This window comes from Amycolatopsis sp. NBC_01286 (assembly GCF_035982555.1).
Taxonomy (GTDB): Bacteria; Actinomycetota; Actinomycetes; order Mycobacteriales; family Pseudonocardiaceae; genus Amycolatopsis.
Window position 1 is genome coordinate 6741729 of sequence record NZ_CP108428.1, and the last position, 461373, is coordinate 7203101.

412 protein-coding genes, 4 tRNA genes, 8 pseudogenes and 2 riboswitches (2 of these 426 running past the window's edge) are annotated in these 461373 nt (G+C 71.5%); of the genes and pseudogenes, 234 read left to right on the forward strand and 190 right to left on the reverse strand.

Annotation, left to right across the window (positions count from 1 at the left end):
* From OG570_RS31805 to OG570_RS31855, 11 genes are all read left to right on the forward strand, one after another.
* Window positions 1-743, forward strand: partial view of a serine hydrolase domain-containing protein gene (locus tag OG570_RS31805; RefSeq protein WP_326952756.1) — the 3' portion only. The gene continues 400 nt to the left of window position 1, outside the view; 743 of the gene's 1143 nt are visible here — the last part of the coding sequence; its start codon lies beyond the left edge, outside the window; its stop codon occupies window positions 741-743.
* 25 nt (window positions 744-768) lie between these two features.
* Window positions 769-2034, forward strand: a complete 1266-nt coding sequence (locus tag OG570_RS31810) for an FAD-binding protein (protein ID WP_326952757.1) — start codon at window positions 769-771, stop codon at window positions 2032-2034.
* Between the two features lie 161 nt (window positions 2035-2195).
* Window positions 2196-3476, forward strand: coding sequence for an ABC transporter substrate-binding protein (locus OG570_RS31815; protein WP_326952758.1), 1281 nt, complete (start codon window positions 2196-2198; stop codon window positions 3474-3476).
* Window positions 3477-3479: 3 nt separating this feature from the next.
* Window positions 3480-4424, forward strand: a complete 945-nt coding sequence (locus OG570_RS31820) for a carbohydrate ABC transporter permease (protein WP_326952759.1) — start codon at window positions 3480-3482, stop codon at window positions 4422-4424.
* Window positions 4421-5272, forward strand: a complete 852-nt coding sequence (locus OG570_RS31825; RefSeq protein WP_326950319.1) for a carbohydrate ABC transporter permease — start codon at window positions 4421-4423, stop codon at window positions 5270-5272. The genes OG570_RS31820 and OG570_RS31825 overlap by 4 nt, the downstream gene beginning before the upstream one ends.
* A gap of 4 nt (window positions 5273-5276) precedes the next feature.
* Window positions 5277-5852 carry a hypothetical protein gene (locus OG570_RS31830; protein ID WP_326952760.1) on the forward strand — a complete coding sequence of 192 codons (576 nt, stop codon included), beginning with the start codon at window positions 5277-5279 and terminating at the stop codon, window positions 5850-5852.
* The gene (locus OG570_RS31835; RefSeq protein WP_326952761.1) at window positions 5849-6928 is read left to right on the forward strand and encodes a Gfo/Idh/MocA family protein; all 1080 of its coding nucleotides are present in this window, start codon (window positions 5849-5851) and stop codon (window positions 6926-6928) included. Before OG570_RS31830 ends, OG570_RS31835 begins: the two co-directional genes overlap by 4 nt.
* The gene (locus tag OG570_RS31840; protein WP_326952762.1) at window positions 6925-8190 is read left to right on the forward strand and encodes a Gfo/Idh/MocA family protein; all 1266 of its coding nucleotides are present in this window, start codon (window positions 6925-6927) and stop codon (window positions 8188-8190) included. Before OG570_RS31835 ends, OG570_RS31840 begins: the two co-directional genes overlap by 4 nt.
* A 240-nt stretch (window positions 8191-8430) precedes the next feature.
* The gene (locus OG570_RS31845; protein WP_326960222.1) at window positions 8431-9627 is read left to right on the forward strand and encodes an IS110 family transposase; all 1197 of its coding nucleotides are present in this window, start codon (window positions 8431-8433) and stop codon (window positions 9625-9627) included.
* Window positions 9628-9851: 224 nt separating this feature from the next.
* Window positions 9852-10241 (forward strand): STAS domain-containing protein, encoded by a 390-nt coding sequence (locus OG570_RS31850; protein WP_326952763.1) that lies wholly within the window; start codon window positions 9852-9854, stop codon window positions 10239-10241.
* Between the two features lie 64 nt (window positions 10242-10305).
* A complete protein-coding gene (locus tag OG570_RS31855; RefSeq protein ID WP_326952764.1) occupies window positions 10306-10656 on the forward strand; it encodes a DoxX family protein in 351 nt (116 codons plus the stop codon).
* A 166-nt stretch (window positions 10657-10822) separates the two neighbouring features.
* On the opposite strand, the gene OG570_RS31860 is transcribed toward OG570_RS31855, so the two are convergent.
* Window positions 10823-12952, reverse strand: a complete 2130-nt coding sequence (locus tag OG570_RS31860; protein WP_326952765.1) for an AfsR/SARP family transcriptional regulator — start codon at window positions 12950-12952, stop codon at window positions 10823-10825.
* Window positions 12953-13143: 191 nt separating this feature from the next.
* On the opposite strand from OG570_RS31860, the gene OG570_RS31865 reads away from it, so the two are divergent.
* A complete protein-coding gene (locus OG570_RS31865) occupies window positions 13144-13587 on the forward strand; it encodes a DUF6294 family protein (RefSeq protein ID WP_326950312.1) in 444 nt (147 codons plus the stop codon).
* Between the two features lie 22 nt (window positions 13588-13609).
* Here OG570_RS31865 and OG570_RS31870 read toward each other — a convergent pair whose 3' ends face one another.
* From OG570_RS31870 to OG570_RS31880, 3 genes are read right to left on the reverse strand one after another with little or no spacing between them, the layout of a single operon-like run.
* Window positions 13610-14575: an SDR family NAD(P)-dependent oxidoreductase gene (locus OG570_RS31870; protein ID WP_326952766.1), complete on the reverse strand. Its 966-nt coding sequence runs from the start codon at window positions 14573-14575 to the stop codon at window positions 13610-13612.
* A 9-nt stretch (window positions 14576-14584) separates the two neighbouring features.
* Window positions 14585-15451, reverse strand: a complete 867-nt coding sequence (locus OG570_RS31875; protein WP_326952767.1) for a universal stress protein — start codon at window positions 15449-15451, stop codon at window positions 14585-14587.
* 45 nt (window positions 15452-15496) lie between these two features.
* Window positions 15497-16711 carry an MFS transporter gene (locus OG570_RS31880; RefSeq protein ID WP_326950309.1) on the reverse strand — a complete coding sequence of 405 codons (1215 nt, stop codon included), beginning with the start codon at window positions 16709-16711 and terminating at the stop codon, window positions 15497-15499.
* Between the two features lie 112 nt (window positions 16712-16823).
* Between OG570_RS31880 and OG570_RS31885 the strand changes: the two genes are divergently transcribed.
* Window positions 16824-17711, forward strand: coding sequence for a LysR family transcriptional regulator (locus OG570_RS31885; protein WP_326952768.1), 888 nt, complete (start codon window positions 16824-16826; stop codon window positions 17709-17711).
* Between the two features lie 61 nt (window positions 17712-17772).
* Complete coding sequence (locus tag OG570_RS31890; protein WP_326952769.1) at window positions 17773-18756, forward strand: TIGR01777 family oxidoreductase; 984 nt, start codon at window positions 17773-17775, stop codon at window positions 18754-18756.
* Window positions 18757-19027: 271 nt separating this feature from the next.
* Here OG570_RS31890 and OG570_RS31895 read toward each other — a convergent pair whose 3' ends face one another.
* From OG570_RS31895 to OG570_RS31915, 5 genes are all read right to left on the reverse strand, one after another.
* The gene (locus OG570_RS31895; RefSeq protein ID WP_326952770.1) at window positions 19028-19633 is read right to left on the reverse strand and encodes a hypothetical protein; all 606 of its coding nucleotides are present in this window, start codon (window positions 19631-19633) and stop codon (window positions 19028-19030) included.
* Between the two features lie 71 nt (window positions 19634-19704).
* A complete protein-coding gene (locus OG570_RS31900) occupies window positions 19705-20532 on the reverse strand; it encodes an NAD(P)H-binding protein (protein ID WP_326952771.1) in 828 nt (275 codons plus the stop codon).
* Between the two features lie 151 nt (window positions 20533-20683).
* A complete protein-coding gene (locus tag OG570_RS31905; RefSeq protein WP_326952772.1) occupies window positions 20684-22483 on the reverse strand; it encodes a serine/threonine-protein kinase in 1800 nt (599 codons plus the stop codon).
* Complete coding sequence (locus tag OG570_RS31910) at window positions 22480-24351, reverse strand: serine/threonine-protein kinase (protein WP_326952773.1); 1872 nt, start codon at window positions 24349-24351, stop codon at window positions 22480-22482. The genes OG570_RS31905 and OG570_RS31910 overlap by 4 nt, the downstream gene beginning before the upstream one ends.
* A 482-nt stretch (window positions 24352-24833) precedes the next feature.
* Window positions 24834-25589 carry a zinc-binding dehydrogenase gene (locus OG570_RS31915; protein ID WP_326952774.1) on the reverse strand — a complete coding sequence of 252 codons (756 nt, stop codon included), beginning with the start codon at window positions 25587-25589 and terminating at the stop codon, window positions 24834-24836.
* Window positions 25590-25642: 53 nt separating this feature from the next.
* Between OG570_RS31915 and OG570_RS31920 the strand changes: the two genes are divergently transcribed.
* The gene (locus OG570_RS31920; protein WP_326952775.1) at window positions 25643-26497 is read left to right on the forward strand and encodes an NAD(P)-dependent oxidoreductase; all 855 of its coding nucleotides are present in this window, start codon (window positions 25643-25645) and stop codon (window positions 26495-26497) included.
* Here the strand turns inward: OG570_RS31920 and OG570_RS31925 are convergent.
* The gene (locus tag OG570_RS31925; protein ID WP_326952776.1) at window positions 26481-27518 is read right to left on the reverse strand and encodes an NADPH:quinone reductase; all 1038 of its coding nucleotides are present in this window, start codon (window positions 27516-27518) and stop codon (window positions 26481-26483) included. The two genes, OG570_RS31920 and OG570_RS31925, sit on opposite strands and share 17 nt — an antisense overlap.
* Window positions 27519-27709: 191 nt before the next feature.
* Between OG570_RS31925 and OG570_RS31930 the strand changes: the two genes are divergently transcribed.
* The 3 genes from OG570_RS31930 to OG570_RS31940 all read left to right on the forward strand — a co-directional run bounded on the left by OG570_RS31930 (window position 27710) and on the right by OG570_RS31940 (window position 28315).
* Window positions 27710-27868 (forward strand): hypothetical protein, encoded by a 159-nt coding sequence (locus tag OG570_RS31930; protein WP_247052441.1) that lies wholly within the window; start codon window positions 27710-27712, stop codon window positions 27866-27868.
* Window positions 27869-27931: 63 nt separating this feature from the next.
* A complete protein-coding gene (locus tag OG570_RS31935) occupies window positions 27932-28108 on the forward strand; it encodes a hypothetical protein (protein WP_326950299.1) in 177 nt (58 codons plus the stop codon).
* A gap of 75 nt (window positions 28109-28183) precedes the next feature.
* Window positions 28184-28315, forward strand: coding sequence for a hypothetical protein (locus tag OG570_RS31940; protein ID WP_256474923.1), 132 nt, complete (start codon window positions 28184-28186; stop codon window positions 28313-28315).
* A gap of 199 nt (window positions 28316-28514) precedes the next feature.
* Here the strand turns inward: OG570_RS31940 and glgC are convergent, their stop codons facing one another.
* The 6 genes from glgC to OG570_RS31970 form a co-directional block, all read right to left on the reverse strand.
* Window positions 28515-29732: a glucose-1-phosphate adenylyltransferase gene (gene glgC, locus OG570_RS31945; protein ID WP_326950298.1), complete on the reverse strand. Its 1218-nt coding sequence runs from the start codon at window positions 29730-29732 to the stop codon at window positions 28515-28517.
* Window positions 29729-30883 (reverse strand): glycogen synthase, encoded by a 1155-nt coding sequence (gene glgA / locus OG570_RS31950; protein WP_326952777.1) that lies wholly within the window; start codon window positions 30881-30883, stop codon window positions 29729-29731. Before glgA ends, glgC begins: the two co-directional genes overlap by 4 nt.
* A 92-nt stretch (window positions 30884-30975) precedes the next feature.
* A complete protein-coding gene (locus OG570_RS31955; RefSeq protein WP_326952778.1) occupies window positions 30976-32814 on the reverse strand; it encodes a glycosyltransferase in 1839 nt (612 codons plus the stop codon).
* A 5-nt stretch (window positions 32815-32819) separates the two neighbouring features.
* On the reverse strand, window positions 32820-34331 hold the full coding sequence (locus OG570_RS31960) for a hypothetical protein (protein WP_326952779.1): 1512 nt from the start codon (window positions 34329-34331) through the stop codon (window positions 32820-32822).
* Window positions 34328-35848: a hypothetical protein gene (locus OG570_RS31965; RefSeq protein WP_326950294.1), complete on the reverse strand. Its 1521-nt coding sequence runs from the start codon at window positions 35846-35848 to the stop codon at window positions 34328-34330. Before OG570_RS31965 ends, OG570_RS31960 begins: the two co-directional genes overlap by 4 nt.
* A gap of 206 nt (window positions 35849-36054) precedes the next feature.
* Entirely contained in the window at window positions 36055-37653 is a 1599-nt protein-coding gene (locus tag OG570_RS31970) for a choice-of-anchor A family protein (protein WP_326952780.1), read from the reverse strand.
* Between the two features lie 256 nt (window positions 37654-37909).
* On the opposite strand from OG570_RS31970, the gene OG570_RS31975 reads away from it, so the two are divergent.
* From OG570_RS31975 to OG570_RS31985, 3 genes are all read left to right on the forward strand, one after another.
* A complete protein-coding gene (locus OG570_RS31975; protein WP_326952781.1) occupies window positions 37910-38341 on the forward strand; it encodes an Hsp20/alpha crystallin family protein in 432 nt (143 codons plus the stop codon).
* Window positions 38342-38431: 90 nt separating this feature from the next.
* A complete protein-coding gene (locus OG570_RS31980; protein ID WP_326952782.1) occupies window positions 38432-39103 on the forward strand; it encodes a response regulator transcription factor in 672 nt (223 codons plus the stop codon).
* Window positions 39100-40395, forward strand: a complete 1296-nt coding sequence (locus tag OG570_RS31985; protein ID WP_326952783.1) for a sensor histidine kinase — start codon at window positions 39100-39102, stop codon at window positions 40393-40395. Before OG570_RS31980 ends, OG570_RS31985 begins: the two co-directional genes overlap by 4 nt.
* Window positions 40396-40631: 236 nt before the next feature.
* Here OG570_RS31985 and OG570_RS31990 read toward each other — a convergent pair whose 3' ends face one another.
* From OG570_RS31990 to OG570_RS32000, 3 genes are all read right to left on the reverse strand, one after another.
* A complete protein-coding gene (locus tag OG570_RS31990; protein WP_326952784.1) occupies window positions 40632-41852 on the reverse strand; it encodes a DUF1501 domain-containing protein in 1221 nt (406 codons plus the stop codon).
* Complete coding sequence (locus OG570_RS31995; RefSeq protein ID WP_326952785.1) at window positions 41849-43147, reverse strand: DUF1800 domain-containing protein; 1299 nt, start codon at window positions 43145-43147, stop codon at window positions 41849-41851. Before OG570_RS31995 ends, OG570_RS31990 begins: the two co-directional genes overlap by 4 nt.
* Before the next feature lie 74 nt (window positions 43148-43221).
* Window positions 43222-43602 (reverse strand): STAS domain-containing protein, encoded by a 381-nt coding sequence (locus OG570_RS32000; protein WP_326952786.1) that lies wholly within the window; start codon window positions 43600-43602, stop codon window positions 43222-43224.
* A 350-nt stretch (window positions 43603-43952) separates the two neighbouring features.
* On the opposite strand from OG570_RS32000, the gene OG570_RS32005 reads away from it, so the two are divergent.
* The gene (locus OG570_RS32005) at window positions 43953-44828 is read left to right on the forward strand and encodes a MerR family transcriptional regulator (RefSeq protein ID WP_326950286.1); all 876 of its coding nucleotides are present in this window, start codon (window positions 43953-43955) and stop codon (window positions 44826-44828) included.
* On the opposite strand, the gene OG570_RS32010 is transcribed toward OG570_RS32005, so the two are convergent.
* A complete protein-coding gene (locus tag OG570_RS32010; protein ID WP_326950285.1) occupies window positions 44815-45255 on the reverse strand; it encodes an SRPBCC family protein in 441 nt (146 codons plus the stop codon). The genes OG570_RS32005 and OG570_RS32010 overlap by 14 nt on opposite strands.
* A gap of 284 nt (window positions 45256-45539) precedes the next feature.
* Here OG570_RS32010 and OG570_RS32015 point away from each other — a divergent pair, with 284 nt between their 5' ends.
* The 4 genes from OG570_RS32015 (at window position 45540) to fusA (ending at window position 54953) form a co-directional block, all read left to right on the forward strand.
* Window positions 45540-49148, forward strand: coding sequence for a discoidin domain-containing protein (locus OG570_RS32015; protein ID WP_326952787.1), 3609 nt, complete (start codon window positions 45540-45542; stop codon window positions 49146-49148).
* A 97-nt stretch (window positions 49149-49245) separates the two neighbouring features.
* Complete coding sequence (locus OG570_RS32020) at window positions 49246-50892, forward strand: PucR family transcriptional regulator (protein ID WP_326950283.1); 1647 nt, start codon at window positions 49246-49248, stop codon at window positions 50890-50892.
* A gap of 350 nt (window positions 50893-51242) precedes the next feature.
* On the forward strand, window positions 51243-52682 hold the full coding sequence (locus OG570_RS32025) for a M4 family metallopeptidase (protein ID WP_326952788.1): 1440 nt from the start codon (window positions 51243-51245) through the stop codon (window positions 52680-52682).
* A gap of 315 nt (window positions 52683-52997) precedes the next feature.
* Complete coding sequence (gene fusA, locus OG570_RS32030; protein ID WP_326952789.1) at window positions 52998-54953, forward strand: elongation factor G; 1956 nt, start codon at window positions 52998-53000, stop codon at window positions 54951-54953.
* A gap of 49 nt (window positions 54954-55002) precedes the next feature.
* Here the strand turns inward: fusA and OG570_RS32035 are convergent, their stop codons facing one another.
* From OG570_RS32035 to OG570_RS32045, 3 genes are all read right to left on the reverse strand, one after another.
* A complete protein-coding gene (locus tag OG570_RS32035; protein ID WP_326952790.1) occupies window positions 55003-56208 on the reverse strand; it encodes a cysteine desulfurase-like protein in 1206 nt (401 codons plus the stop codon).
* Window positions 56209-56227: 19 nt separating this feature from the next.
* On the reverse strand, window positions 56228-57349 hold the full coding sequence (locus OG570_RS32040; RefSeq protein ID WP_326952791.1) for an acyltransferase family protein: 1122 nt from the start codon (window positions 57347-57349) through the stop codon (window positions 56228-56230).
* Between the two features lie 67 nt (window positions 57350-57416).
* On the reverse strand, window positions 57417-57641 hold the full coding sequence (locus OG570_RS32045) for a hypothetical protein (RefSeq protein WP_326952792.1): 225 nt from the start codon (window positions 57639-57641) through the stop codon (window positions 57417-57419).
* Between the two features lie 126 nt (window positions 57642-57767).
* Between OG570_RS32045 and OG570_RS32050 the strand changes: the two genes are divergently transcribed.
* Window positions 57768-59006 (forward strand): glycosyltransferase 87 family protein, encoded by a 1239-nt coding sequence (locus OG570_RS32050; protein ID WP_326952793.1) that lies wholly within the window; start codon window positions 57768-57770, stop codon window positions 59004-59006.
* On the opposite strand, the gene OG570_RS32055 is transcribed toward OG570_RS32050, so the two are convergent.
* Window positions 58957-59382 carry a DUF4383 domain-containing protein gene (locus tag OG570_RS32055; protein ID WP_326950277.1) on the reverse strand — a complete coding sequence of 142 codons (426 nt, stop codon included), beginning with the start codon at window positions 59380-59382 and terminating at the stop codon, window positions 58957-58959. The genes OG570_RS32050 and OG570_RS32055 overlap by 50 nt on opposite strands.
* A 106-nt stretch (window positions 59383-59488) precedes the next feature.
* Here OG570_RS32055 and OG570_RS32060 point away from each other — a divergent pair, with 106 nt between their 5' ends.
* Window positions 59489-59938, forward strand: a complete 450-nt coding sequence (locus OG570_RS32060; protein ID WP_326950276.1) for an SRPBCC family protein — start codon at window positions 59489-59491, stop codon at window positions 59936-59938.
* Here OG570_RS32060 and OG570_RS32065 read toward each other — a convergent pair.
* On the reverse strand, window positions 59920-61125 hold the full coding sequence (locus OG570_RS32065; RefSeq protein WP_326952794.1) for an FAD-dependent oxidoreductase: 1206 nt from the start codon (window positions 61123-61125) through the stop codon (window positions 59920-59922). The genes OG570_RS32060 and OG570_RS32065 overlap by 19 nt on opposite strands.
* Window positions 61122-61565, reverse strand: coding sequence for a nitroreductase/quinone reductase family protein (locus tag OG570_RS32070; RefSeq protein ID WP_326952795.1), 444 nt, complete (start codon window positions 61563-61565; stop codon window positions 61122-61124). The genes OG570_RS32065 and OG570_RS32070 overlap by 4 nt, the downstream gene beginning before the upstream one ends.
* A gap of 77 nt (window positions 61566-61642) precedes the next feature.
* Between OG570_RS32070 and OG570_RS32075 the strand changes: the two genes are divergently transcribed.
* From OG570_RS32075 to OG570_RS32085, 3 genes are all read left to right on the forward strand, one after another.
* A complete protein-coding gene (locus OG570_RS32075; protein ID WP_247052413.1) occupies window positions 61643-62092 on the forward strand; it encodes a MarR family winged helix-turn-helix transcriptional regulator in 450 nt (149 codons plus the stop codon).
* An 84-nt stretch (window positions 62093-62176) separates the two neighbouring features.
* A complete protein-coding gene (locus OG570_RS32080) occupies window positions 62177-63295 on the forward strand; it encodes a DICT sensory domain-containing protein (RefSeq protein ID WP_326952796.1) in 1119 nt (372 codons plus the stop codon).
* A gap of 251 nt (window positions 63296-63546) precedes the next feature.
* The gene (locus OG570_RS32085) at window positions 63547-64074 is read left to right on the forward strand and encodes a hypothetical protein (protein ID WP_326952797.1); all 528 of its coding nucleotides are present in this window, start codon (window positions 63547-63549) and stop codon (window positions 64072-64074) included.
* Here the strand turns inward: OG570_RS32085 and OG570_RS32090 are convergent.
* A complete protein-coding gene (locus OG570_RS32090; RefSeq protein WP_326952798.1) occupies window positions 64050-64985 on the reverse strand; it encodes an AraC family transcriptional regulator in 936 nt (311 codons plus the stop codon). The genes OG570_RS32085 and OG570_RS32090 overlap by 25 nt on opposite strands.
* Before the next feature lie 83 nt (window positions 64986-65068).
* On the opposite strand from OG570_RS32090, the gene OG570_RS32095 reads away from it, so the two are divergent.
* Window positions 65069-65782 (forward strand): class I SAM-dependent methyltransferase, encoded by a 714-nt coding sequence (locus tag OG570_RS32095; RefSeq protein ID WP_326952800.1) that lies wholly within the window; start codon window positions 65069-65071, stop codon window positions 65780-65782.
* A 50-nt stretch (window positions 65783-65832) separates the two neighbouring features.
* On the opposite strand, the gene OG570_RS32100 is transcribed toward OG570_RS32095, so the two are convergent.
* A complete protein-coding gene (locus OG570_RS32100) occupies window positions 65833-66408 on the reverse strand; it encodes a hypothetical protein (protein WP_326952801.1) in 576 nt (191 codons plus the stop codon).
* 348 nt (window positions 66409-66756) lie between these two features.
* Between OG570_RS32100 and OG570_RS32105 the strand changes: the two genes are divergently transcribed.
* Window positions 66757-67824, forward strand: coding sequence for a hypothetical protein (locus OG570_RS32105; RefSeq protein WP_326952803.1), 1068 nt, complete (start codon window positions 66757-66759; stop codon window positions 67822-67824).
* Window positions 67825-67840: 16 nt separating this feature from the next.
* On the opposite strand, the gene OG570_RS32110 is transcribed toward OG570_RS32105, so the two are convergent.
* Together OG570_RS32110 and OG570_RS32115 are read right to left on the reverse strand one after the other, a co-directional pair.
* Window positions 67841-68377, reverse strand: coding sequence for an EF-hand domain-containing protein (locus OG570_RS32110; protein ID WP_326952804.1), 537 nt, complete (start codon window positions 68375-68377; stop codon window positions 67841-67843).
* Between the two features lie 128 nt (window positions 68378-68505).
* A complete protein-coding gene (locus OG570_RS32115) occupies window positions 68506-69099 on the reverse strand; it encodes a TetR family transcriptional regulator (RefSeq protein WP_326952805.1) in 594 nt (197 codons plus the stop codon).
* Between the two features lie 96 nt (window positions 69100-69195).
* On the opposite strand from OG570_RS32115, the gene OG570_RS32120 reads away from it, so the two are divergent.
* A complete protein-coding gene (locus OG570_RS32120; protein ID WP_326952806.1) occupies window positions 69196-70023 on the forward strand; it encodes an SDR family NAD(P)-dependent oxidoreductase in 828 nt (275 codons plus the stop codon).
* Between the two features lie 42 nt (window positions 70024-70065).
* On the opposite strand, the gene OG570_RS32125 is transcribed toward OG570_RS32120, so the two are convergent.
* Window positions 70066-71067 carry a glycosyltransferase family 2 protein gene (locus tag OG570_RS32125; RefSeq protein ID WP_326952807.1) on the reverse strand — a complete coding sequence of 334 codons (1002 nt, stop codon included), beginning with the start codon at window positions 71065-71067 and terminating at the stop codon, window positions 70066-70068.
* Window positions 71068-71245: 178 nt separating this feature from the next.
* On the opposite strand from OG570_RS32125, the gene OG570_RS32130 reads away from it, so the two are divergent.
* The 5 genes from OG570_RS32130 to OG570_RS32150 are packed head-to-tail and all read left to right on the forward strand — an operon-like array spanning window position 71246 to window position 76718.
* A complete protein-coding gene (locus OG570_RS32130) occupies window positions 71246-72676 on the forward strand; it encodes an aspartate aminotransferase family protein (RefSeq protein ID WP_326952808.1) in 1431 nt (476 codons plus the stop codon).
* Window positions 72670-73719 (forward strand): NAD-dependent epimerase/dehydratase family protein, encoded by a 1050-nt coding sequence (locus OG570_RS32135; RefSeq protein ID WP_326952809.1) that lies wholly within the window; start codon window positions 72670-72672, stop codon window positions 73717-73719. The genes OG570_RS32130 and OG570_RS32135 overlap by 7 nt, the downstream gene beginning before the upstream one ends.
* Before the next feature lie 15 nt (window positions 73720-73734).
* Window positions 73735-74640, forward strand: coding sequence for a UbiA prenyltransferase family protein (locus OG570_RS32140; RefSeq protein WP_326952810.1), 906 nt, complete (start codon window positions 73735-73737; stop codon window positions 74638-74640).
* A gap of 21 nt (window positions 74641-74661) precedes the next feature.
* Complete coding sequence (locus OG570_RS32145) at window positions 74662-75783, forward strand: endonuclease/exonuclease/phosphatase family protein (protein ID WP_326952811.1); 1122 nt, start codon at window positions 74662-74664, stop codon at window positions 75781-75783.
* Window positions 75780-76718 carry a lysylphosphatidylglycerol synthase domain-containing protein gene (locus tag OG570_RS32150; protein ID WP_326952812.1) on the forward strand — a complete coding sequence of 313 codons (939 nt, stop codon included), beginning with the start codon at window positions 75780-75782 and terminating at the stop codon, window positions 76716-76718. Before OG570_RS32145 ends, OG570_RS32150 begins: the two co-directional genes overlap by 4 nt.
* Here the strand turns inward: OG570_RS32150 and OG570_RS32155 are convergent.
* A complete protein-coding gene (locus OG570_RS32155) occupies window positions 76669-79029 on the reverse strand; it encodes an AfsR/SARP family transcriptional regulator (protein ID WP_326952813.1) in 2361 nt (786 codons plus the stop codon). The genes OG570_RS32150 and OG570_RS32155 overlap by 50 nt on opposite strands.
* A 411-nt stretch (window positions 79030-79440) precedes the next feature.
* On the opposite strand from OG570_RS32155, the gene OG570_RS48390 reads away from it, so the two are divergent.
* On the forward strand, window positions 79441-79704 hold the full coding sequence (locus OG570_RS48390; protein WP_442788202.1) for an NUDIX domain-containing protein: 264 nt from the start codon (window positions 79441-79443) through the stop codon (window positions 79702-79704).
* A 23-nt stretch (window positions 79705-79727) separates the two neighbouring features.
* Here OG570_RS48390 and OG570_RS32160 read toward each other — a convergent pair whose 3' ends face one another.
* The 4 genes from OG570_RS32160 to OG570_RS32175 all read right to left on the reverse strand — a co-directional run bounded on the left by OG570_RS32160 (window position 79728) and on the right by OG570_RS32175 (window position 82971).
* Window positions 79728-80741, reverse strand: a complete 1014-nt coding sequence (locus OG570_RS32160; protein WP_326952814.1) for a HEAT repeat domain-containing protein — start codon at window positions 80739-80741, stop codon at window positions 79728-79730.
* Window positions 80742-80948: 207 nt separating this feature from the next.
* Window positions 80949-81467: a flavin reductase family protein gene (locus OG570_RS32165; protein WP_326952815.1), complete on the reverse strand. Its 519-nt coding sequence runs from the start codon at window positions 81465-81467 to the stop codon at window positions 80949-80951.
* 50 nt (window positions 81468-81517) lie between these two features.
* Window positions 81518-82189 (reverse strand): NAD(P)H-binding protein, encoded by a 672-nt coding sequence (locus tag OG570_RS32170; protein ID WP_326952816.1) that lies wholly within the window; start codon window positions 82187-82189, stop codon window positions 81518-81520.
* A 245-nt stretch (window positions 82190-82434) separates the two neighbouring features.
* Entirely contained in the window at window positions 82435-82971 is a 537-nt protein-coding gene (locus tag OG570_RS32175) for an ArsR/SmtB family transcription factor (RefSeq protein WP_326950209.1), read from the reverse strand.
* Window positions 82972-83053: 82 nt separating this feature from the next.
* On the opposite strand from OG570_RS32175, the gene OG570_RS32180 reads away from it, so the two are divergent.
* From OG570_RS32180 to OG570_RS32205, 6 genes are all read left to right on the forward strand, one after another.
* Window positions 83054-84379, forward strand: coding sequence for a M20/M25/M40 family metallo-hydrolase (locus tag OG570_RS32180; protein ID WP_326952817.1), 1326 nt, complete (start codon window positions 83054-83056; stop codon window positions 84377-84379).
* Entirely contained in the window at window positions 84376-86151 is a 1776-nt protein-coding gene (locus OG570_RS32185) for a S9 family peptidase (RefSeq protein ID WP_326950207.1), read from the forward strand. Before OG570_RS32180 ends, OG570_RS32185 begins: the two co-directional genes overlap by 4 nt.
* Window positions 86152-86415: 264 nt before the next feature.
* Window positions 86416-87882 (forward strand): MFS transporter, encoded by a 1467-nt coding sequence (locus OG570_RS32190; RefSeq protein ID WP_326952818.1) that lies wholly within the window; start codon window positions 86416-86418, stop codon window positions 87880-87882.
* 517 nt (window positions 87883-88399) lie between these two features.
* Window positions 88400-90004: a helix-turn-helix transcriptional regulator gene (locus OG570_RS32195; protein ID WP_326952819.1), complete on the forward strand. Its 1605-nt coding sequence runs from the start codon at window positions 88400-88402 to the stop codon at window positions 90002-90004.
* Window positions 90001-90816, forward strand: a complete 816-nt coding sequence (locus tag OG570_RS32200; protein ID WP_326950204.1) for a class I SAM-dependent methyltransferase — start codon at window positions 90001-90003, stop codon at window positions 90814-90816. Before OG570_RS32195 ends, OG570_RS32200 begins: the two co-directional genes overlap by 4 nt.
* Before the next feature lie 8 nt (window positions 90817-90824).
* Window positions 90825-91487, forward strand: a complete 663-nt coding sequence (locus OG570_RS32205; RefSeq protein WP_326952820.1) for an O-methyltransferase — start codon at window positions 90825-90827, stop codon at window positions 91485-91487.
* Window positions 91488-91662: 175 nt separating this feature from the next.
* On the opposite strand, the gene OG570_RS32210 is transcribed toward OG570_RS32205, so the two are convergent.
* The 10 genes and pseudogenes from OG570_RS32210 to OG570_RS32245 all read right to left on the reverse strand — a co-directional run bounded on the left by OG570_RS32210 (window position 91663) and on the right by OG570_RS32245 (window position 107272).
* On the reverse strand, window positions 91663-92739 hold the full coding sequence (locus OG570_RS32210) for an HAD-IIIC family phosphatase (RefSeq protein ID WP_326952821.1): 1077 nt from the start codon (window positions 92737-92739) through the stop codon (window positions 91663-91665).
* A complete protein-coding gene (locus OG570_RS32215; protein WP_326950201.1) occupies window positions 92736-93869 on the reverse strand; it encodes an acyl-CoA dehydrogenase family protein in 1134 nt (377 codons plus the stop codon). Before OG570_RS32215 ends, OG570_RS32210 begins: the two co-directional genes overlap by 4 nt.
* Window positions 93862-94158 (reverse strand): acyl carrier protein, encoded by a 297-nt coding sequence (locus OG570_RS32220; RefSeq protein ID WP_247052388.1) that lies wholly within the window; start codon window positions 94156-94158, stop codon window positions 93862-93864. The genes OG570_RS32215 and OG570_RS32220 overlap by 8 nt, the downstream gene beginning before the upstream one ends.
* Complete coding sequence (locus OG570_RS32225; protein ID WP_326952822.1) at window positions 94155-95009, reverse strand: 3-hydroxyacyl-CoA dehydrogenase family protein; 855 nt, start codon at window positions 95007-95009, stop codon at window positions 94155-94157. The genes OG570_RS32220 and OG570_RS32225 overlap by 4 nt, the downstream gene beginning before the upstream one ends.
* Window positions 94982-97480 (reverse strand): type I polyketide synthase, encoded by a 2499-nt coding sequence (locus tag OG570_RS32230; protein ID WP_326952823.1) that lies wholly within the window; start codon window positions 97478-97480, stop codon window positions 94982-94984. The genes OG570_RS32225 and OG570_RS32230 overlap by 28 nt, the downstream gene beginning before the upstream one ends.
* A gap of 49 nt (window positions 97481-97529) precedes the next feature.
* Window positions 97530-99869: a MupA/Atu3671 family FMN-dependent luciferase-like monooxygenase gene (locus OG570_RS48395; RefSeq protein WP_442788338.1), complete on the reverse strand. Its 2340-nt coding sequence runs from the start codon at window positions 99867-99869 to the stop codon at window positions 97530-97532.
* Window positions 99870-100574 (reverse strand): annotated as a pseudogene (locus tag OG570_RS48400) (AMP-binding protein); the annotation flags it as partial. It abuts the gene before it with no gap.
* Window positions 100557-101957: pseudogene (locus OG570_RS48405) on the reverse strand (condensation domain-containing protein); the annotation flags it as partial. The pseudogenes OG570_RS48405 and OG570_RS48400, both read right to left, overlap by 18 nt.
* Complete coding sequence (locus OG570_RS32240) at window positions 101954-107038, reverse strand: non-ribosomal peptide synthetase (RefSeq protein WP_326952825.1); 5085 nt, start codon at window positions 107036-107038, stop codon at window positions 101954-101956. The pseudogene OG570_RS48405 and the gene OG570_RS32240, both read right to left, overlap by 4 nt.
* 15 nt (window positions 107039-107053) lie before the next feature.
* Window positions 107054-107272, reverse strand: a complete 219-nt coding sequence (locus OG570_RS32245; RefSeq protein ID WP_326952826.1) for an MbtH family protein — start codon at window positions 107270-107272, stop codon at window positions 107054-107056.
* A 597-nt stretch (window positions 107273-107869) separates the two neighbouring features.
* Here OG570_RS32245 and metK point away from each other — a divergent pair.
* From metK to OG570_RS32260, 3 genes are all read left to right on the forward strand, one after another.
* A complete protein-coding gene (gene metK, locus OG570_RS32250) occupies window positions 107870-109072 on the forward strand; it encodes a methionine adenosyltransferase (RefSeq protein ID WP_326950195.1) in 1203 nt (400 codons plus the stop codon).
* A 2-nt stretch (window positions 109073-109074) separates the two neighbouring features.
* Window positions 109075-110073: a carbohydrate kinase family protein gene (locus tag OG570_RS32255; protein ID WP_326952827.1), complete on the forward strand. Its 999-nt coding sequence runs from the start codon at window positions 109075-109077 to the stop codon at window positions 110071-110073.
* A 219-nt stretch (window positions 110074-110292) separates the two neighbouring features.
* Entirely contained in the window at window positions 110293-110415 is a 123-nt protein-coding gene (locus OG570_RS32260) for a hypothetical protein (RefSeq protein WP_326952829.1), read from the forward strand.
* Window positions 110416-110480: 65 nt separating this feature from the next.
* Here the strand turns inward: OG570_RS32260 and OG570_RS32265 are convergent, their stop codons facing one another.
* Window positions 110481-110798, reverse strand: coding sequence for a muconolactone Delta-isomerase family protein (locus OG570_RS32265; protein WP_326952830.1), 318 nt, complete (start codon window positions 110796-110798; stop codon window positions 110481-110483).
* Window positions 110799-110905: 107 nt separating this feature from the next.
* Here OG570_RS32265 and OG570_RS32270 point away from each other — a divergent pair, with 107 nt between their 5' ends.
* Window positions 110906-111472 (forward strand): TetR family transcriptional regulator, encoded by a 567-nt coding sequence (locus OG570_RS32270; protein ID WP_326950192.1) that lies wholly within the window; start codon window positions 110906-110908, stop codon window positions 111470-111472.
* Window positions 111473-111569: 97 nt separating this feature from the next.
* Here OG570_RS32270 and OG570_RS32275 read toward each other — a convergent pair whose 3' ends face one another.
* Both OG570_RS32275 and OG570_RS32280 read right to left on the reverse strand, forming a co-directional pair.
* Entirely contained in the window at window positions 111570-112598 is a 1029-nt protein-coding gene (locus OG570_RS32275; protein WP_326952831.1) for a zinc-binding metallopeptidase family protein, read from the reverse strand.
* A gap of 17 nt (window positions 112599-112615) precedes the next feature.
* Complete coding sequence (locus tag OG570_RS32280) at window positions 112616-113758, reverse strand: AI-2E family transporter (protein ID WP_326950190.1); 1143 nt, start codon at window positions 113756-113758, stop codon at window positions 112616-112618.
* A gap of 522 nt (window positions 113759-114280) precedes the next feature.
* Here OG570_RS32280 and OG570_RS32285 point away from each other — a divergent pair.
* Together OG570_RS32285 and OG570_RS32290 are read left to right on the forward strand one after the other, a co-directional pair.
* Complete coding sequence (locus OG570_RS32285) at window positions 114281-116299, forward strand: catalase (protein WP_442788339.1); 2019 nt, start codon at window positions 114281-114283, stop codon at window positions 116297-116299.
* Window positions 116300-116311: 12 nt separating this feature from the next.
* The gene (locus OG570_RS32290; RefSeq protein ID WP_326952833.1) at window positions 116312-116710 is read left to right on the forward strand and encodes an ankyrin repeat domain-containing protein; all 399 of its coding nucleotides are present in this window, start codon (window positions 116312-116314) and stop codon (window positions 116708-116710) included.
* A gap of 3 nt (window positions 116711-116713) precedes the next feature.
* On the opposite strand, the gene OG570_RS32295 is transcribed toward OG570_RS32290, so the two are convergent.
* The 9 genes from OG570_RS32295 to OG570_RS32335 form a co-directional block, all read right to left on the reverse strand.
* Entirely contained in the window at window positions 116714-117973 is a 1260-nt protein-coding gene (locus OG570_RS32295) for a PP2C family protein-serine/threonine phosphatase (protein WP_326952834.1), read from the reverse strand.
* 168 nt (window positions 117974-118141) lie between these two features.
* Window positions 118142-118573: a hypothetical protein gene (locus OG570_RS32300; RefSeq protein WP_442788203.1), complete on the reverse strand. Its 432-nt coding sequence runs from the start codon at window positions 118571-118573 to the stop codon at window positions 118142-118144.
* Entirely contained in the window at window positions 118545-120098 is a 1554-nt protein-coding gene (locus OG570_RS32305) for an FAD-dependent oxidoreductase (protein WP_326952835.1), read from the reverse strand. The genes OG570_RS32300 and OG570_RS32305 overlap by 29 nt, the downstream gene beginning before the upstream one ends.
* Entirely contained in the window at window positions 120095-120814 is a 720-nt protein-coding gene (locus OG570_RS32310; protein WP_326952836.1) for a class I SAM-dependent methyltransferase, read from the reverse strand. The genes OG570_RS32305 and OG570_RS32310 overlap by 4 nt, the downstream gene beginning before the upstream one ends.
* Window positions 120811-121128, reverse strand: a complete 318-nt coding sequence (locus tag OG570_RS32315; RefSeq protein ID WP_442788204.1) for a lycopene cyclase domain-containing protein — start codon at window positions 121126-121128, stop codon at window positions 120811-120813. Before OG570_RS32315 ends, OG570_RS32310 begins: the two co-directional genes overlap by 4 nt.
* Window positions 121128-121475, reverse strand: coding sequence for a lycopene cyclase domain-containing protein (locus OG570_RS32320; RefSeq protein WP_326952837.1), 348 nt, complete (start codon window positions 121473-121475; stop codon window positions 121128-121130). Before OG570_RS32320 ends, OG570_RS32315 begins: the two co-directional genes overlap by 1 nt.
* A gap of 1 nt (window position 121476) precedes the next feature.
* The gene (locus OG570_RS32325) at window positions 121477-122424 is read right to left on the reverse strand and encodes a phytoene/squalene synthase family protein (RefSeq protein ID WP_326952839.1); all 948 of its coding nucleotides are present in this window, start codon (window positions 122422-122424) and stop codon (window positions 121477-121479) included.
* Entirely contained in the window at window positions 122421-123935 is a 1515-nt protein-coding gene (gene crtI / locus OG570_RS32330) for a phytoene desaturase family protein (protein WP_326952840.1), read from the reverse strand. Before crtI ends, OG570_RS32325 begins: the two co-directional genes overlap by 4 nt.
* The gene (locus OG570_RS32335; RefSeq protein ID WP_326952841.1) at window positions 123932-125017 is read right to left on the reverse strand and encodes a polyprenyl synthetase family protein; all 1086 of its coding nucleotides are present in this window, start codon (window positions 125015-125017) and stop codon (window positions 123932-123934) included. Before OG570_RS32335 ends, crtI begins: the two co-directional genes overlap by 4 nt.
* A 153-nt stretch (window positions 125018-125170) precedes the next feature.
* Between OG570_RS32335 and OG570_RS32340 the strand changes: the two genes are divergently transcribed.
* The 3 genes from OG570_RS32340 to OG570_RS32350 all read left to right on the forward strand — a co-directional run bounded on the left by OG570_RS32340 (window position 125171) and on the right by OG570_RS32350 (window position 128297).
* Window positions 125171-126220: a DUF5914 domain-containing protein gene (locus tag OG570_RS32340; RefSeq protein ID WP_442788205.1), complete on the forward strand. Its 1050-nt coding sequence runs from the start codon at window positions 125171-125173 to the stop codon at window positions 126218-126220.
* Between the two features lie 57 nt (window positions 126221-126277).
* A complete protein-coding gene (locus OG570_RS32345) occupies window positions 126278-127279 on the forward strand; it encodes a helix-turn-helix domain-containing protein (protein WP_326952843.1) in 1002 nt (333 codons plus the stop codon).
* 73 nt (window positions 127280-127352) lie between these two features.
* Window positions 127353-128297 carry an NADP-dependent oxidoreductase gene (locus OG570_RS32350; protein WP_326952844.1) on the forward strand — a complete coding sequence of 315 codons (945 nt, stop codon included), beginning with the start codon at window positions 127353-127355 and terminating at the stop codon, window positions 128295-128297.
* On the opposite strand, the gene OG570_RS32355 is transcribed toward OG570_RS32350, so the two are convergent.
* A complete protein-coding gene (locus tag OG570_RS32355; RefSeq protein WP_326952845.1) occupies window positions 128287-128907 on the reverse strand; it encodes a TetR/AcrR family transcriptional regulator in 621 nt (206 codons plus the stop codon). The genes OG570_RS32350 and OG570_RS32355 overlap by 11 nt on opposite strands.
* An 83-nt stretch (window positions 128908-128990) precedes the next feature.
* Between OG570_RS32355 and OG570_RS32360 the strand changes: the two genes are divergently transcribed.
* The gene (locus OG570_RS32360; protein ID WP_326952846.1) at window positions 128991-129929 is read left to right on the forward strand and encodes an alpha/beta fold hydrolase; all 939 of its coding nucleotides are present in this window, start codon (window positions 128991-128993) and stop codon (window positions 129927-129929) included.
* Between the two features lie 75 nt (window positions 129930-130004).
* Here OG570_RS32360 and OG570_RS32365 read toward each other — a convergent pair whose 3' ends face one another.
* Both OG570_RS32365 and OG570_RS32370 read right to left on the reverse strand, forming a co-directional pair.
* Window positions 130005-131258, reverse strand: a complete 1254-nt coding sequence (locus tag OG570_RS32365; RefSeq protein WP_326952847.1) for a carboxylesterase family protein — start codon at window positions 131256-131258, stop codon at window positions 130005-130007.
* Complete coding sequence (locus OG570_RS32370) at window positions 131245-132030, reverse strand: MBL fold metallo-hydrolase (RefSeq protein WP_326952848.1); 786 nt, start codon at window positions 132028-132030, stop codon at window positions 131245-131247. Before OG570_RS32370 ends, OG570_RS32365 begins: the two co-directional genes overlap by 14 nt.
* A 68-nt stretch (window positions 132031-132098) precedes the next feature.
* Here OG570_RS32370 and OG570_RS32375 point away from each other — a divergent pair, with 68 nt between their 5' ends.
* Complete coding sequence (locus OG570_RS32375) at window positions 132099-134051, forward strand: helix-turn-helix transcriptional regulator (protein ID WP_326952849.1); 1953 nt, start codon at window positions 132099-132101, stop codon at window positions 134049-134051.
* A 64-nt stretch (window positions 134052-134115) separates the two neighbouring features.
* On the opposite strand, the gene OG570_RS32380 is transcribed toward OG570_RS32375, so the two are convergent.
* Window positions 134116-134718: a hypothetical protein gene (locus tag OG570_RS32380; RefSeq protein ID WP_326952850.1), complete on the reverse strand. Its 603-nt coding sequence runs from the start codon at window positions 134716-134718 to the stop codon at window positions 134116-134118.
* A 125-nt stretch (window positions 134719-134843) separates the two neighbouring features.
* Here OG570_RS32380 and OG570_RS32385 point away from each other — a divergent pair, with 125 nt between their 5' ends.
* Entirely contained in the window at window positions 134844-135245 is a 402-nt protein-coding gene (locus OG570_RS32385) for a DUF302 domain-containing protein (RefSeq protein WP_326952851.1), read from the forward strand.
* A gap of 3 nt (window positions 135246-135248) precedes the next feature.
* On the opposite strand, the gene OG570_RS32390 is transcribed toward OG570_RS32385, so the two are convergent.
* From OG570_RS32390 to OG570_RS32415, 6 genes are all read right to left on the reverse strand, one after another.
* Window positions 135249-135944, reverse strand: coding sequence for a hypothetical protein (locus OG570_RS32390; RefSeq protein WP_326952852.1), 696 nt, complete (start codon window positions 135942-135944; stop codon window positions 135249-135251).
* Entirely contained in the window at window positions 135944-136822 is an 879-nt protein-coding gene (locus OG570_RS32395; RefSeq protein ID WP_326952853.1) for an ABC transporter ATP-binding protein, read from the reverse strand. The genes OG570_RS32390 and OG570_RS32395 overlap by 1 nt, the downstream gene beginning before the upstream one ends.
* Window positions 136819-137190: a GntR family transcriptional regulator gene (locus OG570_RS32400; protein WP_247052349.1), complete on the reverse strand. Its 372-nt coding sequence runs from the start codon at window positions 137188-137190 to the stop codon at window positions 136819-136821. The genes OG570_RS32395 and OG570_RS32400 overlap by 4 nt, the downstream gene beginning before the upstream one ends.
* A gap of 96 nt (window positions 137191-137286) precedes the next feature.
* On the reverse strand, window positions 137287-138204 hold the full coding sequence (locus OG570_RS32405) for an NADP-dependent oxidoreductase (RefSeq protein ID WP_326952854.1): 918 nt from the start codon (window positions 138202-138204) through the stop codon (window positions 137287-137289).
* Window positions 138205-138219: 15 nt separating this feature from the next.
* On the reverse strand, window positions 138220-138627 hold the full coding sequence (locus OG570_RS32410) for a PPOX class F420-dependent oxidoreductase (protein ID WP_326952855.1): 408 nt from the start codon (window positions 138625-138627) through the stop codon (window positions 138220-138222).
* A gap of 17 nt (window positions 138628-138644) precedes the next feature.
* Window positions 138645-140108, reverse strand: coding sequence for a DHA2 family efflux MFS transporter permease subunit (locus OG570_RS32415; RefSeq protein WP_326952856.1), 1464 nt, complete (start codon window positions 140106-140108; stop codon window positions 138645-138647).
* A gap of 92 nt (window positions 140109-140200) precedes the next feature.
* Between OG570_RS32415 and OG570_RS32420 the strand changes: the two genes are divergently transcribed.
* Window positions 140201-140872, forward strand: a complete 672-nt coding sequence (locus OG570_RS32420) for a TetR/AcrR family transcriptional regulator (RefSeq protein ID WP_326952857.1) — start codon at window positions 140201-140203, stop codon at window positions 140870-140872.
* Window positions 140873-141253: 381 nt separating this feature from the next.
* Here OG570_RS32420 and OG570_RS32425 read toward each other — a convergent pair whose 3' ends face one another.
* Window positions 141254-142429, reverse strand: a complete 1176-nt coding sequence (locus OG570_RS32425) for a hypothetical protein (protein ID WP_326952858.1) — start codon at window positions 142427-142429, stop codon at window positions 141254-141256.
* Window positions 142430-142560: 131 nt separating this feature from the next.
* Entirely contained in the window at window positions 142561-143331 is a 771-nt protein-coding gene (locus OG570_RS32430; protein WP_326952859.1) for an SDR family NAD(P)-dependent oxidoreductase, read from the reverse strand.
* A gap of 83 nt (window positions 143332-143414) precedes the next feature.
* Between OG570_RS32430 and OG570_RS32435 the strand changes: the two genes are divergently transcribed.
* From OG570_RS32435 to OG570_RS32445, 3 genes are all read left to right on the forward strand, one after another.
* A complete protein-coding gene (locus tag OG570_RS32435; protein ID WP_326952861.1) occupies window positions 143415-144680 on the forward strand; it encodes a cytochrome P450 in 1266 nt (421 codons plus the stop codon).
* Window positions 144677-145339 carry a TetR/AcrR family transcriptional regulator gene (locus OG570_RS32440; RefSeq protein WP_326952863.1) on the forward strand — a complete coding sequence of 221 codons (663 nt, stop codon included), beginning with the start codon at window positions 144677-144679 and terminating at the stop codon, window positions 145337-145339. The genes OG570_RS32435 and OG570_RS32440 overlap by 4 nt, the downstream gene beginning before the upstream one ends.
* A gap of 126 nt (window positions 145340-145465) precedes the next feature.
* Complete coding sequence (locus tag OG570_RS32445) at window positions 145466-146002, forward strand: DUF305 domain-containing protein (RefSeq protein WP_326952864.1); 537 nt, start codon at window positions 145466-145468, stop codon at window positions 146000-146002.
* Between the two features lie 204 nt (window positions 146003-146206).
* On the opposite strand, the gene OG570_RS32450 is transcribed toward OG570_RS32445, so the two are convergent.
* Window positions 146207-147133, reverse strand: a complete 927-nt coding sequence (locus OG570_RS32450; RefSeq protein WP_326952865.1) for a DUF1996 domain-containing protein — start codon at window positions 147131-147133, stop codon at window positions 146207-146209.
* 946 nt (window positions 147134-148079) lie between these two features.
* Between OG570_RS32450 and OG570_RS48410 the strand changes: the two are divergent.
* Window positions 148080-148178 (forward strand): annotated as a pseudogene (locus OG570_RS48410) (IS5/IS1182 family transposase); the annotation flags it as partial.
* Between the two features lie 32 nt (window positions 148179-148210).
* On the opposite strand, the gene OG570_RS32455 reads toward OG570_RS48410, so the two are convergent.
* A complete protein-coding gene (locus OG570_RS32455) occupies window positions 148211-148381 on the reverse strand; it encodes a hypothetical protein (protein WP_326960373.1) in 171 nt (56 codons plus the stop codon).
* A gap of 89 nt (window positions 148382-148470) precedes the next feature.
* On the opposite strand from OG570_RS32455, the gene OG570_RS32460 reads away from it, so the two are divergent.
* Both OG570_RS32460 and OG570_RS32465 read left to right on the forward strand, forming a co-directional pair.
* A complete protein-coding gene (locus OG570_RS32460; RefSeq protein ID WP_326952866.1) occupies window positions 148471-148950 on the forward strand; it encodes a DUF4383 domain-containing protein in 480 nt (159 codons plus the stop codon).
* Window positions 148951-149038: 88 nt separating this feature from the next.
* A complete protein-coding gene (locus OG570_RS32465; protein WP_326950156.1) occupies window positions 149039-150268 on the forward strand; it encodes a low temperature requirement protein A in 1230 nt (409 codons plus the stop codon).
* A gap of 38 nt (window positions 150269-150306) precedes the next feature.
* On the opposite strand, the gene OG570_RS32470 is transcribed toward OG570_RS32465, so the two are convergent.
* The gene (locus tag OG570_RS32470) at window positions 150307-151527 is read right to left on the reverse strand and encodes a PP2C family protein-serine/threonine phosphatase (protein ID WP_326952867.1); all 1221 of its coding nucleotides are present in this window, start codon (window positions 151525-151527) and stop codon (window positions 150307-150309) included.
* A gap of 290 nt (window positions 151528-151817) precedes the next feature.
* On the opposite strand from OG570_RS32470, the gene OG570_RS32475 reads away from it, so the two are divergent.
* The 7 genes and pseudogenes from OG570_RS32475 to OG570_RS32505 all read left to right on the forward strand — a co-directional run bounded on the left by OG570_RS32475 (window position 151818) and on the right by OG570_RS32505 (window position 157696).
* On the forward strand, window positions 151818-152414 hold the full coding sequence (locus tag OG570_RS32475; RefSeq protein WP_326952868.1) for a hypothetical protein: 597 nt from the start codon (window positions 151818-151820) through the stop codon (window positions 152412-152414).
* A 238-nt stretch (window positions 152415-152652) separates the two neighbouring features.
* A complete protein-coding gene (locus tag OG570_RS32480; protein ID WP_326952869.1) occupies window positions 152653-153183 on the forward strand; it encodes a flavodoxin domain-containing protein in 531 nt (176 codons plus the stop codon).
* A complete protein-coding gene (locus tag OG570_RS32485; RefSeq protein WP_326952870.1) occupies window positions 153180-154598 on the forward strand; it encodes a DUF4389 domain-containing protein in 1419 nt (472 codons plus the stop codon). The genes OG570_RS32480 and OG570_RS32485 overlap by 4 nt, the downstream gene beginning before the upstream one ends.
* Window positions 154599-154632: 34 nt before the next feature.
* Window positions 154633-155532: a universal stress protein gene (locus tag OG570_RS32490; protein ID WP_326952871.1), complete on the forward strand. Its 900-nt coding sequence runs from the start codon at window positions 154633-154635 to the stop codon at window positions 155530-155532.
* A gap of 201 nt (window positions 155533-155733) precedes the next feature.
* Window positions 155734-155859: pseudogene (locus OG570_RS32495) on the forward strand (CBS domain-containing protein); the annotation flags it as partial.
* Between the two features lie 89 nt (window positions 155860-155948).
* Window positions 155949-156854, forward strand: coding sequence for a universal stress protein (locus OG570_RS32500; RefSeq protein WP_326952872.1), 906 nt, complete (start codon window positions 155949-155951; stop codon window positions 156852-156854).
* A 197-nt stretch (window positions 156855-157051) separates the two neighbouring features.
* Entirely contained in the window at window positions 157052-157696 is a 645-nt protein-coding gene (locus OG570_RS32505; RefSeq protein WP_326952873.1) for a response regulator transcription factor, read from the forward strand.
* On the opposite strand, the gene OG570_RS32510 is transcribed toward OG570_RS32505, so the two are convergent.
* On the reverse strand, window positions 157686-158663 hold the full coding sequence (locus OG570_RS32510) for an Acg family FMN-binding oxidoreductase (RefSeq protein WP_326952874.1): 978 nt from the start codon (window positions 158661-158663) through the stop codon (window positions 157686-157688). The two genes, OG570_RS32505 and OG570_RS32510, sit on opposite strands and share 11 nt — an antisense overlap.
* 133 nt (window positions 158664-158796) lie before the next feature.
* On the opposite strand from OG570_RS32510, the gene OG570_RS32515 reads away from it, so the two are divergent.
* The 3 genes from OG570_RS32515 to OG570_RS32525 all read left to right on the forward strand — a co-directional run bounded on the left by OG570_RS32515 (window position 158797) and on the right by OG570_RS32525 (window position 164821).
* On the forward strand, window positions 158797-160548 hold the full coding sequence (locus tag OG570_RS32515; protein WP_326960226.1) for a sensor histidine kinase: 1752 nt from the start codon (window positions 158797-158799) through the stop codon (window positions 160546-160548).
* A 128-nt stretch (window positions 160549-160676) separates the two neighbouring features.
* Window positions 160677-163304 (forward strand): GNAT family N-acetyltransferase, encoded by a 2628-nt coding sequence (locus OG570_RS32520; RefSeq protein WP_326952875.1) that lies wholly within the window; start codon window positions 160677-160679, stop codon window positions 163302-163304.
* Window positions 163305-163321: 17 nt separating this feature from the next.
* Window positions 163322-164821 (forward strand): Acg family FMN-binding oxidoreductase, encoded by a 1500-nt coding sequence (locus tag OG570_RS32525; RefSeq protein WP_326952876.1) that lies wholly within the window; start codon window positions 163322-163324, stop codon window positions 164819-164821.
* Here the strand turns inward: OG570_RS32525 and OG570_RS32530 are convergent.
* The 3 genes from OG570_RS32530 to OG570_RS32540 all read right to left on the reverse strand — a co-directional run bounded on the left by OG570_RS32530 (window position 164742) and on the right by OG570_RS32540 (window position 167502).
* On the reverse strand, window positions 164742-165428 hold the full coding sequence (locus tag OG570_RS32530; protein ID WP_326952877.1) for a hypothetical protein: 687 nt from the start codon (window positions 165426-165428) through the stop codon (window positions 164742-164744). The genes OG570_RS32525 and OG570_RS32530 overlap by 80 nt on opposite strands.
* A gap of 733 nt (window positions 165429-166161) precedes the next feature.
* Window positions 166162-166836, reverse strand: a complete 675-nt coding sequence (locus OG570_RS32535) for a CBS domain-containing protein (protein ID WP_326952878.1) — start codon at window positions 166834-166836, stop codon at window positions 166162-166164.
* Between the two features lie 60 nt (window positions 166837-166896).
* Window positions 166897-167502: a DoxX family membrane protein gene (locus OG570_RS32540; protein ID WP_326952879.1), complete on the reverse strand. Its 606-nt coding sequence runs from the start codon at window positions 167500-167502 to the stop codon at window positions 166897-166899.
* Between the two features lie 226 nt (window positions 167503-167728).
* On the opposite strand from OG570_RS32540, the gene OG570_RS32545 reads away from it, so the two are divergent.
* Window positions 167729-168619, forward strand: coding sequence for a universal stress protein (locus OG570_RS32545; protein ID WP_326952880.1), 891 nt, complete (start codon window positions 167729-167731; stop codon window positions 168617-168619).
* A gap of 23 nt (window positions 168620-168642) precedes the next feature.
* Here OG570_RS32545 and OG570_RS32550 read toward each other — a convergent pair whose 3' ends face one another.
* Window positions 168643-171306 carry a cation-translocating P-type ATPase gene (locus tag OG570_RS32550; RefSeq protein WP_326952881.1) on the reverse strand — a complete coding sequence of 888 codons (2664 nt, stop codon included), beginning with the start codon at window positions 171304-171306 and terminating at the stop codon, window positions 168643-168645.
* Between the two features lie 437 nt (window positions 171307-171743).
* Here OG570_RS32550 and OG570_RS32555 point away from each other — a divergent pair, with 437 nt between their 5' ends.
* The gene (locus tag OG570_RS32555; protein WP_326952882.1) at window positions 171744-172445 is read left to right on the forward strand and encodes an SRPBCC family protein; all 702 of its coding nucleotides are present in this window, start codon (window positions 171744-171746) and stop codon (window positions 172443-172445) included.
* Complete coding sequence (locus tag OG570_RS32560; RefSeq protein WP_326960375.1) at window positions 172432-172566, forward strand: hypothetical protein; 135 nt, start codon at window positions 172432-172434, stop codon at window positions 172564-172566. Before OG570_RS32555 ends, OG570_RS32560 begins: the two co-directional genes overlap by 14 nt.
* Before the next feature lie 119 nt (window positions 172567-172685).
* Here the strand turns inward: OG570_RS32560 and OG570_RS48415 are convergent.
* Window positions 172686-172907, reverse strand: a pseudogene (locus OG570_RS48415) (hypothetical protein); the annotation flags it as partial.
* A gap of 351 nt (window positions 172908-173258) precedes the next feature.
* On the opposite strand from OG570_RS48415, the gene OG570_RS32570 reads away from it, so the two are divergent.
* Entirely contained in the window at window positions 173259-173420 is a 162-nt protein-coding gene (locus OG570_RS32570; RefSeq protein WP_326952883.1) for a hypothetical protein, read from the forward strand.
* Between the two features lie 164 nt (window positions 173421-173584).
* Here the strand turns inward: OG570_RS32570 and OG570_RS32575 are convergent, their stop codons facing one another.
* From OG570_RS32575 to OG570_RS32595, 5 genes are all read right to left on the reverse strand, one after another.
* A complete protein-coding gene (locus OG570_RS32575; RefSeq protein ID WP_326952884.1) occupies window positions 173585-174061 on the reverse strand; it encodes a hypothetical protein in 477 nt (158 codons plus the stop codon).
* Window positions 174062-175166: 1105 nt separating this feature from the next.
* Window positions 175167-175652, reverse strand: coding sequence for an STAS domain-containing protein (locus tag OG570_RS32580; RefSeq protein WP_326952885.1), 486 nt, complete (start codon window positions 175650-175652; stop codon window positions 175167-175169).
* A 1-nt stretch (window position 175653) separates the two neighbouring features.
* Window positions 175654-176106, reverse strand: a complete 453-nt coding sequence (locus OG570_RS32585; RefSeq protein ID WP_326952886.1) for an ATP-binding protein — start codon at window positions 176104-176106, stop codon at window positions 175654-175656.
* Between the two features lie 179 nt (window positions 176107-176285).
* Entirely contained in the window at window positions 176286-177782 is a 1497-nt protein-coding gene (locus OG570_RS32590) for a cryptochrome/photolyase family protein (protein WP_326952887.1), read from the reverse strand.
* A gap of 163 nt (window positions 177783-177945) precedes the next feature.
* Entirely contained in the window at window positions 177946-178857 is a 912-nt protein-coding gene (locus tag OG570_RS32595) for a LysR family transcriptional regulator (RefSeq protein ID WP_326952888.1), read from the reverse strand.
* Window positions 178858-178941: 84 nt separating this feature from the next.
* Between OG570_RS32595 and OG570_RS32600 the strand changes: the two genes are divergently transcribed.
* From OG570_RS32600 to OG570_RS32635, 8 genes are all read left to right on the forward strand, one after another.
* Window positions 178942-179904, forward strand: coding sequence for a cyclase family protein (locus tag OG570_RS32600; protein WP_326952889.1), 963 nt, complete (start codon window positions 178942-178944; stop codon window positions 179902-179904).
* Window positions 179905-179931: 27 nt separating this feature from the next.
* Window positions 179932-181056 carry an FAD-dependent oxidoreductase gene (locus tag OG570_RS32605; protein ID WP_326952890.1) on the forward strand — a complete coding sequence of 375 codons (1125 nt, stop codon included), beginning with the start codon at window positions 179932-179934 and terminating at the stop codon, window positions 181054-181056.
* A gap of 16 nt (window positions 181057-181072) precedes the next feature.
* Window positions 181073-182011 carry a VOC family protein gene (locus tag OG570_RS32610; RefSeq protein ID WP_326952891.1) on the forward strand — a complete coding sequence of 313 codons (939 nt, stop codon included), beginning with the start codon at window positions 181073-181075 and terminating at the stop codon, window positions 182009-182011.
* Window positions 182012-182018: 7 nt separating this feature from the next.
* A complete protein-coding gene (locus tag OG570_RS32615) occupies window positions 182019-182975 on the forward strand; it encodes a fumarylacetoacetate hydrolase family protein (RefSeq protein WP_326952892.1) in 957 nt (318 codons plus the stop codon).
* 34 nt (window positions 182976-183009) lie between these two features.
* The gene (locus tag OG570_RS32620) at window positions 183010-184155 is read left to right on the forward strand and encodes an alpha/beta hydrolase family protein (RefSeq protein ID WP_326952893.1); all 1146 of its coding nucleotides are present in this window, start codon (window positions 183010-183012) and stop codon (window positions 184153-184155) included.
* A gap of 385 nt (window positions 184156-184540) precedes the next feature.
* The gene (locus OG570_RS32625; RefSeq protein ID WP_326950124.1) at window positions 184541-185155 is read left to right on the forward strand and encodes an RNA polymerase sigma factor; all 615 of its coding nucleotides are present in this window, start codon (window positions 184541-184543) and stop codon (window positions 185153-185155) included.
* A complete protein-coding gene (locus OG570_RS32630; RefSeq protein WP_326952894.1) occupies window positions 185112-185813 on the forward strand; it encodes an anti-sigma factor domain-containing protein in 702 nt (233 codons plus the stop codon). Before OG570_RS32625 ends, OG570_RS32630 begins: the two co-directional genes overlap by 44 nt.
* 86 nt (window positions 185814-185899) lie before the next feature.
* Window positions 185900-186460 carry a hypothetical protein gene (locus tag OG570_RS32635; protein WP_326952895.1) on the forward strand — a complete coding sequence of 187 codons (561 nt, stop codon included), beginning with the start codon at window positions 185900-185902 and terminating at the stop codon, window positions 186458-186460.
* A 92-nt stretch (window positions 186461-186552) separates the two neighbouring features.
* On the opposite strand, the gene OG570_RS32640 is transcribed toward OG570_RS32635, so the two are convergent.
* The 3 genes from OG570_RS32640 to OG570_RS32650 all read right to left on the reverse strand — a co-directional run bounded on the left by OG570_RS32640 (window position 186553) and on the right by OG570_RS32650 (window position 188998).
* Window positions 186553-186681 carry a hypothetical protein gene (locus OG570_RS32640; protein WP_326952896.1) on the reverse strand — a complete coding sequence of 43 codons (129 nt, stop codon included), beginning with the start codon at window positions 186679-186681 and terminating at the stop codon, window positions 186553-186555.
* 369 nt (window positions 186682-187050) lie between these two features.
* Entirely contained in the window at window positions 187051-187758 is a 708-nt protein-coding gene (locus OG570_RS32645; protein ID WP_326952897.1) for a GAF and ANTAR domain-containing protein, read from the reverse strand.
* A 49-nt stretch (window positions 187759-187807) separates the two neighbouring features.
* Window positions 187808-188998 carry an FAD-dependent monooxygenase gene (locus OG570_RS32650; protein WP_326952898.1) on the reverse strand — a complete coding sequence of 397 codons (1191 nt, stop codon included), beginning with the start codon at window positions 188996-188998 and terminating at the stop codon, window positions 187808-187810.
* Window positions 188999-189057: 59 nt separating this feature from the next.
* On the opposite strand from OG570_RS32650, the gene OG570_RS32655 reads away from it, so the two are divergent.
* Window positions 189058-189558: a MarR family winged helix-turn-helix transcriptional regulator gene (locus OG570_RS32655; RefSeq protein ID WP_326952899.1), complete on the forward strand. Its 501-nt coding sequence runs from the start codon at window positions 189058-189060 to the stop codon at window positions 189556-189558.
* A 104-nt stretch (window positions 189559-189662) separates the two neighbouring features.
* Here the strand turns inward: OG570_RS32655 and OG570_RS32660 are convergent, their stop codons facing one another.
* The 3 genes from OG570_RS32660 to OG570_RS32670 are packed head-to-tail and all read right to left on the reverse strand — an operon-like array spanning window position 189663 to window position 192195.
* The gene (locus OG570_RS32660) at window positions 189663-190709 is read right to left on the reverse strand and encodes an alcohol dehydrogenase catalytic domain-containing protein (RefSeq protein WP_326952900.1); all 1047 of its coding nucleotides are present in this window, start codon (window positions 190707-190709) and stop codon (window positions 189663-189665) included.
* Window positions 190710-191462 (reverse strand): SDR family oxidoreductase, encoded by a 753-nt coding sequence (locus tag OG570_RS32665; RefSeq protein WP_326952901.1) that lies wholly within the window; start codon window positions 191460-191462, stop codon window positions 190710-190712.
* Between the two features lies 1 nt (window position 191463).
* On the reverse strand, window positions 191464-192195 hold the full coding sequence (locus OG570_RS32670; protein ID WP_326952902.1) for a FadR/GntR family transcriptional regulator: 732 nt from the start codon (window positions 192193-192195) through the stop codon (window positions 191464-191466).
* Window positions 192196-192233: 38 nt separating this feature from the next.
* Here OG570_RS32670 and dgoD point away from each other — a divergent pair, with 38 nt between their 5' ends.
* The 12 genes from dgoD (at window position 192234) to OG570_RS32730 (ending at window position 205349) form a co-directional block, all read left to right on the forward strand.
* Window positions 192234-193382, forward strand: coding sequence for a galactonate dehydratase (gene dgoD, locus OG570_RS32675; protein WP_326952903.1), 1149 nt, complete (start codon window positions 192234-192236; stop codon window positions 193380-193382).
* A gap of 134 nt (window positions 193383-193516) precedes the next feature.
* Window positions 193517-194641 carry a substrate-binding domain-containing protein gene (locus OG570_RS32680; protein WP_326952904.1) on the forward strand — a complete coding sequence of 375 codons (1125 nt, stop codon included), beginning with the start codon at window positions 193517-193519 and terminating at the stop codon, window positions 194639-194641.
* The gene (locus tag OG570_RS32685) at window positions 194638-196146 is read left to right on the forward strand and encodes a sugar ABC transporter ATP-binding protein (RefSeq protein WP_326952905.1); all 1509 of its coding nucleotides are present in this window, start codon (window positions 194638-194640) and stop codon (window positions 196144-196146) included. Before OG570_RS32680 ends, OG570_RS32685 begins: the two co-directional genes overlap by 4 nt.
* Window positions 196143-197147, forward strand: a complete 1005-nt coding sequence (locus OG570_RS32690) for an ABC transporter permease (RefSeq protein ID WP_326952906.1) — start codon at window positions 196143-196145, stop codon at window positions 197145-197147. The genes OG570_RS32685 and OG570_RS32690 overlap by 4 nt, the downstream gene beginning before the upstream one ends.
* 9 nt (window positions 197148-197156) lie before the next feature.
* Window positions 197157-199505 (forward strand): RICIN domain-containing protein, encoded by a 2349-nt coding sequence (locus tag OG570_RS32695; RefSeq protein WP_326952907.1) that lies wholly within the window; start codon window positions 197157-197159, stop codon window positions 199503-199505.
* A complete protein-coding gene (locus OG570_RS32700; protein WP_326952908.1) occupies window positions 199505-200383 on the forward strand; it encodes an SMP-30/gluconolactonase/LRE family protein in 879 nt (292 codons plus the stop codon). The genes OG570_RS32695 and OG570_RS32700 overlap by 1 nt, the downstream gene beginning before the upstream one ends.
* Window positions 200380-201348 carry a Gfo/Idh/MocA family protein gene (locus OG570_RS32705; protein ID WP_326952909.1) on the forward strand — a complete coding sequence of 323 codons (969 nt, stop codon included), beginning with the start codon at window positions 200380-200382 and terminating at the stop codon, window positions 201346-201348. Before OG570_RS32700 ends, OG570_RS32705 begins: the two co-directional genes overlap by 4 nt.
* Complete coding sequence (locus tag OG570_RS32710) at window positions 201345-202277, forward strand: sugar kinase (RefSeq protein WP_326952910.1); 933 nt, start codon at window positions 201345-201347, stop codon at window positions 202275-202277. Before OG570_RS32705 ends, OG570_RS32710 begins: the two co-directional genes overlap by 4 nt.
* A 1-nt stretch (window position 202278) precedes the next feature.
* Window positions 202279-203049, forward strand: coding sequence for an IclR family transcriptional regulator (locus OG570_RS32715; protein ID WP_326950106.1), 771 nt, complete (start codon window positions 202279-202281; stop codon window positions 203047-203049).
* The gene (locus tag OG570_RS32720) at window positions 203039-203650 is read left to right on the forward strand and encodes a bifunctional 4-hydroxy-2-oxoglutarate aldolase/2-dehydro-3-deoxy-phosphogluconate aldolase (RefSeq protein ID WP_326952911.1); all 612 of its coding nucleotides are present in this window, start codon (window positions 203039-203041) and stop codon (window positions 203648-203650) included. Before OG570_RS32715 ends, OG570_RS32720 begins: the two co-directional genes overlap by 11 nt.
* A complete protein-coding gene (locus tag OG570_RS32725; protein WP_326952912.1) occupies window positions 203650-205227 on the forward strand; it encodes a hypothetical protein in 1578 nt (525 codons plus the stop codon). The genes OG570_RS32720 and OG570_RS32725 overlap by 1 nt, the downstream gene beginning before the upstream one ends.
* Complete coding sequence (locus tag OG570_RS32730; RefSeq protein WP_326952913.1) at window positions 205224-205349, forward strand: hypothetical protein; 126 nt, start codon at window positions 205224-205226, stop codon at window positions 205347-205349. Before OG570_RS32725 ends, OG570_RS32730 begins: the two co-directional genes overlap by 4 nt.
* A 321-nt stretch (window positions 205350-205670) precedes the next feature.
* Here the strand turns inward: OG570_RS32730 and OG570_RS32735 are convergent, their stop codons facing one another.
* The 9 genes from OG570_RS32735 to OG570_RS32775 form a co-directional block, all read right to left on the reverse strand.
* Window positions 205671-206123: a VOC family protein gene (locus tag OG570_RS32735; RefSeq protein ID WP_326952914.1), complete on the reverse strand. Its 453-nt coding sequence runs from the start codon at window positions 206121-206123 to the stop codon at window positions 205671-205673.
* Window positions 206120-206560 (reverse strand): SRPBCC family protein, encoded by a 441-nt coding sequence (locus OG570_RS32740; protein WP_326952915.1) that lies wholly within the window; start codon window positions 206558-206560, stop codon window positions 206120-206122. The genes OG570_RS32735 and OG570_RS32740 overlap by 4 nt, the downstream gene beginning before the upstream one ends.
* 44 nt (window positions 206561-206604) lie before the next feature.
* On the reverse strand, window positions 206605-206931 hold the full coding sequence (locus OG570_RS32745) for an ArsR/SmtB family transcription factor (protein ID WP_326952916.1): 327 nt from the start codon (window positions 206929-206931) through the stop codon (window positions 206605-206607).
* Between the two features lie 117 nt (window positions 206932-207048).
* Complete coding sequence (locus tag OG570_RS32750) at window positions 207049-207726, reverse strand: response regulator transcription factor (RefSeq protein ID WP_326952917.1); 678 nt, start codon at window positions 207724-207726, stop codon at window positions 207049-207051.
* Window positions 207723-209021: a sensor histidine kinase gene (locus OG570_RS32755; protein WP_326952918.1), complete on the reverse strand. Its 1299-nt coding sequence runs from the start codon at window positions 209019-209021 to the stop codon at window positions 207723-207725. Before OG570_RS32755 ends, OG570_RS32750 begins: the two co-directional genes overlap by 4 nt.
* 68 nt (window positions 209022-209089) lie before the next feature.
* The gene (locus OG570_RS32760; RefSeq protein ID WP_326950097.1) at window positions 209090-209923 is read right to left on the reverse strand and encodes an ABC transporter permease; all 834 of its coding nucleotides are present in this window, start codon (window positions 209921-209923) and stop codon (window positions 209090-209092) included.
* Window positions 209920-210858 carry an ABC transporter ATP-binding protein gene (locus OG570_RS32765; protein ID WP_326952919.1) on the reverse strand — a complete coding sequence of 313 codons (939 nt, stop codon included), beginning with the start codon at window positions 210856-210858 and terminating at the stop codon, window positions 209920-209922. The genes OG570_RS32760 and OG570_RS32765 overlap by 4 nt, the downstream gene beginning before the upstream one ends.
* A gap of 153 nt (window positions 210859-211011) precedes the next feature.
* Window positions 211012-211206, reverse strand: a complete 195-nt coding sequence (locus OG570_RS32770; RefSeq protein ID WP_326960228.1) for an undecaprenyl diphosphate synthase family protein — start codon at window positions 211204-211206, stop codon at window positions 211012-211014.
* Window positions 211207-211533: 327 nt separating this feature from the next.
* Window positions 211534-211830, reverse strand: a complete 297-nt coding sequence (locus tag OG570_RS32775; RefSeq protein ID WP_326952920.1) for a PadR family transcriptional regulator — start codon at window positions 211828-211830, stop codon at window positions 211534-211536.
* Window positions 211831-211916: 86 nt separating this feature from the next.
* Here OG570_RS32775 and OG570_RS32780 point away from each other — a divergent pair, with 86 nt between their 5' ends.
* Window positions 211917-212273, forward strand: coding sequence for a hypothetical protein (locus OG570_RS32780; RefSeq protein WP_326952921.1), 357 nt, complete (start codon window positions 211917-211919; stop codon window positions 212271-212273).
* Window positions 212274-212930: 657 nt separating this feature from the next.
* Here OG570_RS32780 and OG570_RS32785 read toward each other — a convergent pair.
* The 4 genes from OG570_RS32785 to OG570_RS32800 all read right to left on the reverse strand — a co-directional run bounded on the left by OG570_RS32785 (window position 212931) and on the right by OG570_RS32800 (window position 217037).
* Window positions 212931-213932, reverse strand: coding sequence for an ornithine cyclodeaminase family protein (locus OG570_RS32785; protein WP_326952922.1), 1002 nt, complete (start codon window positions 213930-213932; stop codon window positions 212931-212933).
* Entirely contained in the window at window positions 213929-214828 is a 900-nt protein-coding gene (locus tag OG570_RS32790; protein WP_326952924.1) for an ABC transporter substrate-binding protein, read from the reverse strand. The genes OG570_RS32785 and OG570_RS32790 overlap by 4 nt, the downstream gene beginning before the upstream one ends.
* A 19-nt stretch (window positions 214829-214847) precedes the next feature.
* On the reverse strand, window positions 214848-216269 hold the full coding sequence (locus tag OG570_RS32795) for an MFS transporter (RefSeq protein ID WP_326952925.1): 1422 nt from the start codon (window positions 216267-216269) through the stop codon (window positions 214848-214850).
* Window positions 216270-216401: 132 nt separating this feature from the next.
* A complete protein-coding gene (locus tag OG570_RS32800) occupies window positions 216402-217037 on the reverse strand; it encodes a GntR family transcriptional regulator (protein ID WP_326952926.1) in 636 nt (211 codons plus the stop codon).
* A 342-nt stretch (window positions 217038-217379) separates the two neighbouring features.
* On the opposite strand from OG570_RS32800, the gene OG570_RS32805 reads away from it, so the two are divergent.
* Complete coding sequence (locus OG570_RS32805) at window positions 217380-217583, forward strand: hypothetical protein (RefSeq protein ID WP_326952928.1); 204 nt, start codon at window positions 217380-217382, stop codon at window positions 217581-217583.
* A 1115-nt stretch (window positions 217584-218698) separates the two neighbouring features.
* Here OG570_RS32805 and OG570_RS32810 read toward each other — a convergent pair.
* The 3 genes from OG570_RS32810 to OG570_RS32820 all read right to left on the reverse strand — a co-directional run bounded on the left by OG570_RS32810 (window position 218699) and on the right by OG570_RS32820 (window position 222586).
* Window positions 218699-219952, reverse strand: coding sequence for a sigma-70 family RNA polymerase sigma factor (locus OG570_RS32810; RefSeq protein ID WP_326952929.1), 1254 nt, complete (start codon window positions 219950-219952; stop codon window positions 218699-218701).
* A gap of 1178 nt (window positions 219953-221130) precedes the next feature.
* Entirely contained in the window at window positions 221131-221832 is a 702-nt protein-coding gene (locus OG570_RS32815; RefSeq protein WP_326950086.1) for a TetR/AcrR family transcriptional regulator, read from the reverse strand.
* Window positions 221833-221890: 58 nt separating this feature from the next.
* Window positions 221891-222586 carry a TetR/AcrR family transcriptional regulator gene (locus tag OG570_RS32820; RefSeq protein WP_326952931.1) on the reverse strand — a complete coding sequence of 232 codons (696 nt, stop codon included), beginning with the start codon at window positions 222584-222586 and terminating at the stop codon, window positions 221891-221893.
* A 109-nt stretch (window positions 222587-222695) separates the two neighbouring features.
* Between OG570_RS32820 and OG570_RS32825 the strand changes: the two genes are divergently transcribed.
* The 4 genes and pseudogenes from OG570_RS32825 to OG570_RS48420 form a co-directional block, all read left to right on the forward strand.
* A complete protein-coding gene (locus tag OG570_RS32825; protein WP_326952932.1) occupies window positions 222696-223769 on the forward strand; it encodes a medium chain dehydrogenase/reductase family protein in 1074 nt (357 codons plus the stop codon).
* Window positions 223770-223837: 68 nt separating this feature from the next.
* Window positions 223838-224485: a DUF998 domain-containing protein gene (locus tag OG570_RS32830; RefSeq protein WP_326952933.1), complete on the forward strand. Its 648-nt coding sequence runs from the start codon at window positions 223838-223840 to the stop codon at window positions 224483-224485.
* Window positions 224486-224517: 32 nt separating this feature from the next.
* On the forward strand, window positions 224518-225429 hold the full coding sequence (locus OG570_RS32835; protein ID WP_326950082.1) for a TIGR01777 family oxidoreductase: 912 nt from the start codon (window positions 224518-224520) through the stop codon (window positions 225427-225429).
* A 96-nt stretch (window positions 225430-225525) separates the two neighbouring features.
* Window positions 225526-225963, forward strand: a pseudogene (locus OG570_RS48420) (protein kinase domain-containing protein); the annotation flags it as partial.
* A 63-nt stretch (window positions 225964-226026) separates the two neighbouring features.
* Here OG570_RS48420 and OG570_RS48425 read toward each other — a convergent pair.
* Window positions 226027-226211 (reverse strand): annotated as a pseudogene (locus OG570_RS48425) (hypothetical protein); the annotation flags it as partial.
* 33 nt (window positions 226212-226244) lie between these two features.
* Here OG570_RS48425 and OG570_RS32845 point away from each other — a divergent pair.
* On the forward strand, window positions 226245-226382 hold the full coding sequence (locus OG570_RS32845; RefSeq protein ID WP_326952935.1) for a hypothetical protein: 138 nt from the start codon (window positions 226245-226247) through the stop codon (window positions 226380-226382).
* A gap of 204 nt (window positions 226383-226586) precedes the next feature.
* On the opposite strand, the gene OG570_RS32850 is transcribed toward OG570_RS32845, so the two are convergent.
* The 4 genes from OG570_RS32850 to OG570_RS32865 form a co-directional block, all read right to left on the reverse strand.
* Entirely contained in the window at window positions 226587-228914 is a 2328-nt protein-coding gene (locus OG570_RS32850; protein ID WP_326952936.1) for a beta-L-arabinofuranosidase domain-containing protein, read from the reverse strand.
* 608 nt (window positions 228915-229522) lie between these two features.
* On the reverse strand, window positions 229523-229705 hold the full coding sequence (locus OG570_RS32855; RefSeq protein WP_326952937.1) for a hypothetical protein: 183 nt from the start codon (window positions 229703-229705) through the stop codon (window positions 229523-229525).
* A gap of 390 nt (window positions 229706-230095) precedes the next feature.
* Window positions 230096-230995: an NADP-dependent oxidoreductase gene (locus OG570_RS32860; protein ID WP_326952938.1), complete on the reverse strand. Its 900-nt coding sequence runs from the start codon at window positions 230993-230995 to the stop codon at window positions 230096-230098.
* Window positions 230996-231091: 96 nt separating this feature from the next.
* A complete protein-coding gene (locus tag OG570_RS32865) occupies window positions 231092-231970 on the reverse strand; it encodes an NmrA/HSCARG family protein (protein WP_326952939.1) in 879 nt (292 codons plus the stop codon).
* Window positions 231971-232178: 208 nt separating this feature from the next.
* On the opposite strand from OG570_RS32865, the gene OG570_RS32870 reads away from it, so the two are divergent.
* Complete coding sequence (locus OG570_RS32870; RefSeq protein WP_326952940.1) at window positions 232179-232979, forward strand: helix-turn-helix transcriptional regulator; 801 nt, start codon at window positions 232179-232181, stop codon at window positions 232977-232979.
* A 271-nt stretch (window positions 232980-233250) separates the two neighbouring features.
* On the forward strand, window positions 233251-233718 hold the full coding sequence (locus OG570_RS32875) for a hypothetical protein (RefSeq protein WP_326950076.1): 468 nt from the start codon (window positions 233251-233253) through the stop codon (window positions 233716-233718).
* Window positions 233719-233725: 7 nt separating this feature from the next.
* Here OG570_RS32875 and OG570_RS32880 read toward each other — a convergent pair whose 3' ends face one another.
* The 3 genes from OG570_RS32880 to OG570_RS32890 are packed head-to-tail and all read right to left on the reverse strand — an operon-like array spanning window position 233726 to window position 236557.
* Window positions 233726-234481 (reverse strand): ATP-binding cassette domain-containing protein, encoded by a 756-nt coding sequence (locus OG570_RS32880; RefSeq protein WP_326950075.1) that lies wholly within the window; start codon window positions 234479-234481, stop codon window positions 233726-233728.
* Window positions 234478-235446 carry an ABC transporter permease gene (locus OG570_RS32885; RefSeq protein WP_326952941.1) on the reverse strand — a complete coding sequence of 323 codons (969 nt, stop codon included), beginning with the start codon at window positions 235444-235446 and terminating at the stop codon, window positions 234478-234480. The genes OG570_RS32880 and OG570_RS32885 overlap by 4 nt, the downstream gene beginning before the upstream one ends.
* Before the next feature lie 13 nt (window positions 235447-235459).
* The gene (locus OG570_RS32890) at window positions 235460-236557 is read right to left on the reverse strand and encodes a substrate-binding domain-containing protein (RefSeq protein WP_326952942.1); all 1098 of its coding nucleotides are present in this window, start codon (window positions 236555-236557) and stop codon (window positions 235460-235462) included.
* A 185-nt stretch (window positions 236558-236742) separates the two neighbouring features.
* Here OG570_RS32890 and OG570_RS32895 point away from each other — a divergent pair, with 185 nt between their 5' ends.
* The 4 genes from OG570_RS32895 to OG570_RS32910 are packed head-to-tail and all read left to right on the forward strand — an operon-like array spanning window position 236743 to window position 241699.
* Window positions 236743-238065 (forward strand): enolase C-terminal domain-like protein, encoded by a 1323-nt coding sequence (locus OG570_RS32895; protein WP_442788206.1) that lies wholly within the window; start codon window positions 236743-236745, stop codon window positions 238063-238065.
* A gap of 46 nt (window positions 238066-238111) precedes the next feature.
* Entirely contained in the window at window positions 238112-239158 is a 1047-nt protein-coding gene (locus OG570_RS32900; RefSeq protein ID WP_326952944.1) for a sugar ABC transporter substrate-binding protein, read from the forward strand.
* 23 nt (window positions 239159-239181) lie between these two features.
* Window positions 239182-240684 carry a sugar ABC transporter ATP-binding protein gene (locus OG570_RS32905; protein ID WP_326952945.1) on the forward strand — a complete coding sequence of 501 codons (1503 nt, stop codon included), beginning with the start codon at window positions 239182-239184 and terminating at the stop codon, window positions 240682-240684.
* Window positions 240674-241699, forward strand: a complete 1026-nt coding sequence (locus tag OG570_RS32910; RefSeq protein WP_326950069.1) for an ABC transporter permease — start codon at window positions 240674-240676, stop codon at window positions 241697-241699. Before OG570_RS32905 ends, OG570_RS32910 begins: the two co-directional genes overlap by 11 nt.
* Before the next feature lie 4 nt (window positions 241700-241703).
* Here OG570_RS32910 and OG570_RS32915 read toward each other — a convergent pair whose 3' ends face one another.
* A complete protein-coding gene (locus OG570_RS32915; protein WP_326950068.1) occupies window positions 241704-242408 on the reverse strand; it encodes a FadR/GntR family transcriptional regulator in 705 nt (234 codons plus the stop codon).
* A gap of 1456 nt (window positions 242409-243864) precedes the next feature.
* Between OG570_RS32915 and OG570_RS32920 the strand changes: the two genes are divergently transcribed.
* Window positions 243865-244041 (forward strand): integrase core domain-containing protein, encoded by a 177-nt coding sequence (locus OG570_RS32920; protein ID WP_326960230.1) that lies wholly within the window; start codon window positions 243865-243867, stop codon window positions 244039-244041.
* Between the two features lie 229 nt (window positions 244042-244270).
* Here OG570_RS32920 and OG570_RS32925 read toward each other — a convergent pair whose 3' ends face one another.
* From OG570_RS32925 to OG570_RS32960, 8 genes and pseudogenes are all read right to left on the reverse strand, one after another.
* Window positions 244271-245194: a phytanoyl-CoA dioxygenase family protein gene (locus tag OG570_RS32925; RefSeq protein ID WP_326950067.1), complete on the reverse strand. Its 924-nt coding sequence runs from the start codon at window positions 245192-245194 to the stop codon at window positions 244271-244273.
* Window positions 245195-245262: 68 nt separating this feature from the next.
* Window positions 245263-246237, reverse strand: coding sequence for an aldo/keto reductase (locus OG570_RS32930; protein ID WP_326952946.1), 975 nt, complete (start codon window positions 246235-246237; stop codon window positions 245263-245265).
* A gap of 12 nt (window positions 246238-246249) precedes the next feature.
* Window positions 246250-247398, reverse strand: a complete 1149-nt coding sequence (locus OG570_RS32935; protein WP_326950065.1) for a glycine amidinotransferase — start codon at window positions 247396-247398, stop codon at window positions 246250-246252.
* Between the two features lie 120 nt (window positions 247399-247518).
* On the reverse strand, window positions 247519-248802 hold the full coding sequence (locus OG570_RS32940) for an MFS transporter (RefSeq protein WP_326952947.1): 1284 nt from the start codon (window positions 248800-248802) through the stop codon (window positions 247519-247521).
* Between the two features lie 17 nt (window positions 248803-248819).
* Window positions 248820-250478 (reverse strand): amino acid adenylation domain-containing protein, encoded by a 1659-nt coding sequence (locus OG570_RS32945; protein ID WP_326952948.1) that lies wholly within the window; start codon window positions 250476-250478, stop codon window positions 248820-248822.
* Entirely contained in the window at window positions 250475-250768 is a 294-nt protein-coding gene (locus OG570_RS48430; protein ID WP_442788207.1) for a phosphopantetheine-binding protein, read from the reverse strand. Before OG570_RS48430 ends, OG570_RS32945 begins: the two co-directional genes overlap by 4 nt.
* Before the next feature lie 1558 nt (window positions 250769-252326).
* A complete protein-coding gene (locus OG570_RS32955; protein WP_326952949.1) occupies window positions 252327-252821 on the reverse strand; it encodes an AMP-binding enzyme in 495 nt (164 codons plus the stop codon).
* A gap of 64 nt (window positions 252822-252885) precedes the next feature.
* A pseudogene (locus tag OG570_RS32960) lies at window positions 252886-253776 on the reverse strand (AMP-binding protein); the annotation flags it as partial.
* A 510-nt stretch (window positions 253777-254286) separates the two neighbouring features.
* Here OG570_RS32960 and OG570_RS32965 point away from each other — a divergent pair.
* The 7 genes from OG570_RS32965 to OG570_RS32995 all read left to right on the forward strand — a co-directional run bounded on the left by OG570_RS32965 (window position 254287) and on the right by OG570_RS32995 (window position 262975).
* On the forward strand, window positions 254287-255402 hold the full coding sequence (locus OG570_RS32965) for a cytochrome P450 (protein ID WP_326952950.1): 1116 nt from the start codon (window positions 254287-254289) through the stop codon (window positions 255400-255402).
* Window positions 255403-255556: 154 nt separating this feature from the next.
* Window positions 255557-256096 (forward strand): phosphopantetheine-binding protein, encoded by a 540-nt coding sequence (locus tag OG570_RS32970; protein ID WP_326950059.1) that lies wholly within the window; start codon window positions 255557-255559, stop codon window positions 256094-256096.
* 1 nt (window position 256097) lies between these two features.
* Window positions 256098-257405 carry a peptide ligase PGM1-related protein gene (locus OG570_RS32975; RefSeq protein WP_326952951.1) on the forward strand — a complete coding sequence of 436 codons (1308 nt, stop codon included), beginning with the start codon at window positions 256098-256100 and terminating at the stop codon, window positions 257403-257405.
* Window positions 257402-258742: a condensation domain-containing protein gene (locus OG570_RS32980; protein WP_326952952.1), complete on the forward strand. Its 1341-nt coding sequence runs from the start codon at window positions 257402-257404 to the stop codon at window positions 258740-258742. Before OG570_RS32975 ends, OG570_RS32980 begins: the two co-directional genes overlap by 4 nt.
* 6 nt (window positions 258743-258748) lie before the next feature.
* Window positions 258749-260569, forward strand: coding sequence for a hypothetical protein (locus tag OG570_RS32985; protein ID WP_326952953.1), 1821 nt, complete (start codon window positions 258749-258751; stop codon window positions 260567-260569).
* Between the two features lie 27 nt (window positions 260570-260596).
* Entirely contained in the window at window positions 260597-261640 is a 1044-nt protein-coding gene (locus OG570_RS32990) for an FAD-dependent monooxygenase (RefSeq protein ID WP_326952954.1), read from the forward strand.
* Window positions 261641-261907: 267 nt separating this feature from the next.
* Window positions 261908-262975 (forward strand): integrase core domain-containing protein, encoded by a 1068-nt coding sequence (locus OG570_RS32995; RefSeq protein ID WP_326952955.1) that lies wholly within the window; start codon window positions 261908-261910, stop codon window positions 262973-262975.
* A gap of 209 nt (window positions 262976-263184) precedes the next feature.
* Here OG570_RS32995 and OG570_RS33000 read toward each other — a convergent pair.
* From OG570_RS33000 to OG570_RS33015, 4 genes are all read right to left on the reverse strand, one after another.
* Window positions 263185-263259: transfer RNA gene (locus OG570_RS33000), tRNA-Val, on the reverse strand.
* Between the two features lies 1 nt (window position 263260).
* A tRNA-Cys gene (locus tag OG570_RS33005) sits at window positions 263261-263331 on the reverse strand.
* Between the two features lie 25 nt (window positions 263332-263356).
* Window positions 263357-263429: transfer RNA gene (locus tag OG570_RS33010), tRNA-Gly, on the reverse strand.
* A gap of 124 nt (window positions 263430-263553) precedes the next feature.
* A complete protein-coding gene (locus OG570_RS33015) occupies window positions 263554-263979 on the reverse strand; it encodes an SsgA family sporulation/cell division regulator (protein ID WP_033293569.1) in 426 nt (141 codons plus the stop codon).
* A gap of 394 nt (window positions 263980-264373) precedes the next feature.
* On the opposite strand from OG570_RS33015, the gene OG570_RS33020 reads away from it, so the two are divergent.
* The 13 genes from OG570_RS33020 to OG570_RS33080 all read left to right on the forward strand — a co-directional run bounded on the left by OG570_RS33020 (window position 264374) and on the right by OG570_RS33080 (window position 275346).
* Window positions 264374-264445: transfer RNA gene (locus OG570_RS33020), tRNA-Val, on the forward strand.
* A 907-nt stretch (window positions 264446-265352) separates the two neighbouring features.
* Window positions 265353-266882, forward strand: a complete 1530-nt coding sequence (locus tag OG570_RS33025) for a sugar transferase (protein ID WP_326952956.1) — start codon at window positions 265353-265355, stop codon at window positions 266880-266882.
* Window positions 266883-267066: 184 nt separating this feature from the next.
* Window positions 267067-267681 carry a malonic semialdehyde reductase gene (locus tag OG570_RS33030; protein WP_326952957.1) on the forward strand — a complete coding sequence of 205 codons (615 nt, stop codon included), beginning with the start codon at window positions 267067-267069 and terminating at the stop codon, window positions 267679-267681.
* 139 nt (window positions 267682-267820) lie between these two features.
* Complete coding sequence (gene thrS, locus OG570_RS33035; RefSeq protein WP_326950051.1) at window positions 267821-269848, forward strand: threonine--tRNA ligase; 2028 nt, start codon at window positions 267821-267823, stop codon at window positions 269846-269848.
* Window positions 269845-270399, forward strand: a complete 555-nt coding sequence (locus OG570_RS33040; RefSeq protein WP_326950050.1) for an HIT family protein — start codon at window positions 269845-269847, stop codon at window positions 270397-270399. Before thrS ends, OG570_RS33040 begins: the two co-directional genes overlap by 4 nt.
* Window positions 270400-270452: 53 nt before the next feature.
* Window positions 270453-270983, forward strand: a complete 531-nt coding sequence (locus OG570_RS33045) for a MarR family winged helix-turn-helix transcriptional regulator (RefSeq protein WP_247052280.1) — start codon at window positions 270453-270455, stop codon at window positions 270981-270983.
* Window positions 270984-271072: 89 nt separating this feature from the next.
* A complete protein-coding gene (gene pgsA, locus OG570_RS33050) occupies window positions 271073-271699 on the forward strand; it encodes a phosphatidylinositol phosphate synthase (RefSeq protein WP_247052279.1) in 627 nt (208 codons plus the stop codon).
* Window positions 271696-272613, forward strand: coding sequence for a phosphatidylinositol mannoside acyltransferase (locus tag OG570_RS33055; RefSeq protein WP_326950049.1), 918 nt, complete (start codon window positions 271696-271698; stop codon window positions 272611-272613). The genes pgsA and OG570_RS33055 overlap by 4 nt, the downstream gene beginning before the upstream one ends.
* 18 nt (window positions 272614-272631) lie before the next feature.
* A complete protein-coding gene (locus OG570_RS33060) occupies window positions 272632-273777 on the forward strand; it encodes a glycosyltransferase family 4 protein (RefSeq protein ID WP_326951556.1) in 1146 nt (381 codons plus the stop codon).
* Entirely contained in the window at window positions 273774-274256 is a 483-nt protein-coding gene (locus tag OG570_RS33065; RefSeq protein WP_247052277.1) for an NUDIX hydrolase, read from the forward strand. Before OG570_RS33060 ends, OG570_RS33065 begins: the two co-directional genes overlap by 4 nt.
* A gap of 4 nt (window positions 274257-274260) precedes the next feature.
* A complete protein-coding gene (locus OG570_RS33070; protein ID WP_326952958.1) occupies window positions 274261-274518 on the forward strand; it encodes a hypothetical protein in 258 nt (85 codons plus the stop codon).
* A 32-nt stretch (window positions 274519-274550) separates the two neighbouring features.
* On the forward strand, window positions 274551-274817 hold the full coding sequence (locus OG570_RS33075) for a hypothetical protein (protein WP_326950047.1): 267 nt from the start codon (window positions 274551-274553) through the stop codon (window positions 274815-274817).
* A gap of 19 nt (window positions 274818-274836) precedes the next feature.
* Window positions 274837-275346 (forward strand): XdhC family protein, encoded by a 510-nt coding sequence (locus tag OG570_RS33080; RefSeq protein WP_326952959.1) that lies wholly within the window; start codon window positions 274837-274839, stop codon window positions 275344-275346.
* A 76-nt stretch (window positions 275347-275422) separates the two neighbouring features.
* On the opposite strand, the gene OG570_RS33085 is transcribed toward OG570_RS33080, so the two are convergent.
* Window positions 275423-277531, reverse strand: a complete 2109-nt coding sequence (locus OG570_RS33085; RefSeq protein ID WP_326950045.1) for an elongation factor G-like protein EF-G2 — start codon at window positions 277529-277531, stop codon at window positions 275423-275425.
* Between the two features lie 129 nt (window positions 277532-277660).
* Between OG570_RS33085 and OG570_RS33090 the strand changes: the two genes are divergently transcribed.
* The 3 genes from OG570_RS33090 (at window position 277661) to pdxS (ending at window position 281136) form a co-directional block, all read left to right on the forward strand.
* Window positions 277661-279109, forward strand: coding sequence for an FAD-binding oxidoreductase (locus OG570_RS33090; RefSeq protein ID WP_326952960.1), 1449 nt, complete (start codon window positions 277661-277663; stop codon window positions 279107-279109).
* A 30-nt stretch (window positions 279110-279139) separates the two neighbouring features.
* The gene (locus OG570_RS33095; protein WP_326952961.1) at window positions 279140-280123 is read left to right on the forward strand and encodes a DUF5937 family protein; all 984 of its coding nucleotides are present in this window, start codon (window positions 279140-279142) and stop codon (window positions 280121-280123) included.
* An 89-nt stretch (window positions 280124-280212) separates the two neighbouring features.
* The gene (pdxS, locus tag OG570_RS33100; protein WP_326951555.1) at window positions 280213-281136 is read left to right on the forward strand and encodes a pyridoxal 5'-phosphate synthase lyase subunit PdxS; all 924 of its coding nucleotides are present in this window, start codon (window positions 280213-280215) and stop codon (window positions 281134-281136) included.
* 4 nt (window positions 281137-281140) lie between these two features.
* Here the strand turns inward: pdxS and OG570_RS33105 are convergent, their stop codons facing one another.
* On the reverse strand, window positions 281141-281704 hold the full coding sequence (locus tag OG570_RS33105; protein WP_247052270.1) for a helix-turn-helix domain-containing protein: 564 nt from the start codon (window positions 281702-281704) through the stop codon (window positions 281141-281143).
* Window positions 281705-281772: 68 nt separating this feature from the next.
* Between OG570_RS33105 and OG570_RS33110 the strand changes: the two genes are divergently transcribed.
* From OG570_RS33110 to OG570_RS33130, 5 genes are all read left to right on the forward strand, one after another.
* Complete coding sequence (locus tag OG570_RS33110; RefSeq protein WP_326952962.1) at window positions 281773-282501, forward strand: AzlC family ABC transporter permease; 729 nt, start codon at window positions 281773-281775, stop codon at window positions 282499-282501.
* Complete coding sequence (locus OG570_RS33115) at window positions 282501-282821, forward strand: AzlD domain-containing protein (RefSeq protein ID WP_247052268.1); 321 nt, start codon at window positions 282501-282503, stop codon at window positions 282819-282821. Before OG570_RS33110 ends, OG570_RS33115 begins: the two co-directional genes overlap by 1 nt.
* Window positions 282822-282954: 133 nt before the next feature.
* On the forward strand, window positions 282955-283575 hold the full coding sequence (gene pdxT / locus OG570_RS33120) for a pyridoxal 5'-phosphate synthase glutaminase subunit PdxT (RefSeq protein ID WP_326952963.1): 621 nt from the start codon (window positions 282955-282957) through the stop codon (window positions 283573-283575).
* 41 nt (window positions 283576-283616) lie between these two features.
* Window positions 283617-284372, forward strand: a complete 756-nt coding sequence (locus tag OG570_RS33125) for a YebC/PmpR family DNA-binding transcriptional regulator (protein WP_326950039.1) — start codon at window positions 283617-283619, stop codon at window positions 284370-284372.
* Window positions 284373-284509: 137 nt separating this feature from the next.
* Window positions 284510-285061, forward strand: coding sequence for a DUF4262 domain-containing protein (locus OG570_RS33130; RefSeq protein WP_326950038.1), 552 nt, complete (start codon window positions 284510-284512; stop codon window positions 285059-285061).
* 1 nt (window position 285062) lies between these two features.
* Here OG570_RS33130 and OG570_RS33135 read toward each other — a convergent pair whose 3' ends face one another.
* Complete coding sequence (locus tag OG570_RS33135; RefSeq protein ID WP_326950036.1) at window positions 285063-285503, reverse strand: cupin domain-containing protein; 441 nt, start codon at window positions 285501-285503, stop codon at window positions 285063-285065.
* A 73-nt stretch (window positions 285504-285576) separates the two neighbouring features.
* Here OG570_RS33135 and ruvC point away from each other — a divergent pair, with 73 nt between their 5' ends.
* From ruvC to OG570_RS33185, 10 genes are all read left to right on the forward strand, one after another.
* Window positions 285577-286194, forward strand: a complete 618-nt coding sequence (gene ruvC / locus OG570_RS33140; RefSeq protein ID WP_326950035.1) for a crossover junction endodeoxyribonuclease RuvC — start codon at window positions 285577-285579, stop codon at window positions 286192-286194.
* Complete coding sequence (ruvA, locus tag OG570_RS33145) at window positions 286191-286784, forward strand: Holliday junction branch migration protein RuvA (protein WP_247052263.1); 594 nt, start codon at window positions 286191-286193, stop codon at window positions 286782-286784. The genes ruvC and ruvA overlap by 4 nt, the downstream gene beginning before the upstream one ends.
* 9 nt (window positions 286785-286793) lie before the next feature.
* The gene (gene ruvB / locus OG570_RS33150) at window positions 286794-287867 is read left to right on the forward strand and encodes a Holliday junction branch migration DNA helicase RuvB (protein WP_326950034.1); all 1074 of its coding nucleotides are present in this window, start codon (window positions 286794-286796) and stop codon (window positions 287865-287867) included.
* A gap of 120 nt (window positions 287868-287987) precedes the next feature.
* Window positions 287988-288398, forward strand: coding sequence for a preprotein translocase subunit YajC (yajC, locus tag OG570_RS33155; protein WP_247052261.1), 411 nt, complete (start codon window positions 287988-287990; stop codon window positions 288396-288398).
* A gap of 221 nt (window positions 288399-288619) precedes the next feature.
* Complete coding sequence (gene secD / locus OG570_RS33160) at window positions 288620-290425, forward strand: protein translocase subunit SecD (protein WP_326952964.1); 1806 nt, start codon at window positions 288620-288622, stop codon at window positions 290423-290425.
* Between the two features lies 1 nt (window position 290426).
* Complete coding sequence (gene secF, locus OG570_RS33165; RefSeq protein ID WP_326952965.1) at window positions 290427-291653, forward strand: protein translocase subunit SecF; 1227 nt, start codon at window positions 290427-290429, stop codon at window positions 291651-291653.
* Window position 291654: 1 nt separating this feature from the next.
* Window positions 291655-292173, forward strand: coding sequence for an adenine phosphoribosyltransferase (locus tag OG570_RS33170; protein WP_326952966.1), 519 nt, complete (start codon window positions 291655-291657; stop codon window positions 292171-292173).
* Window positions 292174-292365: 192 nt separating this feature from the next.
* Window positions 292366-294720: a RelA/SpoT family protein gene (locus OG570_RS33175; RefSeq protein ID WP_247052257.1), complete on the forward strand. Its 2355-nt coding sequence runs from the start codon at window positions 292366-292368 to the stop codon at window positions 294718-294720.
* Between the two features lie 285 nt (window positions 294721-295005).
* Window positions 295006-296673 (forward strand): hypothetical protein, encoded by a 1668-nt coding sequence (locus tag OG570_RS33180; RefSeq protein ID WP_326952967.1) that lies wholly within the window; start codon window positions 295006-295008, stop codon window positions 296671-296673.
* A complete protein-coding gene (locus tag OG570_RS33185) occupies window positions 296673-297014 on the forward strand; it encodes a hypothetical protein (protein ID WP_326950029.1) in 342 nt (113 codons plus the stop codon). The genes OG570_RS33180 and OG570_RS33185 overlap by 1 nt, the downstream gene beginning before the upstream one ends.
* A gap of 9 nt (window positions 297015-297023) precedes the next feature.
* Here OG570_RS33185 and OG570_RS33190 read toward each other — a convergent pair whose 3' ends face one another.
* Complete coding sequence (locus OG570_RS33190; RefSeq protein WP_326952968.1) at window positions 297024-297809, reverse strand: alpha/beta fold hydrolase; 786 nt, start codon at window positions 297807-297809, stop codon at window positions 297024-297026.
* A gap of 73 nt (window positions 297810-297882) precedes the next feature.
* Between OG570_RS33190 and OG570_RS33195 the strand changes: the two genes are divergently transcribed.
* On the forward strand, window positions 297883-298662 hold the full coding sequence (locus OG570_RS33195; protein ID WP_247052253.1) for an enoyl-CoA hydratase-related protein: 780 nt from the start codon (window positions 297883-297885) through the stop codon (window positions 298660-298662).
* 51 nt (window positions 298663-298713) lie between these two features.
* Here OG570_RS33195 and OG570_RS33200 read toward each other — a convergent pair whose 3' ends face one another.
* From OG570_RS33200 to OG570_RS33225, 6 genes are all read right to left on the reverse strand, one after another.
* The gene (locus tag OG570_RS33200) at window positions 298714-301326 is read right to left on the reverse strand and encodes a glycoside hydrolase family 97 catalytic domain-containing protein (protein ID WP_326952969.1); all 2613 of its coding nucleotides are present in this window, start codon (window positions 301324-301326) and stop codon (window positions 298714-298716) included.
* Window positions 301323-302459 carry a glycoside hydrolase family 88/105 protein gene (locus OG570_RS33205; RefSeq protein ID WP_326952970.1) on the reverse strand — a complete coding sequence of 379 codons (1137 nt, stop codon included), beginning with the start codon at window positions 302457-302459 and terminating at the stop codon, window positions 301323-301325. The genes OG570_RS33200 and OG570_RS33205 overlap by 4 nt, the downstream gene beginning before the upstream one ends.
* Window positions 302460-302588: 129 nt before the next feature.
* A complete protein-coding gene (locus OG570_RS33210; protein WP_247052249.1) occupies window positions 302589-303137 on the reverse strand; it encodes a hypothetical protein in 549 nt (182 codons plus the stop codon).
* Between the two features lie 99 nt (window positions 303138-303236).
* Window positions 303237-304121: a LysM peptidoglycan-binding domain-containing protein gene (locus tag OG570_RS33215; RefSeq protein ID WP_326952971.1), complete on the reverse strand. Its 885-nt coding sequence runs from the start codon at window positions 304119-304121 to the stop codon at window positions 303237-303239.
* Window positions 304122-304195: 74 nt separating this feature from the next.
* Window positions 304196-304975: an aminotransferase class IV family protein gene (locus tag OG570_RS33220; protein ID WP_326952972.1), complete on the reverse strand. Its 780-nt coding sequence runs from the start codon at window positions 304973-304975 to the stop codon at window positions 304196-304198.
* Window positions 304975-305850 (reverse strand): peptidylprolyl isomerase, encoded by an 876-nt coding sequence (locus tag OG570_RS33225; protein WP_326952973.1) that lies wholly within the window; start codon window positions 305848-305850, stop codon window positions 304975-304977. Before OG570_RS33225 ends, OG570_RS33220 begins: the two co-directional genes overlap by 1 nt.
* A gap of 148 nt (window positions 305851-305998) precedes the next feature.
* Between OG570_RS33225 and OG570_RS33230 the strand changes: the two genes are divergently transcribed.
* Window positions 305999-306571 carry an MBL fold metallo-hydrolase gene (locus tag OG570_RS33230; protein WP_326951554.1) on the forward strand — a complete coding sequence of 191 codons (573 nt, stop codon included), beginning with the start codon at window positions 305999-306001 and terminating at the stop codon, window positions 306569-306571.
* A gap of 2 nt (window positions 306572-306573) precedes the next feature.
* Window positions 306574-307215 (forward strand): hypothetical protein, encoded by a 642-nt coding sequence (locus OG570_RS33235; RefSeq protein WP_326960232.1) that lies wholly within the window; start codon window positions 306574-306576, stop codon window positions 307213-307215.
* Here OG570_RS33235 and OG570_RS33240 read toward each other — a convergent pair.
* The 3 genes from OG570_RS33240 to OG570_RS33250 all read right to left on the reverse strand — a co-directional run bounded on the left by OG570_RS33240 (window position 307187) and on the right by OG570_RS33250 (window position 310683).
* On the reverse strand, window positions 307187-307432 hold the full coding sequence (locus OG570_RS33240; RefSeq protein WP_326952974.1) for a hypothetical protein: 246 nt from the start codon (window positions 307430-307432) through the stop codon (window positions 307187-307189). The genes OG570_RS33235 and OG570_RS33240 overlap by 29 nt on opposite strands.
* 72 nt (window positions 307433-307504) lie before the next feature.
* On the reverse strand, window positions 307505-308668 hold the full coding sequence (locus OG570_RS33245; protein ID WP_326950020.1) for a YibE/F family protein: 1164 nt from the start codon (window positions 308666-308668) through the stop codon (window positions 307505-307507).
* Window positions 308669-309705: 1037 nt separating this feature from the next.
* A complete protein-coding gene (locus tag OG570_RS33250; RefSeq protein ID WP_247052243.1) occupies window positions 309706-310683 on the reverse strand; it encodes a GlxA family transcriptional regulator in 978 nt (325 codons plus the stop codon).
* 98 nt (window positions 310684-310781) lie between these two features.
* Here OG570_RS33250 and OG570_RS33255 point away from each other — a divergent pair, with 98 nt between their 5' ends.
* From OG570_RS33255 to ligD, 5 genes are all read left to right on the forward strand, one after another.
* Entirely contained in the window at window positions 310782-311486 is a 705-nt protein-coding gene (locus tag OG570_RS33255) for a DJ-1/PfpI family protein (RefSeq protein ID WP_326952975.1), read from the forward strand.
* A gap of 104 nt (window positions 311487-311590) precedes the next feature.
* Window positions 311591-314536, forward strand: a complete 2946-nt coding sequence (locus OG570_RS33260) for an AfsR/SARP family transcriptional regulator (RefSeq protein WP_326952976.1) — start codon at window positions 311591-311593, stop codon at window positions 314534-314536.
* A 98-nt stretch (window positions 314537-314634) separates the two neighbouring features.
* Window positions 314635-315141: a hypothetical protein gene (locus OG570_RS33265; protein ID WP_326950016.1), complete on the forward strand. Its 507-nt coding sequence runs from the start codon at window positions 314635-314637 to the stop codon at window positions 315139-315141.
* A gap of 104 nt (window positions 315142-315245) precedes the next feature.
* Window positions 315246-315599, forward strand: coding sequence for an SPW repeat protein (locus OG570_RS33270; protein ID WP_326952977.1), 354 nt, complete (start codon window positions 315246-315248; stop codon window positions 315597-315599).
* A 97-nt stretch (window positions 315600-315696) separates the two neighbouring features.
* On the forward strand, window positions 315697-316581 hold the full coding sequence (ligD, locus tag OG570_RS33275) for a non-homologous end-joining DNA ligase (protein WP_326952978.1): 885 nt from the start codon (window positions 315697-315699) through the stop codon (window positions 316579-316581).
* A gap of 18 nt (window positions 316582-316599) precedes the next feature.
* Here ligD and OG570_RS33280 read toward each other — a convergent pair whose 3' ends face one another.
* From OG570_RS33280 to OG570_RS33295, 4 genes are all read right to left on the reverse strand, one after another.
* On the reverse strand, window positions 316600-317676 hold the full coding sequence (locus OG570_RS33280) for a DNA polymerase ligase N-terminal domain-containing protein (protein ID WP_326952979.1): 1077 nt from the start codon (window positions 317674-317676) through the stop codon (window positions 316600-316602).
* Between the two features lie 115 nt (window positions 317677-317791).
* On the reverse strand, window positions 317792-319693 hold the full coding sequence (locus OG570_RS33285; RefSeq protein WP_442788340.1) for an ABC transporter ATP-binding protein: 1902 nt from the start codon (window positions 319691-319693) through the stop codon (window positions 317792-317794).
* A 107-nt stretch (window positions 319694-319800) separates the two neighbouring features.
* A complete protein-coding gene (locus tag OG570_RS33290) occupies window positions 319801-321534 on the reverse strand; it encodes an ABC transporter ATP-binding protein (protein ID WP_326952980.1) in 1734 nt (577 codons plus the stop codon).
* Window positions 321528-322193 (reverse strand): TetR/AcrR family transcriptional regulator, encoded by a 666-nt coding sequence (locus tag OG570_RS33295; RefSeq protein WP_247052235.1) that lies wholly within the window; start codon window positions 322191-322193, stop codon window positions 321528-321530. Before OG570_RS33295 ends, OG570_RS33290 begins: the two co-directional genes overlap by 7 nt.
* Window positions 322194-322721: 528 nt before the next feature.
* On the opposite strand from OG570_RS33295, the gene OG570_RS33300 reads away from it, so the two are divergent.
* The 6 genes from OG570_RS33300 (at window position 322722) to ku (OG570_RS33325) (ending at window position 327692) form a co-directional block, all read left to right on the forward strand.
* On the forward strand, window positions 322722-323984 hold the full coding sequence (locus OG570_RS33300; RefSeq protein WP_326952981.1) for a sensor histidine kinase: 1263 nt from the start codon (window positions 322722-322724) through the stop codon (window positions 323982-323984).
* Complete coding sequence (locus OG570_RS33305) at window positions 323981-324418, forward strand: roadblock/LC7 domain-containing protein (RefSeq protein ID WP_326952982.1); 438 nt, start codon at window positions 323981-323983, stop codon at window positions 324416-324418. The genes OG570_RS33300 and OG570_RS33305 overlap by 4 nt, the downstream gene beginning before the upstream one ends.
* A 26-nt stretch (window positions 324419-324444) precedes the next feature.
* A complete protein-coding gene (locus tag OG570_RS33310) occupies window positions 324445-324831 on the forward strand; it encodes a DUF742 domain-containing protein (protein ID WP_326950009.1) in 387 nt (128 codons plus the stop codon).
* Window positions 324806-325426: a GTP-binding protein gene (locus OG570_RS33315; protein WP_247052231.1), complete on the forward strand. Its 621-nt coding sequence runs from the start codon at window positions 324806-324808 to the stop codon at window positions 325424-325426. Before OG570_RS33310 ends, OG570_RS33315 begins: the two co-directional genes overlap by 26 nt.
* A gap of 28 nt (window positions 325427-325454) precedes the next feature.
* Window positions 325455-326681, forward strand: coding sequence for a styrene monooxygenase/indole monooxygenase family protein (locus OG570_RS33320; protein WP_326952983.1), 1227 nt, complete (start codon window positions 325455-325457; stop codon window positions 326679-326681).
* Between the two features lie 84 nt (window positions 326682-326765).
* Entirely contained in the window at window positions 326766-327692 is a 927-nt protein-coding gene (gene ku / locus OG570_RS33325; RefSeq protein ID WP_326952984.1) for a non-homologous end joining protein Ku, read from the forward strand.
* 320 nt (window positions 327693-328012) lie between these two features.
* On the opposite strand, the gene OG570_RS33330 is transcribed toward ku (OG570_RS33325), so the two are convergent.
* The 5 genes from OG570_RS33330 to OG570_RS33350 form a co-directional block, all read right to left on the reverse strand.
* Window positions 328013-328168 carry a hypothetical protein gene (locus OG570_RS33330; RefSeq protein ID WP_247052228.1) on the reverse strand — a complete coding sequence of 52 codons (156 nt, stop codon included), beginning with the start codon at window positions 328166-328168 and terminating at the stop codon, window positions 328013-328015.
* 126 nt (window positions 328169-328294) lie between these two features.
* Window positions 328295-329755: an adenosylhomocysteinase gene (gene ahcY, locus OG570_RS33335; protein ID WP_326950006.1), complete on the reverse strand. Its 1461-nt coding sequence runs from the start codon at window positions 329753-329755 to the stop codon at window positions 328295-328297.
* Between the two features lie 151 nt (window positions 329756-329906).
* Window positions 329907-329985, reverse strand: a riboswitch (S-adenosyl-L-homocysteine riboswitch).
* Window positions 329986-330051: 66 nt separating this feature from the next.
* Window positions 330052-330552 carry a GNAT family N-acetyltransferase gene (locus tag OG570_RS33340; RefSeq protein WP_326952985.1) on the reverse strand — a complete coding sequence of 167 codons (501 nt, stop codon included), beginning with the start codon at window positions 330550-330552 and terminating at the stop codon, window positions 330052-330054.
* Complete coding sequence (locus OG570_RS33345) at window positions 330531-331256, reverse strand: hypothetical protein (RefSeq protein ID WP_326952986.1); 726 nt, start codon at window positions 331254-331256, stop codon at window positions 330531-330533. The genes OG570_RS33340 and OG570_RS33345 overlap by 22 nt, the downstream gene beginning before the upstream one ends.
* A gap of 58 nt (window positions 331257-331314) precedes the next feature.
* The gene (locus OG570_RS33350; protein WP_326952987.1) at window positions 331315-332205 is read right to left on the reverse strand and encodes an AurF N-oxygenase family protein; all 891 of its coding nucleotides are present in this window, start codon (window positions 332203-332205) and stop codon (window positions 331315-331317) included.
* 87 nt (window positions 332206-332292) lie between these two features.
* Here OG570_RS33350 and OG570_RS33355 point away from each other — a divergent pair, with 87 nt between their 5' ends.
* Window positions 332293-332958: a TetR/AcrR family transcriptional regulator gene (locus OG570_RS33355; protein ID WP_326950002.1), complete on the forward strand. Its 666-nt coding sequence runs from the start codon at window positions 332293-332295 to the stop codon at window positions 332956-332958.
* Window positions 332959-333012: 54 nt separating this feature from the next.
* On the opposite strand, the gene OG570_RS33360 is transcribed toward OG570_RS33355, so the two are convergent.
* Window positions 333013-334038, reverse strand: a complete 1026-nt coding sequence (locus OG570_RS33360; protein ID WP_326952988.1) for a DNA polymerase IV — start codon at window positions 334036-334038, stop codon at window positions 333013-333015.
* Between the two features lie 25 nt (window positions 334039-334063).
* Entirely contained in the window at window positions 334064-334327 is a 264-nt protein-coding gene (locus OG570_RS33365) for a DUF3040 domain-containing protein (RefSeq protein WP_326950000.1), read from the reverse strand.
* Between the two features lie 293 nt (window positions 334328-334620).
* Between OG570_RS33365 and OG570_RS33370 the strand changes: the two genes are divergently transcribed.
* Window positions 334621-335682, forward strand: coding sequence for a cobalamin-independent methionine synthase II family protein (locus OG570_RS33370; RefSeq protein WP_326952989.1), 1062 nt, complete (start codon window positions 334621-334623; stop codon window positions 335680-335682).
* 39 nt (window positions 335683-335721) lie between these two features.
* Here OG570_RS33370 and OG570_RS33375 read toward each other — a convergent pair whose 3' ends face one another.
* The gene (locus tag OG570_RS33375; RefSeq protein ID WP_326952990.1) at window positions 335722-336354 is read right to left on the reverse strand and encodes a LysE family translocator; all 633 of its coding nucleotides are present in this window, start codon (window positions 336352-336354) and stop codon (window positions 335722-335724) included.
* 106 nt (window positions 336355-336460) lie between these two features.
* Window positions 336461-336937, reverse strand: coding sequence for a MarR family winged helix-turn-helix transcriptional regulator (locus tag OG570_RS33380; protein WP_326952991.1), 477 nt, complete (start codon window positions 336935-336937; stop codon window positions 336461-336463).
* A 77-nt stretch (window positions 336938-337014) separates the two neighbouring features.
* Here OG570_RS33380 and OG570_RS33385 point away from each other — a divergent pair, with 77 nt between their 5' ends.
* Window positions 337015-337626, forward strand: coding sequence for a GTP cyclohydrolase II (locus OG570_RS33385; RefSeq protein ID WP_326949996.1), 612 nt, complete (start codon window positions 337015-337017; stop codon window positions 337624-337626).
* 82 nt (window positions 337627-337708) lie between these two features.
* On the opposite strand, the gene OG570_RS33390 is transcribed toward OG570_RS33385, so the two are convergent.
* Complete coding sequence (locus OG570_RS33390; RefSeq protein ID WP_326949995.1) at window positions 337709-338239, reverse strand: MarR family winged helix-turn-helix transcriptional regulator; 531 nt, start codon at window positions 338237-338239, stop codon at window positions 337709-337711.
* 98 nt (window positions 338240-338337) lie between these two features.
* Between OG570_RS33390 and OG570_RS33395 the strand changes: the two genes are divergently transcribed.
* Window positions 338338-339300 (forward strand): MBL fold metallo-hydrolase, encoded by a 963-nt coding sequence (locus OG570_RS33395; protein ID WP_326952992.1) that lies wholly within the window; start codon window positions 338338-338340, stop codon window positions 339298-339300.
* Window positions 339301-339302: 2 nt separating this feature from the next.
* Window positions 339303-340793: an FAD-dependent monooxygenase gene (locus OG570_RS33400; protein ID WP_326952993.1), complete on the forward strand. Its 1491-nt coding sequence runs from the start codon at window positions 339303-339305 to the stop codon at window positions 340791-340793.
* A 48-nt stretch (window positions 340794-340841) separates the two neighbouring features.
* Here the strand turns inward: OG570_RS33400 and OG570_RS33405 are convergent, their stop codons facing one another.
* A complete protein-coding gene (locus tag OG570_RS33405; protein ID WP_326952994.1) occupies window positions 340842-343055 on the reverse strand; it encodes a discoidin domain-containing protein in 2214 nt (737 codons plus the stop codon).
* A 497-nt stretch (window positions 343056-343552) separates the two neighbouring features.
* Between OG570_RS33405 and OG570_RS33410 the strand changes: the two genes are divergently transcribed.
* On the forward strand, window positions 343553-345259 hold the full coding sequence (locus tag OG570_RS33410; RefSeq protein ID WP_442788208.1) for a discoidin domain-containing protein: 1707 nt from the start codon (window positions 343553-343555) through the stop codon (window positions 345257-345259).
* A complete protein-coding gene (locus tag OG570_RS33415) occupies window positions 345256-345408 on the forward strand; it encodes a hypothetical protein (protein WP_326952996.1) in 153 nt (50 codons plus the stop codon). Before OG570_RS33410 ends, OG570_RS33415 begins: the two co-directional genes overlap by 4 nt.
* 47 nt (window positions 345409-345455) lie before the next feature.
* Here OG570_RS33415 and OG570_RS33420 read toward each other — a convergent pair whose 3' ends face one another.
* Complete coding sequence (locus tag OG570_RS33420) at window positions 345456-346463, reverse strand: LacI family DNA-binding transcriptional regulator (RefSeq protein ID WP_326952997.1); 1008 nt, start codon at window positions 346461-346463, stop codon at window positions 345456-345458.
* Between the two features lie 64 nt (window positions 346464-346527).
* Window positions 346528-349647 (reverse strand): discoidin domain-containing protein, encoded by a 3120-nt coding sequence (locus OG570_RS33425; RefSeq protein ID WP_326952998.1) that lies wholly within the window; start codon window positions 349645-349647, stop codon window positions 346528-346530.
* A 278-nt stretch (window positions 349648-349925) separates the two neighbouring features.
* Between OG570_RS33425 and OG570_RS33430 the strand changes: the two genes are divergently transcribed.
* From OG570_RS33430 to OG570_RS33450, 5 genes are all read left to right on the forward strand, one after another.
* The gene (locus OG570_RS33430; RefSeq protein ID WP_326952999.1) at window positions 349926-350687 is read left to right on the forward strand and encodes a sulfite exporter TauE/SafE family protein; all 762 of its coding nucleotides are present in this window, start codon (window positions 349926-349928) and stop codon (window positions 350685-350687) included.
* Window positions 350688-350753: 66 nt separating this feature from the next.
* Window positions 350754-353081, forward strand: coding sequence for a xanthine dehydrogenase family protein molybdopterin-binding subunit (locus OG570_RS33435; RefSeq protein WP_326953000.1), 2328 nt, complete (start codon window positions 350754-350756; stop codon window positions 353079-353081).
* Complete coding sequence (locus tag OG570_RS33440) at window positions 353078-353548, forward strand: (2Fe-2S)-binding protein (protein WP_326949986.1); 471 nt, start codon at window positions 353078-353080, stop codon at window positions 353546-353548. The genes OG570_RS33435 and OG570_RS33440 overlap by 4 nt, the downstream gene beginning before the upstream one ends.
* Window positions 353545-354363 carry an FAD binding domain-containing protein gene (locus tag OG570_RS33445; RefSeq protein ID WP_326953001.1) on the forward strand — a complete coding sequence of 273 codons (819 nt, stop codon included), beginning with the start codon at window positions 353545-353547 and terminating at the stop codon, window positions 354361-354363. Before OG570_RS33440 ends, OG570_RS33445 begins: the two co-directional genes overlap by 4 nt.
* A gap of 134 nt (window positions 354364-354497) precedes the next feature.
* Window positions 354498-355220: a flavin reductase family protein gene (locus OG570_RS33450; protein WP_326953002.1), complete on the forward strand. Its 723-nt coding sequence runs from the start codon at window positions 354498-354500 to the stop codon at window positions 355218-355220.
* Here the strand turns inward: OG570_RS33450 and OG570_RS33455 are convergent.
* A complete protein-coding gene (locus tag OG570_RS33455; protein WP_326953003.1) occupies window positions 355177-356088 on the reverse strand; it encodes a hypothetical protein in 912 nt (303 codons plus the stop codon). The two genes, OG570_RS33450 and OG570_RS33455, sit on opposite strands and share 44 nt — an antisense overlap.
* Before the next feature lie 375 nt (window positions 356089-356463).
* On the opposite strand from OG570_RS33455, the gene OG570_RS33460 reads away from it, so the two are divergent.
* The 9 genes from OG570_RS33460 to OG570_RS33500 all read left to right on the forward strand — a co-directional run bounded on the left by OG570_RS33460 (window position 356464) and on the right by OG570_RS33500 (window position 368836).
* Window positions 356464-357387 carry a ketopantoate reductase family protein gene (locus OG570_RS33460; protein WP_326953004.1) on the forward strand — a complete coding sequence of 308 codons (924 nt, stop codon included), beginning with the start codon at window positions 356464-356466 and terminating at the stop codon, window positions 357385-357387.
* Between the two features lie 182 nt (window positions 357388-357569).
* A complete protein-coding gene (locus OG570_RS33465; RefSeq protein WP_247052200.1) occupies window positions 357570-358412 on the forward strand; it encodes an ESX secretion-associated protein EspG in 843 nt (280 codons plus the stop codon).
* A gap of 20 nt (window positions 358413-358432) precedes the next feature.
* Window positions 358433-358903, forward strand: a complete 471-nt coding sequence (locus OG570_RS33470; RefSeq protein ID WP_326949980.1) for a hypothetical protein — start codon at window positions 358433-358435, stop codon at window positions 358901-358903.
* Between the two features lie 8 nt (window positions 358904-358911).
* Window positions 358912-360975, forward strand: coding sequence for a hypothetical protein (locus tag OG570_RS33475; protein ID WP_326953005.1), 2064 nt, complete (start codon window positions 358912-358914; stop codon window positions 360973-360975).
* A 4-nt stretch (window positions 360976-360979) separates the two neighbouring features.
* On the forward strand, window positions 360980-361321 hold the full coding sequence (locus tag OG570_RS33480) for a type VII secretion target (protein WP_326949978.1): 342 nt from the start codon (window positions 360980-360982) through the stop codon (window positions 361319-361321).
* Complete coding sequence (locus OG570_RS33485; protein ID WP_326953006.1) at window positions 361321-361899, forward strand: YbaB/EbfC family nucleoid-associated protein; 579 nt, start codon at window positions 361321-361323, stop codon at window positions 361897-361899. The genes OG570_RS33480 and OG570_RS33485 overlap by 1 nt, the downstream gene beginning before the upstream one ends.
* Before the next feature lie 35 nt (window positions 361900-361934).
* On the forward strand, window positions 361935-366941 hold the full coding sequence (locus OG570_RS33490; RefSeq protein WP_326953007.1) for an RHS repeat-associated core domain-containing protein: 5007 nt from the start codon (window positions 361935-361937) through the stop codon (window positions 366939-366941).
* A 72-nt stretch (window positions 366942-367013) separates the two neighbouring features.
* Complete coding sequence (locus OG570_RS33495; protein ID WP_326953008.1) at window positions 367014-367565, forward strand: GNAT family N-acetyltransferase; 552 nt, start codon at window positions 367014-367016, stop codon at window positions 367563-367565.
* Complete coding sequence (locus OG570_RS33500; RefSeq protein ID WP_326953009.1) at window positions 367562-368836, forward strand: MFS transporter; 1275 nt, start codon at window positions 367562-367564, stop codon at window positions 368834-368836. Before OG570_RS33495 ends, OG570_RS33500 begins: the two co-directional genes overlap by 4 nt.
* Before the next feature lie 249 nt (window positions 368837-369085).
* Here OG570_RS33500 and OG570_RS33505 read toward each other — a convergent pair whose 3' ends face one another.
* Entirely contained in the window at window positions 369086-370306 is a 1221-nt protein-coding gene (locus OG570_RS33505; protein WP_326953010.1) for an SGNH/GDSL hydrolase family protein, read from the reverse strand.
* A gap of 458 nt (window positions 370307-370764) precedes the next feature.
* Window positions 370765-371028: a hypothetical protein gene (locus OG570_RS33510; RefSeq protein ID WP_247052192.1), complete on the reverse strand. Its 264-nt coding sequence runs from the start codon at window positions 371026-371028 to the stop codon at window positions 370765-370767.
* A gap of 217 nt (window positions 371029-371245) precedes the next feature.
* Here OG570_RS33510 and OG570_RS33515 point away from each other — a divergent pair, with 217 nt between their 5' ends.
* Window positions 371246-373606, forward strand: a complete 2361-nt coding sequence (locus OG570_RS33515; RefSeq protein ID WP_326953011.1) for an alpha-L-fucosidase — start codon at window positions 371246-371248, stop codon at window positions 373604-373606.
* Between the two features lie 105 nt (window positions 373607-373711).
* Here OG570_RS33515 and OG570_RS33520 read toward each other — a convergent pair whose 3' ends face one another.
* Together OG570_RS33520 and OG570_RS33525 are read right to left on the reverse strand one after the other, a co-directional pair.
* Window positions 373712-375211: an ArnT family glycosyltransferase gene (locus OG570_RS33520; protein ID WP_326953012.1), complete on the reverse strand. Its 1500-nt coding sequence runs from the start codon at window positions 375209-375211 to the stop codon at window positions 373712-373714.
* 40 nt (window positions 375212-375251) lie between these two features.
* Entirely contained in the window at window positions 375252-376580 is a 1329-nt protein-coding gene (locus tag OG570_RS33525; RefSeq protein WP_326953013.1) for a diaminopimelate decarboxylase, read from the reverse strand.
* 81 nt (window positions 376581-376661) lie between these two features.
* Here OG570_RS33525 and OG570_RS33530 point away from each other — a divergent pair, with 81 nt between their 5' ends.
* Window positions 376662-377543 (forward strand): LysR family transcriptional regulator, encoded by an 882-nt coding sequence (locus tag OG570_RS33530; protein ID WP_326953014.1) that lies wholly within the window; start codon window positions 376662-376664, stop codon window positions 377541-377543.
* A 59-nt stretch (window positions 377544-377602) separates the two neighbouring features.
* Window positions 377603-377797, forward strand: coding sequence for a DUF2630 family protein (locus OG570_RS33535; RefSeq protein ID WP_326949969.1), 195 nt, complete (start codon window positions 377603-377605; stop codon window positions 377795-377797).
* 16 nt (window positions 377798-377813) lie between these two features.
* Here OG570_RS33535 and OG570_RS33540 read toward each other — a convergent pair whose 3' ends face one another.
* Complete coding sequence (locus OG570_RS33540; protein ID WP_326949968.1) at window positions 377814-379100, reverse strand: NAD(P)/FAD-dependent oxidoreductase; 1287 nt, start codon at window positions 379098-379100, stop codon at window positions 377814-377816.
* Window positions 379101-379267: 167 nt separating this feature from the next.
* Between OG570_RS33540 and OG570_RS33545 the strand changes: the two genes are divergently transcribed.
* Window positions 379268-379654, forward strand: coding sequence for an STAS domain-containing protein (locus tag OG570_RS33545; protein ID WP_326953015.1), 387 nt, complete (start codon window positions 379268-379270; stop codon window positions 379652-379654).
* Window positions 379655-379696: 42 nt separating this feature from the next.
* Here the strand turns inward: OG570_RS33545 and OG570_RS33550 are convergent, their stop codons facing one another.
* From OG570_RS33550 to OG570_RS33560, 3 genes are read right to left on the reverse strand one after another with little or no spacing between them, the layout of a single operon-like run.
* Window positions 379697-379960: a DUF4235 domain-containing protein gene (locus OG570_RS33550; protein ID WP_247052183.1), complete on the reverse strand. Its 264-nt coding sequence runs from the start codon at window positions 379958-379960 to the stop codon at window positions 379697-379699.
* Complete coding sequence (locus tag OG570_RS33555; protein WP_247052182.1) at window positions 379957-380262, reverse strand: DUF3618 domain-containing protein; 306 nt, start codon at window positions 380260-380262, stop codon at window positions 379957-379959. Before OG570_RS33555 ends, OG570_RS33550 begins: the two co-directional genes overlap by 4 nt.
* Window positions 380259-380672, reverse strand: a complete 414-nt coding sequence (locus OG570_RS33560) for a phage holin family protein (RefSeq protein WP_326953016.1) — start codon at window positions 380670-380672, stop codon at window positions 380259-380261. Before OG570_RS33560 ends, OG570_RS33555 begins: the two co-directional genes overlap by 4 nt.
* Before the next feature lie 167 nt (window positions 380673-380839).
* On the opposite strand from OG570_RS33560, the gene OG570_RS33565 reads away from it, so the two are divergent.
* Both OG570_RS33565 and OG570_RS33570 read left to right on the forward strand, forming a co-directional pair.
* Window positions 380840-381679 (forward strand): aldo/keto reductase, encoded by an 840-nt coding sequence (locus tag OG570_RS33565; RefSeq protein ID WP_326953017.1) that lies wholly within the window; start codon window positions 380840-380842, stop codon window positions 381677-381679.
* Window positions 381680-381749: 70 nt separating this feature from the next.
* A complete protein-coding gene (locus OG570_RS33570) occupies window positions 381750-382214 on the forward strand; it encodes a hypothetical protein (RefSeq protein ID WP_247052179.1) in 465 nt (154 codons plus the stop codon).
* Window positions 382215-382269: 55 nt separating this feature from the next.
* On the opposite strand, the gene OG570_RS33575 is transcribed toward OG570_RS33570, so the two are convergent.
* Window positions 382270-383076: a GAF and ANTAR domain-containing protein gene (locus OG570_RS33575; RefSeq protein WP_326953018.1), complete on the reverse strand. Its 807-nt coding sequence runs from the start codon at window positions 383074-383076 to the stop codon at window positions 382270-382272.
* A 102-nt stretch (window positions 383077-383178) separates the two neighbouring features.
* On the reverse strand, window positions 383179-383715 hold the full coding sequence (locus OG570_RS33580; RefSeq protein WP_326953019.1) for a hemerythrin domain-containing protein: 537 nt from the start codon (window positions 383713-383715) through the stop codon (window positions 383179-383181).
* Window positions 383716-383839: 124 nt separating this feature from the next.
* On the opposite strand from OG570_RS33580, the gene OG570_RS33585 reads away from it, so the two are divergent.
* Entirely contained in the window at window positions 383840-385357 is a 1518-nt protein-coding gene (locus OG570_RS33585; protein ID WP_326953020.1) for a CYTH and CHAD domain-containing protein, read from the forward strand.
* A gap of 51 nt (window positions 385358-385408) precedes the next feature.
* Here the strand turns inward: OG570_RS33585 and OG570_RS33590 are convergent, their stop codons facing one another.
* From OG570_RS33590 to OG570_RS33600, 3 genes are all read right to left on the reverse strand, one after another.
* Complete coding sequence (locus OG570_RS33590; protein ID WP_326953021.1) at window positions 385409-386200, reverse strand: SigB/SigF/SigG family RNA polymerase sigma factor; 792 nt, start codon at window positions 386198-386200, stop codon at window positions 385409-385411.
* Window positions 386197-386643, reverse strand: coding sequence for an ATP-binding protein (locus OG570_RS33595; RefSeq protein WP_326949959.1), 447 nt, complete (start codon window positions 386641-386643; stop codon window positions 386197-386199). The genes OG570_RS33590 and OG570_RS33595 overlap by 4 nt, the downstream gene beginning before the upstream one ends.
* A gap of 62 nt (window positions 386644-386705) precedes the next feature.
* Window positions 386706-387035 carry a plasmid stabilization protein gene (locus tag OG570_RS33600; RefSeq protein ID WP_326953022.1) on the reverse strand — a complete coding sequence of 110 codons (330 nt, stop codon included), beginning with the start codon at window positions 387033-387035 and terminating at the stop codon, window positions 386706-386708.
* Between the two features lie 106 nt (window positions 387036-387141).
* On the opposite strand from OG570_RS33600, the gene OG570_RS33605 reads away from it, so the two are divergent.
* On the forward strand, window positions 387142-388113 hold the full coding sequence (locus tag OG570_RS33605; protein WP_326953023.1) for a TIGR03557 family F420-dependent LLM class oxidoreductase: 972 nt from the start codon (window positions 387142-387144) through the stop codon (window positions 388111-388113).
* Here the strand turns inward: OG570_RS33605 and OG570_RS33610 are convergent.
* Window positions 388084-388290, reverse strand: coding sequence for an STAS domain-containing protein (locus tag OG570_RS33610; RefSeq protein WP_326953024.1), 207 nt, complete (start codon window positions 388288-388290; stop codon window positions 388084-388086). The genes OG570_RS33605 and OG570_RS33610 overlap by 30 nt on opposite strands.
* Window positions 388291-388533: 243 nt before the next feature.
* Between OG570_RS33610 and OG570_RS33615 the strand changes: the two genes are divergently transcribed.
* Complete coding sequence (locus tag OG570_RS33615) at window positions 388534-389265, forward strand: GAF and ANTAR domain-containing protein (RefSeq protein ID WP_326949955.1); 732 nt, start codon at window positions 388534-388536, stop codon at window positions 389263-389265.
* Window positions 389266-389327: 62 nt separating this feature from the next.
* On the opposite strand, the gene OG570_RS33620 is transcribed toward OG570_RS33615, so the two are convergent.
* Window positions 389328-389534 carry a hypothetical protein gene (locus OG570_RS33620; RefSeq protein WP_326953025.1) on the reverse strand — a complete coding sequence of 69 codons (207 nt, stop codon included), beginning with the start codon at window positions 389532-389534 and terminating at the stop codon, window positions 389328-389330.
* Window positions 389535-389716: 182 nt separating this feature from the next.
* On the opposite strand from OG570_RS33620, the gene OG570_RS33625 reads away from it, so the two are divergent.
* Both OG570_RS33625 and ku (OG570_RS33630) read left to right on the forward strand, forming a co-directional pair.
* Window positions 389717-389914, forward strand: coding sequence for a hypothetical protein (locus tag OG570_RS33625; RefSeq protein ID WP_247052170.1), 198 nt, complete (start codon window positions 389717-389719; stop codon window positions 389912-389914).
* A gap of 51 nt (window positions 389915-389965) precedes the next feature.
* Window positions 389966-390910 carry a non-homologous end joining protein Ku gene (ku, locus tag OG570_RS33630; RefSeq protein ID WP_326953026.1) on the forward strand — a complete coding sequence of 315 codons (945 nt, stop codon included), beginning with the start codon at window positions 389966-389968 and terminating at the stop codon, window positions 390908-390910.
* 48 nt (window positions 390911-390958) lie between these two features.
* On the opposite strand, the gene OG570_RS33635 is transcribed toward ku (OG570_RS33630), so the two are convergent.
* The 6 genes from OG570_RS33635 to OG570_RS33660 form a co-directional block, all read right to left on the reverse strand.
* Entirely contained in the window at window positions 390959-391261 is a 303-nt protein-coding gene (locus tag OG570_RS33635) for a DUF3040 domain-containing protein (protein ID WP_326953027.1), read from the reverse strand.
* A 98-nt stretch (window positions 391262-391359) separates the two neighbouring features.
* Window positions 391360-393126 (reverse strand): IlvD/Edd family dehydratase, encoded by a 1767-nt coding sequence (locus tag OG570_RS33640; protein WP_326953028.1) that lies wholly within the window; start codon window positions 393124-393126, stop codon window positions 391360-391362.
* Between the two features lie 127 nt (window positions 393127-393253).
* Window positions 393254-394675, reverse strand: coding sequence for a GH1 family beta-glucosidase (locus OG570_RS33645; protein ID WP_326949951.1), 1422 nt, complete (start codon window positions 394673-394675; stop codon window positions 393254-393256).
* Window positions 394676-394677: 2 nt separating this feature from the next.
* Window positions 394678-395535: a carbohydrate ABC transporter permease gene (locus OG570_RS33650; protein WP_326953029.1), complete on the reverse strand. Its 858-nt coding sequence runs from the start codon at window positions 395533-395535 to the stop codon at window positions 394678-394680.
* The gene (locus OG570_RS33655) at window positions 395532-396521 is read right to left on the reverse strand and encodes a carbohydrate ABC transporter permease (protein ID WP_326949949.1); all 990 of its coding nucleotides are present in this window, start codon (window positions 396519-396521) and stop codon (window positions 395532-395534) included. Before OG570_RS33655 ends, OG570_RS33650 begins: the two co-directional genes overlap by 4 nt.
* A gap of 4 nt (window positions 396522-396525) precedes the next feature.
* Entirely contained in the window at window positions 396526-397827 is a 1302-nt protein-coding gene (locus OG570_RS33660; protein ID WP_326953030.1) for an ABC transporter substrate-binding protein, read from the reverse strand.
* A 249-nt stretch (window positions 397828-398076) separates the two neighbouring features.
* Between OG570_RS33660 and OG570_RS33665 the strand changes: the two genes are divergently transcribed.
* The 5 genes from OG570_RS33665 to OG570_RS33685 all read left to right on the forward strand — a co-directional run bounded on the left by OG570_RS33665 (window position 398077) and on the right by OG570_RS33685 (window position 406932).
* The gene (locus OG570_RS33665; RefSeq protein ID WP_326951552.1) at window positions 398077-399072 is read left to right on the forward strand and encodes a LacI family DNA-binding transcriptional regulator; all 996 of its coding nucleotides are present in this window, start codon (window positions 398077-398079) and stop codon (window positions 399070-399072) included.
* Window positions 399073-399784: 712 nt separating this feature from the next.
* The gene (locus tag OG570_RS33670) at window positions 399785-402700 is read left to right on the forward strand and encodes a glycoside hydrolase family 48 protein (protein ID WP_326953031.1); all 2916 of its coding nucleotides are present in this window, start codon (window positions 399785-399787) and stop codon (window positions 402698-402700) included.
* 10 nt (window positions 402701-402710) lie between these two features.
* A complete protein-coding gene (locus tag OG570_RS33675) occupies window positions 402711-404255 on the forward strand; it encodes a cellulase family glycosylhydrolase (protein WP_326953032.1) in 1545 nt (514 codons plus the stop codon).
* Between the two features lie 30 nt (window positions 404256-404285).
* Window positions 404286-406088 carry a glycoside hydrolase family 6 protein gene (locus OG570_RS33680; protein WP_326953033.1) on the forward strand — a complete coding sequence of 601 codons (1803 nt, stop codon included), beginning with the start codon at window positions 404286-404288 and terminating at the stop codon, window positions 406086-406088.
* A gap of 82 nt (window positions 406089-406170) precedes the next feature.
* Window positions 406171-406932 carry a GH12 family glycosyl hydrolase domain-containing protein gene (locus OG570_RS33685; protein ID WP_326953034.1) on the forward strand — a complete coding sequence of 254 codons (762 nt, stop codon included), beginning with the start codon at window positions 406171-406173 and terminating at the stop codon, window positions 406930-406932.
* Here OG570_RS33685 and OG570_RS33690 read toward each other — a convergent pair.
* Together OG570_RS33690 and OG570_RS33695 are read right to left on the reverse strand one after the other, a co-directional pair.
* Complete coding sequence (locus tag OG570_RS33690) at window positions 406916-407452, reverse strand: GNAT family N-acetyltransferase (RefSeq protein ID WP_326953035.1); 537 nt, start codon at window positions 407450-407452, stop codon at window positions 406916-406918. The two genes, OG570_RS33685 and OG570_RS33690, sit on opposite strands and share 17 nt — an antisense overlap.
* Before the next feature lie 48 nt (window positions 407453-407500).
* A complete protein-coding gene (locus tag OG570_RS33695; protein WP_326949942.1) occupies window positions 407501-408772 on the reverse strand; it encodes an ABC transporter substrate-binding protein in 1272 nt (423 codons plus the stop codon).
* A gap of 196 nt (window positions 408773-408968) precedes the next feature.
* Between OG570_RS33695 and OG570_RS33700 the strand changes: the two genes are divergently transcribed.
* Window positions 408969-409985 carry a LacI family DNA-binding transcriptional regulator gene (locus OG570_RS33700; RefSeq protein WP_326953036.1) on the forward strand — a complete coding sequence of 339 codons (1017 nt, stop codon included), beginning with the start codon at window positions 408969-408971 and terminating at the stop codon, window positions 409983-409985.
* Between the two features lie 54 nt (window positions 409986-410039).
* Here OG570_RS33700 and OG570_RS33705 read toward each other — a convergent pair whose 3' ends face one another.
* Window positions 410040-411101, reverse strand: coding sequence for a lytic polysaccharide monooxygenase (locus tag OG570_RS33705; RefSeq protein ID WP_326953037.1), 1062 nt, complete (start codon window positions 411099-411101; stop codon window positions 410040-410042).
* Window positions 411102-411287: 186 nt separating this feature from the next.
* Between OG570_RS33705 and OG570_RS33710 the strand changes: the two genes are divergently transcribed.
* Both OG570_RS33710 and mgrA read left to right on the forward strand, forming a co-directional pair.
* Window positions 411288-412520 carry an AGE family epimerase/isomerase gene (locus OG570_RS33710; RefSeq protein ID WP_326953038.1) on the forward strand — a complete coding sequence of 411 codons (1233 nt, stop codon included), beginning with the start codon at window positions 411288-411290 and terminating at the stop codon, window positions 412518-412520.
* A 48-nt stretch (window positions 412521-412568) separates the two neighbouring features.
* Window positions 412569-413561 (forward strand): L-glyceraldehyde 3-phosphate reductase, encoded by a 993-nt coding sequence (gene mgrA, locus OG570_RS33715; RefSeq protein ID WP_326953039.1) that lies wholly within the window; start codon window positions 412569-412571, stop codon window positions 413559-413561.
* On the opposite strand, the gene OG570_RS33720 is transcribed toward mgrA, so the two are convergent.
* A complete protein-coding gene (locus OG570_RS33720) occupies window positions 413558-414679 on the reverse strand; it encodes a cellulose-binding domain-containing protein (protein WP_326953040.1) in 1122 nt (373 codons plus the stop codon). The two genes, mgrA and OG570_RS33720, sit on opposite strands and share 4 nt — an antisense overlap.
* A gap of 442 nt (window positions 414680-415121) precedes the next feature.
* Here OG570_RS33720 and OG570_RS33725 point away from each other — a divergent pair, with 442 nt between their 5' ends.
* The 7 genes from OG570_RS33725 (at window position 415122) to OG570_RS33755 (ending at window position 423807) form a co-directional block, all read left to right on the forward strand.
* Window positions 415122-416612: a cellulase family glycosylhydrolase gene (locus tag OG570_RS33725; RefSeq protein ID WP_326953041.1), complete on the forward strand. Its 1491-nt coding sequence runs from the start codon at window positions 415122-415124 to the stop codon at window positions 416610-416612.
* Between the two features lie 321 nt (window positions 416613-416933).
* Entirely contained in the window at window positions 416934-418385 is a 1452-nt protein-coding gene (locus tag OG570_RS33730) for a hypothetical protein (protein ID WP_326953042.1), read from the forward strand.
* 30 nt (window positions 418386-418415) lie between these two features.
* Window positions 418416-419246, forward strand: a complete 831-nt coding sequence (locus OG570_RS33735; protein WP_326949934.1) for an AfsA-related hotdog domain-containing protein — start codon at window positions 418416-418418, stop codon at window positions 419244-419246.
* A gap of 40 nt (window positions 419247-419286) precedes the next feature.
* Window positions 419287-420102 (forward strand): carboxymuconolactone decarboxylase family protein, encoded by an 816-nt coding sequence (locus OG570_RS33740; protein WP_326953043.1) that lies wholly within the window; start codon window positions 419287-419289, stop codon window positions 420100-420102.
* A complete protein-coding gene (locus tag OG570_RS33745; RefSeq protein ID WP_326953044.1) occupies window positions 420099-420800 on the forward strand; it encodes an HAD family hydrolase in 702 nt (233 codons plus the stop codon). Before OG570_RS33740 ends, OG570_RS33745 begins: the two co-directional genes overlap by 4 nt.
* A 27-nt stretch (window positions 420801-420827) precedes the next feature.
* Window positions 420828-421829, forward strand: coding sequence for a zinc-dependent alcohol dehydrogenase family protein (locus OG570_RS33750; RefSeq protein ID WP_326953045.1), 1002 nt, complete (start codon window positions 420828-420830; stop codon window positions 421827-421829).
* 592 nt (window positions 421830-422421) lie between these two features.
* On the forward strand, window positions 422422-423807 hold the full coding sequence (locus OG570_RS33755; RefSeq protein ID WP_326953046.1) for a sugar porter family MFS transporter: 1386 nt from the start codon (window positions 422422-422424) through the stop codon (window positions 423805-423807).
* Window positions 423808-424146: 339 nt separating this feature from the next.
* On the opposite strand, the gene OG570_RS33760 is transcribed toward OG570_RS33755, so the two are convergent.
* Window positions 424147-425007: a TIGR03619 family F420-dependent LLM class oxidoreductase gene (locus OG570_RS33760; RefSeq protein ID WP_326953047.1), complete on the reverse strand. Its 861-nt coding sequence runs from the start codon at window positions 425005-425007 to the stop codon at window positions 424147-424149.
* Window positions 425008-425356: 349 nt separating this feature from the next.
* Window positions 425357-425435, forward strand: a riboswitch (S-adenosyl-L-homocysteine riboswitch).
* 14 nt (window positions 425436-425449) lie between these two features.
* Here OG570_RS33760 and metH point away from each other — a divergent pair.
* Window positions 425450-429091, forward strand: coding sequence for a methionine synthase (gene metH / locus OG570_RS33765; protein WP_326953048.1), 3642 nt, complete (start codon window positions 425450-425452; stop codon window positions 429089-429091).
* 4 nt (window positions 429092-429095) lie between these two features.
* Here the strand turns inward: metH and OG570_RS33770 are convergent, their stop codons facing one another.
* Complete coding sequence (locus OG570_RS33770; protein WP_326960234.1) at window positions 429096-430247, reverse strand: FAD-dependent monooxygenase; 1152 nt, start codon at window positions 430245-430247, stop codon at window positions 429096-429098.
* Window positions 430248-430472: 225 nt separating this feature from the next.
* On the opposite strand from OG570_RS33770, the gene OG570_RS33775 reads away from it, so the two are divergent.
* On the forward strand, window positions 430473-432353 hold the full coding sequence (locus OG570_RS33775; protein WP_326953049.1) for a hypothetical protein: 1881 nt from the start codon (window positions 430473-430475) through the stop codon (window positions 432351-432353).
* Between the two features lie 67 nt (window positions 432354-432420).
* Here OG570_RS33775 and OG570_RS33780 read toward each other — a convergent pair whose 3' ends face one another.
* Window positions 432421-433833: a hypothetical protein gene (locus OG570_RS33780; protein WP_326953050.1), complete on the reverse strand. Its 1413-nt coding sequence runs from the start codon at window positions 433831-433833 to the stop codon at window positions 432421-432423.
* 142 nt (window positions 433834-433975) lie between these two features.
* Between OG570_RS33780 and OG570_RS33785 the strand changes: the two genes are divergently transcribed.
* The 10 genes from OG570_RS33785 to OG570_RS33830 all read left to right on the forward strand — a co-directional run bounded on the left by OG570_RS33785 (window position 433976) and on the right by OG570_RS33830 (window position 446888).
* Entirely contained in the window at window positions 433976-434416 is a 441-nt protein-coding gene (locus OG570_RS33785; RefSeq protein WP_326953051.1) for an LppU/SCO3897 family protein, read from the forward strand.
* 4 nt (window positions 434417-434420) lie between these two features.
* Window positions 434421-435020: a hypothetical protein gene (locus tag OG570_RS33790; protein ID WP_326953052.1), complete on the forward strand. Its 600-nt coding sequence runs from the start codon at window positions 434421-434423 to the stop codon at window positions 435018-435020.
* 210 nt (window positions 435021-435230) lie between these two features.
* Window positions 435231-437804: an AAA family ATPase gene (locus OG570_RS33795; RefSeq protein ID WP_326953053.1), complete on the forward strand. Its 2574-nt coding sequence runs from the start codon at window positions 435231-435233 to the stop codon at window positions 437802-437804.
* A 129-nt stretch (window positions 437805-437933) separates the two neighbouring features.
* Complete coding sequence (locus tag OG570_RS33800; RefSeq protein WP_326953054.1) at window positions 437934-439247, forward strand: glycoprotein; 1314 nt, start codon at window positions 437934-437936, stop codon at window positions 439245-439247.
* A 26-nt stretch (window positions 439248-439273) separates the two neighbouring features.
* The gene (locus OG570_RS33805; RefSeq protein WP_326949921.1) at window positions 439274-441115 is read left to right on the forward strand and encodes a dynamin family protein; all 1842 of its coding nucleotides are present in this window, start codon (window positions 439274-439276) and stop codon (window positions 441113-441115) included.
* The gene (locus OG570_RS33810; protein WP_326953055.1) at window positions 441112-442587 is read left to right on the forward strand and encodes a dynamin family protein; all 1476 of its coding nucleotides are present in this window, start codon (window positions 441112-441114) and stop codon (window positions 442585-442587) included. The genes OG570_RS33805 and OG570_RS33810 overlap by 4 nt, the downstream gene beginning before the upstream one ends.
* Window positions 442584-443837 (forward strand): hypothetical protein, encoded by a 1254-nt coding sequence (locus OG570_RS33815; RefSeq protein WP_326953056.1) that lies wholly within the window; start codon window positions 442584-442586, stop codon window positions 443835-443837. Before OG570_RS33810 ends, OG570_RS33815 begins: the two co-directional genes overlap by 4 nt.
* Window positions 443838-443842: 5 nt before the next feature.
* Entirely contained in the window at window positions 443843-445486 is a 1644-nt protein-coding gene (locus OG570_RS33820) for an Hsp70 family protein (protein ID WP_326953057.1), read from the forward strand.
* 347 nt (window positions 445487-445833) lie between these two features.
* A complete protein-coding gene (gene cutA, locus OG570_RS33825) occupies window positions 445834-446157 on the forward strand; it encodes a divalent-cation tolerance protein CutA (RefSeq protein WP_326949917.1) in 324 nt (107 codons plus the stop codon).
* Between the two features lie 29 nt (window positions 446158-446186).
* Window positions 446187-446888, forward strand: a complete 702-nt coding sequence (locus tag OG570_RS33830) for an RraA family protein (RefSeq protein ID WP_326953058.1) — start codon at window positions 446187-446189, stop codon at window positions 446886-446888.
* Window position 446889: 1 nt separating this feature from the next.
* On the opposite strand, the gene OG570_RS33835 is transcribed toward OG570_RS33830, so the two are convergent.
* Window positions 446890-447264 (reverse strand): STAS domain-containing protein, encoded by a 375-nt coding sequence (locus OG570_RS33835; protein WP_326953059.1) that lies wholly within the window; start codon window positions 447262-447264, stop codon window positions 446890-446892.
* Window positions 447265-447396: 132 nt separating this feature from the next.
* Between OG570_RS33835 and OG570_RS33840 the strand changes: the two genes are divergently transcribed.
* Both OG570_RS33840 and OG570_RS33845 read left to right on the forward strand, forming a co-directional pair.
* The gene (locus OG570_RS33840) at window positions 447397-448380 is read left to right on the forward strand and encodes an aminoglycoside phosphotransferase family protein (RefSeq protein WP_326953060.1); all 984 of its coding nucleotides are present in this window, start codon (window positions 447397-447399) and stop codon (window positions 448378-448380) included.
* 100 nt (window positions 448381-448480) lie between these two features.
* The gene (locus tag OG570_RS33845; protein ID WP_326953061.1) at window positions 448481-451042 is read left to right on the forward strand and encodes a hypothetical protein; all 2562 of its coding nucleotides are present in this window, start codon (window positions 448481-448483) and stop codon (window positions 451040-451042) included.
* Here the strand turns inward: OG570_RS33845 and OG570_RS33850 are convergent.
* The gene (locus OG570_RS33850) at window positions 451039-452484 is read right to left on the reverse strand and encodes a phenylacetate--CoA ligase family protein (protein WP_326953062.1); all 1446 of its coding nucleotides are present in this window, start codon (window positions 452482-452484) and stop codon (window positions 451039-451041) included. The two genes, OG570_RS33845 and OG570_RS33850, sit on opposite strands and share 4 nt — an antisense overlap.
* Window positions 452485-452536: 52 nt before the next feature.
* On the opposite strand from OG570_RS33850, the gene OG570_RS33855 reads away from it, so the two are divergent.
* The 6 genes from OG570_RS33855 (at window position 452537) to OG570_RS33880 (ending at window position 459161) form a co-directional block, all read left to right on the forward strand.
* Window positions 452537-453010: a MarR family winged helix-turn-helix transcriptional regulator gene (locus tag OG570_RS33855; protein ID WP_326953063.1), complete on the forward strand. Its 474-nt coding sequence runs from the start codon at window positions 452537-452539 to the stop codon at window positions 453008-453010.
* Between the two features lie 293 nt (window positions 453011-453303).
* Window positions 453304-453570 carry a DUF1883 domain-containing protein gene (locus OG570_RS33860; protein WP_247052126.1) on the forward strand — a complete coding sequence of 89 codons (267 nt, stop codon included), beginning with the start codon at window positions 453304-453306 and terminating at the stop codon, window positions 453568-453570.
* Window positions 453571-454225: 655 nt separating this feature from the next.
* Window positions 454226-456775, forward strand: coding sequence for a glutaminase domain-containing protein (locus OG570_RS33865; protein ID WP_326953064.1), 2550 nt, complete (start codon window positions 454226-454228; stop codon window positions 456773-456775).
* 22 nt (window positions 456776-456797) lie between these two features.
* Complete coding sequence (locus tag OG570_RS33870; RefSeq protein ID WP_326953065.1) at window positions 456798-457946, forward strand: type III PLP-dependent enzyme; 1149 nt, start codon at window positions 456798-456800, stop codon at window positions 457944-457946.
* Window positions 457939-458298, forward strand: coding sequence for an adenosylmethionine decarboxylase (gene speD, locus OG570_RS33875; protein ID WP_326949907.1), 360 nt, complete (start codon window positions 457939-457941; stop codon window positions 458296-458298). The genes OG570_RS33870 and speD overlap by 8 nt, the downstream gene beginning before the upstream one ends.
* Window positions 458298-459161, forward strand: coding sequence for a spermidine synthase (locus OG570_RS33880; RefSeq protein ID WP_326953066.1), 864 nt, complete (start codon window positions 458298-458300; stop codon window positions 459159-459161). The genes speD and OG570_RS33880 overlap by 1 nt, the downstream gene beginning before the upstream one ends.
* Window positions 459162-459212: 51 nt before the next feature.
* Here the strand turns inward: OG570_RS33880 and OG570_RS33885 are convergent, their stop codons facing one another.
* Both OG570_RS33885 and OG570_RS33890 read right to left on the reverse strand, forming a co-directional pair.
* Window positions 459213-459650, reverse strand: coding sequence for a hypothetical protein (locus OG570_RS33885; protein WP_326953067.1), 438 nt, complete (start codon window positions 459648-459650; stop codon window positions 459213-459215).
* A 309-nt stretch (window positions 459651-459959) separates the two neighbouring features.
* Window positions 459960-460403: a MarR family winged helix-turn-helix transcriptional regulator gene (locus OG570_RS33890; RefSeq protein ID WP_326949903.1), complete on the reverse strand. Its 444-nt coding sequence runs from the start codon at window positions 460401-460403 to the stop codon at window positions 459960-459962.
* Between the two features lie 74 nt (window positions 460404-460477).
* On the opposite strand from OG570_RS33890, the gene OG570_RS33895 reads away from it, so the two are divergent.
* Window positions 460478-461373, forward strand: partial view of an MMPL family transporter gene (locus tag OG570_RS33895; RefSeq protein ID WP_326953068.1) — the 5' end (the start) only. It continues 1171 nt past the right edge of the window; the window shows 896 of its 2067 coding nt (coding positions 1-896); it begins with the start codon at window positions 460478-460480; the stop codon falls past the right edge of the window.

Genomic DNA, 461373 nt, shown 5'->3' on the forward strand with positions numbered 1-461373 from the left:
AGGCGCTGTTCCCCGTCCAGCTCGACGGCCGCGAGGTCCAGCACTTCCCCGAGGCCGACGTCTGGCTCGCGCGGCTGGCCGACGTCCCGCTGCTGTACCAGCCCGGCGAGTCCTGGCTCTACGACACGTGCTCGGCCATCCAGGGCGTGCTCGTCGCCCGCGTGGCCGGCTCGTCGCTGCCCTGGTTCCTCGACGAGCGGATCCTCGGCCCGCTGGGCATGGCCGACACCGGGTTCGTCGTCGGCGCGGACCGCCGCGACCGGTTCACCAGCTTCTACAAGGCCGGTCCGGAGGGCCTGGCGCTCGCCGACGCGCCGGACGGCCAGTGGAGCACGATGCCCGCGCTGCCGCTCGGCTCCGGCGGCCTGGCCGGGACGGCGGAGGACTGGCTGGCGTTCGGCCGGATGCTGCTGGCCGAAGGCGCCGCGGCGGACGGCAAGCAGGTCCTGAGCCCCGAGTCGGTCCGGCTGATGACCACCGACCACACCACCGCGGCGCACCGCGAGATCGGCGCGCTCTTCCTCGAGGGCCAGGGCTGGGGGATGGGCGGCGCGGTCGACGTCGCCGTCCTCGACCCGTGGAACGTCCCGGGCCGCTACGGCTGGGTCGGCGGCACCGGCACCACCGCCTACGTCGTCCCGGCCACCGGCACGGTCAGCGTGCTGCTCACCCAGGTCGGCGAGGACAACCCGGTCCCGCCGCGGTGGATGCGGGACTTCTGGCGGTACGCGTCGGCCGGGTGAGCAGGGCTTGAGTAGGGTCGGACGCATGGGCGAGTCGAACTGGGCCGGCAACCATCAGTACGCCGCCGAAACCGTGGTGACGCCGCACACGCGCGACGAAGTGCGTGCGGCGGTCGCGGCCGCGTCGAGCGTCAAGGCGCTCGGCAGCCGGCACTGCTTCAACGACATCGCCGACGCGCCCGGCGGGGTGCTCCTCGACCTGAGCGAGCTCGAGAGCCCGGTGGAGATCGACGCCGACGCCGCCACGGTGACCGTCGGTGGCTCGGCCCGGTACGGCGACTTCGCCCAGCAGCTGCACGACGCCGGGTTCGCGCTGGCCAACCTCGCCTCGCTGCCGCACATCACGGTCGCCGGCAGCGTCGCGACCGGCACCCACGGCTCCGGCCGGCGCCGCCAAGGGCTCGCCGCGGCCGTCTCGGCGCTGGAGCTGGTCACCGCGGGCGGCGAGGTCCGCACCTTCTCGCGGGCCGCCGACCCGGACGTGTTCCCCGGGCTCGTCGTGAGCCTCGGCGCACTCGGCGTCGTCACCCGGCTCACCCTCGACGTCGTGCCCGCCTTCGACGTCCGGCAAGACGTCTTCGAAGGCCTGCCGTGGGCGGCCGCCTACGAGCACCTCGACGAGATCGAGGACGCCGGGTACAGCGTCAGCCTGTTCACGAACTGGGTCAACGACGTCGTCGACCTGGCCTGGGTCAAGAGCCGGGTGGGCGCCTTCACCGAGCGAGCCGGCCTGTTCGGCGCCCTCCCGGCCGGCGCCCCGCGGCACCCGGCGCACGCGGCGGGCGTCCCGGCCGGCAACGTCACCCCGCAGCTGGGCGTGCCCGGGCCGTGGCACCAGCGGCTCCCGCACTTCGCCCTCGAGTTCACCCCGAGCGTCGGGGACGAGCTGCAGACCGAGTACTTCGTGCCCTACCGGGACGCGGCGGCCGCGATGGAGGCCGTGCGCGGGATCGGCGACCGGCTGGCGCCGGTGCTGCTGGTGTCCGAGATCCGCACGGTCGCGGGCGACGACCTGTGGCTGAGCCCGGCGTACGGCGGCGACCGCGTCGCACTGCACTTCACGTGGCAGCCGCGTCAGCCCGAGGTCGAAACGCTGCTGCCGTTGATCGAGGAACGCCTCGCCCCGTTCGGCGCCCGGCCGCACTGGGGCAAGCTCTTCTGCGGCGGCGAGCTGGACACCGTGTACCCGCGGCTGGGCGATTTCCGTTCCCTGGCGGGAACTCTCGATCCCGGCGGCGTGTTCCGGACGCCGTTCATCCGGCGGAACGTCTTCGGCGAAACCGGCGTGTGAATGCTTTCGGAGTAACCATTCTTCGATGATTTCGAAGGCACGATCCGCGTATTGACACCTTTGTCGCGCACGTCCTACGGTGGACCGCCGAGTTCCTGTAAGCGCTTTCTCGCTGGGTCGTGGGAGCGCTCACAGATCATTCCGACCGGACGGAGATGTCGATGCGTCGGACGCGTGTGCGCGGGTTCGGGGCGGTCGCCGCGATCGCCCTGCTGCTGTCCGGAACGGCCGCGTGCGGGTCGGACTCGGGCGGCGGCGGTGACGTCAGCATCACCTTCGCCTGGTGGGGCAGCGACGGCCGGGCGAACCTGACCAAACAGGCCGTCGAGCTGTTCCAGAAGAAGAACCCCACGATCAAGGTGCAGACGTCGTTCGCGGCGTACGCGGCCTACTGGGAGAAACTCGCGACGCAGACGGCCGGGGGCAAGCCGCCGGACGTGCTCAACGTCGACACCCGCTACCTCGCCGAGTACGGCGGGCGCAGCGTGCTGGCCGACCTGAACCAGGGCGCGGGCAAGGCGGTCTCGCTGGCCGACGTCAACCCGGAGCTGGCCGCCACCGGCGTCTACCAGGGCAAGCGGTACGCCGTGCCGTGGGCGCAGAACACCCCGGCGATGCTATACGACCCCGCCGCCTTCACCACGGCCGGCGCGGACCCGGCGAAGGGCCTGACCTGGGACCAGTACGCCGAAGCGACCGCGAAGGTCGGCGCCGCCAGCGGGTTCGCCGCGCGCGGCGTGACCGACTTCGGCATCCTGGACACGCCGCTGGAGATCTGGCTGCGCCAGCAGGGCAAGCAGTTCTACACCCCCGACGGCAAGCTCGGCTTCACCGCCGGCGACCTCCGCGGCTACTGGCAGCTCGCGAGCCGCTTCCGCGACACCAAGGCCGCGTCGCCCGCCGACGTCACGGCGTCCTACAACACCTCGCCCGAGCAGTCGCCGCTCGGCAAGAAGCTGACCAGCTCCGAGTTCGCCTACGACAACCTGCTGCCCGCCTACCGCAAGGCGAACGGCAAGAACCTCAACGTGGCGCCGTACCCGACCGGCGCGAACGGCGACCTCGGGCAGTACCGGCGGCCGTCGATGTTCCTGTCCGTCTCGGCGCGCAGCCAGCAGCAGGAGGCCGCCGCGAAGCTCGTCGACTTCTTCGTCAACGACGCCGACGCGGCCAAGATCCTCGGCACGGACCGCGGTCTCGCGCCCAACCTGAAGATCCGCGCGCAGCTCGCGGCCGGCGCGACCGGCGACGACAAGACGCTCTACGCCTACGAAGCCGCGCTCGAACCGAAGCTCGGGGCCGCGCCGCCGGTCCCGCCGAAGGGCGCCGGCGCGATCCAGAAGCTCCTCCAGCGCACCTACGAGGAGATCGCGTTCGGACGGCTGGGCGTCGACGACGCCGTCACCCGGTTCATGTCCGAAGCCGACAAGACCCTGGCGTAGCCGATGACGTCGCTGCGCACCCCGGCGCTGCCCCGGCCGGTGGCGCCGGGGCAGCGCGCCGGGTACCGCCGTGAGAACCAGCCGGAGGCGTTCGCGTTCCTCACGCCGTGGCTGCTCGGGGCGGTGGCGCTGACCGTCGGCCCGATGGTCGTCTCGCTCTACCTGTCCTTCACCGACTACGACCTGTTCACCACGCCGCACTGGGTGGGCTTCGGCAACTTCACGCACATGTTCACCGACGACGACCGCTACCTGCGCTCGGTCGAGGTCACGCTGATCTACGTCCTCGTGTCGGTGCCGGTCAAGCTCGCCGTCTCGCTGGGGGTGGCGTTGCTGCTCAACACCCGCCGCGGCGGAGGTGGCTTCTACCGCGCCGCGTTCTACGCGCCGTCGCTGCTCGGCGCGAGCGTCGCGGCCGCGCTCGTCTGGCGGGCGCTGTTCACCGGCGGCGGCCCGGTGAACGACGTCCTCGCCCGGTTCGGCTGGCACACGCCGAGCTGGGTCGACGACCCGAACTTCAGCCTCGCCTCGATCGTGCTGCTCGGGGTGTGGCAGTTCGGCGCGCCGATGGTGATCTTCCTGGCCGGCCTCAAACAGGTGCCGGCCGAGCTGCACGAAGCGGCGGCGATCGACGGCGCGGGCGCGTTGCGCCGGTTCCGCCACATCACGCTGCCGATGCTGTCCCCGGTGATCTTCTTCAACCTCGTGATGGAGGCCATCCACGCGTTCCAGGCGTTCACCCCGGCGTTCGTCATCGGCGGCGGCCGCGGCGGGCCCGCCGACGCGGACCTGTTCTACACGCTCTACCTGTTCGAGGTCGGCTTCCAGGACTTCCGCATGGGGTACGCGTCCGCGATGGCGTGGGTGCTGCTGGTGGTGATCGCGATCGTGACGGCGATCGTGTTCCGCACCGCTAAGCTCTGGGTGTTCTACGAGGACCGCCCGTGACCGCGCTCCGGGTGCCCCGCACCGCGCGGTCGATCGGCTGGCACGTGCTGTGCCTGTGCGGGGTGGCCGTGGTGCTGTACCCGCTGGCGTGGCTGGCGTTCGCGTCGGTCAAGCCGCCGGACGAGATCCTCTCGCGGCTCGCGCTGCTGCCGACCCGGTTCGTCTTCGACGGCTACTCGAAGGGCTGGGAGGGCGCGGCGGGCGTCGGCTTCGGCCGGTTCTTCCTCAACTCGTTCCTCGTCGCCGGGCTTTCCGTGGTGGCCAACGTCGTCTCGTGCTCACTGGCCGCGTTCGCCTTCGCCCGGCTGCGGTTCCGCTTCCGCGGCGCGCTGTTCGCGTTCATGATCACGACGTTGATGCTGCCCTACCACGTCACCCTGATCCCGCAGTACGTGATCTTCCAGCAGGCCGGGCTGGTCAACACGTTCGTCCCGCTGATCCTGCCGAAACTGCTGGCCACCGAGGCGTTCTTCGTGTTCCTCATCGTCCAGTTCATGCGCGGGATCCCGCGTGAGCTCGACGAGGCCGCGACGATCGACGGCTGCAGCGTCTACCGGACGTTCTGGCACGTCGTGCTGCCGCTGTCGAAACCGGCGCTGGTCACGACGTCGATCTTCACGTTCATCTGGACGTGGAACGACTTCTTCACGCAGATGGTGTACCTGAACGACACGGAGAAGTTCACCGTGCCGCTCGGCCTGCGGCTGTTCGTGGACACCAGCAGCCAGTCCGACTTCGGCGCCATGTTCGCGATGTCCGCGCTCGCCCTGGTCCCGATCGTGCTGTTCTTCCTCGCCTTCCAGCGGCTGCTGGTCGAAGGCGTCAGCACCAGCGGTTTGAAGGGATGACCTCGTGTCGAAAGCGGCCGTGCGGCGGGTGGACTGGCGCACCGGGTTGGGCGACTTCGCCGACTGCCTGCTGGTGGGGTTGCTGGTCGCGTTGGCTTCGATGCCGGTCGTGACCGCGCCGCCCGCGTTCGCCGCGGGGTGCCGGGCCCTGGACCGCGCCCGGCACGGGATCGGCCGTCCACTGTGGACGACGTTCTGGGCGGACTTCCGCCGCACCGCTCGTGGTGGGGTGGCGTTCGCGGTGGCGTGTGGTGCCGCCGTCGTGCTGGCCGCGGTCGACCTCGAAGTGGCGGCGTCGATGCCGGGCGCCGGTGTGCTCCGGCCGGCGTTGTTCGTCCTCGCCGCGGTGGGGGTGGTGGTCGCGGTGCGGACGTGCGAGGTGATCGCTGGCGGTGACGCACCGTGGCGCCGGGCGGTCGTGGCGGCCGCTCGTGAGACCGTGGGGGCGCCGGGGAAGGCGCTGCTCGTCGCGGTGGCCGTGGCGCTGTCGGCGGTGCTGGTGTGGATGCTGCCGGTGCTGGCCCTCGTGGTGGCGGGCCCGCTGGGCCTGGCCGCGGTCGCGACCGGCGCGCGTCGATGAACCAGCCGCCCAGCGTGGTCGTCTTCGGCACCGCCGGGTACGCCCTCACCCACCTGCGCCGGGCCCGGGAGCTGCACGACCGCGGCGAGATCGTGCTCGCCGGCGCCTGCGACGTCCGGGACCCGCCGGCGGAAGCCCTCGACCTGCTGCCGGACGACGCGCTCGTCACCTACGACCCCGCCGAGCTGCTCTCCCGCACCGGCGCCGGGATCGCGGTGGTGGCCACCCCGCCCCGCACGCACCTGCTGCTCGCGCGCCTCGCCCTCGACGCCGGCTGCGACGTGCTCGTCGAGAAACCGCCGGTGCTCGACCTGGCCGCCTTCGACGAACTCGCGCGGCGGGACCGGGCCGTCCAGACCGGGTTCCAGAGCTTCGGGTCCGCCGCGATCCCGGTGATCCGCGCGGCGATCGCCCGCGGCGAGATCGGCGCGGTCACCGGCGTCAGCGCGGCCGGGGCGTGGATCCGGCGGGACGAGTACTACCGGCGTGCCGCGTGGGCCGGCCGCCGCGACCTCGGCGACGGGTCCCTGACCAACCCGTTCGCCCACGCCGTCGCCTCCGCGCTGCTGCTCAACGGCACCGCCGACGCCGACCCGGCCGGCATCACCGTCGAGCTGTACCGGGCGCGCGACATCGAGTGCGACGACACGGCCTGCGCCCGGCTCACCTTCGCGAACGCGCCGGACGTCGTCGTCGCGGCCACGCTCGCCGCCGAGGCCGACCACGATCCGTACGTGCTCGTCCACGGGACCACGGGCCGGATCCGCTGGCACTACAAGACCGATCGCGTCCTCCTCGGCGACCGGCCGATCGAGGTGGCGCCGCCGGAGGACCTGCTCGCCAACCTCGTCCGGCACGTCCGCGACCGGGTCCCGCTGCTCGCGCCGCTGTCGGAGACCCGCGCCTTCACCGCGTTCGTCGAAGCCGTGCGCGGCGCCCCGGAACCGCGTCCGCTGTCCGCCGCGCGGGACGGGGACCGAGTGGTCGTACCGGGTGTCGACGCCGCCGTCGACGACGCGGCCGGCCGGCTCGCCCTGTTCTCGGAACTCGACCTGCCCTGGGGGTGCCCGGCATGACGCGGTACGCGATCGTCGGACTCGGCTCGCGCGCCGAGCTGTTCGCGCGGGCCCTGGCGAAGTCGCCCCGAGCGGAGCTGGTCGCGTTCTGCGACCGCAACGAGACGCGGATGCGCGTCCACAACGGCTGGCTCGGCACGTCCGTGCCGTGCTACCGGCCGGACGACTTCGCCGTCATGCTCGTCAAGGAGCGGGTGGACGTCGTCGTGGTGTGCACGCCGGACCACACGCACGCCCACTACGTCGCGGGCGCGCTCGGCGGGGGCTGCGACGTCGTCACCGAGAAGCCCATGACGACCGACGTCGACGGCGCCCGGCTGATCCTGGCGGCGCGGCGGGTGACCGGGCGGTCGGTGCGCGTCGCCTTCAACTACCGCTACAACCCGGTGCACCGCCGGGTGCGCGAACTGCTCGCGGGAGGTGCGATCGGCGAGGTGGGCTCGGTCGAGTTCAGCTGGCTGCTCGACACCGCGCACGGCGCCGACTACTTCCGCCGCTGGCACCGCGACAAGGACCGCTCCGGCGGCCTGCTCGTGCACAAGTCCGGGCACCACTTCGACCTCGTCAACTGGTGGCTCGGCAGCGGCCCGGAGACGGTGTTCGCGCTCGGCGGGCTCGTCTTCTACGGCGAGGAGAACGGCCGCCGGCACGGCCACGCCACCGGGTACACCCGCGGGACCGGCGAGCCGGCGGCGCGCGACGACCCCTTCGCCCTCGACCTCGAGCGCTCGCCCCGGCTGCGCGCGCTGTACCGGGACGCCGAGGCCGAAGACGGCTATCTGCGCGACCGCAACGTGTTCTCCCCGGGCGTCACGATCGAGGACGACCTCTCGGTGCTCGTCCGCCACCGCAACGGCGTGGTGCTGAACTACCACCTGCACGCCTATTCGCCGCGCGAGGGCTACCGCGTCGCGTTCGCCGGCAGCGAGGGCCGCCTCGAACTCGACGTCCGGGAAAACGTCCACGCGGGCGCGCCGGACCGCCCCGCCCGGGCGCGGCTGACCGTGCAACGGCACTGGGCGGCACCCGAGGTCGTGCTCGACGTCCGGCTGGGGGAGGGCCACGGCGGCGGCGACGAGCGGATGCTCGCCGAGCTGCTCGGCGACGCCGACCCGGACCCGCTCGGCTGCGCGGCCGACCACGACGACGGCCTGCGCGCGCTGCTCACCGGGCTGGCCGCGAACCGGTCGCTGATCACCGGCGAGTCCGTCGGGATCCGCGGCCTGCTGGACGAAATCGGCGAGCGACCCAGGGAGCGATGATGTGGCTCACGGCCTTGTCCTACCTTCTTTGTTGGGTCTGAACTGGTCATTCGTAGGATCGGTGGGCCCTGGGGCTCCGGGTATGGCTCTCATGGCGTCGCCGTTGGCAAGGCTGAAAGGACTTGGCCGCCCGGGCCCCCGCGACGACTCGACCGCTAATTGGGATACGCGTGGATCGCTGTGTAGGACACCGTCGGCGTGGTCGTCTGTGGGTGGAAACTGTTCTTGTGAGTGACGGAGGTGGTCGTGCCCCAGATCTGGGCCGGCGTGGACATCGGCAAGGAACACCACCACTGCGTGGTGATCAACGACAACGGCGATCGGCTGCTGTCGCGGCGGGTCCAGAACGACGAAACCGAACTGCTGGCCCTGATCGCCGATGTCGCGGCCATCGACACGGATGCGCTGTGGGCGATCGACCTGAACACCGGTGGCGCCGCACTGCTGATCGGGCTTCTCGTCAACCACGATCAGGCCCTGGTTTACATCACCGGCTTGAAGGTTCACCGCGCGGCCGGAACCTACCGCGGAGAAGGGAAAACCGACGAGAAAGACGCGTTCGTTATCGCCGACCAGGCCCGGGTCCGCCGTGACCTCGGCCCGCTGCGGGCCGGGGACGAGATCGCGGTGGACCTGCGCACCCTGACCAACCGACGCACCGACCTGGTCTGCGACCGAACCCGGGCGATCAACCGGATCCGCCACCAGCTGCTCGAGTACTTCCCCGCACTGGAACGCAGCCTCGACCTGTCCCGCAAAGGACACTTGGTGCTGCTGACCGGCTATCAAACCCCGGACGGAATCCGGCGGCTGGGCGAACAACGCCTGACCCACTGGCTGCGGCACCGCAAGGTCCGCAAAGCTGACGAGGTCGCACACGCAGCGCTCGAGGCCGCCGCCGCGCAGCACACCACGCTGCCCGGCCAGCAACTCGCCGCCGCGATGGTCGAACGGCTGGCTGCGGGAGTGATCGCCCTCAACACCGAAATAGCCGAGATCGACGCGATGATCGAGGAACGATTTCGTCGTCACCGCCACGCCGAGGTGATCCTCACCCTGCCCGGCTTCGGCCCGACCCTCGCTGCGGAGTTTCTCGCTGCCACCGGCGGCGAGATGACCGCGTTCGGCTCGGTCGACAGGCTCGCCGGCTACGCCGGCCTCGCCCCCGTCCCCCGAGATTCCGGCCGCATCCGCGGCAACCTGCGACGACCTCGCCGCTACCACCGCGGTCTGCTGCGGGCCTGCTACCTCGCGGCCTCGGCCAGCCTGCCCGGCTGCCCCGTCTCCAAGGCCTATTACCGGCGCAAACGCGCCGAAGGCAAACGACACGAGCAGGCCCTGCTCTGCCTCGCTCGCCGCCGCCTCAACGTCCTGTGGGCCATGCTCCGCGACGACACTGACTACCACGCTTCACCGCCGATCCCGGCGGCAGCGTGACTTGACAATCCCCATTGGGAAGTCCTTTTCGGACTGATCGTCACGGCGGCACCACCGGATCCGTCGAGTACTCCGGGCGCGAGTACGAGGTCCACGACGGCCTGCCCGACATCGTCACCGGCTCGGACCTGGTGACCTGGCCGGGTGTGCCGGCCCGGTTCGAGGGTTCGGACCCCCGGCGACCGGGTAGGCGGTGATCATCCGCAGCCGGAGGGAGCCCCACCTTGACCGAGACGCCCGCCCCAGACCCGACGGGCCTGATGCTGACCGTGGCGAGGTCCGGGCGCGCGCCCGGGGCCCTGCGCGTCACCGTGACGGGTGAGGTCGACATGTCCACCCGGCCGATGCTCGAAGCCGAGCTGGAGCGGGCCGTGGCCGAGGGGCCGTACCGGCTGGTCGCCGACCTGACCGGCGTCGGGTTCTGCGGGGTGACGGGGATGGCGACGTTCTCCCGGCTGCGGACCCGGTGCGCCGACGCCGGGATCGAACTGGTGGTCCGGCCCTCGAGCGTGGTGCGCCGCGCGCTCGATCTCGCGGCGCTGAGTTCGCTGTTCCGGCTGGAGGGGCCCTGGGCGAACGGCGACCGGGAGATCGCACAGGCCGCCGAGCGCTGAGTCACCTTCGGCGCGGCCCGGCCGTCGTGGAGGCGTAACCGCTTCCCAGGCAAGGACTCCGCCGATGACCACCGTTCACCTCGTCATCACCCTCGCGACCATCGCGGCGAACGCCGGAATGGGCGTCGCCGACGTGCTCCGCGCCCGTTTCGTGCTGGCCAGCTCCGCCGCGGTCGACGTCCCGGCCGGCTGGGTACCGGCACTGGGGATCCTGAAGCTCGCCGGCGCGGCCGGGCTCGCCGCGGGCCTGGCCGGGTTCCCGGCAGTGGGCACGGCCGCGGCGATCGGCTTGGTGCTGTTCTTCGTCGGCGCGATCGGGGCGCACGTGCGGGCCCACGCCTTGAGCACCCTCGGCGCGCCGGGCGCTTACCTGGCGTTGGCGGTCGCGTCGCTGGTTACCGGCATGGCGACGTGAGCTGCTCATCGAGGGCGCGGGCCTCCTCGTCGGCCGCGGCCAGCTGGCGGCCGCCGCGTTGCCCCGGCGGTCTTCGTCGTCGCGATCGGGGCGCATGTGCGGGCCCACGCCTTGAGTACCCTCGGCGCGCCGGGCGCTTACCTGGCGCTGGCGGTCGCGTCGCTGGTCACCGGCATGGCGACGTGAGCTGCTCATCGAGCGCCCGGGCCTCCTCCTCGGCCGCGGCCAGCTCGCGGTCGGCCGCCGCCGCGTCGCCCGGGCGGCCGCGGCGGGTCAAAGCTTCCGCGTGCCGGCGGCGGGAGAAGACCACCGCGGGCCAGTGGGCCAGGGCGAGGTTGTGGCGGACCGCGGCCCGCAGGTGCGTCACGGCCAGGTCGGCGTCCCCCATGGCCAGTGCCGCGGTGCCCAGCGGGGAGTGGGCCGAGCCGAAGCAGGCGACCGCGAGGCTCGCCATCACCGGCAGGTGCCCGAACGGGCGGAGCAGGTCGTAGACCCGCGCCGCCGTCTCGGCGTCGTCCACCAGGTACGCCGTTTCCGCCACGCCGCACAGGGAAAGCAGCCAGGTGCTGGAGCGGGGCAGCGCGCCCAGGTCGTCGCCGGACAGGCGGGCCAGTGCGCCCACCGCCGTCCGGCGGTCGCCCGCGTACGCGGCGGCCACGGCCAGCGCCGCGTAGTAGGAGTTGTCGATCGGGCTGAGGGTGGGGGAGTGCATCAGCCGGTCCAGCACCGGCACCAGCTCCGCCAGCCGGCCCTGGAACCAGCGGATCGCCACCAGCTGCGCGCCGTACCAGCCGAGCGCGTCGGGGTCGCCGGCCACCTGCCCGAGCTCGGCGCAGGCCTGCGCGCCGGCTTCGGCCTCGGCGAACCGGCCGGCCCGGATCGCCAGCATGACCTTCAGCGACGCGGCCACGAACCCGGCCGCCAGGTGCTTCCGCGCGGCCAGGACGTCCTCGAGCTCGCCGAGGCGCCGTTCGGCGTGCGGGTCCGCGGCCAGGAACCGGTCGACGGTGTCCCACACCACGCCCATGACCAGGTCGGTGCGCCGCCCGGACGGCCCGCTGACGCCGATCAGCTCGGTGGCGAGCGTCTGGCGCAGCGCGACGTGGTCCGGGCCGAGCAGGCAGTGGTGGGCCAGGCTCAGCGCCTCGGCGTGCGCGACGGGATCGCCGCCCGCCCGGGTTTCCGCGGCGAGGGCGAGGATCCGCTCGTGCGCGCCGTCCTCGTAGTCCTGTTCGCCGGCCAGCCGGATCCGCAGCCGCAGGCCCAGCCGCGACGCCGGGTCGACGCGGTCCAGCACCTGCCGCAGCCGGGTCAGCAGTGTCGTCGACGCGGCCGACGTCCGGTGCTCGTGCACCCACACCCCGCCCAGCCCGAGCACGGCCCGCCCGAGCGCGTCGACGTCGCCGTCGAGCTCGGCCCGGCGGTAGGCGTCCTCGAAGTGCGTCCGGCTCGTCCGCAGGTCGCCCTCTTCGAGCAGCGCGTGCTCCCCGGCGCCGAGCGAGCCGGCGTCCGGGACGGTGATGACCTCCCGCGGCCGCGCCGCGAGCAGGCCCGGGTCGTGGGCGAGGACGCGCCGGTGCACCTCGGTGAGGACGGGTGACGGCTCCAGGCCGGACGCGCTGACGAGGTCGTGGCGGGCGCGGCGGAAGACCTCCAGGGCGTCGCCCTGGCGCCCGGCCCGGTAGAGGGCGGTCATCAGCTGCCCCCACAGCCGTTCGTGGCCGGGGAACGCGGCGGTCAGCACCTCGAGCTCGCCGATCAGCCCGGTGTCCTCGCCCGCGGCCAGGTCGGCGTCGATCCGGTCCTGCACGGTGTTGTGCCGCACCCGCTCCAGCCGCACCCCTTCGGCGGCCAGCACCTCGACGCCGTCGAACTCGCCGTACGCGGCTCCGCGCCACAGGTCGAGCGCGGTGGTCAGCTGCGTGCGGGCGGTGCCGTGGTCGCCCGCGGCGAGCGCCCGCCTGCCCTCCCCGGCGAGCTGCTCGAAGCGCACCGCGTCGATGGCCTGCGGGGCCACGTGCAGCACGTACCCCGGTGGCCTCGTCAGGAGCAGCGGTGGCGCGAAAGTCCGGCGCAGCCGCGAAAGGTAGGTCCGCACGGTCCGGTCGACCTGGTCGGGCGGCCGGTCACCCCACAGCGCCCGCCCGAGCGCACCGACGCTGACGACCCGGCCGGCGTCCGCGGCCAGCACGGCCAGCAGCGTGCGCAGCCGCGGCCCGCCCACGTCCACCGGTTCCCCGCCGATCCCGGCCTCGAACGGCCCCAGGACCCCGAGATCCACCCCACGCGTGCTCATTCCCGCCCCTCCAAGCACGGACGCGTCCGCGCTTGGTCTACAGGAGCAGGACGCGGCGCGCGGGATACGTCGCAGGCGCCAGGTCGTGGTCGACGGGCTGTCGGCGGATTGTCGATGAATTGTCGATGGCCGCTGTGAAGCTCGGCCACGTCCCGCCGAACAGCGGGAATCACCACACAGGAGGGAATTCGATGAGGCACACGATCCGGGGTCTGAGCACGGTTCTGGCGACGGCCGCCGCGGGGGCGGCCCTGCTGGCCGCCGCGCCGGCGGCGCAGGCGGCGCCCGCGGGCACCGCCGCCGTGCTCGACGTGAAGAGCGCGACCTGGGGCCAGCTGCACGCGGGCGACTGCGAGCAGGACAACGGCACCATCGTCCTGCGCTCGGACGGCACCGGCGACTGGAGCGCGACCACGCTGACGTTCCAGACCCACTCCGGGGACATCTGGCACTCCAGCTTCGACTTCAAGACGACGGCCGGGACGAAGCTGTTCTCCGCGGGCACGTTCGACAGCCCGCGGATGAACGACGGCAACCCGCCGCCGCGCTACAACTGGACCGCGCACTTCAAGTACGACGCCGCGCTGTTCAGCGCGGTCGACGTCTTCAAGACGATCCAGCACTCGAGCTGCTGAGCGCGGCCACCGGCTTCGGCGGCTACCCGTCGAGGCCGGTGGCTTCGAGACCGGTGGCTTCGAGACCGGTGGCTTCGAGACAGTAGGCCAGCAGCTTCCGCACTCGTGCGTCGTCGGGGCGGGTGTGGGGGAACAGGTGCTCCGGACGCGGGCGGCGGTCGTGCCAGAAGCGGCCCGCGTCCGGGGCCGGCTCGGTCGCGGCGAGCCAGACGGCGGTGTCGGCGCCCTGCGCGGCCGTGCGCAGGAACGGCCGCGTGACGCGCCGGAACAGCGGGAGCGACCCGGTCAGGCCGGGGGTGTCGGCCCAGCCCGGGTGACAGCTGTGCACGGCCAGGCCCCAGCGCCGCGCCAACACCGGCGTCAGCTCGACCTGCATCCGTTTCGTACGGGCGTAGGCGACCGCGCCGCGGTAGGTGCCCGTCCGGTACTCGGGGTCGTCCGCGGCGAGCGGCTGGGTGTACATCCCGCCCGACGACATGAAGATCACCCGGCCCTCTCGCAGCGCCGGCCGCAGCAGCTCGGTGAGCAGCAGCGGGCCGAGGACGTGGGTGGCGAGGGTGAGCTCGTGCCCGTCTTCGGTCTCCGAACGCTCGCGCGGGAGCGTGCCCGCGTTGTGGATCAGGACGTCGGCGCGCGGGTGTTCGGCGGCGCAGACGCGGACGGAGGCCAGGCTCGACAGGTCGCAGTGCGCGAGCCGGACGTCGGCGCCGGGCACCCGGGCGAGGACGTCGTCGCGTGCGGGCGCGCCGCGGTCGAGGTCGCGGACGAGCATGACCACGGACGCGCCGAGCCGCGCCAGCTCGGTCGCGCACGCCTGGCCCAGCCCGGAGCCCGCGCCGGTCACCAGGGCCACTTTCCCCTGCAGCGCGCCGGGTGCGGGGTCGCCGGGCCGCCAGTACGGCCGGCGCAGCAGGTAGCCGAACCGGGTGTAGCCGGCCGCCGTCCGGTCGAGGACGACGTCGGCCAGGTCGGCGAGAGGAGCGATCACCTGCCCAAGCTACGGCCGGACCGGCGGTCGCGCCGTGCGGACCACGCGGACCGGGCAGCCCGCGTGGTGCAGCAGCGCCTGGGCCGTCGAGCCCAGCAGCAGCCCCGGGAAGCCGCCGCGGCCGCGGTCGCCCAGCACGATCAGCTGGGCCGCCCCGCTGCGCTCGACCAGCTCGCGCCGCGGGTGCGCCGGGACCACCACCCGCTCCACCTGGACGTCCTCGACGTCGCCGGGCCGGACCTGCTCCGCCAGCAACCGGCGCCCCGCTTCGACGACGGCCTCGGGGGCCGGCTCCGCGGGTGGCTCGTCGGCCCACGCGTGCAGCACCACCAGCGGCACCTGGCGGGCCCGGGCTTCGGCCAGCGCCGTCGCGAGGACGGCCGTCCCGGCGTCGCCGCCGTCGATGCCGGTGACGACCGGGCCGCCGGAGCCCGGCTCGTCCCAGCGGTCGCCGCGGACCACCACCGTGTCGCAGTGCCCGTGGGTGCCGACCGCGGCGGCGACCGACCCGGCGAGCGGCCCGGCGCCCCGGCCGCGCCCGTTCGCGCCGACCACCAGCAACGCGGCGGTCCACGACACCTCGATCAGGGCCTGCGCGGCGCGGTCGGGGTCGAGCCGGGTGACCGCGTCCGGCACGCCCTGCGCGGCCGCGAGCTCCCGCGCGGTCCGCAGGGCCCGGCGGCCGCGGGCGCGCAACGTGTCCAGCATCTCCTCGGGCGGCGGCACCTCGCCGCCGGCGAGCAGGGCCGGGAAGTCGAGCGCGTGCCGGATTTCCAAGGGCCGGTCGTGCAGCCGGGCCGCCCGCGCCGCCCACCGGACGGCGTCGAGCGACTCCGCCGAGCCGTCGGCTCCCGTGACGATCGGCGGGGTGGTCATCGGCGGCTCCTGACGCGGCTGGCGTCCCCCGACTCTAGGCCCGCCTCAGGCGAGCGTGCGCCGCGCGGACCAGCCGATCAACCCCAGCTCCAGCACCGCGAACCCGGCCAGCACGACCGAGCCGGGCAGCCAGAGCATCGCCAGCCCGGTCGTCAGCACCGGCAGGACCAGGCCCGCGTAGGCGGCGAGGAACAGCGCGGCCAGGACTTCGCCGCGGGTGAGCGGGTCGGCGAGCGCGGCGACGGTGCCGACGCCCGCCCGGAAGCCCAGGCCGAACCCGGACCCGCCGAGCACGGCCGCGACGAAGAACAGCGGGAGCGACGCGGTGAACGCCGACACCGCCAGCAGCACCAGGCCGGTGCCCATCAGCACGTACCCGGACCGCAGCTGGGGTCGCGTGCCGGCGCGGGCGAACACGATCTGGACGAGCGCGGCGCTGCCGAGCATCACGAAGGGCGCGATCCCGGCGAGCAGCCGGGACGTCTGGTGCAGTTCCTGCGCCAGCAGCGCGGGGGCGAGCGCCATGAACAGGCCGCTGATGGCGAACGCGCCGAACACGCCGATCGCGGCGCCGGTGAACTCGGACCGGGCGGCCGGCGGCAGAGAAAGCCGTTGCGGCCGGTAGGCGGGCCGCTCTTCCCGGCGTTCCACGGTTTCCGGCACCAGGCTCACCGCGAGCGCCTCGACGAGCAGCACCACCAGGAAGACGGTGAACGGCGTGCGCAGCGGCTGGTCGGCGAACCGGGCGAAGAAACCGCCGACGAGCGGGCCGATGGCGAGGCCGCCGGCGTTGACCACGGTCGTGATCAGGCCGGAGCGGCCGGGGTCGGCGTCCGGGTTCGCCTGGGCGCGCAGCTCGGACAGGTGCGCGGTGGCGGTCGCGGTGAGCGCGCCGATCCCGGCGCCGCTGATCAGCCGGGCGACGATCAGGCCCGGCACGTCCGGCCAGAGCAGGAACAGGGCCGCGGCGATGGCCTCGGCCAGCAGCCCGGCGAGGATGACGCGGCGGCGGCCCAGCCAGTCGCTGACGTGCCCGGCCAGGTAGAGGCTCAGCATCACCCCGACCGCGTAGGCGGCGAACACGACGGTGACGACGAACGTGGGGAAGCCATCCCGCTGCTGGTAGAGCGCGTACAGCGGGGTCGGGACGGTCGAGAACGCGAGCGCGGTCGCGAAGGCGACGGCGATGATGCGGAACCCCAGGCCGTGGCTCACCCGCAGGCGCGCGGCGGGCCGGGCCGGGGTGATGGTGGCGGACATGCTGACCTCCTGGTCTACGGATCTTCCGCCTTCCACCATGACCCTGCTGACTCACCAAGTCCAACGAAGAGTCGTGTTGTCAGTTATCGCTTCAAGCGATAAGTTGGCTCGTATGGAGACGCGTCAGCTGGAGTACTTCGTCGCCGTCGCCGAGGAGCTCAGCTTCACCCGGGCCGCCCAGCGCCTGTACGCGGTGCAGTCCACCGTGTCGGCCGCGGTCCGGGCCCTGGAGACCGAGCTCGGCGCCCGGCTGTTCGACCGGTCCACCCGCAAGGTCGCGCTGTCGGCGGCCGGCGTCGTGTTCCTGCCCGAGGCGAAGGCCGCGATCGAAGCGGTGGAGCGGGCCCGCGCGACGGTCCAGGAGGCGTCGGCGGGCCTGCGCGGCAGCCTCCGGATCGGCACGCTGACGGCGATCGGGAGCGTCGACCTGCCCGCGCTGCTCGGCGCGTTCCACCGCCGCTACCCGCTGGTGGACATCCAGGTCACGGTGTCGATCACCGGGTCGACCGGCCTGGCCGAGGACGTCCGCCAGGGCCGGCTCGACGCCGCGCTCGTCGGGCTGCCCGGCGTGGACCTGCCCGGGCTGGACGTCCGGGCCCTCGAATCCCGGCCGTTCGTCGCGCTGCTGCCGCACGGCCACCCGCTGGCGCGCGAGCGGGAGATCCGGCTCGAAAGCCTCGCGCGGGAGTCGTTCGTCGACATGCCGCGCGGCTTCGGCAACCGGGTCCTCGTCGACCGCGCCTACGAGGCGCTGGGCTCGCCCCGGCGCGTCACGGTCGAGGTCGCCGACCTGCGGACCGTGCCCGGGTACGTCCGGGCCGGCCTGGGGATCGCGGTCATCCCGGAGGTGCCCGAGTCCGGCGAGGTGGACGTCGTCGCGCTGCCGCTGGCCGGCGCGGGCCTGGACTGGCCGCTGAACCTCGTCTCCGCGAGCGCCAAGCCGCCGAGCCGGGCGCTGCGCACGCTCCTCGACCTCGTCACTGCTCAAGACCATATTTGAACGCGTTCAACTCTTCCGGTACGGTCGGCCACAGGGGGACGACCGTGAAGGGGGAAACGTCATGAAGGTGGTGCTGCCCGGCGGCTCCGGCCATCTGGGCCGGGTGCTGAGCCGGGCGCTGACCGAGCGGGGGCACGAGGTCGTGGTGCTGAGCCGGGCCGGCGGGCCCGGGCCGTGGACGCGGAGCGTGTGGTGGGACGGGCGCACCCCCGGCGCCTGGACCGGAGAGATCGACGGCAGCGACATCGTCGTCAACCTCGCCGGCCGGTCGGTGAACTGCCGCTACACGGCGGCGAACCTGCGGGAGATGATGACGTCCCGGACCGACTCGGCGCGTGTCGTCGGCGGGGCGATCGAACGCGCCGGGGCGCCGCCGCGGGTCTGGCTGCAGATGAGCACGGCGACGATCTACGCCCACCGCTTCGACGCGCCGAACGACGAAACCACCGGCGTGCTCGGCGGCGCCGAGCCGGACGCGCCCGCCTACTGGGGCTACAGCGTCGACATCGCCCGAGCGTGGGAACGGGAGCAGGAGCGGGCGGAGACGCCGCGGACCCGCAAGGTCGCACTCCGGACGTCGATGGTGATGAGCCCGGAGCCCGGCGGCGCGTTCGAAGCGTTGTTGCGCCTGACCCGGCTGGGGCTGGGCGGCCCGGTCGCGGGCGGCGCGCAGTACCTGTCGTGGATCCACGAGGACGACCTGCTCCGCGCGATCGACCTGCTGATCGCGCGGGACGACCTGAGCGGCCCGGTCAACCTCGCGGCGCCGGAACCGTTGCCGTACCGCGACTTCCTGCGTGCCCTGCGCGCGGCGGCGGGCGTCCCGTTCGGGCTGCCCGCCACCCGCTGGATGGCCGAAATCGGCGCGTTCGTCCTGCGCAGCGACACGGAACTGCTCTTGAAGAGCCGCCGGGTGGTGCCGGGCCGGCTGCTGGACGCGGGCTTCGAGTTCGAATTCCCGCAGTGGGCCGCGGCGGCCGAAGACCTGGTGCGGCGGACTAGGAAGCCGCGGCGATCGCGGACGAGAGCTTCCCGTTCCCGCTGATGACCGCGGTCTTGCGCGAGCGGGCTCAACGGTCGAGGACGACTTCCGCTACGCCCTCGGCATCATGCTGTCCGGACTCCGGGCGACGCTGAGCCAGCGCGTGTCGACCCTCTGATCACGCGTGTCGACCCTTCCATCACGCGAGCCGACCCTCCGATCACGTGAGCCGACCGTTCCATCACGAGCCGAGCGTGCGTGGAACGCCGACACGTGTGATTGGGGAGCCGACTCGCGTGATTGCGGGGTCGACACGCGTGCTGTGGCCCCCGCGTCAGAGGTTCGCCCGGCCGGTGCGGAAGAACTCCGTGATCGCGCCGTCCAGCTCGCTCAGGGGCCGGGCCGCGCCGAAGGGGGCGGTCCAGAACTCGCCTTCCCTCGGCTCGAACGGCCCGACGTACGCGTACGGCTCGCCCAGGTAGCCGTCGCCGGGGGAGACGCCGTAGTTGACTTCGTCGACGGTGATCGCGACGTCGAAGTGCTCGGGCCACAGCACCGGCGTCGCGTCCGGTGCGAACTCCCGCAGCGCCCGGTCACCGTCGGCGAAGCCCTGCAGCAACGTCGTCAGCGCCGAGGCGTCGAGGGTGATCGTCTCGTCGAGCCGGACGCCGGGGCCGCCCGAGTAGACGCCCTCGGGCTCGCCCGCTGTGAACCCGGCCGACGCCGCGACGTCGAGGTACGTGCGGCCGGCCAGCGGGACGCGCACCGAGTTCGTCACGAGCTCGTCGCCGTCGAGCCGCAGCGCCGGCGCGACGACCGTGGCGAACCCGCCGTCGACCACCCGCAGCTCGATCCGGCCCGCCGCCCGGTGCTGCGGTCCGGCCAGCAGCAGTTCGGCGACGCCGTGGATCGATCGTCTGGTCGTGGCGAGTTCGGTCACGCCACCGAGTGTAGGCACTGCCGGAGTGAGTCTGCTCGCGGTCTTCGCGCGCAGACTCACTCCGGCAGCGCCTAGGCGAGCGGGAAGTGTTCGGCGGCCCACTGCTCGAACCCGAGCCCCGGCCGGCCGAGCACGCGCTCGACGGTGTCGGTCGCCGGTGAGCCGCCGCGGGCCGCGTTGGCGATGAAGGCGAGGATCGCGTCGACGACCGCCGGCTTCTCGAACTGCCCGAACTGCTGGCGCGCTTCGGTTTCCGACAGCTCCTCGATCCGCACCGGCACCCCGGCGGCGGCGCCGATCAGCTCGACCTGCTCCCGCTGCGACAGCAGCCGCGGGCCGGTGAGCATCCCGTCCGCCGCATCGTGCCCCAGCAACGCCGCGACGGCGACCGCCGCGACGTCGCGTTCGTGGATCGGCGCGGTCTTCGCCTCCGGGTGCACCAGCTGCACCACGCCCTCGTCGCGGATGGCGTCGGCCCAGTTCAGCGCGTTGGTCGCCAGCACCAGCGGACGGATCGGCGTCCAGCGCAGGCCCGAAGCCGCCATCGTCTGTTCGACGGCGCGGTGCTCTTCCGCGATCAGGTTGCCGGCCGCGGCGGGGAGCAGCACGCTGCCCGACGACAGCAGCACGACGTGCTCGACGCCCGCTTCCCTTGCGGCGGCGGCGAAATCTTCCGCGCCATCGGTCGGCGCGTAGACGAAGACCTTTCGCACGCCGCGCACGGCCTCGGTCAGGGTGGCGGGCCGGGTCAGGTCGGCCGCGACGACCGGGACGCCGGCGGGCAAGTCCGCGGTCGCGGGGTTGCGCCCCGACGCGCGCACGGGTTCCCCGGCGGCGAGGAGCTGGTCGACGACGTGCCGCCCGACGTTCCCGCGGGCGCCGATCACCAAGGTGGTCATGATGGTCCTCCTGCTCAGCTGCCGCGGGAGGAAGCGAACGACGGCTCACCTCGCGCGGCAGGCAACTGGTACCTGGCGCGCCAAGGGAGTCACAGTCGTGACAGGCGAAGCGTTCCGACGCTTCACTTCGCCTGTCACCAAGCTACCACGGTCAGGTTTTCGGCAGCTTCGCGACCAGGGCCTTGCCGAACGCGACGGCCGCGTCGCAGGAGCCGCCGGGTTTCGACGTGAAGATCCGGACGTGCTCGACCTGGTCCGCGTCGTAGGGCCGGTGGTCCCAGGTGAGGAAACAGCTGTCGCCGAGCGCCCGCTGGGTGGCCGTCCGCCCGCCGAGGTCGACCGGCGTCCCGGCGTCGGGCACGCCGGCGGTCAGCTTCTCGAACGACAGCTTCAGCGACGTCGTCGCGGTCCACTCGCACTCGCGGAGCCCGGTCAGCGCGACCTGGCGGACCGGGCCCACCGCCTGCGCCACCGCGGGTTTGTCCGGCACCGCGCACGGGTCCAGCGCCAGGAACGTCCCGGGCGCGAGGTCGTAGCGGTCGTTGCCCGCGCTGATCCGCTGCACCGCCTCGCCGAGCGCGGTCTTCGCCAGGTCGCAGGTGTCGGCGATGGCCGTCACGCCCAGTTCGGCCTGCGCCGGGAGCTGGACGGTCGCGTCGCAGGTACTGCCCCCGACCTTGCTGAGCAGCACCGGCCGGCCGTCGAGGTCACCGGCCGGGCTCCCGCCTTCCAGGGTGAACTGGTCGCCCAGCTTCAGCGTGACCTTCCCGCCGGTGCGCGGCCGGTAGTCGCAGCGGTCGAAGTACAGCGTGTCCTGGGCCTGCAGCTTGCCGACGCCGGTGATCGAGACGCCATCTAGGACCTTGCAGGGATCCGTGCGGCGCAAGGTGTCCAGGCTCGTCGGGTCGAGGTTCGCCGACGGCGGCGGCGGATCCGCGCGGAAGAGGTTCACCGCGATCAGACTGCCCGCGGCGAGGGCGCAGGCGGAGGCCAGCACGGCGGTGACCGGCACCCAGCGCCGCTTCGGCGGCCGCGGGACCGGCGGGGCCACGGGTTCGGGAACCGGCCAGGACAGCGCCGTGCGGACCGCGGCTTCCTGGTCTTCGATCAGCCGGTGCACCGCCGGCGGCCACGGCCGGGTGCCCGGCGCCATCGGGCCCAGGTGGTCCAGGATCCGTTGGGGCGTCGGCCGGCTGGCCGGATCCTTGGCCAGGCAGGGCTCGACGAGCGCGCGGATCTCCGGCGTCAGCCCGGTCAGGTCGGGCGCGGCGTGCACGACGTTGTAGAGCATCTGCGCGGTCGTCGTGCCGGTGAACGGGCCGCGTCCCGTCGCCGCCATCACCAGCAAGCCGCCGAGGGAGAAGACGTCGCTCGCCGGCGTCAGCGGGCGGCTTTCCGCCTGCTCGGGCGACATGAACGCCGGCGACCCGATGATGCCGCCGGTGCCGGTGAGGTCGGACCCGCCCTCGGCCGCGCGGGCGATGCCGAAGTCGATCACCCGCGGGCCGTCGCCGGTGAGCAGCACGTTGCCCGGCTTGAGGTCCCGGTGGATCAGGCCGACCCGGTGGATCTCGGTCAGCGCGGACGCGAGCCCCACGGCGAGCCGGCGCACGGCGTCGTCCGGCAGCGGGCCGGTGGCGTCGATCGCCTCCTTGAGCGACGGCCCGGTGACGTACACCGACGCCAGCCACGGCGTCTCGGCGTCGGGATCGGCGTCCATGACGGCCGCGGTGAAGGCGCCCGAAACCCGTTGCGAAGCCTGGACTTCGTGCCGGAATCGGTCGCGGAACCGGGCGTTGTGCGCGAACTCCGGGTGCACCTGCTTGAGCGCGACGAGCCGGCCGTCCGGCGCCACGCCGAGCAGGACGCGGCCCATGCCGCCCTCGCCGAGCGCCGCGACCAGGCGGTACCGGCCGGCGGTCCGGGGCTCGCCCGGCTCCAGCGGCCTCACGGCTTCGGCAGCCCGGACTTGACCGTCTTGGCGAAGTCCTGTGCCTGGCGGCACGTGTCCTCGACGGTGAGCGAGCTGGCGGACGTCGTGTAGTCGACGATGACGTTCTCCGAGGTTCTGTCGTCGTAGGGCCGGTGCCGCCAGGTGTAGGTGCAGCTGACCCGCGCGGCGTTGGCCCGTTTCGTGGTGACGAACGCGGTGACGCCGTCGAGGTCGGCGGTCGTGCTCGTGTCGTAGTACGAGTCGGTCGTGCGGAACGGCGGCACGCCGCGTTCGAGCGTCACCGTGACGTCGCCCGCGACGTGCCACTGGCACTCGTGCAGCCCGCGCGGTTCGACCTTGGTGACCGGCCCGACGATCCGCTGGGCGGTGGCGGCCGGGACGAGCGGGCAGGGATCGACCGCGGCGAGGCTGCCGGCCGGCGGGGCCGCCGTGGTGCCGCGAAGGCGTTTCAGCGCTTCGCCGAGCGCGGCTTTCGCGACGTCGCAGGGTTTGTCGAACTTCTCGGCCGAGCCCTCGGCCTCGACGCCGATGGTGGTGTCCGCGCGGTCCACCACCGGCACGGCGGCGGTGCAGCCACCGGCCTTCTCCTCGACGCTCAGGGGCAGACCGTCCAGGTCCCCGGCCGGCGTGCCCTTCGCGGCGACCGGGCCGCCGATCGTCAGGTCCAGCCACTGGCGCCGCGCGGTCTCGTAGGTGCAGCTGAAGAGGTGGACGTCGATCTTGGGGGTGAGCGTGCCGACGCCGGGCGCCGACGGCAGGACCTTGCAGAGATCGACGCCGCGGAGGCGGTCCGGGCCCAGGGGATCCGGGTTCGGCGCGGACGTCGTCGTGGTCACTGCAGTGGTGGCGGGCGGGCTCGCCGCGGTCGTCGCCGGGGTGTTCCTCGTCAGCGCGACGGTGGTGATCGTGCCGCCGATCACGACGACCGCGGCCGCGGCGGCGAGGGCGATCCGCAGACCGCGCCGTCGCGGTTTCGGCGGTTTCGCGAGGGCGTCCCGGACCTCGGCCTGGCGTTGCGCGATGAGGGCGTGGACGGCGGGTGGCCACGGGCGGGGGACGGGCGGCAGCGGGCCGAGGAACTCGAGGATCTGCGCCGGCGACGGTCGTTGCGCGGGGTCCTTGGCGAGGCACGGCTCGGCGAGGGCGCGGACGTCCGGCGGGAGGATGCGCAGGTCGGGGTGGGTGTGGACGACGTTGTAGAGCGACTGCGGCGCCGACGCCCCGGCGAAGGGACTGCGCCCGGTCGCGGCGAGGACGAGGAGCGCGCCGAGGGAGAAGACGTCGCTCGCCGGCGTCAGCGGCCGTCCCTCGGCCTGTTCCGGCGACATGAACGCGGGCGAGCCGAGGATCGCGCCGGTGTGGGTGAGGTCGGTGCCGCCCTCCGCGGCGCGGGCGATGCCGAAGTCGATGACGCGCGGGCCGTCTTCGGCGAGCAGGACGTTGCTGGGCTTGAGGTCCCGGTGCACCAGCCCGGCCCGGTGGATCCCGGCGAGCGCCGACGCCAGCCCGGCGGCGAGCTGCCGCACGGCGTCCACCGGCAGCGGCCCGGTCGCGTCGACGGCGTCCTGCAGCGACGGCCCGGCGACGAACACGGACGCGAGCCACGGCGTGGCCGCGTCGGGATCGGCGTCCATCACGGCGGCGGTGTAGGCCCCGGAGACGAGCCGCGAGACGTCGACCTCGCGCCGGAACCGCTCCCGGAACCCGGCATCGTGCGCGAACTGCCGGTGCACCCGCTTGACGGCGGCCAGCCGCCCATCGGGCGCCACGCCGAGCAGCACGCGCCCCATGGCACCCTCGCCGAGAGCAGCGAGCAGCCGGTACCGCCCGGCTTGCGCCGGTTCACCCGGACCCAACGGCTCCACACCCCACCTCCGCGGGCGATGGTAGAGCGAACGAGTGACGCGATGGCCACGAATGTCCACTTCGGTGGCGCCGATCACCCGCCCGAGGCCACGCGCCCCGGGCCCGGCCCAGGCTCCGCTCGGGACCGCCGGTCGAGGTCGTGAGTGTTTAGGAGGGTTAGAACCCTCCTAAACACTCACGACCAGCCGCGGCAGACCCCCCTGCTGGAGCCGGGTCGCCATTCCGGGCGCCGCGCCAGCGGGTCCGCTGGCCGAAGGTCGTGAGGGGCACCCTCACGACCTTCGGCCGGTCACCTGCTGGAGCCGGGTCAGGGTTTCCGGGCGCCGCACCAGCGGGTCCGTCGGTCCGAGGTCGTGAGGGGCACCCTCAGGGACTTATGCGCCCTGAGGGTGCCCCTCAGGGACTCAAGCGCCGTAGGGGTGCCCCTCAGGGACCTTGAAGCCGTGAGGGGCACCTTCACGGCATTCGGCCGGCCGCTGGGTCAGGGGTGCAGGAGGATCTTGCCCACTGCTCGGCGTTTCTCGAAGTCCGTGTGGGCCGCCGCTGCTTCCGCCAGGGGGTATGTCCGGCCGATCAGCGGGATCAGGCGGCCCGCCGCCGCCTCGGTTAGGGCCTGGCGCACCCTTCGGGGTGTCTCCGGCCAGAACTCCGGGAGCTGGGACATGTCCGCCACCGATGCCAGCCGGCGGTGGTCGGCCAACGGGACCGTCGTCGGGGCGCCGCTGCTCATGCCGTAGCCGGAGAACCGGCCGCCGTCGCGCAGGAGCGATAGGGCCGTCGCTCCCAGGGGGCCGCCGACGCCGTCGAAGACCACGTCGACGCCGGGCACCTTCGAGGTCCAGTCCGGCGAGCCGTAGTCGACCGCCCGGACGCCCAGGTCGTGGGCCAGCTTCACCTTCTCCGGGCCGCGGACCGCCGCGATCATCACGGCGTCGCGGGGCAGCTGCACCAGGAGGCTGCCCAGCCCGCCCAGGCCCGGCAGCACCAGGACGTCGTCGCCCGCTGCGACCGGCGTCTTTTCCAGCAGGGCCAACGCCGTGCTGCCGTCGTCCAGGACCGCCAAGGCCTCCGGCAGCCCCCGGCGGGGCGTCGCCGCGCCGGATGAGTGTGTCCAGCCAGCCCACGCCGGCGACGCGACGTCGACGCGCACGTGCCCCTCGGGAGGCTCGGGCGTGGGTAGCGTGACGGGGGCCAGGACCTCGGGTCCGCCGAACCGGGTGGCCATGATCGCTTCCATGTCCCGAGTGTCGAACTTCAAGGACGCTCGAAGTCAAGGTGAAAGGAACACGCGTGACGACTTCCGTCGGGCTGCTGCACCCCGGGGCGATGGGCGCCGCGGTCGGCAAGCTCCTCGTGGACCAAGGCCTCCCCACCCGCTGGCTCCCGGCCGGGCGCGGCCCGGCCACCCGGCGGCGGGCCGCGGAAGCCGGCCTCACCGAGGCGGCCGACCTGGCCGGCTGCGACGTCGTGCTGAGCATCTGCCCGCCCGCCTCCGCGGTCGACGTCGCCCGCGAGGTCGCCGCGAGCGGGTTCGCGGGCGTCTACCTCGACGCGAACGCCATCAGCCCCGGGCACGCGCGGGAGATCGAGGAGCTGTTCGACGGCCGGGCGTCCGTGGTCGACGGCGGGATCGTCGGGTCGCCGCCGCGCCACGACGGCTCGACGCGCCTCTACTTGTCCGGCAAGGACGCCGGACTCGTCGAAAGCCTCTTCGCCGGGACATTCCTGACGCCGATCGCGCTCGACGGCCCGGTCGGGCGGGCCTCGGCGCTCAAGCTCGCGTTCGCCTCGTACAACAAGCTCACCTACGCGCTCGCGGCGCAGGCCCACGCCCTCGCGGCCCGCCACGGCGTCGGCGACGTCTTCCGGGAGCTGGCCGGTGTGGTCCGGCGGGACACCCCGCTCGGCGCGGCGGGTGCCATCGAGTCGGCGGGGCAGCGGGCCTGGCGGTGGGAGGGCGAGATGGCCGAGATCGCCGCCGCCTGCACCGAAGCCGGGCTCTCCCCGGCGCTGCTCACCGCCGCGCAGGAGCTGTTCGGCCGCTGGCGCGAGCACCGCGACGACGAAGGGGTGACGGCCGGCGAGCTGCTTGCCGCGCTGACCGTCACCCCGAAAGACACCCCCGACGTCACCCAGCCGGGGTGACGTCGATCAGCACCTTCCCGGTGGCGCCTTCCTCCGACGCGATGTGCGCCTTCGCCGTGTCGGCCAGCGCGAACCGGTGGACCGGCACGCCACGGTCCTCGCCGAGGCGGAGCGCGCCGTCGGCGAAGGCCGCGTTGACGTCCTCGGCGCCGGCCCGCAGCTTGTCCGCCCCGACCGTGTAGAGCACCAGGAACTGGTAGCGCGTGTTCAGCCACAGGTTCGCGCCGAACTCCAGGCTGATCGTGCCGGTGCCGCGGTCGTCGCCGTAGGCCGCGACCGTGCCGCGCGTGCGCAGCACCTGCGCGTGCAGCGGGGCGTTGACGCCCAGAGCGACCTCGACGACCAGGTCGACGCCGTCGGGCGCGATCTCGCGGATCTTGGCGGCGAGGTCGGTGTCGGGGTAGCGCAGCACGTGCTGGGCGCCGGCCGCGCGGGCGAGGGCGGCCTTCGCGTCGCTGCTGACCGTCGCGATCACCGTCGCGCCGGCCCAGCGGCCGAGCTGGATCGTGGCGTTGCCGACCGCGCCGGCGCCGCCGCTGACCAGCACCGTCCGGCCGGCGAGGGAGCCGGGGGACAGGCGGGCCGGACCGTCCTCGGCGACGGTGAGCGCACGGTGGGCGGTCAGCGCCGGGACGCCGAACCCGGCGCCCTCGTCGAAGCCGGCGCCGTCGGGCAGCGCGGCGAGCTTTTCGGCGGGCAGGACGGTGTACTCCTGGGCGGTGCCGGACTCCGGCGCGTGGGTCCCCGCGAGGAGCGTCCACACGCGATCGCCGGGGGCGAAGCCGGTGACGTCCGGGCCGACCGCGTCGACGACGCCGGCGCCGTCCTGGTTGGGGACGGTGTCGGGTACTTCGGTCCCGGCTTCGGCGCCGCGGCCTTGGCGCGCCTTCCAGTCGGTCGGGTTGACGGCGGACACCACGAGCCGGACGCGGACCTCGCCGGGCCCGGGCGCCACGACGTCCCGCTCGGACAGCGACAGCTCTTCGGGCCCGCCGTGGCGGCGGTAGACGACAGCTTTCATGACCCGTGCAATCCCGCCGGGCCCCCGGGTTATTCCCGGGCCGCCGGAATTGGATGACGTGCGGAAATGCCCGGCGTTTCCGGGCCGGACCGGAAATGGCGGGTAAACGCGCGCGGTATGGGTGATCCCCCGGCCGGGCGATTTTCCGGTTTGCCCGAGCGAAATCGGCCGGCGCCCCGGAAACTGGGCGCGTGGGAGAGGAATTGCGCACATCGCGCGAACAGCGGTCGAAGCGTGACGAAGGTGAGCCGACGCCCATCTTCGACGCCGTGGCCAGCGCGGCCCGCGCGGGCTCGGCGGACAAGGCGAATACCGGGAATCCGGCGGGCGAGGGCAAAGCGGGGCGATGACCGGCGGGAACCGCCCGCTCGTGAATCGGTTCCGGCGGCCTTGGCGGGGTGGGGAGGGGGCCGATGCGTGCCTGGCGCGGCCTGGCGGTGACGTACGCGGTGGTCGCGGCGGCGCAGGCCTACCTCGCCGTGACGACCGGGGTCGCCTGGGCGGTGGCGCTCGCCGCTGTCTTCCTGCTGGTAGCGGTGGCGTGCGGCCTCGCGGCGTGGCGGCCGCGCGGTGGGCACCGCGGAACCTGAGGCAGATTGTTCAACGTCCGCGCGGAAGCTGTAGCATCTTGGCTGCACGTGCATCTGCGGATGAGGAGTAGGACGTTGGCCGGGGTCGTGAACAGCATGATCGCCGCGGAGTACGCGGCCGGGGCCTCGATCTCGGAGCTGGCCGAGCGCTGGGGCATCGACCCGCGCCAGGTGGTCGAGCGGATCTCCGCGGCCGACCGGTCCTGACCCGCCGAGCGGCCGCGGCCGGCCGGGCAGCATCCCCGCGAGGTGCGGGAGCCGGCTCCTCCCGCGCGGCGGACCCGGTCGTCGAACGGATCTCCGCGGCCGATCAGTCCTGACCACGGTCGCCCAGCACGACGGGGCGGCAACCGCCGACCGGTCCTGACCCGCCGGACGCCGTCAGCCGCGCCCGGCGAGCCCGCGCTCAGATGGCGCGTTCGCCCTTGCCCAGCACCACGATGCCGCCTTCGCTCACGTGGTAGTGCCCGCGGTCGCGAGCCAGGTCCACGCCGATGTGCGCGCCCGGCGGGACCACGACGTTCTTGTCCAGGATCGCCCGCCGCACCACCGCGCCGCGGCCGACCCGGGCGCCGTCGAGCAGCACCGAGCCCTGGACCACCGCGCCTTGCTCCACGAGGACGTCAGGGGAGAGCACCGAGTCGACGACCTGCGCGCCGGAGATGATGCAGCCGGGGCTCACGATCGATTGGTTCGCCGAGCCGCCTTCGACGAACTTCGCCGCCGCGCGCTGGCCGGGGTGGGCCAGGATCGGCCACTTGCGGTTGTAGAGGTTGAAGATCGGGTGCGTGGAGATCAGGTCGGTGTGCGCGTCGTAGTAGCTGTCGATCGTCCCGACGTCGCGCCAGTAGCCGTGGTCGCGCTCGGTCTCACCCGGCACGACGTTGCCGCTGAAGTCGTAGACCGCCGCCTCGCCGGACTTCACCAGGGCCGGGATGATGTCGCGGCCCATGTCGTGGTGCGACGCGGCGTTCTCGGCGTCGGCGTGCAGCGCCTCCAGCATCACCTTCGTCGTGAAGATGTAGTTGCCCATCGACACGTACGACTCGTCGGGGGAGCCGGGCAGACCCGGCGGGTCGGCCGGCTTCTCCAGGAACGCGTCGATCATCAGGCCGTCGGTGGTGCGGATGACGCCGAACGAGCTCGCCTCGGCGCGCGGCACCCGGATCCCGGCGACGGTGACGCCGGCGCCCGAGGAGATGTGGGTCTCCAGCATCTGCCGGGGGTCCATCCGGTAGATGTTGTCCGCGCCGAACACCGCGATGTACTCGGGGTCCTCGTCGTAGACCAGGTTGAGGCTCTGGTGGATGGCGTCGGCGCTGCCCTGGTACCAGCGCGGGCCCAGCCGCTGCTGCGCCGGCACCGGCGTGACGTACTCGCCGGTGAGCGCCGAGAGCCGCCACGTCGTCGAGATGTGCCGGTCGAGCGAGTGCGACTTGTACTGCGTGAGCACGCACAGCCGCCGGATCCCGCCGTGCACCAGGTTCGACAGCACGAAGTCGACCAGCCGGTGCACACCCCCGAAGGGCACGGCGGGTTTGGCGCGGTCGGCGGTGAGCGGCATCAGGCGCTTGCCCTCGCCGCCCGCGAGCACGATGCCCAGAACGTCGGCTCCACTGTTCACGAGGACCTCCCGCACGCTTCGTAGAGGGCGACCGTCTGCTCGGCGATCGCCTTCCAGCCGAACTCGCCGACCGCGCGCTCGCGGCCGGCGGTACCCATCGCGGCGGCCCGGTCCGGGTCGCCCACCAGCTCGTTGAGCGCCGCGCCCAGCCGCGCCTCGTACCCGGCGGTGTCCGCCTCGTCGTAGTGGACCAGCAGGCCGGTCCGGCCGTCGTCGACAACCTCCGGGATCCCGCCGACGTCGCTGGCGACCACGGCCGTGCCGCACGCCGCCGCCTCCAGGTTCACGATGCCCAGGGGCTCGTAGACCGACGGGCAGGCGAACACCGCGGCGTGGGTGAGCAGCTGCACGACCTCGGGCCGCGGCAGCATGTCCGGGATCCAGCGGACGCCGGTGCGGGTCTTCTCCAGGTCGGCGACCAGGCCGCGGAACTCGGCGTCCAGCTCGGGGGTGTCCGCGCCGCCCGCGCACAGCACCAGCTGCGTGTCCGGGTCGAGCGCGGCACCGGCCCGGACCAGGTGCGGGACGCCCTTCTGCCGGGTGATCCGGCCGACGAACAGCACGTACGGCCGGTCCGGGTCGACGCCGTGCTTCGCGAGGACGTCGGTGCCGGGGTCGGGCCGGTAGAGCGTGGTGTCGATGCCGTTGTGGATCACGTGGACGCGCTCGGGCGGCACGGCCGGGTACGCGCTGAGCACGTCCTGGCGCATGCCGCCGCTGACCGCGACGATCGCGTCGGCCGACTCGTAGGCCTCGCGTTCGATCCAGGACGAGACGCGGTAGCCGCCGCCGAGCTGCTCGGCCTTCCACGGCCGCAGCGGCTCCAGCGAGTGCGCCGTGACGACGTGGGGGATGCCGTAGGTCATCTTCGCCAGGTGGCCGGCGAGGTTCGCGTACCAGGTGTGGCTGTGCGCGAGGTCGTGGCCGTCGAGGGCGTTGGCCATCGAGACGGCGATGTCCATGGTCGTGAACGCCGGCTGGCGGTAGCCGTGCGGGTCGGTGTGCCCGGTGGCGTCCGGGCGGTCCGGGCCCCAGCAGTGCACGTCGAGGTCGACGAGCGACCGCAACTCCCGGGCGAGGAACTCCACGTGAACCCCGGCTCCGCCGTAGACCTCCGGCGGGTACTCCCGGGTGAGCAGGCCGACCTTCATGAGGAGAACCCTATGGCCTCACCACCCCGCGGCGCAGTCTGGCGTCCCGGCGAATCTCCAGGAGTTTCCGGTGACCGATGCGGTAGGGGCGCTCAGAGGTCGTAGAGCCGGGTCCAGTTCTCCCGCGAGGTCAGCTCGGGCATGGCGCCCTGGTACCGCGCCTGCGTGGCCGCCCCCTCCCTGCGCAGCCGCTGGATCACCTTGACGCCGCGTTTGGCCAGGTCGAAGGTCTTGGCGCGGTCGTAGGAGCGGACGCGGACGCCGTCCTGGTTCGCGTCGGTGACGACCACGGTCGAGAACAGCGACGTGTGCCACCAGTGGGCCTCGTCGGCCGGCACGGCGCCCAGCCCGAAGCGGTGCCGGCCGCGGGTCTGGTCGAGCAGGCGCTTGAGCAAGATCACGACGGTCCGGCTCGGCGGCGGCGCGCTGTTGATGATGCCGATGTCGTTGGAGGCGATCCCCGGGACGTCGGTGGCCTTGTGGCGCTTGGTCTCCGGGTACTGGTCGCGGATCCGGCGGATCTCCTTCATCGCCTCCACACCACCGTCGCGCAGGACTTCAGGGCCTTCGAGGAAGTCCTCCACGGCCTTGATCAGCGTGGCCGACAGGCCGTACTGCATGCCCAGCAGGTACCGCACGAGCTGGGCGAGCAGGACGCGGGAGAGGAGGTTCAGGTTGAACGGGGAGTGCAGGGCGGCGGTGATGATGGAGTTGCGCAGGTTGAAGTAGCGGTGCCACTCGTCCCAGTCCTTCATGTGGAAGTCCGCGTGCCACACCCCCGCCCCCGGCAACGTCACCGTCGGGAAACCGTGGGCGCGGGCGCGGTAGGAGTACTCGGCGTCGTCCCACTGGAAGAAGAACGGCATCGGATACCCGGTGGCCTGCACGACCTCGTAGGGGATCAGGCAGGACCACCAGCCGTTGTAGCCGGCGTCGAGACGGCGTTCCTGCCGGTTCGGCTTCAACGTCTCCTCGTCGACCCCGAGCAGGTCCGCGGTGGTCAGCGAATGCTCGACCGGCTGACCGGGCTCGAGGGTGTTCAACCGGGCGTATTCGGCGCCGACGTGGAGCTGGTTGGGGTGGAACAGGTTCAGCATCTGCCCGCCGACGATGATCGGGTTGGCGGCGCGGTTGGAGAACGCCGTCATCCGGATCACCAGGTCCGGCTCCAGCAGCACGTCGTCGTCCATGAACAGGACGTTGGCGTGGGCGGTGGCGGTGTGCCCGGCGACCTCGTAGAGCCCGCGGGTGAACCCGCCGGCGCCACCGAGGTTGGGCTGCTTGATGTAGTGCAGCTTCTCCCCGAGGTCCTTGACGACCTGGTCGAACCCGTCACGGGATTCGACCAGGTCGGTGCCCTGGTCGGCGACGTAGATCGCGTCGAGGGTGTCGAGGGAGGAGACGTCGGCGGCCAATGCTTGCAGGTTCTTCAGGCAGTCATCGGCGCGGTTCATGGTGCAGATGGTGACCGCGGTCGGGCGGATCGTCTCGGGCGCTTCGACGGTCCAGCGGACCTGCTCCACGCGCAGGGTCTGGCCGCCTTCGGTTTCCAGGTCGAGCCAGAGCGCGCCACCGTCGTAGAACTTGTCCAGCTTCCCGGTGAGGGCGATTTTGTGCTGGGTGACGTCGGTGACCTGCTCGGCCTCGATGACCCGCGGTTCACCTTCGACGTCGGAGGCACCCATGGACAGCAGCCCGGTGCCGGTGACGACCGCCTCGACCGAGACTTCGGTGACGGTGGTCCAGCGCTGCCAGTAGGACGCCGGGAACCGCCCGAAGTACGTGTTACCGGACACCTTCGTGCCCGGGTCCAGCCGGATCGAGCCGCGGTCCCGGATGGCCGAGCCGGTGCAGACCTCGGCGTAGAGGTCTTTGCTGACGATCGGCGCTGGGCCCGCGTACAGGCCGCGTTGCGCGGTGAGGTCGGTCATCTGTTTCAAGCTCCGCTTCCGTTGCCCCGGACGAGATACAGCTGCTGGGTGCCGGCCCACGGCGACGACAGTGTCCAGTGGGCCAGCGCACCGGGCGGCGGATCACCGCGCACCAGGGCGTAGTCGGTGACGATCGGCCGGTCGCCGTGGTCGAAGTACCGGAAGTTGACGTCGACCAGCGCGCGGCCGAGCGCGCCGAGGTCGGCCTTCCGCGCGGTGATGGCCGGCCCGACGGCGCCGCGGTCGTCGAAGAGGTCGACGATCGCGCAGCCGCAGCTGTAGGCGAGCACGCCGATCTCCCCGCCGCTGCGGACCGTGCCGCCGCCGACCAGCCGGCCCAGCTCCGGGCCGATCCGCTCGTAGTCCGCCGTCGAGTCGTGGTTGGACATCAGCGGCGCGAACCGCCGCGGCAGGCCGTCGGAGACGTAGAAGCCGACGCTCAGGACCAGCACCCCGGTGACGGCGACCGCGCCGGCCACCCGGGCGGGCACGCGCACGCACGCCGCCACGGCGGCGGCCAGGAAGAGCGTCACCGTGACCAGGCTCGGCCCGTAGTACCAGTGGTAGGGCGGCACGTGCAGCCGTGTGTAGGCGAGGTAGTGCGCGAGCCCGGCGGGCACCAGCGGCGCGAACGGCAGCACCTTCGTCCACAGTGGACTGCGACGCCCGGAGCCCGCCAGCCAGAGCACGAAGGCGCCCAGCGCGAGGGCGGCGGGCAGGAACGACAACGCCGTCGCCCACGGGAAGACCCGGGCGTACAGGCCCACGCCGTTGCCGAAGTCCCAGGTTCCCCAGGACTTCTGCAGCGTCTTGATGATCACCGTGTCCGGCACGGCCGACCCGAGCACCACCCAGCTGAAGGCGAACCAGGGGAGCGCGACGGCCGCCGCGGCGAGCACCGTCTGCCAGGCCTTATCCCAGAACCGGCGGCGCAGCAGGAAGAGCACCAATGCGACCACGACCAGGTCGAGCCGGACCAGCGCGACCAGGCCGGTGAGCACGCCGAACGCGACCGGCCGCCGTTCACCTGCGCAGACCAGCAGCCAGGCGATCCCGGCCGCGCCGAGCTCGACCTCCAGCCCGATCGACGACAGCAGCAGCGGGTTCACCGTGAGCAGCGCGACGGCGGCCGGCGCGAACCAGGCCGGCAGGCCCGCCCGCGTCCCGTTCCGGCGCAGCGCGAGCACCAGCGCCACCTGGCCGAGCACGAACAGCACGCCGCAGGCGAGCACGGCGTCGCGCAGCACGAACGTCAGGGCTGCGAGCAGCAGGACGTTCAGCGGTGACGTCGCGGTGTTCGACGTCTCGGCCGTGATCAGGCCCCAGTGTCCGTGGAAGGCGACGTTGCGGGCGTAGGACAGGGTGATGAACGTGTCGTCGATCAGGTGCGGGCGCACGGCGGCGAACACCAGCGCCGACCCCGCGGCGACCGCCACGGGCAGCACCCAGCGTCGTGGCGTGCGGGGCCGCGGTTCGGGAGCCGTGTCCACAACGGGCTCCCGATGGGCGACGCTCACGGCTCGCGGGTGAGGACGAAGTGCCCGACGCCCTTGGCGGCCGAGTACACCTGCCAGCTGTCCGGCCCGGTGGCCGGGCCCGAGGCGTACTGCAGCCGGTAGTCCGGCTTGCGCGGCCCGGCCGAGCGGTCCAGCCAGTGGTAGTTGACCCGCAGCGCCAGGCTCATCACCGGACTCGCGTTCGCGATCCGTTGCTGGACCAGCGAAACGGCTTCACCGCGGTCGGAGAAGACGTCGAGGATGGCGCACTGGCAGTAGTAGGCCAGGGTGCCGATCTCGCCGGGACTGGCGACGCTCGCCCCGTCGAGCCGCTTGCCGAGCTCGGTGCCGACCCGCGCGTAGTCGTCCGCGCTGGCCCAGTTCCCGAACACCACCGGCGACTTCCAGGGCAGGCCCTGCGCGGCGTCGACCGCGGCCCCGCTGAGCACCAGCAAGCCGGTCAGGCCCAGCGCGAGCAGCGGGGGACCGGTCCTCAGGGCGGGGCGTTCGCGCGTCTGGGCGTACCAGGCGCCGAACGCGGCCACGGCGAACGCGCTCGTCGCGGTCACCGGCGCCACGTAGTACCAGTGGAACGGGCCCACTCCGAGGTAGGAATAGGCGATGTAGTAAAGGATCCCGCCCGCGGCCAGCGCGGCGAGCGGGCCCAGCGGCGGGAAGTCGGGCCAGCGGACGGCGAAGCGCGCCGCGGCCCAGCCGGCGAGCGCGACCACGCCGACCAGCGCCGGGAGGAACGACACGAGCACGGTGACCGGCCAGCCGAGGTAGTACATCATCGGCCCGGTGCTGTAGCTCCACGGCGCGAACAGCCCCGCCTGCGACTGCTTGATCACCAGGGTGTCGGGCACGAACGAGCCGAACACGATCCAGCTGACCAGGAACCACGGCGCCGTCGTCAGGACCGCGAAACCCGCCGCGGGCAGCAGCCGCCGCCGGATCGCGGGGGTACCCAGGGCGATCACCACGACGAACACGACGAGGTCGAGCCGGGTCAGGACGGCCAGCCCGCCGGCGACGCCGAACCAGACCGCCCGGCCTTCCAGCGCGAGCGCCGTCAGCACCAGCAGCACGGCGGGGATGAGCAGGACTTCCAAGCCGATCGCGGACAACACGAACGGGTTCAGCAGCACCAGCGTGATGCCGAGCACGCCGGCCGCCGTCGGCAGCGACAGCACCCGGCCGATCCGCTGCCACGCCCAGCCGAGCGCGCCACCGCACACCACGGTCAGGATGCCCAGCGCCACCACCGGGTGCGAACCGCCCGCGATGCGCGTCACCAGCGTCAAGGCGCCGAGGAGCAGCACGTTCAGCGGGGACGTCGCGGAGTTCGCCGGGGAACCGGGGATGATGCCCCATTCGCCGTGTTCCGCGAGGTTTTTCGCATAGGCGAGGGTGATGTAGCTGTCGTCGGTCAAGCTGCCTCGCACCACGAGGAAGACCAGCGCGCCCAGCACCGCCCCGAAAACGGGCAGCACCCAGCCCCGCGACACTCTCGTTTTCTCGTTTTCTACCGCAAGCACCCGTTCACCTCGCGGAGCCACCACCGGCGCGGGGCCCGCCATTTGCCCGATCGACATGCCCCGGGGACCGTAATGACCCTTCATTACGAGAGTGCTACGCCCTTGTTAGGTCCACGGGCCCGCGAGGTACTTCACCCGATGGTGACACGCTCCCCGTGAGCCCGCAGTGTGAAAGATCGGTCCATTGTGGAGTTACACCTGCCGGGTCACCGGGTGCGGCGGCGGACGGTCACGAGCACCAGCGCGGTACCCCCGGTGACCAGCAGGGCGCCGAGGCCGAGCAGCGGGCCGGCGTCGGTGCCGGTGTCCGGCAGGCTGCCGGAACCGCCGCCGGTGACCGGCACCGGAACCGGGGTGGTGCCGGACGTCGACGTGGTGTCCGTGGTGGTCGTGTCGCCGGTGGTGCTCGTGGGCACGGTGGCCGTGCTCGTGGCCGTGGTGGTCGTCGACGTCGGCCCGGTGGTGCTCGTGTCCGTCGTCGGTGCCGTGCTGGTGGTGGTCGGCTCGGACGTGCTCGTGGTCGGTTCCGTCGTGGTGGTCGTCGGCCCCGTCGTGGTGGGCTCGCCGGTGGTGGGTTCGGTGGTGCTGGTCGTCGGTTGTGTCGTGGTGGGAGCCGTGGTCGTGGTGGGCTCGCCGGTGGTCGTCGTGGCCGGGCCGGTGGTCGGGGTCGTCGAAGTCGTCGATGTGGTCGTGGTGGTGCTGGTGCCCGGTGTGGTGGGCGTCGTCGGCGCGGTGGTCGTCGGCTCGGGCTTCGTGCACGACGGCAGGTCGCCGGTGAACGGGTACGCGTGGAACTCCTGGCCGCTGCCGGGGCCGCCGCTCGAGCCGTGGACGAGGTTGCCCGTGGTGAAGAACCGGCCGTTGCTGCCCGGGAGGGTCATCGTCGTGGTGCCGTCGGGGTTGCCGGCCAGCACGCTGCCCTGGAACTGGCCGCTGCCGGTCAGGGTGACCGTCGCCGCGTCGGGGATGTTCCACAGCAACCGCGACCGGAGCTTGTTGAGCGGGTCGTTGTCGTCGAGGGTGCCGCTGTAGGTGTTGATCGTGCGCGGGCCGCCGGTGAGGTTGACCAGCACCGTGGCGCCGGCCGGGATGCCCTCGAACGTGATGCCCTGCGTGGTGCCGCCCGGCCCGGCGATGTCGGCAGTGACGTTGAAGACCTGCAGCGCGGACTTGCCGTCGCCGGTGAAGAGCGTCTGGTAGCCCTGGTTGACCACGGTCCCGGTGGCGGTCCGCGGCGCGCCTTCGACGCGGGCGTAGCACCGGCTCGCGGCCGTCAGGTCTTCGCGCAGGCCCGCGTAGGGCTTCATCGCGGCCGGATCGTGGACGAGGGTGCCGATCACGGTGCCGCTCGCCGATCCGGCGTGGCGCACCACGCCGCCGCCCGAGTCGCCGACCGCGTCGAGCCGCTGGGTGTCGGCGACGGTGAGATCGCCGCCCACGGTGAGGAAGTCGGCGCCGTCCGGCGGCGGCACACGCGAGCCGACCCCGGCCACGCCGACGTTGTAGATCGAGGAGCCCGACGTCTTGCGCAGCGTGAAGTCACCGCCGACGACCACCCGGCCCTCGGCCTCGGCCGCGCTGCCGGTGACGCGCATGGTGCCGCCGACGAAGACGTTGACGCCGTTGTCGCGCCCGGCGAACGAGCCGTTGCCGACCGGGGGGAAGGTGCCGGGGCAGGTGCCCGGCACGCACGGGCCGAGGCCGCCGGGCAGCGGGTCGGCGTGCGCGGACCACGGCGCGGGAAGGGCGAGCAGCACGAGCCCGCAGGCCGCCAGCGCCGCCAGAGCGGCATGGGTCACGCGCACGGGGTCCCCTCCCAGTCCAGCTTCGGTCCATTGTGGACGCTTCGACCGGACGATAACCGCCTGACCCGCGTCGATCCGCCCATCGAGCGGTTATCCACCCGTTGGGGGTCACCCACGCGTGACTGGCTGTGCCCGGCGTCACAGGCTCGGGTTGAGCGGTCCTGGAACAAGTAAGTTGAGTCTGTAGTTATCAACTTTGCGAGGGCGTGGCCACCACCGCCCCGACCACGAACCCCTGGTGGGAAGGAGATCCGAAATGGTGCTGCGTACCGATCCGTTCCGCGACTTCGACCGGCTGAGCCGGCAGTTCTTCGGCGCCACCGGCACGGCGAGCCGTCCGGCGAGCGTGCCGATGGACGCGTACCGCGACGGCGACGACTTCGTCGTCCAGTTCGACCTGCCCGGCGTCACGCCCGGCTCGATCGACCTCGACGTCGAGCGCAACGTCCTGACCGTGCGCGCCGAGCGGCCCGCCAACCCGGCCGAAAGCGCTCGGTACCAGGTCAGCGAGCGCCCGCGTGGGGTGTTCACCCGCCGCCTGCTGCTCGGCGACACGCTGGACACCGACCGCATCGAAGCGGACTACGACGCCGGCGTGCTGACCGTCCGGATCCCGGTGGCGCAGCGGGCCCAGTCCCGCCGCATCACCGTCGGTTCCGGTGCGGCCAAGGAGGAAGTCACCGCCTGACCACCCCGCGAAAGCCGGCTCCGGAACCCTCCGGGGCCGGCTTTCGCGCGTTCGGGGAATGACCACAGTGGACGGCGTTACGCTGGTCCGGTGAACGCGCCGCGGATCCTGGTCGTCGAGGACGCCGAGGCGATCCGCGTCGCCGTCGAGACGGCGCTGAGCACCGCCGGGTTCGACGTCCGGGCGCTGCCCGACGGCGCCGGGCTCGAAGCGGAACTGTCGCGCGCCCGGCCGGATCTCGTGGTGCTGGACGTGATGCTGCCGGGCCGTGACGGGTTCGAACTGCTGCGGGTGATCCGCCGGCTGTCGGCCGCGGGGGTCGTGATGCTGACCGCGCGCGACGGCGTCGAGGACCGGCTGCGCGGGCTCGGCGAGGGCGCCGACGACTACGTGGTGAAGCCGTTCGTGCTGGCCGAGCTGGTCGCGCGGGTGACGGCCGTGCTGCGCCGCACCGGACGCGCGCCGGCGGCGGTGGAGATCGGCGAGCTGGTGGTCGACGTCGAGGGCGGCCGCGTCCGGTACGGCGCGGCCGAGGTCGAGCTGACCTCGACCGAGTGGAAGCTGCTGGTCTACTTCGCGCGGCACCGCGAGCGGGTCGTGGGCAAGACGCAGATCCTGACCGCGGTGTGGGGCTACGGCGACTACGCGGCGAACCTGGTCGAGGTCAACGTGAGCACGTTGCGCCGCAAGCTGGAGGCGCACGGCCCGCGGGTGCTGCACACCGTGCGCGGCCAGGGGTACGTCCTGCGCGGCGAGCCGTGACCGGGCTGCGGACGGTGTCGCTGCGCCGCCGGGTCACCGTCACGGTGCTGGTGGTGCTCGCGGTGGTGCTGGTCGCGGTCGGGTTCGTCGTCGACACGGTGTTCCGCGCCCAGGCCGAGAAGGACGTCAACGGCCTGCTCACCGCCCGCGTGCAGCTGGCCCAGCAGCTGGCGAAGCAGAACGCGGCGCCGCAGAACCTGGTGCGGCGCATGGAAACCCGGGGCGTGCAGGCGTCGCTGGCGCTGCCGGACGGCACGTTCCTCGGCGCGGCCGACCTGCCGCCGGCCGACCGGATCCGCCAGGTCCGCGCGACCCTGTCCGGCCCGCCCCGGATCAACGGCGCGAAGCTGACGCTGACCGCGGACGAGACCCTCGTGGCGGCCGCGGAACAGAGCCTGCGGTGGGTGCTGCTCGGCACCGGGCTGGCCGCGCTGCTCGTCGCCGCGGTCGCCCTGCTGCTGGCGGTCCGGTTCGCGCTCGCCCCGCTGGACGCGATGACCCGGCTGGCCCGCTCGATCGTCGCCGGCCGCCGCGGCGGCCGCCTCGCGCCGGAGCGGGCGACGACGGAACTGGGCCGCGCGGCGGCCGCGTTCGACTCGGCGCTCGACGCCCTCGAAGGCGCGGAACGAGCGGCGCGGGCGTCGGAAGCGCGCACCCGCAGGTTCGTCGCGGACGCCGCCCACGAGCTGCGGACGCCGTTGGCCGGCGTGCAGGCGGCGGCCGAGGCGCTGCTGCAGCTGCCACCGGACGCCGACCCGGCCCGGCTGCAGCTGCTGGTGGTCCGCGAGTCGCAGCGGGCCGGGAAGCTCGTCGCGGACCTGCTGGACCTGGCCCGGCTCGACGCGGGCGCGGACCTCGAACGCGCCCCGGTGGCGCTGCTCGCGCTGGCCCGGGCCCAGGCCGACCGCCTGGAGCTGACGGCGCCCGAGGTGACGGTGACGGTCACCGGCCCGGACGCGCGCGTGCTCGGCGACAGCGCCCGGCTCACGCAGATCCTGGCCAACCTCGCGGACAACGCGGTCCGCGCGATGGCCGGGCCCGGCACGCTGACCCTCGAGGTCGCCCCGGACGGGGTCACGGTGACCGACACCGGCCCAGGCGTCCCGGGCGCCGACCGCGAGCGGATCTTCGACCGCCTGGTGCGGTTGGACGAGGCCCGCGGCCCGGGTGGCTCGGGCCTCGGGCTGCCGATCGCGCGCGGCTTCGCCCGGGCCCACGGCGGCGACCTGTGGTGCGAGGCGGCGCCGGACGGGGGAGCGCGGTTCCGGCTCGCCGGACTGCCGCCCGCGTGAGGCGTCCGGGCGGGTCCGCACGCCGGTGAAGGCCGGGCCGGAGATGCCGGCGAATCCGGCCTCCGTGCTGTGCCGCAGCGGTCGTGAGTGTTTAGGAGGGTTCTAACCCTCCTAAACACTCACGACAAGCCGCGGCAGACCGCTCACCGGCGCCCCTGCACGAATTCGCCACGGCATCGCCGGGTGGCCGAAACTTCCGTCGTCGAACGCCGCGGCCCCTGCCGCCCGCCTGAGTATCAGGCGAACAACCCCGTCAGCCGGCCGCTGTGGCCCGGCAGGACCGGGCCCGCGTCGGTGCCCAGGACGTCCTCCACCATCGTCGCGTAGACGTCGCGGAAGTCCGTGGTGAGCTTGAGGTCGCCGTCGTCGAGGTCGGTCAGGCTCGGCTCGGCGCCGTGGAAGCCGCCGTGGACGTTGGCGCCCAGCACGAACATCGGGCCCGCCGTGCCGTGGTCGGTGCCCTGGCTCGCGTTGGCGATCACCCGCCGGCCGAACTCCGAGTAGACCATCACCACCGCCTGCTTGCCGCGGTCGGTCTTCGCGAGGCGCTGCACGAACGGCGTCAGCGCGCCGTCCAGTTCGGTGAGCAGCCGCTGCTGGGTGCCGCGCTCGTCGGCGTGCGTGTCGAAGCCGCCCAGCGACACCGAATACGCCCGCGACGGCACGCCCGCCTCGATCAGCCCGGCGACGACGTCGAGCTGTGCGGCCAGCTCTCCCTTGCGCGGCTGAGTCTTTCCTTTGTCCTTTGTGGACGCGTGCGCCCCGAGCGTCGCCACCGCGCGGTGCAGGTCGCCGACCGACCGGGCCGCGCGGGCCTGCCAGTAGCCCTCGCCGGACTGGGCCGCGCCGAGGCCCTGGAACGCCGTCCCGAGCGCGCCCTTCGGCAGGGTGAGCCCGCCGACCGGCAGCGACGCGGCCGCTGTGCGGGCGCCGGCCAGCAACGGCGGCAGCACCGGGTCGACCGACACCGCGCGCAGCGGGTCGTCGCCGGTCGCGTCGAGCCAGCGGCCGAGCCAGCCGGTCGGCACCGACGTCTCCGGCGACGCCGTCTGCCAGATCGCCATCGACCGGAAGTGGCTGTGGTCCGGTTTCGGGTAGCCGACCCCGCGCAGGATCGCCAGCTGCCCGCTGTCCCAGAGGCTCTTGAACCCCTTCAGCCCCGGGTTGAGCCCGAGCCCCTCGCCGACGTCGAGCACCTCTTCGGGCTTGTAGGCCAGCTCGGACCGGGCGTTCTGGTACGCGCTGTCGCCCGCCGGGACGACGGTGTTGAGGCCGTCGTTGCCGCCGTAGAGGGTCACCACCACGAGCACACCCGCGTCCGGGTCCAGCGGGTTGTCCTGCGCGGCCGACATCAGCCGCGGCCAGTCGACCTGGGTCGCGCCGGCGGCGAGCGCCGCGGCGGCCGTCACCCCGGTCGCGGTGAGGAACCGGCGTCGGTTGACCTGCACGATCGTCACCCACTCACTACGTATTCGGGAGCGCAGGCGGCCACGGTGGCCAGCTGCCGGACGTCGCCGGCGACCCCGGCCAGCGCGGCCCGCGTCCGGTCCGACCACGCGTCGACGCCGAGCAGCTCGCCGATCGCCGCGGCCTTGTCCGACGCCTTGGCGACGACGCCGAGGTCGGCGTGCGCCGCGACCAGCTGGGCCAGGTGCAGCCGGGCCACCCCCGCGGACGTCGTCAGCCAGGCGCCGCCCGCTGCCCAGCCCCCGACGCTGGGCGGCAGGAACGGCACCTGACCGAGCCCGCGCAGCCCGGCCGGCAGCTGCGCGCGGGTCTTCTCGTCGAGCGAGCCGGGCCGCACGCCGAACGCGCGCAGCAGCCCGGCCAGCCACTCGACCGGCTGCTTGACCAGCGACGTCGCGCTGTCGCGGAACGCCGGTTCGGCGGTGATCGCCCGCAGCAGCGCCCGGATGTCACGACGGCTGCCGTAGGCCGCGACCAGCCGGTTCAGCACGTCGGGGGCGGGCGGCGCCGAAGACACCAGCCGGAACCAGATCCGCCCGACGACGAACGGCGCCGACTCCGGCCGGCCCAGCACCAGGTCCACAAAGGACTGGGCGGCGAAGTCGCCGGTGGCGCCGAGGATGCGCTTCTCGCCGTCGTCGTGCCGCTTCGGCACCAGCTTCGCGGTGGTCGTGTCCCGCTGGGCCGTCCAGCCGGTGAGCGCCCGCGCGGCTTCGCGGACGTCGTCCTCGGTGTAGTGGCCGACGCCGAGGGTGAACAGCTCCATGAACTCGCGGGCGAGGTTCTCGTTGGGCTTGCCCGCCTTGTTGCTGTTGCCGTCGAGCCACAGCAGCAGGGCCGGGTCGACGATCATCGCGCGCGCCAGGTCGGTGAAGCTGCCGAGCGCGTGGTCCCGCTGGGCCTGGTTCTGCGCCAGCATCAGCTCCGGGCTGCGGACCTTCTGCTCACTCGTGGCGAAGTGCCCGTGCCAGAACCAGGTCAGCCGCTCCACCGACGCGACGTCGGCGGCGGTCATCCGGTCCAGCCACCAAAGGGTGGCCTGGGCGGCCTGCGCCTGCAGCTGCTTGGTGGCCGCCTGCTTCGCGGCCTTGTCCTGCTTGCCGGGCCGGTCGGGCGGCGCACCGGGGAACGGCATCGGCGTCGCGGCCGCGCCGGCGTCGGGACCGGTGCCCAGCAGCCGGTCGCGCGTCTCGGCGAACCCGCGGTCGAGGTCGCCGGGCCGCGGGCCGAAGCCGAGCCGGTCGTGCAGCCGCCGCACCGCCGCTCGTTCGGAGAGGACCACCATGCCCTCGATCCTGGGGTGCCCGCCCCGGGTGCGGCGACCGTGCGGCCGGTTTCTTCAGCCGATCCACAGGGGCGTCAGGAGACGCGGGTCTGCGGGCACCGGCTGACGGCCGCGTGGGCCGCGTCGAGGTCCGCGTAGAGCGGCAGCAGCGTGTCCAGCCCGAGGATCTCGAGCGGCCGCACGACCGAGGCCCGGTCGGCGGTGATGGCGAACGGGACGCGGCCGGCGAGGGCCGCCCGGTGCGCGTCGACGAGCACGCTCAAGATGGTGGAGTCGCAGAAGGTGACGGCGCTCAGGTCCGCGACCACGCCGCGGGCCGCCTCCCGGACGGCGGTGAGCAGCAGCTGGCGCAGCCGGGGCGCGCAGCCGAGATCGAGGTCGCCGGAACCGCGGACGGTCACGAACCCGGCTTCGGTGGTCCGGCCGACGGCGGCCGCGGTGCGATGGTCGTCCATGGGGTGTCTTCCGTGCTCGGCGATGGGAACCGCCCCTCCCCGGACGGGTGGTACCCCGGCGACCGCGAAACCACACAGCGGTCATCCTCGCGGGGGATCTTCCGCTGGGTACCGCATCCGTGTTGCAACGATGCCCGACCGTTGCGGGCCGGGTGTAACTTGGCCGGGACGGGACAGCGCTTCCCCGGTTCGCTGCCGGCCGACGCGGGCGGATCACCGGTGCCGGTGGGGACGCGACCGGTCGTCGTCCCGGCCGCGGTGTCCCCGCGCCGGCCGGCGGCGAACCTGCCCGTCGCTATGCTTCCGCCAGCTCACCGGGCCGGTGGGTGCCAACAGGACGGTGGATCCGGATGGACGTCGGCGCGATACCCGTCCCGGCCGCGGGTTCGTGGGCGCCGGGCAAGGTCGCCGAGCTGCTCGGCGTGTCGCCCGTGACGCTGCGCAGCTGGAGCGCGCGGTACGGGATCGGGCCCTCGGCCCGGAGCGAGGGCCGGCACCGCCGCTACTCCGACGCCGATGTCCGCCGCCTGCAGCACATGCAGCGGCTGATCGGGCGCGGCATGCCGGTGCGCGAGGCGGCCGCCGCGGCCTTCACCACCGCGCCGCGGCCGCGCGTCCCGGCCACCCGCCGGGTGCGGGAGCTCGCGGAAGCGGCCGAGGACCTGGAGTTCGAGGCCGTCGCCGCGCTGATCGACGAAACGCTGGCCACGCTGGGCGCGGCCGCGGCCTGGACCGACGTCCTGGTCCCGGTGCTGCGGGAGCTGGGCGACCGCTGGCAGCGCGGCGACGTCTGCTTCGCGTCCGAATGGGCCCTCACGACGGAAGCTTCCTTCGCCCTCGAGCGTTTCGGCCGCCGGTTCCCGGAGACGGTGCCGGGCCGCCCGGTGCTGCTGGCGTGCTGCCCGGCCGAACGGCATTCGCTGCCGATGGAGGCGCTGCGGGCGACGCTGGCCGAGTCCGGCGTGCCGGTGCGCTACCTCGGCCAGCTCGTGCCGGCCGAGACGCTCGCCGAGCTCGCCGAGCGCCTCGACCCGGTGCTGGTCGTGCTGTGGTCGATGGCCGCTCCGACCGCCGACGACCGCCTCGTGCTCCGGCTGCGCGACCTCGGCCTCGACGTCATGACGGCGGGGCCGGGCTGGGCGCACCTGGGGGAGCGCGGCTTCACGGTGGTGGACGACCTCGGGATGGCGGCCGACGTGGCCGCCGGGCGCATCAGCGCGTCTTGAGCCGCTCCAGCGCGGTGGTCAGCTTCGGGACCACGGCGTCGCCGAGCCCCTCGAACACCCGCTTGAGCAGCGGGCTCGCGAGCTTCGCCAGGCCGTGGAAGACGATCGTCGCGCGGTAGTGGACCGTCGTGCCGTCCGGGCCCGGCGTCAAGGTGAAGTCGTCGGTCGAGGTGGCCGTCTTGTTCTGCCCGACGAAGGTGACGCGGCCCGGCTCGAGCCGGGTCAGCTCGTAGTCGAGCTCGGTCTGCTTGCCGCGGAACTCCGAGACGTTGTGCCACCGCGCGCCGACCGCCACCGGCCCGGCGTCGGTGCGGGTGCACCGGACCGTGCCCGGGTCCCACTCCTCGGTGTGCGCGAAGTCCGCGAGGTAGCCCGCGACCTGGTCGACCGGCGTGCGGACGGTGACGGTGCGTTCGACCTGGACCATGGCGTGCTGCCTCCTCGGGTGAACCCGCGCCGGAGCTTCGGTGCGGAGTCGATGCAACCGTACCGAGCGCGACCCCGTCCGGCAGGACGACGTCACCGCTGAACGGGACGCCGTACGCCATCGCAGACATCGATGTCATTATTCCTAATTTTTGTCTTCCTTGTCTTCTTGACCGTCCCCGCGAGCACGGCGGATGCTCACTGGCAACGTTGTCAGTCACCGGCGCCGACACCCCGCGAGGGCCCGCGTCGTGCGTGACTGCCGCTTCGAGAACGGGAGTTTCCATGGCGGAGGAGTACGGCATCGGGGCCGGCGTCGAACCGGTGGAGGTGGCTTCGGTGTCCCGGCGGAACCTCCTGGCCGTCGGTGGCGGGCTGCTGGCCGGGTTCGGCCTGGCGGCCGTCCTGCCGGGCGGGGTCGCCTCGGCCGCGCCCGCGGCGGCCGACGGCCGGGCCGCCCGGACCGACCTGGCGTTGTTCCGGCCGGTCCAGGTGTCCTCGACCGACTACGCCGCCACCCCGGCCGAGTTCGCCGTCGACGGCCTCGCCCAGGTCGGCGTCCGCGGCTCCGGCTGGCGCGCCTCCCCCGGTGACGGCCAGTGGATCGTCGTCGACCTGCAGGGCCAGTGCCGGATCGACGCGGTCGTGCTGACCTTCGAGGCCAAGCCGGGCGACCCGGCCCTCGACCTCGGCGCGTCCCGCACCCACACCGCCGGTGACGAGGTCTTCTCCAGCTACGCGGTGGCCTTCGACCTCGACGTCTCCGGTGACGGCAAGGCCTGGCGCACGGTCCACCACACCGACGCCGGCACCGGCGGCGTCGTGACGATCCCGGTGTCGGCCACGGCCCGCTGGGTGCGGTTCACTGCGGCGAGCCGCTCGACGACGAACCCGCTGGGCCTCAACGGTTTCCAGGTGTTCGGCACCAGCCGCGACCACCGGCCCGCGGTCCGCGGCTGGACCAGCTTCCCGGTGCGCCCGCACGACGACCCGCCCGCGCTGGTGCTCGCGCCCGACGGCACCGTGCCGCTCGAGTCCGGCTGGGTGCTCACGATGGACGACTGGACGCCCACCGGGGACGGCGCCGCGCTGTCCGGCGCGTCGGTCGACACCCGCGGCTGGCTCCCGGCGACTGTGCCCGGCACAGTCCTCGCGTCGCTGGTCGAGCAGGGCCAGCTGCCCGACCCGGTGTCCGGCATGCACAACATGCACGTCCCGGAAGCGCTTTCCCGGCACGCCTGGTGGTACCGCCGCCGGTTTTCGCTACCGCGTGGCCTCGACACCTCGCCGGGCCGGCACGTGTGGCTGGAACTCGACGGCGTCAACCACGAGGCCGCGATCTGGCTCAACGGCGCGAACATCGGCACGCAGAGCCACCCGTTCGGCCGCGGCGCCTTCGACGTCACCGCGGCGCTGCGCCGCTCCGGCGACCAGGCCCTCGCCGTCAAGATCTCGCCGATGCCGCGGCCCGGCAGCCCCGGCGACAAGGGGCCGGCCGGGCAGTCGTTCGTCGACGCCGGCAGCACGATGTTCGACAACTCGCCGACCTACCTCGCGGTGTCCGGCTGGGACTGGATGCCGGCGGTGCGCGACCGCGCGGCGGGCATCTGGGACCACGTCCGGCTGCGCTCGACCGGCGCCGCCGTGCTGGGTGACGTGCGCGTCGACACCAAGCTGCCCGACGCGACCACCGCCGAGGTCACGCTCACCGTGCCGGTGCGCAACGCCGCCGCCACCGCGCAGCGGATCAAGGTCTCCGCCGCCTTCGGCCCGGTGAAGGTGTCGAGCACGGTCACCGTCCCGGCCGGGCAGGCCGCCGACGTCGTCTTCCCGGCTCAGCAGGTGAAGAACCCGAAGCTGTGGTGGCCCAACGGGTACGGCGACCCGAACCTCTACGACCTGACGCTCACCGCCGCGATCGGCGCGTCCACCAGCGATCGCCGGACGGTGAAGATCGGCCTGCGCCAGATCGGCTACCGGTACGACCTGCCGATCGTCATCGCCGACGGCCGGGCCACCCAGAGCGTCGACCTCGCCCCGCAGAACGCGCGGTACGTCCGGATGCAGGGCCTCAAACGCGCCACCGGCTGGGGCTTCTCGCTCTGGACGATGTCCGTTGTGGACAGTGCCGCCCCGGACACGGACCTGGCGAAGGGCGGGACCGCGACGTCGTCGTCGGTCGCGGACGGCAACCCGCCGGAGAACGCCGTCGACGGCGACCCGAACACGCGCTGGACGTCGGCCTACGACGACAACCAGTGGCTGCAGGTCGACCTCGGCGCGGCGACTGCGTTCGATCGCGTGGTCTTGACCTGGGAAACCGCCTACGCGGCGACGTTCACCGTCCAGGTCTCGGCCGACGGCCAGACCTGGACCGACGCGGTGTCGGTGGACAACAGCCCGAAACCGCTGACCTTCCTCGTCAACGGCGTCAAGGTGTTCGCCCGCGGCGGCAGCTGGGGCTGGGACGAATTGCTGCGCCGGATGCCGCAGGAGCGGACCGACGCCGTCGTGGCGATGCACCGCGACATGAACTTCACCCTGATCCGCAACTGGGTCGGCTCGTCCTACCGCCAAGAGCTGTTCGACGCGTGCGACAAGTACGGCATCCTGCTGTGGAACGAGTTCTGGGACGGCTGGTCGACCGACCCGGCCAACCACGACATCTTCCTCGCCCAGGCGAAGGACACCGTGCTGCGCTACCGCCACCACGCGTGCGCGACGGTCTGGTTCGGCTGCAACGAAGGCACCCCGCCGGCGGTGATCGACTCCGCGCTGCGCGAGATCGTCACCACCAGCACCGACCTGCTCTACCAGGGCAACTCCGCGGGCGGCGTGATCACCGGCGACGGCCCGTACCGCTGGCTCGACCCGAAGCAGTACTTCACCGGCGAGGCGACCGGCGGCAAGCACGGGTTCTGGAGCGAGATCGGGCTGCCGACCGTGTCGGTCGTCGAGAGCATGCGCAACCTCGTCGGCGAAGGTGACGCGGGCTGGCCGATCGGCGCGCCGTGGTTCCTGCACGACTGGTCGACCAACGGCAACCAGTCGCCGCAGACCTACCTCGCGGCGATCGACGCGCGGCTGGCGCCGTCGACGAGCCTCGCGGAGTTCTGCCGCAAGGCCCAGTTCGTCAACTACGAGAGCATGCGCGCGATCTTCGAGGCGTGGAATACAAAGCTGTGGGCCGACGCCACGGGTGTGCTGCTGTGGATGTCGCACCCGGCGTGGCACAGCACGGTCTGGCAGACCTACGACTACGACCTCGACGTCAACGGCAGTTACTACGGCGCCCGCAAGGGGTGCGAGGCGCACCACGTCCAGGCCGACCTCTCGACGTGGCAGGTCCGGGTGGTCAACCACACGCCGTCCGCGCTCAGCGGCGTCACGGCGTCGGCGCGGCTGTTCGGGCTGGACGGCGCCCCGCTGGGAGCGGCGCGGCAGCAGAAGGTCGACGTCGCCCCGATCGAGGCCATGGACACGTTCACGGTGCCCTTCGACGTGACGCTGCCGGACCTGCACCTGCTGCGGCTCACGCTGACCGACGCCCACGGCGCGGTGCTGTCGGAGAACACGTACTGGCGCTACCGGACCGACGCCGCGATGCGGGCGCTCAACCAGCTCCCGGGCGCGCAGCTGACGACGTCGCTGCGGCCGGACGGTGCCGGCTACGTCGCGACGGTGCGCAACACGGGCCGGACCGTCGCGGCGATGATCCGGCTGTCGCTGCGGGAGCGCAACGGGAAGGATCGGGTGCTGCCGACGCGTTACGACGACAACTACTTCTGGCTGCTGCCGGGGGAGAGCCGCACGATCCGCGTCGATCCGACGCGCCGGGTGCCGCAGGCCCGGCTGCAGGTGGAGGCGTACAACGTCGCGGCCAAGCTGATCTGACGTCCGGCCCTCGGGTTCGTCGATTTCGACGAACTCAGGGGCTGATTTCGTCCGCGCCGACGAACTAGGCTGGCAGCGACACGCCTAGCTTCGGGAGGTGCTCGTTTCCGTGAACCTGCGCCCGCACGCCAGCCTCGGCCGCGTCCTCGACGACCTGGGCGGCACCCTCCTGGACCTGGTGCTCGGGGACGGCGACCGGGCCGGCGGCATCGGCGGCGTCGCCATCCACGACCCCCTCGACGAACCGGCGCTGCCGCAGCACGCCCTGGTGCTGGGCGTCGGCCTCGGCGACCCGGACGAGGTCGTCCGGCAGCTGCGGATCCTGGCCCGCCACGACGCCGCGGGGCTCGTCCTGCGCGCGCCGGTCACGGTGACAAAAGCGGTCACCGCCGCCGTCGAAGAGACCGGCGTCGCGCTGCTGTCCCTGACGCGCGGCGCGTCCTGGACCCAGCTCGCGGCGATGCTGCGGTCGCTGCTGGCCGAGGGCGACGTCGGCGACGCCGAGCCGGAGACCCTCGCCGGGCTGCCGTCGGGCGACCTGTTCGCCGTGGCCAACGCGATCGGGGCGCTCATCGACGCGCCCGTCACCATCGAGGACCGCCGCTCCCGCGTGCTGGCCTTCTCCGGGCGGCAGGACGAAGCCGACCCCTCGCGCGTCGAGACCATCCTCGGCCGCCAGGTCCCCGAACGGTTCGCGCGCATGCTGTCCGACCGGGGCGTGTTCCGCGAGCTCTACCGCACCGACAAGCCGGTGTACGTCGACCTGCCCGTCGAACGCCTCGACGGGCTGACGATGCCGCGCGTGGCCGTCGCCGTCCGGGCCGGCGACGAGATCCTCGGCTCCATCTGGGCCGCGGTGTCCGAGCCGCTGACCGCCGACCGCACCCAGGCGCTCTGCGACGCCGCTCGCCTGGTGGCGCTGCACATGCTGCGCGTCCGGGCGGGCGCCGACGTCGAACGACGCCTCCGCGCGGACCTGCTCAGCACGGCGCTCGAAGGCGGGGCCGCCGCTCGCGAGGCGCTGAGCCGGCTCGGCCTGGCCGACCAGCCGGTCGTCGTGCTCGCCTTGGCCGTGCTGGACAGCGGTGAGGCCGCCGACGCCGGCCTCGCCACCGAACGGCAACGCCTCAGCGACGGCCTGGCCATGCACCTGAGCGCCGTCCACCCGCGCTGCGCGGCCGCCCTCGTCGGCGACACGGCCTACGGCCTGGTCCCGGTGAGCCGCGACGCCGATGGCGAACAACGCGCGATGCGCATCGCCCGGGACTTCCTGGACCGGGTGGGCGACCGCGTCCGCGCGGTCGTCGGCATCGGCCCGGTGGCCCGCAGCGCGGCCGAGCTGCCGGAAGCGCGCGACAGCGCCGACCGCGCGCTGCGGGTGCTGCGCACGGGCAGCGGCGCGGGCCGCCGCGCCGCGCTGCTGGCCGACGTGCACGTCGAGGCGTTGCTGCTGGAGCTGCAGGACCTGGTCGCCGCCCGGGGTGACCGCCCGACCGGGACGGTCGCCCGCCTCTTGGAGTACGACGAGCTGCACCACGCCCACCTCGTCGAGACGCTCCGGGCCTGGCTCGACGCCTTCGGCGACGTCATCGCCGCGTCGGCCGCGGTCCACGTCCACGCGAACACCTTCCGGTACCGCCTCCGCCGCCTGGCCGAGGTGGGCGGCTTCGACATGACGGACCCGGAAGCCCGCTTCGCGGCGATGCTCCAGCTCCGAGTAGTCGCCCCACCCCCCACGTCCTGAGCCCCGCGGGCCGACACGCGTGATCCGAGAGCCGACACGTGTGATCGAAGGGTCGACACGCGTGATCGAAGGGTCAACTCGCGTGATTGGGGAGTCGACACGGCGGGCCGGGTCGGGCTTCGCCGTGTCGACCCTTCAATCACGCGTGTCGACTTCCTGATCACGCGAGTTGGCGCTCCAGTCACACGTGGTGCCTGCCGGGGTCGTCCGAAATGTCGGTGATTTAGCAACCGTTACCCAGACTCAGATGGTCAGTTACCTACTTTCAGCCGGTGTGCTCACCCTTCGGGGCATGTGAACCTGCACGGACTTCACGTCAGGTGATCAAACCTTCCACGGAGGTGTACCGGGTGTCACGCAAACGGGTCATCGTTGGGACAGCGACAGCGAGCGCTGCCCTCGTCGCGGTATCGCTGGTCGTGACCGGCTCGCCGGCGTCCGCGACCATCGCGCAGCCGTCGATGCGCGCGATGAACGCCCAGGCGATGCCGTTCGGCAGCGTGCTGCGGTCGCAGCAGGAGATCGGCGGGGTGCCGGTCTTCGGCGGGCAGACCGTCCAGGTCCGCGACAAGGCGGGCGCGGTGCTCGCCACGCACGGGCGGACCACGAAGAAGACCGAGGGGATGTTCCCGGCGAGCGACGCGGGGGCCGCCGACGCGGCCATCACCGACGTCGCGAAGCGCATCGGGCTCGCCAAGACCGCGCTGAAGGCCGACGCGCCGCGCGCCTACTGGTTCGACCCCACGCTCGGCGGGGCGAAGGGTGACAGCGTCGCCGTGCCGACCTACCAGGTCACCGTGCACGGCCAGAAGTTCCAGGACAAGTGGACCGAGGTCGTCAAGGCCGGCACGCCGCAGGTCCTGACCTCGTGGTCCGAGGTCCGCGAGGCGAACCGCGACGTCTGCGACGCCAACCGCAAGGTCGTCAGCGGCACCACCGACTCGGTCCGCTGCGGCACGGCGTTCGACGTCGCCCGCAAAGAAGGCGCCGCCGAGTCGAGCGTCGAGGACGTCAACCACGTCTACGACTTCTTCGGCCAGGCCTCGGACTTCTACTCGAAGTACGTCAACGTCGACCTGACCGGCTTGATCGGGGCCGACTACAGCGACGGGACCGGCAAGGCCCTGCGCGGCACCGTCCGGATCTGCGTCGACGGCGAATGCCCGTTCGCCAACGCCTTCTGGGACGGCGAGCAGATGGCCTTCGGCGAGGGCGTCACCACCGACGACATCACCGGCCACGAGCTGACCCACGGCGTCACCCAGGCCACCTCCGGGCTCAGCGGCGGCCAGGCCGACTCGATCAACGAGGGCCTCTCGGACGTCTTCGGCAAGTTCATCGGCATCACCTCGAACGACCCCAACGACACCGGCGGCAACCGCTGGCTGCTCGGCGCGGGCTCGTCGCTCGGCGCGATCCGGAACATGCAGGACCCGCGCTCGTCGCTGTCCCCGCAGCCGGACATGGTCAACGGCCCCGGCTGGGAGACGAACAACCCGGACGAGCACATCAACGATGGCGTCGTGAACAAGGCCGACTACCTGATCACCGACGGCGACACGTTCAACAACCAGACCGTGCGCGGCCTCGGCCTCGACAAGTCGGTCCAGGTCTGGTGGGGCGTCGAGAACACGCTGACGCCGAGCGCGACGTTCAAGGACGTCGGCGAGGCCCTCAACTCCTCCTGCGCCGCGCTGGCGAAGGCGGGCACCGCGGGCATCACCGACGACGACTGCACCCAGGTCGCCAACGCGGTGAAGGCGACGCAGCTCGACCAGGACCCCAGCTGATCCCGAGCTGACCCGCCGAAAGGCCACCCCGGCAATCGTCCGGGGTGGCCTTTCGGCTGTCACGGCCCGAAAACCGGTTGGTGCCCGGCGGGGCCGTCGCTACGCTGCCCCGGAACCGCACACCCGCGCCGAACGAGAGGAGCCCGCCATGCGTCCGCGCATCGCCGTCTCCCGTTCGCGCTTCGAGGTGATCCTGGTGTCTTCGGGCCCGCGGTGTCGGCCGCGCGGCTGACACCGGACCCGTGACAAACCTTTGTGGACAGTCACGCGGAATCGCGCTGCCCTGAACCGGATCTTCCGCAAAAGGACCGCACCGTGCGCACCTCGAACCTCGACAACATCCGCAACCTCGGCATCCTCGCCCACGTCGACGCCGGCAAGACCACCGTCACCGAACGGATCCTGCACCGCACCGGCGTCATCCACCGGACGGGCGAGGTCCACGACGGCACCACCGTCACCGACTTCGACCCGCAGGAACGCGACCGCGGCATCACCATCTTCGCCGCGGCCGTGAGCTGCGCGTGGGCCGGGCACCGCCTCACCCTCATCGACACGCCCGGCCACGTCGACTTCACCGACGAGGTCGAGCGCTCGCTGCGGGTACTCGACGGCGCCATCGCCGTGTTCGACGCCGTCGCGGGCGTCGAGCCGCAGAGCGAAACCGTGTGGCGCCAAGCGGATCGGCACGGCGTGCCGCGGATCGCGTTCGTCAACAAGCTGGACCGCGCGGGCGCCGACCTCGACGCCGCCGTCGAGTCGATCCGGCGTCGCCTGCACCCGGCGCCGCTGGTCGTGCAGCTGCCGATCGGGCGCGAGGACGGCTTCACCGGCGTCGTCGATCTGCTGCGCCCGCACGCGGTACCCGATGAACTGAGGGAGGAGGTCCGGCGACGCCGTCGCCGGCTGGAGGAGGCCGTCGCCGAGCTGCACCCGGTGGCACTGGACGAGTTCTGCGCCACCGGGACCGTCTCGGCGGAAACCCTCGAGAAGGCCCTGCGCGACCTGACCCGCACCGGCGACGGTCTCGTGGTGCTGTGCGGCTCGGCCTACCGCGACCGCGGCATCGAGCCGCTGCTCGACGCCGTCGTGGCCTACCTGCCGTCGCCGGCCGACGTCACGCCGGTGCGTGACGACCGGCCCGCCGACCCGGCGGCGCCGCTGGCCGCGCTGGTGTTCAAGGTCGTCGCGACGGCCACCGGCCGGCTGACGTCGGTCCGGGTGTACTCGGGAACGCTGCGGAAGGGGGAGCAGGTGCTGGACGCCGGAACCGGGCGCACGGAACGGATCGCGCGCATCCTGCGCGTCCAGGCCGACCGGCATGCCGAAGTGGAGGCCGCGGTGGCCGGCGACATCGTCGCGCTGGCCGGGCCGAAGGCGGCCCGCGTCGGCGCCACGCTGTGCGTGCCGGGCGACCCCGTGCTGCTGGAACCGCCGGTGGCGGCGGACCCGGTGGTCTCGGTGGCCGTCGAGGCACGCCGGTCGGCCGACACCGAGCGGCTGGCCTCGGCGTTGGCGCGGCTGGCCGAGGAGGACCCGTCGCTGGTCGTGCGGACCGACCCGGAGACCGGGCAGACGCTGTTGTCGGGGCTGGGCGAGCTGCACCTGGAGGTCGCGGTGGAGAAGCTGCGGCTGACGCGCGGCCTCGAAGTCGCCGTCGGGCGGCCGGAGGTCGCCTACCGGGAGACCGTCGTGCGCGGGGTGTCGGGGCTGGTTCACCGGCACGTCAAGCAGGACGGCGGTGCCGGGCAGTTCGCCCACGTCGTGCTGGACGTCGAACCGCTCGACGAGGGGTTCGAGTTCGCGTCGGCGATCGTCGGCGGGCGGGTGCCGCGCGAGTACGTGCGCGCGGTCGAAGCCGGCTGCCGCGACGCCCTGGCCGAGGGCCCGCTGGGCGGGCACCCGGTGACCGGCGTGCGCGTCACGCTCGTCGACGGCGCCACGCACGTGAAGGACTCGTCGGAGCCGGCGTTCCGCGCGGCGGGCCGGTTCGGGCTGCGGGAAGCGTTGCGCGCCAGCGAGATGCGGCTGCTGGAGCCGGTCGCTTCAGTCGTCGTGACGGTGCCGGACGACGTCGTCGGCGGCGTGCTCGGCGACCTCGCCGCGCGCCGGGGCCGGGTGGCCGGCTCGGCCGTGCGGGCCGGCACCGCGGTGGTCACGGCCACCGTGCCGCTCGCGGAGCTGTTCGGCTACGCGAACCGGCTGCGCAGCCGGACGCAAGGCCGTGGCACCTTCACGGCCCGCCCGTCCGGTTACGCCCCGGCGCCGTAACGGTCGTGAGTGCGTAACAGTGTTCTAACACTGTTACGCACTCACGACCTCAGCCGACGGCGAGCGCGGCCACTCCCGCCACGAGGCGGTCGACGTCGGTTTCCGTGGTGTACGGGGCGATTCCGGCCCGAACCGCGCCGACGTCGGCGATCCCGAGGTGACGGGCGGTCTCGATCGCGTAGAAGGTGCCCGCGGGCGCGTTGACGCCCTGCTCTGCCAGGAAGCCGTACGCCGCCGTCGGCGCGACGTCCTTGATCGAGAACAGCACGGTCGGCGTGCGGTTCCGGTCGGGTGCGCCGTAACGGGTGACGCCGGGGATGGCGGCCAGGCCCGTTTCCAGGCGCGTGAGCAGCAGGTTTTCGTGCTCCTCCAACGCCTTCAGCGACCGGGCGAGCCGATCGCGGCGCAGGCCGGGACCCTCGACGAGGTTCGAGAGGAAGTCGATGGCCGCCGTCGTCCCGGCCAGCAGCTCGTACGGCAGGGTGCCCAGCTCGAAGCGCTCTGGCACGACGTCCGTCGAGGGCAGCAGCTTGTCCGGGTGCAGCGTCTCCAGCAACGCCGGCGCGGCGGCGACCACCCCGAGGTGCGGGCCGAGGAACTTGTACGGCGAGCAGGCGTAGAAGTCCGCGCCCAGCGCGGCGACGTCGACGACCGCGTGCGGCGTCAGGTGGACGCCGTCGAGGTAGAGCAACGCGCCGGCGTCGTGCACGGCCGCGGCGATCGCGGGCACGTCCGGCCGGGTGCCGAGCAGGTTGGACGCGGCGGTGACCGCGACGAGCCGGGTCCGCTCCGACAGCAGTGAGGCGACGGCGTCCGTCGCGAGCACGCCGGTCGCTGGGTCGAAGTCCGCCCAGCGCACGGTCGCGCCGACAGCCTCGGCGGCCTGCACCCAGGGGCGGATGTTCGCGTCGTGGTCGAGCCGGGTGACGACGACTTCGTCGCCGGGGCCCCAGTTCTTGGCCAGGGTGCGGGCGAAGTCGTAGGTCAGCTGCGTCATGCTCCGGCCGAAGACGACGCCGTCCGGGGACGCGGCGAGCAGATCGGCCACGGCCTGCCGGGCCCGGGCGACGACGTCGGAGGCGCGCCGTTCGGCGGGGGTGACGAAGCCGCGGTTGGCGATCGCCGAACACAGCGTCCCGGCCACCGCCTCCCCGACGACGTCGGGGACCTGGGACCCGCCCGGTCCGTCGAAGTGGGCGGCGCCCTCGGTCAGCGCGGGGAAGCGCTCGCGGATCTTCTGCACGTCGTAGGCCACGCAGCCAGCATGCCGGGTATCAATGGAACTGGCGAGCCCTCGTGGGCACCGGCGGCGGGACCGCGGGCCGCTTGGGTGCGGGCGCGCGCAGGTGCCGCCGCAGCCGCTGGGTCGGTTTCTCGACGTAGGTCCAGGACAGCTGCCCGACGACGTAGGCGCTGGGCAGCGCCAGCAGGATCAGCAGCCACACCTCCCGCACCCCGGCGAAGATGAACAGCTGCTGGATCGGGAAGCCCCAGATGTAGGTGCCGTAGCTGCCGTAGACCCACGGCCCGGCCGCCTCCAGCCGCTTCGGCCAGTGCATCGCCAGGGTGATCGCGCCGTAGGCCGCGCTGAGCGCCAGCGCGTACCGGCTCGCCGGCGTCTGGCTCAGGCCGAGGTAGGCGGCGAACAGGATCCACGCGTACAGCGGGCGGAACGGGATCTTGCCGCGGTAGCTGTGCAGGATCACGCCGATCACGAACGGGACCAGGAACGACACCGTCGACCCGATCGGCACGACCAGCAGCGAGCCGCCCAGGCCGTGCTGCTCGAAGGTCGCGTGCAGCACCGTGTCCGTGTAGACCATGCCGCCGAGGACCAGGAACAGGAACCAGCGCGGCATCCCGATCAGGATGATGATGCCGACCACGAGGACCAGCGCGTAACCGAGCAGCTCCATCGGCAGCGTCCAGAGCGCGCCGTTGACGGAGAACGGGTACGGGTTGCCGCTGAACACCCCGGGCAGCTCGTGCTGCATGTAGAACAGCACGGTCGTGCCGACCAGGTAGCGCCAGGTCTGGATGTGCGTCCAGTAGTCGTGCGCCGGCCAGGTCGTCACCAGCGGGCCGATGACGAACACGGTCACCAGCAGCACCACGACCAGCGGCGGCATGATCCGCAGCAGCCGCCGCGCGGAGAAGCGCCACCACGACGGGTCGCGCGCCCAGCTGTCCTGGATCTGGTAGCCGCTCATCGCGAAGAACCCCATCAGCGCGATGTAGCCCGGCGACATGTGCCAGGACGCGGGGAAGATCGTCAGCCGGTCCGGGTGCAGCAGCGGCATGCTGTGATCGACGATCACGGTGATCGCGCCGATCATCCTCAGCCAAGCGAAACCGATGTTCGGGTCGGCGTGAATCTTTGGCGAGGTCTTCGGCACGGTGGCCGATGTTAGCCCATCCGTCTGGTGGGGTTACGCCGAACGGGGTGGAAATCCCGGTTGCCCGTCACCGGCCCCGGTTGCGCGCGTGGTTGCGGGCCTGCCGCTCGTTGCCGTGCTTGTAGTTGCCCGTCGCTTTCGCCATCACCAGCTGCGGGTCGTCCTTCTCGACGGTCGTCAGGAAACGCGCCGCGGCGCCGCCGCGGAGGGTGCCGGCGGGACGGCCGTGGTGGGTGATCGTCACGGTGCCGCGCTCGTCGACGTCGTAGGCGAAGCCGCCCGGAATGCCCATCGGCCCAGGTTGGCCGGTCCGCTCACACTCGGCAACCGGATTTCCCCGGGGTGGATCCGGGGGATACCCGGATGGCGCAGTCGCGGGGAACCGCCAGAATGCGGGGGGAGACGAAGGGGGAGCGGGGTGCGGCGATGGCTGGGGAACAAGTACGTGCTGCTGGGGGCGCAACTGCTCCTGCTGGTGCCACTGCTGGTGTCGGTCACCGGCGGCCGGTTGCGGTTCCCCGCGTACCGCGTCGACCTGGACGTCTACCGGCTGGGCTCGGCGGCGCTGCTGCACGGCGACGCCCTCTACGGCACGCTGCCGCAGACCCAGGACGGGCAGTTCCTGCTGTTCACCTACCCGCCGTTCGCGGCGATCGTGCTGACGCCGCTGACGGTCCTGCCGTACTGGCTCGCCTGCCTCCTGCTGACGCTGCTCACGCTCGGCCTGCTGGCCGTGGTCCTCTCGACCGTGCTGGGCGCGCTCGGCGTGCTGCCGCCGGGGCTGCGTGGCTGGCGCCGGATCACGGCCGTGCTGCTGCTCGCCGAGGTGCTCGAACCGGTCCTGCGCACGGTCTACGCGGGCCAGATCGACCTGCTGCTGCTCGCGCTCGTCGTGCTCGACGTCCTCGTCGATACCCCGAAGTGGCCACGCGGCCTGCTGATCGGCGTCGCCGCCGCGGTGAAGCTGACCCCGGCGGTGTTCCTGTTGTACTTCCTGCTGCGCCGCGACACCCGCGCCGCGGTGACCGCCGTCGTGACGTTCCTGGCCGCGACGGCGCTGGGCTTCCTGCTCGCCGGCGCGGACTCGGTCCGGTACTGGACGGGCGCGCTCTGGGACACCGGCCGCGTCGGCGAGCCGACCTACGCCGGCAACCAGTCGCTGCTGGGCCTGCTGGCGCGGGCCGGCGTGCCGGCGGATGCGCGGACGGCGTGGTGGCTGCCCTTGGTGGCGGTCGTGCTCGTGCTGACGGCGTGGGGCGTGCGACGCGCGCTGGCCGCGGGGGAGCGCACGATCGCGCTCGGTGTCAACGCCGTCGGCGGCCTGCTCGTCTCGCCGATCTCCTGGACGCACCACTGGGTGTGGGCCGTGGTCGTGCTGCTCGGCTGGGCGGAGCTGGCGCGCCGCACCCGGCGCCGTGGCTTCGCGGTGTTCGCCGGGGTGGGCGCGGTCCTGTTCGTCGCGGGCCCGCAGTGGTGGTGGCCACGCGGGGAGCAGGTCGAGCGCCACTGGACCTTCGTCCAGCAGCTGACCGGGAACGGCTATGTCCTCTTCGGACTCTCGCTGCTGCTCACCGCGGTGCTGGTGCGGTTCCCGGGCCCGGAATTCCTCACCGCTCGCTCGGCGGTGCGTACCGGAGCCAGCCCGCTCCGAGGATGACCATCGCCGTGCCGAACCCCAGTGCGAGGCAGACGCCGGCGCCGTTCATCGGCATGACGTCGGTGACGGCGTCGGGCAGCGGGAGCAGGCCGGCGATCCCCAGTACGACGTAACAGATCCCGCCCACGAGCAGGAACCGGCTCGCCAGCCCGGCGGACCGGGTGCAGAACACGGCGGCGGCGCCGGTCAGCAGGTGCACGAGCGTCCACACCCCGGACACGGCGAACACGCCGAAGAGCTGGTTGTCGGTGGTGACCCCCGGGATCAGCTCGCACGCGCCGAGCACGAGGAACAGCAGGCCGATCAGCATGCCGATGCCCTGCACGGGGGCCGGTCCGGGTTTCGGCACCGGGGCCGCGGGTTCGATGGGCGTCATGTGATCCGGGTTCCCCGCCGGTGGCCGTGTCAATCGCCCCACGGGGTGTGGACGCACCGCGCGCGGGTAACCCGCCCGGGACCGCGAACGCCCCCGAGGAGCCCCGATGACCGAGTACCGGTACACCGCGACCGCCGACCTGCCCGCCGACGAGCTGTTCTCCTTCCTCAGCCACCCGGAGAACCTGCCGCGCTACTTCCCGGCGATGAAGGTCGCCGAACCGACCGGTGGCGAGAGCGTGCACGTCGAAGCCGAGGTGCACGGTCACCGCGTCGAGAGCGAGGCGTGGCTGCACACGGACGCGGCCACGCGCACGCTGACCTGGGGTGCCGAGGGCCCGGACGACTACCACGGCGAGCTGCGCGTCGCGGACGCCGGAGCGGCGTCGGCCGAGATCACCGTCACGCTGCACAGCGTCCGCGAAGCCGACGGCGGTGAAGTCCAGAAGGGCCTCGAGCAGACCGTCGCGGCGATGACCCACGCGGCGACGGCGGACGCCGACGTCGACGCGGCCGAGAGCCAGGGCGGCTGGGCGTCCTACGACGAAAGCCGCTGAGCCAGGACGGACTCGTCGAGCTCCGGCGGGTACGGGCCGTAGGCGTTGCCGCGCGCGCCACGGGTGCGCAGCGCCGGGATCGCGAACAGCGCCCGCAGGAATCCCGGCGGTGCCGCGCTCTTGCCGCGGGCGCGGGCCGCGGCGGACCGCTGTTCGACGCGCACCTGGTCGGCCTGGACGCGTTCGATCGCCCGGATCCGGTCGGCCTGGATCGCGGCCAGGTCCGGGGTTTCCCCTCGGCGTAACGCCGGGACCAGCCGGTTCGCCGCCGCGACGGCGTCCTGGATGGCCATCAGGATCCCGTTGCCGCCGACCGGGGAGATGACGTGCGCGGCGTCGCCGAGCAGCAGCAGGCCCGGCCGGTGCCAGCGCTCGACGCGGGAGATGTCCACCGACAGCAGCGTGGTCTGCGTGAAGTCGGTGAGCAGGTGCGCCCGGTCGGCGAGCCACGGCACGCGCTCGCGCAGGAACGCGCGGATCGGCTCGACACCGCCTTCGCGCAGCGCGGGGTAGGAGCCCTTCTCGATGCTGTAACCGACCTGCCAGTCGTGGACGCCGCCGAGGACGCCGACGTAGGCGTCGCGCCCGAAGTACAGGTCGAGGTCGGCGTCGCCCGGGTCGGCGGGGGAGCGCGGCAGCCGGAACCAGAGCAGGTCCGTCGTGGCGCCCAGCGACTTCGCCGGCAGCCCGGCCAGGCGGCGCACCGTGGAGAACCGGCCGTCGGCGCCGACGACGAGCGACGCCGTCAGCTCGCCGCCCCGGTAGCGGACGCCGGTCACGGTGCCGGCGTCGTCCTCCAGGAGCCCGGTGACCTTGGCGCTCGTGCGCAGGGTGAACGTCGGCAGCGCGCCCGCGCGCTCGGCGAGGAAGTCGAGGAACCGCACCTGCGGCATCAGCGCGACGTAGCCGAACGGCGTCGGGAGGCGGTCGTAGTCGGCGCAGCTGTACACCCCGCCCGGGGTGTGGAAGCGGAACGAACGCGCCTTGAAGTGGTCGAGTTCGAGGAGGTCGGCGGCCAGGCCGAGCCGGTCGAGCAGTTCGAGGGTGTACGGGTGCAGGGAGTCGCCGCGGAAGTCGCGGTCGAAGCCGGCGTGCGACTCGAGGACGGTGACCTCGACGCCGGCCCGGGCGAGCAGGTACCCGAGCACGAGCCCGCCGGGACCGCCGCCGACGACGGCGACACTCATCGCTTGTCCTTGTCCGACAAGCGGAAGACCGCCATGGCCGGCAGGTGCTCGCGGATCTGGGCGGGAGTCGCGTCCTGCGCGACGGGGAACGCCTTGATCGCCCACGGCACCGACATGGCCGCCAGGTACGTCGCGACGACCTCGGCCGCCTCCGCGCCGCTCGCCTCCTCGGCGTGGCACTCCTGACGTCCGGCCGCCGACAGCAGCGCGCACTCCGGCGTCTCGACGAGGTTGGCGACCCAGTCGCGGTCGCGGACGGGGGAGACGAGGTAGTGCCGCCCGGACCGGGCGACCACCGCGAGCGGGACCTGGCGCGGCGTGCCGGTGCTGCGGCCGCGCGTCTCGACCACGCGCAGCGCGTACCCGCCTTCGGGTGGCGTCTCGGCGGGGGCGTCGCTCAGCTTCGCCGCCATTTCGGCGTTCATCGCACGGATGTCCACGGAGGTGCCTCTCGTCGGGGTCGCTAGACAATCTAGCAACATTCGCTAGATTGTCTAGCGACCCCTAGGATGGCCGGGTGGAAGACAGCTCCGTCGCGTTGCGGGTGAACCTCGCCCTGCGGGAACTCCTGGCGCTCGCGCACGACGTGCAGCAGGCCCTCGCCCGGCGGCTCGCGCTCGGCCCGACCGACGTGCAGGCCCTGCAGCACCTGGCGGGCGGCGGGCCGATGGGCACCGTCGACCTCGCGCACGCGCTCCGGATCCGCTCGGCGTCGGCCACCGTGCTCGTCGACCGCCTCGAAGCCGCCGGGCACGTCCGCCGCGGCCCGCACCCGAGCGACCGGCGCCGGATCACGCTCACCGTCACCGACCCGGCGCGCGCCGAAGTCCGGGCGGCGCTGGCACCGCTCGTCGACGCGATCACTGCGCTCACCGACGGCCTCGAGCCGGACCACGCCGAGAGCGTCGCGCGTTTTCTGGGCGCCACCACGGAAATCCTGCGTTCCTACGCCGCCGGGCCCGGCTGACGTTCACTCCATTGTGTGGCTAGCCGGTCACGGCGAGTTCTTCTACGGTGGTTGTCTCCCTTCCCCCGGCGAGAGCGATCCCCGATGCCCGACGTGTCCTCGGCCCGCGCCGGCGTGCTGTCCAAACGCGCGCTGGTGACCGCGTCCCACGCGGTCGAACGCGCGGCGCTGGCCGAAGGCACCGGCGCGGACACCGTGGTGTTCGCGCTCTTCCAGCGGCTGCCGTACTTCGAGCGGGAGCGCGAGGTGTACGCGCGGATCGCACGGACGGCGGCGGTCACGGTCGTCGGCATGGTCGACTCGGGCCGCCCGGACCTGCCCCACGGCGTCACCCCGGTGCTGCTGCGCCCGGACGAGCCCATGGCGCGCGAGTGGTCGGTCGCGGTCCTGTCGCCGACGTTCGGCGCGTCGGTGGTGGCGCAGGACCTCGACGACGTCGACCCGCAGGCGACGTCGGTCGAGTCGGCGCGGCTGTTCCGCGGCCGCTGGGGCCTGCGCCGCGACGAGGCGTACGCCGAGATCGTCCGGCTGCGCGACGCGCTGGGCGACCGCCTGCCGCCCGCGGTGCGGCACAAGGTCGGCGAAGTCCTCGCGTCGGTGGCCGCGCCGGCGGCGGTCGACGTCGAAAGCCGGGCGGAGGCCGCGCTGCGGCACGTGGCGTCGCGGCTGGAGGCGCTGTCGCCGGTGGCCGCGGGGCCGGTCGACGCGGAGACGGGACTGGCGACGCTGGCGGGCATCACGCCGTGGCTCGGCGACGCGACGGACACGGTGCCGCTCGGCTTGGTGCTGGTGACGGTCGACGACCTGACCACGGTGGAACGCCGCCACGGCAACCGGATCCGGATGCACACCGAGCAGAACATCGCGGACCTGCTCCGTGACGGCCTGCGCCCGCTGGACCGCGCGGTGCGCCTGGGCCCGGGCGAGTTCCTGGTGGTGCAGCCGGTGGTGGGCCCGGACGAGCTGACCGACCGCAGCCTCCACCTGGAACGCCGGCTGGCGGCCCTGCACGCGACGTACCCGTTCGTCGACCTGCACCCCCGCACGACGACGATGCTGACCCGCCGCCGCCCGCTCCCGCTGAACACGTTGCGAAGCCGGCTACGCCACATCCCGGCGACGACGCTGTGGCCCCCGAGTCAGGGATCACTGCCGATAGCACCCCGAAGCCCAGCCACCCGCGGCGGCGGCTGGTTCCGCTGAGCCCACCCAGACCAACCGGCGGCGCGGGGTCGTGAGCGGGAAACAGTGTTCTAGCCCTGTTTCCCACTCACGACCGCCTCCGCGGCCATCCCGCCCCGCAGTTCTCCGAGGTCCGTGAATGCCACATTGCCGGACGTAGTGTCTCTCAATGCGACATTCACGGACTTCGGCTCCGGTCGCGGTTAAGTAACTTGCGTGTCGACCAACAAGTATGTGTAGGGTGGGTGGCGTACCGACGCTCAGGAGGAGCCGTGAAGTCCGAGTCGCGCATCGCGGAGCTCTTCGAGTGCTACCGGCCGGAGTGGTCGGTGCAGACGATCTCCGACAGTGCCGGAATGCCGGCCCGCTACTTGCAGTCGTGGGTCACGCCGGAGGCGACCGGCCGGCCGATCGCACCCCCGCCGAAGACCGTCCTGCTGCGGTTGGCGGCGGCGCTGGGTGCGGACGTCACGACGGTCCAGCAGGCGTTCACGGCCGTCTGGAGCACCCTCAACGGCGGTTGCTGGAACCATTTCGCCCCGGGCGACCGGGTAGTGGTGTTCGGCGAGCCCGACCCGGCGACCGGCAGCCGGCGAGTCCGGCGTGGAACGGTGCTCGACCCGCTTTCACCCGACCTCATCAGGATAGATTTCGGGGGAGAGGGACACGGGGAGTTCTCGCCGGCCAATCCGGTGCGGGTCTGCCACGTAGCCGGTACCTGCCAGTGCGTGGTGAAGATCTCGTCGAGAAAGCCCTTTCCCGCGACGAGCGATGGTCAGGGCCAAGCCCGCTGGGCGTGACGCCAGCGTTGTGGGGTGATGCCGTAGCGGTCGCGGAAGCGGCGGACGAGGTAGGTGGCGTCACGCAGGCCGGTCCGGGTGGCGATGGCGTCGAGTGGCAGGTCGGTTTCGCGCAGCATGCGCCGGACCTCGGTCATGCGCCGTTCGGTGATCCATTCGAGCAGGGGGTGGCCGGTGCGCTTGCGGAGCACGGTCGTGAGGTGTCCTGGGGTGTAGCCGAGCGCGCGGGCGACGTCCGCGGCGGAGACCGGTTCCCGGAACGTCGCCTCGATCTCGGCGAAGACCCGCTCGGTGAGCGGATCCGGCGCGCTCGGAGCGGATGGTGCCAGCCGCGCGGCCGCGACCAGGAGCCGCGTCAGCAGCGCGGCGACGGCCTCGTGGGCGCCGAGCCGGTCCGGGTCGGCCAGCTCCCCGGCCAGGTCCGCCAGCCACGCCGACCAGCTCGCCCGGTCTGGCCCGGCGACCCGGCCGGGCGCCGCGCCGGGGGCGAACAGGGCGAGCAGCGGGTGGTGGGTCCAGGCCAGCGGGGAGACCGAGGCCAGCGCGGGGACGGCGTCCGGCGTGAACGCGACCGACCACGCGCGGCTGCGGGCGAGTTCGGTGACGGCGGCGACGCCGATGACCTGCCCGGGAGGCACGGCGTGGACCTCGCCGGCCCGCAGTGGCCGTTCGGTGCCGTCGACGGCGAACGAGCCGCTGCCTTCTTCGACGTAGACCAGGACGAGGAAGTCGTGGGCGTGCCGGTGATCCGGCGGCAGGTGGGCGTGGGCGTCTTCGGTGTCGAAGCGGACCACCGAGACCGGCGGCACGCCGGGCCGCTGCCGGTGGCGGTAGACCGGCGTTCCGTCGGGTCGCACCGTGCGCAGCACCGCGGAGTGCCGTGACTCGTCAGTGCCCAAAGAATGTCCCACGCCGGCCAACGTACCTCCCGCCGCGGAACCACAGGATGTCCAAGACTGGAGGCAGACGACACCGACCGCGCAGGGAGCACTCCATGGCCACGACGGACGTACGGTTCTTCGATCAGCGCACCCCGCAGGAGCGGGACCGCTCGTTCCTGCCGGGCATGAGGAAGACCTGGCTTCTCCCGTTCTACGACGTCTTCACGCGGTTCGCCGGCGTCGGAGCGTTGCACGAGCGGCTGGCCGATCTTGCCGGCATCGAGTCCGGGCAGGCGGTGGTCGACGTCGGCTGCGGCACGGCCAACCTGTCGCTGGCGGTGCTCGCGTCCCAGCCGGGTGCCCGGGTGAGCGGTCTTGATCCCGACGGAGACGCCCTGCGCCGGGGCATGCGCAAGGCCCGCCGCCGGGGCGTATCCCTGACGCTCGTTCAGGGATACGCCGACCGGATCCCCGCCGAAGACGTGTCGCTCGACCACGTGATCTCGTCGCTGGCCCTGCACCACCTCGACGACGACGGGCGGGTGGCGTTCGCACGCGACGCGTTTCGCGCGCTCCGACCGGGCGGGCGGGTCACGATCGCCGACTTCGGCGGCGCCCCCACACACGGCCATGGCCACGGCCGGGCCCTTCGGCACCTGCCCCGTGTTCTACGTCATCGGGGAGCGCAGAACCCGGCCGTGGCCCGCGGCAATGGCGTCGTCACGCTGCTGGAAACCGCCGGGTTCGGTGACGCCGGGGAGATTGCGCACGCCGACCACCGGCTCGGCCGGATCACTTTCGTGCAGGCAACCCGTCCCTCGAGCTGAACGGTGCAAGCGGGCCGTCCCTCCGGCGGCCTGCCGGCTCGCGATACTGCTCAGGACACGAGCTGGCGCAGGGGTCCGTTGTCATCGGCGAAGTTGCGGGTGCTCATGGCCTGGACTCCGGCGTTGTGTTCGCCGTTGAACGGGGTGACCGTGCCGGGGCAGCCCGCCTTGACGGCGTCGGCGGGCGAGTTGAACCAGAAGCCGACGTGGAAGGTGTGAATCGGCGCAAAGGCCGGATTGCTTGCCGCGTCCTGGGGGTGGACCACCGGCGCCGGTGCGGTGTTCGGTGCCACCGCGAAGGTCTCGACGTTGAACCGGCCGATCACGGAGACCGACGCGGTGCCGTCGTCGCCGGATTCCAGGTCGCTCTGGTACCACGACACGCCGAACGGCGCGTTCGGTACCTGGGTGATGAACAGGTCGAAATCGGTGTCGGGCGGCAGTCCGGTCGCGCGCAGGGTCATGGTTTCGTTCTGTCCGTGCGTCACCACCCGTACTTTCGCGGTGGCCGCCGCGAGGCAGTTGGCGTTGGCGGCCACGCCCGACCGGACCATGGCGAAACTGATGCTGCTGTCCGCGGCGTCGGCCTGGGTGGTGACCAGGACTCCGGCGCCGAGCACGGTCACCGCGCCGACGGCCGCGGCTGCGCTGGGAAGTCTGCGAAATTTCACGGTGATCCTCCGGATCGTGGATTGCTGCCAGGTGAATGTCGTGATGCGGCAAGGGCTCTGAGCGAGGGGCGTGCACTTTGGCTCTCTCCCTGCGGATGTGCCGCTCACCCCTTGACGGTGCCACTCGCCGTCGACAATCCGTCGACAGTGCCGGTACCCGGCATTGCCAGGCCGCGACCGTTGCCGTGGTCCGGAAATGACTGACCGTGCCCGGGCCGGAAAGCACCGATCGGTCGAGAGTCAGGCCGGCGGCGAACCGGTAACGTCGGTGACCGGTTCGCCGTCGAGGGAGGGGCTTGTCCCGTGCCGTACACCCATTTCCGGTACATCGCCTACGAAGTGCCGACGGCGACCAACCGCACCGACATCGCCGGGCCGACGCTCGCCGGACTGCCACCCGGCGGTCTGTGCGACGCGATCCCCGACATCCCGGTGGCGGGCCCGCGCGGGACGACGGCCGACTGGTTCGTCCGGCTCCGCCGGCTGGCCGCGGTGGTGCACATCGCGCAGATGAACGTCCGCGACACCGACGATCCGTCGACGCTGAAGGTGTTCGTGGCACCGGAGTTCTACTTCCGGCCGGCCGACCCGGCCACCCACCACACCTACTCCACGGAGGAGTACCTGGCCACGTGGGACGCCCTGGACCGGATGTTCCACGCCGTGCGCCTCAAGAACTGGCTGATCGTGCCGGGCTCGGTGCTGTGGCACTCCGACACGATGGTCCACGGGCAGCGCACCTTCTACAACTCCGTGTGGCACATGCGTGGCGGCGTAGGGACCGGCGAGGCGCGGCGCATCGAAAAGCGGTTGCCGTCGGGGCTCGACGGCATCCCGATGGCCTTCGCGGTGGGGAAGACCGCCGAGCTGCAGGCGGCCTACGCCGAGAAGGAGCTGGTCCGGGAGCGGTTGTTCGAGGTCGACGCCAACACCACCGTGGGCGTCGAGATCTGCCTCGACCACGCGGGCTCGGTCCAGGTGCTCAAGAAGACGCTGGCCGAGCGCCAGGGCGACCCCACCGACAGCTGGAAGCGCGGCGGCCCGTCGCTGCACGTGCTCACCGCGGGCGGCATGCCGATCGTGCCGGGCTCGGTCGTCGCCCGCCCCGGCGGTTATCTCCTGCGCAACGACGGTTACGCCGACCCGCCGCTGTCGGAGCTGCGCAAGGTGACCGGCTACCGGCTCACGAGCGGCGCGCCGGCCCAGGCCTGGACGGACAAGTCGATCGCCACCCTGGAGCCCGATCCCGCCGACGCCTTCGAACTCCCGCTGCGGGGTGACACGCTGCTGGTCCCCGGCCTGCCGGGGCCGGGGACGTACGACATGCCGGCCCAGCGGCTGCGGATCTACCCCGCGAAGCCGTTGCCCTGAGCCCGGACGGGGCGGGTCAGCCGAGCAGCCGGATGTCCGACCGTCCGTAGTGGAACTCGCGGACGGCGATGACGAGTTCGTCCACGGTGAGGCGGCCGTCGCCGTCGAGGTCGATGCGGTCGAACGTGGCGTCGGAGTCGGCGTCGCTCAACCCGACCGCCGGACCGAGCCAGCGGCGCAGTTCCACCTTGCTCACGTACCCGTCGCGGTCGGTGTCGCACAGGTCGGCGATGGCGGCGATGGTCGGGCGGAGCAGGTCTTCGAACCCGCTGTCGCCGCGTTCGTACATCAGTTCGCGGTTGGCGGAGAGGTACTGTTCCTGGTTCATGGCGCCGTTCGGGCCGACGCCCGCGGCTTCGGCCTGGCGTTGGTACATCGCGAGCAGGGCGTCGCGGACGGCCCGGCCGCGGTCGCTGGTCGTGGTCTCGCCGAAGGCCTCGACGATGCGGCGGGCCTCCGCGTCGTAGTCGGTGCGATCGATGACGCCGTCTCCGTTGGCGTCCCACTTCTCGAATCGCTGGACTTCGTGCTCGGTCCTCAGGGCGGTGGTCATGGTTCGGAACTCTAGGACCGGTGGCCGGTATCGGGCAGTCGCACGAAAGGTGGACCGGATCGCCGACGGTGTTTCCCTGGCGTGTCGGCACTTCACGGACGGTGAGCCGACCCGGAAAGCCCGACGGCTCAACGGGGATTTCCCACGGCGCCCACCGCACGGTCGTACAGCTCGGCGAGGTCGGCGGCGCCGTCGGACTTCGCCCAGATCTGGCCGGCGACGTCGAGGCAGGCGATGGCGCTGGCGACGATCGCGTCGGCCGCCGGGTCGGTCGCGTCGTCGGCGTCGACACCCAGCCGGAGCCGGATGTTCGGGACGAGCTGCTCCTGCCACTGAAGGTGCTTCTCGATGCTGCGCGCCCTCAGCGACGGAGTGTCGTACATCATCTTGGCGATCTTGAGCCCCACTTCGGACTGCAGCCCTTCGCCGTCGACGCGCCAGAGCGCTTCCCGCAGCGCCTCCCAGGGCGGCACCGACACGGGGATGCTCTCCAGGATGTCGCGCACGAGCGCGCCCTGGTTCGCCAGATCGCCGAGGACGATGTCTTCCTTCGTCCCGAAGTAGCGGAAGAACGAGCGCCGCGAGATGCCCGCGGTCGCCGCGATCTGATCGATCGTCGTCCCGTCGAACCCCTGCTCGAGGAACAGCGTCATGGCGACGCGCGTGATCTCCGCGTACGCCGCCTGGCGCGATCGGGTCCAGAGGTCGTCCTGCTTGGCCATGGACGCGATCATACACCGAGCGCCAGTTTGACACTGAGTGCCAGGCAGGCATACGGTGACGTGGTCAGTCGGCTGATCAACCCCTGGGAGAACCCGATGCCGCGACCGGACTACCGCAGCCAGACCGTCATCGTCACGGGAGCCAGTTCCGGCATCGGCGCCGCGTTCGCACACGCCCTGGCCGCCCGGGGCGCGAACCTGATCCTGGTGGCGCGCCGGCTCGACCGCCTTCAGGAGCTGGCCGCCGAACTGGAGCGGAAACACCGGGTCACCGCGACGGCGATCGCGCTCGACCTCACCTCGCCCACGGTCGGCCCGGACCTGAAAGCGGCGGTGGCCGACGCCGGGCTCACGGCGAACAGCCTGATCAACAACGCCGGCTTCGGCACGTTCGGCGAGTTCGCCGGCGAAGACCCGGCCCGCCTGACCCAGGAGATCGCGGTCGACGTCTCCGCCCCGGTGCAGCTGAGCTCCGCGTTCCTGCCGGACATCGTTGCGGCGCAAGGCTTCCTGATCAACGTCGCCAGCATGGCCGCCTACACGCCGACGCCGCGGATGGCCGTCTACGGCGCGACGAAGGCGTTCGTCCTCAGCTTCACCGAATCGCTCTGGGCCGAGCTGCGCGGCAGCGGGGTCACGGCGTTCGCTCTGTCCCCAGGAGCGACGAGCACCGAGTTCAACGCCGTCGTCGGCACCGACGACGCCACCGCGGGAGCCAAGGCGCGCACCCCCGAGAACGTCGTCGCCACCGCGTTGTCCCACCTCGAGAGCCGCAACCCCGGCCCGAGCACCATCGACGGCCGATCAAACCGCATGGGCGCGACCTTCAGCCGTCTGATGCCCCGCCGGGCAAGCGTCACCATGATGCACCGGCTGACGGATCCGTCCCGCCGAGCGGACACGAAGAAGCACGCAACGGCTTGACCGCCCGGCTCCAGCAGCCGGGCGGGTCGTATAACGGCCTATTCAGGGAGTGGCCGGCTGCTCGTAGAGGCGGCGGAACGCCCGCGACGTCGTCCACTGCGCCACCCCGGCCACGGCGCCGGCGACGATCGTCAGGTTGACCAGGTAGTGCACTCCGGCGAAGAAGACGGTGAACGCCAGTCCGCGCTGCTGCCGGACGAACCCGTACATCCCGCGGTCGCCGGCGATCGAGGCGGCGATGAGCAGGCCGGGCGCGAGCAGTCCCCACGGGCCGGCGAACGCCGCCGCAAACGCCGGGATCGACGCCGCGGCGGCCAGGCTCGCCCACGCCCGCTCCCGCGTTTCGAAGCCGGTGGCGAAGTGCCGGGACCGGGCGTACAGCGGGATGCGCAGGCGGGCCCGGTGGAAGAGCTTGCGCAGCAGCACCTTCAGGCGCCGGTCGTGCGCGTGCTTCCCGCGCACCTCGGGGGTGAGCCGCAGCCGGTAGTGCCGCGACAACCGGTGCCCGAAGTCGACCTCCTCCGTCTGCTTGAGCCGCGGGTTGAACCCGCCGATCTCGTCGTGGACCTTCGCCGGGATCGCGCACAGCGACGGGAACAGGAACGACACGGTGCCCTGGGAGCTGAGTGACCAGTAGTGGTACTGCAGCCCGCGGTACTGCGCGACCATGGTGGGTTCGGCGAGCGGCTCGGGGTCCTGGATGCCGCACACCGCACCCGTGTCCGGCTCGGCTTCGAGGATGCGGACGGCGGTGGCGACCGCGTCCGGGGCGAGGGCGACGTCGGAGTCGACGTAGAAGATGACGTCGCCGCGGGCGCGGGCCCGGCCGGCGTTGCGTGCGACACCGCAGCCGCCGTTGACGCCGGTGGCGACGACGTGCGCGCCGTGCGCGCGGGCCACCGCGACCGAGTCGTCGGTGCTGCCGTCGTCCGAGACGATCACCTCGAGGTCCGGGTGGGTCTGGGCCGACAGCGCCGAGAGGCACTGAGGCAGCGTGCGGGCGCCGTTGTGGTTCGGCACGACGATCGAGACCAGCTGCCCCATGGCAGACCTCCAGCTGCTCGGTGAAGAGTGGCTTCACCAGTGCAGCCGAGGCGCCTGCCACAACCCTCTCACCGCGATCCCGCGCCGCCACCCGGGCCGTGAGAGGTCCGCGGAAGCGGCCGAGGAGAGCCCCCGCCCAGTGTCGGAACTCCTGACGCAATCCGACTGGGAGGGATCGATGCCGCACCTGATCACCCTGGAGCAGGCCGAACGGCTCGACGTCGGCGAGGTCCACGAGCTCTATCGCAAGTACGTCAACAAGTCGCAGGTCAAGCTGATGACGTCGTTCGGTTTCGGCCGCGAGCTGGTCGACCGCGCCGAGGGCGCCCACCTGCACACCCGGGACGGGCGCACCGTCCTCGACTTCACCGGCGGGGTGGGCGTGCTCAACCACGGGCACAACCACCCCCGGATCGTGGCCGCGCGGAAGCGCTTCCAAGAGCAGTCCCGGATGGAGGTGCACAAGACCTACTTCTCGCCGTACCTGGCGGCGCTCGGCCACAACATCGCCCAGGTCCTGCCGGCCGACCTGAGCATGTCGTTCTTCCCCAACTCCGGCGCCGAGGCGGTGGAAGGCGCGGTGAAGCTCGCCTACAAGTACCACCGCGGCAAGCGGGGCCGCGTGCTGCGGGCGGACATCGCCTTCCACGGCAAGCTGCTCGGCTCGGGCGGGCTCACCGGCGGCGCGCCGGACCAGTTCGCCTTCCCGACCATCCCCGGCATCGGCACGTTCCGATACGGCGACCTCGACTCCGTGCGCGACGCGATCGCCACGGCCCGGCGGCCCGGTGGTGGCTGCGACGTCTACGCGCTCCTCATCGAGCCGTTCAGCGCGTCGACGATGAACCACTGTTCCGCGGAGTTCCTGCACGGGCTCCGGGAGCTGTGCACGGCCGAGGACATCATCCTGATCTTCGACGAGATCTACACCGGCTGGGGCAAGACCGGCTCGATGTTCTACTTCATGCGCCACCCCGGGCTCGTGCCGGACGTCGTGACGACGTCGAAGTCGTTCGGCGGCGGCAAGTCCTCGATCTCGGCGTTCGTGGCGCGCGAACCGGTGTTCCGCAAGGCCTACGACAGCATGCGGGACGCCCTGCTGCAGAGTACGAGCACGACCTACTACGGCTTCGGCGAAGAGGCCGTGACCGCGCTGGAAGCCGTCGAGATCGCGGTGACCGACGACTTCCCGGCCCGCGCGCGCCACCTCGGGGACCTGCTCGGTCCCGGGCTCGAGCGGATCCGGAAGGCGCACCCGGACGAGGTCGCCGACGTCCGCGGCGCCGGCGCGCTGCACGGCGTGTTCCTCTCCGGCGGGCCGAAGCTGCTCGACCTGATCGGCAAGCTGGCGCCCGTTTCCCTGGCGAAGGACCCGTTGCTGCGGACCAAGCTCATCACGTGCGCGGTGATCGACGCGCTCTACCGCGACCACGACATCTACACCTACTACACGCTCAACGGCCGGAGCCCGCTCGTGGTGAGCCCGCCGCTCGTGACCGCCGACGCCGACGTCGAGCGCTTCCTCGACGCCCTCGACGCCGTGCTGGACCAAGGCATGTCCCGTTTGCTGACCCGTTTCGTCCAGGAGAAGGTGAGCCGGCTGTGGTGACTTCCAACCTGCCCGCGACCGTCGTCGTCACCGGCGCCGCCGGAGTGCTGGGCTCGCGCCTGGTCCAGCGGCTGCTCGACGAGGGCTGCCGCGTGCACAGCGTCGACCTGCGTGACATCCCGGCCGCGCCCGGGCTGCGCCACCACATCGGCGACGTCCGGGATCCCCGGGTGATCGCCGACGCGATGACCGGCGCCGGCGCCGTGGTGCACTGCGCCGCGGCGCTGCCGAGCTACCCGGCCGACGAGATCCGCTCGATCATCGTCGGCGGCGCGCGGAACGTGCTGGGGACGGCGGTTTCCGCGGGCGTCACGCGGGCCGTGCACATCTCGTCGACGTCGGTCTACGGCCTGCCCAAGACGGTGCCGACGCCCGAAAGCCACCCGTGCGAGCCGGTCGACACCTACGGTGCGGCGAAGGCCGAGGCCGAGGAGCTCGCCGGCCGGCTGCGCGCCGACGGGCTGTGCCTGACCGTCCTGCGGCCCAAGACGTTCGTGGGCACGGGCCGGATGGGCCTGTTCGCGATGCTGTTCGAGTGGGCGGCGGAAGGGCGGCACTTCCCGGTGCTCGGCCGCGGCGACGTCCGCATCCAGATGCTGGGCCTGGACGACCTCGTCACGGCCGTGGTCACCGCGCTGGTCGCACCGCGCGAGATCGCCGACGACACCTACAACATCGCGGCGGACCGCTTCGGCACGATCCGGCAGGACTTCCAGGCCGTGCTCGACGCGGCCGGGCACGGCAAGCACGTCGTGCCGATCCCGGCGCGGCCCGCGGTCGCGGTGCTCGGGCTGCTCGAACGCTGGAAGCTGTCGCCGGTCTACGGCCGGCTGCTGCACAAGCTGCTCGACGATTCGTTCGTCAGCACCGAGAAGGCCGCGCGCCGCCTCGGGTTCGTGCCGCGGCTGTCGAACTCCGAGGCCCTGCTCGAAGCCTTCACGTGGTGGCGGTCCAACCGCGTCCAGACGCCGGTGGCGCAGGGCGTGACCAGCCGCGAGCCCTGGCGTCAGGGCGCACTGAAACTCGCCAAGGTCTTCTTCTGACGGGGGAGGCGCCGGATGTACTCCCTGCAATCGCGCGCGGTGGCGGTTCGTTCGCGAACCGCCCTGCGGGATCTCTTCACGCTGGTCCGGCCGGGGCAGTGGCCCAAGAGCCTGCTCGTCGTCCCGCTGGTCCTGCTGCACCCGGCGGCGTGGACGTGGCCCCGGCCGGCGGCGCTGGCCGGGGCGGTGGGGCTGTTCGTCCTCGCCTCCGCGGTCGTCTACGTCGGCAACGACGTCGCCGACGCCGGGTACGACCGGGCTCACCCGGCGAAACGGCACCGGCCGATCGCCGCCGGGCGGGTACCGGTGCGAGTCGCGGTGGCCCTCGGGGCCGCGTTGTTCGTGGTGCTCGTGGTGGCCACCGCGGTCACGCTGCCGGTGCTGTTCGCGCCGCTCGGCGCGTACGTCGCGCTGAACGCCGCCTACAGCCGGTGGCTCAAGCACGTGCCGGTGGCCGAGGTGTTCGCGGTCGCCGCCGGGTTCGCGTTGCGCGTGCTGGCCGGGTACCTGGCCACGGGCGTACGGCCGTCGGGCTGGTTGCTGCTGTGCGTGTTCCTGCTCTGCTTCCTGCCCGTGCTGGGCAAGCGGCGGCGCGAGCTGGACCTGCCCGAAGCGCTGCGCCGCCCGGTGCTGCGCGGTTATTCGGCCGCTTTCCTCGACCAGCTGCTCGTGCTCGCCGCCGGGCTCACCGTCGTGGTGTTCCTGTTCTTCGCCCACGAACGCTGGGGTGCGCGGGCCGACCTGGTGCTGGCCGCGGTCCTGCTGCCGGTGCTGTTCGGGCTGTGCCGCTACCTGCACGTGGTGCTCGTGCAGGGCGGCGGCGCGGATCCGGCCCGCGGGCTGCTGCGCGACCGGGTGCTGCTCGGCAGCGGCGTGCTGAGCGTGGTGGCGCTGGCCGCCGCCGGTCTCCTGTCCCCGTAACGACTCACGCGAGGTGCCGACATGACCGAAGTCGTGTCCCCTGTGGACACCGAAACCCCCGCACCGCCACGGCGGCGGCTGAGCCGCACGCTCCGGGCCGCCACCGTGCTGTGGGTGCTGTTCTTCGCCGCGCACGTGCTGCTCACCGGGCGCTGGTGGCTGTGGATGTTCGTCGAACCCGTTCCGCCGCTGCTGTTGTTCGTCGTCCCGCTGCTGTTGCTGCTCCTCGCCGCGTCCGTCCGGCCGCGGCCGCGGTGGACGGCGTTGGTGCTCGTCGCCGTGCTGGTGGCGGGCACCCCGCTGGCCGGGTTCGGCGGGGCCGGCCCGGGTACCGCGCCGCGGCCGGGTGCGCCGGTGCTGCGGATCTTCAGCTGGAACACCGGCTACTGGGAGTCCGGGACCGGGTACAAGGACTTCCGCGGCGGCGACGGCACGGACGCGTTCTACGCGTACCTGAAGCAGCAGAACGCCGACGTCTACCTGCTCGGCGAGCACCTGCACTGGAACAACGGGCCCGTCCGGCTCGACGACGAACCCACGCTGCGCGCCCGGTTCCCGGGTTACCAGGTGAACGTCGAAGGCGAGCTGGTCACGTTGTCGCGGCTGCCGGTCGTGGGGACGCACCCGCGGCGCGACGGCCCGGAGCCCGACTCCTGGTACTGGCACGGCAACAAGGCGCAGCGCACCGACGTCCGGGTCGGCGGGTGCGTGTTCTCGCTCTACAACGTGCACCTGCCGCAGCCGGTGGACACCCGGCTCAGCCCGTTCACCGGCCGGTTCTACTCGTTCGCGCACGGGCAGTACGACCGCGTCCAGACCGAGCTGGGCGCCCTGCGCGCGGACCTGGCGGGCAACCGCAACCCCCTGCTCGTGGCGGGCGACTTCAACTCGCCGTGGATGGGCAGCCTCATCCCGCTCGGCGACGGCGTCGAAGCCCGGGACCTCACCGAGGGCGCCCCGCTGCCGTCGTCGTTCCCGCTGGCGGACACGGGGTGGGGGATGCCCCGGCTGTGGCGGCTCGACTGGGTGTTCACCCGGGGTGAGGTGGACGTCGCGCGGTACGCGTTCCGGCCGAACCCGCGGCTGTCCGACCACCAGGCCCAGGACCTGACCGTGTCCCTGCCGTGCGGGTCCGCGCGATGACCGGCCCGGTCCGCGCGGTGCTGCGGAAGGTCCTGGTGGCGGTGTTCCTCTCGGCCGTCGCGGTGGGCGCGGCCACCGTCGTCGCCGGGCACGGCGCGGAGATCGCCGGGCTGCTCGCCCGGCCCGCCGCCAAGTGGTGCCTGGTGCTGGCGCTGCTCGCGCTCGCCGCCTGGCTGCTGCTGGGGGTGCAGACCTGGCGGCGGGTGCTGGCGTCCCTCGGCAGCCCGCTGGGGTTCGCCACCGGGGCCCGGATCTGCTTCGCGGCGATCGCCGGCACGTACCTGCCCGGGCCGTGGTGGCAGGCACTGGCCGCGGCCCACACCGGCCGGCGGACCGGGGTCGACGCGGGGCGGGTCGTCGCCGCCTACCTGCTGGTCGCCGTGATCAACCTGCTCTCGGCGACGGCGGTCGGCCTGCTGGCCGCACCGCTGGTGCTGGGCGCGTCCTGGCCCTGGCTGGTGGTGCCGCTGCTGCTCGGCGCGTACGTGCTGTGGCGGCCGGAAACCGTGCTGCGGCTGACCGATCGGGCGGCCCGGCTGCTCCGGCGCGCTCCACTGGCGGACCGGCCGGAGCCGCGCCTGCTGCGCCAGGCGGTGCTGGTGCAGACCGCCGCGTGGCTCGTGGGCGGCCTGCACCTGTGGTTGCTCGCGTTCGCGCTGGGCGCGCCGCCCGGGCCGGCGCTGGCGGCCGCGGTCGGGGGGTACGCCTTCGCGTCGGCCGCCGGGGCGCTGACCCTGGTGCTCCCCGACGGCGCGGGCGTGCGGGAGCTGGTGATCATCGCCGCGCTGGGGTCGGTGCTGCCGGTGCCCGCGGCGACCGTCGCGGCGATCGGGAGCCGGGTCTGCCTGGTCGTCGCGGAACTGCTGTGCGCGGGCGGCCTGCTGCTCAGCGCGTGGCACGCCCGCCGAGCAGCGGCTCCGACCCGACCCGGCTGAGGAACGCGACACCGCGCAGGCACAGCGTCCGCCCCTTGTCGTCACCGATTTCTTCGAACGCGCGCAAGGCCAGGGCGAGCCGGCCGGACGCCTCGTCGTAGCGCTGCTCGACCATGTCGAGCGTCCCCAGGGAGTACAGGATGACGGCCTCGCCGCGGCGGTCGCCGGCCTGGCGGCAGGCGGTGAGCGCGGTGGTGTGCGTCTCGCGCCAGTCCTCCAGGTGATCGCGAGCCCGCATCAGCCCGGCCAGCGTGACCGCGAGGTCCCAGCACAGCTCGGCGGAACCGAGGTCGGCGGCCTGCCCGACGGCGCGGACCACGCCGGCGCGCTCCGTCTCGAACCATTCCAGCGGGTGGCGGAGCAGCTGGTCGGCGAGCGGCACGGGCAGCGGCCACCGCTCGGCGTCGCCGTGCAGCACGGGGACCGAGTGGCCCACCGCGCGGCTGTGCGCCTGTTCGGCCAGGTGCAGCCAGGCCCCGAGCAGCCGGCTCGAGGCGGCCGCCCGGGTCGCCGGGGTTTCCTTGCGGACGAGCAGTTCGCGGGCGTAGCTGCGCAGCAGCTTCGGGATCCGGTAGTGGGTACCGGGCCCGGATCGGCGGTCGACGGCGACGAGCTGGGCGTCGACCAGCGCCTCCAGGTCGTCGCCCGCCGCCCGGCCCGGGTCGCCGAGCAGCGGCCCGGCGACCCACGTCGGGAAGTGTTCGCCGTCGACCAGGGTGAGCAGGCGGAACAGCCGTTGCGCGGACGGGCCCACCCGGGCACAGGCGGTGGCGATGCCGGGGCGGACGTCGAGCGGCCCGTGGCTCAGCTCGTCGAGGTGCCGCTGCCCGTCGCCGAGGCGCTCGGTCAGCTCCGCGATGCTCCAGTGCGGCCGCGCGGCCAGCCGCTCACCGGCGATGCGCAACGCGAGGGGCAGCCCGCCGCACAGTTCGATCAGGTCGAACGTGGCGGCGGGTTCGGCGGAGACGCGGGCGATGCCCAGCAGGTGGATGAGCAGTTCGGTGGCGTGCTGGATGGTGAGCTCCGCCAGCTCGACCACTTTCGCGCCGGACAGCCCGGTGAGCCGGTGCCGGCTGGTCACGAGCACGCCGCAGGTGGCGGAGCCGGGCAGCAGGGACAGCACCTGCGCTTCGTCGACGGCGCCGTCGAGCACCACGAGGATCCGCCGTCCCGCGAGCGCGCTGCGCAGCCGCGCGGCCAGCTCGTCGCGGCTCCCGGCCGCCGCGGGCACGCCGAGCACCCGCAGCAGCCGTTCGAGCACGGCCTCGGGCCGGACCGGCTCGCCGTGCTCGTCGTCCAGCCGCGCGTAGAGCTGGCCGTCGGGGAACCCGGGCGCGACCCGGTGCGCGATGTGCACGGCCAGCGCGGTCTTCCCGACCCCGGCGCGGCCGGCGAGCACCGCCGTGGCCACCCCGCCCGTGCCGCTGCCGCGGAGCAGACCGGCGACCGTGGTGACGACGTCGTCGCGGCCGGTCAGGTACGGGTTGCCGGCCGGCAGCATGCGGGGGACCATCGGCGCCGCGGCCGCGGGGACGGCGGTGGCCCGCGGCGCGGGCGGGGGATCCAGGGCGGTGTCGTTGCGCAGGATCGAGTCGTGCAGGTCGCGCAGCGCGCCGCTCGGCTCGATGCCGAGCTCGGCGACGAACCTCCGGCGGATGGCGCGGTAGGCGGCGAGCGCGTCGCCGGGCCGCCGGCAGCGGTGCAGCGCCAGCATCAGCTGGTGGTGCAGCTGTTCGCGCAGGGGATGGCGTTCCGCCAGTGGCAGCAGCTGATCGACCAGTTCGTGGTGGCGGCCTTGAGCGAGTTCGACGGTGTGGCACTCCTCGATGACGCTCAGCCGGCGCTCGGTCAGGCTGGTGACGGCCGCGCGCAGGAGGTCGCTTTCGATGCCGCTCAACGGGGCGTCGCCGCGCCAGAGCCCGAGCGCGCTCCGGAACCGTTGCGCCGCCTCGGCCGGCCGGCCCGCGGCGGCGGCCGTGCGTCCCTCGGCGACGAGACGGTCGAACCGGTGCAGGTCGAGTTCGTCGTCGGAGACCCGCAGCAGGTAACCCGGCCGCCGCGTGCCGATGCGCCCGCCCAGCCCCGCTGTCTCGAACCGGCGGCGCAACCCGGACACGCAGGTGTGGATCTGCCCGCGCGCGGTGGACGGCGGCGCGTCCGACCACACGGCGTCGACCAGCCGGTGCACCGGGACCAGGCGATTGGCCTCCAGCAGCAGGACGGCGAGGACGACCTGCTGGCGGCCGGCGCTCAGGCTCACCGGCTTGCGCGAACCGGAGACTTCGAGCGGGCCCAAGACGTGGAAGAGCATGACAAATTCCCCCATTCCGGTGGCCGGCCAAAACGACGAGTGAGATAACGGACATGCTCGGACAACCACCCCAGTCAAGCGATCGTAGCCCGCGGTGGCTGCTTTGTGAATTTCTGTCCGGCAGGACACCGGGGCCGCGCGGACGTGCGCATTCGCCGGGAAGTCGAGGATTTCGACGGCGATCGCCCGGGCGTCGCGGAAGGACGTAAAATTGTTCACCGAAAAGGAGCAGTTTTAACCGGGGCGATTCCGGTCAGTGCTGCCACGGCCGCGGGAATGCGTTGGTACGACTGCCGATGCGGCGCATGCGCCAGCCGGGCTGATCGTCGACGGTGAGCCTGCCGGGGGTGGCCAGTACCGGACACGTGACTGCGTGAATCGCATTCCACGTTCGACGACGGGTGCCGTGGAATGCGCTTTCGGCGGTACCGACGTGACGGAGGGGAGCCGCCAGGGGCCGGATCGAGCCCGGCGAAACCCCCGGAGCAGTGCGTCGCGCGGGAGATCACCGAGGAGACCGGCCTGCCGGCGGAGGTCACCATTGTTCGACACGAATGCCGAGGGTGCCGGCGGAAGAGGCGCAGTCGGCAACCGTCCAAAAGGGACGCTACGGCCAGATTTGACATCGCTGCCTCGGCGACCGCATCGAGGATAATCGGACGGCCGGCGAACTGAGCTGACCATCCACAGAGGACAAGTCAGTGAGCGGTCGCTCGCAGTGCCGCGGCGGCGGCGGACCGGACCGCCAGGTGCGGGTCGGCCAGGGTGTCGGCGAGGAGGGAACGCAGGCCGTCCGGGGCGGTTCGGCCCAGTGCGGTCGCGGCGGTGGCCCGGACGCGTGGCCTGGGGTCGCGTAGTGCCTCGGTCAGCAGCGGGAGCGCCTTCTCGTGGGTGATCCGCCCGAGTGCCGTCGCGGCGCGGGATCGGACCAGCTCGTCCTCGTCCTTGAGCGCATTGGTCAGCGTCCACATGTAGGCCGGGTCGGCTCGTTGGCCGATGACCCAGACGATGACGCGGCGGACGAGCGGGTCGGGGTCGTGGCCGGGCAGGTGGTGCCCCGTGTCGATGCGGGCGAGGATTCGTCCGGCGAGCTTGCGGACACGCCGTTCGCCGGTGGTCCGCAGGACCTGTACCAAGGTGGGCGCGAGCGAGTCGTCGGCCAGGCGGGCCAGGCCGGTGAGGGCGGTGTGGACGTGCCGGCCGTCGCAGGCGGCGGCCAACCGGCCGAGCGCGCGGTGATCGCCGTGCTTGGCCAGTACGCGGAAGGCCCGGGCCCGGACGACGGGGTGGACGTCGTCGGTGGCCTTGAGGCCGGCGGGAGTCGCCAGCGGCCCGCCGATCCGGTTCAGTGCCAGCAGGGCGCTCGTGCGAACGTCGGGCGAACTGTGGTCGAGCAGCGAGACGATCGCCGGCGCGGCCTCCAGTGCTTCGAGCTTGCCCAGCGCTTCCACCACGGGCAACGCGTCGGCGCCGGATTCGCGCAGGATGTCGATGAGCGGGCCGGTGGCCTCGGTGACGCGCAGGTTGCCGAGGACTTCCGCGGCCGCGAAGCGGCCAGGGCGGCGGTGGCGGAGGTGCTCGATCAGCACCGGCGCGACCCGCGGGTCGCCGACCCGGCTCAGGGCGCGGGTGATGTCGTGCACGGCGCTGGGATGTACCTGGCCCAGTGCGTCGGCCAGGACGTCCAGCCGTCTCGGGTCGCTGGTCTGCACGACGGTGGCGGCGGGGTCGGACAGTGCTGTTCGGGTGGGCCGCCAGGGTGGTCAGCCAGGCCGGCCCGGCTGGGTCGGACAGAACCGTGTGCGCGTGCCGGCAGAGCGCCTTGTGCGGGTCAATGCGTGCCGTCGGCCATTCTTCCGGCTTGCATGACTTTCAGTATGACCGGCCGCACCAACGAGATTCGCCCCAACGATCGGCACTCACGACGCCCCCACTGCGAGCTCGTCGGTCTCGAGGCGGCGGAACCGGCTGCCGTGGAAGACCAGTGGTGGGACGTCGGGGTCCGCGTGCAGCCCGTGGACCTCCAGGAACACGACCGTGTGGTCGCCGGCCGGCACCTCGGCCTGGATCGAACAGTCGAACCAGGCCGAGGCGCCGAGGACGAACAGGGCACCGTCGTCGCTCGCCTGCCAGTCCACGCCGGCGAACCGGTCGCCGGTCTTCGCGGCGAGCCTGCGGCCCGCCGCGGCCTGGTGCTCGCCCAGGACGCTGAGACCGAGGCGCGGGGAGGCTCGCAGGGCCGGCCAGGTGGCCGAGGCGTTCCGCACGCACACCGACAACAGCGCGGGGTCCAAGGACACCGAGGTGAACGAGCTGACGGCCATCCCGGCCGGTTCGCCGCCGGACAACGCGCACAGGGCCGTCACGCCGCTGGGAAAGCACGCGAATGCCTTGCGCAGAACCGTTGCCCGGTCGTCGATCGAGTGGACGGTGATCACGGAAGCCTCCCCAGGACTCGGCTGCGCGGCAGGTCGCCGGCAGCTTCGCGCTAGACGTCGATCGCCTTCTCGATGGGGGTATCGCCGCCGACCACCACGTAGATCCGGCCGGCGGTGCCGGGCCGGTCGATGAGCTCCACGAGCACGGCGGCGACGTCTTCCCGGGCGACCTGGTCGAACCGGGCGCGCTTCGGCGCGATCGGGTTCCCGGCGGTGAGTTCGACGGTGCCGTCGCCGTCGCCGTCGGCGAGCACGCCGGGCCGCAGGACCGTCCAGTCGAGCTTGTCGCGATCGAAGATGTGCTGTTCGGCGGCGCGCTTGGCCTGCAGGTAGACGGCATACCCCTCGCCGATGCCGGGGTCGTCGGCACAGCCCACGTTGATCGAGCTGACGTGCAGGAACCGCCGCACACCAGCCTGTTCCGCCGCGTCCATGACCAGCACCACGGCGGCCCGGTCCATCCGGTCACGGCGCGCGGCGGTGGCGGCGTTGCCCGAGCCGGCCGAGAAGACGGCGACGTCCGCGCCGGCCAGGGTGGCGGCCACCTCGTCCACAGTGGCGTGCTCGAGGTCGAGCACGACGGCTTCCCCGCCGGCCCGTTCGACGTCGGCGACGTGCCGGGGATTGCGCACGATGCCCAGGACCGAGTCGCCGCGGCCGGCGAGCTGCCGAGTCAATCGCAGGGCGATCTTGCCGTGGCCGCCGGCGATGACAATCTTCATTCCATGCCCTTTCTTGCGGAAGGTCTGCCGGGAAACGAGCCCGGAAGATCTTCCCTCAATTCTTCCCATTGTCGTCGTCTTCGGGCGTGGGTTGCCGAAATGCTCGGCGGCCCACGCCATCGGATCCTGCGGTGTGGGTGACGGCCGCGGAACCTGTGCTGTGCCAAGTGAGAGCGGACGCGACCGACAGTCGTCTTCGTCCGGTGGCGGAACGAAATCAGTCAACCATCGGGCACGCCTATCGGTCAATCGGCGTTGTCGTCACTCTTCCGTGGGGCATGGTCGAGTTGCGCCTGGGCGGCGAGCGACCACAGGTAGCTCAGCGGTTCGCCATCGGGTTCGTCGGTGTACTCGGCGATCAGTTCCTGCATCCGGCGGCGGAGCGAGTCGACGGACTCCGGGCGCAACCGGAGGACGCCCCGCTTGGCGCCGCGGCCGGAGTCCTTTCCGGCGGCGATCAGTTCGGCGCGGTGGGCGCCGAGCACGGCCAGGTCCACCTGCTGGCCCAGGCCGGCGTCGTCGGGCATGATCGTCAGCCCCCAGGTGCGCGCGGTCGCGCGATAGGGCCGCTGCAGTGCGCCGTTCTCCCCGGTGCACACCGGTTCGGCGGCCAGGAAGTTCGTCTTCACCAGGGCGCGGATGTGCCGCAGCGTGGTCGCGGGAGCGAGGTCGAGCTCGACCGACAGCTGCTTGTTGGTCAGCGAGCGGTTCAGGCACAGCCGCAGGATGCGCCAGCGGACCGGGTGTCCGAGCGCCTTGAGTTCTTCGACAGTCGCTTCCACGGACTGCACTGTACCTTGCCAAGCCGTCACCAGTTTGCTTGACTAACATCGATATCAGTTTCTGCAATCAGTTGGAGGTCCGGTGATCGAGCAGCTCAGGGCGTGGGTGAACGACCGGGACCTGGTCGCCGAGCTGGCGGACTGGATCTCCCGGCCGAGCGTGAGCCGGACCGGCGAGGGCATGGCCGAGGCCGCGGCACACGGTCTCCGGCTGCTCCGCGCGTCCGGTCTGGAGGCGCGCGAAGCCGAGACCGGTGGCTGGCCCGCGCTGATCGGGACGGCGGACGGACCCGGGCCGCACGTGCTGATCTACGGTCACTACGACGTGCAGCCGCCCGGCCCGCTCGAACTGTGGACGACGCCGCCGTTCGTGCCGTCGATCCGTGACGGCCGGATGTACGGGCGCGGCACCGGCGACAACAAGGGACAGAACCTCGCGCAGCTGCTGGGGTTGCGTGCCCTGCGGGACCTCACCGGCGGATACCCCTGCCGGGTCACGGTGCTGCTCGACGGCGAAGAGGAGATCGGCAGCCCCAACCTCGCCGCGGCCGTCCGCCAGGTCGGCCGGCCCGATCTGGTGGTCTGGAGCGACGGGCCGGTGCACGACTCGGGCCGGGCGTGCGTGGTCCTCGGGATGCGCGGAATCCTCATGTTCGAGCTGCGTGCGCGGGGCGCGAACCGGCCGTTGCACTCGGGGCACTGGGGCGGCGTCGCGCCGAACCCCGCGTGGGCACTGGTGCAGCTGCTGGCCACCATGCGGACGGCGGACGGGGTCGTGACCGTCGCCGGGTTCGCCGACGACGTCGCGCCGTTGAGCGACGGGCAGCGTGCCGCGCTGACCGATCTCCCGGTGGACCTGGCCGGAACACTCGAAGCGATCGGGGTGACGGGCATGGAGCCGCCGGCCGGCTTGGGCTTCCACGAACGCCTGGCGGTGCCGACGCTGACCGTGAACTCGTTGAGCTGCGAGGACTCCGGGGACCACCGCGCGGTGATCCCGGACGTCGCCGTCGCCCGGTGCGAGGCCCGGCTGGTCGGCGGTCAGACCCCGGCGCAGGTCGCCGAGGCCATCCGGCGGCACGTCGAGAAGTACGCTCCCGACGTCGAATTCGTGCCCGACGCGGCCGTGGCCCCGTCCACCACGCTGCCCGAAACCCCTTACACCGGAACGATCGTCCAGGCGGTCGAGGACGTGCACGGGCAGCGGCCGCTGCTGCTTCCCTCGATCGGGGGAAGCCTGCCGATCGCGGTGCTCGGCGACGGGCTCGCCGTTCCCTGTTACGGCGTGCCCATGGCCAACGCCGACGAGGCCAACCACGCCCCCGACGAGAACCTCGACCTCGACTTGTTCCACCGGGGGATCGTCACCGCGGCGACGATCCAGCTCGCGCTGGCGGCGCACACATGACCGTCTGGGGTGCGTGGCCGGCGAAAGACGGCTTCGCTTACGTCGGCGACGAATCCGGCCGGCCGCAGCCGTGGTTCCAGACCTGGGCGGGGGAGCGGCGGATGTTCCCGATCGACGGCGCGGTCACCCGGCTGGCGTGGCGGCCGGACGAGTCGCGCCTGCTGGTCGTGACGGACGTGACCGGCGGCCAGGACTACCGGCTGGCCGAGCTCGATCCCGGCACCGGCGAGGTGGAGTGGCTGGCCGCGGAACCCGGTGTCCGGCGCGAGATCGGCGTGCCGTATTCGAGCTCGAGCCGTCCGTACAGCCCGGACGGCCGGCTGCTCGCCTACGCGACCAGCGCGCGTGACGTCACCTGCCTGGACGTCTACGTGCGGGACCTGACGACCGGCGAGACCAGGATGGTCCTCGAGGGCGACGACCGCTACGTGCCGATGTTCTTCTCGCCGGACTCCCGGTACCTGCTCGTCCTGAGGTTCCACCAGAACACCGACCACGACCTGTTCACCTGCGATCTCGAGACCGGCCGGATCCGGCACCTCACCCCGCACGAGGGCCCGGCGAAGTACCAGCCGGGTGGGTGGAACGAGGACGGCATCTACCTGTGCACCACGGAGGGCCGCGACTTCCTCGGGGCCGCCCTGCTCGTCCCGGGCCGGGCGCTGGAGTGGATCGCCACGCCGGACGCCGACGTGGAGAACGTGATCGTGGGCCCGCAGGTCGTCTGGGCCCTGCCGCAGGACCAGTGCACGATCCTGTGCACGTCGGAGACCGCGGTCGAACTGCCCGGATTCGCCTCCCAGCCGTTCGGCTACGACGGCTACGTGCCGCGGTTCGCCGGAGACCGGCTGCTCGCCCAGGTCGGTGCCGGCGACCGGGCGACCGAATTCCTGCTGGTGGACCCGACCTCCGGCGAGACGCGCCCGCTCACCGGCTTCGGCGACGGGCTGCCGGACGACCTCGTCGCGCCGGAAACGGTCCGGTTCACCGGAACCGGCGGGCTCGAGATATCCGGGCTGCTGTACCGCCCGCGTCCGGTGGCCGGTCCCGTTCCCGCGGTGCTCAGCATCCACGGCGGTCCGGAATGGGCCGCGCTGCCGGTCCACGACCCGCTGATCCAGCGGCTGGTGCGAGCCGGAATCGCCGTGCTGACGCCGAACGTACGGGGGTCGACCGGGCGGGGGCTGGCCTACCAGCGGCTGATCTACCGCGACTGGGGCGGCGGTGACCTGGCCGATTTCGAAGCCGCCGCGGGTTTTCTCCGGAGCCTCGACGGGGTGGACGGCGACCGGCTCGGTGTCCACGGGATCTCCTACGGCGGGTTCGCGGCGCTCAGCTGCCTGACCAGGCTGCCGGAGTACTGGCGGGCCGGTGTCGCGATCTGCGGGCCGGCCGACCTCGAAGAGGACGTCCGGTCCCTGCCGCCGACGTGGAGCCGGCGGGTCGTGGAGTGGATCGGGGACGTCGGTGATCCGGCGGATCTGGCGAGGCTGAGGACGGCGAGCCCGCTGACCCACGCGGCCGAAGTCCGGGCGCCGCTGCTGCTGGCCCACGCGGTGAACGACACCACTGTCGGCATCAACGGCACCGAGCGGTTGTACGAGACGCTGACCGGGCTGGGCAAGACCGTGCGATTCATCCGCCTTTCCCGCGGCCATCTCCCGGACGACCGGGCGGAACGGGACGAGCTCGACGCCGCGGTCGTGCAATGGTTCCGCGACCACCTCGAGCCGCACCCGGCCGAGGTGAAAACGACCGCCGGACACCGATAGCCGGCACCGAATACGACCGAGGGGGTCAAGCGAACACCGAAAACACCTGGCGCCCGTGACCGCCGGAGTGCGAGAATAGAACGCGGCACTGTGTTGCCCCTGCCCGCCGGATGCCGGCGGGCCCATGATCCGCAACGGCGCGGGTTCTCTTTCCCATTGTAGCGGCACTGTCCACTTGGGACAAATCTTGACCTCACGCTTTCCGGAAATTTCGTCGACCAGCTCGGCCCGAAGAACCCACCCCCAGAAAGGATAGGCACAAAAATGCCTCCTGCTGTCGCCGGCGCCGAGACGCCGTCCCGCCGACGCCTCGGCTGGATCCTGGCCCTGCTGGCTTTCGCCCAGTGCATTTACGCCATCGACTACAGCATCGTTTTCGTGGCGCTGCCCGACATCGGTTCCGGTGTCGGCTTCTCCGCGCACACCCTCCAGTGGGTCGTCAGTGCCTACGCCGTCGCCTTCGGCGGCTTCCTGCTGCTCGGCGGCCGTGCGGCCGACCTGTTCGGCCGCCGCCGGGTGTTCGCCTTCGGGCTGTTCCTCTACGCGGTTTCCTCGCTCGCCGGCGGGCTCGCGAGCGACCCGACGGTCCTGATCGTGGCGCGTGCTGTGCAGGGGATCGGTGGCGCTTTCCTCGCCCCGGCAACGCTTTCCCTGGTCACCACCACCTTTGCCGAAGGACCGGAGCGCAACCGGGCGCTGGCGATCTGGGGCGGTGCCGGCGGCAGCGGCATGATCCTCGGTTCGCTGCTCGGCGGCGTGCTGACCGGCGCCTTCGGCTGGGCGTCGATCTTCTTCGCCAACGTCCCGCTCGCCGGTGGTGCCATGCTGCTCACCTTCTTCATCATCCCGAAGGACGCCGACCGGCAGGGCGCCCGGCGCAAGTTCGACCTGCCCGGTGCGCTGACCGCGACCGTGGGGGCGACGCTGCTGGTGTTCACCCTCGTCCAGGGACCGGTGTCGGGCTGGACCTCGCCGCCGATCCTGATCGGCGGGGCCATCGCGGTGATCGTGCTCGCCGGGTTCCTCGTCATCGAGGGTCGCGGCCACGACCCGCTGCTGCCGCTTCGCCTGTTGCGCAACCGGAACCTGAGTACGGGTACCGTCGTCGTCTTCGTGTTCATGGGGACGTTCGGTGCACTGCCCTACTTCTACACCGTCTACTTCCAGTCGGTGCTCGGTTACAACGCGACGCTGAGCGGGATCGCCTTCCTCACGCCGTGTGTGGGCGTGCTGATCGGCAACCTGTCCGGCGGGAAGCTGGTCACCCGGCTCGGGGCGCGCACCACGCTGATCATCGCGCTGATCACCGGGGCCATCGGCACTGCGGCCTTCGCGGTCACCATTTCGGCGACCGGTTCGTACCTGGCGCTGGTGCCGGGTGTGTTCGTCCTGAGCATCGGCCAGGGCACCATCTTCACCGCGATGTACTCGGCGGCGACCACCGGTGTCGCGGAAGAGAACCAGGGCATCGCCTCGGGGATCGCCTCGACCGGCCAGCAGGTCGGCGCCGCGGTCGGGCTCGCCGTTCTGGTGGCGGTCCTGAACGCCGGGCACGAGGGGCTGACCGGTGAGGCGTTGCGCGTCGCCACCGCCGACGGGCTGCGCACCACCATGTGGGTCACCGTGGCGGGCATTCTGCTCATCGTGCTGGTCACGCTGAACTTCCGGCGGCCGCCGGCGGCTCCGGTGGCCGAACCCGAGAAACAGGTTGACCTGAATCCGGCCGTCTGACCGCACGGCTCGAACCGCAAAAAGGGTGATTCCGCCTCGTGCTCCCACGAGGTGGAATCACCTTTTTGCTTGTGCATGAGCGTGAGCAGCGGAATTCGATCGTTTGATCGAAACTATCCGGACGCCGTCCGGTGCCGGCCGTTTGACGGGCGGCACAATTGGTTGACATTGCATATATTCCCTGTTTATGCTGGAAATCTGTTCGAAGGTGGCGGAGCCATGGGGGGTTCGTTGATCGAATATCGAAAGATCAATTCCGGACGCTGTCCCTTTCGAACCCTTTGAGTGGCACGCTCGGTGCGAATATTCTTCAGCTGACGACCCTGGGGGGTTCTTTGCTCTGCCGTCGATTTCCAAGACATATTTTTCCGGCGAATGAATCGGCCGAATGTCGTATCTCCGAAACACATTCATCCGTAGCGGCAGATGCGCGCTTTCCGGCACTCGCCCGCGGTACTGGAGAAAAGCGCACCGGCGGAGACCCCGCCGACAGGCCCGCACCGGCCGGACGGGCCTCGTGACGGCGGGTCCGGAGTACGGCGACGTCCTGGAGCCCTCCTCGGCCGCGGTCCTGCCGGCAGGTTCGCTCGACACGGTGCCGCGGCGGAGCCGGCTGCTCCCCGAGGGACAGCGAGTGCTGGTCAAGGTGCACCTCGACCTGGCCAAGGCGGCGGCGACCTCGGCGAACCACCGCCTGGGCGGCAGCACCCCGGTCGGCCAGCTCATGGCCGAGGTGCTGGTGCGGCAAGGGTTGTACGAGTACGCCGAGGAGGTGCTGCCCCGCCAGCCGGCCGGCGATGCCCCGCTGGCCCGCCGCACCCGCTGGGCCGTGACCGCGGCGGCGATCAAGTACTGGGGAGCGGGCGACGTCGAGGCCGCGCACCGCGTGCTGCGCGACGTCGGCAGCCCGGTGACCGCGGCGCACCGGGCCGGCTTGCTGCTGCTGGACGGCCGCACCCGCGCGGCACTGGCCGCGGGGGAGAACGTACTGGCTGACCGGCCGGTACCCGACGAGGCGATCCCGCCGGCGGTGATCACCGTGGTCGTCGCGGCCGGCCTGGCCGGCCGGTTCGGCCAAGCGCTCGCGGCCGCCACCCGGCCCGGCCGGGGCCGGCCCCGGTCCGCCGAGATCGGTTACGCGCACTGCTTCGTGTTGCTGCTCGCCGGCCAGGTGCGGCAGGCGCACCGGATGGCCGACGACGGGTACCGGGACGCGGTGGCCGCCGGAAGCGTCGCGGTGGCCGGTGGCTGGCTGGCTCTGCGCGGCGCGGCCGCCAAGACCCGGGGCGACCTGACGGCCGCCATCGCCGATCTCGAGACCGCTTCGCACCTGTTCGACGGCGGCAGCTCGGGTCCGCTGCTGGCGCCGTGCCTGGCCGAGCTCGCCGTGGCCCGCGCCGTGTCCGGCGACCTGGCCGGCGCCGAGCAGACCCGGCTGCTCGCCGACACGGCACCCGGGTGCCGCATGTTCGTCCCGTGGCTGACCCTGAGCCGGGCGTGGATCACCGCGGCGGGCGGCGACACCACGCTCGCCGCCCGGCAGGCGCGCACGGCAGCCGACGTCGCCATGGCTTCGGGGCAGTACGCCGTCGAAGCGATGGCCCGCTACGACGTGTCCCGGCTCGGCGATCCGAACGCCGTACGGCATCGCCTCGCCGAGCTCGCCGACGTGGTGCAGGGGCCGCTCGTGCCGGTGATGGCGAGCGCCGCGGCCGCGCTGGCCCGGTCCGATCCCGGGGCCCTGGACGTCGCCACGGCGAAGTTCACCGAACTCGGGATGGACCTGTTCGCCGCGGAGACCGCCACCGCCGCGGCCGCGCTGCGGCAGGCCGCCGCGCCCGCCGGAGGCGTCGCGCGCCCGGACGCGGCCACCCCGCTGCTGCGGCTCACGGCCCGGCTGGCCGGGCTCACCCGGCGCGAGCGGGACGTCGCGCTGCTGGCCGCCGGCGGCTTCACCAGCCCCGCCATCGGGCACCGGCTGGGACTGTCCGCCCGCACCGTCGACAACTACCTGGGCCGGGCCTACCAGAAGCTGGGGGTGACCAGCCGCCGGGAGCTGGCCCCACTGGTGGCCGGCGACCGTCCACACCGACCCGTCCACGCCGAAGGGAACCACCGATGACCACGATGAGCGACCTCGACAAGATCTCGGCCAACCAGGAGGGCTTCAACCTGCGCGCGCGGGCGCACCTGCAGTCGTCGTACTACGACGTGGAAAAGTTCAAGCAGGGCCACAACATGCTGCGCAAGCTGGAACGGGAGGAGCTGGGCGACGTCCGCGGCCGGTCCCTGCTGGAACTGCAGTGCCACATCGGCGTCAACTCGCTCTCGCTCGCCCGGCTGGGTGCGCAGGTGACCGGCACCGACATCTCGGACGAGGCGATCGACATCGCGAACGGCCTCGCCGGCGAGCTGGACCTCGACGCGAAGTTCGTCCAGGCGAACCTCTACGACCTACCCCAGGTGCTCGACGGGCAGTTCGACATGGTGTTCACCGGGTACGGCACCCTCTCGTTCCTGCCCGACATCCCCCGTTGGGCCGAGGTGGCGGCGAACTTCGTCAAGCCGGGCGGCACCCTCACGATCGTGGAGATCCACCCGATCCTCAACCTCTTCGACGACGTCGACGGCGAACTCCGGGTGGCCCGCTCGCTTTTCCGGTCCCGGCAGGTGCACCACGAGATGTCCAAGAGCTACGCCGACAAGATCGACGACGCGGTGGACGTGGAGAAGCACTCCATCTACGGCTGGCGGTGGACCGTGGAGGAGGTGGTGAACGCCCTCATCGACGCCGGCCTGACCATCGAACACCTCCGCGAGGTCCCCTACGACGCGCGGCAGCGGCTCCCGCTGATGGAGTCCGACGGGGACCACAACTGGCGGATTTCGGGTGACCCGATCCCGCTGTCGTTCGCCTGCGTCGCGAGGAAGTGAGCCGCGGCATGGCAGAACAGATCGTGGCGACACCGGAAATCCACGAGTACGTCCGCGCGGTGTCCCTGCGGGAGGACCCGCTGCTGGCCGAGCTCCGGGCGGTGACCGCGGGCCTGCCGGGCGGCCCGGCCATGCAGGTGATGGCCGAGGAGGGCCAGCTGCTGGCGCTGCTGGTCGGCTTGTCCGGGGCCAGGTCGGTGCTGGAGATCGGGACTTTCACCGGCTACAGCACGTTGTGCATGGCGCGGGCGCTGCCGCCGGACGGCGTGGTCGTCACCCTCGACCTCGACGGCCGGTGGCCCGCGATCGGCGCCGACTACTGGCAGCGCGCCGGAGTCGCCGAGCGCATCGAGGTCCGCATCGGCGACGCGGCGAAGACGCTGGCCACCCTCGCGGAAGAGGGCGGTGACGAGCGGTTCGACCTCGTGTTCATCGACGCGGACAAAGCCGGCTACGGGACGTACTACGAGGCAGCGCTCGGCCTGGTGCGGCGGGAAGGGCTGATCGTCATCGACAACACGCTCTTCTTCGGCCGGGTGGTCGACCCGGCCGTCCGGGACCCGGACACCGTCGCGGTCCGGGCGCTCAACTCGGCTCTGCGCGACGATCCGCGGGTGGACATCGCGATGCTCACGATGGCCGACGGGATCACCCTCGCCCGCAAGAGGTGACGGCTCGATCGGCCGCGGCCGGCGCCCTCGACGGGGCGCCGGCCGCGGTGCGTTGTCCCCTCGGACTCGCCGGGTCGCGGCGGCTCACACGCCCGGCCGAAACGAACCGGCCGCTGCCCCCAGGGGGACAGCGGCCGGTTTCGGCGCTGGCACGGTGTGCTGACGGGGCCGCAGATCAGGCCGTGGCCAGCCGCAACGCGGTCAGGTGCAGGGTGGTGGGTGCCGGGCGCGGGCTCGGAGTGAGGTGCAGGCGTCGCGTTTCCGCGCTGTCCGGTGCCGGCAGTCCGGCGTGGCAGGCGCAGGGCTCGTCGGTGAACCCGGCGAACCGGTACGCGACGTCCATGACCCGGTTCCGGGCCGTCGGCCGGAAGTCCGCGACCAGGTGCGCGCCGGCCGTCGCCGCCTCGTCCACCAGCCAGTTCAGCACGGTCGCCCCCGCTCCGAAGGACACCACCCGGCACGAGGTGGCCAGGAGCTTCAGGTGCCACACCGCCGGGTCCTTCTCCAGCAGCGCGACACCGACCGCGCCGTGCGAGCCGAAGCGGTCGCTCATCGTCACCGCCAGGACCTCGTGGCGCGGATCGTTCAGAAGGGCACGCAGATCGGCGTCGGAGTAGTGGACGCCGGTCGCGTTCATCTGGCTCGTCCGCAGCGTCAGCTCCTCCATCCGGGACAGGTCGTCCGCCGTGGCGCGGCCGATCTCCATCACCAGCTCCAGCGAGCGCAGGAACGCCTCCGACGGCCCGTCGAACGACTCCTGCTCGGCCTGGCGGCGCACGTTCGACCGGTACATCTCGCGACGCCGGCGCGAGTCGGTCGTCACTGTGGCCGGCGTGTACTCGGGCAGGTCCAGCAGACCGGAAATCGACTCGGCCGGGTAGCAGCGCACCTCCGGCAGGTGAAACCCGACCTCCGCGCGCTCCGCCGGCTGGTCGTCGACGAAGGCGATCGTGTGGTGGGCGAACTTCAGCTCGTCGGCGATCGCGCGCACCGACGACGACTTCGGGCCCCAGCCGATCTTGGCGAGCACGAAGTACTCGGCGACGCCGAGGGCTTCGAGGCGCTCCCAGGCCGGGCCGTGGTCGTTCTTGCTGGCGACGGCCTGCAGGATGCCGCGGGAGTCGAGACCGGTGATGGTGTCGCGGACGTGGTCGGCGATGACCACGTCGTCGTCCTCGAGCAGGGTGCCCTTCCACAGCGTGTTGTCCAGGTCCCAGACGACACACTTGACCGTGGTGATCGGTTCGCTCACTGCGCCTCCCGCCGTACCGGACCGGTCCCGGCCGCGAGGGCGTGCCTGGCGAGCTCGAGCCGGCAGATCTCACTGCTTCCCTCGATGATTTCCATCAACTTGGCGTCCCGGTAGCCGCGGGCGACCACGTGGCCGTCCGACGCGCCCGCCGAGGCCATGATCTGCACGGCCGACGCGGTTCCGCGCACGGCCTCGGTCGCGCTCACGTGCTTCGCGAGGACGGTGGCGATCACCTGGTCGGGCGAGCCCGACTCCCAGCACTCGGCGGCGTGCCGGCACACGGCGGTGGCGACCTGCTCCGCGGTGTAGAGGTCGGCGACCATCCGGGACACCAGCTGGTGCTCCGCGATGGGCTTGCCGAACTGCCGCCGGGCTTTCGCGTGCCCGGTCACCGCGCGGAGGCAGCCGCGCAGGATGCCGGCGCAGCCCCACGCCACCGACATCCGGCCGTAGGACAGCGCCGTCGTGATCAGGAACGGCAGCGACAGCCCGGTGCCGCCGAGGACGTTCGCGGCCGGCACCCGGACGCCGTCCAGCCGGACGTGCGCGTGCCCGGCCGCGCGACAGCCGAGGGGGTGCGGGATCTTCTCGATCCGGACCCCCTCGGCGTCCGCCGGCACGACGACCGCCGCCGCGTCGCCACCGGCCTTCGCGACGACGACGATCAGGTCGGCGTACGTCGCGGCGGTGATCCACGTCTTGTGGCCGTCGACGACCACGGTGTCGCCGGTGAACCGCAGTTCGGCGGTCATCGCCCCGAGGTCGCTGCCGGCCTCGGGTTCGCTGAAGGCGACGGCCGCGAGCCGGCCGCCGGTCAGCTGCGGCAGGAACCGGGCCCGTTGTTCGCGGGTGCCCAGGCGCTGCACCATCCACGCCGCCATTCCCTGCGAGGTCATCACGCTGCGCACGGAACTGCACAGGCTCCCGGCGTACGCGGTCAGCTCCCCGCTCTCCTGGCCGAGCATGCCGAGGCCGCCGTGGTCCTTCGCCACCTCCGCGCAGAGGAAGCCGGCCGCACCGAGTCCACTCAGGACGGTGCGCGGGATCTCGCCCGCGATGTCCCAGGCGCCGGCGTTCTCCTCGACGAAGCGCCAGGTGTCCGCGTGGCCGGGGGGAAGCCCGTCAGACATCGCAGCCTGCGGCGGACTCCGCCCGGAGCCGGGCGGTCAGCGCGGCCATGCTCTTGACCGTGAGGAAGTTGAACAGCTGCAGGTCCGGTCCGGCCACCGTCACGGAGTAGGCCTGTTCCAGGAACACCACCAGCTGCATGGCGAACATGGAGTTGGCCACCCCGGTGGCGAAGAGGTCCTGGTCCGCCTCGGGCCGGGTCCCGGTCTGCTCGGCCACGAACCTGCTGATCTCGTCGATGACGGCGTCCGTGTCGAAGGTCGCCTTTTCGGTTTGCTGCTCCGAATTCATGACTTTGCCTCACTGTAGACGTAGAAGCCACGGCCGCTTTTCCGGCCGAGCTCACCCAGCCGGACTTTGTCCAGGAGAACCTTGCTGGGGCGGCACCGCTCGTCCCCGGTCCGGGCGTGCAGCGCGTTCAGGGCGTCGACGAGGTTGTCGATGCCGATCAGGTCCGCGGTGCGCAGCGGACCCGTCGGATGACCGAGGCAGCCCTGCATCAGGGTGTCCACCTCCTCGACGGTGGCGGTGCCGGCCCCGATCACCTGCGCGGCGTCGTTGATCATCGGGTGCAGGAGCCGGCTCGTCACGAAACCGGGTGCGTCGTTGACCACCACCGCCCGCCGCCCGAGCCGGGTCAGCAGCGCCAGCACCGACTCGACGGTCCGGTCCGCGGTCTGCGGGCCGCGGATCACCTCGACCATCGCGATGAGGTAAGCGGGGTTCATGAAGTGCGTCCCGATGAGGTCCTCCGGTCGGGGCACCCACGCCGCCATCTCGTCGATGGGGATGCCGGAGGTGTTGGAGATCAGGGGAGTCCCGGGCCGGACCAGGGCCGCGAGGCCGGCGAGCACCTCCGCCTTCTTCTCGGGCAGCTCGGTGACCGCCTCGATGATCACCGTCGCGTCCGCGGCGTCGTCCAGCGAAAGTGTCGTGCGCAGCTTCCCCGGGGCGCGCCCGGCCGGCAGCGCCCCCGTCAGCTGGGCGTGCCGCAGCCCGGTGGCGGACGCCACGCGGGCGCGCTCCAGCACGCCCTCGTCGACGTCCACCAGCACCACGGGCAGGCCGTGCCCGACGACGAGCGTCGAGATCCCGGTGCCCATGACCCCGGCTCCTACGATGGCAACGAGCGGCTCGTCCATGACGCCTCCTTCAGTCCCAGGGGCTCGTAGCTGCCGGTGTCGGGCCCGATCCAGTAGCGGCGCCGCTGGAACGGGTAGCCCGGCAGCGACACCCGCCGCGGTCGCGCCGTGCCGTGCACGGCGTCCCAGTTGATGTCCACAGTGGACTGCCACAGCCTGCCGACGGTGTCGAGCAGGTGGGCCGGGCCGGACCGGCCCGCGTCCGCGGGTGGCAGTGCGGACAGGGCCACCAGCTCCGTGATCCCTTGCCGTGCAACGGCTTCGGGCAGCACGGTGCCCGGGCCGAGTTCGAGCAGGATCCGGCCGCGCTCGCCGGCCAGCTCCCGCAGGCCGTCGGCGAACCGGTCCGGTCCGCGGAGATGACGGGCCCAGTAGGTGGGCTCCACGGCCTCCTCCGGGCCGATCCAGGTTCCGGTCACGCCGGAGATGTAGGGCACCTGCGGCGGTTTGAGCTCGTAGCCCGCCACCTCGCCGGCGAACTCGGCCGCGGGCAGCTCGGGCACGCCGCCCGCGTCGGCGCGGGAGCGGATCCCGGCACCGGCGATGGTGAGGTCGACGGCGTCCGCCAGGTCCAGCACTCCGGCCAGGCAGGCCGCCACGTACTCTCCGTCACCGACGCCGATCATCGCTGCGGGCTCGACACCCCACGACTGCCACAACCGCGCGAGGGACCACTGCAGGGCGAAGGCCGCTGCCGCCCCGCCGCCCGGGTCGTCCGGACCGTCCACTGTGGATGGGAAGAGCAGCCGGCGCAGGTCGTACCCGAGCCGTGGCCGCGCCAGTTCGGCGCAGCGGTCCACCTGCTCGGCGAACACCGGCTCATCGCGGTAAATCTCCGCGGCGGCGTCCGGGTGGCAGGAGCCGCTGCCCGGGAACACGAAGACGACCTGCCGGGCGGGCACCACGCCGGTGGCGGACGCGGACCCGGCCAGCGTGTGGAGGGCGGCGACCGCCTCGGTCCGGTCGCGACACACCAGGTGCCGGCGGACCGGGAACCCGGACCGGCCGGCCTGCAGGGTGTAGGCGACGTCCGCGATGTCCACGTCCTCGTGCCGATCCAGGTGGCCGGCGAGATTGCCGGCCGCGGCCGCCAGGGCCTTCCCGGTGCGCGCGGACAGCACGAGCACCTGCGTCCCGCGTGCGGGCACGACGTCCGGCCGCGCCGGCGCCTCCTCCAGCACCACGTGCGCGTTGGTGCCGCCGACGCCGAACGCGCTGACGCCGGCCCGTCGCGGCGTCGCGCCCCGGGGCCAGGGCCGGACGGTGGTCGGCACGTAGAACGGAGTGCGGTCCAGTACCAGCGCCGGGTTGGGCGTCTCGAAGTTGATGCTGGGCGGGATCTCGCCGTGTTCGAGGGCGAGCACGGCCCGGGCGAAACCCACCGCTCCGGCGGCCGCGTCCAGGTGACCGACGTTGGCTTTCACCGAGCCGAGTGCGCAGAACCCGCGTTCGCGGGTGTCGAAGGCCTTGGTCAGCCCGGCCACCTCGATCGGGTCGCCGAGCGGGGTGCCGGTGCCGTGCGCCTCGACGTAGCCGATGGTCTCCGACGGGACGCCGGCGACCGCGTGCGCGGTGGCGATCACCTCGGCCTGCGCCTGCATGTTCGGCGCGCTGAAGCCGAACTTCGTCGAGCCGTCGTTGTTGACCGCCGTACCCCGGATCACCGCGCGGATGTGGTCGCCGTCCGCGAGCGCGTCGCTCAGCCGGCGCAGCGCCACGACCGTGACGCCGTACCCGGGAATGGTCCCGCCGGCGGCGGCGTCGAAGGGCCGGCAGTGGCCGTCGCGGGCGAAGATCCCGCCCGCGACCAGCGGATAGCCGCCGATCAGCGGAATGGGCAGTGCGACCGCACCCGCCAGCGCCATGTCGCATTCGTGCCCCAGCAGCGCCTGGCAGGCGAGGTGGATGGCGACGAGCGACGTGGAACACGCCGTCTGGACGGTCATCGCGGGGCCACGCAGGTTGCACAGGTAGGCCGCCCGCGTCGCGAGGAAGTCCTTGTCGTTGTACGGCCGGGCGGAGAACGCCGCCAGCGACCGCCGGAACCGCGCGTTCGCGAGGAGGTTCAGCGGCAGGTACTTGTTGGCGAAGCAACCGGCGTAGACACCGACGGCGCCGTCGAACCGCGACGGGTCGTGTCCGGTGTCCTCGAGCGCGTGCCAGACGCACTCGACGAAGAGCCGCTGCTGGGGATCGCTGAGCTCCGCCTGTTGCGCGGTGTACCCGAAGAACTCCGCGTCGAACTGGTCGGCGTCGCCGACGACCGCCGCGGCGGGCACGTAGTCGGGGTGGGTCACCATCTCCGCCGGCCACCCGGCGTCGACCAGCTGCCGGGTGCTGAACCTGGTGACCGACTCGACGCCGTCCCGCTGGTTGCGCCAGAACTCCGCCATGGTGGCCGCTCCGGGCACCCGCCCGGCCAGCCCGACGACCGCGATCGGCTCCATCCCGTCTTCCGGTTCGGTGGTCACCGCAGGCCCCCCGTGGCTCGATGCCGGGTCGAACAGCTCGCAGGCACGCTCACGTTCCCGCCTTTCCGTTGCGCCGCTTGGCGGTCTGGCCGGCGGCGCGGCGCGCGGCGGCCCGGGCGGCCCCGGCGCCGACCGCCTCGTCGGCCCCGCCGGCGGGCTTGCGGTCGATGGCCTCGGCCAGCGCCCGCGCGGACGGGTACCGGAACATGTCCACGAGTGAGAGCTCGCTTTCCCGGCGTTCGAGCAACCGGGCCCGGGCCACCACCACGAGCAGCGAGTTGCCGCCGAGCTCGAAGAAGCTGTCGTCCACGCCCACCCGGTCGACGCCGAGCACTTCCCGCCACACGTCGGCGACCAGCCGCTCGGTCGCGTTCGCGGGCGGCGCGTACGCCGTGGGTCCGTCGGGCCGCGCGGCCGACAGCTCGGGCAGCGCCCGGCGATCGACCTTGCCGTTCGGGGTCAGCGGCACCGCGTCGATCGGGTGGAACGCGCTGGGCACCATGTAGCCGGGCAACCGCGTGGCGAGGAAGGCCCGCAACTCGGCCGCGGTGGTCGGCCGGCCGGTGGCCGGGACGTAGTAGCCGACGATCCGTTGCTCCGCGCCGATGCCCCGGATGACCGCGACCGCCGAAGCGACTCCGGCGTGCCCGGCGAGCGCGGTCTCGATCTCGCCGAGCTCGATCCGGTGACCGTGCAGCTTCACCTGGTCGTCGACCCGGCCGAGGAACTCGAGTTCGCCGCCCGGAGCCCAGCGGGCCAGGTCGCCCGTCCGGTAGACCCGGGCGCCCGGCTCGGTGGCGAACGGATCGGGCTGGAAGCGTTCGGCGGTCACCTCCGTGCGGCCGAGGTACCCCCGGACCACACCGCTGCCGCCGAGCAGCAGCTCTCCGGGGACGCCCGCCGGGCACGGCCGCGTCTCGCGGTCGACCACGTAGGCCTGGACGTTCGCCAGCGGCCGCCCGATGCGCACCGGGCCGGCACCGGGCCGGATCCGGGACGTCGTCGCCCAGACCGCGGCTTCGGTCGGTCCGTACATGTTGTGCACCGTGCCGCCGACGGCGCCGGCGAGTTCGCCGGCCAGGTCGGCGGGGAGCGCTTCGCCGCCGACCAGCAGCCGGCTGAGCCGGGGCAGCTCGGCTCGGGCGTCCTTGTCCGCCAGCAGGGCGCGGGCCAAGGACGGTGTGCACTGCAGGTGCGTCACCGCGTGCTCGCGCAGCTGGTCGGCGATCGGCGCTTCGGGTTCGGCGAGCGCGGCTTCCCGGCGTTCGCCGGTGATCTCCCGGACCGTCGTCAGGTGCGCCAGGGCGTCGAGCGTCGCCTGCTCGTCGACGCCGAAGTCGATCAGGCAGGCGACCTCGTCGACGCCGGCGGCCTTCATCCGGTCCACCGTGTCGGCGCAGACCTGCGGGGTGCCGAGCAGGCTGGCGGTGGCGAAGAACCGGTCGAATGCCCGGTCGACCAGCGCCCGCAGGTCCTCGGGCGGCAACGCCTTGAACTCCTCGGCGCTCCCGGTGGTGGCGCCGAGCGAGGCGATCAGGTCGAAGGAGGTCTCCAGGTACCGGCTCATCGGCTCCCGGACCAGCTCCCGCACCTCGTCGAGGTCCTGGCCGACGAAGGTGTGGACCATGACCGCCACGTGGCCGTCCCCGGGGCCGTGCCCGTGCTCGCGCCAGCTTTCGCGGTACAGCGCGATCTTTTCGCTCAGCTCCTCCAGGCTGTGCCCGAGGAGGTGGGTGAGCACCCCGGTGCCGGCCTCGCCGGCCATCCGGAAGGTCTCCGGATGACGGGCGCTGGTCAGCCACACCGGCAGCTCCGGCTGGACGGGCCGGGGGAACACCCCGACCTCGATCTCGGCGCCGGCGCCGTTGCGCCGCGGCACCTTCCCGCCACTCCACAGCTGCCGGACCTCCGCGAGCCCGTCGATCATCAGCTGCTTGCGCTTCTCGAACCGGTCCGGGGCGAGCGCGAAGTCGTTGGCGTGCCAGCCCGAAGCGAGCGAAACCCCCACCCGGCCGGCCGAAAGGTTGTCCACGACGGACCATTCCTCGGCCACCCGCACCGGGTCGTGCAACGGCAGCACCACGCTGCCCGCGCGGACCTGCACCCGCTCGGTGATCGCGGCGACGGCCGCGGCCATCACCGCGGGGTTCGGGTACAGCCCGCCGAACTGGTGGAAGTGGCGTTCGGGGGTCCACACCGCCGTGAAGCCGTTGCGGTCGGCGAACTTCGCGCCCTCCAGGAGCAGGCGGTAGCGATCACCGGCGTTGGCCTCCGAGTCGCTGCCGAAGTAGAACAGGCTGAAGTCGATGTGGCGCGCGCGGGCCGTGGCGGCCGTGGCCGATTCCGCCTCGGCCGCGGCCGAGGGGAGGGGTGGCTCGCCGCGAAGCACGACGCGGTGGCCGCGCGTCAACGCCCACAGCAGCTCGACGACGGAGATGTCGAAGGAAACGCTCGTCACCGCGAGCCAGGTGCCGGGTTCGTCGGCCCCGAAGACCTCGTTCATCCCGGCGAAGAGGTTGACCACGTTGCGGTGGGTGACCATGACGCCCTTGGGCCGCCCGGTGGAGCCGGACGTGTAGATCACGTACGCCAGGTTGTCGGGGGTGGTCACCGCTGGCGAAGCGGCCGGCTCGATGTCCGGTGCCCCGGCCAGGTCGGGCACCAGCACCTGCTCGGCGCCGAGCCGCCGGGCGGAGGCGGCCGTCCCCGGGTCCGCCACGACCAGCCGCACGCCGGCGTCGCCGATCATGAACGCCAGCCGATCCCGCGGGTAGGCGGGATCCAGCGGCAGGTACGCCGCGCCCGCCTTGAGGATCCCCAGCAGGGTGACCACCAGCGTGGAGGTCCGGCCGAGGTGGACGCCGACCGGTTCGTCCGGTGTCACGCCGAGCCGGCGCAGGTCCGCGGCGACCCGCTCGGCGAGCCGGTCGAGCTCGCGATGGGTCAGGGTGGCGTCGGCGGCGACCACGGCGACGTCGTCGGGCGTCGCGGCCGCCTGCTCCGCCAGCACCTGGTGCACGAGGACGTCGTCGATCCCGGTCCGGGTCCCGGCCTGCCAGCCGGCCAGGGTGGCCAGCTCGGCCGGCGGCAGCACGGCCAGCTCGTCGACGGGCCGGTCCGGGGCCTGCGCGGCGGCGGTCACGACGCTGACGTACCGCTCGGCGATCCGCTCGGCCGTCGCGGCCTCGAACAGGTCCGTGTTGTACTCCAGCCGGCCGGTCAAGCCGGCGGGAGTGCGCGCGAGGCTCAGCGTGAGGTCGAACCGCGCCGTGCCGGTGTCGCCCAGCACCGGGCTCACCTCACAGCCGTCCAGGCGCAGTCCCGCACCCTCCTCTTCGTACCGGTAGCTGAACAGCACCTGGAACAACGGGTTCTGGGCGAGGTCGCGGTCGGGGTGCAGCTCCTCGACGAGCCGCTCGAACGGCAGGTCCTGATGGGCCAGCGCGCCCTTGACCTCGGTCCACAGCCGCTGGACCAGCTCCCGGAACGTCGGGCGCGACGCGACGTCGCAGCGGAGCACCAGGGTGTTGGTGAAGAACCCGATCAGCCCGGCCAGTTCGGGCCGTTCCCGTCCGGAGACCGGGGTGCCGACCACGACCTCGTCCTCGCCGGACTGGGCCCGCAGCAGCACCGCGAAGGCCGCGAGCAGGACGCTGAAGAGCGTGGCCCCTTCCGCCTGGCCCAGCTCCTCCAGCCGCCGGACCGCGTCGGCCGGCAGCTCGAACGAGAGCGCGGAGCCACGGAACGTCTGCACCGGCGGACGGGGGTGGTCGGTGGGCAGGTGCCGCGTGGGCATGCCGGCGAGCCGGTCCGTCCAGTACCCCAGCAGCCGGTCGAGCTCGGACCCGGCCAGCGTGCTCTGCTGCCATTCGGCGAAATCGGCGTACTGCGCAGGCAGGTCGGCCGCCGGCCGGTCCTCGCCGGCCAGCGCGGCCCGGTACCGCGCTTCGATCTCCCGGCCCAGCACGCCGACCGACGGGGCGTCGCAGGCGAGGTGGTGCACGGTGATCAGCAGCCGGTGCCGCTCGTCGGCCAGGCGCAACAGGCGGGCCCGGAGGACCCGGCCGGCCACCAGGTCGAACGGGGTGCCGGCCTCCTCGTCCGCGAGCCGCGTCACCTCGCCGGCCGACCGGCCGGGCGCGGTCAGGTCGACGACGGGGACGGACACCGGGCCGGGCGGCAGGACCACCTGGTGTGGTGTCCCGCCGGCCGACCGGAAGGCGGTGCGCAGGATCTCGTGCCGCCGCACGACTTCGGTCAGCGCCTGTTCGAGCGCTGCGACGTGCACCGGACCGGTGATGTCGTAACCGAGCGGGACGTTGTACACCGCACTTCCCGGCTGCAGCTGGTCGAGGAACCACAACCGCCGTTGCGCGTAGGAGAGCGGCGTCCGGCTGTCCTCTTCGGACCGTTGCTGGAGCAGGGCGGCGAGCCGGGCCCGCCGGTCCCCGGTCTCCGGTTCGATGGTCGTGCTCACTGCTGCACCCCGGTCCCCTCGGCCGTTCCTTCCGCGTCGAGCAGGAGCGACGCGACCTCCTCGTCGGTGAGCCGGTCGAGCTCGGACAGCAGCCGCGTGGCCGAGCGGCGGGTGACCGCCCGGATCGGACCGGAACCCGGCGCCGGTCCGGCCGTCGCCACCGCGACGGCGTCCGCCAGGCTCGCCACGGTGGGGCGCTGGAGGAACCGCGCGATCGGCACCTCGACCCCGAACGCGTCGTTGACCTGGGTCACCAGCCGGGCCGCCAGCATGGAGTGGCCACCCACGCGGAAGAAGTCGTCCTCGCGGCCCACCGGCCGGTCGCGGAGCAACGCCGACGCGAGCTGCGCGACGCGTTCTTCCGTCGGCGTCCGCGGGACCTGCTCCGCCTCGGGGACGGCCGGGGTGCGCGGCGCGAGCTCGGCCAGTGCACCGTGGTCCACCTTGCCGTGTTCGGTGAGCGGCAGGGCGGGGAGCACCACGACGTCGGCCGGCACCATGTACGCGGGCAGCCGATCTCGCAGGAAGGCCAGCAGTTCCTCGTCGGACGCGGTTTCGGACCGGCCGTCGCGGCAGGCGTAGGCCACCAGCGAGGCGTCGGCCCCCTCCGTGAGCGCTCGGGCGACGACCGCGGCGTCCCGCACGTCCGGGTGCTCCCGGAGCGTAGCCGCCACCTCTTCGGGCTCGATCCGGAACCCCCGGATCTTCACCTGCTCGTCGACCCGGCCGAGGAACTCCAGCTGCCCGTCGGGCAGCCAGCGGACCAGGTCGCCGGTGCGGTACAGGCGGGCGCCCGGCCGTGAGGTGAACGGATCGGCGGGGAAGCTCGCCGCGGTCAGCTCCGGGCGGTTCACGTAGCCGCGGGCCACCGCCGTGCCGCCGAGGTGCAGCTCGCCCCGGACCCCGGTCGGCACCGGCCGGCCCTCGGCGTCCAGCACGTGGGCGTCGACGCCGGCGATGGGCCGCCCGATCGGCGGCCGCGGTCCGGCCGGCCCCGGCGGGACCAGGCCCGCCGTGGCCACCACGGTGTTCTCGGTCGGCCCGTAGTGGTTGTACAGCCGGAAGGGCAGACCTTCCGGAGGCGCGGCGGGCAACGCGTCGCCACCGGTCAGCAGGGCCCGCAGCGCGGTGCCGGCGGGCCACGGCTCGGTGAGCACGGCCGCGGCGACCGGCGTGGGCAGGAACGCCACGGTGATCCGCTCTTCGGCGAGCCAGCGCACCAGTTCCGCCGGCGCCGCCCGCAGCTTCGGCGGGACGACGCAGAGCATGGCCCCCACCGCGAGGGTGGGCCAGATCTCCCACGTCGACGCGTCGAACCCGGGGCTCGCGAACAGCGCGGTCCGGTCCGCCGGACCCAGGTCGTACTCGCGCTTGTGCCAGCCGACCAGGTTCGCCAGTCCCCGGTGGGGGAGGGCAACGCCCTTGGGCCGGCCGGTCGATCCCGACGTGTAGATGAGGTAGGCCAGCCGGTCCGGGGCCACCGGGTCGGCGGCCGGGGCGCTGCCGGCCGGGGCCTGGCCGGTGCGAGCGCTCAGGTCGAAGACCCGGAAGCTGCCGGAGGACGACGGCAGCCGCCGGTGCATTTCCGTCGTGGCAACGGCTTTCCGCACGCCCGCGTCCTGCAGCATGAAGGTGATCCGCTCCGCCGGGTAGCCCGGGTCGACGGGCAGGTAGCACCCGCCGGCCATGAGCACCGCGAGCTCGCCGATCACCAGCTCGACCGACCGGTCGGCGCACACCGCCACCGGTTCCTCGGCGGCGAGGCCGGCCTCCCGGAGCTCGCCGGCCAGCGTGCCGGCGCGCTGCCACAGTTCGCCGTAGGTGAGCTGCCCCTCGGGCCAGCTCACCGCCGCCGCGCCCGGCCGCGTCCGCACCTGCCGCTCGACCAGTTCGGTGACCGGCAAGGTGCCGGCCGGCACCGGCCCGTGGGCCCAGCCGTCGAGCTGCCCGGCCTCCGCCTCCTCGAGCAGGCGCAGCGCGCCCACCCGGGTGTCCGGCCTGGCCACCGCGTCGGCGAGCAGGGTCAGGTAGTGCGAGATCATCCGCGTCATGGTGGACTCGTCGAACAGGTCCGACGAGTGCTCCCAGATGATCGAGATGTCGTCGTCCTCGGGGCTGGGCGCCCGGCCGAGGCGCTGCTCGGCGCGGGGGATCACGATCACGTTGAGGTCGGACTTGGCCGTGCGGTTCGAGCGTTCGGTGACCCGGCCGGTGAGCCCGCCGAAGTCGATGTCCGGCACCGCGGAGTCGTGGAAGCTGAACATGACCTGGAACAGCGGGGTGCGCGACGGGTCGCGGGCCGGGTCGATCGCGTCGATCACCGCGTCCACCGGGGTGTCCGACCACGCCAGCGTCTCGGCCACCCCCCGGCGCACCTGCTCGAGCAGGTCGCCGAACGGCTGGTCGGGCGCCACCTTCGTGCGCAGGACCAGGGTGTTGACGAGCATGCCGAGCAACGGCTCCAGTTCGGGCACGTTCCGGTTCGCGGCGCCGGTCCCGACGAGCATGTCCCGCTGGCCCGTGTAGTGGTACAGCAACGCCGCGAAGCCGGCGTACATGGTGGCGAACAGCGAAACCCGGTGCTGCCGGCTGAAGGCGCGCAACGACCGCGACAGCTCGGCCGGGAGCAGGATCCGCGGCGCCCGGCCGCGGAAGCTCATCACCGGCGGCCGCGGGTGGTCGGTGGGCAGCTCCAGCGTGTCCGGCGCGCCGGCCAGCCGGGCGGTCCAGTGGTCGACGTGCGCGCGGAGCACGTCGCCGCGCATCCAGTTCCGTTGCCAGTGCGCGTAGTCCGCGTACTGGACGGCCAGTTCGGGCAGCGGCGAGGGCTCTCCGGCCGCGAAGGCCGGGTAGAGGACTCGCAGCTCGGACAGGAACATCGAGAGTGACCAGCCGTCGTGGACGAAGTGGTGTTCCACGTGCAGGAAGGTGTTCTGCTCGTTCTCGTGACGCAGCAGCACCCAGCGCGCCGGCGGTGGCCGGGTGAGGTCGAACGGCCGGCGCAGTTCCGCGGCGACGACGTCGTCGGCCTCCGCGGCCGGGACGTCGAGCACCTTGAACGGCGCTTCGGCCGCCGCCACGGGACGCTGGTGGCCGACGCCGTCGATCGAGACGAACGCCGTCCGCAGGATCTCGTGCCTGCGCACGATCTCGTTCAGTGCGGCGCGCAGGGCGTCGACGTTCACCGTGCCCCGCATCGACACCGTGGACTGGAAGTTGTAGGCCAGGTTGCCGGGGGAGAGCTGCTCGAAGAACCAGACCCGTTCCTGCGGCAGGGAAAGCGGGATGGGCCGGTCACGGGGGACGCGGCGCAGCGGCGGCGGGATCGGCGCGATCAGCGGGGAGACGGGGTCCTGCCCGTCGGCCGCGGCCGCCCGCTCGTCGACGATGGCGGCGAGGCCGGCCACGGTCCGGGCCTCGAACAGCTCCGCCACGCTCACCGCGGCGTTCAGCTCGGTCGCGAGCGGGACCGCCAGCTTGCCGACGAGCAGCGAGTTCCCGCCCAGCGCGAAGAAGTCGTCGTCCACACCGATCTCGGTGATGCCGAGCAACCCGGCCACGATCCCGGCCACCGCGATCTCGGTCGCGGTGCGGGGCGCCACGACGTCGTCGGCCAGGCCGGCCGCGGCGCGGTCGGGCGCCGGCAGCGCTTGCCGGTCGACCTTGCCGTTGGGGGTCAGGGGCAGCGAGGGCAGCGCGACGATCGCGGCCGGCACCATGTACGCGGGCAGCCGGTCCGCGACGAACCCGACCAGCTCGGCGGGCGCGACGGGGGAGACCACGTAGGCGACCAGGCGCGCGTCCGGGCGGCCGGAGCGTTCGACGGCCACGAAGGCGTCCCGGACGCCCGGGTGCTGCTTGAGCACCGTGGCGATCTCGCCGGGTTCGATCCGGAACCCGCGGATCTTGGCCTGGTCGTCGTAGCGGCCGATGTACTCGAACACCCCGTCCGGCCGGCGGCGGACCTTGTCACCGGTGCGGTACATCCGCTGCCCGGGAACGGTGATGTCCGGCACGAACGCGGCTGCCGTGCTCGCCGGGTCGCCCAGGTAGCCGCGCGCCACGCAGTCGCCGGCCAGGCACATCTCGCCGGCCTCGCCGTCGGGTACCGGGTCGAGCCCGTCGAGCACGTAGCAGCGCACGCCGTCGACGGGCACGCCGATCGGCGGCGGCACGGGCCCGCCGGGAAGCACCTCGCAGGCCGTCACCTTCACCGTGGCCTCGGTGGGCCCGTAGAGGTTGACGACGGGGAACGGCAATCCGGCCGGCACCCCGCGCTGCATCGCCGAGCCGCCGGTGTGCAGGAACCGGAGCGCGGTGTGCGCGGGCCAGGTCTCGTCGAGGATGGCCTCGGCCAGCGGGGTGGGCAGGAAGGTCACCGTGATCTGTTCGTCGGCCAGCCAGGCGGCGAGGTCGGGCGGCGACGTGCGGACCTCGGCGGGCGGTATCACCAGCGCGGCACCGGCGGTCAGGGTGAACCAGATGTCCTGGACCGAGACGTCGAACCCGGGACTGGCCAGCAGGGTGGACCGGTCGCTCCGCCGCGTCCGGTAAGTGCGGTGGTGCCAGCGCATCAGGTTGGCCAGGCCCGCGTGGGTCACCGCGACGCCCTTCGGCTCGCCGGTGGAGCCCGACGTGTAGATCACGTACGCCAGTGCGGCGCCGGGCAGCCGGGGTGGTGCGGGGATGGCCGCCTCGGACGGTTCCCCGGTCAGGTCGACCACCAGGACGTCGTCGCCGAGCGGTGCGCCACCGGCCACCAACGGCCCGGTGCTGAGGACCGCGGCGGCGTGGGAGAGCGCCAGTACCTGGCGGATCCGCGCGGCCGGGTGGGCCGGGTCCAGCGGCAGGAAGGCCGCGCCCGCCAGCAGCACGGCCAGCTCCGCGACCACCAGTTCCGCCGACCGGTCGGCGTAGACGGCCACGACGCTGTCCTGGCCCACTCCTCGTTCGGTGAGCCGGGCCGCCAGAGCGGACGCGTGCGCGGCCAGGGTCCGGTAGGTCAGCCGCCGGTCGCCGTCCTGCACCGCGACCGCGTCCGGCGCTTCGACCACCTGGGCGTGGAATTCATCAAGCACCATCTCGCACGCTGTCCTTCACTGGTGGGTGGCCGGAGCGGCTTGGTCCACGGTCCGGCGCAGGCTCAGCGGCCGCATGTCGGTCCAGACCTCGCCGATGTGGGCCAGGCAGTCCGCCTGGGAACCGCGGACGCCGGCACCGCGCCAGCCGGCCGGCAGGTCACGGCCGGCGGGCCAGATCGAGTACTGCTCCTCGTCGTTGAGCACGACCACATAGGACTGGATGTCGCCGTCCAAGGGGTTCCTCCGATTCGGCGGGGTACGGTTTGACCGCTGCGGGAGAACTGCCATCCCCAGCGCGTTCCACTCCGCCAGCATGAGCCGAATCGGTTACCGAAAATAGAGTATGGCAGTTACTCTAGTGCTCGGGGGTGCGCCAGTACGTCGGTTCAGGCCGGCGCCCGCGCGCAATGTGATGTCAGTTCTCGACGGCGAAGATCCGGATAGTCCGCGATTCTTCCTCGTCGTTTCACCCGGGCACGGCCGGCCCGGTGACCCGCGTCGAACAGGCGCGGACCGGCTGTCGTCGTCCGAATGACGCAATTTCTCCTTCGGCGGCAGTGATGTGCATCACCGTTCCCCGGGTGCGTCTAGGCGAAATGGCGGCGTCGATGCGGCCGAAAGCTGCGTGGGCGCGGACGCGATTGACCGCCGATCCCTCTCGCGTTTACCGTGTGGCTCCGGCCCCTTTCGCGTGCCGGATCAATCGGCGGGCCGGCGCGCGTTTCCGCGCTCGTGCCGCGTGTGTCCATTGTGTACTTCCGGGCCGCCGGCAGCGAGTCCGGGGCCGCGCTCCACGACGACCTGCCCACCCGAGCACGCTGGAGACCTGCCATGCCGCAACGGCTGTTCACGTCCGAGTCGGTCACCGAAGGCCACCCGGACAAGATGTGCGACGCGATCAGCGATGCCGTCCTCGACAGTCTCCTGACCGAGGACCCGCGCTCCCGCGTGGCCGTCGAAACCCTCGTCACCACCGGCCAGGTGCACGTGGTGGGCGAGGTCACCACCGAGGCCTACGCCGACATCCCGGCCCTCGTCCGCGACGTGATCCTCGAGATCGGCTACGACTCCTCGGCCAAGGGGTTCGACGGGAACTCCTGCGGCGTCAACGTCGCGATCGGCGCGCAGTCGCCCGACATCGCCCAGGGCGTCGACACCGCGTACGAGTCGCGGGCCGGGACCGGGTCCTCGGCCGAGGACGAGATCGGCCGCCAGGGCGCCGGCGACCAGGGCCTGATGTTCGGCTACGCCTGCTCGGACACCCCCGAGCTGATGCCGCTGCCGATCGCGCTGGCCCACCGGCTCGCCCGCCGGCTGACCGACGTCCGCAAGTCCGGGCTCATGCCCTACCTGCGCCCCGACGGCAAGACCCAGGTCACCATCGGGTACGCGGGGGACCGGCCGCTCACCCTGGACACCGTTGTCGTCTCCGCCCAGCACGCCGAAGGCATCGATCCGGACCGGATGCTGGCCGCGGACGTCCGCGAGCACGTCATCGGCCCGGTGACGGCGAACCTCGGCCTCGACGACGCCGGCCTGCGGGTGCTGGTCAACCCCACGGGACGGTTCGTCGTCGGGGGCCCGATGGGGGACGCCGGCCTGACCGGCCGCAAGATCATCGTCGACACCTACGGCGGCTTCGCCCGCCACGGTGGCGGCGCGTTCTCCGGGAAGGACCCGTCCAAGGTCGACCGCTCCGCGGCGTACGCCATGCGGTGGGTGGCCAAGAACGCCGTCGCCGCCGGCCTCGCCACCCGGATGGAGGTGCAGGTCGCCTACGCCATCGGCAAAGCCGCGCCGGTGGGGCTGTTCGTCGAGACGTTCGGCACCGAGACGGTCGACCCGGCGAAGATCCAGCAGACCATCGCGGAGGTGTTCGACCTGCGTCCCGCGGCGATCATCCGTGAGCTGGACCTGCTGCGGCCGCTGTACGCCCAGACCGCCGCCTACGGCCACTTCGGCCGCCCGGACCTCGACCTGCCCTGGGAACGCACGGACCGCGTCGAGGACCTGCGCCGGGCGACGGGACTGTGACCGTGCGCATCGCCGTGACCGGCTCGATCGCCACCGACCACCTGATGGTGTTCCCCGGCCGGTTCACCGACCAGCTCGTCCCGGACCGGCTCGACCGGGTGTCCCTGTCGTTCCTGGTCGACGATCTGCGCATCCACCGCGGCGGCGTCGCCGCGAACATCGCCTTCGGCCTCGCCCAGCTGGACCTGACCCCGATCCTGGTGGGCGCGGTCGGTCCCGACTTCGCCGACTACCGCACCTGGCTGGAGAGCCACGGCGTCGACACCACCTCCGTGCACGTGTCGGCGACCCGGCACACCGCGCGGTTCCTCTGCACCACCGACGAGGCCCAGAACCAGATCGCCTCGTTCTACGCCGGGGCGATGAGCGAGGCCCGCGACATCGATCTCGCCGGCGTCGCCGCCCGCCACGGCGGCCTCGACCTGGTCCTGATCGCCCCCAACGACCCCGACGCCATGCTCCGGCACACCCGCGACTGCCGCACGCGCGGCTACCGCTTCGCGGCCGACCCGTCCCAGCAGCTGGCCCGCCTGACCGGTCCGCAGATCCGCGACCTCGTCGACGGCGCCGAACTGCTGTTCACCAACGAGTACGAACACGACCTGCTGTTGTCGGCCACCGGCTGGACCCGCGACGACGTTCTCCGCCGGGTCGGCCGGTGGATCACCACGCTCGGCGAAAACGGCGTCCGGATCGAGTCGGGAACGGAGCCGCTCCAGGCGATCCCCGCCGTACCGGCCGACACCGTCGTCGACCCGACGGGCGTCGGCGACGCCTTCCGGGCCGGGTTCCTGGCCGGGCTGAGCCGGCAGACCGGGCTCGCACAGGCAGCCCGGATCGGTGCGGCGCTGGCCAGTTTCGCCCTGGAAGCGGCGGGAGGACAGGAGTACGTGTTCGTCCCCGAGGAATTCCTCGCCCGGCTGCGCACGACGTACGGCACCGCCGCGGCCACCGACATCGAGCAGCGGCTTCTCGCCGGAGCGGTGCGTTCCCGACCCTGATTCGGCGCCGGTAGTAACACCTGCCTTGATCCGAGAGGTGCCAGGCGCGGCTGTTACCGCCAGGTGAAGGGTCGTCCTTGAGCCTGCCGTCGATCATGGAGCCGGAGGTGGGGGCGCGAGGGTGTTGCGCCAGCGCGCTGTGGACGGTCGCCGGCGACCCGGAGCGGGTGATGTGCGCCGGGGAACGGATCGCGCGTTCGATTGCGCCGCTCTCGTCACATGGTTTTGCTGCTCGAGCTGGACTTGGGGCTGTACGCGGTGCCGGTGCGCGGGGTGAGCGCGCGCACCGGCTCAGCCGAGGTCGCGGCCGACGGCTGCGTACGACGATTTGCCTTGCGGTGAAGGGGTTTCGTCGACAACCGTCCTATCGGGATGTATAGCCGAGCGCGACCGCGAGGACGCGGCGGTTACGCGGTGGTGGCTCGCGCCCGGTGGGCGATCTCCGCGGCGTCCGGGGGCGTGGTCGGGTAGACGTCGGCGTCGAAGAACCGGGCGAACGGCAAGGTTGCCAACGTTTCCGCGACTTGCTTCTCGTCGTCGGCGATGACCTCGACGAACGTGGCCCGCCGGGCGGGAGAGACGTAGTGGGCGCCGATCCGGCCGGCCGAGCGCAGCAGTTCGAGCTGTTTCTCTTCGTCGTTCCGGAGCGCGGCGAATTCCGCGAGGTCCGTGTCGTCGCGCAGGACGCCGACCACCATGAACGTCTGAGCCGAGATGGGTGACATGGTCTCCTCCAAAAGTGATGTCAGCTGATGACATGACTCTAGCACGGTGATGTCATCAGGTGACATCGATGCGTGAATCAGGACGCGGCGGTACTACGCTGGGCGCCATGGGACGATGGGAGCCGGGGGCCAGGGGCCGGCTGCGTGAGGCCGCGCTGGCGCTGTACCTCGAACGCGGCTTCGAGCAGACCATGGTGGCCGACATCGCCGAACGGGCCGGCGTGACGGCCCGCACCTTCTTCCGATACTTCGCCGACAAGCGCGAAGTCCTCTTCGACGCCGCGGCCGAGCTGGAGGAAAAAGCGCTGGCCGCACTGGAGGCGGCGCCCGCAACGGCGTCACCGCTGGATCTCGTCGTGGCCGCGCTCGAAACCACGGCCGACGTCATCGGTTACGACCGCGAGCTCGTCCGGAAGCGGCACGCGGTGATCATGGCGAACGCCGAACTCCAGGAGCGGGAGCTGATCAAGCTCGCCAGCATGTCAGCTGCGCTCGCCGACGGGCTTCGCCGCCGGGGCGTCGGCGACACCGAGGCCGGCCTGGCCGCCGAAACCGGCGCGGCGGTGTACCGGGTCGCGTTCCAGCGCTGGGTCGACGCCGCGGAAGATCTGGACCTCCGCGACGCCCTTCGCCAGACGTTCACCCAGCTGCGATCCCTGACGGCGCCCCGGTAAGCCACCGTGCTCACGGCGCCCGTAAACCGGTCGGGCGGCACCTGGTGACCATGGCCGGCGCCGCCGCGGTTACCAGGTCGTTCCGCACACTGCGGGCTCAGCGCGCGGAGGCCGCCGGGTCCTGACCGCGCGTGGGTGTCCGGTTCGCGGTGACGATCGCGCCGGCGAACCGGAGCTTCGCCTGCACCGCCGGCGAGAGCGCGAACGGGTAGAGGTCGTCCTTGCCCATGCTGCGGTTGAGCTGGTTGAGCGCGCGCGACAGCGGGATCCAGGTCGCGATCAGCTCGTCGACGTCGTCGGTCCGGTCTTCGGGGACGGCGTCGACCCGGCTGCCGGGATGGGGCGCGATCGGCGTGCCGGCGACGAGGACGCCGAGTGCCGCGGCGGTCTGCACGGTGTCGCGGATGTGCAGCAGGTGGGCGAAGGTTTCGGCCCAGTCCTCCCAGGGGTGTGCGGCCGCGTAGTGGCTGACGTGGTCCTCCGCCCAGCCGGTCCCGGGAGCACTTCCGTAGTGCTTCTCCAGGGCCTGCTGGTAGTCGGCCCGCTCGTCGCCGAACAGGTTCCGGAACGCGGCGGGCGCGTCGGCGATGAGCAGGTCCCAGTACCAGTGGCCGATTTCGTGCCGGAAGTGGCCGAGGAGGGTGCGGTAGGGCTCGGCCAGCCGCGCGCGCAGGCCTTCGCGGAAGCCGTCGTCGCCTTCGGCGAGGTCGATGGTGATCACGCCGCCGGCGTGCCCAGTGGTGACCGGTTGATCGGTGCTGGAGAGCAGGTCGAACGCCAGGCCGTGCTGGGGATCGGCGCTTCGCGGTGTCACGGGCAGGCCGAGGTCGTCCAGCTGGTAGACCAGCCGTCGCTTGGCGGCTTCGGCGGCGCGGAAGGCGTCGAGGGCGTCGACGTCTTCGTCGGCGGGGCGGGTCCGGGTCAGCTCGCAGCAGCCGCACAGGGGACCGCCCTCGGCGAACCAGTTGCAGCCGGCGAGTTCGGTGTTGGCGCAGCGATCGCGTCCGGTCGTGCGGAGCATCGACGCGGTCGCGCGGTCGTAGCCGACATCGGTGCCGCACACCACGCAGGCCGAGTTCTCGAAGAACAGCAGGTTCGCGCAGTGTGGGCAGGTGAACGTGCGCACGCGGGAGGTCCTTCCGGTCAGGTGCGGTCGAGCCGCGGGTAGAGGACTTCCCGGACGAGGAGCAGGAGCGCGGCCGCGACCGGGATCGCGACGAGGGCGCCGACGACGCCGAGCAGCGCCCCACCGAGGATAACGGCGACGACCGTGATGAGCGCGGGCACCTTGACGGCGCCGCCGATGATCCGCGGCACCAGGACGTAGTCCTCGACGAGCCGGTAGCCGATGAAGAAGCCGATCGTGCCCAGGCAGACGGGCAAGGACACGGTGAGCGCGACCAGGCTGACGAGCACGCCGCCGACGACCGACCCGACGACCGGGATGAGGTCGAGGATCGCGACGGCGATCGCCAGCAGGGCGGCGTAGGGGACGCCGAAGATCAGCAGCCAGACCAGCGTCAGCACCCCGGCGATGACCGAGATGGCCAGGTTGCCGAGGACGTAGCCGCCGACCTTGGTGAAGATCTCGTCGCCGATCAGGATGGCCCGCGGCCGCCGGGAGTGCGGGATCAGCCGGTAGCCGCCGGCGCGGATGCGGGGGAGGTCGACGAGGAAGTAGACGGTGAGCACGACCAGCAGCAGCACGTTGGTCAGGGCGCTGAACACGGCTTGGCCGGCGCCGAGCAGCCCGCTGCCGATGCCCGGGCCGCTGACCAGGCTCTCCAGCTGCTGCTGCAGGTGGAAGCGTTCGTTGAGCTGACCCAAGGCGGTGTTGTGGTTCTGGGCGTCGTGGAGGTAACCGGGCGCCTTCGTGACGAACTGGGTGGCTTGCTCGACCAGGACGGGGATCGCGGCGGTGAGGAACCCGCCGATGGCGAGCAGGCCGACGACGAAGACGGTGGTGACGGCGAGCCAGCGGGGGAAGCGGTGCCGGGTCAGCCAGGCGACGGCGGGTTCGAGGCCGATGGCGAGGAACAGGGCGAGCCCGATGAGGACGAGGACGTCCTGGAGCCCGGCGATGATCTGCACGAGCGCGTAGATCACGGCGACACCGGCGGCGCCGGCCATGCCGATCAGGAACGGGGACCGGCGGTTGAGCGGTTCCCCGGTCGCTCCCAGCGGCTGAGCCGTGGTGCTGAGCTCGGCCGCTGCGGCTTCCGCGTCGGCGAAGGAACCCCCGTCGTGCGGGGCCTCGTCGGGAAGGCGGTCTTCGGGTTCGGGCATGCGTCGGACTCCCTGCGCTCACTGGAGTTCGCCTGGTTACCCACTGCGGCGGTCGTTACTCGGTCATCGGCGAGAGGGTTCGCCGCGGTGGGGACGGGTAGTCGGCACTTGATCACGCCAGGCCGGGTGGTTACCCCACCTGCGACGAGATAACCGCGGCACGGGGACATCGGACGGTCCCTTTTGGACTCGGCCGGCTCGGGGCAGGTCATTCGGCACTTGATCGGGTCATCGCCGGTTATCCGGCGGATTCGCGGGTACCTGATCCCTCAGCTTTCCACCACGAGGAGGACGCAAGTGGCCCGCAAGACCCCCGGCAAGCTCGTCAAGACCGCACTCGAGAAGGCGGTCGAGAAGGTCACCGAGCTGACGAACCCCCCGATTCCCGGTACACCCGGCAGCGGAACGCCGTCCCTCGAAGAACCGATCGACCCGCGTGAGCCGCTGCCGCCCAAGCCGGACCAGGACGCGCCGGAGACCGTGACCCCGACGGGCGCGCCGACCGGCGCCCCGAAAACGTCGATGGCGCAGCAGGGCGAGTACCTCACCACGACGGCCGGCGCCCGGCTGGCCGACACCGACCACTCCCTGAAGGCGGGCGAGCGCGGCCCGACGCTGCTGCAGGATCACCACCTGCGCGAGAAGGTCATGCACTTCGACCACGAGCGCATCCCGGAGCGGGTCGTGCACGCGCGTGGTTACGGCGCGCACGGGGTGTTCGTCGGCTACGGCACGGCCTCGCACGTCTGCCAGGCCGGTTTCCTGGGCGACGGCGTCGAGACACCGGTGTTCGTGCGGTTCTCCACGGTCGTCGGCTCGCGCGGGTCGGCCGACGCCGTGCGCGACACCCGCGGGTTCGCGACGAAGTTCTACACCCAGGAAGGCAACTTCGACCTGGTCGGCAACAACATCCCGGTCTTCTTCATCCAGGACGGGATCAAATTCCCCGACATCATCCACGCGGCCAAACCGCACCCGGACCGGGAGATCCCGCAGGCGCAGAGCGCGCACGACTCGTTCTGGGACTTCGTCTCGACCCACACCGAGGCCACCCACCACGTGCTGTGGCAGATGTCCGACCGCGCGATCCCGCGGTCCTACCGGACAATGGAGGGCTTCGGGGTCCACACCTTCCGGCTCGTCAACGCCGACGGGGAGTCCGCGCTCGCGAAGTTCCACTGGAAGCCGAAGCTGGGCGTGCACTCCCTGGTCTGGGAGGAGGCGCAGCTGCTCAACGGCGTCGACCCGGACTTCCACCGCCGCGACCTCGCCGACGCCATCGAGTCCGGCGCGTTCCCCCAGTGGGAGCTGGGCGTGCAGATCTTCCCGGACACCCCGAGGCAGACGTTCGAGGGCATCGATCTGCTGGACCCGACGAAGCTGGTCCCGGAGGAGCTCGCCCCGGTGCAGCCGGTGGGGATGCTGACGCTCAACCGCAACACGACGAACTACTTCGCCGAGACCGAGCAGGCCGCGTTCCACGTCGGGAACCTGGTGCCCGGCATCGACGTCACCGACGACCCGCTGCTGCACGCGCGGCTGTTCTCCTACCTGGACACCCAGCTGACCAGGCTGGCGGGGCCGAACTTCAACCAGATCCCCGTCAACCGCCCGCACGTGCCGGTCAACGACATGACGCGCGACGGCTTCCACCAGCAGGCGATCCACGGTGGGGTCGCCCCGTACAAGCCGAACTCCCTCGACGGCGGTAACCCGTTCGAGGCCGGCGCCGAGGCCAAGCCGTTCATCGAGGTCGCCCAGCCGCTGCCGAAGGCGGCGAAGGTCCGGCAGTCGCCGGTGTCGTTCGCCGACCACTACACGCAGGCGAGGCTGTTCTGGCTGAGCCTGACGCCGATCGAGAAGCAGCACGTCGTGCTGGCGTTCACCTTCGAGCTCGGCAAGTGCTACGAGCAGGCGATCAAGGAGCGCGAACTGCTCGTACTGGCCAATGTGGACCGCGAACTGTGCCAGAAGGTGGCGCTGGGCCTCGGTCTTCCCGCCCCGACCACCGGCGGACGGCCCAAGAAGGTCACGCCGAGCCCCGCGCTGTCCCAGATCGGCGGGACGTGGCCGACCGACGGGCGCATCATCGGGATCGTGGTCGACCCCACCGACCTCGACGGGGTGCGCACGGTCCGCGAGACCATCCTCGCCGAAGGCATGGTGCCGTTGCTGATCGCGCCCACCGGCGGACCGCTCGACGCCGACAGCGGCCTGGTCGCCCAGCGCACCCTCCTCACCGCGCGTTCGGTCGAATTCGACGCCCTGCTGCTCGCGGGGAGCCCGCCGCCCGGTGCGGACGCGCTGCCCGCCGGGGACGACGCCGTCGATCCCCGCGTCGTCCTGATCGTCCAGGAGTGCTTCCGCCACGCGAAGGCGATCGGGGCCTGGGGCAGCGGGCAGGCCGCACTCGAGGCCGCCGGCTGCGCCACCGGAGCGGGGATCGTCCTGGACGACGACCCGGCGACGGTGCTGGCGAAGACGACGAAACTGCTCGGGGCCCACCGCGTGTGGGAGCGGTTCCCCGCGTCGATCTCCTGAGAAAGGCCGGTCGTGACCGAAGCACTCACCGATGAGGAACTCGGCTACCTCCGCTCGCTGTTCGACCTCGCCCGCACCGGCGACACCGGACGGCTGGCGGCGGCGATCGAGGCCGGGATACCGGTGAACCTCACCAACGAGGCCGGCGACTCCCTGCTCGTGCTGGCCGCGTACCACGACCACCCGGACACGGTGCGGGCGCTGCTCGACGCGGGTGCCGACACAGCACGGGTCAACGACCGGGGCCAGACCGCGCTCGGAGCGGCGGTGTTCCGCCGCTCCGAGCGCAGCGTCACCCGCCTGCTGGCCGCGGGCGCCGATCCCGCACTCGGCCCGCGGTCCGCGCTCGACATCGCCCGCTTCTTCGACCTGCCGGAGATGCTGGCCCTGCTCGTCCCGCACCCCGGGTAGCGGTCAGCGCTGGAGGTCGGCCGCGGGTCGGTGGATGGCCAGGAGCACGGTGTCGTCCGCGTAGATGACGACGTCGTGCATCCGGGCGACGACCTCGCGTGGCAGGACCGTCGCCGGTCGGCCGGCGTGCGTGCGGGCGATCTCCAGCAGCCGGGCTTGGCCTTCGTCGATGTCCTTGCGGGATTCGACGAGCCCGTCGGTGTAGAGCAGCAGCGTGGCCCCCGGCGCCAGGTTCAGGTCGACGAGGCGCGGGCTGCCGGGGTCGGGGAAGCCGACGCCGCGGCCGACGACCGGGGGGTTGAGGAACCGGGTGTCGCCTGCGGTGTCGAGGAGGACGGGTTCGGGGTGGCCGCCGTTGGCGAGCTGGGTGTCGCCGGTGGCGGGGTCGATCCGGGCCAGCAGCACGGTCGCCATGAGGGTGGGGGCGATCGGGGCGAGGGTGTGGGAGGCGTGGGCGATCAGGTCCCGGAAGGGGTGGCCTTCCAGGGCGAGGGTGCGGATGGCGTGGGTGACGGTGAGGGCGTCCCTGGTCGAGGTGACGCCGTGGCCGACGGCGTCGACCAGGGTCACGTGCAGGTGGCCGTCGGGGAGGACGAACCAGTCGTAGAGGTCGCCGCCGGTGGGGGAGTCCGGTTCGGTCGGGGAGTAGCAGACGCCCAGTTCCAGGCCAGGGACGGCCGGTGGTGGGGGCCGGAGGGCGTCTTCCAGTTCTTGGAAGATCCGGGCGTGGGCGTGGCGGAGCTGTTCGTCGCGTTGTTCCAGCTCGACGTACATGGCGAGCACGCCGCTGTTGGTTTCGGCCAGCTCGTGCCTGAGCGCGCGCTCTTCCCGGGCGAGCGTGTCCGCGCGGGTGGTCAGCGCGAGCATCTCCTGCCGGGTCGCCAGTTCGTCGTCGGCCGGCGCCGGGACCGGGCGATCACCGGCGATCAGGCGCCAGGTGACGCGTTCGCCGTCCGTCACGGCGGCCGGCTGGGGCAGGTCGTCGAGACGCCGCTGCGGCAGCGGCTCCGGCAGCCGGACGCCGATGGTGAGCACGCCATCGGCCACCACGGTTTCGAGGCCGACCGTTCCGCCGGTGCCGAGGACGGGTTCGGCGAGGAGGGTGACCGTCAGGACCAGCCGGGCCCGGACTTCGACGGGGATCCCGGCTTCCGCACACGCGGCGCGGACACGATGGCGCAGTGACGCGACGAATCCGGCCTGCGCCAGGCCGGGTACGGCAGGTGTCCCGTCCGGAGCTGGTTTCGTGCGAGACACGGTCACACCCTCCACTTTGGCATCCCGCCGCCGAACCGGCAGAACGGTCCGGACCACGTTTGCAGGCCGGCTCCGCGGGTACCAGAACGCGGATGGTGGCCCGGCCGTGTTCGAGCTGAGGGCATCGTGGGCTCCCCGTCCGCTGCCGTCAGGGCCGGGCCACCGTCGACTCGCTCACACCTCCGGCGGGGGAGTGCTCGGCGGACCGGCTTCGTGACCGGGACGGCCACGGGTGCGTCGGGCGTCCTTCATCTGCTGTTCCTGCAGGTGACGGCGTCCTCCGGTGAACTCGGCCAGCAGTGAACGCTCCAGGTCGCGGCACGTCCGGTAGTAGCCGTCGTCGTAGTCCTCGACGACCTGGAACGTCCACCGATCGGGGAGCACGTTCAGCCCGATCAGCTCCTCGCGGATCCGCTCCGCCCACGCCGTGTGACCGGCCTTCTCGAGCCGCTCCACCGCGTCGCCGAAGAGGAGGTCGGCCCAGCCCGTCTGCTGGTGGAACGCGTAGAGGTGCCCCCGTGCGCGTTCGATCGTCTCGAGGGCCTCGGTCACCTTGCCCACGGCGTCGAGGGTGGCTTCATCGGGTACGGAGTTGTCGGCCATCATCGGGATTTCCCCGGAAGCCGTGGCCGGAAACCAGCCGTTCGAGCAAGGGGATCCGCCCGCGGTTCGGGACCGACCGCAGCGGGTGCCCCAGCAGGCCCCAGCCCCGCAGCAAGGTGTTCGCGGCGCACCAGCCGGTGGTGGCCGCCCGTTCCATCAGCGCCACGGGCAGGTCGACGCGGATCGCGTCGCCCGCGAGGACCAGGCCGGGCTCGGGTGTTCCGACGGTGGGCCGGCGCGCGAAGCCGCCGACGGGGAACAGCGGGCAGTCCTGCCGGACGAGGGTGACTTCGCCGATCAGGCCGGCGTCGGCGGTCTCGGGGTAGATCCGGTGCAGGCGCTCGTCCATCTCCCGCGTGACGCGGCCGGTGTCGGTACCGGACGCGTAGGCGTGCAGTTCGACGACGGAACCGCGGTGGCGCCGGGCCCAGCGGCGCGCTTCGCCTTCGTACCGCTCGAGAACGCTGATGTTGTCCAGCGGCGGAAGGCCGCCCGTGCCGAGGAAAGCCGGGCGGTCGGCCCGGACCGGCCGATCGAGCCAGAGCCGCCGCACGAGGAACGGTGGTGCCGTGCGCAGGTCTTCGACGGTGGCGCGCCACCCCGGGGTGCCCAGGTCCGGGGAGCCGGCGAGGACGTGCTGAAGCCCCGGCACGTCGCAGGCCAGCACCACGGCGTCGTAGGCCTCGTCGCCGACGCGGAACCCGGCGGCCTCCCGCCGGATGCCGCTCACCGCGACGCCGGTGCGGATGTCGGCGCGCAGGCCGGTGAGGTAGCCGGCCAGGGGATCCCACAGGGCCTGGGGGAACGGCTCGGCAGGGACGTCGAACAGGAGACCTTCGGCGGAGCCGAGGAAGTAGAGGTGGAACATCGTCGCGAGCTCGGCGGCCGAAAGCTCGCCGGGGTCGGCGAAGAAGCTGCGGGAGAACACTTCGAAGGCCAGGTGCCGGGCGGCGGCGGGGAAGTTGATGGCCGTGAGGAACGTCGCGGCGTCGACGTGGTCGAGCTGCTCGTAGATCCGCGGCACGCTGACCGTGGCGAGGGGGAGCGCGCGCGGTCCGTTGAGGCGCACCAGGTCTCGCGCGGTGAAGGTGGGGCTGCGCAGAGCGAACGCGAGCGCGTTGAACGGGGGTGTCAGCGGCAGGCCGGCGAAGGTGTCGGTGCGGCCGTGCGGGTCGACGAGCGGGTAGTCCGGCACCTCGGTGAGCCGATCGAGGCCGGGGTCGGTGCGGGCGAGCAACGCGCGCAGGTTGTAGTACTGGCGGAAGAAGGCGTGGAACCCGCGGCTCATGGTCACCGCGGTGCCGTCCGGCAGGCGCTCGTCCCAGCCGCCGGCCCGGCCGCCGAGGTGCCGCTCGCGTTCGAACACGGTGACCTCGACGCCGCGCTCGGCGAGCCCGGTCGCCGCGGTGAGCCCGGCGATGCCACCGCCGACGACCGCGGCCCGGGGGCGTCGGCCGAGGAGGCCGGCGTCGGGGAGCCCGCCGTGGGCCGGGTACGTCTCCAGCCGGCGGTCGCGGCCCGGTATCACGCGCGGGTCCCCAGCACGGTGTGGACGATCCCGCGCTGCCAGCCCGTCATCGTGCCGGTGCGGACGTCGGTGAACCCGGCGTCGGCGAGGCGGGCGCAGAGCTCACCCACGCCGTCGAAGGCCAGCACGCTGCGGCGCAGGTGCCGGTACAGCGTGGCGTCGCCGGTCGCGAGCCGGCCCGCGGGGATCACGATCGCGCCGCACACCGCGTTCCAGACCCAGCGGGCGCGCCGGGAGTCCCGCACCGAGTATTCGTGCACCGCGATGCGGCCGCCCGGGCGCAGGAGGCCGTGCAGGGTCTTCAGCTGCGCGTCGGGATCGGCGAGGTTGCGCAGGAGGTACGCCGCGAAGACCGCGTCGAACGGGCCGTGGACCCCCGCCAGCTCCTCGACGGGGGTGTGGTGGAACTCGACCGTTTCCGGCCACGTCTTCGCGCGCGCCTGGGCGAGCATCGCGGCGGAGGCGTCGATGGCGGTGACGCGCGCGTGCGGCGCGGCGGCGAGCAGCGCCGCGGTCGACGCGCCGGTGCCGCAGCCCGCGTCGAGCACGCGCGCCCCGGCGCCGCGGCCGGGCAGCCCGAGCCGCCGCGCGGAGATGCGCAGGTGGCGGTGGTAGCCCGGGTTGGCGCCGACGAGCCGGTCGTAGGCGGCGGCCCCGGCGTCGAACGCGGCGGGTACCTCGGCGCGGGGAAGACCGTTGCCCGGCAGCGGGTTCATGCAGTGTCCTTTCGGGACTTCCCGCGTTCCCACAGCAGCAGGACCGCGGTGACCATGGCGTAGCCGAAGAGGAAGTCTTCGACGGGGATGTCCCAGGGGAACCGCCAGCCGGTGATTTCACCGGGGGCGTACCGGACGATCGGTGCGGACAGCTTGGTGAGCCAGCCGTCGACCGGGATCTGGAAGGCGGTCACGATGGCCATCGTGACCCAGTAGGCGGGCCGCCGGAGCAGCCCGGTGCGCAGCACCAGCAGCTCCAGCACGACCACGGCGAGCACGGCGGCGACCGCGGGAACCGTGTAGCCCCACGGCATCAGCGGGACACCCGGTGCCGGTTGCGCAGGAGCCGGCCGAGCAGGCTTCCGGTCAGCTGCACCGCTTCGTAGGTCAGCAGCCCGCAGACCGGCACGACGACGAAGAACAGCACCTCTTCCAGCGGGATGCCCAGCGGGGCCCGGAGACCGGTGACGAAGGCCGGGTCGAAGTCCCACACACCCGTGGCGATCGCGATCGCGTCCCAGACCAGGAACACCGCGGCGACCGGCAGCACCGCCCGCGCCAGCCGCCGCGGCCTGCGGTAGACCCGGACCCCGGCCAGTTCCAGCGGCAGCGTCGCGACGACGCAGGCGCCGAGGACGAGCAGGTACTCCACCTTGCCCACCTCAGCCCACCGCCACCGGGTGCCGGTGCCGCGCCCACCGGGCTCGCACGAGCGCGTCGCAGGCGGCGAACAGGCGCTGGTGCCGCGGCACCCGGGCGCGGCCGGCGAAGACGTTGTACCCGGCGGCCTCGATGCGGTCGAGGATGCCGCCGTAGAGCGTGAACGCCGTCCACACGCAGGGCCTGGACGCCGGGTGCAGCATGCCGATGCCGGGCCGCGCATCGGCGTAGATCCGGCGGGTTCGCGCGACCTGGTCGGCGAGCGCCCGCCGGACCGGGGGATCGATCCGCCGGGTGGTGGCGCACCAGGCGAGGCGGTCGCGGTCGACGCCGGCCGCGGCGAGTTCGTCCGCCGGCAGGTAGACCCGGCCCCGGTCGAGGTCCTCGGCGACGTCGCGCAGGAAGTTCGTCAGCTGGAACGCCTTGCCGAGCGCGGCGGCGTGCGGCGCCGCTTCCGCCGCGGCGACGACGGTGCCGAGGACGGGCAGCATCTGCAGGCCGATGACCTCGGCCGAACCGTGCACGTACTCGTCGAGGGCGGCCCGGGTCGGGTAGCCGGTGACGGTGAGGTCCATCCGCATGGAGGCGAAGAAGGCGCGGAAGTACGAGTCCGCGATGTCGTAGCGGGTCGCGGTGTCGATCACGGCGGTGTGCAGCGTGTCCTCGCTGTGCCCGGCGGCGAGGTCGGCGAGGAACTTCCGTTCGACGTCGTGCAGCGTGGCCGTGAGACCGTCCGGGGTGGCGCCGGGCTGCGGTTCGTCGACCAGGTCGTCGACGCGGCGGGCGAACCCGTAGAGCGCGTGGACGGCCGGTCGCTGGGCGGGGGAGAGCATGCGGGTGGCGAGGAAGTAGGTCCGGCCGTGCCGGGCGTTGATCTCGCGGCAGCGCCCGTAGGCGCGGCGGAGGTCCGGCTCGGTGATGCCGGCGGCGTCGAGTTCGCGGCGGGTCATCGGGCCGCCTCCGAGGCGAGATCGACGGTGCCGGTGGTGGCCCGCGGGGTCCCGGTGATCCGGTCGGCGGCCAGCCTGCCGGAGATCAGCACCGTGGGAACACCGACCCCCGGCACGGTCCCGCCGCCGGCGAGCACGACGTTTTCCGTTCCCGGGGGCAGGTTCCGCGGGCGGAACGGTCCGGTTTGGACGAACGAGTGCGCGTAGCTGAACGGCGTGCCGGCCACCATGTCGCGACGCCGCCAGTCGGCCGGGCTCAGGGTGTACGACATCTCGGGTGCGAAACCGGGCAGCAGGCGGGCGCGGACGTGGTCGAGGATCTCCTCGGCGTACGGGCCGGCGTCGCTGTCCCAGTCCCGCGGCAGCCGCCGGAGGTTCGGTACCGGCGCCAGGATCGAGAACAGCTGCCGCCCGGCCGGGGCGAGCGCGGGGTCGGTGGCGCTCGGGCGGGTGATCAGCAGAGACGGGTCGCTCATCGTGCGCCCGTCCGTGATCAGCTCGCGGAACGTCGACGTCCAGCCCGCACCGAAGGAGATCGTGTGGTGCCCGACCGGCCAGTCGCCGGGGCCACCGGCGTGCAGCACCACGGCCGACGGCGCGGCACGCAGCGGAACCGGCCGGCGCGGCACGCGGCCGAGCAGCTCGTAGCTCCGGTGGGGTTCGGTGGTCAGGACGAGCGCGTCGCAGCCGATCCGGTCCCCGTCGGCGGTGCGGACGCCGGTGATCCGGGACCCCCGGCGCTCCAGCGACGTCACGGACACGCCGAACCGGAACTCCACCCCGGCGTCGGCGGCGGCGTTCGCCATCGCCCGGGGCACGGCGGCCATGCCGCCCTCGGGGAAGTACACGCCACCCACGGTGTCCATGTAGGAGATGACCGCGTACAGCGCGAGCGCCCGCATCGGCGACTCTCCCGCGTAGAGCGCCTGGAAGGTGAAGACCCGCTTGAGACGTTCGTCGCGCAGGAAGGAGCCGATCCGGGAGTCCAGCCGCCGGAACCCGCCCATGGCCACCAGCCGCGCGAGGTCGGGGGAGAGCAGGCCGAGTGGCGAGTCGGTGTTGCCGGCGACGAACCGGTCGAACTCCGTGCGGTACAACCGGGTCAGCCAGCTCCGCAACCTGAGGTACCCCGCCGCCTCGGCCGGCCCGGCGAAAGCCCGGACGGCCTCGGTCATCCGGTCCGCGTCGGAGTGCACGGGCAGGACCGAGCCGTCGGCGAACCGCGCGGTGTAGGCCGGGTCGAGCCGGGTCAGCCGCACGTGCGCGGTCAGGTCGGCGCCCACCGCCGCGAAGGTGTCGGCGAGGATCGACGGCATGGTCAGCACCGTCGGCCCCGTGTCGAGGTGGTAGCCGTCGCGGACCACGCGCCCGGCGCGCCCGCCCGGGCCGGGATCGCGTTCGACCACGACGACCGAGCGTCCCCGCCCGGCGAGGTGCAGGGCCGCGGACAACCCGGCCAGCCCGGCGCCGACGACCACGATCCGGTCGGTGCGGCCGGTCACCGTCCTCATCGGACCCGCTCGGTGCAGCGGACCGCCAGCGCGGTCAGCGCGGCGGCCGGCCGGTCCGGCAGGCCGGCGAGGTCGATCGCTTCGAGCGCGCGGTGGACCCGGTCGTCGATGAGCTTCTCCAGCTGGTCACGCGCGCCGGTGGCGGTGATCAGGTGCTGCCAGCGTGCGACGGCGGCCGGGTCGACGGCGTCGGCGGCGAGCAGGTCGTCCAGTTCCCGGCGCTGCCGGTCGCCGGCCAGTTCCGCGGCGAGCACGACGACGCTGGACGCCTTGCGCTCGCGCAGGTCGTCGCCCGCGGGCTTGCCGGTGACGGCCGGGTCGCCGAAGACGCCCAGCAGGTCGTCGCGGAACTGGAAGGCCTCGCCGATCAGCTCGCCGTAGGTGCCGAGAACGTCGATGACGTCGGTGTCGCAGCCGGCCAGGGCGGCGCCGAACTCGAGCGGGCGGCGGACGGTGTAGTTGCCGGACTTGCGGCGGATCACGTCGAGCACGTCGGACCACGACGGCAGGGTGCGGGCGTCGTTGATCAGGTCGCCGAGCTGGCCCACGGCCAGCTCCGACCGCAGGTGGTCGTGCACCGGCCAGCCGCGGGCCAGCACGTCGGTCCCCAAGCCGCTCTCCCGCAGCATCTGTTCGGACCAGACGAGGAACAGGTCACCGGCCAGGATTGCCGCCGATTCGCCGAACCGCGCGGCGGAACCGCCGAGACCGGCGGATTCGTGCCACCGGGCGAAGGACACGTGCAGCGCGGGCCGGCCGCGTCGCCGCGCCGAGCCGTCCATGACGTCGTCTTGAGCCAACGCGAAGCAGTGCAGCAGTTCGAGGCTCGCCACGGCGCGCAGTGCGGCGTCGTTCTCGCTTTCTCCGCAGCGCCAGCCGGCGTAGGCGAACAGGGGCCGGAGGAACTTGCCGCCCGCCACGAACTCCGGCAACGCGGTGGCGGCCGGCGTCTCGGCGGCCCAGCCGGTGAAGTGTTCCCCGGCCCTTTCGGTGACGAAGCGGTGGACGTCGGCCGCGCAGCGGTGGCGCAGTGCGTCCAGCCAAACCGCGGGCGCGGTGGCGGTGTGGGGGATCACGGTCATCCGGGTTCCTTCTTCCGCCGGGCGCAGCAGCTGCGTGATCGATGTCGGCACTGCCACCGTCCACAGGGGTTCTCGCTGGCTTTACCCTGACAGGGAGCGGATAAACCCGCGACTCGTGGCGAAGCGCGCGAATCGCCGGCGTTTGCGGGATCGATGCGCGTCGGTCACGATGGCCTGGTGAGCGTCACCCAGCGAATCATCCGGCGGTGGCCGAGCCGGTGGCCAGTCCAACCCTTCCGTGAACCACCTTGGGCGCGACAGGAACCGACCTACCGCGACTGCCCGCCCGCGGTGATCGAGGCGGCGGGCAAGCGCGCGTCCGCGCGGCCGTCCGGCAACTGGTTCGTCGTGGGGGCGAGCCGATCGGTGCGGACCGACCGGCCCTTCGGCGTGACGATCGCCGGGCGCGAACTCGTCGCGTGGCGCAAGGAGGACGGCAGCGTCCGCATCGGGCCCGGCGCCTGCCCGCACCTGGGCGCGCCGCTGGCCGAGGCCCGCGTCGACCGGGGTGGGCTGGTCTGCCGGTGGCACGGTCTCCGGCTCGACGGCGATAGCCGCGGCGCCTGGGCCCCCGTCCCGGCGCACGACGACGGCGTGCTCGTGTGGGCCCGGCTCGACTCGGCCGGGCGCGAACAGCCGTCCGACCGGCCGGTGGTCCCCGTCCGCCCGGCCGGCGCCGCCGGCATCGACGCCGTCGCCACCGTGACCGGGATCTGCGAGCCCGAGGACGTCGTGGCCAACCGGCTCGATCCCTGGCACGGCGCGTGGTTCCACCCCTACTCGTTCACCCGTCTGCGCGTGCTCGAGGCGCCCCAGGGCACCGACGTCCCCGACGACGAGGACCGGTTCCTGGTCGAAGTCACCTTCCGCCTCGCCGGACACTGGGGAGTCCCGGTGCTCGCGGAGTTCACCTGCCCCGAGCCGCGGACGGTCGTGATGCGCATCGTGGCGGGCGAAGGCGCCGGGAGTGTCGTCGAGACCCACGCAACACCGCTCGGCCCCGGGCTCGACGGCCGTCCGCGAACGGCGGTGATCGAGGCGACGATCGCCGCGTCCGAGCGCCCCGGTTTCACCGTGGCCACGAAACTGGCCCCGGCGATCCGCCCGCTCATGCGCCACACGGCGAAACGGCTGTGGCGTGACGACCTCGCCTACGCCGAGCGCCGGTACGCACTGCGCACCGCGGGCGAACGACCGAGCTGACCGACGCGCAGCCCTCTCGCACTCAGTTCTTGTGAAACCTGGACGACGCCGTCGGTCATGCGGTGGCTGCCCGTCGCCGAGGCGGGCCGGCAGCCGGAACTGCACGTAGCTGAGGTCGCTGGCCTCGCGCAGCTGCTGCTCGACCGCGTGCCGGAGCAGGCGGGTCACCCGCTGGTGCAGACTCGGGTCATGTCCTTGTCCGATCTGGGCGCCGCGGTCCGCTGGATGCGCGAGCACACCGAGCCCGCGGCCGCCGGGCTGCCGGTCGGCGGACTGCGGACCAACGGGCGGCGGGTCCGCGGGCTGCGCCGGGAGGAGCTGGCCGAGCTGGCCGGGGTGTCCGCGGACTACATCCGGCGGTTGGAGCAGGGGCGGCGTCACCCGTCGGCCGGCGTGGTGACCGCCATCGCCCGCGCGCTGCGCGTCGGCCGGGCGGACTACGAGCGGCTCTGCGCACTCGCCGGGTACGCCGCGGTCGACGGCCAGGTGCCGCGCGAAGCCGGGGCGGCGGCGGTGCGGCTCTTGGAGCGGTTCGCCGGCACCCCCGCGTTCCTGACCGACGCGGCGTGGAACGTCGTCGCCGTCAACGGTGCGTGGATGGCGCTCGGCGGCGGGGCGGCGGCCGGGTCCGCCCGGGACTGGAACGTCGCGTGGCGCACATTCTGCAACGCGCGCGGGGAGATCGCTCGCGCCGAGGAGCACGAGGCCGGTTTCCGGGCCGTGCTCGCCGCCCGGCTGCGTGACACGTACCTGCGCTACCCGGCCGACGCGGCGCTCGCCGAGCTGGTCGACGAGCTGCGGAGCACCAGCCGTCCGTTCGACACCCTGTGGCGCACGCCGAAGACCGTGTCCGCCTACGAGAACCGGGCGGTGTTCCGGCACCCGGACGGCGGCGGCATCACGCTCGACGGCGCCCTGCTCGAGGTGCCCGGCGACGGCCTGATGGCGGTGGTCCTCACCGCGGCACCGGGTTCGGCGGACGCGGCCCGGCTCGACGAGGTCGTCCGCACCTCGGGCGGGCCGGCCGTGGTCAAGGTGGGCCAAACCGGCCCAGGCTGACCGGTCCCGTTGCCACGATCCTGAGGTCCGTGTGGATCAAGGCACACCGGACCCAGCAAAGGTGAGAACTCCGATGAAGGCAGTGCGTTTCCACGAGTACGGCGCCCCCGACGTCCTGCGCTACGAAGACGCGGAGCAGCCGGCTCCCGGCGCCGGGCAGGTCCGGATCCGGGTCGCCGCGACGTCGTTCAACTCCGTCGACGGCAACATCCGCGGCGGCTTCATGCAGGGCCCCATCCCGGTTGAGCTGCCCCACACGCCCGGCATCGACGTCGCCGGCACGGTCGACGCGCTGGGCGAGGGCGTAACCGGCGTCCGGGCCGGCGACGAGGTCGTCGGGTTCCTGCCGATGGACGGCGACGGCGCCGCCGCGGAGTACGTCCTCGCGCCGGCCGGGGTCCTCACGCCCGCACCGAAGGGCGTCCCGCTCGCCGACGCGGCCGCGCTGCCGCTGGTGGGACTGACCGCGTGGCAGGCGCTGTTCGACCACGGCGAGCTGAAGTCCGGGCAGCGCGTGCTGATCAACGGCGCCGGTGGCGCGGTCGGGGGTTACGCCGTGCAGCTGGCCAAGGGCGCCGGAGCCCACGTCATCGCCACGGCGAGCCCGCGCAGCGGCGACGCGGTCAAGGCGGCCGGCGCCGACGAAGTCGTCGACCACACCACCACCGGGGTGACCGCGGCGGTGACCGAGCCGGTCGACGTCGTGCTCAACCTCGCACCGGTCGACCCGGCCGAGCTGGCCGCGCTCGTCACGCTGGTCAAGCCGGGCGGGGTCGTGGTGAACACGACGGTGTGGATGCCCGCTCCCGCCGACGAGGAACGCGGCGTGCGTGGCATCGACCTGTTCGTCCGCAGCGACGCCGGGCAGCTGGCGAAGCTGGTGGCGCTGGTCGACCGCGGCGAGCTGCGTGTCGAGGTCGCCGAGCGGGTGCCGCTGTCCGAGCTGCCGGCGCTGCACGCACGGGCCGCCGAGGGCGCGGTGCACGGCAAGGTCGTCGTCATCCCGGCTACCGCCTGACATCCTCCCCTGATCCGGAACGGCCGGGACCGGCCCCTGCTCTCCCGGGGAGACGAGCGGCGCCCGCGGCAACCGTCGCCAGGTCTTCGCTCGAGAAGCCGGCGCGACTCAACACGGCCAGGGATTTGTTCGTCGCGAGCGCGCACAACGCCAGCTCCGCCGCCTCCTGCTCGTCGGCCCCCGCCGCCCGCATCGCCTGCTCCAGCATCGCCCGCAAACCGTCGATCATGGCGCGGACCATCGCCTGGCTCTCCGCGTCGAGGGCCGGGAACTGCGCTGCCGACATCGTGATCAGGCAGCCGTCCGGGACCGCCGGGTCGGCGATGCGGTTCAGGGTGACCTGCAGGTAGGCGGCCACGACGGCGCTCGGGCTCGGGTGGGGGCCGGCCAGTGCCCGGCCGTACAGCGGGTGGTAGGTCTGCGCGTACCGCTCGAGGCCCTTCCGGAAGAGGGTGCTCTTGTCGCCGAAGGTGCTGTAGAGCGAACTCCGGCCCAGGCCCGTGCCCTCGGTCAGGCGGTCGATCGAGGCCTCCGAATAACCCCAGCGCCAGAAGACGTGCATCGCGCGTCGCAACGCCTCGTCCACGTCGAACTGCTTGCGACCCGCCATGTTCGTCAGCCTACACATCTTGCACTGATCGGTTCAAGATGCGTATGGTCACCGGCATGACAAGTTGCACCGATCGTTCCAAGATGAGCCCGGCCGCCGGCACGACACACTTGAACTCGCTGCGGCTGCCCGAGGGGTTCACCGACGTCTTCACCAGCCGGCTCGTGGAGCTGGACGGGTTGCGGCTGCACGCGGTCACCGGCGGGGACGGCCCGCCGCTGCTGCTGGTCGGCGGCTGGCCCCAGACCTGGTACGCCTGGCGGGAAGTGATGCCCGCGCTCGCCCGCGAGCACACCGTCGTCGCCGTCGACTCGCGCGGGGCCGGGCTCTCCGGCAAGCCCGACGACGGTTACGACACCGGCACGCTGGCCGCCGATCTGGTCGCGCTGATGGCCGCGCTCGGGCACGACCGGTTCGACGTGGTCGGCCACGACGTCGGCATGTGGACCGGATACGCCCTCGCCGCCGATCACCCCGAGCGGGTGGGCCGGCTCACCGTCGTCGACGCGATCATCCCCGGCCTCTCGCCGGCCCCGCCGGTCTTCGGCACGGCCGCGGCCAACCAGCGGCTCTGGCACTTCGGCTTCAACCGGCTCACCGACCTCAACGAGGAACTGGTCCGGGGACGGGAGCCGCTCTTCTTCGGCCACCAGTTCGCCACGAAGGGCGCCACCCCGGCCACGATCCCCGCCTACGCCGTCGACGTCTACGTCGACGCGATCGTCGCGGATCCGCGCGGCCTGCGGGCGAGTTTCGGGTACTACCGGGCGTTGGACGAGACGATCGCACAGAACGAGCAGCGCAAGAAGACCCGGCTGACAACGCCGGTGCTGGCCATCGGCGGCGCACAGTACTGCGGCGCTCTGGTAGCCGACACGATGCGACTGGCGGCCGACGACGTCACCGAGGTGGTCATCGACGATTGCGGACATTACGTCGCCGAGGAACAGCCGGCACGATTCACCGAGATCCTGGAGAACTTCCTCGCCGGCAAACCGAAAGCGGTCGCGTCGCACGGCTGACGCGACTAGGGGCAACCGGCGGATTCGCCGCTCCTGAGCGGGCGGGGCGGGTTGTGAGGTGGCCGTGGCCCAAGGTCAGTACCGGGTCGCCGGCCGGCCCGGCTCGTGCGCGGCGATCGAGAACCGCTTGGCCGCCGGGTGTGGTGCCCATCCGGGATCGCCGGTCGTGGCGAACGCGACCCACGCGTCATGGAGGGGACCGGGCCCGAACACGAACGGCAGCTCGGCGCAGTGCGGTGCCCCGCCGTCGCGGCCGAACCGGTAAGTCCACACCCGCCCCCGGTGCGCCCCGGCCAGCTGCGTGGAGCCGGTCTCGAACTGCTCGGTCACCAGGGCCGACCACTGGTCGGCCGGGCGCGCGAAGCGGGCCCGGTAGCTCGCGGCCAGCCGCTCCGGTTCCGGGTGCCGCCGGGTCGCGGCCGCGAGGACGTCGGCGTCGGTGACCGGCTCGAAGACGTACAGGTCGGCCTCGTTCTCGTTGGTGCCGATGACAAAATCGACCGGCGCGAGTTCCAGAGCGCCGTCCACCACCGGCTTGAACGGGCTGACCCCGAGTGAGCGGTCGTACCGCGTGTCGACGCGCAGCTCGGCCCCGGCCCGGACCAGGTCGGCGTCACCGATCCCGGCGAACGCGCGTGCCGTCGGGGCCACGTCCAGTTTCGCCGCCAGCGCCGCGGTCACCCGCTCGGCCTGGGCCGGGCTGAACACGTGCGCTCCGCCGCTTTGGGAGATCGCGCGGTGCACCAGGCCGTCCGCTTCGGGCGTGGCCAGCAGCGCGGCGATCAGCATCGCGCCCGCGGACTGGCCGAACAGCGTGACGTTGCCCGGATCGCCGCCGAACCCCGCGATGTGCGCCCGGACCCAGCGCAGCGCCGCCAGGACGTCGAGGAGCCCGCGGTTGCGGGGCGCGTCGGGCAGGTCGAGCCAGCCGACGGCGCCCAGGCGGTAGTTGAGCGTCACGAGCACGACGCCGTCGCGGGCGAAGGTCGTGCCGTCGTACATCGGGGCGTGGCCGGATCCGCTGAGGAAGCCGCCGCCGTGCACGAACACCATGACCGGGAGGTCCCGCGCGGGGGAGTCCGGGGTCCACACGTTCACGGTCAGGTAGCCGGGCCCCGGCTCCCAGCCGGGGCCGAGGATCGCCGCGAGGTCCGTGCCGGGGAACGACCGCGTCTCCTGTGGCGCGGTCGGCCCCGGCGTGGTGGCGTCCCGGAAACCCGGCGGCGGCGGCTGCGGCGGGCCGAAGCGGTCCTCGAGCGTCGCGTACGGGATGCCCTGGTAGATCCACACGCCGTTCTCGCGGCGGCCCAGCAGCTCAGGCGAACGCAAAGCCCGCTCCTTCCCGGACGACGGGACCGCCCTCGAAGTGCGCGGGCAGCACCAGTGCGCCGTGGTCGGCGGCCCAGCCGAGGACGCGCCGGCGCGCCGAGCGAGCCTCGGTCGCGTCGAGGCAGAACATGCTGTTGCTGTCCGGTTCCAGTGCCTGGGCCGGGTTGTGCAGCAAATCGCCGACGAACACGGCGTCCTCGCGCAGCTTGAGCACGCTGGAGCCCGGGGTGTGCCCGGGAGCCGGTTCGAGCACCAGGTCGTCGGCGATGCGGTGGCCGTCGCGCCAGAGCACCGCCTGCCCCGCGTCGATCACCGGCTGGACGCTGTCGGCGAGCACCGGATCGCCGCGGAAGTGCTCGTAGTCGGCCGCGGGGAACAGGTAGGTCGCGCGCGGGAACGTCGGAACCCATTCGCCGTCGGCCAGGGTGGTGTTCCAGCCCACGTGGTCGGCGTGCAGGTGGGTGTTGACCACGACGTCGACGTCACCGGCTTCGACGCCCGCTTCGGCCAGCCGGGCCGGGAAGCCGGTGTCGAGCCGGTGGAAAGCGGGCATCCCCGGCCGGTCCTTGCCGTCGCCGATGCCCGTGTCGACCAGCACGACCAAGCCGTTCACGCGGACGACCCAGGTGTGGGTGCGGCTGACGAGCCGGCCGCCGGCCGGGTCCCACAGGTGCGGGCGGGCGTCCCAGAAGGACTGTGGCAGGTCGGCGAACATCGCGGTGGGCGGCCGGGTCGGCCACTCCTTCTCCGGCACTCGGGTGATTTCGGGCATGCCTCGATCGTGGCCCGGCGCGGCGCTCGCCGAATCCGTCACCTGACTGCATCGGGTAGGTTCGCCGGGTGAGCCTCGTCACCGGAGGGCAGGCCCTGATCCTGATCGGCGGCCCGGGAACCGGCAAGACCGCCCGCCTGGACGACGCCGCGGCCGAGGCCGGCGGCCTGGTCCTGCGGGCGTCCGGGCACCGCCTCGAGACCGACATCCCGTTCGCCGGCCTGCACCAGCTGCTGCGGCCCGTGCTGGACCGCGCCGACGTCCTCCCCGCGCGGCAGCGGGCCGCCCTGGGCGTGCTCACCGGCGACGGTGGCCCCGACCGGCTGCTGCTGGGCATCGCCGTGCTGACCCTGCTTTCCGAGCTCGGGCCGGTGCTGCTGGTCGTCGACGACCTGCAGTGGCTCGACCCGGATTCGCTGCGGGTGCTCACGTTCGTGGCGCGCCGCCTGGACGGCGAACCCGTCGCCCTGCTCGGTGCGAGCCACCAGGCGCACTTCGGCCTGCCGCGCCTCGAAGTCGGCCCGCCGGCGGACGTGGCCGTCGCGGTGCCCGAGCTGACGGCGGCGGAGCTGGACGAGCAGGCCGGGCAGGCCGTCCGGCGCGGGGCGTACGGCACGGCGGCCCGGCTGCTGGACCGCGCCGGTGGTGATCGGCGGCTGCTGCGCGCGGCCGAGCTGGCGATCCTCGGTGGCTACCCGGGACGGGGCCTGGAGCTGCTCGGCCGCGTCGAAGACCCTTCGCTGAGCGGCGAGACCGCCCTCCGGCGAGGCCAGGCCTTGGCTCTCACCCAGCGCCGTGACGCCGCGCTGCGGCACCTGCTCGACGCGGCCGCGAACCTCCCCGAGCCGCTGGCCGGGGAAGCGATGGACAGCGCCGCCGTCGTCGCCTACTACACGGGCCGTCGCGAGGGCGTCGTCGCCCGTTCGCTGTGGGCGCGGACGCTGACGGACCCGGCGTCGGCCGCCGGGCTCCCCGACCCGCCGTCCCGGCCGGACCAGCTGATCGCCCACGCCACGATGGCCTGGCTGCTGGACGAGACTTCGCTTGCTGTGGCCGGCTTCGAGCGGGCCGCGGACCTCGCCGAGCTGCCGGACGTCCTGCGCTGCGCGGCGGGCTGGGCGTACCTGGAGTCCGGGCGGTGGGCGCCGGCCCGGCTGGTCGCGGCCGCTTCGGCCCGGAGCGCGGCCGACGGCGACCTGCCGCACACCGCCGCGGCGGCCCAGACCCTCGACGCCACGGTCCTCGCGCTGCAGGGCGACATCGTCCAGGCCCGGGAACTCGCCACCGCCGCGCTGGCCGCCGTCACCCCGGACGCGAGCGCGTCGGTGATCGCGCGCGGCCGGTGGGCGCTGGGCCTGGCCGCCACCGCCGAGGGTGACTTCGAGACGGCGTACGACCAGCTCCGCATGCTGTTCGACGCGGACGGCCGGCCGGTGCACTACCACGTGACGCCGCTGGCCATCGCCGATCTCGCGGCCGCCGCGGCGCGCACCGGCCATTCGGTGGCGCACCTCGTCGACCGGGTCGTCCCGGCGACGCGACGGCAACGCAACCTGGTGGCACGTGCCCGCGCGCTGGCCGCGCCGGACGAGGCCGAGGACCTGTTCCGGACGGCGCTCGAGGACTCCGGGCCGTGGCCGTTCGAGCAGGCCGCGACCCAGCTGGACTACGGCGAGTGGCTGCGCAGACGCGGCCGACGTGCCGACGCCCGGCTGCCGCTGCGATCGGCACTGGAGACGTTCCGCCGGCTCGGGTCCCGGCCGTGGGCCGAACGCACGGTCGCCGAGCTGCGCGCGGCCGGCGTCCGGGCGGAGCCCGCCGGGCCGACGGCGCTGCTGGAACTGACGCCGCAGCAGCAGGTGATCGTCGAGCTGGCGGCGAAAGGGTTGAGCAACAAGGAGATCGGCGAGCGCCTGTTCCTCTCCGCGCGCACAGTCGGGTCGCACTTGTACCGGGTCTTCCCGAAACTCGGCATCACTTCGCGGGCCCAGTTGCGGGAGCGGCTGGCAGCGGACACCTGACGCGCCGAGGTATTCGGAAGACCTTCCGGCCGTCACCCCGGTAACCAGGCAGCCAAGGCCTGGATCAGATCTTCAGGTCGAAGTTCGTGACGTACCAAGCTTCCTCGAGTTTCTGCAGGCTGAAGGTCATGTTCGTCTGGCCCGGTTGCACGCCGGTGGAATGGGACAGGACGATGTCGTCGAGGGTCTTCCCTTCGACCGATATCTTGTCGGCGGCGATCTTCGCCGAGTCGCCGGTGGCGGCCGGGCCCGCGACCTCGACCTTGGGCGGGTTCGCCGCGTTGTCCGGGGTGAAGGCGGTGCGCAACCCGTCGAGTACCTTGCGCACCGACTTCATCGTTTCGTCTTGGCCGGCGCACGTTTCGGGGGAGAAGACCTTCGGCGGGGTTTGTTCGGCATCGGCCATGACGGAGCACGCCTGGTCGAAGTCGCCGGAGACGACCGCGCCGATCCACTGGGCGAGCGCCTGTTCCGCGGTCGGCGCACCGGACTTCGCATCGGCAGCGGCTGTGTTCGCGCTGCTGACCGATGCCGAAGTGGTGGTCGCGGGAATGGGCTGCCCGGCGACAGTCGACGATTTCGCGGCGCAGGAAACGGTCAGAGCCGCGGCCATCACTGTGACAGCAATCGCCTGAATAGTCACATTTCTGGGGGTTTTCGTCACCATGGCGGAGATCATGGCGAGGATCGGGGGCAATGTCCACAACGGTGGTTCACCTGTCCCGCTCCGGTGTCCGCGCGCAGTACGCTGGTACGGAGTGAGCGTCCGGCCCGCTCAGCCGAGGAGACCGCGTGGATCAGCAGGGCTTGGTGACCGTCGCGAGCAAGTGGCCGGTGGACACGACCGTCGACCGGCTCGAGCGGGCCATCGCCACCGCCGGGCTCGTCGTGTTCGCCCGGGTCGACCACGCGCGCAACGCCCGCGAGGTCGACCTGGACCTCCGCCCGACCTTCCTGCTCATCTTCGGCAACCCGCGCGGTGGCACCCAGCTCATGCGGGAGAACCAGGTCGCCGGCATCGACCTGCCGCTGAAGTTCCTCGTCTGGGAGGATGAGCACGGCCGGACCCGGGTGACCTACAACGACGTCGCCTGGATCGCGCGACGCCACGGCCTGTCCCCGGAGACGGTCGGCGTCGTCACGGCGACCGCTTCCGCCGTCGAAAACCTCGCGCGCCAGGCGACCCAGGACTGACCTTCAGGCGGTCGCGCGCCGGAGCACCAGCCACGCCGTGGCGCCGAGGGCCAGCGCGAACACCAGCGGGTAGGCCGTGTACAGCGCGAACGACGGCTGCCCGCCGAGGAAGTCGCCGATCGCGGGCCACCAGCTCCGCTGCGACGCCAGGAGCTTGATCCCGGCGAGCAGCGCGGCGGCCCCGGCGAGGCCGAGGTAGATCCCCGTCTGCCGCCAGCGCTGGAACACCACGCCCGCCAGCACCCCGATCGCGGACACCGCAACCAGCGGTCCACTGTAGACGAACCACAGCGCGAACGGGCCGTGCTGACCCAGCACGGCCGGCCCGAAGATCCGCGCCTCCCGGCCCCAGCCGCCGGTCGACCGCTCGACGACGTCGAGCACCACCATCACGAGCCCGACGAGCAGCGCCTGGCCGACGACGACCAGTGCGGTGGCCGCGGCGAACGTCCGGCGGGTCACGCCGAGCCCCAGCGCGAACGGGAACACCTGCGTCATCGACTGCAGGTGCGCGGGGGCGACCACGCCCCACAGGGCCGGCAGCAAGTAGATCTCGTGCGCGCCGAACGCGCCTTCGCCGTTGGAGACGTCGATGCCCCAGCCCAGCAGCGGCAGCACGGCCAGCAGGCCCAGCGGGTAGGCGAGCAGGACCGGCCAGTTGACCAGCTGGATCCGCGCGACGTCGAGCACGCGTGTCATCAGGATTCCTTCCCGGCGGCGACCGGCCCGCCGTGGCCTTGGGTGGTGCGGACGACCAGCTGCTGCAACGAAACCGGCTCGAAGTCCAGCCCGGGCTCGTACCGGTCCCGGGCCCCGGTGAGGGTGACGCGCAGGGTGCCGCCGAACCGTTCGCGGTGCAGTTCCCGGTGGCCGGCGGCGAAGCGCTCGACGGCCTCGGCGGGCCCGGTCACCGCGACGGCCTCGCCGCGCAGCGTCTCCGCGTCGGTGTCGATGAGGACCCGGCCCCGGTCGAGCAGGACGACGTGTTCGATCAGGTCGCTGACTTCGTCGATCAAGTGTGTGGAGAGCACGATCGTGCGCGGGTGCTCGGCGAAGTCGGCGAGCAGCCGGTCGTAGAACAGCTGGCGCGCGACGGCGTCGAGGCCGAGGTAGGGCTCGTCGAACAGGGTCAGCGGGGCCCGCGAAGCCAGCCCGATGATCACCCCGACCGCCGACAGCTGCCCGCGCGAGAGCTTCCCGATCCTGCTTCCCGCTGGGACAGCGAAGTCCGTCAGCAGCGCCGCGGCGTAGGCGTCGTCCCAGTGCGGGTAGAGCAGTCGCGCGGCCCGCAGCGCGTGCTTGACGCGGAACTTCTCCGGGTAGTGCTGGCTTTCCTTGATGAAGCAGACCCGCGCAAGCACGTCGGCGTTCTCGGATGGGTGCTGCCCGAAGACCTCCACCGTGCCGCCGGTCTCGAAGGCCTGCCCGGTGAGGATCCGCATCAGCGTGGTCTTGCCGGCGCCGTTGCGGCCCAGCAGGCCGTGGATCGTGTTCCCGGCGAGCTCCACGCTCACCCCGTCGAGCGCGGCGAGCGGGCCGTAGCGCTTGCTCACCCCGGTTGTGCGCACCACGTTCATCGCTGCGGCTCCCAGACGTCGATCAGCTTCTTGATCTCCTCGGCGTCCATGCCGAGCTTGCCCGCCTCCGCCATCAGCGGGGCGAGGAACTGCCGCGTGAAGTCCCGGCGGCGCCGCTCCAGCAGCTGCGCGCGGGCGTCCGGCGCGACGAACATGCCGATGCCTCGTCTCTTGTAGAGGATCCCGTCGGCGACGAGCTGGTTGACGCCCTTGCCCGCGGTCGCCGGGTTGATCCGGTGGAAGGCCGCGAGCTCGTTGGTGGAGGGCACCTGCGTGTCCGCGGGCAGGCTGCCGTCGACGATCGAGTTCTCGATCCGCTCGGCGATCTGCAGGAACAGCGGCCGTCCGTCGTCCTTCACGCCGACCACCGCACACGGCGGTTCGTCGGTTCATTACTCATGTAGCTAACCATGGAGGCTTGAGCCGGGCTTTGTCAAGGTGTTCCAGGTAGCCAGGGTTTGGTGTCAGCTGAATGCGGTAAGGACCAGCCGGCCGCGGACGTGGCCCGTTTCGCTTGCCCGGTGGGCTTCGGCGATGTCGGCCAGGGGGAAGGTCCGCTCGACCGGCAGCCAGAACCGGCCGGCTTCGATCAGCTCGCCGATGGTGGCGAGGGCGTGGAAGGCGTTGCCGTCGGCGAATCCGTTGCTGAAGTGCACGCCGTGCTGTTCGGCGCCGGCGAAGTCGGCGAGGGTGATCACGTTCTTCGCGTTACCGCCGGCGAGGTCGATGAGCTCGGGGAGCACGCCGTTGCCGGCCACGTCGAGGGCGACGTCGACGCCGTCAGGGGCCAGCGTGCGGACGCGGTCGGTCATGCCGTCGCCGTAGGTCACCGGTTCGGCGCCCAGCATGCTCAGGAAGCCGCTGTTGCGGGCGCCGGCGGCGCCGATCACCCGGGCGCCGCGGGCGACGGCGAGCTGGACGGTCGCCGTGCCGATCCCACCGGAGGCACCGTTGACGAACAGGGTGGTTCCGGCGGTGACGTGGAGCTGGTCGAGGCCGCGGGTGGCGGTTTCGAGGGCGACCGGGATGCCGGCCGCGTCGACGAACCCGAGCGACGGCGGGATGGGAGCACGGAAGCTCAGCAAGGCGAACTCGGCGGCGGCCGCTTGGTCGTCGGAGATGCCGAAGACGCGGTCGCCGACGGCGACGTCGGTGACGCCGTCGCCGATCTCGTCGACGACACCCGCGACGTCGGCGCCGGTCGTCTGGGGGAGGGTGGCGCCGAAGCTGAGTTCGCCGCGGCGGATCTTGGTGTCGCTGGCGCTGATCCCGGCCGCGCGGACCCTGATCCGGACTTGGCCCGGGCCCGGGTGGGGGTCGGGCAGGTCCACGATCTTGAGGACTTCGGGGCCGCCGTAGTGCTGGAACTGTACTGCTTTCACGGTGATCGTCTCCTGTCAGACGTTGCGGCTGTGGGGGGTCTGCTGGGTGTAGTCGACGTCCCAGTCCTCGACGCCGATGGCGATGACGCGTTCGGGGTGAACGCGGATCATCGCGTCGTCGTGGTGGCCGGGCGTTTCGACGTCGGTGAGCGCCTCGGCGTGACCGCGGATCTCCAAGGACCGGACTCGCCACGGGTTGGTGCTGGGGACGTCGTCGATCACGAGCGCGATGCGGCCGTTGTCGGCGACGTTGCGGAACCGGCGGCTCTTGCGGAGGTTGAGCCCCATCAGGTCGATGGTCTGCGTGTCGGGGTTGTAGGTGAAACCGACCGGGCTGACCTGGAGGGTGCCGTCGGGCTGGGCGGTGGCCACCCGGCACAGCGGTTGATCGGCCAGGTACTCGATTTCTTTGTCCGTGAACACGTGTCTCCTCGGATCTGTCAGTGGGCGAGGGCGGGTTCGGCGTCGGGATCGACGGCCAGCGGGCCGCTTCGGAAGAGCCCGGCCGAGAGCAGCGCGCCGGCGAGGAACAACGCGGCGGCGATCCAGAACACGAAGTGGTAGCCGGCGAACGTCGCCTGCGCGATGGTGGCGGGGTCGGTGGCCGTCGCGGCGTGGGTGGTGAGGTAGCTCGTGGTGGCGGTCGCGCCGAGGGAGCTGAACACGGCCAGCCCGATCGAGCCGCCGACCTGCTGGGTGATGTTGGCCATCGCGGACGCCACACCGGTTTCGTGGGCCCGGATTCCGCTGGTGGCGGCGTTCTGGCCCGGGCCGAAGACCATGCCGAGGCCGAGACCGATGACGAGCAGGCCCGGCAGCACACCCCCGGTGTAGGTCGAGCCGGCGTCGATGCCGGTGAGCAGGACCATGCCCACCGCGGCGAGGAGGCTGCCGAGCGGCACGATCGGGCGGGGGCCGACGCGGGGGAGCAGCACCGCGCCGGAGAACACCGCGCCGGCCATCACCAGGACGACCATGGGCAGGAACGCCAGGCCGCTCTGCACCGGGGTGAACTTCAGGGTGTCGGCCAGGTAGTAGGTGACGAAGAGGAACACGGCGAAGCCGCCGGTGCCGGAGATGCCGATCGTGAGGTAGGACGCGCCGCGGTCGCGGTCCAAGACCACCGACAGCGGCAGCAGCGGGTCCCGGACCCGGCGTTCGACCACGACGAACGCGATGACGAGGAGCACGCCGAGCGCGGTCGGGCCGAGGGTCCAGGGGTCGGTCCAGCCGCGGGAGGCGGCGTTGCCGAGGCCGTAGACGATGCCGAACAGTCCGAGCAGGGCCAGGACGGTGCCCGCGACGTCGAGCCGGGTCCGTTCCGGCCGGGCGCGGTCGACGAGGAAGACCAGTGCACCGGCGATCGCGATCGCGGCGATGACGACGTTGACGTAGAGGCACCAGCGCCAGGACAGGTTCTGGGTGAGCACACCGCCCAGGAGCAGGCCGAGTGCGCCGCCGGCGCCGGAGATGGCGCCGAAGACGCCGAAGGCGCGGCCGCGTTCGCCGGCGTTGTCGGCGAAGGTCACCGAGACCATGGACAGTGCGGCGGGGGCGAGGATCGCGGCGAAGGCGCCTTGGGCGATGCGGGCGATCAGCAGGAGGGTGAACCCGTCTGCGGCGCCGCCGAGGGCGGAGGCGGCCGCGAAGCCGAGCATCCCGATGACGAACAGCCGTTTGCGGCCGTAGAGGTCGCCGAGGCGGCCGCCCAGGAGCAGGAGGCTGCCGAAGGCGAGGGCGTAGCCGGTGACGACCCACTGTCGGTTGTCATCGGAGAACGCCAGGTCGTGCTGGGCGGTGGGCAGGGCGATGTTGACGATGGTGGAGTCCAGGATGACCGTCAGCTGCGCCAGGCTCAAGACGACGAGCGCGAGCCACCGGTTCGGGACGGCTTCGGATTTCATGGCTGACCTTCGATCGCTCACGGGCTTGACTTACCGATGTTATATTAACTTACCAACGATAAGTCAAATGTTGACGGGTAAGGTGATCAGCCATGACCGACGACGTCCTCTGGCTGCGGGATGAGCCGCCGCGACCGCCGAGGCGGAACACACCGCTCACCCTGGAGCGGATCATCACCGCGGCGATCGCCGAACTCGACGCGGCGGGGGCGGAACGGCTGACGATGCGCAAGCTCGCCGAACGGCTCGAGGTGACTTCCACCGCGCTCTACTGGCACGTCGCGACCAAGGAAGACCTGCTCGACCTCGCGCTCGACCACGTCGTCGGCGAAGTACCGGTACCCCCGCCCGGCTCGGAGCCCCGGGCCGGACTCCGGGCGCTGCTCGTCGGCTGGCGCGCCGCGATGCTCGCCCATCCGTGGTCGCCCGCTCTGCTCGGCCGCCCGCTGCTCGGGCCCAACGTGCTGGCGCGTACCGAGTTCATCCAGGCGAAGCTCGTCCAGGCCGGGCTGGCCGGGCTGGAACTCGCGGCCGCGACCCGCACACTTGCCGGCTTCGTGCTCGGCGCGTCGCTGGCGGACGCCACCTGGCGCCGGCTGGAGGACCCGGCCGCGATCGCCAAGGTCCGCGCGCACATCCTCGATTCCGCCGAGCGCTATCCGACACTCAGCACGTCGGGGTTCGTCGATGCCGGGTGGCCGGACGACGAGCTGTTCGTCTTCGGCCTCGACCGGGTGCTCGACCGGCTTCTCGCCAGGACCTGATCGCGGATCTCCGCGCGATCGCCGTCCCGCGCGGTGTTGAACCCGTTGCCGGACCGGATTCGCGCCAACGCGGTGGCGATCACGGCGCGCCGCGAAGGGTGACGCGGCCGCCCGGACGGGGAGTCCGGCTCGGGTCGATCGGTCGGTGAGCCGCGGATCGCCGGATTCCGGCGCGTACAGCAGCGCGACGTGAGGGGCGTCGTAGAAGGTGAGGCTCATGGTGTCGTAGGCGGCGCGCAGGTCGTGGGCGTCGCGATCGATGCCCTGGTGCTCGTCTCGCACGACATCGGCGTGGTGCAGCAGCTGTGTGACCGTATCCGTAGCGGACCGACGTCGCCTCCTGCCGGGAGCGGCTCCGGTCACTACGCGGCGACCGCGTCGTCAGGGCTGGGTGGACGTCGCGGTATCCGGGTGGAGGGTGAGGTAGACGGCGCGGACGGCGAGGGTGCGTTCGATCTCGTCGATGATCGGGGCGAAGAACTGTTTGCGGTGCTCGGTGTCGCTCATCGACGTAACCGCGAAGTACATGCTGCCGAATCCGGCGAGCAGGGTGGCGTTGCGCAGCAGGGCGACCGGGACGCCGGGCAGGAGCGGCGAGATCGCCGGCGCCGCGCCGATCCACTGTTCGGCCGTCGCGGGGGTCACGATGATCACGCCGAGCAGCACGAAGAAGGCGAACGAGGCGAGGCCGATCACCGCGGCCTGGACGAGCTGGCGGGTCGCGAGCATCAGCAGCAGGTTGCGTTTCTGGCGTCCGTTGAGGCTGACCGCGCGGACGGGGCCGTCGAGGGTGACGGCGGCGAGTGGGGTGCCGGCGCAGGCGGCGGTCAGCATGGGCGGGCTGAAGTCCTGTTCGACCCGGCCGATCTCCTCGCGGAGGCGGGCGGCCGCGGCGAGGACGGTGACCGCGCCGAAGAGGACGACGACCAGGGCGAGGCGCCACCAGGCGAGCTGGTTCATCAGCTGCCACAGCTCGCCGGTGAAGAAGAGGAACAGGGTGACGAAGAGCAGGACAGGCAGGGCCCGGCCGAGGACCTGCACGCTGTTGCGGAGGTCGGTGATCGCCTGCTTGACGCCTTGGCGCACGAGGGTGCCGAAGCCGTAGGTGGTGGCGAGGTAGGTGGCCGCGAAGACGGCGGCGAAGAACACGAGGAACGCGAGGACGCCCAGCGCGCGGGCGCCCGGGAGGGTGATGGCGCCGTCGAAGGCGAGCTGCAGCAACGGGACGGCGACCGGCATCGCCGCGTAGGTGATCAGGATGGCGATGGTCGCGGCGCGGGAGAAGCGGGGGAGGTGCCGGACGAACAGCGAGATCGTCACCCAGGCCGCGAGGGTCACCGCGACGACGACGCCGAGCAGAATCCAGCGGCCCGAGCCGGCGGTCTTGAGCGGGACGAGCCAGGCGAGGCTCGCGAGCGTGACGAAGACCAGCGCGGGCAGCATCCGGGGCAGGACGTGCTCGGTGAAGCCGTACCCGGCGATCATCGTCGGGGTCCCGCGCCGGAGGAACCAGCGTTCGGTCCGCTGGACCCGCGCCCGAGGTGAGGAGGTCGGCATGAGTAGATGATTCCCGGCGGCTTCCGCGCGGGCCCGCTCGGCCCGGGCTACTCCTGTGCCGCGGGACGAACTTGTCCACCACGGGTGCCGAGGCGGCCCTGCTGTTCCGGCTCATACGTCAAGCAGCGGGTTCAGTCGTGCAGGCTGCCGCCGCCGTCGATGGACCAGGTCTGCCCGTTGACCCATTCGGCGTCGTCACTGAGGAGGAACGCCGCGGCCGCGGCGAGGTCGGCGGGCCGGCCGAGGCGGGTGCTGCGGTTGCCGGCGAGCCCGGCCGCCCGGAATTCTTCGCTCATGGTGGCCAGCGCCGTCTCGGAGAGGACCATCCCGGGCGACACGCCGTTGCAGCGGATCCCTTCCTTGCCCCACCGGGACGCGACGTGGCGGGTCAGCGCGTTCACACCAGCTTTGGACGCCGCGTAGGCCGGACGCACGGCCTCGCCGACGAAGGCCGCGGCGGACGAGGTGTTGACGATCGCGCCGCCGCCCGCGGCGAGCAGGTGCGGGATGGCCAGCCGGCAACTGCGGGCGAAACCGATCAGGTTCACTTCGAACGTGCGGCGCCAGATCGCCGCGTCCATGCCGTCGATCGCGACGTCGTTGCCCAGCGTGGCGGGGGTGAGGTCGGCGCCGACGTTGAAGACGCCGTCGAGGCGGCCGGTCCGGTCGAGGGCGCTCTGGAGCAGCCGCTCGATCGACGTCTCGTCGGCGAGGTCGAACTCGACCGCGACGGCGTCGCCGCCGGACGCCGTGATCGACTCGACGGTGGCTCGCGCGCCGTCGACGTTGATGTCTCCGACGACGACGCGGGCGCCTTCTTCGGCGAGCCGGACGGCCGTGGCCGCGCCGATCCCGCTGGCACCACCGGCGATGACGATGCTCTTGCCGGGCAGTCCACGCATGAGCCCTCCGATCCGAGGCGCTGGCCGGTCGAGATTAAGACAGCCGTCTTGATTAAGTCAACCGCCTTACCTAGGCTGCCGACATGCCCGACGACCGAGCGCACGCAGGCAACGACCCGGCTGCGGTCCTGGAGGGACTGCCGCCCTACCCGTTCCCCAACCCCACCGCGCTGGAGCCACCGCCGGAGTGGGCACAGCTGCGGGCGCGGTGCCCGGTGGCGCGCATCGAACTGGCCAGCGGCGACGAAGCGCTGCTGCTGACCCGCTACGACGACGTCCGGGCGATGCTGTCGGACCCCCGGTTCAGCCGGCAGCTCGACGCCGACGACGCGTCCCGCGTCTCCGACAGCGACGACGGCGGGGTGTTCAGCCGGCCTTCGGCGTCGACCGGCGGCGAGGTGGCCGCGGACGAGCCGGAGGCGTCGATGCTCGGCGGTCCCGGGCACCGGCGCTGGCGGCGGCTGGTCGGGAAAGCGTTCACCGTCAAGCGGGTGCAGGCACTGCGGCCGGGCATGACGGAACTGGCCGAGCAGCTGATCACCGACATGGTCGAGGCCGGCGCGCCCGCCAACATCGGGCCCGCGCTGGGGTTTCCGCTGCCCGTGTTCGTGATCTGCGACCTGCTCGGGGTGCCGCGGGACGACCGGGGCCGGTTCGCGCACTGGTCGGACACGATGCTCAACATGACCCGGTTCAGCCAGGACGAGATCGACCGGTCGGGCCGGGAGTTCTACCAGTACATGACGGAGTTGGTCGCCACCAAGCGATCCGCACCCGGTGACGACCTGCTGAGCGCTCTCGCCGCCGACATGACCGCGACCGAGCTGGTCATGACCGGGCAGGGCCTGCTCATCGCCGGGCACGAGACCACCGCCAACATGATCGGCAAGATGGTCGCGATGCTGCTGGCGGACCGCGAGCACCGCTGGGAGCGGCTGCTGGCCGACCCGTCGCTGGTGCCGCCCGCCGTCGAGGAGGCGCTGCGGTTCGACGCCAACCCCGGGTTCGGGATGCCGCGCTACGTCTCGGAAGAGACCGTGGTCGGCGGCACCACCCTGCCGCGCGGCACGACCGTGGTGTGCAGCATGGCCTCGGGCAACCGCGACACCGACGCGTTCGACGGCGCCGGCGACATGGACCTCGCCCGCCGGCCCAACCCGCACCTGGCCTTCGGCGTCGGCCCGCACTCGTGCGTCGGCCAGCAGCTCGCGCGCGTCGAGCTGCAGACCGTCCTCGAAGTGCTGCTGCGGCGCCTGCCCACGCTGGAACTCGTCGGGGACGCCGCGGACCTGCGCGCCCGGCAGGGGCTGATCGTCGGCGGGATCGACCAGGTCCTGGTGCGGTGGTGACGGGCCCGCGGCCGCAGGGCGGCGGGAGGTCGGCGGCCACCCGGGCTCGCCTGCTGGAGACGGCGGAGCGGCTGATCGCCGAGGACGGCGTCGCGCAGGTGTCGAGCCGGCGGCTCGCCCAGGAAGCCGGACAGGCCAACAACTCCGCGGTCGCTTACCACGTCGGCACGATGGAGGAAGTGATCCTCGCCGTGCTCCGCGAGCACGGCGAAGCGATGGACCACATCCGGGCCGCGATGGTGGCCGCGGCGGAGGGTTCGACGCGGCTGCGCGACCACGTGGCCGCGCTGGTGCTGCCGACGACGCTGCACCTCGCGGAACTCGGCGTCCCCAGTTACTACGCCCGCTTCGCCGCCCACGTTGTCAGCGACCCGGTCCTGCGCGCGCCGGCACTGTCGGTCACCACGTCGACGCCCGTGATGCACCGGGCCTTGCAGGCGGTGGCCGCCCACGCCGGTGATCCCGCCGACCCCGCGATCCTCACCCGCTCGGCGATGGCCCGGCACGCCATCGTCCACACCTGCGCCGAGCGAGAAGCGGAACTGGCCGAGGCGGGGGACCGTTCCGGCATTCCCGGCTGGGCCGAAACCGGCGAAATCCTGGTCGACGGCATCACAGCTCTGCTGACCACACCACCGCGGCGAACTCCGGACCGGTGAATAGGTCCCTAGCCGCGTGAGGCGTCGCTCTATCTTCGCCCTATCCGGCTTCGACCGTTCAACGGCTAAGCCCCATGGCCCATTCGCAGGTTGACTTCACCGGCGGGCATAGCCTGTAATCGGTGCATGCGCATTTTTCTTGGATTGGGCATCATGGGCATGATATGCGTCGGCGGCTGCGCCACCAGCAATCCATCCACAAGTGCATCCGCCTCCACCGCGGTGTCATCGTTCACTGCTACGGACCGCGCGTGGATTGAGATCAACATAGCCATGGACGAGCAGCTTGTTCCGATGCTGAACCTGGTCGACGGCCACACCGGATCCGCGGCTGTCCGCGACCTCGGCAAAAAAGCCGACGCTTCGACGAAATCGGAGCTGTCGGATCTGCGGCGGCTTCACGACCAGGCCGGCCTCCCGGCGGAAAACCCCCACAAGGGGATGGAGATGCCGGGGATGGTTTCCTCGAGCCAGATCACGCGCGCCGGCGCTTTGCGCGAGGCGGATTTCGACAACTACTTCAAAAAGTGCCTGCGCGATCACCTGGACCAAACGGGACGTTTGGCGCTCGGCGAGAAGTCGTCCGGCAAGGAACCACAGACCGTGAGCCTGGCTTCGCGAGTCCTGCAGGAACAAGACCATCTCGCCGCACTGGTTCAGTAGCGGCACCCGGCGGGGTGTCACGCCGGCGTGATCAGGCCGGACGTCGAGCCGTCACCATCCGAGGGGCGGCAACGCTTTCGGCCGGTGCACCGTGAAGTACGCGTGGGCCATCATCTCCGAGACGATGACAGCGAAAGCCCGGGACGAAGGCCGCCGTGCCGGCCGATCGGGACGACTCGGCACGGCGGCCACCTGCCGTCGCTCTCAGCCGCCGGTGAAGCTCGGCGTGGTCCCGCACTTCGCGTTCTGGTTCAGGCAGGTCTTGACCAGTGCGGCCAGTTTGATGTGGTCCCAGCCGTTCATGAAGTCACCGTGCATCGACGACGCCATGCCGGACGACAGCGCGAGGCCGTCGCCGCCCAGGATGTCGTAGTTGACCATGTACGACAGGTTCGGCACCGCGACCGGGTAGGCTCCCTGGCACTTGCCGGCGACCGGGTCTCCCATGTGCGACTTGTGGTCGGGCGAGTCGATGTGCTTGCCGTCCCAGCAATCCTTGAACGGGAGTTGAAAGATCAGGTTCCCGCCAGGGGCGCACACCGGCCAGTTCCCGTCGGCGCTCCGCCCGACCTCGGCGCTGCCCGCGCACCAGAACTGGTTTCCCTGCCCCCTCGGCGTGGGTACCTGCAGCTTGGCGTCACCCTGCACCATCACCAGCCCGGGCGGGAACGGCCGGACGGCCGACGGGTCGGAGACCCGGGAACCGTAGTAGATGCGCATGCTCTTGAACGGAACGGCCACGCCGTTCCTCTGCAGCTGCGGTACCCAGTAAGCGGCGTTGTCACCCAGGGAGTTGCACGTCGTCGACCCGGCGGCGAGAAGCGTTTCCGTGGTCATGAAGGCGTCGTTCCTCGGCCCGAAGAACGTGTGCATATGGGAGGCGCCGGACAGGCCGGGGAAGATGATCGCGTCGTCCTTGGCTTCGTTCGCGATCGTGCAGTCGGTGTGGAACTCGGGGACCCTCGTCGTCCCGGCCGGCACCGGCGGCGGCACGATGCCCTGGTAGTCGGCCAGTTCGCGTTGGTACCGGGCCTGGTCCACATCCACCCAGCCGGCATCCGCCGCGATGGAGTTGCCCGAAGCTCCGGCCGCAGCGGACCCCGGTCCGTTGGTTTCGCTCGCGCCGGCCACGAAGGCCGTACTCCCGGCGAGCGCCAGAGCGAGGGCCGCGGTGAGGGCGGCCCGGGTCCGAAGCCGGTACTGCCGAGGTCGGCAACCAGCCCGATTCAACATACTTCGCATTTGAATATCCCTGCTTTCGCTGTCGAAATTCTGTCAGCTCAATTCTTCGAAACATTCGAACAGAAGATCGGACGCACCGAACAGTCATGTATGACGAAGATCTGGATCAATGCAATCGCGGATACGTCGTGGTACCGGATCGTCTCGAGTGCCCAGGCTTCGTGGTGATGCCGCTCGCGTCGGCGAACGCGATCAACCGTGAAGCGAAACCGGGGGGTGCGCGCGGTCGCCGATGGGGAGATGCGCAAATGAACACGCACGACAAAGCCGGCGCCGGCACACCATTGTTCGCGGTAGAGTCCGTTGCCGCGCAGAAGTCCTGCGGCAACGACTCGATCCTGCGGACACGGGGGCAACACGCAGGCGACCCGCGGCTGTGCCCGGGGGTGCTGTGGCGCGTCGTGGTCGGGAGAACGTCTTTGATCTCATCGAGCCCACCTGGTCAGTCGTGATCCATCGTGCCGCGCGCTACGCGCGTCACGATGCCGATACGAGCGCACCGCTCGCATCGGCATTCGGGTGATGTAGCAGACCTACCACTGAAGCTTGGTCATGCCCCGTGAACTGACGGGTATGACGTTTGGGGCAGTGGAGCATCAACCAACCCGAGATGCTGGAGTGGTCCAGGTGGCGGCCGCGGAACCGGTTCCATCGAGGCAACTGACAGTAAACCGTGTCGGTTGGGGGACGTCAAGACGCTTGACTGCAAATTTCCCACCAAGTCCGGGCTCGCCGGAGCGGTCCTAGCTTGACACCGAGGTGAAGGCGGCAGCGAGTTTTGATGGCACCGCTCGTGGATCAGCTCGTGGCTCGGGCGCCGGTGATCATTCAGTTTCCCGAATACGGAGTACGTCGCCAAGGTGGCGGACCGGCGCGGGCAGACGACCGGGCGGCGTTCACGGCGATCGTGTTCGTGCTGACCGGCGGCTGCGCTCGAAGTACCGTTCGTCCAAAAAGGACACCTGGTTACCGGCGGCCGATCTCGTTGGCGTCGTCGCCGGAGAGTGCGAGCGCCTCGAAGGCCAGTTCGAGTTCGCCGATGGTGCCGTGGCGGCGCACGTAGATGTCCTGGGCGGCGGCGATGTTGACCGGCAGTTCTTCGCAGCTCGGGTGCCCTCGACGTGCCGGCTCAAACATCCGCGCACCCGCGGCGTGAGCCCGGACTCGTTGCCGTTTCCAGGGACCGGCCCCGGGTAACCGCGTAGCCCGGCAGAACGGAGGGCACCATGCCCACCTCCACCGACCAGTCTTCCGCCGAAAGGCGACGTCACGGCGCGCCGATGCGGCTCGCCGCGCTGGCCGCCGGCGTGGTCTACCTCCTGCTCGGGGTGATCGGGTTCTTCGTTCCCGGCAACGCCGGGTCGACGTCCGCCGGTCCGTTCGGGACGCACGCGACCCAGTACTCGGTGCTGATCTTCAGCGTCAGCCCGCTCCTGAACGCCTTGCACACCCTCGTCGGCGTACTGGGCGTCGTGGCCGCGCGCAAGGTCTCCAGCACCGCGATCTACGCACTCGCCGTCGCGATCGGCTTCGCGGGGTTCAGCGCCTACAGCGTCCTCGTGGTCTCCGTCGGCACCGGCGACCGGTTCAACCTCAATTGGGCCGACGTCATCCTGCACCTGGTGACCATGGCCGGTGCCGCTGTGGTGTCCGCCCGGTCGTTCCGCACGGTGCGAGCTCAGCGAGACGCGGTCACCGGGTCCTGATCGGGCGCGGCGGTCCGGTTCGCCGCCGCGAGGATGGGTAGCCCCGGACGACCGGTACCCGACGTGGGGCCCGCGATGGGAGGTGCTCGTGAGCACGGAGACCGAACGCGAGCCGATGGTCCGGCCGCCGGCTCTGCGCACCGGCCAGGAGGCGTCGACGAGCAACCTCGAGCTGTTCTTCGACCTCGCCTACGTGCTGGTCGTGAACGAACTCGCGGTCGCGTTCCTCAAGCACCTGACGTGGTCCGGACTCGGTACGTTCGTCGCGCTGTTCGTCGCGATCTGGATGTCCTGGGTCGGGTACACGCTCTACGCCAACCGGTTCGACACCGACGACGTCCTGTTCCGGATCGGCAAGCTCGCCGCGACGCTGTCGATCGCCGGGTGCGCCGCGAGCGCCGCGTCCGCGACGTCGTCGTTCTCCACGCCGTTCGCGGTGTGCTTCCTCGCCGGCCGGGTGATCCTGCTGGTGCTCCACGTCCGGGCGTGGCGGCACGTCCCCGACGCCCGGAGCACCATCGGCGTCTACCTCGCCACCCTCGCCGTGAGTTCCCTGTTGTGGGCCGTGTCGCTGGCCGTCGAGGGACCGGCGCGGTATTGGCTGTGGGGCGTGGCGGTCGCCGTCGACGCCGTCGGCCCGGTCGTCGCGACCTGGCGCGACAACCACCTCCCGCTGCACCTGGAGCACCTGCCGGAGCGGTTCGGGCTCTTCGTGATCCTCGTCCTGGGGGAGGCCGTGGGCGGTGCGGCCATCGGCGTGCACGACGCCGAATGGACCCCGGCCGCGGTCGCCGTCGGTGTCGCCGGGTTCGTCATCGCCGCCGCGATGTGGTGGATCTACTTCGACACGGCCGCCGCCGTCGGGGCGGCCGCGCTGCGCCGGCGCGACGACGAAACCCGGGACGGCGCGCCCGCCGACGAACGGCACGACCTGTTCGTCTACGGCCACCTGCCGCTCGCCCTGGGCGTCGTGCTGACCGGAGTCGGTGTCGAAGAACTCGTGCTGCACCCGGAGGCGGCGCTCCCGTCGGGCGCCGGCTGGATCCTGGCCACCGGGGTCGCCCTGTTCCTGGTCGGATCGGCTCTCGTTCTCGGCGGCAGCAGTCATTCCTGGCGGGCGATCTGGCCGTGGCCCGTCGCCGCCGTCCCGATCGTGCTGGTTGCGGCCGCGTTCGGGCACCACCACGCGCTGCTGCTCGTGGCGGGACTGGCGCTGCTGTGCCTCGCCCTGGCCGTGCGGGGAACGGTGGGCCGCCGCCACGGCGGGCCCGGTCCGACGCCATCGGCGGTGCGGAAGACACCTCGGACCACGGAGTAACCGCACGCCCGGCTGCTTTGCCGATGGCCGAGCGGAGGTCAGAGTGTGGGGAGCAGGGTGTCCTGGTTGGTGGTCGTCCACTCCAGGATCAGCAGGGTGGCGTCGTCCTGGAGCCGGCCGTCCTGGTGGTCCAGCACCGCTCGGACCACCCGGCGCAGGGTCTCCGGGGCGGGCAGGCCCGCCGCTTCGTGGCGTTCGGTGAGGTCGGCCAGCCGTTCCAGGCCGAACTGCTCACCCGCCGGGCTGCGAGCCTCCGTGACGCCGTCGGTGTAGAACAGCACCCGGTCGCCGGGCTGGAGCTGTTCACGCTCGACGACGGGCTCGCGGCGCTGGAAGTCCCCGAGGCCCAGCGGGGTGCGGCTCACGGTGTCCAGCAGCCGCACCACCCGCCCGTCGCGCAGCACGGCCGGCGGCGGGTGCCCGGCGTTGAGGTAGTGCAGCTCGCCGGTGCCCAGGTCCAGGTGGGCGAGGAACGCCGTCGCGTACGACATCGAGTCGGCCGGGCGGTGGCCGGCGATGGTGTGGTCCGCCAGCTCGGCCGCCTCGATCAGGTCGGCGCCGCCGCGGCGGGCGTTGCGCGTGGCCGCCAGCGCCATCGAGGTGATCAGCCCGGCGTGCAGGTCATGGCCCACCGAGTCGAAGATGGCCACCGAGGCGCGGTCGCCGTCCACGGCGTAGTCGAAACCGTCGCCCCCGACCTCGTCGTAGGGCTCCATCGCGGCGGCGATCACCACCCGGTCGGTGGCGAACACCTTCGGTGGCAGCAGCTGCCAGAGCAGCTCCGCGGCCACCGACAGCGGCTTGCCGCGACGCACCCGGTGGAACAGGTCGCTGTAGAGCTGCTTGCTCAGCACCAAGTGCGCGATCTGCCCGGCCAACGTCCAGCAGTTGCCGCGCAGGACCTTGTCCCGCGGGTCGGTCCCGTCGGGGAGGGTGAGCCGCAGCGCGCCGAGGCGTTCGGTGCCGTCGAGCACCGGCAGCCACAGGTGTGACGGCTCCCCGTCGGCCGCGACGACGATCTCGAGCCGGCCGAACGCCCGCCCCGCCAGGGTGGCGTCGACCGACAACGCCGGGCCGTCCGCCGGCCGGACCGGGTGCAGTTCCCGCTGGCCGAGGTCGACCAGGTACAGCCGCGCCGACAGCCCGACCAGGGCGGTCACGTCGTCGAGGATGGCGGGCAGGTCACCGGCGGTCGCCAGGTGCGACCGGTTGACGATCTCCGCGAAGACCGTGTGCCATGAACGATCCTCGGCTACCACTCCCGCAGGGTAGAGGACCGGCCCAGGCGCCGACTGGGCGCGGGGCTCGGCGCCTTCGTACGGCATGTTGCGTTCTCAGGCCTACGCGTGCAGCCGACACCGGGGCACGGTGCACCGGTCGCCGCCCGCCTGGGAACGAGTGCGCGGCCGTCGGTCGATTCGCAACAGTCAGGACGTCGTGCTCGCGGGTGGACGCACGTGGCCGAACGGAGCGGACATCGGCTGTAACGCTGTTCGCATGAGCAAATAGCTCCGTGTCGTTTCGGCAGGTCCGGGCTTACCTTCGGGCGGTGACCAACGAACTGACCATTCCGCTCCTGCCCTGTCCTTCCATCGATGAGATCGCGTCGTTCTACGAGATGCTCGGCTTCGAGATCACCTATCGGCAGACGCGGCCGAACCCGCACGTCGCGGTGCGGCGGGAAGACATCAATCTGCACTTCTTCGGGATGGACGACTACGACCCGGCGCAGTCGTACAGCACGTGCCTGGTCATCGTGGCGGACACCGGCGAGCTGTTCGAGGCCTTCGCGGCGGGGATGCGTTCCGTGCACGGGAAACTGCTCGTCTCCGGAATCCCGCGGATGACCCGGCCGCGGCTGCGCAACGACCGGTACACCGGGTTCACCGTCGTCGATCCGGGCGGTAACTGGATCCGGATCACCAAGGCCGCCCAGGAACCCGAGGCGCGGACCAAGCTCGCCAAAGCCATGGAGAACGCCGCGAGGCAGGCGGATGCGCGCGGCGACGAAGGCCAGGGGCTGAAGATCCTGGAAGGCGCGTTGAAGCGGGCGACCGGCGACGAACCGGAGTTTCAGGCGGTGCGGGAGTTCCGCGACGAGCTCGTCGAACGGATCAAGGGGTCCGAGCCGCGTCCAGGCGCTTGAGCGCGGCCCTGACCACCTCGGGATCGGGCGGAGGTGTCGGGAGAGACTCGCCATCCACGCGCTTGTGCGCTACTACGGGAGGATCGTCGACTGCCCGTGCGGCGTGGCTGACGACGATCGTGGACGGCACAGCAAGGAGAACCGGGCCCGAGCCGCAGGCCGGACTCAGTGACTTTCGGCAAGTCCCAGGGGACATTCGCCCCTGAACCGGGAGCCGCCCCCGCGTGAGGGTGGAAGCATGAGAATCCTCGTGACGGTGGCCAGCCGACATGGCGCCACCAGGGAAATCGCCGAGAACATCGCCACCGCGTCCGGCGCGGCGCTGACCTACGCCGGCGTGCGGTCACAGATAGAGACCCGCGACGCGAGCCTGGTGACTTCGGTCGAGGGCTACGACGCCGTGGTCCTCGGTTCGGCTGTCTACATGGGACACTGGCTCGAGCCGGCCGTCAAGTTCGCCGAGACCTTCGTGGACGAACTCCGCAGGCTACCGGTCTGGGTGTTCTCCAGCGGCCCCGTCGGCGAACGGGACCAGCAGGCCGACGAGCCGGCCGGCGCCGCCGACGTGGTGATGCGGCTCGGGGCTCGCGGGCACCGGCTGTTCGGCGGGAAGATCGAGCACCACGCCTTGCACCTCTCGGAGCGGGCGATGGTCGCCGCGTTGCGCGTCAAGGACGGCGACTACCGCGACTGGCCGTCGATCCGGTCCTGGGGCCGCGAAATCGGCGCCACCCTCGCGGTGACCGAGGTTGCCGGGAGCCGGTCATGACGGCGCCACGCAGCTACCCGGTCCGGGTCGAAGCCACCCTGGACGAGCCGCTGTCGCGCGGACTGTGGCTGGTCAAGTGGCTCCTCGCGATCCCGCACTACGTCGTGCTGGCGTTCCTGTGGTTCGCCTACCCGTTCGTCACCATCGCGGCGTTCTTCGCGATCCTGGTGACCGGCCGCTACCCGCGCTCGCTCTTCGCCTTCACCTCCGGTGTGCTGCGCTGGAGCTGGCGGGTGCAGTACTACTCCTACGCCGGGCTCGGCACCGACCGCTACCCGCCGTTCACCTTCGCCGACGTCCCCGATTACCCGGCGCGGCTCGAGATCGCCTATCCGGAGCGGCTTTCGCGTGGGCTGGTGCTCGTGAAGTGGTGGCTGCTGGCCATCCCGCACTTCGTGATCGTCGGCGTGTTCGCCGGCGGCGGCAGCTGGCTGATGTTCGGCAACGGCGACGGCAGCGATGGTGGCTTCGACTGGGCCGCCGGGGGTCTCGTCGGCGTGCTGGTGCTGGTCGCCGGGGTGGTGCTGCTGTTCACCGGTCGCTACCCGCGGCCGATCTTCGACTTCGTGCTCGGCATGGACCGCTGGGTGCTGCGCGTCGCGGCCTACGTCTCGCTGATGACCGACGAGTACCCGCCGTTCCGCCTGGACATGGGCGGCACCGAGGCCGCTGCCGAACCACCGCACCCGCAACCTCAGCCGGCGCACGCGTCCACCTGGACCGGCGGGCGGATCGTCGCCGCGGTCTCCGGCGCGGTGCTGCTGCTCGGCGCGATGGGCCTGCTGACCGGCGGCGGCGCACTGCTGTGGGCCGACCGCACGCAACGCGACGCCGACGGTTACCTCACCGGCTCCACGACGCTGGCGTCGGACAGCTACGCGGTTCTGACCGACCCGGTGCGGATTTCCGGCGCGCCGGACGTCGTCACGGCCGTCGGGGATGTCCGGATCCGCGCGACCGCTACCGACGGCCACCCGCTCTTCGTGGGCATCGGCCGTTCCGAAGCCGTCGCCGGCTACCTGGCCGGGACCGAGTTCACGACCTTGGGCAGCGTGGCCGGCAACCGCTCCGGTGATCGAGTGCACCCCGGCGGAGCGCCGGCCACCCCGCCCGGTGACGCCGGTGTGTGGACGGCGACCGCGTCCGGCTCAGGCACTCAGACCGTCTCCTGGCCGGTCGGTGACGGGCAGTGGACCGCCGTCGTGATGAACGCCGACGGCTCGCGCGGGATCTCCGTGCGCGCCGAAGCCGGAGCGACCGCGCCCGCGATCGGCTGGATCGCCCTCGGCTTGCTGCTCGCCGGCGCGGTACTGCTGGCGGGTGGCGCCCTGCTCATCGGGTTCGCCGCGCACCGAGCGCACCACGCCGGCCCGCCGGTCACCCCGGTTCCGCCCGAGCTGCCGAGCCACGTCTGATCCGTCCACTGTGACCGTTGAAGGAAGGAAACCCATGTACGGATTCATCGTCGCCGGGATCGACGGTTCGTCCTCGGCGGTGCAGGCAGCCGTGTGGGCCGGTACCGAGGCCCGCCGCCGGGGCCGCCCGCTGCGGCTGGTGCAGGTCTACACCCTGCCGAATGTGCGCTCCCCGATCGCGTTCGGATCGCTGGACCAGGTGCGGGAAGGCCTGGCGGAACGGGCCGAAGAGTGGCTCGCCGACGCGCGGGCCGCCGTACTCGCCGAGCACCCGGGCCTCGAGATCACCACGGCCGCCCGGGAATGGAGCCCGGTCACCGCGTTGATCCAGGAGTCGCAGCACGCCGAGCTGGTGGTGCTGGGCTCGCGCGGGCTCGGCGGCTTCACCGGTCTGCTCGTCGGGTCGACCGCCGTGTCGGTGGTGGCGCACGCGCACTGCCCGATCGTCGTGGTTCGCGGCCGGACGCCGCACAGCCCGCCGCCGGTCACCGGTCCGGTGCTCGTCGGCGCCGACGGCTCACCCGACAGTGAAGCCGCGTTGGCGTTCGCCTGCGAAGAGGCGCAGTTGCGGGGAACCGGGCTGACCGTGGTGCACGCCTGGACCGAAATCCTCACCGACGACGTGCCGCGGCTCTATCCGCTGCACGTGGACGCGGCCGCCATCGAGCGCACCGAACGCGCGAAGCTCACCGAGCAGATGGCCGGCTGGCAGGAAAAGTACCCGGACATCCCGATCGAGTTCGACGTCACCCGCGGGCGGCCGGTACGCACGCTGCTGGAGCGCGGGGAGGACGCTCAGCTCATCGTGGTCGGTTGCCGCGGTCTCGGTGGGTTCACCGGCATGCTGACGGGCTCGACGAGCCAGGCGCTCATCGTGCACTCGCCGTGCCCGGTGGCCGTCGTGCGACCCCAGCTGGCCGGGACCGGGTCGTGAGCACCTGCGGGAGTGACCGGCGCCGCTCGCGCTGACCAGCTGGGTGCCCGGGGCATGGCACGACCTGCGCAAGGATCTTCGTCCTTTGTGGACGTATCCGGTCGAAGGGACGTAAGTCCCCGCGACCGGTGACCGACGCCAGCTGTGCCCGGGGTGCCGCCTTCCTAGGTTGGGAAGTGAGACGAAAGGCAGGGACACCCGATGCGAGCACGCGACCTGATGACCGCGCCGGTGATCACCGTGCAGCCGTGGACGTCCGCCAAGGAGGCGGCCGAGCTGCTGTCCACGCACGGCTTCACCGCGCTCCCCGTGGTCGACGACGACGACCCCGACCGGCACGTCGCCCAGCTGCCGGCGCTGGCCGTGCCCGGCGTCGTCACCGCCGACACCGCTTATGCAGGTCAGGAGCAGAACCGATGAACACCATCGACCCGAGGATCACCGTGGGCGTGGACGGCTCCGCCGGTTCCACGGCCGCGCTCGCGTGGGCCGCCAAGACCGCGTCCCTGCGTCACCTGCAGCTGCGGATCGTGCACGGGCTGCAGCTCACCAGCCTCTACTACGGCGGTGGCCTGCCTGGCGCCGGCGCCGGTGCGTTGTTCGACGCGATCCAGGCCGACGGTGAACGGATCATCGCCGACGCCCGCGGCCTCGCGACGTCCATCGACAAGGACCTCGTCATCACGACGGAACTGCCGAACGCCCCGCCCGTGCCGATGCTCATCGACGAGTCCCGGCACGCCCGGATGCTCGTCGTCGGCCGGAGCGGCGCCGGCGGGTTCACCGGCATGCTGGTCGGCGCGACCGCGGCCACGGTCGCGAGCCACGCGCACAGTCCGGTCGCCCTCATCCGCGGACGCGAGGACACCTCGATGGTTCCGGACTCGGGCCCGGTCGTGGTCGGCATCGACGGCAGCGCCAACAGCGAGCCCGCGCTCGGCGTCGCGTTCGAGGAGGCCTCCCTGCGCGGTGTCCCGCTGGTCGCGGTCCACGCGTGGAACGACGTCACCTACGAGGACACCCACGGCACCGCCCGGATCCTCACCCAGCCCGAGACCCTCGAAGAGGGGGAGCAGCGGCTGATGGCAGAGCGGCTCGCGGGCTGGCGGGAGAAGTACCCCGACGTCGAGGTTCGGCCCCTGCTGGTGCGCGACCGGCCCCGCCACATGCTGCTCGAGGCGAGTGAGACCGCGCAACTGGTCGTCGTCGGCAGTCACGGCCGCGGCGGCTTCACCGGCATGCTCCTCGGCTCGACCAGCCAAGCGCTGGTTCAGCACGCCCAGTGCCCGGTGCTCGTCGTCCGCCCGGAGCGGAAGGCATGACCGCGGCTCGATGCCCGGCGGCATCGTACTGACCGGTGGACGCACTCGGCGGGCCGCGAACTACTTCGCGGCCCGCCGAGTGCGTCGCCCCGAAGTGACCTCCGGCGCCGGTTGGAGGTCTTTGGTCGTCTTCCCGAAGACTCTCACGGTCGTACGCTGATCCCGTCGAAGATGTTTCCCGTCACAGGAGGTCGGAGATGCTCCGCGTCTTTCTCGTCGACGACCACGAGGTCGTCCGCCGCGGCGTTGCCGACCTGCTGGACGAGGACGAAGAGCTGACCGTGATCGGCCAGGCCGGCAGCGTCTCGCAGGCCTTGGCCCGGATCCCGGCGCTCGACCCCGACGTCGCGGTGCTCGACGTCCGCCTGCCCGACGGCAACGGCATCGAGCTGGCCCGCGAGCTGCGTTCCAAGCTGCCGGAGCTGAAGGTCTTGATGCTGACGTCCTACACCGACGAGCAGGCGATGCTCGACGCGGTGATGGCCGGGGCCAGCGGGTTCGTCATCAAGGACATCAAGGGCATGGACCTGGTCTCGGCGGTCCAGGACGTCGGCGCGGGCAAGTCGCTGCTCGACGCGCACGCGACGGCCGCGCTGATGGCCAAGCTGCGCGAGAGCCAGGCGAAGAAAGGCCCGTTGTCCGACCTGTCCGACCAGGAGCGGAAGCTGCTGGAGCTGATCGGCGAAGGCCTGACCAACCGGCAGATCTCCGAGCGGATGTTCCTGGCCGAGAAGACCGTCAAGAACTACGTCTCGCGCCTGCTGACCAAGCTGGGCATGGAACGCCGCACCCAGGCCGCCGTCCTCGCCACCGAGCTGCGCCAGCACGGAACTAGGCGCTGAGCCGGTCCGGTTCCAGCAGGACGTCGTCCAGCGAACGGCGCGGCGTCCACGACGCCGGCGTGCCGTGGCCGAGGCGCAGCACGACCTGCGGCCACAGCCCGCCGCCCAGCAGGGTGCGCAGCTCCGCCCGGACCGCGGGGACCTCGACCGGCTGCGGGACGAACGACGCGTCGAATCCGGCGGCGGTGGCCGTCAGCAGGACCCGCTGCATCGCCTGGCCGGCCCGGATCCGGTCGGCCTGCTTGTCATCGAAGGAGCCGACGACCACGACCAGTGGATCGGAGTCGTCGGCCAGGCCCCGCCGTGGCGAGCCGAAGTCGCCCGAGATCCGGTCGCTGTCATCCGAAGGCATCCCGTCGGGGACGCCGTCCCGGCTGTCCTGGGGGCGAGCGGTCCACTGCCGCCACTCGGCCATGAACGCGGGATCGGTCACCTGAGCGTGGTGGCTCTTGTGCACCAGGTCGCGCAACCGGTCCAACTGGTGCGCGTCCAGCCGGGGCAGCCAAGCCTGCTCGGCCTCGGCGGCGTGGCGCAGCTCGGCGACGACCGCGTCCGGGATCACGACCGTCTCGAACGGGGCGCGGTTCGTGTGGCGCCGGGGGATCGCGTCGGCCAGCCGGACGAGCCGCCGGTCGGGCTTGCGGGCCGCGAACGGCCGGATCACCGCGAGCAACGTCGGGTTGTCACGGCGGGGCAGCAGCGTGGTGGCCGGGTGCGCGCCCAGCGCGTGGATCGCGGTGCGCAGGTTGAACAACGCGGCCCCGCAGGAGAGCAGCAGTTCCCGCTGGTCGGCGTCGGCCACCGGCAACGCGCGGTCCGGATCGGCGTGCAGCTCGATCCCCGCGGCCGTGCAGCGGAACCGCCAGGGCTGCGTGTTGCGCGTCGACGGTGCGAGCACCGCCGCCCCGAGCACGGACTTCACCTGATCGGGATCCAGCAGGCCGATCGAGGTGATGGGTGGTGTCATGGTTCCCTCTCGGTGCCGTCGGGCGGCACACTGTGGTTCCGGACAGCTTCCAGTGACGGTCTCTCGTGCCACCGGACGGCGGAAAGGGGAGAAAGTCACCAGCGGTGAGGCTGGAGTGGACAAGGTGAAGGTCGTGGGCACGGTGTCGGTGAACGAATCCGGACAGCAGCCCGACTACGGCTCCCGGCGGACGGCCGGGACGCTGTCGGGGCTGCGGCTGCGCGAGGTCCTGCGCGATCTGCAGGATCGGATCGAGCTGCTGATCGGCACCCGCGACAAGATGGACGGCCTGCTGGACGCGGTGCTGGCCGTCGCGTCCGGGCTGGAGCTGGACGCCACGCTGCGGCGCATCGTGCAGGCCGCGATCGAGCTCGGCGAGGCGAAGTACGGTGCGCTGGGCGTGCTCGCCGACGACGGCTCCCTGTCCCAGTTCATCTACCTCGGGATCGACGACGAGGCCCGCCGGCTGATCGGCCACCTGCCCGAGGGGCACGGTGTCTTGGGCGTGGTCATCGAAGAAGCGAAACCGTTGCGGCTCGAGGAGATCTCGGCCCATCCGGCGTCGGCCGGTTTCCCGGCACACCACCCGCCGATGCACTCGTTCCTCGGCGTGCCGGTCCGGGTGCGTGACGAGGTGTTCGGCCGGCTGTACCTGACCGAGAAGAAGAACGGCGAGCCGTTCACCGACGACGACGAGGTCGTCGTGCAGGCACTGGCGGCCGCGGCCGGCATCGCGATCGAGAACGCCCACCTCTACGAGCAGGCACGCGTGCGGCAGCAGTGGCTGGCCGCGACCAGCGAGGTGACGACCGAACTGCTGGGCGGCACCGACCCGGCCGAAGCGCTCGACACCATCGCGACCCGCGCCCTGGAGCTGACCGGCTCCGACGTCACGATGCTCGCCCTGCCGAACTCCGGCCGGCTCGACGTCGACGAAGACTGGGGCAACGACGCCGACGACCTCACCGTCACCGTCTGCGCCGGGGCCCGGGCGGCCGAGCTGTCGGGCCTGCACATCGACCTCGAAGGCAGTGTGCCCGGCGCGGTGTACCGGGACCGGACGCCGCGCAGCGTCCCTGAACTCGCGCTCGGCGAATACCGCTTCGGGCCGGCACTGGTCGTGCCGCTGCGAGCCGGTGACCGCACGAGCGGCGTGCTCATCACGGTCCGGGAGACGGGTGCGCCGCCGTTCGGTGCCACCCAGCTCTCGGTCGTCGCGTCCTTCGCCGATCAGGCCGCGCTGGCGCTGCAGCTGGCGGCGCAGCAGCGGGCCGCCCGCGAGCTGGACGTGCTCGGCGACCGCGATCGGATCGCCCGTGACCTGCACGACCACGTGATCCAGCGGCTGTTCGCGGTGGGCCTGTCGTTGCAGAGCACGCAGCGGCGCACGAAGTCACCGGAGCTGCAGAAGCGGCTCGGGGACAGCATCGAGCAGATGCACGAGATCGTGCAGGAGATCCGCACCGCCATCTTCGACCTGCACGGCGGCGCGGCGGGGGAGACCGGGATGAGGCTGCGGCACCGGCTGCACGACGCGATCGCCGAACTCACCGACGACGCACCGGTGCACCCGACGATCAGCATGTCCGGCACGCTCGACACGGTGCCCGCACAGCTGGCCGAGCACGTCGAAGCGGTGGTGCGCGAGGCGGTCAGCAACGCCGTCCGGCACGCGGAGGCCTCGACGTTGTCCGTGTCGGTCGCGGTGAAGGACAACGTGCTGCGCATCGTGGTGATCGACGACGGCAAGGGCATCCCCGCCGACATCTCGCCGAGCGGTCTCGGCAACTTGCGCGACCGCGCGGAAGCCGCGGGCGGGCGGTTCACCCGCGAACCGGGGCCCGAGGGCGGCGTGAAGCTGGAGTGGTCGGCGCCGCTCGGCTGATCGCAGCGCACTTCGGTGACGAAGGTCCTCGGAGTTCGGGTAGTCCGGCCGCGTCGCGGCGCCCCCGGTCCGAGGTCTCCTTGACAGGCGACGCCAGACCGTCCTGGTGCCGCCCGAGGAGGGACAGCATGAGTGTGGACGTGGGCTCCCGAGCCCTGCTCGCGGACGGCGACGTGGTGCTGGTGCGCCCGTTGCACCCGGCCGACACCGCCGAGGTGCTGGGCCTGCACACCCGGCTCACCGAGCAGGACACCTACTTCCGGTTCTTCGGCGCTCGACCGTCCATATTGGACAAACTCGCCGGGGAGATCGCCGCGGAGACGGGTCCTGGCCACTACGCCGTGGGCTGCTACCTGCGCGGTGAGCTCGTCGGCGTGGCGAACTACGAAGTCCTGAAGGACTCCACCGACGCCGAAGTCGCGCTCGTCGTGGACGCGGCCGTGCGCACGCAGGGGGTCGCGACCCTGCTGATGGAACACCTCGTCTCCCACGCCCGGCAGACGGGCCTGAAGCGCTTCGTCGCCGAAGTGCTCGCCGAGAACGCCAAGATCATCCACGTCTTCGCCGACCTCGGGCTGCGGTTCGAGGCGAGCGTCGGCGGCCCCGAGCGGGACGTCGTGATGGTCCTCGAGGAGGACACCGCCTACCTGGACGCGGTGCTGAAGCGCGACTCCGTCGCCGATGCAGCCAGCCTGGCCCACGTGCTCAAGCCTGCCTCGATCGCGGTGATCGGCGCGGGACGGCGGTCCGGATCGGTCGGACACGCGGTCCTGGCCAACCTGGTCGCGTCCGGCTACCCGGGTCCGGTCGAGGTGGTGAACCCGCACGCCGGCGAGATCCTCGGCGTGCCGTGCGCGGCGAGCGTCGCCGAGCTGTCCCGGACGCCCGAACTCGCCGTGATCTGCCTGCCCGCCGCGGCCGCCGCCGACGCCGTCGAGGCGTGCGGCGAGCGGGGCGTGCGCGCCGTGCTCGTGATCTCCTCCGGCCTGACCGGGACCCCGGCGGGGACCCGGGTCCGCGAAGCCGTCAGCCGCTACGGCATGCGGCTGGTCGGCCCCAACTGCCTCGGCATCGTCTCCACCGACCCCGTCTGCCCGCTGAACCTGACGTTCCTGGCCGGGAAGGTCGAACCCGGCAACATCGGCGTGGTCACCCAGTCCGGCGGTGTGGGGATCGCGCTCGCGGAGTCGCTCGGCGATCTCGGTCTCGGCATGTCGAGCCTGGTCTCGACCGGCGACAAGTACGACGTCAGCGGCAACGACCTGCTGATGTGGTGGACGGCCGACCGCCGGACCGAAATCGCCGTGCTCTACCTCGAATCGTTCGGCAACCCCCGCAAGTTCAGCCGCGTCGCCCGGCAGCTGGCCAGTACCCGTCCGGTACTCGCCGTCCGCTCGGGCAGCGGCGGGACCGCGCAGCGCGCCGCCGCGTCGCACACCGCCGCCGCCGCGACCCCCGCCGTCACGCGTGACGCGTTGTTCGAACAGGCCGGGATCATCGCCGTCGACACCGTCGCCGAGCTGGTCGACGTGATCGCCGGGCTGTCCTGGCAGCTGCTGCCGGGCGGGCCTCGCGTGGCCGTGGTCAGCAACGCCGGTGGCGCCGGGGTACTGGCCGCGGACGCCTGCGAGCGCGAAGGCCTGGTGATGGCGGAGCTGTCCGACGACACCCGGGCACGGCTCGCGAAGCTGTTGCCGGCCGAAGCCGCGGTGCGGAACCCGGTCGACACGACCGCGGCCGTCCCCGCGGAGGTGTTCGCCGACGCCCTGCGCGCCGTGCTGGCCGACGACGGCGTGGACGCGGTGATCGCCGCGACCGTACCGACCGCGGTCGGCGACCCCGGGACCGCGCTCGCCGCCGTGCTCCTGCCCGAGTTCAAGACCGTCTTCGCGGTGCGGCCCGGGCAGCGCGCCCGCGTCGCCCCGCTGGTGCCCGGCACCGGGGTGACGGCGTGCTACGACGACCCGGCCGCGGCCGCCGCCGTCCTGGCCCGGCTCGTCCGCTACGAGGAGTGGCTGAACCGGCCCGACACCGGCGGATCCCTGACCCCGCTGGAAGATCCCGATGCATTGCGCGCGTTCGCCGCCGGACGCGAAGGCTGGCTGGCGCCCGCGGACGCCGTCGAACTGCTGCGCCTGGCCGGCATCCCGATGGTGGAAACGACGTACGTCAAGACCGGCGACTCGATGGATGCCGTGGTCTTCGACCCGGCCTCGGCGGTCGTGCTGAAGGCCGACGCCGAAGGCCTGTTGCACAAGTCGGCAGGCGGAGGCGTACTGCTGAACGTGCGCGGTGCCGAGATCCCCGGCGCGTTCCGCACCTTGCGCTCCCGGTTCGGCGCCGCCCTGCGCGGGGTCACCGTCCAGCCGATGGCCGAACCAGGCCGGGAAGTGCTGGTCGGCGTGCGCTCGGACCCGGTGTTCGGGCCCCTGGTCGTGTTCGGCCTCGGCGGTGTCGACACCGACCTGATCGCCGATCGCGCCGCTCGCCTGGCCCCGCTCGCCGGGGCCGACGCCGACCTGCTGCTCGACGGCCTGCGCTCGGCGAAAGAGCTCTGGGCGGCGCGGCTCGACCGGGCGGCCTTGCGCGAGCTGCTGCTGAAGGTCAGCCGGCTGGCCGAGCTCGTTCCCGAGCTCGCCGAACTGGACCTCAACCCGGTGCGGGTCCGCTCCGAGGGCTGCACGGTGCTCGACGTCCGCGCCCGGTTCGAACGGCCCGCGCTCACCGACCCGTTCCTGCGCCGGTTGCGGGACTGAGACGCCGGAGGAATGCCGTGCGAGTGCTGACCCTGAACCCCGGTTCGCCGAGCATGAAGGTTTCGCTGGTCGCCGACGGCACCGCGGTCGGCTGGACCGCGTGGGACCTGGCCGACCCCGGCGCGGTCGCCCAGTCGATCCGTCGCTGGTCCGATGTGGACGCGATAGCCGTCCGGTTCGTCCACGGTGGGGAGCAGAAAGCGCCGGCGAACTGCTCGCAAGCCTCGAACAACTCACCGCGCTGGCCCGAACCACCAGCCGCTGTCGCGGGAGGTGCGCCGGACGTCCCGGTCGTCGCCTGCTTCGACACTGCCTTCCACGCCGAGATGCCGGAAGTCCCGACGACCCGGTCCGGTGGCCGGCTCCAGCGCGGCGGCCAGGCGACGAAAGTCCCTCGGCAAGTGGACGAACGCCGATATCCGGGCCGGCGGCGGAACCGTAGCGTCGGCGATGCACCTCGCTCCGGCAAGGACTTGCCGCCGCTGGCCGTTATCGCGGCGAACCGGCTGATCGGATCATCCATTGTGGAGGGAGCGGCGATGGCCGGGGATTGGACGAAGACCGAGACCGAGGTGCTCGTGCAGTCGATGACGCGGGCACCGTCGGTGCACAACCTCCAGCCGTGGCTGCTCGACATCGGACCGGACGAACTCGTCGTGCGTGAACGCACCGAGCTGCGCCTTCCCCAGCACGACCCGCTCGGCCGGGACCGGGCCGCGTCCTGCGGTGCCGCCGTGGCCAACCTCGAAGTCGCGGTCCGGACGCTCGGCCGGGCGCCGGGCGTCGAACTCCTGCCCGACCCGGCGCGGCCCGACGTCGTGGCCCGCATCGCCGCCGGGACCGCGGCGGCGCCCACCGCGGCGGACCTGCACCGGTTCGGCGCGATCGCCCGCCGTGCCAGTCACCGCGCGCCCTTCGAAGACGCCCCGGTCCCGGCGGTCGCGTTGCGGCTGATCGGCGAGACGGGCGCGGTGCCGGGTGTCGAGGCCCGCCTGGTCCGGCCCGGCAGGGAGGTCGCCGTGGTGGCCAGGCTGCTGCACGTCGCCGCGGAGCACTTCAAGGCTGACGGTGCCTACCAGCGAGAACTGTCGCTGTGGACGATCCGCGACGAACAGGCCCACCGGCACGGGGTCGGCCTTCCCGCGAGCCGCGTGCCGGCGGGATCGGTGCCCTGGGCCGGGCTGATCCGCCGCGCCACCGAGCTGCCCGACACCGCGGAGATCGAGGCGCGCTTGGCCGCGGAGTCCTTGCTGGTCTTCGTCACCGCCGACGACACCCGCGCCGACCACGTCCGGGCCGGGTACGCGATGGAACGCGCCTGGCTGACCGCGGTCGACCTGGGGCTGGTGGCCGCCGTGCTCACGCAGCCACTGCACCTCGAACCGATCAGGGCCGCTCTGCGCGCGGATCTGACATTGAGCGGGTTCCCGCAGGTTCTCATGCGCGTCGGGTACAGCAGTGAACCGGATCCGGCCGGGCCACGCCGGGCGGTGGAAGAGGTCCTGCACCAGCCCTGAACGTGCGCGCCGGGGTGGCGGCGTTCGTCGTCCGGCTCGCTCGCCGGCGAAGGTTCCCGAGGTGCAGGACGATCGTCAGGATCACCAGCGGGACGTGGATGGCCGGCAGGTTCCTGGCGAGCCAGGGCGGCAGGTAGATGTCGGTGACCGAGCCGTGGTCGTCGCCGAGTGACTCGGCGACGTCGGTCAGGGGGCAGCGCAGCCCGTTGGCGATGAAGACCGCGCATTCGGTGACGACCACGGCGCCGGCGATCGCGGCGCGCCGGTCGCTGCGCTTCGCGAATCCCGCGTACAGCAGGTAGGCCACGCACGACTCGACGGACAGCCAGACGAGGGTGTGGACGACCTTGATCGCGATGAGTGCCCGGCTGGTCCGTGCGGCGCCGGTACGCCTCGGTTGTTCCCGGTTCCCGGATGTCGGCATCGTTTCTCCCTGCCCATCTTCGTCGGCGAGCATGCGTCTCGGTGGCGGATCAGGGGCCGAGGGATCGGCCTCGTGGAGGACGTCGCGGACGCCCGGCGAGCCGTCGAGGACGAGCACGTCGGCTCGGTCGCCGGGGCGTAGGAGACCGATGCCGCGGTCGGGCAGGAAGCCGGCGGGCGACACCGCCGGTCACCGTGAACTCGACCGAGCCCATCCGGTAGGTCCCCGTCCGGGCACCCGCCCGCGGCCAGGTCGTCGGTGACGAGGACGACCCGGCCACGTGCCGCCCGGAAGGCGAGCCGGATCGCTTCGGGCGAGAGGTGACTGGGATCGGCGATCACCCCGACCGCGACGTCGTCACGGGTCAGTGCCGCGCCCACGATTCCGGGGTCGCGGTGGGTGAACGGCCGCATCGCGTCGAAGAGGTGGGTGACCAGCCGGGCGCCGCGTCGCTGTGCCCGCAGGAGACGCGGACCCCGCTGCGCACCAGGAACACGACCAGTTCCAGCGCCCCGGGCAGCTCCGGCGCCAGCGTCACCTGAGTGACCGACCCGGCGGCCAGCAGCCGTTCGGTCAGCTCGATGTCCGGGGCGCGCAGCAGCTCCGCAGGATGGGTTCCGGCCCGTTTCGGGGACAGGAAAGGCCTCTCCAGGTGGACGCCCAGGATCCGTGCGCCGCCCGGGCGCGACCGGGCCAGGTCCGCCGTCGTGATCGCGGCGATCGTCGACGCCGGCGAACCCGTTGACCTGCAGGTCGATCAGGCCGGGCACAGCCAAGCCGGTTCCGGCGGCCGCGACCCCGATCGCGCTCACCCGTCCGGTTTCCCGGTCCACCTCGACGTCGCCCTTCCGGTACTCGCCACCGACCAGCGCACCCGCGACACCCAACCGCATGATGTGTCCCCTTTCGAGCGTGTTCAGGTCGCGGTGCTGTGCGCGCGGTGGCCGGTCCAGACGAAGTCCATCCGGTTGCGGACGTCCACGACGCCGGCGACCGCGCGGGTCATGCGTTCCGCGGTCGCCACGTCGGCCTCGTACTCGAGCCGGCCGGTCAGCAGGACCACCCCGTGCTCGACGCTCGCGCGCACGTTGTTCCGGTTGGCGTGCAAGGCTTCGTCGAACACGGTGCGGTCGACGTCGGACTGCAGGTCGTCGTCGGTGCGCAGGAAGCTCCGGAGCACGTCGCGTCGAGCGATGACGCCGACCAGCTTCTCGTCCTGCAGCACGAACAACCGGCGGACGTTGTTCTGCGTGAGCAGACGGGCGACCGCGGGCAAGGTGGCGGCGGGCGAGGTGGTGTCGGATGCCGTGGACATCAGTGTCGCCGCGGTCTGACCGGCGGCTTTGCGCCAGTCCTCTTTGGTCAGATGACCGGCGAAGTGCGGGCAGCCGGCACCGGGTACGTCGTCTTCGTGCGCTTGGCGGCAGAGCAGGTCCGCCTCGGTCACCACGCCGATCACGGCGCCGTCCGGGGTCACCACCGGCACGGCGCTGACGCCGTGGGTGACGATCACCTGGACGAGGTCCTTGAACGGCAGCTCCGGCGCGACGGTGATCACCTCGCGGGTCATCACGTCGCCGACCGTTGTCATGGCTTGCACGGTGTTCTCCTATGGTGTCGCAGTGTCCTTTGTGGATCGGACGCGTTCTTTTCAGCGGAGCCAGGGGGTGCGGCGGACGAGGTCCAGCTTCGCCCAGCGGTGGCCGAGGCCCCAGGTGTCACCCGCGGCGAAGGCGGCCAGGGCGATGAGGACGACGAGGTAGACGAGGTGGTAGTCGATCAGGGGGTTGGTCGAGGACGTGGCTGTGCCGGCCGAGGTGGACTGGGCGAGTGGCCATTCGGCGATCCACATGAGTGCGAGCAGGATGGTGCCGGCGGCGGCGGCCGGGCGCAGGGCCACGCCGAGCAGGAGGGCGATGCCGAGGCCGAGCAGGGCGAGCATGAACAGCCAGTCGGCCCAGCCGGCGCCGGCCCAGTCGCGCAGCGTCGACTGCATGGGGCCGACTTGGACGTGGCCGAGGAAGCCCTTGGTCGGGGAGCCGCCGCTGATCCAGGCTTGCGCCGGGCTGGTGGAGTAGCCCAGTCCGAACAGTTTGTCGAGGAAGGCCCAGAGGAACGTCAGGCCCATCATGATGCGCAGGACGGCGAGCGCCGGGCCGCGAGCGGAGGAGCCCGGCTTGGGCCGCTCGGCTGTCCGCGCTGTCTGGCTGGGGATGAAGGGGGTGGTCGGGGACGGGCTGCGGTCCTGGACGGACATCGTGGTCTCCTTTTTGGTTGTGCCCAGAGCATGGGCCGTCGTGCGGGCCGGGCACTGGTGCCGAAATCCCCGGATCGCGGTGACTTTGGTGCACCGTCCGGCCGGTCGCGCGCGGGAAGCAGGGAAGAAAGTCACCGGGAAACGCGGTGGAATCCTCTGGTGCCCGGCTTTCCCGGAGGAACAGGCTCGGGTTCCACCAGTTCGCGACACTCGAGGAGTTCCTCTCATGGCCGACAACACAACCAGGCAGCAGATCATCGTCGGCGTGGACGGATCGGCTTCGGCGTTGCAAGCCGCGCGCTGGGCGGGCGACGAGGCCGCGCGCCGGCATCTGCCGGTGCGGGTCGTGCACGCGGTGTCGATGCCCGCGCTGTCCTACGGCGCCGGCGTCCGGCCACCGGACGGATTCTCCGAGGTCCTGGAAACGCAGGGCCGCCAGTGGCTCGCCGACGCCGAGGCCGCCATCCGGTCAGGCCACCCCGACCTGGAGATCCACGCCGACCTGGCGACGGGTAGCCCGGTGACCGAACTGCTCGAGGCCGCGGCGGACGCCCGCCTGGTCGCGCTCGGCTCCCGAGGACTGGGCGGGTTCAGCGGCATGCTGACCGGTTCCACGGTGGTGGCGATGGTCGCGCGGGGCCGGTGCCCGATCGTGGTGGTCCGTGGCGGCGGCCGTGAGAACGGCCCGGTGGTGCTCGGCATGGACGGCTCCCCGGCGAACGAGCCCGCGATCGCGGTGGCCTTCGACGAGGCGTCGTCGCGGGGAGCGGATCTGGTCGCCGTGCACAGCTGGCTGTCGGTCTCCGCGGGCACCGCACACACCCTCGGCCAGCAGCTGCTCGACGACTTCGACGCCCTCGAGGGCAACGAACGCGAACTCCTGGCGGAACGGCTCGCCGGCTGGCAGGAGAAGTACCCGGACGTCACGGTTCGGCGCGTCGTCGCGCGGGACCACCCGGTGCGCTGCCTGCTCGACCACTCCGCCGACGCCCAGCTGCTCGTGGTCGGGAGCCGCGGCCTCGGTGGCTTCTCCGGCATGCTGACGGGGTCGACGAGCCAGGCGCTGATCCACCACGCCACCTGCCCGCTTCTGGTCGTCCAGTCACCCACACCGTGAACTGAGCAGACCTCGAAGGCCGCTCACCGCGTCGCCGCCGGAACCAGGGGTTCCGGCCGGTCGGCGCGGTGCCGGCGTCCGGGGCGCCAGAGGAACTTGTCGACCTCGGCGACCAGGAACGTGGTGACGGCGAGGCCGAGCACCAGCAGCCACCCACCGACGGTCAGCGGCGCGGTGTGGAACAGCTCGTTCATCAGCGGGACGTAGAGGATCGACACCTGCAGCGCGATCATGACGGCGACGCCGCCGAGCACCCAGGGGTTCCAGCCCGTCGGCCGGAACCGGTCGAGGGACCGGCAGCTGAACAGGTACGCGATCTGCGCGAACACGAACACGGTGATCGTGACCGAGCGTGCGTCGGTGACGGACGCGCCGGCGCGCAGCTGCCAGGTGAACACCGCGAACGAACCCGCGACGAGGATGACCGAGACGAGCGTGATCCGCCTGAGCAGGTCGGTGGTCATCAGCGCCTGCCCCGGCGGACGGGGCCGGCGAGCCATGATGCCCGTTTCCTTCGGTTCGAAGGCCAGCGAGAGGCCGAGGAAGACCGCGGTGGTCATGTTGATCCACAGCACCTGGACCGGGAGCATCGGCAGCTGGGCACCGAGCACGATCGCGACCAGGATGACCAGTCCTTCGGCGATGTTGGTCGGCAGTGTCCAGGCCATGAACTTGCGGATGTTGTCGAACACGGCCCGGCCTTCTTCGACGGCGGCTTCGATGGTGGCGAAGTCGTCGTTCGCCAGGACCATGTCGGCGGCCTCCTTGGCGACTTCGGTCCCGCTGCGGCCCATCGCGACGCCGATGTCGGCCTTGCGCAGAGCGGGCGCGTCGTTGACCCCGTCGCCGGTCATCGCGACCACGTCGCCGCGCTCCTGCAGGAGGGTGACCAGCCGCAGTTTCTGTTCCGGGGAAACGCGGGCGAAGACGTCCACGCCGGCGAGGGTGTCGTCCGGGGTGACGGCGATTTCGGCCCCGGTGAGGACTTTCGGTTCCCCGTCGGCCAGCGCGAAGGTCCGGGCGATCGCGCGTGCGGTTTCGCCGTGGTCGCCGGTGATCATCTTGACCGCGATCCCGGCCCGCCGGCACGCCGCTACGGATGCCACCGCGGCCGGGCGCGGCGGATCGTGCATGGCCTGGAAACCGACGAGGGTCAGTCCTTCCGGCGACGCCTCGCCGGGAAAGGCGTCGTCGCGCGCGGGGGTGAACGTCGCGAAGGCCAGTACCCGCAAACCTCGGCGGGCGAAGGTTTCCGCGGTCTCGCGTTGCGCACTCGTCGCCAGCGGCTCGACGGTCCCGTCTTCCCGCAGCTGGTCGTGGCACAGTGCGAGGACCGTTTCGGGAGCCCCCTTCAGGTATCCGGTCAACCGGCCGTCGGCGGTCCGGTGCACCGTCGCCATCAGGTTCCGCCCGGACTCGAAGGGCAGCACGTCGACGCGCGGCCGGGCGGACCGTTCCGCGCCGATGTCCAGCCCGGCTTCCTGCGCCGCGATGAGCAGGGCGGTTTCGGTCGGATCGCCGACTGCCGCATCGGTGCCGCCGGCCGGTTGCGCGTCATTGCACAGCACGCCGACGAGCAGGCACTCCCGCAGCGCAGGAGGGAGCGGGGCGCCGCCGGCCCACTCGTGGGTGCGGCCGCCGGCGACCACGGTGGTCACGGTCATCCGGTTGGTGGTGAGGGTGCCGGTCTTGTCGGTGCAGATGACGGTGGTGCCGCCCAGCGTCTCCACGGACGGCAGCCGCCGGACGATCGCGCCGCGCCGGGCCATCCGGACGACGCCGATCGCCAGCACGATGGACACCGCGGCCGGCAGGCCTTCGGGAATCGCGCCCACCGCCATCGTCACCGCCGCGGTGAACATCTCCCCGGCCCGGTAGCCCCGCAGCAACCCGATGACGAACAGGACGACCGCCAGCGCCACGATGCCGACCGAGAGCCGGCGGCTGAACCCGGACAGCTTGCGCGTCAACGGCGTGGTCGGCACGCCGGTGGCGGTCATGAGCTGGTTGATCAGCCCCAGCTCGGTGCCCGCGCCGATCGCCACGACGACGGCCGCGCCCTCGCCCCGGGTCACGACGGTGCCCGCGTGCGCGATGTTCCGCCGATCGGCGAGCGCGGTGGCCCAGGGGAGCGCCCCGGGTGTCTTCGTGACGGGCGCGGCCTCACCGGTGAGCGCGGATTCGTCGATCTGCAGCTCGTGCGCCGACAGCAGCAGGTAGTCGGCCGCGACCTTGTCCCCGGCGCGGAGGTGCACGAGATCTCCGACGGCCAGCTTTTCCGCCCGGATCCGGACGGGGACACCGTCGCGCACCACCCGGACCTCGGTGGCCACCATGCCGGCCAGCGCGGCGAGCGCGTGCTCGGCCCGCGATTCCTGGAGCAGTCCGACGACCGCGTTGAGCAGCACGACGGCGAAGATCACGCTTGAGTCGACGAACTGGCCGAGACTCAGGGTCACGCCGGCCGAGACGAGCAGGACGTAGACGAGCGGATCGTTGAACTGGCGGAAGAACCGGCCGAGCGCGGAGGTGGCCCGGCCGGTCGGGAGCACGTTCAGTCCGTTGTGGACATTCCGTGCGGTGGCCTCGGCTTCGGTCAAACCGGTTTGCTCGTCGGTCTCGAGCAGGGTGATCGTCTCGGCCGCTTCGATCGTGTGCGCCGGCGGCCGGATGGCGGTGTCGATCACGGGGCGCACGGCCTGAGAGGTGTCGGCACTCGCATGATCGTGTCCCATCAATGGTGTGGCGAACATTCCATCCCGATTGTCCAGGTCATCGCGTCGCCGGGCACAGGGCCGAACTGCTCCGCAGCCGTGGACAGAAGACCTCGTGTGCCTCGGCGGGCGGTGACGTCGACGCGTCGCCTGACGCAGAAAGGACCGGGAGACCTGTTCCCGAGGGACCAAGGACTCTTCAGCCACCAGGGCGTCCGGTCGCAGAGTCCGGTCATGACTCTTGCCGAACGCCGGGGTACCCGGACCGGCAGGCCCGACGGACCGGTCCTGCGCCAGGCCGCCCTACCTGATGTCCGGCGCGCTCGCCACCGTGGCCACGGCCGTCGCGGTCGTGAGCTTGACGCTGCCGTCGTTGTTGTCCGGAGTCGAGGCCGCCAAAGGAGACGACCATGACGGCTCATCACGATGATGCGGTGACAGCAAGGAAAGACCGGCTGTGGGTGGCCGGCGCGCTCGGTGTGTTGTTGCTCGCGATGCCGGCCCTCAGGAAGTGGCAGCTGCGTTGGGGCGCCGACCATCACGAAGTCATCGCGGCCCTGGCCGGGGACGATCTCATCGCTGAGCCCGATCTCGTGGCGACCCGTGCCATCACGATCACCGCGCCCGCGTCACAAGTGTGGCCGTGGCTCGCCCAGCTGGGCCAGGCACGCGGCGGGTTCTACAGCTACGACGTCCTGGAAAACCTGGTGGGCTGCGACATCCACAGCGCCGAGCGCATCGTCGCCGCATGGCAGCACGTCGAGGTGGGCGACGAGGTGAAGCTCCACCCGGACGTCTCGATGGCCGTCGCCGGCCTCGAGGAAGGTCGGGCCCTGGTGCTGCGAGGCGCTGTGCCGATGGGAAAGGCCGCGGCGCCCTACGACTGCACCTGGGCCTTCGTCCTACGCGACCGACCGGACGGCTCGACGCGGCTGGTGATGCGCGAACGATACGGCTACTCGCGCCGCTGGGCGGGCTTGCTGATCGAGCCGGTCGAGGCGGTCAGCTTCGTGATGAGCCGGAAGATGCTCATGGGGATTCGGGACCGCGCCGAAGCCGGGCGCGCTCAGTACGAAACGACGAGGACGGGAGGCCGGCATGCGGGCGCATGACGACGAGAGCTGGCGACGGAGCACGCTGATCATCCCGACCGTGGACGTACTGCGGCAGGTGTCGCTGCGGATCGTGACGATGCCGATCCAGTCCCAGGGGATCATCACGCGGGACATGTGAGCGTCGACGTCTCGGCTGTCGCGTACTTCCGCGTGGTCGATGTGACCAAGTCGGTCGTCGGCGTCGAACCCGGCGACCCGGTCGGCGGTTTCGACGCGGGCGGTGAGCGTGGGGATCGGTGTCTGGTCGCCTTCGGCGCGCAGGACGTGGCAGACGCCGAGGCCGTCGACGCCGGGCATCATGACGTCGAGGATCAGCACGTCGAAGTCGTTTTCCGGGCCGTGGCCGGTGCGGAGACGACGTAGGCCCGGTCGGCACCGGCGGTGATCAGGGGAGATTACGATCTGACTGTGGGAGATCGGTGGCCAGATCGACGCGGCCTGCCGGCTTGAAACGATCATCGTTCCGAACGTTTCGTTGTCGACAACGTTGTCGCGATCAAGAACCTCGTAGCGGCCACCTGCTCAGTGCTGTGGACGGCAACGGCGTCAAACATGAATGTGTTGTTGGCATGGAGAAAACTAGAAGGCGCCTTCCGGGTGGCGGCTCACTTCACTGTTCACTCGTTCGAGTGGATCACGGTCGCGACGAGTTGCAATGACGTCGTGTGAGTAGCTCTAATGGCTGATCCACACCGTTCGGGAGGTTAGCCGATGAGTATTCCTGGACACGTATTCCCAGCCATGCAGAATCGCGTGTCCCGCCAGCGGCCGATTCGCGCAGCTGATCGGAATCGCTTTCTTCTGTATGCTTTGGTCGTCCTGGCCGTGGTCCCGGCCGACGACAGCGGCACTGTGTGGGCGATGGCCGGGCTCGTCGCCACCGTGGCCCTGCTCTCGGTGGCTCGCCGGACGCTGCGCCGAGCCTCCGCGAAGATCGACGCGGCTCTGACGGACGAACTCGACACCCGGTGATCGCGCAGGCGCGCAGCCCGGCCCTGAGCCGGGACGGTCGCCGCGTGGAGGATGACCACGTCGTCGAGCCGACGTGGCTACAGGTCGAAGTGGACTGTGCGAATCCGACAAGGTGCGCCTCGTCGCCGATCATGAGTACCGGTGGTGCTGTCGCCGTACTGCCATCAGCTCACAGACGGTGCTGAGGAGTGTCCCTTCAGGAGCTTGGACTCGGCCCTGGGCGACCGGCTTCCGCTCGGACCGGCCGCCGGGCGAGCCCGCCGCGGACTCGGCACCCGCAGGCGCGCCGCCGGAACCTCCTCGTCCCCATCCGCTGGGCCGAGTGATGGCTTGCCGGTCTCGGTCGACTCGAACTCGGCCCGTTTCCGATGTGCCCGCGTGGTGGGTGCGTCGAGTACCGCCTCGATCCGGTCCAGCCGCCGCAGCAGGCGATCCAGCATCTCCCGGGACCGCGCCACCAGCTCGACGCGTCGCCGGATCTGCTCGGCAACCTTGGTTCTCAGTTCATCGGCCCGATCCCTGACGCGGGCCACCTCGTCCCGCCGATCACGCTCATCGGACTCGTTGTCACGGGCGTCAGCCGCAGCCTCACGCCGGCTCACAGACTGAAACCTCGCCAGGTCTCGCTCTGGCTGGTCCATCCCATGACGGTACTGGTACGCCAGCCTGACCAGAAGGGTGGAAATCCGGCCGACCGTCGCCCGAGTCCGAGGTGAACTTGGCTCAGTAGGTACGGCAAACCCGTCAAGCGCGTTCGCGGTTCCAGCCGGCCGGGTCGTGTCCAGCACCGTCGCGTGACAACCGTGCGGGCCATCTCGGCCAAGGGCAAGCAGGCGGAATCGGCCTGGCCCAAGAGAATCGTCCGCGCCTGCGTCGGAAGCAAGCGAGCTACAGCCGCCTGAGGCCGGCGCTGTGGATGCCGCTCGGGGACACCACCGGACTCGCCACCGGCCATCAGCTTGAGTCGGGCACCCACCGAAGGCCGAATCGGCCGGATCAAGGCGCCTGCCTCATCCCGCACCTCGGCGCGGCTCCTCCCGGCGTGGTGGGTGTCACGCAACACGTCTCGTCAGAGGGTTCCTGCGCGCGGCAGGCAAGCACGTCGGGTTCGAGTCGTGGCTGAGCGGCGATCCGCAGCGGTCCAGGCCGCTGCCCGGGTCACCCGGAGCTGTGGGCGGACGTGACGAAGTGCGTTGGAGGCGGGCCGGCTTCCGTTGTTGCGGTCACGGCTCCTGGCTGTGCTAGCGGCTCTGGCGACGACCGGCGGGGCGGCCCGAACGCTTGCCGGGCTGGTTGCGTACCGGCCTGGGCGCCGGCTCGGTCCAGTCCTCCGATGACACGCCGACGGACGGGGGCGGCGCGAGGAACAAGCTCCCGTAGCGATCATTCTGCGCTGTGGGATGAACCTGGGCCCGGGATTGCTGGACGACAGGGTGGCTGAACAGCGAACTGTCCGTTGTGGGAGTACTGATACATAATCCTTTCGAGAAACGATGCAGGTCGGTGGCTGCCGCCTCCCCGGTCAAGCCGGAAGCGACGAGCGGTGTGCAGGACCTGCGGGACTGCGAGCGGCACCGGGGGATCCCGGCCGGCAACACTGTCCTCGACAGCTGACACAAGTCAGCCGGCCAGCGGAGACGACGCGGGTTGAGCGACCGCGTACGAATGCCTCCGAGCCAGACCCATGGTACCCCTACGAGCCCTGTGGTGACGACTCAGCCGGCTGTGTTCGGTGTCGCGCCCGGGCTACGCGTCCGGACGTCGGACGGCGTGATCGGTCCGGTTTCCGGCATCGAGTGCTTCGCCGACGGTGTGGTACAGCCGCAGCACGACATCGAGACCGGTGACTTCGATGGGGCGGATGACGGGGCTGTTGGAGTCCACGACGATGCGCAACGGCTTCCGGTGCGCCTCTGCGTGTGTGTTGGCCGCGAGGAGCGCGGCGAGCCCGGCCGAGTCGAGGAAGCCGACCTGCGTCAGATCCAGGACGCAGGCGTCACCGGAGGTGCTGTCGATCGCGGTGGTGACCGCTGTCCGCAGGTGCGCCGCGGTTTCCCCGTCGATTTCGCCGGTCACTGTGACCACGCAGGTGCCGTTCACGGCACGGTCGACGATGCCCAGCCCAGGCGGTGGCGCCTCGGCCGGCGGCCGGCTCGCGGTTGCGAGCGGTATCGGGCGGGCGAGGACGCGCCGCGCCTCACCGCTGCGGTATCCGACGCGATCGGAGGACACGTCAGCGGGACCAGTCTTGCGTCGTGGCCAAGTGGGGAGCGTGGCCCGCGCGGTCCAAGGCGAGTTCGGCCCAGACGGTCTTGGTGTGGGCGTGGTGGGTCACTCCCCACGCCGGGGCGAGCCGGTCGACCAGCATCAGCCCGCGGCCACCGGTCTCGTCCGCGGTGCGGATGCGGGGCTGGTGGGGGGAGGCGTCATCCACTTCGACGCGGAGGGATCGGCCCCGGCCGCCGAACGTGAGGCGGCAGGTGCGCGGCGACTGCCCGTGCTGGTGGGCGTTGCTGACCAGTTCGTCGATCACGAGGACCGCGTCGTCGACCGGGATCCCGCGGTAGCTCGCGAGCAGGTCGCGGACGTGCCGGCGAATCTCCCTGGTGGCGGTCGTGTCGAGGTCGTAGATCGCGTCGCTCGTGCTGGACGTGCTGTGCTCGGATTCCCCCGGTTGCGCGGACATCCGTCCCACCCACCTTCGTCATGGCCGACACGGACTTGTCGCGCCATGTGGCGCAGGTACCCACTGGTCGGAGGTGACCAAACGTCCGCGTCGTGGACGTCTCCGGCAGGCCGGTCGGGCTTGATCGCCCGCATCCGGCGGAGCTGCAGCTGAGCAGCGGCGTTTGCCGGCGTGTCCGCTCAGAAGTGGTCGCGCTCGGCTTCCCGGGCGACGACCTCGTCGAGGTCGGCCAGCCGGCGCAGGCCGTTCAGCGGCTGCCGCATCCGGTGGTTCCCGCGCAGCCGCTCGGCGTTGCGGTCGAGGAACGCCCAGTATCCCGCGGTGAACGGGCACGCGCGCGGCCCCGTCCGCTGCTTCGGGTCGTAGACGCAGCCGCCGCAGTGGTCGCTCATCCGGTGGATGTACGCGCCGCCGGCGGCGTACGGCTTGGTCCCGACGATGCCGCCGTCGGCGTACTGGCTCATGCCGATCACGTTGGCGGGCATCACCCACGGGAAGCCGTCGACGAACGCCGTGGCGAACCAGGCGTTCAGCTCGGCCGGGTCGTAGCCGCGCTGCAGTGCGTGGTTCCCGAGCACCATCAGCCGTTCGATGTGGTGGGCGTAGCCGCGGTCGCGGACGCCGGCCAGCGCGGTCCGCAGGCAGGCCGCTTCGACGGCGTCCGCGTCCAGCTGCCACCACCAGTCCGGTAGTTTGCGGCGGGCCTGCAACGCGTTGCGGCGCAAGTAATCCGGGCCCAGGTGCCAGTACAGGTGCCACACCCACTCGCGCCAGCCGAGCACCTGGCGGACGAAGCCCTCGACGCTTTCCAGGGACGCGGCCCCGTCGCGCCACCGCTGCTCGGCCTGGCGCACGACGTCCAGCGGGTCCAGCAGCCCGAGGTTGAGCGGGACCGACAACAGGGCGTGCGCCATCGCCCAGTCGTGGGTCAGCATCGCGTCCTGGTGCGGGCCGAACGCGGCCAGGCGGTGGTCGAGGAAGCGGCGGAGCGCGCGCTGCGCCTCGTCGTGTCCGACGGCGAACCGGCGCGGGCCGTCGACGCCGACGGGGTGGATCGTCCCGGCGCGCTCGGCCTGGTCGAGTTCGGCGCGGACCCGCTCGTCGATCGGATTCTCCCGCGGCTGCCACGGTGCGGGGACGTCGAGGCGGGTGGTCTTCGGCGGCGGCTCGCGGTTGTCGCGATCGTAGTTCCAGTGCCCGCCCGCGGGCGAGCCGTCCGGTTCCAGGAGTATCTCGAACCGGCTGCGCTGGTCGCGGTAGAAGTCCTCCATGACGAACCGCTTCCGCCCGGACGCCCACTTCGCGAAGTCCTCTTTGGACCGGACGAACCCCGGTGTGGGCAGGATGGCCTCGACGACGCCTTCGTCCCGCAATCGGCGGACGAGTGCGTCCGCGGCGTGGGAGTTCGGCTCGTGCACCACCACCGGCCGCCCGAAGCGGCGCAGCCCGGTCCGGTAGTCCGGGGCGTCGAGCAGGGTGACGCGGTCGCCGAGGTCCTCGGCCAGCCGGTACAGGGCGGCCTGGACCAGGTGCAGCTTCTGCCGGTGGAACGGTTTCGCGGCGAACGCGGTGGCCGACCGGATCAGCAGCACCTCCCGGTCGTGGTGCTCCGGCGTGCTGTGGAAGTGGGGCCCGAGCTGATCGGCGAACAGCCACAAGGCCGCCTGTCCTCGCATACAGCGAACCCTAACGCGCACCGCGCGGCCGCGACGCTCCAGCCGGTTCGGACAAGCCCGCCAAACGGCACGAGCGGCGCGGCCGCCGGATGCGAGAGCACCGGAACGCAGGAAGCTGTCTCCGGCCACGGGCCGGTCACCACCGTCGCGGACGGTGTCCCGGTCAGGCGGAGATCTGCGTCGCTGCTGTGGCGACGAGGTTGCGCAGGTAGCGGTGTTCGGGATCGTCGTCGTGGATCGGGTGCCACCACATCGCCTCGAGCAGCGGGCTCACCTCGAACGGGCACGCCAGTGCCCGGACGCCGAGGGTCGCCGGGATCCGGTCCGCCAACCGCCGTTGCAACAGCGCCACGCGGCCGGAACCGGCGACCAGTCCGGGAATCGCGAGAAAGGACTCGGTGACGATCTGCACGCGCGGCTCGATGCCCAGCATGCGCATCTGCCGAGCGGCCGGCGTCGACGCGGTCGGTCCGTGGTAGGTGACCACCCACGGCATCGTTTCGAGCTGCCCGGCCGTGAGGGTGTCCCCGACCTCGGGGTTGTCGGCGGCGACGAGGCAGACCCACTCGTCGGTGTAGAGGTCCTGGTGCCGCAGCCCGTGGACGAAGCCGTGCGGCAGCAGCAACAGGTCGATCCCCGTCAGGACCTGTTCGGCGGTGTCGACCAGCCGCGGGGTGTTGGCCAGCATGCGCAGCTGCGCGCCGGGTGCCGCGGTGTCGAGCAGCGTGGCGAGGGCCGGGCCGAGCACGGCGGCGCCGTAGTCGCTGACCACGAACGAGAACTCCCGGGTGGTGGCGGCCGGGTCGAAGTCGGCCGCCGCGGTGAAGACCCGGTCCACCCCGGCCAGGGCGACCCGGACGCGTTCTTTCAGCTGGACCGCCAGCGGCGTGAGGCGGGACGTGTTGCCGACCCGGGTGAGCAGCTCGTCGTGGAAGTGCCGGCGCAGCCGCCCGAGCTGCGCGGAGACCGCCGGCTGGCTCAGGCCCACCTGCTCGGCCGCGCGGGTGACGCTGCGCTGCTGCAGCAGCGCGTCCAGCGTGACCAGCAGGTTCAGGTCCAGCGTGGCGAGGTTCACCGCCGCAGGATATCCATGACGCTGATGTGGCGCATCAGCTGATTCGTCTTCCCGGATGGCGATCGAGGCCGCACAGTGAACGACGTGGAACGAAACGATCCCGAAGGCGCGATCGCAGCGGCGGCGAAACGATGCTCGAACCGGGGCCGCTGGGGGCCGGACGACGTGCTCGGCACGCTGAATCACCTGGACGCGGCCAAGCGCGTGGAAGGCGCCACCTTGGTCCGGCGCGGCGTGAGCTTCTCCCTGGCCCAGAGCTTCGACGCGAACGGCCCGCAGAAGGGCTGGCGCCGGCGCACGAACCCGGTGCACACCATGCTCGACACCGGCGTGGACGCCGAGCGCGGCACGCAAGGTTTCCCGCACGGGATCGGCGGCGCCGACGACGTAGTGTTCATGCCGCTGCAGGCCTCGACGCAGTGGGACGGGCTCGGGCACATCTTCGACCACGGCAGCGCGTACAACGGTCGCCGCGCCGGTGACGTCGTGACCAGCGAAGGGGACCAGGTCACCGGCATCGAGACGACGGCCGGGCTCATCGCGGGCCGCGGTGTGCTGCTCGACGTGGGACGGGCAGTCGGCGCGGACGGCGAGCTGCCGGACGGGTTCGCGATCACCGTCGACCACCTCGAAGCCACGATCGCCGCCCACGGCGACACGGCCCGGGTCGGCCGCGGTGACCTGGTCCTCGTGCGGACCGGCCGGCTCACCCGGGCGCGGCGCGAAGGCTGGGGCGACTACGCGGGCGGGGACTCACCCGGCTTGTCCTTCACCACCGCGCAGTGGCTGCACGACACCGACATCGCCGGGATCGCCACCGACACCTGGGGCGTGGAAGTGCGGCCGAACGAGTTCGACGTCGCCTTCCAGCCGCTGCACCAGGTCGCCATCCCGCACATCGGCCTGTTCCTCGGGGAGATGTGGGACCTCGACGCCCTCGCCGAAGACTGCGCGGCGGACGGCGTCCACGAGTTCTGGCTGACCGCCGCCCCGCTGCCGGTCACCGGCGCCGTCGGCGCGCCGGTAGCCCCCATCGCCGTCAAGTGACCGTCCGCTGAGGACAAAGGAGTCGTCGTGCCAGCCGTGAACAACGTCCTCGTCGTCGGCGGGGGATTGGCCGGATCGGCCACCGCGATCCACCTCGCCGCGCGCGGGATCGCCGTCGACCTGATCGACGTCATGCCCGACGTCGCTGTCCTCGGATCGGGAATCACCCTGCAGGGCAACGCCTTGCGTGAACTGCACCGCCTCGGCGTGTGGGAGCGGGTGCGGCAGGAGGGCTACAGCTTCGACAGTGTCGGCTTGCGCGCCCCGGATGGCACGCTGCTCGTGGAGATGCCCGATGCCCGCACCGGCGGACCCGACCTGCCGGCCGCCATGGGGATGCCGCGGCCCGCCTTGGCGCGGATCCTCCTGGAGCGGGCCGGGGAGGCCGGCGCCGAAATGCGGTTCGGGCTCGCCGTCACCGCGCTGGAGTGCGATCCCGCCGGTGTCGACGTGAGCTTCTCCGACGGCTCGACCGGCCGGTACGACCTCGTCGTCGGGGCCGACGGCATCCGCTCGACGGTCCGGCGCCTGATCGGCGTCGAGACCGGCATCCGGGCCACCGGTATGGGGATCTGGCGGGTGTTCGGCCCGCGTCCGGCGTCGGTCACGCGGACCGATCTTTGTTACGGCGGCCCGTGCTACATCGCCGGGTACTGCCCGACCGGGGAGGATTCGCTCTACGCCTACCTGGTCGAGGACGCCCGGAACCGCGGCGCGCTCAGCGCCGGAGAACGCCTCGAGACGATGCGGGAGCTCGCGTCGGCCTACCACGGGCCGTGGGACGAGATCCGTGCCGCGCTCGATGATCCGGAACGCATCCACTACACGTGGTTCGAGACCCACGTCCTGCCGCCGCCCTGGCACCGCGGCCGGGTGGTGCTGGTCGGCGACGCCGTGCACTCCTGCCCACCGACCCTCGCCCAGGGCGGCGCCCAGGCGCTGGAGGACGCCGCGGTCCTGACCGAGCTGCTCGACAAGCACGACCGCGTGGACGAGCAGCTGTGGACCGCGTTCACCGACCGCCGCCACGCCCGCGCCAATGCCGTCGTCGAGGCGTCCAACCAGCTGGGGCGGTGGCTGCTCGACCGCGAGCAGGGCGACGTCCCGGGCCTGATGCGCCGGATCGCCGAACTCGTCTCCCAGCCCGCCTGACCCTCCGGAGGACTCCGTGACCGATCGCCTGATCACCCACCTGCGGCACGTCGACCTCGCCGTGCCCGACTTCGCCCGGCAGCAGGACTTCTTCACCGGCGCCTGGGGCCTGAGCACCGAACACGCCGACACCGGCATCGCCTTCCTCGCCGCGGAGGGCTCACCCGAGCAATACGTCGTCCGGCTGCGCCAGGCCGAGGACAAGCGGATCGACCTGATCGCCTTCGGCGCCGCCACTCCCGCGGACGTCGACACCCTCGCCGCGCGGCTGGCCACGTCCGGCGTCACCCTCGTGCACGAGCCGAAGACCCTGGACACCCCCGGCGGCGGTCACGGGTTCCGGTTCTTCGACAACGAGGGCCGCACGATCGAGGTCAGCGCCGATGTCACGGTCCGCGCGCACCGCAGGATCGAGGCCGGGGAGTCCGTCCCCGTGCGACTGTCGCATGTGGTCATCAACTCCGCCGACCCGGCGGGCACCCGCGCCTTCTACGAACGCCACCTCGGGTTCCGCCTCTCGGACACGCTCATGCACCCGCGCATGGGCGAGATGATGTGGTTCCTGCGCATCAACGCCTGGCACCACAGCCTCGCGATCGCCCGCGGCCCGCACCCGTCGCTGCACCACGTGTCCTTCGAACTGCGTGGGCTCGACGAGTACATGCGGGGCACCGGCCGGCTGTTGCGCGCCGGGGTGGAGAAGATCTGGGGCCCCGGCCGGCACCTGGCCGGGAACAACACCTTCAGCTACTTCCTCGACCCGCACGGCAACACCCTCGAATACACCACCGAACTGGACGAGGTCGACGAGGACACCTGGCACCCGCACCTCTACGACTTCGGCAAGCCGGAGGTCTCCGACCAGTGGGGGACCGCGAACGCGATGAACGAGTTCGTCGCGCGGAAGTCGTTCAACGACCCCGACAAGGGCCTGTTCGTCGCACCGCCGGTGTGAGGCGGTCATGCGATTCGCCACCTACGAGAACAACGGAGCCGTCCACGCCGGTGTGGCCGGCGAGGACGGCCTGCACCCGTTGCCGGAGAACACCACCGTGCTCGACGTCGTGCGCACCGGGCTGCCCGCCGCGCTCGAAGCGGGCGCGGAAGCCCTGCGCCGTCCGGCCGTGCCGTTGGCCGGCGTGCGGTTGCTGCCGCCCCTGGCTCCGCCCACCGTCCGCGACTTCGTGGCCTTCGAGGAACACGTCGAAGGCGTCGTCGCGAGCGTGTCCGGCGGGGCCGGGGTGCCCCCGGAGTGGTACGAGGCGCCGACGTTCTACTTCACCAACCCCTACGCCCTGCTCGGCGCCCACGACGACGTGCCGGTGCCGCCCGGTTGCGAGCTGTTCGACTTCGAGCTGGAGGTCGCCGCGGTCGTCGGCCGCGACGGCGCGTCCCTGACTCCCGAGCAGGCGCGGCAGGCGATCTTCGGCTACACGATCCTCAACGACTGGTCCGCCCGCGACCTGCAGCGTCGCGAGATGAAGGTCCAGCTCGGCCCGGCCAAGGGCAAGGACTCCGCCACGACGCTCGGGCCGTGGCTGGTGACCGCCGACGAACTGGCGGCGCACCACGACGAGGACGGCTTCCTCACCCTCGAGATGAGCGTCTCGGTCAACGGTGCGCGGATCGGGCACGACCTGCTGTCCAACATGGGCTGGCCGTTCGCCGAACTCGTCTCCTACGCCTCACGCGGTACCTGGGTTCGCGCCGGTGACGTCCTCGGCTCCGGGACCTGCGGCAACGGTGGCTGCCTGGCCGAGCTGTGGGGCCGCGGCCGGGACATTCCGGCCCTGGCGCCGGGTGACGTCGTCGAGATGACCGTCGAGGGACTGGGCACGATCCGCAACACCGTCATCGCCGGCACCACGCTGCCGCCGGTTCCCGCCGCCCGCTCGCGTTCGGGACGGCGAACGCGATGACAGTCCGCAGCACTTTCCCGACGAGAGGACGAACGTGTTCGAGTACTTCCCCGCGAACTACCCGTGGAGCCTGGGGGTCGTCGCGACCCTCAACAGCGGTGGGCTCATCGACGAGGTCGACCGGGCCTGCCGTCCCATCCGAGAAGCCGCCACCCGCGGCGAGGACGCCGGCACTCCCGACTTCCTGCACGCCTGGACCGCGTTGACCGACCAGCTCGTCAGCCAGGCGGAAGAGGCCGAGAAGGAGGGGCACCGCCGCACCGCCGGACAGCTCTACGCGCGCGCCACCAACTACCTCGCCCAGGCCGAACGCCTGCAGAGCGCGTCGGCCGCGGGACGGCTCGACAGCTACCGCCGCGTGCTCGAGCTGCAGCAGAAGACGTTCGACCTCAAGGATCCCGGCCTCAGCCGCGTCGAGGTCCCGTACGAAGGCACCACGCTGCCCGCCTACTTCAGCGCCGCGGGCGAGAACGCCCCGGTGATGATCCTGTGGAACGGGCTGGACTCGACGAAAGAGCACATGTACGCCTCCGGGCACTGGGCCGAGCTGGCCGCGCGCGGGATCTCGTGCCTGATGGTCGACTGCCCGGGTTCCGGTGAGGCGCTGCGCGTGCAGGGACTCACCGCTCGGGTCGACACCGAGGCCTGGGCGAGCGCGTGCGTCGACTACCTCGAGTCCCGCGACGACGTCGACCCGGCCCGGATCGGGCTGGTGGGCTGGTCGCTCGGCGGTTACTACGCCCCGCGGGCCGCGGCGTTCGAGAAGCGCCTCGCCCTGGTTGTCGCGTGGGGAGCGAACCACGACTGGGGTGCCGTGCAGCGGCGGCGCCTGGAACGCGAAGGCGAGCGCCCGGTCCCGCACTACTGGGAGCACGTCCTGTGGGTGTGGGGTCACGAGAACCTCGACGAGTTCATCACCTTCGCCGACCAGGTGAACCTCGACGGCGTCGTCGAGCACATCACCGTGCCGTTCCTCGTCTGCCACGGCGAGCGCGACCGGCAGATCCCGCTGGAGTACGCGCACCGCTCCTACGACCAGGCCGTGCACAGTCCCGAGCGGAAGCTGCGCGTGTTCACCGCCGGGGAAGGCGCCAGCGAGCACATCGGGCTGGACCACCTCGGCCACGTCAGCACCTACATCGCCGACTGGGTGAGCGACGTGTTCGCGGCGACGCGCTGACCGACGCAGCACCCGGTGGCGGAACTCGGCCGGTGCGCAGGCCGGCAGCGCGTGCCCGCACGAGGAGATGTGCACCGGCAGCCGCCCGGCGATCCGCGAAGTCGTCGTCCACTGTGGACACGACCGCACCCGCCGCGCCCGGCCGGCCGGGCGGCGTGGACGAGCTGGAAGCTGCGTGCTGGTGGTTCGCCCCGGACCGGCCGGCCGGATGCAGTGCCGGGTGTTCTTTCCGGATCCCGTCGCCTGCGCATCCGCAGCGCCATCGCCGGACGTAGTCCCTACAGCCGGCACTCTCGCTGCCCGGTCCGCGAGCACCAGCCGGGAGCCGACGATGCTGATGACCGAAGGTGTCGCCCCGCCGCCGCCTGCGGCTAGGGTGTCGTCCGTGTCCGACGATGGCGCGCCGAACGACCCGGCCGACGATCTCGGCCGGCGCTTCGCCGCCGGCGAGCCGGGGACCCTGCGCGCGGTGTTCGACCGCTACGGCCCCGCGGTGCAACGGCTGGCCCGGGCCGGTCTGCGCGACTCCGCCGACGTCGACGACGTCGTGCAGGCCACCTTCGTCTCCGCGTGGAGCGGCCGGCGGACCTACGACCCGGACAAGGCCGGGTTGCCGGCCTGGCTGCTCGGGATCGCCCGCCACCGGATCGTCGACCTGCTGCGGGCGCGGGGTCGCCGGCAGCGGGACAGCGACGCGATGGCCGCCGTCGCCCCGGCCGAGGAGGTCGTCGCCGAATCGCCGGACCGCGTCGTGGACCGCCTGGTCGTCGCCGACGGGCTGACCCGGTTGCCGGACGCGCAGCGGGAAGTGCTCCAGCTCGCCTTCTATGCTGATCTGACCCACACTCAGATAGCCGAGCGGACCGGACTGCCCCTGGGCACGGTGAAGAGCCACCTCCGCCGCGGGATGCAGAACCTGCGTTCCCAGCTCGACCGCACGCCGGAGGAGGTGAACGATGTCGCACCCGGACCCCGATCGTCTCGTGCTGCTCGCCCTTGACGAAGAACGTCCCGGCCCGGCCGACACCGCCCACCTCGATCACTGCGCCGACTGCCGGGAAGAGCTCGCCGCGCTGCGCGAGGTCGCCGGGCTCGGCCGGGAGACGAAGACGGAGACGTCGTTGCCCCCGGTGCGGGAAGCGGTCTGGGAGCGGATCGCGGCCGAAACGGGCCAGGCGACCGACGGGGGACAGGTGCGCCCGGGCGGCGAACCGGTTGGCACGCGGGGACTTTCGCGCGGAGTCCGGTACGCGATCATCGCGGCCGCCGCGGCCGCGGTCGGCGTGGCCGGCACCCTGATCGCCGTCGACACGGGTGGCGCGGACGCCCGGATCGTCGCGGAAACCCGGCTGAACCCGCAGCAGTCCGCGCCGGCCGGCGCGGCCGGGAAGGTCCAGCTCATCGACACGGGCGCGGGCTCGTTGCGGCTCAAGGTCGAGCTGACCGGCATGCCCGCGCCGGCCGGGCTGTACGAGATCTGGCTCTACGACGGCGCCAAGACCATGATCCCGCTGGGGGTGACGGCCGGCAGCGAAGCCGATGTCGCCGTTCCGCCGAACATCGCGCTGAGTGGCTACCCCGTCGTCGACGTCTCCGTGCAGCAGCTGGGGCAGCAGGAGCACGGCGTCAGCATGCTGCAAGGCACGTTCGGCACCTGAGCGGCCGGTTTCCTTTTCCTGCATCCGTTCGGTCGTTTTCCCGCGTACCCCTGGTGTCCGGGAAGCAACGAGAACGGAGTCATCTCATGCGTCTTCGCATGTTGGGGGTGTCCATCGCGGCCGCGGCGGTCATGGCCGGTGCCGTCGCCGCGCCCGCCCAGGCGGCCCAGTCGGTGAGCGCTTCGTCGCACACCGTCTCGCACCACCACTGGTACCACTTCGGCAAGGGGCGCACGGATCTGACCTTGGACGCCGCGGCCGGGGCGGCACTCACGTCGCTGGGCGTGAAGGTTTCGCCGGTGCTGGCCAGGGTCAGCCATCCCGCGGGCAAGACGGTGTTCGGCTTCACGATCGTCGGCAACCCGAACGACGGGACGATCGAGCACGTCGGCGGCTTGGTGCTGCGCGCCGGCGGCAAATGCCTCTACCTGACCGGTTACACGATCGACCTCAAGCGCGGTGTGCTCAGCGGCCGGATCGACTTCGGGGCGCGTGCCGACCTGTTCACGATCGGCGCGGCCACACCCGACGGTGTCACCCTGGCGCTCACCGCGCCCGCGGCGGCCCTGCTGAACAAGACGTTCGGCGTCATCGCGTTCACGCGAGGGTTGGTCATCGGCTACGGCAACCCGATGATCCGCAAGTAGGGACCGGCGGGTGGCTGGTGGGGCGGCCGGAGGTTCGGTCACCCCCACCGGCCATTCGCCCGGATCCGCCGCGGATGGGTGGCGTCGGGGTGTCAGTCGGGCTCGGGAGTGGTGTCTGTTGCCGGGTCGACGGCGGCGACCAGGGACTGGGTGAGCCGGCGCACAGCTGTCTCGACGTCCGGCACGATCGTGATGTCGCGGTCCAGTCCCAGCAGGGTCAACGGTCGCGGCACCACGTACTGGCAACTGCCCGAGGACGCACGAGCCGCAGAACGTCACCTCGGTCAGGTCGACCACGACCGGTTTGGCCGCGGCATCGGCCAGGGCCGGGGTCGCGCCGAGCAGCGGGTCCGCGGCCAGGTCCAGCGCGTCGCTGCCGCGCACCTGATTGTGACCTCCTGCTTCCGGAGAGTGGCCCTTCGGCGCGAGACAAGGCGTCGGTGCAGCCGGCCGCGGGAAGCGATACCTCCGGCCGGCTCGACACGCACGCCGAGCCGTATTCCACAGTGGACTCCTCGGCCAGACCCGGACGATCGTGCTGCGGGAGAACGGAAGGCCACCGTCGTTTCGGGAGATCGCGCCGAAGGTGGTCAGCGAGCCGCGTCCCGGCCGCTCTGCTCGACCAGCCACGTCGCGACGGCGTGGAGTTTGAGGTTGGCGTGCTGTGAGGTGCGCACCAGCATGGAGAAGGCGTCCTCGACGCTGATCCGGTGGCGTTCCACGAGGATGCCCTTGGCGATTCCGATCGTGTCGCGGTGGCGGATCGCGGCCTGCAGGTGGTGTTCGGTCTGGGCTCCGACGAGTGCGACAGCGGCGTGGCTGGCGAACAGCAGCCCTTCGCTTTCCGCCTCGGCGCTGAAGGCGTCCGGTCGAGATGAGTACAGGTTGAGGGCGCCCAGGGTGGTGTCGGTGACGAACAACCGGTACGCCAGCATCGACCGCACTCCCAGACTGACCGCGGCCGGGCCGAACCGTGGCCAGCGCCGCTCGTGCTCCAGGTCTCCGGTGCGGTAGGTCTGGTGCTCGGCGATGGCGCCCAGGCATGGTCCTTCCTGGAAGCGGGCCTGCAGCTTGTCCACTGTGACCACGAGCTCGTCGGTCGGCGCCATGGTGCGGATCACGCCGTTCTCCCGCAGGCTCAGACCGGCCGCGTCGCCGCCGATGTGCTCCACGGCGGCACGGGTGATCGCTTCCAGCGTCGATTCGACGTCGGGCTCGGCCTGCAGGGTGCGGGCGACCTCGCTGAGGATCGCGGCCAGCCCACCTGCGGCGGCAGGGCCGTCTCTTGTCGGGCTCATCCTTCTGGCTACCCCGTACGGCGGCCGGTCAAGCGGGAGCAGCGGCCGATCAGGCGTGTGCCGCCGCGATGGGCGGCAACGCCCGGTCGGTCTCGGCGACCCGGGTGAGCTTGGCCGTCAGCGGTGCGAGCTTCGGTGAGGTGAGAGCTTTGTCGAGCAGGCGGCGCAGGGTCAGGCCGAAGCGGGTCTGGGGGTAGGCGAAGGGCACGATCCACCGGGGGAGGTTCTGGACGTCGTCGACGAGGGGACGCATCCACTGCTCGTAGACGGTGAGCGCGGCATCGAGCCGGTCGGGTTCGGTGGTCAGGGAGGCGGCGAGGACGTATCCGCTGACGAGTGCGAGTGAGGCGCCGCCGCCACCCATCGGGGTGACGCACCAGCCCGCGTCCCCGGCGAGGCACACCCGCCCGCGGTGCCAGGTGGGCATGCGGATCTGGGTGAGGTTGTCGATGTAGACGTCCTCGGAGCGGTCGAAGCCGTCGAGGATCCGGGAGGTCTCCCAGCCGGCGTCGGCGAAGCGGTCGCGGACGCGGGCCAGGGCGTCGGCGCGGTCGAGCCGGCCGAGGTCTTCGGCCCGGGCGTAGGCGAGGATGGCGCGGGTGGTGCCGTGGTTGTCGGGCCGCAGGTGGACCTGCCGGCCGCCGACGGTGGTGAACCAGCGCCAGCGGTTGTCGTCGCCGGTGGTGCGGGGGATCGTGCCGAAGACCATGGCGATGCCGAGGTCGCGGCGGTCGACCAGGTCGCCGAAGAGCCGGTCGCGGGTGGCGGAGCGGACCCCTTCGGCGATGACCAGCAGGTCAGCGCGCAGGACACGCCCGGATGCGGTGGTCACCGTGACCGCGTCGGTGTCGTCCACGACCTCGGCGATGGGATCGCCGTAGCCGATCTCGACTCCCGCGGGCAGGTGCTGCAGGATCGTGCGGGCGAAATCGCCGCGCAGCACCTCGAGTTCGGCGGTCGCGCCGTCCGGACCGGAGGGCAGTTCCGCGGTCACCTTGCCCGAGGCGTCGACCAGAACCGTGCCGGTCTCGGTGGTGTTCTGCGCCCTGATCGCCTCGGTGAGCCCCATCCGTTCGAGCACGTCGCGGGCGACGCCGCGGACGTCGACGTTCTGCCCGCCGTCGCGGAACGCGCCGGACCGTTCCAGCACGGTCACGTCCCAGCCGGTGCGGCGCAGCCAGAAGGCGGCGGAGAGGCCGGCGATGCTCGCCCCGGAGATCACGGCGTGTCGCGTGGTCATGACTGCTCCTCTGCCTTGATTGCTTTATAGTAAAGCTACTATGGAGTGAAGGAGTTCGCATGGTGGACGTCGACCCGCTGTCGGTGGAGTGGACGGCGGCCCAGGTCGAGGTGATGCACCGCCTCCGCGACTGGGCGGTCGGTTTCACCGAGCTGAACCAGCACCTGGCGGCCTGGATGCGGCTGCCCGGGTCCGATGCCAACGCGCTGGGGCAGATCGTCTGGGCGGACGAGGCGGGCGCGCCGCTTTCGCCGGCGGAGCTGTCCCGGCTCATCGGCATGACCACGGGCGCGACGACCGTGCTGCTGAACCGCCTCGAGACCGCGGGCCACGTTCACCGCAGCCGCGAGAGCGCCGACCGCCGGCGGGTGACCCTGCGGCCGACTCCGGCGGCACGCGATCGGGCGCGTGAGTTCCTGGCGTTCGCCGGCGTCGAGATCGCGCAGACCCTGGTTGCTGCCGACGCCGACGAGCTCCGCGTCGCCATCGGTTTCCTGGCGAAGATCACCGCTGCCGCCGCGGCGGCCAATCACCGCCTCGGCCACACGAGACAGCGCTGAGCGAAGCGGGAGTGTGCGGTGGCCGGCCGGTCGGGGTGCGTGTCGCCCGGCTCGGAGGAGCGTACCGATGTCCGGCCACGTCGGCGGAGCCGGGGCGACATCGGTCAGGGGGTCCCGAACCGCAGCAGGACCTTGCTCGACCGCTCCGGACGGCTCGCGACGGCCAGCGCCTCCTCCGCTTCGTCCACTGTGTACTGCGCGGAGACGATCGGGGCGAACAACGCCGGGTGCGCCGCGATCGTGGCCAGGGTTTCGGCCATCCCGCCCGCGAACCGGCTGGAGCCGGCGAACGTCAGCTCGCGGGGGACCGTGAGGTGCCACGGCCCCGCGACGCCGTCACCGGGCAGCTGGCCCACCTGGACCAGGGTGCCGCCGGGGAGCAGGGCGCCCAGTGCCGTCGCCACCGCCACCGGGGCGCCCGACGACTCGAACGCGACGTCCACCTGAGGCAAGGATTCGCCGGCGGTCAGGGTGCCGGTCGCGCCGACTCGCCGCGCCACCGCCAGGGGCTGGGGGTGCAGATCGGTGACCGTCACCGCCGCCGCACCCTCGATGTGCGCCAGGGCCACCACCAGCAGGCCGATCGGGCCCGCGCCGGTTACCAGGACGTGGCGGCCGCGCACCCCGCCGGCCAGCGCGGCCATGCGGGTCAGCGCGTGGCGGGCCACGGACGCCGGTTCGGCCAGTGCCGCCGTGCGCAACGCGAGCCCCGCCGGCACCGGGACGAGCCGGTGGCCGGGCACCAGCAGCCGGTCGGCGAAACCGCCGTGGGTGTGCGGGCGGCGGGCCGCACTGCCCAGGTAGCGCAGGTGCGGGCACAGGTTGTCCCGGCCTTCGCGGCAGCGCGGGCACTCCCCGCAGGTCTGGGCCGGGTGAACGGCGACCGGCGTGCCGGCGGCCGGGCCCGAGCCGTCGGCGGCCGCGGTGCGGACCGTGCCGACGACTTCGTGGCCCAGCACCATCGGGTCGGCCAGCACGGACTCGCCGACTTCCCCGCGCTGCCAGTAGTGGACGTCGGAGCCGCAGACGCCGCCGTAGGAGACGTCGACCACCGCGTCGCCCGCGCCGGGGGAGATGTCCGGGAAGTCCTGTGTGGACAGCCGGCCCGCGCCGAGCACCGTCACGGCCCGGCCCATCGGGAGCACGGTCACTCAGATCACCGCCGTCAGGCCGCCGTCGACGTAGACGACCTGGCCGTTCACGAAGTCCGACGCGGCCGACGCGAGCCACACCGCCGGGCCGGTGACGTCCTCGGGGCGGCCCCACCGGCCGGCCGGGGTGCGCTGGGTGATCCACGCCGAGAACTCGGGGTCCGCCACCAGGGACGCGTTGAGCTCGGTGTCGAGATAACCCGGCGCCAGGCCGTTGACCTGGATCCCGTGGCCCGCCCACTCCGCGCACATCGACCGGGTCAGCCCGGCGAGCCCGGTCTTGGCCGCGGCGTACGGCGCCGTCGTCGGCCGGACCAGGTGCGTCTGCACCGAGCAGATGTTGACGATCTTCCCGCTGCCGCGCGCGATCATCCCGCGCGCCAGTGTCCGGCCGACGACGAACGCGCTCGTCAGGTCGACGTCGACGACCCGGCGCCAGTCCTCGACCGGCAGCTCGGTGAGCGGGCCGCGGACCTGGATCCCGGCGTTGTTCACCAGGATGTCCGGACACCCGTGCTCGGCCACGAGTTGCTCGAGGGCCGCCTCCGCCGCGTCGCTGTCGGAGACGTCGAAGGCGCAGGTGAGGACGCCGTCGCCCAGCTCGGCGGCCGCCGCGGCGAGCTGATCGGCGTCCGGGCTGTTGAGCGCCACGCGGGCACCGGCGGCGAGGTAGGCCTCGGCGATGGCCCGGCCGATGCCGCGTCGAGAGCCGGTGACCAGCGCGAGGCGACCGGTCAGGTCGAAGGACGTCACGTCAGTTCTCCTCTTCGGAAGCAGCGCCGAGGACCTCGGCCCGCGCCTCGCGCACGAGCGCGCGGGACGCCGCCTCCGCCGCGGCCTGGTCGCCGGCCGCCACCGCGTCGACCAGCTCGCAGTGGCGGTCGAGCGACACCGCCGTCTCGTCGTTGAACGAGCGGTGCCCGGTGTAGCGGGCGTGCAGGGTGGCCAGCACGGTCTGCACGAGCTGGCTGAGCACGTCGTTGTGCGCGCCGCGCAGCAGGGCTTCGTGGAACGCGGTGTCCGCGGTGGCGAAGTCGTGTGGTTTGCCGTCCTGGAACGCGGTCGTCATGCTGGCCAGTGCTTCGCGCAGGGTCGCTGTGGTCTCGTCGTCCCGGCCGGCCGCGGCGCTGCGCGCGGCCATCGGTTCGAGGGCCTCGCGCAGGGTGAGCAGCTCGCCGAGCTGGCGCCGGGAGTCGGGTCCGGCCGCGCGCCAGGTGATCACGCGCGGGTCGAGCAGGTTCCACGCCGCGACGGGCAGCACGGTGGTGCCGACGCGGTGGCGCGGCTGGACCATCCCGAGCCCGGTGAGCGTGCGCAGGACCTCCCGCACCACCGAGCGCGACACCCCGTGCTCCTGCTCGATCCGTTCCGTGGACAGCACCGATCCGGGGGCCAGCTCGCCCGTGGCGATCCGGCTGCCGATCGCGTCGACCACCTGTGCGTGCAGGCCGCCCGGTCCGCTCAGCGGGTTCACTTCGCCTCCCATTTGAGTATGATAAATCATACTCTAGCGAAGGAGTGGGTATGCGGGTGACCGACGTCGAGACTTTTCTCGTCGCGCCGCGGTGGATGTTCGTCAAGGTCTCGACGGACGCCGGGATCCACGGCTGGGGCGAGGGCGGGCTCGAAGGATCGGCCGACGTCACCGCGGCGGCGGTCACGGCCCTGGCCGAGCAGGTCGTCGGCGAGGACCCCCGCCGCATCGAAGACCTCTGGCAGCGGCTCACCAAGGGCGGGTTCTACCGCGGCGGCCCGGAACGGTCGTCGGCGATCGCGGCGCTCGACCAGGCCCTGTGGGACATCGCCGGCCGGCGGCTGGGCGTGCCGGTGTACGAGCTGCTCGGCGGTCCGGTGCGCGACCGCGTCCGGGTGTACGGCTGGATCGGCGGCGACTCGCCGCACGACGTCGCCGCCGCGGCCACCGCGCAGCGCGAGGCCGGGATGACGGCGGTGAAGATGAACGCCACCGCGCAGTTCCCGCCGATCCCGAGCGCGCGCGACGTCGCGGCCGCGGCCGACCGGGCTCGGCAGGTGCGGGAGGCGCTCGGCCCGGACCGCGACTTCGCCGTCGACTTCCACGGCCGGGTGAGCGCGGCCGCCGCACCGCGCCTGATCGAAGCGCTGGAACCGTTCGACCCGCTGTTCATCGAAGAACCCGTGGTGCCGGAACACAACCACACGAATCTGCGACGGCTCGTCGAGAGCACCAGCCGCCCGATCGCCACCGGCGAACGCCTCTTCTCCCGCGGCGACTTCCTCCCGGTGCTGGAGGCCGGCGTCCGGGTGGTGCAGCCCGACCTGGCCCACGCCGGGGGCATCTCGGAGGTGCGCCGGATCGCCGCCCTCGCCGAGACGTTCGGCGCGGTCCTCGCGCCGCACTGTCCACTCGGGCCGCTGGCACTGGCCGCGTGCCTGCAGGTCGACTTCGCCACCCCCAACTTCCTGATCCAGGAACAGTCGCTGGGGATCCACTACAACCGCACCGCCGAGCTGCTCGACTACGTCGTCGACCGGGAGGTCTTCACGTTCACCGGCGGGTACGTCGAACGCCCGCCCGGTCCCGGCCTCGGCGTGGAGATCGACGAAGACGCCGTCCGGAAGGCCCACGAGCACGGGATGCGCTGGCGCACGCCCGTGTGGACGCACGCGGACGGCTCGTTCGCGGAATGGTGATGTGCAGAGGGCGCAACAAAGCCACTGATTCGGCCCGGAAATCTTGACAGGAAAGGGGGTCCGGCGCAGTCTTCCGCGCTAGACGTGCTCACTGCGCACACGGGTGTGCAAATCGCGCAACAAAGGAGTTCGCCATGACCGTCAGCCGCGTCCTCATCACCACGACCGCACTCGCCGCCGCGACGGCACTCACCCTTTCCGGCTGCACGTCGGCGACCGACGACGCGAAACAGCAGTCCGGCCAGGCGGCCGCGAAACTGGCCGGCTCGACCGAGTTCAACGACGCGAAGCTGGGCGAGCTCGCCGGGAAGATCAAGCAGGCCGTGCAGGCCAAGGGCGCCGGTGGCGTGCGCGTCGCCATGGTGATCAACAGTCCGTCGGCGTACTGGACCGAAGGCCGTACGGGCATGGAGAACGCGGCGAAAGAGCTTGGTGTGCAAGCGAACTTCCAGGCTCCGGCGGGCGGTGACCTCAGCGCCCAGTTGTCCATCCTGGACACCCTGCGCTCGGACAAGGTGGACGGCTACACGGTCTCGGCCGTCGACCCCAAGGCCGTCGTCGGCCCGGTCGGCGCCGCGCAGAAGGCCGGGATCGGCGTGGTCGCGATCGACTCCCCGCTGTCGGGGACGCCGGATCCGGTCACCTACCTCGGCACCCCCAACACCGACGCCGGGCAAAAGGCCGGCGAATCGATGAAAACGCTGCTCGGCGGTTCCGGAAAGGTCGCCATCCTCACCGGTTCGCTGACCGCCGCGAACGCGACGCAGCGCATCGCCGGATTCAAGAAAGCGATCGAGGGATCCGGTATCCAGGTCGTCGACACGCTCAACGACGATTCCGACCCGTCGAAAGCGCTGTCGAACGCGCAGACCGTGCTGCAGGCGAATCCGGACCTCGCCGGGATCTACACCGTGTGGTCCTACGACGGCCCGGCGGCCGGGCAGGCGGTCAAGGCGGCGGGCAAGGCCGGTGCGGTGAAGGTCGTCGCCGACGACGCCGAACCGAAGACCGTGGAGTTCGTGCGCGACGGCGTCGTCCAGGCGATGGTGCTGCAGCGGCCCTACCAGCAGGGCTACCTCGGGGTGTACCTGCTGACCGCGCTGAAGGTGCTCGGCAAGGACGCGACGGACCAGCTCCTGCGGCCGTACCTGGCCGAGAAGGACGGCGTCAGCACGCTGAGCTCGGGCATCGGCCTGGTCACCGGCGACAACCTGCAGACCTACCTGGACGACCTCAAGAAGCTGGGGGTCACGCAGTGACCGCCGTCCACGTCGAGGCGGCCGGTCTGCGCAAGCGGTACGGCACCGTCGAAGTGCTCAACGTCGACCGGCTCGCGTTGCGCGGCGGCGAGGTCGTCGCCGTGCTCGGCGAGAACGGCGCCGGCAAGTCGACGCTGATCCGGGTGCTGACCGGCGCCACCGCCGCCGATGAAGGCCGGGTGACCATCGGCGGTACGCCGTTGCGCAACGGCGACCCGGCCCACGCCCAGGACCTCGGCGTCGCGACCGTGTCGCAGGAGTTCCCGCTCGTGCCCGAGCTGTCGGCGGCGGAGAACCTCATGCTGGGCCGGCGCGCCGGCAGCGGACGTGTCGTGTTCGACCGCCGCGGGACCGAACGCGCCGCCCGCGCGATGCTCGCCCGCATCAACGCCGACATCCCGGTGCGCCGGCCGGTCGTCCGGCTGTCGGTGGCGCAACGCCAGCTCGTGGAGATCGCGAAGGCGCTGGGCCGGGACCCGTCGGTGCTGGTGCTCGACGAGCCGACCTCGGCGCTCGGCCCGGTCGAGGCGCGCCGCGTGCTGCAGTGCGCGCGGGACCTGGCCGCGCAGGGCAAGGTCGTGCTCTTCATCGGCCACCGGCTCGACGAGGTGCGCGAGATCGCCGACCGCGTCCTCGTACTCCGCAACGGCCGGCTGGTCGCCGATCTGACGCCGGAGCAGGCGACGCACGAGGCGATGATCCGCGCGATGGCGGGCGACGAGGCCGAGGTCCTGGTCGACGGCGACCCGCCGCCGCCGGGCGACGAGCCGGTGCTGACAGTGCGGGCGCTGGAAGCCGCCGGGATCGGGCCCGTCGGCTTCGAGGTGCGCCGCGGCGAGATCCTCGGCGTCGCCGGCCTGATGGGCTCCGGGCGCAGCCGCTTGGTGCACGCCCTGATGGGCGCCACCCCGATCACCGCGGGCTCGATGCGTCTCCACGGCCGCCCGTACGCGCCGAAGCACCCCGCCGACGCCGTCCGCGCGGGCGTCGGCCTGGTCCCCGAAGACCGGAAGCACCAAGGGCTGCTGCTCGACGCCCCGGTCCGCTGGAACATCTCGCTCGCTTCGCTGCCCCGTCTTGCGCGCCGCGGTTTCTACCTCGGCCCGCGCGCGGAAAAGGCGTTCACCGAAGAAGTGCGGCGCTCAGTGCGGGTGCGCTGCGCCACCCAGGAACAGCCGATCGGCACGCTGTCGGGCGGCAACCAGCAGCGCGCGATCTTCGGCCGCTGGTTCGCCACCCGCCCGAAACTGCTGCTGCTCGACGAGCCCACCCGCGGCGTCGACGTCGGCGCGAAGGCCGAGATCTACCACCTCGTCGAGTCCTTCGCCGCGCAGGGCATGGCCGTCGTGATCGCCTCCTCCGAACTGGAGGAGCTGATGCGGCTGACGCACCGGACCGTCGTGCTCGCCGGCGGCCGGCTCGCCGCGACCGTCCCGCGTTCGGCCTACAGCAAGCAGGCCCTGATGACCGCCGCCAACGACGTCCCGGAAGGAGTGGCTCCGTGACCGCCACGCAAACCGAACCGGCCCCGCCGGACACCGTGCCCGAGCGGGGCGGTCCCTCGTTCCTGCGCGGCAAGGAGATCGGCGTCGTCGGCGCCGTCGTGGTGGTGTTCGCCGTGTTCGCGCTCGGCAACGCCAACTTCGCCGGCCTGTCGAACCTGCAGACCATGGGCGTCGACCTGGCCCAGTACGGCCTGCTCGCGCTCGGCGTCAGCTTCGTCATCATCACCGGCGGCATCGACCTGTCGGTCGGCTCGGTGGTCGCGCTGTCGGGGGTGTGGTCGGCGTGGCTGAACGTCCACGCGGGCCTGCCCGACGTCGTGGCCATCGCCGTCACGCTGGTGACCGGCGCGGCGATCGGGCTGGTGCACGGCTTTTCGGTGACCATCCTCGGCGTACCGCCGTTCGTGACGACGCTGGTCACGCTCGTCGCGGCCCGCGGTGCGGCGCTCGCGCTCACCCAGGGCTTCCCGATCGACGGCGTCGGCGCGACCTTCACCAGCGTCGCGCAGTACCGGATCGCCGCGATCCCGGTGCCGGCGCTGCTGTTCGTCGGAGCGTGTGTGCTCGCGTGGTTCTTTCTCGAACGCACCCACGTCGGCCGTCAGCTCTACGCGGTCGGTGGCAACGCCGAAGCGTCCCGCCTCGCGGGGATCCGGACGCGGCGGCGCGTGGTGCTGGCCTACGTCGTCAGCAGCGTCCTCGCCTCGGCGGTCGGCGTCCTGGTCACCGCGCGGCTCACCGTCGGCCAGCCCAGTGTCGCCACCGGCTGGGAGCTCAACGCGATCGCGGCCGCGGTCATCGGCGGGATCAGCCTGAGCGGGGGAGTGGGCCGGGTGATCGGCGTCGCGTTCGGCGCGATCCTGCTGGTCTGCATCAACAGCGGCTTGGTGATCCTGCACGTTTCGCCCTACTACCAGCAGATCGTGCTCGGCGCGGTGCTCGCTGTCGCCGTGGTCACCGACCGGTTGCGGGCCCGCCGGTCCGAGCGGAACCAGAGCTGAGGAGCCACCATGAGACGTCCCCTCGTCGCGGCGCTGGCGCTCGCGCTGGCCGCGACCGTCCCCACTGCCGTCCGCGCCGAAGCCGCCGACACCACGTTCACCATCGTCGAGGCGCAGAGCGGCAACGCGCTGGGCCTGACCCGCACCGGGACCGACCCGGTCGTCACCGTCGACCCCTACGCCGGGAACCGCGACCAGCTCTGGCGCCTCGTCGACCTCGGTGACGGCTACTCCGAGATCGTCAACGACGGCAACGGAAAGGCCTTGTCGACAGTGGACGGTCACGCCGACGACGGCGCCGTCGTGCACCTGTGGGACTACCTGGGCAGCTACCCCGACCAGCACTGGCGTGTCGCCGACGCGGGCGGCGGCACGGTCACCATCGCCAACCAGGGCACCGGAAACCGTCTCCTGTCCACCAAGGACGGTCAGACGGCGGCCGGCACCGAAACGCAGCTGTGGAGCCCGGTCGGCGGCCGCGCCGGGCAGACGTGGAATCTGGTCCCGACCACGGTTCAGCGCGTCGTCACCGTGCACGCCGACGTCGTGAGCCAGGCGCCGCGGACCGACGTCGCGACCGGTCTGGAGGACGTCAACCACGAGATCTACGGCGGCATCTACAGCCAGCTGCTGTTCGGCGAGGCGTTCCAGGAACCCGAGCACGACGCCGGCGTCAGCGGCATGTGGCGGCCCACCGCGTCCGGCGGAGCGCGGGGCACCTACGCCCTCGACACGACCACGCCGTTCAAGGGCCGCCAGGACCAGCGGATCACCTTCGTCTCCGGTCGCGGCAGCGTCGGTGTCGAGAACCGCGGCCTCAACCGGCAGGGCATCGGGGTGGTGGGCGGCAAGCCGTACGAAGGCAAGATCACCCTGCGGACGACGCAGCCCGTGAGCCTCGCCCTGCAGAACGCGGACGGCACCAAGACCTACGCCCGGACGTCGATTCATGCGCAGGGCGCCGGCTGGCGGACCTACTCCTTCACGATGACGCCGTCGGCGACCGACGCGCACGCGCGGTTCACCGTCGACCTCACCGCGCCCGGCAGCGCCGACGTCGGGTACGCGTTCCTGCAGCCCGGCGCGTGGGGCCGGTTCCAGGGCCTGCCCGTCCGCAAGGACGTCGCCGACGCGATGGTGCAGCAGGGCCTGCGCGCGATCCGGTTCGGCGGCTGCGCCAACAGCGGCTGCGGCGACGTCTCGGACTACAAGTGGAGGACGATGATCGGCGACCCGGTCACGCGGCCGGTCACGCGGGGCTTCTGGTACCCGTACGAGTCCAACGGCTGGGGCATCTTCGACTTCCTGCGCCTCGGCGAGGCGATGGGCATCGACGCCGTCCCGTCGCTGAACATCGACGAGACCCCGCAGGACATCGCCGACCTGATGCAGTACCTGTACGGGGCCAAGACCACAGCGTGGGGCGCGAAACGCGTCGCCGACGGCCATCCCGCGCCGTACACCGTGCACCGTCTCGAACTCGGCAACGAGAACGCCGTCGACGAGACGTACTGGACGAAGTTCAAGGCCCTGGCCGACGTCATCTGGGCCTACGACCCGACGATCAAGCTCGTCGTCGGCGACTTCACCTACAGCGACGTGATCACCGACCCGTTCCACTTCACCGGCGGCGGCAAGGTGAACACCCTGGCCGCGCACCAGAAGATCCTCAACCTGGCGAAGCAGTACGGTGCCCAGGTCCAGTTCGACATCCACCTGTGGACCCAGGACGCCGCCGGCGTGCCGTCCCAGATCCGGGCGCTCGACAGCTACGTCGACCAGCTCGGCCGGATCGCCCCGGGAGCGGACTACAAGGTGGTCGTCTTCGAGCTGAACGCCGACAGCCACGACCTCGCCCGGGCCATCGGCAACGCCTACGCGATCAACGCGCTGCAACGCCGGCCGAAGGTCGACGTCGTCTCCTCGGCCAACGCGCTGCAGGTGGACGGCCAGAACGACAACGGCTGGGACCAGGGCCTGGTGTTCCTGAACCAGAACCAGGTCTGGGGCCAGCCGCCGTACTACGTCCACCGGATGAAGGCGGCGTCGTGGCAGCCCGGCGTCCTGCGCACCGATGTCACCGGCGGCGACGAGCTGTTCGACGTCACCGCGCTGGCGGGCCCCAAGCTGTCGATCGATGTCGTCAACGCGTCGGACGCGCCGCTGACCTACACCCTCCGGCTCGACGGGACCCGGGGCAAGGCGGCGGTGAGCGTCCTGGAAGGACGGCCGAACGCCGTGAACACCGCCGGCAACCCGCGGAACATCGTCCCGGAAGAGTCCACTGTGGATTTGTCTGTCGGCTCGGTGACCCGGACATTTCCCGCCCATTCCTACACCTCGTTCCGGATCGGCTGATGCGTACCTACCAAGCTCAGGTCGCGTTCGACGAGCGCGCCGACCACGCGGAGGGCCCGCTCTGGGACGACGTCCGCGGCGAGCTGCTGTGGGTCGACCTCGACGCGGGGCTCGTCCGCCGCGCGACCTGGGATTCTCCTCGTCTTTCCGTGGTGGCGACGTATTCACTGGGGGAGGCGGCCGGCGCGGTCGTGCCGTGCGCCGACCCGGCCGACGGCTGGGTCGTGGCGAGCGAGTTCGGCTTCGCCCGGCTGGGCACGGACGGCTCGCTGCGGAAACTCGCCGAGCCCGAACGCGGCCGCCACGCCCGGATGAACGACGGCGCGGCCGACCCCCGTGGCCGGTTCTGGGCGGGCAGCATGGCCCGGGACCGCGCGCCGGGTGCGGCTTCGCTGTATCGCCTGGAGGGGACCGAAGCCGTCCGGGTGCTGGCGGACGTGACGATCTCGAACGGCCTCGCCTGGCGGAACCCGGACGAGTTCTACTACATCGACACGCCCACCCAGCGCGTCGACCTGGTGACCGCGGACGGCCGCCGTGAGCCCGCGTTCGCCATCGACCCGGGGCTGGGCGCACCGGACGGGATGACCATCGACGCCGAAGGCGCGCTCTGGGTGGCGCTGTGGGACGGCTCGGCCGTCGTCCGGTTCAGCCCGCGCGGCGAGGTGCTCGCCCGCGTTGACGTCCCGGCCACCCAGGTGAGCAGCTGCTGCTTCGGCGGCCCCGACCTGACGACGTTGTTCGTCACGACGTCCCAGGAAGGTTTCACGCCCGAGCAGTCCGCCGCGGAACCCCATGCGGGCAAGCTCTTCGCCGTCGAAACCGACGTCACCGGACTGCCCGCGGACCGGTACCGCCCGGAAGGAGAACGTCCGTGACCCGAGTGGCACTGGCCGGGTGCGGGGCGATGGGCGAGATCGTCGCCCGCACCGTCTACCCGGCCCTCGGCGGCCTCGCCGCCGCGATCGATCCCGACCCGGCGCGCGCCGCCGCGGTCGCCGAGCTGACCGGCGCCCGGCCGTTCACCTCGCTGGCCGAAGCACGGCGGGAAGCCGGGATCGACGCGGTCGACGTCCGCGTGCCCCACCACCTGCACGCGGCTGTGGTGCTCGAGGCGCTCGCGTCCGGGTGTCACGTCCTCGTCGAGAAGCCGTTCGCCACTACGCTGTCCGACGCCCACGCCATGGTCGCGGCGGCCGATGACGCCGGGCTCGTCCTGGCCGTCGCCGAGAACTACCCGCACCTGCGTGCGGTGCTCGACGCCCGGACGGCCTTGGCCGCGGGCCGGATCGGCGACGTCGTCGCGTTGCGCTCCACCCGCGCGTACCAGGTGGGCGGGGTGTGGGTGCGCGACGGCTGGCGCCACGGCGGCGGCCCGTCCGGCGGCATCCTGCTCGACCAGGGCACCCACCAGGTGAGCCTGCTGCGCCGCCTCGGCGGACCCGTCGCGGCGGTCGCGGCCGCCGGGGACGACGACACCGTCGCCCTCACGCTGCGGATGGCGAGCGGCGTCACCGCCCAGTCCCTGCTCACCTGGTCGGTCCCAGGGGCTGCCGCCCAGGCCGAGGCCACCGTGCTCGGCACCGGCGGCCGGCTCGACGTCGTCGTCGACTACGACGCCGACGAAGGCGGCTGCCACGTCTGGACCCCGGCGGGGAGCGAGCACACGGGCAAGGAGAACTACTACGACAGCCACCGCCTGATGGTCGAGGACTGGCTCGCCGCGATCCGCGCCGGCGCCGAACCCGTGGTGCCCGGCCGGGAAGGCCGTGCCGACCTCGCCGTGGTGCTCGCCGCCACGGAGTCCCTGGAGCGCGGCGGCGGCTTCGTGGAGGTCCCGTGACGCGGCCGGACGTCGTCTGCTTCGGCGAGAGCATGGCCCAGCTGCTGCCCGCCGACGGCGAACCGCTGCGCCACGCGACGCGGTTCACCCTCACCACCGCGGGCGCGGAGTCCAACGTCGCCCGGGCGCTCGTCCAGCTCGGCACCACCGCGTCCTGGGTGAGCCTGGTCGGCGACGACGCCCTCGGCGCCCGGCTGCTCGACGAGGTCGCCGCGGCCGGCGTCGACGTCTCGCTGACCCGGCGCCGCCCCGGACGGACCGGCTTCTTCGTCAAGGATCCGCACCCGGGTGGCTCCGCGGTCACCTACTACCGCGACGGCTCGGCGGCCTCCCGGCTCGGCCGCGCCGACGTCGACCGGGCGCTGGCCGCGCGGCCGCGGCACCTGCACCTGTCCGGCGTCACGCCCGCGCTGTCGGCGTCGTGCCGCGACGCGGTCGGGTACGCGCTCGACGGCGACGTCGTGACCAGCTTCGACGTCAACCACCGTCCCGCGCTCTGGCCGGACACCGGCGAAGCCGCGACTGTCCTTCGTGGACTGGCGCGCCGCGCGGACGTCGTGTTCACCGGGCTCGACGAAGCGGAGGCGCTGTGGGGCGCCGAGACCGCCGCCGACGTGCGCGAGCTGCTGCCCGAGCCGCGTGTCGTGGTCGTCAAGGACGGCGGCACCGCGGCGACGAGCTTCGCGGCGGACACCTCGTGCACCGAGCCCGCGCTGCCGGTGGACGTCGTCGAGCCGGTCGGCGCGGGCGACGCGTTCGCCGCCGGCTGGCTGCACGGGATGCTGACCGGCCTGCCGCACCCGGCCCGGCTGCGCCTCGGGCACCTGCTGGCCGGCGCCGCGCTGACGTCGCTGTCCGACCACTTCCCCCTCCCGCGCCCGCCCGCCGATCTGGTCCGGGCCGCCGTCGCGCCGACCCCAGGGAGCTGAGATGTCCCAGTCCGTCGACCGGGCCGCCGTCATCCTCGACGCCTGCGCCCGCGGGCCACGCCGGCTCTCCGAGCTCGCGCAGGAACTCGACGTGCACCGCTCCACCGTGCTGCGGCTGCTGCAGACGATGGAGCGGCACCGGCTGGTGCGCCGGCTCGACGACCTCACCTGGGGCATCGGGTTCGGCCTGATCGGGATGGCGCTGGAGTGCCTCGACGCGATGGACCTGCGCACCGCCGCCCGGCCCCGGCTGGAACGGCTCGCCCGCGAAGCCGGCCACACGATCCACCTGGCCGAGCTCGCCGGCACCGACATCGTCTACGTCGACAAGGTCGAAGGCCACGGCGCGGTCCGGATGGCCTCGCGGATCGGCGCGCCGGTCCCGGTGCACACCGCGGGCGTCGCGAAGGCCATCCTGGCCGGCCTCGCGCCCGACCGGCGTGACGCGATCCTGGCGACCACGACGTTCGAGAAGTTCACCGCCTCGACGATCACCGGCCCTGGCGACTTCGCCGCCGAGCTGGCCCGGGTGCGCAAGCAGGGCTACGCCGTCGACGACGGCGAGTACGAAAGCTTCCTGGCCTGCATCGCGGTCCCGGTGCGCGACCACACCGGCGCCGTGCACGCCGGCGTGTCGATCACGGCGTTGTGCGCGATCGAACCGCTGGAGCGCCTTCGCCGGCACCTGCCGCTGCTGTGGGAACTGGCGTCGGAGATCTCGCAGAACCTCGGCTGGGACGGCACTTCGGGGGTGCGCCGCCATGCCGGCTGACGACTTCTTCGCCCGCCGCTTCACCGCGCTGCCGGTCATGGTAATCCTGCGCGGCCACGATCCCGCCACCACCGTGCGGCTCTGCCGCGACGCCCGGTCGCTGGGCGTCGAGCTGATCGAGGTCCCGTGGCACGGCGAAGAATCCGCGCCGTCGCTGGCGGCCGCCGTCGCGTGGGCGCGCGAAGAGCCGGGCGCGTGCGTCGGCGCGGGGACGGTCACCACGCTCGACGCGCTCGACGCCGTGTGGAGCCTGGGCGCCGGGTTCACCGTCGCGCCGGGCTTCGACGCGCGCGTGGCCCGGACGAGCGTCGGGCACGGCCTGCCGCACCTGCCCGGCGTCGCCACCGGCACCGAGGTGGGGGCCGCGCTCGCCGCCGGTTTCCGCTGGCAGAAGGTGTTTCCCGCGAGCGTGCTGACACCCGGCTGGATCGCCGCGCTGCGGGCGCCCTTCCCCGGCGTGCGGTTCGTCGCGACCGGCGGGATCGACGCCGGCAACGCGGCGGCGTTCCTCGGCGCGGGAGCCCGCGCCGTCTCCTTCGGCAGTTCCTTCACCGCGGCGGCCGTCCGCTCGGTTTCGACCCACGAGAACGGAGAACAATGATGTCCCAGCACTCTCGTCGTGTCTTCCTCGGTGCCGGCGCGGCGTTGGCCGCGGCGCCGCTGCTCCCGGGTGTGGCCGTGGCCGCACCGGCGTCCCGGCCCCGGGCCGGTGCCGAACTCCTGCGCGACACGTTCGGCCCGATCAGCGGCTGGGAGCGCCGCGGGACGGTGATGTCCCAGACGTTGTCGTGGGAGACCTCGCTGCTGCAGGACCCGTGCCTGGTCTACAACCAGGGCGGCGGCCCGCGGTTCAAGATGTGGTACGGCTCGTTGTACTACGTCGGGTACGCCACCAGCGAGGACGGCGTCACCTGGACCAAGACGCCGGACCCGGTGCTCAGCCGCTCGATCGACACCGACCACAACAACCTCAACCAGCCCAGCGTCGTCTACCTCGACGGCACCTGGCACATGACCTACTTCGGCATCGACGCCGCCGGCAAGGGCCGCGTCCACTACGCGACGGCGAGCGCGCCGGCCGGGCCGTGGACCAAGCACGGTGTCATCCTCGAGTCGACGATGCCGTGGGAGGACGACTACATCTACAACTCCGCGCTCTACTACGACCCTGCCGAGCGCACGTGGAAGATCTGGTACACCGCCGGGAAGATCGCGTCGGCGGGCGGGGAACCGGAGTACATCTGCTACGCCACCGCGAAGAACCCGGCCGGGCCGTGGACGAAGTACGCGGGCAACCCGATCCTGCGCCCGATGCGCGACGGCGGCTGGGCGTCCCTCGGCATCGGCGGCCCGAACATCCGCCGCACCGCCGACGGCGGCTACGAGATGCGCGTCGTCGGCTGGCAGGCCGACTACCCGTCCCGCGGCGGGAAGCTGCTCTCCCGCGACGGGATCCGCTGGGAGCTGACGCGGGCGAACCTGGAGCTGGACCTCGGCGTGGCCGGCGGCCCCGAGGACGCGATGGTGTACCGCCAGTTCGTCGTCACCCACAACGGCGCCGACCACGTCTTCTTCAACGCCAAGAACAACCGCCCCGGCTGGAACGAAACGATCGAGCTGGCGATCCGGCGCACCGGGCTGCAGATCGTCGACCCGGCGAAGTGGACGATGACCCAAGGCACGGAGATCCCGAACGGCGCGTCGTTCCAGGTCAGCGGCGGCCGCGCGACGACGCTGGGCAACGCGGTCGCGACCCAGACGTTGCAGGGCAACGTGCCGATCCGCACGCTGGACTACGACCTGGCGGCCGAGGTGACTCCGCACAGCACGGCGCTGAACGACCGCGACGCGGTCCTGATGACGAGGTTCACCACCCGCGACAGCTACTACTACGCGGGCATCGCGTCCTGGGGCCAGAAGTACGCGATCGGCGTCGTGGACGCCGGCGTCAACACGAAACTGGCGGGCACGGGCGCGGCGGCGGACATCAAGCCGGAAGAGACGCACGCGCTGCGCTTCGCGGTCCAGGGCTCGAAGCTGACCCTCTACGACGGCGGCCGGGAGGTGCTGTCGGTGGTGGACCCGACGCTGGTCCCGGCGGAGAGCTTCGTAGGCCTGCAGAGTTCGACGGCGACGGGGAAGACCTCGTTCGGGAACGTGTCCGTACACGCTTTGTGAGTCGAACCCACGAGACCCGGATCGCGGTGGTGAGCCCGCCGTTCGCGTCGCACGCGCGTCCACCCGCGACGGTCGGCGCCGCGCTCGCGTTCGGGGACAACGCCGACACCGGCACCCGGTAGGAAGCTGTCGGAGCGGCCCGGCCGGCCGACGTGTTGCCCGACCCCGGCGCGGTGCCGGCGTCGGCGCGGAAGTTTCGACGACCGGTTACGGCCGGATCGGTACCTTGTGGACCAGCCGGCCTACGCCGTCACCCTGGCGATCCACGGTCTGAGCGGCGTACTGCCCCGGTCACCCCGGCTACGTCCTGGAAGGTCCCGGGGGCTTCTTCGGGCTGCCGCCGTACTGGCCGGACGCGATCCGTCCCGACGCCGGGGACCTGGCTCTGGCGGCCGCGACCGAAGTGAGGTTCTCGACGATGGCGCGGACGGCGGAGACGGTGGTCAGCGCCAGGGCATGTGCTGCAGGCACCAGGTGTTGCCGTCGGGGTCGGCGAAGTAGGCGTAGAACACGCCGCCCATGTCCTCGACGGCGCCGACCTCGACGCCACGTTCGACGAGCTGGGCGCGTGCCTGCTCGATGTCCGCGACTACCAGGTGCAGCCCGCGCACCGTGCCCGGCGGCATGGTCATGGTCTGCACGCCCTCGGTGAGGGAGATCGAGCAAGCCGAGCCCGCCGGGGTGAGCTGGACGATGCGCACGCCGTCCACCGGGCGGACGTCCACGTCGAGGGCGAAGCCGAGTGCGTCGCGGTAGAAGACGATGGCGCGGTCGATGTCCGTGACCGGCACGGGGACGAGTTCGAGCAGGTACGCGCCGGGGAGCACGGGCGGGTTGCCGGGATCGGCGGCGACAGCAGTCGGGTCGGCGGGGATTTCGGTGACGGGGTCGTTCATGAGTGGTCTCGTTTCTCGTGGTCGAGCAGGGATGCGAGGCGGTCGTACGCCTCGCCGGCGCCGCGCCGCATCGGGCTGCGCACGACCTGGTCGCGGATTTCCGGTGACGGGTACTGCGCGGTGATGGTCATGGTGGTGTGGCCGCCGGTCTCGGTCAGGACGGTGGTGACCAGCGCGGCGCCTTCGGGCCAGCCGCGGTGGATCTCGGTCTGTACGAGACGTACGGGTGGCTCGACTTCGCGGAACACGCCGTACATCTCCATTTCCGCGCCGTCGGGGCCGTGGGAGACGAAGCGCCAGGCGCCCCCGGGGCGGAGGTCGACGTCGCAGCCGGTCAGGTGCCAGCCGTGGGCGCCGTGCCAGCGGCGTAGCAGCTCGGGCTGGGTGAGAGCGGCGTAGACGAGGTCGGCGGGAGCGGCGAATTTCCGGGTGAGCACGAGCCCGGCGGTGCCCGTCTCAATGACCTGAAGTCCCGGGAGGGTCATGGCTGCAGGTCTTTCAGGAGGTCGTCGAGCTGCTGGTAGCTGGCTTCCCAGTAGTCGCGGTAGCCGGCCAGCCAGGCCGTGGCCGCCTTGAGTGGTTCGGCCACCAGGTGGCACGGCCGCCGCTGGGCGTCCCGGCCGCGTTTCACCAGCCCGGCCCGCTCGAGCACGCGGAGGTGTTTCGACACGGCGGGCTGGCTCATCGCGAAGGGGACGGCCAGCTCCGTGACGGTGGCGTCGCCGGTCGCGAGCCGGGCGAGGATGGCCCGCCGGGTGGGGTCCGCGAGTGCGGCGAACGTCGCGTCCAGGGTGCTGCTCGTGCCCATGCATAACCTCCTGGTTCTGTAACCATGTGGTTTATATAGGCTGTTCAGGGCCGCGTCAAGCGGCCTCGTCCGCCACTTCGACCACGGACCTGGCGTCGCCGACATGAAACCCGCCGGTCAGGTCGGGGGCCTCGGCTCTGTCAGGCCCAGGTCGTAGGCGAAGATCACCGCCTGGACGCGGTCCCGGGCGCCCAGCTTCGCCAGCACCCGGCCGACGTGGGTTTTGACCGTGGACTCGGACAGCACCAGGCGTTCGGCGATCTCGCCGTTGGTCCACCCGTTGCCGATGGCCACGAGGATTTCCTGCTCGCGTTCGGTCAAGGACAGCCAGCGCGGATCCGTCCGGGTCGGCGGATCGGGCGCGTCGGCCGTGAGCCGCTGGGCGTAGGTGTCGAGGAGCCGCCGGGTCAGCGCGGGTGCGATGACGGCGTCGCCGCCCGCGACCGCCCTGATGCCGGCGAGCAGTTCTTCGGGGTGGGCGTCTTTGAGGAGGAACCCGCTGGCTCCGGCGCGGAGTGCGGCGTGGGCGTATTCGTCCAGGTCGAAGGTGGTGAGGACGAGGACGCGGGATCGGCCGCCGGTGGCGAGGATCTGCCGGGTGGCTTCGATGCCGTCCATACCGGGCATGCGGATGTCCATGAGGACGACGTCGGGCCGCAGTTCCGCGGTCCGGCGCACGGCTTCGGCACCGTGCGCGGCTTCGCCGACGACGTCGGTGTCCGGTGTCGCGTCGAGCAGCATCCGGAAGCCGAACCGTTGCAGGGGCTGGTCGTCGACGATGAGGACGGTCGTCACAGCGCACCGCCGGGCGAGACGGGGATCGGGGTGAGGTCCAGGACGGCTTGGACGGCCCACCCACCGCCGGCGGTGGGGCCGACGGAGACCGTGCCGCCGTAGAGGGCCGCGCGTTCCCGCATCCCGGCGATCCCGTGCCCTTCTTCGACAGGCGGCTCGGGCGGCGTGACGGCGTCGGGCGGGCCGGTGTCCTGGACGCGGATGCGCAGCGCCGGACCCTCGACGGCGATCAGCACGTCGACCCGGGTGCGCGGACCGGCGTGCTTGAGCGTGTTGGTGAGCGCCTCTTGGACGATCCGGTAGGTCATCAGCTGCACCCCGCGATCGAGGGCGTCCAGCTCACCGGCGGACCGGAGGAGGATCTCCGGTCCGGCGGCGCGGATCCGCGTGCACAACGCCTCGACGTCGCCGATTCCCGGTTGCGGGGTCAGCTCCGGGGCGTCGGCTTTCTCCCTCAGAACACCCAGCATGCGCCGCAGTTCACCCAGGGCTTGGCGGCCGGTGTCGCCGACCAGCTCGAGTGCTTGCTTGCTGCGCTCGGGGGTGAGGTCGGCCGCGTAGGCGCCGCCGTCGGCCAGGGTGATGATGACGGACAGGTTGTGGCCGATGATGTCGTGCATCTCGCGGGCCATCCGGGTGCGTTCGGTGACGGCGGCCAGCTTGCTGCGCTGGTCCCGCTCGATCTCCAGCTGCCGCGCGCGGTCGCGCAGGCTCGCCAGCTGGGCCCGGCGGATCCGGACGGCCAGCCCGAGCGCGACGGCCGCGGTGACGGCGGTGAGCAGGAAGAACAAGGCCTCCCAGAACGACACCGCGCGCGAGACCCGGGCCGCCACGGGGAGCAGGAGCGTGACCACCCCGGCACCCGCCCAGGGCAGGTGTCGCAGCCGGGCGTGCAGGGTGATGCTGTAGAGCGCGACGAGCAGGGCGACGTCGGCGCGCAGGAAGACGTCGAGCGACCACTGGACGACGAAAGCCGCCGCGGTCAGGGCCAGCGCGACCGAGGGGGCCCGGCGCCGCCAGAACAGCGGCAGCAGCAACCCGGCCTGCAGCGCCAGCGTGCCGGCCGTCGGCAGGTGGGTGAACGTGAGCAGCAGCTCCTCGGGACCGTGCCCGTCGTCGCCGTCCGGGACCAGGTCCGGCGCGCAGAACAGCAGGAACAGCCCGGCGATCACCGCCAGGTCCAGGACCCACGGGTGGCGCCGGTCCCACTGCCGCAGCCGCTGGCCGTACCCCGTCAACCGGGCGACCAGCGGGGATCCGGTCCACGACGGCGTCGCGGCTTGGTCGTCGTGCACGGGTCTCACCTGCTCATCGTCGCGGAAAACCGCCGGCGCGGCACCAAGGCCGCACCGGCGGTGGGGCATCAGGCGTCGGACCGCGCCAGCCGGTAGGCGGCGCCGCCCAGCGCGAGGACCGTCCAGCCGACGAAGACCAGCATCCCGGCCGTCGGCGCCAGCGTGGTGGCGTCGCGGGTCAGCGCGAACATCGCCTGCCCCGCGTTGCTGGGCAGGTACGGGCTGATGTCGCCCTGCCACGACTTCGGCAGCAGCGAGATCAGGCCCGGGATCAGCATCAGCGCGGCGACGAGGACCGAGATGCCACCGGCGACCGAGCGCAGGAGCGCACCGAGCGCCACCCCGATCACGCCGACCAGACCCAGGTAGAGCCCGGTGCCCAGCAGGCTGCGCAGCACGCCCGGGTCCGACAGCGACATCGCCGCGGGCGTCCCGGCCACGATGGCGTTGCCGAAGACGAAGGCGAGGAACGCGCCGACCGTGCCGACGAGCAGCGCGACGACGCCGAACACGGCCGACTTGGACCACAGCACCGGCAGCCGGCGCGGGACCCCGGTCAGCGTCGAGCGGATCATGCCGGTGGAGTACTCGCCGGCGGTCACGAGCACGCCGAGCACACCCAGCGCCAGCTGCGCGAAGTTCGTGCCGAAGAGCGACAGGCTCAACGCGGTGGCGCCGGCGAAGTCCGGGTCCATCGGCTGGCCCGAGCCGATGTTCGACTTGTACCGCGCGGCGGAGATCAGCCCGAACGCGACCAGGAACACCAGGCCGAGGCCCAGGGTGATCCAGGTGGAGCGCAGGGACCAGAGCTTGGTCCACTCCGAGCGCAGGACGTGGCGCCCGGTGACCCGGTAGACCGGGCGGACGGTGCGGGCGGGGGCTTCCGGGGTCAAGGTGGTCATGCCGCCCTCCCGAGCGCGTCGATGCCGGTGGTGACGCCGTGGTACTCGACGGCGTCGCGGGTCAGGTCCATGAAGGCCTCCTCGAGGGAGACGGTCCGAGCGGACAGCTCGAACAGTGTGATGCCGTGTTCGGCGGCCTTGGTGCCGATGACGCGCGCCGAGAGGCCCTTCACCTGCAGCTCCTCGGAACCGGTGCGGCCGGCGATCTCGACGCCGGGACCGGCCAGGACCTCGCGCAGGCGCGCCGGGTCCGCGGTGGCCACCTGGACGGTGTCGCCGCCGGCGTCGCGGACGAGGTCGTGCACGGTGGTGTCGGCGAGCAGCCGGCCCCGGCCGACGACGATGAGGTGCTCCGCGACCAGCGCCATCTCGCTCATCAGGTGCGAGGAGACGAACACGGTGCGCCCGTCGGCCGCGAGCCCGCTGAGCAGGTTGCGGATCCAGAGGACGCCCTCGGGGTCCAGGCCGTTGACCGGCTCGTCGAGCATGATCGTGGCCGGGTCGCCGAGCAGGGCCGCGGCGATCCCGAGCCGCTGGCCCATGCCGAGGGAGAAGCTCCCCGCGCGCTTCTTCGCCACGGACTGCAGCCCGGTCATCTCGATCACGTCGTCGACCCGCCGTCGCGGAATGCCGTGGGTTTGGGCCTGGGCGAGCAGGTGGTCGAACGCCGAACGTCCACTGTGGACGGATTTCGCTTCGAGCAGGACCCCGACCTCCTGCAGCGGCGAGGTGTGCTCGGCGTAGCGGCGGCCGTTGACCTTGACCGAACCGCTGGTCGGCGCGTCCAGTCCGACGATCATCCGCATCGTGGTGGACTTGCCCGCGCCGTTGGGCCCCAGGAACCCGGTGACGGTGCCCGGCCGGACGGTGAAGTCGAGGTGGTCGACCGCCGTCTTCTCCCCGTACCGCTTGGTCAGCTGGTGTGCCTCGATCATCGTTCATCCCCTGGATCCGCGGACCGGTCGCCCCGGCCCGTTCTTCCTCGACGATAGGAGGGGACTCGGGCCGCGACGTGGTACCGCGGGAGGCAATCCGGCGCGGCGAGTAGTACCGCGGTACGACAGCGCCGCACCGCCGGCTGTGCGACGTCAGGCACCGAACCGGCGTTGCCGCCCCGCGTAGTCGCGCAGGGCACGGAGGAAGTCGATCTCGCGGAAGGCCGGCCAGTAGGCGTCGCAGAAGTGGGCGGTGACGTCATCGACGGTCAGAGTGTCCGCGACCTCCGTGAGCGTGCTGCCCGAGGTCGCGCGTTCGATGAGGAGGTCGCGGAGGCCGTCGACGATCTCCTGGCGGCCGCCGTAGCCTGCTTGCGCAGGCGTCGGGTGTACAGGTCGTAGAGGGGAGCGGTGGCGGGCCGCGGGTGTCCTCGACCGTCAGATGAGCGGCGAACCAGCCGATACCGGTCACGATCACCGCCATCGCGGCCACCCGGACCAGCCACTGGGCGACCGAGCGGGCGGGCCGGACGGCGGGGTGCAGCCACACGTCGGCCGCGCTCGCGAGCAGGTTCGGCCACGACCGGGGGTGGTTCCGGACCTCCGCCGTCAGGTCGACGCCCCAGCGGTCCCGGAACGCTCGCGGGTAGAGCCGGACCAGCCACTGGGCGACGGTCATGCCGGCCGGATGCCGAGCCGCCGGAGTCCGGCGTCGGCGACCCGGGCCATGGCGCGCAGTTCGCGCTCCAGGACGGTGCGTCCCTGATCGGTGATCTGCACCGGGCGCTGACGCCCTTCCCCGTCGAGGGCCTCGATCAGCCCTTTCGCCTCCAGGCGGGCGACGGCGCCGTAGAGGCTGCCCGGCCCCAGCCGTTCGCCGGTCCGGTCGTCGATCGCGGTGTTGATGGCGTAGCCGTGCAGCGGGCCGTCGGTCAGCGCGTAGAGCACGAGGATCTGGGCGTCGTTCGGCATCCACGGCACACTGCTACGCGTCGAGTAGTACGCGCAGCGTAGTAATGGGGGATCAGTCGGACTGGTGCCCCGTCTGCGCCGATTCGATGGTGCTGCCCGCCACGTTGGGCAGGCCCCGCCGCCACGGCGACGAGTTCGCTTTCGGTGACCCGGCCACCTGGGGGCAACCCGACGTCGTCACCGAAACCACGACCCGGCTCTACGGTCCCGCGCTGATCCGGGCCTGGGACCGACTTCACCCGCGGCTGACCCACCGCATCGCCTGGGCCGGCCACGACGGTGCCCTGCCGATCATCGAAGGCACCGTGATCCGGCTGCAGGTCGAGCGCCTGCCCTCCGGCGCGACCGGCGAAACCCGTGTGGCTTTGGCACTCCCGAACCCTGGACCATCCCGAAACTTCGCTCGCCCGAGGCGGCCGACCGCTGGACCTGGCTGCTGCTGACCGCCTACACCCAGCTCCGCCTGGCCCGTGATCTTACAGCGGACCTGCGTCGTCCCTGGGAGAAACCCCGACCAGCCCACCGGCTCACCCCAGCGCGGGTCCGCCGAGGGTTTCGGAACCTGCGTCCACAGCTCGCCTGTCCGGCCGGTGTCCCGAAACCCTCACAGCCCGGCCCCGGCCGTCCCGCCGGAACACCCAACCAACGACCCGCGTCACGCCATGACGTCATACCGTCACCAGTACGAACACCCGAAAACCTAGGCGCAGCAAGAACACCAAGTCGAGCAACCCATGCCCCCGTCGAACGGGTTGAAACTCAAGCTAGCCGCGCCACGGTGATTCCGCGCCTATCCGCAACATCGACATGTGATCAGCTGGGTACGGTGGCACGCGCCGGTAGACCGGATCGGTGAGGTAGCGGGCCGTGTAGATCGCGCGCGTGTGGGCCGCCCGACGCCGAGAGCGAAATTCTGGGTGTGCCTGCTCAAGGGCGTGGGCGACCCGTTTCACCATGGTCACCGGGCCGGCCGGATCACGCGTGCCGGGACCAGGTACTCGCATCCCAGCCAGGACAGCAGCGTCGGGGAGTTGTGCTCAGCCGAAGGAGTGGCAGCACCAGTCTCGCGGTCGGGACGCTTTACGGCCGTTCCTCCTAATTCAGTCAGTGTGAGACCGTCGGGCGCTGTGTTCCGTCGGATACGGCTGCAGGGCTAGGGCGGCGTAGGCGAGGTCTTGCAGGGCGATGCCGACCGAGTTGAACAGGGTGATCTGCTCGTGGCCGGTCCGTCCGGGTGCCAGCCCGGCCAGTACCGCGCCGAGTTCGTGCTGGAAGTCCTCCTCGGTCGTCGCGCCGTCGCGCAGCGACAGCAGGGCTTCGCCGGACTTGCGCAGCTGGATGGCGGTGCTGTCGACGAAGACGTCCGCGCGGGCCATGCCCTCGGAGTCGATCTCCCGGTGGTCGGGCCGGGGTGGCGCGCCGACGGCGTTGACGTGCAGCCCCGGCCGGAACCACGCGCCTTCGACGACGGGGACCCGGGACGGCGTCAGGGTGCAGAGCACGTCGGCCGTTTCGACAACCTGGCGCGGCCCCGAAGCCGTGATCACGTCGAGGGCCGGAACGCCGTCCGCGTGTTCCCGCCGGAGCAGCGCGCGGCGGAACTCGGCGACCCGGTCGGCCGAGCGGGACCAGACGGCGACGGTGTCGATCGCCCGGACCGTGCGGATGGCGGCGACGTGCTCGACCGCGAGGGGCCCGGCGCCGACGAGTCCGAGTACTCGGGAATCGTTGCGGGCCAGCGTGTCCGTGGCCACGGCGCTGGCGGCCGCGGTCCGCATCCGGGTGCCGGTCCCGCCGTTCATGACGGCCAGGCGGGCGCCGGTCCGGGAGTCCAGCACCACCACGGTGGACTGCTGGGCCGGACCGTCGCCGTCCCGGTTGCCGGGTGCGTCGGTGAGGACCTTGACGACGGTCAGCCCGAGGCGGTGGGAGGTCGCCACCATCGGGAGCACGATGGTGGCGCCTGCCGTGGTGCTGATCGCCGGGACCGGCTGTTCGGCGAGCCCGAGAGCCAGGTCGACGTGCGCGGTGCGGACGGCGTCGATCAGGTCGCCGAGGTCGACGAGCCCGGCCAGGTCGTCGTCCGGCAGGACCGCGGTCACCGGTAGGCCTTCATGAAGCTGTCGTCGGCCAGGTCGTCGTAGGCCGGGACCCGGGTGAGCATCGCGCTTTCGGCGAGCATCCGCATCCACCGGTCGCTGCCCGCGGGATCGATCGCGACCGTTGCCCAGACCGCGCTCGCGGCCATCTGGGCGGTGGCGTCACGCAGGATCGCGAGGTCCTTGCCCGGCCAGCGCGCGGTGAGGATCCCGTCGATCGTCGCCGCCGGTGTCGAGGGAAGGTTCTTCATGGCCGCGTCGATGCAGCCGACGAAGCGGGTGAACCGCTCTCGCAGCTCCTCGACCCGGTCGGTGCGGCAGTAGTAGACGCTGTTGGGCATGATCCCGCCCTGGTCGAGGTTGCGGAACACGATCCGTCCCTGGCCGGTGGCTTCGAGTTCGAGTGCCGAGACGAGGTCCAGGATGATCGCGTCGCCCAGCCCGGCGCCGAACAGCTCGACCAGCATCGGTGTCGAGAGGTCCCGGACGAAGGTGACGTCGTCCGGGTCGGTGCCCGCCTCCCGGATCAGCCCGGCGGTGACCGCGTAGGGCGCGCTGCCGCCGATCCCGGGGGCGAGGACGACCTTGCCGCTCAGGTCGGCCAGGGTGAAGCCTTCGGGCGCGCCGCGGTGCACGATGGCCTTGGGGGCCTGGTGGTTGAGCTGGCAGACCACCGTCAGCGCGCGGCTGCTGCCGGCGTACATGCCGGGCGCCCACAGCCCGCCCAGCGCGAGGTCGGCCTCGCCGGAAGCCAGGTCGTCCAGCACCCCGGTCCACGGGTCGCAGGCGCGGGCGGTCACCGCCAGGCCCGCGTCGCGGAACAGGCCGGTCGTGCCGGCGAGGTACTCGGGCAGGTAGTTGAGACCGTTGGCGGTCGCGGAGATGCGCAGGGTGTCCAAGGGGTTTCTCCTTCTCGGGTCAGGCGACGGGGGCGGGGACGTCTTCGTTGATCTCTTCCAGCGTCCGGTCCCGGGTCTCGGGCGCGAACCGGGAAGCCAGGACGAGCAGGGCGTACATCACCGCGACCATGCCGAAGACCCCGGCGAGGCCGAACGCGGCGAAGAGGGCGACGGCGAGGAACGGCATGACCGCGCCGGCGATGTTGCCGATGCCGTTGACGATCGAGGTGCCGGTCGCGCGGATCGACGTCGGGTACAGCTCGGGCGACCAGACCGCGAGCGTCGTGTTGGTGATCATCGTGAAGAACTGGAACAGGGCGCCGAGAACGAGGATCAGGACCGTCGAGTCCCCGAAGGCCGCGAACGCGGCGGCGGTGACGCAGCCGAGCGCGCCCGCGCCGCCGACGGCAGAGCGCCGGCCGACCCGTCCGGCCAGCAACGCGGCGGCGCAGGCGCCGAGCAGCGACCCGACGTTCATGATCATGGTGAAGAGCAGGCTGTCCGAAATGGAGTAACCGCGCTCCACGAGCAGCGTCGGCATCAGGAAGTTGAGCGTGACCTGCGCGCCGAAGGCCATCCAGGACGCGGCGCCGATCGAGAGCGTGCGGGGCAGGACAGCGCGGGCGAACACCGCGGCGGGGGAGGACTTGAGCTGGCGAGTGGGCACGTCCGCCATGGTCAGCGGGCCGCCGACCGGCGTCGCCGCGGTGCGCTTCAGAGAGCGGGAAGCCAGGATCGCGAGCGAGTGGTTGGCGTCCTCGACGCGGCCCTTGGCGAGCAGGAACCGCGGCGTCTCCGGGAGGCGGCGCCGGTAGAGGACCACGAGCAGCGCCGGGAGCGCGAGGAACAGGAAGGTCCAGCGCCACACGAGATGGTCGCCGCCGAGTGCCGGGGCGAGCGGGCCGAGGAGCAGGAAGAACAGCCCGTAGGACAGGAAGTTGCCGACGCCGCCGGAGCCGATGTTGAGCGTCGCGACCAGCGCGCCCCGGTGCCGGGTGGCGACCATCTCGGCGAGCATCGCGATGCCGATGGTGAACTCGCCGCCCAGCCCGATGCCGACGACGAAACGGCTGGCCAGCATCATCTCGTAGTTCACGGCGGCCGCGCTGAGCAGCCCGCCGAGGGTGTAGAGCAGCAGGTTCAGCGACAGCGCCGCGCGGCGGCCGTACCGGTCGGCGAGCCATCCGCCGGCGAGCCTGCCGACCAGCCCGCCGAGCACGGTGGCGGTGTTGATCGCGGTCAGCTGGGTGTCGGTGATCCCGAGCGCGAGCTTGAGGTTCGCGCCCATCGCGCCGACGGAGTTCTGTTCGAGGGTGTCGAAGAACATCCCGGCGAGGATGAGCATGAGCACCCAGAACTGGGCGCGGCTGAAGCCGATGCGGTCGAGGTGCAGGGCGAGGGTGCCGGGGGTGGCGCGCTCCGGGGTGTGGGTCGAGGTCATGGGCTGAGCTCCCATCGGGAGAGACGGCCAAGCAACGAACCCCTGTTTTGTATACGAGACTTATTGCCGCGACGTTACCACGCGTGCCAGTGACGTGAACTAGTCGAGCTGTGGAGATCTTTTGTATACGAGTCAGTCTGACGAGATGCTCTGACGGCGGTAGATCATCTCGTCCTTGAGGATGTGCTCGCCCATCAGGTAGCCCGCCTGGACCGGGGACCCGCCGAGGATCGCGGTGGCGATCGCGGCGTGGTCGGCCCACGACGTGTCGATGCGGTCCTCGATCTCGAGCTCGAACCCCCACGAGATCCGGCGCAGCAGCTCCTCGAGCATGCGGGCCAGCTCGGCGTTGCCCGACGCGCGGGCGACCACCTCGTGGAACTCCATGATCAGCGGTGGGAGCTCATTCACGGCGCCGTCCTCGCCGGCCTGGCGCCCGCGCGCCACGACCGCCCGCAGGTGCTCGGCCTGATCCCCGCCGCGGGCATCGGCCGCGAGGGTGGCGGCGAGGACTTCCAGGCCGCGCCGGACCTGCATCAGCTCGACGACGTCGTGCTGGGACCGGGCGGAGACGGTCGCGCCCTTGTACTTCTCGGTGTTGATGAAGCCTTCGCTCTCGAGCTGGAGCAGGGCTTCGCGGATCGGGACGCGGGAGACCCCGAAGCGGGTGGCGATGGCCTCTTCCTTCAGGCGCGTCCCCGCGGCGATCGTGCCGTCGATGATCTCCGCACGCAGCACCGTCACGACCGAATTCGACTTGGCGACCACGAAACGAGGATAGGGGAACCGGTGAACTCGCGCTGCCGGTCCAGGTGCAGCGTCGTTCGTGGTCGCGTTGGCCAGGAGAAAGGTCCCGCACGAGTGATCCGGTTCGACCGCCTGAGGCGTCGACCAGGACGGGTTCGGAGTGGCCGCCGTTGGCGAGTCTGGTGTCGCCATTGGCGGGGTTGATGCGGGCCGGCAGCACGGTCGCCATGAGGCCGGGCGTGATCGCGGCGAGGGTGTGGGTGGCTGATCGAAGGTCTATGTCCACGATTCCCGATGAGCACAACGAGGAGATTCCCCCAGTTGCTGAACACAAGTGGTGGGTCAGTCCCCGAGGTGGACTGGATGGCACTCGACGAGTGTCTCCAGGACAACGAGGTCAGCGGCGCTGAGCTGTGGTTCGCCGAAATTGCACCGTCGGAAAACCCTGGCGACCCGGTCAACAAAAGTGACCTTCGCCCTTACCTTGAGGTCTCGGGCGGCGTGGTACTTCGTATGAAAGCCGCGCGGACCTCCCGCGTCATGCGCTACCTCGCCACCGTGGTCTGATCTCACCTCGCGTGAGACCCCGCACCCCACCTCCCGAGACGGTTGACCCGGCGAGCCCGCCACGGGTGCGCCGCATCGCGTCAACCGTCTCGGGAGGTGGCGCGGGTGATGCTGTCGGCCGGCAGCGCGTGCCCGTCGACACTGCCCCTCCACGCCAGTGGCGCGCCCGAAGACCAGAGGGCATGACGCTGTCGCCGGTCACAGGCACCTCCTGAGCGCGACCCGGGGAGGGACGAGTTGACGCCGAGCGCGACCGAGGTGCCGGTGACCGCGCGGTCGCGGACTGGGCACCCGGTCACTCCGCCTTGGCGGACCGGCTCGGCGCTGTCGGTGAGGACACCGACAGCGTGCGGCGGGAGGCCGCCGATCATTCGTCGCAACCACCAACTTGAGTCACGAGGCTCTCACCGGTGTTGCGCCGGCAACGTTCGCTCAGCTGGGTGGTTCCGTCTCCCCGGCACTCTCCTCGACATCCTGGGACTCGGGCTCTTTGCGTTCGGCTCCCGGTACGTCGACGTCCAAGTCGACGTCAGGGCTGCCGGGAGTGCGGGGTACGTCGGGGGTGATGGGTCCGTCGTCTGTTTCGGTCATGGAGGGGGACTACCCGAAGAGCACCTGGGGCACGCGTCAGAGACGGTAGGGGGCTGAGGACCAGGTCTTCTCAAGCCGGCAGTCGGCAGAGCCACGGCATCGCGGACGATGCCGGGTGCGGAGCCTTTCCTGGCGTCATCGGCCAGCCGGGCTCGACCGTCCGGTCGCCGGCGTCTTGACGAGCGGCTTCCGGAATCGACGCGCCCAAGAACAACGCCGAGTGGCTGGGTTCGGCTAGCACCGCGCGCGGTAATTCCAGCGCAGTGTGTGCCGTTCACCGTCCACACAGGCCAGCAGGATTGGCGGGCGGTTACTGATGGGGGACAGGATGCGGTGCAGGGCCACGGCGATGGCCCAGGAAACCCGAGGACGAGGTTGATACAAGGGGCGGCGTCCGGCCCGCCGGGGGCATCGAGCGCAGGTCGGCAAAGCCGGTCCCAGGTCTCTGGCGAAACTCACCGGCGCCGGGCGCACCTTGCTCGGGAGTGGCTACCGCCGAGGACGAGTTCCGCCATGGGGCCGGGTCATCCCTGCGGTTGCTTGGGCTTCTCCGCCTTTTTCGATTCTTTCGCAGCCTGCTTTGACTCTTTCGCAGCCTGCTTTGCTGCCCGCTTCGCTGCTTGCTTGTCCGTCGCGGCTGTCCCACCGGCGCTGGTGGTCCCGGTCTGTTGCCCTGCCGCCGCGTCGCCCACGGACGACGACTCCGGCGTGGGCGGCACCGAGGTGAGCTGCGCTTCCGACGAGGACCGCCGTTCACCGCCGGCCGGTACGTCCACCGCGGGCCGCGTTCCCACCGGTTGCGAGGTCGAGCCTTCGGCACCAGTCGCCGGAGGCGCGGGCGCGATGTCGGACGTGCTCGCGCCGATCGCGACCGTCGTGACGAGCGCTGCGCTCGCGGCCGCCATCTTCGTCGCCGTGGCCCACGAAAGCGCGGAGGCCCCGGTGCTCGCGGCCGCTCCGGACGAGGCGACGGAGCCGGAAGCCGTCAGCCAGTGCGTTACGACCGGGATACCCAAGATGAGCGGCGCGACGGCGACGGGCAGTTCCTGATTGAGCTCCCGGAGGCCGGCGGCCAGCTTCCGGCAGTCCGGGCAGCGATCCAGATGGGTCGTGATCCGGTGCGCCTTGCGGTCGCCGACGGCGTCGCGCACCCAGCGGGCGAGCTGGCCGGAGACGACCCGGCAGGTGCGCCGCCGCACCTCGGGGAGGTGCTGGCCCAGGTACGCCTGCCGCAGTCCTTCCCGGGCGCGGTAGGCCAGCGCGGCGACGCCGTTGGGCGTCATCCCGAATTCTTCGGCGATCTTGGCCAGCGACTCGCCCTCGATCTCGGTCCGCCACAGCACCGCCCGCCACCGTTCCGGCAAGCTCGCGAACGCCCCCGCGGCGACGGTGCCGTGCATCCGGCTGTCCACCGGCTCGTCACTGCCTTCGCTCGGCAGAACGTCCGGCACCTCGGCGACCAGCGAGAGCACGGAGTCGCGCCGCCGCCAGCTGATCAGCGTGTTCCGGATGGTCGTGAGCAGATACGACCGGAATTCCTCGTCCGGGCCCTCTCCCGACCGCAGGATCCGCAGCACGCGGGTGAATCCTTCGGCGACGAGGTCGTCCCGCTCCGCCTCGCCCGACGCGATCGTGGCCGCCACCCGGCGGGCCGCGACCAGGTGCCGGTCATACAGCCGGCCGTACGCGGCGTTGTCCCCGCCGCGCACCGCCCGGATCAAGACCGCGTCACTCGGGACGTCCACCGTCCCAGCGGTCGCCGGTGCCACCTCGGTCACCCCCAGCCTCGCTCGTGCGCTTGCACGTGCACAACGATCCGCGATCGTCGTACAACGGGAGCCCTCGCGCAAGGTCTCGGCCGTGAAAGGCCCCTTTCTTCTGCGGCGAGGGCCCCTGACCCGTGTCTTGTCAGGTGACCGAGCACTCCGGCGCGGTTTCCGCCGTGTCGTTGCCCGTCGTGACCGGGCGGGTAAAGACGCAGTGCGGATGACCACCGCGCACGTGTTCGTTGGCGCGACGTCGGCGGCCGTTGTCCGGCCTGTTGGCCGCTCAGCTCATCTCGGTGCTGGGCACGTCGATGTCGGCGTTGGCGATCCCCTGGCTGGTGCTCACCTCAACTCGGTGCCCGTCGAATCTACGTACTGGGCAACGCCGCCGCAGCGTCGCGATATGCGCCATTCCGGCGCTTTACGCCGTCGACCTTGTCCCCTTGGGTGCACTCGCCGGTTTGGTGGCCGCCGCCGGCGCGGTTCGGGGCCTCGCCGACTGCGCTGGGCAGGTCCTGGTGCCCGGCACTGCAGGTCTCGGGCGATACCCCTGGAACGCGCCGCCGGGCTGCACGGCAGCGTGAGCCAGACCGGCCTGTTCGTAGGCGCCCTGGCGGCCGGGGTCTTGGTCACTGTCCTCGGCGCACCGACGGTCGTGCTCGTCGACGGCATCAGCTTCGCGCTCGCCGCCGTACTCGTCGCCCTGCTCGTCCCCGTGGCCGCTCAGCCACAACAGGCGGAACGGCAACTGCTTTCTCGTCCGCGCCGCCACTGCGCGCGGGGTCTACGAAAGCCTGCCGAAGGCCGTCCGCGGCGCCACCTGCACCTGCTGAACGCGCGTGGCCGGAAGCGGCCGGCGGCGGCGAAGTCACGGCGTGGCGGGCGGTCCGCCCGCCGTTGCCGTGTCGTAGTTGCCGCTCAAGGAGCTGTGGTCACCGGCCCCCAGCGATCGACGACGAGCACGACTGCCCGCTACAAGGGGAGCGTCGCCGCCGGGCGCTGAGCGATACCAGAGCCGCCGACCACGTCAGCGTGCCCTGGCGGCATCGAGCCCAGCAGTCGATGGCGTAGGTGCTCTACGGAACAGGCCTCGCTCGGCGCGTACACACTGTCCGGGTATACCGAAGTCGAGGACGCGAGCGGAACTTGCGCTTCACCAACTCCGTCTGCAACAGGTTCGGCGGCACGGATCAGGGAATGGTGGCCGTCAGGAAGTGGATGGCGTTGTCGATCTCCAGGTCGATCAACCGCTGCGCCTCGATGGTGCGGTTGTCGAAGATCCCGGTGAGCTCGAGACTGACGATCCCGTGGATCCGCGTCCAGATCACGATGGCGGCGGTCGCGGCGCGGGGTGCGGTGTCCGGCCGCTCCTGCGCCTGCGCCCATTGCCGCAGCTGCCCGTCGAGGGTGCGGTCACCGGTGGTGCTTTCGGCCGGTGCGGTGTCCTGGATGGCCACCAGCAGGTCGACGAGCAGGGCCATCGCCTGGTCCAGTGGAGTCTGTGCGGGTGTCTTCCCGGGCACGTCGTCAGTGCGCTCGGCGAAGAGCATTCCGTAGCGTCGTCGGTGGCTCAGTGCCCAGTCGCGGTAGGCGGCGACCAGGAGCCGTACTCGCGTGCGCGGCGCTCGCCGGGTGCCCTCGGCGGCTTGGCTCATCGCGGTGGCGAGCTGCTGGTAGGACAAGGTGACCAGGTGCGCGATCAGCGCGTCCCGTGAGGGGAAGTAGCGGTACACCGCCGGAGCGGACATCGCCATGCTGCGGGCCAGCGCGGCGATGGTCAGCGCGTGTACGCCCTCGGCGTCGATGATCGCGAACGAGGAGTCCTCGATCTCCTGGAACGTCTGGGCCCGGAGACGTTCACGCCGGTTCAGCGCCGGCGGCTGGTTGGTCATCATCGCATCGTAACGGACCGTATCTAGGTCGACGGGTAGTCCAATCTGTTATGGGTAGTCACGCTGTGGCGCCGTACCGGTGGCGCAGGCTGCCCAGCATCGCTTCGATCTCGGTCCGGTAGAGCAACGCGGTGTCGATCCCGGTGGCGGCCAGGTGCCCGCCCAGTTCGAGGCTGATCAGGCCGTGCAGCCGACTCCACCAGACCAGCCCGAAGTGCGGGATACCGGCCGGGAGGGAGCGCTGGTCGCCGCCGTTCCAGCGCCGGATCTGCTGGTCCAGTGCGGCCGGGAGCGGCAAAGCGGGTGGCTCCCCGGCTTCGGCCACGACGCCCAGGAACACGTCCATGCACCGTTGCGCGGCTGACGCGATGCGGTCGGCGGCCTGATCGCGGGCCGAGCCGTAGGTCGTCTCATAGGCCAGGTGGTAGGCGTGAGGCTGGGCCAGCGCCCAGTCACGGTAGGCGTCGGCGACCGCGCCGACCCGCGCCGAAGCGCACCTCTCCCGGGCGGAGGCGGCTTCGAGGGCATCCGCGAGGGCCAGGTGGATATCGACCGCCAGGTCGGCCAGGAGTTCGTCGCGGCCGGCGAAGTAGCGGTACAGCGCCGGCGCGGACATCGCCATGCTGCGCGCGATCGCGTTGAGCGACACCGTCTCCGCGCCACCCTCGCGCAGCTGGTCCATGGCGGCGGCCTTGATCTCGGCCACCGTCTGGAGCCGGTATCGCTCGCGCCGGGTCGGCTCCTGCTCGGGCATCGTGCAGCACCTCGTCTCATGCTATGGGTTGACGCAGTATGACATAGCAATGCATAGTTACGACCATTAACAGAGTAACTGAGCGTCGCACTACCTTCAGGAGTCAGCCATGACCGAGACGAACATCCCCATCGAGGCCACCGTGACCACCACCGAAGTGGTGCTGCCGGGCAAGGTCGACCCGTCCGGGTTCCAGGTGCTCCAGCGCTCACTGCCGGCGCCCGCGGCCGGCCAGGCCCTGATGCGCGTCGAATCCACTGCGGTTTCCTTCGCGGAGAGCGCGATGCGCCGCGGCCGCTACTACGGCCAGCCGGAATTCCCGTTCGTGCCCGGGTACGACCTCGTCGGCGTCGTCGAGGCGGTCGGCCCGGACGTGGACCGCGCCCTGATCGGCAAGCGATTCGCCGCCCTGACCAAGACCGGCGCCTGGGCCACCGCCGTCCTGCTGCCCGCCGCCGACCTGGTGCCGGTCCCCGACGGCGTGAGCGCCGACGAGGCGGAGACACTGACGGTCAACGGGCTGACCGCCTACCAGATGCTGCACCACGTCGCGAAGGTGAAAGCCGGGCAGACCGTGCTCGTGCTGGGCGTCGGCGGAGGCGTCGGCACCCTGCTCGCCCAGCTCGCCCGCCACGCGGGAGCGCGGGTGATCGGCACGGCGAGCCCCCGTCACCACGAGGCCCTGCGTGAACTGGGTGTCGAGCCGGTCGACTACCGGGATCCCGACGTGTCCGCCCGGATCCGCGAACTCGCTCCCGACGGTGTGGACGCCGTGTTCGACCACCTCGGCGGGGCGAGCATCTCCCGCTCCTACCGATTGCTCAACAGCACCGGGACCCTCATCTGTTACAGCATCGCGAGCAAGCTCGACGACAGTACTCCCGTGTTGCTCAGCTTCCTGCACGTGCTGACAAAACTGACGTTCTGGAACTACCTGCCCACCCGCAAGCACGCGAGCTTCTTCGACGTGTGGGCGGGCGCGGGCAAGCCGGACTCGGCGAAGCGCGAGGCGTTCCGCGTCCGGATCCGCACCGATCTCACCCAAGTCTTCGGGCTTCTGCGCGACGGGGTGCTCACCGCGAAGATCGCCGCCCGCTATCCGCTCACCGAAGTGGCGACGGCCATGGAACTCTCCGAGTCCTCCGGCCGGACCACCCTCGGCAAGATCGTCCTCGTGCCGTGAAAGAGCCCGTAGTCACCCGGCAGCGGACCAGGACGTCAGCGGCGCCGGCGGGGGTTGCCGTCACGCTCGTGCTCAGTGCGCTGGTGTACGCGATCAGCGAGACCGTCACCGCTCGCGCCTGGTCGACACCGGTCTACAGCTACAGCGCGAACTACATCAGCGACTTGGGAAACCCGCAATGTGCTCTGTACGACGGGCGGACAGTCTGTTCTCCGTTGCACGCACTGATGAACTGGGGGTTCGTCGCCCAGGGACTGCTGCTGGCCTGTGCCGTGCTGCTGGTCGGCCGGGTGGTTCGGGGCCGGACGCGAGCGGTGGTGCTCGGCATCGGCGCGGCGACCACCGCGGGCTTCGTGCTGACCGGAGCCACGCACAGTTCCCCCGATGCGGTGGCGCAGGGCACGTTGTGGCTGCACTACGCGGGCGCGACGATGGCGATCCTCGGCGGCAACGTGCTGGCGATCGTCCTCAGCCGTCAATGGCGCCAGCTGAGGATCCCCAGGGCCGTCGGCGTGGCGGGCGTCGTGCTGGGTGCCGCGGGCATCGTTGCCGCCTTGACGTGGTTGGCGACGTTCGGTGTGGTTCCACCAGGCATCCCGGAACGGACCGCCGTGTACGCCTTCGTGCTGTGGCAGCTCCTGGTCGGCGGGTTTCTCCTGCACGTCACCCAACCGTTTCGCGCCCTGCTCTCCCGGCCATCGCGTGCTGACAGCTGACCTTTCCCCTCACCCGCAAGGAATCCAGTGCCATGAAGATCATCGTGTCCGGCGCGTCCGGTCTCATCGGCGGCCGGCTCGTCGCGCGCCTGCGAGCGCGCGGCGACGACGTGACGACGCTTTCCCGTTCCGCGAGCACCGTCCCGTCCGTGTCACAGTGGGATCCGCTTTCCGGACCCGCCTCGATCGAGGCGCTCGCCGGCCGGGACGCCGTCGTCCACCTGGCGGGCGAACCCCTCGGCCAGCGCCTGACCGACGAGGTCAAGGACCGTGTCCGGCGCTCGCGCGTGTCCGGCACCCGCAACCTGGTCGAAGGCCTGCGGGCCACTCCCGAATCGGAACGGCCCCGGGTCCTCGTCTCCAGCTCGGGCGTCGCCTACTACGGTCCGCGCGGCGATGAGGAGGTCACCGAGGAGGCGCCGCCGGGGGAGACGTTCCTCTCGAAGGTTTCCCTCGAGTGGGAGCGCGAAGCGGCCAAGGCGGCCGAGTTCGGTGTCCGCGTGGTGAGGATGCGCACCGGTGTCGTCCTCGACGCCTCGGGCGGGACCCTGAAGTCACTGCTCGCGACCTACCGCGCCGGTTTGGGTGGGCCGATCGCGGGAGGTGCGTTCGCTGTGCCGTGGATCCACCTCGACGACATCGTGGGGTTGTACATCAAGGCGATCGACGACGCGTCGTGGAGCGGCGCCTACAACGGCACGGCACCCGAACCGGTCACCCAGCGGGAGTTCTCGAAGGCGCTGGGACGGGCACTGCACCGGCCCGCCGTGGTGCCGATGCCCGGATTCGCGCTCAGGATGGCGCTCGGCGAGATGGCGGACATGGTGACCACGGGCCAGCGCGCCGTTCCCCGCCGGGCACTCGATGGCGGTTACGTCTACGCGTACCCGCAGTTGGACGCGGCGTTGACGGCGGCGTTGAACCCTCCGAAGGAAAAGTCATGACGACTGCCGCGCTTCAGACGTCATCGACCCCTTCTCGACAAGCGCACGAAGGCGGCGTTCGACCGCGAGCAGGCGGCGGTGCGGCACATCCCGTCGGTGCTGGCGATCGACGCGGTCGAGACCCGCTCGGACGGCAGCCAGGTGCTGCGGCGTGAGCAGTGCCCGCAGTCGCTGGCCGAGCTGGTCACCCGCGGCGGTCCGCTGTCCGCGGCGGACGCGGTCGTCCTGGGCCGGACGCTGGCGACGGCGCTGGCCGGCATGCATAAGGCGGGCGTCGTCCACGGCGGTGTGAGCCCGCACAACGTGCTGTTCCGCGCTTCGGGCGAGCCGGTCCTGGTCGACGGTGGCCTGGTGCTGCGGCACACGTTCCCCCGTGATCCGTTGCACGCCATCGAGTTCCGCGCGCCCGAGGCGGCGCGCACGGAAGTGTTCGACGAGGCGAACGACATGTACGGCCTGGGCGCGGTGGTGCACTTCGCGCTGACGGGCGGTTCGCCGCACCCGGGCAAGCTGGGGGAGCGGCAGGGCGAGCGGGTGCTGCGGGTGCTGCGCGAGCCGGTTCCGGCGATCCACCGCGAGGACGCCCCGGTGGCCGTTCGCGAGTCCGAGGCACAGCGCGACGCCGCCGGTGCCGGCGGGGCCGGGTTCGAGGGTGGCGTGGGCGAGGCTGGCGTTGATGTCAGGTTCGCGGATGTGGACGCCGTGGCGGCGGGCGTCGGCGACCGGAGACTGCGAGCTGTAGATGCCCATCGGCCGGCGCGCAGCAGCCCGGCGCAGAACGCGGTCAGGGTTTCCATGGCGGACAGGGGATGGCCGTGACGGGCATGGAAGCCGATTTGACGTACGGCGTGCGCCAGTATCTGGTCGACGGTGACGTCACCAGCCGCGACGTCACCGTGGGGAAATGGCGGTGGTCAGCCCGCGGCACTGCCCGCCGACCGCAGTTTGGTTGATGTCGCACCGCGAAGGCCGGGTCGACCGTCTGCGCCTGTTCCTTTCGGCGAACTGACGACCACTGCCGTGCGGTGTGGCTCCGCGCAGCACGCGCGCAATCCGACCCACTCATTCCCTTTCGCCGCGCGGTTTGCGGGTCGGTGGCGATGGACGCGCGGTGCGGGTCGCCCGGCCGGGGTCGGCGCTTCGCCGCCTGCGCGGCTTCAGCCGTTGTGCACGATTCGCCAGCGGGTGGCGGCCGCGCCGTTGTCGGGGCCTTGGACGGCGAACGCGCCGGTGGCCGTCGAGTTGTTCTCGATGGTCAGCAGCTTGCCGCTGTTGACGTTGCGGATCTTCGCCGTCCCGTCGCCTTGGTCGAGGACGGTCCAGCGGTGGTCGGCCGTGCCGTTGTCCGACCACTGCAGGACGCGGGCGTTGTCCGCCGTCGACATGTCCAGGACGCCGAGCAGCTTGCCGCTGTTGGCGTTGCGGAATCGGACGGTTGTCCCGTCCGTGATGACGTCCCAGTTGTGGTCGGCCGTGCCGCTGTCCGACCACTGCAGCGCGCGGCCGCCGTCCGCGGTGGACATGTTCTCGATGCCCAGCACCAGCCCGCTGCCCACGTTGACCAGCCGGCTCGTCGTCCCACCGGAGCCGCCCCCGGTGTTCCAGTAGACCGTGTAGTTGAAGCCCTGCGCGTCGTGGAACGGCACCAGGTTGACCGACGAGCCGTTGGCCTTCGCGCTGAAAGCGAGTGCGGTGGTGCTCGTCCGCGTGACCGAGTTCGGGTCGAGGGACGGCAACGCGCCGAGCGTGCTGCTGCCGTAGTTGCCGGCGAGGACCACCGGGCCGTAGGTCACCGCGGCGACGTTCGCGTTGTCGTTGGCTGCCTTCAGGGCGACCTTCATGGGCAGCCGGACGGTGACCGTGTCCCCCGAGGCCCACGACCGCGACAACGTCGCGTAATTGCCGGGCGTGGCGGTCACGTTCTGCGCGACGCCGTTGACGGAGATGGTCGCTCCGGTGGCCCAGGCCGGAATGCGGATGCGCATGGCCCAGGTGCCACTCACGCTCCCGCCGACCGTCAGCGTGGTGATGTCACTGGCCGGGTACGACGTCGTCTGCGTGACGGTGATGCCGCGCTGGGTCCAGGTGAGCACCGAAGGCAGGAACAGGTTCACGATCAACGTCGTGTCGCTGTAGAAGTAGATCGAGTCCGCCAGTTTCGTCTGGGTTTCCAGCCCGCTGCCCTGGCAGCACCAGAACGAGTTGTAGTCGGTGCTCCACGTGCCGCCGCCCCACGCCGGGCCGAGACCGCGCCGGCCGCCCGGGTTGAGGGAGCTGAAGTAGGTGACGTGGCCGTGGCTGTCGGCCGGGTTCTGCTGGCCGATCATCTGGTTGAGCAGAGCCCGCTCGTAGTAGTCGGCCAGGTCGGCGCGATCCGGGTAGAGCGCGATCAGTTCCCGGGTCAGCTTGAGCATGTTGTAGGTGTTGCAGCTCTCGCACGTGTCCTGGTTGAGGTACCCGGCGATGGCGTTGGGCGCGCGGAAGTGCTCGGCCTGGCTGTTGCCGCCGATGGCGTAGGTGTGCGCGCCGACGGTGATGTTCCACGCGTTGGTGGCGATGTCGCGGTAGCGCGTGGTGCCCGTGGCCTTGTGCTCCCGCGCGGCGCCGATCCACTTGGGAATCTGGGTGTTGGCGTGCAGGCCGCTGAGCTGATCCCGGTTCGCCGCCAGCGGGTCGAACACGGCGGCGTGGTCGAACCGCTGCGCGACGGTCAGCCATCGTGCGTCACCGGTGTACTGGTAGAGGTCGGTCAGCACCGCGTTCATGCCGCCGAACTCGGTGCCCAGCACGGATTGCTGCTGCGCATAGCTGAGCCGGCCGGTACGCCGGTCGACCCACGCCGCCAGGCTCAGCAGCACGTCACGGGCTTGGGTGCTGTCGACGTACCGCCAGACGTCGAGCAGGCCCGCCATCGTCTTGTGGATGCAGTAGTACGGCACGTTGCCGTTCGACAGGCGCCCGGCCTCGAGGTTGTCGAAGTCCGACTCGGGGAAGCCGGACAGGTACCCGGCGGTGAACCCGGCGGCGCCGTTGTTGGCCTGGCACTTGGCCAGTTCGGCGACCATGGAGGTGGCCTTGTCCCGGCACGTCGTGTCCCCGGTGACCGCCCACAGCTGCGCCCACGCCGTGAGGAAATGCCCCTGCACGTGGCCGCGGAACGGGAAGTCCGGCGCGTCCCAGCCCCCGTTGGTGGCGGCGCCGCCGGTGGAGAGCCGGTGGTTGGCCCGGAAGTTGTAGAGCAGCCGGCCGACATCGACGAACCGCAGGTAGTTCTGCGTCCGGTTCTGGTTGTCCAGCCACCGGCTCGCGGTCAGCCGCACCTGACCGAGCTCGAACGGGAACGCGGACACCCCGGCCTCCGATCGGACCGGACCGGTGGCGGCGCCGGCGGCGGGAGCCCACCCGAAGGCGGAGCCGGCCGCGGAAACGAGGGCGCCGGCGCCGGCGGCCTGCAGCAACCGCCGCCGGGTGAAGGATGAGGTCACCGGGTTCTCCGTTCGGCAGGCATGGGAACGGAGGCGGACGTTAGTGCTGACATTCGTGTCTGTCACATACTGCGCGGCCGCTCGTGCTCCTGCGGGCCGACGATTACCGGCTCGTTCGCTGTTCAGGCGCGGTGACCACGGCAGGACAGGTCCGCGGCGGCGGGTGAAACTTACCCGGGCCGAAGCAGACGCTGACCGCCGCACGCCCGCCTCCGCTCCGGCAGGCGTGCACGGTCCGCGGGACCGGCTGTCGATCCAGCTCACCCCGTCGCTGCTTCGTGGTCGACGCCCGCCCGCCGCGCGTCGGCGCGGGTTCACCCGGTGCCGCGGGGCAGACGCCGGCTGCCCGTCGGTGAGCGTGCGGACGCTCCCGCCCAGCAGCAGACTGCCCGCCTTGTCGAGGACCGCAGTGGCCAGGCGCTTCGGCGGAGCAGTCAGAAGGTGTGAACGTAGACGCTGAGTTGCTGGAGCGGGCACGGTGTGAGGATCGGCGGCATGCGCGCCCGGGCACGATAAGCAGGGTCGCGGGAGGCGCTACGAGTTCCTGCGAGGCCCCCAGGCCTGACGCCGTCGGGGCTGGTCCGCGTTCATAGGACCAGCCCACGTCGTCACGGCGGTGGGAGGACGTCCGCGACGTCGGCGACCTGCTTGAGGAACGCGTCGGATGGGCGGCCTTTGATCGGGTCGGTTTCGGCGATGACGACCAGCTTCCCGTCCAGCCGCGACCGGTAGTGCTTTCCGGTGAAACGAAAGCCGCCCGCTTCGAGAATCTCCGTTGCGAACGGAGCCACGCAGGAAGAACTGCTGAACCTGTCCGAACGACTGGACGGCGCACCGCAGATCGTTCTTGATCTCCTTTTGCCGGAACGGGAGCCGGCGGAACTGCGAGCACCTTTCCTGCACCGGTTCGCGTACCCGGCCGGCGCGGTGCCGCTCCGGGGCCGATGACACCGCGGCCGGTACGCCGACTCTCGGGCGTGCACGTGCGCGGCTTGACGGATTGCCGCCGTTGATCACACGACGGAAAGGTCTGCCGGTCAGCACCCGCGCTCGGTGACAAGCGTGGTAGCAGGCCGTTCGGCTGGCAGCAGGTGCTGTGGGACGGCCTCGGTGACCTCGATGAAACGGTAGCGCCAGGACCGTGACGCGCTGCCGTCGTGCCTCCCCGGCCGGGCGCTGAGCTACGGCCGCAGGACGAGCTTCCCGCCGGCGTGACCGCTCGCGCTCAGCTCCTGCGCCTTCGCGGCGTCCTCCAGCGGAAGGCTCTGCGCGACGCGCACCGTGAGCTTGCCGTCGGCTGTGAGGCGGGCGTACTCGCCGAGGCGGGAACCGAACGGGGCGCCGGGGCCGGAGAAGGTGACGCCCAGCTCGGCGGCCTTCGTATCGGCGATGGTGATGATCCGGTCGGTGCCGCCGCGCAGGTCGATCGACACCTCCAGGTCGCCTGCCCCCGCGGCGTCGTACACGGCGTCGATGCCCTGCGGTGCGGCCTCGCGGACCCGGTCGGCGAGGCCGGCGCCATAGGCGACCGGGATCGCGCCCAGCGAGCGCAGGTAGCCGTGGTTGCCGGGGGAGGCGGTGCCGATGACCGTGGCGCCGCGGGTGACCGCGAGCTGAACACCGACGGCGCCGGTCACACCCGCGGCTCCGTGCAGCAGGAGCGTGTCGCCTTCCCCGACGCCGAGGGCGTCGAGCACGCGGACCGAGGTCTCGACGGCGACGGGCACTGCCGCGGCGAGGTCCCAGCCGAGGTCTGCGGGCTTCGGGCCGAAGTCGACGGCCAGCGCGTGCTCGGCGTACGCGCCGGTGACGGTCCAGCCCAGCACCTCGTCACCCACCGCGACGCCGGTCACGCCTTCGCCGACCTCGTCGACGACGCCGGCCGCCTCCAGGCCGGGGATCACCGGGAACGGCGGCGTCACCTGCGGCCGCCACCCGTTGCGGATCTTGGAGTCGAGCGGGTTGACCCCTGCCGCCACGACCTTCAGCCGCACCTGCCCGGGTCCGGCGTGCGGCTCGTCGACCTCCTGGAGGCGGAGGACTTCCGGGCCGCCGAACTCGGTGTAGGTGATCGCCTTCATGTCCTGCTCCAGTGCTCGTCGCTCTAGGTGGAAGATCAACTTGGCCGGGACCGGCGGCGGCCGCACCGGCACTTCGGCCAGTTCCGGCTCGGAGGCTCAGGAACCCGCCACGTTCGCGGGCGCGGTCCAGCCGGTGGATCGGATCCACGCGGCCAGGTCGAGGGTGGCCGGCTCGATCGCCCGCACCACCGCAAGATCCGACGGGTGTTCCGCCGCCTTCGCGAACTGGCGGAACATCGCCCTGTCGAGGTCGCTGGGAAGCACGCTCAACGGGATGGCCTCGTACCGTGCCGGGAGCCCGGCGCGCGCGCCGAACGCCGCGGCGATCTGGGGGCCCGTCAGCTCGTCGCCGACGAGCTCGACGGCTCCGCCGGGTGCCTCCGCGGTGTCGAGCAGGAGCGCGGCGGCAACCCGGCCGACGTCCCTGAGCGAGATCATCTTCAGGGCGACGTCCTCCGGCAGCGGCAGCTTCACCACGATCTCGCCGTGCTCCAGGCTCGGTACCACTTCCTCCATGAAGGGGGTTGGGCGAACCATCGCGGCCCTGAGGCCGGACTTCTTCAGGTGCTCCTCGATCGAGTGCTTCGAGTCATGGTGTGGCACACCCCGCTCCCGGTCCGCGCCGAAGACCGAGTTGAACACGACATGCGGGACGCGTGCCTCGACCGCCGCGTCGACGAGCGCGGTGCCGATGCGGATCTCCGTCTCGACCTCTTCGAGGCTGTTCGCCTCCGGGGTCATGAAGGAGAACCCCTCGACCGCCGTCAGCGCGGCGGCCAACGACGCCGGGTCGTCGGTCCGGATGGCCGCCAGCTCGACGCCGCGGGCGGCCAGCGCCTGAGCCCGGTCGGACTGCGGGTTGCGGACCAGGGCCCGCACCGGGGCCTTGTGGTCCAGCAGCGCGTCGACCACCGCCCCGCCCTGTCGCCCCGTCGCGCCGAAGACCGCGATCGTGCCGGTCGTCTGTGCGCTCATCGCTGCCACCCTTCACTCAGGGCGTGAGCGAAGTGAGCACGAGTCCGGTGTTGACCTCGGCGGTCGGGGGAGGACGACGCGGGCGCGGCGTCCTCGAGCTTGATCTGTTGTGGCATGTCTCTACGGTGCGGTCTGCGGCGCCAGGCGCGCCACCGGTATCGCGCCAGGTTCTCCCGATAACCCGCCAGTGTCGGGTAGCGTCGATCGCGTGTCCGACCCCAACGGCGAGCCGAGCTTCTGCACCGACGATGCGCCGTTGTCGGCGCCGCTGGCCCATGGCTCCGAGGTGACCGCGCACTTCCACGACCACGGCCAGCTCCGCTACGCCGCGCGTGGGGCCCTGGTCACAGCCACCCAGGTGGGCACCTGGGTGGCGCCGGCCAGCCGGATCATGTGGGTGCCGCCCTTCGCGGTGCACAGCAGCAAGGCGTACGGCGAGACGGAGATCCGGGTGCTGTCGCTGCCCGTGACGCTGACCGGACAGCTGCCGGCCGAGCCGTCGGTCTTCGTGGCGAGCGCGTTGCTGCGCGAGGCCTATCTGGCGCTGATGAGCGAGGGCGAGCCGCTGGAGAGCCCCCGTGCGCGGCTGCTGATCGACGTCGTACTCGCCGAGCTCGCCCGCGCCGCACAGGAGCCGCTGCGCCTCCCGGAGCCGAGCGACCGGCGTCTCAAGGCGGTCACCGACCTGCTCCACGTGGACCCGGCAAGCCCGGCGACCCTGGCCGAGCTGGGCCGCCGCACCGGCGCCGGCGAACGCACCCTGAGCCGGCTGTTCGGCAGCGAGCTGTCGATGAGCTTCCACCAGTGGCGCACCCTGCTGCGCATCCAACGGGCGCTGGTCGAGCTCAGCGACGGCGCCTCGGTCACCGCCACGGCGATCCGGCTGGGCTGGTCGAACCCCAGCAGCTTCATCGACGCCTTCACCGAGCTGGTCGGTCAGACACCCGGGGGCTATCGCTCATCGGCTCGGTCCTCCGGAGCTCCCACGGGGGAGAGGTTGGCGGGGTAGCCGCAGTTCCTGGCACCAGCACCCGGCGGATCTCGGGCGGAGCGCCCTCGACGCGCAATGCGGTCAGCCGGTCCCGCGCGCTGTGCACGACGCGCGCTCGCCTCGGCAGGCTCGTTGACCTGCACGGACGTGCGTCCGGCGAACGAGCCGCTCGCCGAGGCCGCCACGAGGAGTTCGACGTCCTGGACGGGGGTGACGTGCAGGCGGGGCGTCTCCCCGTCCGGGGACCGGTGCGGCGGGCGGGAAGTCGCCGGCCGGGCGGATCGTCACGGTGACCAGCGGTGGCCACGAGATGGGGCGGCTGCACCTCGACGACCTCGCCTTCGCGAACCGGCGCTACCGCCGCTGGCGCGCCTACGCGCAGACGAAGCTTTCACGGTCGAACTCCAGCGGCGGCCGCGGGAGCACTCGCGATCGCGGTGGCCGCGCACGCCGGTGCCGCGGCACCGAATTCGGCCGCGACAGCGGGGGTCTCATGCGGGTGCTGTCCGCGCGACCCCTGCGGTGGGTGCCGGCGCCGCTCGTCACCACCGCGGCCGAGGGCGCGTTGCCCACCCTGCGGGCCGCGGTCGATCCCGAGGCGCGAGGTGGCCACCTGTACGGGCCCGCCGGGGTGCACGGCGTCAAGGGCCGGCCGGAACGGGTCGAGGTGTCCGCCGCGGCCCGCGACGAGGTGGCGGGCGCGACGCTGTGGGAGCGGTGCGAACAGCTCACCGGCGTGCGCTACCCGCTGCCGTGACCGGGAACTAGGACTCGCCGTCGAGGCGGTACTCCGCGTTCACCAGCTCGAGGAGCTCGGCCACCGAGGTGTCCGCGGACCGCCGGTCGAAGGTGATTTCCCCGTGCTGCAACAGGTTCACCCGGTCGCAGACGTCCATCACCTGCCCGTAGTTGTGGGCGATGAGGATGATCGCGATGTCGCCCCGCTGCTTCAGTTCCCGCAGCAGGCGCAGGATCACCGCGCTCTCCTTGGCCCCCATCGCGGCGAGCGGCTCGTCGAGCAGCAGCAGCTTCGCGTTCGAGTACACCGACCGGGCCACCGCGATTGCCTGCCGCTGGCCACCGGACAGCATGCCGACTTCGGCGGTCACCGACGGGATGTTGATGCCGATCGAATCCAGGGTCTCCCGGGCGCGGCGCTTCATCTCGCGGCGGCGCAGGAACGGCAGCGGACGGTGCGTCAGTTCGCGGTTCAGGTGCAGGTTCAGGTAGACGGGCAGGTCGTTGACCATCGCCAGGTCCTGGAACACCGTCTCGATGCCCAGGGACCTCGCGTGCACCACCGACTTCAGCGTGATCGGTTCGTCCTCGAACAGGATCCGCCCGCCGTCCGGCTGGTGGTAACCGGTGAGGATCTTGATCAGCGTCGACTTGCCGGCACCGTTGTCCCCGATGAGCCCGAGGATCTCGCCCCGCCGCACGCGCAGGGTGACGTCGGTGAGCGCGTCGACCGGGCCGAACCTCTTGCTGACGCCCTCGATCCGGATGACCTCGCCGGTCACGTCAGCTCCCGGGATCCGACGCGGTTGCGGGCGACGATCAGCGTCACGTTCAGCACCATGGCACCGAGGATGGCGGCGCCGAGCACCAGGTTGAACGCGTTCGCGCTGACGCCGGTGAGGTTGAACCCGTCGAACACGATGCCGAGCAGCAGCGCGCCGAGGAACGCGCCGACCACCGTGCCGGACCCGCCGAGCAGCGCCGTGCCGCCGATCACGGCCGCCGCCACCGCGAAGAACATCGTGGTGAACCCGCCGTTCGTCGGGTCGTACGAGCCGACCCGGGTGCCCTGCAGGATGCCGGCGAGCCCGGCCAGGGTGCTGGTGACCGCGAAGTTGACCACCTTCACCCGGTTGACCGCGATGCCGGACTCCGCGGCGCCGACCGGGTTGCCGCCGGTGGCCTGGGTGTGGATGCCGAACCGGGTCGCCGAGAGCACCACCTGCATGAGGACGACCACACCGACGGCCCACAAGAACTCGCTCCAGCGCGACCCGCCGAACACCTCGACCACCCAGCCGTCCTTCGGCGCACCGACCGGGCGGGCGTTCGAGATGATGAGAACCAGGCCCTGCAACAGGAACGCCATGCCGAGGGTGGTGATGAACGAGGGGATCGTCAGCACGGTCCGGATCAGCCCGTTCACCACGCCGATCAGCGCGCTCACCACGATCGCGCCGAGCAGCGCGAGCCACAGCGGCCAGCCGTTGACGGAGAACAGCGTCAGCAGGAACGGGGAGAGGGTGAACACGAAGCCCGCGGACAGGTCGATCTCCCCGCAGATCAGCAGCATCACCTGCCCCGCGGCGATGATCGACCACGGCGCGACGTACTGCGCGATCGTCTGGTAGTTGTCCAGGGAGTTGAACGCGTCACTGGTCGCCGTGAAGTAGATCCCCGCGGCGATCGTGACCAGCAGGATGCTCAGTTCCTTGACCCGCATCACGCCGAGCAGCAATGACCTCACCGGTGCCGCCCCGCTACCGGCTCAGCACCGAGGCCGGCGGCAGGGGGATCGAACCCGGCATGGCGATCACGTCCTTGTTGTCGCCGCCTTCGAACCTGCTGCGAGCCGTCGCGTACGGGCCGACGTTCTCCTTCGTGACGAACGTGAGACCGGTGTCGGTGACCGGCGGCGCGACCAGCGTGCCCGACAGCCGGAACAGGTAGAGGTAGAGCACCGACAGGAACCCTTGCAGGTACGGGGACTGGTCGATGGTGAAGTCGAGCGCGCCGCTTTTCACCCCGGTGACCGTGTCGTCGAGCAGGTCGAACCCGCCGCCGCCGATCTTGCCGGACAGGCCGCGGTCGGCGATCAGCTTCGCGCACGCGGCGGTGCTGCCGGCGTCGACCGCGTAGATCCCTTTGACCCCGGTGTTCCCGGTGTACGCGGCGGTCATCGCGTTGAGCTCGCCCGCCTGCTCGGCGCCGGTGTTGACCGACCGGACGCGCACGCCCGGCGCGGCCTGCTTGAGCGCGTCGGTGATGCCGTCGAGCCGCGGCTGGACGTTGTTGCCGCCCGGCTGGGAGATGCCGACCAGGATGTCGCCGGAGGTGACCTTCTGCCCGATGCGCTGTCCCATCCGGAAACCGGACAGGTACAGGTCCTGGCCGACGTAGGTGAGCGGGTAGTTGCCGGCCGCGTTGGCGTTGTAGGCGATCACCGGGATGCCCTGGCCCAGTGCCCGCTTGGTGAGGTCGACGAACGCGTTGTCGTCGGTCAGCGCGACGGCGATCCCGTCGGCCTTGCCGGTGATCGCGGTCTCCATGGCGCTCGCCATCTGGGCGACGTTGCCGTTTTCGGAGCCGGTCCACTGTGGCTCGGGGACCCCGAGCAGGGCCGCGGCGTCGGCGAGCCCGGTCCGCGTCGGCACGAAGAAGGAGTTCGTGGTGACGTGGTTGACGAACACGAACCGCCAGCCCGGCGTGCCCGGGAAGGGGCCGGCGTGACCGCCGTTCTGGGCTTCCTGGACGCCGGTGCACGCCGCGAGCAGCGTGCTCGCGGTGATCGTCGCACCGCCCGCGCCCAGGTACCTGAGCGCGGTCCTCCGGGAAGTGGTGCCGGTTCCAGCTCTCATCGTGACCCCGCATTCATCGCAGCGGCAGTGCTTCGTACGACGGGTCTCTCGTGGTGCGGCATCAACGACGGTAGCAGACGTATGATGTCTCGACTAGGTTCTTGCGGATCCGACCGCGCTTCTGGACTTTTCGGCGGCAAAAGCGTAGCCATACGTATGTTGTCTCATCGTTCGCTTGGTGAGAGGTGGCGGACTTGCCCGAAGTGATCAGCGCGATCGAGGCGCTCGACGTCCGCTTTCCGACGTCGCTGGACCTGGACGGTTCGGACGCGATGAACCCCGAACCCGACTACTCCGCCGCGTACGTCACCATCCGCACGAGCGCGGGGGCGGAGGGGTACGGCCTCGCGTTCACCGTCGGGCGCGGCAACGACGTGCAGGTCGCCGCCGTCCGGGCGCTGGTGCCCCTGGTCGCGGGCATGCCGGTGGACGACGCCCTCGCCGATCTCGGCGGCTTCTCGCGCCGGCTGACCGGCGACAGCCAGCTCCGGTGGCTGGGTCCCGACAAGGGCGCGATCCACATGGCGGCGGCCGCGATCGTCAACGCCGTGTGGGATCTGCGGGCCCGCCGCGTCGGCAAGCCGGTCTGGCGGCTGCTCGCCGAGCTGCCCCCGGCCGAGCTGGTCGACCTGATCGACTTCCGGTACCTGAAGGAAGCGCTTACCCGCGACGAAGCGCTGGACATCCTCCGGCGTGCCGAACCGGGCCGGGCGGCTCGCCAGGCGGACCTGCTCGCGTCGGGCTATCCGGCCTACACCACCACTCCCGGCTGGCTCGGTTACTCGCCGGAGAAGCTGGCGGCGCTCGCATCGGCGGCGGTCGCGGACGGGTTCACCCAGATCAAGCTCAAGGTCGGGGCCGATCTCGACGAGGACGTCCGGCGGCTGCGGCTGGCGCGCGAGACCGTCGGCCCGGACGTGCGGATCGCGATCGACGCCAACCAGGCGTGGGGCGTCGAGCAGGCCATCGCGTGGATGCGGCCGCTGGCGGAGTTCGACCCGTACTGGATCGAAGAACCGACCTCGCCCGACGACGTGCTCGGCCACGCCGCGATTCGCCGTGCCGTGGCGCCGATCAAGGTCGCCACCGGCGAGCACACGCACAACGCGGTGATGTTCAAGCAGCTGCTGCAGGCGGAGGCGATCGACATCCTCCAGCTCGACGCGAGCCGGGTCGCCGGCGTCACCGAGAACATCGCGATCCTCTTGCTGGCCGCGAAGTTCGGCGTGCCGGTGTGCCCGCACGCCGGTGGGGTCGGGCTCTGCGAGATGGTGCAGCACCTGGCGATGTTCGACTTCGTCGCGGTGAGCGGGACCCGGGCCGACCGGGTCATCGAATACGTGGACCACCTGCACGAGCACTTCGTCGACCCGGCACGCGTCGAGCGGGGGAGGTACCTGGCGCCGTCCCGGCCGGGCCTCGGCGCCCGCCTGCACCCCGAGTCCCTGGCGCGCTACCGGTACCCCGACGGTCCGGTCTGGCGCGCGGGAGCGGTGGTGGTCGCGTGACCACCGGCCCGAGAGTCCTTCCGCAGCCTGTCAATGAGGAGAGGTCATGAAGATCCGCTACCTGTGCTCGGCCGCGCTCGTCGCGGCCGGCGTGCTCGCCGGTTGCAGCGGCGGGGGCACCACCGCGTCCGGCGGCACCGTCATCGGCGTCGACTACCCCCGCTCGGACACCGACTTCTGGAACGCCTACATCAAGTACGTGCCCCAGCTGGCCGGTCAGCTGGGACTGGAACTCAAGACCACGAATTCGCAGAACGACGTCGCCACCCTGACCGCCAACGTGCAGACGATGATCAGCCAGGGCGTGAAAGGTGTCGTCATGGCGCCGCAGGACACCGCGGCGATCATCCCGACGCTGCAGCAGCTGGCCGGGAAGAAGATCCCGGTCGTGTCCGTCGACACCCGCCCCGACCAGGGCGACGTCTACATGGTCGTGCGGGCGGACAACCGCGCCTACGGGGAGAAGGCGTGCCGGTTCCTCGGCACGAAGCTCGCCGGCCAGGGGAAGGTCGTGATGCTGCAGGGCGACCTCGCGTCGATCAACGGGCGGGACCGTACCGAGGCCTTCAACGACTGCATGAAGCAGAACTTCCCCGGCATCACGGTCTTCGGTGAGGCCACCAACTGGGACGCCGGCACCGCGGCCCAGAAACTCCAGACCCGGCTGACCGCGAACCCGGACATCAAGGGCGTCTACATGCAGTCCAGCTTCGCTCTCGCGGGGACGTTGCAGTTGCTGAAGCAACGGGGCCTGCTCGTGCCGGCCGCCGACCCGAAGCACGTGTTCATCGTGTCCAACGACGGGATTCCCGAGGAGCTCGAGAAGATCCGCGCCGGCGAGATGGACGCGACGGTCTCCCAGCCCGCGGACCTGTTCGCCAAGTACGCGCTGCAGTACGTCAAGGACGCCATCGCGGGCAAGAAGCCGGTGCCGGGCAAGACCGACCACGACAGCACCATCGTGGCCATCCGCGACGGCCTGATGGAGGACCAGCTGGCCGCGCCGCTGGTCACCGCGGACGGGGCCACCTTCGGCCCGGTCGCGAGCGTCAAGGTCGACGACAAGTCCCTGTGGGGCAACAGCAAGAGCTGACCGGCTTCGGAGTGGAGGTGGACATGGGTACCGTGCCGGTCGTCGAAGCGCGGCAGGTGGTCAAGCGCTACGGCGCCACCGTCGCGCTGGACCACGCCGACCTCACCGTCCTACCGGGACAGACGCACGCGCTCGTCGGCCGCAACGGTGCCGGGAAGTCGACGCTCGTCTCCGTCCTCACCGGCCTGGGTCAACCGGATTCCGGCTCGCTGAAGGTGAACGGCGAGCCCGCGCCGGGACGGTCCGATCGGGACGCCTGGCGGTCGCTGGTCGCCTGCGTGTACCAGCACTCGACGATCATCCCGGACCTGTCGGTGGCGGAGAACCTGTTCCTGAACCGGCAAGAGACCGTGCGCGGATTCGTCCGCTGGTCCGCGGTGCGCCGGGCGGCCACCCAGCTGCTCGAACGCTGGTCGGTCGACGTCGACGTCCGCCGGCCCGCGGGTGAGCTCGGGGTCGAGCAGCGGCAGTTCGTCGAGATCGCGCGGGCGTTGTCCTTCGGCGCGCGGTTCGTCATCCTCGACGAGCCGACCGCGCAGCTGGACGGCGGCGCCATCACCCGGCTGTTCGGGCACATCGCCGACCTGCAGCGCCAGGGCGTGACGTTCCTGTTCATCAGCCACCACTTGCAGGAGGTGTACGAGATCTGCGACACGGTCACGGTCTTCCGCGACGCCCGGCACGTCCTGACCGCGCCGGTCGCCGAACTGCCGAAGGCCGCCCTCGTCGCGGCGATGACGGGGGAGAACGCCGTCGTGGCAGAAGAACGCGCGTCCTCGGCCCGGCTCGGGGTGCCGCCGGTGCTCCGGGTGCGCGGGCTGAGCCTCGCTCCCACGTACGAGGACGTCTCCTTCGACGTCGCGCCGGGGGAGATCGTCGGCCTGGCCGGGGCCGGCGGCAGTGGTAAGACCGAGGTCGCCGAAACGCTGACCGGGCTGCGAAAGGCCGGTTCGGGAACCATCCTCGTCGGGGAACACCGTCCTCGCCCCGGCGACGTCCCGGCGGCGCTCGCCGCCGGGATCGGCTTCGTCCCGGAAGACCGCCACCACCAGGGACTCGTGCCCGAGATGTCGGTCGCGGACAACACCACCCTGTCCGTCATGGACCGGCTCGGTCCCGGCGTCTTCGTCCGGGCCGGTCTTCGCGACCGGCTGGCCGGGGCGCTGATCGACCGGCTGGAGGTGAAGACGCCCGGGCCGGAACTGGCGGTGTCGGCGCTCTCCGGCGGCAACCAGCAGAAGGTCGTCATGGCCCGGGCCCTGGCCGGCGATCCCCGGGTGCTCGTGCTGATCACCCCGACTGCGGGGGTGGACGTGCGGTCGAAGGAGTTCCTGCTCGGCAAGGTGGCCGAGGCCGCCGCCGGGGGCACCGCGGTGCTGATCGCCTCGGACGAGCTGGACGACCTGCGCCTCTGCGACCGCGTGCTCGTGCTGGTCCGCGGGCGGCTCACCGCGGAAATCCCCGCCGGCCGGCCGGACCACGAGGTCGTGGCCGCCATGGAAGGAGTCGATCTCGATGCCGGATAGCCCTGTCGCCGTGCGTGCCGAGGCACGGACCGAACCCGCCGCCACCCGGCCGCCGCGGCGGATCGCGCTGGCCCGTGTGCGCGACTTCGCGCTGGTACCCGGGATCGTCGCGATCGCCGTGGTCGGCCAGCTGGTGAACCCCGTGTTCCTCCAGTACGACAACGTGATCAACATCCTGCAGACCATGTCGGAGATCGCCCTGCTCGTGCTGGCCCAGACGCTGGTCCTGGTCGTCGGCCGGATGGACCTGTCGCTGGAGTCCACGTTCGGCCTGGCTCCCGGCGTGGCGGCCTGGCTGACGATCGACGGCGGACATTCGCTCGGCCTCCTGCCCGCGTGGACGGCGGTGCCGCTGGTGCTCGTCGTCGGAGTCCTGGTGGGTGCGCTCAACGCCCTGCTGATCGTCCGGTTCGGGCTGAGCGGGTTCGTGGTCACCCTCGGCATGCTGATCGTGCTGCGCGGCCTGCTGACCGGGATCTCCGGCGGCCAGACGTTCTTCGGCATGCCCGATGCGATGCTCTACCTCGGAACCACGTTGTGGGCCGGGATTCCGGCGTCCATCTGGATCTGCGTGCTGCTGTTCGCCGGCGGCGTCGTCCTGCTCGGCCACACCCGGTTCGGCCGCAGCCTCTACGCGATCGGCGGCAACGAAGACGCGGCGAAGGCGGCGGGCATCCGGACCGATCGGGTCGTGTGGATCGTCCTGATCGGGGCGAGTGTGCTGGCCGCGCTCGGCGGGCTGCTGCTCTCGGGCCGGCTCGCGTCCGTGGCCGCGGGGCAGGGCAACGGCTACATCTTCACCGTCTTCGCCGCGGCGGTGATCGGCGGGGTCAGCCTGAACGGCGGCCGAGGCACGCTTTTCGGGGCCTTCACCGGGATCCTGCTGCTGTACATGATCCAGAACGTGCTGACGCTGGCCGGGGTGCCCGCGCAGTGGATCGGGGCGCTCAACGGCACGATCATCCTGGTCGCGCTGGTGATGTCCCGGATCACCAGCGGCAAGCGGCAGAGCTGAGCCGCTACTGCTCGCCGAGGATCGGCAGCTCGGCCAGGTGGGCGCGCAGCCAGCGTTCGGACGTGTCCACGTGCATCAGCGCGGCCGCGGTGGCCACGGCGGGGTCGCGCCCGGCCAGGGCGTCGTAGATCGCCTTGTGCTGCGCCAGGGTCACGTGCGTGACGCCTCGGTCGACGGTGCCGCGCCAGATCCTCGCCCGCAGCGTGCGCGAGGAGATGCCGTCCAGCAGCGCGGTCAGGGTTTCGTTGCCCGACGCGGTGACCACCGCTCGGTGGAACGCGGCGTCGAGCACCGTCAGGCGCTCGACGTCCTCGACCGCCTCCTGCATCGCGTCGAGCAGTTCGGCGACGGTGCGGAGCTGGGCGTCGGTGATCCTGGTGGCGGCGACGCCGGTCGCGGCGGGCTCCAGGAGGCGGCGCACCTCGGTCAGCTCGAGCACGCTGCCTTCCATCAGCGACACCGCGTTGCCCAGGCCTTCCAGCAGCAGGCTGGGCGCGAGGCTGGTGACGTAGGTGCCGTCACCGCGCCGGACTTCGAGGACCCGGGCCAGCTCCAGTGCCTTCACGGCTTCCCGGGTGGGGCTGCGGGAGATGCCCAGTTCGGTGGCCAGTTCGTGCTCGGGCGGCAGCCGGGAGCCCGCGGGGAACCGCCCGGACCGGACGAACTCCCGGATCCGGTCGATCGCGTCGTCGGTCAGAGACCTCGCCATGGTGCTCCTCGGGCAGTGAACTGCCAGAGATCCTAACAGCCATATGATGAATGTCGCGAGAGTGGTGAGTTTTTCGCCTGATTCGACGAGAACAAGGCGACTGGCTCGCTCACGGTTGCCGAGACATGTGATGTTCCATCAAGCCGGCGCTGTGGCGATCCACTCGCGGAGTGCCGCCGCCTCGTCCGGGTCCGCGTCCGGCACGGGCACGCCGTTGATCGTCGCGACCAGGGTCTGGTATCGGATCAGCAGTTTCACGCCGGCCGGCTCCGCAATCCCGGCGACTGGACCGTCCCGGTGAGCATCATCATTTCAGTTGGGCGTTGGGCTCGAAGAAGTTCCACCCGGCAGCACAAACTGCGATGGAAGAAAGGGGGTCGCCCTGTGTCCGCCAAGGTCCGTAGTAGTTGGAGTAGTCGAAGCTGCCACTGGGAGTCAGGTACCGACAGCGGGCCACTGCTCGGAACTGCGTCCCCGAAGCTGACGCGTAGCAGTAGGCCGTCGTCCCGTTGTTGTACTTCGAGGCGCTGCAGTAGTTGGGAGCTGCGGATGCCGGCGACGCCAGGGGAAGGGACAACCCGGCAGTCGTGAGTGTCGCGGTGATCATGATCTTTGCGGTCCAGGATTTCATCGTTCCTGCCTTCTGGCGTAAGGACAGCTGCACGGCGTTCACTCCATCGGAAACAGGCTGGTTGAGTCGCCGGCCGGAACATCACACAGATGGACTAGTGCCCGATGGACTCGGCGGTGCCACTCCGTGTCAGGGCGGCGCGGCGACTCTTCGGAATTCTGCGGCGACCAACGATGTCCGCGTCGCCGCCGAGCGTCGACGTGCCGCCCAAACGACGACAGGTCGTAGGGTGTGTAGTCCAAGCTCAATGTGGTGAACGCGGTTCCCTCCGCACGCCTGGTCGAGTTGGGCAGCGATACCAGATCTGGCTCGGAACTCGGGTCTGCGCGTACCGTCCGTCACGACAATTCATCCCCGTGTCGGTCTCCTGCCTCCGTGAACAGCAGGATTACGGGGACGAGCCAATCGGTCGGCAACTTGCTTCCGCCGTGCCCCTGCACCGCCTTCAGCATCGAGCGATCCGACCATCGGTTGCTCGTGTCGACCGAAGGAGGAAGGTCCACTCGTCCGGAGGTCCTGAAGACTCACTGGCGTAAGCGCATGCCGACGGCAGATGCCGGCTTCCGATCGCAGCTTTGAGGTGCTGGATGTAAATCGGGCCGAGCGGGCGAACCCAACCCGAGAGGAAGCCGGCGCCGTCGCTTCGCGCGATGTGACCTTCGGTCTCCACCCTGTTGATCAAGCCGGGCGCGATGGTCTGCCCCGTCCAAAGCTCCAACCATTGTCGGGCGATCGCCGGCCACGTGTTGAACTGGTCACCGAAGTAACTCGACCAGCGAGCTAGGTCCTCGAGGCTCTCTGTGGACGCTCGTCAACGGGCGTCATCTGGAGCAGGTGCTGGCCGAGTACGTCGATCACTTCAACCGGCATCGACCTCATCGCTCGTTGGGCCAACGACCGCCCGACCAGGTGCTGGTTCCCGTGCGGATGGCTGGCGTCGGGCGGGTTCGTCGGCGTGATCGGCTCGGTGGACTGATCCACGAATATCAGCAGGTCGCATGATGTGACAAAGTTTTCGGCACCCACAGGATCGACTTCGCGGGGCCCTGCCCGCCCGCGGCCGGCCCAGCCCAGCCGCCGTCCGACGGCCGGAAGACCAAGGAGACCACGCCCACCGCCGCGACAGCCGGAACCCCACCCCACCGATCAGCACCGACCAAGGCAGCCGGGCGGGACGGACCGACGTCAAGCGCGAATCATCGAGGCTGGGACGCCCTGATTCACGGCTGCCCTAATTTGGTCGCGGCTTGTACGGCGCGCCGGAGAAGAACGGGACGGGATTGGTAAGCCTGGGTTGCCAGTGGGGAGTACCGACGTCTGCCCCGTCCACTCCCAGTACGCCGAGTCGCTCCAGCCGCCGGATGGCGGTCCTTCGTGGATCGGTGTCCGCCGAGGCGACCCAGTCCCGCCATGTCGTCCACTTCTCGTGGTCGTAGGAGTGTCCTGAGTAGTCACCGGTGAACAAGATGGCGTCCCGTACCATCTCGCCCTGTTCAGTGCCGCTCAGGGAGGGATTGAGGAAGTAGGAGGTGTCCCACGCCAACCTGAGGTTTCCTCCTGCGGACGCATGCAACAAACCCGAGTGAAAGGCGACCACGTCGCCCGGCTCCGTTCCAATCGAATAGGAGGGTACGGGCCAATCGCGCCACCCTATCGGCAAGCCCTGCCGGTCCGGGTCCTGGCCCATGTGCTCCCAGAAGGCGGCCTGTGTCGGAATCAGGTGCGATCCGGGCATCACCTGGAGTTGACCCGATTCAGGAGAGCACGCATCCAGGTAAATCATGAACTTGACGCCCTGCACATCGGCGGCCATGTCGGCGTGCCACCTCGTGTTGGCGCGGTAGCACACCGCTGCGCTGTTGGTCGGGACGGTTGGCCCTCCCAACAGATAGTGCGATGCCTGCCAGAACCTGGGGTCGTCGGCCACGAGACTCGCGGCCAACGGAGTATCGGCGTTCATGGTGGGAATCACATAAGCGGGCACCGCGGCGACCTCGGCCTCGGTGCCGCCCCGCCAGACTTGATCGCCGTACCCGCCCGTCAGGGCCTCGACGGATTCGGCGCGAAGCTGCGCCGCCTCGGCCTTGGTCAGCAGCCCGCGGAGTACGACGAACCCGAAGGCCTTGAAATGCGACACGTACTTATGATCGATCATTGGGCTTCACCATGATCCCTTCGGCGAAATTCCGGTACCTGGCACCGACCCCGCTTCATCAGATCGGGTCAGAGGTCGAGCAGTTTCATCTGTGCTGCGGAGTAGCGATCTCCCAGTACGTACTGGTCGAGGTCCTCGAGCTGGGCGAGGAGCTCCGCCGGAACGGTCAGCTGTGCGGCCTGGACGTTGTCGCGAAGATGCTTGAACTTCGTGGTACCGGAGATCGGGACGATGTCCCGATCTCGGCTCCACAGCCATGCCAACGCCAACTGGGCGGGCGTGCACCCCGCAGCCTCGGCGATCGAGCGGACGCGCTCGGACAGCTTGAGATTCATGCGCAGGTTGTCTTCGCTCCACCGTGGACTTTGACGGCGATAATCAGACGGGCGCAAGGCTGATGGTGTGGAGAACTGCCCCGTGAGAAGACCGGCGCCGAATGGACGATAGGCGGCGATTCCAATGTTCAACTGCCGGCACACGCCCAGCAGTTCCCGTTCGGCGAAGCGGGTAAGCAGAGAGTACTCGATCTGGACCACGCTGATGGGGTGGATGGCGTGCGCGGAGCGCACGGTCTGGCTATTGACCTCGGACAGACCGATGTGCCGGACGTCACCGCGCCGCACGAGTTCTGCCATCGCGCTCACCGTTTCCTCGATCGGAATGTCGGCGTTCCGCCGGTGCAGATAGTAGAGATCCAAATAATCCGTGCCCAAGCGCTGCAGAGAATCGTGGCAGGCCTGTCGCGCCCATTCGGCGCTGCTGTCGACGCGGATGGCGCCCTGCTGTCCGAAACGAAGCCCAAACTTGGTAGCCACGACGATATCGCTACGCCGTGTGATTGCGCGGCCGACGAGACGTTCGTTCTCGCCGAGCTGGGCACCGTAGACATCGGCGGTGTCCAGCATTGTGACACCTAGTTCGACCGCCCGAGCGACATACCGCCGGACGCTGCGCGCGCCGGCGATTCCTCGAGCGGTAAGGCCGGCACAGCCGAGCCCGAGAGCTGACGTGGACAGTCCTGACCCCAGGATGGTGGTCCTCAATTTCGCACCCGCTCAGGAGAGGTAGTCCGCGGCCTCGGAGCCTTCGCGAACCGTGTCGAGTGTGAAGCAGTGCAGCCCACCGCCGAAGAGGCGTCGATGCCGGTGCCGGAACGTGCCGACAGTGAAACCGTGCCTTTCAAGTGTGCGGACGAGTTCCGGGTTGGCCTCGTTGGCCAGAACCGTGTCCGGGCCGACCGACAGGACGTTGAGGTCGATGTACTTGGTGGTGAGTACGAGGTCGTCGTCGTCGTACGTCGGGAAGTTGTTCTCCTGAGGTTCAGGTGCATAAATGACATCCCATTTCTGCAACTCATCTGGGAGCGCGTTGAAAATGGCCGGGGTTCGCACCAGTAACAGGCCAGGCCGAAGTGGAAGAATCATGCTGTCGATGTGACTGTCGGCCAGTGCGTAGACCGGCAGGATCGTGAAGCGATCGGCCAGGTGACGACGGAGCCAATCGCCGGCCATGCGGTGGTTCGCTGTGGTCATATTGACCAGGATGTGTTTGCCCAGTCGCACGCACTGTGCGGCGTCGAACATCATCTCGAAACCAACGTCTAGCGGGCCTGGTTGGGGATCGCGCACCAGTTCGACCAGGCCACCCTTGACATAGGAGGGATCGAACGACGAGTCGGTCATCAACGGTCGAGGCATCACCGTCCAGCGCGCCCCCTCGTTGAAGTACTTGTGGAAGATCGGCTTGAGGAACTGGGTCTCGAAATATCGCGACCGCAGCATGGGGGGAGTTTCGATGATCTCGTCGCCGAGAACCAGGGTATTGTCGCGGACGTTGAGCGGAGGTACTACGGACGCCGTCCAGGCTGGTGTCCGGACCTCGATATTGTCGTCCACTGCCAGCGGACGGTGCACCGTGACGCCCAACCCTGTCAACAGGTCTGCCATCCCCTCGACGTCTTCGTTGAGCTCTTCGACGTACTGCCTCTTGATGGGGAAGCGAGGGGGCGCTTCGGACTCGGCTTGCCCGGACAAGGGCGTCAGCCGGGGGTAGTACATGTGGTCGTAGAAGGACTTCTGATCGGCCAGCTGATCGTAGAAGAACATGTCGAAGGACAGGTCTCGCTCATGCATGGTGTAGTTCTGGGCAGAACCCAGGACAACTTCTTTGAGTGGGGACCATTCGTCAAAGCTATTGAGCTTCATATCTCTCCATTTGCATGCTGGTGACTGTGTCCGGAGGTTCGTCCCGTGTTTTCTCGATGATGGTTACCAACATCACGGCAGCGTTCACATATGCATTCTGGCCGCCGAACGATGTCGGTGTCAGCTGTGCTCTGCCGCCTCGCCCGGGGCGTCGACGGGGCGATCATCGCCGGTGAAATCGCGCAGTTCGCGGCTGAGCGCGGCGACGACTGCGGTCAGCACGAGCACGCAGCCGAGGATGATCAGTGCGTTCGCCCCGCCGATGGCCGCCGCGAGGAAGCCGCCGAGGGGTGGGCCAAGAGGTGCCAGCGACCGTTCGCACACGGTGAGCACGGCATCCATCCGGCCGAGCATTTCCTTGGGCACCAGTTGAACGAACACTGCGCCCATCACGACATTGAGCGCCGGTGTTGCCAGCGACAGACAGATCAGCGGGACCGTTGGCCACCAGGGTCCCAGCGGCAGCGCCATCGTGGCAAGGCAGGCGCCGAACGTCCCCAGGACTGCCAGCAGCAACTTCCCGGGCGGCAGGATGTTGCCGGTGCGGGGCGCTGCGATCGCGCCCACCAGCCCCCCGATCCCGATCCCGGCCAGCACGATCCCCGTGGCCACGTCACTGCCGCCGCGTTCCTGGACGAGCACGATGACCGGAAGCAGGAACGCGCCGCCGATCAGGTTGAGGATCAGCACCGCGCCGGTGATGTTGCGCAGACCGCGCTGCCGCCAGATCCAGGTGAACGCTTCGCCGAGTTCCGCTCGCATGCTCGGCTTCCTGGCTTCCTCGGCGGAGCTGGCGGAGGAAGGTTCGGATGTCAGAACCGGGCGCCGGGGTACTTTGGCAAGTACGGCACAGATTGTGGCGGCGAGGAACGTGACCGCGTCGACGAGGAAGGGTATCGTGCGCCCGAAACTGTACAGGAGCCCGCCCAAGGGCGGCCCGACGAGCCGGGCGGCGAGGCTGCGCGCCTCTTCCTGCGCGAATGCCTGGCGGAGCTGCGGCGGAGGCACCACGCTACCGATTGCGGTAGTCCGAACCGGCCCAACGAAGCAGCTGCAGATCCCGTCCACCACCGCGAGCGGAACGAACGCCCAGATCCATTTCTCGCCACCAAGGACCGCCACTGCCAGGACTGCGGCCGTGCCGGCCTGAACCGCCTGGCTGGTTACCAGCGTTCTGCGGCGGTCCCATCGATCCACCCACACGCCGGCGGGGATCTGTGCGAGGAGAGCCGCCGCACTACGTGTTCCGGCGACCACGGCTGCCAACACCGCGGACCCCGTCGTCGCCAACACCAGCAGTGGCGTGGCCAGGCGGGTCAGTTCCGTGCCCACCGAGGAGATCGCACTACCCGCCCACAGCAGCTGGAACGTGGTGTTGCGGCGCAACGGAACGAGCTGAGTCATTCGACCATTCCCATCGCTCATGGCTGTTGCAACCTGGGCAGTGGGCTCGGCGACGTCGCCGACGGCGCGTCCGATGCGAACTCGGCGATGATGGCTGCCGAGTCCCGCTTGCCCGACAACGTCAACGGGAGCTGGTCCACTACGCGATAGAGTCCAGGGACCATGTACGCAGGTGCCGTCTGTCGCAGGTCGTCGGCGACCCGTGCGACCACGTCGGTGGCCACCGGCTCGGCCGCCACGATCATGGCGGCCAAGGTTGTTCCCAAGTGGGTTTCCACCGCAACGACCGCTGCCTCGCGCACCAACGGGTTCATCTGGAGAATGGTCTCGACCTCCTGCAGTTCGATCCGATATCCACGTACTTTGACCTGCTGGTCGACTCGCCCCACATAGTCGAGCTCGCCATCGGGCAGCACCCTGACCAAGTCGCCGGTGTGGTAGCAGCGGGTGGGTTGGCCGCCGCCACCGACGGGCAGCTTCCGAAAGCGTTCGCGGGTCAGGTCCTCCCGGTTGAGGTAGCCGGTGATGACGCTCGGACCCGACAGCCACAACTCGCCGACCGTCCCCCGACCGGTCGGCCGTTGGCGTGCATCCAGTACGTGCACGCCAACATGTGGCAGGCCACCTCCGATCGGGGATGCCGCAGCACCCGCCAGGGTGCCCGCATCCAGCCGTTTGAAGGTCGAGTGCACCGTGTTCTCGGTGATCCCGTACATGTTGATCATCGAGGGAGCGGCGGGGCCGAGCCGCGCGACGAAGGCGTCGACGACATCCATGGAAACCTTCTCGCCGCCGAAGATCAGGTATCGAACGTCCGCCGGGCGATCATCGGTCGCCATCCACTCCTGCGCCAAGTAGCGGAAGACCGAGGGGACCTGATTGAGGATCGTTATCCGATTCTCCTTCAGGAAGCTGACGAACGTCCCAGGGGCGAGGATCGTCTTCCACGGCGCCAGTACGGCGGTCGCGCCCGTGGACAGTGCCCCCCAAAGCTCCCACACCGAGAAGTCGAAGCAGAACGAGTGGACCACCGCCCATCGGTCGTGCGGTGAGACGTCGAACAGGTTCAGTGCACCGTCGAGCATGGCGAGGACGTTGCGGTGGGTCACCACGCACCCCTTGGGTGTTCCGGTGGAACCGCTGGTGTATATGACGTATGCTGCGCTGTCACCCGCCGGGCGGTCGAATCGGTCGACACGGGTCGGATCGTCGGCGGCGGCGTCCGCGTCGCAGTCAGTGAACCGATGGTCATGCAGTCCCACCGCTATCGCGGTGCGCCGTGCACCCACGATGTGGGTCATCTGGGCGTCTTCGGCGATGAAGTTCAACCGACGCCGGGGATAGCCCGGATCAAGGGGGACATACGCCGCGCCGCACTTCAGAATGGCCAGGAGAAGAACGATTGTGTCCATGTCTCGATCCGCCAGCAAGCCGACGAGTTCGCCTGGGCGCACCCCGGCACGAAGCAGGCGACGTGCCGCGGCGTCACTCGCCCGGTCCAGATCACTGTAGGTCGCCTGGTCGTCGCCGCTGACCACGGCGATCGAGGCGGGCGCCTCGACGGCACGGCGGCGCAGCAGGTCTGTCAGAGATTCCATACTCGCGATTTTGGTTCTTGGCTCGGAAGCGGCAAATCCGTCGGTGACCGTCGACGCATCGACTTCTGCGGTGCTCACAGGCGCGGAGAGGTATCAGTCTGCGCGGGGTGGGGGGATGCCTGCTGGACGGTTGCGTCACACGAGTTAAGGATGCACTCCACGACACCCCGCACACTCCTCCCATGGAATACGAAGTCATAGTCGAAATCTATGCCTTGGGCTTGTATGGCTTGGGCCAGTTGTACGACGAGCAGGGAATGCCCTCCGAGCAAGAAGAAATCATCGTCGCCGCGCACCGTGTCCACCCGTAACACCCGGGCAAACTCCTGTCCGACGAGCGTCTCCAATTGTTGGCGGTTGTACACCACGGTTACGTACCCCCTGTCGCTACGCAGCTACCGTGTGCCGACGACAAGCGCGCTGTCCGACTGTCTGTCGATCCACACTCGACGATCCGTCAAGCCCCAGCGATGTGTCTATCCGGGGAGTGTACCCGGAGTCTGCCCGAGGAGCATACCCGTGACCAGCAGGATTTCGGTCTGTTGATAGAAGGGCGAGCCAATCGCGCCCATGCTGGGACGTAAACGTCCGTGAAGGTTCCTGCAGGCGTGGACCGGCTGCGTTCTGGCCACCCTGGGTGACCACGGCCACCACGGGGAGCACTTTCTGTAGCCGCATAGCGCCAATGGGCCGCGCATTCCGGCCGGAGCGTCGTTCAGAAAATCATCGTGATGGACTATTGACTGTGCGGGAACGCAACTACTCTGCGAGTGATCCTCTTGACATGCAAAGTTGACTGCTATACCGTCAGAAATGCTCCTTAAACAGTAATATGAACGGTGAGGGAGGAGGTGGACCATGCGGTCGATTCGTTTTATCGCTCGTGCTGCGGGGTTTGGTCGTCTTATGCGCAAGAACCCCACTGGTCGTTTCCACTACCACTACAGTTAGGCCACTCTTGCTTTCGGCTGACGAAGTGCGACGCCTGAGTGTGCTTCGTTTTTGATTAACTGCACGACGGGATGGCAGGTCGTCAGCGAAGTCCTGCGTGGTCGGCGACAGGGTGGCGGGTGCCCAGGGAATTCGTTCGGGGGTCATCTCGACAGTACAGCCGTGAAAGATGTTTCGCGGTCGATGGGGGATGGCCGGGCAGCGATCCGGCGGCGGTGTGCCCTGCGTCGATGGTTCGCAGTGGCCGTGACGACAGACCGGGCCCCGCCACTTCTTCAGGTGCGCGCGGTATCGCGCTCGACCTCCATGGGTTGCCGGCAAGGGGCAGATGTCGTTGCGGTGCGCGTAGTGCGACCGGTCCACGCAGTGAACCAATGCCACCAATCACAGGGCTACCGGTGACACCGACGCAGGCCCACCAGGGCGGCCATCACCCGCAGCTCATGGCCTTGCCGGAGTCGACCGGCCGTGTCGCCGGTGGACCCCGGGGCGAATCGAACTCGGCCACCACGGGCCGCAGCCACCTCGATGACAAGCCTTCGACTCGCCACTCCGTGACCACGGTGGATTGCTCCAGCAAAAGATCATTCCACCGGGTGGCCACAGCCATGCACGAAATCGGGTGGTACTTCGCGACTGTCGACCAGGCTCGGACGGCCCGCGTCGGAGCCTCTCGTACGCCGTCCCACCTGCCGTCGAGCAGCTTGTTTCTCCAGCGTCGAGCAGCCTGTTTCCGGCTCGCCGCGCGATTTCGGGGCATCCGTTACGCTCGCCGAAGCCACCCTCACCCGGGTCACGACCCGCATGGCGGCGCCGAACTACGCCGTCGTTGCCGGTGCCGTGGCGCCCACCGGCCGGCCCTCCGGCCAGGCCGACCGTCGGTGCTACGCCGGCAGACACCGCCGCCACGGCGGCTGCGTCCGGGTCATCGGGCGGTGAGCTCGACGCGATGGAGGGGACGGACGGCGAGTGAACTCATTCGCCTTCCCGCAGCCTGTACCGCTGCAGCTTGTTCGTGGCGGTCCGCGGTAGCTTCTTGATGAAGTCGATGTGCCGCGGGTGCTTGTAGGCGGCGATGGAGCGCTTGACGTGGTCCTGCAGTTCCGTCGCCAGCTCCGCGCCAGGAAGGTGGCCGGTCCGGATGACAATGTAGGCGGCCACCACCTGGCCGAGCTCATCGTCGGGTTTACCGACCACCGCAGCCTCGGCGACTGCCGGATGAGTGAGCAGGACGGACTCGACCTCGACGGCGGAGATGTTGTGACCGGCGGAGATGATCATGTCGTCCGACCGGCCCTGGTACCAGAAGTATCCGCCGGCGTCCCGGACGTAGGTGTCGCCCGTGATGTTCCAGCCGTACTTGACGTACTCGGACTGACGGTCGCCATACAGGTAGCGGCAGCCGATCGGGCCGCGAACGGCGAGCCGACCCGGCGTCCCGTCGGGCACCTCTTGCCCGTTCTCGTCCACGACCTTGGCCAGCCAGGCATCGGCGCAGGGAGCTCAGATCCACATCCGCGATGTGGTCGAGCAGTGCGCGGTAGGCCGATGGTGCCGTGAACAGTACCGAGATGCGGTGCTTGGGAATGGCCTCCAGCAGGCCGGCCGGCCCGGGGTAACTCGGGAAGACGGTGCGCGCTCCGGCCCGAAAGGGGAACAGTACCAGGCCGCCCAGGCCGTAGGTGAAACCTAGTGGTGGCGTGCCGGCGAACACATCGGTCGACCTCGGCGCCAGCACCTGGGTGCTGAAGGTGTCGCAGACGGCCAGCACGTCTCGGTGAAAGTGCATGCATCCTTTGGGCGAACCGGTCGTGCCCGAGGTGAATGCGATGAGGGCAACGTCGTCAGCCGCGGTCGGAACGCCGGCAAATCCGGGCTCCGCGCGGCGAGCCAAGCCACACAGGTTCTCTGGGTCGTCGTCGCCGAAGCAGGCGAGGGTCATTCCGGCGACACCGGCCGCGAGCACTTCGGACCTGCCCCCTGCGTCGCACAGGGCAAGGCCAGCCGAACTGAGCCCGGCGATCGTGGCCAGCTCCTTGCTCCGGAGGTCCGGCGCGACCGTCACGGCCACCCCGCCTGCCATCACGGTCGCGAACCAGCACGCGACCAGCCAAGGCGAGTTGGATCCGTAGAGTAGAACGCGATTTCCCGGAACCAATTCGTAGACCTCGGTCAGTACCCGGGCGAGCCGGTCGACGGTGTCGGCGAGCTCGCCATAGGTCCACGTCCCGGCATCGTCCACCATGCACACTTGCTCAGCCCCGAACCGCTCCACCGCTTCGGTCAGGAGGACGCTCGCACAATTGAGGACGTCCGGGTACGACGGCGAGGTGTCGAGTAGCTCCGGCCAAGTTTCCCGGGCCGGCAGGTGGTCTCGGGAGAACGAATCGACGTGAGCGGAGTGGCCATAGGCCATAGCTACCATCCTCAACGGGATACAGGAGGTGTGTGTGCGGCGAACTGCGATCTGGCCATCCAGCCCCCGATCTAAGCACGTGAGAAGCGGCCGTGAACCCCACGTTTCGGCGCGGACCTTCGATGATGTCCTACCCGTTCGGGATCGGCCTGTCCACCCGCACCCGCAGGCGACCCCATCCGGCCGAGCCGCCGCCCTCGGGCTTGTCACGCAACTTCATCGCGGGACCAGCCTCTCCTGCCGACAGCGAAGATCACTCACCGCATCGAGGTTACGAGAAGAGTCACTAGGTCGGACTAATGCGTAGAGGAGGGCCACTCTTGACACACAAAATTGTTCAGTCTAAAGTAAAAAGAGATATCAGTGCCAGGTTAAATGGGGGAATGGGTCATGCGGTCGATTCGTTTCATGGCTCCCATCATGGGGGGCGACCAGAGTCTGCGCTGGAATCTGGTGCCACTGTTTCCTGTCGATACTCCTAGGGTGAGCAGGCTTCGACTGGCAAGGGTCAGCGACTAGATGGTGCGCCTGCTTTCCCATCCTGACAACCTCTGGAAAGAGATGGTTAGGATCGAGAAAAAATGCTACGGCAAGATGGCATATCGCACCATCTCCGGCGAGATTGTCGTGTGTCATCCGGAACTTGCTCGCTCGGTGTTGGCCGAACGAGGGGAGTCGGTGGCGCGCACGCCGCCCTTCTGGCGCAGCGGTCTGGGGCCACTTCCTGACGAGGCTCGGAGGGCACTGAACCGGTGGGTGGTGCAGCGGCTCTACGAGCAGGATCCGGTGGAGTCTGCAGAGATCGCCCTGCGGCGTGTCCTTTCTGCCGACGGGGATCTGCATGCGACCTGCGTTCAGAGCCTGGTTGACGGTCTCAAGGTTCCCATGGGTTGCGGGGAAGATCCAGAACTCGAGCGTGTCGTACGCACCTTCTTTGAGAGCGTGTTCCTGCCGACGATCCTGGGCACCATCACGAAACGCCGGAACGAGCGACTGTTCGAGAACTGCTCGGTAGCAGCAGGAAAGTGTATAGCGAACTCCTGGCCCGAACTTTTTCCAGCGAATCTGGGCTTCGAAGACGAGCCGGACTTTCTGGCTAGAATCGGAGACCTGTACCTGCGCCGGACGGCGGCATTCGTGGCTTCCACGTCCATCGCCCTGGCCTGGCTGTTGACAGTGTTGTTCTCGCAGGACCAAGTATCTCTGCGCGGGCCGCTGCCGCGCTCGGAGCTTGACGAAGTCGACCCCCAGTGGATTGCGCTGGAGTGCCTACGGCTGTGGCCCCCTTCGTGGCGGCTCCGACGCAATGTGACGAGTGATCAGGCGATCGGGCCAATCTCCGCCTTGGCCGGCGATAATCTCCACGTACTCTTGTATGCGATTCAGCGTCACTCGGACTTCTGGGCTGACCCTCATTCGTTCAAGCCTGCTCGCTGGCAGGATACTTCTCCGCGAGAGCTGCTGGCCTTCGGGAGTGGGCCAGGATCCTGCGTCGGTGCGCGGTTCGCCACCGAATGGCTCACCGCCGCCGTGTCCATGCTGCGCAGGGAGCACCTGAAGGTCTCCCAAATCGGCCGCCGCCCGCATGTGACGACGAGCTTTTCTCCGCCCATATCCCATGTGAGCCGTGGCTAGTGGATCGGCATCCGTCGACAACAACGTCAAGTATGCGAAACGGAGACTACGGGACACCAGCCGGGTCGACGGCGTACCCCTGGCGCTGGTCGATGAGCATTAAGGAAGGAATCCCCGAATGGTCGATCATTCCGACGCCCGATCGTCCCTCGCAGTGGAGATCCAGACCCAGCTTCGCCGCCATCCTACCGTGGCGCAGGCGGCGGTGACGGTCAAGTCCTCTTCCGGCAGCGGGCAGGCCTCCGAACTCAAGGCCTATGTGGTGCCGGTCGTAGAGCAAGGCGTCGATACCGAAGAATTGTACCGGTACCTACGGGAGCGCCTGCAACCCGGACATGTCCCATCTCGGATACACGTCGTCGATCTGCTGCAGCGCGACGAATCAGGCCACATCGACTGGGAAGCGCTCGAGCGCCATGTGCAGTCGACGGCGCCGGTCGACGAAATACCCGACATCCGGACGGATGTCGAGGAGCGGTTGACCAGGATCTGGGAGTCACTCCTCCGTCGATCCAACGTGGGCCTCGACGAGAACTTCGTCCGGCTGGGGGGCGACTCGTTGCAGATGTTGCGGATGATCACCCTCGTTCGCGAGGAGTTCGGACAACGGCTGAAGGTTGAAGATGTGCTTCGGGAGCCAACGATCCGAAACGTCGGACAATTGCTGAAAGACGCCGCTGAGGCCACGCCCTGACATGACGAAACTCCTCATCGGAAACGACTTCATCGACGAGATCAGAAGCGACGACGCGTCCACCGGTTGGTGGGTACAGCGTATAGCGTGGTTCGCCGAGCACGGTGACGTGCTCGTGCTGGGCGAACCTCCCGACTGGGACTTCCTGCGGTATGTGGGGCGGATGCTTCGTGTCGAGCCGCGCTCGTGGACAATTGTCGTGGTACAGGACTACCTGCCGGGCACGGCAGAGGTCTCCGGCGAAACCCTGCTGCATCCAGACGTCGTCGCGGCGTTGTGGACCGCCGTCGAGCGGGCCGGGGTCGACCGGATGGTGCCGGTGTGGCCCGATCCGGCGGTCGGCGTGCTGGCCGAGATTCTGGGTCTTGAACATGCACTGCCGGGCTATGGATTTATCAGGCAGTCCGGAGGCCGGTACGGCTCCAGCAAAGCTCTGTTTCGCGCCGCTGCCGCCGGCTGCGGAGTCCCGATCGCGCCCGGTGCGATCTGCACGACGCGCACCGACATGATCCGTGAAGCACGCCGGTTGTTGGAACAGTACGGCGTGGTCATGTTCAAACACGAGTTGATCCAGGCGGGCAGAGGAAATGAGATAGTCAGTCTGGGAAAGCGGGTCCAGCCCATCGGAGCTCCGCGAGTCGTGGAGCTGTCCCACGATTCCGAGATCGACGCGTACGTCGCGCAAAGATGGGACTGGCTGAGCAGCGGAGGACGGGCCCGCTCGATTGTCGAGCGGTACTATCCGGGAAGTACCACTTTGATCGCCGAGTTCGAGTGTACCGATGAGGGCGTTCGATTCGACTGCGACGGAGAGCTGCTCCTGGCTCCGCTGATGGCCGGACAGGTACTGCCGGCGCAAGACCTCGAAGACTCCGTGCGTGCGGATCTGTTCGATGGGGCCGACCGTCTGGCGCATGCTCTGCAAGCGCTCGGCTATCGCGGAACGGTGTCGCCCGACGCCATTGTCAACGACCACCGCGAAGTCATCTTCACGGAATGGAATGCGCGCATCACGGGGTCGACGCACCTCCACGCCGGAATAGGTCGGAGAGTGGTGGGCGACGCCTTCGGCAAGGACAGGTTGGTCATGGAGAGACTCTGGCCATCTGGTTGGTCGGTGACCTCGTTCAGCGACGCCAGCCAGCGCCTGGAAGCCTCCGGGCTGGCGTATGACGACCGATCCAGGGAAGGTGTCGTTCTCAACACCGCGTTCGATGGGCGAGGCGGCCTGATCTATTCCGTGGTGGCCGAGGACGTCGACCGATCATACGATCTCGATCGGTCCCTCAAGAATGTGTTCGGGAGATGAGCGTCGTGCCGCCGGCCGACAGCGCGTTCTACCGGCCGGCATCCCCGGCACAACGAGGCATGTGGCTCAGCTGGACGTTGAAGCCCGACAAGTCGATGTACGTCAACGTGTATGCCTATCTGCTGTCCGGACCGATCGACATCCGGGTGCTGGATGAAGCCTTTCGCGATCTGCTGCTGGAACACGAGGTGCTGCGCACCGGACTGCTCCAGGTTGAGGGTTCCGTCGTTCAGTACACCAAGGCGCCGACCGACGAATCCGCCTTGGACGTCGAGGACTGGAGCCGGCGACCGGTGACAGCGGCGGATATCGACACTTGGATCTCTGAACAGCGAAATACACCCTTCGACCTTTCGGACCCCCCACTCGTCCGCGCTGCCCTGCTGCGGCTCGACGCACAGCGTGCCGTACTGGCGGTTCGGCTGCATCATGCCGTGACGGACGGAGAAAGCCACAGAATGCTGTGCACAGAACTGACTCGCCTGTACCGGGACTGTGCAGCGGGCAGACGGAGTACTGCCGCCACCTACGCACTGCCGATGCGCCGAGTCGAACAAGAGCGGCGCTGGCTGGGGTCAAAGGAGTACGTTGAGGCGCTGACTCATCGCCTCGCGGAACTGAGGCGAGCCGACATCATCGAGTTCCCGGCGCCGACGGATGAGAGTCCGCTCGTGGGCAGCTCCGTCATTTCCATTCCGCGCCGGCAGGTCGGCGCGCTTCTGGAGCACGCTCAAAGCATGGGCGTAACGCCCTTCAGCACACTGCTCACGGTAGTGTCCGGCGTGTTGTACCGGGTCTCCGGGAAGGACAAGTACATCGTCGGACTGGCGATGAGCACTCGCGACGAATCTGTCGAGAACCAATTCGGATATTTCGTCAATCTGGTTCCGGTAGCACTGTCCTTCGACGAGGACATGACAGCAGAGGATCTCTTGTTGTCGACGAGCGGCAGCGTGATGTCGGGCATTATGGTGCGGTCGATCCCGTTCGAGGAACTCGTGGCGTCGCTGCCGGAGTTGCGGCCGGTCGGCCGACCGCCGGTCGTGCAGGTCGTCTTCGGCGTCGACGACGCATCCGACCGGAACCATCGGATCTCGATCGAGGGTGTGAACAGTGAGAACATTCCGGTCGCGGGGTCCGCGTTGGAGTTCGACCTCGAGTGCGCATGCACACTCACTGCCGAGGAGTTGGTCGTCAGGCTCTACTGGTGCAACGCTCTGGGGGATTCCCACGTCGCGTCACTTCTCAACGAGATCGACCGAACTCTCCGGTGGCTCAACACGCACCTCGGCTCGCTCGTACGTGAATGGCCTGTCGAGTTGCGGTGGGAGAGGTAGCCGGTAGTGCGGGTCGAGCATCTCACCGACATCGAGCTCCAGGGCTGGCTGACACTGTTCTGGATGGGGCAGGACGGTCAGGATGTCGTGCTGCGGGAGGAATGGGACCTGGATGTACGGTCCAGTGCGTCGGACGTGCTCGACGGGGTAGCGAGACTATGCGCGCGCCACGAGATTCTACGCTCGAATTTCGGCATCGATTCCTCCGGTGATCCGGTGCGGATGGTGACGGACCCGATCGACTTCACGCCACCGGTCACCATCGTCGACAGCGGCTCGCCGGAGTTCGCCCCGGAAATCGGCGGCGCGGTATCGGACGGTCGCTACTTGTGGCAAATGGTGTTGGCCGTCGACGGCGGGGCCGTGTCGTCGGTGCGGTTGTATCTGCGACATATCCTGGCGGACGCGTTCGGAATGGCGGTGTGGCGCACGGATCTGAGCTCGGCGATCCTTGACCCGGAGTGGGATCCGCCGCTACCGGTGGTCGGTCGTCAGTTCACATTGACGGGGGAGACCGGCCGGACCGGCAACGAGCAACGTACGGCCGGGTGGGCCCAAGCGCCGCAGGCCGTGGTGCCCGCTGTCCGGTCAACGGTACCTCATTCCCACTACTGCGCCGCTACGGCGGTGCCGGGGCTGGGCACTGAACTCGAGGTCCTCGGAGATGACGCGGGTGTCGGTAGCACAGTCTGCGCGAAGTTCGCGGTGGCGTGGGCAATGTCGCAGTTGTCCGGCCAGTCGAATGTACTTCTGGCCAATGTGGTGTACACGGACAGCTTCGAAAGCAGGGAGATCGCCTGCCGGACCTTCAATGTTCGAGAATCGATCAGCATTCGAGCCGAGGACACGTTCCTGTCCGCACTGCGGGAAATGCGCCGAAATTCATTGGACGCCTACATGGCCTTGATGGAGTGTGGCTTCTCGTCCGACATCGATCGCGATGCGCTGATCCTGCAGCGGCGCGGAATCGGCGGTGCCGCTCCGACATATTTTGACTATATCCCACTGCAACAGATGGCGGCCGAGGTGACCGAAATTGTGGAGGGGCAGAAACAAGCTGTCAGCTCCATTGGCCAGAACATGGTCGACTGCCTGTCCCCGGTGTTCATCTTGGAGCAACTCAACGACAGTGATGTTCGAATGAATATCCTGGCGGACGACAAGGTGATTTCCCGTGATTTGGCGCTGGAATTGCCGTTCATTGTGTATCGGTTTGTGCGGCTGGCCAGGCGGTTGTCGATGCGGGTGGCGACCGCGCGGGAGTTGTTCCGCGACAGGGACCGGCTTCATGTAGGCAGCCGGCTCGTCGCGAACAGGTGGGTGCAGACCGATGTGCTGCGGTCGTGCCTGGTGGATGCCCCGGGCGTCCTGGACGCCACCGTGACGGTGACGGAGGACAGGGTCCGTGCCGATGTCGTTCTCGCCGACGGCGCAGCTGTATTCGATGTACACGAGTTCATCACGGCGCACGTCTTCGCGGACCGCAGGATTTGCGCACCGGATGTCTATCGATGGAGGACGGCGCAGTGTCAGGTTTCGGATGAATGGTTTCCCGGCAGCGGTGCGGTGCCGCGGCTGCCGTGCCGGACGAGGAACGAAGAGGTCCTAGTCGAGGTCATGGGCGAGCTGCACCAGGAGAAGGTCTCGAACCTGGCTCTCACGTATCTTGGTGCGGGAGGGCGCCTCCGAAGGGCGCCGGCAGTCGTGGAGCGATTGCGGCTGCGCGGGTTGGCTGGACTGCGTAGAGAACATTTCGAGACGACGTTCTCTCTGCGGATGCTCGGCACGCTACTGCGTCCGATCGATGTGGTAACCCCGTACTCCTAATCTCGGGAGGTTGACGTGGTGAAGAGGATGCGCATCGCTGTTGTCGGGGGTGGTCCGGGTGGTCTCTTCTTCGCCGCTGTGGGGAAGAAGTTGGAGCCGCACTGGCATATCGATCTGTGGGATCGCGGGCCCGTTGGGGGAAGGGACGGCTTCGGTGTTGTGTTGCCTGCTGGTCTTCTCGGTGACGTAGGCGGCACCGACGGGTCGTCGTTTTCGGCGCTTGAGGCACGAATGTCGTGTTGCTCGGACATCGATATCCGTGTCGACGACCGGCAGGTCACGTCGCATGGTCACAGCTTTGCGGCGATGGGTCGGCGACGGCTGTTGGACACTCTGCGGGAGCGTTGTGCAACGCTCGGGGTCACGCTGCATCTGAATCGGGACGCCGCGTCGATCGAGTTTCTTTCCGAAAGTTACGATGTTGTGGTCGCCGCGGACGGTGCGAACTCGGCGGTCAGAAAGGCACGCGCGGACGCTTTCGGCACGCACCTGTCGTGGGGGTGCAACAGATATATCTGGCTGGGTACCGACCGCGAGTTCAGGGCGTTTCAATTCGCTTTCGTCCGTACTCCGCGCGGGATCGTGCACTTGCACGGATACCCGTACGGTGAATCCGCCTCGTCGATTATCGTGGAGATACCCAGGTCGCTGTGGGAAGACGTGGGCCTGCCCGATGCCGATTGGATCTCGGACACGTTCGGGGCGGTGCTGAGAGGCCATCGAATCGTTCTCGGCAACTCGCGATGGCTCGACTTCGCGACAGTTGCCAACCGTACGTGGCGGGACGGCAACATCGTACTGCTGGGGGATGCGGCGCACACCACGCACTATTCCGTCGGGTCCGGAACACATCTGGCGATGGCGGATGCACGCACTCTGGCGTACTGCCTGAAAGAGCACGGCGACATTTCGGCCGGTCTGGCCGACTACGAGACGCTGCGACGTCGGGTCGTCGCCAGTGCGCAGCAGGTGGCCCGGGCCAGCCAGGAATGGTTTGAGAACGTCGCTGACCACTGGGGTCAGGACATCGACGAGTTCGCTTTCGGCCTGTTGACCCGCGGCGTCCGTTGACTTGACGTGCATGTCCCAATGGCTGTGGCTGTCGGGCTGGTCGAGCCAGACGCGGTGCGGGCGGCTGGGGTACACGGTGAGGCCGAGTCGCTCCCGGCCTGGTCGGCCGAGCCGGGTCCAGGCGTGGATGGTGCGTTTGAGGTCGGTCAGCCGGAGGTCGCCGGGGCGTAGTTGGTCGGCCCAGGCCCTGTGGGGTTCCATAAGTCGGTTCGTGGATCTGACCTGCGGTGGCGGGCGCGTTCAATGGGCAGAGCATGATCGCCAGCCATGGCGCTGCGTTTGCTCTACCTGATCTTCCTCCGGCTGGTGAGCCTGCTGGTGTTGCTTGGGCGCTCGTCGGCGTCGAAGGACGTCGAGCTGCTCGTGTTACGCCACGAGGTGGCCGTGCTGCGCCGAGGCAACCCGAAACCTCGCCTGAACTGGGCTGACCGGGCTGTTCTCGCCGCGCTGGTTCGGCTGCTGCCCACGGGGCTGCGGGCACACCGGTTGGTCACCCCGGGCACGATCCTGCGCTGGCACCGGCGCCTCGTCGCCGGGAAGTGGACCTACCCATACCGAGCCGGCCGTCCGCCCGTCGACGAGGCGCTCACCGACCTGATCCAACGGATGGCCAGGGAGAATCACCACTGGGGATACAAGCGAATTCAGGGTGAGCTGGCCAAGCTTGGTCACCGGGTCGGTTCCTCGACGATCCGGCGGATCCTGAAGCGTGCGCGGATACCACCCGCTCCGGACCGGCAGAACAACACGACCTGGCGGCAGTTCTTGCGCACGCAGGCGGCGACGGCGCTGGCGTGCGACTTCTTCCACGTCGACTGCGCGTTCACCCTGAAGCGGATCTACGTGTTCTTCGTGCTGGAGGTCGGCAGCCGCTACGTCCACATCCTGGGAACGACCACGAATCCGGACGGCGCGTGGACTACGCAGCAGTTCCGCAACCTGGTGATGGATCTCGGCGATCGAGTCGGCGAGTTCAGGTTTCTTGTCCGCGATCGGGCTGGTCAGTTCGCGGCCTCGTTCGACACTGTTCTGGCCGACGTCGGCGTCGAGACGGTAAAGATCCCTCCGCGCTGCCCGCGGGCGAACTGCTACGCCGAGCGGTTCGTGCTCACAGTCAGGACCGAGCTCACCGATCGCATGTTGATCGTGAGCGAGCGGCATCTGCGCGCCGCGCTCGCCGAGTACCTCCGGCACTACAACGGTCGACGGCCGCACCGGTCCCGCGAGCTTCGCCCACCCCGCCCGACCTACCCCATGGCGAACCTCGGCTCTCAGCAGATCAAGCGACAGCGACTCCTCGGAGGCCTGATTAGCGAGTACGAACGGGCCGCGTAAAGCTACTGGTCAGGGCAGGTGACTGCCTTTTGGAACCCCACAGGCGTCCCTGTACCCAGGGGAGCGGGCGAAGCTGGTGTCCTGGTTCCCGCATCTGCGGTCCGGGAGGGCCATCCCGGCGCTGGGTGCCGTCACCGGATTATCGCCGACTGACGACTGAAGCCCTGCCCCTCCGGGGAGGGACAGGGCTTCTGACCTGCAGTTTCAGGTGGTGCGCGATACTGGGATTGAACCAGTGACCTCTTCCGTGTCAGGGAAGCGCTCTCCCGCTGAGCTAATCGCGCGAGGTGGAGACGGGATTCGAACCCGTGTACACGGCTTTGCAGGCCGTTGCCTCGCCTCTCGGCCACTCCACCGTGCCAGGCCTCGAGAAGCCTACCGAGCGGATGACGGGATTCGAACCCGCGACCCTCACCTTGGCAAGGTGATGCGCTACCAGCTGCGCTACATCCGCACTCCGCAGCTTCGGGGCTTTGAGGCTGTGCGCCTCACCCCGTCGCCGTGGTGTGCAAAAACCATATCGAACCCCGCAAACGGCTTTGACACCGGGGTGTCACTTGGCCGTTGCGGCGCCGTGATCAGGCCAGATCGTGCGGAATGAGGTGGGTCAGGGCGTCGTCGACGTCCACCCACAGGTGCTCGTTGCCCGGCAGCACCACGTCGTAGGTGCGGTCGAGGAAGTCGGCCAGCTCCTGGGCGGACGCCTCGAACATGGCGTGCCCGGACGGCGAGTTCAGCTCGATGAGCACCGATTCCGGGTCCTCGACCGACGGGCGGATGCGGACGTCGCCGTCGCCTGCGTCCGCCAGGAGGCCGTCCGCGAGGAGGTCGCGGGCGTACACCCACTCGACCCAGCCGGCGCGGCCGGTGCGGAAGGCGGCGACGACCGCGTACGGGTCGCGTGTGTCGTAGCGCAGCTCCACCTTCACCGGAACCGCGGGCGTCCGCGGCGCCAGCAGGTCGAAGACCGCCGTCGAGCGGAGCGTCACGTGATCGTTGCGCATCGTCCTACCCCTCGTCTCCCTTCCCGGCCCGGCCTGGCCGAGGGCGTCACCACTGGGACGCACCGGGAGGCCGATTCCGTCGCGGGTAAGCCGCAGATCACCCGTCCGGGCGCATCGGCCCCTGTTTGTCGTCCGTGGTTCACCCGCGGCACGCAGTACGACGGACGCGCCCGCGAGGGTCTCACCTGTCCATACTGCGCGGTTTGATCGCCGCGTGGTAGCACCGTCGCACGGATGTCGAACGTCGTGTCGGGCGGCCCCCGGGCCCCGCAACCCCGGTTAGCTCGGGGTTGTTCGTTCCGTACTCGCCGGTAAGCGGAGTGTGGTCGCTCAGGACCACCCGTTTGCAGGCGTTCTGAAGTAGTGCGCTACAGTTACGCACAACACCCCGAGCGGGCGATTAGCTCAGGGGGAGAGCGCTTCGTTCACACCGAAGAGGTCACTGGTTCGATCCCAGTATCGCCCACCCGAATCGCGGAAGAGCCCTGTTTGCGGAAACGCAGGCGGGGCTCTTCTCGTTGTGTCCGGTGGCGACCGCGCTCTGCTGAGGCGAGTCCTGGACCCCCAGCGTGTGGTCACTTTTCGCGAGGGCCTCCGGAGTGCGGCCATCCCCCGCGCGGGTAGGCGTGCGATCCGGAGTGAACTGTCTCCGCGACTGCGCCGTATGAGCTGTCAACAGAGCTTCGGGCCCGGTGTCGCGGGCCCGGTGGGACTTTCTTCCGGAAACTGCCGTGTCGGTGGCTTTCTGTCGAACCGGGCCACGCTGGGAGGTGGTGGTGTGATCCTCGGCACGCGACGGCGGCGCGATCGTGCCGGGCCGCCCCGCTGTGACCGCGTGGTCACGGTGCGCAGCCGGTGGATCACCGGCTCGGCCGCGTCCGGGCCGTGGTCCGCTCGCGCAGGGTGATCTGTGACGGAAACCGGCACGAGTGACGACTTGGCGGCGAACGTCACCGCGTGATCACCCGGCGGACCGCCCGGGCCCGGCACGGCGCCGTTCGATCCATTGTGGACCGCCGGTCCCTCGCGATGTCCACAGTGGATTCCGCCGGCCGCTCGGCCGTTCGGACGGGCGGCGTCCACCCGGGTGCGGGTATCGCGATTTTTGGCTACATTGCGTAGTTTTCGTCGGGATACGCGCTATTACCCATCGTCATCATCTTGTTATCTTGCGGCCATTTTCTGGCGGGGAAGACGCACAGCGTGTGGCTCGAAATCGTTGTAACGATGCTGAGAGAGTCGCCGATACCTTGCCTTGTGAAGCTTCCGCGGCCCCAGCGCGACCACCGAGTTTGCCATCACTCTCCGAAATCACTCTCGGTGACGCAGTGTGCCCGCGGTTACAACTCCGATTCCTGTTTTCGGGAGGTCTGATGGAAGAGTCGGTGCGGCCTTCGTACACGGTGGCCCAGCCGCCGCCGCACATCGACCTCCAAGCCATCCCGCGACCCGCCAAGCGGGACGGGGTCCCGGCCGTAGATCCGGTCGGAACCCCGCCACCCAAGGCGCTACCGGCGGCCTGGGAGGCCAGATACAGAGCCTGGGTCATCGGCAGCGACGTCTTCGTGACGCTGCTGGTGATCGCGATCAGCGCGTTCGTCATCGACCGCGTGGCTCCGCACGACATGCACGCGTTCGGCACGATCCTCGCGATCTTCGTCTCCCTGCCGGTGAGCCGGGCGTGGAGCCCGCGCGTGCTCGGCGAGGGGGCCGAGGAGTACCGCACCCTGGGCCGGGGCTTCATCACCGCGGCCGTCCTCGTGGCGCTGGGCGGGCTGCTGTTCGGCGCGCTCGAGGTCCAGGTCTGGGTGTTCGTCGTCGTCCCGGCGATCGCGCTCGTCGCGTTCCCGCAGCGCTACCTGCTGCGCCAGGTGCTGCACCGCAAGCGCGCCAAGGGACTCTGCCTGCTGCCGGTGATGGCCGCGGGCAGCCCGGAGACCGTCGCGGACCTCATCGCCCGCACGCGGTCCGAGGTCCACGTCGGCTGGCGCGTCGAGGCGGCCTGCACGTTCACCGGGCACGGCGCCGACCGCGACAGCGGGGAGATCGACGGCGTCCCGGTGGTCGGGCGGCTGGAAGAGCTGTCCCGGCACGTGCGCCGCGGCGGCTACCGCGTCGTCGCGATCACCGCCGACCAGTACTGGAGCCCGAAGCGCCTGCAGCGCCTGGCCTGGGACATGGAGGGCACCGGCGCCGAGATGGTCGTGGCGCCCGTGCTGATGGAGGTGGCCGGGCCCCGGCTGAACGTCACCGGGGTGCTGGGGATGCCGCTGCTGCGGGTCACCGCGCCGATGTTCACCGGCGGGCGTCGCGTGGTGAAGGAGATCGTGGACCGCGCCGGCTCGGCGTTCCTGCTCACGATGATGTCCCCGCTGCTGCTCGCGATCGCCGTCGCGATCAAGCTGAACGACCGCGGCCCGGTGATCTACCGCCAGCACCGCGTCGGGCGTGACGGCGCCGTGTTCACCATGCTGAAGTTCCGGACGATGGTGACGAACGCCGACGAGATCCGCAAAAAGCTCCAGGCCGAGAACGAGGGTGCGGGCCCGCTGTTCAAGATGAAACGGGATCCGCGTATCACCCGTGTGGGTGGTTTGCTGCGCCGGTATTCGCTCGACGAGCTGCCCCAGCTGTTCAACGTCGTCTCCGGGAAGATGTCGCTCGTCGGGCCCCGCCCGCCGCTGCCGGAGGAGACCGCGCAGTACGCGCCGGACGCGCGCCGCCGGCTGCTCGTGAAGCCGGGCCTGACCGGGCTCTGGCAGGTGAGCGGGCGTTCCGACCTCACCTGGGCCGAGAGCATCCGGCTCGACCTGCGCTACGTCGAGGACTGGTCCCTCGCGCTGGACCTGGTGATCCTCTGGAAGACGTTCCGCGCGGTGATGGGCGGTCAGGGCGCCTACTGACCCGTCCGGTTTCCCACCGCGCTTTCCGCGCCACGGCCGCCGATCCCCGCCGCGGGGGATCGGCGGCCGTGCCTGTTCCCGGGGCTGGTGATCCACTTCACCGGCGCAGGATGGCCGAGCGCGAAATAGTTCAACGCTCAATCAGGTTGGACGGGGTGACCGACCCACGGAAGGAACCCCGCGCATGACCACCTTTGCCGAGCAGGACCAGGCCCTCGAGCTGCCCGCGGACGTCCAGAACCTGCTGTTCCGCGAGGCGCGCACGGCGAACAGCTTCAGCTCCGAGCCGGTGACCGACGAGCAGGTCCGCGCGATCTACGACCTCGTCAAGTGGGCCCCGACGTCGAAGAACACCCAGCCGCTGCGCGTGCTGGTGCTCCGGACCGCCGAGGCGAGGGCCCGCCTGCTGCCGCACATGGCCCCGGGCAACCGCGGCAAGACCGAGGCCGCGCCGCTGACCGTCGTGCTCGCCGCCGACGTCGACTTCCACGAGAACCTGCCGCAGGTCTTCCCGCACGCCCCGGGAGCGAAGGACAGCTTCTCGGACGAGGACGGCCGCGTCGAGTTCGCCAAGCTGAACTCGCTGCTGCAGGTCGGCTACTTCATCATCGGCGTCCGCGCCGCCGGGCTGGCCGCCGGCCCGATGACCGGTTTCGACGCCGCCGGTGTCGACAAGGAGTTCTTCGACGGCAAGCCGCTGCGCTCGCTGGTCGTCGTCAACGTCGGCAAGCCCGGCGAGAACCCGTGGTTCGACCGTTTGCCGCGGCTCGACTTCGACCAGGTCGTCGAGACCCTCTGAACTGACTAACCCGATCGGGCGGGCCGCCTCCGGCGTGGAGGCGGCCCGCCCGGCATTCCCGGACGCGGGTGAGGCGCGGACCGGCCGCCGACTAGCATCGTCGGAGTCGTCTTTGTCACTCCAGTTCGAGGAGCCGATCGTGTCGCAGCCGTCCCCCGTTTCCCCCGTGGCCGCCTCCCGCGTGGTGGTACCGGCGGGCACTACGGCGGGGTCGGCGGTCCGCGAAGCGGGCCTGCCGACCAAGGGCGCGGACACGGTCGTCGTCGTGCGCGACGCCGAGGGCAAGCTGCGCGACCTCGCCTGGGCCCCGGAAGCCGACGCCGAGGTCGAGCCGGTCGCGGCGAACACCGAGGACGGCCGCAGCGTCATCCGCCATTCGGCGGCGCATGTGCTCGCCCAGGCCGTGCAGCAGCAGTTCCCGCAGGCCAAGCTCGGTATCGGCCCGCCGGTGAAGGACGGTTTCTACTACGACTTCGCCGTCGAAACCCCGTTCACCCCGGAAGACCTGCAGGCGCTCGAAAAGCGCATGAAGCAGATCGTGAAGGGCGCCCAGCAGTTCTCGCGGCGCGTTTTCGACTCCGTGGACGAGGCGAAGAAGGAACTGGCGGACGAGCCGTTCAAGCTCGAGCTGGTCGACCTCAAGTCCGAAGTGGACACCTCCGAGGTGATGGAGGTGGGCGAGGGCGAGCTCACCATCTACGACAACCTCGACCCGCGCACCAAGGAACGTGTCTGGAGTGACCTCTGCCGTGGTCCGCACGTGCCGACCACCAAGTTCATCCCCGCGTTCAAGCTGACCCGCGTCGCCGCCGCGTACTGGCGGGGGAGCGAGAAGAACCCGCAGCTGCAGCGGATCTACGGCACGGCGTGGGAGTCGGCCGAGGCGCAGGACGCCCACCTCGAGCGCATCGCCGAGGCCGAGCGCCGCGACCACCGCAAGCTCGGCGCCGAGCTGGACCTGTTCTCCTTCCCGGAGGAGATCGGCTCCGGCCTGCCGGTGTTCCACCCCAAGGGCGGCATCATCCGCCGGGAGCTGGAGAACTACTCGCGCCGCCGCCACGAGGAGGCCGGCTACGAGTTCGTGAACACCCCGCACATCAGCAAGGGCGAGCTGTTCCACACCTCCGGCCACCTGCCCTACTACGCGGACACCATGTTCCCGCCGGTGCAGTTCGACGAGGAGAACTACTACCTCAAGGCCATGAACTGCCCGATGCACAACCTGATCTTCCGCTCGCGCGGGCGGTCCTACCGCGAGCTGCCGCTGCGGCTGTTCGAGTTCGGTACGGTGTACCGCTACGAGAAGTCGGGCGTGGTGCACGGCCTGACCCGCGTGCGCGGCCTGACGATGGACGACTCGCACATCTACTGCACCAAGGAGCAGATGCCGGGCGAGCTCCGGTCGCTGCTGAAGTTCGTGCTCGACCTGCTGGCCGACTACGGCCTCTCCGACTTCTACCTCGAGCTGTCCACCCGCGGCGACTCGGCGAAGTTCATCGGCGAGGACTGGGAGTGGGAGGAGGCCACCGAGACGCTGCGGCAGGCCGCCGTCGACTCCGGCCTCGAGCTGGTCCCGGACCCGGGCGGCGCGGCCTTCTACGGCCCGAAGATCTCGGTGCAGGCCAAGGACGCCATCGGGCGCACCTGGCAGATGTCGACCATCCAGCTGGACTTCAACCAGAACAAGCGCTTCGAGCTGGAGTACACGGCGCCGGACGGCACCCGGCAGACGCCGGTGATGATCCACCGCGCGCTGTTCGGCTCGATCGAGCGCTTCTTCGGCGTACTGACCGAGCACTACGCGGGCGCGTTCCCGGCGTGGCTGGCGCCGGTGCAGGTGGTCGGCATCCCGATCACCGCCGACCAGGTCGGCTTCCTGCGGGACGTCGAGAAGGCGTTGCGCGCCAAGGGGATCCGCGCCGAGGTCGACGCCAGCGACGACCGGATGCAGAAGAAGATCCGCACGCACACCACGCAGAAGGTGCCCTTCATGCTGCTGGCCGGCGCGAAGGACGTCGAGGCGGGCGCGGTGTCGTTCCGCTTCCGCGACGGCGGGCAGATCAACGGCGTCCCGGTGGCCGACGCCGTCGCCGCCATCGCCGGCTGGATCGAGGGCCGCGAGAACGCGTCGCCCTCGGCCGACGCGCTGGCGGCGGTCGTCCGGTGAGCGACGGTCCCGAAGCCGGTCCCGACCTCGTCGAGCAGCAGGGCGTCGGGGTCCAGGACACGTTCCACCGCCTGTGGACCCCGCATCGGATGGCCTACATCAAGGGCCACGACAAGCCGGACGGCGACGAGGAGCCCGGCTGCCCGTTCTGCCGGATCCCGTCGATGGACGACAAGACCGGCTTGATCGTCGCGCGCGGCGAGGTCGTGTACGCGGTGCTGAACCTCTACCCGTACAACCCGGGGCACCTGATGGTGGTGCCCTACCGGCACGTCGCGGACTACACCGACCTGACGCCGGAAGAGACGCGCGAGGTCGCGGAGTACACCCAGCACGCGATGAAGGTGATCCGCGTGGTGTCGGGTGCGCACGGGTTCAACATCGGGCTGAACCAGGGCGTCATCGCGGGCGCCGGGATCGCCGCGCACCTGCACCAGCACCTGGTGCCACGCTGGGGCGGCGACGCCAACTTCATGCCGGTGATCGGCCAGACGAAGGTGCTCCCGCAGCTGCTGGGCGAGACGCGCGACCTGCTGGCCGACGCCTGGTGAACCCGTAACCGGCAACCCCTGGTTGAGGGTTCAACCAGGGGTATGCTGGAGGTATGTCCGATACTCGATGGCTCAGTGACGACGAGCAGCGCGTCTGGCGTGAATTCAACCTGGCCACGCGCATGCTCAGCGCGCACCTCGAGGCTCAGCTCCAGCACGACTCGGGCATGCCCCACACCTACTACGAGGTGCTCGTCTCGCTGTCGGAGGCGCCCGGCCGCCGGCTGCGGATGAGTGAGCTCGCCGACGCGCGCCAGGCGTCGCGCAGCCGGCTCTCGCACGCCGTCGCGCGCCTGGAGGCCAACGGCTGGGTCCGCCGCGAGGCCTGCCCGACCGACAAGCGCGGCGCGTGGGCCGTCCTGACGAAGGAAGGCTTCGCCGCCCTCGAAGCCGCGGCCCCCGGACACGTCGAGGCCGTCCGGGAGAGCCTGTTCGACCCGCTGACGCCGGAGCAGGTGGCCGCGCTCGGCGAGATCAGCGCCGCGATCCGCAACGGGCTGTCGCCGAAATGCGCCGCGGCGCAGGCCGCCGAGGAAGCTCGCGAGTACCCGGGCGAGGTCGTCCGGCTGCCGAAATCGGGCTGACGCGGGGCGGCGCGTCGGGTTCACCGGGGCGGGTCGATAGGCTGCCATCGCCCACCCGACCCTCGTAGCCAGGTGCCTCAGACGAACCGATGCTCAATATCTTCGCGCGTGCCTCCGTTTCCCGCGTCACCGATCCGATCGGCCAGGCGCTGGTCCGCGCCGGGCTGACCCCGAACGCGATGACCGTGCTCGGCACCGCCGGCGCGATCGCCTGTGCCCTGGTCTTCTTCCCGAACGGCTTCCTGCTGTGGGGCACCTTCACGGTGTGGGGCTTCGCCATGCTCGACCTGCTCGACGGCGCCATGGCCCGGGCCCGCGGCTACGGCACCCCGTTCGGCGCGGTGCTCGACGCCACCTGCGACAGGCTGGTCGACGGCGCGCTGTTCGCCGCCATCGCCTGGTGGTGCTTCGTGGTCGACGACAACCACCCCGCCGCCGCGGCGGCCCTGCTCTGCCTGGTCCTCGCCCAGGTCATCTCCTACGTCAAGGCCCGCGCCGACGCGTCCGGCCTGCCGGTCGACGGCGGTCTCGTCGAACGCGCCGAGCGGCTCATCATCGCGCTGGTCGGCACCGGGCTGCACGGCCTCGGCGTGCCGTGGACCGTGGACATCTCGCTCTGGCTGCTGGCCGTGCTGTCGGTCATCACGCTGCTGCAGCGCTTCGCCGGCGTGGCGAAAGCGGCCCGTGAGGCCGCCGCCGGGGAGCAGCCGGTATGAGCAAGGTGTCCGGCAGGCTCAGCGAGTTCGGGTACGCCGCCGCGTGGCGGCTGGCTGGCTGGCTGCCCGCCGGGTTCGGCGGCACCGTGTTCTCGCTGGGGGCGGACCTCGCCGTCCGCCGCGACGCCGGGGGCGTGCGGCAGCTGCGCACGAACCTCGCCCGCGTGGTGCCGCAGGCCGACCCGGCCGAGCTGGACGAGCTGACCCGGCGCGCGATGCGCTCGTACGCCCGCTACTGGCACGAGACGTTCCGGCTGCCGTCGATGGACCAGAAGCAGGTCAGCGGCAAGGTCGCGGCCTCGATCACCGGCGTCGAGAACCTCGACGCGGCCCTCGCCGAGGGCAACGGCGCCGTGATGGCGCTGCCGCACAGCGGCAACTGGGACATCGCCGGCGTCTGGCTGGCCGACTACCTCGGCGGGTTCACGACCGTCGCCGAGCGACTGAAGCCCGAGTCGCTCTACCGCCGGTTCGCCTCCTACCGCGAGTCGCTCGGGTTCGAGATCGTCCCGCTGACCGGCGACAGTTCCGCGATGCGCGTGCTGCTCAAGCGGCTGCGCGAGAACAAGGCCGTCTGCCTGGTGGGCGACCGCGACCTGACCGACAACGGCATCCCCGTGAAGTTCTTCGGCGAGCCCGCCCGGATGCCCGGCGGCCCGGCGCGGCTGGCCGCGACGACCGGGGCCGCGCTGATCCCGGCGGGCTGCTGGTTCACCGAGGACGGCTGGCAGGTCCGGCTGCACCCGCGCATCCGCGTCACCGCGCGGGCCGAAGTCCCGGCCGCGACGCAGGCGCTGGCCGACATCTTCGCCGGCGACATCGCCGCGCACCCCGCCGACTGGCACATGGTGCAGAAGTTCTGGCCCGCGGACATGGAGGCCGCCGAGCCGGGCAGCCTCGAAGAAGCGAGCTGAGCCGTGACCGCGCGACCGATGCGGATCGGGATCGTGTGCCCCTACTCCTTCGACGTGCCCGGCGGCGTCCAGGGGCACGTGATCGACCTGACGAAGGCGCTGATCTCCCGCGGGCACCAGGTGTCCGTGCTCGCCCCCGCCGACGACGACGCGGACCTGCCCGAGTTCGTGCACCCGGCCGGCAAGGCCCTCGGGATCCGGTACAACGGCTCGGTCGCCCGGCTGCAGTTCGGCCCGGTGTCCTACGCCCGCGTGCGCCGCTGGATCCGCGAAGGCGACTTCGACGTCCTGCACCTGCACGAGCCCGCCGCGCCGAGCCTGTCGCTGCTGGCGCTGCTCATCGCCGACGGCCCGATCGTCGCCACCTTCCACACCGCGACGACCCGGTCGCGCACCCTCTCGGCGTTCCAGCCCGTGCTGCGGCCGCTGCTGGAGAAGATCACCGCGCGGATCGCGGTGTCCGCGCTGGCCCGCCGGGTCCAGGTGGAGCACGCGGGCGGTGACGCCGTCGAGGTCCCCAACGGCGTCGACGTCGAGTTCTTCTCCTCAGCGACGCCGTTGCCGGGCTACCCGCGGGCCGGCGGCACGGTCGGGTTCGTCGGCCGGTTCGGCGAGCCCCGCAAGGGCATGGGCGTGCTGCTGGAGGCGCTGCGGCGGATCCTGCCGGAGTTCGAGGACCTGCGGCTGGTGGTCGTCGGCCGCGGTGACGAGGACCAGCTGCGTCGCGACGCCGGCCCCGAGCTGGCGCCGCACCTGGAGCTGCTCGGCCAGGCCACCGACGCGGTCAAGGCCCAGGCCCTGCGCAGCGTCGACGTCTACTGCGCGCCCAACACCGGCGGCGAGAGCTTCGGGATGATCCTCACCGAGGCGATGGCCGCGGGCACGCCGGTGCTGGCGAGCGGCCTCGACTCGTTCCGCCGCGTGCTCGACGACGGCCGCGCCGGGATGCTCGTCGAGACCGGCGACCCGGGTGCGCTGGCCGACGGGCTGCGCGAGCTGCTCGGCGACCCCGCGCGCCGGGCGTCGCTGGCCGCGGCGGCGGGGGAGCGCGTCACCATGTTCGACTGGTCCGTGGTGGCCACGCAGGTGCTGCGGGTCTACGAGACGGCCGTCGCCGCCGACCCGCGGCGCGTCGCGGCGCCGGAGCGGGAGTTCGCCCGGTGAGCGTGCTCGGCTGGCTGCTGCCGGTGCTCGCGGTGATCGTCGTGCTCGGCGGGTTGTTCCTGGTGGCGACGGCGAACCGGCTCGACCGCCTGCACGTCCGGATGGACGCGGGCTGGGCGGCCCTCGACGCGGCGCTGGCCCGCCGCGCGGTGGTGGCCCGGGCGGTCGCGGTCGTGCTGGGCGACGCGGAGCTGCGGACGTCGGCCGAACGCGCCGAAGCGGCGCCCCGGCCCGACCGCGAGACCGAGGAGAACGAGCTGACCCGGGAGCTGAGCCGCGTCGACCGCGCCGGCCTGCTGCCCGAGCTGGCCGAGGAGCTGACCGACGCCGAGCACCGGGTGATCATCGCGCGGCGCGTCCACAACGACGCCGTCCGCGACACCCTGCGGCTGCGGCGGCGCCGGAAGGTCCGATACTTCCGGCTGGCCGGGACCGCGCCCGTGCCGGAGTACTTCGAGTTCGCCGAGCCGGAGGTCTGACGCCGTGAGCTGGTGGGTCGTCGTCGAGGAGCAGCGCGGCACCGGGGACGGCCGGAGCTGGTCGCTGTCGGAGACCTTCCCGTGCGCCGACCAGCAGACCGCGGAGGCCGAGGCGCTGCGGCTCGCCCGCGAGTACCAGCCCGCCTACCCGTGGTCGCCGAAGTCGCGGCGGGTGCTGCGGGTCGCGGGCGGCTACCTGGTGATCGTCGACGGCCGCACCTCGACGTTCCACTTCCGGCTGACCGTGGGCGAAGAGATCTGAAACGGATCGGCGCCCGCCCGCGTCGAAGGGGCATGAGTTCGATCTGGTGGGTGGTCGTCGAGGAGCAGGGCGGGGCCGGGGACGCCCGGGGCTGGTCGGTCGCGGAAGCGGAGCGCTACCCCGACCGCGAGAGCGCGGAGGACGAGGCGTACCTGCTGGCCAAGCAGCACCGGCCGGCACGTCCGTGGTCGCCGCAGGGCCGGACGGTGCTGCGCGTGGCCGGCGGGTACCTGGTGCTCGTCAAGGGCAAGACGGACACGTACCAGTTCCGGGTCTCGCTGGGCGAGGAAGTGCGCTGAGCGGGGGCACAATGGCGGCATGAGTGAACCCGAGGCCTGCGAAGTCGCCCACGGCGCCGCCGAACCGGACTCCGGCGTGCGGACCCTGGTGGCCGTCTTCGCCTCGCCGGTGGCGCGGTACCTGCTGAAGTTCGCGCGGGACCTCGGGTTCCACGTCGCGCTGGTCGACCCGGACGCGGCGCGCGCGACCGACGTCCCGGACGGGTTCGAGGCCGCGACGACGTTCCCGCCGCTCGACGGGTCCGCCGACGTCGTCGTCACCGACCACCACCGGCCGGAGCTCGGTGCGGTGCTCAAGGCGGCGCTCGAGGAGAAGCCGCGCTGGATCGGCGTGCTCGGCAACCCGCGCCACCCCGGCCCGCACCTGGCCGCGCTGCGCGGCCTCGGCGTGCCGGACGCCGAGATCGCCCGGGTGCACCGCCCGGTCGGCCTGAACATCGGCTCGCGCACGCCACCGGAGATCGCGATCGCCACGCTCGCCGGCCTGCTGGCCGACCGCAACAACCGCCCGGGCGGCTTCGACTTCTGAGCGCCCAGACCCGTCGTGAGTGTTCAGGGCGGTTCTAACCGCCCTAAACACTCACGACAAGCCGCGGCAGACCCGGCTAGTGGACCGCCATGCCTTCCGGCATCGGCTCGAAGCGGGCGTGGTGGCGGCTGAACGTCGCCGTGCCCGACGTCATCGAGCGCAGGTCGATGAGGTAGCGCAGCAGCTCGGTCGCCGGGACCTCTGCTTTGATCATCGTCCGGCCGCCGTCGCCGGCTTCCGTGCCCAGCACCCGGCCCCGGCGGGACGACAGGTCGCCGAGCACCGTGCCGAGGTGCTCGTCCGGCAGCCGGATCGCCACCTCCTCCAGGGGCTCGAGCATCGTGATGTGCCCGTTCGCCGCGGCCTCCCGCAGGGCCAGTGCCCCGGCCGTCTGGAACGCCGCGTCGGAGGAGTCGACGCTGTGCGCCTTCCCGTCGACGAGCGTCACCTTGATGTCGACCACCGGGTGCCCGTCGCCGAGCCCGCGTTGCAACTGGGCGCGCACGCCCTTCTCCACGCTCGGGATGAACTGGTGCGGCACCGAGCCGCCGACGACCTTGTCCACGAACTGGAACCCGCCACCGCGCGGCAGCGGCTCGACCTCGATGTCGCAGACGGCGAACTGGCCGTGCCCGCCGGACTGCTTCACGTGCCGGCCGTGGCCCTTGGCGAGCTTGCCGAACGTCGAGCGCAGGCTGACCTTCACCGGCTCGGTGTCGACGTCCGCGCCGCCCGCGCGCAGCCGGGACAGCACGACGTCGGAGTGCGCCTCACCCATGCACCACAGCACCAGCTGGGCGGTCTCGGCGTTGCGGTCCAGCCGCAGTGTCGGGTCGCCGGCGACGAGCCGGGACAGGTTGCGGGCGAGGGTGTCCTCGTCGCTGCGGGTCTTGGCGACGACGGCCACCGGCAGCAACGGCTCCGGCATCGTCCAGGGTTCCATCAGCAACGGCTCTTCGGGGGACGACACGGTGTCGCCGGTCTCCGCCGAACCGACCTTCGTCAGCGCGCAGAGGTCGCCCGCGACGCAGTAGGGCACCTCGCGCAGGTTCGCGCCGAGCGGGGAGTAGAGGTGCGCGACGCGCTCGTCGGCGTCGTGGTCCTCGTGCCCGCGTTCGGCGAGGCCGTGGCCGGACACGTGCACCGGCCGCTCGGGCCGCAGCGTCCCGGAGAACACCCGGACGAGGGAAACGCGGCCGACGTAGGAGTCGACGGCCGTCCGGACGACCTCCGCGGCGAGGGGGCCCGCGGGGTCGGCGGTCAGCCCGGCGTGCGGGTCGCCGTCGGGTGTAGTGACGTCGGGCGGGGCGTGTTCGAGCGGGGAGGGGAACGCCCGGACGATCCCGTCCAGCACCTCGGCCAGGCCGGTGCCGGTGGTCGAGCAGACCGGGATGACCGGGTGGAAGGTGCCGCGCGCGACGGCCGTCTCCAGGTCGGCGATCAGCGTCTCCTCGGCGATCTCCTCACCGCCGAGGTAGCGCTCCATCAGGGTTTCGTCTTCGCTTTCGGCGATGATCCCTTCGATGAGCTCGTTGCGGGCCTCGGCCAGCCGTTCGAGGTCGGCCGGGTCGGGTTCGCCGAGTTTCGGCGGATGCCCGCCGGAGTAGTCGAAGTACCGCTGGGTGATGAGCCCGACGAGGCCGTCGGCCGCGGGCAGGTAGAGCGGCAGCACGCCGGCGCCGAAGGCGGCCTGGCAGGCGGCGATCTCGGCCATCGGGTCGGCCCGGTGGTGGTCGAGGCGGGAGACGACGACCGCGCGCGGCATCCCGACGGCGGCGCACTCCTCCCACACCGCGACGGTCGCCGCGTCGACCCCTTCGGCCGCGCAGACGACGAACAGTGCCGCGTCGGCCGCGCGCAGCCCGGCCCGCAGCTCGCCCACGAAGTCCGCGTACCCGGGGGTGTCGATCAGGTTGATCTTGTGGCCCTGGTGCAGCACCGGCGCCACCGAAAGGCCGACCGAACGCTGCTGGCGGACCGCCGCCGGGTCGTGGTCGCACACCGTCGTCCCGTCGACCACCGAGCCCGCGCGCGACACCGTGCCGGACGCGGCCAGCAGGGCCTCGGTGAGGGTCGTCTTCCCCGAGCCCGACGGGCCGACGAGCACCACGTTGCGGACCTTGGCGGGGTCGTTCACAGCGACGGCGGCCCCGGTGTCGGCGTTCTTGGCTTGTCGGTCGGCCATGACGGCTCCTCGGCGAACGGCGGACGTACGAGATGTGTCCTCGATCACACACCCGCTACCCTGGTCACGGCAAGGCACGGGTCCCGGGACCAGCCGAATGCCCGGGGGAGCGGGGCAGGGGAAGTTTCGATGACAGTGAACCGGCGGACTTTTCTGCGGATTTCGGGGGCGGTTCCGGTGGTGGGCCTGGCCGGTGGGCTGCCGGGAGACGAATGGGAACGATTCCGGCGGAAACTGGCCGGACCGTTGTTCCGGCCGGGCGATCCGGGCTACCCGGAGGCGAAGCAGGGCTACTTCACGATGTACGACTACCGCGTCCCGGCGGCCGTCGTCGGCGCGGCGCGGATCGAGGACGTCCAGGCCGCCGTGGGCTTCGCGGCCCGGCACGACCTGCCGATCGCGGCGCGCAGCGGCGGCCACAGCTATCCCGGCTATTCCACAGTGGACGGCGGGATCGTGGTCGACCTGAGCCGGTTGGCGGGCATCGAGGTCCGCCCCGGCGGCCGCGCGGTGCTCGGTGCCGGGGCGCGGCTGGGGCCGATCGCCACCACGCTCGCGGCGGCCGGCCGGGTGCTGCCCGCGGGCAGCTGCGACACGGTCGGCATCGCCGGGCTCGCGCTCGGCGGCGGCGTCGGGGTGCTGGACCGGAAGTACGGCCTGACGTGCGACCACCTGGAGGCCGCGCGGATCGTCACGGCGGACGGGCGGGCGCGCACGGTCTCGGCGACGGCGGAGCCGGACCTGTTCTGGGCGCTGCGCGGCGGGGGCGGTGGCAACTTCGGGATCGTCACCGCGTTCACGTTCCGGACCGTGCCGATCGCCGACGTCGCCACCTTCCAGCTGTCGTTCCCGGTGGGCACGCAGGCCGCGCTGTTCGCCGCCTGGCAGGAGTGGCAGCCGGCGATGCCGGACGAGCTGTGGTCCGGGATGGGCCTCGGCGACGACCACGCCAACCTCGGCGGCACGTTCCTCGGCCCCGAAGCCCGGCTGAAGGAGCTGCTCGACGACCTGATCCGCCGGGTCGGCACGCCGCCGGCCGAGCAGCGGCGGCGGACCACGGACCACCTGTCCGCGATGCGCTCGTTCGACGACCGGGAGGCCCGGCCCGGCGCGGTCGCCGCCCGGGCGGCCTACGTCGGGACCTCGCGGATGCTCACGCGGCCGGCCGCCGACCCGGCCGCGGTCGTCGACGTGCTGATCCGGGACCCGGGCGTCGACACCATCATCGACGCCGGCGGCGGTGCCATCGCGCGCGTCGGCGTCCGGGACACGGCGTTCCCGCACCGGCACGCACTGGCGAGCCTGCAGTTCCTGCACAGCGCCGAACCGGGCGAGGGCGGCGAGGCCGGGGCCCGGCGGTCGCTGGCGGCCGTGCGGGACGGGCTGGGGCCGGAGTTCGGCACCACCGGGTACGTCAACTACCTCGATCCGGAGCTGCCGGACTGGCCGCTGGCGTACTACGGGCCGAACCTGCCGCGGCTGCGCGCGGTCGCCCGGAAGTACGACCCGCGAGGAATTTTCGCTTTCCCGCAAGGACTTTCCGAGCCCCACTCGACTGTCCACAAGGGAGCGCTCTAACCTGGAGCCGTTCCGGCGGCAGGAGGCAGCGTGCTCGACCTGGCATTCTCCACAGAGGACCTGGCCCACACCCGGTTCGCGTTCTCGCCCGCGTGGGAGATCGTGGCGAGCGTCCGCGTCCTGAACCAGCCGGGGGAGCACGCCCTGCACCTGCCGTGGGTCAAGCGGGCCACCGCGGCACTCGGCGAGGCCGGGCTGGACATCTCGCTCCTGCGTGAGCTGGTGCCCGTCCGGCACCTCCCGGGCTTCCTGGCGGGCACCCCCTCGACGCCGGTGCCGGAGCTGGCCGACGAGCTCGCCGACCTGCGCGACGTGCCCGCCCGCTTCGTCCGGCGGGAGCTGGACGCGATGACCGGGCCGCGCTCGCTCGCGCTGAACCGCTTCCACCGCGACCCGGAGGCGGGCCTCGACCGGCTCGCGACGCTGATGGAGCGGTACTGGGAGCTCGTGCTGGCCCCGGAGTGGCCGCGGATCCGCGCCCTGCTCGAGGCGGACGTGCTGCACCGGTCGCGGCTGCTGGCCCGCGGCGGCGCGGCCGAGCTGTTCAACGACCTCACGCCGATGGTCCGCTGGCAGGGCGGCACGCTCACGGTGGCGCACCGGCACCTGCACGCCGCCGTCCCGCTCGACGGGCGCGGCCTGGTGCTGGTGCCCTCGGCGTTCGTCTGGCCGCGGGTGTTCTCCAAGACCGACCCGCGCTGGCAGCCGGTGCTGCGGTACCCGCCGCGCGGGATCGCGACGCTGTGGGAGGCCGGCACCGCCGTCGCCCCGGGCGCGCTGGCCGCCGTGGTGGGCCGCGGCCGGGCCATGCTGCTGGCCGAGCTGGCCGCGCCGGCGTCCACTTCGGAGCTGGCCCGCCGCACCCGGCTGAGCGCCGGGGCGGTGTCGCAGCACCTCGGCGTCCTCAAGGCCGCGGGCCTGGTCAGCGGGCACCGTGCCGGACGTCACGTGCTCTACACCCGCACCCGGGCGGCCGAGGTCCTGGTCGCGGGCGCGGACGAAGTGGACTGCTGAGATACCCGTGTACTGGCCTGCCTGAAGAGGCCACCGCCGACCTACGCTCGGATGCGCAACCACCCGATCTCGTGTCGAAAGGCCTCGTCGTGCCCGAGCAGCAGACCACCCCCCAGAACGGCTCCGTCCAGTCGGTCACCGGCACCGCCAAGGTGAAGCGCGGCATGGCCGAGATGCTCAAGGGCGGCGTGATCATGGACGTGGTCACCGCCGAGCAGGCGAAGATCGCCGAAGACGCCGGCGCGGTCGCGGTGATGGCGCTCGAGCGCGTGCCCGCCGACATCCGCGCCCAGGGCGGCGTCGCGCGGATGAGCGACCCGGACCTGATCGACGCCATCATCGAGACCGTCTCGATCCCGGTCATGGCGAAGGCCCGCATCGGCCACTTCGTCGAGGCGCAGGTGCTGCAGTCCCTGGGCGTCGACTACGTGGACGAGTCCGAGGTGCTGACCCCGGCCGACTACGCCAACCACATCGACAAGTGGGCGTTCACCGTCCCCTTCGTCTGCGGCGCGACCAACCTCGGCGAGGCCCTGCGCCGGATCACCGAGGGCGCGGCGATGATCCGCTCCAAGGGTGAGGCCGGCACCGGCGACGTCTCCAACGCCACCACGCACATGCGCAAGATCCGCGGCGAGATCCGCAAGCTGACGTCGCTGCCGGAGGACGAGCTGTTCGTCGCGGCGAAGGAGCTGCAGGCGCCGTACGAGCTGGTCAAGGAGGTCGCCGCGAACGGCAAGCTGCCGGTGGTGCTCTTCACCGCGGGCGGCATCGCCACCCCGGCCGACGCCGCGATGATGATGCAGCTCGGCGCCGAGGGCGTGTTCGTCGGCTCCGGCATCTTCAAGTCCGGCAACCCGGCCCAGCGCGCCGAGGCGATCGTCAAGGCCACGACCTTCTACGACGACCCGGACGTGCTGGCGAAGGTCTCGCGCGGGCTGGGCGAGGCCATGGTCGGCATCAACGTGGAAGAGATCCCCGAGCCCCACCGCCTCGCCGACCGCGGCTGGTGACTTCCTAGAGGTATTCGGAGATCTCGACGCCGTAAGTGCCCGGCTCGAGGGCTTCGAAGAGGTGCGGGACGTCGCCGGGGTAGGAGATGTAGTCGCCGGGGAGCAGTTCCTCCGGCTCCTCCTGCGGGCCCACCCTGGCGCGTCCCGCGCACAGCACGATGTGCTCCATCACGCCGGTCATGTGCGGGTCGGACCGCCGCGGCGTGCCCGGCTCGCCGCGGATCACGTAGATGTCCCGGCGGGCCGACGGGGGACACGCCGACAGCAGCGTGCACGCGTAGTCGGCGTGTTCGGCGAACACCGTGGGCCCGTTGCCGGCCCGGATCACCCGGACCTTCGGCCGTTCCGGCTCCACGAGCCGCGAAAACGGCACGTCGAGCGCGACGCCGAGCGCCCACAGCGTCTCGACGCTCGGGTTGCCGGTGCCGGACTCCAGCTGCGAGAGCGTCGACTTGGCCAGGCCGGCGCGGCGCGCCACCTCGGTCAGGGACAGGCCCGCTCGGTTCCGTTCGCGGCGCAGCGACGCCGCGATGATCTCCAGCGGCGCGCCGGTGGTTTCCTGCGACATGCCGTTCGCTCCATCGGTCTGTCTGTTCGCCTTGACGAACACGGGTGCGGCTGTTCACTATAGAACACATGCGTTCGATATGGCGAACACTCGATCGGGCTCTCGCCCGGGACATCGGCCTGGTCTGCCTGGCCGATTGTCTCGTGGGGGTGTCCTACGGCGCGATCGCGGTGGGTTCCGGCTTCCCGGTCTGGGCGCCGATGGTGATGTCCCTGCTGGTCTTCGCGGGGGCGTCGCAGTTCATGTTCGTCGGCATCGTGGCCGCCGGCGGCAACCCGTTCGCCGCGGTGCTGGCCGGGCTGCTCGTCAACACACGGCACCTGCCGTTCGGGTTCGCGATCGGTGACGTCTTCGGAAAGCGGTGGGGCGCGCGGCTGGCCGGCAGCCACCTGATGAGCGACGAGACGGTGGCGTTCGCGCTGGCCCAGGACGAGGTCCGGCGCCGCCGCGCGGCCTACTGGGCCTGCGGGCTGGGGATCTTCGTCTGCTGGAACGCCGGCGTGCTGGTCGGCGCGTTCGCCGGGTCGGCGATCAGCGACACCGACGTCTTCGGCCTGGACGCGGCGTTCCCCGCCGTGCTGCTGGCGCTGGTCCTGCCGTCCCTGCGTGACAAGGCGGCCCGGCTGCCGGTGCTGCTCGGCGTGCTCGCCGCCCTGGTCGCGACGCCGTTCCTGCCCGCCGGCCTGCCGGTGCTGCTCGCCCTGGTCGGCGTGCTCGCCGGGGCCGCGGCGCGCGAGCCCAAGCCCCAGCCCGAGCCCGAGCCCGAGCCCGAACCCGAGCCGCAGGAGGCCTGCTGATGGACGGCACCGAACTGCTCATCGGCACGATCGTGCTGGCCGTGGGCACCTACGCCTTCCGGCTCGCCGGCCCGCTGCTGCGCGAGCGGGTGAAACTGTCGCCGCGCGCCGAACGGCTGATGGTGCTCGGCGCGGTCGTGCTGCTCGCGGCGCTGGTCGCCGTGAGCGCCCTGACCGAGGGCCACTCGTTCGCCGGCTTCGCCCGGCCGGCCGGGGTACTGGTCGGGGGAGTGCTGGCCTGGCGCAAGGCCCCGTTCGTGGTGGTCGTCATCGCGGCCGCCGCGACGGCCGCGCTGCTGCGCCTCGCCGGCGTCCCCTGACCCACCGATCGTGCCGGTTCGGGCGTCGGACGCCCGCAAGGTGGCCTTGACGGCGCTTCGACCGGGCTGACCTGCCGCTCCGCCGCCGCGGGTCTGCGTCTAGGCTGGTGGGAAGGGTCTTTCGGGAGGTTGGGTGTCGTCGAAGCCGGTCGTCGGTGTGCTCGCCCTGCAGGGTGCCGTGCGCGAGCACGTCGCGATGCTGGAAGAAGCGGGCGCGCGGGCGATGCCGGTGCGCCGGGCCGCTGAATTGTCCGAAGTGGACGGTTTGGTGCTGCCCGGCGGCGAGTCGACCACGATGTCGCGGCTGCTCGAGACGTTCGAGCTGCTGGAACCGCTGCGCGCGCGGATCGCCGGCGGGCTGCCCGCGTTCGGGTCGTGCGCCGGGATGATCCTGCTCGCGCGGCAGACCCTCGACGGGCGGCCGGACCAGCAGCAGCTCGGCGGCCTCGACGTGGTCGTCCGGCGCAACGCCTTCGGCAGGCAGGTCGACTCGTTCGAGGCCGACCTTGCCTTTGCCGGGGTCGACGGCGGCGGCGTGCACGCGGTGTTCATCCGGGCCCCGTGGGTCGAGAAGGCCGGTGACGGCGTCGAGGTGCTCGCCACGGTCAGCGGCGTGCCCGGGCTGGGAGACGAGGCCGCTAGGATCGTCGCGGTCCGGCAAGGGGCGGTGCTGGCGACCGCGTTCCACCCGGAACTGACGCCCGACGTGCGGGTGCACCGGTTGTTCGTCGACCTCGTGCGCAAGGCTGCTTGAGACGCGGTGCCCGGCCGGGGTACGGAACAGATGGAGGAGAGATGAGCGGCCACTCCAAGTGGGCCACCACGAAACACAAGAAGGCCAACCTGGACGCGAAGCGCGGCAAGCTCTTCGCTCGGTTGATCAAGAACATCGAGGTGGCCGCGCGGACCGGCACCGGTGGTGGCGACCCGGACGGCAACCCCACGCTCTACGACGCCATCCAGAAGGCGAAGAAGAACTCGGTTCCGCAGGACAACATCGAGCGCGCCCGCAAGCGCGGTGGTGGTGAAGAGGCCGGCGGCGCCGACTGGCAGAACATCACGTACGAGGGTTACGGCCCCAACGGCGTGGCGGTGCTGATCGAGTGCCTCACCGACAACAAGAACCGCGCCGCGATGGAGGTCCGCACCGCGCTCACGCGCAACGGCGGCTCCCTCGCCGACCCGGGCTCGGTCGCGTACATGTTCACCCGCAAGGGTGTCGTGATCATGCCGAAGGCCGACGCCACGGAGGACGACGTCCTCATGGCGGTCCTCGACGCGGGTGCCGAGGAGGTCAACGACCTCGACGAGACCTTCGAGATCGTCTCCGAGGGTGGCGACCTGGTCCCGGTGCGCAAGTCGCTGCAGGAGGCCGGGTTCGAGTACGAGTCGGCGGAGCTGACGTTCCTCCCGTCGGTCAGCGTCCCCCTGGACGTCGACGGCGCGAAGAAGGTCTTCCGGCTGATCGACGCGCTCGAGGACTGCGACGACGTCCAGAACGTGTACGCCAACTTCGACGTGTCGGACGAGGTGCTGGCCGAGGTCGACTGACCGGCGACAGCGAAAGGACATGCGCCGCGGGTGATACTCGCGGCGCATTTCTTTTCCCTTGCCCCGCAACACATCCCGGCCCGATCCGGCGACATTCGGGGCCCGGGTACTGGGCTGCGGCGGGCTCGTCGGGCACAATGTGGGCCGTGACCTCGACGACGCCCGCCGCCTCCGCCGAAATCGCCGCCGACCTGACGGCGGACGAACAGCGCCTGGTCGAATGGATCGAGACGCAGGCCAAGGAACGCGGCAACGCCGTCGTCACGGTCGCCGGCGATGACGAGGGCGCCGGCTACTGCTTCACCGCCTGCGCGTGGGCGCTGCACAACGTGCCCGAGGCCGTCGTCGTCGGGCTGCCCGACCAGATGGGCCAGGTCCTGCTCGACGCGTACGTCGACCGGGCCGCCAACGGCGAGATCTTCGAGGTCGGCCGGCGCTACGACAACTTCTTCGACGGCGTCCCGGTGGTCCTCGAGCGGGTCGCCAAGGGCCACTACCCCGAGTACTTCGGCACCGCGTTCCTCATCTACCCGGACGGCGACTTCCCGGCCCTGCAGCTGATCGTCGCCACGCCGGAAGGCAAGTTCCCGTGGCACCCCGACGCGCCCGAGGGCTTCGCGAAGTGGCAGCTCGTGCTCACCGAGAGCGGCGACCCGGAGAGCTGGACCCCGGGCGTCGACGGCCCCTGAGTCAGAACTTCCGCAGGTCGGCGGCAGCGGCCGGGTACTCCACCGCGAGATCGGCCGCCGCGGCGAACTCGATGCAGTCGTCCGTGTAGGGCGGCACCACGACCGTGCCCAGCAGGCTCCACGCGCCCAGCGTGACCGTCGCCTGCCACGTCCCCGCGGGCACCACGACCTGCGGGCGTTCCCCGGCCGCGACGTCGGTGCCGAGCACCGGCCGCTCGACCGAACCGTCCGGGTGCAGCAGCAGCATCGCCGCCGGCGCGCCCGCGTGGTGCGCGTACACCTCCACCCGGTCCAGCCGGTGCGGCGCGGAGAACTCCGGCGCGACGAGCAGGTAGTAGATCGCCGAGCCGGTGGCGGAGCGCCAGCTCTGCGCCCACCGCCCGCCTTCGACGGGCAGCGGCCGCAGGCCCAGGTGGGTGACGAAATCCGATGGCTCCGGCATGTCAGCCATCCTGCCGCAGCCGTGCCCAGTAGCCTCAGGCTCGAACTGATGTTCGCGGCGGGAGGGAAACGGCGTGCGGGTGCTCGGGGTCGACCCCGGATTGACCAGGTGCGGGCTGGGCGTGGTCGACGGCGGCAAGGGCCGGGCCGTCCGGTGCGTGGCCGTGGACGTCGTGCGGACGCCGCCCGACGCGGATCTGGCGCACCGCCTGCTCGGCATCTCCGACGAGGTCGAACGCTGGCTGGACAAGTACAAGCCGGCCGCGGTCGCCGTCGAGCGGGTCTTCGCGCAGCACAACGTCCGGACCGCGATGGGCACTGCCCAGGCCGGCGGCGTCGTCGCGCTGGCCGCCGCGCGCCGGGGCCTGCCGGTCGTGTTCCACACCCCCAGCGAGGTCAAGGCGGCCGTCAGCGGCTCGGGCCGGGCGGACAAGGCCCAGGTCACGGCCATGGTCATGCGGCTGCTGAACCTCGAGGTCGCGCCGCACCCCGCCGACGCCGCGGACGCGCTCGCGCTCGCCATCTGCCACCTCTGGCGGGAGCCGATGCGGGCCCGGCTCGCCGAGGCCGAAGCCCGCGCGGCCGAGATGGCCCGCACGCACAAACTGCGGCTGGCCGCGGCCGCCAAACAAGCCACCGTCAAGAAGCCGGCGGTGAAGCCCGCCGTGAAGAAGCCTGGAGCAGCACGATGATCTCGTCGGTACGCGGAGAAGTCCTGTCGGTCGCCCTGGACCACGTCGTGGTCGAGGTCGGCGGGGTCGGCTTCGCCGTGCAGGCCACCCCGGCGACCCTGGCCACCCTGCGCCGCGGCGAGGAAACCCGGCTGCACACCGCCCTGGTCGTGCGCGAGGACTCGCTGACGCTGTTCGGGTTCGCCGACGTCGACGCGCGGGAGCTGTTCGGGCTGCTGCAGACGGTGTCCGGGATCGGGCCGCGGCTCGCGCTGGCCACCCTCGCCGTCCTCGACCCGGGCAAGCTGCGGGGCGCGCTGGTCGAAGGCAACATCACCGTGCTCACCTCGGTGCCCGGCATCGGCCGCAAGGGCGCCGAGCGGCTCACCCTGGAGCTGCGCGACAAGGTCACCGCGCTCGGCTCCGGCGACGCGCCGGCCGTGACGGCACCCGGCGCGTTGCGCGCGGAGGTCGTCGAGGCGCTGGCCGGGCTCGGGTTCCCGGCGAAGCAGGCCGAGCTGGCCGTGGACAAGGTGCTCGCCGACGGCGACGACCACACGACGGCCAGCGTGCTGCGTGCTTCGCTGACCACCCTCGGCCGGAAGCGGTAGGACGCCTTGATGGACCATGACGCCGTGACCGAGGAAGAGGACGACGCCCTCTCCGCGTGGGCCCAGACCGGCGAGGAGAACGTCGAGGGCACGCTGCGGCCCCGGCGGCTCGACGAGTTCGTCGGCCAGCCGCGCGTGCGCGAGCAGCTGGAGCTGGTGCTGGAGAGCGCGCGGCGCCGCGGGGTGCCGCCCGACCACGTCCTGCTGTCCGGCCCGCCCGGGCTGGGCAAGACGTCGATGGCGATGATCGTCGCGGCCGAGCTGGGCGCGGCGCTCAGGATCACCTCCGGGCCGGCCCTGGAACGGGCCGGCGACCTCGCCGCGATGCTGTCCAACCTCGCGCCCGGCGACGTCCTGTTCATCGACGAGATCCACCGGATCGCCCGCCCCGCCGAGGAGATGCTCTACCTGGCGATGGAGGACTTCCGGGTCGACGTCGTGGTCGGCAAGGGCCCGGGCGCCACGAGCATCCCGCTGGAGATCGCACCGTTCACGCTGGTCGGGGCGACCACCCGGTCCGGCTCGCTGACCGGCCCGCTGCGCGACCGGTTCGGCTTCACCGGCCAGATGGAGTTCTACAGCGACACCGAGCTGGAGCTGATCGTCCGGCGGGCCGCGACGATCCTCGACATCCCGATCGACCGCGACGGCTGCCAGGAGATCGCCGGCCGCTCGCGGGGCACGCCCCGGATCGCGAACCGGCTGCTCCGCCGGGTCCGCGACTACGCCGAGGTCCGCGCCGACGGCAAGGTGACGGTCGGGATCGCGCGGGCCGCGCTGGCCGTCTACGACGTCGACGAGCTGGGCCTCGACCGGCTCGACCGGGCGGTGCTCACCGCGCTGACCAAGTCGTTCGGCGGCGGGCCGGTCGGCATCTCGACCCTGGCGGTCGCCGTGGGGGAGGAGGCGACCACCGTGGAAGAGGTGTGTGAGCCCTACCTGGTGCGCGCCGGTATGCTCGCCCGCACCCCGCGTGGCCGGGTCGCCACCGCGACCGCGTGGGAACACCTCGGTCTGGTGCCCCCCGCCGACCACCCGGGGCGCCCCGACCAGGGCGGATCGGCGCCGTTCCAGCAGGACTGAGCGGCCCGTACCGGCGGGTGGGTGCTGGCGTCCGCGCCGGTACCTGGCACACTTGACAGGAGCACACCACCCAAAAACCGGACATTTCGGCTGGGCCCGGAGTCCGTCGAACGGAGAATCATGCAAAACCTTTTGCTGCCACTGCTGCTCGTGCTCGTCCTCGCCGTGCCGCTGGTGATGAGCTCGCGCAAGCAGAAGAAGCAGCAGGCGGCGCAGCAGGACCTGCAGAGCAGCCTGGCGCCCGGTGACCGCGTGATGACCACTTCCGGTCTTTACGGCACCGTCGCCGACACCTCGGGCGACAACACGATCGACATCGAGATCGCCCCCGGCGTCGTCACCACCTGGCTGCGCCTCGCGGTCCGCGAGAAGGTCGAGCCGGTCGTCGAGACCGACGAGACCCCGGCCGACGAACTGTCGTCGGACGCGCCGGCCGAAGAGTCGATCATCGAGTCGGGTTCCGGCATCAAGGACGACGAGCCCGCCACGACCGCGCAGGTCGCGCCCCCGCTGGAGCACGGCAAGAAGTAAGGCCCCGCGGCATCCCCGGGCAGGGCGCGAAACCCCCGACGAAAGTCGGTGTGGCCGCAACGCCGGGCTCACGCAGCACCGAGTAGTGTCTCGGTGCTGCGTGCGTGTCCGCCGTCATACCCGTGCCCGGGAGTGAATCGCACACAGTCCCGGCCCGGAAACCCTCCGGGCGGGCACCGCAACGTCGGGGTTCCCACCCAGTCCGAGGAGACCGAAGCACCGTGGCAGCATCGGCCGGGCATCTCCGCCCGGGACGCTATCTCGCCCTGTTCGCCTTGATCGTGATCGTGCTGTACGCGCTGGTGTTCCTCACCGGCAACCACAAGCCGACCCCGAAGCTGGGCATCGACCTGCAGGGCGGCACCCGGGTCACGCTCACCGCCCGTACCCCGGACGGTGGCCAGCCGACCCGGGAGTCCCTGAACCAGGCGCGCCAGATCATCGAGCGCCGCGTCAACGGGATCGGCGTCGGTGGCACCGAGGTCCTCCTCGACGGCAACAACGTCGTGATCACGGTCCCCGGCGAGCAGGGTGACCAGGCGAAGAACCTGGGCAAGACGGCCAAGCTGGGCTTCCGGAAGGTCGTCGCCAACGCGACGCAGCCGGTCGTGCCCCCGCAGACCACGCCGCCGACCGGCGTCCCGACCGGGACGCAGGCCCCGACGTCGGGCGCTCCGAGCACGCCCCCGGCGTCCTCCGGCGCGCCGACGGCCGCTTCGAGCGTCCCGCCGTCCAGCCCGGCCGCCGGTGGTGGCGGTGCCCCCGCCGCCGCGCCCGCGCAGGCGCCGAGCACCACGCCGGCCCCGCCGAGCAGCAGCACGCCGCCGCCCGCGACGAGCCAGGCCCCGGCCCCGGTGGACGGCTCGGTCGACGCCGACACCGCGAAGCAGATCCAGGCCGCGAAGGCCGTGCGGCAGAACCCGCAGATGATCGGCGCCGACGGCAACCCGAACCAGGAGCTCGTCGCCCAGGCGATGGCGTCGATCACCTGCGCGCCGAACGCCAAGGACCCCCTCGAGGGCAACGACGACCCCAAGCTGCCGCTGGTCGCCTGCGGTGACCACGACACGTACAAGTACCTGCTGGAGCCGGAGTTCCTGCCGGGCACCGAGATCGCCGACTCGAGCTCGGGCTACGACCAGCAGCGCGGCCAGTGGGTGGTGAACCTCAGCTTCAAGAGCGAGGGCACCAAGATCTGGGCGGACTTCACCTCGAAGAACACCAACCAGCAGGCCGCGTTCGTGCTCGACACGCAGGTCGTGTCCGCGCCGAACATCCAGGTCGCGATCCTTGACGGCAACACCCAGATCACCGGCAAGTTCACGCAGACCGAGGCGAAGGACCTCTCGGACATCCTGAAGTACGGCTCGCTGCCGCTGTCGTTCGCTTCCTCGGACGCGACCACGGTGTCGGCCACGCTGGGCCTCGCGTCGCTGCAGGCCGGCCTGATCGCCGGCGGCATCGGCCTGCTGGTCGTCTTCATCTACTGCCTGTTCTACTACCGGCTGCTCGGTGTGCTCACCATCCTGTCGCTGGGGCTGTCGTTCTCGCTGGTGTTCGCGGTGCTGGTGCTGCTCGGGCGCTGGATCGGCTACACGCTGGACCTGGCGGGCATCGCCGGCCTGATCATCGCCATCGGCATCACGGCGGACTCGTTCGTCATCTACTTCGAACGAATAAAGGACGAGATCCGGGAGGGCCGGACGTTCCGGTCCGCGGTGCCGCGCGGCTGGACCCGTGCCCAGCGCACGATCCTGGCCTCGGACGCGGTGAGCTTCCTGGCCGCGGCGATCCTGTACATCATCGCGGTCGGCGACGTCCAGGGCTTCGCGTTCACCCTGGGCATGTCCACGGTGCTCGACCTGGTGATCGTCTACCTGGTGACGCACCCGCTGGTCGCGATCGCGTCCACGTCGAAGTCGAAGTTCCTGTCCAATCCCAAGTACCTGGGCCTGGGTGCCGTGCAGCAAGTGGGTTCGCAGCGCAAGTCGACCTCGGTCGGCCGCGCGAACGTGAAGGAGGCCTGACGTGGGCGTCGAAGAACTGGGCAGGGACGCCGACGGCGACATGAAGGTCGCGGCGAAACCCGGCAAGAAGGACAGCATCTTCCGCCGTCTCTACGTCGGCAGCGGTGCGTTCGACGTCGTCGGCAAGCGCAAGCGCTGGTACATCTTCTTCTCCGCGCTGGTGCTCGTGTGCCTCGCGTCGATGATCTTCCGCGGCTTCAACTACGGCATCGAGTTCGAGGGCGGCACGCAGCTGCAGATGCCGGCCAACGGCATCCACGGCGTGATCACCGAAGACCAGGCCAAGACGTCGTTCGAGAAGGCCCTCGGCCACCCGGCCGCGGAGACGCAGAAGGTCGGCACGGGTGACGCGTCGACCATCCAGATCCGCACCGAGACGCTGGACGCGGCGGACGTCGCCAAGCTCAAGCAGACCCTGTTCCAGGACCTGGGGCCGATCGGCAGCAACAAGCAGCCGAGCGTGCAGGCGATCAGTGACAGCGCGGTCAGCGCGTCCTGGGGCGGGGAGATCTCGCAGAAGGCGCTGATCGCCCTCATCGTGTTCCTCGTCGCGGTGGTCATCTTCCTGGCGATCTACTTCGACCTGCGGATGGCGTCGGCGGCCCTGGTTTCGCTGCTGCACGACATCTTCGTCACCGCGGGTGTGTATTCGCTGATCGGTTTCGAGGTCACGCCGGCGACGGTGATCGGCCTGCTGACGATCCTCGGGTTCTCGCTCTACGACACGGTGGTGGTGTTCGACAAGGTCCGCGAGAACACGCGCGGCCTGCTCGGGCTGACCCGCCGCACGTTCGGCGAAGCCGCGAACCTGGCGCTGAACCAGACCCTGATGCGGTCGTTCAACACCGCGTTCATCGCGCTGCTGCCGATCCTCGGCCTGCTGATCGTCGGGTACGTGCTGCTCGGTTCCGGCACGCTGCAGGACCTGGCGCTCGTGCAGCTCACCGGCACGATCGTCGGCGTCCTGTCGTCGGTCGCACTGGCGACGCCGCTGCTGGTCGACTTCAAGATGCGCGACCCGAAGTACCGGCAGCAGGCCGAGCGGGTCCAGCAGCGCCGGGCCAACCAGGAGCGCAAGGCCGCGAGCGGCGACTTCGACGCCTCGGACGACGACGCCTTGGCGGCGGAGCTGCGCAAGGAGAAGGCGTACGCCGCCGCGTCGAGCGTGCCCGCCCGGATCCAGAAGCAGCGTCCCGCGGGCAAGCCGGCCGGGAAGCGGAAGCGCTGACGTGGAGCTGGAGAAGGCCCTCGGCCTGATCGCCGAGGTGCCGGACTTTCCCGAGCCCGGCGTGCTGTTCCGCGACCTGAGCCCGATGTTCGCGGACGCCGGCGCCTTCAAGGCCGTGACCGACGCGCTGGCGAGCACCATCGACCCCGGGGTCGAGGCGCTCGCCGGCGTGGAGGCCCGCGGATTCCTGCTCGCCGCGGCCGTCGGGTACGCCCGCGGCCTCGGCGTGGTGCTGATCCGCAAGCCGGGCAAGCTCCCGCTGGTCGCGGGCCGGGTGGACTACGCGCTGGAGTACGGCACGGCCACGGTCGAGCTGCCGGCGGGCGTGGTGCACCCCGGCCAGCGCGTCGCCATCCTGGACGACGTCCTGGCCACGGGTGGCACGGTCGCGGCGACCGGCAAGCTCCTGGAAGACGCGGGCGCGGTCGTCGACAGCGTCTCGGTGGTCCTGGAACTGGCGGCCCTCGGTGGCCGTCAGGTGCTGGGGGACCGGAAGATCCACGCACTGCAGGTCTGCTGAACCTGCCTGCCGCTGCTGGTCGTGAGTGTTTAGTCGGGTTCTAACCCGACTAAACACTCACGAGGCGGCGGCGAGAGTGGAACTCCCTGGTCAGGGCGTTGTGATCACCCTCAATGGGCGCACCCGGCGGGGTCGCATGACCGAGCGGCTACCCTGGGGGTTCGAAGGCCGCACGAGCAGCAGGAGGTGCGGGTGAGCCAGGAGCTCGACGCCGCGGTGCCCGCTCAAGAGGGCGCCCCGCAGAACGGGCAGGCGGCGGCACAGCCCGCGTCGCCGAAGCCGAACGGCGCGGCGCCGAACCCGTCCGCCACCCGGCGGGTGCGCGCCCGTCTCGCGCGGCGGATCACCGCCCAGCGCGCCGCCCCGGTCAAGCAGGTCCTGGAACCCCTCGCGGTCATCCACCGCGAGCTGCACCCCAACGGCGACCTCGGGCTGCTGCAGCGTGCTTACGACGTCGCCGAGGAGCTGCACCGGAGCCAGCGGCGCAAGTCCGGCGACCCGTACATCACGCACCCCCTGGCCGTCGCCACGATCCTCGCCGAGCTGGGCATGGACACCACGACGCTGGTCGCGGCGCTGCTGCACGACACGGTCGAGGACACCGGCTACGCCGTCGAAAGCCTGAAGGCCGACTTCGGCGAGAAGGTCGCCGAGCTGGTCGACGGCGTCACGAAGCTGGACAAGGTCAAGCTCGGCACGTCCGCCGAGGCCGAGACCATCCGCAAGATGGTCATCGCGATGGCCAAGGACCCCCGGGTGCTGGTCATCAAGCTCGCCGACCGGCTGCACAACATGCGCACGATGCGCTTCCTGCCGCCGGAGAAGCAGGCCCGCAAGGCGCGCGAGACCCTGGAGGTCCTCGCCCCGCTGGCCCACCGGCTCGGCATGGCCACGGTCAAGTGGGAGCTGGAGGACCTCGCGTTCGCCATCCTGCAGCCGAAGAAGTACGACGAGATCGTGCGCCTGGTCGCCGACCGGGCGCCCTCGCGCGACATCTACCTGCGCTCGGTCATCACCGACCTGACCAGCAACCTCGTGTCGTCGCGGATCACCGCGAAGGTCGAGGGCCGGCCGAAGCACTACTACTCGATCCACCAGAAGATGATCGTCCGCGGCCGCGACCTGGACGACATCCACGACCTGGTCGGCGTGCGGATCCTGGTCGAGGACGTCCGGGACTGCTACGCGGCGATGGGCGTCGTCCACGCGCTGTGGCAGCCGGTTCCCGGGCGCTTCAAGGACTACATCGCGCAGCCGCGGTTCAGCGTCTACCAGTCACTGCACACCACGGTGATCGGCCCGGACGGCAAGCCCCTCGAGGTGCAGATCCGCACCTACGAGATGCACCGCACCGCCGAGTACGGCATCGCCGCGCACTGGCGGTACAAGGAAACCAAGGGCACGCACAACGGCAACGCCGTGGACGTCGACGAGATGGCGTGGATGCGCCAGCTCCTCGACTGGCAGCGGGAAGCGGCGGACCCGGGCGACTTCCTCGAGTCGCTGCGCTACGAGCTGGCCGCGCGCGAGATCTTCGTGTTCACGCCGAAGGGCGACGTGATCACGCTGCCCGTCGAGTCGACGCCGGTCGACTTCGCCTACGCCGTGCACACCGAGGTCGGGCACCGCTGCATCGGCGCCCGCGTCAACGGCCGCCTGGTCGCGCTGGAACGCAAGCTGGAAAACGGCGAAGTCGTCGAGATCTTCACCTCGAAGGCGGAGAACGCCGGCCCGAGCCGCGACTGGCTGCAGTTCGCGGGTTCGCCGAAGGCGCGCGCGAAGATCCGGCAGTGGTTCGCCAAGGAACGCCGCGACGAGGCGATCGAAGGCGGCAAGGAAGCGATCACCAAGGAGATCCGCAAGGTCGGCCTGCCGATCCAGCGGCTGGTCTCCGCGGAGTCGATGGGCTCGATCGCCACCGAGCTGCGCCACGCCGACATCTCGTCGCTGTACGCGGCGGTCGGGGAGGGCCACACCAGCGCCAAGCACGTCGTGCAGCGCCTGGTCGCGCTCATCGGCGGCGTCGACGCGGCGGAGGAGGAGCTCGCCGAGCGCGCGACGCCGTCCACCGTCACCCGGCGCCGCGGCTCCAACGACGTCGGCGTCGTGGTCAAGGGTGCGAGCGACGTCTGGGCGAAGCTGGCCCGCTGCTGCACCCCGGTCCCGGGCGACGAGATCCTCGGTTTCGTGACCCGCGGCGGCGGTGTTTCGGTGCACCGCACCGACTGCACCAACGCCGGCGACCTGCAGTCCCAGCCCGAGCGGCTGGTCGAGGTCGAGTGGGCGCCGTCGGCGTCGTCGGTGTTCCTGGTGGCCATCCAGGTCGAGGCCCTCGACCGGCATCGCCTGCTCTCGGACGTGACGAAGGTGCTGGCGGACGAGAAGGTCAATATCCTGTCGGCCTCGGTGACGACGTCCCGCGACCGGGTCGCGGTCAGCCGCTTCTCGTTCGAGATGGGCGACCCGAAGCACCTGGGCCACGTCCTCAAGGTGGTCCGCGGCGTGGAAGGCGTCTACGACGTCTACCGCGTGACGTCGGCGTCCTAGCGCCCGCTCACGACCGGAGCGGCAGGGGCTGCCGACCCTCCTGGACTGTCCACAATGGACATGCCGTGATCTCGTCGGCTGGGCGCAAAGAAATCGTCGAATGTCGATCCGGCCCATTTCCGGAATCTGCGACCGCGCCCATTCCCGGCGGGTTTCCGGAACCGGCCCGGGAAATACGGTGCCGCGTTCTTCGAGTGCATGCTACGGTCGGCAAATTGCAGGTGAGGGAGCCGTCCGGAAGCGGTGCGCCCGGCCTCGACCCTCCGGAAACGCGAGGGAGCAGCAATGTCCCCAGGCACGGCCGACGACACCACGCGCTACCTGTGCGCGGCGTCCTACCTCGACCCCGGCTACAGCAAACGGGCGATCACCGAATTCCTCGTCGAGCCCACCCGCCCGGTGCCGCCGTCGACGGGGCTCGACGCGGGCCGCGTGCTCACGGAGGCGGTGCGGGCGCGGGCCCGCCGGAAGAACTACGACGGCCTGCTGGTGCTGCTGATGGCCATCGTCGTCGGGCTGTCGTGGGACAACCCGCTGCTCTACGGCTGGATCCTGCTGTCGGCCATTCTGCTGGTCGCGCGTTCGGGGAAAGCCGGGTACGGGGCCCAGCGGTCGATCAACCCGAAGATCGTGATCGGCTTCGGCCTCGCCGTCCTGGCCGTGGCGGTGCTGCTGCCCTATGCGGGCGAGTTCTTCGATTCCGGGAGCCGGTCCTCCTCCCGGTACTACGACGACTACGAGCCGTCGTCGACGGGCGGTGACACCGCCCGGACCGTCATCGGTGTCGTGCTGGCCCTGGTCGTGTTGGTGATCGTCACGCTCGAGCGCTGGTCCCTGTGGAACCTGCTGACGACGCGCTTCAAGCGTCACGCCGCCCCCGCGGCCGACAGCGGAAGTCTCACCGGGCTGTTCACCGAGGACTTCCGCGACCAGCTCGCCCGGTACCAGCGCGGTGACGAGTTCGCCGGCGTGCCCGGCGCGCCGCTGGTGGTCTACCGCGGCTACAACCCGTTCGTGGGGGCCGGTTTCCGGCGCGACGCCTGGTCGATGGCCATCCCGCTGGAGCGGCTGGAGGACGACGAGAGTGATCCGGCGACGCGCCGGGAGCTCACCACCGAAACGCTGTACGAAGGGATCCGCGAGGCGATCGGGAACCTCCGCCGGTCGGGTTCGCTGTCACCGGATCAGCGGCTGGGCGGGCTGACCGTGACCGAGGCGGTGTTCACCCCGGCCGCCGAGCTCGTCGACCACCTGGCCGAGCCGGAGGCCGCGGCGTACCTGCCCGACATCGAGTACCCGCCGCACACCCGGCTCACCGAGGCCGACGTCGACCGGCTCCGGATGGAGCCGAAGGAGTGGGCGCGCTACTACCTGTGCTTCCAGGTCGAGACCTGGGACCGGGATCTCGTGCTCACGACGTTCCTGCACGTAGCGGTCGACGAGACGACGTTGTACGTCGAGTGGACGCCGTTCATGCTGCCGCCGATCCGGGCCGAGTACCGCGTGGTGGACAAGATGCGGCCGGACTCGCTGCGCCCGCTCGGGCAGGGTTTCCTGGCGTGGCTGGAGATGCCCGCGAGCCTGCCCGGCCGGATCGCGAACCTCGCGTCCTGGATCCGGCGCCCGAAGCGCGAGCCCGGCGTCCTCGACCCGGACCGCTACGGCGCCTCGAGCACCCTGCGCGAGCTCGCGTCGGTCAACCTGTTCACCGACTACTTCCAGCTCGTCGACATCGAGCGGTACGAAAAGATCATCGAAAGCCGGCTGCTGCCGGCGATCGGCGGCCTGCTCGCCGACGCCGGGTTCTCGACGGCGAAGTTCGAGGAGCAGGCGGCGGTCGTGATCAACAACGACATCACCATCGGCGGCGACAACCGCGCCCCGATCACCCAGACCGGGCAGCGCGGCCCGCGGCCGCGCCCGCCCGGCCGCCTGGCCCGGACGGAGGCCTGATGGAACCCCGCATCACGAACAAGGTCAGCATCGGCCGGGACAACTCCGGGCCGATCACCCAGACCGGGATCGACGGCGGTGGCGCGGACACCGCCCTGCCCGCGCTGCTCGGCCTGGTCGAGCGGCTGGCCGCCGACGTGCGCGGCCAGGACCTGGCCAAGCAGGAGGTCCTGGAGGACACGCTGGACGACCTGGCGGCCGACCTGCGCGCGGGCGACGCCGCGGAACCGGCCGTGGTGCGCAGCCGCTGGGAGAAGGTCAAGGGCCTGCTGGGCGGGGTGGTGCAGTTCTCCGAGCTGGTCGCGAAGATCTCCGACCAGGTGCAGAAGATCTTCACCTGAGCCGCCGGGTCAGAGCACCTTCCGCAGCAGCGCGGTGACGTCGTCGGGGCGCTCGAGCATGGGGAGGTGCCCGGTGTCGGGGATCTCCACCAGCTCGGCGTCCGGCAAGGACTTCGCGATGTGCTGGGAAAGCTCGATCAGCCCGAGCGCGTCCGACAGGCCGATCACCACCTGGGCCGGGGTGGCGATCTCGGCCAGCCGGTGCCGGGTGTCCGGGACCCGCTCCGTCCACTGTGGAGCGGTCGACAGGCGGTGGTACACCTGCTCGCACATCTCCCGGACCCGCGCGAGCATCTCCGGCGGCAGCACGGACACCTCGCGCGCGGGTCCCGCGACCAGGTACCGGACGTTGGCCTCGGACATGGCCTTCACGTCCGCCGGGTCGACGTCGCGGGTCAGCTCGGCGATGTCGGCCTGCATGTGGTCCGGCCAGGTGTGCCCGCTGAGCCCGGAGCCCAGCAGTACCAGCCGGGTGACCCGCTCCGGCGCGGCGAGCGCGGTGTCCAGCGAGACGGCGCCGCCCATCGACGCCCCGACCAGCGCGGCCTGCTCGATCCCCCGGGCATCGAGCAGGGCCAGCAGGTCCTCGTGGTGGGCGAACTCGTCGAGGCCGTCGGCCGATTCGCCGAAGCCGCGGCGGTCGTAGCGGATCACCCGGTGCGTGGCGGCGAGCGCGGTGAACTGGGCGTCCCACATCCGGCGGTCGCCGATGGCCGCGTGCAGCAGCACGACCGCGGGCCCCTCGCCCGCTTCGTCGTACCCGAACGTCGTCCCGTTCAACTCGATCGTCGCCATGGGCCCAAGCTAGCGCCGCGACCGCGTCACACACCCGGGGTTTCGCTCAGGGCGAGAAGCTAGGGTGCCGAGCATGACCGACGGATTCGACTTCACGCGCGACGGCGAGGTGGCGCGGCTGACCTTCGCCCGGCCGGCGAAGATGAACGCGATCACCTACGGCATGTGGTCGGCGATCCCGGACGTCGTCGCCGACGTCGAGGCCGACGCCACGCTCAAGGTGCTCGTGCTCGCGGGCGGCGGCAAGCACTTCTCGGCGGGCGCGGACATCAGCGAGTTCGGCGAGCTGCGCACCACCGCCGAGGGTGCCGCGAGCTACGACAAGGCCGTCGAAGGCGCGGTGGCCGCGCTGACGTCGATGCGGAAGCCGTCGGTCGCGATGATCCAGGGCAACTGCATCGGCGGCGGCTGCCAGGTGTCGGTCGCCTGCGACTTCCGCTTCGCCGCCGAGGGATCGCGCTTCGGCATCACGCCGGCGAAGCTCGGCATCGTCTACCACTTCGACTCGACCCGCCAGCTGGTGTCGCTGGTCGGCCCGGCGCACGCGAAGTACTTCCTGCTCTCCGGCGAGCTGATCACGGCGGCCCGGGCGCGCGAGATCGGCCTGCTCAACGACGTCTTCCCGGCCGACGAGCTGGAAGCCTCGACGCTGGAGTTCGTGCGGACGCTGTGCTCGCGCTCGCAGGCGTCGGTCCGCGGGATGAACCGGATCATCGAGAAGATCGTCGCCGGCCAGGAGAGCCCGGACGCGGAGGTCGAGGAGCTGCGGTCCGAGGCCCTGCACGGCGAGGACTACGCAGAGGGCGTCGCGGCCTTCCTGGACCGGCGCCCGCCGAACTTCACCTTCCGCTGACGTGGTCGTGAGTGTTCAGGGCGGTTAGAACCGCCCTGAACACTCACGAGGTCAGGCGCAGGTGAGCTTCGCGTCCGCCCAGTCGCCGTGGTCGGAGTCCTTGTCGTCGCCGCCGTCGGTGACCTGCAGGGTCAGGCGCCGGACGCCGGTGACGTCGGCCGTCAGCGGGTGGGCGCCGTCGGCCGGGCGCAGCACCGGCGTCTCGGCCAGTGGCTCGCCGTCGTCGCCGAGGACGCGGAACGCGACCGAAGCGGGCGCCTTCACCTCGTCGTCGACGCCGGTGACCGCCGAGAACGCCGTGCACGCGCCGCCGAGCCACACCGTCACGGAGCTGGGCGCGTTCGTGCCGAGGCCGTGCGCGTAGACCGTGCCGCCGATGGTCAGCGGGTGGCCGTCGCCCTCGGCGGTGTCGCCGTTGGACTGGTCGCGCTCCACCGGGCCCCAGCCGTTCGACGACGCCAGGAACGGCAGCGCGCTGACCTGCGTGGTCCCGGTCGGCACCGGCGGCGGGACGAACACGCTGGTCGCGCCCTCGACGTGAACGGCCTGGCCGCGGAAGCGGTAGGTGGCCGCGACCGGCAGGTCGGTCGTGCCCGGCGCGGCCGCGGCGGTCGCCGTGAACCGCCAGGTGCCCGACACGGGCTGTCCGGCGAACAGCACCGGCCGGAAGACCGGGCGCCCGGTCACCGTCCAGCCCGCCGGGGCGACGGGCCCGAGTTCGACGTCGAGCAGCGGTGCTCCCGCCGGCAGCCGGAAGGTGGCCTCGACCTCGACGGTCGTGCCGGGGTGCGCCTCCGCCGTCGCCGGGGTGACGCTCAGGCTGGTCGCCGGCACCTGCCGGATCTCCGCGTCACAGGTCGTGCGGCCCGGCCACGCGGGGCAGAGGACCGTGACAAACCCGCCGTTCTTCGCGACCGGCACGCTCAGCCGGCCGCCCGCGGTGACCGCCGACTTCTCGCGCAGCAGGCCGGCCGGGCCGTCGCGCAGGGTGTCGGCGAGCCAGCGCCCGTGGCCGAGGAAGTCCAGCGGCGCGTCGACGGTCTTGGCCGGGCCCGCCGCGATGCCGCCGACGAACCAACGGTCGCCGGAGCGCTTGGCGAACACCGCCTCCTGCCCGGGGCGGCCGGACAACAGCCGCGTCTCGTCCCACACCGTCGGCAGCTGGTCGAGCGTGTGCAGGGCTTCGGGGCGGGCCTCGTAGTTCTCCGGCTTGTCCGCGCCGTGCTGCCAGCCGGACTCGTAGACGAAGAACGTCGCCACCTCGTGCGCGTCCGTGGTGTCCCGATCGGCCACGACGAACGCCGTCGGCGTGTAGTCCATGCTGCCGACCACGTTGCGGGTGAAGGGGAACATCGTGTTGGTCGCGGCCCGCGTCTTGAACTGCTCGGCGCCGCGCACGGCCTCGAAGCTCATCACGTGCGGCCAGGTCCGCTGCAGGCCGCGGGGGATGGTCGCGCCGTGGAAGTTGATCATCAGCCGCTGCTGCGCGGTGGCCGCCGCGATGTCGTCGTAGAACCGGAACCGCGCCTGGGTGTCGGAGTCCATGAAGTCGACCTTGATCCCGGCCGCGCCCCACGACTTGACCAGCGGGAGCCACTTCGCGCGCTCGGCCGCCGTGTCGAGGGTGGTCCAGCGGAACCACAGGATCACCTCGACGCCGCGGGCCCGCGCGTACCGCACGACGTCCGGGACCCAGGACGCGTCCCAGCCCTCGTCGATGAGCAGGTACGGCCAGCCGTTGCGGGCCGCGAAGTCCGCGTACTGCTTCTGCCGCACGGGATCGCTCGGACTGTCGTGTTCGGACAGCCACGACCACGCCACCTTGCCGGGCCGGATCCAGGAGGTATCGGCGAGCTTCGACGGCGGCGCGAGGTCGTCGACCAACGTGGACGCGGTGACCGTCGCGAGGTCGCCGGTGATCGCGACCCGCCACGGCGTCGCGAACGGCCCGGTGGCGGTGATCGAGGCGTCGGCCAGCTTGATCGTGTAGTCCGCGCTGCCCGCCGCGTGCGTCAGCCGGGCACCGGAATACCGACCGTCCACATCGGACTCGGTGAGCAGCGTGTAGCTCCCGTCGCCGGTGTCGAACAGCGACGGAAAGCCGTAGTCGCCCGCCTTCGCGCCGCTCGCGGTGGTTTCGACGCGGACGTTCTCGTAGTTGGGGGAGTAGGGCAGCAGCCAGGCGGGCGCGGCCGCGGGCAGGGTGAACGCCGACGCCTCGCCGGTGATCGTCACCGGCCCGGCGCCGGGCAGCACGTACCGGTAGGCGACGCCGTCGGCGGCCGCGCGCACGACGACGTCGAGCCGGATTTCGCCCGCGCCGGCGAAGGACAACGTCGTCTCCGCCGCCCGTGCGTGCCGGCGCAGCTGCTTGCCGGTCGTCATCGTGTAGCGCTCGTCGACGATCCGGTCGGTGCGGCGCAGGAACCGCAGGTCGCGGGTCAGGTCGGCGGTCTTCGTCCGGACGCCCAGCGGCGCGGGCGCCAGCACCGCGGTGGCGCCCCGGGTGGCCGCGAAGGTCAGCCCGCCGTCGCCGGTGCGGGTGACCGCGGCGGTCACCGCACCGGTCAGGCTGACCGTCCAGCGGTCGGCGGCGTCGGCGGGCATCGTGGTGACCAGGGTAGCCGTCACGGCCAGGACCAGGCCCGCGGCGGCGCGCCTCATCGCCCGGCCCCGGCCAGCTGCTCGTTGAGGTAGAGGAACGCGCCGAGGCCGTGGAAGTCGTTGGTGGCGCGCGGGCGGTCGAGGTAGTAGCGGCCGTTGCCGACGTTGGTCCCGACGCTGATGTCCGTGATGGCGGTGGTCCCGTCGGCGGCCTGGGAGACCTTCGCGAGCACACCGGCGTACCCGCGGGCGATCACCGGCCGGTACTCCGGGCCGACGTACCCGCGCTGCACCGCGCGGGACAGCGTGTAGGTGTACAGGCTGGAGCACGACGTCTCGGTCCAGTTGTCGGCGGCGGTGGGCTTGACGGTCAGCTGGAACCACCGGCCGGTCGCCGGGTCCTGCCAGCGGCGGAAGCCCTGGGCGAGGTACCGGACGATGCCGACGAGGGCGCCGCGCTGCGGGGCCGCCGCGGGCAGCGCGTCGAGGACGTCGACCGTGGCCGCGCCGAACCAGCCGACCGCGCGGCACCACACGTCCGGGGACAACCCGGTCACCGGATCGGCCCAGCTCTGCTTCCGGCGCTCGTCGTACGCGTGGTACAGCAATCCGCTCGGGTGCCGCAGATGAGTGAAATAGGTGACGAGTTGTCCGGCCGATTCGGTGGTGCTCGCGGCGTCGCCGACGGCCTTTCCGTACCGGGCCAGGAATGGGTCGAGCATGAATGCGCCGTCGGCCCAGAGCTGCCCGGTCAATCCCGTGTTGTGAATGAATCCGCCGTCGGTGGTCCGCGGGTACGTCGCCAGCCGGTCGTGGATCCGCCGCGCGGCCAGCGAGTAGCGCGCGTCGCCCGTTTCGGTGGCCAGCACGAGGAAGACGTTGACCGCCAGCATGCTGTCCAGGTCGTTGTACGGGTTGCCGGTGCCGCCGTCCGGCTGTACCTTCGCCGCACCCCAGGTTTCGAGGTAGGTCAGGTACCGGACGTCGTGCGTGCGCTGGTAAACGCGGTACAGGCCGAGCAGGAACAGGGCGTCGGTGTAGCCGAGCCCCAGCGACGCGGCGGGGTGCGCGGCGATCGTCGAGTCGGCGACGGCGCGCGACCAGTCGGGTGGCGCGGCTTCGGCGGGTTGCCCGAGCAGGGTCAGTCCGAGAACGGCGGCGAGGACGACGCGAAGTGTTTTCCGGAACGCCAAAGAACCCAGCCCCTTTGCTGCGCGGAAAGAGCGGCGGCGGTGTCGGTCATCGATCTTGCGCGACCGTTCCGGAGCCGGTCAACCGCCCGCGGGGGGAAACGGCCGGACAATGCGGGACTAATAATATCGTCAGGCGTCCAGGTAGCCGCGGAAATGCTCGGCGACGACGTCGGTGACGCCGGCGGGACCGAGCCGGCCGTCGATCTCGATGACCCGGATGCCCAGCTCCCGCGCGGACCGCACGGCCTGCGCGGCGAGCATCCGGTCCCGCGTCAGCACGCTGCGCTGCTCCGGGATCGCGGGCTCCTCCGGCCGGTGCCGCAGCTGGTGCTGGCGGAACAGCTCGGTCGGCACGAGCACGACCATCCGGCCCGGCGAATCCACCAGCGGCGCGACCAGCTCCGGGCGCAGCCCCCAGCCCTCGGCGACGATCGGCCGCGGCGACGTCAGCACCCGCAGATCGGCCAGCGCGCAGTCGAACCCGTGCCGCACCTCGGTCATCAGCTGCTCGCCGGCGGAGACGTCGCCGCCCGGGGCGGGCCGGGTCCGGTGGTCGTGGTGGTAGGTCGTCAGGCCGTGCCGCTCGGCGAGCAGCCGGGCGACGGTGGACTTCCCGGTCCACGGGGCGCCGCCGATCCACAGCGCCTTCCGCAGCGTGCCGAAGGGATCCCAGGTCATCAGACGACTATCGCGGGCCCGGCGGGCCGATGGCCAGTGTTCCGGCGCCGGTTGATCCGTTCAGCGCAGAGTGACGCGGCCCGCACGCACGCGCCGGCGTCACTCGCTTTCGTCGTCCACGACGAGCACGGTGGCGCCGTCCGGCTCGCGGGCGGGGCCGAGCCGGAACCGGAACTGCGAGCCGGGCCGGATCGCGGCGATCACCTGGGTGTCGGCCGTGTCGAAGAAGATGATCGAGTGCTCGGCGGTGATCGGCTCCTGCCGCAGCACCACCGGCAGCCGGTCGGACGACTGGTCCGGCCGCGGCAACGGGACGACCACGGGGATCGGGAGCGTGCCGCTGACCGAGCCGGACCCGTCGTCGTAGTCGTGGTCGTCCGGCTCTGGCCAGCGCGGCTCGAACCGCTCGACCGGTTCGAACGACCCGGGAGCCTCGGCCGGCTCGAACGGCACCGGCGGGACGACCCGCGGCCGCCGTCGCCACCAGAGCCCGGCGATCAGCCCGGTGAGCAGGCCGCCGGTGCCGCTGACCGCGGACGCGAGCCCGGCCCCCAGCCCCGGTTCGGCCGGCTGGGGTGCCGCCGTTCGGGCGGGCGGGGCGGCCACCGGGGTGGCCGGGAGCGGCCCGAACTTCACCGCGGGGTCGCGGGCGTCGTCGGGCAGCTGGAGGACCTGGCCCGGCTCGATCGCCGTGGGGTCGTCGAACGGCGTGCCGTCCGGGCGTGGCCGGCCCTGGTTGAGCGTGAAGATCTCCTGGAACCGGTTCCCGTCGCCCAGCGCCTGTTCGGCGATCTTGAACAACGTGATGTCGTCCGGGTTTGTGGCGTGGGGGACGACGAAGTACTTCACCGACGGCGGGGGCGGCGGCGCGGTCTGGGCCAGCGCGGGCCCACCGGCCAGCACGGCGAACAGGGCACCGGCGCAGGCGGCCTGGCCGGTGCGCCCGAGGACGCGGCGCACCGCGGGAACCCGGTTTTCGGCCATCGTCGCCCACCCTCTCCCCGGTGGCACAAACGGCCCCGGTGTTCCCCTCTACACGGGGCGGGTGGAGGCGTGGTTCAGATTTCGTCCCAGGGCACGGTTTCGTAGGCCTCGGCGAGGAGCCGCACGGCGCGGTCCGCGGGTGGCAGCACGAAGTCGTCGACGGAGGTGACCGGGCGGCCCGGGGTCTCGGAGTTGGTGACGAACATCGCGTCGAACCCGGGCAGGTCGGCGGGTCGGACCTCGCGCGTCTCCTGCGGGACGCCGAGCCGCGCCAGCGCTTCCCGCTGCACGAGCATCGTGATCCCCGGCAGCACGGCCGCGTCCGGCCAGACGACCGTGTCGCCGGCCAGGAAGCCCGCGTTCCAGATGGACGCCTCGCTGATCCGGCCCTGGTGGTCGACGAACAGCGCGTCGTCGTAGCCCGCCAGTTCGGCTTGGCGGGCGTGGTGGATCAAGCCGAACGTGCCGAGGTGCTTGACCTGCGGCAGGTCCCGCTCGTACCGCACCGTCCCCAGGCGCAACGGCGCCGGGTCGACCGGGTGCGGTGGCAGCGTCCGGACCAGGATCTCCGGCTTCAGCGGTTCGTCGAAGGACCGCGTGAGCACCAGGACCCGCACGGACAGCGCGGCTTCGTCCGCGATCGCCCGCCGGACGTAGGAGCGCACCAGATCCGTGTCGAGCTCCGCGCCGAACAGCAGGCGGGTGCTCGAGGTCAGCCGGTCCAGGTGGTGGGAAAGACCGCGGACCCGCCCGTCCCGGACCTGCATCGCGGTGAAATGACCGTAAGAGGTCATCCCCGCGATGAAGGCGCCCGGGCCGAGCGGGTCCCCGTTCAGCTCGATGCGGTGCGGCACTACTGGACGGTGACGCCCGTGAACTTCACCTGCTTGGTCGGCGCACCCGTGCCGTCCTGCGGGTTCGGGTTCGCGATGCCGGCCTTGGCCACCGCGTCCAGCACCTTCAGGCCGTCGTCGCTGATGCTGCCGAACACCGAGTAGTCGGCCGGCAGGCCCTCGGCGTCGCCGTAGACCATGAAGAACTGGCTGCCGCCGGAGTTCGGGGCCTGCGTCTTCGCCATCGCGAGGATGCCGCGGCCGTACTTGATCTCCGGGAACGCCTCGTCCGGCATCGTGTAGCCCGGGCCACCCTGACCGTCGTTCGTCGGGTCGCCGGTGGCCGACGGGTCACCGCACTGCAGCATCTGCAGGCCCTCGGTGCCGAGCCGGTGGCACATGGTGTCGTTGTAGAAGTTCTGCTTCGCGAGGCTGATGAAGCTCTGCACCGCGCAGGGCGCGAGCGCCCGGTCGAGCGTCAGCGGGATGTCGCCCGCCGTGCTCTTCAGCGTCACGTTCACCGTGCCGGTCGACGGGACGTTCTTGCCGTCGGGCGGGTTCACCTTCTTCGGCGTCTTGCCCGTCGTGTCCGCTTTGAAGTCGCACGTCGTCGGGTTCGGCAGCGCCGTCGTCCGCTTCGGTGTCGCCGCACGCTGCGTCGGGATCTGGACTTCGGTCGGCGGCGGGGCGGCCGAGGACGACGCGGCCGGATCGGCGGTGCTGTCACCGCCGTTGGCGCTCACGATCCACACCACCACGCCCGCGACGACGAGAACAGCCACGCCGACGACACCAGCGCCGATTCTCCTGCGTCGCTTCTGCTGCTCCAATCGGCGCTCGAGTTGCCTCTCGAGCTTGCGCTTCGCAGCTTCGCGGCGCTGCTGGTTGGTCGCCACCCCGTACCCTCCCAGGTTTCCGCTCGTGTCACACGTCTGAGGTAGCGGCAGTGTATGGGCACAGCCTGTGAGGACCATGTACAGGGCCCGCTAGTCTCAACCTGATCGTGATCGGCGCCATCCGGCGCGGATGTCCGGGAGGCGTTCGGTGCTCGTCGTCGGCTTCGGCAGCGGCCCGCTGCAGGCCAACTGCTACCTGCTGGCGGAGGCCGCCGGCGGGCCGTGTCTGGTCGTGGACCCGGGGCAAGAGGTGGCCGCGCCGCTGGCCGCCGCGCTCGCCGGGCACCGGCTGGTCCCCGCGGCGCTCGTCGCCACCCACGGCCACCCCGACCACGTGGCGTCGGCCGCGTCGCTCTCGGCCGCCCACGGCGTCCCGCTGCACCTGCACCCCGCCGACGCCCCGCTCTACGACGGCGAGAGCGTGCCGCTGGAGGCGGGCACCCACCGCCTCGCCGGGCTCGACGTCGACGTCCGGCCCGCACCGGGGCACACGCCGGGTTCGGTCGTCCTCGCGCTGGAGACGGCCGAGGGCGGCCGGCTCGCCCTGACCGGAGACACGCTGTTCGCCGGATCGGTCGGCCGCGGGGACGTCGAGGCGTCGCTGCGGGACCTGCTGGCGGGCTTCCCGGACGACACGGTGGTGCTGCCGGGCCACGGCCCGGCGACGACGATCGGGCGGGAACGCGCGGGCAACCCGTTCCTCGCCGGGACGGGGGCGTGAGCATGGCGGAAGAGACGCCGGAACGGCTGCCGCTGTTCGAGGAGGACGCGCGCGGACGCCGTCGCCGGGGGATTTCCGGGCTGATCGGCGTGGTGATCGTCGCCGCCGCGTTCGGCGGGGTCGCCGGGCTGATCGGCGGCACGGTGATCGGCCTGGTCGTCGCCCTCGTGATCGCCCTGCCGCTGGCCTACGTGATGGCGGTCAGCATCCGGCGCCGCGTCTGGCTCGAGGGCTCGACGCTGATCGTGCGCACATGGGGGCTGCGGCGCGTCGACCTCGTCACCGCGACCCGCCTCGACCTCGTGATCGGCGACGTCCGCGGCACCCGCACGGTCAGCCTGCTGGTCAACGCGGGCAACCGGCGGCAGGTGGCGAAGGTCGACCTCGCGGTGTTCGCCGGCACGGGCGGGCGCGAGCTGGGCGTCCTGCAGCTGCGGAAGCTGGCCAACGCGCTGATGAACAACACCGAGGCGAACGGCCTCGTCTTCGGGGAGCTGCTGGTCTCCGAGCTGAAGGCCGAGGCCCGCGGCGGCGGCGTCGCGGACCGCCCGCTCTACCGGCTGGCGTCGGTGGCGCCGTCGGGCAAGTACGTGCAGCGGTTCACGATGGAGGCCGTCAGCCGGTTCGTGGCGACTCTCGACTGACTTCCGCGTCCGGCTCACGGAGCTGCTCGAGCTGGTAGACGAGCTCCGGGACCTCCTGCGCGATGTACGCGGTGAGGCGTTCGACCTGGTGCAGCGTCGCCCGGACGTCGTCGAGGGCGGTGGCGATGCGCGGGATCGACTCGACGGCCTGGACGGTGGCCGTGACCAGCCGCAGCACGCCGCGCACGAGCCGGCGGGGGCAGGCGAGCACGGACATGGCGTCTCCCGGGTCGGGTACCGCCTTCCTACCGCGTGCGGGCGCCGCTGTCGCGGCGGGGGCCCGCCGGTGTCACGGGTGGGACGGAACGGCTTTCGTGGTGCTGCTGAGGTACGTCGCGGGCTCGCGGGAAGCGATCAGCGCGGCGAGGACCGTCGTCACCGGGACGGCCGCCACGATGCCGACGCTGCCCGCGAGGGTGCGGATGATCTCCTGGGCGATCTCCTCGCTGCCGAGCAGCGCGCCCAGGCCGACCCCGGAGATCGACGAGTACAGCAGCACCGGCAGCGCGGCGCCGGCGTAGGCCATGACCAGGGTGTTGACCGCCGAGCCGACGTGGTCGCGGCCGATCCGCAGGCCCGAGCTGTACAGCTCCCGCCAGCTCAGGTCGGGGTTGGCGCGGCGCAGTTCCCAGACGGCGCTGGTCTGGGTGACGGTGACGTCGTCGAGCACACCGAGGGCGCCGATCACGACGCCGGCGAGCAGCAGCCCGCGCGCGTCGATGCCGTGGCCGAGCGAGCCGATGAGCGTCGAGGTGCTGTCGTCGAGCCCGGTCAGCGACGCCGCGGCCGAGAAGATCGCCGAGAGCACACCGATCAGCGCGAGGCTGACGAGCGTGCCGAGCACGGCGGCGGACGTTCTCGCCGTCAGCCCGTGGGTCAGGTACAGCGCGATGAACATGATCGCGCCCGCGCCGACGATCGCCACCAGCAGCGGGTTTTCACCCGAAAGGACGGCCGGCAGGATGAACAGCGCGATCACCGCGAAGGACAGGCCGAGCGCGACGAGCGCGGCGAGACCCTGCCAGCGGCCGAGCACCAGGACGGCGACGGCGAACAGCGCGGCCAGCACGAGCAGCGGGGTGCCGCGCTGGAAGTCGACCAGCTGGAAGCTCGACGGGTCGGCCGCGTTCCCGCCGTTGTAGGCGAGCACGACCGCGTCACCGGCGGCGAACCGCGGGGTGCTGGGCTCGATCGGCACGGTCAGCTGCAACGGTTTCCCGGTGGCCGGCCCGTCGGTCATGGTGAGCGCGACGGTCAGGCACGGCTTCGCGTTCGGGTCGCTCTGGTCGCCGACCTGGACCTGGCCCTGAGCGAGGCACGGCCCGGTGGCGGTGGTGGTGATGGACGCTTTCACGGGCGTCCCCTGCGGAACGACACTCGTCGGCGACGGCTTGCCCCACGGGTACAGCACGAGCATCCCGACCACGGTGGCGAGCGCCAGGGGAGCGAGCATCCAGATCAGCAGCAGCCGGACCCGCCGTGACGCCGGGGCGGCGGGCCCGTGGCCGTGCCCATGACCATGGCCGTGCCCGGCGTCGGGTTCGGGTTTTGTTGCTGCGGCACGACTTGCGGGACGCGCACGCCCATCGGCGACCCGCTGCGGCCCGGTGTCACCCCGCTTGGCGGCTCGTTGGGGCCCGGTATCACCCCGTTTCGCCGTTCGCTCGGGTCCGGTGTCGTCACGGTTCCCGGGGACTCGCTGCGGCCCGGTGTCGCCACGCTGAGCCGCTCGCTGCGGTCCCGTGTCGCCTCGTTTCGCCGCTCCCCGCGAGGAGTCGGCGTCGGCGGGAGCCGCCGGAACCCGCTGGGCTCCCGTGTCGGCCGGCCTGCGGGGGACTCGCTGGGCGCCGGTGTCCGTCGGCTTTCCGGGAATCCGCTGGGCGCCGCTGTCGGTCAGGTTCCCGGAGGTTCGCTGAGACCCGGTGTCGGCAGGCTTTCGTGGCACCCGCTGGGTTCCCGTGTCGGTCGGCTTCCCGGGGACCCGCTGCGCTCCGGTGTCGGTGCGTCGGCGCGGGGCCGCGGGCGTTCCGTCCGGTGGCGTCCGGCGGGCCGGTTTCCGGGGCGTGCCCGGCGTTCCGGAGGTCCCGCGGGCCGGGGAAACGGGCACCTCGTCGGTGACCCGGCGAATCGGGCCGGTTTCGTCGTCGAGGTCGGGGCGGTCCACTCGCACATCCTGACAGCGGGAGCCCCCGGCCCACGCAACGGGCCGCCGACGGCCCGGTTCGTCCGGATCCGCCGTGTCGACCTCTCAATCACGCGTGTCGACCTGCTGATCACGCGTGTCGACCCTTCGATCACGACCGCCGACCGTCCCGGCCCACGCGATCCGGAGCCGACTCGCGTGATCAGAGAGCCGACACACGTGATTGGAGAGTCGACTCGCGTGATTGAAGGGTCGACACACGTACACAGGTGGACGACTCGCGTGCCTGGGGAGTCGGTTCGCGTGCCTGGGGGGTCGGCTTGCGTGTCTGGACGGTCGGCTCGGCGTTAGCTGTAAGCCTGGCGGACGTGGACTCGGCGGTACGCCGACGGTGGGGTGTCGAAGTGGTCCAGGAACGCTTGCCGCAGGGTTTCCGTCGAGCCGAAGCCGCAGCGGCGGGCGATCGTGGCCAGCGGGAGGTCCGTGCCCGACAGCAGACGCGCGGCGTGCTCGGTGCGGATGGTGCGGACGTAACGGCCGGGCGTGGTGCCCAGGTGGGCGTCGAAGAGGCGGGTCAGCTGGCGGGTGCTGATCCCGGCTCGGGCGGCCAGGGCCGGGGTGCCGAGGTCGTCGTCCAGGTGCTCGGCGATGTACGCCGTGAGGTCGCGGACCTCGCGGTGCTCCGGCGGCGGCCCGGCCAGGAACAGGCTCACCTGCGCCTGGTTGCCCGGCCGCTGCAGGTACGTCACCAGCGCGCGGGCGGCTTCGCGGGCCAGCGTCGGGCCGTGGTCGGCCTCCACCAGCGACAGCGTCAGGTCCAGCCCGCTGGTGACGCCAGCCGCGGTGTAGACGTTGCCGTGGCGGACGTACAGTGGCACCGGGTCGACCGTCACGCTCGGGTAGTCCGCGGCCAGCTTCGCGGCGTACCGCCAGTGCGTCGTCGCGCGCCGGCCGTTGAGCAGCCCGGCCGCCGCGAGCACCTCGGCGCCGGTGCACACCGACGCGACGCGGCGGCTCGTCCGGGCGAGCCGCCGGATGTGGGCGAGGACGCGCTCGTCGGCCGCGGCGGCCGTGCTGCCCCAGCCGCCGGCGACGACCAGCGTGTCCAGGTCCGCGGCGACCTGGTCGAGCCGCAGGTGCGGCTGCAGGATCAGGCCGGAGGCGGTGTGGATGGCCTGGCCGTCGAGGTTGGCCAGGCGGATTTCGTACGGCGGCCGGGCGCCGAGCCGGTTGGCGGCGTCGAACACATCGGCGGGGCAGGCGATGTCCAGCAGTTCGGCGTCGGGAAAACCGACGATCACGACCCGTCTGGGTGACCCTGGCATGGTCGGACGCTAGCACCCCGGCTGGCGCTCGGACGCGGTTCGCAGGATTCCGGACATCACGACTCCGGCAGGACGGCGTCCCCGCCAAGGTGAGGGACATGACCGATGAGCAGAAGACCCTCGCTTTCGTCGTCTACCCCGGGCTGACGCCGCTCGACCTGGTGGGCCCGCTGCAGGTGCTGAGCGCGCTGGCCCAGATCGACCCCACCTACCGGACGGTGGCCGTCGGCGCCACCACGGAGCCCGTCGCCACGGACACCCCGCTGCGGATCGCGCCCAGCCACACGTTCGACGAGGTGCCGGCGCCGTTCGCGGTGCTGGTGCCCGGCGGCGGCGTGCCGACGATTCACGCGATGGCCGACGAGCAGCTGCTGGCCTGGTTGCGCACCGCGGCCGCCGGAGCGGAGCTGATGACGTCGGTCTGCACCGGCTCGCTCGTCCTCGGCGCGGCCGGGCTGCTGGAGGGGAAGCAGGCGACGACGCACTGGATGTTCCGCGACCTGCTGCCCGGCCTGGGCGCGACGCCGGTCGCGCGGCGGTGGGTCGAGGACGGCGACGTGATCACCGCAGCGGGTGTGTCGGCCGGCATCGACCTCGCCCTGCACCTGGTGGAACGGCTGGCCGGGCGCGAGGTCGCGAAGACCGTCCAGTTCGGCATCGAGTACGACCCGGAGCCGCCGCAGGGGGCCCTGGACTGGGACAACCCGCCCTACGGCGACCTGAAGCCGCTTCGCGAGCTCACACTGCGCGAAGGCCTCGCCGAGCACCCGAAGCTCCTGGAAAGGCTGCTCGCGCACGCCTGAGGCGAACGGCGTCGGCCATCCGGGTGAGTGGTCTTCCCGGATGGCCCCGGACGGCTAGGGTCAGCTCGCTCGATCAGGTGATCTCGCGGGTGGGGTGTTAAGCCGTGCGGTTCCAGGTCCTCGGCCCTCTGACGGCCGCCGTCCCGCTGCCTTCGGCGGCCCAGCCCCGGCGGCTGCTCGCCGTGCTCCTCGCGCGGGCAGGCCAGTACGTCGGCCGCGACACGCTGGTCGACGAGCTGTGGCCGGACGGCGCGCCGTCGAGCGCCGCGGCGATCGTCCAGGTCACCGTGTCCAAGCTGCGCAAGACGCTCTCACCCGGCCTCGGTGCCGCCGAGGCCGGGCAGCGCCTGCGCTCGGGCCCGCGCGGCTACGCGCTGGTCGTCGAGCCCGGCGAGCTGGACGCCGACGACTTCTTGACGCTGCTGGCCGCGGGCGCGGACGACCGGGCGCAGCGCCGCCGCGCGCTCGAACGGGCGCTGGCGTGCTGGCGGGGTGACGCCTTCGCCGACGTCGCCGGCGGGCCGCTGCTGGAGGCCCACAAGCTGTGGCTGGAGGATCGGCGCTCGGCAGCCCTGCTGCAGCTGGTCGAGTTGGAGCTCGCCGACGGCGAGGGCGGGGCCGTGGTCGAACGCCTGGATCCGGTCGTCGCGGCCCGGCCCGCCGACGAGCGCTTCGCCGGGCGGCTCGCGGACGCGCTCGGCGCCGTCGGCCGCCGCGAGTCGGCCCTGGAGGTGCTCCGGCGGACGCGCCGCGCGCTCTGGGAAGAGGCCGGCGTCTGGCCGAGCGCCGACCTCGTCGACGTCTATCGGCGGATCGCCGGCACCGAGTGGACGACGCCGGGGCCGCCCGCGCAGCTGCCGCCCGCCGTGCCCGACTTCACCGGCCGGACCGCCGAACTCGCCGACGTCGCCCGGGCCCTGCGCGGGCCGGCCCCGGTGGTGCTGCACGGCGCGGCCGGCGCCGGGAAGTCCGCGCTCGCCGTCCAGGCCGCCTGGCGCGCCCGCCGCCGCTTCTCCGACGGGCAGCTGGTCGCCTCGCTCGGCGGCCCGGCCGACCCGGCGACCGTGCTGACCAGGTTCCTGCGCCTGCTCGGCGCGACGCCGGCGGAGCTGGCCGACCGGGCGGGCCTGCCCGGGCTGTGGCGGTGCTACACCGCCGACCGGCGGCTGCTGGTGCTGCTCGAGGACGCCGCGTCGGAGGCCCAGGTCCGGGCCCTGCTGCCGAGCGGGCCGGGCTGCGCCACCGTCGTGACGTCCCGCCGCGCGCTGCCCGGGTTGTGCGGCGCCCACGCGGTTCCGGTCGCCGCACTGTCCACAACGGACGCCCGGACGCTGCTCGCGGCGATCGTGGGGGAGCCGCGGCTGCACGGGGAACCCGAAGCGGCACAACGGCTTCTCGGCCACTGCGCGGGTCTGGCGCTCGCCGTCCGGATCGCCGGGGCCAAGCTCGCCGGCCGGCCGCGGCAGCGCGTCGCGGAGTTCGCCGTGCGGCTGGCCGACGACCGCCGGCGCCTCGACGAGCTGGCCGTCGGGGACCTGAGCGTCCGGACGGCCGTGACGGCGGCCCTGCGGGAGCGGCCCGCGGCCGACCGGTACCTCCTGCGGCTGCTGAACGCCTTCGACGGTCCCGTCCCGGACTGGTGCGTGGCCGCGCTGCTGGACAAGCCGATCGGCGAGGCGCGCGACCGGCTCGACGCGCTGGCCGCCGGGCACCTGCTCGTCCCGGCCGGCGCCCGCTGGGCGGTGGCGCCGTTCGTCCGGCTCGTGCTGGCCGAGGGCACCCCGCCGGAGACCGACCAGGTCGCGCTGCGCCGCGCGTGCGAGGTGACGCTGACGCTCGCCGAGCGGGCCCGCGGCCGGCCGGCACCCGGTGGGGCGAAGCCGGATCCGGCGACGGCGCGCCGCGTCACGGCCGACCCGGCGGGCTGGGCGGCCGAGGAGTCCGGCCACATCGCCGCCGCCGTCCGGCTGGCCGGCGCGCACGGCTGGCACGAGCTCACCGGCGGGCTCGCCGACGCCTGCACCGACCTGGCCGCCACGCCGTGGCTCGACCACTCCGCCCGCGCCGTGTCCGTGCTCGGGCTGGCCGCGGCGCGGCGGCGCAAGGACCCGCACGCGGAGGCCGAAAAGCTCTTCACGCTGGGTTCCGTGCACTGGCAGCAGGGCCGGTGGCGGCAGGCGCGCACCTACTTCGTCATGGCCGAGAACCGCTTCCGGGTGCTCGACGACCCGAGCGGCACGGCCGCGGTGCTGGCCGCGCTCGCCGACGTCCACCTCGACAACGGCAACGCCCGGGCCGCGGAGACGGAGCTGCGGGAGGCCCTCGGCCTGCTGCGCGACTGCGGCGACCGCCGCGGTCAGGCGGCCGCGGCGGCCCAGCTGGGCTCGCTGGCCGAGGACGTCGGCGACGTCCGGGGCGCGGTCGAGAGCTTCGAGGTGAGCATGCTGCTGGCCCGGGAGTGCGACGACGGGCGCTGGCACGACCAGGCCGCGAAGCGCTACGCCGACGTCCTGCGCCGCCACGGCGGCAGCGATCAGGCGGCCGACCTGCTCACCGGCGCTCTCGGCGGGGCCGTCCGCACCCGCGAGCGGCACTGGGAGGCGCACGTCCTGCGCAGCCTGGGCGACCTGCACGCCGAGGCGGGGGAGCTGGCCGACGGCGAACGCTGCCTGACGCGCTCGCTGGACCTGTTCGAGCAGATCGGGCACCGCCACGCCGCCGCCTACACCCACCGCAGCCTGGCCGACGCCCGCCGCCGGGCCGGTGACGCCGCCGGCTCGCGACGGCACCTGCGGCTGGCGATGGGCGTGTTCCGCGAGCTGCGCGACCGCCGCGGCGCCGGGTACGCCCTGCTCAGCCTCGGCCGGACCCAGGCCGCCGACGACGCCGGGCCGCAGGCGGTCCGGCTGCTGCGGACCTCGGCCGACGTGTTCCGCGACCTCGGTTTCCCGCTGTGGGAGCTGCGCGCGCTGCACGAGCTCAACGCCGTCACCAGCACGTCACCGGAGCGGGAGCGAACTCGTGAAGTCTTGACGAAGATCAGGACCTGACCCGCCCGCGCCCGCCGCGCGCCCGCCCGCGTTTGGCGAAGTTATGGTCGGGACCTTTTGGCTGCCGCCGTCGGAACGACGTACCGAGGAGGCAAGTCATGTCGGGACAACGGATGCTCGTGCGGGCGGCGGTGGGGCTGACCGCTTCGGCCGCGGTGGTGTTCGCCACCATCGGCACCGCTTCGGCGGCGGTCGAGGTCACCAAGCTCAGCCAGTCGGCGGCCGCGTCACAGCTGTCCGCGGCCGGGGTGACCCACTCGTCCAGCGGCGGCTGCACCACCAGGTCGAACTCGACCTGCACGTCCTACGAGCAGATCAACCAGACCACGGTCACGGGCGTGATCACGCTCAAGCGCGCCAGCGGCTGCGCCGTCAACATCACCGGCGGCACCGAGGTCGGGCACGCGTCGGGCACCTACAGCCACTACAACGGCTACAAGGTGGACATCGCGCACAACAGCTGCCTCGACAGCTACGTCAAGAACACCTTCAGCTACGACGGCCTCCGCGGCGACGGCTACCCGCAGTGGAAGGCCGGCTCCGGCAACCTCTACTGCGACGAAGGCAATCATTGGGACGTGACTTATTACACCTGCGGTTGCTGAGTTTCCCGGCCGGCGCCTGCCCGTGATGAGGGCTGCGGGCAGGTCCCGGCCGGGCACGATTACCGGGAGCGACACCCGGGTACCTCTCCGGAAGGAGGTGCCTGATGACGTCGCACCGCATCGCCCCCGCACCGGGCGTGGCCGCGGGAGTCGTGCTGCTGGCCGGGGTGTACCTGGTCCTGGCGCCGTGGCTCGCCCACTTCGGCGGGGCCGGGGTCCTGGCCTTGAGCAACACGGTCACCGGCCTGGTCCTGGTGGCCCTGGCGATCGCCCGCACGGCGACGCCGCGGGTGCGCCGGCTGACCTGGGTCGTCCCGGTGCTGGGCGCGTGGGCCGGGCTGTCGCTCGTGGCGCTGCGGCCGACGTGGGTGACCTGGCCGTCGGCGGCCGCGATCGTCGGCAACGTCGTCGCCGCCGTGGTCGCGGTGCTGGCCGGAGTGGCGCTGACCCGGGCCTGAGCATGCTCCGAGTGGACGTCCTTGGCCCCGAGGGGCAGGCTCGACGCCGGTAACGCGCGGGTGGACCACCCGCCGCCGACCGGCCGAGGGAGGCCCGGTGGACCCGGACGAGATCACCACGTCGAACCCGGACAAGATCTTCTACCCCGAGGCCGGGCTGACCAAAGGCGACGTGGTCGGGCACTACCGGACCGTCGCCGAGGTGATGGTGCCGCACCTGCGCGGGCGGCCGCTCACCCTGCGCCGCTACCCGAACGGCATCGCCGGCCAGACCTGGTACCAGAAGGAAGCCAGCCCGAAGCTGCCCTCCTGGATCCGCGTCGAGGCCATCCCGCAGCGCGCGACGAGCGCCGTCCGGCACGTCATCTGCGACGACCCCGCGACGCTGGTGTACCTGGCCAACCAGGCCGCGATCGAGTTCCACATCTGGTCGTCCACTGTGGACGATCTGGAGCACCCCGACACGGTGCTGATCGACATCGACCCGCCCGACGACGTCACCGTCGCCGACCTGCGCGCCATCGCGCGGCTGGTCAAGAAGGTGTACGAGGCCGCCGGGCTCACCGCGTACCTGCAGGCCACCGGCGGACGCGGGTTCCACGTCGTCGCGCCGATCGAGCCCAGCGGGACCTACGACGAGGTCCGCGACCTGGCGAAGGCGGCCGCCGAGGTGCTGGTGCGGCTCGACCCCGACCGGCTGACCACGGCGGTGCGGAAGGCCCAGCGCGGCGACCGCGTCTACCTCGACATCCTGCGCAACGGCTACACGTCGACGTTCGTGGCGCCCTACTCCCTGCGGGCCCGGCCCTCGGCCGGCGTCGCCACCCCGATCGACTGGCGCGAGCTGGGCAAGGCGGAGCCGGCCGGCTGGACGCCCAAGCGCATCAAGGACCGCTTGGCGCGCAAGGGGGATCCGTGGGCCGGGATGGCCGACCACGCGGCGTCGCCGGTCAAGGCGTTGAAGCTGCTGGAGAAGCTGTAGTCCGCGGAGCGGGCCGGGTCACGTCTCGATGTGGCGCCAGGTCCCGTCCGCCTCGCCGGGGGCGTACTCGCTGTCCGCGCGCTTGGCGTAGATGCCGCCCAGCCCGTGCTCGCGCGCCGCGCCCAGGACGGCCTCGCCGTTGCCCTGGAAGTACTGGGGCACCTGCCACGTGCCACCCGAGAGCCCGAGGTCCGAGAGCAGCGACCGGCGCTCGACGTAGGGCAGGTCGAGCGTCGGACGGCCGTCGTGGTGCAGCACGTCGTAGGCGAAGAAGAACGCCGGCTTGTGCTTCATGATCCGCTTCGCGTCGTAGCCCTCGAAGCGGCTGCGTTCCTTCAAGCCTTCGGGGTCCGGGCGGCCGTCGCGGACCACCACGATCTCGCCGTCCAGCAGGACTTCCGTCGAACCCAGGCTCTCGCCGAGCTTGTGCAGCTCCGGGTACCGGCCGGTGACGTCGGCGCCGGAACCGTCGTGCGCGGTGATGCGCCCGCCCGACACGCAGAGCATCGTGCGGTCGCCGCCCCAGGCGAACTCGTACGCCCAGTCCGCGTCTTCGTCCGGCTCGGGCAGCTCGCCCGGGACCGCCGTCATCGGCTCCAGGAACTCGGGGGCGTCCTCGTGGCCGTCCTCGGCCGGGTCGAGGCGGCGCAGGGTCCAGTCGCCCTCGTCGTCCGGGTTGTGCCGGTTCTGGAACAGGTACTTGCCGCTCGCCCGCGCGCCGTGGAAGACGACCTCGACCTTGTGGTTGTTCCAGTGCAGCGTTTCGTACCGGCCGGTGTCCCAGATCGCCATCCAGCCGCCGCCGTACTCGCCCGCCGGGATCTCGCCCTCGAAGGAGAGGTAGTCCATCGGGTGGTCTTCGGTGTGCACCGCGAGCCGGTTGACGCCGGGGGAGAGCGGCAGGCCTTTCGGCACCGCCCACGACACGAGCACGCCGTCGCGCTCCAGCCGGAAGTCCCAGTGCAGGCGGCTGGCGTGGTGCTCCTGGATCACGAACAGGTCGTCACCGCCCGGCTCCGGGGCGCCGTCCGGCCACGGCTCGGGCGTCCGGGAACGGTCGCGCTTGCGCCGGTACTCGTCGAGTCGGTCGGCCATCGCGGGACCGGCACCCCCACTTCGCTCGGAGGGCACCAGGTTACCGTCCGCCACACCGGGTCCCGCCTCCGGTCGTGCCCTCCCGGAGCGCGCCGGCTCCGGGAGGGCACGCGCGTCACTCCGTCTCGGCCATGGCCTCGGCGAACTGCGCCGCGTACAGCCGGGCGTAGGCGCCACCGCTGCCCAGGAGCGTTTCGTGGTCGCCGTGTTCGACGATCTGCCCGTGCTCCATCACCAGGATGACGTCGGCGTCGCGGATCGTGGAGAGCCGGTGCGCGATGACGAAGCTGGTGCGGCCGGAGCGCAGCTCGTTCATCGCCCGCTGGATGAGCACCTCGGTGCGGGTGTCGACCGAGCTGGTCGCCTCGTCGAGGATGAGGATGACCGGCTTGGCCAGGAACGCCCGCGCCACCGTGATCAGCTGCTTCTCACCGGCGCTGACCGTGCCGCCCTCGTCGTCGAGGATCGTCTCGTAGCCGTCCGGCAGGGTGCGCACGAACCGGTCGACGTAGGTCGCCGTGGCCGCCTCGATGACCTCCTCGCGGGTCGGGTCGTCGGCGCCGTAGGCGATGTTCTCCGCGATCGTGCCGCCGAAGAGCCAGGCGTCCTGCAGCACCATGCCGGTCTGGTCGCGCAGCACCTCGCGGTTCATCTTCGCGATGTCGACGCCGTCGAGCGTGATCCGCCCGCTGTCGAGCTCGTAGAACCGCATGAGCAGGTTGACCAGCGTCGTCTTGCCGGCGCCGGTCGGGCCGACGATCGCCACCGTCTGGCCGGGTTCGACCGTCAGCGACAGGTCGTCGATGAGCGGCTTCTCCGGCAGGTACCGGAACGAGACGTCCTGGAACTCGACGCGCCCGCGCACGACGTCCGGGCGTTCCGGGTTCGCCGGCTCCGGGCCCTGCTCCTCGGCGTCGAGCAGCGCGAACACCCGCTCGGCCGAGGCGACGCCGGACTGCAGCAGGTTCGCCATGCTGGCGATCTGCGTCACCGGCTGGCTGAACTGGCGCGAGTACTGGATGAACGCCTGCACCTCGCCGAGCGTCAGGCTGCCGGACGCGACGCGCAGCGCGCCGATCACGGCGACCAGCACGTAGCTCAGGTTGCCGATGAACATCATCGCCGGCTGGATCATCCCCGAGATGAACTGCGCCCGGAAGCTCGCCTGGTACAGCGTCTCGTTCTGCTGGTCGAAGATCGCCGCGGACTCGTCGCGCCTGCCGAACACCTTGACCAGCGAGTGGCCGGTGTACATCTCCTCGACGTGCGCGTTGAGCTTGCCGGTGGTCGCCCACTGCTTGATGAAGTTGGGCTGGGCCCGCTTCCCGACCTTGCCCGCCACGACCGCCGACAGTGGCACCGTGACCAGTGCGATCAGCGCGAGCAGCGGCGAGATCAGGAACATCATGATCAGCACGCCGATCACGGTCAGCAGCGACGAGACGATCTGGGACAGCGTCTGCTGCAGCGACTGCGCCAGGTTGTCGATGTCGTTGGTGACGCGGGACAGCACCTCGCCGCGCGGCTGGCGGTCGAAGTACTTCAGCGGCAGCCGCGCGAACTTCTCCTCGACCTGCTCGCGCAGGCGGTACACCGCGTGCTGCACCAGGGTTGTGGTCAGCCGGGCCTGGATCAGCCCGAAGAACGACGCGATGACGAACAGCGCCAGCACGGTCAGCAGGATCTGGCCGACCTTGTCGAAGTCGATGCCCACCCCGGGCACCAGGTCGACGCGGCCGTAGATGTCGGCGAGCGTGCCGTTGCCCTGGGCGCGCAGCCCGGCGACGACCTGTTCCTTGGTGACGCCCGGCGGCACCGCCTTGCCGAGCACGCCGGCGAGGATCGCGTCGGTGGCCTGGCCGAGGATCTTCGGCCCGATCACGGTGAGCGTGACGCTCGCCGCGCCCAGCACGAGCACGCCGATGAGGGCGGCCCGCTGCGGCGCCAGCAGGCGCAGCAGCCGTTTCAGCGACCCCTTGAAGTCCAGGGCCTTCTCCGGCGGCGCGCCGCCGGCCATCATGCGTCCCGGCCCCGCGGTCGCGGCGCCGGTGTTCCGGTGCCGCTGGGCGGTGGGCCGTTCCCCGGCCTCGGTGACGGCGGTCTTGGCGGTTTCGTCCGTGGTGCTCACGCCGCCTCCTGTTCGGTCAGCTGGGACAGCACGATTTCCCGGTAGGTTTCGTTGCCGTCCATGAGTTCGTGGTGGGTGCCGGTGCCGACGACGCGGCCTTCGTCGAGGACGATGATCCGGTCGGCGCCCCGGATGGTGCTGACCCGCTGCGCGACGATGACGACCGTGGCCTCGGCGGTTTCCGGGACCAGCGCGCGGCGCAGGGCCGCGTCGGTCGCGTAGTCGAGTGCGGAGAACGAGTCGTCGAACAGGTAGATCTCCGGTTTGTGCACCAGCATCCGGGCGATCGCGATCCGCTGCCGCTGCCCGCCCGAGACGTTCGTGCCGCCCTGGGCGATCGGCGCGTCCAGGCCCTCGGCCATCGACGCGACGAAGTCCTTGCCCTGCGCCACTTCCAGCGCGTGCCACAGCTCTTCGTCGGTGGCGTCGGGGTTGCCGTAACGCAGGTTGCTCGCCACCGTGCCGGCGAACAGGTACGGCTTCTGCGGCACCAGCCCGACCGTGCGGGCGAGCAGGGCCGGGTCGAGGTCGCGGACGTCGACGCCGTCGACCTTCACCGTGCCCTGGGTGGCGTCCATCAGCCGGGGGATCAGGTTGAGCAGCGTGGTCTTGCCGGTACCCGTGGAGCCGATCACCGCTGTCGTCTCGCCCGGCCGTCCGACCAGCGAAATGTCGCACAGCACCGGCTTTTCCGCGCCGGGGTAGCGGAACTCGACCCCGGACAGCTCCAGGTGCCCGTGCACCTTGCCGGGCCGGATCGGCGTCACCGGCGGGCGGACGCTCGACTCGGTGTCGAGCACCTCGCTGATCCGCTCGGCGCTGACCTCCGCGCGCGGCACCATCATGAACATGAAGGTGGCCATCATGACCGCCATCAGGATCTGCAGCAGGTAGGACAGGAACGCCGTCAGGGCCCCGATCTGCATGCTGCCGGAGTCGATGCGCTGCCCGCCGAACCACAGCACCGCGACGCTGGAGACGTTCATCACCAGCATCACGATCGGGAACATCAGGGCCATCAGCCGGCCGACCCGCAGCGAGACCGTCAGCAGCTCGTCGTTGGCGACGTCGAACCGCGCGCGCTCGTGGGAGTCGCGGACGAACGCGCGGATGACGCGGATGCCCATGATCTGCTCGCGCAGGACCTTGTTGATCCGGTCGAGGCGGACCTGCATCAGCCGGAACGCCGGGCGCATCCGGGAGATGATCAGCCCGACCGACACGGCCAGCACCGGCACGATGACCAGCAGCAGCGAGGAGAGCGGCACGTCGAGGTTGAGCGCCAGCACGATGCCGCCGATGCACATGATCGGCGCGGACACCATCAGCGTCAGCGTCATCAGCACCAGCATCTGGACCTGCTGGACGTCGTTGGTGGTGCGGGTGATCAGCGACGGCGTGCCGAACTGGCCGACCTCGCGGGCCGAGAAGTCCTGCACCTGGTGGAAGATCCCGCCGCGGATGTCCCGGCCGACCGCCATCGCGGTGCGGGCGCCGAAGTAGACCGCGCCGATCGAGCCGGCGATCTGGGCCACGGTCACCGCGAGCATCACGCCGCCGATGCGCAGGATGTAGTCCATGTCGCCCTTGATCAGCCCGTTGTCGACGATGTCGGCGTTGAGCGTGGGCAGGTAGAGCATGGCGATCGTCTGCACCAGCTGGAGGACGACGATCACCCACAACGTCTTCGTGTACGGGCGCAGGTAGGCGCGCAGGAGCTTGACTAGCACAACGGTTCCCCCAGAGTGGTGGTGTTCGGTTCGGGATTCGGTGCGGTGCCGGCGCCGGTCAGGGCCGGCATGCCGGTGGCGAGCTCGTCCAGCAGCCGTTCCAGGGTCGGCAGGAACGGTTCGCCCTCGCTCATGAACCAGTGGACGAAGGCGACCCGGACCGCGCTTTCCACCGACGAGGCCATCAGCCGGCACAACAGCAGGTCCGCGCCGCCCGCCCGCTTCGCGATGGTTTCGGCGAGGACGCGCTCGACCGCCGCGTGGGCGTTGAGGAACTCCCCGCGCAGCATCAGCTGCCCCATCAGCTCCCGGAGACGCACAACATACGCGCGATCCGGCTCGCCCTCACGTGAATATTGCTCGACCACGGCCTGCTTGACGGCCTCCCACAGCGGCTCGCCCTCGGGCCGCCCGAGCAGCGCCTCGTGCATCCCCTCGTGGCGGTCGACGACCATCGAGCAGACCGCTTGCTCCTTGCTGGAGAAGTAGTTGTTGAATGTCCGCGGCGACACCCCGACCTCGGTCGCGATGTCCTCCACCTTGACGTTCTCCAGTCCCCGATCCAGAGCGAGCCGCAGCGCGGCCTGGGCCAGGGCCCGGCGGGCTTCGCGCTTCTTGCGCTCCCGCAGGGTCAGCTTGGGTGGGTCGTGCGACGGCATGGGCGGAGTGTAGCGAAAAAGTTGCGTGCCCCGCAAAAAAGTGCGGGCTACGCAAAAATCCGGACGAACCGGGCGTCGCCCACCGGCCAACACGCCGTCCGGAGTGGTCGACGGTGACGACCGGGCGTGTTCGCCATTCTCGGGCAGTGTGCGGCCGCTCCGGGCAGCGTGCCGGTCATTGCGAGGCTCGCCGGTGCCTCTGCTTGGGTGTAGCGGCCCGGTTGTCCGGGTACCTGCGCGGCTCCCGCCGGGGTGTCCTCCGGAATCCGCTGCGCGGGCCGGTCCGGTCCGCGTTATGGGCGGCCGTGTGCGGGGTATCGCATCGTGCAACTTGCAAAATTGAACCGAATGGCCTAGTCCACTGCCCTCACCAGGACCAACGCCGCCGATCCGTGCTCACTGGACGCGATCGCGCGGGTACGGCTTGTGGACACATAACGAGCCTTTCTGCTTCCATGTCCGTCGTCGCCGCCGGGGGTCGGCCACCGTCGCACCGAGACCAGACCTGAGCAGGAAGAGTGGGACCACATGGCGAGCCGGGCCCGGGAAATCCTGGATCGATCACGCGTTCTGCTGGACCGCTCGCGGGTCGCCGCCGCGCAGTACCTCACGGCGCCGCCGAAGCACCCCCAGGCCGACGCAACCGTGTATGCCCCGGACGAGTACGCGGCCGGCCCGGCCATCGCCGCGCTGTCGCGGCCCGAGCCGACGTCCGGGACGAGTCAGCCCGTGCTGGCCGAGATCTGCGCCAGCGTCGCCCTGCGTGACCTGAACCTGGTCGACCAGCTGCTCGCGCGGCTGGAGGAGCTGGAGGCGGGGGAGGAGGACCACCACCGCCTCGCCGAGCTCTACCAGCTCGACCACCTCGCCACCCGGCTGCGCCGCAACGCCGAGAACCTGCGCGTGCTGTCCGGGAACGACACCGGCGACGAAGCCACGCGCGCCACGTCGATGCTCGACCTCATGCGCGAGGCGATGTCGTCGATCGACCACTACGCCCGGATCACCATCGGCCGGGTCGTCGACCTCGGGGTCGTCGGCTTCGCCGCGGAGGACCTGGGCCGGGTGTTCGCGGAGCTGTTCGACAACGCCGCCAACCAGTCGTCGCCGAGCTCCCCGGTGCACGTCAGCGCCCACCTGACCGAACAGGGCAGCGTGCTCGTCCGGATCGAGGACGAGGGCATCGGCATCCCGCCCGAGCGCGTCTCGGGCCTCAACACCCGCCTGGCCGCGGGCGGCGACCTCGACGACGGCGCCGCGCGGCACATGGGCCTCGCCGTCGTGGCCCGGCTCTCGGCCCGCCACGACGTCACCGTCCGCCTCGACCGGCGCAGCCCGCACGGCACGGTCGCCACCGTGCTGCTGCCCACCGGCATCGTCACCGAGCTCGCCGAGCGCGCGTGGTCGGGCACCCGCACCGTCACCGCGGAGCCGGTCGAGCCCGAGGGCACCGGCGAGCCGGTCGCCGCGGGTGGGCTGCCACGCCGCCGTCCGGGCGCCTTCCCGCGGGAGGAGCCCGCCGCGCCGCTGCCGCGCAAGCCCGCGCCCCGGCCCCGGCCGGTCGAGCACGACGGCGGCACCACGACGAACGGCCTGCCGCGCCGTGTGCCCGGCAGCATCCGCGGTGCCGCGCCCGAACCGCCGCCGCCGGTCACGGAGCCCGCGTCCGCCGGTCACGACAAGCTGCTCGCGGACCTCGGCGCGTTCGCCGACGGCGAGCGGGCCGCGCTGAGCGAGCGCCGGCGCGATCGCACCCCGCACGACGAAACGCCCGGAGGATCCACCTCGTGAGCGCACCGCACCCGGCCCCGGCGAACTTCGCCTGGCTGCTCGACGACTTCGTGCGCAAGGTCCACGGCGTCAGCCACGCGCTCATCATGAGCGTGGACGGCTTCCCGCTCACCGCGTCCGACTCCGTCGGCGAGGCCGAGGCCGAGCAGCTCGCGGCCATCGCCAGCGGGCTGCTCTCGCTGGCCGGCAACAGCGCGGCGCTGTTCGGCAAGGGCGCCTGCGAGCAGATCATCATCCGGCTCACCCACGGCTACTTCCTGTTCATGGGCATCGGTTCCGGTGCCGGGCTGGCGGTGCTGACCGCGGGCGAGGCCGACATGAAGGTGGTCGCCTACGAGATGACCCAGTTCATCACCAACGCCGGCCACGCGCTCACCCCCGAGGTGCGCGCCGAGCTGCGCCAGGTGCTGACCGCGCGCCGGCCCAGGGTGTGAACGCGGTCGTGCCCCACGAGGATGTGATGCCAGTGTCCACACGGGACAGTCCCGCTGACGCCCCGCTACCGCGCCGCAGCCGCCGGATCCGCGCGTATGCGCTCACCGGCGGCCGCACCAGCACCCGCCACCAGCTGCTGGTGGAGACGCTGGTTTCGGTGCCCCGCTACGACCCGTCGCTCGGTGACACGCTCATGCCGGAGTCGCGCGCGCTCTACGAACGCGCCCGGGTGCGGTGTTCGATCGCCGAGCTGTCGGTCGGGCTGGACCTGCCGCTGGGCGTGGTGCGCGTGCTGATCGGCGACCTCGCGTCCCAGGGCGCGGTCTTCGTCCACCCCACGGCGCACGCCTACCACCACGACACGAACGTGCTCGAGAGGATCCTTGATGGGCTCAAGCGGCTCCCCGTCTGAGGGCGGACTGCTGACGATCTCCGCGAAGATCGTCGTCGCCGGGGGCTTCGGTGTCGGCAAGACCACCTTCGTCGGCGCGGTGTCGGAGATCCCGCCGATGAGCAACGAGGCGTGGATGACGGAGGCCGGCGAGGGGATCGACGACGTCCCGCCCGGCGGCAAGTCGACCACGACCGTCGCGATGGACTTCGGCCGCATCACGCTGCGCCCGGACCTGCTGCTGTACCTGTTCGGCACGCCGGGGCAGGCGCGGTTCTGGTTCCTCTGGGACGACCTCAGCCGCGGCGCGCTCGGCGCCGTCGTGCTGGTCGACACCAGCCGGATCGACGAGTCGTTCGCGGCGATCGACTACTTCGAGAACGACTCGGAGCTGCCGTTCGTCGTCGCGGTCAACCAGTTCGAGGGCATGCCGGTGCACGACCTCGACGAGGTGCGCGACGCGCTGGCCCTCGACCCGAGCGTCCCGCTGATCACCTGCGACGCCCGCGACCGCGCCTCGACGATCGCCGCCCTGACCGACCTGGTCGGCCACACGCTGTCGCTGGCCGTCCTGTCGGGCCCGCGCGAGCTGGCCGGCAGCACCCCGCACGCCTGATCGTGACCGACTGGAGGAGAAGAGCCGCATGCGCAAGGTCCTGATCGTGGGCGCCGGGCAGTCCGGGCTGCAGCTGGCCCTCGGGCTGCTGGGCAAGGACTACGACGTCACGGTGATGTCCGCGCGGACCCCGGACGAGATCCGGTCCGGGCGCGTGATGTCGACCCAGTGCATGTTCCACGACGCGCTGCGGCACGAACGCGAGCTCGGCGTGAACCTCTGGGAAGCCGACACGGTGGACGTCGAGGGCCTCGGCGTGTCGGTGGCCGCGCCGGACGGCGACCGCGCGCTCGACTGGTTCGCCGAGCTGGACGACGTCGCCCAGTCGGTCGACCAGCGGGTGAAGATGGCCGGCTGGCTCGAGCTGTTCGAGGAGCGCGGCGGCAAGCTCGTCATCCACGGCGTGATGACGTCCGAGCTGGACGCCCTGGCGCGGCTCTACGACCTGGTGATCGTCTCGGCCGGCAAGGGCGAGCTGGTGCAGCTGTTCGACCGGGTGCCCGAGCGGTCGCCCTACACACAGCCGCAGCGCGCGCTCTCGCTGGCCTACGCCCACGGTGTGCACCGGCGCCCGGAGCACCCGGAGAAGGCGGCGGTGCGGTTCAACATCGTCCCCGGCGTCGGCGAGCTGTTCATGATCCCGGCGTACACGCTGAGCGGGAACTGCGACATCCTCTTCTTCGAGGGCGTCCCCGGCGGCCCGCTGGACTGCTTCGACGACCGGCCGGACCCGGCCGCCCACTTCGCGCGCATCCTCGACCTGATGAAGCGGTTCGTGCCCTGGGAGTACGAGCGCTGCCGGGACGCCGAGCTGACCGACGCCAAGGCGACGCTGGCCGGGGGCTACACGCCCGTCGTGCGCAACCCGGTCGGCACGCTGCCCGGCGGTGCGACCGTGCTGGGCATGGCCGACGTCGTCGTGGCGAACGACCCGATCACCGGCCAGGGTTCGAACAACGCGAGCCACTGCGCGGCGACCTACCTGGACGCGATCGTGGCGCACGGCGACCGGGCGTTCGACGCGGCGTGGATGGACGCCACGTTCGAGCGCTACTGGGAGTACGCCCGCTACGTCACCGAATGGACCAACGCGCTGCTCCAGCCGCCGCCCCCGCACGTGCTCCAGATCCTGGGCGTCGCGGGGCAGAATCCGGCCGTGGCCCGGCGGTTCGCCAACGGATTCACCGATCCGACCGACTTCCGGCACTGGTTCATGGACCCCGCACTTTGGGAGAAATACCTGGCAGAGGTCTAGATCGTCGTCCCCCCGGGCTGTCGCCGCCGGGCATTTCGGGCTACGGTTGTTACGTAGCGTGAGTGCGATCGGGAGGTGCGTGGCATGCGGGCGATGTGGAAGGGCTCGGTCTCGTTCGGGCTGGTGTCCATCCCGATCCAGATGTACGCGGCCACGGAGAACAAGAACGTCGCGCTCCGGCAGGTGCACGAGGCCGACGGCGGCCGCATCCAGTACAAGCGGTTCTGCACCGTCGACGGCGCGGAGGTGCCCTACGCCGAGATCGCCAAGGGCTACGAGCTGCCCGACGGCGAGATGGTCGTGATCACCGACGCCGAGATGGCCGAGCTGCCGCTGTCGTCGCAGCGCACGATCGACGTGCTCGAGTTCGTCCCGCTGGAGTCGATCGACCCGATCCAGTACGACCGGACGTACTACCTGGAGCCGCAGAAGAACGCGGTGAAGCCCTACATCGTGCTGCGTGACGCGCTGCACAAGTCGAGCCAGGTCGCCGTCGCGAAGGTCGCCGTGCGGCAGCGGGAGAGCATGGCGGTGCTGCGGGTGCACGCCGACGTCCTGGTGATGACGACGATGCTGTGGCCCGACGAGGTCCGCGAGCCCGACTTCCCGTTCCTGCGCGACGACCCGCCGCAGATCCGGCCGCAGGAGCTGTCCATGGCCGGCTCCCTGATCGACTCGCTGGGCGAGCCGGTGTTCGAGCCGGAGAAGTACCGCGACCACTACCGCGAGGCCCTCGAGGAGATGATCGAGGCCAAGGTCGCGGGGGAGCAGACGACCAAGCCCGCGGCGGTCACCGCCAAGGCCGACGTCGTCGACCTGATGGCGGCGCTGCAGGCCAGTGTGGACGCGGCGAAGAAGTCCCGCGAACCCGCGAAGCCCGTGAAAGCGTCCAAGGCGGCGGTGTCGAAGGCGGCGGTGTCGAAGGCGGCAGTGTCCGAAGAAGACACCGAGGACGAGAAGCCGGCCAAGAAACCGGCCGCGCGCAAACGTGCCCCGAAGAAGACCGCCTGACCCGGCGGAGACGCGGGCTCGACCGTCCGAACGGGATTCTTCCCGCGTGCGGAGACGAGCCGCGATGTAACCCGATCGTGTATGCATCTGTGTACACGGCCGGGGCGATGTGCTAACACTAACGAGGTCCTTCGGCTCTCCCTCCCCCTCGGAGCCGGAGGACCCTTTTCGTTCCCGGGGCAGTCCGTTGTGGATACGCCGGCTACGTCATGGCGCAAGCAGAGCTGTTGCCGCGGCGTAGCGGCCCCGGACGGCCGAACGGCCCGGCGCGGTCAGCATCGCTGCTGACGCGCGCCAGGCCGTTGGCGGGGGTCATGGGATCAGTACCAGTGCGCGCGGCCGCCGATCTTGCGGCCCGTGCCACCGAGGATGGCCAGCGCCACGCCGGCCACGGCCAGCACGATGCCGATCGTGTACAGCACCGGAATACCGACAATGAACCCGATGACCAGCAAAATAACACCGAGGACGATCACTTGACACACTCCTTCGCACGAGACCCGGCCCGGCTCCGTGCCGTCCGGGCGGATGCGCTCTCGAGGAGAGGATGGCCAGTTTCCGGGTCTCCCAAACTGCGGCAAATGGAGCAACTCTGAAAAAGGTCAGTATCGGTAGTGGTCGAGCTTGTACGGGCCCTCCACATCCACGCCGATGTACTCGGCCTGAGCCTTGGTCAGCTGGGTCAGCCGCACCCCGAGGGCGTCCAGGTGCAGCCGGGCGACCTTCTCGTCGAGGTGCTTCGGCAGCCGGTAGACCTCGACGGGGTACTCGCCGGGCTTGGTGAACAGCTCGATCTGGGCGATCGCCTGGTTGGTGAAGGAGTTCGACATCACGAACGAGGGGTGCCCGGTCGCGTTGCCGAGGTTCATCAAGCGGCCCTCGGAGAGCACGATGATCGCGTGGCCGTCGGCGAAGGTCCACTCGTGCACCTGCGGCTTGATCTCGTTCTTGACGACGCCGGGCAGCTTCGCCAGGCCCGCCATGTCGATCTCGTTGTCGAAGTGCCCGACGTTCGCCACGATCGCGTTGTGCTTCATCCGGATCATCTGCGCGGCGGAGATGATGCCGAAGTTGCCGGTGGTCGTGATGAAGATGTCGGCGGTCTCGATGACGTCGTCCAGCTCGACCACGTCGAGCCCGTCCATCGCCGCCTGCAGCGCGCAGATGGGGTCGATCTCGGTGACCGACACCCGGGCGCCCTGGCCGCGCAGCGCCTCGACCGCGCCCTTGCCGACGTCGCCGTACCCGCAGACGAGGACGCGCTTGCCGCCGATCATCACGTCGGTGGCGCGGTTGATCCCGTCCACCAGCGAGTGCCGGATGCCGTACTTGTTGTCGAACTTGGACTTCGTCACGGAGTCGTTGACGTTCATCGCGGGGAAGAGCAGCTCGCCGTCCTTGGCGAGCTTGTAGAGCCGCTTGACGCCGTTGGTCGTCTCTTCGGTGACGCCGCGGATCTCCTTGGCGATCCGGGTGAACCGGTCGCCGTCCTTGGCGAGGCTGGCGCGCAGCGTCTCCAGGACGATCCGGTACTCCTCGGGGTCCTCTTCGGACGGTTGCGGGACGGCGCCCGCCCCCTCGAACTCGACTCCCTTGTGGACGAGCATGGTGGCGTCACCGCCGTCGTCGAGGATCATGTTCGGCGCCTTGCCGCCGGCGAAGGCGAAGAGCTGGTCGGTGCACCACCAGTACTCCTCCAGCGACTCGCCCTTCCAGGCGAACACGGCGGTGCCCGACGGCGCGTCGACCGTGCCCTCGGGGCCGACGACGACCGCGGCGGCGGCCTCGTCCTGCGTGGAGAAGATGTTGCAGGACACCCAGCGCACCTCGGCGCCGAGGGCGACCAGGGTCTCGATCAGCACGGCGGTCTGCACGGTCATGTGCAGCGAGCCGGCGACGCGGGCGCCCTTCAGCGGCTGCGCGGCGGCGAACTCGCGGCGGATCGCCATCAGGCCGGGCATCTCGTGCTCGGCCAGCCGCAGCTGCGTCCGGCCGGCGTCGGCCAGCGCGAGGTCGGCGACGGCGAAGTCGAGTCCGTTGCGGCTCTGCAGTTTCTCGCTCATTCTTGCGTTCTCTCCGGAATCGGTGTGTTTCGACAAAAGGGCAGCACGAATTACGGCACGGCGAGTGCCGGAAAATGGTGTGGCGGCGGGGCTAGCCGCGGCCGCGCGGGACCGGGTTTCCTTGCCGGACGAACAAAAAAGGCACCTCCCGTGGTGGGAGGCGCCCTTGGGTCCGTGATCCCCGGGCCGAGCGTGGCGGAAGAAGTTCCGTCGCAGCGCCTCTCGGCCCGGAAACGCGCCGAAGGCCGGCGCACGCGGTTTCCGTCGTCCAGGATGGCAAAGGCGCCGGGAACCTGTCAAGCGAGCGCGCAGGCCATGAGAAGGTCGTCGACGTACTCGCCGCCGAGCAGGAATTCGTCCTGGAGCACGCCTTCCACGGCGAACCCGCAGCTCGCGTAGAGCCGGCGGGCGCCGGTGTTGTGACCGAGCACGCGCAGGCTCAGCTTGCGCGCCCCGCGGCGGCGGGCCTCGGCGACCGCGGCGTCGACCAGGAGCCGGCCGATGCCGAGGCGGCGCCGGTCCGGGTCGACGGCGAGCCCGCCGATCACCAGCACGTGCCGGTGGGCGGCGATGCCGAACCCCTCGTCCAGCCGGACGTACCCGGCGACCACGCCGTCGTGCTCGGCCACCATGACGTCGTCGGGCCGGGTGCCGTCGTCGAAGAACGGCGTGCCGGGCGGGGGAGCGGGCGCCGGGGAGGTCTCCGGGCTCCAGGTCCGCTCGTCGAGCTTCGCCAGGGCGTCGTCGTCGGCGGCCGTGGCCGCGCGGGTCTCGATCACCGGCTCAGCGCCGTCCACGCTTCTTGGACGATCGCGGCGAACCGCGCCGGGTCTTGCGCGTTGTGGGTGGTGGTGTTCTGCAGCTGGACGGTCAGCCCGCCGCCGGTGCGCTGGCAGTTCGTGACGACGGACTGCTCGGGGTCGACCGGCTGACCGAGCGGGGTGGTGCCGTTGCGGACCAGGCACTGGACGGCGCCGATCCGTTTCAGCTCGGTCGTGGGCACCGCCAGGCCGAGCGCGGCCGTGTCCTCGTACTGGACGAGCAGCTCGGGCGAGTCCGCGCGCACCGCGGCCACCTGGAACGTGCTCTCCAGGCCCGCGTCGCTGTAGGACCGGAACACGGCGGCCGCGCCGTCGTAGGCCGCCGAGATCCGCGAGGCGTTCTCGCCCTCGGCCTTGTCGGACCGCTCGATCTGCGACTTCCCGGCTTCGCGGCCGTCGGCGATCTTCGTGACCGCGGCCTGCGTGGTCGTGAATCCGCCGAGGGTGTCCGGCAGCTTCAGCGGCTGGGCGCTCGGCCCGCCGAGCAGGCCGATCACCAGCCACGGCACGCCGACCACGAAGGCACCCACCACGAAGCCGATCACGGCCGTGAGGGCCGGGCGCGCGAACAGCGGACGACGCCGAGGTGCCTGAGGTGCGGCCGGCGGCATCGGTTGCTGCCACGGCTCCTGCTGCGCGGGCGGCTGCGGCTCGGGTCCGGGCGGGAACTCTGTGGTCACCCGGAGAATCCTGGCGGAACCGGGCATCCGGCGTGAAGGGAATTCCGCGGACAGGGGCTCAGATGAGATGCGCGCGCCGCCAAATGCCCTCGGAACGGCCGCCGATCAGCCCCGCGTCACGCAGGAACGGCACGATCTTCTCCGCCATCCAGTGGCGCGTCTCGTGGAAGTGCGGGTTCGCCAGCGCCGCGGCGCGCCCCTCGCGCGGGGCGATCCCGACGCTCCGGTAGATCCGCGGGTCGACCATGCTGTCGACGACGCCGAAGGCCACCAGCGCCGTCCGCAGCCGGTGGCGCTGCAGGCCCGCCTTCGACAGGTTCGGCGTCTCCCGCAGCACTTCCTCCTTGGCGAAGCGGACGTGCCGGGCCTCCTCGACGACGTGGATCCGGTTGACCGAGCGGATCAGCGGCTGGATGCCGTCGTCGTCCATCATCGAGCGCTGCAGCCGGTCGGTGGTCTCCTCGGCGACGAGCACGCTGGCGAACATCGACGGCCCGGCCGCGGTCGCGCCGAAGATCTTCGCCGCCCGGTGCACGGCCTTCGGCACGCCGTAGCGCGGCACGCCGAGCCGCTCGGCGGTGCGGGCGAACATCACCGAGTGCCGCGTCTCGTCGCCGATCTCGGTCATCGCGTACTGCGCGTGCTCGGTGCGCGCGTCGAGGTCGAAGACGTACCGGGCGAGCAGTTGCATCAGCACGATCTCGAACCACAGGCCGACGCTCATGATGCTGGCGATCTCGTGCTTCGACAGCTCGATCCGCTGCTCCGGCGTCAGCTTCGCCCACAGGTCGGTGCCGTAGAGGGAGACGCGCTCGAGCGGCATGTACGCCTTGCCCTCGGCGAGCGGCGCGGCCCAGTCGATGTCCACGTACGGGTCGTAGGAGTTTTTCGCGGAGCTCTTGAGCAGGCGAGCCGCGGTGACGTCCCGGTTCTGGGCCTCGACGCCCATAGCGGCCTCCGGAAAGTAGGGGGTACGCGATGTACTAGGTATTTCGGCAGCGTACACGGGCCGGTGGGTCCTGAGTAGGCTTTCGCCGTGACCAAGGTCGACGGGCGGGCGGCGCGCTGGGCGGGCCAGCAGGAACGGCGGCGCGCCGAGTTCGTCGACGCCGCCCTGGAGGCCATCGCCGAGCACGGCCCGGACGTCTCGACCGAGCAGATCGCCGAACGCGCCGGCGTCGCCCGCACCCGGCTGTACCGGCACTTCGACGGCGCCCCCGACCTCCAGCGCGCGATCGCGCAGCGCGCGGCCGAGCTGGTGACGGCCGATCTGCAGCCGCTCTGGCACCCGTCGGGGTCACCGCGCGAGATGATCGACGCGGCCATCTCGACGCACCTGCACTGGCTGACCGAGCACGCCCAGCTGCACCGCTACCTGGTCCGCACGCTGCCGAGCCTGCCGGAGGCGGGCCGCACCGACGTCCGCGGCGCGATCGCCCGGCACCTCAGCCGCCTGTTCACCGGCTACCTGGCCGCGTTCGGCCTGGACCCGGCCCCGGCGGACACGATCGCGTTCGGCCTGGTCGGCTACGTCGAATCGGCGACGACCCGCTGGCTCGACCACCCCGGCTCGCTGAGCCTGCCGCAGCTGACCGCCCAGCTGACGGGCACGATCTGGGCGATGCTGGACCACACGTTGCGGGCAGGCGGGGTCGAGCTGGACGCGGACAGCCCGCTGCCCCTGCCGGACGGCTTGTCGTGAGTGTTTAGGGCGGTTCTAACCGCCCTAAACACTCACGACAAGCCGCGACGAGCGTCAGTCCTCCCGCAGGAACTCCGCGCGCACCCCGAGCAGGCGGACCGCCCGGGTCAGCTCGAACATCCCCAGCACCTCGTGCGCCGCCCGGTCCAGCTCGACCGGATCGGACGTCGGCTCGGGCAGCGTCACGCTGTGGGTGTGGGTCGTGAACGGCACGAACCGGACCTTCACCGCGACCCGCGCCGCCGGGCGGCCCTCCTCCAGGACGTCCTGGGCCACGCGCTTCGCCAGTGCCGACACCTCCGCCGCCATCGCCGCGGGGTCGGTGAGGTCGCGCTGGAACGTGGTCTCGCGGCTGCGGGAGCGCGCCACGTACGGCGTCGCGCTGACCTCGGCGTCGCCGATGCCGCCACCGAGCAGGCGCAGCCACGGGCCCGTCTTGGGGCCGAACCGCGCCGCCAGCACCGCGACGTCCGCGCCGGCCAGGTCCAGGACGGTTTCGACGCCCAGTTCGGCGAGCTTCCTGGTCGTCTTGCCGCCGATGCCCCACAGCGCGTCGGTCGGCCGGGAAGCCATGACCTCCCACCAGTTCTCCTGCGTCAGCCGGAAGATCCCGCCCGGCTTGCCGAAGCCGGTGGCGAGCTTGGCGCGCAGCTTGTTGTCGCCGATCCCGACCGCGCACGACAACCCGGTGTCGCGCCGGACCGCCGCGCGCAGGTCCGCGGCCAGGGCTTCCGGGTCGTCGGCCGTCGCGCCGACGAACGCCTCGTCCCAGCCCATCACCTCGACGACCACCGGGAACTCCCGCAGCGTCGTCATCACGTGCTCGGAGACCTCGAGGTAGGCCGGGGGATCGGAGGGCAGGAAGACCGCGCCGGGGCAGCGTTTCGCCGCGATCCGCAGCGGCATGCCGGAGTGGACGCCGAACTCGCGGGCCTCGTAGGACGCGGTCGCCACCACGGCGCGCTCGGTCGGGTCGCCGGAGCCGCCGACGACCACCGGCTTCCCGCGCAGCTCCGGGCGCCGGGCGATCTCGACCGCGGCGATGAACTGGTCGAGGTCGACGTGCAGGACCCACTTCACGGGACCCAGTCTGCCTCAGGGACTGTCAGACGCGGTGGCGCGCCACGTGGGTCCAGACCGCGCCGGTCAGGGCGAGGATCCCGCAGAGGGTGACCCCCGGGTCGGGCAGCACCAGCCCGACGACCAGGAGCAGCACGGCGGCGACGTCGAGGGCGAGCAGCAGCGCGGTCTTGAGCGCGCGCGGTTTCCGGCTCCGGCCTTCGCGCAACGCGATGGCCAGGTCGGGGTCACTGAGCTCGAGGTTGCGCTCGATCTTCTCGAGCTCGGTTCGTTCGTGGTGACTGAGCATCGGGGTACTCCTTCGGCGCCGAACCCGCCGTTCCGGAGAGCAGATACCCAATCGTCCTCCGGGCGAACCGCCGAACGACGTCTTATTTCGTGCTTTTGGTTGCGCCGACCGGGTGATCTCCGATCCGTGACGGCTCATGGTCACGTTAGGTTTCCTTCGAACGTGGCCGGTCACGGCCCGGACGACGGACTGGGGCGCTCGGCAGACGGGCGGTCGTGGGGGCGGGCGGTGACCGCTGCCTGCTGTCGTGCGGGCGGGGGCCGGCCGGCATCTCGAACAGCTGGAGGCCCTTGATGACCCTGCCCACCGAACCGATCGGCAGCATTCCCCGCCCCGGCTACCTTCTCGCGGGGCTCGGGGACTTCGCCGCCGGCCGGATCGACGCCGCCGCGCTCGCCGAGCTGGAAGGCCGCGCGCTGGCCGACACGATCAGCCGGTTCGAGGAGACCGGCTCGCCCGTGCTGACCGACGGCGAACAGGGCAAGCCGAGCTTCGCGACGTACCCGCTGGCCGGCCTCACCGACCTGGCGCCGGACGGCGTCGTCATCCCGTTCGCCGACGGGCACACCCGGCAGCTGCCGCGGCTGACCGCCGGGCCGTTCCGCTACGCGACCCACGCGGACGAGTACCTGACGCGCGCCAAGGCGTTGACGGACAAGCCGATCAAGCAGGCCGTGATCGCCGCGTCCGCGGTCTCGCTCGTCTACCCGGGCGACGGCATCGAGGGCTACTCGCAGGAGCAGTTCGTCGCGGACCTGGTGAACGAGGCCGAGGCGGACATCCGCCGCAGCTTCGACGCGGGCGCGGACAGCGTCCAGATCGACTTCACCGAGGGACGGCTGTCGCTGAAGCTCGACCCGTCCGGCGGGCTGCTGCGGCAGTTCATCGACCTGAACAACGCCGTCCTCGACCGGTTCACCGCCGAGGAGCGCGCGAAGATCGGCGTCCACACCTGCCCGGGTGGCGACCAGGACTCGGTGCACAGCCTCGACGTCGACTACGCGGGCCTGCTGCCGGCGCTGTTCGACCTCAAGGCGGGCAACTTCTTCGTCCAGCTCGCCAGCGAGGCCGACCCGTCGCACGCGCTCGAGGTGATCAAGGGCGTCCGCAAGGCCGACCAGCGGGTGTTCGTCGGCGTGATCGACCCGATCGACCCGCGGGTCGAGACGGCCGAAGAGGTCCGCGACCGGGTGCTCGCCGCCGCGCAGTACATCCCGGCCGACCGGCTCGGCACCTGCGACGACTGCGGGTTCTCGCCGTTCGCCGACGACACGTCGACCTCGCGCGACATCGCGTTCGCGAAGATCACCGCCCGCGTCGAAGGCACGAAGCTGGCCGCCGAGAAGCTGGGCTGACCGCGGTGCCGGGGGCTGCCGTGCCGGCGGCCTCCGGCGTCACGCGGTGCCGACGGCGACCCGGACCCCGAGCGTGACGAGCACGGTGCCCATCACGGAGTCCAGCCCGCGGCGCACCCGGCCGGAGGAGAAGAAGCGCCGCAGCGCGCCGACCACGACGGCCAGGGTGACGAACCACAGCACGGTGCCGGCGGTGGCGATCGCGGCCAGTTCGAGCGTCTGCAGGGTGGAGCCGTCCGCGGGCAGGAACTGGGGGAGCAGCGCCAGGAAGTACACGGCGACCTTCGGGTTGAGCAGGTTGGTGAACAGCCCCTGCCGGAACGCCGCCCAGGCGCCTTTCGGCTTCACGGCGGGCGTCTCGCCGAGGTCGCGGTACTCCCCGCGCCGCACGGCCAGCCACGCCCGGATCCCGAGCACCACCAGGTAAACGGCCCCGACGAGCTTGACGACGCTGAAGGCCACCGCGGACGCGGTGAGCACGGCCGCCACGCCGAGCGCGATGGCGACGACCCAGGCGAAGACGCCGAGCGCGATCCCGGCCCCGGCGGCGATCCCGGCCCGCCGCCCACTGGTGAGCGAAGACCGCGTGACGACGACGAAGTCGGGCCCGGGCGACATGGCCCCGAGGATCACGACGAGCAGGAACGAAGCGGCGGTGGCACCGGGGATCATGCACCGAGAATACGATCCCGCCGCCACCGGATTTCCGCGGTCCGGCGCCGTGTCGACCTCCTGATCACGCGTGTCGACCCTCCGATCACGCGTGTCGACCCTCCAGTCACGCCTGAGCGGTGCAAGGGTCCTCGGCGCACAGGTGCGCGCAAAGTCCGTCGACCCCGGCGGCCAGCGCGGTGAACTGTTCCGGGTTCAGCCCGTCGACGAACAAGGTCCGGACCAGTTCCGCGTGGCCCTCGGCGGCCGCGCGCAGGCGGGCGTGGCCCTCTTCGGTGAGGTAGGCGATGACGCCGCGGTCGTCCGAGGGGCAGGAGCGGCGGCCGACCAGGCCCGCCTTCTCCAGCTGGGCCACCTGGTAGCTCAGGCCGCTCTTCGACGTCAGCGCGGCGCCGGCCAGCTCGGTCATCCGCAGCTCGCCGTCCGCGGCGGACAGGCGGGCGAGGACCTCGTACTGCGGGTGCGACAGCCCGGCGTCGTCACGCAGCTGCTGCTCGACCTTGCGGGTCAGCAGCGTGCCCGCCATCAGGAACCCCTGCCACGTCTTCAGCTCGCGCTCGGTCAGCCACCGGGGATCGCCCATGCGTCCATGGTATCAAGATTGTTCGAATTTGAACTTCGTGTAGGGTCGATCTTGTGGGCGACTCCAGGGGAGACAGCATGACGGCTGAGGTGCGGACGCGGGTGCGGATCCCGCTCCGGCTGGGCGGCGACGTCACGGTGGACGCCGAGGCCGTCACGTTCCGCGGCCTGGCCGACGACGGCGAGCACCTCGCGTTCGTCCTGGGCACGCCGGGCGAGGTCCCGCTGGTGCGGCCGCATTCCGAGTGCCTCACCGGCGACGTCTTCGGGTCGGCGCGCTGCGACTGCGGGCCGCAGCTGGCCGAGGCCGTCGCGCGGATCGCCGAGGCCGGCGGGTACCTGCTGTACCTGCGTCAGGAGGGCCGGGGCATCGGGCTGTACAACAAGCTCGACGCGTACGCGCTGCAGGACGGCGGCCTCGACACCTACGCCGCGAACGCCGCGCTGGGCCTGCCCGAGGACGCCCGCGACTACACCGTCGCCGCCCAGATGCTGGGCGCGCTGGGCGTGGACCGGGTGGACCTGCTGTCGAACAACCCGGACAAGGCCGCCCAGCTGCGTGCGGCCGGCATCGCGGTGCGCGACCAGATCGCGACCGGGGTGTACGCGACGGAGAACAACGTCCGGTACCTGCGCGCGAAAGCCGAGCAGACCGGCCACACGCTCAGCCTCCCCGGCATCGCCAGCTGACCCGGCGCACCCGGCTGCCGAAGTCCGTGAATGCCACATCGAGGGACATAGTGTCCGTGAATGTGGCATTCACGGACTTCGGCTAGGTCAGGCGGGGGGCGTTGGCCGCGGCGGGGCCGGTGGTGAGCTTCTCCAGGAGTCCGATGAGGACGGTGCGTTCCTCCGGCGTCAGCGAGGCGGCCCAGGCCTGCTCGCGTTCGTTGTGGGCCTGGTAGGCGTCGGTGACGGCCGCGTGGCCCTTGTCCGTGATCGCCAGGCTGACCGCGCGGCGGTCGTGCGGGACCTGGGTGCGGGTCACCAGGCCGTCCCGCTCCAGGGTTTTGACCAGCGCCGACACCGCCGCGCGGCTCATCCCGGCCAGCCGGGCCACGTGGCGTGACTCCAGCGGGCCGGCCAGCCAGAGCACGAACAGCACCCGGAACCCCGCCCAGCTGAAGCCGCGCGGGCGGTGGACCGTCGACTCCCAGTCGTAGACCAGCGCGCCCGTCAGGCGGTGCAGGGTCAGGCCGAGGCGCATCGCGACCGGGTCCGTCGAGGGCAGCTCGGCCTGCGTCCTGCCGATCGCGTAGTCGACGAACGAGAGGTAGTCGAGGTCGGCGGGCTGGTCGGTCATGCGGGTCAGGTTAGGCGACGAGGGGTTCCGCGCGGGCGTCCGCCGGGTTAGCCTGGCCGCGGCCGATGGTCAAACCTTTGATCACAGGAGCGCTCGTCGTGACGAAGAAAGCCTTTGCCTCCTCGGCGGACCTGGCCGAGAAAGCGCAGACCCTGGAGGTCCTCGCGGACGGCGTCTACGCGCTGACCGCGGAGGGCGACCCGAACATCGGCGCCGTCGAGGGTGAGGACTTCCTCGTCTGCTTCGAGGCGCTGGCGACCCCCGTCGCGGCGCGCGAATGGCTCGCGAAACTGCGTGAGCACACCGACAAACCCGTGCGGTACCTGGTCTTGAGCCACTACCACGCCGTGCGCGTGCTGGGCGCCTCGGCGTTCGACGCCGAGGTGATCGTCGCGCACGAGAACACCCGCGCGCTGGTCGCCGAACGCGGCAAGGAGGACTGGGCGAGCGAGTTCGGCCGGATGCCGCGGCTGGCGAAGAGCGCGGAGTCCGTGCCGGGGCTGACCTGGCCGACCCTCACCTTCTCCGACCGCCTCACCATCGATCTCGGCGGCGAACGCGGTGACCTCGTGCTGCAGTACTGCGGCCGCGGCCACACCGAGGGCGACCTCGTGGCCTGGCTGCCGCGCCAGAAGATCCTCTACGCCGGCGACCTGGTCGAGGCCGAAGCCGCGCTGTACACCGGGGACGCGTTCCACCGCGACTGGTCGTCGTCCACTTTGGACCGCGTCGCCGCTTTCGGGGCCGAGACGCTGATCGGCGGCCGCGGCGGGGTGAGCCGCGGCGCGGACGCCGTCGACGCCGCGATCGCGCAGACCCGGCACTTCCTGACGACGATGCTGCGCGAGGTCGGCGCGGTCCGCGACGCCGGCGGCACGCTCAAGGAAGCCTTCGAGCGCACCCACGCGGCGCTGGCAGACCAGTACGGCCACTGGCCGATCTTCGAGCACTGCCTGCCCTTCGACGTCTCCCGCCTGTGGGACGAGCTGGGCGGGATCGAGCGGCCGGTGGTGTGGACCGCCGAACGCGACCGCGAAGTCTGGGACCAGCTGCAGGACTGACGATGACCGTCGCCGTCCTCGGCAGCGGCCCGGTCGGGCAGACGGCCGCGCTGTTGCTCGCGCGCTGGGGCGTGCCGGTCGTGCTCCTCGACGAGCACCCGGTGCGCGATCCCGCCGGGTCCAAGGCGATCTGCCAGCAACGGGACACCCTCGACGTCTGGGCTTCGCTCGGCGCCGGTTGTCTCGTCGAGGAGGGCCTGACCTGGACGACCGCGCGGACCTTCCACCGCGAGACCGAGCTGTTCGCGCTGAAGCTGCCGGACGGCGGGTCCGCGCTGCCGCCCTTCGTCAACCTCTCGCAGGCCCGTGTCGAGGAGGTTCTCGACGGGCTGATCGCCGAGCAGCCGCTGATCGACGTCCGCCGCGGCCACCGCGTCACCGGCCTGACCCAGGGCGCCGGCGTCGAAGTCCGCTGCGAGACGGCGGACGGGCCGCGCACGATCGAGGCCGACTACGCGATCGCGTGCACCGGCGCCCGCGGTGACGCGGTGCGGCGGGCCCTCGGGCAGCGCCTCGAAGGCGTGTCCTTCCGGGACCTGTTCCTGATCTGCGACATCCGGGCCGACGTGCCCGACTGGGCGGCGGAACGGCGGTTCTACTTCGACCCGCCGTGGAACCCGGGCCGCCAGGTGCTGATCCACCCGTGCCCCGGCTCGCAGTTCCGCATCGACTGGCAGGTCCCCGCCGACTACGACCTCGCCGCCGAGGAAACCGGTGGCGCCCTGGACCAGCGGATCCGGGCGATCCTCGGCGACCGGCCGTACGAAGTGGTGTGGCGGTCGGTCTACCGGTTCCACACGCGGCTGGTCGAGCGGATGCGCGTCGGGCGCGTCCTGCTGGCGGGGGACTGCGCGCACCTGGTCGCGCCGTTCGGCGCCCGCGGGCTGAACTCGGGGGTCGCGGACGCGGAGAACGCCGCGTGGAAGCTGGCCTGGGTCCTGCGCGGGCACGCGGGCGAGGAGCTGCTGGAGAGCTACCACACCGAGCGGCACGCGGCCGCCGCGGAGAACGCCGAGGTGACGACGGCGACGATGGACTTCCTGGTGCCCCAGGACGAAGCCCGGCGCGAGCACCGCGCCCGGGTCCTGGCCGGGGGTGTCCACGCCGACGTCGACTCGGGACGGCTCGCCGAGCCGTTCTGGTACGCGGACTCGCCGTTGACGACGCCGGATCCGCGCCGTCCGTTCGCCGGACGCCCGCCGCGCGGCGCGCTGCCGCCGCCAGGGCCGGGTGTGCTGCTGCCGGACGTCACCGTCGCGAGTGGACGGTTGCGCGACCTGGCCCGGCAGGGGTTCCTGCTGCTGACAACACCGGGCGTCGACCCCGCGGGACTGCGGTCGGCGGAGATCCCGGTGGGTGGGGCGCTGGGTGCGCGCCCGGGCGAGGCCTGGCTGGTCCGCCCGGACGCGTACGTCGCCGCGGTGCTGCCCGCCCCGACCGCGCCGGAGGTCGCCATTGTCCTCCGGCGCGGCTCAGGCGGCACTTTCACGTGAAAGTGACCACCTGGGGGCGGCACTTTCACGTGAAAGTGCCGGACCGGGTCACGGGTAGTTGTTCAGCGGGCTCACCTGGTTGGCCTGGTTCGCCGCCGCGCCCGTGTCGTTGATGACGTGCGCGATCGTGCCCACGCCGCCGAGCGAGACCGAGACCAGGTTGTGGAACCGGACCCCGCTGTTGTTCGGCACCTCGAACGAATGACTGGCCACAATGGACGGATTGGTCTGGAAGAAGCAGTAGCTGCCCACCCCCCAGGCCTCGTGGCTGGTCACCGAGTCGGCCACCTTGTACGCCGCCCAGCCCTGCCTGCCGCCACCACTGGACCAGGACGCCTGGTCCGGCGGGTCGTACGGCATCTCGTTCTGGAAGAAGTACGTCCGCCCGCCGTTGCCGTTCCAGAGCACCTCGTACTGCTGGTAGTGCTCGACGAACAAGCCGTACATCGTCACGTTCGCGCCGTTGACGACCAGGCCGTTCGCCGCGGTGTTGACGTTCCAACCGACGCCGTTCGAGTGATCACCGCGCCACAGCCACATGTGGTCGCCGATGACGTTGTTCGAGTTGATCACGAGCGTCTGCGTCGCCCGGCCGACGGCGGCGCCGCCGATCCGGAAGAACACGTCGTGCAGCGACGTCGGGTCGGCCGCGTGGTTCGTGGCCGAGCCCGGCTGCCCGATCTGCATCAGCACCGGCGAGTTCACCGCACCGGCGTCGATCAGCAGGCCGCCGATCTTCACGCCGTCCACATCGGACACCGTGATGGCCGCGGTGCCGTTGGTGGGCTGCAGCGTCGCCAGGCCGAGGCCGAGCACCACGGTGTCCGGGCGCGTGACGTTCAGCGCCTGGTCGAGGTGGTACACCCCCGGGGTGACGAGCAGGTTCTTGCCCGCCGCCAGCGCCGCGTTGATCGTCGCGGCCGAGTCGGACGGCTTGGCCACGTAGAACTCGCTGAGCGAGATCGACGAGCCGGCCGGCGCGCCGTGGCCCCAGCTGGTGCCGACGGAGTTCTGCCGCAGCGCGGGCACGAACACGTTGTAGCTGCCCGAGCCGTCGACGTAGAGGAACGGCTTCTCCCGGCTCACCGGCGTCTGGTTGACGACGGTCTCCGGCGGGTTCGGGAACGACGCCGCCGGCGTGCCGGTCGAGCCCACGAACACCATGTTCCAGACGCCGCCCGCCCAGCTGCCGAGCTCGCTGTTGCGGGTCAGGAACTGCTGCTGCGACCCGGAGACGGCCTGCCCGTCGATCTTGCTGTCGGCGATCAGGCCGCCACTGGCCCAGCCGTCACCGCCGTTCCACAGCTGGATCTGGCTGCCCTTCAGGTGCATCCGGCGGTACGGCGCGGCCTGCGCGACCGCCCACCGCTCGACCTGCCCGGCCGGCAGCGTCACCGACAGGTTCTCCGCGGAGCGCCAGAAGTTCTGCGTCGCGTTGCCCTTGTTGGCCGGGTTGTCACCCTGCTGCAGCCAGTCCGCCTCGACGCGGACGTGCCCGTTGAGGTTGACGTCGTCGGGGGAGAGGCCCAGCCCGGCGACCTGCTCGTAGAACCCGAGGTTGACGTCGGCGTTGTAGCTGCCCGGCTTGAACAGCACGGCGTAGCGCTGGTCGCCGAACTGGTTGGTGTGCTGCTGGTTCGCGATCTGCGTCAGCCGGTCCTGGATCGTCGACGCCGGGGTCGACGGGTCGAACACCGACACGTTCGGCCCGAGGTCCGGATTGCGCGGGTCGGTCGGCGGGATCGTGGTGCCGCCGCCGGTGCCGTGGGCCGCCACCTCCCACAGTGAATAGCCGTACCCGGTGGCCCGCTGGGTGCCGTTGATCCGCAGGTAGCGGGCCGTGCCGGTGACGGGCACGGTCTGCGTGCCGCCGGTGCCGGTGGTGGTCGAGTAGGCGTCGGTCCAGCTCGTGCCGTTGCTCGAGAGCTGGACGGTGAACGCCTTGGCGTACGCGGCTTCCCAGGTCAGCACCACGTCACAGAGCTGCTGCGACGAGCCCAGGTCGACCTGGAGCCACTGCGGGTCGCTGAACGCGCTGGACCAGCGGGTGCCCGTGTTCCCGTCGACCGCGTTCGACGCGGGGGTGCCGCCGTTTTCGGTGGACGACGCGGTCGCGGTACGCCCCTGGGCGAGGTTCGTGGTCCCGCACGCGGCGGCCTGCGCCGGTGTGGAACCGAGGACGGTCGCCGTGGCGAACGCGGTGAGGAGGGTGGTGGAGACGGCGAGGAACCGCCGTCCCCGGGAGAACGTCGTTGATCTCATCTGCCTGCCTGATCGGTCGGAGAGACTCCGGCGGGCCGCGCTCGGGGCGCGGCGGCGTGCCGGGCGGGCCCCACTGCCCGCGCCGGCGTCCGGGTGGTGCGACGGGTCCGCGGCCGGGGCGTCCGCCGGGCCCCGTGAGCCGGGGAGCGGGGCGAAGCGGGCAGCGCGAGGAGCGAACCAGTCAGCCCGAAGGGGTGGAATCGATCCAGGTGGCGGCCGCGGAACCGGTTCCGTCGAAGCGAGGAGCAGTTAACATCCCGCGCCGGGCAAGCGTCAAGGTTCCGGGCGGGATTCCTTCTCCCGGCCCAGTGTTCCGGCCGTTCCGGGACCACCCGGCGCACCGCCGTTGACATTTTCACGCTCTTTATTTATATCTTGAACTAAGAGCGTACCGAAGAGCGGGCCCCACACCCGCGCCGAGGCCACGTGAGCCGATCCGCGCCGGGGCAAGGACGTCCCGGCGCCGGTCCCCGTGGAGGTTTCCCATGCACCGACGCATGAAGCGACCCCGAGCCCGCTCGGGCGTGCTCGCCGTCCTCACCCTGGTCCTGGCCGCGCTCATCAGCGCGCCCGCCGCCCAGGCCGCGCCCGTCCTGCTCTCCCAAGGCCGTCCTGTGACGGCGTCGTCCACCGAAAACGTCGGCACTCCGGCGTCGAACGCGGTCGACGGCGACGGCGGCACCCGCTGGTCGAGCGCGTTCAGCGATCCGCAGTGGCTGCAGGTCGACCTCGGCTCCACCCAGCAGCTGTCCCAGGTCGTGGTGAACTGGGAAGCCGCCTACGCCAAGGCGTTCACGATCCAGGCGTCCACCGACGGCGCCACCTGGACGTCGCTGTACTCGACGACCACCGCCACGGGCGGTAACCAGACGCTGAGTGTCACCGGCAGCGGCCGGTACGTCCGGCTTACCGGCACCCAGCGGGCCACTCAGTACGGCTACTCGCTGTGGGAGTTCCAGGTCTTCGGCGGGGGCGGCACCACACAGCCCGGCGACGTCCTGCTGTCGTACGGCAAGTCCGGCTCGGCCTCGTCGTTCCAGGACGACGGCGCCTGCCCCGGCTGCCTCCCGGCGAAGGCGTTCGACCACGACCCGGCGACGCGCTGGGCGACCAGCGCGACCACCGGCTGGGTCGACCCGGGCTGGATCACCGTCGACCTCGGCGCCACCGCGAACGTGCACCAGGTCGTCCTGCAGTGGGACCCGGCCTTCGCGGTCGCGTACCAGATCCAGGTGTCGAACGACAACGCGAACTGGACGTCGCTCTACTCGACGACCACCGGCAAGGGCTTCAAGGAGACCTTGACGGTCAACGGCAGCGGCCGGTACGTCCGGATGTACGGCACCGCGCGGTCCAACGGCTACGGCTACTCGCTGTGGGGCTTCGACGTCTACGGCACCGGCGGCAACCCGACCACCGTGCCGCCCGCGCCGCCGGCCCCGCACTTCCCGGGCACGCTCGTCTGGAGCGACGAGTTCAACGGTGCTTCGGGCGCCGGCCCGGACGCCAGCAAGTGGACGGCCGAGACGGGTGCCGGCGTCAACAACGAGCTCGAGTACTACACGAACAACAACAACGCCAAGCAGGACGGCCGTGGCAACCTGGTCATCCAGGTCCGCCGCGAGGCGACGCCGGGGTCGGCGTGCCCGGTCGACCCGATCAGCGGCAGCGGCACCTGCCAGTACACCTCGGGCCGGATCAACACCGCGGGCAAGTTCAGCTTCACCTACGGCCACGTCGAGGCGAACATCAAGGTGTCCGGTACGCAGGGGCTATGGCCCGCGTTCTGGTTGCTGGGCGCCAACTTCTTCGGCGGCACGCCGTGGCCCAACTGCGGTGAGATCGACATCATGGAGCACGTCGGGAAGTCGCCGAACCTGGCCTACTCGACCATCCACGCCCCGGCCTACAACGGCGCCGGCGGCATCGGCGCGCCGATGGACCTCGGCCAGGACGTCGCCGCCGGGTTCCACAAGTTCGGCCTCGACTGGGACGCCTCGCACATGACGTTCTACGTCGACGGCAACGCGTTCGAGACGATCAACCGCGACACCGTGGAGAGCACGCGCGGGCCGTGGGTCTACGACCACCCGTTCTTCCTGATCCTCAACAACGCCATCGGCGGTGACTTCCCGGGTCCGCCGGGAGCGGGCACCGTGCTGCCGCAGGACATGGTGATCGACTACGTGCGGGTCTACCAGTGAGAGCCGGGCTCCGGCGGCGGCTGGCGCTCACCCCGCGGGACCTCGCCCACCGGACGGGCTCCTGGACGACCAACGCGGGTCAGTACCACGTCTCGGTCGGCGACTCGTCACGCAACGTCCCGCTGTCGGCGGCGCTGAACGTCACCTGAGCGCTCGGTGCAAGTTGTCGTGAGTGTTTAGGGCGGTTCTAACCGCCCTAAACACTCACGACGGCCGTGGACTCGCGGATCACCAGGGTTGTCGGCACCACCAGGGGTGCGCTCGGTGACGGCGCCCCGGCCAGCTGGGCGATCAGCTGCCGGGCCGCCGTCTCGCCCATCGCCCGTAGGGGCTGGCGGACCGTCGTCAGCGGGGGCTGGGTGTGCGCCGCGAGGGGGATGTCGTCGAAGCCGATCACGGCGACGTCCGCCGGCACCGCGCGCCCGGCCTTCCGCAGGCCGCTCAGCACGCCGGCCGCCGTGAGGTCGTTGTGCGCGAAGACCGCGTCGAACTCCGGGCCGCTCTCCAGCAGCTGCAGGATCGCGGCTTCCCCGCTTTCACTGGTGAAGTCGCCCTCGATGATCAGCCGCGGGTCGAGGTTCCGGCCGGCTTCGAGGATGGCGTCGCGGAAGCCGTTGAGCCGGTCGCTCGTGCAGCCGAAGTCGCGGGGCCCGGTCACGGTGGCGAGCCGGGTGCGGCCGGTTTCGAGCAAGTGCTTGGCCGCGTCGACGCCGCCCTGGCGGTTGCTCGTGCCCACCGACGGGAACGCGGGCCGCCGGCCGCGGTCGTCGATCACCACGACCGGCAGCCCGGAGTCGCGCAGCACCCGCAGGTGCCGCACCGCGTCCGGCGGTTCGACCAGGAGCAGCCCGTCGAACGCCTTCGCCGACACCTGCCGCGAGAACTCCTCCAGGGAGTCCGCGCCGCGGTTCGCGGTCGACAGCAGCAGGCCGTAACCCTTGGACTCCACGACGTCGGCGACGCCTTGGAGCACCTCGCCCATCCACGGCCAGGTCAGCCCGGGCACCAGCATCCCGACCGTGCGGGTCACCCCGCGCGCCAGCCCGACCGCGCCGGCGCTGGGGATGTAGCCGGTCGAGGCGATCACCTCGCGCACCCGGATCGCGGTCGCGGCGTCGACGTCGGCCTTGTTGTTGAGCACCCTCGACACGGTCGTCTTGCTCACCCGCGCGCGGCGGGCGACCTCGGCGATCGTGACGCGCATGCGACCTCCCGGCGGTGCCTTGTGTGGTGCCAAGGTACTCGCCCCGGCCACCGTAGGAAATCGATCAGGTCCGGACGGACAGCCGCGTGAGGCTCGCGTCGCCGCTTCGCCAGTCGAGCGTGCGTACCGCGAGGTAGCGCACCTGACCGGTGACGGCGACGGTCGTCGTGCGGTTCCGGGCCGGCTTCGCGGCGGTCGTGTAGGTGACGCCGTCGGTGCTGGTTTCGACGGCGCAGGCCGGGACGCGACCGGACGTCCAGGCGAGGTCGGCCGCGGAAACCGGCCGTACCGCACCGAGATCCACGACCAGCCGGCCGTCCGGGCCCGGCCGCCACGCCGTCGCCGGGTCGTCGTCGACCGCCGCGGCCGGACTGGACATCCCGGCCGGCAGCGGCTCCGCCGGGAACGTGACGGCGCCGAGCGCGAGGTCGGCCAGCGGGTACGGCCGGACCTCCGGGACGAGGACGGGCACGGTCCGGCCCGGGACCAGCAGGACCGGCCGCGGGAGGCCGCCGTCGGGTTCCACCGTGATCAGGACCGGGAGCCCGGACGCGGCGGTGAGGTCGACCCGGCCGGCGTCGCGCACGACCGCCTTGAGCCCGGTCGGGATCGCCCGGCCGAACGTGCCGCGCAGGGTGAACCGCGGCGGTTCGATCCGGCCTTCGGCGGCCGCGAGCGTGAAGGTGACCGCGGTGCCCGCCGCGGTGACGACCTGCTCGCCGCGGTACAGCCCGAGCGCCGAACGGTCCTGCGGGAGGTTCGCCGTTCCGGCCGCCGCGGTGGCGGAAAGGTTGGCCAGCACGAGGAATCCGTCGGTGACGCTCGCGCGGACGGCGGCCGCGGTGGTGCTCGCGCGAGCGCGGCCGGCCAGCTTCGCCAGGCCCGCGGTGCCGGGGTACAGCTCGGCCAGCAGCGGCGCGGCGGGGCCGTCCGAGAGCGTGACGCTGTTGCCGACGACGGTGAGCGGGTTCGGCCCGGACACGACCAGCCCGGCCCGGCCGTCGACGTCGAGCCAGCCGCGGGTGCTGCTCAGCGCGGGCTTCGGGTAGCTCGCCACCGGCGTCCAGGCCGAGCCGTCGGCGGACGTCTCGACGCGGTAGCCGCGTCCGGCGGCCGCTTCCCAGCTCAGGACGACGCGGTCGAACGCCTTCGCCGCGCCGAGGTCGACCGCGAGCCAGCTGTCCGCGCGCGGCCGGTCCGATGTGGACACCGCCCAGCGGGTGGTCGCATTGGCGTCGATGGCGTATTTCGCCTCTTTGCCCGCGGTGGCCGAAGACGCCGACGCGGTGCCGGCGAGGGCCAGGTCCGGGCCGGTGCCGTCGTGGACCTCGAAGGCGTACAGCGAATAGCCGTACGCCGGATCCGGGCGGACGCCGAGCATCCGGACGAACCGGGCGGTGACGGGCGCGAAGCTCAGGTCGTCGGTCCGCGGGCCGCCGGCCGGCGCGTCCTGCGCGGACACCGTCACCTTGCCCTCGGCCGCGGTGTAGGTGCGGTCGCCGTCCAGTCCGGGAACGCCGGGCATGGCCAGGTTGTAGACGGTGAACGCGCCTTCGCCGCCGCCGATGCCGGTGCTCGCGTACACCGCGGCACCGGTCGGCAGGGTGGCGAACGCGGCGTAGCCGGTGTCGAAGCGCAGCACGCCGAAGGTGCCGTCGAAGCCGTCCCGGACCCGCGTCCACGTCGTGGCGTGGCGCTCGCGGACGGCCAGGTTCGACGCGGGCAGCAGCATCGGCGTCGCACCGCCGAGCGCGAACAGCCAGTCGTCGTGGTGAGGCTGCCAGGCGAACTTGACGAACCCGGCCTTGCTCACCGTCGCGGCCCAGGCGGCGGGGGAGCGGTGGGCGAGCAGCCCCGGCCCGGCGCCGAAGTCGGCGACGCCGGCGGCGTGCGCGTCGAACTCCGTCCCGCTCACCGGGACGACCGGGCCGCCGTGCGCGGCGCGCCACTCGTGCAGCAGGTAGCTGATGGCGACCTCGGCCCGCGCCTCCGGCTCGTACTTCGGTTCGCCGGAGAACTTCGTGATCCGGTCGGCGGGCGCGTAGGCCTGGTACGGCTCGAGCCGGGCGGCCAGGTCGGCCTCGGCGCGGGCGGCGTACCGGTCGCCGAGCACCTGCGCGCGGAAGGCCAGCGGGATGACGTCGCGGCCGTAGAGGTGCTCGCGGTCGGCGACCATCGGCATCAGTGGCTCGCCGGCGTCGCTGGTCATCAGCAGCATGGTGCGCCAGAGCAGTTCGCCGTTCGGCTGCGCGGTGAGCACCTCGGGCAGCGGCTTCCCGGCGAGCAGGAAGTGCATCGAGTTGCGGCCGGACGTGCGCCACAGCTCCTCCTGGTAGTGCGGGCCGAAGGAGCCGTGGTTCTCGACGAGGAACGTGTCGTAGAGGTTGGTCGCGGTGTTCGCGTTGATCGGGTGACCGTCGACGAGCCGCGGGTTGGCCAGGTCGGCGGCCGGCAACCCGCCTTCGTTGCGGCTCCACGACCCGAAGGCGTCCCGCCAGGCGGCGGCGCGGGCGTCACCGGGGGCCCAGGCGAGGGCCGGGGCGAGGGACTGCGCGTAGACGCCCATCTCCTCGAGCTTGGTGTCGCCGACGTGCCCGCCGAGCAGGCCGTTGGGCGTCCAGCCGCCGGACGTCGGGTCGTCCTTGGTGCCCAGCGCGGTGGTGTAGGCGGCCTGTTCGGTGGTGATGCGCTCGACGTTCGCCCGCGTGGCCGCGTCCAGGTCCGTCCACAGCAGACGCGAGGCGAGCAGGAAGTACGACTGGAAGGTGGTGTCGAAGAACAGCCGCCGGCCCCACTCGGTCCCGCCGGTGAGCAGGTTCGACGCGGCGAAGTGCTTGATCGTGTCGAGGGTGTGCGTCTTCAGGGTGGCCTGGTCGACCCCGGCGACGGCGGCGTCGTAGCCGTCGCGGGTCAGCAGCAGGGCGTTGCCGAGGACGACGGCGAAGGTGAAGTCCGTGGCCGGGTAGATCCCGGCCGTCTTGTCGAACTGGGCCTCGGCCCAGCGCGTGTGCCGGAGCAGGACCCGCAGGTAGGTCGCCGCGACGGCGTCCGGCGGGCCGCTCTTCGGTGCCCCGCCCGCCGGGCCCGCCTCGGCGACACCCGGCAGCAGCCCGGAGGCCAGCACCGCCGCCGCACTGCCCGCACCCAGCAGGCCCAGGGCCCGTCGCCGGTTCAGCTCGCCCATGGTCCGGCCTCCGCTCTCTGACAACCTTGTCATCGCGGCGATTCTGGGACGGCCCGGCCGCCCCGGGCAACCCCGGCGGCCGATCTCGTCCGGTTTCGGACAAGGCCTGGATAATTCGTATAACGACCTATACCCGCGCCGCCCGGTCGCGGGTGACCAGGGAAAGACGTGAATGCCACATCGAGGGACCAAGTGTCCGTGAATGTGGCATTCACGGACGTGAACGGTGGGAGCAAGCTCACCGCCGGGTGCGGGCCGGGGCGTGCTGAGATGACAACGTGATCACGGACCCCGGGGTGCTGCTCCTGCTCGTGCTCGCCGGGGTCGGTGCCGGGCTGACCGGGGCCACCGCCGGGCTGGCGTCGCTCGTGTCCTACCCCGCGCTGCTCGCCGCCGGGCTGCCGCCCGTCGTCGCGAACGTGACCAACACCGTCGCCATGCTCGGCACCACCGCCGGTGGGGCCGCCGGGGCGCGGCCCGAGCTCGCCGGGCAGCGCGAGCGGATCCTCCCGCTCTGCGTCATCACCACGATCGGCGGCGCGGTCGGCGGCGTCGTGCTGCTGGTGACGCCGGCCGACGCCTTCACCGTGATCGTGCCGTGGCTGATCGGCGGGGCGTCGGTGGTGCTCATGGTGGGCCCGCGGCTGCGCCGGCTGGCCGAAGGTGCCGAGCACCACGGCCTCAGGCCGGTGACCGGCGCGTTCGCCTTCGTCATCGGCATCTACGGCGGCTACTTCGGCGCCGCCGCGGGCGTGCTCATGCTGGCGCTGCTGGTGTCGGTGTGGAGCCAGCCGCTGGCCCGGACCAACGCGGCGAAGAACCTGGTCACCGGGTCGGCGAACCTGCTCGCCGCGCTCGTGTTCGCGGTGACCGGCAAGGTCGACTGGACGGCCGCGCTCGCCGTCTGCCTCGGCTCCCTCGCCGGGGCGTGGCTCGGCGCGACGATCGTGCGGCACCTGCCCGCGACGCCGTTGCGGATCGGGATCGGCGTCGCCGGGCTCGTGCTGGCGGTCGTCCTCGGCCGGCAGGCCTTCGGTTAGATCCATGCTGCCGCCGGGCCGCCGGAGAGGGCATGATCGGGCGGGTATCGGCGAGCAGGAGACCAGATGAGCATTGTCGGGACCAGGGTGGTCCGCCAAGAAGATCAGAACTTGATCACCGCGGGCGGGACCTACGTCGACGATCTGCGGGAGGAAGCGCTTTCCGGTGCCGCACACGCGGTGTTCGTGCGCAGTCCCATCGCGCACGCGCGGATCGGCGGCATCGATGTCAGCGAGGCGCTCGCGGCGCCCGGGGTGCTCGGCGTGTTCACCGCCGCCGACCTCGGGCTCGCGCCGCACGACGCCGGGCCGGTGAAGGAACCGTGGCTGGCCGACGGAATCGTCCGTTATGTCGGCGAACCCGTCGCGCTCGTCCTCACCGAGGAGCGCTACCAGCTGGCCGACGCGGCCGAGCTGGTCGACATCGACTACGACCCGCTCGACGCCGTCGCGACCATCGACGCCGCGCTGGCCGGGGAAACGCTGCTGTACCCGGAAACGGGCAGCAACGTCATGCAGGTCCACGGCGCCGAGGAGTTCGACGACGCCCTCTTCGACAGCTGCGACGCGGTCGTCACGCAGACGATCGTCAACCAGCGCGTCGCCCCCGCGCCGCTCGAGGTCCGCGGCGCGTCGTGCGTGTGGGGCGAGGACGGCAGGCTCACCGCGTGGCTGTCCACGCAGAACGCCCAGATCGCCCGGTCGCAGCTGGCCGGCAGCCTCGGCGTCGGCGAGGAGGCGGTGCGCGTCATCGCCCCGGACGTCGGCGGCGGGTTCGGCGCGAAGATCGGCGCGGACCCCGAGGCGACCGTCCTCGGCTGGGCCGCCAAGCGGATCGGCCGCGCGGTGCGCTGGATCGAGACGCGCAGCGAAAACCTCACGTCGATGACCCACGGGCGCGCCCAGCAGAACACCGTCACCATCGGCGGCAAGCGCGACGGCACGGTGCTCGCGTACCGCCTCGACGTCGTCCAGGACGCCGGCGCCTACCCGCGGACGCTGTTCCTGCCGACGCTCACCGAGCTGATGGCCGTCGGCGTCTACCGGTTCCCCGCGGTCGAGACGCGCAGCCGCGGCGTCGTCACCAACACCACCCCGATCGCCGCCTACCGCGGCGCCGGCCGCCCGGAGGCGACGGCCGCGCTCGAACGGGCGATGGACGTCTTCGCCGCCGAGATCGGGCTGGACCCGGCCGAGGTCCGCCGGGTCAACTTCATCCGGCCCGAAGAGTTCCCGTACCAGACGCCGACCGGCGCGTCCTACGACTCGGGTGAGTACGCGACGGCGCTGGACAAGGTGCTCGAAGCGGGCGGCTACGCCGAGCTCCGCGCCGAGCAGCAGCGACGGCGGGACGCCGGCGACCCGATCGAGCTGGGCCTCGGAATCGCCGCGTACGTCGAGATCACCGGCGGTGACGGGGGTGGCGAGAGCGGCCGCGTCGACATCCACCCGGACGGCTCGGTCGTCGCCTGGACCGGCAGCTCGCCGCACGGGCAGGGCCTCGGCACGTCGCTGGCGATGCTGCTGTCGGACCGCCTGGGCGTGCCGCTGGAGAAGATCACGGTCCGCCACGGCGACACCGACGAGGTGCCCAAGGCGATCGGCACGTTCGGCTCCCGCTCGCTGCAGCTCGGCGGGTCGGCCATCCGGCAGGCGGCCGACGAGGTGATCGCCGAGGCCCGCGAACTGGCGGCCGACCTGCTGGAGGCGTCGGCCGACGACCTGGAGCTGGACGTCGAGCGCGGCGTCTGGCAGGTCCGCGGCGCGCCGTCGAGCGCGGTGCTCAGCTGGGCGCAGGTCGCCGAAACCGCCGGGGACGGCAAGCTCACCGCGGACGTCTGGTTCGGCGGCGGCAAGCCGACGTTCCCGTTCGGCGCGCACCTCGCCGTCGTCGAGGTCGACACCGAGACCGGCAAGGTCGTGCTGCGGCGGATCATCGCCGTCGACGACGCCGGCCCGATCGTCAACCCGCTGACCTTCCGCGGCCAGCGCCACGGCGGGCTCGGCCAGGGCGCCGCGCAGGCGCTCATGGAGGTCGTCACCTACGACGAGGACGCCAACCCGACCACCGCGACGCTGGCGGACTACTCGTTCATCACGGCCGTCGAGCTGCCGGACTTCGAGCTCGTCGACATGGCCACCCCGACCGACCGGAACCTGCTGGGCGTCAAGGGGATCGGCGAGGCGGCGACGATCGGCTCGACGCCGGCGGTGCACAACGCCGTGGTCGACGCGCTGGCCACGCGCGGCGTCCGGCACCTGGACATGCCCACGACCCCGATCCGGGTCTGGGCCGCTATCGAAGAGGCTGCATTTCAGGGGGTCCGGGTGGCGGAGCCCCCGGCTCGGGGCGAAGCCCCGATTGTCACAGCTAGCAAGGAGAACCCGCGGTGAAGGTCTCGATCGAGGTCAACGGACGGCCGGTGGCCGAGGAGGTGCCGGACCGGACGCTGCTGGTGCACTTCCTGCGCGACACGGCCGGGTTCACCGGCACGAACATCGGCTGCGACACGACGTCGTGCGGCGCCTGCACGGTGCTGCTGGACGGCGAGTCGGTCAAGTCGTGCACGGTGCTGGCCGCGCAGGCCGACGGCCACGCCGTCACCACCGTCGAAGGACTGGCCGGCGCGGACGGCGAGCTGCACCCGGTGCAGCGGGCGTTCCGGGAGCAGCACGGCCTGCAGTGCGGGTTCTGCACCCCGGGGATGATCATGGCGTCGGTGTCGCTGCTCGCGGACAATCCGAAGCCGACGCGCGAAGAGGTGCGTGTCGGACTGGAAGGGAACCTGTGCCGCTGCACGGGTTACCACAACATCGTCAGCTCCGTGATGGACGCTTCGGGTCAGGAGGTGGACCGGTGATCCCCGCCGAGTTCCGCTACGAGCGCGTGTCCACAGTGGACGAGGCGCTGGCCCGGCTGGCCGAGCACGGCGACGACGCCAAGGTCCTGGCCGGCGGGCATTCCCTGCTGCCGCTGATGAAGCTGCGGCTGGCCGCGCCGGAGTACCTGGTGGACATCGGGCCGGTCGACGAGCTGCGTTACGTCCGGCTGGACGGCGGCGACGTCGTCATCGGCGCCCTCACGCGCTACAGCGACCTGGAGCAGGACCCGGTGCTGCGGGAGCACGCGCCGCTGCTGGCGCACGCGTCGGGGGAGGTGGGCGACCGCCAGGTCCGCCACCGCGGCACCCTCGGCGGTTCCCTGGTGCACGCCGACTCCGCGGCCGACCTCCCGGCGGCGATCCTGGCGTCGGACGCCGTGCTGGTCGCGCGCGGCCCGGCGGGCGAGCGCCGGATCCCGGCGTCGGAGTTCTTCCTCGGCCCGTTCACGACGCCGCTGGAGCCGGACGAGCTGCTGACGGAGATCCGGCTGCCGAGCCAGACCGGCCTCGGCTGGGGCTTCGAGAAGTTCACCCGCCGCGCGCTCGACTGGGCGATGGTCGGCGTGGCCGTGGTCGGCGGCAAGGTGGGCCTGGTCAACATGGCCGGCGTCCCGCTGCGCGCGTCGGCGACCGAGGCGGCCTTGGCGTCCGGCGCGTCCATCGAGGACGCGGCGGCCCTGGCGGCGGAGGACACGAACCCGCCGGACGAGCCGCACGCGACGGCGGAGTACCGCCGCCACCTCGCGCGCGTCCTCACCCGCCGCGCCCTCACTCAAGCTGCGCGCCGCTCCTGACGTTCAAGTCCGTGAATGCCACATCGAGGGACACAGTGTCCGTGAATGTGGCATTCACGGACTTCGGGCGTGGGTGATCGCGACGGCCGATTCCCGCCAGCGTGGGGAGTGAGCCGGGCGGGACGATGGACGGCGTGAAGACGGAAACCCTTGCGCATTCAGCCATCGAGCCCGGAATCCTCTACTTCGGCACCCCCGTGGTGCTGATCTCCAGCTCCAATGAGGACGGCTCGGCCAACCTCGCCCCGATGTCGTCGGCGTTCTGGCTCGGCTGGCGCGCGATGCTCGGGCTCAGCGCGCGCTCGCACACCACCCACAACCTGCTGCGCACCCGTGAATGCGTGCTCAACCTGCCCTCCGACGCGCTCGCGGCGCACGTCGACCGGCTCGCCATGACCACCGGCTCGGACCCCGTGCCGCCCGGGAAGCAGCAGCGCGGCTACTTCCACCTCGCGGAGAAGTTCGAGCGGGCCGGGCTGACGCCGGTGGCGTCGGAGACCGTGGCGCCGCCGCGCGTCGCCGAATGCCCGGTGGCGATGGAGGCGGTCGTCGAGGCCGTGCACCCGGTCGCGGACGCCGACGAGCGGCAGCGCGGCGGGATCGTCGCGATCGAGGTGCGGGTGCAGCGCGTGTTCGTGCACGACGACATCCGCCTGCCCGGCAGCGACGACCGCATCGACCCGGACGCCTGGCGGCCGCTCATCATGAGCTTCCAGAAGCTGTACGGCCTCGGCCCGCAGGTCCACCCGTCGACGCTGGCCCGGATCCCGGAACGGCTCTACCGCGGCCCGGACATCGACCGCGCTCGTGACGTCACGTCGCGCTCAGCTGCTTCAGCAGGGGAGCGAGCGTCGTGATCCCCGCGGTCACGGCGGCGCGGCCCTTCGCCGAGCCGACCGGCGGCTGCCGGGTCAGCAGCACGACGACGTAGCGGTCGTTGACGACACCCGTGGTGTTCAGGACCAGGGCGTCGCGCAGGATCATCCAGCCCTGCTTGACCTGCCAGGACGTCCCGGGCAGCCCGTCGGGGATGCCGAAGTACTGGTCCCAGCCGTCGTCGGCGGGGTTGCGGGCGTCACCGAGCGCGGTGAGCAGCGGCTGCGCGACGTCGTCGGGCACGGTGTCCTCGAGGAACTCGTAGGTCGCGACGACGTCGGCGGCGCTCGTCTTCGCCATGCCCCACTGGGTCGGGTCGGCCGGCGGGGTCGTGTGCGTGAGACCGATCAGGCCCGCGGTGCGGGTGACGATCTCGTTGCCGCCGTTGCGTTCCCAGAGTTCCGACGCGATCGCGTCGTCGCTGCCGGCGAGCATGTCGGTCAGGTCGTCGACCGTGCCGGCGTCGGGGAGCGCCCAGCCGCCGTCGGTGCCGCGCACCTCGTCGATGGCGATCAGCAGCTTCACCACCGAAGCCGTGTAGTACGGCGTGTCACGGTCCAGCGAGGCCAGCTCCTTTCCGGACTCCCGGTCGAAGAGGACGAACCCGACATCGGTCCCGCGCGAGGCGGCGGTGACGGCGTCCGCGACCCCGCCGGCGACGCCGGTGAGGTCGGGGTAGGGGACCGCGGTGGTGCTCGGCGCCGGTGGCCCGACCTCGGTGTCCTGCGGCGGATCCGGGGCCGTCGTGGTGCTCTGCGCGGCGGTCGTGACCGCCTGGCCGCAGGCCGCCACGAGCAGGGTCGCGGCGAGCGCGGCGGCGAGGCCCAGGTCCCGGATCGGTCTTCCCATGCCTGGTCAACGCCTCGCGGTGCCCGGTCGGCAGCGGATTTCACCTGTCCGTTCGCTGTGTCTTGCTGTGCGGACGCTGTGGCCGCCGCGCCGGCGAGTTGCGTGGTGACAGCGGGTCACCGTCACGGAATCCGGGCTCGGCCGGGACCGAGACTGCGGTTTCCGGGGACCGACGCGGTTCGCGTGGTGAAGCGGATTACCCGGCCGCGGGAACCGGTGCGGCGGGCCGGATCACCGCACCCGCGAGGCGCGTCGACCGGTCGGCACGCGGGTGCCGGCCGGCCGGGCCGCGGGGGAGCGGTGTGGCGAGCCCCACCGCCGGCCACCCATCGGGACGGCGGCGGCCCGGTACCCGCGCGGCGTAGCGTCGTGGGCGTGGACGACGTGCGGATCCTGGTGGTGGGTGCCGGTGCGACCGGCGGGTACTTCGGTGGCCGGCTGCTGCAGGCGGGCCGGGACGTGACGTTCCTCGTCCGGCCCGGGCGGGCGAAGCTGCTGCGGCAGCGCGGGCTGCGGATCGTCGGGCTCGGCGAAGAGACCGTGCTCGACCCGCCGCTGGTGGAAACCGGGACCCTGGACGAAACCTACGACCTCGTGCTGCTCGCGGTGAAGGCCACCGCGCTGACGAGCGCCATCGACGATTTCGCGCCCGCGGTCGGCCCGGGAACGCTGATTCTGCCGTTCCTCAACGGGATGGCGCACATCGACGCCCTCGCCGCGCGCTTCGGCGACGCCGCGGTTCTGGGCGGTGTCGCGAAAGTCGTGACCACGGTGGACGACGACGGCGACATCCGGCGGCTCGGGCCGCTGCAGAACCTGACCTACGGCGCGCGCGTCGAACCCGTCCCGCCGCGATTGTCCGACGTGGACGCGGCGCTGACCGGCGCGGGCTTCCCGGCGGCCCGCGACGACGCGATCACCGGGGCCATGTGGGCGAAGTGGGTGTTCATCGCGTCGATCGGCGGGGTGAACAGCCTGATGCGCGGCACGACCGGTGACGTCGTCGCGGTGCCCGGCGGCACGGCGTTCGCCGAGGCCGTCGTGGCGGAGGCCGCGGCCGTCGCCGAAGCCGCCGGATATCCCGTGCCCGCCGCGGATCTGGAGGCGACACGCCGAACGGTGACCGACCCCGGAACGGGTGGTTCTTCGCTGTATCGCGACCTTCTCGGCGGTCACTCGGTCGAGGGAGACCAGATCTTCGGCGATCTCACCGCGCGTGCCCGTGAGCTGGGCGTTTCCGTGCCCCTGCTGGATCTCATCACTCTGCAGCTCCGCGTGCACAACCACCGCATCGGGTGATACGGCCACTGTGGGCCCCTTGCCCGCCCAGGACAGGGATCGTGGTCTTTCGGGCATCCGGGTGGCGGTGCCGAACCGCGATCATGCGGCACTGCTACTCTTCGTAAGGGAACTTGCTTGAAGGTTTGACGTCTTGGATGTCCGGCGTTTGCGGTTGACTGAGTGGAATCAGGCGAGGGGAAATGGCGGACAGGTTCGAGTTCGTCCTCGAGGTCGTGGAAGCCCTGGTGGTCGGGCAGGCGACCGGTGGCGACGTCCGGCGGTACCCACTGCGGGCCGGGTACCTCCCGGCCGATCCGGTGCGGTTCGTCCACGTCGCCCGGCAGGTCTACGACGCGCTCGAGGAGCGGCGTCTTTCGGTGTCGGGTGAGCTGCACCCGGGTGTGCGCACGGCTTTCGAGCTGCTGGCCAGCCCGCGCGTGTCGGTCGCGGTGAGCGGGATCGACGGCCTCGGCGCCGACGTCGCCGTCCTCGTGGTCACCGACGGCGCGCAGGCGCTCGGCATCACCCAGGCCCCGGACACCGACGAGCTGCTGTTCTCTCTCTTCGCGGACGAGGACCTGGTCGAGGTCGTCACCGGCGTGCTGCCCCCGGCGCCCGCCGCGACGACCGGCAGGCACGTCGTGCACCGCGCCGCCGGCCGCGAGGTCTCGGCGATGACGGCCAAGCGGCGCGCCGACGCGGAGTTCGACGAAGAAGAGACCGACGCCTTCGGCATGATCGAGGTCAAGGCCGTGGTGCGGCCGGGCCGCCGCCCACCGGCCCGGCCGACGTCCGACGTCGCCGTGCTGGAGCGCGTGCTCGCCGAACCGCGCCTCGGCGGTGGTCACATCGCCGTCACCGCGCAGAGCCGTCGCGGCGAGCGGCTCGCGGGTGACCCGCTGAGCTGGCTGGACACCGCCGACGGCCGCTACCTCGTGCGCACCAAGAGCGGCGACGCCGGCGAGCTGACGGCCGAGTACGTGCCCGCCGGCCGCGCCGAGCTGGCCCGCGCCATCCGCGACGCGATCGCTGCGGTCTACTGACCCGGGAAGGAACCCTCCTGATGACCGACGAAGTGACGGCGGCGACCACCGACGCGCTGCAAGCGACCCAGCAGTTCCAGGCCGCGGAGACCCCGCAGCTGCAGGCGATGTCCGCGGTCCGCGTCGGCCTCGCCGGCGCCCAGCTGAAGCGGCTCGCCGAGAGCGGCAGCTTCGCGGTCGACGACACCACCGGCAACCGGCTGATCGAGTCGCTCGAAGGCGTGCTCGAGTCGCTGGAAGCGCGCTGGTCGGCGCTGCAGCGCCTGCACGACAAGCCGGCGCTCAGCCGGACCGCGGTCGGCCTGTGGGTCTCCGGCCACATGGTGAACACCGCGGCCGACGACCACGGCCTGGTCACCCAGCTGCAGGCCGCGCGGCAGGAGTTCCCGACCTACATCGAAGCGATCAAGCTGGCGAAGCAGAACTACAAGACGCGGGAAGAGGAGACACGGGCCACGCTCGTCGCACTCCCGTCCGCCGACCAGAGCTGAGGGAGACCGTGGCACCCACCGCCGAGTCCGTGTCGGACCCGTCGTCCCCGGACTACAACCGGCGCAGCCCGCTGTACGACCCGACGGCGGACTCGTCGTCGAAGTACTACGTCGGGCCGCTGAAGACCGACGACACGCCCTCGGGCGACGAGATCCGCGCGATGGCCACCCAGCAGATCGACGACGAGATCCGGGCCGGCTGGCTCGGCCCGGCCGTCGACCCGGTACTGCGCGACCAGAAGATCCAGGAGCTGTACCAGCAGCACCTGGACAACTCGAAGAACGGGCTCGACGAGGGCCTGTCCATGCGCGAGACCGGCGAGCCGCCGCACATGCTGTGGAGCAACGCCAGTCACGAGCAGATGAACGACGCCATCACGCTGGACGCCAACCCGGCGACCGTCGCGGAGACGTCGGAGGAGTGGGTGCAGGTCGGCAACGACCTCGGCACCCACCAGAAGAACCTGGCCGACTCGATCACCGCGAGCACGAGCAACTGGCAGGGCGACGCCGGTGACGCCGTCCGCGAGCACCTCGCAGGCGTCGGCAAGTGGCTGGGCGCGACCGCGCAGGGCGCGACGCTCGCCGGCCGCCAGCAGGAGATCCACTCCCAGGCGCTCAACGAGACGCAGCGGCAGATGGGCGCGAACCCGCCGGTGCAGTTCGACCTGCAGGCCACCAACCAGAAGCTGCAGTCGATGACCGACCCGGTGCAGTACGCGTCGGCGGCCGGCGAGGCGATCCAGACCTACCGGGCGCAGCAGGTCGCGCGCGAGCACGCGGCGCAGATCATGACCCAGTACGACCAGACCATCGCCGGCGCGGTCGCGACGCCGAAGTTCCCGGCTCCGCCGAAGCTGCCGACCGCGACGGCGAGCGCGCGCACCCTGGGCACCCCCCAGTCGTCCGGCGGGTCGTCGCAGGGCCTGATGGGCCGCACGCTCCCCAACGGGCAGCTGGACCCGAACGGCAGCACCGACCCGGCGCTGGCGCGCCTCCCGGCCGCTTCGGCCAACGGCGCCCCCGCCATCGACCCGGCCACCGGCTTCCCGATCGACCCGGCCACCGGCCTGCCCATCGACCCGGCCACCGGCCGGCCCGTCGGCGGCGGAGCGGGCGGCAGCGGGGCCGGCGGCAGCGGCGGATACGGCGGCGCGGGCATCCCGGGTGGCGGCTCCGGCTCGGGTGGCTCCGGCTTTTCCGGCGCGGGCATCCCGGGCGGTGGCGGCAGCGGCAGCGGCGCGGGCGGGTCAGGCGGCGGTGGCGGGAGCTTCACCCCGCCGAGCTTCGACATGCCGGAGACCCCCGGCGGCGGCAGCTTCAGCGGCGCGGGCATCCCCGGCTCCTCGATCCCCGGCGGCGGCGACTCGACGACGTCGTCCGGCTTCACCCCCTCGGGCATCGGCGGTGGTGGCGGCACCGGCGGCGGCAGCGGGTACACCCCGCCGTCGTTCTCCGTCCCCGACATCCCGGGCGGCGGCAGCGGTGGCATCCGCGGCGGCGGCCTGGGCGGCGGCTTCACCCCGCCCGGCATCGACCCGATCACCGGCCTGCCCACGGGCGGCGGGCTCGGCGGCAACGGCATCCCCGGTGGCGGCTCCGGCGGCAGCGGCGGGCTCGGCAAGATGCCGACCATCGGCCGCGGCGGCGGGATCAACGGCGAGAGCATCGCGAGCCGCCTCGGTGGCCTTGGTGGCATCGGCGGCGGCTCCGGTGCCGGGGGCGGGTCCCTCGGCGGGATCGGCGGCTCGGGCACCGGCGGTGCCGGGGCGGGCGGCGCGGGCCTGCGCGGCACCGGGGCGGGCAACCTGAGCGGCGGCGCCGCGTCGGGTGCGGCCGCCGAGGCCGAGGCGATGGCGGCGCGCAACGCGGCGGCCGGCGGCAAGGCCGGGGCGCCGGGCTCCCCGGGCATGGGCGGCATGGGCGCCGGTGCCAAGGGCGGCAAGAAGGAAGACGACAAGGAACACAAGTCGGCCGACTACGTCGAGAACGACGACCCGAACTTCTTCGACGGCGAGCAGGTCGTGGCGCCGCCGGTGATCGGCGACTGGAAGAACCAGGATTGGAAGTGAGCACATGACGGCGGGCGGCTTCGAGGTCGAACCGGACGACCTGGTCGCGCACGCGAGTCACGTCGACGGCCTGGTGGACCGGCTGAACACGGCGGTCTCCGCGTCCGACTCGGCGATGTCGGACCACGCGTACGGGCTGCTGTGCGCGTTCCTGCCGCCGATCATCCGGCCGACGGGTGAGCAGGCGCAGGACACGCTGAAGGCGTCGGTGGAGGGTGTGCAGGGCCTTTCGGACAACGTCCGGACGGCCGCGCAGTCCTACCGCGACGGTGAAGAGGGCAACAAGCAGCCGTTCGAGCGTCAGCTCGCGGCCGCGCCGCGAGAAGCTGAAGCGAGGGTGAATTGATGACGAGCCCGAACGGCTCGAACGGGCTCGGGGACCTGATGCGGGACCCCGACGAGACGATCCGCCGGATGGACGACTGGGCGGCCGGGTTCGCGGCCAAGGCCGAGCGCTACCAGGCGGCCCAGGCGGAGACCGAGCGGCTGCGGCTGACCGCCACGAGCGGCGACGGCGCGGTCAGCGTCACCGTCGGCGCGGACGGCACCGTCACCGACCTGACGTTCTCGAACAAGGTCAAGTCGTTCCCCCTCGAAGAGCTGTCGCGGGCGATCCTCACCACGATGCGCCGCGCGCAGTCCGGCATCGCCGAGCGCGTGGCCGGCGTGATGGCCGAGAACCTCGGCGACGAGGACCGCGACACCCGCACGCTCATGCTCGACTCGCTCCGCGGCCGGTTCCCCGACCCGGACGAGCCCGACGACCCGGCCGCGCCGCCGGCTCCGGTCCCGCCGCCCGTGCCGCCCGCCCCGGCGGCCGGCGGCACCGGCACCCCGCCGGCGCCGCCGGGCCCGCAGGCCTCGCCGCCGCCGGGCCGCCGGCCGGGCGCCGACCCGGACGAGCAGGACAACAACCCGTGGTGAACTGATTCGCCCCTGGACACGAGGAAGGTCACTCAGTGGCGAACCCGCTGGTCGCGGAAACGAAGGACTCGACCAAGGCCTACTCGGGGGTGTCGCTGCTGGAGTCGGCGGCCGATCTGAAGTCCGCGATCGAGTCGGGTGACTGGGCTTCGGTCGCGATGGGTGCGGTCGGGACCGCGCTGGATGCGTTGTCGATGGCGATGGACCCGTTCGGGGCGGTTCTCGCCGCGGGTGTCGGGTGGTTGATGGAGCACGTCGGGCCGTTGAAGGAAGCGCTCAACGGGCTGACCGGCAACGCGGATGAGATCGCGGCGCAGTCGGAGACGTGGAAGAACATCGCGACCGAGCTGGGCAGTATCGGTGAGGACTTGACCGGGATGGTCAAGGCGGACACGGCGTCGTGGACCGGGCCCGCGGGTGACAGCTACCGGCAGCGCGCTGATGACACGGTGACGTTGCTGAACACGGCGCAGAAGGGTTGTGAAGGCGCTTCCAGTGGTGTGAAGACCGCTGGTGAGGTCGTCGCGGCGGTGCGGGCGTTGGTGCGGGACATCATCGCGGAGCTGATCGGGCATCTGATCAGCTGGGCGTTGCAGGTGGTGTTCACGCTGGGCATTGGGCTCACCTGGGTGGTGCCGCAGGTGATCGGCGCGGTCGCGAAGACGGCGTCGAAGATCGCGGATCTGGTGAAGCGGCTCGTTACGGCGTTGAAGGCGCTGGTTCCGTTGCTGAAGCGGGCGGGTGATTTGTTCTCGGATGCGGCGAAGGCGTTGCGGAAGATCAAGCCGGGTAAGGCGTCTCCGCCGCCGAACAAGATCGACATCAAGGGGAATCCGAAGGATCTGGGTGGTCCGAAGGGCAAGGGTGGGCCGGATGCGCCGCCGGCGAAGACGGATCCGCCGCCGAAGGGTGATGGGAACACGTCGCCGTCCGGTGCGAAGGGTGACGGCGACGGTACGCATTCCTCGGGTGCGGACGCGCCGCCGGCCAAGACCGATCCGCCGCCCGCGTCCAAGGGTCCGGACAACACCCTGAAGAGCCCCGACCCGACGCCCGACGGCCCGACGGGGTCGCGCGGGGTGGACGGCCCCGGCTCGGGTGGCAAGGGCGGTGGCAAGGGCACCGACAGCCCGCCGCCGCTGAAGGACGAGAAGCCCAACCCCCGGCCGCCGGACAAGCTGCGCTGCGAGAACGACCCGATCGACGTCTCCACCGGCCAGATGGTGATGAGCGAGGTCGACGCGGAGTTCCTGGGCGTGCTGCCGCTGCTGGTCGAGCGGGCGCACTTCTCGGCCCGCCGGGCCGGACGCTGGTTCGGCGCGAGCTGGGTGTCCACAGTGGACCAGCGGCTCGCCGTCGACGACACCGGCCTCACCTTCGCCGCGGCCGACGGCACGATCCAGAAGTACCCGCACCCGACGGTCGGCACGTGGACCACCGCCACCGAGGGACCCGAGCGGCGGCTGACCCGCGCCGACGACGGCGGCTACCTGCTGGAGGACTACGGGCAGGAGCTCGTCCTCTACTTCGCGCCGGGGGCGGCGGAACTGCCCCTGCGGTCGGTCACCGACCGGGGCGGGAACCGGATCGAGTTCGTTCACGACGAGCACGGCGTGCCCGCGGAGATCCGGCACAGCGGCGGACACGCCGTCCGGCTGGAGACCGCCGACGGCCGGGTCACGGCGCTGCACGCGGTCGCCGCGGACGGCACCGAAGTCGAGCTGATGCGCTACGCCTACACCGACGGCCGGCTGACGGCGGTGACCAACGCCTCCGGGCGCGCGTTCCAGTACACCTACGACGGGGCCGGGCGGATCACCTCCTGGACCGACCGCAACGGCGAGTGGTACCGCTACACCTACGACCGGCACGGACGCTGCGTTCGCACCGAAGGCGCCGGCGGGTTCTTCACCGGCACGATGGAGTACGACACCGCGAACCGCGTCACCTACTCGACGGACTCGCTGGGGCACCGCACCGCGTTCCACCTGAACGACGCCGGCCAGGTGGTCAAGGAGGTCGACCCCCTCGGCGGCACGATCGTCAACGAGTGGGACGCCCGCGACCGCCTGCTGCGCCAGACCGACGCGCTGGGCCGCACCACCGCCTACACCTACGACGACGCCGGCAACCTCGCCACCATCACCCGGCCGGACGGCGCCGAGACCGGCTTCGAGCGCAACCGGTTCGGCCTGCCGCTGACGATGTCCGAAGCGCCCGGGGTGATCACGCGCTGGGAGTACGACGAGCGCGGCAACGTCACCGCGGTGATCGACCCGACCGGCGCCGTCCGCCGCTACGCCTACGACGACCGGGGCAACACCGCCGCCGTCACCGACGCGCTGGGCAACACCCTGCGCGTCGAGACGGACTCCAGCGGCCTGCCCGTCGCGACCACGGACCCGCTCGGCGGCGTGACGCGCTACGAGCGCGACCTCTTCGGCCGCGTCAGCGCCATCACCGACCCGCTCGGCGGCGTGGAGCGCTTCGGGTACACGGTCGATGGCCGGCTCGCCTGGCACCGGCACGCGACCGGCGCCGTCGAGCGCTGGGTCTTCGACGGCGAGGGCAACAACCTCGTGCACACCGACGCGGCCGGGGCGGTCACCCGCGGCGAGTCCACGCACTTCGACCTGCCCGCGGCCGAGATCCGCTCGGACGGCACCCGGGTGGAGTTCGCCTACGACACGCGGCTGCGGCTCACCGCCGTCACGAACGAGCAGGGGCTCGTCTGGCGCTACGAGTACGACGCGGCCGGAAACCTGGTGCGGGAGAAGGACTTCACCGGGTCCACAGTGGACTACCGCTACGACGCCGCCGGCCAGCTGGCCGCCCGGACGCACGCGGGGGAGACGACGACCTTCCGCTACGACCTCGTCGGCAACCTCGTCGAGCACACCTGCGGCCCGGTCACCACGCGGTACACCTACAGCACCCTCGGGCACCTGCTGGAGGCCGACGACGGCCGCGGCCGGGTGACCTACCAGCGCGACCCCGCCGGCCGGATCACCGCCGAGACCGTCGGCGGCCGCACCGTGGAATCGGGCTACGACGCGCAGGGCCGCCGGGTCCGGCGCCGGACCCCCTCCGGCGCGGAGAGCGTCTGGGAGTACACCGCGCTCGACCGGCCGCTCGCCGTGCACACGCCCGGCCGGACACTGCGCTTCGACCACGACGCAGCCGGCCGCGAGGTCCGGCGCACGCTCGACTCGGGCGCGGCGATCGGCCGGACGTGGACGCCGGACGGGCGGCTGCAGTCCCAGACGATCACCGGCGCGGCGGGGCAGCTCGGCCAGCAACGCACCTACGCCTACCGGCCCGACGGCGCGCTGACCGGCGTCCAGGACCGGCTCACCGGCCCGCGCGGCTTCACCCTCGACCAGCGCGCCCGCGTCGTCGGCGTGCAGGCGCCGCGCTGGTCCGAGCGCTACGCCTACGACGTCGCGGGCAACGTCACCGACGCGGTGTGGCCGACCACGGCCGACCAGGACGCGCTCGGCCCGCGGTCGTTCACCGGCTCGGTGGTCCAGTCGGCCGGGCGGACCCGCTTCACCCACGACGAGCGGGGCCGGCTCGTGCTCCGGGAGAGCGCCGGCGGGACCTGGCAGTACACCTGGGGCCCGCAGGACCGGCTCGCCGGGGTGCGCACCCCGGACGGCGTCCGGTGGCGCTACACCTACGACGCGCTCGGCAGGCGGACCGCCAAGGAACGGCTCGAGGCGGACGGCACCACGGTGGCCGAACGCGTCGAGTTCACCTGGGACGACCAGGTGCTCGTCGAGCAGTCCCACTCGGACGCCGCCGGCACCCGCGTCACCGTGTGGGACTACGAACCGGGCACCCACCAGCCGCTCATCCAGCGGGACCGGCTGCTGCGCTCGCCGCAGGAGCTCGCCGGCGAGCAGTTCCACCTGGTCGTGGCCGATCCGTCGGGCGCGCCCACCGAGCTCGTCGACGACCGCGGCGCCGTCGCCTGGTTCGCGCGGCTGAGCCTGTGGGGCAAGACCGTCGAGGAGACCCGCACGGCGGCGGGCACGCCGTTGCGGTTCGCCGGGCAGTACGCCGACGCCGAGAGCGGGCTGCACTACAACTTCTTCCGCTACTACGACCCGGCCACCGGGCGTTACGCCAGCCCCGACCCGATCGGCCTCGGCGCCGGGCCCAACCCGCACGCCTACGTCGGGAACCCGCACGCGTGGGTCGACCCGCTCGGCCTCGGCCCGCAGAGCTGCACGGGCAACGGCGGCACCAGCACGCAGGGCGCGAGCGGCTCAGGGTCCGGCGGGAAGCCGAACCTGAAGATCAACACGAACGTGCCGGGCAACGTCGTCACCGAGCACTCCCCGGGCGGCCGGCTCTACCAGCAGATGTCGCCGGCCGGGAAGTACGGCGCGAAGAAGCCCACCGGGGCGCAGAAGTACGACCGGCGGACCGCGGCCGGGTACGAGAACCCCAAGCACGAGCACGGCAACATGCTCCCGCTGTGGAAGGACGCGGCGCTGTCGCCGGTCCCGGCCGGGAAGAAGCCGGACAAGAGCTGGCTGATGCACCCGGACCGGCGCTTCGACACGAAGCAGCCCGGGGAGTCGTACAACGGCACGTCCGGGAACGAGATCAAGGGGCACAAGAACGGCGTGCTCGGGCACGACGAGGCCGCGGGCTCGAACTGGAACCGGGAGGGGATGGGGCGGACCCGCAAGGAGAACCTGGAGCACAACCGCCAGGAGAGCACCTACCACGGCATCGAGTCCAAGGAACGCTCCAACGCCAGTGGCGCGCACGAGGACCGGTACAAGAGCCCGCACCCGAGCGACAACGCGGATCGCGCCTACTGGGACCGCAACGACCCCGGGTTCGCCAAGCAGGGCGGCCCGTGGCACTCCTGGGAAGAGGTCAAGCCGGCTCCGGGTGCTCCGCAAGCCGCGCCGCCCGTGGCGGGCCCGTCCGGTTCGAAGCCGGTGCACTCGCCGCTGGACTCCCCGGACGACTCCCGGCCTTCGAAGCGCCCGCGGCAGGGTTCCGACGTCGACATGGACGACTGACGGCGGTACCGCCCGGCGGCCAGCCGGGCGGTGTTGCTCGACAGTGGGCGCCCGGGGGTCGACACTGGGCCGATGACCGGCCTGATCACCGGAAGCCGTGTCCGGCTGCGGCCCGCCGCAGTCACGGACGCCGCCCGGTTCGAGGAGATCCTGTCGCATCCCGATGTCGCCCGCTGGTGGGCCGACGCCGAGGAGCCGGTGGCCGCCCAGGTGTCCTATCTGCTGGACCCCGACGAGGGCACCACGACCTACGCCATCGAGCTCGACGACGTCGCGGACACGGTGATCGGCGTCGAGCTCGCCTTCGAGGAAGCCGACCCGCAGTACCGGCACGCCGGGATCGACATCGCCGTGCACCCGGACTTCCAGGGCCACGGCCTCGGCTCGGACGCCATCCGGGCGCTGGCCGAGCACCTGTTCACCGTGCGCGGGCACCACCGGGTCGTGATCGACCCGGCCGCGGACAACGAGTCCGCGATCAAGCTCTACCGGGCACTCGGCTTCCGGCCGGTCGGCACGATGCGCTCCTACGAGCGCGGGCCGGACGGCAGCTGGCACGACGGCCTGCTGATGGACCTGCTCGCCGAGGATCTGGTGCCGGTCGCCGCGATGGCCGGCTCGTGAGCACGCAGGCGGTGCCCGCCGCGCCCGGGCAGCTGCGGCGGGTCGCCGTGGCCAGCGCCATCGGGACCACGATCGAGTGGTACGACTACTTCATCTACAGCACGGCGACCGCGCTGGTCTTCGGCAAGCTCTTCTTCACGACGCTCTCGCCCGCGTCCGGCACGCTGGCCGCGTTCGCGACGCTCGGGGTGGGCTTCCTGGCCCGTCCGGTCGGCGGGATCCTGTGGGGTCACTTCGGCGACCGCGTCGGGCGCAAGGCGATGCTCGTGCTGTCGCTGGTCCTGATGGGCGTGGCGACGGTCGGCGTCGGCCTGCTCCCGACGTACAGCGCGATCGGCGTGTGGGCCCCGATCCTGCTCCTCGTGCTGCGGCTGCTGCAGGGCCTGAGCGCGGGTGGTGAGTGGGGCGGCGCGGCGCTGATGGCCGTCGAGCACGCGCCGGAGGGCCGGCGGGGCCGCTACGGCGCGTTCTCGCAGATCGGCGTCCCGGCCGGGTTGATCCTCGCGCAGCTGGTGTTCTTCGTCCTCGGCAAATCGCTGACCGACGCGCAGTTCGTGGCGTGGGGCTGGCGGGTGCCGTTCCTGCTGAGCATCGTGCTCGTCGGCGTCGGCCTGGTGATCCGGCTGCGGATCGAGGAAAGCCCGGTGTTCGCTCAGCTGCGGGACTCGGCAGCACGCAGCCGGCGGCCGATGGTCGACGTCTTCCGCGAACGGCCGCGAGCGCTGCTGGTGGCGTCGGGGAGTTTCATCGCCAACACCGCGATCGGCTACATCTTCCTCGCGTACCTGTTGTCCTACGGCACTTCCGTGCTGAAGATCGACCGCACCACGTTGCTGGTGGTGGTGATCGTGGGCAGCGTGACGTGGCTGGTGAGCATCCTGGTGACGGCGGCGTGGTCGGACCGCGTCGGCCGCAAACCGGTGTACCTCTGGGGTTCGGTGCTGCTCGTGGTGTGGCCGATCCCGTTCTTCCTGCTGGTCGACACCCGCCAGACGGTGTGGCTGATCGTCGCCGTGGTGGTGCTGAACATCGGCCTCGGCGCGACGTACGGTCCCCAGTCGGCGTTGTTCGCGGAGCTGTTCGAGCCGCGCTTCCGCTACAGCGGCGCGTCCTTCTCCTACGCCGTGGGCGCGGTACTGGGCGGCGGTTTCGCCCCGTTGATCGCAACGGCCCTGCAGACCGCGACGGGGACGTCGTTGTCGGTATCGCTCTACCTGGTCGGAGTGGCGGTGCTGAGTCTCGTGGCGGTGGCCTTCATCCCGCGTGAGTGATCACAGCCGGTCGAGGCGGCTTCCGTTCGTAGCTGGGGTGGCTCGGGGTTGTCGGAGTAGCGCGGCGAGTCGGCCGGGTCGTAGGCCTGCCGCGGTGGAGTTGTTTGTAGGGCGGGGGTTCTGCCGCTGCTTGTTGTGGGTGTCGGTCCTGTCGTGCGCTGGTGATGACAGCCGATGGGCCGAAGGCCGCGCCGAGGTGGTGTGCGGTGGTGTGGCTCGGATCTGGTGGCTGTCATCCCGCGTGAGTGATCACAGCCGGTCGAGGCGGACCGCGGCGGCCATCCGTTCGTAGCCGGCGTCGCCGGGGTGGAGGTGGTCGCCGGAGTCGTAGGCGGGCAGCATCCGGAGCGGGTCGGCCGGGTCGCGGACCGCCGCGTCGAAGTCGACCACGGCGTCGAAGACGTTGCTGGTGCGGATGAACCGGTTCACCGCGGTGCGGGTGGCTTCGAGGGTCTCGTCGTAGACGCCCCAGCCCTTGAACGGCGTGAGCGTGCCGCCGATGACCCGGATGCCGCGGGCGTGGGCCTGCGCGACCAGCTGGCGGTAGGCCGAGGTGATCGCGTTCGGGTCGGTCTGGTGCGGGTCCTGCTGGATGTCGTTGATGCCTTCCAGCACGATCAGCGTCCGCACGCCGCCGACGCCGAGCACGTCGCGGTCGAACCGGGAGAGCGCGTTCTGGCCCGCGCCGCTGCCCGGGACGTCGAGCAGCAGCCGGTTGGCGCTGATGCCGGCGTTCTGCACGCCGAAGCGGCCGTGCAGCCGGTCGGCCAGGTAGTCCGGCCAGCGGTGGTTGGCCCCGGTGGTGGAGCCGACGCCGTCGGTGATCGAGTCGCCGAGCGTCACGACGGTGGCTTCGGCGCCGCCCTGGACGTCGACGCCGGACACGTAGTGCCACACGGACGTCTGCTCGGTGTAGGGCGCGCCCGACTCGCTGGCGGTGAAGTCGCCGGCGCGGGTGAAGTACGACGTCTGCGCCGCGGCCGGGTGGTAGGTCACCGGCCCGGACTTCGTCGGCACGTAGGTCGTCACGAGCAGGTTGGCGTCCGCCGGCACCCGCAGGCCGACCGGGTCGCTCAGCACCTCGGCACCGTTCGGGACGACGACGCTGGGCGCACCGCCGAACGTCAGCGACCGCAGCGTGCCGGGGACGGCGTCGGCTCCGGTCGCCTCGACCGCGACGGTGACGTGCCCGAAGGTGACGGCGCTGGTGCCGAAGGCGTTCGAGAGGTGGATCCGGGCCCGCCCGCCGCCGACGCTGGTGTGCACGACGTTGCGGATCGAGTAACCCGGGTAGCCGTCGGGGGTGTTCGGCACGCCGGACGCGGGAGCCGCGGCCCAGGTGCCGGCCCAGCCGCCGACGGACTGTTGAGCGAGGGCCGGGACAGCGCTTTCCGGGTTCGCACCACCGGACGTCGTGAGGATGGCCAACCCCGCCAGAACGGCCGTGCTCACGGCCAGGAAGCGTCGCATGCCCCACACGGTCGCGTCTGTCACTCGAACCAGCGACCGCTGATCAGGTGAGCGAACCGGACAAGATCCCGGACAGTAACGGCAAGTTGCTGTTTCCCCGGGGGTTTCCCTAGGGTTCCCCCTGGGCGGACCCGCCCGGGATTCTGGGGATGCCGGGCGGGCCCGCGCGAGGTGGCCGTTGCCGCGACGGCCGCTCGCCGGAGTACCCCGGTCCCGATCCGAAGCGGAGGCTGGCCCGGATCGTTGCGTCGGGGCAACCCCGGAGGGCGTGTGCGAGAACGCCCTCACCCCCAAGCACGGCCGCCACCCTGGCCCGGTTCACCCGAGGCACCGGAATTTTGTTCCTGGAGCGGCCGATGACCCCGCGGACCCAGGCCCGCGGGAATGACCAAAGCCGTGAATGGCACATCGAGAGACCTCAAGGCCCTCGATGTGCCATTCACGGCTGGAGAACAAGTTCAAGCGGCGGCGGGGACCACGTCCAGTGCGCGGTGCCCGGCGTCGGTCAGTTCGGCCGGCGTCCACTGGCCGGGCGCCGCCAGGACCGCGGCGCGGATCAGGCCGGCGCGGGCCAGGTCGTGGGCGGCGTTCTGGTCGCAGCACGACAGTCCGTCGACGCGGAGGTCGGGTTCGCAGCTGCAGCGGAGTTCGGCACGGCCCTCGCCGACCGCCTTGAGCATGGCGATCGCGCGGCGGCTCAGCGCGCTCGGGTGGGTGGACATGGTCTGGCCTCTCGGTCCGGCTGGGTCTGGTGCGAGTGCTGCAGCTCGTCACTGAGAACCACGCGCCGGACGTGAGCCCGGTTCACTTTGATCGTCCCTCTTGACACGGCGAACCCGGACGAGCAGGGTCAGTCATCGGATGAATCAGCTCCATCAACCACAGATCGGCCCACTGGGGGGCCAGTCTGCCCGTACTCATCCGATCCCTGGAGGTTCAGTGACGACCTTCCCTCGCCGTCAAGCTCTCGGCATGGCCGCCGGCGCCGCCGTGGCGCTGAGTGCGGCCGGCCTGACACCCGCCGTGGCCGCAGACACCGCAGACACCGCAGACGCCGCCGGCGACGCACCCGACACCCCGATCGTCCCGCCCCCGCCGCCCGTCCCGGTCGCGCTCGACGCCTGGTTCTCCAACGACGGCATCGACAGCGCGGCCGCCACCGGCGGCGACTTCGACGGGTCCGGCTACACCTTCCCGGCCGAGCAGCTGCCGGTCGGGCGGACGGCGACCGTCGGCGGCGTCCCGTTCCTGCTCGGCTCCGCGGCCGCCGGGGCGAAGAACAACGTCGTCGCGACCGGCCAGACGCTCGACCTGCCGAAGGGCCGCTACTTCGTCGCGTACTTCCTGGTCGCCGCCAGCTACGGCACCACCGGCGGCACGGCGACCGTGCACTACGCCGACGGCACCACCAGCACCGGCTCGCTCGCCGGCCCGGACTGGTACACCGGCAGCGGCGCGCTGGTCTCGTCGTTCCGCTACGCGCCGGGCGGCGTCGTCGACGCCAACCCGGTTTCCCTGGCCACCGGCCAGGTCTGGGTCGACCCGGCCCGCGACGCCGTCGCGCTGACCCTGCCGACGACCGCGGCACCCGCGCCGAACGTCTCCAGCCTGCACGTCTTCGCGCTCACCCTGCAGCCCGTCGCCGTCGGCCGGTCCGCGCTGGTGCTGGACGGCCGCTCGACGGCGAACCTGCTGACCGACGGCGGGCCGCAGGCCGCCGAGGCGACCGTGGTGAACGCCGGCACCGTCTGGCTCGGGGCCCGCGACCGCGTCACGGTGACCCTCGACGTCCCCGGCGGCCGCACCACGGTCCCGGCGACGATCCGCGCGCTCGCGCCGGGGGAGCAGGCGACCGTGCGGCTCGGCCTGGCGCCGAACGCGTCCGTCCCGCCCGGCACCACCACGAACGGCCAGCTCCGCGTGACGGCCGGGCGCGGCACGCTCGCCACCCAGCAGGTGCCGATCACCCTCGGCGTCCCGGACTTCCGGCCGGCCGACGCGTCGCTTTCGACGCACCGCGCGCCGTACTGGTTCGACGACAGCAAGTTCGGCATCTTCATCCACTGGGGCGTCTACGCCGTGCCCGCGTGGGCGCCGGTCGGGCAGCAGTACGCCGAGTGGTACTGGCAGAACCAGCAGGACCCCGACGGCGCGACCTACGCCTACCACGCCCGGAAGTACGGCGAGAACTTCGTCTACGACGACTTCATCCCGATGTTCACGGCGAAGAAGTTCGACCCGCGCGCGTGGCTGAAGCTGATCGCGGACGCGGGCGCCGAGTACTACGTCCTGACGTCCAAGCACCACGACGGCTTCGCTTTGTGGGACACCAAGGTCAGCGACCGCAACTCGGTGAAGCTCGGCCCGCGGCGGAACGTCATCGCCGAGCTGTTCGCGGCGTCGCGCAAGTACACGCCGCAGCTGCGCAACGGCCTGTACTTCTCGCTGCCGGAATGGTTCAACCCCGACAACCCGTGGATGGGCCACGCGCCGCGCAACCCGTACACCGGCGCGCCGGTGCCCTACACCGGGTACACCGCGGGCAAGGACTTCGTCCGCGATTACCAGGCGCCGCAGGTGCTGGAGCTGATCCACGAGTTCGACCCGGACGTCCTGTGGTTCGACATCGGCGGCGACAACGACAGCCGCGACGTGCTCACGGAGTACTTCAACCGCGCGAAGAACCGCCGGCACCCCAAGGACGTCACCTACAACGACCGCGGCGGCATCCCGGACCACGACTTCACCACGCCGGAGTACACGACGTACCCGAACACGGTGGTGGCGAAGTGGGAGGCGAGCCGCGGGCTGGACCCGTTCTCCTACGGCTACAACCGCGCGACCCCGGACGACAAGTACATGACGGCCGAGGAGGTCGTCCGCACGCTCGTCGACATCGTGTCGAAGAACGGCAATTTCCTGCTCGACATCGGCCCGGACTACGACGGCACCATCCCGGCGGTGATGCAGCAGCACCTGCGCGACGCGGGCGCGTGGCTGAAGATCAACGGCGAGGCGATCTACGGCACGACGTACTGGTCACGGATGGCCCAGCTCGGCGACCTGCGGTTCACGGTCAAGCAGAACGAAGCCTTCTACGTGCACTCGCTCGCCGCACCGGGCAGCCGGCTGGTGGTCGACGCGCCGGTCCCGATCCGCGCGGGTGACCGTGTGACGCTGCTGGGCTACCGCGGGAACCTGCACTGGAGCGTCGAGAACGGCGCCTTGGTGATCGACGTCCCGGCCGCGGCCCGGCAGGCGGGCCGCTTCGCCTGGGTGTTCAAGATCGCCTGGAGCTGAATGCCGTGAGGGGCACCCTCAGGGACGTCAGAGCCCTGGGGGTGCCCCTCATGGCGGATCTTCCGCGAGCAGCGCCATGCGCCCGGGGGCAGGGAACCGGGCACATCAGTAAAAGCGCCGCAGCTGTGGCCACGCCGCCGACCACGGCCGGGTCAGCGTGACGCACAGCGAGATCGTGACGCCGTCCTCGTCGTTGTCGACGCCTTCGGCGTTGTGGTGCGTCGCCACGGCGTGGCAGCCGGTGATCAGCCGCGACGCGGGGGAGCCGCGTTCGATCCGGCCGATGACCAGCACCGGCCCGACGAGCCGGTCCGGCGGTGGTCCCCAGTCGGCGTAGGACATGTGCGGCGAATACGGCTGCGGCAGCCCGCGTTCGGGCCCGTAGTACTCGAGCGCCCCGGCCTCGCCGTAGTTGTCGGTGAGGATGACGGCGGTGTCCTTGTCGGGGACCTGAGCCCACGCCGTCGCGACCGTGTCGGCGAACCCCGGCCAGCCGACCTGTTCACCGGGTTCCTTGTTCACGGCCAGCAGCACGCCGTTCAGCGCCGTGGCCGGCACCACCGGGAGTCCGATGAGGACGGACACGACCACGCACACCGCCGTCACCACGCCGATCGACGCACGCAGCACCGTCCCGGTCCGCGCCAGCCACCGCAGCGCGGGCTCGGCGCCGAGGGCGACCAGCGGCAGCAGCAACGGCACCGAGTAGTACGGTTTCCCGCCCAGCGCCAGGAGTTCGACGCAGACCACGGGGTAGGCGATCGCGAGCGCGCGGGCCCAGCGCACCGCGGCGTCACGCCACGGCCGGACGAGCCCGGCGATCCACACCGGCACGAGCACGGGTGACAGGTAGACGAGCTGCATCGGCACGAACAGCACGCGGTTCTCGCCACCGTCGTCGTCGCTGATCCCGCCCGCGACGGTGAGCATCGGCCAGCCGTGCGACGCCTGCCAGAGCACCACCGGCGCGGTGAGCACGGCGGCGACGCCGATGCCCGCCGCGAGCCACCACGTCCGGAAGACCCGGCGCGGTCCGGCGACGGCCACGCCGATGCCGAGCCCGGACAGCAGGAGCAGCACCAGCCACTTGTTCATCATGCCGAGCCCGGCCGCGGCGCCTACGGCGAGCCACCAGCGGCCGTCGCCGGTGCGCAGCAGCCGCAGGCCGGCGAACGCGATCAGCGACCACAGCAGCGTGTCGGCCGAGTTGGTCGCGAGCATGTGCGACACGACCAGCACGTACGTCGAGAGCGCCGTCGCCACCGCGGTGAACACCTGGACTCCCCGGCCGCCGCCGAACTCGCGGGCGATCAGCACGACGACCACGACCGTCGCCATGCCCAGCAGGGTCGCGGCGACCCGCAGACCCATCGGGGTTTCGCCGAACAACGCCGTCGACGCCCGTGCGAGCCACGGCGTGATCGGCGGCTGGTCGACGTACCCCCAGGCCGGTCGCTTGCCCGCGGCGAGGAAGTACAGCTCGTCGCGGTGGAAGCCGTACCGGCCGGACAACAGTGTCAGAACCACGGCCTGGAGGGCGACCACGAGGCCGACCGGCACCGCGGCGAAACGTGGCAACGACCCGGAAACGCGACCGGCCCCCATGGCAGTCTCCCCTCGGCGTCCGAGGATCGTACGCTTGTGATCACCCGATCGGCAGCGCTCCGACGTATTCGCCGCCCGCGTCCGCGACCAGTTCGTCGAGGGACTGCGCCCGGCGGATCGGGGTGAACCGGACGTCGCCGGTCACGTCGATGTCGAAGCCGTGGACGGCCGGGCGCGGCAGCGTGTTGTAGGCGTAGTGCGCGCCGAAGTAGTACGCGCCGGTGTCGTGGGCGACGACGAGGTCGCCGGGCTCCAGCAGCGGCAGCGGCCGTTCCCTGGCGAGCAGGTCGCCCGCGAAGCACAGCGGCCCGGCGACGTCCTGCGGCACGTCGGGGCCGGTCTTCGGCACGCCCGCGGCGTCGTACGCGCTGAGCCGCAACGGCCAGTGCTCCGGCTGCAGCACCGTGCGCGCGGCCACCTGGGCCCCCGCGTGCGTCACGGCGATGTGCCGCCCGCCCGCGACCTTCGTGTACTCGACGGCGCTGACGAGAAACCCGTTCTTCGCCAGCAGGGACCGGCCGAACTCGGTGACGTAGGTGTAGCGCCCGTCGCCGAGCGCCGGGACCCGCGCGAGCAGCGTCTCGACGTAGTCCGCGTAGGTCGGTCCCGGCTCGTCGGAGTCGAAGTTCACCGGCAGGCCGCCGCCGAGGTCGATGCTGGTGACCTGCCGGTACCCGGCTTCGGCGTTGATCTCCTCGGCGAGCGCGTGCACCGCGGCGACGCCGTCGGCCATCAGCCCGGGCGGGCAGCCCTGCGACCCGACGTGGACGTGCAGCCGGGTCAGCCACGGCCGGTGCGCAAACGCTTCGAGCAGCAGCGCGCGATACCCGTGGTCCCGCAACGGGATGCCGAACTTCGACGCCGCCGTCGCCGTGCTCGTGTCACCGATCCGGCCGGCGCCGACCTGCGGGTTGATCCGCAAGCCCAGCACCGATCGCGGTGGCGCCGAGCCGACGAGCCGGTCGAGCCGGGCCAGCTCCTGGAAGTTGTCGGCGTTGATCGCGGTGCCCTCGGCCAGGGCGTGGGCGAGCTCGCCGACGGTCTTGGCGGGGGAGTCGAGCACCAGCCGCGGCCCGCGGAGCCCGGCGGCCTCGGCGACCGCCGTCTCGCCGGGGCTGGCGACCTCGGCGTCGATCCCGAGGTCGCCGAGGAACCGCAGCAGCGGCGCGAGGCCGCACGCCTTGGCGGCGACGGTGTGCTGGACGTGCCCGAGCGGGGCGAAGGCCGCGGTCAGCTCCTCGACGGCCGCGCGGAGGCCGGCGAGGTCGACGAACCCGGCCATCGGGTCGACGAGCCGCCGGTCCGCCGCGGCGGTGAGGGCGAGCAGCCGGCGGTCGGTGCGGGCCGGGGAGGCGCTGGTCGTGGTCATGCTCCAAGGACAGCAGCGCACCGCCGTGCCGGTCCAAGACGTGGTCCCGATGAAATCATAGGACACGCCTATAATGACGGCGTGGACCTGCGCCGCTGGCACTACTTCGCCGTGCTCGTCGAAGAGATGCACTTCACCAGGGCGGCCGCCCGGCTGTTCGTGTCGCAGCCGTCGCTGAGCCAGCAGATCCGCGCCTTCGAGGCCGAGCTGGGCGTCGCGCTGCTGGACCGGTCGGGCCCGCGGTTCGCGTTGACGGACGCGGGTCGCGTCGCCGCGGCGGAGGCCCGCGAGCTGCTGGACCGGCTGGACCGGGCGCGGGGCGTGATCACCGCGGCCGGGCGCGGCGACTCGGGACGCCTCCGGATCGCGTACACGCGCTCGGCGCCCGGCCCGCTGGCCGGCGACCTGGTCGCGGCCTACCGCGCCCGCCACCCGGGCGTGGAGCTGGCCCTGGAGACGGGCTGGACGAGCTTCAACCTGGCCCGCCTGGCCGCGGGCGAGATCGACCTCGGCTTCGTGCGCCCGCCGGTCACCCACCCGGGTGTCGCGGTGGCGGCGGTCGGGTCGGAGGAGGTGCTGATCGCGCTGCCGTCCGGCCACGACCTCGCCCGCCGTCGCGGCCGCCTGCGGCGGGCCTGGATCGCGGCCGAGCCGGTGGTCTTCTGGCCGCGTGAGAACGGCCCGGGCCAGTACGACGCGATCAGCGCCCAGGTCTGGCCGGCCGGCGTCCCGCCGATCGTGCGCGAGGAGCCGGAGGACGAGCAGCTGATGCGCGCGGTCGCCGAGGGCGCGGGCATCGCGGCGGTGCCGGAACACCGGGCCCGCGCGTTGCGCCGCAAGGGCGTGGTGCTGCGCCGGCTGGAGGAACCGGTGCCGCGCATCGACCTGGGGCTGGCCTGGCGCGCGGGGTCGGTGTCCTCGGTGGTGCGGGCGTTCGTGGACCTCGCGGCGGGAACGCCGTGAAGATCCGCCCAGCGGCCGGCCGGGCTATGCTCTCGGAGGCTCCCGTCGAAGGGTATTCCATGGCAGGCCACGAGATCACCGACCGCATCGCCGACCTGATCGACGAAGAACACCGGCTGCGCACCGGCGCCCTCCACCACGGCGGGCTCACCGCGGACGACCGCGTCCGGCTCAAGGACCTCGAGCGCCAGCTGGACTCGGCCCTCGAGCTGCTGCACCGCCGCCAGGCCCTGTCCGCGTTCGACGACGAGTGACCGGAGTCTCGCCCGGCTAGACGTGGGGCAGCTCGGGGGAGTCCGTGTCGAGCGGCACCGAACGCGCGCGCACCAGTCCGAGCTGGACGGTCTGGCGGCCGGTCAGCGTCTCCAGGACCCAGTCGGCGACCGTGCGCACGCGGTTGCCCGGCATCGCGCTGAGGTGGTAGCCGCGCGTCACGGCCTTGGCCAGGCGGCCGGAGAGCGGGATGTGCAGCGGGTTCGCCGCCGCGGCCCCGGCGCCGAGGTCGACGACGAAACCGAGGTCGTGGTGGCGGTAGCTGCGGGTGCGGCCCTGGCCGAGTGACGCCGCGACGTTGCGCCCGGCGAGCTTGCCCTGGCGTTCGGCGTGCTGCGCGGTCATCGCGGTGTAGCGGCCCGGCCGGGTGAGGTCGGGCACCGCGGCCGCGTCACCGCAGGCGAACACGTCGTCGCGGCCCGGCACGGTCAGCTGGGCCGTGACGACGACCCGGCCCTTCGCGGTCTCCAGGCCCAGGTCCGAGACCAGCGGGTCGGGCCGGACGCCGACGCACCACACGAGGGTGCGGGTCGGCACCAGGTCCCCGGTGGTGAGGGTGACGCCCTTGGCGTCCGCGTGGTCGACCGACGTCTTCGTCAGCACCTCGACCCCGCGCGAGCGCAGCACCTCGTCGGCGGTCTTCCCGAGCCGCCGGTCGAGCTCGGGCAGGACGCGCTCGGCGACGTCCACCAGCAGCCAGCGGATCCGCTGCCCGGCGAGCTCGGGGTGCCGCGCGGCCAGCGCGTCGGTGAAGGCCGGGCCCTGCGCGGCCACCTCGGTGCCGGTGTAGCCCGCGCCGACGACCACGAACGTGCAGCGCGCGTCGCGTTCGGCCGGGTCCTCGGCCGCCGCGGCCAGCTCGATCTGCCGGGTGACGTGGTCCCGCAGGTACAACGCCTCGGGCACACCGCGGAAGCCGTGCGCGTACTCCGGCACCCCGGGGATCGGCAGCAGCTTGTTGACGCTGCCCGCGGCCAGCACCAGCCGGTCGTACCCGATCCGGTGCTCTTCGTCCTCGGGATCGGTGTACGTGACGGCCCGCGCGTCGAAGTCGACCGCCGTCGCCTTGCCGAGCAGCAGCCGGACCCCCGGCAGCGTCTCCGGGATCGACACGGTCACCCGCCGCGGGTCGAGGATCCCGGCCGCCACCTCCGGCAGCAACGGCAGGTAGAGGAAGTAGTCCGTCGGGTTGAGCACGACGATCTCGACGTCCTCGGCTTCCTTCCGCAGGCTCTTCGCCGCGTGGTACCCGGCGAACCCGCCGCCGACGATCACGACACGCATGGATCTCCTTCCGGGGCACCGATCTTGGTCCTGGCGGATTCCCCCAGGTCGGGGGAAGAAAACCCGCGGGGTTGACCTGTCGGCGCAGGGGCGTACGGTCGGGTGGGTTGGCTGTTGTTCAGACACGTGCTCCGGTCAGCGCCCCTGAAAGCCGCGAAGGGAGCGCCATGTACCACTTGTTCCGCACGATCGACGAAGCCGGCGGGTTGACCGTCACGACCACCGAACGCCCTGGTGGGGTCCGCGTCCTCACCCTGGTGGGAGACATCGACGCCGCCACCGTCGGCGTCCTCGACGAGGCCCTCGCCACCGGTGACCGCCTGGTCGCCGACCTGTCGCGGGTCGGCTTCCTCAGCTGCGCCGGCGTCCGGTCCCTGCTCGAGGCGGACGACCGCGTCGAACTGGCCGTCGTCGCCGGCGGGCACGCGGTCACCCGGTCGCTGGAAGTGACCGGTGCCGACCTGCTGCTGAAGCTGCACCGCCGCACGGGCGACGCGCTCGCCGCGCTGGCGGCCGTTGGCCTGCCCGCCGCGGAAGCCGGCCCGGACGCGTGAGCGCACCGGCCCGGCCGTCCACTGTGGCCGGTCGAGCCCGGCTCAGTCGTCCGGCCAATCGCCGGTCGCCTTGCGGTAACCGACCGCGCCGGCTCGTTCGGTAGCGGCCTTGACGGCACCGAAGATCGCGCCCTGGACGGCGGCCGCGATGATCACCTGGGTCCAGGTGTAGTCGCGGTCGATGGCGTCCGGGGCGTCTTCTTCGCCGGCCGCGCGCTTCCAGACCTGCTTGAAGACCTGGCCCGCGAGGAGCCCACCGAGAGCACCGACGCCCCAGCTGAGCGGTTTGTAGACGACCTTGTTCACGAGTTCCTCCGTCGCGCGATCAGCCGGATCACGATCACCAGGCCCAGCACGCCCGCGAAGACCGGCAGCGGGTTGCTGCGGACGGCGTCGGCGCCTTGGCGGAACTTCACCGCGGTCGGCTCGTTCGTGACGTCGGCGACCTTCAGCGTGGCCTGGTCGAGCTTGCCGTCGATGTTCTCGGTGACCCGGGTCTTCACGTCGAGCTTCTGCCCGAGCGCGTCCAGTGTCTCGGTCAGCTCTTCACGGGTGGCGTCGCGGTCGAGCCGCGCCTCTTCCGCGTTCTTCGGGAAGTCCCCGCTCATGAGTGCACTCCCTGTTTCACGGTGTCCACGTCTTCGCGGACACCGGCGATGGCTTCCTCCGGCACCGGCGGCACCGCCTGCGTGACTTCCTTCTTGCCGACCAGGGCGGCGACCCCGGCGATCAGGAACAGTGCCACGGCGACGATCAGCGCCGCCAGCCAGCCGGGGACCACGAGCGCCAGCGCGAGGATCGCGGTGGCGACCAGCGCCCCGACGCCGAACAGCGCGCACAGCCCGGCGGCGCCGAACAACCCGGCGCCGAAGCCCATTTTCTTGCCCTTGTGCTGCAGCTCGAAGACCCCGAGCCGGATTTCGTCCCGGACGAGGCGCTTGACCTCGTCGGACAGGTCCGACACCAGCTCGCCGACCGAGCGTTCGGTCGCGGGCTTCTTGTTCACTTCTTCGATCACGGAATACCTCCTGAGGCCGGGCTACCCCCGTTCCGGCGTGGATAACCACGCCGGATTTGCCCGGGTCGCCGCGCTGTCCTGCGGAAGGTCACTCGGAAGAGTGAAACCGCGGGGTGGGTACCGGCCCGTGGCGTTTCGCGTCCGGACGCCTCGGGTAGGCCGGACGCATGACCACCACGACAGCCAATGTCCCCTCCGTGGAACTGAACAACGGCGTCCGGATCCCGCAGTTCGGGTTCGGGGTGTTCCAGATCCCGGCCGACGACACGGCGAACACCGTGCGGACGGCGCTGGACGCGGGCTACCGGCACATCGACACCGCGCAGATGTACCGGAACGAGGCGGGGGTCGGCGCGGCCATCGCGGAGTCCGGCCTGGCGCGCGAGGACGTCTTCGTCACCACGAAGCTCGCCAACGACGCCCAGGGGTACGACAACGCGATCACCGCGCTGGAGGGCAGCCTGCGGCGGCTCGGGCTCGACCACGTCGACCTGTACCTGATCCACTGGCCGCTGCCGAAGACCGGCAAGTACGTCAAGACGTGGCAGGGCTTCGAGGACATCCTGCGGGCCGGGAAGGCCCGCGCGATCGGCGTCTCGAACTTCCAGCCCGAGCACCTCGACCGGCTCGCCGAGGAGACCGGCACGGTGCCCGCGGTCAACCAGATCGAGCTGCACCCGGCGCTGCAGCAGGCGGAACTGCGCGAGTACCACCGCGCCCACGGCATCGCGACCGAGGCGTGGAGCCCGCTGGCCCGGGCCGAAGTGCTCGAAGACCCGGTGCTGACCGGGCTCGCCGAGAAGTACGACCGCACCGCGGCGCAGGTCGTCCTCCGCTGGCACATCCAGCTCGGGAACATCGTGTTCCCCAAGTCGTCGACGCCGGAGCGGATCCGGCAGAACATCGACGTCTTCGGCTTCGAGCTCGGCGAAGAGGACATGGCCGCGATCGGCGGGCTCGACGACGGCCGCCGCACGGGGCCCGACCCCGACACCTTCACCGGGTGACCGGCGCGTTTCCCTGCGCTACCCGCCGGGTACCTCTTCCGGAGAGGTCCCCCAGGAAGGAGCGTCCGGCATGAGCACGAACGCATACCTCGCGTTTCTCTTGATCGGCGCGCTGCTGGTCGTCGCGGACGGCCAGATCATCTACCGCAGCGGCCGCCGCTACCTCGAAAACTCCTACGGCGACCCGGCCGCCGGGGCGTCGATGGCCCGGCTGGTCACGGTGCTGTTCCACCTGGCGACGCTGGGTGTGCTGGCGCTCGTCTCGACCATCAACATCGGCGGTGACCTGCCCAGCATCATCGCCCGGATCGGCGTGCTGCTGCTGATCCTGGCGCTGGCCCACGCGATCACGCTCGGCGCGCTGGCCCGCATCCGCGGCGAGCAGGAGGTCGAAGCCGTCGTCCAGCGGGGCGGCCGGCAGCGGATCGAACCGGAGCAGCAAGGCCCCACGGTCACGCCGGTGACGGGCCAGGACGGCCGGTACCCGGACGTCAGCCCGTCGCTGGACCAGCGGCCGCCCTACACGGCGCCGTAAGCCCACGCCCGCACCGAAAGCGTCACTTTCACGTGAAAGTGACGCTTTCGGCGTGTCAGGGCCCGGGGACCGGCAGGTCCAGCTCGGTGTGGCGGGTCGCCAGGGTTCCGGCCAGGTCGGCCAGCTTGACGTTCAGGTCCTGCGAGGCCTTGCGCAGGACGTCGAACGCCTCGTCGGCGGTGATGCCGCGGCGCTGCATCAGGATGCCCTTCGCCTGCCCGATCACGTCGCGGCTTTCGACCGCCGTGCGCAGGTGGGTCGCCTCGAGCTCGGCGGACACGACGGACTCGGTGTGGGCCAGGGCCAGGGACGCGTGCGTCGCGAGCAGCAGCGCGGAGTCGATGGCGGCGGCGTCGAACGCGCCGGGCTTGCGCGAGTAGATGTTCAGCGCGCCGGACAGCCGGGGCGGCCGGGCGTCGGGGATCAGCGTGGTCGCCAGCACCGAGTGGAAGCCGTGGGCCGCGGTGCCGGGGCCGAACGACGGCCACCGCGGATCTCGGCCGACGTCCTGTGACCAGCCGATCGCCGGCCCGTCCGGGCAGGCGGACTCGACGCAGGGGCCCTCACCGTGCTGGTACTGCAGCTCGTCGAGCGTCAGGGCGATCGGGTCGGTCTCGACCGGGGTGTGGAACCGGCCGTCCGGGTCGCGCAGGGTGATGCTCACCAGGTCGGCGTCCGGGATGATCTCGACGGCCGCGCCGACGACCAGCTTGAGCACGCCACCGACCGTCGGGGTCGCGGCGAGCAGCGTCCGCGTCAGGTCGGCGAACTGCCGAGCCAGCGGACCGGCCTCGGCCGGGCGCGGGTCGTCCACGCAGAACCAGGTGCGCTCTCCGGCCCATTCGTCTTCGCCGACGCTCATTTCCCTCGCTGCCTTCGTCCCTCGTGATGCGGTCCTTCCCATTCAACCCGATCCCAGTGTGCACCCCGGCCGGGCCGGGCGTGATCCCCGTCGCGGGTGTCGTCAACCGGCGGCGGTGGTTCCCCCGGATGCCGGGTCGAGCGCGCCGCGGACCCGGTCGACGAACCCGGGGCCCGGCCGGAGCTGGTCGGCCTGGGGCATCCGGTCGGACAGGCCCGGGTGCGGCAGGGTCGCCGCGGCCTCGCGGGCCTCGACCAGCGCCTGGCCGAGCTCGCCGCGGCGGTCCGGGGAGCAGTCCCGCCGGATCCGCGCCACCGCTTCGGGGCCTTCGTCACGCACGTGCCGCCGGACGGTGCGGATCAGCCCGCCCAGCAGCCGCTCGAACCGCGTCTCCTGCGGCCCGGCCCCCTCCAGCTGCCGCATCAGCCCGTCCGCCTCGGCGAGATCGCCGTCCCCGTCGAGGTAGGGCTCTTCGGCGACGGTGTGGCGGACCAGCGCTCCGATGAGGTGATCGGCGAGGTCCTTGCGGTTCTCCGGGCTGCCTTGGCCGAGCTCCAGCTCGGTGCACAGCCGCTCGAGCTCCCGGTGGTCGCCGTCGAGGACGGTGGTGAGGTCGGTTGCGGGCTGGCGGTGGTTCATGCACGCTCCTGGTCCGGATTCGATTTCTTCCGGGTTACCCGCTGCCCGTGCGCCGAATCCCGTGTCGGCACCGGGCCCGCCGGGTAGCCGGTGAGGAAACCCACCGCCACCAGGAAGGACGTCCATGGCTGCGCCGTCGATGGTGATCGAGCGCGAACGCAAGTACGAGATCGTCCCGGGCAGCGGGGTGCCGCGGCTGCTCGGTGTCGCCGGGGTCGAGACACAGGACGATCCCGTGGAGCAGGTCCTCGACGCGTCGTACTACGACACCCGGACCTATCGGCTGGCCCAGGCCGGCATCACCCTGCGCCGCCGGGTCGGCGGCCACGACGCGGGCTGGCACGTCAAGCTGCCCGTCTCGGCCGACGAGCGCCGGGAGATCCAGCTGCCGCTCGGCGGGGACGCCCACAAGGTGCCCGGCCGGCTCAAGCGCCTGGTGCGGGCCTACACGCTGGGGGAGAAGCTGGTGCCGATCGCGCACCTGCGCACCGACCGTTTCGCCCACCGCCTCGCCGACGCCGAGGGCCGGACCGTCGCCGTCCTGACCGACGACCACGTGACCGGCGAGGCCGGCGGCGAGTCCGCGCGGCTCGACGAGTGGCGGGAGCTGGAACTGGAGCTCGACCCCGGCACGGAGCCGGGCCTGCTGGCCGAGTTCGACCGGGCGCTGGCCGAGGCCGGTGCGACCGCGTCGCCGTGGCCGTCGAAGCTGCGGCGCCTGATCGGCGACCGCGTGCCCGCACCGCGCCGCGCCCGCAAGAAGCCCGCCGCCGCGGACGTCGTGCTGACGTCCCTGCGCGCGCACTTCGACGACCTGCGCCGCGCGGACGTCGGCGTCCGGCTGGACGTCGCGGACTCCGTGCACCAGATGCGCGTGGCGAGCCGGAAGCTCCGCAGCGCCCTGCGCACCTTCGGGTCCATTGTGGACGAACAGGCGACGGCGCCGGTCGCCGCCGAGCTGAAGTGGCTCGGCCACGAGCTGGCGCCGGCCCGCGACACCGAGGTCACGCAGGACCGGCTGGGCAAGCAGCTGGACAGCGTGCCGCCGGAGCTGGTGCTCGGACCGCTGCGCCAGTACCTGACGCGCTACTTCGCGCGCGAGGAGGAGCAGGGCCGGACCCGGGCGCTGGACGCGCTGACCGGCAAGCGGTACCGGAACCTGCTGCGGGCGCTCGACGCCGTGCTGGCGGAGCCGGCGTTGACGGACAGCGGGCGCAAGCCCGCGAAGTCCGCGCTGCGCAAGCCCGTCCGCAAGGCCGCGAAGAAGCTGCGCCGCGCCCAGGCCGCGACCCGCGGGCTGAAGGGCACAGACCTCGAGACGGCCCTGCACGACGTCCGCAAGAAGGCCAAGCGGGCCCGCTACGCCGCCGACACCGTGAAGCCGGTGTACGGGAAGAAGCTGCGCACGTGGCGCAAGAACGTCAAGGCCGTGCAGCAGACGCTGGGTGCGCACCAGGACACCGTGGTCGGCCGGGAGGTGCTGCACCACCTCGCCGTCGACGGGCACGGCGAGGGCCAGAACACGTTCACGTTCGGGATCCTGCACGGCCAGGACGCCGCGAAGGCGGCGCGGCTGCGGGAGGAGTTCACGGGACAGTGGCGGCGGCTCCGGAAGGGCGACCGCCCCGGCTGGCTCGGCTAGCCGTTCGCGCGGACCGGCGGCGGCTCGGCAGGGCCGCCGCCCGGGACGGCGTCAGGCGTCGCCGGTGAGCTTGCCGCGCAGCTGCTCCAGCGTCTGCGACAGCAGGCGGGAGACGTGCATCTGGGAGATGCCGACGCGGTCGGCGATCTGGGTCTGCGTCAGGCCGCCGAAGAAGCGCATCACGAGGATCGCGCGCTCGCGGGGCGGCAGCTCCTGCAGCAGCGGCTGGAGGGCCTCGTGGTTCTCCACCATGGCCATCTCGTGGTCCGGCTCGCCCATGGTGTCGGCCAGCGAGAGCGCCTCGGCGTCGTCGTGCACCGGCTTGTCCACCGACAGCGCCTGGTAGGCGTTCCCGGCGAGCAGGCCCTCGCGGACCTCGTCGACGTCCAGGCTCAGGTGCTCGGCCAGCTCCGACGGCGTCGGCGCGCGGCCGAGGCGCTGCGACAGCGTGGCGGAACCCTGGCTGAGCGACAGGTGCAGTTCCTTGAGCCGGCGCGGCACGCGGACGGACCAGCCGGTGTCGCGGAAGTGGCGCCGGACCTCACCCATGATCGTCGGCACCGCGAAGGACAGGAAGTCGTGCCCGCGCGCCGGGTCGAAGCGGTCGACGGCGTTGATCAGCCCGATCCGGGCCACCTGGACCAGGTCTTCCCGCGGTTCCCCACGTCCGGAGAACCGGGTCGCGATGTGCTCGGCCAGCGGCAGCAGCTCGGTCACGAGCCGGCCCCGGACCACGTCGCGCCGCGGGTCGTCCGCCGCGAGCTCGCCCAGCTCCTCGAACAGCGGCTCGCAGTGGGCGTATTCGTCGGGGCGGTGGAGGAGGGTTTTGCGCTCGGCGCTCACGCGCTCGTTCCCGGGTTGAGCACCAGCTCGATCGTGATGATGCCCGCGCCCCCGCCCGGCAGGACGTCGCAGTGCGCGGTCACCGACCGGCTCAGGGTGGTCAGCACGTGCCAGCCGAAGGTCCGGTCGCTGGGCGGCCGGGGGTCGGTCGACCGGGCCGAGACGACGACGTGCAGCGCGTCGGGCGTCTGCCGGAAGCGGCAGTGCAGCTGGGTGCCGAGCTCCGCGAGCTGGACCAGCTGCGCGCAGGCCTCGTCGACCGCCATCTTGGCGTCGGCGATGGCGTCCAGCCCGAAGTCCGCGCGGGACACCATGCCGTGGGTGAGCATCCGGACCAGGGGGATCTGCTCGGCCATGGCGGGCAACCTGAGCTCCACCACCTCGTCGAGCAGGCCGTCGGTCGACGGCTGCCCGCCGGACGTGCCACTTCGTGTTTCTTCCATACCGGACTGTCTACCCATCTGGGGGAACCCTGACACTTCGCGATCCGGACTCGAGGACGCCGTCACCGGCCGAGGGCCCGTTCGAGCTCTTTCTTGGTCATCTTGGAGCGGCCGTCGATGTTCCGCTTCCTGGCTTCGTTGTAGAGCTGGTCCCTGGTCGGGCCGCCCGGGCCCTTGCCGTTCCCGGAGCGCTCACCGCCGCGCTCCTGCGGGGACTTGTCGTTCAGGGAGGACGGGCTCGCCTCGCGTGATTCACCCGACTGGGCCCGGTTCTTGTTCACCGTGCGGGCGGCGATCTCCTTGGCCCGCTCGGTGCTCGCGCCGCGGTCTTCCTGCGCGTCCTTGATGTGCTCGTACTGACGTTCGCGCTTGCCGCTCCAGGCCTGAGGCATGACCGCTCCCTTCGATGATCGGCGGATACCCGGTCCGCGACCGGGCAAACGTCGCGGTTGATCATCATCGGGGCCGGGTAAGCGGCGCGGGACGAGAGGAGCTCCGATGCGGATCGGCTACACCCTGATGACCGAGCAGACGGGTCCGAACGACCTGGTGCGCTACGCCGCCGGCGCGGAACGAGCGGGCTTCGCGTTCGAGGTCATGAGCGACCACTATTCGCCGTGGCTGGCCGAACAGGGCCACTCGCCGTACGCCTGGAGCGTGCTGGGCGCGGTCACGCAGGTCACCGAACGCGCCGAGCTGATGACGTTCGTGACCTGCCCGACCATGCGCTACCACCCCGCGGTGGTGGCGCAGAAGGCGGCGACGATCCAGGCACTGTCCGGCGGGCGGTTCACCCTCGGGCTCGGCGCGGGCGAGAACCTCAACGAGCACGTCGTCGGGCGCGGCTGGCCGGGCGCGAACGTCCGCCACGACATGCTCGCCGAGGCCGTCCAGATCATCGGCGGCCTCTTCGACGGCGGCTACTTCAGCTACGAGGGCAAGCACTTCCGCGTCGACTCCGCGAAGCTGTGGGACCTGCCGGAGACGCGCACGCCGATCGGCGTCGCGGTGTCCGGCGCGCAGTCGGTGCGCCGGTTCGCCCCGGTCGCCGACGCGATGATCGCCGTCGAGCCGAAGGCGGACCTGGCGCGGGAGTGGGACGCCGCCCGGCCCGGTCCGGCGTCCCGCAAGATCGCCCAGCTGCCGGTGTCGTGGGGCACCGACCGCGACGCCGCGGTGAAGCGCGCCCACGAGCAGTTCCGCTGGTTCGCCGGCGGCTGGAAGGTCAACGCCGAGCTGCCGGGCCCGGCCGGGTTCGCCGGCGCCACCCAGTTCGTCCGCGAGGACGACGTCGCCGGGTCGATCCCGTGCGGCCCGGACGTCGAGCCGATCGTGGAAGGCGTGCGCGAGTTCGCGAAGGCGGGCTTCACCGACGTCGCGCTGATCCAGATCGGCGGCGACCAGCAGGACGGCTTCCTCGACTTCGCCGAGAAGGAGCTGCTACCGGCCCTGGCGGGGGAGACGGCCTAGTCGGGCGCCGGTCTGCTCGGCCCGGGTCAGCACCCGGAGGTCCGCGACGCCCAGGAAGTCCACTTCGGACAGATCGACGTCGACGCGCCGCGGGTGCGCCCGGAGCCGGTCGTCGAGCCGGGCGCCCAGGTACGGCGCGGTCGCGGTGTCGAGGTCGCCCCGCACGGTGACCAGCACTTCGTGCGGGGCGGGCCGGCTGGTGCGCAGCCGTAACGCGGGGGTGCCGGGTTCGGTCCGGGGTTCGTTGCTCCGAACGGACGCGCGGCGCGCGGAGGTGGTGACCGCTTGTGCCCGCCGCTGCGGGGATGCAGTAATCTCGCGCTGGACCCGTTAAAGCGCTAGCGGCCCACTGTGGCGCGCGCCCGGGTCCTCCCTGGTCTTAGAGCGCCCTTAGCACAAGAAGTAAGGGGCGTCACCAGGATGACGGGCGGGCATGAACAGCTCACCGCGCGGCTCGACGATGTGACGGTCGCGATGGAGTCGCTGACCGCGATGCTCGACACCGAGCTGGATCTCGGCCAGATGCTGCAGGCCGTCTGCGACCACGCCGTGCAGGTGGTGCCGGGGGCCGACATGGCGAGCATCACCCTGGTCCGGGACGGGGAACCGGAGACGGTCGCCAGCACCGACCAGCGGGCGGTCAACTTCGACCGCGAGCAGTACCGCATCGGGGACGGACCGTGCCTGCGCGCCGCCGAAACCGGGCAGCCGGTGCGGGTCGGCGTCGGCGCGGTCGGGGACCTGTGGCCGCAGTTCGTGACGAAGGCCGAGCAGCTGGGCGTCGCGAGTTTTCTCGCCGCGCCGCTGACGGTGGACGACGACATGTCCGGCGCGGTCAACCTGTTCGGGTTCGGCGAGCACGGGTTCAGCGAACTGGGCACGAAGATCCTCGAGCTGTACACCGCGACGGTGGTCCTCGGGCTGCGCAGCGCGCGCCGCTACTTCGCGGCGCAGGAGCTGATCGAACAGCTCAACCGCGCGCTGGAGACGCGCGCGGTGATCGAACAGGCCAAGGGGATCCTGATGGCGGCGCACCGGATCACGGCGGAGGACGCGTTCCAGCGCCTGGTCAAGCGTTCCCAGGACGGCAACCGCAAGCTCCACGAGGTGGCGGCGGAGTTCGTCGCGGCGGTGGCGACGACGAGCAGCTGAGAGAGTCGTGAGTGTTTAGGAGGGTTCTAACCCCCCTAAACACTCACGAGGGCCGGGGCGGGCTAGCCGGCGGGGACCTCGTCCGGGGGCGCGTCGGCCTGGGGCACCGGTTCCGGCTGCCGGCTGCGCGTGCACGTCGTGCAGACCAGAGTGCGGCCGAGCACCCGGCCGCCGTCGGCGACGACCTGCGCGACGTGCATCGTGGGGAAGCCGCAGACCTCGCAGGGCAGCGAGCCGTCCTCGCGGCTGATGCGGATCTGTGTGCCCATGCGGCCTCCTGGTGTGACGTGGGTCTCACCTACCTTGCCGGGTCCGGCGCCGGAACCGGGCGAATTCACTCGTTCGGCCCAATGATCGGTGTCTCCGGCGTCCGGTCCGGTGACTCCTGTGTTCCGTCCGGTGATGCGGGGTAGCCGGGCTGGGGAAGGAACCGGGAAAAGGGGAGCACGGGATGAGGGACAAACGGAACGATCTGCGGCCGGTGGTCGACCTGCTGGTCGACGGCGAGGACACGCCTGAGCGGCAGCGGCTGCGCCGGAAGGCGGCGCTGGCCGTGGCGGCGGGGGCCAAGGACGCCGACGACTGCGCGTTGCTGCTCGAGATGCTGGGCCTGCACCGCGGCGACAGCAAGAGCACCGAAGTGGCCTGAGCGGTTTCGGGACACCCGCGCGCGGGTATCGGAGGCGCTGAGGAGGTCGTCATGGCCAGACCGGTATGGAGTGGTGCGCTGAGCCTGGGGCTGGTCACCGTTCCGGTGGAGCTGTACCCCGCGGTGGCGGACCACACGATCCACTTCCACCAGTTCGAACGCGGGACGTCCGACCGGATCCGCAACCGCAAGGTCAACGAGCGGACCGGCGACGAGGTCACCCGGGACGAGATCGTCAAGGGCTACGACGTCGGCGGCGGCGACCACGTGCTCGTCGAGCCGGACGAGCTGGACGAGATCGCGCCCGAGCGGTCGCGGCGGATCGACATCGAGCAGTTCGTCGAGCTCGACGAGATCGACCCGTGGTTCTACGACCGGACGTACTGGCTGAAGCCGGCGAAGGAGGATTTCGCCAAGGCGTACGGCCTGCTGCTGCAGGCGATGGACCGCAGCGAGAAGGCCGGCGTCGCGAAGTTCGTGCTGCGCGGCAAGGAGTACCTCTGCGCGGTCCGCGCGGGCGAGGACGTGATGGTCCTCAACACGCTGCACTTCGTCGCGGACCTCCGGAAGCCGAAGGACGTCATGGGCGCGCTGCCCAAGGTGCCCAAGGCCCGGCCGAAGGAGCTCGACATGGCGCTGTCGCTGGTCGACGAGATGACCGCGCCGTGGCGCCCGGAGGACTTCCGCGACGAGTACTCCGAGCGCGTCGAGGAGCTGATCAAGGCCAAGGAGTCCGGCAAGGAGATCGCCCACGAGGCGGAGCCGGAGCAGTCGGCCGACGTCGTCGACCTGTTCGAGGCCCTTTCGCGCAGCGTGAAGAGCCGCAAGGGTGGCGGCAAGCCGGCGGCGAAGGGCAAGAAGAAGCCCGCGAAGAAGCAGGCCGATCTGGGGGAGCTGTCCAAGACCGAGCTGGACAAGCTGGCGCGGGAGAAGAACGTCAAAGGCCGGTCGAAGATGTCGCGGACCCAGCTGGAGAAGGCGCTCAAGGCGTCCTGACGAGAACCGCCTCGGTGGTCCGGGACCACCGAGGCGGGGAAACGCGCTTCAGTGGGCGGCGGGCTCGGCGTCGCCGGTGGTGGTCTTGCGGGTCGTCTCCGAACGGGCGATGTGCCACGCCACCAGCGCGCCCGCGCTGACCGTGCCCCAGAGCACCAGCGAGGCGTCCCGGGCGAACAGGCCGACGACGAGCATCACCACCGCCGTGATGTCACACAGGATGAGCAGGAGGCTCCAGCGCCGGGCTTGCCGCATGTCGCGACCGCTGAACACGTCGGCGAGCGTGGGGTCGCTCGCCAGCAGTTCCGCCTCGATCTCGCGAAGGGCATGACGTTCACGGTCCGGCAGCATCGGGGGTCCTCCTCGGCCTCGGCTTATCCCACAGGTACCCCCGCGACGCTGCTTCCAAGCAGCGCTTTCGGGGAACGTGCCGCGCTCGGGCACTACCGTCAGTGGTTGTCACGGGGGATCCCTTTTGTCGCGGCCACCCGTTGGTAGGCCACGGCCGGGCGCAGCACCATGCCGTCGCAGAGCTGGTCGACCATCGAGCGCTGGATCTCCTGCCACGGCGTCTGCGATTCGGGCACCCGGTAACCGCCCGCTTCTTCGAGTTCCTTGTGCCGGAGCGCGAGCTCGTCGTCGGTGATCAGGACGTCCGCGGTGCCCGCCGTGAGGTCGATGCGCACCCGGTCGCCCGTCCGCAGCACGGCGAGCCCGCCGCCCGCCGCGGCCTCGGGGGAGGCGTTGAGGATCGACGGCGAGCCGGAGGTGCCCGACTGGCGGCCGTCGCCGAGGCACGGCAGCTCGTGCACCCCGCGCTTGATCAGCTCGGCCGGCGGGCGCATGTTGACCACCTCGGCCGAGCCCGGGTAGCCGAGCGGGCCGGTCCCGCGCATGACGAGCAGCGACTCCTCGTCGACGCCGAGGTCCGGGTCGTCGATGCGGGCGTGGTAGTCCTCCGGGCCGTCGAACACGACCGCGGTGCCCTCGTACACCCCGCCCGCAAGGTAGCGGCGCCGGAACTCCGGCGAGATCACGCTGGACTTCATGATCGCGGCGTCGAACAGGTTGCCGTGCAGCACTAGGAAGCCGGCGTCGGTCACCAGCGCGGTGTCGAACGTCCGGATGACGTCGCGGTCGCCCGCCTCGGCGTCGCGGCAGTTGTCGCCGAGCGTGCGGCCGTTGACCGTGGGCGCGTCCTCGTGGATCAGCCCGTGCCGCATCAGCTCGTGCACCACCGCCGGCACCCCGCCGGCGCGGTGGAACTCCTCGCCGAGGTACTTGCCTGCCGGCTGCAGGTCGACCAGCAGCGGCACGGCGTGCCCGAGCCGCTGCCAGTCGGTCAGCGGCAGGTCGACGCCGATGTGCCGGGCGATCGCGGAGAGGTGGATCGGCGCGTTGGTGGACCCGCCGATGGCCGAGCTGACGACGATGGCGTTCTCGAACGCCGCCCGCGTCAGGATGTCCGACGGCTTCAGGTCTTCCCGCACCAGCTCGACGATCCGCAGCCCGGTGCGGTAGGCCATCCGCGCCCGGTCCCGGTGCGGCGCCGGGATGGCCGCGCAGCCGGGCAGGCTCATCCCGAGCGCCTCGGCGAGCGCGTTCATCGTCGAGGCCGTGCCCATCGTGTTGCAGTGCCCGGGTGACGGCGCCGACGACGCGACCAGCTCCATGAACCCGGCGTCGTCGATCTCCCCGGCGGCCAGCAGCTCGCGCGCCTTCCAGACGATGGTGCCCGACCCGGTGCGCTCGCCGTTGTGCCAGCCGTTGAGCATCGGCCCGCCGGACAGCACGATGGCCGGGATGTCCACGGTCGCGGCGGCCATCAGGCACGCCGGCGTCGTCTTGTCGCAGCCGGTGGTCAGCACGACGCCGTCGATGGGGTAGCCGTAGAGCGTCTCGACGAGCCCGAGGTAGGCGAGGTTCCGATCCAGCGCGGCGGTCGGGCGCTTGCCGGTCTCCTGGATGGGGTGCACCGGGAACTCGATCGCGATCCCGCCGGCCTCACGGATCCCTTCGCGCGTCCGATCGGCCAGCTGCAGGTGGTGCCGATTGCACGGCGTGAGGTCGGAACCGGTCTGCGCGATCCCGATGATCGGCTTCCCGGACTGCAGCTCTTCCCTGGTCAGGCCCCAGTTCATGTACCGCTCGAGGTAGAGCGCGGTCATCCCGGGGTCGGCGGGGTTGTTGAACCAAGCTTCGCTGCGCAGTCCCATACCAGCCAGTCTGTCACTCGCGCGCCTCGACGCGGTCGCGTGAACGCCGTGAGGGGCACCTTCAGGGCTTATACGTCCCTGAAGGTGCCCCTCACGGCGTGCCTCCCTGTGGTGCGGCCCGGAGGTGTCAGCCCAGGCCGTTGAGGCCGATCACCCGTGAGTACCAGTGGGCGCTGCGCTTCGGTGTCCGCGTCTGCGTTTCGTAGTCGACGTGGACCAGGCCGAACCGCTTGGCGTAGCCCTCCGCCCACTCGAAGTTGTCCAGCAGCGACCAGTAGAAGTAGCCCCGCAGGTCGACGCCGGCCGCCAAGGCTTCGTGGGCCGCGCGCAGGTGGGAGTCCAGGAACGCGATGCGGTCGGTGTCGACGATCTCGCCGCCGTCGGAGACGACGTCCGGGTAGGCCGCGCCGTTCTCCGTGATGTACAGCGGGATCTGGCGGTAACCGCGGTGGACCTGCAGCAGCGACTCCGTCAGCCCGGCCGGCTGGACCTCCCAGCCGGAGTCCGTGCGGGGCGCGGCCGGGTCCGGCACGAAGTGGACGTCGCCCGCGCCGACCCACTCCGGGCCCGCCGGCTCGCTGCCCGGCACCGGGCGGCCCGCGACGCGGTAGTCGCGGTAGTAGTTCACGCCGAGCCAGTCGACGTGCGCCGCGATGACCGCGCTGTCCTCCGGCCGCACGACCTCGCCGAGCCCGAACGGCGCGAGGTCCTCGACCAGGTCGTCCGGGTAGCCGCCGCGCAGCACCGGGTCCAGGAACAGCCGGTTCTGCAGGCCGTCGATCCGCCGGGCCGCCGAGACGTCGCTCGCGTTCGCCGGGTCGTGCGCGGCGACCGGGTACAGGTTGAGCGTGATCCCGGCCGGGACGCCCGGCGCGTGCCGCCGGATGAGGTCCATCGCCAGCCCGTGCCCCAGCAGCAGGTGGTGCGTGGCGGCGACGGCGGCGGTGTGGTCGGTGCGGCCCGGCGCGTGGATGCCGCCCGCGTAGCCGAGCATCGCCGCGCACCACGGCTCGTTGAGCGTCGACCAGCTGGCGACGCGGTCGCCGAGGCGGGCCAGCACGGTCTCGGCGTACTCGGCGAAGCGGTACGCGGTGTCCCGCGACGTCCAGCCGCCCTGCTCCTCCAGCGCCTGCGGCAGGTCCCAGTGGTAGAGCGTCGCCCACGGCTCGATCCCGGCCTCGAGGAGCCGGTCGACGAGCCGGTCGTAGAAGGCGAGCCCGGCGGCGTTGGCGGCCCCACCGTCCGGCCGCACACGCGGCCAGGCCAGCGAGAACCGGTAGGCGCCCAGGCCCAGGCGGCGCATCAGGTCGACGTCCTCGCCGTAGCGGCGGTAGTGGTCGGCCGCCGGGTCCCCGGTGTCGCCGCCCACGACCGCACCCGGACGGCGCGCGAAGACGTCCCAGACCGAGTCGGTGCGCCCGTCGGCCGTGGTCGCCCCTTCCACCTGGAACGCCGCGGTGGCGGCGCCCCAGACGAAGGCGGGCGGGAACATCAACGCGGTCTCCGCCCGAACGTTTTCCGCCCGAACGCTGTCGGGATGTACGGACATGTTCACCCTTTCACGGCACCTTGCATGATCCCGGCCACGATCTGGCGGCCGAGGAGGAGGAAGACGATGAGGATCGGGATGGTGGCCAGGGTCGTGCCGGCCAGCACCAGCGAATAGTCGACGTAGTAACCGCTCTGCAGCTTCTCCAGCGCCACCTGGACGGTCGGGTTGCCCGCGTCCAGGACCACCAGCGGCCACAGGAAGTCGTTCCAGGACGTCATGAACGTGAACATCGCCAGGATCGCCGCCGCCGGGCGCACCGCGGGCAGGCAGACGTTCCAGAAGATGCGGATCATGCTGCAGCCGTCGACGCGCGCGGCCTCGATCAGCTCGTACGGCAACGCGTCCACGGTGTACTGGCGCATCCAGAACACGCCGAACGCGGTGACCAGGTTGGGCACGATCACCGACTGCAGCCCACCGGCCCAGCCCAGCTTCGACATGGCGATGAACAGCGGGATGATGCCGAGCTGGGTGGGCACGGCCAGGGTGATGACGATGAACACGAACAGCCCGTTGCGGCCGCGGAACCGGAGCTTCGCGAAGGCGAACCCGGCCAGCGAGGAGAACAGCACCGTGGTGAGCGTGACCGTGCCGGACACGATGACGCTGTTGGCCAGCGCCTTCCAGAACGGCACGGTGTCGAACACTCGGGCCGCGTTGGCGAAGAAGTTCCCGCCGGGGAAGAACGGCGGGATGCGCTCGGTGAGCATCCCGTTGTCGCGGCTGGCGACCAGGAACGACCAGTAGAACGGGAACAGCGAGCCGAGCACGAAGATGGCGAGCACCCAGTAGGTCGCCTTGCGCGGCTTGCCGAGCGTCGCGACGCTCTTGCGGAGTCCACTGTGGATGGTGGTCATCTCTTCTTCACCGCCGGGGTGCGGGCCAGCCGGCCGGTGAGGAAGAAGTTCACCAGCGCGATGAGCACGATGATCAGGAACAGCACCCAGGCGATCGCCGAGGCGTACCCGAGGTTGAAGTTCTCGAACGCGGATTGGTACAGGTAGAGCGTCACGGTCTGGAACTGGTTGGTGGAACCGCCGTTGTTCGACCCGGGCATGGCGTCGAACAGCTTGGGCTCGGTGAAGATCTGCAGGCCGCCGATCGTGGAGGTGATGGTGACGAAGATCAGCGTCGGCTTCAGCAGCGGCAGCGTGACGGCGGTGAACCGCCGCCACATCCCCGCGCCGTCGATCAGCGCGGCCTCGTGCAGTTCCTTCGGGATGGCCTGCATCGCGGCCAGCACGATCAGCGCGTTGTAGCCGGTCCAGCGCCAGTTCACCATGATCGCGATCGCGACGTGGCTGCCGAAGCGGCTGGCCTGCCAGTCGACCGGGTCGAGGCCGATCGTCTGCAGCACGCCGTTGATCAGCCCGTACTTCGGGCCGAACAGGTTCGCGAAGATGATGCCGATCGCGACGAGGCTGGCCGCGTACGGCAGCAGGATGCCGACGCGCCAGCCGGTCGCACCGCGCAGCCGGCCGCCGAGCAGCGCCGCGAGCGCCATCGCGATGATCAGCTGCGGGATGCTGGAGAGCAGGAAGATGCTGACGGTGTTGGCCAGCGCGTTCCAGAACTGCCCGTCGGCGAACAGTTCCTTGTAGTTGTCGATGCCGATGAAGTCCGGGTTGTCGTCCCCGGCCTTCCACTTGAACAGCGACACGTACGCGGTGTAGAGCAGCGGGAACAGCCCGACGACACCGAAGACGATGAAGAACGGTGCGACGTAGAGGTACGGCGATGCCTTGACGTCCCACCGGCTCAGCTTGTGCCGGAAGGTGGGCCGGGGAGACGTGCGCTCCCCGGCCTTGCTCCTTTCCGGCGCGATCTTGTCGATGACGGTCATGAGGTCAGCGCGTGATCTTCTTCGCCGCGTCGACCAGTTGCTGCCAGCCGTCCGCCGCCGGCTTGCCCTGCTCGACCGCCTGCAGCGCGGGGCTCGACGCGTTCTCCTGGATCTGGCCGTCGCCGGGGCCCTTGTACTGCGGCTTCTGGACCTTCTTGGCCTGCTCGGCGAACAGCTCGCCGACCTTGGCGTCACCGAAGTAGGCGTCGGTCTGGCTCAGCAGCGCGGGGTCCGAGAGCGCCTTGACCTGGCTCGGGAAGGTGCCCTTGGCCTGGAACGCCTTGATCTGCTGCTCCGGCGCCGTCAGCCAGGACGCGAGCTCGGCGGCCTCCTTCGGGTGCTTCGACTGCGTCGGCACGGTCAGGTACGACCCGCCCCAGTTGCCGCCGCCACCGGGGAACGCCGCGGTGACCGCCCACTTGCCGGCGTTCTCCGGGCCGGCCTGCTCCTTGATCACGCCGAGCATCCACGCCGGGCAGACCTTCGTGGCGAACGCGCCCTGCTTGAAGCCGGAGTTCCACTCGTTGCTGAACGCGGTGAGCTTGGCCGACTCGCCCTTGGCGACGGCGTCGGTGACCTTCGTCCAGGCGTCCTTGATGCCCTGGTTGCCCTCGACGGCGAGCTTGTCGTCGCTGCCGATGTAGCCCTGCGGGAGCTGGTTGACCATCGCGTTGAAGTTCTGCGCGGCGGAGTCGAACCAGGCCTTGCCCTTGCTCTTGCCCACGTAGTCGGCGCCGGCGGCGAAGTAGCTGTCCCAGGTGGCGAACAGCGGCTTGACCTGCTCGGGGTCGGTCGGCAGGCCGGCCGCGGCGAACATGTCCTTGCGGTAACACATGGCGAGCGGCCCGATGTCCGTGCCGTAGCCGATGACCTTGCCGTCCTTGGTCTTCGCGGCGTCGTACTTCCAGCCGAGCCAGCGGTCGGGGGAGGCGTCGGCGGGGCCGATCTTGCTCAGGTCGTTGAACTTCGAGCCCTTGTCGAGGACGTCGGACAGGTGACCCTCCTCGACCGCCGTGACGTCGGCGAGGCCCGAGCCCGCGGCCAGCTTGGTGATCAGGTCCTGGTGGTAGGGCCCGCCCTGGCCGGTCTTGCGGTGGGTGATCTTGATGTTGGGGTGCAGCCGCTCGTACTCCGGGATGAGTGCCTCGTAGCCGAACTCGGTGAACGTCGCCAGCGTCAGGTCGACGTGTTCGTTCGGGCCCGCCGCGGCCGGCGTCTCGTCACCGCCGCCACCGCAGGCCGTGGCGCCGAGCGCCGTCATCGTGATGCCCAGTGCGAGGACCAGGCCGTTCCGGATCGTTCTCACGTGTTCAACCACCTTGTTGACGGGAATGAGCGCTCTCACTGCTGGGAGCCGTTCTGGGAGCGCTCCCAGGTGTCGCAGAGTCTGCTTGGGGCCTCCAGCGGTGTCAAGGGGCTGTAACCGGAGCGTTTCCTGCGAGGAGCGCTCCCGGACCCTGGGACGCGCGGGCGATAAGCTGGGGGCGTCCGGGTGGGTGTGGTGAGCGAGGGCGGTGCCGTGGGGCCTCGAGCAGGGGATGAAGAGCGGCCGACGCTGGAGGACGTCGCGGCGTTCGCCGGCGTGTCGCGGTCGACGGCGTCGCGGGCGCTGAACGACGACGCGTACGTCAGCGCGGCGGCGCGGGAAAAGGTCCAGGCCGCGGCCCGTGACCTGGGCTATTCCCCGAACCAGGCGGCCCGTTCGCTGGTCACCCGGCGGACCGGGGCGATCGCGGTGGTGCTCTCGGAGCCGGAGGCCCGGCTGCTCGACGACCCGTACCGCACGGCCGTCATGCGCGCCGGCTACCGCGAGCTCGCCGACATCGGCCGGCAGATGGTGCTGATCTTCAGCGACACCCGCGAGGACCTGAGCAAGACCGTCCGGTTCCTCGAAGGCGGCCACGTAGACGGCGCGCTGGTCTTCGCCCCGCACCGGGCCGACCCGCTGCCCAAGGCGCTGCGGCTGCTGCGCATCCCGGTGGTGTTCGGCGGCCAGGCGGCGGGCATCCGCCGCGGCGTCCACGTCGTCGACTTCGACAACGAGGGCGGCGCGCGCTTGGCCGTGGAACACCTGGTCGCGTCCGGCCGTCGCAAGATCGGCACGATCGCCGGCCCCCAGGACCAGAGCGCCGCGATCGACCGGCTCGCCGGCTGGCGCAAGACCCTGCTCGACGCCGGCCTCGACCCCGTCGACCTGGCCGCGGAGGCCGACTTCACCCTCTCGGGCGGCGCCAACGCGATGTCCGCGCTGCTCGCCCGCCACCCGGACCTCGACGCCGTCTTCGTCGCGAGCGACATGATGGCGGTGGGCGCGTTGCGCACGCTGGACGCGGCCGGCCGCCGCATCCCGGCCGACGTCGCGGTGGTCAGCTTCGACGACAACGCCACCCTCGCCCCGGCGATGGACCCGCCCCTGACGTCCGTGCACCAGGACCCGCGCGAGCAGGTCCACGCCATGGTCGAGACCATGCTCCAGCTCCTCGACGACCAGGCCTTGAAGCCCCGCCAGCAGGTCCTCCCGGTCTCCCTGGCCATCCGCGGCTCCAGCTGACCCCGGCTGTGTCGTCCAGGCACGCAACCCCGACCCTCCAGGTACGCGACCCGACCCCCTGGGTGCGCAACCTGACCCTCCAGGTACGCGTGCCGACCCCCTGGGTACGTGTGCCGACCCTCTGGGTGCGTGTGCCGCCTGCCCGCAGCGCCGTGTCGTCCCTCCGATCACGCGTGTCGACCTCCTGATCACGGGTGATGCCTCCCCAATCACGGGTGATGCCCCTTCCCGCACGGCCGGAAGGGGCGAACTCGCGTGCCTGGACGGTCGGTTCGCGTACCCGGAGGGTCGGTTCGCGTGTCTGGAGGGTCGGCTCACGTGTCTGGAGGGTCGACACGCGTGATCCGGGGGACGACACGGCGCACCACGACCGCGACACGCGCAGCGGGGAGGACGACACGGTGGCGAGTAGTGGGCCGTGGAGCCTGGGAGCGCTCCTAGTCCAGGTGTACGCCTTTGGCGCAAGCCGGCGCCCGAAACGCACGGCGGGTGACCGGGCGGCTGGGCCGGTCGGGTGACGGGGTGACGAACGGGTGGGGCCGTTCAGGAGTGTTCAGCGGGCTGACTACTCGCGGGTCGGCAACGTCGAGGCCGTCGATGACGGTGTGCTTCTGACTCGATTCTTTACAGGGGTGTTTCCCGCTGGCTACCGTCTGCGCCTGGAAGCGCTCCCAGATCGCTGGCTCCCTACGGACAAAGGAGTTCCGCAGCCATGCGTTCCCCTCATCCCATCCAGGCCGGCGTACTGCCGCTGGTCGCGAGTTCGGTGGTCTTGGCCGCCCTGCTCGTCCCCGTGCCACCGGCGCTCGCCGCCGACGTGGCCTGCTCCGTCACCTACACCACCAACGACTGGGACACCGGGTTCACGGCCAGCGTTTCACTGCGGAACGACGGCGCCGCGCTCGACAGCTGGCAGGTCGGCTGGACGTTCCCCGACGGCCAGAAGGTCCAGCAAGGCTGGAGCGCCACCTTCGCCCAGACCGGCGCCGCGGTCACGGCGACGAACCTCTCCTACAACGGCCACCTCGGGACGGGGGCCAGCACCTCCTTCGGCTTCAACGGCACCAAGGGGTCCGCCAACCGGCCGCCGACGGACTTCTCCGTCAACGGCTCCGCGTGCACCGGCGCCAACAAGGCCCCGACCGTCAGCCTGACGTCGCCGACGTCGACCGGCACCTACTACGCCCCGGCCACGATCCCGCTCGCCGCGACCGCGGCCGACACCGACGGCACCGTGAGCAAGGTCGAGTTCTACGCCGGGGACACGCTGCTGGCCACCGACACGGCCGCGCCGTTCGAGGGCAGCTGGGGCAACGTCCCCGCCGGGACCTACTCGATCACGGCCAAGGCCTACGACAACAAGAACGCGTCCACCACGTCGAACCCGGTCAGCGTCAAGGTGCTCTCCGGCCCGACGATCGTCGCCACCCCGGCGACCGCGCAGGTCAAGCAGGGCGGCACGACGACCTTCGGCGTCACCCTCGCCGGCGCCCCGACGAGCTCCGTCACCGTGGCGATCGCCAAGACCGGCAGTTCCGACCTGACGGCCACCCCCACAAGCCTCACCTTCACCCCGGCGAACTGGAACGTCGCACAGAACGTCACGGTCTCCAGTGCCGACAACGGCGGAGCGCTCGGCAGCGCGACCTTCACCGCGAGCAGCAACGGCTACACCGCGGCGACGGTGACGGTCAGCGAGATCTCGGCGTCCACATCGGACTACCAGGTCGAGTTTCTCAAGCAGTACAACAAGATCAAGGACCCGAACAACGGCTACTTCCGCAAGTTCGGGAACATCCTGGTGCCCTACCACTCCATCGAGACGCTGATGGTGGAAGCGCCGGACTACGGCCACGAGACGACGTCGGAGGCGTTCAGCTACTACCTCTGGCTCGAGGCCTCCTACGGTCAGATCACCGGGGACTGGACGCCGTTCAACGCGGCGTGGACGTCGATCGAGACCTACGCGATCCCGTCCGCGGCCGACCAGCCGGGCAACTCCGGCTACAACGCGAGCAAGCCGGCCACCTATGCGGCGGAGTACCCGAGCCCGAAGTCCTACCCCTCGCAGCTGCAGACCGGCGTCGCCGTCGGAAGTGACCCGATCGCGGCCGAGCTGAAGGCCGCATACGGCTCGCCGGACGTCTACGGCATGCACTGGCTGCTCGACGTCGACAACATCTACAAGTTCGGCCACTGCGAGGACGGCACGAACACCGCGCCGGCTTTCATCAACACCTTCCAGCGCGGTTCGCAGGAGTCGGTCTGGGAGACGGTCACCCAGCCCAGCTGTGACGTCCTGAAGTTCGGCGGCAAGAACGGTTACCTCGACCTGTTCACCGGCGACTCGTCGTACGCGAAGCAGTGGAAGTACACCGACGCGCCCGACGCGGACGCCCGCGCTGTGCAGGTGGCGTTCCAGGCCGAGAAGTGGGCCGCCGCGCAGGGCAAGGGCTCGGACGTCGCGGCCGTCGTGAAGAAGGCGTCGAAGATGGGCGACTACCTCCGGTACTCGCTGTTCGACAAGTACTTCAAGAAGATCGGCAACTGCGTCAACCCGAGTAGCTGCCCCGCGGGCAGCGGCAAGGACAGTGAGCACTACCTCATCTCCTGGTACTACGCCTGGGGCGGGTCGATGGACTCGTCCAGCGCCTGGGCGTGGCGCATCGGCGACGGCGCGGCCCACCAGGGCTACCAGAACCCGCTGGCCGCGTACGCGCTGTCGGCCGACGCCGGCCTGAAGGTGACGTCGGCGACCGGCGCGAGCGACTGGGCGACCAGCCTCGGCCGGCAGATGGAGTTCCTGCAGTGGCTCCAGTCGTCCGAAGGCGGTCTCGCCGGCGGCGCGACGAACAGCTGGGAAGGCCAGTACGGCACACCGCCGTCGGGCACGCCGACGTTCTACGGCATGTTCTACGACCAGGCGCCGGTCTGGCACGACCCGCCGAGCAACCAGTGGTTCGGCTTCCAGACCTGGGGCATGGAACGCATCGCCGAGTACTACCAGGCCACCAAGGACGCCCGGGCCAAGAAGATCCTCGACAAGTGGGTCCCGTGGGCCATCGCGGGCACCACGGTCGGGGCCGGCGGGAGCTTCCAGGTCCCGTCCGACCTGACCTGGAGCGGCGCGCCGGACACCTGGAACGCCACCAGCCCGGGCGGCAACACCGGCCTGCACGTCACGGTGAAGAACTACAGCACCGACGTCGGTGTCGCGGCTTCGCTGTCGAAGACGTTGCTCTACTACGCGTCCGGCTCGGGCAACGCCCAGGCCAAGACGGTGGGGGAGCAGCTGCTGACGGCGCTGTCGGCGAACGCGGACACCCAGGGCATCGCGGTGCCGGAGACCCGGACGGACTACAACCGGTTCGACGACGCCTACAACGCCACCACGGACCAGGGGCCCTACGTCCCGGCGGGCTGGACCGGGACCATGCCGAACGGCGACCCGATCAACGCGTCCTCGACGTTCACCTCGATGCGGTCCTTCTACAAGAACGACCCGCAGTGGCCGAAGGTCCAGTCCTACCTGGACGGTGGCGCCGCGCCGACGTTCACCTACCACCGGTTCTGGGCGCAGTCGGAGATCGCCACGGCGTTCGCCGCCCACGTCGCCCTGTTCGGCTGAAAGGCACTCGATGAAGCGACTGCTCGCACTCGCGGTCGCCGCACTGGTCGGGGGCGCCGTTCTCACGGCGTCCCCGGCCACCGCGGCCCCCGCCCCGGCACTTTCACGTGAAAGTGCCGCTTTGGGCACCGGCACCGGGTACTGGCACGCGTCCGGTTCCCAGCTGGTCGACGCCACCGGCGCGCCGGTCCGGATGACCGGTGTCAACTGGTTCGGCGCCGAGACCGGCAACTACTCGCCGCACGGCCTGTGGAGCCGCAACTACAAGGACATGCTCGACCAGATGGCGAGCCTCGGCTACAACACGCTGCGGCTGCCGTACTCGAACCAGCTCTTCGACCCGGGCGTGAAGCCGAACAGCATCGACGCCGTCCAGAACCCGGACCTGCAGGGGCTTTCCGGGCTGCAGGTGCTCGACAAGATCATCGGCTACGCCGGCACCAAGGGCATGCGCGTGATCCTCGACCAGCACCGGCCGGACTCCGGCGCGCAGTCCGCGCTCTGGTACACCAGCGCCTACCCCGAAAGCCGCTGGCTGTCCGACTGGACGATGCTCGCCCAGCACTACAAGGGCAACACCACGGTGATCGGCGCCGACCTGCACAACGAGCCGCACTCGATCCAGGGTGGCGGCGGCGCGTGCTGGGGCTGCGGCGACACCGCGACCGACTGGCGCCTCGCCGCCGAACGCGGCGGCAACGCCGTCCTGTCCGCGAACCCGGACTGGCTGGTCATCGTCGAGGGGGTCGACTGCGTCAGCGGTACCGGCGACCCGCAGTGCGGCTGGTGGGGCGGCAACCTCTCCGGCGCCCGGCAGTTCCCGGTGCGACTGTCCAAAGCGGACAAGCTGGTCTACTCGGCGCACGAGTACGCGACGTCGGTGTTCGCCCAGCCGTGGTTCTCCGACCCGGCGTTCCCGGCGAACCTGCCCGCGCTGTGGGACCACTTCTTCGGCTACCTGCAGAAGCAGAACATCGCGCCGGTGCTGCTCGGCGAGTTCGGCACCACGCTCGCCGACCCGCGCGACAAGGTCTGGCTGCAGGAGCTGATGAAGTACGCCGGCACCGGCGTGACCGGGATGAGCTTCACGTACTGGTCGTGGAACCCGAACTCCGGGGACACCGGCGGCATCCTCAACGACGACTGGACGACCGTCAACCAGGCCAAGCAGGCGATCCTGCAGCCCTACCTGATCCCGCCGGTCGGGGGCGGCGGTGGCACGACGGATCCGCCGCCCGCGGTGAGCTGCGCCGTCACCTACCACGTCGACAACACGTGGCAAGGCGGCTTCGTCGCCTCCGTGACGCTGAAGAACACCGGCACCACCCCGCTGAAGACCTGGGCGCTCGGCTGGACCGCGGCGTCCGGGACGCAGATCACCGGCGGCTGGGGCGCCACCGTTACCCAGTCCGGCGCGCAGGCGACGGCGAAGGCGCCCGCTTGGGCGCCGGACCTGGCCGGCGGCGCCTCGACGTCGATCGGCTTCCAGGCGACCGGCGCCTCGACCCCGAACCCCAGTGGCTTCGCCGTCGGCGCGACCGCGTGCACCACCTGACCCGTCAACAGAACAGAAGGAGCACACTCGATGAAGAGTGAATTCTGGTCCGCGAGGAGGAAGTCACGGCTCGCCGTGGCCTCCTCGGTGACGGCCGCGGCCGTCGTGGCCGGTCTGGTGGTGGCCGGCGGCAGCCCGGCGGTCGCCGCCACCGGCTGCAAGGTCACCTACACCGTCAACCAGTGGGACACCGGCTTCACCGCGAACCTCGCGGTGACCAACCTGGGCGACGCGATCACGTCCGGCTGGAACGTCGAATGGGACTTCGGCGGCAACCAGCAGGTCCAGCAGGGCTGGAGCGCGACGTTCAGCCAAAGCGCCAAGCACGTCAGCGCGAAGAGCCCGACCTGGGCCCCCACGCTGGGGACGAACGCGAGCGCGAGCTTCGGCTTCAACGGCTCCTACTCCGGCACGAACGCCGTTCCGACGTCGTTCTCGCTCAACGGCGTCCACTGCGACGGCGGCACGGGCACCCCGACCACCACACCGACGACCCCGACCACGCCGACGACGCCCACCACCCCGACCACCCCGACCACGCCGCCCCCGGCGGGCACGCACGTGGACAACCCGTACGCCGGGGCCAAGGGGTACGTGAACCCGGACTGGTCGGCGTCGGTGACCGCGGCGGCCGCGGCCAAGGGCGGCACGCTCGGCACCCAGATGGCCAAGGTGGCCAACACGTCCACCGCCGTCTGGCTGGACCGGATCGCGGCGATCGAGGGCACGTCGAGCGCGCGCGGCCTGCGCGGGCACCTCGACGCGGCGCTCGCCCAGAGCAGCGGCGGCACGCCGGTGACGATCCAGATCGTCGTCTACGACCTGCCCAACCGCGACTGCGCGGCGCTGGCGTCCAACGGTGAGCTGCAGGCCGGCTCGGGCGGTCTGGCCCGGTACAAGAGCGAGTACATCGACCCGATCGCCTCGATCCTGTCGGACTCGAAGTACGCGCCGCTGCGGGTCGTGGCGGTCGTCGAACCGGACTCGCTGCCCAACCTGATCACCAACACCGCGACGGCCAAGTGCGCCGAAGCGCAGTCGACCGGGGCCTACACCCAGGGCATCCAGTACGCGCTGAACAAGCTGCACGCGATCTCGAACGTCTACAACTACCTCGACATCGCGCACTCGGCGTGGCTGGGCTGGGACAGCAACTTCGGCCCGTTCGTCAACCTGGTCAAGCAGACGCTCCAGGGGACGACCGCCGGGGTGAACAGCATCGACGGCTTCATCAGCGACACGGCGAACTACACCCCGCTCACCGAGCCGAACCTGCCGGACCCGAGCCTCAACGTCGGCGGCCAGCCCCTCCGGTCGGCCACGTTCTACCAGTGGAACCCGTACTTCGCCGAGGTGCCGTTCGCCACGGCGATGTACAACGCGTTCGTCGCCGCGGGCCTGCCGAGCGGCATCGGCATGCTGATCGACACCTCCCGCAACGGCTGGGGCGGCTCGGCCCGGCCCACCGGCGCGTCGGGGTCCACTGTGGACAGCTACGTGAACTCCGGCCGGATCGACCGGCGGCTGCACCGCGGCAACTGGTGCAACCAGAGCGGGGCCGGCCTGGGCGTGCGGCCCACCGCGTCGCCCGCGGCGCACTTCGACGCCTACGTCTGGGTCAAGCCGCCGGGTGAGTCCGACGGCGCGAGCCAGCAGATCCCGAACGACGAGGGCAAGGGCTTCGACGGGATGTGCGACCCGGCCTACCACGGCAGCGACCAGGCCAACGGCGGGAACCTGACCGGTGCCCTGCCGAACTCGCCGCTGGCGGGCAAGTGGTTCGAGGCCCAGTTCGAGCAGCTGGTCCAGAACGCCTACCCGGCGGTGCAGTAACAGATCTCCCGGGCCGGGCGGTGCCTGCGCAGCCGCCGTCCGGCCCGGGTTTCCACCTGTCCGCAACCCGGAAGGAGTCTCCATGAACAACCGGCTACGAGCCACAATGGCGTCGTTCGGAGCCACGGCCGTGCTGCTGTCCGGCGGTGCCGTGCTCACCGCCCCACCGGCGGCCGCGGACACGCAGCTGTGCGACAAGTACGGCTCGCTGCGCATCCAGGGCGGCCGCTACATCGTGCAGAACAACAACTGGGGTGACGACACGACCCAGTGCCTCTCGGTGTCGGCCACCGGCTTCAGCGTGACGACGGCGTCGCACAACCGGCCGACGAACGGCGCCCCGGGCAGCTACCCGTCGGTCTACGCCGGCTGCCACTACGGCAACTGCAGCACCGGCAGCGGCCTGCCCCGCCAGGTCCGCTCACTCGGCTCGCTGACGTCCCGGGTGGACTACGCGACCGTCCAAGCCGGACAGTGGGATGCCTCCTACGACGTCTGGTACGACCCGGCGCCCAACCCGGCCGGGCAGAACACCGGCGCCGAGGTGATGATCTGGGGCAACCACCGCGGGGCCCCGCAGCCGGTCGGCAGCGTCATCGGCACCGCGCAGCTGGCGGGCGCGACGTGGAACGTCTGGTTCGGCAACATCGGCTGGAACGTCATTTCCTACGTCCGGACCAGTGGCACCGACAGCCTCGGCGTCAACCTCACGGAGTTCACCCGCGACGCGGTGAACCGGGGCAAGATCAGCGACGCCTGGTACCTGACGAGTGTCCAGTTCGGCTTCGAGCCGTGGCAGGGCCAGACCGGGCTGGGAGTGAAGACGTTCAGCCTGTCGGGCTGAGGTCCTTCCGGAACGTCATCCGGTCCAGCCCGGGCCCGTCGTAGTCGGGCTGGACCGGCCGCCCTTCGAACTCCGCCGGCCCGGGTTCGGTGACGAACCCCATCCTGGTGTGGAACGCGTGCGAACCGCTGTTCCGCGGCGACGTGATCGCCCGCACCACCGTGCGTCCGTGCGCCCGGCTGTGGGCGAAGAACCGCTCGTAGAGTTCCGCGCCCAGCCCGCTCCCGCGCTCCGCGGGGTCGACGCCGACGAAGTGGATGTAGCTCTCGTCCGGCCGCGACTGCGACAGGAACCCGATCAGGAACGCGACGATCCGCTCGTCGGCCGTCACCAGGAAACTGCTGTCGCCGAAGTGCTGGAACATCAGCTTCGGCAGGAGGAGGGCCCGTTGCCGCATGCCCTCCTCGCCGCCGAGGCCGCCCCACCAGTCGTCGAGGACGGCCAGCACGGGCAGGTGGTCGGCCGGGCCGGGACACCGGATCCCGAGGTGCGGCCAGGGCGCGGGCAGGGGAGTCGTCATACCCGGCACCCTGCCCGCTCCGGTGTGTGCGTTCCACCGGATTTCCGGTCAGGGCACGACCTGGGCCGCACCCAGCTTCACCTGCTGCCAGACGGCGGCGGGGTCCGCACCCTGCTCGACGGCCTTGAGCGCCGGCGCGACGACCGTCTCCTGGATCTTCCCGTCGCCGGGGCCCTTGTACTGCGGCTTCCCGACCTTGCGGGCCTGCGCGACGAAGACCTGCCCGCTCAGCGCGCCGCCGAAGTAGCCGTTCATCTCGCTGAGCAGGTCGGGCGAGGTGAAGGCGTCGACCTGGCTGGGGAAGTTCCCGCTGGCCCGGAACGCGTGCAGCTGCTGCTCCGGCGCGGTGAGCCAGGCGGCCAGCGCGGCGGCCTCCTTCTGGTGCGGGCTGGTCGCCGGCACGGTCAGGTAGGAGCCGCCCCAGTTGCCGCCGCCGTCCGGGAAGGCGTCGGTGATCGCCCACTTGCCCGCGTTGGCCAGCCCGGCCTGCTGCTCGATGGCGCCGAGCATCCACGAAGGACAGACCTTCGTCGCGAACGTCCCGGCGCGCAGGCCGGCGTTCCCGTCGTCGGCGAAGGCCGTCAGCCCGGCCGACTGGCCCTGCCGGACGGCGGTGGTGACCTGGTTCCAGGCGGCCGCGAGCGCGGTGTTCGTCTCGAACGTCGGGCGGTCCTGCCGGTCGAGGTAGCCGACCGGGAGCTGGTTGACCATGGCGTTGAAGTTCTGCGCGGCGGAGTCGAACCACGCCTTGCCCTTCGAGCGCTTGACGTACCGCTCGCCCGCCTTGAAGTAGCTGTCCCAGGTCGCGAACATCGTCTTCACCGAGCCGGGGTCGGTCGGCAGGCCGGCGGCCTCGAGGAGGTCCTTGCGGTAGCACATGGCGAGCGGGCCGATGTCGGTCCCGTAGCCGACGAGCTTGCCGTCCTTGCCGATCCCGGCCTCGTACTTCCACTCCAGCCAGCGCCCGGGCTTGACGTCGGGCGGGCCGATCGCGGCCAGGTCGGCGAACTTCGCCGACTGCGCGAGCACGTCGGCGAGGTGACCTTCCTCGACGGCCTGGACGTCGGCGAGGCCCTGCCCGCTCTGCAGCTTGGCCAGCAGGTCCTGGTGGTACGGGCCGCCCTGCTCGGTCCGGACCTGGCGGATGGTGAGCCCGGGGTGGGTGAACTCGTACCCCGGGATCAGGTCGTCGTAGCCGAACTGCCCGAACGTCGCCAGCGTGAGCGTGAAGCGCTCGGGCGTGGCGGGGCCGCAGCCCCCGGTCAGGACCAGCAGGACGGCGGCCGTGGCGGCCGCCAGTGTTCTTCGGATCTTCCTCACGTGTGCGCACTCCCGATTCGCGACTCGCGCTCGCACACGAGGGTGGGAGCGCTCCCGGGAAGGGAGTCTTGTTTCCGCGGCCGACGGGTGTCAAGGTGGGCGACTGCGGGTGTCCGGACGGACACGGGTACGCGATGAATCGGTCAAGCCCTGGGGTCGAGTTCTTGTGGCGCAACGGGTCCAGTGGAGGAGCGCGATGAAGCGTCCGACGATCACCGACATCGCCCGCGAGGCCGGGGTGTCCAAGGGGGCCGTTTCCTACGCCCTCAACGGCCGTCCTGGCGTCTCGGAGGCGACCCGGCACCGGATCACCGCGATCGCCCGGGAGCTGGGCTGGGCGCCGAGCGAGACCGCGCGGGCGTTGTCCGGCGGCCGGGCCGGGGCGGTCGGGATGGTGCTGGACCGGCCCGCGGACGTCCTCGGCGTCGAACCGCTCTTCCTGGCCCTGCTCACCGGGATCCAGCGCGAGCTCGGGCCGGCGTCGCTGATCCTGCAGGTCGCGCCGGACCACGCCGCCGAGCTGGAGGTCTACCGGCGCTGGCACGGCGAGCGCCGGGCCGACGGCGTGCTGCTGACCGGCCCGCGCCGCGACGACGACCGGATCGCCGAGCTGCTGCGGATCGGCCTGCCGGCGGTGGCGCTGGGCGGCCCGCTCGGCCGCCCGGGCGTCCCGTCGGTGCGGGTGGACGACACCGCCGCGGTCGGCGAGGTCCTCGGCTACCTGGCCGCGCTCGGGCACCGCCGGGTCGCGTGGGTCACCGGGCCGGCGGTGCTGGTGCAGACGCGGGTGCGGGCCGAGGCGTTCGCCGCGGCGGCGGAGCGGCTGGGCCTGCCCGCCGCCCGGACCGTCCACACGGACCACTCGGCCGAGGCCGGCGCGAGTGCCACCACCCGGCTGCTGGCCGCGGCCCGGCCGCCGACCGCGCTGCTGTTCGACACCGACGTCCTCGCCGTCGCCGGGCTCGCCGCGCTGCGCGAACGGGGCCTGGCCGTGCCGGGCGACGTCTCGGTGGTGGCGTGGGACGACTCGGTGCTCTGCCGCCTGGTCCGCCCGGCGCTGACGGCGGTGCGGCGCCCGGTCGCGGAGTTCGGCGCGCTCGCGGTGTCGGTGCTGCGGGACCTGCTGACGGGCGGCGACGCGGGCGACGTCCGCACGGCCCCGCCGGCGCTGATCACCCGCGGCAGCACCGGCCCGGCCCCGTCGAGTCCGTGAATGCCACATCGAGGGACACTAGGTCCCTCGATGTGGCATTCACGGACTTCGGCGTCAGGTGCCCTGGCAGGTGGGCGACGGCTGGGCCGGGTTGGTGCCGGTGGTGTTGACGACCAGGCCGAAGGTCGTCTCACCGTCCGGTGGGATCCGGCCGTTCCAGTCCGCGTTGCGGACCGTGACCACCGAGCCGGACTGGCTCAGCGTGCCGTTCCAGACGCTGCCGACCGTCTGGCCCGTGGGCAGCGTCCAGCCCGCCTGCCAGCCGGAGTACGCCGTGGTGCTGTGGTTCATGATCGTCACCGTGGCCTGGTAGCCGCCGCTCCAGGTGTTGGTGATCTCGTACATCGCCATGCACGAGCCGCCGGTGGGCGGGGGCGACGTCGGGGTCGTCGGCGTGGTGGTCGGGGTGCCCGGGTCGTGCACCCCGGTGACCTCGCCGTGCCCGCCGTCGAACGTCACGTCCGAGCAGCCGTAGAACGTCTCGGCGCTGTCGGAGCGCTTCCACACCGAGTAGATGACGTGCCGGCCCGACTTGCCCGACGGCAGCGCGCCGGTCCACTTGTACTGGCCGTCGACGGTCCCGACCTGCCCGGTCACCGCCGGGTGGTCGACGGTCAGGAACGGCTGGTCTTCCAGCGAGTCCCAGGTCAGCGGCTGCGACGGGTCCCAGCCGTCCTTGGTCACGTAGGTGTAGAACCAGCCCGGGTGGGCCGCCCACGCGTTGTAGGAGAAGTCGAACGTCGACCCGGCGGTGAGGTGGGTCAGCGGCCAGTCGCCGACCTGGTCGAACCCGGCGTAGCCCGGGTTCCCGCCGGAGCACAGCTTCCCGTCCGGGATGAAGCCGCGGGTGCGGCCGGCGCCGTCGGAGCGCAGCACGGCGAACCAGTTGTACAGCGAGTTGGCGCCGCTGGTGGCCACCGCGGCCGAGCAGGCGGGGTTCTGCGGGATGATCTGGCCGGTCGAGCTCAGCCCGTCCTGCCAGCACAGGAACGTCCGGCTGCCCGGTTTCATCAGCGCGCCGTGCGCTTCGGCGGTGCCCGTGGTCAGCAGCACGGCGGTCAGGCTCGCCAGCAACACGGTGACGGCGGCGAGGATCGTACTTCGTCTCCTGGTCACGTCGGTCCCTTCGTCGGGTACGTGCGTCGAAGACTGGGAGCGCTCCCATTACAGGGTACGCGGTGGCGGCGGCTCGCGGAACATCCGGCGAGGGGGCGGGTGACCCGCGCCCGAGCTTTGGCATACCTTGGGAAAGGCGGCCGATCACCCCGGCCGGTCGGTCGAGAAAGGCAAGGTTGTCGGAAAGTGGACATTCCGTCTTCGGTTCCCGCCTGGGTGCGGGCCGAACCCGCCCGGCTGCTCGGTTTCGCCGCTCCGGCGGCCCACCCCGCGGGCGGCTTCGCCTGGCTCGACGACAGCGGGCACCCGGTCCTCGACCGGCCCGTCGAAACGTGGATCACCTGCCGGATGACGCACGTCTTCGCGCTCGCCGCGTTGCAGGGCGTGCCGGGGGCGGCCGCGCAGGTCGCGCACGGCGTCGCGGCGCTGACCGGGCTGCTGCGGGACCCCGAGCACGGCGGCTGGTTCGCCACGGCGACCGCGGCCGGCCCGGTGGACGACGAGAAACGCGCGTACGAGCACGCGTTCGTCGTGCTGGCGGCCACGAGCGCGGTGGCCGCCGGAGCCGACGGAGCGGACGCACTGCTGGCCGAAGCCCTCGACGTCGTCGACCGCCGGTTCTGGGAGGCGGGGCCGGGCCGGGTCGCCGACGTCTGGGACCGCGGCTGGACGCGCCTGGAGACCTACCGCGGCGCCAACGCCAACATGCACACCGTCGAAGCGCTGCTCGCTGTCAACGATGTCACCGGCGACCCGGTCTGGGCCGCCCGCGCGTTGTCCATTGTGGAGCACCTGGTGCACGGCGAGGCTCGCGCACACGGCTGGCGCCTGCCGGAGCACTACGACGCGGACTGGCACGTGCGGCTGGAGTTCAACCGGGACGAGCCCGCGCACCCGTTCCGCCCGTTCGGGGTCACCATCGGGCACCTGCTCGAGTGGTCCCGGCTGGCGGTGCACCTGAAGCGCGCGCTCGGCGCCGCGGCACCCGAGTGGCTGCTGCCGGACGCGGAGGCGTTGTTCGCCACGGCGGTGCGGGACGGCTGGGCCGTCGACGGTCACCCGGGCTTCGTCTACACGACCGATTTCGACGGCGTCCCGGTGGTGCGCAACCGCCTCCACTGGGTGGTGGCCGAGGCGATCGCCGCCGCCTGGACGCTGCACCAGGAGACCGGCGACCCGGAGTACCTGGCCCGGTTCGAAGAGTGGTGCGAGCACGCCGAAGCGTGCTTCGTCGACCGCGAACGCGGGTCCTGGCACCACGAGCTGGACCCGCGCAACCGCCCCGCCGCGACGGTCTGGGCGGGGAAGCCGGACGTCTACCACGCCTACCAGGCGACGCTGCTGCCCGTGCTGGCGCCGGGGGTGTCGTTCGCCGGGGCGCTGTCCCTCGACCGGGGCGCGGTCGCCGAAGGAAGCTGATCACGCCCGTAGACTGCGGGGGTCTTTTCCCTCCCGACAAGGAGAACCATGTCGCCTTTCGCCGCCGCCGGAGACCGCTACGCGGGCATGCCGTACCGGCGGGCCGGGCGCAGCGGGCTCAAGCTGCCCGCCGTGTCGCTCGGCCTGTGGCACAACTTCGGGGACGACAAGCCCCTCGACGTCCAGCGGGCGGTGCTGCGGCGGGCGTTCGACCTCGGGGTGACGCACTTCGACCTGGCCAACAACTACGGCCCGCCGCCGGGTGCGGCCGAGGCGAACTTCGGCAGGCACTACGCGGCCGACTTCCGGCCGTACCGCGACGAGATCCTGGTGTCGTCCAAGGCGGGCTACCTGATGTGGGACGGCCCGTACGGCGAGTGGGGTTCGCGCAAGAGCGTCCTCGCGAGCCTGGACCAGAGCCTGGCCCGCACCGGTCTGGACCACTTCGACATCTTCTACTCGCACCGGCCGGACCCGGACACCCCGATCGAGGAGACCATGGGGGCCCTGGACACGGCGGTGCGGTCGGGGAAAGCGCTCTACGCGGGCATCTCGAACTACTCGCCCGAGCAGACGGAAGCCGCGTTGCGGGCGTTGCGCGAGCTCGGCACGCCGCTGCTGATCCACCAGCCGTCGTACTCGATCCTGAACCGCTGGGTCGAGGACGGCCTGCTGGACACCCTGGCCGAGCACGGCGTCGGCTCGATCGCGTACTCGCCGTTGAGCCAGGGCCTGCTGACGGACCGCTACCTGGACGGCATCCCGGCCGACTCCCGGGCCGCGGGGGCCAGCCCGTTCCTGACCCAGGACCGGATCACCGAGGAGACCCTGGGCCGGATCCGTGCGCTGAACGACGTCGCCGAGCGGCGTGACCAGTCGCTGGCGCAGCTGGCGATCGCCTGGATCCTGCGGCGCGGCCGGGTGACGTCGGCGCTGATCGGGGCGAGCAGTGTCGCGCAGCTGGAGAACACGGTCGCGGCGGTGGCGAACCTGGACTTCACGGACGAGGAGCTGGCGGAGATCGACCGCATCGTGGCTTAGCAGCCGATCCGGGCGGGGCCGGTGGCGACGTCGTCGAACCACAGCGTGTCGGGGTCGGTGCCGTAGCTCTCCCAGCCCAGGCGCAGGTCGGTGAGCGACGGGTGCCACGTGCGGGCGAGCCACTGCTGGTCGACGTCGGGGGTCGGCACGCCGTCGACGACCAGGCCGGGTACCTCGGCGCCGTCCAGCCAGGTCCGCAGCTGCCCGCCGGGGCCGTCGACCTCGAACTCGAAGCACGACCAGGTCCCGGTGGCCAGCGGCACGCTCTGGGCGACGCCGGCCGGGCTCTGCGCGGGCAGGGTCGCGTCGTCGGACTCGCGGTTCCACTGCAGCGCCCGGTTCTGGCCGCCGGCCCGCAGGTCGCGGCCACCGTCGGCGGTGTCCCGCATGGCCAGGAACGCGACGTGCCCGGCCGGCAGCGGCGTCGTGTGGCGGACCCAGAACCGGCCGTACCGCACGCTCCCGGCGGCCAGTGTGGTGCCGAGGAAGGCGTGGTTGCAGTACCCGCCCTGCCCGGTGACCTTGACCGAGCGGGTGCCCGAGTGTGCGACCGTGCTGTCGACGGTGACCGTGCCGGTGCCCTGGCAGTTCGCCGCGCCGACGGTCCACCGGCCGCCCGGTGTCGTGCCGGTCTGCTGCTCGAAGTCGTCGCAGACGTCGGCGCACCCCGCGGGCGGCGGCGAAGAAGTGGTGGTGGTGGTCGAGGTGGGCGGGGCGTCGCCACCGCACGAGACGCCGTTGAGCGCGAAGTCGGTGGGCACCGGGTTGGTGCCGGAGTAGGTGCCCTGCAGGCCGAACGTCACGGTGCCGCCGGCGGGCAGGGACGCGTTGTAGGACAGGCTCTCCGCGGTCACCTCCGTGCCGGACTGGCGGACGGTGGCGTTCCAGGCCGACGTCACGGCCTGCGTGCCCGCGTAATGCCAGGAGAGGGTCCACGACGAGAGCGCGGTGGCGCCGTTGGTGACGGTGACCTGGGCGGTGAACCCGGTCGCCCACTGGTCGACGCGGTAGTCGACGCCGCAGGCGGGGGCGGCGGCGGCCGGACCCGCGGCGAGGACCGCGGTGGTGCCGGCCGCGGCGAGGCAGAGCCCGGCCAGGGCACCGGCGAACCTCTTCATCGGGCTTCCTTTCCCGGTGAACGGGACAGCGGACACGAGCAGGGGCGCCGTAGCGGAAGCCACGGCGCCCCTGGTGTTTCGTGGTCACGGTCTGGTGATCGTGACCTGGCATGGGAGCGCTTCCAGCCGACGAGAAGGTAACCCCGCCGTATCGTCGTTGTAAAGCGCGACCCGGACGCGGCCCGACCCGGTGGACGGCTTTCCGGGGCCGTTTCCCCGGGATCGGCCACTGAACACTCCTGAACGGCCGAACCCGTTGGCGGCAAAGAAATGTCTCCGTCGCGCTGCGCCACCGGCGGGAGCGGGCGGATGCCGCCGTTGGAGTGGATTCCGGGTTGTTCGCGGGCGTTCGCCACGAGGTTTACAGCCGCCGGGCCGCGCGGTAGCGTCCACCGGTACTGGGAGCGCTCTCATATCCAGGTCGTGCACAAAGGAGTGATCGATGCGTTCCGGACCAGCACTGCTCGGCGCCCTCAGCGCGCTCGCCGTCGTCGGCGCGACGACGGCCTTCACCCTCGGCACGCCGTCGCCCGCTTCGGCGGCGACGGCCTGCGAAGTCGGCTACACGGTCAACGACTGGGGGAGCGGCTTCACCGCCAACCTCACCCTGAAGAACCTCGGGACGGCGCCGCTGTCCGGCTGGCAGATCAGCTACGCCTACGCCGGGAACCAGCAGCTCCAGCAGGGCTGGAACGCCACCTGGGCCCAGACGGGCAAGACGGTCACCGTCACCCCGGCGGGCTGGAACGGCACCGTCGCCCCCGGCTCGTCGATCACCGCCGGGGCCAACTTCGGCTACAGCGGCACCAACACCGCGCCGGCGTCGATCAGCGTCAACGGCGCGCCGTGCGGCGGCACGCCACCCCCGACGACGACCCCGCCGCCGACGACCGTCACCACCACCCCGCCACCGGCCGGGGGCGCGCCCGCGCTGCACGTCGCCGGCAACCGGCTGGCCGACTCCGCGGGCACGCCGGTCACCCTGCGCGGGGTGAACCGCTCCGGCGGCGAGTTCGCCTGCGTGCAGGGCAACGGCATCTTCGACGGCCCGATGGACGCCGCCTCCGTGGCCGCCATCAAGAGCTGGCACGCGAACGTCGTGCGCGTGCCGTTCAACGAGGACTGCTGGCTCGGCCTGCCGAACGTCGAGCCCGCCTACGCCGGCGCGACCTACCGCGCCGCGCTCAAGTCCTATGTGGACCTGCTGCACCAGAACGGTCTCGTGGCGATCCTCGATCTCCACTGGACCCAGGGCGTCTACACCGGGAACTCCTCGGCGTGCACCGACGTCAACTCGACGTGCCAGAAGCCGATGACCGACGCCGCGCACGCGGTGGACCTGTGGACGTCGGTCGCGACCGCGTTCAAGGGTGACGACGCCACGATCCTGGACCTGTTCAACGAGCCCTACCTCGACCGCGCGGTCTCCGGCTCGGCCGCGGCCTGGACGTGCTGGCGCGACGGCGGGTCGGCGTGCACCGGCATCGGCTACGCGGTGGCGGGCATGCAGACGCTGGTGAACGCCGTCCGCGCGACCGGTGCCACCAACGTGCTCATGCTCGGCGGCCTGGCCTACTCCAACGACCTCACGCAGTGGCTGCAGTACAAGCCGAGCGACCCGGCGGGCAACCTCGTCGCATCGTGGCACTCGTACAACTTCAACACCTGCAGCTCGTCCTCCTGCTGGGACGCCCAGCTCGCCCCGGTCGCGGCGGCCGTGCCCCTGGTGGCCGGCGAGATCGGCGAGAACGACTGCGCGAGCGGGTACGTCACCGGGCTGATGGACTGGCTCGACCGCCACCAGGCGTCCTACCTCGGTTGGACCTGGAACACCTGGAACTGCTCGACCGGGCCCGCGCTGATCTCGGCCTACGACGGCACGCCGACGGCGTTCGGCGCCGGCGTGCGGCAGCACTTCCTCGCCGCGGGCTGACCCGCGTCCACCGAAGTGTGAGAAGTTCGTCCGGCGCTGCGCGCGGACGTCCGCACATGCATAATGGCGGAGGCGGGTTCGCCCGCCCCGTGGTGCCGGCCGATGACCCCCAGGTCGGCCGGCATCACCCTTTTCCTGCCTCGTTCCGCCCCTGACGGCGATTTCAGGACGTGAGCCGCACCTTTGTCACATCGTGGGCCGTAACGGTCACGCTGCGGTACTGTCGACCGGTGCACCAGTACTCCGGAAATCGTTGGATGAACGATGAGTCGACAGGTCAAGCCAGGGAGTAAGCCCTACCGTGCACAGCTGCGCGATCGCTTGGCCGCCCTGGGGTTTCCCGACGAGGTGATCCCGGCGCGCGTGGCGGAGAACCTGATCGTCGAATGCCGGGTCCCGCCCCGCACGGCGTGGCGGCTGGCGTCCGAGTTGTCGCTCGACGTGGCGGCGCACCAGTACAACACCCTTACGGGTGACCCCCGCGCGGGTATGCGCGGGACCCGTATCTGGGAGTACGAGCAGTGGCCCGACCGCGGCGTCCGGCCCACGTTCGCGGCGCTGCGCGTGCTGGCCCAGGTGTACGGCACGAGCTGGAAGTCCCTGCTCGGGCTGCGTGACCTCGAGCAGCTCCCGCCGAAGGACCTCGCCGAGTACCACGCCGACGTCGAGACGGTGGCCTCGGTGGAGCAGGTGGTGCCGGTCGCGCCCGCGGCCGTCGTCCCGGTCGCCGCCAAGGCCGCGGCACCCGTGCTGACCTACCCGATCCGCTCGATCGTCCACGTCGACCCCGGCGCGGACACCGAGGTCGGGGTGACCTCGCTCGACGACGCCATCCTGCTCACCACGACCAACGTGGACGAGGTCCAGCTCGACGACCTGTGGTCGGACCTCAACTTCCTGGGCAGCGCGTACACGCGGACCGCCCCCGACTCGGTGCTGGGCCAGCTCGCCGTCGTCGAGGAACGCACGGCCGCGCTGCTGAAGGGCCGGCAGCGGCCGAAGCAGACGCAGGACCTGCTCATGGTCGGGGCGAAGTGCGCCGCGATGATGGCGTGGATCGCGGGGGACCTCGGGCGCTACCGGCTTTCGCGCGAGCTGAACTCCGCCGCCTGGCTCTACACGCAGTACGCCGACGACTTCCTCGCCCGGCGCTGGGTCCGCACGTCGCAGGCGCGGGTGGCGTTCTGGGCCGGCAACGGCGTGGAGTCCGCGAAGCTCGCCGCCGACGGGCTCAACTACCAGGTCGGCGGGCGGCTCACCGACGCGCCACTGATCCTCGCCGAGGCGCGCGGGTGGTCGTCCGTGCGGGCCGAGCCACAGGTGCTGGACGCGATCGCGCGCTGGACCAGCATCGAGGACCCGGAGCTCGGGGCCGGCGGCGAGGACCAGTTCTTCAACATCACGAAGGACCGCCGGCACTACATGGCCGGCACGTCGCTGCTCTCGGTCGGGCAGGCGTCGGCGGCGTTGCGCGAGTTCGGGACCGCCCGCGAGGCCTACGAGCGGCTGTCGCTCGAGAACCGCTGGGAAGCGATGGACCCGATGATCCGGATCGACATGGGCCGCGCGCACCTGCTGCTCGACGATCTCGAGGGCGCCGCCGCGCAAGTGGAACCGCTCTTGATCGCGGATGTGAGCAGACAGCCGGACATGGTGCGTGCCATGCTCAAGGTCCTCGCCGCCGAGCTGTCCGGTCCGCGCTGGCGCTCGGTCCCGACGGCCCGGAACCTCGCGGAGGCCCTTGTGGACGCGCAGGCGTCCACGCGGGAGTGACGCTCGACCCGATCCCGGATGGAGGTGCCGATGGCAGGACCTGATGGTTCTGCGTGCCGGGCACCCCACGACAGTCCTGCCGAACCGGCCGACGCCGCCCCCGACTGGGCGCTGCACGGCCGGACACGCCGGCAGGTCGTGGTGGTCGCCGACCGCTTCGCCAGGTTCGCCCGCGGTGACCAGGTGTTCACGGTGTCGGGGCTGCTGGCCCTGATGACGTCCGACGGCCCGGAGGTGGCCGGCTGCAGCTGGGTCGTGCACCCCGGCCAGGGCATCGACGGGACGGACTGCGACCTGCTGGAAGCCGCCGCCGAGAAGAGCGGCGCCACCGTGTTCCTGGCGGACCCGGACGCGTTCCGGCCGCTGCCGGTGGCCCCGGCGATCGTCCACAAGCACCGCGCCGAGAACGTCCTGCTCGCCGGCGTGCACAGCCCGGAGGTCACGCTCTGTCAGGCTGACCTGCGTGTCCACCGGGACAACGAGCTCGTCCTCGATCACCACACCGGCGAACACGTGCAGGGCATCGTGATCATCGAGGCGATGCGCCAGATCTGCATCGCGCAGTTCGAGACTGCGGTCCGCCCAGCCTTGACCTCGGCGGGCTACGCGGGGGTGTGGAAGCGGATCGACATGTCCTTCGAGGACTTCCTGTTCCCGCTCCCGGCCACGGTCGAGTCGCGCATCGAGGAGTCCGACCTCGAGCGGGCGCACCACCTGAAGTTCCGCGCTACCGCGGTGGTGCGCCAGCACGGGCGCACCGTCGCCACCGCCGGCATCGACTACGCGATGATCCGGCTGGAACGCATCGACACCCTGGAACGCCGCAAGGCCGACCAGGCCACCCGGGCCTACCTGGGCTGAGCAAGGCACCGAACACCACTGCGGAAGGAACCCCACGACGATGTCCGACGTGCCGGAGCAGGACCGCGCTGCCGCGTCCTTCGCCCAGGGATTGGAACTGATCCAGCAGCTCGGCGGGGTGGACCGCCCGGCCGTGCTGGACCTGTTCGAGAGCATCGGCGAGGCGGAGTTCGGCGAACAGTGCGTCGGGTTCATCTACGGCGACGTCTACCACCGCCCGGGCCTCCCGCTCCCGGACCGGCAGCTGGCGACGGTCGCCGCGCTCATCGCGCTGGGCTACGCGGGCTCGCAGCTGCAGTTCCACGCCAAGGCCGCGCTGAACGTCGGCTGCACCCGCCGTCAGCTGGTCGAGACGGCCATCCAGATCAGCTCGTTCGCCGGGTTCCCGGCGACGCTGAACGCGCTGGGGGAGCTGAAGGCCGTGTTCGCCGCCCTGCCGGCCGAGGAGCCGCCGGCGGGGGAGGCGGCCGACGTGCCGTGGGCCGGCATCGAGGACCGCTACGAGCGCGGCCTGGCCGCGATGAAGGCCGTCGACGGCGACGCGGGGGAGAAGGTCGCCCAGGCGCTCGAAGACATCGCGCCCGACCTGGCCCGGTACATCGTCGAGTTCACCTTCGGCGAGATCTACACCCGGCCGCACCTGACCCTGCGGCTGCGCGAGATCGTCACGATCGCCGCGTGCGTGGCGCTCGGCACCGCGACGCCGCAGCTGAAGGTGCACCTGCACGCCACGCTCAACGTCGGCGGCACCGAGAAGGAGATCGTCGAGACGATCCTGCACCTGGCGTTCTACTGCGGCTTCCCGGCCGCGCTCAACGCGATCGCGGCCGCGCGGGAAGTGTTCGCGCAGCGGTGAGCGCCCTGCGCAAGCTCCGCGTGGTCGCCCTCGACTGCGACGGCGTGCTCATCGACGACACCTACCTGGACGTGATCGCCCGGTTCGTCACCGACCACGGCGGGGTGTACGACGCCGCAGCCGAGCGGGACGTGATCGGGCTGCGCGACCTCGTCGTCGCCGAGAAGGTCACCCGGCTCTGCGCACTGGACCAACCGGCCGAGGAGACGCTGAAGCAGCTCTGGGCCGCGCGGCAGGAGTACCTGCGGGAGCACCCGATCCGGGTGGCCGAGGGCGTCCAGGACTGCCTGACGGCGTTGAGTGGCCTGCCCGTGCGGCTGGTCTGCTACGGCGGGCGCACCCGGGAGCACACGTTCGACCGGTACCTCGGCGACTTCACCGCGCTGCTCGACGCCGAGGTGCCGTACGTGAGCATCAACGAGCACCGGCCGGGTGTCGAGCACATCGCCCGCACGGTCTTCGACATCGCGTTCGACGAGATCGTGTTCGTCGACGACGTCAGCCGGGTGGCCGCCGACGCCCGCGAGCACGGCGCCGGCTTCCTCGGCTTTCCGTCGAGCCCGGCGCACGCGCGGCAGCGGGAGTTCATGGCCGGGCTCGGCGTCCGGCACCTCCCGGCGTCGCTCGCCGAACTGACCCCGGATCTTCTCGTGATGGTCGACGAAGAGCTGGCGACTTCGACACACTGGCCCTGTTGATGGGTTTCCCACCTCCTTGGAGCCGCTGTGAAGTACTTTTCCCTGCCGCGTCCCGGCGCCGGACTCGTCCTCGGCGAGCGTGACGCCCCCGAACCCGGCCCCGGCCAGGTCCTGGTCCGGTTGCACGGCTGGGCGGTCAACGCCCGCGACCTGATGATCCTCAAGGGCTTCTACCCGAAGCCGGTCAAGCCGGACGTCGTCGCGCTGTCCGACGGCGCGGGCGAGGTCGTCGGGGTCGGCGACGGCGTGCGCGCGTGGTCGGCGGGCGACCGGGTGGCGGCGACGTACTTCCCGAACTGGCTCGCGGGCCCCGGCACGCCGGAGAAGACCGCGGACGACCTGTTCGGCTCGCTCGACGGGACGCTGGCCGAGTACGCCGTCTTCCCGGAGGACGCGCTCGTGGCCGTTCCCGCGCACCTGGACTACGCCGAGGCCGCGACGCTGCCCAGCGCCGGCGTGACGGCGTGGCGCGCGGTCGTCGAGGAGGGCGGGGTGTTCCCCGGCCAGACGGTGCTCACCTTGGGCAGCGGCGGCCTGTCGACGTTCGCCCTGCAGTTCGCAGCGCTCGCCGGCGCCCGCGTCATCGCGACGTCCAGCTCCGACGAGAAGCTGGCCCGGCTGCGTGAGCTCGGCGCGGCCGAGACGATCAACTACACGACCACCCCGGAGTGGGGCCTCGCCGCGGCGGAGCTGGCCGGCGGCGGCGTCGACCACGTCGTCGACGTCGGCGGGGGCGGCACGATCGGCCAGTCGATGCTCGCCGCGCGCGTCGGCGGGCACGTCAGCGTCGCCGGCGTCCTCACCCACGAAGGCGCGGCCGACCCGGTGCTCGTGCTGGTCAAGCAGCTGACCCTGCGCGGGCTCACCAACGCCTCCCGCGAAACGTTCCGGACGATGAACCGCGCGATCGAGCGCACCGGCCTGCGGCCCGTCATCGACCGCCGGTTCGCCTTCGACGACGTCGCGGCCGCCTTCAAGCACCTGGAGTCCGGCGCCCACGTCGGCAAGGTCGTGCTGGAAAGCGCGTGACCGGGTAATTTTTGCCGGCCCGGCTGGGTAGTTCTGCACCTCGATCTACGATTTCCGCAGCTCAAGCGGGGTGCGTGGGGCCGAAAAACTGCCCTCCGGGCAGGAATGGCGGCGGATGCCGGCACCGAGGAAAGTGGTACTCGACAGACATCGGACATCGCCCGAGCAGGCTGCGGCTGCTCGGCCCGACGGTCCGGTCTGGGGGCGCGGAGGGGGTTCAACCACCTGGGGGTGGGTTGAACCCCCTCCTGCTGCGTCCGGACCCCTTCTTCCCCCGCCCGGCGTATAACGCCGAATACGTCCGGTTGCCGCCCGCCGGTTCCGGGAGCGCTTTCACAAATCGCGTCCCGCATTTGTCCACTGTGGATCTTTGCACCGTCTTCCGCGTCGATCCGTGTCCACTGTGTACCCATTCGAGGTTGTGAATGAAGGGTCGGCGTACGGAGCAATGCCGTGCGCCTTACGCCGTCACATATGTGAATGGCGATCACGTTTCTGAATCGTTATCAAGGACTGTCTTGCCCGGTTTTTTCCGGCGTGTGAGTGTGGTGGCCGCTGGCTGGACTGGACCTATGAAAGAGGCGACCCGGCAATGACGCAGACGGCCCCGCCACGGCATATCAGCCGAACAACTCTGTACTTCTTCGGCGCACTCGGCGGAATCCTGTTCGGATACGACCTCGGGGTGATCTCCGGTGTGCTCCCGTTCATCGGGAAAGCGTGGTCGCTGACCGCCTGGGACAAGGGCGTGATCACCGCCAGTCTCTCGGTCGGTGCCATCGTGGGCGCGCTGTTCTCCAGCCGCATCAACGAAGCACTCGGCCGGCGGCGCACCATCATGGTCGCCGCGGCGATCGTCATCGTGGGCACGCTGGCGGCGACCTTCTCGCCGACGTTCGCGTTCCTGGTGATTTCGCGGCTGGTCATCGGGCTCGGGATCGGGCTGTCGTCCTCGACCGTCCCGACCTACCTCTCCGAGCTGGCGCCGGCGCGATTGCGCGGCGCGATGGGCGCGCTGAACCAGATTTTCATCGTGCTCGGCATCCTGATCGCGTTCCTGACCAGCTACTTCCTCGGCCCGATCTCGGCCTGGCGCTGGATGTTCGCCGGCGCGATCGTGCCGGCGGCGATCCTGCTCGTCGGGCTCGCGTTCCTGCCGGAGACGCCGCGCTGGCTGGTCAAGAACGGCCAGGAGGAAGAGGCGCGGCGGGTCCTGGCGAGCGCGCACGGCAACACCGTGAACCTCGACGAGGAGATCGCGACCATCCGCGACGTCATCCAGATGGACACCGAGGGCAAGCCGCGGTTCCGCGACCTGTTCTCCGGTTTCGTGCGGCCGATGATGATCGTCGCCGCGCTGCTCGCGATCGGGCAGCAGTTCAGCGGGGTCAACGCGATCAACGCGTACTTCCCGACGATGCTGATCGGCCTCGGGTTCGCCACGCAGGCCGCGCTGCTGTCCGGCGTGCTGCTGGGCGTGACGAAGTTCCTGTTCACCGCGTGGGTCGTGTTCGTGGTGGACCGCTGGGGCCGCAAGCCGCTGCTGCTCATCGGCAACGTGATCATGGTGATCACGCTGGTGGCGGCCGGGCTCGTGGTGCTGAACGTCCACGACACCGGCACCCGCGGCATCCTGATGCTGGTGATGATGGTGCTGTACCTGGTCGGTTACGAGCTCGGCTGGGGCGCGGTCGTCTGGGTGATGATGGCCGAGGTGTTCCCGCTCAAGTACCGGGCGGCGGGCATGGGCGTCAGCAGCGTCATCCTCTGGGCGGCGACGGGCATCGTGAGCGCGGTGTTCCCGCTCATCTCCGCCGTGGGCTCGCTCGGCATCGGCGGTTCGATGTTCCTGTTCGCCGGGATCAACGTGGTGCTGTTCGTGCTCACCAAGTGGATCGTCCCGGAGACGAAGGGCCGTTCGCTGGAGCAGATCGAGCTGGACCTGCGAGCGCGCCAGGGCGTGGCAGCCAAGAGCTGATCTTGGTGGTGTGAATGGCGGGGGTGCGGGAAGACCGCACCCCCGCCGTTTCGCGTTCCCGAACCCTCGCGCTGCAGCCGGACCAGCGTTCGGCTACCGACACCGCCGGCCCGTGTCACGCAGGCCCGGCACCGAGCCGCCGCAAGCCGGCCCCGCCGCACCAGAAGTCACACGCGCCACGCCGGTACCGGTCGTGAGTGTTTAGGAGGGTTAGAACCCTCCTAAACACTCACGACCCCCAGCCGCAACGCCCGCGAGTCCCGGCAGCCCCGCAAGCCTCGGCGGTTCCCGTGGGCGGCCAGCCGCCCGATGCGGTGACCGGGGTTGCCGGGTAAGTGGTCAGGCGACGGGAGCTGTGGCCAAGCCGATTTTTCCCGCCAGCCGGCCGATCCAGGCCGCGACCTCGTCGGGGGAGCGGTCCGGGAGGCCGAAGATCACCTCGGTGACGCCGAGCGCGTCCAGGTGTGCCAGCCGCGGTGGGTCCGGGCGTTCGCCCAGCGCGTGGATCGACGGCGCTCCGGAACGGCCCTCGTCGCGCCAGATCTCCTTCAGCAGTGCGACGTGGCCGTCGAGGTCGGTGTCCGCCGGTGTGGTGATCCAGCCGTCCGCGTGGCGGGCTATCCAGCGGAACGTCTTCTCCGTCGGGCCCGCGCCGAGCAGGACCGGGATGTGCGCCTGGGCCGGTTTCGGCCACGCCCAGCTGGGGCCGAACGAGACGAACTCCCCGTCGTAGGCGGCTTCTTCCTCCGTCCACAGTGCACTCATCGCCTCGAGGTACTCGCGCAGGGCCGTGCGGCGGCGGTTGCCGGGCACGCCGTGGTCGGTCAGCTCGTCGACGTTCCAGCCGAACCCGGTGCCGAGCGTGACGCGCCCGCCGGAGAGGTGGTCGAGGCTGGCGATCGTCTTGGCGAGCGTGATCGGGTCGCTCTCGACCGGCAGGGCCACCGCCGTCGAGAGGCGGATCCGCTCGGTGACCGCCGCGGCCGTCGCCAGGGCGACCCACGGGTCGAGCGTGCGGCTGTACCGGTCGTCGGGCAGGGACGCGTCCCCGGTGCGCGGGTGCGGTGACTCGCGTTTCACCGGGATGTGCGTGTGCTCGGGCACGTAGAAGGTGGCGAACCCCGCGGCTTCCGCGGCCTGCGCCGCGGCCGCCGGGGTGATGCCTCGGTCGCTGGTGAACAGCACGATTCCGTAGTCCACGCGAGGGACTGTATTAGAACGTGTTTCAGTTTTCAAGCGGCCGCCGTCCCGCATCGCGGGACCGGCGGGGGTGGCCGATCTCGCGTTCGGTATACCTGTGCGCACAGTGCGTGACCGGATCGAGCGTCGATCGAGTGTTGCTGGACGCCGCCCGGGTAAGCAGACGGGGAGCAGAGCGCCGACGTTCGCCGGGTCATAGTGGGTGAGCCCGGGAACGGCCGGTCGGAACGGGGTGGTGGCGAGTGGAGCCGACGATCCATTGTGGACGCGCGTGGGTGGCGTCCCAGCCAGTGGACGGACCCGTGGGGCGGGATGGTGTGCCGGGCCGGGGTTCCAGTACCCTGGATCGAAGGCCGAGAGGCGCTGCAACGGGCCAGGGGGCCCGCCACGCTCGGCCGGGACCAACCACCCAAGGGCGCCTCCCGATTGAGGGAGGCTGCCGGTGAACCCGATCACCCCGCACGAATCCGAGGCCACCGCGCGGCTGCGCGAGCTGCTCAGCCAGCGGGTGGCGGTTCTCGACGGCGCTTGGGGCACGATGCTGCAGGGCGCCGGGCTCACCCCGGCCGACTACACCGGTGACCGCTTCGGCGACCACACCCACGACGTCACCGGCGACCCCGACCTGCTCAACATCACCCGGCCGGACGTCATCCTCGACGTGCACCGCCAGTACCTCGCGGCCGGCGCGGACATCACCACGACGAACACCTTCACCGCGACCAGCATCGGCCAGGCGGACTACGGTCTGCAGGCCCACGTCCACGAGATGAACGTGCGCGGCGCGCAGCTGGCCCGCCAGGCCGCCGACGAGTTCGGCGGCCGGTTCGTCGCCGGGTCGATCGGCCCGCTCAACGTCACCCTCAGCCTGTCGCCGAAGGTCGACGACCCGGCGTATCGCGCCGTCACGTTCGAGCAGGTCAAGGCCGCCTACGCGGAGCAGATCGCCGGTCTCGTCGAAGGCGGCGTCGACCTGCTGATGATCGAGACCATCTTCGACACGCTCAACTGCAAGGCCGCCATCGCCGCCGCGCGCGACGTCGCGCCGGAGCTGCCGCTGTGGATCTCGGTCACCATCGTCGACCTGAGCGGGCGGACGCTCTCGGGGCAGACCGTCGAGGCGTTCTGGAGCTCGGTCGAGCACGCGAAGCCGCTGGTCGTGGGCGTCAACTGCTCGCTGGGTGCCGAAGAGATGCGCCCGCACGTCGAGGAACTGTCGCGGATCGCCGACACCTACGTCGCCTGTCACCCGAACGCCGGGCTCCCGAACGCGTTCGGCGGGTACGACCAGACGCCGGACGAGACGGCCGGGCTGATCGGCGGCTTCGCCCGCGACGGCCTGGTCAACCTGGTCGGCGGCTGCTGCGGCACCAGCCCGGCGCACATCGAGAAGATCGCCGCCGCCGCGAAGGGCGTCACCCCGCGCGAGGTCCCCTCGCCGCCCGCGTTCACCCGGTTCAGCGGCCTCGAGCCGTTCGGCATCAACGCCGACACCGGGTTCGTGATGATCGGCGAGCGCACCAACGTCACCGGCTCCAAGCGGTTCCGCCGGCTCATCGAGTCCGACGACCACCAGGCTGCCGTCGACGTCGCGCTGGAGCAGGTCCGCGGCGGGGCGAACCTGCTGGACGTCAACATGGACGCCGACCTGCTCGACAGCGAGGAGGCGATGACGACGTTCCTCAACCTCATCGCCACCGAGCCCGAGGTCGCCCGCATCCCGGTGATGGTCGACAGCTCGAAGTGGACCGTGCTCGAAGCCGGCCTGCGCTGCATCCAGGGCAAGGGCGTCGTCAACTCGATCAGCCTGAAGGAGGGCGAGGAGCCGTTCCTCGCCCAGGCCCGGATCATCCGCAACTACGGCGCCGGTGTCGTCGTGATGGCCTTCGACGAGCAGGGCCAGGCCGACACCGCCGACCGCAAGGTCTCCATCTGCGGCCGCGCGTACGACCTGCTGACGCAAAAGGCCGGGTTCGCCGGCGAGGACATCATCTTCGACCCGAACGTGCTGGCCGTCGCCACCGGCATCAGCGAGCACAACGGCTACGCCAAGGCGTTCATCGACGCGCTGCCCCGGATCAAGGAGCGCTGCCCGGGCGTCCACATCAGCGGCGGCATCTCGAACCTGTCGTTCTCCTTCCGCGGCAACGACATCGTCCGCGAGGCGATGCACTCGGCGTTCCTGTTCCACGCCGTCCAGGTCGGCCTCGACATGGGCATCGTCAACGCCGGCCAGCTCGCGGTCTACCAGGACATCCCGCCCGAGCTGCTCGAACTGGTCGAGGACGTGCTGTTCGACCGCCGCGAGGACGCCACCGACCGGCTGGTGAGCTTCGCCGAGAACGTCAAGGGCAGCGGCACCAAGCGCGTCGTCGACCTGTCCTGGCGCGAAGGCACGGTCGAGGAGCGGCTCTCGCACGCGCTCGTGCACGGCATCGTCGACTACATCGAGGACGACACCGAAGAGGCGCGCCAGCTCAAGGCCCGGCCCCTCGAGGTGATCGAAGGCCCGCTGATGGACGGCATGAAGATCGTCGGCGACCTGTTCGGCGCGGGCAAGATGTTCCTGCCGCAGGTGGTCAAGAGCGCGCGCGTGATGAAGCGCTCGGTCGCCTACCTCGAGCCGTTCATGGAGGCCGAGAAGGAAGCGGCCCGGCTGGCGGGCAAGGCGGCCGTGTCGAACGGCCAGGGCAAGGTCGTGCTCGCCACGGTCAAGGGCGACGTCCACGACATCGGCAAGAACATCGTCGGCGTGGTGCTCGGCTGCAACAACTACGAGGTGATCGACCTCGGCGTGATGGTGCCGGCGGCGAAGATCCTCGACATCGCGGTCACCGAGGGCGCCGACGCGGTCGGGCTGTCCGGGCTGATCACGCCGTCGCTCGACGAGATGGTCAACGTCGCCACGGAGATGCAGCGCCGGGGCCTGAAGATGCCGCTGCTGATCGGCGGCGCGACGACGTCCCGCCAGCATACCGCGGTCCGCATCGCCCCGGTCTACGACAACGCGACGGTGCACGTGCTCGACGCGTCGCGCGTGGTCGGCGTGGTGTCCGACCTGCTCGACCCCGACCGCTCGATCGTGCTGGCCGAGAAGAACCGGGCCGACCAGGAGGTGCTGCGCGAGCAGCACGCCAACAAGCAGCGCCGGCCGATGCTCAGCCTCGAGCAGGCGCGCGCGAACCCGGAGACGGTGTCGTTCGCCGACCTGCCGACCCCGGAGTTCACCGGCGTCCGCGTCGTGGAGCCGAGCATCACCGAGCTGCGCGAGATGGTCGACTGGCAGTTCCTGTTCCTGGCCTGGGAGCTCAAGGGCAAGTACCCGGCGATCCTGGACCAGCCGGTCGCGCGGGAGCTGTTCGACGACGCGAACACGCTGCTCGACCAGATCATCGCCGAGGGCGGCTTCACCGCGAAGGGCGCCTACGCGTACTGGCCGGCGCACACCGAGGGCGACGACATCCTGCTCGACGGCGAGTTCTCGCACATCGGGTTCCCGATGCTGCGGCAGCAGACGTCGAAGCCGGAGGGCCGCGCGAACCGCTCGCTCGCCGACTACATCGCCCCCGAGGGCGACCACCTCGGCGGCTTCGCGGTCGCCATCCACGGGGCCGAAAAGCTCGCGGCCAAGTACGAGGCCGAGCAGGACGACTACCGCGCGATCATGGTCAAGGCGCTGGCCGACCGGCTCGCCGAGGCCTTCGCCGAGTACATCCACCTCAAGGCGCGGCGCGGCTGGTTCGAGCCGGACGCCGACCCGAAGCTGGAGGACCTGCACGCGGAGCGCTTCCGCGGCATCCGCCCGGCGCTCGGCTACCCGGCGAGCCCCGACCACAGCCAGAAGCGCGAGCTGTTCGAGCTCCTGGAGGCCGACGAGCTGGGCATGGCGCTGACCGAGTCGTTCGCGATGACGCCGGCGGCGAGCGTGTCCGGGCTGATCTTCGCCCACCCGGACTCGAAGTACTTCACCATCGGCCGGCTCAACCGCGACCAGATCGAGGACTACGCGCGCCGCAAGGGCGTCGAGGTCGCCGAGGTCGAGCAGTGGCTGCGGCCGAACCTGGCCTACGAGCCCAAGGCGTAGCCGGTCAGCTCGGGTAGTCCTTCAGTTTGATGTCGGTGGCGAACTTGTCGGTGGCCTTGAGCATCATGCGGAGCAGGAAGCGGGACTTGAACGTCCAGTCCCGCATCCTGATCCGCAGCGGGGACGGCGGCGCGAGGAACGGGCCCGCGCTGCCGCGCTGCGAGATCTTGGCGTAGCCCCGGAACTGCTCCTCGTAGCGGGCGAAGGCGGCGCGGTGGTCGCCGCCGGCCGCGAGCAGCTCGCCCGCCAGCACGTACGCGCCGACGATCGCCAGCCCGGTGCCGAAACCGCCGAGGGTGTTGCCGTAGGCGGAGTCGCCGAGCAGCACGACCCGGCCGCGTGAGTAGTGGTCGATCGTGACCCGGGCGAGCGAGTCGAGGTAGAACTCGCGGGCCCGCGGCACCTTCGTCAGCAGGTCGGGCACCCGCCAGCCGACGCCGCGGTAGGCGTCGATCAGCAGTGCGCGCTGCCGCTCGACGTCCGTGCGGTCGAAGTCGAGCTCCGGGGAGGCGAAGACGAAGAACGCCGACGCCTTCGGCCCGCCGACCGCGGCCATCCGGCCGGGCTCGTTGTACATCACGGCCTCGCCGCCGTCGACCTGCTCGCCCAGTTCCGCGAGGGCGTAGTAGTGACCGAGGAACTTGACGTAGTCGTGCTCCGGGCCGAAGGCCAGCCGCCGGACGTTCGAGTGGATGCCGTCCGCGCCGACGACGAGGTCGAAGCGACGCGGCGCGGCGTTCGCGAAGGTGACGTCGACACCGTCGGCCGTCTCGGTCAGCGACGTGATCGTGTCGCCGAAGACGTACTCGCAGTCCGCGGCCGTGCGCTCGTACAGCAGCTCGGCCAGGTCGCCGCGGCGGATCTCGATTTCGCCGCCGGTGAACTCGCCCGGGATCACCGCCTGGGGCCGGCCCGCGGCGTCGACGACCGTCTGATCCTGCCCGCCGGTCGCCCGCTTCCGGACCTCCGCCAGGATTCCCATCCGCTCCAGCACGGTCCGGTGGGTGGGGCCCTTGAAGTCGACGGCCTGGCCGCCGGGGCGCACCGAAGCCGCGCGTTCGACGAGGGTGACGGTGCAGCCGTAGCGGGTCAGCCAGTGGGCGAGGGCGGGGCCGGCGATGCTCGCGCCGGAGATCAGGACCTTGAGGTTCTTCATGGCGTCGTTGGTCATGGGGCAGAGCTTCGCCGCCGGGCCTTACCGGTCGCTGGCGAAGCGCTGACGGCCACCGTCAGCACCCGGTGCGTCACCGTCGAGAGTGGACGGTGACGACGGAAAATTCCCGGCGGGGAGGCCGGTTTGCGCGGTGGTTTTCGCTTGTTGACCTGCTTCGGCTCCGGGAGGACCATTCTCGCGGGGGAGAGGGGGCGCACGGTGCTGGGGATGGAAACGCCGCTGGTGACGACCGGGGTCGGCGAGCTGCTGAGCCGCGGTGAACACGCGCTGGAAGCCGACGGGGACCTGCGCGCGGGCCGGGAGTGGTTCGACCGGGCCTACCGCGCGGCGGATCAGGAGTGCGACGGCGCCGGGATGGCCCGCGCGGCGCTGGGCCTGGCCGGGTTGTGGGTGCACGAGCACCGCGGCGCGCCCGCGGCGGCGTTGCTGCAGGCGCGGTTGCGCAGCGCCCGGTCCGCCGTCGACCCGGGTTCTTCGCTCGCGTTGCGGCTGAAGGCACGGCTGGCGGGCGAAGCGGACTACGTGGCGGGGGAGAGCAACCAGATCCTCGCCGTGCTGGAGGAGGCCAAGCGCGCGGGCGACCCGGTCGCCTGGGCCGAAGCCGCCAGCCTGGCCCACCACTGCCTGCTCGGGCCGGACCACGGCGGGCAGCGCCGGGCGCTGGCCCAGGAGCTGATCACCGAGGGCTTCCGGACGTCGCGGCGCAGCGACCTGCTGATGGGCCTGCTGTGGCGGACCGTCGACCTGTTCCTCGACGGCGACGCGCACGCCCAGCGCGGGCTCGCCGACCTGCGGAGCCTGCTGGCGGAGCAGGACCACCTCGCGGTCGGGTTCGTGCTCGACGCGATCGACGTCATGCTCTGCATCCGCGCGGGCCGGTTCGCCGAGGCCGAGCAGCGGGCCGCGGCCTGCGCCCGGCGCGGTGAGCTGGCGGGCGACGCCGACGCGACCGGCTGGTACACCGCGCAGCTCGGCGCCATCCGCTGGTACCAGGGCCGCGTCGCCGAGCTGCTGCCGGTGCTGCGCGAGACGGTGCATTCGCCGACGCTCAGCGCGGTCGACAACGCGCTCGTCGCCGGGCTGGCCGTCGCCGCCGCTTCGGCCGGGGACGAGCGCGAGGCCGCCGGGGCGCTGGCGCGGCTGCGTGGCCGCGACCTGGCGCTGCTGCCGCGGTCGAGCAGCTGGCTGGTGTCGATGTACGGCATCGTCGAGTCCGCGTGCCTGGTCTCGGACGTCGAGTCCGCGCTCGCCGCGTACGCGCTGCTGACGCCGTTCGCGCGGCTGCCGATGACGGCCAGCCTCGCCGTCGCCTGCTTCGGTTCGGTGCAGCACGCGCTGGGCGTCGCGATGCTGACCGCGGGCGAGCCCGAGCGGGCCGTCACGCACTTCCGGGCGGCGGTGCGCGACAACCTGGCGCTGGCGCACTGGCCGGCCGTCGCCCTCTCGCGGGCCCGGCTCGCGCAGGCCTTGGCGTTGCTCGGTGCCCCCGAAGCCGCCCGGGAACTGGCGACGGCAACCCGGGAGGCGACGGAACTCGGGATGACGCTGCCCGCCGCACCGGCGCGGCCGGCCGGGCGGGTCACCTGCCGCCGGCAGGGCCGGCAGTGGCTGTTCGCGCTGGGCGGCCGGTCGGTGCTGGTCGAGCACAGCGTCGGCATGGGTTACCTCGCGACGCTGCTGGACAACCCGGGCTACGAGCTGTCGGCCGTCGACCTGGCCGCCGGTCCCGGCGTGACCGCCGCGACGACGTCTTCGCAGCCGGTGCTGGACCCGGCGGCGACCAGCCACTACCGCAAGTGGCTGGCCACCCTGGAAGCCGAGCTCGACGAGCACGAGGCCAACCACGACGACGGCCGCGCCGAGCGGGTGCGCTCCGAGCGCGACTGGCTGGTCGGCGAACTCTCCGCGGCGGCCGGGCTGGCCGGGCGCGTCCGCGAGTTCGCCGGCGCCGAGGAGAAGGCGCGGATCGCGGTGGGCAAGGCGATCCGCCGCGCCCTGACCCGCATCGCGACGGCCGACGCGGTGATCGGCGACGCCCTGCGCGACGGCGTCCAAACGGGCAACCGCTGCTGCTACCGCCCCGGCTGAGCTGGTCTGCCGCGGCTTGTCGTGAGTGGTAATGAGGGTTAGAACCCTCATTACCACTCACGAGGCGCTACTGGACCGCGCCGTTCTGGGTGAGCAGGGTGTCGTACCAGGCGTCGTACGGGTGGTTGGACGCCGGGTAGCTCGCCAGGGGTGTCGTCGCGTCGCCCGCCGAGTCGAAGTCCCAGCCGCGCACCAGCTTGCCCGACTGGCGAGCCGCGGTGATGAACGCCGACTCCGTCGCGGGCGCGCCGTAGAACAGCGCGCCGTCCTGCAGTTCCGCGCTGTCGCCCTTCTGGAACTCGTCGAAGGCCACCTGGCGGTAGCGGATCCGGTCGCCGGTCGCGGCGGGCGTGTCCGCCCGCAGCGTTTGCGCCGGGGTCGGGCCGTCGGCGGCGGTCCGGACCGTCACCGTCCGGCCGCCGCCGGTGGCCGTGGCGATCGGGAACCGCGCGTCAGACGTCTTGGCGTTGCCGGACCACGCGACCGTCGTGCCCGAGAGCGTGCCGTTCCAGCTCCAGTTCTGGTTGCTGCCCTGGCTCCGGTGGATCTCCCGCAGCTGCGTCCCGGCCGGGCTGGCGAACGCGACGCTCGGCAGCACGCCGTTGTCGTACTGGTGGCTGGCCTGCCAGGTGATCTCGCCGTCCGCGCCGAGCTTGCCGACGCGGTACCAGAGCGTGGTCGCGGTCTGCGACTGGTGGACCTCGACGAGGTCGCCGTTGTCGTTCAGCGCGACGGCCGGGGTCTGGCCGTTGTCGTACTTCCCGTGCCGCAGCCAGGTGATCCGCCCGTCGGCGCCGTAGGTCCCGGTCCAGTACCAGAGCCCGCCGCCGCCGGAGTCGTGCACCTCGACGATCTGGCCGCGGCCGTTCAGCGCGACCGCCGGGTGGTAACCGACGTCGCGCTTGTACTCCGCGCGCGTCCCGGCGTCGCCGGAGAGCAGCGGCAGCACACGGCCGCGCAGCGCGTCCACGGTCGGCTGGCCGGCGGGGTAGTCCTTCGCCTGCAGCAGGCGGCCGCCGAAGACCGACTCCAGCTCCTGGTTCAGCGCGGTCAGGTTGCCCGCCGCGAAGTTCGGGTTGTCGGTCAGGTCGTCCTTCAGGTCGAGCATGACGACGATCGGCGCGGCGGCCGGGTGCGCCGCCGACCACGTGTTCACCGTGGCCAGCCAGTCGCGCAGGTTGTTCGACGCCGGGTTGCCGCCGCTGTGGTCGACGAGGTTGCCGGGCGAGTCGTGCCCGACGCCGTAGTCGTGCGAGGTGTCGTAGCCGTTGTCGTGGATGTCGAGCTCGATGAACCGGACGCCGTGGTCGAGCTGGTAGGCCAGGGCGTTCTTGGCGCCGTCGACGTTGCCCGAGTAGCTGTTGTGCGTGGCCCGGAAGACCGAGCCGGTGAACGGCGGGCTCGCGGCGTGCGCCGTGCCGCCGGTCAGGAGCGCGGAAGCCGTCAGAACGGAGACGGCCAGGGCGGGCAGACGGGTCATCCTCGGGTCCTCACCTCGGGTACGGGGAGCCGTCCCATCCTGGCGGGCCGGTGCGGGCGCTGTCTCGAACTTCGGGTGGAACGTGGTGGAACGGAATGGAACGCCCAGGAGGTGACAGCAGGTTCCCGAGGGAGGAAACGTCATGACCCAGGCAAACGGACCCCAGTACCCGGAGCCGACCGGGCCGGTGCCGCCGCAGGCCGGGATGCCCGGCCCGCCGCCGCCCGGCGGTGCGCCCCAGCCCAAGGCGAAGAACCCGAAGCGGCGCCAGAAGATCGTGCTCACCATCTTCTTGATCGTGGTCGCCGCGATCCTCGCGCTGGTCTGGGTGGCCACCCGGTCCAACGGCGAGAACGCGCAGGTCGGCAACTGCGTCACCGAAAGCGGCGAGAACTACGTGAAGATCGTCGACTGCGGCGACAGCACCGCGACGCTGAAGGTCGTCGCGCGGGTCGAGGACAAGACTCAGACCGAGGCGCAGGTCAGCGCGTGCAGCGCCTACCCCGACGCCGACCAGGTGTTCTGGGAGGGCAAGGAAGGCGAGACCGGGGTCGTGCTGTGCTTGGCGAAGACCGGTAAGTAACACGATGGCGGCCGGGAAGTTCGCGTTCACCGGCTCCGGCGAACTGCGGGTCTCCAGCGGCGGGCGCACGCTCGCCGCCGCGGGCGACGTGATCGCGATCGGCGACCGGGTCTTCCGGCTGGGCGAGGTGGACCGGGTCGCCTACCACGCGGCGGCCCGGCTGCACCGGGCCAGCTACTCACTCGGCCTGGCCAGCGGCCTCGTGCGGTGCCGGTTCGGGTTCGACGCCGCGCCGGGTGAGCTGGACGACGCGCGCGAAACCTGGCGGCGGCTGGTCGAGCTGGTGGAGTCGGCGGCCTGCCCGCGGATCGCGTCGACCATGGCCGAAGCCATCACGGCCGGCGGGACGGCCCGCTTCGGGGGAGGCGGGCAGCCGCGGATCGACGCCGACGCCGGCGGGCTGCGCGGGCACCGGTTCTTCGCCGGGAAGGTGCCGTGGGGCCGGGTGCTGGGCAGCGACCTGCGGGCGGGGCAGGTGCGCGTGTGGACCGGCGGCCCGGAACCCGGGCTCGTCACGGGGATGGCGGGCTGGAACGCCGTCGTTCTGCCACGGGTCGTCGGGATCATGGTGTGCCGGGAAAAAGAATCACCGGGAAACCATTGATCACGATGTCGGGAGAATGCTCGGGAAATGCTCACGGAATAGCGGATTCGTTGTCCGTTCTGTCGCATTTGCCGGGCCGCTCGGAGATTTATGCGAAATTGTCGTGCGAATCCGGTACTTGGGCGCCCCCGGCGTCGTCATTATCCGGAGAAGAGGTGTGCGCGGACACCGGAAAGCCGCGCGAGGGGTGGGGAGGCAGCACGCGTGGGCATGGACTGGCCGCTGGTCGGCCGAGAACGGGAGCTGGCGTTCGCACGCCGGGCGCTGGGTGACGCCGAGGTGTGCGGGCTGCTGCTGACCGGGCGGGCCGGCGCCGGGAAGACCCGGCTGGCCAAGGCTTTGCTGGCCGAGCTGGAGGCCGGGGGCGCCCGCACGCACTGGGTGCGGGCGATGTCGTCGGCCTCGACGATCCCCTTCGGGGCGTTCGCCCACCTGCTGCCCGGCGGCGCGACCGGCACCGCCGACCGGGCGCACCGGCTCAACCAGGTCGCCGCGCACCTCACCCGCGGCGCGGAAGGCAGGCGGCTGGTGCTCTGCGTCGACGACGCGCACCTGCTCGACGATTTGTCCGCCACTCTGGTCCACCAATTGGCGGCGACGGCGGCCGCATTCGTGCTGGTGATCGCGCCGCACGGGGTGAGCGTGCCCGATCCGGTGTTCGCGATGTGGAAGGACCGCGTCGCGGAACGGCTCGACATCGGGGAACTCACCCGCCAGGAAACGCGGGAACTGTTCACCGCGGCGCTGGGCGGGCGGCTCGACGACGGCGCGGAGCACCGGCTGTGGCACCTCTCCCTCGGCAACCCGCTGTTCCTGCGCGAGCTCGTGCAGGGCGGGCTCGACAGCGGTTCGCTGTCGGCCGAGGATGGCGTCTGGCGCTGGAGCGGGGCGCTGCGCGCCACCCCGCGCCTGGTCGAGCTGATCGAGACCCGCACCGACCGCGTCGACGCCGACGAGCGGCGGCTGCTGGAACTGCTGGCCTTCGGCGAGACGCTGGGCAGCGACCCGCTGGTGCGGCTCGGCGCCGGGCGCGTCCTCGCGTCGACCGAGCAGGCCGGGCTGGTCGTGTCCGAACGCACCGGGCGGCGCCTCGAGGTCCGGCTCGCGCACCCGCTCTACGCCGAGGTGATCCGGCGGCGGACGTCCCCGCTGCGCCAGCGGGAGACGTTCCGGATCCTCGCCCAGACCCTCGACATGACCGGCGCGCGCCGGGCCGAGGACAAGCCGAGGCTGGTCCGGTGGCGGCTCGCGGCCGGGCTGCCGACCGACCCGCAGCTGGTCCGCGCGGCGGCGGAGACGTTGCTGCGCAAAGACTTTCCGCAGGCCGAGCAGCTGGCGAAGGAGGCCGTCCGGCTGGGCGGCGGGTTCGCCGCGAAGTTCCTGCTGGCCCAGGTGCGGATCGCCGGCGGCAGGCACGCCGACGCCGACACCCTCCTGGCCGAGCTGGCGGGCGAGACGGTGTCGGACGTGCAGCACGCCCGCGTCGCCGCGACCCGCGCCCGGAACCTGGCGTTCGGCCTGGGCCGCGCCGAGCAGGCCGAAGCGGTGCTGGACACGGCGGAGACGGCCGTGTCGTCCGGAGTGGACGAGCTGGCGACGGCCCGCGCGGCCTTGCGGGCGGCGGCCGGGGCGGCCGGCGCCGCGCTCGACCTGCTCGGCCCGGTGCTGGACCGCAACCGCCGCGGCGACCCGCTCCGGCTCGCGGCGCTGGTCGTCGCGGCCGGGGCCCTGGCGGAGAGCGGGCGCGTCGAGGCGTGCCTCGGCGTCGTCGACGAGGGACTCGCGCTCGCCGGGCGGATCTCCGACGCCGACGCGCCCGGCGCGCGGGCCCGGCTGGAGCACGCGCGGATCGTCGCGCTGTGCGGAGCGGGGCGCGTCGAAGAGGCCGAGGACCTGGCCGGCGACGGCTACCGCGACGCGATCCGGGACCGCTGGGGCCCTGCGCTGGCCGGCGCGTCGGCGTCGCTGGGCACGGTCGCGCTCGCCTACGGCAACCTCCGCGGCGCGATCCGCTGGCTGCGCGAGGCCCTCGCGACGGAGGCGCACGACCAGCCGCACGCGTTCCGCCCCGCCGTGGTCGCGGCGCTGGCCCGGGCGACGGCGATGACCGGCAAGGTCGCGAACGCGCCCGACGTTCCGGGGCCGCTCGGCACGTGGGCCCACGCCTGGGTCGCGGCCGCCCGGGGCGAGCTGACGCGGGCGGCCGAACTCGCTGCTTCGGCGGCCGCCTCGGCTGTTGCCGAAGGCCGGCTCGCGCTCGCGGCGGAGATGCGCCACGACGTGCTCCGGTTCGGCGCCGAGGTGGTTCCGGTGGATCTGGAGGGGCGCCTTCCGGCGTTGTACGCAGAGCACGCGCGCGCGTCGGACGCGGCTTCCTTGGACGAAGTCGCGACCGGCTTCGCCGACGCCGGAGCCCGGTTGCTCGCCGCGGAGGCCGCGGCGCAGGCGGCGCGGGTGTACCGGGCGGAGGGGAAGCTCGGCAGCGCGGGGACGTCGGCGCAGCGGGCGCGGTCGTGGCTGGCGTCCTGTGAGGACGCCGCGACGCCGGCGTTGGCGTTGCTGGAGACGCCGCTGGACCTGACGGACCGGGAGCTGGAGATCGCGCGCTTGGTGGCGACGGGCTTGACGAGCCGCGCGGTCGCCGACCGGCTCGTGGTGTCGGTGCGGACGGTCGACAACGTGCTGCACGGCGTCTACGCGAAGTTGGGTATCTCCGGGCGCCGCGAGCTGGCTTCGGTGGTGGGCCGGCCCGAGGTGGGGAGTAGTCCAGCCGACGCCCCGTAGGTAGTCCGCGCGGTCCCCGGCCGGGAAGCCGAGTAGCCCGCTACTCATGACCGGCGGCCGGTTCGCCCCAAGACTGGTGACAACGGAGGGGCACGGGCTTCACCGATCCGAATGTCAGGAGTGCACGAGATGACGACTTCGTCGGGCGACGTTTTCCAGAACGAGCAGGGTTCCGGTGGCGCCAACCAGTTCAACGAGCAGGCCTCGGCCGGTGGCTCGGGCAGCATCTTCCAGAACGAGCAGGGTTCGGGCGGTTCCGGGGGCGATCAGTTCAACGAGCAGGCGTCCAACGGTGGCCGCGGGGACATCTTCCAGAACGAGCAGGGTTCGGGTGGGCACGGGGGCGATCAGTTCAACGAGCAGGCCTCGAATGGCGGTCGTGGGGACATCTTCCAGAACGAGCAGGGTTCGGGTGGTTCCGGTGGGAACCAGTTCAACGAGCAGGCCTCGAACGGTGGCCGCGGGGACATCTTCCAGAACGAGCAAGGTGCCGGACGTGGCAACCAGTTCAACGAGCAGGCTTCGGCAGGCCACGGCGGCGACGTGTTCCAGAACGAGCAGGACGCGGGCGGGCACGGCGGTGACCAGTTCAACGAGCAGGCCTCCACCGACGGCGGCATCGGCGGCGCGATCTTCCAGAACGAGCAGGGTTCCGGCGGTTCCGGGGGCAACCAGTTCAACGAGCAGGCCTCGAACGGCGGCCGCGGCGACATCTTCCAGAACGAGCAGGGTTCCGGCGGGCACGGCGGGAACCAGTTCAACGAGCAGGCTTCCACGGGTGGCCACGGCGGCGACGTGTTCCAGAACGAGCAGGGCTCGGGCGGTCACGGGGGCAACCAGTTCAACGAGCAGGCTTCCACCGGTGGCTCGGGCAGCATCTTCCAGAACCAGCAGGGTTCAGGCCACGGCGGCAACCAGTTCAACGAGCAGGCCTCGACGGGCGGTTCGGGCAGCATCTTCCAGAACGAGCAGGGTTCCGGTGGGCACGGTGGTGACCAGTTCAACGAGCAGGCTTCCACGGGTGGTCACGGCGGCAGCATCTTCCAGAACGAGCAGGGTTCCGGTGGGCACGGTGGGAACCAGTTCAACGAGCAGGCTTCCACGGGTGGTCACGGCGGCAGCATCTTCCAGAACGAGCAGGGTTCCGGCGGCCACGGGGGCAACCAGTTCAACGAGCAGGCCTCCACGGGCGGCCACGGCGGCGGCGACATCTTCCAGAACCAGCAGGGCTCGGGCGGCCACGGCGGCAGCCAGTTCAACGAGCAGGCCTCGACCGGCGGCCACGGCAACATCTTCCAGAACGAGCAAGGCCACGGCGGCGGCAACCAGTTCAACGAGCAGGCGGCCACCGAGCACCACAGCCACGAACACGAGCAGCACCACGACGCCGCGCAGCACGATCACCACGTCGATCACCACCACGACGTCGACCACCACATCTGAGCCGGCTTGAGGGAAAGGGAGCGGTCATGCAGGAGCCGAGCGGCGGGGGGCGCATCGCCCTCGACACCCTCGACCTCGCGGTCAAGGGCGCCAAGGCCTACGGACGGGAAGACCTCGTCCAGCGCCTCACCGACGCCCGGCGCCTGCTGTCCGAGCCCGACATCACCGTCTACGTCGTCGGGGAGTTCAAGCAGGGCAAGAGTTCTCTCATCAACGCCCTGCTCACCGCCAAGATCTGCCCGGTCGACGACGACATCGCGACCGCGGTGCCGACGGCCGTCCGGTTCGCGCCGGAGTCCGGGGCCCTGGCGACCTACGAGCCGGCCGATCCGTCGTCGCCGCCGTGGACCGAGCGGATCTCCCTCGAAGACCTGCCGTCCCACGTGAGTGAAGCCGGGAACCCCGGCAACGTCCGCAAGCTCAAGTCCGTCACGGCGTCGATCAGCCGCCAGCTGCTCTCCGGCGGGCTGGTGCTGGTCGACACGCCCGGCGTCGGCGGCCTCGGCTCGCTGCACAACGCCGTCACGGTCAGCTCGCTGCCGCGGGCGCACGCCGTCCTGTTCCTCTCCGACGCCTCGCAGGAGCTGACCGCCGCCGAGCTGCGGTTTCTCCGGACGGTGAAAGAACTCTGCCCGTCGGTGTTCTTCGTCCTCACCAAAACCGACCTCTACCCGCACTGGCGCCGGATCCTCGAGCTCAACGCCGGCCACCTCGACGCCTGCGGCATCACCATCGACACCATCGCCGTCTCGTCGGAGCTGCGGACCGTCGCGGCCCGCTCGGCCGACCAGGAGATGAACGTCGAGTCCGGCTTCCCGCAGCTGGTCAAGCACCTCCAGGGGGTGGTCGGTGACGCCGAACGCTCGGCGCTCAACGCCGTCGGCCTGCACGTCGGGTCCGCCGTCGGCCAGCTGCACGCCGCGCTGCGGTCGCGCCGCACCTCGCTGGCGCACCCCGAGCAGTCCGCCGCGCTCATCGCGGAGCTGACCCGCGTGAACGACCGCGTCGACGCGCTGCGCAGCCAGTCTTCCAAGTGGCAGCAGCTGCTCTTCGACGGGTTCGCCGACATCTCGTCCGATGTGGACTACGACCTGCGCGCCCGGTCACGCGGTGTGCTGCACGAGGCCGAAGAGGCCATCGAAGAGGGCGACCCGGCCAAGAACTGGCCCGAGTTCGAGAAGTGGCTGCGGCAGCGGCTGGCGAACGAGACCCTGGAGAACTACGCGACGTTCATCAAGCAGGCCCGCGGCCTGGCCGGCCGGGTCGCCGAGCACTTCGAGCTCGCCGAGTCGCAGGCCGTGCTGCCGCGTGAGGTGCAGGCGCCCGTCACCGTGGTCGAAGAGATCGACATCGACTCGTCGTTCACCGGCGTCAAGACCCGCGGCACCACCGGGATGGCCGCGTTCCAGAAGGCCTACAGCGGGTTCCTGATGTTCTCGATGCTCACGAAGATGGCCGCGCTGGCCATCCCGACGCCGTTCGGCATCGCGGCCGGCCTGCTGATGGGCCGCTCCGGGTTCCTCGACGAGCGCAAGCGGCAGCTCGAGAAGCGCCGCGGCCTGGCCAAGACCGCGGTCCGCCGGTTCGTCGACGAGTTCAACCTCCAGGTGGGCAAGGACTCCCGCGACGCGATGCGGACCGTCCAGCGAGAACTCCGCGACGCCTACAGCGCGCGCGTCGAAGAACTGCAGCGCTCCCTGACCGAGGCGCTGGCCGCGGCGAAGAAGGCCGTGGTCGAAGACGAATCGGAGACAGGCGAGCTGAACCGGCTGGAGGCCGACATCGAAGCCCTCGAGGTGCTCGGCCGCCGCGCCGACGAACTCACCCTGCGCAGCACGCCCAAACCGGTAGCGGCGGTGACGCGATGACCACGCTGTACGTCCAGGTCCGCGGCTTCGTCGCCCGCGCGTGCGCCGGGTACGCCGGTACGCCCGCCGAGCCGGCGCTGCGCCAGATCGCCGGCCGGCTGGCCGAGCCGTTGCGCGTCGCCATCGCCGGGCGCGTCAAGGCCGGGAAGTCCACTCTGCTCAACGCGCTGGTCGGGCAGGAACTGGCCGCGACGGACGCGGGGGAGTGCACCCGCGTCGTCACCTGGTACCGCAACGGCCCGACCTACCGGATCATGCTGCACCCGGTCCGCGGGATGCCGCGCCAGCTGCCGTTCGGCCGGCTCAGCGGCACCCTCGGCCTCGAGCTCGGCATGGCGCCGGACGACGTCGATCGCCTGGTCGTCGACTGGCCGTCCGCCGCGCTGCGGGCCATGACGCTGATCGACACGCCCGGGCTGGGCTCGGCGCGGCCGTCGGTCTCCGAGCGCACCGAGGTCGCACTGGTCCCGGACCGCGACGGCGTCGGCACCGCGGACGCCGTCATCTACCTGATGCGGCACGTGCACGGCGACGACGTCCGGTTCCTGGAGGCCTTCCACGACGACCCCGCCGAACGGCGACCGGTCAACACGATCGGCGTGCTGTCACGGGCCGACGAGGTCGGGCACGCCCGCACGGACGCGCTGGACTCCGCGGCGAAGGTCGCCGCCCGCTACGCCCGGGACCCCCGCGTCCGCGGGCTCTGCCAGACCGTCGTGCCGGTGGCCGGCCTGCTGGCCGGCTCCGCCGCGTCGCTGAAGGAGGCCGAGTACCGCGCGTTCGGGCTGCTGGCCGCCGCGCCGCCGGCCGAGCTGGCGCGGCTGCTGACGTCGGCGGACCGGTTCGCCCGGGCAGAGTCCACAGTGGACGTTCCGGCGATGCAGCGCGCGGACCTGCTCAACCGCTACGGCCTCTTCGGCGTCCGGCTGGCCGTCGAGCTGACCGGCGGCGGCCTGGTGACCGGCGCGCGGGCGCTGTCGGGGGAGCTGCTGGCCCGCAGCGGCCTGCACCGCCTCCGGCAGCTGCTGACCACCCAGTTCGCCGCGCGGGCCGACGTCCTCAAGGCCCGTTCGGCGCTGCAGGCGGTGGAACTGGTGCTGCGGGCCTTCCCGGACCGCACCGGCGGGCTGCTGCACGAATGGGAACGCATTGTCGCCGGCGCGCACGAGTTCGCCGAGATCCAGCTGATCGACTCGATCCGGCTCGGCGTCGTGCTGTTCACCACCGACGAGGCCGGCGACGCGGAACGGCTGCTCGGTGCGGCCGGAGTGGACGTGCCGAGCCGGCTGGGCCTGCCGGCCGGCGCCGGCCGCGCGGCGATCCGGCAGGCGCTCGGCGCGCAGCTGCTGAGGTGGCAGCGGCGGGCCGAGCACCCGGCCTCACCCCGCGACGTCCGCGACGCGGCCCGCGTCCTCGTGCGGACCTGCGAGGGAATCCTGCTCAGCGAAGCCCGGGCGGAGGTCTTGTCGTGAGCGACCACGTGCAAGGGAAGATCAAGAAGGCGGTCGCGGCCGTCGCCGGCGCCACCGTCTCCGAGGTGCTGGGCAACGCGCTCACGCCGGGGTCGCCGAGCGCGCCGCCGCCGCAGCCGGAACCCGCCGCGGCCGAGACGGCGCAAGACACGTCCGGCCACGAGTACGTGCCGCACGTCGAGACGACCACCGTCACCCGCGGCGAAGACGGTTCCGTCGAGGCGCAGACCGGCACGACCTGGCACCCGGAGACCACCGACGGCACACCGCTGGCGGACCTCCCGACGGTCGAGGAGTTCGAGCAGATCGACGTCCACGAGGACGCGTTCGGCAACTTCGTCATCGACGCCACCGAACGGTTCGTCGTCCACAACCACGGCCACGACGAGGTCTACGTCGACCACCAGCACCTGGTCGTGCCCGGCGACGGCACCCCCGGCGACACGGACATCGACATCTTCCAGGACGCCGACGTCGTGGTGCACGAGAACCCGGACGGCACGATCAGCGTCGAGCACCAGGGTTCGCTGAACTACACGCTGACGCCCGACGCGCCGGGGCACGGCGACATCGAGGTCTTCCAGGAGGAGACGGTCGTGCTCGACGCGGCCGAGACCGGCCCGCCGGGCATCGAGGTCGGCATCACCGCCGACGAGAAGGCGTCCGCCGAGGATCCCTTCGGCGAACCGGCCGGGCCGACCATCCACCAGACCGAGACGGTCGGCGACCGGGCCCGCGGGACGTCCGTGACGACGTCGGTCACCGCTCCCGCGCCGTCGGTGCCCGGGCCGCCGTCGGCGCCGGTCGTCACGTTCGGCCGTCAGCCGTCCACAGTGGACGCTCCGGCCGCGGCGCCGGTCGCCGTCGAGACGACGACGCTGGCGACATCGTCCGCGCTCGCCGACCACCCGGCGTCGAAGCCGCTGAGCTTCGCGACGGAGAAGCCGAGCTTCGCGAACGAGCCCGAGCGGGCGCACCACGATGCCGGGGAAGTGACCGGTTCGCGGCCCGAACCCCGGGAAGAGCACCCGTTCGAACCGCCGAAGGACCACCACCACGAACCGGAGCCGGCGGACCCGGACGGCGAGCCGCCGGAACCACCCGGCGAGCACGACCGGCACGACCCGCGGCCGCTGGAGCCACCCGGCCCGCCGGACCACGAACAACCGCCCGAGGAACCGCAGCCGGTTCCGGACGCGGACGAGCACCACCACTTCGATCACCATGCGCACGCGGACGGCGGAGGCTGACAACAATGGGCTACGGACTGGGCATCGACCTCGGCACGACCTTCACGGCCGCCGCCGTCGACAGTGCCGGCCACGTCGAGATGGTGTCGCTCGGCGACCGCACGGCGGCCATCCCGTCGGTGGTGCTGCTGCGGGCGGACGGCAGCGTGCTGGTCGGCGACGCGGCGAACCGGCGGGCGGCCGTCGAGCCGGACCGGGTGGCGCGGGAGTTCAAGCGGCGCCTCGGCGACCCGACGCCGGTGCTGCTCGGCGGCGCGCCGCACTCGGTGGCGTCGCTGATGGCGCACCTGCTCGGCCACGTCGTGCGGACGGTCGCCGGGCAGCAGGGCGGCCGGCCGGACCGGATCACGCTGACGCACCCGGCGAACTGGGGCCCGTACAAGCGGGAGCTGTTCGAGCAGGTGCCCAAGCTGACCGGGATCGACCGCGTCGGCCTGATCACCGAGCCCGAGGCCGCGGCCGCGCACTACGCGGCGCAGGAACGGCTGGAGGACGGCGCCGTCGTCGCGGTGTACGACCTCGGCGGCGGCACGTTCGACGCGACCGTGCTGCGCAAGCGCGGCGGCGGCTTCGAGATCCTCGGCACCCCCGAGGGCATCGAAGGCCTCGGCGGCGTCGACTTCGACGAGGCCGTGTTCGCCCACGTCGACCGCGCGCTCGACGGGAAGCTGTCCCAGATCGACCCGGACGATCCCGGCGCGGTGGCCGCGGTGGTGCGGCTGCGCCAGGAATGCGTGCTGGCCAAGGAAGCCCTCTCCGCCGACACCGAGACGGCCGTGCCGGTGCTGCTGCCGTCGGTACAGACCGAGGTGCGCCTCACACGTGGTGAATTCGAGGAGATGATCCGCCCGTCGATCACCGCGACGATCGGTTCGCTGCACCGCGCGCTGCGCTCGGCGAACCTCCAGCCCGCCGACCTCGGCGCGGTGCTGCTGGTCGGCGGCTCGTCGCGGATCCCGCTGGTGTCGCAGCTGGTGTCGGCCGAGCTGGGCCGCCCGACCGCGGTCGACATCCACCCGAAGTACGGCGTCGCGCTCGGTGCCGCGGCGCTGGCGTCCGGCCGGTCCGGCCTGGTGCAGGCGACGCAGGCCCAGCTGCCGCTCCCCGGAGTGCCCCGGCCACCGGCACCGCGCACGCCGCCGAACGGGCTTGCGGTGCCGCGAACGCCGCCCGCTGGCGTCCCGGCGCGACCCGACGCCCGGCGGGCGCCCGCACCGCGCGAGGAGACGCGCGCGATGGCCACACCCGGTGTGGGCGCGCCCCCGCCGTCACTCGGCCGCGGCAAAGGCGAAGGCGCGAGCCCGGGACGCCGCGCGTCGCGCCGCGGAGTCGTGATCGGGCTGTGCGCGGTCGCGGTGGTGGCGATCGGCGGGGTGGCGGTGGCGGTGAGCAGCTCGGGCGGTGGCGGCTCGGCCGGCGACCCGACGTCGGCGCCGGCATCGACGAGCGACACGCCGACGCTGGTCAGCATCCCGTCGCCGTCGGACACACCGGAGACGACCCACGCGACGGTGGCCCCACCGCACACGAACCCACCGGCCACGACGCACCGCAAGACCCCACCGCGGACCACAACGCCGACGCACACCACCACCCCGACGACGACCACCAGCTGGACGACCACCACGAGCGCGAAGCCCACGCCCTGAGCCAGGGGGAGTCCGGAAGGGACGCGGGCCGTGCACCGTCGGGGGGCACGGCCCGCGCCCCCGGGCCCAGGCTCCGGGCCGGGCGGCGTGTCGTCCCTGCAATCACGCGAGTCGACCCTGTAATCACGCGTGTTGGCGTGCTGATCACACGAGGCGGCGGCCTGCGCACGGTCGGCCGGCGCGCCGCGGTTCCGGTGCCGTCCCTCGGGCCGCTGCTCCGCGCACTGGCGATGAGCCGGCTACGACGGCAGCGGTGCTCCTACGTCGGCCGACCCAACCGACGCCGCCCGGCCCTCGGCCTGCTCGTGGTGCGCCGGAGATAAGCCGGCGCCGGTAGCCTCGCGGGCATGGTGGCAGAGCACGTGATCGTGACGACCACGACCGACTCCGAGGCGGCGGCTCGTGAGCTGGCCGCGCAGGCGATCGAGGCGCGGCTGGGCGCGTGTGCGCAGATCGTCGGGCCGGTGACCAGCGTCTACCGCTGGGAGGGTGCGGTCCAGACCGATCAGGAGTGGCGCGTCGAGATCAAGACGACGGCCGACCGGGTGGCCGCGCTGACCTCGCGGATCGCGCAGCTGCACCGCTACGACCTGCCCGAGGTGATCGCCACGCCGATCGAGGGCGGCAGCGCGGCCTACTTGGCGTGGCTGACCGCGGAAACCCGTGGCTGACCGCACCTTTCGCTGATTAGGGTCAGGGAATGGACGATCTCAGGCAGCGCTTCGCGACGCTGACCACCGCCCACCTCGCGGACGCCTGCGTCCGCGCCGGGCTGCCCGTGCGCTGCGCCCCCGCGCCGACCCGCGCGGTGGTGCCGGGCAGCCGCGTGCTCGGGCCGGCGGTCCCGGCTCGGCACGTCGGCAGCGTCGACGTCTTCCTGGAGGCGTTCGAGCACGCCCTCCCCGGTGGCGTGCTGGTCGTCGACAACGGCGGCCGCGTCGACGAAAGCTGCGTCGGCGACCTCGTGGTCCTCGAAGCACGCGCCGCGGGGCTCGCCGGGGTGGTGATCTGGGGCCTGCACCGCGACACCGCCGACATCCGCGAGATCGGCCTGCCCGTGTTCAGCCTCGGCTCGCTCCCGACCGGGCCGCTGAACCTCGGGCCCCGCGTCGACGGTGGGCTGGCCGAAGCGATCGTCGGGGTGTGGCGGATCGGGCCGTCGGACCTGGTGCTGGGGGACGACGACGGCGTCCTGTTCGTCCCGGCGGACCGGGCGGAGGAGCTGTTCGCCCTCGCCGAAGGGATCCGCGACACCGAACGCCGTCAGGCCGACCGGATCCGGGCGGGGGAGTCGCTGCGCGAGCAGGTCCGGTTCGCGGACTTCCTCGCCGCGCGGGAAACGGACCCGGCGCTCACCTTCCGCGCGCACCTGCGGGCCGTCGGCGGTGCGATCGAGGAGTGACTCACCGGGCGGGCGAGAGGCTTTCCGTCGGCAGCAGGGCGAACAGCCGCCGGACGGCGCGCGAGCCCTCGGCGTCGATCGTGAGGCGGGCGCCCGCGGTGTCGGCGAGGAGCCGGGCCCGCATGAGCGAGTTCAGCCCGGCGACGGAGAAGAACGTGATGTCGCCGAGGTCGACGATCACCTCGTCGATCTCCGGGGCCACGCGGGACTGCAGCACCTCGTCGAGCTTGCGCGCGGTGCTCAGGTCGATCTCGCCGGCCACCCGCACGAGCACGGTGCGCGGCCGGGGGTGGTGGACGTCGATCGAGAGCCTGCCGTGGGCGTCCACCCAGGCGGTGGCGAGTTCGTGGTCGGCCGGTCGTGGTTCGGGAACCATCGCGGCACACCTTTCCTCGGGGCTGCGGAGAGCCGTGAAGCCCGGCTCGGCCGTTAATCGTCATCGTACTGCACTCGATCTTCGTGAACCACTGCCGCCAAATTCGCTGGACAGGGCGCACGGGTACCCGCTGTGATCGGCCACGCCCGCCGTACCCCGGCCGGGCGTGCCGAATGGGGGACGTCCTTCGTGGTCACCGGTGATCTTTCCTCGGCCGAAGCGACGATCACGGCCGCCGCGGTCCGCCGCCTCGTCGAGACGCAGTTCCCGCGCTGGGCGGGCCTCGCGGTGGAGCCGGCGCCGGCGCAGGGCGTCGACAACGCGACCTACCGCCTCGGGCCGGACATGTCGGTACGGCTGCCGCGGTTCGCGCGGTGGACCGGGCAGGTGACGCGCGAACAGGAGTGGCTGCCGAAACTGGCGCCGCACCTGCCTTTCCCGGTCCCGGTCCCGCTGGCCGAGGGGAAACCGGGCGCGGGCTACCCGTTCCCGTGGTCGGTCTACCGCTGGCTGCCGGGCGAAGCCGTCGACCCGGACCGCGTCGACGGCGTCGCGGCCGACCTCGCCGCGTTCTTCACGGCGTTGCGCGGCGCGGACGCCACCGGCGGCCCGCCGCCACAGTGGAGCAACGGCTTCCGCGGCGTCTCGACGACCGACGAACGCGACTCGGCGATCGCGCCGGCCCGGCTGGCCCCGCGCATCGAAGCCCTGGCGGGCCTGGTCGACCTCGACGCGGTGGCCGCGGTCTGGGAAACGGCCCGCGCGGTGGCGCCGTGGGCGGGGCCGCCGGTCTGGGTCCACGGCGACCCGGCCCCGGCGAACCTGCTGTCCCGCAACGGCCGCCTGAGCGCGGTGATCGACTTCGGCACCCTGGCGGTGGGCGACCCGGCGTGCGACCTGATCGCCGCGTGGTCGGTCCTGTCCGCCGACGGCCGGACCGAGTTCCGCAAGGCCCTCGACGTCGACGACGCGACGTGGGCCCGCGGCCGCGCCTGGGGCCTGACCGCGGTGCTGCCGTCACGGGCGGAGCTGACCGGGCCGGATCCGGCCCGGGTGGCCGCGGCGCGGCGGCGGCTGGACGAGCTGGTGGCGGACCACGCGTCGGCGTCCCGATGAGACGGTGCCACGCCGCGGTCATCGCGGAATTCGCAGATCACGGGCCGTAACGAAACGCACCCCCTGGGCGAGTAATCTGACACGAGGGGGTGGTCGACGGGTGGCCGGGCAACGACACGGCGGGTTCGATCAAGCGGAACTTCCGGAAGCGCACCGGATCAGGTGGTGGCTCGCGGCGGTGACGGCAGGCCTCGTCGCGGCCGGTTTCGCGATCGTGCCGTACCTCCCCTTCTTCCAGGAGCTGACCTTCATCCGCGACCCGAAGGTCGCGAGCGTCATCACCTGGACCGTCCTGCAGACGTCGGTGGTCGTCATCTCGGCCGTCCTGACGCTGTACTTCACCGGCAAGGCCCGGCTCGAAGCCGCGGCGTTCCGGGCCAACCAGATCGACATCCGCCTCTTCGCCGACGAGCGGCCGGACGCCAGCCACGACCGGGAGATCGACTCCGCCGTCGAGCTGACCGCCGCCTTCAAGCGGATCCTGAACGATTCGCGGCTCTACACCCCGACTTCCGTGCCGGGCGTCGGCGGTTCCTACGACTTCATCCAGATCGTCGAGAACGCCGGCGAGTCCGCGGACGGCTGGTGGAAGGCCGCGACCAAGCTGATCCGGCTCGCGCAGCCGCCCGCCGCCTTCACCGTCACCGGCACCGTCCGGCCCGGCAACACCTCCGGCCGCTACCAGCTGATCCTGGAGCTCGTGCGGTGCCCGCGCTTCGCCGCCAGCCCGCTGGTGATCGAGGACGAGAGCTGGCCGCGCGTGCTGCACCGTGCGGCCAACGCCGTCGCCGCGCTCGTCATCCCGCGCAGCGCCTACGTCCGCACGAACATCCACTGGGCCGCCTGGCGCGACGCGAAGATCCCGTACGAGCTGTTCGACGCCTACCAGCGCGCCAACCACTTCATCACCTACCGCCGCTACGACGAAGCCCTCGCCGAGTACTACCGCGCGCTCAGCCTCGACCCGTCGAACGTCTACATCAGACTCGAGATCGCCGCCCTGCAGGAGCAGCTGGACCTGCACCTCGACGCGCTCGCCACCTACGACGACGTGATCACCCTGTGCAGCAGGGGAAAGCCGAAGCTGGCCCGGTGGTGGATCGGCGAGGACTTCGCCCGCCAGCCGCGCCACGCCGGCCGCAGCCGCGACGTCGCCCTGCTGATCGCCCGCTACCGGCACGCACTGGTCCTCGGCCACGGCGACTCGGTCGCCGGCTCGTGGTGGGTCCGCCGGACCACCGCGGGTGTCCCCGGTGACGCCCGGGCGCTGCGCCGCGCGGAACTGCGGGCCGCGCTGGAGCTGCGGTTCCGCCGCTACGTCGAGCTCGACGTCCGGACCCGGCCGTACGCGATCCCGCGGGAGAAGCGGCTCGAACTCCACCGGCGCGTGATGCGCGTGTCGGTGCCGGAGCTGGTCGTCCAGGACGCGACGCTCGAGCAGCTGGCGGAGTACAACCAGCGTGCCGCCGAGATGCGGTCGTACTTCTGCGCGCTGTCGCAGTACGAGATCGAGCGGCTCGTCGCGGACTACCGCAACTTCGGCAGGCGCTGGCGCCGCAGCTGGGAGCAGCTCACCAACCGCGCGCTCGACCTCTCGCTGGTCTGGGCGGTGCTGCGGCGGGCGATGGCGGACGTCGAGCCGATGTCCGGCGCCGTCCCCGAACCCCGCCCGGCCTACCCCGGCAGCCGCGTCAAGCTGGCCGACGTCTGCCCGGACCGGCGCTGGCCCCCGGACCCGCAGGCGCTCGACGACACCGTCGAAGCGGCGGGGCCGCGCAAGTCGTGGGAAGAGTGCTACAACGCGGCGAGCGTGTACGCCGTCGCGATGCTCGAAGTCGGCCCGCGGGGCGAGCGCGACCTGCGCGACCGCGCCCGGAACCCGCGCCTGACCGGGGAAACGCGCGACGAGGTGGCCCGCCGCGCCGTCCGCGAGCTCTACCACGCCGCCACGATCAGCCACAGTGGACGGTTGCCCGAGCGCCGGTCGTGGGTGATGGGGGAGGACCCCGACCTCGCCGCGTTGCGCGGGCACGAGCTGTTCCGCGTGTTCGAGATGGTCACCTTCTCGCCGGACCGCGCCGCGCCGCTGCGCCCGCAGCGCGCGCACGTCTGGGAACAGGTCAGCTACGTCCGCCAGCTCGTCTGCGAGATCGCCAGCTGCCGCGCGCACTTCTGGCGCCTGCGGGCCCTCGACCCCGCGCCGGTCCAGGACGGCCGGGTGCTCGACCGCTGGCGGTCCACCGACCGCGACGCGTGGCGCCGGCTGGCGGACCTGGCCACCGGGAAGCAGGACTGGTACACGCGGTACCAGGCGATCAGCGCGTTCCGCGAGTGGTCGGCCGACTGCGGCTACCCCGGGTCCATCAGCGGTTTCCCGCTGTACAACGAGGAACGCCTGCACGCCCAGCTGCGCGGCGCGGCGGGCGCGAAGGGCCGGACGGGCATGGACGCGAACATCGTCGTCCGCGAGTACGTCCGCCTCTGCGACCTGCGCCTCGACCAGCTCGTGGCCGACATCGCCGAAGTCGAGCAGACCCAGGACGACTTCGCGGCCCGCGCGGACCTGTGGGGCGCCCTATGCTCGTGGTTCGACGACGACATCGCCGACGGCTCGTCGTCCGACGAGCGCCGCGAACGGTTCCGCAAGCTCGTCAAACCCTAGGACGGCCGCGTGTAGCGGTGCTTCACCCCGACCGGGAAGTACTCCGGGTCGCCCGCCGGGCGCAGGACGATGTCGGGCAGCTGCCGCTCCGCCGGGACGTAGTGCGCGTACTCGCTGTTGAGCCGCAGCAGCTGCTCGCGCACCGACTCCGCGATGCGGCTCGCGTCCGCCGTCGCGCCCGGGGCCGTCTCGACCGTGATGCGCAGCCGGCGGTCGCGGTCTTCGTCCTCCGCCGACTCGATGACGAACTTGCCGGTCACCGTGGCGCTGATGCCCGGCTGCTCCAGCCCGACCGTGACGTTCTCCGGGTAGACGTTCGCGCCGAAGAACGACACCGTGAACAGCGACCGGCCGAAGACGTACACGAACGGCAGCTCCGGGCCCTCGGGCGGGGTGAAGCCGTGCTGGGCGCAGTAGGCGAGCAGGTCGGCGTGCGGCAGGACGCCGCCGTCGTCGGCGATGTGGTAGCGGATCAGCGGGATCCCGCCGTCCGCGGTGAAGACCAGCGTGCCCTCGTGCACCTCGAAGAACCGGCTCGCCGGGTCGTACTGCACCAGCGTCGGGAGCCGCGCGTCGCCGAAGACCTCGCGCGCCAGCTCGGGCCGGTCCGCGAAGAACCGGCGGATGCCCACCGAGACCGGGGTTTCGGTGCCGAGCACGCCGGCGTCGGCGGTGCCGTAGAGCGACGCGATGTCGCGGACCGGGTCGGCGACCCCGGCCCGCTGCGCGACGAGGTCACGCCACTGCTCGCTGAACACCTCGCCCGCCAGCACGAGCTTGATCGCGTACGCGGGCCAGTCGACGCCCTCGGCCACGCCGGTGTCGACGACGTCCTTGACGAACGGCGGGTAGCCGAGCAGCACGACCTGCTCGAAGTGCGGCGCCAGCTCGGGCAGCACCCGCAGGATCTCGGCCTTGTTGTTGCCCGGCGCCACGACGGTGATCGGGCTGCCCTTGGCCGCGAGGTGGCGTACGCACGCCGTCGTGAACAGGCCGCCGACCCAGGTGCCGAGCGGGAAGCAGACGACGGCGAGGGTGCTGCGCTCGTCGGCGTGGAAGCCGTCGACCATGACCTGCTCGAAGCGGCGGGCGACGTGCAGCTCGTCTTCCAGCGCGCGCGGCCAGATGGTCGGGTGCCCGCTGGAGCCGGAGGAGACGGCGATCATGTCGAGGCCGGCGAACGTGCCGTCGCGGCACAGCTCGGGCAGCGGGTACTTCCGGTGGTAGCCCGCCTTGTCGACCAGCGGCAGCCGCCGGAAGTCCTCGAGCGTCGTCACCGACTCCGGCGTGATCCCGTGGTCCCCCAGGAACTTCCGGTACGCGGGCACGGTGTCCGCGGTCCGGCGGAACAGGTCGAGAACCTGGTCCGCGGGCGCCGGCCCGGGTGCCGCGAAGAAGGTGTCGAACGCCTGGCGCACGCGGGCCTGCCGACCGTGGTCCATGATCGCAGCATAGCGTCCGGCCGGCACCGCCCCGAGGTGTCATGATGGGCGCGTGAGCACCTCCGCGGAGCAGCCCGCCACCGGCGCGCCGTTGACCCTGTACCTGGTCAAGCGGCTGGAGCTGGCCATCCGGGCGCTGCTGGACGACGCCCTGCGGGAGCTCGGGCTCACCACGCTGCAGTACACCGCGCTCACCGTGCTGGAGGCGAGCGGCCCGCTGTCGTCGGCCCAGCTCGCGCGCCGGTCGTTCCTGCGGCCGCAGACGATGCACGAGATGGTGCTGGCGCTGGAGAAGCGCGGCCTGATCGAGCGGACACCCAAGCCGGACAACAAGCGCGTCCTGCTGGCCAGCCTCACCGGCACCGGGCGGGCCCTGCTCGCCGGCTGCGCGCCCGCGGTGGGGGAGGTCGAGCGGGAGCTGCTCGCCGACCTGAGCCCAGGCCAGCGCACGACGTTCCGTGAAGGGCTCCAGCACGGCGTCCTGGCCCTCGGTTCACTGGCGGAGTCCCGGCGCCAAGATCCCTGACGGGTGGTGGATCGGGCTCGGCCGACTGGCGGGTTAACCCGGTCCGGCGGCCCGAAAGAACTAGGCCGGACGAGTGGAAGCGGCCTGCGGTGCGTGGCGTACGGCGTGGCTGGGTACGTCCAGATTCGGTCCCGCATCTGGAGGTTCGCCGACCGTGACTGGGCACGCAGCGACGCTCCGACGGCCGGGCGAGCCGGAAGGCCGGGCCCGGTCAGGTGGCTTCCGATCTCTCGCGTCGTCGAGCGCCGACCTCGGACAACTGGGTGAAAACACACGCGTGGAAGAGGGACGGAATGCAACCGAAGGTGTTCGACCTGGGGAAGGTACGAAGAGACGCGGTGGTCACCATCCGGCTGGCCGCGATGGCCAACGTCAGGCTCCTGACGGCGGTCAACTTCGAGGCCTACCGGCGCCGGCAGTACTACCGGATGCACGGCGGGGTGGCCACCGCACCGATGTTCAAGATCCACATCCCGGCCAACGCGCACTGGTTCCTGGTGCTCGACGTCGAGGGGCTGGAAAGCCTGCCCCTGCACCCGCGGGTGAGCGTCGTGCCCTGAGCCCGCACGCCTCGTGGACACACCGGCCGCCGGTGAACGTCATCGCGACCTCTCCCTTTCGGTGCCGTCGAAGGGATCCCGGTCGAGCACGACCAGGTCCGCGGTGGCCGGGCCGGATCGCGCCGGTGTCGTCGAGGTGGTTGACGTACGCCGAACCCGCCGTGCTGCATGATCTTGACGCTCTTCGCGCGGAAACCCCGGCCGCGCAACGACTCCCGGCGCTCCAGGAGGTGCTCGGCGCCGCGCGCCTGCAGGACGCCGGTGAGCGCGCCGCCGGCGTCGCGCTGGATGTGGGCGTCGGGCGGATCCGGGGTGATGGCGCGGTCGAGGGCGCGGGTGTTCGGCCAGGCACCGTGATGGTCCGATCACGCCCCGAGTGGACAGGAACCGGGCCAGACACCGACCCGCGCCAAACGGCCCGGGGAGGGTTGTCCGGAGTGCGGTCCGCGGCGGCCCCGAACCACTGTCCGGCCAGGTCAGCGCCGCCCGGACGGCGGGCGCGGGTGGCACCGGACCAGAGCGCAGCGTGGTCCGTTCGGCACCCGGAGCAACCGGAGGCGCCGACCATCGGCGGATTTACAACGTTGTATCAACGATGTAAAAGTGTCCCTGCGCTGTTCGTCGCTCCGGTCACACGCCGTAGAAGGGGCCATCGATGTCCTCCCGTGCACGCGATCACCTGACCCGCCGCGACCTCCTGCGGCTCGCCGGCGGGACGGCCGCCGCGGTCGCCGCCGCCCTGTGGCTGCCCGGTGTGGCGGCCGCCGCCGGCACCTTCAGCCCGCTCCGGCCGCCGGCCACGCCGCTGATCGTCCGCTCGCCGTACCTGTCCGCCTGGCAGCCGTCCGACAACCTGCCCGGCACCTGGGCGAGCTTCTGGAACGGGCACACCACCGCGCTGTGCGGCCTCGCCCGCATCGACGGCGTGGCCTACGTCTTCGCCGGCTCGCCCGCCCTGCCGTCCGGGCCCGCGCTGACCCCGATGACGCAGGTGAGCCTGCAGGTCACCGGCACCCGCTCGACCTACGTCCTCGGTGGCGGCGGGGTGAACCTGACCGTCACGTTCTTCTCGCCCGTCGACCCGGCGAACCTGCAACGCCAGTCCGTGCCGTTCGGCTACGTGACCCTCCAGGCCACCAGTACCGACGGCCGCGCGCACGCCGTCGACCTGCACTTCGACACCTCGGCCGAGTGGGTGCACGGCAACACCGCGACCCCGGTCACCTGGACGCAGCAGCAGTCCGGCGGTCAGACCCTGCTGAGCTGCACCCCGGCGAGCCCGGGCGTGCTCCAGGAGAACGGCGAACAGGCCAGCTGGGGCTCCCTCGTGGTGGCGGCCCCGACCGCCGGGACGACCTGGCAGATCGGGCAGGACACCGTCGTGCGCGCCGCGTCCGCCGGGCAGGGCACCCTGCCGAACACCAGCGACACCGCGCAGCCACGCGCGATCAGCGACCGCTGGCCGGTGCTCGCGTTCAACAAGAACCTCGGCACGATCGCGGCCGGCGGGACGTCGGCGCCGTTCACGCTCTCGATCGGCCACGTCCGGACCCCGGCCGTGCGTTACCTCGGCGCGGAGCTGAAGCCCTGGTGGACGCACTACTGGGGCAGCTGGCAGGACATGGCCGTCTGGTTCGCGGCCGACCACGCGGCCGCGCTGTCGGCGGCGGCGGCGATCGACCAGCGGCTGCACGACGACGCCGTGGCCGCGGCCGGCGGCGGCACCACCGGCGAGCACTACGCCGGGATCTGCGCGCTCGCCCTGCGCCAGGCGTTCGGCGGCACCGAGCTGGTCGACCGCGGCGGCGCGCCGTGGGCCTTCCTCAAGGAGATCTCCTCCAGCGGCAACATGTCCACAGTGGACGTCACCTACCCGGCGTTCCCGGCCTACCTCTACCTTTCCCCGGCCTACCTGCGGCTCATCCTGGAGCCGCTGCTCGACTACCCCGAGCACGGCGGCTGGCCGATGCAGTTCGCCGAGCACGACGTCGGCACGCACTACCCGGACGCGACCGGGCACAACGACGGCAACGAGGAGAGCATGCCGGTCGAGGAGTCGGCCAACATGCTGATCATGGCCGCCGCGCTGGTGCAGCGGCTGCCGGCGGCGGAGGCGAGCGCCTTCGCCACCACCCACTACCGGATCCTGCGGCAGTGGGCCGAGTACCTCGTCGGCAACACCCTCGACCCGGGCTTCCAGAACCAGACCGACGACTTCACCGGGTTCATCGCCCACAGCGCCAACCTCGCGCTCAAGGGCATCGTCGGCGTCGGCGCGATGGGCGTCATCGCGAGCGCCACCGGCAACACCGCCGACGCCCAGCGCTACCGGTCGGTCTCGCGCAGCTACGTCAGCCAGTGGGTGACGCTCGCGCAGGACACGTCCAACCAGCACCTGAAGCTCGCCTACGACCAGCCCGGCACGTGGAGCCTCAAGTACAACGGCTTCGCCGACCGCGTGCTCGGCCTCGACCTGGTGCCGCTGGGCGTCGCCGCGCAGGAGGCGGCCTGGTACCAGGCCCGCGCGGGCGCCCACGGCGTGCTGCTCGACCCGCGCAACAACTACACGAAGGCCGACTGGGAGCTGTGGACCGCGGCCTGGCTCACCGACCAGCCGAACATCCGGAACACCATGGTCGAGGGCGTCTACAGCTTCGCGAACACCACGCCGCAGCGCGTGCCGTTCACCGACTGGTACGTCGTCGCCGACGCCACCCAGCGCGGCTTCCAGGCCCGTCCGGTCGCCGGCGGCTACCTGGCGCTGCTGACCCGGCCCGCCGGCTCGGCGACGGTCTGGCGCAAGCTCCAGAACCAGCGGTCGGGCAAGGTCCTCGCCGTGTCGAACATGTCACTGGCCGACACCGCCGAGGTCACCCAGTGGAGCGACAACGGCAGCGCCGACCACCTCTGGGCGGTGGTCGACAACGGCGACGGCACGGTCCGGATCGTCAACCGCAACAGCGGCAAGATCCTGGCCGTGCACGACCAGAGCCTCGACAACGGCGCGCACGTGCAGCAGTACCAGGACAACGGCACCCCGGACCACAACTGGCGGATCGTCGACGCCGGCGGCGGCTGGTCGAAGGTCGTCAACGTCCGCAGCGGCAAGGTCATGGCGGTCGACCAGCAGTCCACCGCAGACGGCGCGCAGGTGACGCAGTGGGACGACAACGGCTCCCCGGACCACCTGTGGCGGTTCGTCTGACGTCGTTTGCAAGACTGGCGGCGTGTGCGCCGACTTCAGCCGGATCCGCCGGTTCCTCGACGAGCGGGATCCGCCGACCCCGTGCCTCGTCGTCGACACCGACGTCGTCGCGGCCCGGGCGGCGGAGTTCCGCGCGGCGTTCCCCGGCGCGCTGATCCGCTACGCGGTCAAGGCCAACCCGGCCCCGCCGGTGCTCGACGCGCTGGTGGCGGCCGGGATCGGCTTCGACGTCGCCGGGCCCGCCGAGGTCGCGCGGTGCCTCGAGCGGGGCGCCGGCCCGGCGGACCTCGCCTACGGCAACCCGATCAAGAAGGCCCGCGACATCGCCTTCGCCTACGAGCGCGGGGTCCGCGAGTTCACCTCGGACGCGCCGGCCGACGTCGACAACCTGGGCCGTCACGCGCCCGGCTCGGCCGTGTCGATCCGCGTGGTCCTCGACGCGCCCGACTCGGTGACGCCGTTCGGACGCAAGTTCGGCTGCGACCCGGCCGAGGCCCTCGACCTGGTGCTGCGGGCGGCTGAGCTGGGCCTGCGGCCCGGCATCGCGTTCCACGTCGGCTCGCAGCAGCCCGACCCGCTCGCCTGGGAGATCGGCATCGCCACGGCGGCGAAGCTGGCCGCCGAGGCCGCGGCTCAGGGTGTGCCGGTGACGCGGCTCAACCTGGGCGGCGGCTTCGCGACGGCCCACCGCACCGGCGTCCCGCCGCTGGCCACCTACGCGGCGACGATCGCGTCGGCCCTCGACACGCACTTCCCCGAGGAGCGGCCCGAGCTGCTGCTCGAGCCGGGCCGGGTGCTCGTCGCCGACGCCGGTCTGCTGCGCACCGAGGTCGTGCTGGTCGCGGACCGGGGTGAGCGGCGCTGGGTGTACCTCGACATCGGCCGCTACAACGGCCTCGCCGAGGCCGAGAACGAGGCGATCGCCTACCGGTTCGAGCCGGTCGGGCGGGCCGCCGGGCCCGCCGGGCCGGTGGTGCTCGCCGGGCCGACCTGTGACGGCGACGACGTGCTCTACCAGCGGACGCCGTACGAGCTGCCGCTGTCGCTGTGCGCGGGTGACCGCCTCGACCTGCCCGGGACCGGCGCCTACACGGCGTCGTACGCCTCGGTGGAGTTCAACGGGATCGAGCCGCTGCGCACCTACTGCCTGGGGAAGTGGGGAGATGCCTGAATTCGGCCGGTTCACCGGACGGCACGTCCTGGCCGAGCTGCACGGCGTCGACCCGGGCCTGCTCGACGACGCCGCGAAGCTGGGAGAGCTGCTCCGCGCCGCGGTGACGGAGGCGGGCGCGACGGTCGTCGACGTCGTCGCCAAGAGCTTCGCGCCGCAGGGCGCCACCGTGATCGCGCTGCTCGCCGAGTCGCACGCGTCCGTGCACACGTACCCAGAGCACGGGTCGCTGTTCGCGGACGTGTTCACCTGCGGCGAGCGCGCCGACCCCGAGCACGCCGTGCGGCTGCTGGCCAAGTCGCTCGACGCCGCTTCGGTCCACCTGTCCGTCGTCCGCCGGGGAGAAGCCTGATGCCCGCGATCCACGAACCACTCGGCCCCGGCCTGACCCGCGTCTGGGAGGTCGACGACGTCGTGTTCAGCGCGCGCACGGCCTACCAGGAGGTGCTGATCGGGCGCACCGCGCAGGGCGTCTCGCTGTTCTGCGACAACGAGCGCCAGAGCACCGAGGCCAGCCAGCTGCTGTACCACGAGGCGCTGATGGTCCCCGCGCTCCTGCTCGCCGACCAGGTGCGCCGGGTGCTCGTGATCGGTTCCAGCGAAGGCGTCGCGTGCGCACTGGCGCTGGCCGCCGGCGCCGAGGTCGTCGACCACGTCGACATCGACGAGCAGGCCGTCCGCGCCTGCGCCGAGCACCTGCCCTACGGCTACACGACGGCCGACCTCGCCGAAGCCGAACGCGGGTCCGGCCCGGTCCGGCTGTCCTTCGCGGACGGCTGGGCCTTCCTGGCCGCCGCGGAGGAGCGCGGAGACACCTACGACGTGGTCGTGATCGACCTGCCGGACGAGAACACCGACCCGGACGCGCAGCACAACCGCTTGTACGGCACGGACTTCCTCGGCCGCTGCGCCCGGCTGCTGGCCCCCGGCGGCGTGGTGACCTGCCAGGCGGGCTGCCCGACACTGTGGCGCAACGAGACGCTGCTGGCGTCGTGGCGTCGGTTCCGCGAGGTGTTCGGCACGGTGCTGTACTTCGGCTCCGACGAGCACGAGTGGGCGTTCCTCTCCGGCCGCGCGGACCGCGTCGACGAGCCGGGCGCGCTGGTGGCGCGACGGTTCGGTGAGCGGGGGAGCAAGGCCGTGACGGTGGATGCGGAAGCGTTGCTGGCGGGCGCGACACCCCCGTTTTCACTGCGGCGCGATGACGGCCACTGACTGCTGGAGAAAGGCCCGCCCACCGGCAGCACCGGCGGGCGGGCCGTTCACTCAGACGTGCGTGACCAGCAACGTCACTCCCGCTTCGCCGCCGCAGTCGACGAACACCGGACCCACGCCGTTGCCGATTTGTTCGGACAGTGTGGCTTTCGCCTCGAATTCGTCCGGTCCGGCCTTCAGGATCCGGATGTTCTCCAGGACCGGGTGCTCGGGGAAGCCGCCGAGTACGGACTTCAAGCCCGTGCCGCCGCCGCAGTTTCCGGTGATCGTCACTTCTTCGCCGCGCTTGGTCGTGGGGTTCGGGCTCACCTGAACGGTGGCGCGCGCTCCCTTCGGCGGCCGCTGGTGTGCTTCGGTCATGGTTTTCCCCTCCGTGGTCCCGGAATCGGCCGACGCCCCGCCGGCGATCCCGATGCTCGTGGCCGTGATCAGCCCGGCCGCGAGGGCCAGGCCGAGCACTGTCCGCTTCGGCTTCGTGGTGCCGCGCATGGTGATCTCCTCCCTTGACCCGGTGTCGCCGGATCTACCCCGTAAGTCGCGAGGGGAGGAGCGGAGGTTCTCGAAGAGGTGTGGATCACTCGAAAGGGTGAACGCGAAAGGCCTGGCACTTTCGCGGGAAAGTGCCAGGCCGCAAGGAAATCCAGGTCAGTTGCCGACCGGTGGTCGTTCGGCTTTCGCGGTGGGCACGAGGGTGCATCGTCGCTCGAACCGTTCCATCAGCACGGTTGCGATCAACAGGGCGACTGGGGTGCTCACCGCGATCCACATGCCTGCTCAGTTACCCAGCCCCGGTTGATCTCAATCGCCCGCCGACAGACCGCCGATCAAAGAGAGCAACCGCGCGCGGAAGGCGTCGTCGTCCCCGAGGCCGCCGAGCAGGGCCGGGTCTTCGCGTTCGGCTCGCACCGCGCGCTCGTGGACCGTGCGGCCGCGCGCGGTCAGCCGCGTCAGGTGGCGGCGGGCGTCGGCCGGGTCCGGCGTGCGGGTGACGAAACCGGCCTTGGCGAGCCGGTCGAGGGTGCGGCTCATCGTCTGGTCGGTCACCTGGCAGCGCTGGGCCAGCGCCCGCTGGGGGAGCGGCCCCTCGCGCAGGGTGTGCAACGCGATCAGCCCCGCGTGGGTGAGGCCCATGCCGGCCAGCACGGCGACCCAGCGCTGCTCGACCAGCCGCGCGGCCACGGCCAGCAGCCGGCCGGTCGGCCACGTGCTCAGGTCCGGTTCGGGGGCTGTGCTCACCGTCACTCCCGGTCGTCGTGCAGAATGTTCAGCCTGCTGAACAATTGGGCGTGTTCGCGCTCGAAAGGACTTTAGCGACCATGAACAAGACCGCCCCACGCCGTCTTCGCTGGCTGATCCCGGCCCTCCTGGTGATCGGCTGGCTCGCGATCGGCGGGTTCGGCGGGCCGTTCGCCGGGAAGCTCAGCGAAGTCGCGAAGAACGACAACGCCGCCTTCCTGCCCAGGTCGGCCGAAGCCACCGAAGTCTCCGACGAGCAAAAGGCGTTCACCCCGCGCCAGGTGCTGCCCGCCACCGTCGTCGCCGAGCGCACGAGCGGCCTGACCGGCGAAGACCGGCGGTTCCTCGCGGACAAGGCCCGGCAGCTGGGCACCGTGCCCGGCGTCGTCGGCCCGCTCGGCCAGCCGCAGCCCGCGCCGCGCGACAACCAGGCCGTGCAGCTGGCCGTGCCGATCCTCGCCGACGGCAACCCCGCCGACGTCGTCAAGGAGGTCCGCGCCCAGCTGGCCGGCGCGCCGGACGGCCTGACCGTGCTGGTCACCGGCCCGGCCGGGCAGATCGCCGACCTGGTCACGGCGTTCGGCGGCATCGACGGCATCCTGCTGCTCGTCGCCGGCGGTGTGGTCGCGCTGATCCTGATCGTCGTCTACCGCAGCCCGCTGCTGCCGTTCCTGGTGCTGCTCTCGGCGGTGTTCGCGCTCGGGCTCGCGAGCCTCGTCGTCTACCTGCTGGCGAAGAACGACATCCTCGCGCTCAACGGCCAGAGCCAGGGCATCCTCTCGATCCTCGTGTTCGGCGCGGCGACCGACTACGCCCTGCTGACGGTCGCGCGGTTCCGCGAGCAGCTGCGCGACACCCCGAGCCGGTTCGACGCGCTGCGGATCGCGTGGCGCGCCACGCTCGAACCGATCGCCGCGTCGGCGGGCACCGTCGTGCTCGGGGTGCTGTGCCTGCTGTTCAGCGACCTGAACTCCAA

What these genes read in the sequence shown, in the direction of transcription:
- OG570_RS33545 (WP_326953015.1), top strand. Translation starts at nt 379,268, where the DNA reads ATGTACCACTTGTTCCGCACGATCGACGAAGCCGGCGGGTTGACCGTC.
- OG570_RS33295 (WP_247052235.1), bottom strand. Translation starts at nt 322,193, where the DNA reads ATGCCGTCGCACGACCCACCCAAGCTGACCCTGCGGGAGCGCAAGAAG.
- OG570_RS32130 (WP_326952808.1), top strand. Translation starts at nt 71,246, where the DNA reads ATGCCGCACCTGATCACCCTGGAGCAGGCCGAACGGCTCGACGTCGGC.
- OG570_RS31885 (WP_326952768.1), top strand. Translation starts at nt 16,824, where the DNA reads ATGGAGACGCGTCAGCTGGAGTACTTCGTCGCCGTCGCCGAGGAGCTC.
- OG570_RS33315 (WP_247052231.1), top strand. Translation starts at nt 324,806, where the DNA reads ATGGGCTCAAGCGGCTCCCCGTCTGAGGGCGGACTGCTGACGATCTCC.
- OG570_RS33045 (WP_247052280.1), top strand. Translation starts at nt 270,453, where the DNA reads ATGTCCGATACTCGATGGCTCAGTGACGACGAGCAGCGCGTCTGGCGT.
- OG570_RS33615 (WP_326949955.1), top strand. Translation starts at nt 388,534, where the DNA reads ATGACGGGCGGGCATGAACAGCTCACCGCGCGGCTCGACGATGTGACG.
- OG570_RS33480 (WP_326949978.1), top strand. Translation starts at nt 360,980, where the DNA reads ATGACGGCGGGCGGCTTCGAGGTCGAACCGGACGACCTGGTCGCGCAC.
- OG570_RS33370 (WP_326952989.1), top strand. Translation starts at nt 334,621, where the DNA reads ATGACCCTGCCCACCGAACCGATCGGCAGCATTCCCCGCCCCGGCTAC.
- OG570_RS33375 (WP_326952990.1), bottom strand. Translation starts at nt 336,354, where the DNA reads ATGATCCCCGGTGCCACCGCCGCTTCGTTCCTGCTCGTCGTGATCCTC.
- OG570_RS32745 (WP_326952916.1), bottom strand. Translation starts at nt 206,931, where the DNA reads ATGGGCACGAGCAGCACCCTGGACGCGACGTTCGCCGCACTCGCGGAC.
- OG570_RS33795 (WP_326953053.1), top strand. Translation starts at nt 435,231, where the DNA reads ATGGACTGGCCGCTGGTCGGCCGAGAACGGGAGCTGGCGTTCGCACGC.
- OG570_RS32325 (WP_326952839.1), bottom strand. Translation starts at nt 122,424, where the DNA reads ATGACCCGCCGCGAACTCGACGCCGCCGGCATCACCGAGCCGGACCTC.
- OG570_RS32940 (WP_326952947.1), bottom strand. Translation starts at nt 248,802, where the DNA reads ATGACTCAGCTCGTTCCGTTGCGCCGCAACACCACGTTCCAGCTGCTG.
- OG570_RS32145 (WP_326952811.1), top strand. Translation starts at nt 74,662, where the DNA reads ATGACCGAAGTCGTGTCCCCTGTGGACACCGAAACCCCCGCACCGCCA.
- OG570_RS32480 (WP_326952869.1), top strand. Translation starts at nt 152,653, where the DNA reads ATGAGAATCCTCGTGACGGTGGCCAGCCGACATGGCGCCACCAGGGAA.
- OG570_RS32630 (WP_326952894.1), top strand. Translation starts at nt 185,112, where the DNA reads ATGTCGCACCCGGACCCCGATCGTCTCGTGCTGCTCGCCCTTGACGAA.
- OG570_RS32190 (WP_326952818.1), top strand. Translation starts at nt 86,416, where the DNA reads ATGCCTCCTGCTGTCGCCGGCGCCGAGACGCCGTCCCGCCGACGCCTC.
- OG570_RS33465 (WP_247052200.1), top strand. Translation starts at nt 357,570, where the DNA reads ATGGCGGACAGGTTCGAGTTCGTCCTCGAGGTCGTGGAAGCCCTGGTG.
- OG570_RS32900 (WP_326952944.1), top strand. Translation starts at nt 238,112, where the DNA reads ATGAAGATCCGCTACCTGTGCTCGGCCGCGCTCGTCGCGGCCGGCGTG.
- OG570_RS31840 (WP_326952762.1), top strand. Translation starts at nt 6,925, where the DNA reads ATGACGCGGTACGCGATCGTCGGACTCGGCTCGCGCGCCGAGCTGTTC.
- OG570_RS33200 (WP_326952969.1), bottom strand. Translation starts at nt 301,326, where the DNA reads ATGAGGCGCGCCGCCGCGGGCCTGGTCCTGGCCGTGACGGCTACCCTG.
- OG570_RS32110 (WP_326952804.1), bottom strand. Translation starts at nt 68,377, where the DNA reads ATGACCACCGCCCTGAGGACCGAGCACGAAGTCCAGCGATTCGAGAAG.
- OG570_RS32390 (WP_326952852.1), bottom strand. Translation starts at nt 135,944, where the DNA reads ATGACACGCGTGCTCGACGTCGCGCGGATCCAGCTGGTCAACTGGCCG.
- OG570_RS32445 (WP_326952864.1), top strand. Translation starts at nt 145,466, where the DNA reads ATGCGCATTTTTCTTGGATTGGGCATCATGGGCATGATATGCGTCGGC.
- OG570_RS33195 (WP_247052253.1), top strand. Translation starts at nt 297,883, where the DNA reads ATGACCGACGGATTCGACTTCACGCGCGACGGCGAGGTGGCGCGGCTG.
- OG570_RS32990 (WP_326952954.1), top strand. Translation starts at nt 260,597, where the DNA reads ATGCGCATCGCTGTTGTCGGGGGTGGTCCGGGTGGTCTCTTCTTCGCC.
- OG570_RS32340 (WP_442788205.1), top strand. Translation starts at nt 125,171, where the DNA reads ATGCGCGTCGGTCACGATGGCCTGGTGAGCGTCACCCAGCGAATCATC.
- OG570_RS33680 (WP_326953033.1), top strand. Translation starts at nt 404,286, where the DNA reads ATGAAGAGTGAATTCTGGTCCGCGAGGAGGAAGTCACGGCTCGCCGTG.
- OG570_RS32140 (WP_326952810.1), top strand. Translation starts at nt 73,735, where the DNA reads ATGTACTCCCTGCAATCGCGCGCGGTGGCGGTTCGTTCGCGAACCGCC.
- OG570_RS33675 (WP_326953032.1), top strand. Translation starts at nt 402,711, where the DNA reads ATGAAGCGACTGCTCGCACTCGCGGTCGCCGCACTGGTCGGGGGCGCC.
- OG570_RS33310 (WP_326950009.1), top strand. Translation starts at nt 324,445, where the DNA reads ATGCCAGTGTCCACACGGGACAGTCCCGCTGACGCCCCGCTACCGCGC.
- OG570_RS32635 (WP_326952895.1), top strand. Translation starts at nt 185,900, where the DNA reads ATGCGTCTTCGCATGTTGGGGGTGTCCATCGCGGCCGCGGCGGTCATG.
- OG570_RS33455 (WP_326953003.1), bottom strand. Translation starts at nt 356,088, where the DNA reads ATGGGAAGACCGATCCGGGACCTGGGCCTCGCCGCCGCGCTCGCCGCG.
- glgA (WP_326952777.1), bottom strand. Translation starts at nt 30,883, where the DNA reads ATGAAGGTCGGCCTGCTCACCCGGGAGTACCCGCCGGAGGTCTACGGC.
- OG570_RS31955 (WP_326952778.1), bottom strand. Translation starts at nt 32,814, where the DNA reads ATGACCGACCTCACCGCGCAACGCGGCCTGTACGCGGGCCCAGCGCCG.
- OG570_RS32370 (WP_326952848.1), bottom strand. Translation starts at nt 132,030, where the DNA reads ATGCCCGAAATCACCCGAGTGCCGGAGAAGGAGTGGCCGACCCGGCCG.
- OG570_RS32380 (WP_326952850.1), bottom strand. Translation starts at nt 134,718, where the DNA reads ATGGTGACGAAAACCCCCAGAAATGTGACTATTCAGGCGATTGCTGTC.
- OG570_RS32310 (WP_326952836.1), bottom strand. Translation starts at nt 120,814, where the DNA reads ATGAACCCGCTGCCGGGCAACGGTCTTCCCCGCGCCGAGGTACCCGCC.
- OG570_RS32055 (WP_326950277.1), bottom strand. Translation starts at nt 59,382, where the DNA reads ATGACGCCCATCGAACCCGCGGCCCCGGTGCCGAAACCCGGACCGGCC.
- OG570_RS33270 (WP_326952977.1), top strand. Translation starts at nt 315,246, where the DNA reads ATGACGTCGCACCGCATCGCCCCCGCACCGGGCGTGGCCGCGGGAGTC.
- OG570_RS32300 (WP_442788203.1), bottom strand. Translation starts at nt 118,573, where the DNA reads ATGATGGCCGACAACTCCGTACCCGATGAAGCCACCCTCGACGCCGTG.
- OG570_RS32680 (WP_326952904.1), top strand. Translation starts at nt 193,517, where the DNA reads ATGACCGTCAGCCGCGTCCTCATCACCACGACCGCACTCGCCGCCGCG.
- OG570_RS32005 (WP_326950286.1), top strand. Translation starts at nt 43,953, where the DNA reads ATGGACGTCGGCGCGATACCCGTCCCGGCCGCGGGTTCGTGGGCGCCG.
- OG570_RS32355 (WP_326952845.1), bottom strand. Translation starts at nt 128,907, where the DNA reads ATGGCGGGTCGCAAGCAGTTCGACGTGGACGAGGCGTTGCGACGCGCG.
- OG570_RS33670 (WP_326953031.1), top strand. Translation starts at nt 399,785, where the DNA reads ATGCGTTCCCCTCATCCCATCCAGGCCGGCGTACTGCCGCTGGTCGCG.
- OG570_RS32395 (WP_326952853.1), bottom strand. Translation starts at nt 136,822, where the DNA reads ATGAACGTGGTGCGCACAACCGGGGTGAGCAAGCGCTACGGCCCGCTC.
- OG570_RS32430 (WP_326952859.1), bottom strand. Translation starts at nt 143,331, where the DNA reads ATGCGTGGACTGCCCGGCAAGAGCATCGTCATCGCCGGTGGTGCCAGC.
- OG570_RS33250 (WP_247052243.1), bottom strand. Translation starts at nt 310,683, where the DNA reads ATGCCAGGGTCACCCAGACGGGTCGTGATCGTCGGTTTTCCCGACGCC.
- OG570_RS33600 (WP_326953022.1), bottom strand. Translation starts at nt 387,035, where the DNA reads ATGCCTCAGGCCTGGAGCGGCAAGCGCGAACGTCAGTACGAGCACATC.
- OG570_RS33780 (WP_326953050.1), bottom strand. Translation starts at nt 433,833, where the DNA reads ATGACCCGTCTGCCCGCCCTGGCCGTCTCCGTTCTGACGGCTTCCGCG.
- OG570_RS32865 (WP_326952939.1), bottom strand. Translation starts at nt 231,970, where the DNA reads ATGAGCGCACAGACGACCGGCACGATCGCGGTCTTCGGCGCGACGGGG.
- OG570_RS32485 (WP_326952870.1), top strand. Translation starts at nt 153,180, where the DNA reads ATGACGGCGCCACGCAGCTACCCGGTCCGGGTCGAAGCCACCCTGGAC.
- OG570_RS32115 (WP_326952805.1), bottom strand. Translation starts at nt 69,099, where the DNA reads ATGGCCAAGCAGGACGACCTCTGGACCCGATCGCGCCAGGCGGCGTAC.
- OG570_RS32335 (WP_326952841.1), bottom strand. Translation starts at nt 125,017, where the DNA reads ATGACCGTGATCCCCCACACCGCCACCGCGCCCGCGGTTTGGCTGGAC.
- OG570_RS33860 (WP_247052126.1), top strand. Translation starts at nt 453,304, where the DNA reads ATGCAACCGAAGGTGTTCGACCTGGGGAAGGTACGAAGAGACGCGGTG.
- OG570_RS32890 (WP_326952942.1), bottom strand. Translation starts at nt 236,557, where the DNA reads ATGAGAGCTGGAACCGGCACCACTTCCCGGAGGACCGCGCTCAGGTAC.
- OG570_RS33645 (WP_326949951.1), bottom strand. Translation starts at nt 394,675, where the DNA reads ATGTCCGTACATCCCGACAGCGTTCGGGCGGAAAACGTTCGGGCGGAG.
- OG570_RS33565 (WP_326953017.1), top strand. Translation starts at nt 380,840, where the DNA reads ATGACCACCACGACAGCCAATGTCCCCTCCGTGGAACTGAACAACGGC.
- OG570_RS33025 (WP_326952956.1), top strand. Translation starts at nt 265,353, where the DNA reads ATGGAAGAGTCGGTGCGGCCTTCGTACACGGTGGCCCAGCCGCCGCCG.
- OG570_RS32780 (WP_326952921.1), top strand. Translation starts at nt 211,917, where the DNA reads ATGGTGCTGCCCGCCACGTTGGGCAGGCCCCGCCGCCACGGCGACGAG.
- OG570_RS33245 (WP_326950020.1), bottom strand. Translation starts at nt 308,668, where the DNA reads ATGCTCGCTCCCCTGGCGCTCGCCACCGTGGTCGGGATGCTCGTGCTG.
- OG570_RS33820 (WP_326953057.1), top strand. Translation starts at nt 443,843, where the DNA reads ATGGGCTACGGACTGGGCATCGACCTCGGCACGACCTTCACGGCCGCC.
- OG570_RS32650 (WP_326952898.1), bottom strand. Translation starts at nt 188,998, where the DNA reads ATGACCACGCGACACGCCGTGATCTCCGGGGCGAGCATCGCCGGCCTC.
- OG570_RS33570 (WP_247052179.1), top strand. Translation starts at nt 381,750, where the DNA reads ATGAGCACGAACGCATACCTCGCGTTTCTCTTGATCGGCGCGCTGCTG.
- OG570_RS32925 (WP_326950067.1), bottom strand. Translation starts at nt 245,194, where the DNA reads ATGATCGATCATAAGTACGTGTCGCATTTCAAGGCCTTCGGGTTCGTC.
- OG570_RS32155 (WP_326952813.1), bottom strand. Translation starts at nt 79,029, where the DNA reads ATGCTCTTCCACGTCTTGGGCCCGCTCGAAGTCTCCGGTTCGCGCAAG.
- ku (WP_326953026.1), top strand. Translation starts at nt 389,966, where the DNA reads ATGGCCAGACCGGTATGGAGTGGTGCGCTGAGCCTGGGGCTGGTCACC.
- metK (WP_326950195.1), top strand. Translation starts at nt 107,870, where the DNA reads ATGCCGCAACGGCTGTTCACGTCCGAGTCGGTCACCGAAGGCCACCCG.
- OG570_RS32735 (WP_326952914.1), bottom strand. Translation starts at nt 206,123, where the DNA reads ATGAACGACCCCGTCACCGAAATCCCCGCCGACCCGACTGCTGTCGCC.
- OG570_RS33605 (WP_326953023.1), top strand. Translation starts at nt 387,142, where the DNA reads ATGCGGATCGGCTACACCCTGATGACCGAGCAGACGGGTCCGAACGAC.
- OG570_RS33085 (WP_326950045.1), bottom strand. Translation starts at nt 277,531, where the DNA reads ATGGCCGACCGACAAGCCAAGAACGCCGACACCGGGGCCGCCGTCGCT.
- OG570_RS33580 (WP_326953019.1), bottom strand. Translation starts at nt 383,715, where the DNA reads ATGAACCACCGCCAGCCCGCAACCGACCTCACCACCGTCCTCGACGGC.
- OG570_RS33775 (WP_326953049.1), top strand. Translation starts at nt 430,473, where the DNA reads ATGGAAACGCCGCTGGTGACGACCGGGGTCGGCGAGCTGCTGAGCCGC.
- OG570_RS32120 (WP_326952806.1), top strand. Translation starts at nt 69,196, where the DNA reads ATGCCGCGACCGGACTACCGCAGCCAGACCGTCATCGTCACGGGAGCC.
- OG570_RS31995 (WP_326952785.1), bottom strand. Translation starts at nt 43,147, where the DNA reads ATGGTGGTCCTCTCCGAACGAGCGGCGGTGCGGCGGCTGCACGACCGG.
- OG570_RS33850 (WP_326953062.1), bottom strand. Translation starts at nt 452,484, where the DNA reads ATGGACCACGGTCGGCAGGCCCGCGTGCGCCAGGCGTTCGACACCTTC.
- OG570_RS33390 (WP_326949995.1), bottom strand. Translation starts at nt 338,239, where the DNA reads ATGACCGACCAGCCCGCCGACCTCGACTACCTCTCGTTCGTCGACTAC.
- OG570_RS33495 (WP_326953008.1), top strand. Translation starts at nt 367,014, where the DNA reads ATGACCGGCCTGATCACCGGAAGCCGTGTCCGGCTGCGGCCCGCCGCA.
- OG570_RS33535 (WP_326949969.1), top strand. Translation starts at nt 377,603, where the DNA reads ATGGCAGGCCACGAGATCACCGACCGCATCGCCGACCTGATCGACGAA.
- OG570_RS33620 (WP_326953025.1), bottom strand. Translation starts at nt 389,534, where the DNA reads ATGGGCACACAGATCCGCATCAGCCGCGAGGACGGCTCGCTGCCCTGC.
- OG570_RS32065 (WP_326952794.1), bottom strand. Translation starts at nt 61,125, where the DNA reads ATGAGTGTCGCCGTCGTCGGCGGCGGTCCCGGCGGGCTCGTGCTCGGG.
- OG570_RS32700 (WP_326952908.1), top strand. Translation starts at nt 199,505, where the DNA reads ATGCGTACCTACCAAGCTCAGGTCGCGTTCGACGAGCGCGCCGACCAC.
- OG570_RS32460 (WP_326952866.1), top strand. Translation starts at nt 148,471, where the DNA reads ATGCCCACCTCCACCGACCAGTCTTCCGCCGAAAGGCGACGTCACGGC.
- OG570_RS32285 (WP_442788339.1), top strand. Translation starts at nt 114,281, where the DNA reads ATGGCGCAGCAGGGCGAGTACCTCACCACGACGGCCGGCGCCCGGCTG.
- OG570_RS33240 (WP_326952974.1), bottom strand. Translation starts at nt 307,432, where the DNA reads ATGTCCGTGCTCGCCTGCCCCCGCCGGCTCGTGCGCGGCGTGCTGCGG.
- OG570_RS33880 (WP_326953066.1), top strand. Translation starts at nt 458,298, where the DNA reads ATGCCCGCGATCCACGAACCACTCGGCCCCGGCCTGACCCGCGTCTGG.
- OG570_RS32765 (WP_326952919.1), bottom strand. Translation starts at nt 210,858, where the DNA reads ATGATCGAGGCACACCAGCTGACCAAGCGGTACGGGGAGAAGACGGCG.
- OG570_RS33810 (WP_326953055.1), top strand. Translation starts at nt 441,112, where the DNA reads ATGACCACGCTGTACGTCCAGGTCCGCGGCTTCGTCGCCCGCGCGTGC.
- OG570_RS31890 (WP_326952769.1), top strand. Translation starts at nt 17,773, where the DNA reads ATGAAGGTGGTGCTGCCCGGCGGCTCCGGCCATCTGGGCCGGGTGCTG.
- OG570_RS32200 (WP_326950204.1), top strand. Translation starts at nt 90,001, where the DNA reads ATGACCACGATGAGCGACCTCGACAAGATCTCGGCCAACCAGGAGGGC.
- OG570_RS32010 (WP_326950285.1), bottom strand. Translation starts at nt 45,255, where the DNA reads ATGGTCCAGGTCGAACGCACCGTCACCGTCCGCACGCCGGTCGACCAG.
- OG570_RS32905 (WP_326952945.1), top strand. Translation starts at nt 239,182, where the DNA reads ATGGGTACCGTGCCGGTCGTCGAAGCGCGGCAGGTGGTCAAGCGCTAC.
- yajC (WP_247052261.1), top strand. Translation starts at nt 287,988, where the DNA reads ATGCAAAACCTTTTGCTGCCACTGCTGCTCGTGCTCGTCCTCGCCGTG.
- OG570_RS33420 (WP_326952997.1), bottom strand. Translation starts at nt 346,463, where the DNA reads ATGCGCGTCACGATCGCCGAGGTCGCCCGCCGCGCGCGGGTGAGCAAG.
- OG570_RS33785 (WP_326953051.1), top strand. Translation starts at nt 433,976, where the DNA reads ATGACCCAGGCAAACGGACCCCAGTACCCGGAGCCGACCGGGCCGGTG.
- OG570_RS33405 (WP_326952994.1), bottom strand. Translation starts at nt 343,055, where the DNA reads ATGAGATCAACGACGTTCTCCCGGGGACGGCGGTTCCTCGCCGTCTCC.
- OG570_RS33650 (WP_326953029.1), bottom strand. Translation starts at nt 395,535, where the DNA reads ATGACCACCATCCACAGTGGACTCCGCAAGAGCGTCGCGACGCTCGGC.
- OG570_RS32315 (WP_442788204.1), bottom strand. Translation starts at nt 121,128, where the DNA reads ATGCCGTGGGGCTACACGGTTCCCGCGGTCGCCGCCGTGCTCGCCGTG.
- OG570_RS32575 (WP_326952884.1), bottom strand. Translation starts at nt 174,061, where the DNA reads ATGGACCAGCCAGAGCGAGACCTGGCGAGGTTTCAGTCTGTGAGCCGG.
- OG570_RS33255 (WP_326952975.1), top strand. Translation starts at nt 310,782, where the DNA reads ATGACCGATGAGCAGAAGACCCTCGCTTTCGTCGTCTACCCCGGGCTG.
- OG570_RS33055 (WP_326950049.1), top strand. Translation starts at nt 271,696, where the DNA reads ATGAGCAAGGTGTCCGGCAGGCTCAGCGAGTTCGGGTACGCCGCCGCG.
- OG570_RS32125 (WP_326952807.1), bottom strand. Translation starts at nt 71,067, where the DNA reads ATGGGGCAGCTGGTCTCGATCGTCGTGCCGAACCACAACGGCGCCCGC.
- OG570_RS32555 (WP_326952882.1), top strand. Translation starts at nt 171,744, where the DNA reads ATGACGGCTCATCACGATGATGCGGTGACAGCAAGGAAAGACCGGCTG.
- OG570_RS32150 (WP_326952812.1), top strand. Translation starts at nt 75,780, where the DNA reads ATGACCGGCCCGGTCCGCGCGGTGCTGCGGAAGGTCCTGGTGGCGGTG.
- OG570_RS32360 (WP_326952846.1), top strand. Translation starts at nt 128,991, where the DNA reads ATGAGCCCGGCCGCCGGCACGACACACTTGAACTCGCTGCGGCTGCCC.
- OG570_RS32225 (WP_326952822.1), bottom strand. Translation starts at nt 95,009, where the DNA reads ATGGACGAGCCGCTCGTTGCCATCGTAGGAGCCGGGGTCATGGGCACC.
- OG570_RS33720 (WP_326953040.1), bottom strand. Translation starts at nt 414,679, where the DNA reads ATGAAGAGGTTCGCCGGTGCCCTGGCCGGGCTCTGCCTCGCCGCGGCC.
- ruvB (WP_326950034.1), top strand. Translation starts at nt 286,794, where the DNA reads ATGGACCATGACGCCGTGACCGAGGAAGAGGACGACGCCCTCTCCGCG.
- OG570_RS32015 (WP_326952787.1), top strand. Translation starts at nt 45,540, where the DNA reads ATGGCGGAGGAGTACGGCATCGGGGCCGGCGTCGAACCGGTGGAGGTG.
- OG570_RS32760 (WP_326950097.1), bottom strand. Translation starts at nt 209,923, where the DNA reads ATGACCACCTTGACCCCGGAAGCCCCCGCCCGCACCGTCCGCCCGGTC.
- OG570_RS32455 (WP_326960373.1), bottom strand. Translation starts at nt 148,381, where the DNA reads ATGTTTGAGCCGGCACGTCGAGGGCACCCGAGCTGCGAAGAACTGCCG.
- OG570_RS32060 (WP_326950276.1), top strand. Translation starts at nt 59,489, where the DNA reads ATGACCGAGTACCGGTACACCGCGACCGCCGACCTGCCCGCCGACGAG.
- OG570_RS33755 (WP_326953046.1), top strand. Translation starts at nt 422,422, where the DNA reads ATGACGCAGACGGCCCCGCCACGGCATATCAGCCGAACAACTCTGTAC.
- OG570_RS33300 (WP_326952981.1), top strand. Translation starts at nt 322,722, where the DNA reads ATGGCGAGCCGGGCCCGGGAAATCCTGGATCGATCACGCGTTCTGCTG.
- OG570_RS32585 (WP_326952886.1), bottom strand. Translation starts at nt 176,106, where the DNA reads ATGTCCGCGCAACCGGGGGAATCCGAGCACAGCACGTCCAGCACGAGC.
- OG570_RS33410 (WP_442788208.1), top strand. Translation starts at nt 343,553, where the DNA reads ATGAAGCGACCCCGAGCCCGCTCGGGCGTGCTCGCCGTCCTCACCCTG.
- OG570_RS32720 (WP_326952911.1), top strand. Translation starts at nt 203,039, where the DNA reads ATGCCGGCTGACGACTTCTTCGCCCGCCGCTTCACCGCGCTGCCGGTC.
- OG570_RS32560 (WP_326960375.1), top strand. Translation starts at nt 172,432, where the DNA reads ATGCGGGCGCATGACGACGAGAGCTGGCGACGGAGCACGCTGATCATC.
- OG570_RS31925 (WP_326952776.1), bottom strand. Translation starts at nt 27,518, where the DNA reads ATGAAAGCTGTCGTCTACCGCCGCCACGGCGGGCCCGAAGAGCTGTCG.
- OG570_RS31915 (WP_326952774.1), bottom strand. Translation starts at nt 25,589, where the DNA reads ATGGAAGCGATCATGGCCACCCGGTTCGGCGGACCCGAGGTCCTGGCC.
- OG570_RS33115 (WP_247052268.1), top strand. Translation starts at nt 282,501, where the DNA reads ATGGACGGCACCGAACTGCTCATCGGCACGATCGTGCTGGCCGTGGGC.
- OG570_RS33690 (WP_326953035.1), bottom strand. Translation starts at nt 407,452, where the DNA reads ATGACGACTCCCCTGCCCGCGCCCTGGCCGCACCTCGGGATCCGGTGT.
- OG570_RS32815 (WP_326950086.1), bottom strand. Translation starts at nt 221,832, where the DNA reads ATGACCAACCAGCCGCCGGCGCTGAACCGGCGTGAACGTCTCCGGGCC.
- OG570_RS33215 (WP_326952971.1), bottom strand. Translation starts at nt 304,121, where the DNA reads ATGGCCGAAAACCGGGTTCCCGCGGTGCGCCGCGTCCTCGGGCGCACC.
- OG570_RS33790 (WP_326953052.1), top strand. Translation starts at nt 434,421, where the DNA reads ATGGCGGCCGGGAAGTTCGCGTTCACCGGCTCCGGCGAACTGCGGGTC.
- OG570_RS31810 (WP_326952757.1), top strand. Translation starts at nt 769, where the DNA reads ATGGGCGAGTCGAACTGGGCCGGCAACCATCAGTACGCCGCCGAAACC.
- OG570_RS31860 (WP_326952765.1), bottom strand. Translation starts at nt 12,952, where the DNA reads ATGAGCACGCGTGGGGTGGATCTCGGGGTCCTGGGGCCGTTCGAGGCC.
- OG570_RS33505 (WP_326953010.1), bottom strand. Translation starts at nt 370,306, where the DNA reads ATGCGACGCTTCCTGGCCGTGAGCACGGCCGTTCTGGCGGGGTTGGCC.
- OG570_RS32345 (WP_326952843.1), top strand. Translation starts at nt 126,278, where the DNA reads ATGCGGTGGCTGCCCGTCGCCGAGGCGGGCCGGCAGCCGGAACTGCAC.
- OG570_RS33640 (WP_326953028.1), bottom strand. Translation starts at nt 393,126, where the DNA reads ATGGGACTGCGCAGCGAAGCTTGGTTCAACAACCCCGCCGACCCCGGG.
- OG570_RS32240 (WP_326952825.1), bottom strand. Translation starts at nt 107,038, where the DNA reads ATGGTGCTTGATGAATTCCACGCCCAGGTGGTCGAAGCGCCGGACGCG.
- OG570_RS31865 (WP_326950312.1), top strand. Translation starts at nt 13,144, where the DNA reads ATGAGGCACACGATCCGGGGTCTGAGCACGGTTCTGGCGACGGCCGCC.
- OG570_RS32545 (WP_326952880.1), top strand. Translation starts at nt 167,729, where the DNA reads ATGGCCGACAACACAACCAGGCAGCAGATCATCGTCGGCGTGGACGGA.
- OG570_RS32220 (WP_247052388.1), bottom strand. Translation starts at nt 94,158, where the DNA reads ATGAATTCGGAGCAGCAAACCGAAAAGGCGACCTTCGACACGGACGCC.
- OG570_RS32860 (WP_326952938.1), bottom strand. Translation starts at nt 230,995, where the DNA reads ATGAAGGCGATCACCTACACCGAGTTCGGCGGCCCGGAAGTCCTCCGC.
- OG570_RS33735 (WP_326949934.1), top strand. Translation starts at nt 418,416, where the DNA reads ATGGCAGGACCTGATGGTTCTGCGTGCCGGGCACCCCACGACAGTCCT.
- speD (WP_326949907.1), top strand. Translation starts at nt 457,939, where the DNA reads ATGCCTGAATTCGGCCGGTTCACCGGACGGCACGTCCTGGCCGAGCTG.
- OG570_RS33770 (WP_326960234.1), bottom strand. Translation starts at nt 430,247, where the DNA reads ATGAAGAACCTCAAGGTCCTGATCTCCGGCGCGAGCATCGCCGGCCCC.
- OG570_RS31875 (WP_326952767.1), bottom strand. Translation starts at nt 15,451, where the DNA reads ATGACCACCCCGCCGATCGTCACGGGAGCCGACGGCTCGGCGGAGTCG.
- OG570_RS33060 (WP_326951556.1), top strand. Translation starts at nt 272,632, where the DNA reads ATGCGGATCGGGATCGTGTGCCCCTACTCCTTCGACGTGCCCGGCGGC.
- OG570_RS32280 (WP_326950190.1), bottom strand. Translation starts at nt 113,758, where the DNA reads ATGCCCGAACCCGAAGACCGCCTTCCCGACGAGGCCCCGCACGACGGG.
- OG570_RS33350 (WP_326952987.1), bottom strand. Translation starts at nt 332,205, where the DNA reads ATGGGCGTCGAGGCCCAGAACCGGGACGTCACCGCGGCTCGCCTGCTC.
- OG570_RS48390 (WP_442788202.1), top strand. Translation starts at nt 79,441, where the DNA reads ATGCGCTTTCGGCGGTACCGACGTGACGGAGGGGAGCCGCCAGGGGCC.
- OG570_RS32045 (WP_326952792.1), bottom strand. Translation starts at nt 57,641, where the DNA reads ATGGGCATTCCGGGCGGCTTCGCCTACGACGTCGACGAGCGCGGCACC.
- OG570_RS32775 (WP_326952920.1), bottom strand. Translation starts at nt 211,830, where the DNA reads ATGCCGAACGACGCCCAGATCCTCGTGCTCTACGCGCTGACCGACGGC.
- OG570_RS32510 (WP_326952874.1), bottom strand. Translation starts at nt 158,663, where the DNA reads ATGACACCACCCATCACCTCGATCGGCCTGCTGGATCCCGATCAGGTG.
- OG570_RS32805 (WP_326952928.1), top strand. Translation starts at nt 217,380, where the DNA reads ATGGCACTCGACGAGTGTCTCCAGGACAACGAGGTCAGCGGCGCTGAG.
- OG570_RS33800 (WP_326953054.1), top strand. Translation starts at nt 437,934, where the DNA reads ATGACGACTTCGTCGGGCGACGTTTTCCAGAACGAGCAGGGTTCCGGT.
- OG570_RS33110 (WP_326952962.1), top strand. Translation starts at nt 281,773, where the DNA reads ATGCGTTCGATATGGCGAACACTCGATCGGGCTCTCGCCCGGGACATC.
- crtI (WP_326952840.1), bottom strand. Translation starts at nt 123,935, where the DNA reads ATGAGGACGGTGACCGGCCGCACCGACCGGATCGTGGTCGTCGGCGCC.
- OG570_RS33595 (WP_326949959.1), bottom strand. Translation starts at nt 386,643, where the DNA reads ATGGAAGAAACACGAAGTGGCACGTCCGGCGGGCAGCCGTCGACCGAC.
- OG570_RS31935 (WP_326950299.1), top strand. Translation starts at nt 27,932, where the DNA reads ATGCGTGCCTGGCGCGGCCTGGCGGTGACGTACGCGGTGGTCGCGGCG.
- OG570_RS32000 (WP_326952786.1), bottom strand. Translation starts at nt 43,602, where the DNA reads ATGGACGACCATCGCACCGCGGCCGCCGTCGGCCGGACCACCGAAGCC.
- OG570_RS32270 (WP_326950192.1), top strand. Translation starts at nt 110,906, where the DNA reads ATGGGACGATGGGAGCCGGGGGCCAGGGGCCGGCTGCGTGAGGCCGCG.
- OG570_RS32975 (WP_326952951.1), top strand. Translation starts at nt 256,098, where the DNA reads ATGACGAAACTCCTCATCGGAAACGACTTCATCGACGAGATCAGAAGC.
- OG570_RS31900 (WP_326952771.1), bottom strand. Translation starts at nt 20,532, where the DNA reads ATGACCACCTTGGTGATCGGCGCCCGCGGGAACGTCGGGCGGCACGTC.
- OG570_RS32215 (WP_326950201.1), bottom strand. Translation starts at nt 93,869, where the DNA reads ATGTCTGACGGGCTTCCCCCCGGCCACGCGGACACCTGGCGCTTCGTC.
- OG570_RS31820 (WP_326952759.1), top strand. Translation starts at nt 3,480, where the DNA reads ATGACGTCGCTGCGCACCCCGGCGCTGCCCCGGCCGGTGGCGCCGGGG.
- OG570_RS33015 (WP_033293569.1), bottom strand. Translation starts at nt 263,979, where the DNA reads ATGCGCAACGATCACGTGACGCTCCGCTCGACGGCGGTCTTCGACCTG.
- OG570_RS33190 (WP_326952968.1), bottom strand. Translation starts at nt 297,809, where the DNA reads ATGGCGACGATCGAGTTGAACGGGACGACGTTCGGGTACGACGAAGCG.
- OG570_RS31975 (WP_326952781.1), top strand. Translation starts at nt 37,910, where the DNA reads ATGGTGCTGCGTACCGATCCGTTCCGCGACTTCGACCGGCTGAGCCGG.
- OG570_RS33575 (WP_326953018.1), bottom strand. Translation starts at nt 383,076, where the DNA reads ATGAGCGTCGGCGAAGACGAATGGGCCGGAGAGCGCACCTGGTTCTGC.
- ku (WP_326952984.1), top strand. Translation starts at nt 326,766, where the DNA reads ATGCGGGCGATGTGGAAGGGCTCGGTCTCGTTCGGGCTGGTGTCCATC.
- OG570_RS33365 (WP_326950000.1), bottom strand. Translation starts at nt 334,327, where the DNA reads ATGCTCAGTCACCACGAACGAACCGAGCTCGAGAAGATCGAGCGCAAC.
- OG570_RS32170 (WP_326952816.1), bottom strand. Translation starts at nt 82,189, where the DNA reads ATGAAGATTGTCATCGCCGGCGGCCACGGCAAGATCGCCCTGCGATTG.
- OG570_RS31815 (WP_326952758.1), top strand. Translation starts at nt 2,196, where the DNA reads ATGCGTCGGACGCGTGTGCGCGGGTTCGGGGCGGTCGCCGCGATCGCC.
- OG570_RS33285 (WP_442788340.1), bottom strand. Translation starts at nt 319,693, where the DNA reads ATGGCCGGCGGCGCGCCGCCGGAGAAGGCCCTGGACTTCAAGGGGTCG.
- OG570_RS32795 (WP_326952925.1), bottom strand. Translation starts at nt 216,269, where the DNA reads ATGACCTCGACCCACACCCCGGAGCGCGCCACCCCCGGCACCCTCGCC.
- OG570_RS33510 (WP_247052192.1), bottom strand. Translation starts at nt 371,028, where the DNA reads ATGTCCACCCACCCGAGCGCGCTGAGCCGCCGCGCGATCGCCATGCTC.
- OG570_RS33725 (WP_326953041.1), top strand. Translation starts at nt 415,122, where the DNA reads ATGCGTTCCGGACCAGCACTGCTCGGCGCCCTCAGCGCGCTCGCCGTC.
- OG570_RS33625 (WP_247052170.1), top strand. Translation starts at nt 389,717, where the DNA reads ATGAGGGACAAACGGAACGATCTGCGGCCGGTGGTCGACCTGCTGGTC.
- OG570_RS32825 (WP_326952932.1), top strand. Translation starts at nt 222,696, where the DNA reads ATGACCGAGACGAACATCCCCATCGAGGCCACCGTGACCACCACCGAA.
- OG570_RS33105 (WP_247052270.1), bottom strand. Translation starts at nt 281,704, where the DNA reads ATGTCGCAGGAAACCACCGGCGCGCCGCTGGAGATCATCGCGGCGTCG.
- OG570_RS32695 (WP_326952907.1), top strand. Translation starts at nt 197,157, where the DNA reads ATGAGACGTCCCCTCGTCGCGGCGCTGGCGCTCGCGCTGGCCGCGACC.
- OG570_RS32915 (WP_326950068.1), bottom strand. Translation starts at nt 242,408, where the DNA reads ATGGCGAGGTCTCTGACCGACGACGCGATCGACCGGATCCGGGAGTTC.
- OG570_RS33805 (WP_326949921.1), top strand. Translation starts at nt 439,274, where the DNA reads ATGCAGGAGCCGAGCGGCGGGGGGCGCATCGCCCTCGACACCCTCGAC.
- OG570_RS33210 (WP_247052249.1), bottom strand. Translation starts at nt 303,137, where the DNA reads ATGACCTGGGATCCCTTCGGCACGCTGCGGAAGGCGCTGTGGATCGGC.
- OG570_RS32205 (WP_326952820.1), top strand. Translation starts at nt 90,825, where the DNA reads ATGGCAGAACAGATCGTGGCGACACCGGAAATCCACGAGTACGTCCGC.
- OG570_RS32500 (WP_326952872.1), top strand. Translation starts at nt 155,949, where the DNA reads ATGAACACCATCGACCCGAGGATCACCGTGGGCGTGGACGGCTCCGCC.
- OG570_RS33265 (WP_326950016.1), top strand. Translation starts at nt 314,635, where the DNA reads ATGTCGGGACAACGGATGCTCGTGCGGGCGGCGGTGGGGCTGACCGCT.
- OG570_RS32420 (WP_326952857.1), top strand. Translation starts at nt 140,201, where the DNA reads ATGACCGACGACGTCCTCTGGCTGCGGGATGAGCCGCCGCGACCGCCG.
- OG570_RS33075 (WP_326950047.1), top strand. Translation starts at nt 274,551, where the DNA reads ATGAGTTCGATCTGGTGGGTGGTCGTCGAGGAGCAGGGCGGGGCCGGG.
- OG570_RS33740 (WP_326953043.1), top strand. Translation starts at nt 419,287, where the DNA reads ATGTCCGACGTGCCGGAGCAGGACCGCGCTGCCGCGTCCTTCGCCCAG.
- OG570_RS32540 (WP_326952879.1), bottom strand. Translation starts at nt 167,502, where the DNA reads ATGTCCGTCCAGGACCGCAGCCCGTCCCCGACCACCCCCTTCATCCCC.
- mgrA (WP_326953039.1), top strand. Translation starts at nt 412,569, where the DNA reads ATGTCGCCTTTCGCCGCCGCCGGAGACCGCTACGCGGGCATGCCGTAC.
- OG570_RS33425 (WP_326952998.1), bottom strand. Translation starts at nt 349,647, where the DNA reads ATGGGCGAGCTGAACCGGCGACGGGCCCTGGGCCTGCTGGGTGCGGGC.
- OG570_RS33180 (WP_326952967.1), top strand. Translation starts at nt 295,006, where the DNA reads ATGTCCCCAGGCACGGCCGACGACACCACGCGCTACCTGTGCGCGGCG.
- OG570_RS32935 (WP_326950065.1), bottom strand. Translation starts at nt 247,398, where the DNA reads ATGAAGCTCAATAGCTTTGACGAATGGTCCCCACTCAAAGAAGTTGTC.
- OG570_RS33835 (WP_326953059.1), bottom strand. Translation starts at nt 447,264, where the DNA reads ATGGTTCCCGAACCACGACCGGCCGACCACGAACTCGCCACCGCCTGG.
- OG570_RS33185 (WP_326950029.1), top strand. Translation starts at nt 296,673, where the DNA reads ATGGAACCCCGCATCACGAACAAGGTCAGCATCGGCCGGGACAACTCC.
- OG570_RS32080 (WP_326952796.1), top strand. Translation starts at nt 62,177, where the DNA reads ATGCCCGACGTGTCCTCGGCCCGCGCCGGCGTGCTGTCCAAACGCGCG.
- OG570_RS32095 (WP_326952800.1), top strand. Translation starts at nt 65,069, where the DNA reads ATGGCCACGACGGACGTACGGTTCTTCGATCAGCGCACCCCGCAGGAG.
- OG570_RS32260 (WP_326952829.1), top strand. Translation starts at nt 110,293, where the DNA reads ATGGTTTTGCTGCTCGAGCTGGACTTGGGGCTGTACGCGGTGCCGGTG.
- OG570_RS33380 (WP_326952991.1), bottom strand. Translation starts at nt 336,937, where the DNA reads ATGGGCGATCCCCGGTGGCTGACCGAGCGCGAGCTGAAGACGTGGCAG.
- OG570_RS32820 (WP_326952931.1), bottom strand. Translation starts at nt 222,586, where the DNA reads ATGCCCGAGCAGGAGCCGACCCGGCGCGAGCGATACCGGCTCCAGACG.
- OG570_RS33485 (WP_326953006.1), top strand. Translation starts at nt 361,321, where the DNA reads ATGACGAGCCCGAACGGCTCGAACGGGCTCGGGGACCTGATGCGGGAC.
- cutA (WP_326949917.1), top strand. Translation starts at nt 445,834, where the DNA reads ATGGTGGCAGAGCACGTGATCGTGACGACCACGACCGACTCCGAGGCG.
- ruvA (WP_247052263.1), top strand. Translation starts at nt 286,191, where the DNA reads ATGATCTCGTCGGTACGCGGAGAAGTCCTGTCGGTCGCCCTGGACCAC.
- OG570_RS33585 (WP_326953020.1), top strand. Translation starts at nt 383,840, where the DNA reads ATGGCTGCGCCGTCGATGGTGATCGAGCGCGAACGCAAGTACGAGATC.
- OG570_RS33655 (WP_326949949.1), bottom strand. Translation starts at nt 396,521, where the DNA reads ATGACCGTCATCGACAAGATCGCGCCGGAAAGGAGCAAGGCCGGGGAG.
- OG570_RS32490 (WP_326952871.1), top strand. Translation starts at nt 154,633, where the DNA reads ATGTACGGATTCATCGTCGCCGGGATCGACGGTTCGTCCTCGGCGGTG.
- OG570_RS32535 (WP_326952878.1), bottom strand. Translation starts at nt 166,836, where the DNA reads ATGACAACGGTCGGCGACGTGATGACCCGCGAGGTGATCACCGTCGCG.
- OG570_RS32350 (WP_326952844.1), top strand. Translation starts at nt 127,353, where the DNA reads ATGAAGGCAGTGCGTTTCCACGAGTACGGCGCCCCCGACGTCCTGCGC.
- OG570_RS33435 (WP_326953000.1), top strand. Translation starts at nt 350,754, where the DNA reads ATGAGCATTGTCGGGACCAGGGTGGTCCGCCAAGAAGATCAGAACTTG.
- OG570_RS33235 (WP_326960232.1), top strand. Translation starts at nt 306,574, where the DNA reads ATGGCGGAAGAGACGCCGGAACGGCTGCCGCTGTTCGAGGAGGACGCG.
- OG570_RS31835 (WP_326952761.1), top strand. Translation starts at nt 5,849, where the DNA reads ATGAACCAGCCGCCCAGCGTGGTCGTCTTCGGCACCGCCGGGTACGCC.
- OG570_RS32425 (WP_326952858.1), bottom strand. Translation starts at nt 142,429, where the DNA reads ATGCCGACCTCCTCACCTCGGGCGCGGGTCCAGCGGACCGAACGCTGG.
- OG570_RS33635 (WP_326953027.1), bottom strand. Translation starts at nt 391,261, where the DNA reads ATGCTGCCGGACCGTGAACGTCATGCCCTTCGCGAGATCGAGGCGGAA.
- OG570_RS32980 (WP_326952952.1), top strand. Translation starts at nt 257,402, where the DNA reads ATGAGCGTCGTGCCGCCGGCCGACAGCGCGTTCTACCGGCCGGCATCC.
- OG570_RS32265 (WP_326952830.1), bottom strand. Translation starts at nt 110,798, where the DNA reads ATGTCACCCATCTCGGCTCAGACGTTCATGGTGGTCGGCGTCCTGCGC.
- OG570_RS33520 (WP_326953012.1), bottom strand. Translation starts at nt 375,211, where the DNA reads ATGGGGGCCGGTCGCGTTTCCGGGTCGTTGCCACGTTTCGCCGCGGTG.
- OG570_RS33555 (WP_247052182.1), bottom strand. Translation starts at nt 380,262, where the DNA reads ATGAGCGGGGACTTCCCGAAGAACGCGGAAGAGGCGCGGCTCGACCGC.
- OG570_RS31880 (WP_326950309.1), bottom strand. Translation starts at nt 16,711, where the DNA reads ATGTCCGCCACCATCACCCCGGCCCGGCCCGCCGCGCGCCTGCGGGTG.
- OG570_RS32185 (WP_326950207.1), top strand. Translation starts at nt 84,376, where the DNA reads ATGACCGTCTGGGGTGCGTGGCCGGCGAAAGACGGCTTCGCTTACGTC.
- OG570_RS33540 (WP_326949968.1), bottom strand. Translation starts at nt 379,100, where the DNA reads ATGCGTGTCGTGATCGTCGGCGGCGGGTTCGCCGGGTACCACGCGGCG.
- OG570_RS32520 (WP_326952875.1), top strand. Translation starts at nt 160,677, where the DNA reads ATGAGTGTGGACGTGGGCTCCCGAGCCCTGCTCGCGGACGGCGACGTG.
- dgoD (WP_326952903.1), top strand. Translation starts at nt 192,234, where the DNA reads ATGCGGGTGACCGACGTCGAGACTTTTCTCGTCGCGCCGCGGTGGATG.
- pgsA (WP_247052279.1), top strand. Translation starts at nt 271,073, where the DNA reads ATGCTCAATATCTTCGCGCGTGCCTCCGTTTCCCGCGTCACCGATCCG.
- OG570_RS33685 (WP_326953034.1), top strand. Translation starts at nt 406,171, where the DNA reads ATGAACAACCGGCTACGAGCCACAATGGCGTCGTTCGGAGCCACGGCC.
- OG570_RS33280 (WP_326952979.1), bottom strand. Translation starts at nt 317,676, where the DNA reads ATGGCCGACCGACTCGACGAGTACCGGCGCAAGCGCGACCGTTCCCGG.
- OG570_RS33320 (WP_326952983.1), top strand. Translation starts at nt 325,455, where the DNA reads ATGCGCAAGGTCCTGATCGTGGGCGCCGGGCAGTCCGGGCTGCAGCTG.
- OG570_RS33385 (WP_326949996.1), top strand. Translation starts at nt 337,015, where the DNA reads ATGACGGCTGAGGTGCGGACGCGGGTGCGGATCCCGCTCCGGCTGGGC.
- OG570_RS32615 (WP_326952892.1), top strand. Translation starts at nt 182,019, where the DNA reads ATGCGATTCGCCACCTACGAGAACAACGGAGCCGTCCACGCCGGTGTG.
- OG570_RS32435 (WP_326952861.1), top strand. Translation starts at nt 143,415, where the DNA reads ATGCCCGACGACCGAGCGCACGCAGGCAACGACCCGGCTGCGGTCCTG.
- OG570_RS32590 (WP_326952887.1), bottom strand. Translation starts at nt 177,782, where the DNA reads ATGCGAGGACAGGCGGCCTTGTGGCTGTTCGCCGATCAGCTCGGGCCC.
- OG570_RS32725 (WP_326952912.1), top strand. Translation starts at nt 203,650, where the DNA reads ATGTCCCAGCACTCTCGTCGTGTCTTCCTCGGTGCCGGCGCGGCGTTG.
- OG570_RS33135 (WP_326950036.1), bottom strand. Translation starts at nt 285,503, where the DNA reads ATGCCGGAGCCATCGGATTTCGTCACCCACCTGGGCCTGCGGCCGCTG.
- OG570_RS33525 (WP_326953013.1), bottom strand. Translation starts at nt 376,580, where the DNA reads ATGACCACGACCAGCGCCTCCCCGGCCCGCACCGACCGCCGGCTGCTC.
- ahcY (WP_326950006.1), bottom strand. Translation starts at nt 329,755, where the DNA reads ATGAGCGAGAAACTGCAGAGCCGCAACGGACTCGACTTCGCCGTCGCC.
- OG570_RS33885 (WP_326953067.1), bottom strand. Translation starts at nt 459,650, where the DNA reads ATGCGCGGCACCACGAAGCCGAAGCGGACAGTGCTCGGCCTGGCCCTC.
- OG570_RS32415 (WP_326952856.1), bottom strand. Translation starts at nt 140,108, where the DNA reads ATGAAATCCGAAGCCGTCCCGAACCGGTGGCTCGCGCTCGTCGTCTTG.
- OG570_RS32835 (WP_326950082.1), top strand. Translation starts at nt 224,518, where the DNA reads ATGAAGATCATCGTGTCCGGCGCGTCCGGTCTCATCGGCGGCCGGCTC.
- OG570_RS33470 (WP_326949980.1), top strand. Translation starts at nt 358,433, where the DNA reads ATGACCGACGAAGTGACGGCGGCGACCACCGACGCGCTGCAAGCGACC.
- OG570_RS33080 (WP_326952959.1), top strand. Translation starts at nt 274,837, where the DNA reads ATGAGTGAACCCGAGGCCTGCGAAGTCGCCCACGGCGCCGCCGAACCG.
- OG570_RS33090 (WP_326952960.1), top strand. Translation starts at nt 277,661, where the DNA reads ATGACAGTGAACCGGCGGACTTTTCTGCGGATTTCGGGGGCGGTTCCG.
- OG570_RS33030 (WP_326952957.1), top strand. Translation starts at nt 267,067, where the DNA reads ATGACCACCTTTGCCGAGCAGGACCAGGCCCTCGAGCTGCCCGCGGAC.
- OG570_RS32505 (WP_326952873.1), top strand. Translation starts at nt 157,052, where the DNA reads ATGCTCCGCGTCTTTCTCGTCGACGACCACGAGGTCGTCCGCCGCGGC.
- OG570_RS33700 (WP_326953036.1), top strand. Translation starts at nt 408,969, where the DNA reads ATGAAGCGTCCGACGATCACCGACATCGCCCGCGAGGCCGGGGTGTCC.
- OG570_RS32965 (WP_326952950.1), top strand. Translation starts at nt 254,287, where the DNA reads ATGGTGCGCCTGCTTTCCCATCCTGACAACCTCTGGAAAGAGATGGTT.
- OG570_RS32670 (WP_326952902.1), bottom strand. Translation starts at nt 192,195, where the DNA reads ATGGGAGGCGAAGTGAACCCGCTGAGCGGACCGGGCGGCCTGCACGCA.
- OG570_RS32655 (WP_326952899.1), top strand. Translation starts at nt 189,058, where the DNA reads ATGGTGGACGTCGACCCGCTGTCGGTGGAGTGGACGGCGGCCCAGGTC.
- OG570_RS33400 (WP_326952993.1), top strand. Translation starts at nt 339,303, where the DNA reads ATGACCGTCGCCGTCCTCGGCAGCGGCCCGGTCGGGCAGACGGCCGCG.
- OG570_RS33130 (WP_326950038.1), top strand. Translation starts at nt 284,510, where the DNA reads ATGTGGGCCGTGACCTCGACGACGCCCGCCGCCTCCGCCGAAATCGCC.
- OG570_RS32715 (WP_326950106.1), top strand. Translation starts at nt 202,279, where the DNA reads ATGTCCCAGTCCGTCGACCGGGCCGCCGTCATCCTCGACGCCTGCGCC.
- OG570_RS33830 (WP_326953058.1), top strand. Translation starts at nt 446,187, where the DNA reads ATGGACGATCTCAGGCAGCGCTTCGCGACGCTGACCACCGCCCACCTC.
- OG570_RS32995 (WP_326952955.1), top strand. Translation starts at nt 261,908, where the DNA reads ATGGCGCTGCGTTTGCTCTACCTGATCTTCCTCCGGCTGGTGAGCCTG.
- OG570_RS32645 (WP_326952897.1), bottom strand. Translation starts at nt 187,758, where the DNA reads ATGAGCCCGACAAGAGACGGCCCTGCCGCCGCAGGTGGGCTGGCCGCG.
- OG570_RS31855 (WP_326952764.1), top strand. Translation starts at nt 10,306, where the DNA reads ATGACCACCGTTCACCTCGTCATCACCCTCGCGACCATCGCGGCGAAC.
- OG570_RS33125 (WP_326950039.1), top strand. Translation starts at nt 283,617, where the DNA reads ATGAGCGGCCACTCCAAGTGGGCCACCACGAAACACAAGAAGGCCAAC.
- OG570_RS32910 (WP_326950069.1), top strand. Translation starts at nt 240,674, where the DNA reads ATGCCGGATAGCCCTGTCGCCGTGCGTGCCGAGGCACGGACCGAACCC.
- OG570_RS33865 (WP_326953064.1), top strand. Translation starts at nt 454,226, where the DNA reads ATGTCCTCCCGTGCACGCGATCACCTGACCCGCCGCGACCTCCTGCGG.